The organism is Stenotrophomonas sp. CFBP 13724 (assembly GCF_014841975.1).
In the GTDB taxonomy this organism is placed as follows: Bacteria; Pseudomonadota; Gammaproteobacteria; order Xanthomonadales; family Xanthomonadaceae; genus Stenotrophomonas; species Stenotrophomonas lacuserhaii.
On sequence record NZ_JACYUW010000001.1, the window covers coordinates 1889026 to 2348062 of the forward strand.

396 protein-coding genes, 16 tRNA genes, 6 pseudogenes and 2 riboswitches (2 of these 420 running past the window's edge) are annotated in these 459037 nt (G+C 66.5%); of the genes and pseudogenes, 187 read left to right on the forward strand and 231 right to left on the reverse strand.

Going from position 1 to position 459037, the window contains the following annotated elements; genetic code table 11:
* The 3 genes in view from IFT63_RS08285 to IFT63_RS08295 are tightly spaced (each overlapping or abutting the next) and all read right to left on the reverse strand, a layout consistent with a single transcriptional unit that may run on beyond the window.
* Positions 1 to 1364, reverse strand: the 5' portion of a protein-coding gene (locus IFT63_RS08285; RefSeq protein ID WP_192084191.1) for a metallophosphoesterase. The gene continues 13 nt to the left of window position 1, outside the view; 1364 of the gene's 1377 nt are visible here — the first part of the coding sequence; its start codon is at positions 1362 to 1364; the stop codon falls past the left edge of the window.
* Complete coding sequence (locus IFT63_RS08290; protein WP_192083808.1) at positions 1364 to 2494, reverse strand: phytase; 1131 nt, start codon at positions 2492 to 2494, stop codon at positions 1364 to 1366. Before IFT63_RS08290 ends, IFT63_RS08285 begins: the two co-directional genes overlap by 1 nt.
* The gene (locus tag IFT63_RS08295) at positions 2494 to 5052 is read right to left on the reverse strand and encodes a TonB-dependent receptor (RefSeq protein ID WP_192083809.1); all 2559 of its coding nucleotides are present in this window, start codon (positions 5050 to 5052) and stop codon (positions 2494 to 2496) included. The genes IFT63_RS08290 and IFT63_RS08295 overlap by 1 nt, the downstream gene beginning before the upstream one ends.
* Before the next feature lie 166 nt (positions 5053 to 5218).
* Between IFT63_RS08295 and upp the strand changes: the two genes are divergently transcribed.
* Positions 5219 to 5854, forward strand: a complete 636-nt coding sequence (gene upp, locus IFT63_RS08300) for a uracil phosphoribosyltransferase (RefSeq protein WP_192083810.1) — start codon at positions 5219 to 5221, stop codon at positions 5852 to 5854.
* Positions 5855 to 5935: 81 nt separating this feature from the next.
* Here upp and IFT63_RS08305 read toward each other — a convergent pair whose 3' ends face one another.
* The 6 genes and pseudogenes from IFT63_RS08305 to rsmD all read right to left on the reverse strand — a co-directional run bounded on the left by IFT63_RS08305 (position 5936) and on the right by rsmD (position 10751).
* Positions 5936 to 6823, reverse strand: a complete 888-nt coding sequence (locus IFT63_RS08305) for an MBL fold metallo-hydrolase (RefSeq protein ID WP_042612380.1) — start codon at positions 6821 to 6823, stop codon at positions 5936 to 5938.
* An 80-nt stretch (positions 6824 to 6903) separates the two neighbouring features.
* Positions 6904 to 8544, reverse strand: a pseudogene (gene ggt / locus IFT63_RS08310) (gamma-glutamyltransferase); the annotation flags it as partial.
* A 77-nt stretch (positions 8545 to 8621) separates the two neighbouring features.
* Complete coding sequence (locus IFT63_RS08315) at positions 8622 to 8903, reverse strand: YfhL family 4Fe-4S dicluster ferredoxin (RefSeq protein ID WP_042612382.1); 282 nt, start codon at positions 8901 to 8903, stop codon at positions 8622 to 8624.
* 156 nt (positions 8904 to 9059) lie between these two features.
* Positions 9060 to 9554, reverse strand: coding sequence for a hypothetical protein (locus IFT63_RS08320; RefSeq protein WP_042612383.1), 495 nt, complete (start codon positions 9552 to 9554; stop codon positions 9060 to 9062).
* Between the two features lie 82 nt (positions 9555 to 9636).
* Positions 9637 to 10146 (reverse strand): pantetheine-phosphate adenylyltransferase, encoded by a 510-nt coding sequence (coaD, locus tag IFT63_RS08325; protein WP_042612384.1) that lies wholly within the window; start codon positions 10144 to 10146, stop codon positions 9637 to 9639.
* Positions 10147 to 10172: 26 nt separating this feature from the next.
* Positions 10173 to 10751, reverse strand: a complete 579-nt coding sequence (gene rsmD / locus IFT63_RS08330) for a 16S rRNA (guanine(966)-N(2))-methyltransferase RsmD (RefSeq protein ID WP_192083812.1) — start codon at positions 10749 to 10751, stop codon at positions 10173 to 10175.
* A gap of 629 nt (positions 10752 to 11380) precedes the next feature.
* Between rsmD and htpG the strand changes: the two genes are divergently transcribed.
* The 4 genes from htpG (at position 11381) to IFT63_RS08350 (ending at position 16170) form a co-directional block, all read left to right on the forward strand.
* A complete protein-coding gene (gene htpG, locus IFT63_RS08335; RefSeq protein WP_192083813.1) occupies positions 11381 to 13288 on the forward strand; it encodes a molecular chaperone HtpG in 1908 nt (635 codons plus the stop codon).
* Between the two features lie 122 nt (positions 13289 to 13410).
* Positions 13411 to 14754 carry a signal recognition particle-docking protein FtsY gene (gene ftsY / locus IFT63_RS08340; protein WP_192083814.1) on the forward strand — a complete coding sequence of 448 codons (1344 nt, stop codon included), beginning with the start codon at positions 13411 to 13413 and terminating at the stop codon, positions 14752 to 14754.
* A gap of 73 nt (positions 14755 to 14827) precedes the next feature.
* Positions 14828 to 15844 (forward strand): A/G-specific adenine glycosylase, encoded by a 1017-nt coding sequence (mutY, locus tag IFT63_RS08345; protein WP_197974335.1) that lies wholly within the window; start codon positions 14828 to 14830, stop codon positions 15842 to 15844.
* A gap of 56 nt (positions 15845 to 15900) precedes the next feature.
* Entirely contained in the window at positions 15901 to 16170 is a 270-nt protein-coding gene (locus IFT63_RS08350) for an oxidative damage protection protein (protein WP_042614005.1), read from the forward strand.
* Here the strand turns inward: IFT63_RS08350 and IFT63_RS08355 are convergent, their stop codons facing one another.
* The 9 genes from IFT63_RS08355 to sdhC form a co-directional block, all read right to left on the reverse strand.
* Positions 16171 to 16608 carry a DUF6491 family protein gene (locus IFT63_RS08355; RefSeq protein ID WP_192083816.1) on the reverse strand — a complete coding sequence of 146 codons (438 nt, stop codon included), beginning with the start codon at positions 16606 to 16608 and terminating at the stop codon, positions 16171 to 16173.
* Between the two features lie 106 nt (positions 16609 to 16714).
* Positions 16715 to 17428: a lipoprotein-releasing ABC transporter ATP-binding protein LolD gene (lolD, locus tag IFT63_RS08360; protein ID WP_042614007.1), complete on the reverse strand. Its 714-nt coding sequence runs from the start codon at positions 17426 to 17428 to the stop codon at positions 16715 to 16717.
* Positions 17421 to 18662, reverse strand: coding sequence for a lipoprotein-releasing ABC transporter permease subunit (locus tag IFT63_RS08365; protein ID WP_192083817.1), 1242 nt, complete (start codon positions 18660 to 18662; stop codon positions 17421 to 17423). Before IFT63_RS08365 ends, lolD begins: the two co-directional genes overlap by 8 nt.
* Positions 18663 to 18697: 35 nt before the next feature.
* A complete protein-coding gene (locus IFT63_RS08370; RefSeq protein WP_342450473.1) occupies positions 18698 to 19063 on the reverse strand; it encodes a hypothetical protein in 366 nt (121 codons plus the stop codon).
* A 25-nt stretch (positions 19064 to 19088) separates the two neighbouring features.
* Positions 19089 to 19337: a succinate dehydrogenase assembly factor 2 gene (locus tag IFT63_RS08375; protein ID WP_042614010.1), complete on the reverse strand. Its 249-nt coding sequence runs from the start codon at positions 19335 to 19337 to the stop codon at positions 19089 to 19091.
* Positions 19338 to 19407: 70 nt separating this feature from the next.
* A complete protein-coding gene (locus tag IFT63_RS08380; RefSeq protein ID WP_042614011.1) occupies positions 19408 to 20193 on the reverse strand; it encodes a succinate dehydrogenase iron-sulfur subunit in 786 nt (261 codons plus the stop codon).
* 69 nt (positions 20194 to 20262) lie between these two features.
* A complete protein-coding gene (gene sdhA / locus IFT63_RS08385) occupies positions 20263 to 22053 on the reverse strand; it encodes a succinate dehydrogenase flavoprotein subunit (protein ID WP_042614012.1) in 1791 nt (596 codons plus the stop codon).
* Between the two features lie 31 nt (positions 22054 to 22084).
* A complete protein-coding gene (gene sdhD, locus IFT63_RS08390) occupies positions 22085 to 22471 on the reverse strand; it encodes a succinate dehydrogenase, hydrophobic membrane anchor protein (protein ID WP_042614013.1) in 387 nt (128 codons plus the stop codon).
* Positions 22468 to 22863: a succinate dehydrogenase, cytochrome b556 subunit gene (sdhC, locus tag IFT63_RS08395; protein ID WP_042614014.1), complete on the reverse strand. Its 396-nt coding sequence runs from the start codon at positions 22861 to 22863 to the stop codon at positions 22468 to 22470. Before sdhC ends, sdhD begins: the two co-directional genes overlap by 4 nt.
* Positions 22864 to 23133: 270 nt before the next feature.
* On the opposite strand from sdhC, the gene IFT63_RS08400 reads away from it, so the two are divergent.
* Positions 23134 to 24006: a folate-binding protein gene (locus IFT63_RS08400; protein WP_342450490.1), complete on the forward strand. Its 873-nt coding sequence runs from the start codon at positions 23134 to 23136 to the stop codon at positions 24004 to 24006.
* A 135-nt stretch (positions 24007 to 24141) separates the two neighbouring features.
* On the opposite strand, the gene ugpC is transcribed toward IFT63_RS08400, so the two are convergent.
* Positions 24142 to 25230, reverse strand: coding sequence for a sn-glycerol-3-phosphate ABC transporter ATP-binding protein UgpC (ugpC, locus tag IFT63_RS08405; protein ID WP_042614016.1), 1089 nt, complete (start codon positions 25228 to 25230; stop codon positions 24142 to 24144).
* A gap of 342 nt (positions 25231 to 25572) precedes the next feature.
* Between ugpC and zwf the strand changes: the two genes are divergently transcribed.
* From zwf to eda, 5 genes are all read left to right on the forward strand, one after another.
* Complete coding sequence (gene zwf, locus IFT63_RS08410; protein WP_192083820.1) at positions 25573 to 27009, forward strand: glucose-6-phosphate dehydrogenase; 1437 nt, start codon at positions 25573 to 25575, stop codon at positions 27007 to 27009.
* The gene (glk, locus tag IFT63_RS08415; RefSeq protein ID WP_101099858.1) at positions 27006 to 28013 is read left to right on the forward strand and encodes a glucokinase; all 1008 of its coding nucleotides are present in this window, start codon (positions 27006 to 27008) and stop codon (positions 28011 to 28013) included. The genes zwf and glk overlap by 4 nt, the downstream gene beginning before the upstream one ends.
* Entirely contained in the window at positions 28013 to 28735 is a 723-nt protein-coding gene (pgl, locus tag IFT63_RS08420; RefSeq protein WP_192083821.1) for a 6-phosphogluconolactonase, read from the forward strand. The genes glk and pgl overlap by 1 nt, the downstream gene beginning before the upstream one ends.
* 41 nt (positions 28736 to 28776) lie before the next feature.
* Positions 28777 to 30693, forward strand: coding sequence for a phosphogluconate dehydratase (gene edd, locus IFT63_RS08425; protein ID WP_192083822.1), 1917 nt, complete (start codon positions 28777 to 28779; stop codon positions 30691 to 30693).
* A gap of 198 nt (positions 30694 to 30891) precedes the next feature.
* Positions 30892 to 31551, forward strand: coding sequence for a bifunctional 4-hydroxy-2-oxoglutarate aldolase/2-dehydro-3-deoxy-phosphogluconate aldolase (eda, locus tag IFT63_RS08430; protein ID WP_192083823.1), 660 nt, complete (start codon positions 30892 to 30894; stop codon positions 31549 to 31551).
* 150 nt (positions 31552 to 31701) lie between these two features.
* Here the strand turns inward: eda and IFT63_RS08435 are convergent, their stop codons facing one another.
* From IFT63_RS08435 to ispG, 3 genes are all read right to left on the reverse strand, one after another.
* The gene (locus tag IFT63_RS08435) at positions 31702 to 32349 is read right to left on the reverse strand and encodes a response regulator (RefSeq protein ID WP_042614023.1); all 648 of its coding nucleotides are present in this window, start codon (positions 32347 to 32349) and stop codon (positions 31702 to 31704) included.
* Between the two features lie 194 nt (positions 32350 to 32543).
* Positions 32544 to 33269, reverse strand: a complete 726-nt coding sequence (locus tag IFT63_RS08440) for a phosphatase PAP2 family protein (protein ID WP_192083824.1) — start codon at positions 33267 to 33269, stop codon at positions 32544 to 32546.
* Positions 33250 to 34515: a flavodoxin-dependent (E)-4-hydroxy-3-methylbut-2-enyl-diphosphate synthase gene (gene ispG / locus IFT63_RS08445; RefSeq protein WP_192083825.1), complete on the reverse strand. Its 1266-nt coding sequence runs from the start codon at positions 34513 to 34515 to the stop codon at positions 33250 to 33252. Before ispG ends, IFT63_RS08440 begins: the two co-directional genes overlap by 20 nt.
* Before the next feature lie 113 nt (positions 34516 to 34628).
* On the opposite strand from ispG, the gene IFT63_RS08450 reads away from it, so the two are divergent.
* Positions 34629 to 35858: an ATP-binding protein gene (locus tag IFT63_RS08450; RefSeq protein ID WP_042614038.1), complete on the forward strand. Its 1230-nt coding sequence runs from the start codon at positions 34629 to 34631 to the stop codon at positions 35856 to 35858.
* Complete coding sequence (locus tag IFT63_RS08455; protein WP_057508156.1) at positions 35855 to 36436, forward strand: response regulator transcription factor; 582 nt, start codon at positions 35855 to 35857, stop codon at positions 36434 to 36436. The genes IFT63_RS08450 and IFT63_RS08455 overlap by 4 nt, the downstream gene beginning before the upstream one ends.
* A 119-nt stretch (positions 36437 to 36555) precedes the next feature.
* Here the strand turns inward: IFT63_RS08455 and pgi are convergent, their stop codons facing one another.
* Complete coding sequence (pgi, locus tag IFT63_RS08460) at positions 36556 to 38067, reverse strand: glucose-6-phosphate isomerase (protein ID WP_192083826.1); 1512 nt, start codon at positions 38065 to 38067, stop codon at positions 36556 to 36558.
* Positions 38064 to 38444 (reverse strand): aspartate 1-decarboxylase, encoded by a 381-nt coding sequence (gene panD, locus IFT63_RS08465; RefSeq protein ID WP_042614028.1) that lies wholly within the window; start codon positions 38442 to 38444, stop codon positions 38064 to 38066. The genes pgi and panD overlap by 4 nt, the downstream gene beginning before the upstream one ends.
* 171 nt (positions 38445 to 38615) lie before the next feature.
* Between panD and IFT63_RS08470 the strand changes: the two genes are divergently transcribed.
* Entirely contained in the window at positions 38616 to 39221 is a 606-nt protein-coding gene (locus tag IFT63_RS08470) for a hypothetical protein (RefSeq protein ID WP_192083827.1), read from the forward strand.
* 58 nt (positions 39222 to 39279) lie between these two features.
* Here the strand turns inward: IFT63_RS08470 and panC are convergent, their stop codons facing one another.
* The 4 genes from panC to pcnB are packed head-to-tail and all read right to left on the reverse strand — an operon-like array spanning position 39280 to position 42836.
* Complete coding sequence (panC, locus tag IFT63_RS08475; RefSeq protein WP_042614030.1) at positions 39280 to 40119, reverse strand: pantoate--beta-alanine ligase; 840 nt, start codon at positions 40117 to 40119, stop codon at positions 39280 to 39282.
* On the reverse strand, positions 40116 to 40931 hold the full coding sequence (gene panB / locus IFT63_RS08480; protein WP_042614031.1) for a 3-methyl-2-oxobutanoate hydroxymethyltransferase: 816 nt from the start codon (positions 40929 to 40931) through the stop codon (positions 40116 to 40118). Before panB ends, panC begins: the two co-directional genes overlap by 4 nt.
* A gap of 31 nt (positions 40932 to 40962) precedes the next feature.
* The gene (gene folK, locus IFT63_RS08485; RefSeq protein ID WP_042614032.1) at positions 40963 to 41451 is read right to left on the reverse strand and encodes a 2-amino-4-hydroxy-6-hydroxymethyldihydropteridine diphosphokinase; all 489 of its coding nucleotides are present in this window, start codon (positions 41449 to 41451) and stop codon (positions 40963 to 40965) included.
* 5 nt (positions 41452 to 41456) lie between these two features.
* The gene (gene pcnB / locus IFT63_RS08490) at positions 41457 to 42836 is read right to left on the reverse strand and encodes a polynucleotide adenylyltransferase PcnB (RefSeq protein ID WP_192084192.1); all 1380 of its coding nucleotides are present in this window, start codon (positions 42834 to 42836) and stop codon (positions 41457 to 41459) included.
* 53 nt (positions 42837 to 42889) lie between these two features.
* Between pcnB and IFT63_RS08495 the strand changes: the two genes are divergently transcribed.
* Positions 42890 to 42964 (forward strand) — tRNA-Glu (locus IFT63_RS08495).
* Between the two features lie 117 nt (positions 42965 to 43081).
* Here IFT63_RS08495 and IFT63_RS08500 read toward each other — a convergent pair.
* Genes IFT63_RS08500 through xylB form a run of 3 tightly spaced genes read right to left on the reverse strand, consistent with a single transcriptional unit; the run spans position 43082 to position 47419 of the window.
* Positions 43082 to 44506: a sugar porter family MFS transporter gene (locus IFT63_RS08500; protein ID WP_192083828.1), complete on the reverse strand. Its 1425-nt coding sequence runs from the start codon at positions 44504 to 44506 to the stop codon at positions 43082 to 43084.
* A 32-nt stretch (positions 44507 to 44538) separates the two neighbouring features.
* A complete protein-coding gene (gene xylA / locus IFT63_RS08505) occupies positions 44539 to 45879 on the reverse strand; it encodes a xylose isomerase (RefSeq protein ID WP_042614034.1) in 1341 nt (446 codons plus the stop codon).
* A 22-nt stretch (positions 45880 to 45901) separates the two neighbouring features.
* Positions 45902 to 47419 (reverse strand): xylulokinase, encoded by a 1518-nt coding sequence (xylB, locus tag IFT63_RS08510; RefSeq protein ID WP_192083829.1) that lies wholly within the window; start codon positions 47417 to 47419, stop codon positions 45902 to 45904.
* Positions 47420 to 47870: 451 nt separating this feature from the next.
* On the opposite strand from xylB, the gene fdxA reads away from it, so the two are divergent.
* The gene (gene fdxA / locus IFT63_RS08515; RefSeq protein WP_042615187.1) at positions 47871 to 48194 is read left to right on the forward strand and encodes a ferredoxin FdxA; all 324 of its coding nucleotides are present in this window, start codon (positions 47871 to 47873) and stop codon (positions 48192 to 48194) included.
* Positions 48195 to 48276: 82 nt separating this feature from the next.
* Here the strand turns inward: fdxA and IFT63_RS08520 are convergent, their stop codons facing one another.
* Complete coding sequence (locus IFT63_RS08520; protein WP_192083830.1) at positions 48277 to 48831, reverse strand: hypothetical protein; 555 nt, start codon at positions 48829 to 48831, stop codon at positions 48277 to 48279.
* 28 nt (positions 48832 to 48859) lie between these two features.
* Positions 48860 to 49753, reverse strand: a complete 894-nt coding sequence (gene dapA / locus IFT63_RS08525) for a 4-hydroxy-tetrahydrodipicolinate synthase (RefSeq protein ID WP_192083831.1) — start codon at positions 49751 to 49753, stop codon at positions 48860 to 48862.
* 164 nt (positions 49754 to 49917) lie between these two features.
* On the opposite strand from dapA, the gene IFT63_RS08530 reads away from it, so the two are divergent.
* The 9 genes from IFT63_RS08530 (at position 49918) to IFT63_RS08570 (ending at position 55146) form a co-directional block, all read left to right on the forward strand.
* On the forward strand, positions 49918 to 50478 hold the full coding sequence (locus IFT63_RS08530; RefSeq protein WP_042615184.1) for a glycine cleavage system protein R: 561 nt from the start codon (positions 49918 to 49920) through the stop codon (positions 50476 to 50478).
* Between the two features lie 99 nt (positions 50479 to 50577).
* Entirely contained in the window at positions 50578 to 51057 is a 480-nt protein-coding gene (locus IFT63_RS08535) for a peroxiredoxin (RefSeq protein ID WP_192083832.1), read from the forward strand.
* Positions 51058 to 51142: 85 nt separating this feature from the next.
* Entirely contained in the window at positions 51143 to 52540 is a 1398-nt protein-coding gene (locus tag IFT63_RS08540; protein WP_042615182.1) for a PhoH family protein, read from the forward strand.
* Complete coding sequence (locus tag IFT63_RS08545) at positions 52537 to 53031, forward strand: hypothetical protein (protein WP_192083833.1); 495 nt, start codon at positions 52537 to 52539, stop codon at positions 53029 to 53031. Before IFT63_RS08540 ends, IFT63_RS08545 begins: the two co-directional genes overlap by 4 nt.
* A 50-nt stretch (positions 53032 to 53081) precedes the next feature.
* On the forward strand, positions 53082 to 53891 hold the full coding sequence (gene thiD / locus IFT63_RS08550; protein WP_192083834.1) for a bifunctional hydroxymethylpyrimidine kinase/phosphomethylpyrimidine kinase: 810 nt from the start codon (positions 53082 to 53084) through the stop codon (positions 53889 to 53891).
* Complete coding sequence (locus IFT63_RS08555) at positions 53888 to 54742, forward strand: alpha/beta fold hydrolase (RefSeq protein WP_192083835.1); 855 nt, start codon at positions 53888 to 53890, stop codon at positions 54740 to 54742. The genes thiD and IFT63_RS08555 overlap by 4 nt, the downstream gene beginning before the upstream one ends.
* Before the next feature lie 63 nt (positions 54743 to 54805).
* Positions 54806 to 54882: transfer RNA gene (locus tag IFT63_RS08560), tRNA-Arg, on the forward strand.
* A gap of 56 nt (positions 54883 to 54938) precedes the next feature.
* Positions 54939 to 55015, forward strand: a tRNA-Arg gene (locus tag IFT63_RS08565).
* 54 nt (positions 55016 to 55069) lie between these two features.
* Positions 55070 to 55146: transfer RNA gene (locus tag IFT63_RS08570), tRNA-Arg, on the forward strand.
* Between the two features lie 94 nt (positions 55147 to 55240).
* Here the strand turns inward: IFT63_RS08570 and IFT63_RS08575 are convergent.
* Positions 55241 to 56155 (reverse strand): LysR family transcriptional regulator, encoded by a 915-nt coding sequence (locus tag IFT63_RS08575; RefSeq protein WP_192083836.1) that lies wholly within the window; start codon positions 56153 to 56155, stop codon positions 55241 to 55243.
* Positions 56156 to 56295: 140 nt separating this feature from the next.
* Here IFT63_RS08575 and IFT63_RS08580 point away from each other — a divergent pair, with 140 nt between their 5' ends.
* Complete coding sequence (locus IFT63_RS08580) at positions 56296 to 56997, forward strand: pirin family protein (protein WP_042615470.1); 702 nt, start codon at positions 56296 to 56298, stop codon at positions 56995 to 56997.
* A 77-nt stretch (positions 56998 to 57074) separates the two neighbouring features.
* On the opposite strand, the gene IFT63_RS08585 is transcribed toward IFT63_RS08580, so the two are convergent.
* The 15 genes from IFT63_RS08585 to rlmE form a co-directional block, all read right to left on the reverse strand.
* A tRNA-Ser gene (locus IFT63_RS08585) sits at positions 57075 to 57167 on the reverse strand.
* 81 nt (positions 57168 to 57248) lie between these two features.
* On the reverse strand, positions 57249 to 57449 hold the full coding sequence (gene csrA / locus IFT63_RS08590) for a carbon storage regulator CsrA (RefSeq protein WP_042615469.1): 201 nt from the start codon (positions 57447 to 57449) through the stop codon (positions 57249 to 57251).
* Between the two features lie 145 nt (positions 57450 to 57594).
* Positions 57595 to 60246 (reverse strand): alanine--tRNA ligase, encoded by a 2652-nt coding sequence (gene alaS, locus IFT63_RS08595; RefSeq protein ID WP_192083837.1) that lies wholly within the window; start codon positions 60244 to 60246, stop codon positions 57595 to 57597.
* A 105-nt stretch (positions 60247 to 60351) separates the two neighbouring features.
* Positions 60352 to 60846: a recombination regulator RecX gene (gene recX, locus IFT63_RS08600; protein ID WP_042615467.1), complete on the reverse strand. Its 495-nt coding sequence runs from the start codon at positions 60844 to 60846 to the stop codon at positions 60352 to 60354.
* Positions 60847 to 60954: 108 nt separating this feature from the next.
* A complete protein-coding gene (recA, locus tag IFT63_RS08605) occupies positions 60955 to 61995 on the reverse strand; it encodes a recombinase RecA (protein ID WP_042615466.1) in 1041 nt (346 codons plus the stop codon).
* Positions 61996 to 62149: 154 nt separating this feature from the next.
* A complete protein-coding gene (gene lexA / locus IFT63_RS08610) occupies positions 62150 to 62794 on the reverse strand; it encodes a transcriptional repressor LexA (protein WP_042615465.1) in 645 nt (214 codons plus the stop codon).
* 501 nt (positions 62795 to 63295) lie between these two features.
* On the reverse strand, positions 63296 to 64975 hold the full coding sequence (locus IFT63_RS08615; RefSeq protein ID WP_042614902.1) for an AarF/UbiB family protein: 1680 nt from the start codon (positions 64973 to 64975) through the stop codon (positions 63296 to 63298).
* 36 nt (positions 64976 to 65011) lie between these two features.
* On the reverse strand, positions 65012 to 65506 hold the full coding sequence (locus IFT63_RS08620; protein WP_042614903.1) for a CinA family protein: 495 nt from the start codon (positions 65504 to 65506) through the stop codon (positions 65012 to 65014).
* Between the two features lie 73 nt (positions 65507 to 65579).
* A complete protein-coding gene (gene hflX / locus IFT63_RS08625) occupies positions 65580 to 66890 on the reverse strand; it encodes a ribosome rescue GTPase HflX (RefSeq protein ID WP_042614904.1) in 1311 nt (436 codons plus the stop codon).
* A gap of 14 nt (positions 66891 to 66904) precedes the next feature.
* A complete protein-coding gene (gene hfq / locus IFT63_RS08630; RefSeq protein WP_042614905.1) occupies positions 66905 to 67183 on the reverse strand; it encodes an RNA chaperone Hfq in 279 nt (92 codons plus the stop codon).
* Positions 67184 to 67285: 102 nt separating this feature from the next.
* Entirely contained in the window at positions 67286 to 68239 is a 954-nt protein-coding gene (gene miaA / locus IFT63_RS08635; protein ID WP_192083838.1) for a tRNA (adenosine(37)-N6)-dimethylallyltransferase MiaA, read from the reverse strand.
* On the reverse strand, positions 68239 to 69135 hold the full coding sequence (folP, locus tag IFT63_RS08640) for a dihydropteroate synthase (protein ID WP_192083839.1): 897 nt from the start codon (positions 69133 to 69135) through the stop codon (positions 68239 to 68241). The genes miaA and folP overlap by 1 nt, the downstream gene beginning before the upstream one ends.
* 92 nt (positions 69136 to 69227) lie before the next feature.
* Positions 69228 to 69413 carry a hypothetical protein gene (locus IFT63_RS08645; protein WP_042614908.1) on the reverse strand — a complete coding sequence of 62 codons (186 nt, stop codon included), beginning with the start codon at positions 69411 to 69413 and terminating at the stop codon, positions 69228 to 69230.
* 122 nt (positions 69414 to 69535) lie between these two features.
* Entirely contained in the window at positions 69536 to 71485 is a 1950-nt protein-coding gene (ftsH, locus tag IFT63_RS08650) for an ATP-dependent zinc metalloprotease FtsH (RefSeq protein WP_042614909.1), read from the reverse strand.
* 63 nt (positions 71486 to 71548) lie between these two features.
* The gene (gene rlmE / locus IFT63_RS08655) at positions 71549 to 72181 is read right to left on the reverse strand and encodes a 23S rRNA (uridine(2552)-2'-O)-methyltransferase RlmE (protein ID WP_042614910.1); all 633 of its coding nucleotides are present in this window, start codon (positions 72179 to 72181) and stop codon (positions 71549 to 71551) included.
* 65 nt (positions 72182 to 72246) lie between these two features.
* Here rlmE and yhbY point away from each other — a divergent pair, with 65 nt between their 5' ends.
* Positions 72247 to 72552, forward strand: a complete 306-nt coding sequence (yhbY, locus tag IFT63_RS08660) for a ribosome assembly RNA-binding protein YhbY (RefSeq protein ID WP_042614911.1) — start codon at positions 72247 to 72249, stop codon at positions 72550 to 72552.
* A gap of 15 nt (positions 72553 to 72567) precedes the next feature.
* Positions 72568 to 72942: an Mth938-like domain-containing protein gene (locus IFT63_RS08665; protein ID WP_192083840.1), complete on the forward strand. Its 375-nt coding sequence runs from the start codon at positions 72568 to 72570 to the stop codon at positions 72940 to 72942.
* 481 nt (positions 72943 to 73423) lie between these two features.
* On the opposite strand, the gene IFT63_RS08670 is transcribed toward IFT63_RS08665, so the two are convergent.
* From IFT63_RS08670 to surE, 4 genes are read right to left on the reverse strand one after another with little or no spacing between them, the layout of a single operon-like run.
* Positions 73424 to 74206: a peptidoglycan DD-metalloendopeptidase family protein gene (locus tag IFT63_RS08670; RefSeq protein ID WP_192083841.1), complete on the reverse strand. Its 783-nt coding sequence runs from the start codon at positions 74204 to 74206 to the stop codon at positions 73424 to 73426.
* Entirely contained in the window at positions 74203 to 74817 is a 615-nt protein-coding gene (locus IFT63_RS08675; RefSeq protein WP_042613034.1) for a YqaA family protein, read from the reverse strand. Before IFT63_RS08675 ends, IFT63_RS08670 begins: the two co-directional genes overlap by 4 nt.
* A gap of 22 nt (positions 74818 to 74839) precedes the next feature.
* Entirely contained in the window at positions 74840 to 75517 is a 678-nt protein-coding gene (locus IFT63_RS08680) for a protein-L-isoaspartate(D-aspartate) O-methyltransferase (RefSeq protein WP_192083842.1), read from the reverse strand.
* Positions 75514 to 76293 carry a 5'/3'-nucleotidase SurE gene (gene surE, locus IFT63_RS08685; protein WP_042613041.1) on the reverse strand — a complete coding sequence of 260 codons (780 nt, stop codon included), beginning with the start codon at positions 76291 to 76293 and terminating at the stop codon, positions 75514 to 75516. The genes IFT63_RS08680 and surE overlap by 4 nt, the downstream gene beginning before the upstream one ends.
* Before the next feature lie 195 nt (positions 76294 to 76488).
* On the opposite strand from surE, the gene IFT63_RS08690 reads away from it, so the two are divergent.
* Entirely contained in the window at positions 76489 to 77025 is a 537-nt protein-coding gene (locus IFT63_RS08690) for a Smr/MutS family protein (RefSeq protein ID WP_042613032.1), read from the forward strand.
* 81 nt (positions 77026 to 77106) lie between these two features.
* On the opposite strand, the gene truD is transcribed toward IFT63_RS08690, so the two are convergent.
* From truD to IFT63_RS08735, 9 genes are all read right to left on the reverse strand, one after another.
* Positions 77107 to 78126, reverse strand: a complete 1020-nt coding sequence (gene truD, locus IFT63_RS08695; RefSeq protein WP_192083843.1) for a tRNA pseudouridine(13) synthase TruD — start codon at positions 78124 to 78126, stop codon at positions 77107 to 77109.
* Entirely contained in the window at positions 78123 to 78620 is a 498-nt protein-coding gene (gene ispF / locus IFT63_RS08700) for a 2-C-methyl-D-erythritol 2,4-cyclodiphosphate synthase (protein ID WP_042613030.1), read from the reverse strand. Before ispF ends, truD begins: the two co-directional genes overlap by 4 nt.
* Before the next feature lie 34 nt (positions 78621 to 78654).
* Positions 78655 to 79353: a 2-C-methyl-D-erythritol 4-phosphate cytidylyltransferase gene (ispD, locus tag IFT63_RS08705; RefSeq protein ID WP_042613029.1), complete on the reverse strand. Its 699-nt coding sequence runs from the start codon at positions 79351 to 79353 to the stop codon at positions 78655 to 78657.
* On the reverse strand, positions 79350 to 79700 hold the full coding sequence (gene ftsB / locus IFT63_RS08710; protein WP_042613028.1) for a cell division protein FtsB: 351 nt from the start codon (positions 79698 to 79700) through the stop codon (positions 79350 to 79352). The genes ispD and ftsB overlap by 4 nt, the downstream gene beginning before the upstream one ends.
* Before the next feature lie 4 nt (positions 79701 to 79704).
* Positions 79705 to 80997, reverse strand: coding sequence for a phosphopyruvate hydratase (eno, locus tag IFT63_RS08715; protein WP_192083844.1), 1293 nt, complete (start codon positions 80995 to 80997; stop codon positions 79705 to 79707).
* 126 nt (positions 80998 to 81123) lie between these two features.
* On the reverse strand, positions 81124 to 81477 hold the full coding sequence (locus IFT63_RS08720) for a hypothetical protein (protein WP_192083845.1): 354 nt from the start codon (positions 81475 to 81477) through the stop codon (positions 81124 to 81126).
* Positions 81474 to 82304, reverse strand: a complete 831-nt coding sequence (gene kdsA / locus IFT63_RS08725; protein ID WP_101100055.1) for a 3-deoxy-8-phosphooctulonate synthase — start codon at positions 82302 to 82304, stop codon at positions 81474 to 81476. Before kdsA ends, IFT63_RS08720 begins: the two co-directional genes overlap by 4 nt.
* A 93-nt stretch (positions 82305 to 82397) precedes the next feature.
* Positions 82398 to 84062, reverse strand: a complete 1665-nt coding sequence (locus IFT63_RS08730; RefSeq protein WP_192083846.1) for a CTP synthase — start codon at positions 84060 to 84062, stop codon at positions 82398 to 82400.
* A gap of 353 nt (positions 84063 to 84415) precedes the next feature.
* Positions 84416 to 84652 (reverse strand): hypothetical protein, encoded by a 237-nt coding sequence (locus tag IFT63_RS08735; protein WP_042613023.1) that lies wholly within the window; start codon positions 84650 to 84652, stop codon positions 84416 to 84418.
* Positions 84653 to 84816: 164 nt separating this feature from the next.
* On the opposite strand from IFT63_RS08735, the gene parE reads away from it, so the two are divergent.
* Positions 84817 to 86706, forward strand: a complete 1890-nt coding sequence (parE, locus tag IFT63_RS08740) for a DNA topoisomerase IV subunit B (protein ID WP_042613022.1) — start codon at positions 84817 to 84819, stop codon at positions 86704 to 86706.
* A 163-nt stretch (positions 86707 to 86869) separates the two neighbouring features.
* Here parE and IFT63_RS08745 read toward each other — a convergent pair whose 3' ends face one another.
* Complete coding sequence (locus IFT63_RS08745) at positions 86870 to 87991, reverse strand: inorganic phosphate transporter (protein ID WP_042613021.1); 1122 nt, start codon at positions 87989 to 87991, stop codon at positions 86870 to 86872.
* Between the two features lie 12 nt (positions 87992 to 88003).
* The gene (locus IFT63_RS08750; protein ID WP_042613020.1) at positions 88004 to 88630 is read right to left on the reverse strand and encodes a DUF47 family protein; all 627 of its coding nucleotides are present in this window, start codon (positions 88628 to 88630) and stop codon (positions 88004 to 88006) included.
* 283 nt (positions 88631 to 88913) lie between these two features.
* Between IFT63_RS08750 and IFT63_RS08755 the strand changes: the two genes are divergently transcribed.
* Entirely contained in the window at positions 88914 to 90224 is a 1311-nt protein-coding gene (locus IFT63_RS08755; protein WP_042613040.1) for a hemolysin family protein, read from the forward strand.
* An 82-nt stretch (positions 90225 to 90306) separates the two neighbouring features.
* Positions 90307 to 90882 (forward strand): exopolysaccharide biosynthesis protein, encoded by a 576-nt coding sequence (locus IFT63_RS08760; RefSeq protein WP_249404435.1) that lies wholly within the window; start codon positions 90307 to 90309, stop codon positions 90880 to 90882.
* A 69-nt stretch (positions 90883 to 90951) separates the two neighbouring features.
* Here the strand turns inward: IFT63_RS08760 and IFT63_RS08765 are convergent, their stop codons facing one another.
* The 4 genes from IFT63_RS08765 to IFT63_RS08780 all read right to left on the reverse strand — a co-directional run bounded on the left by IFT63_RS08765 (position 90952) and on the right by IFT63_RS08780 (position 93808).
* Positions 90952 to 91449, reverse strand: coding sequence for a pyridoxamine 5'-phosphate oxidase family protein (locus IFT63_RS08765; protein WP_192083848.1), 498 nt, complete (start codon positions 91447 to 91449; stop codon positions 90952 to 90954).
* Positions 91450 to 91543: 94 nt separating this feature from the next.
* The gene (locus IFT63_RS08770) at positions 91544 to 92539 is read right to left on the reverse strand and encodes an LLM class flavin-dependent oxidoreductase (protein WP_192083849.1); all 996 of its coding nucleotides are present in this window, start codon (positions 92537 to 92539) and stop codon (positions 91544 to 91546) included.
* A gap of 107 nt (positions 92540 to 92646) precedes the next feature.
* A complete protein-coding gene (locus IFT63_RS08775; RefSeq protein WP_192083850.1) occupies positions 92647 to 93414 on the reverse strand; it encodes a sulfurtransferase in 768 nt (255 codons plus the stop codon).
* A 28-nt stretch (positions 93415 to 93442) separates the two neighbouring features.
* A complete protein-coding gene (locus IFT63_RS08780; protein ID WP_192083851.1) occupies positions 93443 to 93808 on the reverse strand; it encodes a DUF6164 family protein in 366 nt (121 codons plus the stop codon).
* Between the two features lie 316 nt (positions 93809 to 94124).
* Between IFT63_RS08780 and IFT63_RS08785 the strand changes: the two genes are divergently transcribed.
* The 3 genes from IFT63_RS08785 to IFT63_RS08795 all read left to right on the forward strand — a co-directional run bounded on the left by IFT63_RS08785 (position 94125) and on the right by IFT63_RS08795 (position 97165).
* Entirely contained in the window at positions 94125 to 95375 is a 1251-nt protein-coding gene (locus tag IFT63_RS08785; protein ID WP_192083852.1) for a YcaO-like family protein, read from the forward strand.
* 124 nt (positions 95376 to 95499) lie between these two features.
* Complete coding sequence (locus IFT63_RS08790; RefSeq protein ID WP_101100131.1) at positions 95500 to 95931, forward strand: FKBP-type peptidyl-prolyl cis-trans isomerase; 432 nt, start codon at positions 95500 to 95502, stop codon at positions 95929 to 95931.
* Complete coding sequence (locus IFT63_RS08795) at positions 95915 to 97165, forward strand: TIGR03862 family flavoprotein (RefSeq protein ID WP_192083853.1); 1251 nt, start codon at positions 95915 to 95917, stop codon at positions 97163 to 97165. Before IFT63_RS08790 ends, IFT63_RS08795 begins: the two co-directional genes overlap by 17 nt.
* Here IFT63_RS08795 and IFT63_RS08800 read toward each other — a convergent pair.
* The 4 genes from IFT63_RS08800 to IFT63_RS08815 all read right to left on the reverse strand — a co-directional run bounded on the left by IFT63_RS08800 (position 97151) and on the right by IFT63_RS08815 (position 101172).
* Positions 97151 to 97645: a GNAT family N-acetyltransferase gene (locus IFT63_RS08800; RefSeq protein ID WP_192083854.1), complete on the reverse strand. Its 495-nt coding sequence runs from the start codon at positions 97643 to 97645 to the stop codon at positions 97151 to 97153. The genes IFT63_RS08795 and IFT63_RS08800 overlap by 15 nt on opposite strands.
* Positions 97642 to 99264, reverse strand: coding sequence for an FMN-binding glutamate synthase family protein (locus tag IFT63_RS08805; protein ID WP_192083855.1), 1623 nt, complete (start codon positions 99262 to 99264; stop codon positions 97642 to 97644). The genes IFT63_RS08800 and IFT63_RS08805 overlap by 4 nt, the downstream gene beginning before the upstream one ends.
* Before the next feature lie 64 nt (positions 99265 to 99328).
* Positions 99329 to 100615, reverse strand: a complete 1287-nt coding sequence (locus tag IFT63_RS08810; RefSeq protein ID WP_192083856.1) for a nucleotide sugar dehydrogenase — start codon at positions 100613 to 100615, stop codon at positions 99329 to 99331.
* Between the two features lie 110 nt (positions 100616 to 100725).
* Positions 100726 to 101172 carry a BLUF domain-containing protein gene (locus IFT63_RS08815; protein WP_192083857.1) on the reverse strand — a complete coding sequence of 149 codons (447 nt, stop codon included), beginning with the start codon at positions 101170 to 101172 and terminating at the stop codon, positions 100726 to 100728.
* 150 nt (positions 101173 to 101322) lie between these two features.
* On the opposite strand from IFT63_RS08815, the gene IFT63_RS08820 reads away from it, so the two are divergent.
* Positions 101323 to 101409: transfer RNA gene (locus IFT63_RS08820), tRNA-Leu, on the forward strand.
* A gap of 28 nt (positions 101410 to 101437) precedes the next feature.
* Here the strand turns inward: IFT63_RS08820 and hemN are convergent.
* Together hemN and IFT63_RS08830 are read right to left on the reverse strand one after the other, a co-directional pair.
* A complete protein-coding gene (gene hemN, locus IFT63_RS08825; protein WP_192083858.1) occupies positions 101438 to 102847 on the reverse strand; it encodes an oxygen-independent coproporphyrinogen III oxidase in 1410 nt (469 codons plus the stop codon).
* Positions 102848 to 102905: 58 nt separating this feature from the next.
* The gene (locus IFT63_RS08830) at positions 102906 to 103331 is read right to left on the reverse strand and encodes a group III truncated hemoglobin (RefSeq protein ID WP_192084193.1); all 426 of its coding nucleotides are present in this window, start codon (positions 103329 to 103331) and stop codon (positions 102906 to 102908) included.
* Positions 103332 to 103495: 164 nt separating this feature from the next.
* Between IFT63_RS08830 and IFT63_RS08835 the strand changes: the two genes are divergently transcribed.
* Positions 103496 to 103801, forward strand: a complete 306-nt coding sequence (locus IFT63_RS08835) for a hypothetical protein (protein ID WP_192083859.1) — start codon at positions 103496 to 103498, stop codon at positions 103799 to 103801.
* Positions 103798 to 104847, forward strand: a complete 1050-nt coding sequence (locus tag IFT63_RS08840) for a 4Fe-4S dicluster domain-containing protein (RefSeq protein WP_192083860.1) — start codon at positions 103798 to 103800, stop codon at positions 104845 to 104847. The genes IFT63_RS08835 and IFT63_RS08840 overlap by 4 nt, the downstream gene beginning before the upstream one ends.
* Position 104848: 1 nt before the next feature.
* Here IFT63_RS08840 and IFT63_RS08845 read toward each other — a convergent pair whose 3' ends face one another.
* Positions 104849 to 105085 (reverse strand): hypothetical protein, encoded by a 237-nt coding sequence (locus tag IFT63_RS08845; protein WP_042613007.1) that lies wholly within the window; start codon positions 105083 to 105085, stop codon positions 104849 to 104851.
* A 244-nt stretch (positions 105086 to 105329) separates the two neighbouring features.
* On the opposite strand from IFT63_RS08845, the gene IFT63_RS08850 reads away from it, so the two are divergent.
* Together IFT63_RS08850 and IFT63_RS08855 are read left to right on the forward strand one after the other, a co-directional pair.
* Positions 105330 to 105503 (forward strand): hypothetical protein, encoded by a 174-nt coding sequence (locus IFT63_RS08850; RefSeq protein WP_192083861.1) that lies wholly within the window; start codon positions 105330 to 105332, stop codon positions 105501 to 105503.
* 184 nt (positions 105504 to 105687) lie between these two features.
* Positions 105688 to 106323 (forward strand): glycoside hydrolase family 19 protein, encoded by a 636-nt coding sequence (locus IFT63_RS08855; protein WP_192083862.1) that lies wholly within the window; start codon positions 105688 to 105690, stop codon positions 106321 to 106323.
* Between the two features lie 191 nt (positions 106324 to 106514).
* Here the strand turns inward: IFT63_RS08855 and IFT63_RS08860 are convergent, their stop codons facing one another.
* Both IFT63_RS08860 and IFT63_RS08865 read right to left on the reverse strand, forming a co-directional pair.
* Entirely contained in the window at positions 106515 to 107354 is an 840-nt protein-coding gene (locus IFT63_RS08860; RefSeq protein WP_192083863.1) for a DUF3037 domain-containing protein, read from the reverse strand.
* Positions 107351 to 108157, reverse strand: a complete 807-nt coding sequence (locus IFT63_RS08865; RefSeq protein WP_342450474.1) for a HipA family kinase — start codon at positions 108155 to 108157, stop codon at positions 107351 to 107353. Before IFT63_RS08865 ends, IFT63_RS08860 begins: the two co-directional genes overlap by 4 nt.
* A gap of 702 nt (positions 108158 to 108859) precedes the next feature.
* Here IFT63_RS08865 and IFT63_RS08870 point away from each other — a divergent pair.
* Positions 108860 to 109939 (forward strand): hypothetical protein, encoded by a 1080-nt coding sequence (locus IFT63_RS08870; RefSeq protein ID WP_192083865.1) that lies wholly within the window; start codon positions 108860 to 108862, stop codon positions 109937 to 109939.
* 163 nt (positions 109940 to 110102) lie between these two features.
* Entirely contained in the window at positions 110103 to 111884 is a 1782-nt protein-coding gene (locus IFT63_RS08875; RefSeq protein WP_192083866.1) for an NACHT domain-containing protein, read from the forward strand.
* Between the two features lie 327 nt (positions 111885 to 112211).
* Here the strand turns inward: IFT63_RS08875 and IFT63_RS08880 are convergent, their stop codons facing one another.
* Entirely contained in the window at positions 112212 to 112445 is a 234-nt protein-coding gene (locus IFT63_RS08880) for a hypothetical protein (protein WP_192083867.1), read from the reverse strand.
* A 546-nt stretch (positions 112446 to 112991) separates the two neighbouring features.
* On the opposite strand from IFT63_RS08880, the gene IFT63_RS08885 reads away from it, so the two are divergent.
* Both IFT63_RS08885 and IFT63_RS08890 read left to right on the forward strand, forming a co-directional pair.
* Positions 112992 to 113198 carry a hypothetical protein gene (locus tag IFT63_RS08885; RefSeq protein ID WP_057508283.1) on the forward strand — a complete coding sequence of 69 codons (207 nt, stop codon included), beginning with the start codon at positions 112992 to 112994 and terminating at the stop codon, positions 113196 to 113198.
* Positions 113195 to 113455: a hypothetical protein gene (locus tag IFT63_RS08890; protein WP_197974241.1), complete on the forward strand. Its 261-nt coding sequence runs from the start codon at positions 113195 to 113197 to the stop codon at positions 113453 to 113455. The genes IFT63_RS08885 and IFT63_RS08890 overlap by 4 nt, the downstream gene beginning before the upstream one ends.
* Positions 113456 to 113463: 8 nt before the next feature.
* Here the strand turns inward: IFT63_RS08890 and IFT63_RS08895 are convergent, their stop codons facing one another.
* Complete coding sequence (locus IFT63_RS08895; protein ID WP_192083868.1) at positions 113464 to 114111, reverse strand: hypothetical protein; 648 nt, start codon at positions 114109 to 114111, stop codon at positions 113464 to 113466.
* A gap of 74 nt (positions 114112 to 114185) precedes the next feature.
* Here IFT63_RS08895 and IFT63_RS08900 point away from each other — a divergent pair, with 74 nt between their 5' ends.
* On the forward strand, positions 114186 to 115136 hold the full coding sequence (locus tag IFT63_RS08900; RefSeq protein ID WP_192083869.1) for a phosphoadenosine phosphosulfate reductase family protein: 951 nt from the start codon (positions 114186 to 114188) through the stop codon (positions 115134 to 115136).
* On the forward strand, positions 115133 to 115471 hold the full coding sequence (locus IFT63_RS08905) for a hypothetical protein (RefSeq protein WP_192083870.1): 339 nt from the start codon (positions 115133 to 115135) through the stop codon (positions 115469 to 115471). The genes IFT63_RS08900 and IFT63_RS08905 overlap by 4 nt, the downstream gene beginning before the upstream one ends.
* Here IFT63_RS08905 and IFT63_RS08910 read toward each other — a convergent pair whose 3' ends face one another.
* The 17 genes and pseudogenes from IFT63_RS08910 to IFT63_RS08985 all read right to left on the reverse strand — a co-directional run bounded on the left by IFT63_RS08910 (position 115472) and on the right by IFT63_RS08985 (position 130819).
* Positions 115472 to 116545 (reverse strand): tyrosine-type recombinase/integrase, encoded by a 1074-nt coding sequence (locus tag IFT63_RS08910; RefSeq protein ID WP_192083871.1) that lies wholly within the window; start codon positions 116543 to 116545, stop codon positions 115472 to 115474.
* 204 nt (positions 116546 to 116749) lie between these two features.
* Positions 116750 to 116823, reverse strand: a tRNA-Cys gene (locus IFT63_RS08915).
* Positions 116824 to 116889: 66 nt separating this feature from the next.
* A tRNA-Gly gene (locus IFT63_RS08920) sits at positions 116890 to 116965 on the reverse strand.
* 154 nt (positions 116966 to 117119) lie between these two features.
* Positions 117120 to 117195 (reverse strand) — tRNA-Gly (locus IFT63_RS08925).
* A 154-nt stretch (positions 117196 to 117349) separates the two neighbouring features.
* Positions 117350 to 117425: transfer RNA gene (locus IFT63_RS08930), tRNA-Gly, on the reverse strand.
* Between the two features lie 109 nt (positions 117426 to 117534).
* Positions 117535 to 117610: transfer RNA gene (locus IFT63_RS08935), tRNA-Gly, on the reverse strand.
* Positions 117611 to 117656: 46 nt separating this feature from the next.
* Complete coding sequence (gene pgsA / locus IFT63_RS08940; protein ID WP_042614198.1) at positions 117657 to 118280, reverse strand: CDP-diacylglycerol--glycerol-3-phosphate 3-phosphatidyltransferase; 624 nt, start codon at positions 118278 to 118280, stop codon at positions 117657 to 117659.
* A gap of 9 nt (positions 118281 to 118289) precedes the next feature.
* Positions 118290 to 120131, reverse strand: coding sequence for an excinuclease ABC subunit UvrC (gene uvrC, locus IFT63_RS08945; RefSeq protein WP_192083872.1), 1842 nt, complete (start codon positions 120129 to 120131; stop codon positions 118290 to 118292).
* On the reverse strand, positions 120128 to 121540 hold the full coding sequence (locus IFT63_RS08950; RefSeq protein WP_192083873.1) for a hypothetical protein: 1413 nt from the start codon (positions 121538 to 121540) through the stop codon (positions 120128 to 120130). Before IFT63_RS08950 ends, uvrC begins: the two co-directional genes overlap by 4 nt.
* Before the next feature lie 65 nt (positions 121541 to 121605).
* Positions 121606 to 122376, reverse strand: a complete 771-nt coding sequence (kdsB, locus tag IFT63_RS08955) for a 3-deoxy-manno-octulosonate cytidylyltransferase (protein ID WP_042614195.1) — start codon at positions 122374 to 122376, stop codon at positions 121606 to 121608.
* Between the two features lie 36 nt (positions 122377 to 122412).
* Positions 122413 to 123432, reverse strand: a complete 1020-nt coding sequence (gene lpxK, locus IFT63_RS08960; RefSeq protein ID WP_042614194.1) for a tetraacyldisaccharide 4'-kinase — start codon at positions 123430 to 123432, stop codon at positions 122413 to 122415.
* Positions 123432 to 125180, reverse strand: a complete 1749-nt coding sequence (gene msbA / locus IFT63_RS08965; protein ID WP_042614193.1) for a lipid A export permease/ATP-binding protein MsbA — start codon at positions 125178 to 125180, stop codon at positions 123432 to 123434. Before msbA ends, lpxK begins: the two co-directional genes overlap by 1 nt.
* Positions 125177 to 125599 carry a biopolymer transporter ExbD gene (locus IFT63_RS08970; RefSeq protein WP_042614192.1) on the reverse strand — a complete coding sequence of 141 codons (423 nt, stop codon included), beginning with the start codon at positions 125597 to 125599 and terminating at the stop codon, positions 125177 to 125179. Before IFT63_RS08970 ends, msbA begins: the two co-directional genes overlap by 4 nt.
* Before the next feature lie 3 nt (positions 125600 to 125602).
* Positions 125603 to 126283 carry a MotA/TolQ/ExbB proton channel family protein gene (locus tag IFT63_RS17555; protein WP_342450475.1) on the reverse strand — a complete coding sequence of 227 codons (681 nt, stop codon included), beginning with the start codon at positions 126281 to 126283 and terminating at the stop codon, positions 125603 to 125605.
* 7 nt (positions 126284 to 126290) lie between these two features.
* Positions 126291 to 128702, reverse strand: a pseudogene (locus tag IFT63_RS08975) (DNA internalization-related competence protein ComEC/Rec2); the annotation flags it as partial.
* A 96-nt stretch (positions 128703 to 128798) separates the two neighbouring features.
* On the reverse strand, positions 128799 to 130145 hold the full coding sequence (locus tag IFT63_RS08980; RefSeq protein ID WP_042614190.1) for a HAMP domain-containing sensor histidine kinase: 1347 nt from the start codon (positions 130143 to 130145) through the stop codon (positions 128799 to 128801).
* Between the two features lie 2 nt (positions 130146 to 130147).
* Positions 130148 to 130819: a response regulator transcription factor gene (locus IFT63_RS08985; protein ID WP_042614189.1), complete on the reverse strand. Its 672-nt coding sequence runs from the start codon at positions 130817 to 130819 to the stop codon at positions 130148 to 130150.
* Between the two features lie 122 nt (positions 130820 to 130941).
* On the opposite strand from IFT63_RS08985, the gene IFT63_RS08990 reads away from it, so the two are divergent.
* Positions 130942 to 131259 (forward strand): hypothetical protein, encoded by a 318-nt coding sequence (locus tag IFT63_RS08990; RefSeq protein ID WP_042614188.1) that lies wholly within the window; start codon positions 130942 to 130944, stop codon positions 131257 to 131259.
* 16 nt (positions 131260 to 131275) lie between these two features.
* Here IFT63_RS08990 and IFT63_RS08995 read toward each other — a convergent pair whose 3' ends face one another.
* From IFT63_RS08995 to uvrB, 3 genes are all read right to left on the reverse strand, one after another.
* Positions 131276 to 131695 carry a hypothetical protein gene (locus IFT63_RS08995; RefSeq protein WP_192083875.1) on the reverse strand — a complete coding sequence of 140 codons (420 nt, stop codon included), beginning with the start codon at positions 131693 to 131695 and terminating at the stop codon, positions 131276 to 131278.
* A gap of 254 nt (positions 131696 to 131949) precedes the next feature.
* Positions 131950 to 132024 (reverse strand) — tRNA-Val (locus tag IFT63_RS09000).
* A gap of 163 nt (positions 132025 to 132187) precedes the next feature.
* A complete protein-coding gene (uvrB, locus tag IFT63_RS09005; RefSeq protein WP_101100031.1) occupies positions 132188 to 134221 on the reverse strand; it encodes an excinuclease ABC subunit UvrB in 2034 nt (677 codons plus the stop codon).
* Positions 134222 to 134365: 144 nt separating this feature from the next.
* Between uvrB and IFT63_RS09010 the strand changes: the two genes are divergently transcribed.
* Positions 134366 to 134905, forward strand: coding sequence for a GspH/FimT family pseudopilin (locus IFT63_RS09010; RefSeq protein WP_042614185.1), 540 nt, complete (start codon positions 134366 to 134368; stop codon positions 134903 to 134905).
* 47 nt (positions 134906 to 134952) lie between these two features.
* Here the strand turns inward: IFT63_RS09010 and IFT63_RS09015 are convergent.
* The 11 genes from IFT63_RS09015 to grxD form a co-directional block, all read right to left on the reverse strand.
* A tRNA-Asn gene (locus IFT63_RS09015) sits at positions 134953 to 135029 on the reverse strand.
* Between the two features lie 54 nt (positions 135030 to 135083).
* Positions 135084 to 135533 (reverse strand): type IV pilin protein, encoded by a 450-nt coding sequence (locus IFT63_RS09020; protein WP_042614184.1) that lies wholly within the window; start codon positions 135531 to 135533, stop codon positions 135084 to 135086.
* A gap of 14 nt (positions 135534 to 135547) precedes the next feature.
* Positions 135548 to 139414 (reverse strand): PilC/PilY family type IV pilus protein, encoded by a 3867-nt coding sequence (locus IFT63_RS09025; protein WP_192083876.1) that lies wholly within the window; start codon positions 139412 to 139414, stop codon positions 135548 to 135550.
* A 10-nt stretch (positions 139415 to 139424) separates the two neighbouring features.
* Positions 139425 to 139934, reverse strand: coding sequence for a PilX N-terminal domain-containing pilus assembly protein (locus IFT63_RS09030; RefSeq protein WP_192083877.1), 510 nt, complete (start codon positions 139932 to 139934; stop codon positions 139425 to 139427).
* Positions 139935 to 139938: 4 nt separating this feature from the next.
* Entirely contained in the window at positions 139939 to 141045 is a 1107-nt protein-coding gene (locus tag IFT63_RS09035) for a PilW family protein (protein ID WP_192084194.1), read from the reverse strand.
* A gap of 53 nt (positions 141046 to 141098) precedes the next feature.
* Positions 141099 to 141575 (reverse strand): type IV pilus modification protein PilV, encoded by a 477-nt coding sequence (gene pilV, locus IFT63_RS09040; protein ID WP_192083878.1) that lies wholly within the window; start codon positions 141573 to 141575, stop codon positions 141099 to 141101.
* Positions 141572 to 142090, reverse strand: coding sequence for a GspH/FimT family pseudopilin (locus IFT63_RS09045; RefSeq protein ID WP_192083879.1), 519 nt, complete (start codon positions 142088 to 142090; stop codon positions 141572 to 141574). The genes pilV and IFT63_RS09045 overlap by 4 nt, the downstream gene beginning before the upstream one ends.
* 273 nt (positions 142091 to 142363) lie before the next feature.
* Entirely contained in the window at positions 142364 to 143761 is a 1398-nt protein-coding gene (ppnN, locus tag IFT63_RS09050) for a nucleotide 5'-monophosphate nucleosidase PpnN (protein WP_192083880.1), read from the reverse strand.
* A gap of 103 nt (positions 143762 to 143864) precedes the next feature.
* Positions 143865 to 147089 carry a carboxypeptidase regulatory-like domain-containing protein gene (locus tag IFT63_RS09055; RefSeq protein ID WP_192083881.1) on the reverse strand — a complete coding sequence of 1075 codons (3225 nt, stop codon included), beginning with the start codon at positions 147087 to 147089 and terminating at the stop codon, positions 143865 to 143867.
* Positions 147090 to 147331: 242 nt separating this feature from the next.
* On the reverse strand, positions 147332 to 148081 hold the full coding sequence (locus IFT63_RS09060; RefSeq protein ID WP_042614177.1) for an SDR family NAD(P)-dependent oxidoreductase: 750 nt from the start codon (positions 148079 to 148081) through the stop codon (positions 147332 to 147334).
* Complete coding sequence (grxD, locus tag IFT63_RS09065) at positions 148078 to 148398, reverse strand: Grx4 family monothiol glutaredoxin (RefSeq protein ID WP_042614176.1); 321 nt, start codon at positions 148396 to 148398, stop codon at positions 148078 to 148080. Before grxD ends, IFT63_RS09060 begins: the two co-directional genes overlap by 4 nt.
* A gap of 121 nt (positions 148399 to 148519) precedes the next feature.
* Here grxD and IFT63_RS09070 point away from each other — a divergent pair, with 121 nt between their 5' ends.
* Complete coding sequence (locus tag IFT63_RS09070; RefSeq protein WP_042614175.1) at positions 148520 to 149101, forward strand: superoxide dismutase; 582 nt, start codon at positions 148520 to 148522, stop codon at positions 149099 to 149101.
* A gap of 117 nt (positions 149102 to 149218) precedes the next feature.
* Here the strand turns inward: IFT63_RS09070 and IFT63_RS09075 are convergent, their stop codons facing one another.
* Complete coding sequence (locus tag IFT63_RS09075; RefSeq protein WP_192083882.1) at positions 149219 to 150367, reverse strand: 5-(carboxyamino)imidazole ribonucleotide synthase; 1149 nt, start codon at positions 150365 to 150367, stop codon at positions 149219 to 149221.
* A complete protein-coding gene (gene purE, locus IFT63_RS09080; protein WP_101100023.1) occupies positions 150364 to 150867 on the reverse strand; it encodes a 5-(carboxyamino)imidazole ribonucleotide mutase in 504 nt (167 codons plus the stop codon). The genes IFT63_RS09075 and purE overlap by 4 nt, the downstream gene beginning before the upstream one ends.
* 58 nt (positions 150868 to 150925) lie before the next feature.
* Here purE and IFT63_RS09085 point away from each other — a divergent pair, with 58 nt between their 5' ends.
* The 4 genes from IFT63_RS09085 to IFT63_RS09100 all read left to right on the forward strand — a co-directional run bounded on the left by IFT63_RS09085 (position 150926) and on the right by IFT63_RS09100 (position 154136).
* Positions 150926 to 151195: a Trm112 family protein gene (locus tag IFT63_RS09085; RefSeq protein WP_042614172.1), complete on the forward strand. Its 270-nt coding sequence runs from the start codon at positions 150926 to 150928 to the stop codon at positions 151193 to 151195.
* A complete protein-coding gene (gene nadC, locus IFT63_RS09090; RefSeq protein ID WP_192083883.1) occupies positions 151192 to 152058 on the forward strand; it encodes a carboxylating nicotinate-nucleotide diphosphorylase in 867 nt (288 codons plus the stop codon). The genes IFT63_RS09085 and nadC overlap by 4 nt, the downstream gene beginning before the upstream one ends.
* A 104-nt stretch (positions 152059 to 152162) precedes the next feature.
* The gene (locus IFT63_RS09095) at positions 152163 to 153101 is read left to right on the forward strand and encodes a DUF2272 domain-containing protein (protein ID WP_192083884.1); all 939 of its coding nucleotides are present in this window, start codon (positions 152163 to 152165) and stop codon (positions 153099 to 153101) included.
* A 684-nt stretch (positions 153102 to 153785) separates the two neighbouring features.
* Positions 153786 to 154136 (forward strand): DUF3301 domain-containing protein, encoded by a 351-nt coding sequence (locus IFT63_RS09100; RefSeq protein WP_182655452.1) that lies wholly within the window; start codon positions 153786 to 153788, stop codon positions 154134 to 154136.
* Between the two features lie 40 nt (positions 154137 to 154176).
* Here IFT63_RS09100 and IFT63_RS09105 read toward each other — a convergent pair whose 3' ends face one another.
* From IFT63_RS09105 to IFT63_RS09135, 7 genes are all read right to left on the reverse strand, one after another.
* Positions 154177 to 154647 (reverse strand): ClpXP protease specificity-enhancing factor, encoded by a 471-nt coding sequence (locus IFT63_RS09105; RefSeq protein WP_192083885.1) that lies wholly within the window; start codon positions 154645 to 154647, stop codon positions 154177 to 154179.
* Positions 154648 to 154724: 77 nt separating this feature from the next.
* Positions 154725 to 155360, reverse strand: coding sequence for a glutathione S-transferase N-terminal domain-containing protein (locus IFT63_RS09110; RefSeq protein WP_192083886.1), 636 nt, complete (start codon positions 155358 to 155360; stop codon positions 154725 to 154727).
* 162 nt (positions 155361 to 155522) lie between these two features.
* The gene (locus IFT63_RS09115) at positions 155523 to 156272 is read right to left on the reverse strand and encodes a cytochrome c1 (protein ID WP_192083887.1); all 750 of its coding nucleotides are present in this window, start codon (positions 156270 to 156272) and stop codon (positions 155523 to 155525) included.
* Complete coding sequence (locus tag IFT63_RS09120; RefSeq protein WP_192083888.1) at positions 156265 to 157524, reverse strand: cytochrome bc complex cytochrome b subunit; 1260 nt, start codon at positions 157522 to 157524, stop codon at positions 156265 to 156267. Before IFT63_RS09120 ends, IFT63_RS09115 begins: the two co-directional genes overlap by 8 nt.
* Positions 157524 to 158144: a ubiquinol-cytochrome c reductase iron-sulfur subunit gene (petA, locus tag IFT63_RS09125; protein WP_192083889.1), complete on the reverse strand. Its 621-nt coding sequence runs from the start codon at positions 158142 to 158144 to the stop codon at positions 157524 to 157526. Before petA ends, IFT63_RS09120 begins: the two co-directional genes overlap by 1 nt.
* A 150-nt stretch (positions 158145 to 158294) precedes the next feature.
* Positions 158295 to 159254 carry a lytic transglycosylase domain-containing protein gene (locus tag IFT63_RS09130; RefSeq protein WP_192083890.1) on the reverse strand — a complete coding sequence of 320 codons (960 nt, stop codon included), beginning with the start codon at positions 159252 to 159254 and terminating at the stop codon, positions 158295 to 158297.
* Between the two features lie 47 nt (positions 159255 to 159301).
* Entirely contained in the window at positions 159302 to 160276 is a 975-nt protein-coding gene (locus IFT63_RS09135) for a WYL domain-containing protein (RefSeq protein ID WP_192083891.1), read from the reverse strand.
* 75 nt (positions 160277 to 160351) lie between these two features.
* Here IFT63_RS09135 and IFT63_RS09140 point away from each other — a divergent pair, with 75 nt between their 5' ends.
* From IFT63_RS09140 to IFT63_RS09180, 9 genes are all read left to right on the forward strand, one after another.
* Positions 160352 to 160972, forward strand: a complete 621-nt coding sequence (locus IFT63_RS09140) for a glutathione S-transferase family protein (protein ID WP_192083892.1) — start codon at positions 160352 to 160354, stop codon at positions 160970 to 160972.
* 178 nt (positions 160973 to 161150) lie between these two features.
* Positions 161151 to 162572 (forward strand): tRNA (N6-isopentenyl adenosine(37)-C2)-methylthiotransferase MiaB, encoded by a 1422-nt coding sequence (gene miaB / locus IFT63_RS09145; RefSeq protein WP_192083893.1) that lies wholly within the window; start codon positions 161151 to 161153, stop codon positions 162570 to 162572.
* Positions 162573 to 162799: 227 nt separating this feature from the next.
* The gene (locus IFT63_RS09150) at positions 162800 to 163786 is read left to right on the forward strand and encodes a PhoH family protein (protein WP_192083894.1); all 987 of its coding nucleotides are present in this window, start codon (positions 162800 to 162802) and stop codon (positions 163784 to 163786) included.
* Positions 163783 to 164268, forward strand: a complete 486-nt coding sequence (gene ybeY / locus IFT63_RS09155; protein ID WP_042614395.1) for an rRNA maturation RNase YbeY — start codon at positions 163783 to 163785, stop codon at positions 164266 to 164268. Before IFT63_RS09150 ends, ybeY begins: the two co-directional genes overlap by 4 nt.
* A 79-nt stretch (positions 164269 to 164347) precedes the next feature.
* Positions 164348 to 164542 carry a hypothetical protein gene (locus IFT63_RS09160; protein WP_042614394.1) on the forward strand — a complete coding sequence of 65 codons (195 nt, stop codon included), beginning with the start codon at positions 164348 to 164350 and terminating at the stop codon, positions 164540 to 164542.
* 92 nt (positions 164543 to 164634) lie between these two features.
* On the forward strand, positions 164635 to 165189 hold the full coding sequence (locus tag IFT63_RS09165) for a hypothetical protein (protein WP_192083895.1): 555 nt from the start codon (positions 164635 to 164637) through the stop codon (positions 165187 to 165189).
* A gap of 110 nt (positions 165190 to 165299) precedes the next feature.
* On the forward strand, positions 165300 to 166181 hold the full coding sequence (locus IFT63_RS09170; RefSeq protein WP_042614392.1) for a transporter associated domain-containing protein: 882 nt from the start codon (positions 165300 to 165302) through the stop codon (positions 166179 to 166181).
* Positions 166182 to 166246: 65 nt separating this feature from the next.
* Positions 166247 to 167449 carry a DUF4105 domain-containing protein gene (locus IFT63_RS09175; protein ID WP_249404437.1) on the forward strand — a complete coding sequence of 401 codons (1203 nt, stop codon included), beginning with the start codon at positions 166247 to 166249 and terminating at the stop codon, positions 167447 to 167449.
* A 15-nt stretch (positions 167450 to 167464) separates the two neighbouring features.
* Positions 167465 to 168481 carry a magnesium and cobalt transport protein CorA gene (locus IFT63_RS09180; RefSeq protein ID WP_192083897.1) on the forward strand — a complete coding sequence of 339 codons (1017 nt, stop codon included), beginning with the start codon at positions 167465 to 167467 and terminating at the stop codon, positions 168479 to 168481.
* 41 nt (positions 168482 to 168522) lie between these two features.
* On the opposite strand, the gene IFT63_RS09185 is transcribed toward IFT63_RS09180, so the two are convergent.
* Positions 168523 to 169887: an NAD-dependent succinate-semialdehyde dehydrogenase gene (locus tag IFT63_RS09185; protein WP_192083898.1), complete on the reverse strand. Its 1365-nt coding sequence runs from the start codon at positions 169885 to 169887 to the stop codon at positions 168523 to 168525.
* A 266-nt stretch (positions 169888 to 170153) separates the two neighbouring features.
* Between IFT63_RS09185 and IFT63_RS09190 the strand changes: the two genes are divergently transcribed.
* Positions 170154 to 170561 carry a hypothetical protein gene (locus IFT63_RS09190; protein WP_052812005.1) on the forward strand — a complete coding sequence of 136 codons (408 nt, stop codon included), beginning with the start codon at positions 170154 to 170156 and terminating at the stop codon, positions 170559 to 170561.
* Positions 170562 to 170609: 48 nt separating this feature from the next.
* On the opposite strand, the gene IFT63_RS09195 is transcribed toward IFT63_RS09190, so the two are convergent.
* From IFT63_RS09195 to potA, 3 genes are read right to left on the reverse strand one after another with little or no spacing between them, the layout of a single operon-like run.
* Positions 170610 to 171455, reverse strand: coding sequence for an ABC transporter permease subunit (locus IFT63_RS09195; RefSeq protein ID WP_042614388.1), 846 nt, complete (start codon positions 171453 to 171455; stop codon positions 170610 to 170612).
* Positions 171452 to 172363: an ABC transporter permease subunit gene (locus tag IFT63_RS09200; RefSeq protein WP_042614387.1), complete on the reverse strand. Its 912-nt coding sequence runs from the start codon at positions 172361 to 172363 to the stop codon at positions 171452 to 171454. Before IFT63_RS09200 ends, IFT63_RS09195 begins: the two co-directional genes overlap by 4 nt.
* Positions 172360 to 173496, reverse strand: a complete 1137-nt coding sequence (gene potA, locus IFT63_RS09205) for a polyamine ABC transporter ATP-binding protein (protein WP_192083899.1) — start codon at positions 173494 to 173496, stop codon at positions 172360 to 172362. The genes IFT63_RS09200 and potA overlap by 4 nt, the downstream gene beginning before the upstream one ends.
* Positions 173497 to 173687: 191 nt before the next feature.
* On the opposite strand from potA, the gene IFT63_RS09210 reads away from it, so the two are divergent.
* Positions 173688 to 174158, forward strand: a complete 471-nt coding sequence (locus IFT63_RS09210; protein WP_192083900.1) for a hypothetical protein — start codon at positions 173688 to 173690, stop codon at positions 174156 to 174158.
* 9 nt (positions 174159 to 174167) lie between these two features.
* Here the strand turns inward: IFT63_RS09210 and IFT63_RS09215 are convergent, their stop codons facing one another.
* The 3 genes from IFT63_RS09215 to IFT63_RS09225 all read right to left on the reverse strand — a co-directional run bounded on the left by IFT63_RS09215 (position 174168) and on the right by IFT63_RS09225 (position 177215).
* Complete coding sequence (locus IFT63_RS09215; RefSeq protein WP_042614384.1) at positions 174168 to 175280, reverse strand: polyamine ABC transporter substrate-binding protein; 1113 nt, start codon at positions 175278 to 175280, stop codon at positions 174168 to 174170.
* 109 nt (positions 175281 to 175389) lie between these two features.
* On the reverse strand, positions 175390 to 176787 hold the full coding sequence (locus IFT63_RS09220; RefSeq protein ID WP_192083901.1) for a glutamine synthetase family protein: 1398 nt from the start codon (positions 176785 to 176787) through the stop codon (positions 175390 to 175392).
* Positions 176784 to 177215: a gamma-glutamyl-gamma-aminobutyrate hydrolase family protein gene (locus IFT63_RS09225; RefSeq protein WP_192083902.1), complete on the reverse strand. Its 432-nt coding sequence runs from the start codon at positions 177213 to 177215 to the stop codon at positions 176784 to 176786. The genes IFT63_RS09220 and IFT63_RS09225 overlap by 4 nt, the downstream gene beginning before the upstream one ends.
* A 103-nt stretch (positions 177216 to 177318) precedes the next feature.
* On the opposite strand from IFT63_RS09225, the gene IFT63_RS09230 reads away from it, so the two are divergent.
* From IFT63_RS09230 to IFT63_RS09240, 3 genes are all read left to right on the forward strand, one after another.
* A complete protein-coding gene (locus IFT63_RS09230) occupies positions 177319 to 178620 on the forward strand; it encodes an FAD-binding oxidoreductase (protein WP_249404361.1) in 1302 nt (433 codons plus the stop codon).
* A gap of 68 nt (positions 178621 to 178688) precedes the next feature.
* Positions 178689 to 180014: a diguanylate cyclase gene (locus IFT63_RS09235; RefSeq protein ID WP_192083904.1), complete on the forward strand. Its 1326-nt coding sequence runs from the start codon at positions 178689 to 178691 to the stop codon at positions 180012 to 180014.
* A 184-nt stretch (positions 180015 to 180198) separates the two neighbouring features.
* The gene (locus IFT63_RS09240; protein WP_192083905.1) at positions 180199 to 180660 is read left to right on the forward strand and encodes a bacteriohemerythrin; all 462 of its coding nucleotides are present in this window, start codon (positions 180199 to 180201) and stop codon (positions 180658 to 180660) included.
* Here the strand turns inward: IFT63_RS09240 and IFT63_RS09245 are convergent, their stop codons facing one another.
* Positions 180661 to 181953, reverse strand: a complete 1293-nt coding sequence (locus IFT63_RS09245; protein WP_192083906.1) for an MFS transporter — start codon at positions 181951 to 181953, stop codon at positions 180661 to 180663.
* Positions 181954 to 182202: 249 nt separating this feature from the next.
* Here IFT63_RS09245 and IFT63_RS09250 point away from each other — a divergent pair, with 249 nt between their 5' ends.
* The gene (locus tag IFT63_RS09250; RefSeq protein WP_192083907.1) at positions 182203 to 182859 is read left to right on the forward strand and encodes a hypothetical protein; all 657 of its coding nucleotides are present in this window, start codon (positions 182203 to 182205) and stop codon (positions 182857 to 182859) included.
* 314 nt (positions 182860 to 183173) lie between these two features.
* Entirely contained in the window at positions 183174 to 183584 is a 411-nt protein-coding gene (locus IFT63_RS09255) for a hypothetical protein (RefSeq protein WP_192083908.1), read from the forward strand.
* 28 nt (positions 183585 to 183612) lie between these two features.
* Here IFT63_RS09255 and IFT63_RS09260 read toward each other — a convergent pair whose 3' ends face one another.
* From IFT63_RS09260 to IFT63_RS09270, 3 genes are all read right to left on the reverse strand, one after another.
* A complete protein-coding gene (locus IFT63_RS09260) occupies positions 183613 to 184032 on the reverse strand; it encodes a hypothetical protein (RefSeq protein ID WP_192083909.1) in 420 nt (139 codons plus the stop codon).
* Positions 184033 to 184110: 78 nt separating this feature from the next.
* Entirely contained in the window at positions 184111 to 184371 is a 261-nt protein-coding gene (locus IFT63_RS09265) for a DUF5076 domain-containing protein (protein WP_192083910.1), read from the reverse strand.
* Positions 184371 to 184886 (reverse strand): DUF416 family protein, encoded by a 516-nt coding sequence (locus IFT63_RS09270; protein WP_192083911.1) that lies wholly within the window; start codon positions 184884 to 184886, stop codon positions 184371 to 184373. Before IFT63_RS09270 ends, IFT63_RS09265 begins: the two co-directional genes overlap by 1 nt.
* A gap of 420 nt (positions 184887 to 185306) precedes the next feature.
* On the opposite strand from IFT63_RS09270, the gene IFT63_RS09275 reads away from it, so the two are divergent.
* Positions 185307 to 185753: a DUF695 domain-containing protein gene (locus tag IFT63_RS09275; protein ID WP_192083912.1), complete on the forward strand. Its 447-nt coding sequence runs from the start codon at positions 185307 to 185309 to the stop codon at positions 185751 to 185753.
* On the opposite strand, the gene IFT63_RS09280 is transcribed toward IFT63_RS09275, so the two are convergent.
* Positions 185750 to 186661, reverse strand: a complete 912-nt coding sequence (locus IFT63_RS09280) for an RHS repeat-associated core domain-containing protein (protein WP_249404362.1) — start codon at positions 186659 to 186661, stop codon at positions 185750 to 185752. The two genes, IFT63_RS09275 and IFT63_RS09280, sit on opposite strands and share 4 nt — an antisense overlap.
* 14 nt (positions 186662 to 186675) lie before the next feature.
* Positions 186676 to 192588: an RHS repeat protein gene (locus IFT63_RS09285; RefSeq protein ID WP_192083914.1), complete on the reverse strand. Its 5913-nt coding sequence runs from the start codon at positions 192586 to 192588 to the stop codon at positions 186676 to 186678.
* A 376-nt stretch (positions 192589 to 192964) separates the two neighbouring features.
* Here IFT63_RS09285 and IFT63_RS09290 point away from each other — a divergent pair, with 376 nt between their 5' ends.
* From IFT63_RS09290 to IFT63_RS09330, 9 genes are all read left to right on the forward strand, one after another.
* A complete protein-coding gene (locus IFT63_RS09290) occupies positions 192965 to 194317 on the forward strand; it encodes an aspartate aminotransferase family protein (protein ID WP_192083915.1) in 1353 nt (450 codons plus the stop codon).
* 63 nt (positions 194318 to 194380) lie between these two features.
* Positions 194381 to 195250 carry a plasmid replication/partition related protein gene (locus IFT63_RS09295; RefSeq protein ID WP_042614375.1) on the forward strand — a complete coding sequence of 290 codons (870 nt, stop codon included), beginning with the start codon at positions 194381 to 194383 and terminating at the stop codon, positions 195248 to 195250.
* A gap of 117 nt (positions 195251 to 195367) precedes the next feature.
* Complete coding sequence (locus tag IFT63_RS09300; protein ID WP_192083916.1) at positions 195368 to 196657, forward strand: DUF445 family protein; 1290 nt, start codon at positions 195368 to 195370, stop codon at positions 196655 to 196657.
* Between the two features lie 260 nt (positions 196658 to 196917).
* On the forward strand, positions 196918 to 198063 hold the full coding sequence (locus tag IFT63_RS09305; protein WP_192083917.1) for a M23 family metallopeptidase: 1146 nt from the start codon (positions 196918 to 196920) through the stop codon (positions 198061 to 198063).
* A 52-nt stretch (positions 198064 to 198115) separates the two neighbouring features.
* Positions 198116 to 198517 carry a DUF4124 domain-containing protein gene (locus tag IFT63_RS09310; RefSeq protein WP_152620667.1) on the forward strand — a complete coding sequence of 134 codons (402 nt, stop codon included), beginning with the start codon at positions 198116 to 198118 and terminating at the stop codon, positions 198515 to 198517.
* Positions 198518 to 198781: 264 nt separating this feature from the next.
* On the forward strand, positions 198782 to 201004 hold the full coding sequence (locus tag IFT63_RS09315; RefSeq protein WP_192083918.1) for a TonB-dependent siderophore receptor: 2223 nt from the start codon (positions 198782 to 198784) through the stop codon (positions 201002 to 201004).
* Positions 201005 to 201103: 99 nt separating this feature from the next.
* Entirely contained in the window at positions 201104 to 201436 is a 333-nt protein-coding gene (locus tag IFT63_RS09320) for a DUF3649 domain-containing protein (protein WP_042614371.1), read from the forward strand.
* Positions 201433 to 203067, forward strand: coding sequence for a PepSY-associated TM helix domain-containing protein (locus IFT63_RS09325; protein WP_192083919.1), 1635 nt, complete (start codon positions 201433 to 201435; stop codon positions 203065 to 203067). The genes IFT63_RS09320 and IFT63_RS09325 overlap by 4 nt, the downstream gene beginning before the upstream one ends.
* Positions 203064 to 203393, forward strand: a complete 330-nt coding sequence (locus IFT63_RS09330; RefSeq protein ID WP_192083920.1) for a DUF3325 domain-containing protein — start codon at positions 203064 to 203066, stop codon at positions 203391 to 203393. The genes IFT63_RS09325 and IFT63_RS09330 overlap by 4 nt, the downstream gene beginning before the upstream one ends.
* 179 nt (positions 203394 to 203572) lie before the next feature.
* Here IFT63_RS09330 and rlmKL read toward each other — a convergent pair whose 3' ends face one another.
* Complete coding sequence (rlmKL, locus tag IFT63_RS09335) at positions 203573 to 205708, reverse strand: bifunctional 23S rRNA (guanine(2069)-N(7))-methyltransferase RlmK/23S rRNA (guanine(2445)-N(2))-methyltransferase RlmL (protein WP_192083921.1); 2136 nt, start codon at positions 205706 to 205708, stop codon at positions 203573 to 203575.
* 190 nt (positions 205709 to 205898) lie between these two features.
* The gene (locus IFT63_RS09340) at positions 205899 to 206426 is read right to left on the reverse strand and encodes an alpha/beta hydrolase (RefSeq protein WP_042614367.1); all 528 of its coding nucleotides are present in this window, start codon (positions 206424 to 206426) and stop codon (positions 205899 to 205901) included.
* 72 nt (positions 206427 to 206498) lie between these two features.
* Here IFT63_RS09340 and IFT63_RS09345 point away from each other — a divergent pair, with 72 nt between their 5' ends.
* Complete coding sequence (locus tag IFT63_RS09345; protein ID WP_192083922.1) at positions 206499 to 207068, forward strand: N-acetylmuramoyl-L-alanine amidase; 570 nt, start codon at positions 206499 to 206501, stop codon at positions 207066 to 207068.
* A gap of 68 nt (positions 207069 to 207136) precedes the next feature.
* Here the strand turns inward: IFT63_RS09345 and IFT63_RS09350 are convergent, their stop codons facing one another.
* The 3 genes from IFT63_RS09350 to IFT63_RS09360 all read right to left on the reverse strand — a co-directional run bounded on the left by IFT63_RS09350 (position 207137) and on the right by IFT63_RS09360 (position 209652).
* Positions 207137 to 208042: a sulfurtransferase gene (locus IFT63_RS09350; protein WP_192083923.1), complete on the reverse strand. Its 906-nt coding sequence runs from the start codon at positions 208040 to 208042 to the stop codon at positions 207137 to 207139.
* Positions 208039 to 208851: a CoA pyrophosphatase gene (locus IFT63_RS09355; RefSeq protein ID WP_192083924.1), complete on the reverse strand. Its 813-nt coding sequence runs from the start codon at positions 208849 to 208851 to the stop codon at positions 208039 to 208041. The genes IFT63_RS09350 and IFT63_RS09355 overlap by 4 nt, the downstream gene beginning before the upstream one ends.
* Positions 208852 to 208950: 99 nt before the next feature.
* Positions 208951 to 209652 carry an FKBP-type peptidyl-prolyl cis-trans isomerase gene (locus IFT63_RS09360; protein ID WP_042614363.1) on the reverse strand — a complete coding sequence of 234 codons (702 nt, stop codon included), beginning with the start codon at positions 209650 to 209652 and terminating at the stop codon, positions 208951 to 208953.
* A 204-nt stretch (positions 209653 to 209856) separates the two neighbouring features.
* On the opposite strand from IFT63_RS09360, the gene IFT63_RS09365 reads away from it, so the two are divergent.
* From IFT63_RS09365 to IFT63_RS09380, 4 genes are all read left to right on the forward strand, one after another.
* Positions 209857 to 210615, forward strand: a complete 759-nt coding sequence (locus tag IFT63_RS09365; protein WP_192084195.1) for an enoyl-CoA hydratase-related protein — start codon at positions 209857 to 209859, stop codon at positions 210613 to 210615.
* A gap of 3 nt (positions 210616 to 210618) precedes the next feature.
* Positions 210619 to 210975, forward strand: a complete 357-nt coding sequence (locus IFT63_RS09370; RefSeq protein ID WP_042614361.1) for a hypothetical protein — start codon at positions 210619 to 210621, stop codon at positions 210973 to 210975.
* Positions 210975 to 211664: an endonuclease III gene (nth, locus tag IFT63_RS09375; protein ID WP_042614360.1), complete on the forward strand. Its 690-nt coding sequence runs from the start codon at positions 210975 to 210977 to the stop codon at positions 211662 to 211664. The genes IFT63_RS09370 and nth overlap by 1 nt, the downstream gene beginning before the upstream one ends.
* 182 nt (positions 211665 to 211846) lie before the next feature.
* Entirely contained in the window at positions 211847 to 213058 is a 1212-nt protein-coding gene (locus IFT63_RS09380; RefSeq protein WP_192083925.1) for an OprO/OprP family phosphate-selective porin, read from the forward strand.
* Between the two features lie 79 nt (positions 213059 to 213137).
* Here IFT63_RS09380 and IFT63_RS09385 read toward each other — a convergent pair whose 3' ends face one another.
* On the reverse strand, positions 213138 to 214124 hold the full coding sequence (locus IFT63_RS09385; protein ID WP_192083926.1) for a DMT family transporter: 987 nt from the start codon (positions 214122 to 214124) through the stop codon (positions 213138 to 213140).
* Positions 214125 to 214238: 114 nt separating this feature from the next.
* Between IFT63_RS09385 and pstS (IFT63_RS09390) the strand changes: the two genes are divergently transcribed.
* The 7 genes from pstS (IFT63_RS09390) (at position 214239) to rnt (ending at position 220921) form a co-directional block, all read left to right on the forward strand.
* Positions 214239 to 215258, forward strand: coding sequence for a phosphate ABC transporter substrate-binding protein PstS (gene pstS, locus IFT63_RS09390; RefSeq protein WP_192083927.1), 1020 nt, complete (start codon positions 214239 to 214241; stop codon positions 215256 to 215258).
* 318 nt (positions 215259 to 215576) lie between these two features.
* The gene (gene pstS, locus IFT63_RS09395) at positions 215577 to 216668 is read left to right on the forward strand and encodes a phosphate ABC transporter substrate-binding protein PstS (protein ID WP_042614356.1); all 1092 of its coding nucleotides are present in this window, start codon (positions 215577 to 215579) and stop codon (positions 216666 to 216668) included.
* A gap of 85 nt (positions 216669 to 216753) precedes the next feature.
* The gene (gene pstC, locus IFT63_RS09400; protein ID WP_042614355.1) at positions 216754 to 217722 is read left to right on the forward strand and encodes a phosphate ABC transporter permease subunit PstC; all 969 of its coding nucleotides are present in this window, start codon (positions 216754 to 216756) and stop codon (positions 217720 to 217722) included.
* Positions 217722 to 218585 (forward strand): phosphate ABC transporter permease PstA, encoded by an 864-nt coding sequence (pstA, locus tag IFT63_RS09405; protein WP_042614354.1) that lies wholly within the window; start codon positions 217722 to 217724, stop codon positions 218583 to 218585. Before pstC ends, pstA begins: the two co-directional genes overlap by 1 nt.
* A gap of 19 nt (positions 218586 to 218604) precedes the next feature.
* A complete protein-coding gene (pstB, locus tag IFT63_RS09410; protein ID WP_042614353.1) occupies positions 218605 to 219435 on the forward strand; it encodes a phosphate ABC transporter ATP-binding protein PstB in 831 nt (276 codons plus the stop codon).
* Between the two features lie 32 nt (positions 219436 to 219467).
* Positions 219468 to 220172: a phosphate signaling complex protein PhoU gene (gene phoU / locus IFT63_RS09415; protein ID WP_042614352.1), complete on the forward strand. Its 705-nt coding sequence runs from the start codon at positions 219468 to 219470 to the stop codon at positions 220170 to 220172.
* Between the two features lie 164 nt (positions 220173 to 220336).
* Complete coding sequence (rnt, locus tag IFT63_RS09420; protein WP_042614351.1) at positions 220337 to 220921, forward strand: ribonuclease T; 585 nt, start codon at positions 220337 to 220339, stop codon at positions 220919 to 220921.
* A 163-nt stretch (positions 220922 to 221084) separates the two neighbouring features.
* Here the strand turns inward: rnt and IFT63_RS09425 are convergent, their stop codons facing one another.
* The 3 genes from IFT63_RS09425 to IFT63_RS09435 form a co-directional block, all read right to left on the reverse strand.
* Positions 221085 to 224021: a ligand-binding sensor domain-containing diguanylate cyclase gene (locus tag IFT63_RS09425; protein ID WP_249404441.1), complete on the reverse strand. Its 2937-nt coding sequence runs from the start codon at positions 224019 to 224021 to the stop codon at positions 221085 to 221087.
* Between the two features lie 248 nt (positions 224022 to 224269).
* Positions 224270 to 225682 (reverse strand): ATP-binding protein, encoded by a 1413-nt coding sequence (locus IFT63_RS09430; protein ID WP_192083929.1) that lies wholly within the window; start codon positions 225680 to 225682, stop codon positions 224270 to 224272.
* Positions 225679 to 226407 carry a response regulator gene (locus tag IFT63_RS09435; protein WP_192083930.1) on the reverse strand — a complete coding sequence of 243 codons (729 nt, stop codon included), beginning with the start codon at positions 226405 to 226407 and terminating at the stop codon, positions 225679 to 225681. Before IFT63_RS09435 ends, IFT63_RS09430 begins: the two co-directional genes overlap by 4 nt.
* Before the next feature lie 201 nt (positions 226408 to 226608).
* Here IFT63_RS09435 and IFT63_RS09440 point away from each other — a divergent pair, with 201 nt between their 5' ends.
* Genes IFT63_RS09440 through IFT63_RS09450 form a run of 3 tightly spaced genes read left to right on the forward strand, consistent with a single transcriptional unit; the run spans position 226609 to position 231262 of the window.
* Entirely contained in the window at positions 226609 to 227853 is a 1245-nt protein-coding gene (locus IFT63_RS09440) for an efflux RND transporter periplasmic adaptor subunit (protein WP_192083931.1), read from the forward strand.
* Complete coding sequence (locus tag IFT63_RS09445) at positions 227850 to 229817, forward strand: MacB family efflux pump subunit (protein WP_192083932.1); 1968 nt, start codon at positions 227850 to 227852, stop codon at positions 229815 to 229817. The genes IFT63_RS09440 and IFT63_RS09445 overlap by 4 nt, the downstream gene beginning before the upstream one ends.
* Before the next feature lie 8 nt (positions 229818 to 229825).
* The gene (locus IFT63_RS09450) at positions 229826 to 231262 is read left to right on the forward strand and encodes an efflux transporter outer membrane subunit (RefSeq protein WP_192083933.1); all 1437 of its coding nucleotides are present in this window, start codon (positions 229826 to 229828) and stop codon (positions 231260 to 231262) included.
* A 152-nt stretch (positions 231263 to 231414) separates the two neighbouring features.
* Here IFT63_RS09450 and rlmB read toward each other — a convergent pair whose 3' ends face one another.
* The 3 genes from rlmB to rnr form a co-directional block, all read right to left on the reverse strand.
* Positions 231415 to 232161, reverse strand: a complete 747-nt coding sequence (gene rlmB / locus IFT63_RS09455; protein ID WP_042615355.1) for a 23S rRNA (guanosine(2251)-2'-O)-methyltransferase RlmB — start codon at positions 232159 to 232161, stop codon at positions 231415 to 231417.
* Positions 232162 to 232224: 63 nt separating this feature from the next.
* A complete protein-coding gene (locus IFT63_RS09460; protein WP_042615354.1) occupies positions 232225 to 232707 on the reverse strand; it encodes a GFA family protein in 483 nt (160 codons plus the stop codon).
* Between the two features lie 58 nt (positions 232708 to 232765).
* Entirely contained in the window at positions 232766 to 235279 is a 2514-nt protein-coding gene (gene rnr, locus IFT63_RS09465; protein ID WP_342450476.1) for a ribonuclease R, read from the reverse strand.
* An 86-nt stretch (positions 235280 to 235365) separates the two neighbouring features.
* Between rnr and IFT63_RS09470 the strand changes: the two genes are divergently transcribed.
* Together IFT63_RS09470 and IFT63_RS09475 are read left to right on the forward strand one after the other, a co-directional pair.
* A tRNA-Leu gene (locus tag IFT63_RS09470) sits at positions 235366 to 235452 on the forward strand.
* Positions 235453 to 235559: 107 nt separating this feature from the next.
* A tRNA-Leu gene (locus IFT63_RS09475) sits at positions 235560 to 235646 on the forward strand.
* A gap of 43 nt (positions 235647 to 235689) precedes the next feature.
* Here the strand turns inward: IFT63_RS09475 and IFT63_RS09480 are convergent.
* Entirely contained in the window at positions 235690 to 236439 is a 750-nt protein-coding gene (locus tag IFT63_RS09480) for a sulfite exporter TauE/SafE family protein (RefSeq protein WP_192083935.1), read from the reverse strand.
* 89 nt (positions 236440 to 236528) lie between these two features.
* On the opposite strand from IFT63_RS09480, the gene IFT63_RS09485 reads away from it, so the two are divergent.
* Complete coding sequence (locus IFT63_RS09485) at positions 236529 to 237425, forward strand: LysR family transcriptional regulator (RefSeq protein ID WP_192083936.1); 897 nt, start codon at positions 236529 to 236531, stop codon at positions 237423 to 237425.
* Between the two features lie 75 nt (positions 237426 to 237500).
* Positions 237501 to 237587 (forward strand) — tRNA-Leu (locus IFT63_RS09490).
* A 115-nt stretch (positions 237588 to 237702) separates the two neighbouring features.
* Here the strand turns inward: IFT63_RS09490 and IFT63_RS09495 are convergent.
* The 4 genes and pseudogenes from IFT63_RS09495 to IFT63_RS09510 all read right to left on the reverse strand — a co-directional run bounded on the left by IFT63_RS09495 (position 237703) and on the right by IFT63_RS09510 (position 242488).
* Complete coding sequence (locus tag IFT63_RS09495) at positions 237703 to 239286, reverse strand: DHA2 family efflux MFS transporter permease subunit (RefSeq protein ID WP_192083937.1); 1584 nt, start codon at positions 239284 to 239286, stop codon at positions 237703 to 237705.
* Positions 239287 to 239382: 96 nt separating this feature from the next.
* Positions 239383 to 240546 (reverse strand): annotated as a pseudogene (gene emrA, locus IFT63_RS09500) (multidrug efflux MFS transporter periplasmic adaptor subunit EmrA); the annotation flags it as partial.
* 11 nt (positions 240547 to 240557) lie between these two features.
* Positions 240558 to 242048 (reverse strand): efflux transporter outer membrane subunit, encoded by a 1491-nt coding sequence (locus IFT63_RS09505; protein WP_192083939.1) that lies wholly within the window; start codon positions 242046 to 242048, stop codon positions 240558 to 240560.
* On the reverse strand, positions 242045 to 242488 hold the full coding sequence (locus IFT63_RS09510; protein WP_042615348.1) for a MarR family transcriptional regulator: 444 nt from the start codon (positions 242486 to 242488) through the stop codon (positions 242045 to 242047). Before IFT63_RS09510 ends, IFT63_RS09505 begins: the two co-directional genes overlap by 4 nt.
* Positions 242489 to 242631: 143 nt before the next feature.
* On the opposite strand from IFT63_RS09510, the gene IFT63_RS09515 reads away from it, so the two are divergent.
* On the forward strand, positions 242632 to 243537 hold the full coding sequence (locus IFT63_RS09515) for a helix-turn-helix transcriptional regulator (RefSeq protein WP_042615347.1): 906 nt from the start codon (positions 242632 to 242634) through the stop codon (positions 243535 to 243537).
* 58 nt (positions 243538 to 243595) lie between these two features.
* On the forward strand, positions 243596 to 245839 hold the full coding sequence (gene parC, locus IFT63_RS09520) for a DNA topoisomerase IV subunit A (protein ID WP_192083940.1): 2244 nt from the start codon (positions 243596 to 243598) through the stop codon (positions 245837 to 245839).
* A gap of 117 nt (positions 245840 to 245956) precedes the next feature.
* Here parC and bfr read toward each other — a convergent pair whose 3' ends face one another.
* Positions 245957 to 246445: a bacterioferritin gene (gene bfr, locus IFT63_RS09525; RefSeq protein WP_101099965.1), complete on the reverse strand. Its 489-nt coding sequence runs from the start codon at positions 246443 to 246445 to the stop codon at positions 245957 to 245959.
* Positions 246446 to 246596: 151 nt separating this feature from the next.
* Here bfr and IFT63_RS09530 point away from each other — a divergent pair, with 151 nt between their 5' ends.
* Positions 246597 to 248906, forward strand: coding sequence for a penicillin acylase family protein (locus tag IFT63_RS09530; protein WP_192083941.1), 2310 nt, complete (start codon positions 246597 to 246599; stop codon positions 248904 to 248906).
* A gap of 59 nt (positions 248907 to 248965) precedes the next feature.
* Here the strand turns inward: IFT63_RS09530 and asnB are convergent, their stop codons facing one another.
* The gene (asnB, locus tag IFT63_RS09535; protein WP_192083942.1) at positions 248966 to 250657 is read right to left on the reverse strand and encodes an asparagine synthase B; all 1692 of its coding nucleotides are present in this window, start codon (positions 250655 to 250657) and stop codon (positions 248966 to 248968) included.
* 362 nt (positions 250658 to 251019) lie between these two features.
* Here asnB and IFT63_RS09540 point away from each other — a divergent pair, with 362 nt between their 5' ends.
* Positions 251020 to 251913 carry a tetratricopeptide repeat protein gene (locus tag IFT63_RS09540; RefSeq protein ID WP_192083943.1) on the forward strand — a complete coding sequence of 298 codons (894 nt, stop codon included), beginning with the start codon at positions 251020 to 251022 and terminating at the stop codon, positions 251911 to 251913.
* Positions 251914 to 251994: 81 nt separating this feature from the next.
* Positions 251995 to 252678 (forward strand): pentapeptide repeat-containing protein, encoded by a 684-nt coding sequence (locus IFT63_RS09545; protein WP_042613850.1) that lies wholly within the window; start codon positions 251995 to 251997, stop codon positions 252676 to 252678.
* A 154-nt stretch (positions 252679 to 252832) separates the two neighbouring features.
* Here the strand turns inward: IFT63_RS09545 and dapE are convergent, their stop codons facing one another.
* From dapE to map, 5 genes are read right to left on the reverse strand one after another with little or no spacing between them, the layout of a single operon-like run.
* Complete coding sequence (gene dapE / locus IFT63_RS09550; RefSeq protein ID WP_192083944.1) at positions 252833 to 253960, reverse strand: succinyl-diaminopimelate desuccinylase; 1128 nt, start codon at positions 253958 to 253960, stop codon at positions 252833 to 252835.
* Positions 253957 to 254319, reverse strand: coding sequence for a Spx/MgsR family RNA polymerase-binding regulatory protein (locus tag IFT63_RS09555; RefSeq protein ID WP_042613848.1), 363 nt, complete (start codon positions 254317 to 254319; stop codon positions 253957 to 253959). The genes dapE and IFT63_RS09555 overlap by 4 nt, the downstream gene beginning before the upstream one ends.
* 5 nt (positions 254320 to 254324) lie before the next feature.
* Positions 254325 to 255386 (reverse strand): 2,3,4,5-tetrahydropyridine-2,6-dicarboxylate N-succinyltransferase, encoded by a 1062-nt coding sequence (dapD, locus tag IFT63_RS09560; RefSeq protein WP_192083945.1) that lies wholly within the window; start codon positions 255384 to 255386, stop codon positions 254325 to 254327.
* Positions 255386 to 258022, reverse strand: a complete 2637-nt coding sequence (locus tag IFT63_RS09565) for a [protein-PII] uridylyltransferase (RefSeq protein ID WP_192084196.1) — start codon at positions 258020 to 258022, stop codon at positions 255386 to 255388. The genes dapD and IFT63_RS09565 overlap by 1 nt, the downstream gene beginning before the upstream one ends.
* A gap of 2 nt (positions 258023 to 258024) precedes the next feature.
* The gene (gene map, locus IFT63_RS09570; RefSeq protein ID WP_042613845.1) at positions 258025 to 258801 is read right to left on the reverse strand and encodes a type I methionyl aminopeptidase; all 777 of its coding nucleotides are present in this window, start codon (positions 258799 to 258801) and stop codon (positions 258025 to 258027) included.
* Between the two features lie 222 nt (positions 258802 to 259023).
* On the opposite strand from map, the gene IFT63_RS09575 reads away from it, so the two are divergent.
* The 23 genes from IFT63_RS09575 to IFT63_RS09685 all read left to right on the forward strand — a co-directional run bounded on the left by IFT63_RS09575 (position 259024) and on the right by IFT63_RS09685 (position 286382).
* On the forward strand, positions 259024 to 259566 hold the full coding sequence (locus tag IFT63_RS09575; RefSeq protein WP_042613844.1) for a spore coat U domain-containing protein: 543 nt from the start codon (positions 259024 to 259026) through the stop codon (positions 259564 to 259566).
* A gap of 14 nt (positions 259567 to 259580) precedes the next feature.
* Positions 259581 to 260318: a molecular chaperone gene (locus IFT63_RS09580; protein WP_192083946.1), complete on the forward strand. Its 738-nt coding sequence runs from the start codon at positions 259581 to 259583 to the stop codon at positions 260316 to 260318.
* 7 nt (positions 260319 to 260325) lie between these two features.
* Positions 260326 to 262680 (forward strand): fimbria/pilus outer membrane usher protein, encoded by a 2355-nt coding sequence (locus IFT63_RS09585; RefSeq protein WP_342450477.1) that lies wholly within the window; start codon positions 260326 to 260328, stop codon positions 262678 to 262680.
* Positions 262578 to 263711: a spore coat protein U domain-containing protein gene (locus IFT63_RS09590; protein ID WP_342450478.1), complete on the forward strand. Its 1134-nt coding sequence runs from the start codon at positions 262578 to 262580 to the stop codon at positions 263709 to 263711. Before IFT63_RS09585 ends, IFT63_RS09590 begins: the two co-directional genes overlap by 103 nt.
* A 111-nt stretch (positions 263712 to 263822) precedes the next feature.
* On the forward strand, positions 263823 to 264071 hold the full coding sequence (locus tag IFT63_RS09595) for a hypothetical protein (protein ID WP_052811958.1): 249 nt from the start codon (positions 263823 to 263825) through the stop codon (positions 264069 to 264071).
* Entirely contained in the window at positions 264071 to 264778 is a 708-nt protein-coding gene (locus IFT63_RS09600) for a fimbria/pilus periplasmic chaperone (RefSeq protein ID WP_192083948.1), read from the forward strand. Before IFT63_RS09595 ends, IFT63_RS09600 begins: the two co-directional genes overlap by 1 nt.
* A gap of 237 nt (positions 264779 to 265015) precedes the next feature.
* A complete protein-coding gene (rpsB, locus tag IFT63_RS09605) occupies positions 265016 to 265825 on the forward strand; it encodes a 30S ribosomal protein S2 (protein WP_042613841.1) in 810 nt (269 codons plus the stop codon).
* A gap of 124 nt (positions 265826 to 265949) precedes the next feature.
* Positions 265950 to 266828 carry a translation elongation factor Ts gene (tsf, locus tag IFT63_RS09610; protein WP_042613840.1) on the forward strand — a complete coding sequence of 293 codons (879 nt, stop codon included), beginning with the start codon at positions 265950 to 265952 and terminating at the stop codon, positions 266826 to 266828.
* A gap of 210 nt (positions 266829 to 267038) precedes the next feature.
* The gene (locus tag IFT63_RS09615; RefSeq protein ID WP_192083949.1) at positions 267039 to 268577 is read left to right on the forward strand and encodes a GGDEF domain-containing protein; all 1539 of its coding nucleotides are present in this window, start codon (positions 267039 to 267041) and stop codon (positions 268575 to 268577) included.
* A gap of 85 nt (positions 268578 to 268662) precedes the next feature.
* A complete protein-coding gene (gene pyrH / locus IFT63_RS09620) occupies positions 268663 to 269394 on the forward strand; it encodes a UMP kinase (protein WP_042613838.1) in 732 nt (243 codons plus the stop codon).
* A 90-nt stretch (positions 269395 to 269484) separates the two neighbouring features.
* Positions 269485 to 270042, forward strand: coding sequence for a ribosome recycling factor (gene frr / locus IFT63_RS09625; protein WP_042613837.1), 558 nt, complete (start codon positions 269485 to 269487; stop codon positions 270040 to 270042).
* 5 nt (positions 270043 to 270047) lie between these two features.
* A complete protein-coding gene (gene uppS, locus IFT63_RS09630; RefSeq protein ID WP_192083950.1) occupies positions 270048 to 270815 on the forward strand; it encodes a polyprenyl diphosphate synthase in 768 nt (255 codons plus the stop codon).
* Positions 270812 to 271654, forward strand: coding sequence for a phosphatidate cytidylyltransferase (locus IFT63_RS09635; protein ID WP_042613835.1), 843 nt, complete (start codon positions 270812 to 270814; stop codon positions 271652 to 271654). The genes uppS and IFT63_RS09635 overlap by 4 nt, the downstream gene beginning before the upstream one ends.
* A 2-nt stretch (positions 271655 to 271656) precedes the next feature.
* Entirely contained in the window at positions 271657 to 272847 is a 1191-nt protein-coding gene (gene dxr, locus IFT63_RS09640; protein ID WP_042613834.1) for a 1-deoxy-D-xylulose-5-phosphate reductoisomerase, read from the forward strand.
* Positions 272848 to 272881: 34 nt separating this feature from the next.
* Positions 272882 to 274240: an RIP metalloprotease RseP gene (rseP, locus tag IFT63_RS09645; RefSeq protein ID WP_192083951.1), complete on the forward strand. Its 1359-nt coding sequence runs from the start codon at positions 272882 to 272884 to the stop codon at positions 274238 to 274240.
* 95 nt (positions 274241 to 274335) lie between these two features.
* A complete protein-coding gene (bamA, locus tag IFT63_RS09650) occupies positions 274336 to 276699 on the forward strand; it encodes an outer membrane protein assembly factor BamA (RefSeq protein WP_192083952.1) in 2364 nt (787 codons plus the stop codon).
* A 234-nt stretch (positions 276700 to 276933) separates the two neighbouring features.
* Positions 276934 to 277956: a UDP-3-O-(3-hydroxymyristoyl)glucosamine N-acyltransferase gene (gene lpxD / locus IFT63_RS09655; protein WP_192083953.1), complete on the forward strand. Its 1023-nt coding sequence runs from the start codon at positions 276934 to 276936 to the stop codon at positions 277954 to 277956.
* On the forward strand, positions 277953 to 278408 hold the full coding sequence (fabZ, locus tag IFT63_RS09660; RefSeq protein ID WP_042613830.1) for a 3-hydroxyacyl-ACP dehydratase FabZ: 456 nt from the start codon (positions 277953 to 277955) through the stop codon (positions 278406 to 278408). Before lpxD ends, fabZ begins: the two co-directional genes overlap by 4 nt.
* 19 nt (positions 278409 to 278427) lie before the next feature.
* Positions 278428 to 279219: an acyl-ACP--UDP-N-acetylglucosamine O-acyltransferase gene (gene lpxA / locus IFT63_RS09665; protein WP_042613829.1), complete on the forward strand. Its 792-nt coding sequence runs from the start codon at positions 278428 to 278430 to the stop codon at positions 279217 to 279219.
* Positions 279216 to 280463, forward strand: coding sequence for a lipid-A-disaccharide synthase (gene lpxB / locus IFT63_RS09670; RefSeq protein WP_192083954.1), 1248 nt, complete (start codon positions 279216 to 279218; stop codon positions 280461 to 280463). Before lpxA ends, lpxB begins: the two co-directional genes overlap by 4 nt.
* Positions 280460 to 281137 (forward strand): ribonuclease HII, encoded by a 678-nt coding sequence (locus IFT63_RS09675; RefSeq protein WP_192083955.1) that lies wholly within the window; start codon positions 280460 to 280462, stop codon positions 281135 to 281137. Before lpxB ends, IFT63_RS09675 begins: the two co-directional genes overlap by 4 nt.
* Before the next feature lie 629 nt (positions 281138 to 281766).
* Entirely contained in the window at positions 281767 to 285348 is a 3582-nt protein-coding gene (dnaE, locus tag IFT63_RS09680) for a DNA polymerase III subunit alpha (protein ID WP_042615286.1), read from the forward strand.
* A 74-nt stretch (positions 285349 to 285422) separates the two neighbouring features.
* On the forward strand, positions 285423 to 286382 hold the full coding sequence (locus IFT63_RS09685) for an acetyl-CoA carboxylase carboxyltransferase subunit alpha (protein WP_192083956.1): 960 nt from the start codon (positions 285423 to 285425) through the stop codon (positions 286380 to 286382).
* A 328-nt stretch (positions 286383 to 286710) separates the two neighbouring features.
* Here IFT63_RS09685 and IFT63_RS09690 read toward each other — a convergent pair whose 3' ends face one another.
* Positions 286711 to 287166, reverse strand: a complete 456-nt coding sequence (locus IFT63_RS09690; protein WP_192083957.1) for a CopD family protein — start codon at positions 287164 to 287166, stop codon at positions 286711 to 286713.
* A gap of 63 nt (positions 287167 to 287229) precedes the next feature.
* Between IFT63_RS09690 and IFT63_RS09695 the strand changes: the two genes are divergently transcribed.
* The gene (locus IFT63_RS09695) at positions 287230 to 287820 is read left to right on the forward strand and encodes a class I SAM-dependent methyltransferase (RefSeq protein WP_042615289.1); all 591 of its coding nucleotides are present in this window, start codon (positions 287230 to 287232) and stop codon (positions 287818 to 287820) included.
* A gap of 96 nt (positions 287821 to 287916) precedes the next feature.
* Complete coding sequence (gene phaZ, locus IFT63_RS09700) at positions 287917 to 289224, forward strand: polyhydroxyalkanoate depolymerase (RefSeq protein WP_192083958.1); 1308 nt, start codon at positions 287917 to 287919, stop codon at positions 289222 to 289224.
* A gap of 171 nt (positions 289225 to 289395) precedes the next feature.
* Here the strand turns inward: phaZ and IFT63_RS09705 are convergent, their stop codons facing one another.
* The gene (locus IFT63_RS09705) at positions 289396 to 290418 is read right to left on the reverse strand and encodes a sensor domain-containing protein (RefSeq protein ID WP_192083959.1); all 1023 of its coding nucleotides are present in this window, start codon (positions 290416 to 290418) and stop codon (positions 289396 to 289398) included.
* A complete protein-coding gene (locus tag IFT63_RS09710; RefSeq protein WP_042615292.1) occupies positions 290415 to 290780 on the reverse strand; it encodes a PadR family transcriptional regulator in 366 nt (121 codons plus the stop codon). Before IFT63_RS09710 ends, IFT63_RS09705 begins: the two co-directional genes overlap by 4 nt.
* Before the next feature lie 155 nt (positions 290781 to 290935).
* On the opposite strand from IFT63_RS09710, the gene IFT63_RS09715 reads away from it, so the two are divergent.
* Both IFT63_RS09715 and IFT63_RS09720 read left to right on the forward strand, forming a co-directional pair.
* Positions 290936 to 291835 carry a peptidylprolyl isomerase gene (locus IFT63_RS09715; RefSeq protein ID WP_192083960.1) on the forward strand — a complete coding sequence of 300 codons (900 nt, stop codon included), beginning with the start codon at positions 290936 to 290938 and terminating at the stop codon, positions 291833 to 291835.
* A gap of 140 nt (positions 291836 to 291975) precedes the next feature.
* Positions 291976 to 292269, forward strand: a complete 294-nt coding sequence (locus tag IFT63_RS09720; RefSeq protein WP_042615294.1) for a hypothetical protein — start codon at positions 291976 to 291978, stop codon at positions 292267 to 292269.
* Between the two features lie 24 nt (positions 292270 to 292293).
* Here IFT63_RS09720 and IFT63_RS09725 read toward each other — a convergent pair whose 3' ends face one another.
* The gene (locus IFT63_RS09725; protein WP_042615295.1) at positions 292294 to 293100 is read right to left on the reverse strand and encodes a DUF4349 domain-containing protein; all 807 of its coding nucleotides are present in this window, start codon (positions 293098 to 293100) and stop codon (positions 292294 to 292296) included.
* Between the two features lie 107 nt (positions 293101 to 293207).
* Between IFT63_RS09725 and IFT63_RS09730 the strand changes: the two genes are divergently transcribed.
* Positions 293208 to 295019, forward strand: coding sequence for a DUF885 domain-containing protein (locus IFT63_RS09730; protein ID WP_192083961.1), 1812 nt, complete (start codon positions 293208 to 293210; stop codon positions 295017 to 295019).
* A gap of 90 nt (positions 295020 to 295109) precedes the next feature.
* Here the strand turns inward: IFT63_RS09730 and smrA are convergent, their stop codons facing one another.
* Together smrA and IFT63_RS09740 are read right to left on the reverse strand one after the other, a co-directional pair.
* A complete protein-coding gene (gene smrA / locus IFT63_RS09735; protein WP_192083962.1) occupies positions 295110 to 296942 on the reverse strand; it encodes a multidrug efflux ABC transporter SmrA in 1833 nt (610 codons plus the stop codon).
* An 89-nt stretch (positions 296943 to 297031) separates the two neighbouring features.
* A complete protein-coding gene (locus tag IFT63_RS09740) occupies positions 297032 to 298591 on the reverse strand; it encodes a serine hydrolase (protein ID WP_192083963.1) in 1560 nt (519 codons plus the stop codon).
* Between the two features lie 107 nt (positions 298592 to 298698).
* Between IFT63_RS09740 and IFT63_RS09745 the strand changes: the two genes are divergently transcribed.
* Positions 298699 to 299529, forward strand: a complete 831-nt coding sequence (locus IFT63_RS09745; RefSeq protein ID WP_192083964.1) for a DUF72 domain-containing protein — start codon at positions 298699 to 298701, stop codon at positions 299527 to 299529.
* Between the two features lie 39 nt (positions 299530 to 299568).
* Positions 299569 to 300486, forward strand: coding sequence for a DMT family transporter (locus tag IFT63_RS09750; protein ID WP_192083965.1), 918 nt, complete (start codon positions 299569 to 299571; stop codon positions 300484 to 300486).
* Positions 300487 to 300491: 5 nt separating this feature from the next.
* Here the strand turns inward: IFT63_RS09750 and IFT63_RS09755 are convergent, their stop codons facing one another.
* From IFT63_RS09755 to IFT63_RS09770, 4 genes are all read right to left on the reverse strand, one after another.
* Positions 300492 to 301214 (reverse strand): pseudouridine synthase, encoded by a 723-nt coding sequence (locus IFT63_RS09755; RefSeq protein WP_042615301.1) that lies wholly within the window; start codon positions 301212 to 301214, stop codon positions 300492 to 300494.
* 39 nt (positions 301215 to 301253) lie between these two features.
* Positions 301254 to 302870: a diguanylate cyclase gene (locus IFT63_RS09760; RefSeq protein WP_342450479.1), complete on the reverse strand. Its 1617-nt coding sequence runs from the start codon at positions 302868 to 302870 to the stop codon at positions 301254 to 301256.
* 156 nt (positions 302871 to 303026) lie between these two features.
* Positions 303027 to 305444 (reverse strand): EAL domain-containing protein, encoded by a 2418-nt coding sequence (locus IFT63_RS09765; protein ID WP_249404363.1) that lies wholly within the window; start codon positions 305442 to 305444, stop codon positions 303027 to 303029.
* A gap of 176 nt (positions 305445 to 305620) precedes the next feature.
* Entirely contained in the window at positions 305621 to 307525 is a 1905-nt protein-coding gene (locus IFT63_RS09770) for a DEAD/DEAH box helicase (RefSeq protein ID WP_192083966.1), read from the reverse strand.
* A gap of 233 nt (positions 307526 to 307758) precedes the next feature.
* Between IFT63_RS09770 and IFT63_RS09775 the strand changes: the two genes are divergently transcribed.
* Positions 307759 to 307992 carry an RNA-binding S4 domain-containing protein gene (locus tag IFT63_RS09775; RefSeq protein ID WP_042615304.1) on the forward strand — a complete coding sequence of 78 codons (234 nt, stop codon included), beginning with the start codon at positions 307759 to 307761 and terminating at the stop codon, positions 307990 to 307992.
* Positions 307993 to 308022: 30 nt separating this feature from the next.
* On the opposite strand, the gene ubiM is transcribed toward IFT63_RS09775, so the two are convergent.
* From ubiM to IFT63_RS09795, 4 genes are all read right to left on the reverse strand, one after another.
* Positions 308023 to 309204 (reverse strand): 5-demethoxyubiquinol-8 5-hydroxylase UbiM, encoded by a 1182-nt coding sequence (gene ubiM / locus IFT63_RS09780; RefSeq protein WP_192083967.1) that lies wholly within the window; start codon positions 309202 to 309204, stop codon positions 308023 to 308025.
* A gap of 90 nt (positions 309205 to 309294) precedes the next feature.
* Positions 309295 to 309684, reverse strand: coding sequence for an MAPEG family protein (locus IFT63_RS09785; protein ID WP_192083968.1), 390 nt, complete (start codon positions 309682 to 309684; stop codon positions 309295 to 309297).
* A 3-nt stretch (positions 309685 to 309687) separates the two neighbouring features.
* Positions 309688 to 310245, reverse strand: coding sequence for a DUF4019 domain-containing protein (locus IFT63_RS09790; RefSeq protein ID WP_192083969.1), 558 nt, complete (start codon positions 310243 to 310245; stop codon positions 309688 to 309690).
* Positions 310246 to 310303: 58 nt separating this feature from the next.
* Positions 310304 to 311461 (reverse strand): hypothetical protein, encoded by a 1158-nt coding sequence (locus IFT63_RS09795; RefSeq protein ID WP_249404364.1) that lies wholly within the window; start codon positions 311459 to 311461, stop codon positions 310304 to 310306.
* A 146-nt stretch (positions 311462 to 311607) separates the two neighbouring features.
* Between IFT63_RS09795 and IFT63_RS09800 the strand changes: the two genes are divergently transcribed.
* The 6 genes from IFT63_RS09800 (at position 311608) to IFT63_RS09825 (ending at position 317799) form a co-directional block, all read left to right on the forward strand.
* Positions 311608 to 313083, forward strand: coding sequence for an AlkA N-terminal domain-containing protein (locus tag IFT63_RS09800; RefSeq protein WP_192083970.1), 1476 nt, complete (start codon positions 311608 to 311610; stop codon positions 313081 to 313083).
* Positions 313080 to 313577 (forward strand): methylated-DNA--[protein]-cysteine S-methyltransferase, encoded by a 498-nt coding sequence (locus IFT63_RS09805; RefSeq protein WP_192083971.1) that lies wholly within the window; start codon positions 313080 to 313082, stop codon positions 313575 to 313577. The genes IFT63_RS09800 and IFT63_RS09805 overlap by 4 nt, the downstream gene beginning before the upstream one ends.
* 46 nt (positions 313578 to 313623) lie before the next feature.
* Positions 313624 to 314883: an ectonucleotide pyrophosphatase/phosphodiesterase gene (locus IFT63_RS09810; RefSeq protein ID WP_192083972.1), complete on the forward strand. Its 1260-nt coding sequence runs from the start codon at positions 313624 to 313626 to the stop codon at positions 314881 to 314883.
* A gap of 558 nt (positions 314884 to 315441) precedes the next feature.
* Positions 315442 to 316305, forward strand: a complete 864-nt coding sequence (locus tag IFT63_RS09815) for a pirin family protein (protein ID WP_192083973.1) — start codon at positions 315442 to 315444, stop codon at positions 316303 to 316305.
* A gap of 91 nt (positions 316306 to 316396) precedes the next feature.
* Positions 316397 to 317119 carry an aquaporin Z gene (aqpZ, locus tag IFT63_RS09820; RefSeq protein WP_080335202.1) on the forward strand — a complete coding sequence of 241 codons (723 nt, stop codon included), beginning with the start codon at positions 316397 to 316399 and terminating at the stop codon, positions 317117 to 317119.
* Between the two features lie 218 nt (positions 317120 to 317337).
* Positions 317338 to 317799 carry a hypothetical protein gene (locus tag IFT63_RS09825; protein WP_042614549.1) on the forward strand — a complete coding sequence of 154 codons (462 nt, stop codon included), beginning with the start codon at positions 317338 to 317340 and terminating at the stop codon, positions 317797 to 317799.
* Between the two features lie 56 nt (positions 317800 to 317855).
* Here the strand turns inward: IFT63_RS09825 and IFT63_RS09830 are convergent, their stop codons facing one another.
* Complete coding sequence (locus tag IFT63_RS09830) at positions 317856 to 318707, reverse strand: pirin family protein (protein ID WP_192083974.1); 852 nt, start codon at positions 318705 to 318707, stop codon at positions 317856 to 317858.
* 218 nt (positions 318708 to 318925) lie between these two features.
* On the opposite strand from IFT63_RS09830, the gene IFT63_RS09835 reads away from it, so the two are divergent.
* Positions 318926 to 321007, forward strand: coding sequence for a carbon starvation CstA family protein (locus tag IFT63_RS09835; protein ID WP_042614547.1), 2082 nt, complete (start codon positions 318926 to 318928; stop codon positions 321005 to 321007).
* Entirely contained in the window at positions 321007 to 321231 is a 225-nt protein-coding gene (locus IFT63_RS09840) for a CstA-like transporter-associated (seleno)protein (RefSeq protein ID WP_057509146.1), read from the forward strand. Before IFT63_RS09835 ends, IFT63_RS09840 begins: the two co-directional genes overlap by 1 nt.
* A gap of 40 nt (positions 321232 to 321271) precedes the next feature.
* Here the strand turns inward: IFT63_RS09840 and IFT63_RS09845 are convergent, their stop codons facing one another.
* The 3 genes from IFT63_RS09845 to IFT63_RS09855 all read right to left on the reverse strand — a co-directional run bounded on the left by IFT63_RS09845 (position 321272) and on the right by IFT63_RS09855 (position 324625).
* A complete protein-coding gene (locus IFT63_RS09845; RefSeq protein ID WP_192083975.1) occupies positions 321272 to 322522 on the reverse strand; it encodes a DUF819 family protein in 1251 nt (416 codons plus the stop codon).
* Between the two features lie 134 nt (positions 322523 to 322656).
* The gene (locus IFT63_RS09850) at positions 322657 to 323937 is read right to left on the reverse strand and encodes a HAMP domain-containing sensor histidine kinase (RefSeq protein ID WP_192083976.1); all 1281 of its coding nucleotides are present in this window, start codon (positions 323935 to 323937) and stop codon (positions 322657 to 322659) included.
* A complete protein-coding gene (locus IFT63_RS09855; protein WP_192083977.1) occupies positions 323927 to 324625 on the reverse strand; it encodes a response regulator transcription factor in 699 nt (232 codons plus the stop codon). The genes IFT63_RS09850 and IFT63_RS09855 overlap by 11 nt, the downstream gene beginning before the upstream one ends.
* 189 nt (positions 324626 to 324814) lie before the next feature.
* Here IFT63_RS09855 and IFT63_RS09860 point away from each other — a divergent pair.
* From IFT63_RS09860 to IFT63_RS09875, 4 genes and pseudogenes are all read left to right on the forward strand, one after another.
* Positions 324815 to 325114, forward strand: a pseudogene (locus tag IFT63_RS09860) (hypothetical protein); the annotation flags it as partial.
* Positions 325111 to 325980, forward strand: coding sequence for a phosphatase PAP2 family protein (locus IFT63_RS09865; RefSeq protein ID WP_249404365.1), 870 nt, complete (start codon positions 325111 to 325113; stop codon positions 325978 to 325980). The pseudogene IFT63_RS09860 and the gene IFT63_RS09865, both read left to right, overlap by 4 nt.
* Positions 325977 to 327623, forward strand: coding sequence for a phosphoethanolamine--lipid A transferase (locus IFT63_RS09870; protein ID WP_192083979.1), 1647 nt, complete (start codon positions 325977 to 325979; stop codon positions 327621 to 327623). The genes IFT63_RS09865 and IFT63_RS09870 overlap by 4 nt, the downstream gene beginning before the upstream one ends.
* A gap of 99 nt (positions 327624 to 327722) precedes the next feature.
* On the forward strand, positions 327723 to 329708 hold the full coding sequence (locus IFT63_RS09875; RefSeq protein WP_192083980.1) for a M2 family metallopeptidase: 1986 nt from the start codon (positions 327723 to 327725) through the stop codon (positions 329706 to 329708).
* Between the two features lie 134 nt (positions 329709 to 329842).
* Here IFT63_RS09875 and IFT63_RS09880 read toward each other — a convergent pair whose 3' ends face one another.
* Positions 329843 to 330235 (reverse strand): hypothetical protein, encoded by a 393-nt coding sequence (locus IFT63_RS09880; RefSeq protein ID WP_192083981.1) that lies wholly within the window; start codon positions 330233 to 330235, stop codon positions 329843 to 329845.
* A 58-nt stretch (positions 330236 to 330293) separates the two neighbouring features.
* Complete coding sequence (locus IFT63_RS09885) at positions 330294 to 331532, reverse strand: multidrug effflux MFS transporter (protein WP_042613525.1); 1239 nt, start codon at positions 331530 to 331532, stop codon at positions 330294 to 330296.
* Positions 331533 to 331838: 306 nt separating this feature from the next.
* A riboswitch (glycine riboswitch) is annotated at positions 331839 to 331941 on the forward strand.
* Between the two features lie 60 nt (positions 331942 to 332001).
* On the opposite strand from IFT63_RS09885, the gene gcvP reads away from it, so the two are divergent.
* Positions 332002 to 334869, forward strand: coding sequence for an aminomethyl-transferring glycine dehydrogenase (gene gcvP, locus IFT63_RS09890; RefSeq protein WP_192083982.1), 2868 nt, complete (start codon positions 332002 to 332004; stop codon positions 334867 to 334869).
* Positions 334870 to 335148: 279 nt separating this feature from the next.
* Positions 335149 to 335379, forward strand: coding sequence for a hypothetical protein (locus IFT63_RS09895; RefSeq protein WP_152620625.1), 231 nt, complete (start codon positions 335149 to 335151; stop codon positions 335377 to 335379).
* Between the two features lie 47 nt (positions 335380 to 335426).
* On the opposite strand, the gene IFT63_RS09900 is transcribed toward IFT63_RS09895, so the two are convergent.
* The gene (locus tag IFT63_RS09900; protein ID WP_042613522.1) at positions 335427 to 336809 is read right to left on the reverse strand and encodes an amino acid permease; all 1383 of its coding nucleotides are present in this window, start codon (positions 336807 to 336809) and stop codon (positions 335427 to 335429) included.
* An 82-nt stretch (positions 336810 to 336891) separates the two neighbouring features.
* Entirely contained in the window at positions 336892 to 337602 is a 711-nt protein-coding gene (locus IFT63_RS09905; RefSeq protein WP_042613521.1) for an AraC family transcriptional regulator, read from the reverse strand.
* A 119-nt stretch (positions 337603 to 337721) separates the two neighbouring features.
* Here IFT63_RS09905 and IFT63_RS09910 point away from each other — a divergent pair, with 119 nt between their 5' ends.
* The gene (locus IFT63_RS09910; RefSeq protein WP_192083983.1) at positions 337722 to 339839 is read left to right on the forward strand and encodes a catalase; all 2118 of its coding nucleotides are present in this window, start codon (positions 337722 to 337724) and stop codon (positions 339837 to 339839) included.
* A gap of 21 nt (positions 339840 to 339860) precedes the next feature.
* Positions 339861 to 340040 (forward strand): annotated as a pseudogene (locus tag IFT63_RS09915) (HupB); the annotation flags it as partial.
* Between the two features lie 27 nt (positions 340041 to 340067).
* On the opposite strand, the gene IFT63_RS09920 reads toward IFT63_RS09915, so the two are convergent.
* Positions 340068 to 340835: a hypothetical protein gene (locus IFT63_RS09920; protein WP_042613518.1), complete on the reverse strand. Its 768-nt coding sequence runs from the start codon at positions 340833 to 340835 to the stop codon at positions 340068 to 340070.
* Between the two features lie 187 nt (positions 340836 to 341022).
* Between IFT63_RS09920 and IFT63_RS09925 the strand changes: the two genes are divergently transcribed.
* Together IFT63_RS09925 and IFT63_RS09930 are read left to right on the forward strand one after the other, a co-directional pair.
* Positions 341023 to 342003 carry a L,D-transpeptidase gene (locus tag IFT63_RS09925; protein WP_192083984.1) on the forward strand — a complete coding sequence of 327 codons (981 nt, stop codon included), beginning with the start codon at positions 341023 to 341025 and terminating at the stop codon, positions 342001 to 342003.
* Positions 342004 to 342007: 4 nt separating this feature from the next.
* Positions 342008 to 342703 (forward strand): M23 family metallopeptidase, encoded by a 696-nt coding sequence (locus IFT63_RS09930; RefSeq protein ID WP_192083985.1) that lies wholly within the window; start codon positions 342008 to 342010, stop codon positions 342701 to 342703.
* A gap of 121 nt (positions 342704 to 342824) precedes the next feature.
* Here the strand turns inward: IFT63_RS09930 and IFT63_RS09935 are convergent, their stop codons facing one another.
* From IFT63_RS09935 to hflK, 6 genes are all read right to left on the reverse strand, one after another.
* Complete coding sequence (locus tag IFT63_RS09935; RefSeq protein WP_192083986.1) at positions 342825 to 343259, reverse strand: pyridoxamine 5'-phosphate oxidase family protein; 435 nt, start codon at positions 343257 to 343259, stop codon at positions 342825 to 342827.
* A gap of 823 nt (positions 343260 to 344082) precedes the next feature.
* Complete coding sequence (locus tag IFT63_RS09940) at positions 344083 to 345375, reverse strand: adenylosuccinate synthase (protein ID WP_042613514.1); 1293 nt, start codon at positions 345373 to 345375, stop codon at positions 344083 to 344085.
* Positions 345376 to 345582: 207 nt separating this feature from the next.
* The gene (locus IFT63_RS09945; protein ID WP_192083987.1) at positions 345583 to 347823 is read right to left on the reverse strand and encodes a hypothetical protein; all 2241 of its coding nucleotides are present in this window, start codon (positions 347821 to 347823) and stop codon (positions 345583 to 345585) included.
* A 134-nt stretch (positions 347824 to 347957) separates the two neighbouring features.
* Entirely contained in the window at positions 347958 to 348143 is a 186-nt protein-coding gene (locus IFT63_RS09950; protein WP_042613512.1) for a DUF2065 family protein, read from the reverse strand.
* A 64-nt stretch (positions 348144 to 348207) separates the two neighbouring features.
* Positions 348208 to 349071, reverse strand: coding sequence for a protease modulator HflC (locus IFT63_RS09955; protein WP_042613511.1), 864 nt, complete (start codon positions 349069 to 349071; stop codon positions 348208 to 348210).
* On the reverse strand, positions 349068 to 350204 hold the full coding sequence (gene hflK / locus IFT63_RS09960) for an FtsH protease activity modulator HflK (protein WP_042613510.1): 1137 nt from the start codon (positions 350202 to 350204) through the stop codon (positions 349068 to 349070). The genes IFT63_RS09955 and hflK overlap by 4 nt, the downstream gene beginning before the upstream one ends.
* Before the next feature lie 143 nt (positions 350205 to 350347).
* Between hflK and IFT63_RS09965 the strand changes: the two genes are divergently transcribed.
* Positions 350348 to 351343 (forward strand): YhdH/YhfP family quinone oxidoreductase, encoded by a 996-nt coding sequence (locus IFT63_RS09965; protein WP_042613509.1) that lies wholly within the window; start codon positions 350348 to 350350, stop codon positions 351341 to 351343.
* A gap of 88 nt (positions 351344 to 351431) precedes the next feature.
* Positions 351432 to 351803, forward strand: coding sequence for a twitching motility response regulator PilH (gene pilH / locus IFT63_RS09970; protein ID WP_101099900.1), 372 nt, complete (start codon positions 351432 to 351434; stop codon positions 351801 to 351803).
* 496 nt (positions 351804 to 352299) lie between these two features.
* Here the strand turns inward: pilH and IFT63_RS09975 are convergent, their stop codons facing one another.
* Positions 352300 to 353199, reverse strand: a complete 900-nt coding sequence (locus IFT63_RS09975) for a DnaJ C-terminal domain-containing protein (RefSeq protein WP_192083988.1) — start codon at positions 353197 to 353199, stop codon at positions 352300 to 352302.
* Positions 353200 to 353388: 189 nt separating this feature from the next.
* On the opposite strand from IFT63_RS09975, the gene IFT63_RS09980 reads away from it, so the two are divergent.
* The gene (locus IFT63_RS09980) at positions 353389 to 353871 is read left to right on the forward strand and encodes a peroxiredoxin (RefSeq protein WP_042613476.1); all 483 of its coding nucleotides are present in this window, start codon (positions 353389 to 353391) and stop codon (positions 353869 to 353871) included.
* A gap of 41 nt (positions 353872 to 353912) precedes the next feature.
* Positions 353913 to 354482: a ferritin-like domain-containing protein gene (locus tag IFT63_RS09985; protein WP_042613477.1), complete on the forward strand. Its 570-nt coding sequence runs from the start codon at positions 353913 to 353915 to the stop codon at positions 354480 to 354482.
* Positions 354483 to 354489: 7 nt separating this feature from the next.
* On the opposite strand, the gene pbpC is transcribed toward IFT63_RS09985, so the two are convergent.
* The 6 genes from pbpC to prpB form a co-directional block, all read right to left on the reverse strand.
* Complete coding sequence (gene pbpC, locus IFT63_RS09990) at positions 354490 to 356862, reverse strand: penicillin-binding protein 1C (RefSeq protein ID WP_192083989.1); 2373 nt, start codon at positions 356860 to 356862, stop codon at positions 354490 to 354492.
* 46 nt (positions 356863 to 356908) lie between these two features.
* Positions 356909 to 361843 carry an alpha-2-macroglobulin gene (locus tag IFT63_RS09995; RefSeq protein ID WP_192083990.1) on the reverse strand — a complete coding sequence of 1645 codons (4935 nt, stop codon included), beginning with the start codon at positions 361841 to 361843 and terminating at the stop codon, positions 356909 to 356911.
* Between the two features lie 146 nt (positions 361844 to 361989).
* Entirely contained in the window at positions 361990 to 363174 is a 1185-nt protein-coding gene (prpF, locus tag IFT63_RS10000; RefSeq protein WP_192083991.1) for a 2-methylaconitate cis-trans isomerase PrpF, read from the reverse strand.
* Positions 363175 to 363210: 36 nt separating this feature from the next.
* A complete protein-coding gene (acnD, locus tag IFT63_RS10005) occupies positions 363211 to 365826 on the reverse strand; it encodes a Fe/S-dependent 2-methylisocitrate dehydratase AcnD (RefSeq protein WP_192084201.1) in 2616 nt (871 codons plus the stop codon).
* A gap of 157 nt (positions 365827 to 365983) precedes the next feature.
* Entirely contained in the window at positions 365984 to 367141 is a 1158-nt protein-coding gene (gene prpC, locus IFT63_RS10010; RefSeq protein WP_192083992.1) for a 2-methylcitrate synthase, read from the reverse strand.
* A 30-nt stretch (positions 367142 to 367171) separates the two neighbouring features.
* Positions 367172 to 368062 (reverse strand): methylisocitrate lyase, encoded by an 891-nt coding sequence (prpB, locus tag IFT63_RS10015; protein ID WP_191771850.1) that lies wholly within the window; start codon positions 368060 to 368062, stop codon positions 367172 to 367174.
* Between the two features lie 153 nt (positions 368063 to 368215).
* Here prpB and prpR point away from each other — a divergent pair, with 153 nt between their 5' ends.
* On the forward strand, positions 368216 to 369805 hold the full coding sequence (gene prpR, locus IFT63_RS10020) for a propionate catabolism operon regulatory protein PrpR (RefSeq protein WP_192084202.1): 1590 nt from the start codon (positions 368216 to 368218) through the stop codon (positions 369803 to 369805).
* 149 nt (positions 369806 to 369954) lie between these two features.
* Here prpR and IFT63_RS10025 read toward each other — a convergent pair whose 3' ends face one another.
* Together IFT63_RS10025 and pdxH are read right to left on the reverse strand one after the other, a co-directional pair.
* A complete protein-coding gene (locus tag IFT63_RS10025) occupies positions 369955 to 370422 on the reverse strand; it encodes a DoxX family protein (protein WP_192083993.1) in 468 nt (155 codons plus the stop codon).
* A gap of 134 nt (positions 370423 to 370556) precedes the next feature.
* Positions 370557 to 371156 (reverse strand): pyridoxamine 5'-phosphate oxidase, encoded by a 600-nt coding sequence (pdxH, locus tag IFT63_RS10030; protein WP_192083994.1) that lies wholly within the window; start codon positions 371154 to 371156, stop codon positions 370557 to 370559.
* A 39-nt stretch (positions 371157 to 371195) separates the two neighbouring features.
* Here pdxH and IFT63_RS10035 point away from each other — a divergent pair, with 39 nt between their 5' ends.
* Entirely contained in the window at positions 371196 to 372023 is an 828-nt protein-coding gene (locus IFT63_RS10035) for a kinase (protein ID WP_042613486.1), read from the forward strand.
* A 26-nt stretch (positions 372024 to 372049) separates the two neighbouring features.
* Here IFT63_RS10035 and IFT63_RS10040 read toward each other — a convergent pair whose 3' ends face one another.
* Positions 372050 to 372253, reverse strand: coding sequence for a dodecin family protein (locus tag IFT63_RS10040; protein ID WP_042613487.1), 204 nt, complete (start codon positions 372251 to 372253; stop codon positions 372050 to 372052).
* Between the two features lie 98 nt (positions 372254 to 372351).
* On the opposite strand from IFT63_RS10040, the gene IFT63_RS10045 reads away from it, so the two are divergent.
* The 5 genes from IFT63_RS10045 to mdtD all read left to right on the forward strand — a co-directional run bounded on the left by IFT63_RS10045 (position 372352) and on the right by mdtD (position 376952).
* Positions 372352 to 372894 carry a shikimate kinase gene (locus IFT63_RS10045; RefSeq protein WP_192083995.1) on the forward strand — a complete coding sequence of 181 codons (543 nt, stop codon included), beginning with the start codon at positions 372352 to 372354 and terminating at the stop codon, positions 372892 to 372894.
* Complete coding sequence (gene aroB / locus IFT63_RS10050; protein ID WP_192083996.1) at positions 372891 to 374003, forward strand: 3-dehydroquinate synthase; 1113 nt, start codon at positions 372891 to 372893, stop codon at positions 374001 to 374003. Before IFT63_RS10045 ends, aroB begins: the two co-directional genes overlap by 4 nt.
* Before the next feature lie 88 nt (positions 374004 to 374091).
* Positions 374092 to 374331: a WGR domain-containing protein gene (locus IFT63_RS10055; RefSeq protein WP_042613490.1), complete on the forward strand. Its 240-nt coding sequence runs from the start codon at positions 374092 to 374094 to the stop codon at positions 374329 to 374331.
* Between the two features lie 54 nt (positions 374332 to 374385).
* The gene (gene hemE / locus IFT63_RS10060; RefSeq protein ID WP_057508719.1) at positions 374386 to 375459 is read left to right on the forward strand and encodes a uroporphyrinogen decarboxylase; all 1074 of its coding nucleotides are present in this window, start codon (positions 374386 to 374388) and stop codon (positions 375457 to 375459) included.
* A gap of 95 nt (positions 375460 to 375554) precedes the next feature.
* Positions 375555 to 376952 carry a multidrug transporter subunit MdtD gene (mdtD, locus tag IFT63_RS10065; RefSeq protein ID WP_152620622.1) on the forward strand — a complete coding sequence of 466 codons (1398 nt, stop codon included), beginning with the start codon at positions 375555 to 375557 and terminating at the stop codon, positions 376950 to 376952.
* 54 nt (positions 376953 to 377006) lie between these two features.
* Here mdtD and IFT63_RS10070 read toward each other — a convergent pair whose 3' ends face one another.
* Both IFT63_RS10070 and IFT63_RS10075 read right to left on the reverse strand, forming a co-directional pair.
* Positions 377007 to 380513, reverse strand: coding sequence for a hybrid sensor histidine kinase/response regulator (locus tag IFT63_RS10070; protein ID WP_192084203.1), 3507 nt, complete (start codon positions 380511 to 380513; stop codon positions 377007 to 377009).
* 174 nt (positions 380514 to 380687) lie between these two features.
* Entirely contained in the window at positions 380688 to 384236 is a 3549-nt protein-coding gene (locus tag IFT63_RS10075; protein ID WP_052811920.1) for an ATP-binding protein, read from the reverse strand.
* Positions 384237 to 384443: 207 nt separating this feature from the next.
* Between IFT63_RS10075 and IFT63_RS10080 the strand changes: the two genes are divergently transcribed.
* The 3 genes from IFT63_RS10080 to IFT63_RS10090 are packed head-to-tail and all read left to right on the forward strand — an operon-like array spanning position 384444 to position 386234.
* The gene (locus tag IFT63_RS10080) at positions 384444 to 385088 is read left to right on the forward strand and encodes a YceI family protein (protein ID WP_042613494.1); all 645 of its coding nucleotides are present in this window, start codon (positions 384444 to 384446) and stop codon (positions 385086 to 385088) included.
* Positions 385085 to 385654, forward strand: a complete 570-nt coding sequence (locus IFT63_RS10085; protein WP_042613495.1) for a cytochrome b — start codon at positions 385085 to 385087, stop codon at positions 385652 to 385654. The genes IFT63_RS10080 and IFT63_RS10085 overlap by 4 nt, the downstream gene beginning before the upstream one ends.
* 4 nt (positions 385655 to 385658) lie before the next feature.
* Entirely contained in the window at positions 385659 to 386234 is a 576-nt protein-coding gene (locus tag IFT63_RS10090; RefSeq protein WP_042613496.1) for a YceI family protein, read from the forward strand.
* A 37-nt stretch (positions 386235 to 386271) separates the two neighbouring features.
* On the opposite strand, the gene IFT63_RS10095 is transcribed toward IFT63_RS10090, so the two are convergent.
* Entirely contained in the window at positions 386272 to 386502 is a 231-nt protein-coding gene (locus IFT63_RS10095; protein WP_042613497.1) for a glutaredoxin family protein, read from the reverse strand.
* A 96-nt stretch (positions 386503 to 386598) separates the two neighbouring features.
* On the opposite strand from IFT63_RS10095, the gene IFT63_RS10100 reads away from it, so the two are divergent.
* Entirely contained in the window at positions 386599 to 387981 is a 1383-nt protein-coding gene (locus IFT63_RS10100; RefSeq protein WP_042613498.1) for an L-serine ammonia-lyase, read from the forward strand.
* 77 nt (positions 387982 to 388058) lie between these two features.
* Positions 388059 to 389051 carry an alpha/beta hydrolase gene (locus tag IFT63_RS10105; RefSeq protein ID WP_192083997.1) on the forward strand — a complete coding sequence of 331 codons (993 nt, stop codon included), beginning with the start codon at positions 388059 to 388061 and terminating at the stop codon, positions 389049 to 389051.
* 45 nt (positions 389052 to 389096) lie between these two features.
* On the opposite strand, the gene IFT63_RS10110 is transcribed toward IFT63_RS10105, so the two are convergent.
* From IFT63_RS10110 to IFT63_RS17685, 3 genes are all read right to left on the reverse strand, one after another.
* The gene (locus IFT63_RS10110; protein ID WP_192083998.1) at positions 389097 to 390941 is read right to left on the reverse strand and encodes a S8 family peptidase; all 1845 of its coding nucleotides are present in this window, start codon (positions 390939 to 390941) and stop codon (positions 389097 to 389099) included.
* A 72-nt stretch (positions 390942 to 391013) separates the two neighbouring features.
* The gene (locus tag IFT63_RS17680) at positions 391014 to 394817 is read right to left on the reverse strand and encodes a YadA-like family protein (RefSeq protein ID WP_192083999.1); all 3804 of its coding nucleotides are present in this window, start codon (positions 394815 to 394817) and stop codon (positions 391014 to 391016) included.
* 36 nt (positions 394818 to 394853) lie between these two features.
* Positions 394854 to 395678 carry an ESPR-type extended signal peptide-containing protein gene (locus IFT63_RS17685; protein ID WP_192084000.1) on the reverse strand — a complete coding sequence of 275 codons (825 nt, stop codon included), beginning with the start codon at positions 395676 to 395678 and terminating at the stop codon, positions 394854 to 394856.
* Positions 395679 to 396016: 338 nt separating this feature from the next.
* On the opposite strand from IFT63_RS17685, the gene IFT63_RS10125 reads away from it, so the two are divergent.
* Complete coding sequence (locus tag IFT63_RS10125; RefSeq protein ID WP_192084001.1) at positions 396017 to 397282, forward strand: HAMP domain-containing sensor histidine kinase; 1266 nt, start codon at positions 396017 to 396019, stop codon at positions 397280 to 397282.
* On the opposite strand, the gene IFT63_RS10130 is transcribed toward IFT63_RS10125, so the two are convergent.
* From IFT63_RS10130 to IFT63_RS10145, 4 genes are read right to left on the reverse strand one after another with little or no spacing between them, the layout of a single operon-like run.
* Positions 397283 to 397987, reverse strand: coding sequence for a winged helix-turn-helix domain-containing protein (locus IFT63_RS10130; protein ID WP_192084002.1), 705 nt, complete (start codon positions 397985 to 397987; stop codon positions 397283 to 397285).
* Between the two features lie 51 nt (positions 397988 to 398038).
* Positions 398039 to 399127, reverse strand: coding sequence for a homoserine dehydrogenase (locus tag IFT63_RS10135; RefSeq protein WP_192084003.1), 1089 nt, complete (start codon positions 399125 to 399127; stop codon positions 398039 to 398041).
* Entirely contained in the window at positions 399124 to 400362 is a 1239-nt protein-coding gene (locus IFT63_RS10140) for an O-succinylhomoserine (thiol)-lyase (protein WP_192084004.1), read from the reverse strand. Before IFT63_RS10140 ends, IFT63_RS10135 begins: the two co-directional genes overlap by 4 nt.
* Complete coding sequence (locus IFT63_RS10145) at positions 400359 to 401390, reverse strand: homoserine O-succinyltransferase (protein WP_042613502.1); 1032 nt, start codon at positions 401388 to 401390, stop codon at positions 400359 to 400361. Before IFT63_RS10145 ends, IFT63_RS10140 begins: the two co-directional genes overlap by 4 nt.
* 79 nt (positions 401391 to 401469) lie before the next feature.
* Positions 401470 to 401587, reverse strand: a riboswitch (SAM riboswitch).
* Between the two features lie 254 nt (positions 401588 to 401841).
* Here IFT63_RS10145 and IFT63_RS10150 point away from each other — a divergent pair.
* From IFT63_RS10150 to IFT63_RS10165, 4 genes and pseudogenes are all read left to right on the forward strand, one after another.
* A pseudogene (locus tag IFT63_RS10150) lies at positions 401842 to 402318 on the forward strand (M23 family metallopeptidase); the annotation flags it as partial.
* A 112-nt stretch (positions 402319 to 402430) separates the two neighbouring features.
* Positions 402431 to 404032, forward strand: coding sequence for a peptide chain release factor 3 (locus IFT63_RS10155; RefSeq protein WP_191771834.1), 1602 nt, complete (start codon positions 402431 to 402433; stop codon positions 404030 to 404032).
* A gap of 91 nt (positions 404033 to 404123) precedes the next feature.
* A complete protein-coding gene (locus IFT63_RS10160; RefSeq protein ID WP_042613504.1) occupies positions 404124 to 404756 on the forward strand; it encodes a hemolysin III family protein in 633 nt (210 codons plus the stop codon).
* A gap of 587 nt (positions 404757 to 405343) precedes the next feature.
* Positions 405344 to 407230: an AsmA family protein gene (locus IFT63_RS10165; RefSeq protein WP_235306096.1), complete on the forward strand. Its 1887-nt coding sequence runs from the start codon at positions 405344 to 405346 to the stop codon at positions 407228 to 407230.
* Between the two features lie 38 nt (positions 407231 to 407268).
* On the opposite strand, the gene IFT63_RS10170 is transcribed toward IFT63_RS10165, so the two are convergent.
* From IFT63_RS10170 to mtgA, 3 genes are read right to left on the reverse strand one after another with little or no spacing between them, the layout of a single operon-like run.
* Positions 407269 to 407700 carry a CBS domain-containing protein gene (locus IFT63_RS10170; RefSeq protein WP_042615256.1) on the reverse strand — a complete coding sequence of 144 codons (432 nt, stop codon included), beginning with the start codon at positions 407698 to 407700 and terminating at the stop codon, positions 407269 to 407271.
* Entirely contained in the window at positions 407660 to 408679 is a 1020-nt protein-coding gene (locus IFT63_RS10175; protein ID WP_042615257.1) for a glycosyltransferase family 2 protein, read from the reverse strand. Before IFT63_RS10175 ends, IFT63_RS10170 begins: the two co-directional genes overlap by 41 nt.
* 13 nt (positions 408680 to 408692) lie before the next feature.
* Positions 408693 to 409433 carry a monofunctional biosynthetic peptidoglycan transglycosylase gene (gene mtgA, locus IFT63_RS10180; RefSeq protein ID WP_042615258.1) on the reverse strand — a complete coding sequence of 247 codons (741 nt, stop codon included), beginning with the start codon at positions 409431 to 409433 and terminating at the stop codon, positions 408693 to 408695.
* 82 nt (positions 409434 to 409515) lie between these two features.
* On the opposite strand from mtgA, the gene IFT63_RS10185 reads away from it, so the two are divergent.
* The 3 genes from IFT63_RS10185 to IFT63_RS10195 all read left to right on the forward strand — a co-directional run bounded on the left by IFT63_RS10185 (position 409516) and on the right by IFT63_RS10195 (position 414491).
* On the forward strand, positions 409516 to 410409 hold the full coding sequence (locus IFT63_RS10185) for an Hsp33 family molecular chaperone HslO (RefSeq protein WP_192084007.1): 894 nt from the start codon (positions 409516 to 409518) through the stop codon (positions 410407 to 410409).
* A 144-nt stretch (positions 410410 to 410553) separates the two neighbouring features.
* Positions 410554 to 411402, forward strand: a complete 849-nt coding sequence (locus tag IFT63_RS10190) for a hypothetical protein (protein WP_042615260.1) — start codon at positions 410554 to 410556, stop codon at positions 411400 to 411402.
* Positions 411403 to 411641: 239 nt separating this feature from the next.
* Positions 411642 to 414491, forward strand: a complete 2850-nt coding sequence (locus IFT63_RS10195) for a TonB-dependent receptor (protein WP_042615261.1) — start codon at positions 411642 to 411644, stop codon at positions 414489 to 414491.
* 141 nt (positions 414492 to 414632) lie between these two features.
* Here the strand turns inward: IFT63_RS10195 and IFT63_RS10200 are convergent, their stop codons facing one another.
* On the reverse strand, positions 414633 to 415232 hold the full coding sequence (locus tag IFT63_RS10200) for a TetR/AcrR family transcriptional regulator (protein WP_042615262.1): 600 nt from the start codon (positions 415230 to 415232) through the stop codon (positions 414633 to 414635).
* Positions 415233 to 415371: 139 nt separating this feature from the next.
* On the opposite strand from IFT63_RS10200, the gene IFT63_RS10205 reads away from it, so the two are divergent.
* Both IFT63_RS10205 and IFT63_RS10210 read left to right on the forward strand, forming a co-directional pair.
* On the forward strand, positions 415372 to 416289 hold the full coding sequence (locus IFT63_RS10205; protein ID WP_192084008.1) for an alpha/beta fold hydrolase: 918 nt from the start codon (positions 415372 to 415374) through the stop codon (positions 416287 to 416289).
* Entirely contained in the window at positions 416286 to 418766 is a 2481-nt protein-coding gene (locus tag IFT63_RS10210; protein WP_042615264.1) for an acyl-CoA dehydrogenase, read from the forward strand. Before IFT63_RS10205 ends, IFT63_RS10210 begins: the two co-directional genes overlap by 4 nt.
* Before the next feature lie 78 nt (positions 418767 to 418844).
* Here the strand turns inward: IFT63_RS10210 and IFT63_RS10215 are convergent, their stop codons facing one another.
* Both IFT63_RS10215 and IFT63_RS10220 read right to left on the reverse strand, forming a co-directional pair.
* Complete coding sequence (locus IFT63_RS10215; RefSeq protein WP_042615265.1) at positions 418845 to 419213, reverse strand: DUF1304 domain-containing protein; 369 nt, start codon at positions 419211 to 419213, stop codon at positions 418845 to 418847.
* A gap of 69 nt (positions 419214 to 419282) precedes the next feature.
* On the reverse strand, positions 419283 to 420611 hold the full coding sequence (locus tag IFT63_RS10220; RefSeq protein ID WP_249404446.1) for an MFS transporter: 1329 nt from the start codon (positions 420609 to 420611) through the stop codon (positions 419283 to 419285).
* A gap of 279 nt (positions 420612 to 420890) precedes the next feature.
* Between IFT63_RS10220 and IFT63_RS10225 the strand changes: the two genes are divergently transcribed.
* Positions 420891 to 422273: a serine hydrolase domain-containing protein gene (locus IFT63_RS10225; protein WP_192084009.1), complete on the forward strand. Its 1383-nt coding sequence runs from the start codon at positions 420891 to 420893 to the stop codon at positions 422271 to 422273.
* A gap of 133 nt (positions 422274 to 422406) precedes the next feature.
* On the opposite strand, the gene IFT63_RS10230 is transcribed toward IFT63_RS10225, so the two are convergent.
* The 7 genes from IFT63_RS10230 to IFT63_RS10260 all read right to left on the reverse strand — a co-directional run bounded on the left by IFT63_RS10230 (position 422407) and on the right by IFT63_RS10260 (position 431400).
* A complete protein-coding gene (locus IFT63_RS10230) occupies positions 422407 to 423129 on the reverse strand; it encodes a histone (RefSeq protein ID WP_192084010.1) in 723 nt (240 codons plus the stop codon).
* A gap of 647 nt (positions 423130 to 423776) precedes the next feature.
* Entirely contained in the window at positions 423777 to 424175 is a 399-nt protein-coding gene (gene gcvH / locus IFT63_RS10235; RefSeq protein WP_042614870.1) for a glycine cleavage system protein GcvH, read from the reverse strand.
* 92 nt (positions 424176 to 424267) lie between these two features.
* Positions 424268 to 425380: a glycine cleavage system aminomethyltransferase GcvT gene (gcvT, locus tag IFT63_RS10240; RefSeq protein ID WP_042614871.1), complete on the reverse strand. Its 1113-nt coding sequence runs from the start codon at positions 425378 to 425380 to the stop codon at positions 424268 to 424270.
* A 480-nt stretch (positions 425381 to 425860) separates the two neighbouring features.
* A complete protein-coding gene (locus IFT63_RS10245; protein ID WP_182656836.1) occupies positions 425861 to 426295 on the reverse strand; it encodes an NfeD family protein in 435 nt (144 codons plus the stop codon).
* Position 426296: 1 nt separating this feature from the next.
* Complete coding sequence (locus IFT63_RS10250) at positions 426297 to 427259, reverse strand: SPFH domain-containing protein (RefSeq protein ID WP_042615026.1); 963 nt, start codon at positions 427257 to 427259, stop codon at positions 426297 to 426299.
* A gap of 498 nt (positions 427260 to 427757) precedes the next feature.
* Positions 427758 to 428501, reverse strand: coding sequence for a FadR/GntR family transcriptional regulator (locus tag IFT63_RS10255; protein ID WP_042615027.1), 744 nt, complete (start codon positions 428499 to 428501; stop codon positions 427758 to 427760).
* Positions 428502 to 428604: 103 nt separating this feature from the next.
* Positions 428605 to 431400 carry a TonB-dependent receptor gene (locus IFT63_RS10260; protein ID WP_192084205.1) on the reverse strand — a complete coding sequence of 932 codons (2796 nt, stop codon included), beginning with the start codon at positions 431398 to 431400 and terminating at the stop codon, positions 428605 to 428607.
* 340 nt (positions 431401 to 431740) lie between these two features.
* Here IFT63_RS10260 and IFT63_RS10265 point away from each other — a divergent pair, with 340 nt between their 5' ends.
* Genes IFT63_RS10265 through IFT63_RS10285 form a run of 5 tightly spaced genes read left to right on the forward strand, consistent with a single transcriptional unit; the run spans position 431741 to position 438716 of the window.
* Positions 431741 to 433174, forward strand: coding sequence for a polysaccharide lyase 6 family protein (locus IFT63_RS10265; RefSeq protein ID WP_192084011.1), 1434 nt, complete (start codon positions 431741 to 431743; stop codon positions 433172 to 433174).
* Entirely contained in the window at positions 433171 to 435411 is a 2241-nt protein-coding gene (locus tag IFT63_RS10270; protein ID WP_192084012.1) for an oligoalginate lyase, read from the forward strand. The genes IFT63_RS10265 and IFT63_RS10270 overlap by 4 nt, the downstream gene beginning before the upstream one ends.
* Entirely contained in the window at positions 435408 to 436718 is a 1311-nt protein-coding gene (locus IFT63_RS10275) for an MFS transporter (protein ID WP_042615031.1), read from the forward strand. The genes IFT63_RS10270 and IFT63_RS10275 overlap by 4 nt, the downstream gene beginning before the upstream one ends.
* A gap of 53 nt (positions 436719 to 436771) precedes the next feature.
* Positions 436772 to 437524: a glucose 1-dehydrogenase gene (locus IFT63_RS10280; RefSeq protein ID WP_192084013.1), complete on the forward strand. Its 753-nt coding sequence runs from the start codon at positions 436772 to 436774 to the stop codon at positions 437522 to 437524.
* 13 nt (positions 437525 to 437537) lie between these two features.
* The gene (locus tag IFT63_RS10285; RefSeq protein WP_192084014.1) at positions 437538 to 438716 is read left to right on the forward strand and encodes a GDSL-type esterase/lipase family protein; all 1179 of its coding nucleotides are present in this window, start codon (positions 437538 to 437540) and stop codon (positions 438714 to 438716) included.
* A gap of 117 nt (positions 438717 to 438833) precedes the next feature.
* Here IFT63_RS10285 and IFT63_RS10290 read toward each other — a convergent pair whose 3' ends face one another.
* Genes IFT63_RS10290 through nudE form a run of 4 tightly spaced genes read right to left on the reverse strand, consistent with a single transcriptional unit; the run spans position 438834 to position 441353 of the window.
* Positions 438834 to 439157, reverse strand: a complete 324-nt coding sequence (locus IFT63_RS10290; protein WP_042615034.1) for a YnfA family protein — start codon at positions 439155 to 439157, stop codon at positions 438834 to 438836.
* Positions 439154 to 439975 carry a nucleoside triphosphate pyrophosphohydrolase gene (mazG, locus tag IFT63_RS10295; RefSeq protein ID WP_042615035.1) on the reverse strand — a complete coding sequence of 274 codons (822 nt, stop codon included), beginning with the start codon at positions 439973 to 439975 and terminating at the stop codon, positions 439154 to 439156. The genes IFT63_RS10290 and mazG overlap by 4 nt, the downstream gene beginning before the upstream one ends.
* Positions 439972 to 440799: a 3'(2'),5'-bisphosphate nucleotidase CysQ gene (cysQ, locus tag IFT63_RS10300; RefSeq protein WP_042615041.1), complete on the reverse strand. Its 828-nt coding sequence runs from the start codon at positions 440797 to 440799 to the stop codon at positions 439972 to 439974. Before cysQ ends, mazG begins: the two co-directional genes overlap by 4 nt.
* Positions 440796 to 441353: an ADP compounds hydrolase NudE gene (gene nudE, locus IFT63_RS10305; RefSeq protein WP_042615036.1), complete on the reverse strand. Its 558-nt coding sequence runs from the start codon at positions 441351 to 441353 to the stop codon at positions 440796 to 440798. Before nudE ends, cysQ begins: the two co-directional genes overlap by 4 nt.
* Positions 441354 to 441477: 124 nt before the next feature.
* On the opposite strand from nudE, the gene IFT63_RS10310 reads away from it, so the two are divergent.
* Positions 441478 to 442215, forward strand: coding sequence for a 16S rRNA (uracil(1498)-N(3))-methyltransferase (locus IFT63_RS10310; protein WP_042615037.1), 738 nt, complete (start codon positions 441478 to 441480; stop codon positions 442213 to 442215).
* 171 nt (positions 442216 to 442386) lie between these two features.
* Here the strand turns inward: IFT63_RS10310 and IFT63_RS10315 are convergent, their stop codons facing one another.
* The 7 genes from IFT63_RS10315 to pilG all read right to left on the reverse strand — a co-directional run bounded on the left by IFT63_RS10315 (position 442387) and on the right by pilG (position 454236).
* Positions 442387 to 442848, reverse strand: a complete 462-nt coding sequence (locus IFT63_RS10315; protein ID WP_101116173.1) for a chemotaxis protein CheW — start codon at positions 442846 to 442848, stop codon at positions 442387 to 442389.
* A complete protein-coding gene (locus IFT63_RS10320; protein WP_192084015.1) occupies positions 442845 to 444209 on the reverse strand; it encodes a chemotaxis protein CheB in 1365 nt (454 codons plus the stop codon). Before IFT63_RS10320 ends, IFT63_RS10315 begins: the two co-directional genes overlap by 4 nt.
* Positions 444196 to 450729: an Hpt domain-containing protein gene (locus IFT63_RS10325; RefSeq protein ID WP_192084016.1), complete on the reverse strand. Its 6534-nt coding sequence runs from the start codon at positions 450727 to 450729 to the stop codon at positions 444196 to 444198. Before IFT63_RS10325 ends, IFT63_RS10320 begins: the two co-directional genes overlap by 14 nt.
* 111 nt (positions 450730 to 450840) lie before the next feature.
* Entirely contained in the window at positions 450841 to 452877 is a 2037-nt protein-coding gene (locus tag IFT63_RS10330) for a methyl-accepting chemotaxis protein (protein ID WP_192084017.1), read from the reverse strand.
* Positions 452878 to 452923: 46 nt separating this feature from the next.
* Positions 452924 to 453454, reverse strand: coding sequence for a chemotaxis protein CheW (locus IFT63_RS10335; protein WP_042614340.1), 531 nt, complete (start codon positions 453452 to 453454; stop codon positions 452924 to 452926).
* Positions 453454 to 453816, reverse strand: coding sequence for a response regulator (locus IFT63_RS10340; RefSeq protein ID WP_057508185.1), 363 nt, complete (start codon positions 453814 to 453816; stop codon positions 453454 to 453456). Before IFT63_RS10340 ends, IFT63_RS10335 begins: the two co-directional genes overlap by 1 nt.
* 18 nt (positions 453817 to 453834) lie before the next feature.
* Positions 453835 to 454236 (reverse strand): twitching motility response regulator PilG, encoded by a 402-nt coding sequence (gene pilG, locus IFT63_RS10345; protein ID WP_042614342.1) that lies wholly within the window; start codon positions 454234 to 454236, stop codon positions 453835 to 453837.
* Positions 454237 to 454462: 226 nt separating this feature from the next.
* Here pilG and gshB point away from each other — a divergent pair, with 226 nt between their 5' ends.
* Together gshB and IFT63_RS10355 are read left to right on the forward strand one after the other, a co-directional pair.
* Positions 454463 to 455413 (forward strand): glutathione synthase, encoded by a 951-nt coding sequence (gshB, locus tag IFT63_RS10350; protein WP_192084018.1) that lies wholly within the window; start codon positions 454463 to 454465, stop codon positions 455411 to 455413.
* Positions 455410 to 456288, forward strand: coding sequence for an energy transducer TonB (locus IFT63_RS10355; RefSeq protein WP_192084019.1), 879 nt, complete (start codon positions 455410 to 455412; stop codon positions 456286 to 456288). Before gshB ends, IFT63_RS10355 begins: the two co-directional genes overlap by 4 nt.
* A 537-nt stretch (positions 456289 to 456825) precedes the next feature.
* Here the strand turns inward: IFT63_RS10355 and tsaB are convergent.
* Both tsaB and IFT63_RS10365 read right to left on the reverse strand, forming a co-directional pair.
* The gene (tsaB, locus tag IFT63_RS10360; protein WP_192084020.1) at positions 456826 to 457530 is read right to left on the reverse strand and encodes a tRNA (adenosine(37)-N6)-threonylcarbamoyltransferase complex dimerization subunit type 1 TsaB; all 705 of its coding nucleotides are present in this window, start codon (positions 457528 to 457530) and stop codon (positions 456826 to 456828) included.
* An 11-nt stretch (positions 457531 to 457541) separates the two neighbouring features.
* A protein-coding gene (locus tag IFT63_RS10365) for an ATP-dependent DNA helicase (RefSeq protein ID WP_192084021.1) crosses the window boundary here: on the reverse strand, positions 457542 to 459037 show its 3' portion. The gene runs 541 nt beyond the window's last position; 1496 of the gene's 2037 nt are visible here — the last part of the coding sequence; its start codon lies beyond the right edge, outside the window — the gene reads right to left on this strand; the stop codon is at positions 457542 to 457544.

Consider the following 459037-nt stretch of genomic DNA (forward strand, 5'->3'; position numbering starts at 1 on the left):
CGGTCCTTGCGCCCGGTCGGCGCATGCGGGCGCAGGCAGCGGCGCGGTTCGATGCGGCCTTCTTCCAGCTCCACTTTCCGGGTGCTGCCATCGGCCTGGCGGACCAGCTCGAAGGCGTCGTAGAGCTTGCCGGTCACCGTGCGCGCTTCATAGTGCAGGCGTTGCGGGTCGATGCGCAGCACCTGGAACAGCTGGGTGTCTTCGGCCACCGGTGACATCGTCTGCAGGGCCTCCTTCGACAGCCGGTACTGCTTCGGGCTGGCATTGCTGACCACGAACTGCGGGGTCGCCATGCCGTCCTCGCCGCGGCGGCCATAGGTGTGGTCATGGCCCTGCAGCACCAGGTCCACGCCATGGCGGCGCACCACAGGCAGCAGCGCTTCCTGCAGCACCGGGTTGTGGCGGCCTCGCGCCGGCGAATAGAACGGCTGGTGCACCACCACGATCGTCCACGGCTGGGTGTTGGCCGCCAGCACGCCGTCCAGCCACTGCGCCTGCGCCTGCGCGGTGCCCAGGTCCATTGCCGAGGTGCCATCGAGCACGGCGAAGCGGACGCCCTGGTAGTCGAACCAGTACGTACTCTTTTCTGCGCCCGTCGCCCCGTTGTCCGGCAGCGCGAACGTAGCAGGCCAGTGCCGCGCCATCACCCGGCGCTCCTGCGGGGTGTCTTCAAACTCTTCGAAATACTCGTGGTTGCCGATCGCCGGTGCCAGCATCGTTTCCTGCGCCAGCCAGCCGGTGGCGGCGAACCACTCGCCCCATTCGCTGTCATCGGCGTCGTAGCCGCCACTGACCAGATCGCCGGCGAACAAGCTCAGGTTGGCATCCGGCGCGGCTTTCTGCGCCGCCCGCACTACCCGGGTGACATGGCTGAGGTTCTTGTTCTGGGTATCGCCGAAATACAGGAAGGTCATCGGCTGATCGGCACTGCCAGCGGTACGCAGCTGGTTCCAGGCACTCCAGGTGTCCTTGCCCTGCACGCGGTACACATACAGCGTACCGGGCGTCAGGCCGCTGACATCGGCACGGTGGTGGTGCGACAGGCCGTTCTCGGTCTGCAGCGGCTGGCTGCTGGCGGTGATACGGGTGATCGGTCCGAACCCGGGGGTGTCGTCGGCCGGGGCGATCTCCAGCAGCGGTGCCTGCACGCTGCCATCGGTGCGCCAGCGCACGGCGAAGCCCTGCGCGGCATCGGCCGCCGGCGAGGCGACGATGCGGTCCGGGAAGCCGGTGGCGGCATAGTGCCGGTTACCCGCCGGCACCTGGCTGTTGGGCTCCACGCGCGAGGCCGGCTCATCGGCCAGCGCCGGCACGGCAGACAGCGCCAGCGCGACACCCAAGGCAAGGGACGCCAGGCGCGCGATCACGATGCGCACTCCAGCGGCAGTGCCAGCGCCTTGGCGATCTGTTCCCAGTCGAAGGCCACCACGCCCTGGTCGTCATGCACGGCGTACAGCGCGCCATGCGGGAAGCGCGGGCTGCCCTGCTGCATCATCCAGATGCCATCGGTATTGGCCACCTTGTTGCCCTGGAAGGATCCCACCGGCTTCAGGCTGTGGCGGTCGAACAGGTGGAACACGCTGCGCTCCTTGCCCTGTTCGGTGGTGATCCACCAGCCGTCCTTGCCACAGGTGCGCAGCATCACGCCTTCTGCCTGGGCCTTGAACACATCCCGGCCGAAGGTGGTGCCGGTGAAGCGGCCCGCCAGCGTGTACACCTTGAACTCGCTGGCGTAGGTTTCGTCTTCTTCGGCCACCAGCAGGCGATCGTTGGCCGGGTCGCCCCAGATCGATTCCACCACGCGCAGCGCACCGGCTTCGCTGGTGTCGCCGATGCTGGCGGCCAGCGTTGCGGTCAGCTCCGCGCCATCGCGGCGCACGTGGTACTGGCGCACGCGTTTGTCCAGCTCTGCCAGTGGCGGCAGGATGTCATTGCCCTGCGCGTCCTCGCCGTTGTCCCAGGAATCGGTCACGTAGACGGCGTAGCCATCGGCGCGCTTATCCACCCACAGGCCGTACGGCTTGCGCAGATCGTCCGCACCGAACGCTGCCAGCGGAGTGAAATCCGGCAACGAGAACACCTGCACGCGGTGGTTGTCACGCTCGACGATCCACAGCAGGTCATCGGTCACCGATATGCCGTTGGGGCGGTCGAACTGGCCGAGCGCGGCGCCCGTACTGCCGACCCCACGCAGCGGCGAACCGGTGCTGCCGTCATACACCACCAGCTTGTCGGTGGCCTTGGCCGTGGCAATGAGCCAGGTCTTGCCATCCGGTGCCTTCCAAGCCGCGGGGGAGTCGATGTTGTCGTCCGAGGTCATCGGGGTCAGGAAGGCTTCGGCCAGCGTGGCGACCTGGCGCTCGGCGCTGGCGTCCACGGTGGCAGGCGCCTTGGTGGCGGCGTCGTTCGCTGGGGGCGCTGTCGGCGCTGTCGGCGTGCAACCGGCAGCCAGCACCAGCGTCATCGCGCTGGCCAGCAGCATGCGCCGCGCCATCACAGCGACACCTTCAGGCCGACCGCATACGTGCGGCCGTATTCTTCCAGCTGCAGGGTGCGCGAACGCGTGCCCTGGTAAAGCTCAAGCGGCTTGTCCAACAGATTCTGTGCCTCGAAGTACATGCTGACGCGGGGGCTGAACTTGTAGTCCAGCGAGAAATCGAGCTGGGTATGCGGAGCGACGAACACATCGAACGCGCGGCCGGCACCGATGCTGTCCAGGTATTCGCTGCGGTACACCGCGGCAATGCGCGTACTCAGGCCATACTTTTCGTAGCCGACATGCGCGCTGTACACATGCTTGGAGGCACGCGGCAGCATGAAGTCATCGCCCGCGCGGTCGTCCAGGCCCGGATCGAAATCAGTGTCCAGCCAGGTGCCGCTGGCGCCCACCAGCAGGCCATCCAGCCCCGGTGGCAGGAACGCGAGCTGCTGCTGGTAATTGAACTCCGCGCCACGCACCTTCGCCTTGTCGCCGTTGATCGCCTGGGTCACGTCGAAGCCTTCGTAGGCCGGATCGTTCTGGCGCACGGTCTCCACGATGTAGCCGTCGATGGACTTGTGGAACAAACCCAGCGAGACGATGCCGGTGCTGCCCAGGTATTTCTCCACCGACAGGTCGATGTTGGTCGACTCGTACGGATCCAGTTCCGGGTTGCCCAGCCGCACTTCCTCATCGCCGCGGCTGTAGCCCACGCGCGGGGAGATGTCGCCGAAGGACGGACGCGAGACGGTCTTGTTGGCCGATGCACGCAGCACCCAGTCATCAGCCGCGTCGTAACGCAGGTGCAGGCCGGGCAGCACGTTGGTGTAGCTGCTGTTGGCCAGGCGCGGGGTGACGGTGAAGCTACGCTCGTCTTCGGCCACGTCGACCTGGTTGCCGACGGCGCTGAACTGGGTGTTTTCCACGCGCACGCCGCCGATGATGCGCAGTGCGCCGATGTCCCAGGTGCCCATCGCATAGGTGGCGAAGATGTCTTCGCTGGCGGTGTAATCCTCTTCCAGCGAGGTCACCGCATTGGCCCCGGTTTCCTGCGGCCGTGCACTGTACAGGCCGCTGTTGGCCGCCCAGTAGCGGCGCATCAGCGCCGAGCTCATGCCCTGCCCCAGCGACCCATGCCGGTGCTCGGGCGCGCCGGTGGTCCAGCTGTCCAGGTCGATCGCCGGCCCGCGGCGCAGCTCCACTTCATTGACGTCCACGTCGCGCTCGCGCCAGCGCCCGAGCAGGCCGATCTTATAGCTGGCGTTGTCTGCGTCGAAACGCACGTTGACCTGCGCGCTGTGTTCCTTGTCGTCCACCCGCTTGGGCGACAGGATCATGCGGTCGTAGGCGAAGTTGGCGTTGTCCATCCACTCGTTGTCGGACAGTGTGTAGCGCGGCAACCGGCTGCGCTGGTCCAGGGTGCCGGACAGGTCGTCGGCATCGAGTTCGAAGCGCGCTTCCATCTCATCGTCCACGCGCTCTTCGGTCTTGGTATAGCCCACCTTGTAGTCCACCACGGCCGAACTCAGCCGGTTTTCGCCGCCCAGGCTGGCCGCGAAGGTGTTCTCTTCCTTGGTGCGGTAGCGCATGCGCTTCTGGATCGCATCGGACGGCAGGTCGTCCAGCCGGAACTGGTCGGTACCGGTGGCCGCCATGTCCGCATCTTCGAAGTTGAAGATGGTGCGCTGGCGCGTCTCCGCATCGTCGAAGCGGCTGTACAGCGCGCGCAGGTAATAGCTGCTGTCTTCGCTGGGACGCCAGTCGAAATTGAGGTTGGCGCCGATGCGCTTGCGCTCGATTTCGTACTTGCGGTGCTGCAGGTTTATCGCGGTGACATCCCCCGGCGCGGCATCGTCTTCGCCGTCGTACTCGACTTCGGTGTTGTCCGATTCGAACTTGCGGTTCTGGTAGTTCACGCCCAGCGCCACGCCGAACGTATCGGCGAAGACTTCGCTGTAGTTGATCGCCGCCTTCGGACTGGTGTGGCCGGACAGCTGCTGGTGGCTGCCCTCGATCTTGCCGCGCAGGCTGCGGCCGTCGCGGTCGAAAGCCGAGGCCGACTCGACCAGGATCGCGCCACCGATCGCATCGCCGGGCATGTCCGGGGTCGGCGACTTGACCACGCGCAGGCGCTCGGTGGAATCGGACGGGATCACATCCAGCGGTGCGGCGCGGCTGGAATCCTCCGGGGTGCCCACCGCGATGCCGTCGATGCTGACGCTGTTGAGGTTGGCATCCAGGCCGCGCACCACCACGAAGCGCCCTTCGCCCTGGTCGCGGGTGACGCTGACGCCGGGCAGGCGCTGCAGCGATTCGGCCACGTTCTTGTCCGGGTACTGGCCCAGCGCATCGGAGGACACGGCGTCTTCGATGGCATTGCTGCTGCGTTTGAGGTCCACCGCGCGGAGCTGCGATTCCAGCTGTGCGCGCACTTCGATGCGGTCCAGGTCGGTGGCATCAGCGGCGAGGGCACTGGTGGCGGCCACGTCCTGCCCGGCGGCATGCAGCGGTGCGGCAGCCCCCATCGCCAGGGTCAGGGTGATGGCGATCGCCAACGGTGTCTTGGTCTGCACGGGTGTCCCCATTCGGTGTGAAGAATGGGAGGGCAAGGTATGTCGGCGAGGTTTCACGGGCATGACACCGGGGCACCGGATCCTGCATGGACGCGTCCCCGCGCTGGCCGCGACCTGCGCGCTGCGGCAGAATACAGGCCTCTGCCTTTCCCCTTTCCCGCCCCCCATGAACATCGTCGAAGTGCGCCATCCGCTGGTGCAGCACAAGATCGGCCTGATGCGCAACGCTGCGCTCAGCACCAAGGATTTCCGCGAACTGGCCAACGAGCTGGGCACGCTGCTGGCCTATGAGGCCACCGCCGACCTGGACACCGAATCGCACACCATGGACGGCTGGTCCGGCCCGGTGACGGTGCAGCGCATCGCGGGCGCCAAGATCACGGTGGTGCCGATCCTGCGCGCCGGCCTGGGCATGCTCAGCGGCGTGCTGTCGCTGATCCCGGCGGCCCGGGTCAGCGTGGTCGGCCTGCAGCGCGACGAAGAGACGCTGCAGCCGGTGCCCTACTTCGAGCGCCTGACCGGCCGCCTGGAAGAGCGCGATGCGCTGATCCTGGACCCGATGCTGGCCACCGGCGGCACCCTGATCGCCACCATCGACATGCTCAAGCGTGCCGGCGCCCGCCGCATCAAGGGCATCTTCCTGGTCGCCGCACCGGAAGGCATCGCCGCGGTGCAGGCCGTCCATCCGGACGTGCAGATCTACACCGCCGCCATCGACGACCATCTGAACGAAAAGGGCTACATCCTGCCGGGCCTCGGCGATGCCGGCGATCGCATATTCGGCACCCGCGTGATCGGCTGACAATAAAAAGGGGACGGAGGAATTAAGTCGCAATTGGCGGTGATCCGGCCGATTGCGACTTAATTCCCTCCGTCCCCTTTTTCAGGCCAGGGCGCGGGCCTTGAGTTCGCTGTGCTCGTGCACGGTCACGAAACGGCCCTTGTCGTCGCGCTGCAGCTGCGCAAGCGCCACCTGCGGGTCGTGGGTGAAAAACAGGTGGACGTTGCGCGCCAGCTTGTCTTCGAGGAACTGTTTCTTCTCGTCGATCAGCAGTTCGGCATTGCGGTCGTAGCCCATGGTGATCGGCACGTGCACCCACGAACGACCCGGCACCAGGTCGGCGCAGAACACCACCCCGCCATGTGCCTGCCCGTCCCTGCCCGGCTGGCCGACGATCTCCGCCAGCATCAGCCCCGGGGTATGGCCGTCGCTGAAGCTGAAACGCACGCTGCGGCCCAGCACCCTGGAATATTCGCCCTGCACCACCTCCAGCCGGCCGCTCTGCTCGAGCAGTGCAGGCAATTCGGGGATGAAGCTGGCACGGTCGCGCGGATGCGGCTGCAGTGCACGCTGCCAGTGTTCAGCGCCCACCACGAAGGTGGCATTGGGGAACAGCAGTTCCGGCGCACGCCCTTCCACCCACGGCGCCAACAGGCCGCCAGCGTGGTCGAAATGCAGATGGCTCAGGACCACCACGTCGATGTCTTCGTGCTCGAAGCCGGCTTCCCGCAGCGAATCAATCAGCACGTGCTGGTTTTCCTGCACGCCGTAACGTTCGCGCAGGCGCGGCTCGAAGAACGCACCGATGCCGGTTTCGAACAGCACTGTCTTGCCTTCCAGCGGGCTGGCCAGCAGCGCACGGCAGGCCAGTTCGATACGGTTGAGCTCGTCGGGCACTGCCCATTTTTCCCACACCGCGCGCGGTGCGTTGCCGAACATCGCACCGCCGTCCAGGCGCTGCGTGTTGCCGCGGATCGACCATAGTTTCATGCGGCAAGTATCGGTCAGCCAGCGTTAAATAATCGCTAGCCCCGCCCCGCCGGCCAGGGCTCGGCACGACCGTGACCGGATCACTTCACCTCGGCGCTGCCGACCGGATTGCGCGGGTCGCTGCCGCCGTACAGCGTGTTGCTGCGGCGATCCCATTCGACGGTCTGCAGGTTGCCCCAGACGTGGCTGGATCCGCGACCGCCAGCGGCGCTGTCACCCGGCAGGTCGATCTTGTGGCCCATCGCCTGCAGCTGCTTGATGGTGCCGGCATCGAAGGCGTTGGTTTCCGCCTCGATCGCATCGGGCAGCCACTGGTGGTGGTAGCGAGGCAGCGCGGCGACCTGCTGTGCGGTCAGCCCCTGGTCGTACCCCAGGATGCCCAGCAGCACCATGGTGATGATGCGGCTGCCACCGGGCGTGCCCAGTACCACCACCTTGTCGGCGTTTTCCATGAAGGTCGGGGTCATCGAACTGAGCATGCGCTTGCCCGCCTTCGGTGCGTTGGCGGCGTAACCCATCACGCCGAACGCGTTGGGCGTGCCCGGCTTCAGCGCGAAGTCGTCCATCTCGTTGTTCAACAGCACCCCGGTGCCCTTCGGAATCAGGCCCGAGCCGTACAGCAGGTTCACCGTCTGGGTCGCGCCGACGCGGTTGCCATCGCGGTCGATGATCGAGAAATGCGTCGTTTCGTCGTCTTCCAGCGGGGTCGGGTTGCCCGACAGCAGGTCGCTGGGAGTGGCCTTCTCCGGATGGATGGTGGCGCGCAGGCCCTGTGCGTAATCCTTGCTGGTCAGCACCTTCTGCGGGATGTCGACGAAGTCCGGGTCGCCCAGGAAGAAGGTGCGGTCGCGGTACGCGCGGCGCATCGCTTCCACCACCAGGTGGGCGCGGTGCGCCTCATCCATCGACTTGATGTCCCAGCCTTCCAGGATCTGCAGCATGCCCGCCAGCGCGATGCCACCGGACGACGGCGGCGGCGCGGTGGTGATCTTCCAGCCGTTGTAGTCGAACACAATGGGCTCGCGCGCCTTCACCGTGTAACCGGCCAGTTCTTCGGCGGTCCAGCGGCCACCGGCCTGCTTCACACCGGCCAGCAGCAGCTTGGCGGTCTGGCCGCGGTAAAAGCCATCGAAGCCCCCTTCCGCCAAACGTTCCAGGGTGCGCGCCAGTTCCGGTTGCGGGAAGGTGTCTCCCTCGGCGATCGGCTTGCCGTTGCGCAGGTACACCTCGCGCGTACCGGCATAACGCTCCATCACTTCACGCCGCGACTGGTAGCCCCTGGCCATCCGCGCATATACCGGGAAGCCTTCGCGGGCAATGCGGATGGCCGGCTGCAGCGAGGTCTTCAGCGGCAGCTTGCCATGCTTGGACGACAACTCCACCAGCGCGGCGGGCAGCCCGGGGATGCCGGCCGACCAGGCGCCGTTGACCGAGCGGTCACGATCCAGCTTGCCGTCCTTGTCCAGGAACGCCGCCTCGGTAGCGGCGGCCGGCGCGGTCTCGCGCGCGTCCAGCATCAGGTCCTTGCCGGAGGCCGCATCGTGCAGCAGGAAGAACCCACCACCGCCCAGCCCGGAGCTGATCGGCTCGACCACGGCCAGCGTGGACGACACCGCCACGGCCGCGTCGAAGGCATTGCCGCCCTGCGCCAGGATCTGCATGCCGGCCTGCGTCGCAAGCTGGTGACCACTGGCGATGGCGGCACCATCGGGATGGGCGGCACGTGCCGGGGCATCAGCGTGGGCCAGCGGTGCGGACAGCAGCAGGCCCAGCAGCAACAGAGGGCGCAGGATCGGGTTCATTCGGATGGGGGCTCCGCGTAGAGTTCGGGGTGATCGTGCTGCAGGCCACGCAGCTTGGCCATCAGCTGGTCATGTGTCTCGACGATGTCCGGATCCGGGTCGATGCATTCGACCGGACAGACGACCACGCACTGGGCTTCGTCGAAATGGCCCACGCACTCGGTGCAGCGCGCAGGGTCGATCACGTAGATGGTTTCACCCATCGAGATGGCCTGGTTGGGGCAGGCTGGCTCACAGACGTCACAGTTGACGCAGAGCTCGTTGATTTTCAGCGACACGGCGATGACTCCTCGCCCGCGCACCGCATCCTGCCACAGGGGGCCGGGATGCTGGACTGGCACCGGCCTGCGCGGGCGCGCGGGCCGGTCAGGGGCGCCGCCACGAAGGCGCCGCCCACGACCACGCCGGTTGGCGTGGCCGCTACCGCACGGGAATTACTTGGCTTCGACGAAAACGTAGTCGGCACCGGTGGGCTGCACGACCGACTGCACGCGGGCATTGTCAGCGGCGTCGCCGATGAACAGCACGCGCACGTTCTTCATCGAATCCGGCGACACGTCCTTGAACACGACCTGGATCATGTCGGCCATCTTGCCCGATGCCGAAGAACCGAAGGCCAGCATGTTGCCCGGCTGTACGCCACGGGCGACGGCCTGGGTGGCGCTCTCGGTCTGGCGCTCGAACTTGGCAGCGAACTCCGGATCCGATTCCGGTGCGAGGTAATACAGGAACGGGCTGTTGGTCACGGTGCCCATGTTCTGCACGGCGACGGTCTGCAGGTACTTCTTCCAGCCGGCATCGTCGTCCTTGGCCGGGGCGACCAGCGCCTGCTGTGCATCGGCAGCGGCGGCCGGGGCTTCTTCCTTCTTGCAGGCAGTGAAGGCCAGGGCCAGCGAGGCCAGCAGCATCGCGCGCATGGTGGTGTTCATGGATGATCTCCCGTGGTGGTTCTGTGGATTGCGGTGGATACAAAAAGGTGCCGACGGCGGTCATCCGCCACGGGCGGGTGGATCAGGCCTGCGCCGCCTTGGCTTCGCGGGCCTTGCGCAGCGCATCGAGCACCGACGCCGGCACGAAGCCCGACACGTCGCCACCCAGGCGTGCGATTTCACGTACCAGCGAGGACGAGATGAAGCTGTGCTGCTCGGCTGGCGTCAGGAACAGGGTTTCGACTTCCGGGATCAGGTGGCGGTTCATGCTGGCCATCTGGAACTCGTACTCGAAATCGGAGACCGCGCGCAGGCCGCGCAGCAGGATGCCGCCCTGGACCGAGCGCACGAAGTGCGCCAGCAGGGTGTCGAAGCCGATCACTTCCACGTTGTCATGGTGCGACAGCGCCCCGCGAGCCAGCTGCACGCGCAGCTCCAGCGGCAGCGTCGGGCCCTTGGACGGACTCTGTGCGACGCCCACCACCACCTTTTCGAACAGCGGCGCTGCCCGGTTCACCAGGTCGATGTGACCGTTGGTGATGGGGTCGAAGGTGCCCGGATAGACAGCGATGCGACGATTGGCGACGGTCATGTGCGGTCGTGAACGTTCAGATTGGGTCAAAGTGTAGCAGCGGCGCGCCGGTACAGCGCAAAGCGCACCTCGCGGGTGCCGCCTTCGCGGTGCAGCAGCCACTCCGCCGGCAAGGCCGGAGCCTGCCCGTCCGGCGATTCCAGGTACAGCCAGGCATCGGCGGCCAGGTGCCGTGGCAGCAGCGCCAGCGTGCTGTCCCACAGCCCAGCGGCGAACGGCGGATCGACGAAGGCGATGCTGGCCTGTGCCGGTGCGGCGGTCTGCAGCCAGCGCAGCGCATCGGCCTGCACCACCTGCACGCGGGTCTCGGCCTTCAGCCTGGTCACCACGGCGGTCAGGTTGGCGGCCAGCTGCGGATCGCGTTCGACCAGGGTGGCGTGGGCCGCGCCACGCGACACCGCCTCCAGCCCCAGCGCGCCGCTGCCGGCGAACACGTCCAGCACGCGCGCGCCGCCTAGCCGGGGCATCAGCCAGTTGAACAGGGTTTCGCGCACGCGGTCGCTGCTGGGGCGCAGGCCGGGCAGGATCGGCACCGGCAGCCGGGTATTGCGCCACTGCCCGCCAATGATGCGGACCTGGCCTTCGTTTCCGTTGCGGCCGCTCACGGCGCGCGGCCGGGATTGACCCGTGCACGGGTCTGGTTCATGGAATTCAGCATGGTGGGATTGTAGCGGCAGCGCCGTCTGCAGCGAACGGCGGAGCCCCTCGTGGTGGTCCGCGTAGAGCTTGGGTGTCCTGAGATTGGGCCGGGCGGGAGGGGTTGGTGGGGGACGGCAGAAACTGCATCCATGCGGGCCTCGTGTCGCGCCATCCCTGGCGCTCCACGCCCCCACCAACCCCTCCCGCCCGGCCCTGACAGTCCGCGCGCGCGCCGCCACGTAAGAAAAAAAAGAAAAGAAAAAGCGGTAGCGCCGACCCATGGTCGGCGGACTGTATCCGTGGCCCTCAGCGGGGCGCGGCCGGCCATCCCGCTCTTCTTTTTCTTTGCCGTGGTGGGCGCACCGGACATGTCTCAGGGCCGGGCGGGGGGGCTGGGCGGGGGNGCAGGAGCGGCTCTTGCCGTCCCCCGACCAGCCCCACCGCCCGGCCAATCACAGTAAACCGCTCCCAGCGACCCACCACGAGGGGCTGCGCCGTTCGCTGGCCAACCGGAGGCCTTGATAACGGGACAATCACCCTCACCCCTTGCCCAGGCCGCACACGCTGGCGCGGCAATGACACGGAGCCCCATGCGATGACTGAAACCACCCAGACCGAAACCCTTGGCTTCCAGACCGAGGTCAAGCAGCTGCTGCAGCTGATGATCCATTCGCTGTACTCGAACAAGGAAATCTTCCTGCGCGAGCTGGTGTCCAATGCCGCCGACGCTGCCGACAAGCTGCGCTTCGAAGCATTGACCCAGCCGGCGCTGCTGGAAGGTGACAACGAGCTGCGCGTGCGGGTCAGCTTCGATGCCGACGCCCACACGGTGACCATCGAAGACAACGGCATCGGCATGAGCCGCGAGGAAGCCATCGCCCACCTGGGCACCATCGCCAAGTCCGGTACCGGCGAGTTCCTGCGCCAGCTGTCCGGCGACCAGAAGAAGGATTCGCAGCTCATCGGGCAGTTCGGCGTGGGCTTCTACAGCGCCTTCATCGTCGCCGACCAGGTCGATGTGTTCTCGCGCCGTGCCGGCGCGCCGGCCGCCGAAGGCGTGCGCTGGTCCTCGCGCGGCGAAGGCGAGTTCGACATCGCTGCGGTGGAAAAGACCGAGCGCGGTACCCGCATCGTGCTGCACCTGAAGGATGGCGAGCATGATTTCGCCGATGGCTGGCGCCTGCGCAGCATCCTGAAGAAGTATTCGGACCACATCGGCCTGCCGATCCAGATGCCGAAGGAAGCTGCCCCGGTCGAAGGCGAGACCGACGCACCGGCGGTGGAATGGGAGACCGTCAACCGCGCCAGCGCGCTGTGGACGCGCCCGCGCACCGAGGTCACCGACGCCGAGTACACCGAGTTCTACAAGCACGTCGCGCATGACCACAGCGACCCGCTGGCCTGGAGCCACAACAAGGTCGAAGGCAAGCTGGAGTACACCTCGCTGCTGTACGTGCCCGGCCGCGCGCCGTTCGACCTGTACCACCGTGAAGCGCCGAAGGGCCTGAAGCTGTACGTGCAGCGCGTGTTCGTGATGGACCAGGCCGAGCAGTTCCTGCCGCTGTACCTGCGTTTCATCAAGGGCGTGGTCGATTCCAACGATCTGTCGCTGAACGTTTCGCGCGAGATCCTGCAGTCCGGCCCGGTCATCGATTCGATGAAGTCCGCGTTGACCAAGCGCTCGCTGGACATGCTGGAGAAGCTGTCCAAGGACAAGCCAGAGCAGTACGCCACGTTCTGGAAGGAGTTCGGCCAGGTGCTGAAGGAAGGCCCGGCCGAGGACTACAACAACCGCGAAAAGGTCGCCGGCCTGCTGCGTTTCGCCTCCACCCGCGGCGAAGGCGATGCGCAGACGGTGTCGCTGGGAGACTACCTGGGCCGCGTGGCCGAGGGCCAGGACAAGATCTATTACCTGACCGGCGAGAGCTACACCCAGGTGCGCAACAGCCCGCACCTGGAAGTGTTCCGCAAGAAGGGCATCGAAGTGCTGCTGCTGACCGACCGCATCGACGAGTGGTTGATGGGCTACCTGACCGACTTCGACGGCAAGCGCTTCGTGGATATCGCACGCGGCGACCTGGACCTGGGCGCGCTGGAAAGCGAGGAAGACAAGCAGGCGCAGGAATCGGCGGCCAAGGACAAGCAGGCGCTGGTGGAGCGGCTGAAGACCGCGCTCGGCGATGACGTGGCCGAAGTGCGCGTGTCGCACCGCCTGACCGATTCGCCGGCGGTGCTGGCCATCGGCGAGCAGGACCTGGGCCTGCAGATGCGCCAGATCCTGGAAGCGAGCGGGCAGAAGGTGCCCGAGAGCAAGCCGGTGCTGGAGATCAACCCCGGCCATCCGCTGATCGCCAAGCTCGATGCTGAAGCCGATGGCGAGCGCTTCGATGACCTTGGCCGGGTGCTGTTCGACCAGGCCGCGCTGGCCGCGGGTGACAGCCTCAAGGATCCGGGTGCCTACGTGGCGCGCCTGAACAAGCTGTTGCTGGAACTGTCTGCCTGATCTGGCGGCCGCTACGCTCGCCGAGCATGGCTCGGCGCTACCCCTGCATTGATCCCCCATCCACACGGGCCCTGACGGGCCCGGTGGTAATCTACCCCCTGATCTAAAGCCGTTACCTGCCAATGCTCAGTTTCTTCCGCCGCAAAAAAGCCCAGGACGCCTCGCAGGTCGATGCGCCCAAGACCCAGCACTATTCGGCTGAAGAGCTCGCCGCTGCGTTTCCTTCGGCCAGGCCGGCGCCGCCGCCGGAGCCGGTCGCCGCGCCGGTAACGGAGGCCCCTGCACCCGTAGCGGAAGCAGCACCGCAGCCGGTTGCCCAACCGCCTGCAGCAGCGCCCGTCGTTACCCCGGCACCTGCCGCTGCACCTGCCGCACCCGTGGCCACGCCCGCGCCGGAGCGCGTGCTGGCGCCAGAAGATTTCGAAGCCGAAGCCCTTGCCGCCGCCGCGGTACTTGCGCCGCTGGCCCCGGTTACCCCGGCACCGGCACCGGCCGCCCCCGCCGCCGACCTGCCCGTGCTGGTCGATGCCGAGCCCGCCCCGGCCGGCAAGACCGGTTGGCGCGAGCGCCTGCGCAACAGCACCTTCGCACGCAGCTTCGGTGGCCTGTTCTCACGCAATCCCAAGCTCGACGATGACCTGCTGGATGAAATCGAGACTGCTTTGATCACCGCGGACGTGGGCGTCACCGCCAGCACGACCCTGGTGGAAAGCCTGCGCAGGCGCATGAAGTCGCGCGAGTTCGCCGATGCCAATGCGCTGCTGGCCGCCCTGCGTGCAGACCTGATCGCCATCCTGAAACCGGTCGCCAAGCCGTTGCTGATCGACCGCAACGCAAAGCCGTTCGTGGTACTCACCGTGGGCGTCAACGGCGTCGGCAAGACCACCACCATCGGCAAGCTCGCCAAGCGCTTCAAGGACGAAGGCCACAGCCTGATGCTGGCCGCCGGCGATACCTTCCGCGCTGCCGCCGTGGCGCAGCTGCAGGCCTGGGGTGACCGCAACGGCGTCACCGTGATTGCCCAAGGCCAGAACGCCGATGCCGCATCGGTGGCCTTCGATGCGCTGCAGGCCGGCAAGGCACGTGGCACCTCGGTGTTGATCGCCGATACCGCCGGGCGCCTGCACACCCAGTCCGGCCTGATGAACGAGCTGGGCAAGATCCGCCGCGTGCTCGGCAAGATCGATCCCGGCGCGCCGCATGAAGTGCTGATGGTGATCGATGGCACCACCGGCCAGAACGCACTCTCGCAGCTGCGCCAGTTCAACGCGGCGGTGAATGTCACCGGCCTGGTGGTGACCAAGCTGGACGGCACCGCCAAGGGCGGCGTGGTGTTCGCGCTGGCCCAGGAGTTCGGCATCCCGATCCGCTTCGCCGGCATCGGCGAGCGGCCGGAAGACCTGCGCGTGTTCGATCCGGAAGCCTTCGTCGACGCATTGCTGCCCGAAGCACTCGGCAGTGCCTGAGGCCGCCACCGCGGTTGCGGCCACGCCACCGCAGGCGTCGGCCGCCGGCGGTGATGACCGGTTCGTCGCGCGGCTGCTGCACTGGTTTGAACAGCACGGTCGCCACGACCTGCCTTGGCAGCATCCGCGCACGCCGTACCGGGTGTGGCTGTCGGAGATCATGCTGCAGCAGACCCAGGTGGCGACGGTCATCCCGTACTTCCTGAAATTCCTGCAGCACTTCCCCACCCTGCCCGACCTCGCCGCGGCCGACAACGATGCGGTGATGGCGCAGTGGGCCGGGCTCGGCTATTACGCCCGCGCACGCAACCTGCATGCCGCCGCCACGCGCTGCGTGGACGCCCACGGCGGCGAGCTGCCGCGTGATTTCGATGCGCTGCACGCACTGCCGGGGATCGGCCGCAGCACCGCCGGGGCGATCCTCAGCCAGGCCTGGAATGATCCGTTCGCCATCCTGGATGGCAACGTCAAACGCGTGCTGACCCGCTACCACGGCATCGAAGGATTCCCCGGCCTGCCGGCTGTCGAGCGGCCGCTGTGGACGTTGGCCGAAGCGCACGTGGCCCACGTGCCGGCCGGACGGATGGCCGATTACACCCAGGCGCAGATGGACCTGGGCGCAACGCTGTGCACGCGCAGCCGGCCGGCCTGCGTGATCTGCCCACTGCAGGAAGACTGCGTGGCGCGCCGCGACGGGCGCACCGCCGAGCTGCCGACGGCCAAGCCGGGCAAAGTGCTGCCGGAGCGGGAAGCGATGGCCCTGTGGCTGCACGACAGACACGGCCGCGTGCTGCTGCAGAAGCGACCGGAGACCGGCATCTGGGCATCGCTATGGACCCTGCCGCAGGCCGACAGCGGCATGGCGCTGCAGGCGTGGTTCGATGGGAACGTTGATGGAGCCCTGGAAGATGCCGAGGAACTGCCCGTGCTGCAGCACACCTTCAGTCATTACCGCCTGCACCTGCAGGTACTACGCACCCGCGTGGAAGGCCTGAAACACGAGCATCCGATGCTGCGCTGGGTGGCGGCCAAGGACCTGCCCGCGCTGGGCCTGCCCGCGCCCATCCGCAAGCTGCTGCAGGCGCGCTGAAGGCCGCCGAGCGTGGCTCGGCGCTACACTAGTGCTTCGAACAGGAGTACCTGCCCATGCCCCGCACCATTTTCTGCCAGTACCAGCAAGCCGACGCCGAAGGCCTCGATTTCGTGCCCTACCCCGGCGAGCTCGGCCAGCGCATCTTCGCCAACATCGGCAAGCCGGCCTGGAGCGCCTGGCTGGCCCACCAGACCATGCTGATCAACGAAAACCGGCTGTCACCGCGCGATCCCAAGCACCGCGCGTTCCTGGAAGAAGAACTGGTCAAGTACCTGTTCGCCGGCAATGCGGAAAAGCCGCCGGGCTTCGTGCCCGAAGCCTGATCATTCCTGGCGCGCTTCGGCCTGCGCGTGCCGAAGCTGCTGCTCTGAAGCGCGCAGCGCCTTGACGTCCAGCGGGCGGATGCTGCCGATGTAACACGGCATCTGCGGCCCCGGGCCCGGCCCGCGCACCAGCACTTTGTCCAGCCGCGCCGATACCCGCCCGACCCAGCTGGTCAGCCCGATCGCCTGCGCGTACGGCAGGTCCGGGCACGGCCCGGTGAGCTCCAGCAGGAACGCTTGGCCCGGCCGGGTCCAGACCGCCAGTGCGCTGTCGCCCAGTTCGTTCCAGCCGTTCAGGCTGCCCTGGAAGGGCATGTCACCCTGCGGCGCACCGGCGTGGGCGCGGTACAGCGCCAGCCGCTCAACGCTGCTCACTCGCCCGCTGCTGGCACAGGCCGCAAGGCTGACGCACAGGAAGACAAGGATCAGGCGTTTCATGGCGGGATTCCATGGAGATGAAGCTGATGATGCAGCACGCCCGTGAACCCGGTAGTGACGGCCGCTGTCCGTAAAAGCATTGACGGCCAGCGGCCGTCACTACCCGTCAAACGTCGGCGTGGGCCAATGCGTGCAGCTTGCCTTCGCGCAGTTCCAGCACGCGGTCCAGCTTGCGCGCCAGGCTGCGGTCATGGGTGACCAGCACCAGCGAGGTATGCCGGGCGCGGTTGAGTTCCAGCATCAGCTCGAACACGGTGCCGGCGGTGCGGTCATCCAGGTTGCCGGTGGGTTCGTCACCGAGCACGCAGGCCGGCTGGTTGACCAGTGCGCGGGCCACGGCGGCGCGTTGGCGCTCGCCACCGGACAACTCGCCGGGCTTGTGCTGCAGCCGATGGCCGAGGCCGACCGACTCCAGCAACTGCCTGGCGCGGTCATTGGCCGCCGCCACTTCGCCGCCGCCCAGCAGCACCGGCATCATCACGTTTTCCAGCGCGGTGAACTCCGGCAGCAGGTGGTGGAACTGGTACACGAAGCCCAGCGCCCGATTGCGCAGCAGGCCACGGGCGCCGTCGGACAGCGTGGACATCTGCTGGCCGGTGACGAACACCTCGCCCGCACTCGGCGTGTCCAGCCCGCCCAGCAGGTGCAGCAGCGTGCTCTTGCCGGCACCGGAGGCACCGATGATGGCCACGGTTTCGCCGGCGCTGACCTGCAGGTCCAGCCCATCGAACACCGGGGTATGCATCCGGCCTTCGGCGTAGGTCTTGCCCAGCGCCTGCGCGCGGATCACTTCCTGGCCGGGGGAGAAAACCTCATTCATAACGCAGCGCCTCCGCGGGCTGGGTGCGAGCGGCGCGCCACGCCGGGTACAGGGTGGCCAGGAAGCTCATCAGCAGCGCCACCACGGTGATCACCACGATGTCGGCGGTCTGCATGTCGGTTGGCAGGCCGGTGATGTAATACACATCTTCCGGCAGCAGCTTGACGTTGAACACCGCCTCGATGGCGCCGAGGATGCGTTCCAGGTTGAGGGTCAGGGTGATGCCGCCGATCACGCCGGCGACGGTGCCGATGATGCCGATCAGCGAACCCTGCACCATGAACACCCCCATCACTCCGCGCGGGGTCAGCCCCAGCGTGCGCAGGATGGCGATGTCGGCTTGCTTGTCGGTCACCAGCATCACCTGCGAGGACACCAGGTTGAAGGCGCCCATCGCGATGATCAGCGACAGCAGGATGCCCATCACCACCTTCTCCATGCGCAGCGAGTGGTACAGGTTGGCATTCTGCTGGGTCCAGTCACTGACCCGGTAGGCGCCGCCCAGGCGCTGCGCCAGGTCCACCCCGACGGTGAGCGCCTGGTCCATGTCATGCAGCTTCAGGCGCACGCCGGTGGCGCCATCGATGCGCAGCACGCGCTCGAGGTCCTTCATGTTGGCGAACGCCACGCCGCGGTCGATCTCGTTGTAGCCGGCTTCGAAGATGCCGCTGACGGTGAACCGCTTCATGCGTGGGATCGCGCCCATCGGCGTGCCCTGCACTTCGGCCAGCGTCGCCACCACCTGGTCACCGACGTCCACGCCCAGCCAGGTCGCCAGCTCCTGGCCGAGGATGATGTTGTAGCTGCCTTGCGTGAGGTCGTCGAAGCGGCCTTTCTTCATCTTCTCGGCAACCACCGAGACCTTCGGCTCCATCGCCGGGTCCACGCCCTGCACCAGCGCGCCCTGCACGCGGGGGCCGCTGATCATCGCCTGGATCTCGATGTACGGCGCGGCACCGGCCACGCGCGCATCCTGGTAAGCCACGTCCACGGCGCGCTGCCAGTCGCTCATCGGCTCGCCGTCGCGGCTGATGGTGGTATGCGCGGACATCTGCAGCAGGCGGTCGCGGATTTCCTTCTGGAAACCACTCATCACCGCCAGCGTGGTGATCAGCACCGTCACGCCCAGCGCGATGCCGAGGATCGATGCCATCGAAATGAAGGAGATGAAGCCGTTGCGGCGCTTGGCCCGCAGGTAGCGCAGGCCGATGGACACGGGAATGGGTTTGAACATGCAGGTGCGCCAATAGATTCAGCGTATGGTGCCACCTACGGCGGCTTACGGGAAACCTGGCGTGCACGGACGGCCAGACGCAGTTCACGTCGTTGCCCGGGAGACAGCACATCCGGCCAGAAAAGCAGCACGCCGCGCGTTTTCCCCGGACCCTGCCAGCGCAGCTGCAGCCACGGGCCGCGCACGTGCAGCGCAGGATCTTCCAGCTCCATTCCGTCCAGCAGCAGGGGCCTTGTGGGCTCCTGCAACCACAGCACGCGGCAAGGCGCAGCCAACCGACGCCACAGCAGCACTGCCTGCACCAACCAGCACAGCAGCACGGCCGGCGGCTGCAGCCGCACCGGCATCCCACTGGCGCCGATCAACCACGGTGCGGCCAGCAGCACCACCGCCTCGGCCACGGCCTGCAGCCGCGATGGACGCCATTCAAGCCTTGAGGGTACGGATCCGGTCGAGCAAGGGGACGGCGTGTGCATGCGGGCAGGCCTCGTAACCCATGAACCACCGCCACAACTTATCGTCCTCGCAATCGAGCAGGAACAGGAAAACCTCGCGTTCTTCGGCCGGGGCCGTGGCCCACTCGCGGTCGAGGTAATGCTCGAACAGCTGGTCCAGCTCACGCATGCCGCGGCGGCAACGCCAGCGCAGCTTCTTCAACAGGATCGCTTCGTCCATCGTCATTCCCGGATAGCGCAACGCCGAGCTGGGCTCGGCGTCGCGGGGTACTTCACGGCAACCGCACCACTCAGGCGCGACGCGCCATCATCAGCTTCTTGATCTCGGCGATCGCCAGCGCCGGGTTCAGGCCCTTCGGGCAGGTCCGTGCGCAGTTCATGATGGTGTGGCAGCGGTACAGCTTGAACGGATCTTCCAGATCGTCCAGGCGCGCACCGGTGTCCTCATCACGCGAATCGATGATCCAGCGATAGGCCTGCAGCAGAATCGCCGGGCCCAGGTAGCGCTCGCCATTCCACCAGTAGCTCGGGCAGCTGGTGGAGCAGCAGGCGCACAGGATGCACTCATACAGACCGTCCAGCTTCTTGCGGTCTTCCGGCGACTGCAGGCGCTCGCGGTCCGGCGGTGCCGGGGTCTGCGTGCGGATCCACGGCTTGATTGAAGCGTACTGCGCGTAGAAGTGGGTCAGGTCCGGCACCAGGTCCTTGACCACGCTCATGTGCGGCAGCGGGTAGATCGGCACTTCGGCCTTGCCGCAGTCGGCGATGGCGCGGGTGCAGGCCAGCGTATTGGTGCCGTCGATGTTCATCGCGCACGAACCGCAGATGCCCTCGCGGCACGAACGACGGAAGGTCAGGGTCGGATCGATCTCGTTCTTGATCTTGATCAGCGCGTCCAGGACCATCGGGCCGCACGCGTCGAGGTCGATCTCGTACGTATCGGTACGCGGGTTGCTGTCGTCGTCCGGACTCCAGCGGTAGACCTTGAAGGTACGCAGGTTCTTCGCACCGCTGGCGGCGGCGAAGTGCTTGCCCTTCGTGATCTTTGAATTCTTCGGCAGGGAAAACTCGGCCATGGCTGCTCTCGTTGGCTCAGGCGGCCCGCGCCGTCAAGGCGCGGATTGCATGGTAGGCGGGGGTCGCGATCAGTACACGCGCGGCTTCGGCGGCACCACGTCAACCTCATCGGTCAGCGTGTACATGTGCACCGGGCGGTAATCAAAGCTGCACTTGCCCTTGTCGTCGACCTTGACCAGCGTGTGCTTGTGCCAGTTGACGTCGTCGCGGTCCGGGAAGTCTTCGTGCGCATGCGCACCACGGCTTTCCTTGCGCTGCTCGGCCGAGTTGATCGTCGCCACTGCGTTGAGCAGCAGGTTGTTCAGCTCGTAGGTTTCGATCAGGTCCGAGTTCCAGACCAGCGAGCGATCGCTGACCTTGACGTCCTGGAACGAATCGAAGATGCCGGCCATCTTCTCGCAGCCTTCCTTCAGCGTCTGGCTGGTGCGGAACACCGCGGCATCGGCCTGCATGGTCCGCTGCATGTTGTCGCGGATCACCGAGGTCGGCGTATCGCCCTTGGCGTAGCGCAGCTTGTCCAGCAGGCCCAGTGCCTTGTCGCAGGCATCGGCCGGCAGCGGCTTGTGCGTAGCGCCCGGCTTGATCGTCTCGGCGCAGCGGTTGGCCACCGCGCGACCGAACACCACCAGGTCCAGCAGCGAATTGGAACCCAGGCGGTTGGCGCCATGCACCGACACGCAGGCCGCTTCGCCGATGGCGTACAGGCCCGGGATCACCGCATCGGGGTTGTCGCCGTCGATGCGCACCACTTCACCGTGGAAGTTGGTCGGGATGCCGCCCATGTTGTAGTGCACGGTCGGGATGACCGGGATCGGCTGCTTGTGCACGTCCACGCCGGCGAAGATGCGCGCGCTTTCTGCGATACCCGGCAGCTTGTCGTCGATCACGCCCGGGCCGAGATGGGTCAGGTCGAGCAGGATGTGGTCCTTGTGCTCGCCGACGCCGCGGCCTTCGCGGATTTCCACGGTCATCGAACGTGCGACCACGTCGCGCGATGCCAGGTCCTTGTAGTGCGGTGCGTAGCGCTCCATGAAGCGCTCGCCGCTGCTGTTGCGCAGGATGCCGCCTTCGCCGCGCACGCCTTCGGTGATCAGGCAGCCCGCGCCGTAGATACCGGTCGGGTGGAACTGCACGAACTCCATGTCCTGCATCGCGATGCCCGCGCGCATGGCCAGGCCGCCGCCGTCGCCGGTGCAGGTGTGGGCCGAGGTGGCGCTGAAGTACGCACGGCCGTAGCCGCCGGTGGCCAGCACCACGCCCTGGGCGCGGAACAGGTGCAGCGAACCTTCGGCCATGTCGATGGCCAGCACGCCGCGGCAGGTCCCGTCTTCGTCGAAGATCAGGTCCAGCGCGAAGTACTCGATCATGAAGCGCGCATCGTGCTTCAACGACTGCTGGTACAGCGTGTGCAGCATGGCGTGGCCGGTACGGTCGGCCGCCGCGCAGGTGCGCTGCGCCGCCGGGCCTTCGCCGTACTTGGTGGTCATGCCACCGAACGGGCGCTGGTAGATCTTGCCCTCTTCGGTACGGCTGAACGGCACGCCGTAGTGTTCCAGCTCGATGATCGCCGGGATGGCCTCGCGGCACATGTACTCGATGGCGTCCTGGTCACCCAGCCAATCCGAGCCCTTGATCGTGTCGTAGAAGTGGTAACGCCAGTCGTCCTCGCCCATGTTGCCGAGCGCGGCGGAGATGCCGCCCTGGGCGGCAACGGTGTGCGAACGGGTCGGGAAGACCTTGGTCAGGCACACGGTCTGCAGGCCCTTGGCAGCCAGTCCGAAGGTCGCGCGCAGACCGGCACCGCCGGCGCCCACCACGACCATGTCGTACTTGTGTTCGGTGATCTTGTAAGCGGACATCTACTCTGTATTCCTGTCTTGGTGCCTGGGTTCAGGCCGCGCCGAGCGCGATGCGGACCACAGCGAACACACTGACGATGGCGCCGAGCACGGCGATGAACTTCACCGTGGTCTGCAGCGCGACGGCCAGCAGCGAATTATGGATGTAGTCCTCAAGGACCACCTGCAGGCCGATCTGGGCATGCCAGAACATGGCCACCAGGAAGCCGACCACCAGGATCGCATTCCACGGCTTGGCGACGGCGGCCATGGCGGTCGCATGGTCGTCGCCCATCAGGCCGACCACGAACACCAGGAACCAGATCGACAGCACGACCAGCGCGGTGGCGGTCAGGCGCTGGTTGACGAAGTGTTCGGTGCCGGTCTTGGCGGCACCCAGGCCACGCACGTTCTTCAGCGGGGTGCGGAAACGGCTCATGCAGCACCTCCGGCAAGCAGCACGTAGCCGAACACCAGGGCGGTGATCAGCAGCGAGCCGATCACCGAAATCCACGCGCTGCGCACGAACGAAGGAATGCTCATGCCGATGGCGAAGTCCTGGCACATGTGGCGGATGCCGTTGAGCAGGTGGTAGGCGAAGGCCCAGGTCCATCCGAACAGGATGAGCTGGCCGTACCAGGCACCGGCGTGGTCGGTGAAACAGGTCCAGGACGCGGGACCCATCATCAGGGCGAGCAGGCCGCCGGCAATGATCAGGGCGCCCACCGACAGGATGATGCCGGTGGCTCGATGCAGGATCGAGGCAACCATCTGGATCTGCCAGCGGTACACCTGCAGGTGCGGGGATAGGGGACGTTCTCTGCTCGCCATTCGCTGGGCTCGTTGTCTCGGCTGGGCGGCACAATGCCGCGTTGGCTCAATGCTGGATCAGAAATCGATGCAGCGTCCGTTTTTCTCCCAATCACCGTAGCGCACCGGATCAAGTCCGCCGCGGCCACCGTATTCCTTCTGCTCGGCAGGCATGCCTTCGGGCGCGGGCGCCGTCGGATCCAGCGGAGCTTCAGTTTCGGTGTCGGGTGTGGGGGTTGTTTGGCCTATCATCAGGATTCTCGCAACGCACAAATTCTAGACCTCGTTCACGTGCCTGACAACCTTTCCCCCGATTTAGTTGCATATGGCCTGCTGGAAGACCGCCAGTTGGTGTCCCTTTCCGGCCCGGATGCGGTGGCGTTCGCGCAGGCGCAGTTCTCCAGTGACGTGGCCGCGCTGAGCGATTCGCATTGGCACTGGAGCGCGTGGTTGACCGCCAAAGGCCGCACGATCGGGGTGTTTCAGCTCATCCGGCTCAGCTCCGACGCGCTCCTGCTGGTCTTCGCTGACGGCGACGCAGATGAGATTGCTTCGCAGTTGCAGCGTTTTGTGTTCCGTCGCAAGGTGAAAATCACGCGCCGCGACGATCTCCGGGTGCGGGCTGCTTTCGCTGCGCCGCAGGCCGCGGTCGGCGCAGCCGTGGCCGGTTCGCTGGAAGAAATGCTGGAACTGGACCTTGGCGGAACGGATCTGTTGCGGGTGATGCACATCACCCCGACGGAGGCCGACATCAAGACGGCGGACGCCGATGCGGCATTGACCGCCGCGTGGCGCCAGGCCGACCTGCGGCTGGGCCTGCCCCGCCTGGTGCCGAGCCAGCGCGAACACTGGACTCCGCAGCAGCTGGGACTGGATCGGCTGAACGGTTACAGCGTCCGCAAGGGCTGCTACCCCGGCCAGGAAATCGTCGCGCGCACGCATTTCCTGGGCAAGGCCAAGCGGGCATTGCAGCTGCTGCAGCTGTCGGCAAATGCAGAACCGGGCGCCAGCGTGGAGCAGGACGGCGCGGTGCTGGGCAGCATTGCCAGCGTGGCCGGCGAGCTGGCACTGGCGGTGTTGCCGCTGGAAACCAGCGATGCCGCGCTCAGCGTGGGCGGCGCACCGGCGCAGCGGTTGTCGCTGCGCGATGGCCTGGCGCGCTGACCGCGCTTGGGTAGTGACGACCGCTGGTCGTCATGCAGCCTGCTGACGGCCAGCGGCCGTCACTACCGATGTGGCTGACGGCCAGCGGCCGTCACTACCGATGTGGCTGACGGCCAGCGGCCGTCGCTACCCCGATCAGGCGCCTAGGCGTTCGCCGGTTTCCGCATCGAAGAAATGCAGCGCATTGGGCTGCACGGCCAGCTTCAGCGTCTCGCCCACTGCCGGCAGCGCACGCGGAGCCACCCGCATGGTCAGCGCATGCTGGCCGCTGACCAGGTTCACGAAGATTTCGTTGCCTACCGGCTCGATGCCTTCGATGCGCGCATCGAACGTCCATTCCGCACCGGCGTCGGCCGGCTGCAGGTGCTCCGGGCGCACGCCCACCGCGATCGCCTTGTCCAGCCAGCGCGGATCGATGGTCGCCTGGCCCAGCGGCGCCGTCCAGTCGCCATCGCGCACCACCACACCGGCCGCACTACCCTGAAGGGTGCCACGCAGCACGTTCATCGCCGGGCTGCCGAGGAAGCCCGCCACGAACAGATTGGCCGGACGGTCGTACAGTTCCATCGGCGTGTCGATCTGCTGGATCACGCCGTCCTTCAGCACCACGATGCGCTGGCCCAGGGTCATCGCTTCGACCTGGTCATGGGTCACGTAGATCATCGTGGTGCCCAGCTTGCGGTGCAGCTGTGCGATTTCGGTGCGCACGCTGTGGCGCAGCTTGGCATCCAGGTTGGACAGCGGCTCGTCCAGCAGGAACACCGCCGGCTCGCGCACCAGTGCACGGCCCAGCGCCACGCGCTGGCGCTGCCCACCGGACATCGCCTTAGGCAGCTTGTCCATCATGTCGGTCAGGCCCAGCGTCTGCGCCGCTTCGCTGATGCGCTTGTCGATGGTGGCCTTGTCGTGGCCGCGCAGCTTCAGCCCGAAGGCCAGGTTCTCGGCCACGGTCATGTGCGGATACAGCGCGTAGCTCTGGAACACCATGGCGATGTCGCGGTCTTTCGGCGCCACGTCGTTGACCACGCGCTCGCCGATGGTCAGCGTACCGCCACTGATTTCTTCCAGCCCGGCGATCATCCGCAGCAGGGTCGACTTGCCGCAGCCCGACGGGCCGACCAATACCATCAGCTCGCCATCGGCGACCTCGAAGGTAGCGTCCTTCACCGCGACCTGGCCGTTGTCGTAGACCTTGCGCACACCCTGCAACTGCACTTTTGCCATATCACTCTTCCAGTCCGCCCGTCACCGGGGCTGTTGCACGTGGACTGCCTTCGGCCCTCCCGACGGCAGTGTTTTTGCCTCAGTGCCGCATGACGGCGCCAATGCAATCGAATACAGTTGCACATTCTGCCATGTAAACGTTTTCACGTGGCAGTATCCCTAGGTCGGAACGCATCATCTGCGTCACGATGTACGGACAGTACCCCGCCCGCCCGTGGCGGGTCGTATCGGCAGACGCCGGATGGCCCGTTGCAGCAGGCGGACAAAGCAGTGCCAAACCTTCCCCGGAACCCAGCCAGGCAGCGATTGACAACGATGTCACCCGGATCTGAAACTCGAGCGATGCACGATACCCTCTTCCTGTTCGGCGCCACCGGCGATCTGGCCCAGCGCTACCTCTTCCCTTCATTGCTGCGCCTGCTTGGCGACGGCCTGTTGCCGGAAGACTTCAAGGTCCGCGCCCTGGCGCTCTCACCGCATGACACCGCGGCGTTCCGGGACATCCTGCGCCCGCGCCTGCAGCAGGCCATGCCCCTGGCCACCGGCGAGGACATCGCCTCGCTGCTGCAGCGCATCGACTACCGCTCGGTGGACCTGCGCAACGCCGATTCGGTGGCCGAAGCGGTGTCCGACCTGGTCGACCGCCGCTGCGTCAGCTACCTGGCCATCCCGCCGGGCCTGTACATCTCCACCTGCGAAGGGCTGGCCAAGGGGGGCGCGCTGGCGGCACCGCACAGGTTGATGCTGGAGAAGCCGATCGGCAGCGACAGCGAAAGTGCCGAACAGATCATCGGCACCATCGGCCAGTGGATCGACGAAGACCGCGTATTCCGCCTGGACCATTACCTGGGCAAGGCAGCGGTGCAGAACCTGATCGCACTGCGCTTCGGCAATACGCTGCTGGAAGCGGTCTGGAACCGCAACTACATCGAATCGGTGCACATCCTGGTGTCCGAGAGCGAAGGCGTGGACGGCCGCGATGCCTACTACGCACGCTCCGGCGCGCTGCGTGACATGGTGCAGAGCCATATCCTGCAGCTGCTGTGCCTGGTGGCGATGGAGCCGCCGGCATCGCTGGAAGCCGACCGCATCCGCGATGAAAAGGTCAAGGTGCTGCGCTCGCTGCGTCCGCTGGATGCCAAGCACGCCGCGCGTGACAGCGTCCGTGGCCGCTATACCGCCGGCACCATCGACGGCCAACCCGCACAGGCCTACCAGCCGCCGGAAGGCAGCGACGTGGAAACCTTCGCCGGCGTCACCGCGCACATCGACAACTGGCGCTGGAGCGGCGTGCCGTTCCACCTGGTCACCGGCAAGCGCCTGCCCGAGCGCACCAGCCGCGTGGTGGTGACCCTCAAGCCGGTCACCCACTGGCTGTTCGAACGTCCGCACCGCGGCCAGGCCACGCCAAACCGACTGGTGTTCCAGCTGCAGCCGCAGGAGAACATCGAACTGGGCCTGATGAGCAGCCTGGCCGGCCCGGAATGGGGCGCGCTGGAACTGCAGCCGCTGGAACTGGAGCTGTCCGTGCCGACCGGCCTGCACCGCCGCATCGCCTATGAACGCCTGTTCCTGGATGCCTTCAACGGCAACCATGCGCTGTTCGTACGCGATGACGAAGTGCGCGCAGCCTGGCAGTGGATCGACAGTGTGGCCGATGCCTGGAAGGACGCCGCGCTGCCGCTGCAGCCCTACCCCGCCGGTTCGTGGGGACCGGACGCCGCAGCCGGCTTCCTGCCCGGCGATGTCGATGGCGGCACGACCGGGGACAAGGCATGACGGTGCTGGCGCAGCCGATCCTGGTCGCCGACATCGGCGGCACCAACGCGCGCTTCGCGCTGGCGGACACCGCGCATGACACGCCGCTGCTGGAAGACAGCATCCGCGAATTCCCGGTGGTGGACTTCCCTTCGCTCGGCGATGCCGCCCGCCACTACCTGCAGGAAGTGGGTGCCGAAGCCAGCCGCGGTGTGTTCGCGGTGGCCGGCCGCGTGGACGGCGATGAAGCCCGCATCACCAATCACCCCTGGGTGATTTCGCGCAGCCGCACCGCCGCCATGCTCGGTTTTACCGAGCTGCACCTGATCAACGATTTCGCTGCCCAGGCGATGGCCATTTCGCTGCTGCAACCCAAGGACGTGGTGCAGATCGGTGGCGCCAGCTGGAGCCCACGACGCAGCGGTGCGCCGGCCAACTACGGCGTCATCGGCCCGGGCACCGGGCTGGGCGTCGGTGGCCTGGTGATCCGCCACGACCGCTGCTTCCCGTTGGAAACCGAGGGCGGCCATGTCAGTTTCCCGCCGGGCACGCCGGAAGAAATCCGCATCCTGGAAATCCTCTCGGAAACCTTCGGCCGTGTCTCCAACGAACGCCTGATCTGCGGCCCCGGCCTGGTCAACATCCATCGCGCCGTATGCGAGATGGCCGGTTTCGACCCGGGCCACCTGAAGCCGGCCGACGTCACCGCACGCGCCGGCGCGGGTGATCCGCAGGCGATGCGCGCGGTGGACCTGTTCTGCGCGATCTTCGGCGCCATCGCCGGCGACCTGGTGCTGATACAGGGCGCATGGGACGGCGTATTCCTGACCGGCGGACTGGTGCCGCGCATGCTGGAATCACTGCAGCATTCCGGTTTCCGCCAGCGCTTCGAACACAAGGGGCGCTTCTCTTCGATCATGGGCCGGGTGCCGTCGCTGGCGGTGATCCATCCCAATCCGGGCCTGCTGGGTGCGGCGGCGTACGCCGTCGATGCCGAGTGCGCCGTCGCTGGAGCTGCTGCCTGATGCCTACCCCGTTCTCTTCTGATCGCGTCGAGTTCATCGCCCACCGCGAGGCCGACGGCTGGATCGAAGCGGTCGCCGCCGACATGGCGAAGATCCTCAACACCGACATCGCCGAACACGGCCGCGCGCGCATGCTGCTGTCCGGCGGCACCACGCCGGCCCCGGTGTACCAGGCACTGGCCGAACTGGACGTGCATTGGGACCGGGTGGAAGTGAGCCTGGCCGATGAGCGCTGGCTGTCGCCGCAGGATCGCGACAGCAACGCCCACCTGGTCCGCGAAAGCTTCCTGCAGCGCGCCGAAGGGGCTCATTTCGATCCGCTGGTGCGCATCGGCAAGCCGTTGCCGGAGTGCGTCTATACCGCCAACCTGCAGGCGCAGTACAGCCTGCCACCGAGCGTGGTCGCACTGGGCATGGGCAATGACGGGCATACCTGCTCGCTGTTCCCGGGATCGCGCGATCTGCAACGCGCGCTGGAAAGCACCCTGCCCTATGCCGCACTGGACGCGACCGGTTGCCCCGGTTCGAACCAGTGGCCGCTGCGCATCACGCTGACCCCGCACGGCCTGCGCGCCTGCCGCCAGCGCCTGCTGCTGCTGCGCGGCAAGCAGAAACTGGAAGTCCTGCAGCACGCACTGGACAGCAACGATGTCCAGCAGTACCCGATCCTCGCCGCCATCGACCAGCCCGGCCCGCGCCTGCGCGTGTACTGGGCCGACTGATCCGACGTTCCCTCTCGCCACCTCTTCCACGCTGGTAGCCAATGAGTCTGCATCCGCAACTGCACGCCATCACCGAGCGCATCGTGCGCCGCAGCGCCGCTTCGCGCGCCGCTTACCTGGCCGGCATCGACGCCGCCCTGCGCGATGGCCCGTTCCGCAGCCGCCTGAGCTGCGGCAACCTTGCCCACGGCTTCGCCGCCTGCGGTGGCACCGACAAGGGCCGCCTGCGCGGCGGGGTGACGCCGAACCTCGGCATCATCACCTCCTACAACGACATGTTGTCGGCGCACCAGCCGTTCGAAACCTATCCCGAGCAGATCCGTGAAATCGCCCGCGAATGGGGCGCGACCGCGCAGGTGGCCGGCGGCGTGCCGGCGATGTGCGATGGCGTGACCCAGGGCCGCGGCGGCATGGAGCTGTCGCTGTTCTCACGCGATGTCATCGCCCAGTCCACCGCCATCGGGCTCAGCCACGACATGTTCGATGCGGCGATCTACCTCGGCGTGTGCGACAAGATCGTGCCGGGCCTGCTGATCGGCGCGCTGGCCTTCGGCCACCTGCCCTCAATATTTGTGCCGGCCGGCCCGATGACCCCGGGCATTCCGAACAAGCAGAAAGCCGAAGTGCGCGAGCGCTACGCTGCCGGCGAAGCCACGCGCGAGGAACTGCTGGAAGCCGAAGCAGCCTCCTACCACGGCGCGGGCACCTGCACGTTCTACGGCACGGCCAACTCCAACCAGGTGCTGCTGGAAGCGATGGGGGTGCAGCTGCCGGGCGCCTCGTTCGTCAACCCGGAACAGACCCTGCGCGGCGCGCTGACCCGCGAAGCCACCGTGCGTGCGCTGGAAATGACCGCGCTGGGCGATGATTACCGCCCGATCGGACGGCTCATCGACGAGCGTGCGATCATCAACGCGATCATCGCGCTGATGGCCACCGGCGGCTCCACCAACCACACCATCCACTGGATCGCGGTGGCCCGTGCCGCCGGCATCGTGGTGACCTGGGATGACATGGACCAGCTGTCACAGCTGATCCCGCTGTTGACCCGGGTGTACCCGAATGGCGAGGCCGACGTGAACCGCTTCGCCGCCGCCGGCGGCCCGGCCTTCGTGTTCGGCGAGCTGATCCGCGCCGGGCTGATGCACGGCGACATCGTCACCGTGGCACGCGGTGGCATGGCCGACTACGCGCGCGAGCCACGCCTGCAGGATGGCCAGGTCACCTGGGTGGACGGCATCATCCGCAGCGCCGATGAAGAGGTCGCACGCGGCGTGGACAATCCCTTCGAAAGCCAAGGCGGCCTGCGCCTGCTGCGCGGCAACCTGGGTCGTTCGCTGATCAAGCTGTCGGCGGTAAAGCCGCAGTACCGCAGCATCGAGGCCCCTGCGGTCGTCGTGGATGCGCCGCAGGTGCTGAACAAGCTGCATGCCGCCGGCCTGCTGCCGCAGGACTTCGTGGCCGTGGTGCGCTACCAGGGGCCGCGTGCCAACGGCATGCCGGAACTGCATTCGCTGGCACCGCTGCTGGGCCTGCTGCAGAACCAGGGCCGGCGCGTGGCGCTGGTGACCGATGGCCGCCTGTCGGGTGCGTCGGGCAAGATTCCGGCGGCGATCCACATGACCCCGGAAGCCGCCCGCGGCGGCCCGCTGGGCAAGCTGCGCGAGGGCGACATCATCCGCCTGGATGGTGAGGCGGGCACGCTGGAGGTGCTGGTCGACGAGGCCGAATGGACGGCACGCACGCATGCGCCAAACACCGCACCAGCGGCCAACGATCTGGGACGTAATCTGTTCGCGGTGAACCGCCTGGTGGTGGGGCCGGCCGACCAGGGCGCGATCTCGATTTCGTGCGGGCCGGCGGCGGCCGATGGCAGTGCGTGGGATTACGATGCGGAATATGAGCTGGGGCATGATGCCGCGGCGGCGGCAGCGCCGCATGAGGCGAAGGACGCCTGAGCGCGTTGCGCGGCGGGTTGGTCGGCTGGCGGTGGCGGTGGGAATGCCGCCGCCAGGACACGCCGTGAACCCATCCATGGGGGCTCGCACTCGCGCGTCGTGCGCGAGAGCGGTCCCGGCGGCGGCATTCCCACCGCCACCTCGGACACACGTCGGCGCATCCACGCGTCGCAGATAAATAAAAAGGAAAAGCAGGGCATGAGCATTCAGCAGCATCAGGTGCGGGCGGCGGAAATGTTGACGGCGGCGGGGATCCTGCCGGTGGTCACGGTGCATACGCTGGATCAGGCGCGGGCGGTCAGTGCGGCGCTGCTGGACGGCGGCTTGCCGGCCATCGAGCTGACCCTGCGTACGCCGGTGGCGATGGAAGCGCTGGCGATGTTGAAGCGCGAGCTGCCGGGCGTGGTCGTCGGTGCCGGCACGGTGCTGACGGTGGAGCAGATGCAGCAGTCCATCGATGCCGGTGCGGACTTCCTGGTCACCCCGGGCACGCCGTCGCACATGGCCGATGCACTGGCTGCTGCGCCGCTGCCGGTGGTGCCCGGTGCGGCGTCGCCGACCGAACTGCTGGCGCTGTATGCGCGCGGCTTCCGGGTCTGCAAGCTGTTCCCGGCCACCGCCGTGGGTGGGCTGGCGATGATCAAGGGCCTTGCCGGGCCGGTGCCGGACCTGAAGCTGTGCCCGACCGGTGGCATCACCGAAGACAGCGCCGCAGAATACCTGGAGCAGAAGAACGTGGTCTGCATCGGCGGTTCGTGGATGGTGCCGGGCAACTGGATCGCCGACGGGGCGTGGGACAAGGTGCGTGATGCCGCTGCCGGTGCGGCGAAGATCGTGGCGCGGGTGCGCGGTCGCTGAGCGATAGCTCCCGGGTCCGGCGAGTGGTAGCGCCGAGCCATGCTCGGCGGGGGCAAGAGCGTGACGACCAACGGTCGTCACCCACCACGACCAACGGTCGTCACCCACCACGACCCGTGGTCGTCACCCGCCACCCACCACCCATCGCGATTACATCGGTCGTGCCGGGTCCACCAGGCCGTACTGGCTGGCCATGCGGGCCAGTGCGATGTTGTCGTGGATTCCCATCTTTTCGAACAGGCGCGCCTTGTGCGTGTTGATGGTCTTGGCGCTCAGGCTCAGCCGGCGCGCGATGTCTTCCTGGCGCAGCCCCTGGGTCAGCAGCAGGGCCACTTCCAGTTCGCGCGGTGACAGGCTGTCGAACGGCGAGGCGCTGCCTTCCACCGTGGACAGGGCCAGGTTCTGCGCGATGTTGCTGCCCAGGTAACGCCGCCCCAGTGACGCATCGCGGACCGCGCGCAGCAGTTCCTGCGCATTGCAGCCTTTGCTGATGTAGCCCGATGCACCGGCTTCCAGCAGGCGCTTGGGCATCGGCCCGTCTTCCAGCACCGACACGATGACGACCCGCGTGGCTTCCTGGCCGCGCACGATCCGTTCGGTCACTTCCAGCCCACTGACGCCCGGCAGGTGGAGATCGCACAGCACCACATCCGGCTTCAGTTGCCGGATTTCGCGCAGCGCGTCTTCGCCGCACTCCGCCTCGCCGATGACCTCCATATCGGTTTCGCCGGACAGGATCATCTTCATGCCGGTGCGGACCAGTGCGTGGTCATCCACCAGATAGACACGAATCGTCATGCATCTTCCCCTTTCACTACCGCTTCCGACTTCCACGGTAGGTACCGGGAAGAGGTCCCACAAGCGCAATACCCGACAGCAGGTTCCGAAATGCGGCCGGAATCACACTGCCCCGGCTCCGCGTTCGAAGGTCCGCCGTGAATCCACGTTCGGGATCAATATAGCCTACTAACGATCCGATCTTTATGATTCATTCACGCCACCGGAACATCTGCACCCCGGCGCCACGGTCGGCGCTGGCGGAACATCACCAGATAGCAGCCCACCACCCAGACCAGCGCAGCGCACCAGCCGGCCAGGATGTCGGAAGGGTAATGCACCCCCAGGTAGACCCGGGACACGCTGACCAGCACCGCGAACAGCGGCGCCGCCAAGGCCACCGGCCAGCGCCAGCGGGTGTTCCAGGCCAGCAGCACGGCCACGCAGGCGAAGGTCATCGACCCCATCGCGTGGCCGCTTGGGAAGCTGTAGGTCGATTCCGGCGCGATCGATTCCCACAGGCTCGGCCGGTCACGCTGGAAGAACTGCTTGCTGCCCATGTTCAGCAGTGCCGAGCCGACGAAGCCGATGGCGGCAAAGGCCGCTTCGCGCCATCGTTTGAACCACAACAGCGCCACTACGATGACCACGTCGGCCGGGATCAGGAACCACTCGTAGCCGAGCCGGGTGATGATCACCACCACCTGGTCCAGTACCGGCCCATGCCAGCCGTGCAGACGCCACAACAACGGCGCGTCGAAATGGAAGGCCTCGAACTCGTGCACCTCATCGGCGAGCTCGACGAACACCGCCAGCGGCAGCAGCACGCCGGCAAACAGCAGCACGAAGCGCCAGGCGTTGCGCGACAGCCAGTGCCGGACGCCGGCAGCCTCTTCCTCCGACCCGTCCGTCATCCCCGACTTACCCGGCGCTTCGGACATAGTTCTGTTCGACGTAGTCGTCTATCAGCTTGACGAAATCCTGGGCGATGTTCTCGCCGCGCAGGGTGATCTTCTTTTCACCATCGACGAACACCGGCGCGGCGGGCGCCTCACCGGTACCCGGCAGCGAAATGCCGATGTTGGCGTGACGCGACTCACCCGGCCCGTTGACGATGCAGCCCATCACGGCCAGCGTCATGTTCTCCGCCCCGGGATGTTCGATCTTCCACAGCGGCATGCGTTCGCGCACGTGGTTCTGAACCACTTTCGCCAGCTCCTGGAAGAACTCGGAGGTGGTGCGGCCACAACCCGGGCAGGCGGTGACCAGCGGGGTGAACGCACGCTGCCCGGTGGTCTGCAGCAGCTCCTGGGCGACGATCACTTCCTGGGTCCGCGACTGGCCCGGTTCGGGCGTCAGCGAAATCCGGATGGTGTCACCGATGCCTTCCTGCATCAGCACCGCCAGCGCCGCCGCCGAAGCCACGATGCCCTTGCTGCCGATGCCGGCTTCGGTCAGGCCCAGATGCAGGGCAAAGTCCGAGCGCTGGGCGAGATCGCGATACACCGCGATCAGCTCCTGCACCCCGCTGACCTTCGCCGAGAGCACGATGCGGTCGCGTGGCAGGCCGAGTTCGACCGCGGTTTCGGCTGAATCCAGCGCCGACCGGATCAGTGCTTCGCGCAGCACGCGGCCGGCATCCCACGGCTGTTCGCGCTGGATGTTCTCATCCATCAGCCGGGCCGCCAGCGACTGGTCCAGCGAGCCCCAGTTGGCACCGATGCGCACCGGCTTGTCGTAGCGGATCGCGAACTCGATCAGCTGCGCGAACTGCAGGTCCTTCTTCTTGCCGAAGCCGACGTTGCCCGGATTGATACGGTACTTGGCCAGTGCCTCGGCACACGCCGGCTCAGCGCTCAGCAGCTGGTGGCCGTTGTAATGGAAGTCACCGATCAGCGGCACCTCGATGCCCATCATCGCCAGCTTGTCGACGATGCGCGGAATGGCCGCGGCGGACTCGGGGTTGTTGACGGTCAGGCGCACCATTTCCGAACCGGCCCGCCACAGCTCGGCGACCTGCTTGACGCTGGACGCCACGTCGGCGGTATCGGTGTTGGTCATCGACTGCACCACCACCGGCTTGCCACCGCCCACCACCACGCCGCCGATGCGGACAGGCTGGGTCAGTCGGCGCGGCCAGGAGGTGGGCTCGGCGGGCGGTGTCGGTCGGGAAACGGCGTCATGCATCGCAATATTCTAGCGCTGCTGCGCGACCGTCGGGTGACTCCCATTCAGCCGCGGTGGCATGTGCGGCCGATTGTCGCAGGCGGTACACGCGGGCAACGCATACGATGGCCATCATGACCTCCCCCGATGCCCCCTTCCTGCAGACCCTGTGCAGCCTGCGCTGGCTGGCCACCGCTGGCCAGGCGGCCACCATCCTGGTCGCCACCTGGGTGCTTGGGCTGCCGCTGCCGCAGGTTCCGCTGTGGGCCGGCGTGGCCGTGCTGGCGCTGTTCAACACCTACGCCCAGCTGCGCGTCCATGGCACCGATACCGCCCCGGTGACCGCATTCGGGCACATCCTGGTGGATGTGACCGTGCTGACCTGGATGGTCGGCTGGAGTGGCGGCATCACCAACCCGTTCGGCTCGCTGTTCCTGATCCTGATCGCCCTGGCGGCGCTCGCCCTGCCGGCACGCTGGACGCTGGCGGTGGCCGCTGCCTGCCTGATCGGCTACTGCGTGAGCGCAGCGTTCGGCCTGCCACTGCCCGCAGGCGGCTACTTTGCGCCGGAAGTCCTGCAGCAATGGGGCGTGGTGGCCAACTTCCTGATCTCGGTGACGGTGGTGCTGGCGTTCTCCACCCGGCTGGCGATCGCCCTGCGCCAGCGCGAACACGAACTGTCGCTGCTGCGCGAGCGCTTCGCGCGCAACGAAGGCATCGTCGCACTGGCCACCCATGCGGCCTCGGTCGCCCACGAACTCAATACGCCCCTGGCGACCATGACCCTGCTGGCCGACGACATCGCCGAACAGAACCAGAGTACCGACGTGCGCGACGATGTGGAAACCCTGCGCGAGCTGCTGGTGCAGTGCCGCGAACGGGTGTTGGCGCTGGCCGCGCCGGCGTCGCCGGATGCCCCCGGCCGCGGACCGTCCACCGCCCTGCAGGTGCTGGAACAGTGGCGGCTGGTGCGCCCGACCATCACCCTCACCCGCAACCCCGACGCCCCGCTGACCCGGCCGCTGGATGCCGGCGTGGGCCATCTGCTGATGGTCCTGCTGAACAACGCCGCCGAAGCCGGCGAACAGGTCGGGCGTGCGGAAGTGGAGCTGTCGCTGCGCATCGAGGGCGAAGATCTGGTCGGCGAGGTGCGCGACTTCGGCCCCGGCTTCGACACCCGCAAGGCCGTACTGCCCGGCACCTTGTTCAGCTCCAGCAAGAGCGAAGGCATGGGGGTGGGACTGGCCCTTTCCCACGCCACCATCGAACGCCTGCACGGTGAAATGTGGATGCGTCCGGCGCAGGGCGCCGGCAGCCGCGTCGGCTTCCGCATCCCCCTGGTCCCCCGCGAGGAAACCCCATGAACACGCCCTTCCCCACCCCGGCCTCGCTGCACGGTGATGGCCTGCTGGTTGATGATGACGAGCTCTACCTGCGCACCCTGCAGCGCAGCCTCGCGCGCAAAGGGCTGGAAACGCGTACGGCGCAGGATTCGGCAAGCGCATTGCTGCTGGCCCGGCAGCAGCCGCCGGCGTTCGCCCTGATCGACCTGAAGCTTGGCAGTGAGTCCGGACTGGCGCTGATCCAGCCGCTGCGCGCGCTGCGCGCGGACATGCGCATCCTGCTGGTGACCGGCTATGCCAGCATCGCTACCGCGGTGGAGGCGATCAAGCTGGGCGCGGACGATTACCTGCCCAAGCCGGCCACGGTGCCGATGATCCTGCGCGCACTGGGCGAAGAAGATGACGGCCCGGACGACGACGGCGAGCTGGAGCTGCCCGATGCGATGACACCGATCAGCCGGCTGCAGTGGGAGCACATCCAGCAGGCGATGCATGAGACCGGTGGCAACGTGTCAGCCGCCGCGCGCCTGCTGGGCATGCACCGGCGTTCACTGCAGCGCAAGCTGGCCAAGCGGCCGAGCCCGGAGCCTTCGCGGTAGGCACGGTAGCGCCGAGCCATGCTCGGCGAGCGCAGCGGCCGGGGGACGGCAACCGCGTGACGACCAACGGTCGTCACCCATCAGGAACCTGACGGCCAGCGGCCGTCACGACCGGGGGGTTACTTCAGCAGGCCCAGCACTTCGCGGGTCATCGGATCGGTGATGTCCACCGCCTCGCCCTGCAGCGCCGGCAGCAGCTGCCCGGCGAGCTGCTTGCCCAGCTCCACGCCGAACTGGTCGAAGGCGTTGATGTTCCAGATCACCGACTGCACGTACACCGCGTGTTCGTACATCGCGATCAGCGCACCCAGCGCCTGCGGGGTCAGCGCATCGAGCAGGATCAACGTGCTCGGCCGGCCGCCGGGATAATCGCGGTGCGGATCGTCGCTGGACTGGCCATTGGCCAGCGCTTCGGTCTGCGCCAGCAGATTGGCCAGCAGCGCCTGGTGGTTGACCGTGTAGGGATTGTCACTGCGCACGCAACCGATGAAGTCGGCCGGGATCACGCTGGTGCCCTGATGCAGCGCCTGGAAGAAGCTGTGCTGTACATCGGTGCCCGCCCCGCCCCACCACACCGGCACGGTATCGCTGGCGACCGGCTGGCCATCGCGCTGCACGCGCTTGCCCAGGCTTTCCATCACCAGCTGCTGCAGGTAGGCCGGCAGCAGCGCCAGGCGCTGGTCATAGGTCATCACCGCGTGCGTGGCATGGCCCAGCACGTTGCGGTTCCAGATATCGGTCAGGGCGTGCAGCACCGGCAGGTTGCGCTCCAGCGGCGCATCCAGTGCGTGCGCGTCCATCTGCGAGGCGCCTTCCAGCAAGGCTTCGAAACGCTCGAAGCCGATTGCCAGCGCGATCGGAAAACCGACCGCCGACCACAGCGAATAGCGGCCACCGACCCAGTCCCACATCGGCAGCACGCGGCTGGAGGCGATGTCGAAGGCCTTGGCCGCACGCTCGGGGTTGGCGCTGACCGCATACAGGCGTTCGCTGCCGCCCAGCCAGTCATGCAGGATCTGCCCGTTGAGCAGCGTCTCCTGGGTACCGAAGGTCTTGGAAATAAGGATGCCGGCAGTGCGTGCCGGATCCAGCGTGGCCAGCGTGCGCTGCATGGCGGCGCCATCCACGTTGGACACGAAATGCACGCGCAGGCGGCTGCCGTCCACCGGACGCAGGGCGTCGGCAACCAGCCGCGGACCCAGGTCCGAGCCGCCGATACCCACGCTCACCACATCGGTGACGCCGCTGTTTTCCAGCGCGCGCACCAGCTCGCCCATCCGCTGGCGGACCTCGCGCGCGGTGGCGTAGGCATCGGCAGCCACCGGCGCATCGACCACATCACCGCGCAGCGCGGTGTGCAGCGCGGCGCGGCCTTCGGTGAGGTTGACCTGCTCGCCGCGGAACAGGCGCGCGATGGCGCCGCCGACATCGCGTTCGGCAGCCAGCGACAGCAATGCCTGCAGCGCCGCGGCATCGTATTTCTGCCGTGCGAAATTGACGTACAACGGACCGACCCGCAGTGCCAGATCCTTTACCCGGCCGGGTTCGGCCGCGAACAGGTCGGGGATGCGCGCGCCACGCAGGCGCTGGGCATGGGAGTGAAGCGTGTCGAGTCCGTTGTTCGTTGTCATGCGGCCTGGGTCGGAATGCTGTCGTTGGTATGGGAGATCTGGTTGTTGCCGTCCACATATACCAGCTTCGGCCGGAAGCTGTCTGCTTCCTGCTCACTCATCGTGGCGAAGGCAGCGATGATGATGATGTCGCCGACCTGCACGTGACGGGCGGCGCCGCCATTGAGCGAGACCACGCCGCTGCCGGCTTCGGCACGGATGGCATAGGTGCTGAACCGGGCGCCATTGGTGACGTCCCAGATGTGCACCTGCTCGAACTCACGGATGCCCGTGGCCGCCAGCAGGTTGTCGTCGATCGCGATCGACCCTTCGTAGTTCAGCTCCGAATGGGTGACGGTGGCGCGGTGGATCTTGGTCTTCAGCAGGGACAGGTGCATGGCAGCAGGTGGTACGGGTGAGGAAAGCCGCAATTCTACCACCGGGCGGATTGGCGACAGGGCCATCCCGCGCCGGTCAGGCAGCGGTTCAGCTCCCGTCCGCCACGCACGATTCCCGCAAGCGCGAGGGCGCCCCGTACGGTGAACTGGGCCTTCCATCGAGGAGTTTCCATGTTCGCCACCCTCAGCCGTGCCAAGGATTTCGACCAGCTTGTCCGCCGCTTCTCCGGTCCCACCCGGATCGGCGATGCCCCCGCAGAACCCCGGCGGAGACCGCTGCGCTCGGTTGCCGTACGCAACCGGCACCGACCGACGGCCGCGCCGCTGCAGCGCTGCGCCGAGTTGCCGGCCGCGCGGCAGCCGGCCGCTGCGCCGGTCGAGGCCAAGGCCATGGCGAAGGCCAAGGCCAAGGCAAAGGATGCGCTGCAGTTTCCGGCCACCGGGATCTACGCCGCGCACCCTATGTTGCGCAGGATCGCGAACCTGGAGGCAAAGCTGGCGCAGGCGGCCTGGGCCGAAGCCGAACAGGCGGACAAGGCAAGGTCGGTGGCCAGCGGCTTCCGCTACTGCGTGTGCGGTGCTGCTCCCGTTGCGGCGACCGGCAGCGGGCAGGCCGATCCGCCGCCCGAGCCGACCAGGCTCGATCTGGAATCAACCAGGGCGATGGAGATCGCAGTGCAGATCCATGAAGCACGGATAGCCTGCGGGCAGCCGGTCTACCCTGATAGGACCTGGTACCGCGAGGGCCTGGTCCGGCGGGCGCTGGAACAGCTTTAAAAGAGGGGTCAGAGTCCTTTTCGCTCGCGAAAAGGACTCTGACCCCGTTGCCTGGGCGTCAGAACTCAAGGTTGTCGATCAGCCGGGTGCTGCCCAGCCGCGCGGCGATCAGCGCCACCCGCGGCCCGCCCTCGTGCGGTGGCTCGATCAGGTCCGGCGTACGCAGCGCGGCGTAGTCCACCTGGAACCCCGCAGCCTGCAGGGCAGCGGCCGCATCGGCTTCGATGCGCTCACGCGACAGCCCGGTGATGTAGCCCTCGCGCATGCCCTGCAGCACACGATGGATGGTGGTCGAAGCCGGGCGCTGCACGCCGTCCAGGTACTGGTTGCGCGAACTCATCGCCAGGCCGTCGTCCTCGCGCACGATGTCCCCGCCGACGATCTGGATCGGGAAAGCCAGGTCGGCCACCATCTGGCGGATCACCGCAAGCTGCTGGTAGTCCTTCTTGCCGAAAGCGGCCACGTCCGGCTGCACCTGGTTGAACAGGCGCGACACTACCGTGCACACACCATCGAAGTGACCAGGACGATGCGCGCCTTCGAGCAGCCCACTGATGCCGGGCACGCTGACGTTGGCGGCCAGTTCCACGCCGAACGGATACATCGATTCCACCGTCGGCAGCCACAGCACGTCGCAGCCGGCCGCTTCCAGGCCACTGGTATCGGCCTCGGGCGTGCGCGGGTAGCGGGTGAAGTCCTCGTTCGGCCCGAACTGGGTCGGGTTGACGAACACGCTGGACACCACGCGATCAGCGTACTGCCGCGCCAGCGCGACCAGCGAATAGTGGCCTGCATGCAAGTTGCCCATGGTAGGCACCAGCGCCACGCGCAGGCCTTCGCGCTTCCAGCCGCTGACGGTCGCGCGCAGCTGGGCAAGTTCGGTAATGGTCTGGATCATGAGGCGTAGGCGTGCTCGGTGTCGGGGAAGGTGCCGTTGCGCACGGCATCGGCGTAGGCGCGGGTGGCGCCGGCTACCGAACCGCCTTCGGCAAGGAAATCCTTGACGAATTTCGGCCGGCGATGGCCGCTGTCCAGGCCCAGCATGTCATGCATCACCAGCACTTGTCCGTCGCACTGCGGGCCAGCCCCGATGCCGATGGTCGGCACCGCAACGGCGGCGGTGACCTCGGCGGCAACCGGCGTGGGCAGGCATTCAAGCACCACCATGCTGGCACCGGCGGCGACCACGGCCTTTGCGTCGTCCACCAACTGGCGGGCGGCATCGCCGCGGCCCTGCACGCGGTAGCCGCCCAGGCGCAGCACCGACTGCGGGGTCAGTCCAAGATGCGAGCATACCGGGATTTCGCGCTCCACCAGGTGGCGGATGATATCCAGCTTGAAGCCGGCGCCTTCGATCTTGACCATCTCCGCGCCCGCCTGCAGCAGCTGCAGCGACGCATCGAAGGCACGTTCCGGGGTGGCGTCGGCGCCAAACGGCAGGTCGGCGATCAGCAGCGCGCGCTGCACCACGCGGGCCACCGCGCCGGTGTGGTAGACCATCTCGGCCACGGTCACCGGCAGGGTCGAATCGTGCCCCTGCACGACCATGCCCAGCGAATCGCCGACCAGGATCAGATCAACCCCGTTGGCGTCGAAGGTGCGGGCGAAACCGGCGTCGTAGGCGGTCAACATGACCAGCTTCTGGCCATTGCGCTTGGCCTCGGCCAGCGCCGGGACGGTCCAGGGCTTGCTGTCTGCGTGGGTGCTCATCAGGAAATAACCGGGGGTGATAACCGCCCCATTATCTCCTTATCGGCACGATCCCGCTGGCCGTTACCTGCATCACTGCATCCCGCACGCGACCCTGCCCGGGAATCACCAGGTCCGGCGCTACTTCAGCCAGCGGCACCAGCACGAACGCGCGCTGGTGCAGGTACGGATGCGGCACCTGCAGGCGCGGCAGGTCGATCACCTGGTCGCCATACAGCAGCAGGTCCAGGTCCAGCAGGCGCGGGCCCCAGTGCACGGCCGGATCACGCACCCGACCGAAGCCGGTTTCCAGCGCCAGCAGGGCGTCGAGCAAGGCCAGCGGCGGCAGGTCGGTCTGGACGCAGGCCACCGCATTGACGAACGGCGGCTGGTCCGGGTTGCCCCAGGCGGGGCTGGCATACAGCAGCGAAGCGCGGGTCAGTTCGGTACCGGCCAGGCCGTCCAGCGCCTCGATCGCCGCACTGACGGTGCTGGCGGCGTCACCGAGGTTGGCGCCCAGGCCGATCCATGCCCTGACCACGCCGCTTACTCGGCAGCCGGTGCGCCGGGGGCACCCGGGCGACGACGGCGACGACGGCGCTTGCGCGGCTCGTCGCCCACCTCTTCAGCGTCATGCGTATGCAGGTCGTCCAGCGCACTTTCCAGCTCACGGCCGGACTGCTGCTGGGCTTCGCGCCAGAACGCCACGTCGCCGGCGTGTTCGCTGGAAGCCACCTGGCGCAGGATCAGGAAGTCGAACGCCGCGCGGAAACGCGGGTGGGTCAACGTGCGGAACACGCGCTTGCGCTGGCGTGAGCCGAAGCGCGCCTGCAACAGCCAGATCTCCTGCATCGGCAGCGAGAAGCGCCGCGGCAGTGCGATGGTGGTCAGCTGGTGCAGGGTCACCCGGTCAGCGGCGCGACGCTGCGCTTCTTCTTCGGCCACACCCTGCTTGAGCAGCGTGGCCTGGGTGCGGCAGAACGCCGGCCACAGCAGCAGCGCGAACAGGAACGACGGCGACACCGGCTCGTCGTTGGCCACGCGCTGGTCGGTGTTGGCCAGCCCTTCGATGAGCATGCGGCGCAGCGCGCCACTGCGGTTGGAACGCAGCGCCTTGCCACTTTCCGGGAACATCACATCGAACAGGCCGTAACGCTCCAGGCCTTCGAAGCTGGCCACGCCATGTCCGCCCAGGAACAGCTTGAGCACTTCTTCGAACAGGCGCGCCGGGGCGGCTTCGTTGAGCAGGCTGGCAAGCTGCGGGATCGGCGCGGCGGTCTTTTCCTCGATCTGGAAACCGAGCTTGCCGGCCAGTCGCACGGCACGCAGCATGCGCACGGGATCTTCGCGGTAGCGCTGTTCCGGATCGCCGATGAGCTTCATCAGGCGGGCCTGCACGTCCTCGAATCCGCCGGTGTAATCACGCACCGAGAAATCCTCGATCGCGTAGTACAACGCGTTGCAGGTGAAGTCACGGCGGATGGCATCGTCTTCGATGGAGCCGTACACGTTGTCGCGTACCAGCATGCCGTTTTCCATCTCGCGGTCGCCGCTGCCGTCATCGATGTTGGCGCGGAAGGTGGCCACTTCGATGATCTCGCGGCCGAACACCACATGCGCCAGGCGGAAGCGTCGCCCGATCAGGCGGCAGTTGCGGAACAGCTGCTTGACCTGTTCGGGCGTGGCGTCGGTGGCCACGTCGAAGTCCTTGGGGTGGCCATTGACCAGCAGGTCGCGCACGGCGCCACCCACCAGGTAGGCGCCGAAGCCGGCATCGCGCAGGCGGTACAGCACGCGCACGGCGTTGGGGCTGATGTCCTTGCGCGAGATGGTGTGCTGGTCGCGCGGGATCACGCGCAGGCTTATCGGGGTTGTCACGGAGGGAATGATGTTGGCGCTTCCGGTTGAAGTTTCGGGATTGCCCAATGGCATCGAGATGCATATACTAGCGCGCCTGCCCCGGCAGTGACACTTCAAACGCTCCCTTCGTCTAGAGGTTAGGACGTGGCCCTCTCAAGGCTAAAACAGGGGTTCGAGTCCCCTAGGGAGCACCAGTCACTGCAGCAGGAAGCAAGAAACCCGCGATGAGCGGGTTTTTTTGTGCCTGTGCGCTGCGGGTCGAGGCCGGCCGCCGAAGGCCCGGCGCCGAAGCGCCGGACCTGCGGCACAGGTCAGCCTTCCATCTGTTCCAGTTCCTTGCCCTTGGTCTCGCGAACATAACGGAAGACGAAGAAGATCGACAGGAACGCGGCCACCGCATAGATGCTGTACGCACCGGCCAGGCCGATGCCGGCCAACAGGATCGGGAAGGTCACGGTGATGGCGAAGTTCGAGGTCCACTGCGCCGCGCCGGCCACGGCCAGCGCCGAACCGCGGATCTGGTTGGGGAACATTTCGCCCAGCATCACCCACATCACCGGGCCCCAGGACATGTTGAAGAACACCACGTAGACATTGGCTGCGACCAGCGCCAGCCGTCCCATGCCATCGGACAACTGCAGCTTGCCATCGACCAGGCTGCCGCTGGAGAACGCCACCACCATCAACGCCAGCGAGAGCGCCATGCCGACCGAGCCCACCCACAGCAGCGGCTTGCGGCCGATACGGTCGATCAGCACCACCGTCACCAGGCACGCACCGATGCTGAGCGCACCGGACAGCACGTTGATCAGCAATGCATCGTTTTCGGAGAAGCCCACCGCCTGCCACAGCACCGCGCCGTAGTAGAACACCACGTTGATGCCGACCAGCTGCTGCAGCACGGCCAGCCCGATGCCCACCCAGACGATGCCGCGCAGCTTGCCGGTGGCCTGGTCCTTGAGATCGGCAAACGAAGGCCGGTGCTGGTCCTGGGCCAGGCTGGACTCGATTTCACCGAGCTTGGCCTGCGCCTCCACCGCGCCGTACAGGCGCGTCAGCACCGACAAGGCGTCCGATCTGCGGCCCTTGGCCACCAGGAAGCGCGGGCTTTCCGGGATCACCAGCAGCAACGCCAGGAACAGCAGCGAAGGTATGGCCTGCATCCAGAACATCCAGCGCCATGCCTCCTGTCCCAGCCACAGCACTTCAGTGGACGCGCCGGCCGCGCGCGCCAGCAGGAAGTTGCTCAGGAAGGCTGCGAACAGGCCGCTGATGATGGCGATCTGCTGCACCGTGGCAAGCTTGCCGCGATAGCGCGCCGAGGCCACTTCGGCGATGTACGCCGGGGCCATCACGCTGGCCGCGCCGACCGCGAACCCACCGATCACGCGCGCCGTGACAAACAGCCATGACGCGTGTGCGGCACCGGCGCCCAGCGCCGACAGCAGGAACAACACCGCCGAGATGATCAGCACGCTGCGCCGTCCCAGCAGGTCACCGAGCCGCCCGGCCAGGAACGCACCGATGGCACACCCCAACAGCATGGAAGCCACCTCGAAGCCGAGCGCGGCTTCGCTGGAATTGAACGCACTTCGAAGGCCGTCGACGGTGCCGTTGATGACGCCACTGTCGAAGCCGAACAGGAAGCCACCAATGGTGGCCACGCAGCTGATCAGCACGATGAAGGCGGTGTTCTCGCCCTGCGTGCCGGAGGAAGCAGATATCGCTGTGGACATGGGTTTACCCCGTTGCGATGGACGCCTGCCGCTCAGCGCAGCAGGTACTGGTTGAGCAGGTTCTCATACGCTTCCTGCCGTCCGCTACGCTGGCCAGGCTCGCCGGCCTGCTGCGCGTGTGCACACAGATCCTGCAGGGTCAGCTGGCCATTGGCAAAAGCCGCACCGGCGCCACTGTCGAAGCTGGCGTAGCGCTCGCCGCGCCACCGCTCCAACGGCGACGCGGTGAGCAGGGCATGGGCGACTTCCAGTCCGCGGGCAAAGGTGTCCATGCCGCCGATGTGGGCGATGAACAGGTCCTGCGGATCGGTGGATTCGCGACGGACCTTGGCATCGAAGTTGAGCCCGCCATCACCGAAACCGCCCTGCCGCAGCACCACCAGCATCGCGCCCACCGCATCGTACAGATCGGTCGGGAACTGGTCGGTATCCCAGCCGTTCTGCGGGTTGCCGCGGTTGGCATCGATGCTGCCCAGCAGGCCGGCATCGGAGGCTACCTGCAGGTCATGGGCGAAGGTATGCCCGGACAAGGTCGCGTGGTTGGCTTCGATGTTGAGCTTGAAATCCTGGTCCAGGCCATGCGCACGCAGGAAGCCCACCACCGTGGCGCTGTCGAAATCATACTGGTGGTGCATCGGCTCCATCGGCTTGGGTTCGATCAGGAACGTGCCCTGGAAGCCGATGCTGCGCCCGTAATCGCGTGCCGCCGCGAGGAACCGCGCAAGATGGGCCTGCTCACGTTTCATGTCGGTGTTGAGCAGGCAGGCATAGCCTTCGCGCCCACCCCAGAACACATAGTTGCTGCCGCCCAGCGCCACCGTGGCATCCAGCGCCGCCTGCACCTGCACCGCAGCGCGCGCGACCACGGCGAAGTCCGGATTGGTCGCCGCGCCGTTCATGTAGCGCGGGTGCGAGAACAGATTGGCGGTCCCCCACAGCAGCTTGACCCCGGTCTGGCGCTGGCGCTCGCCGGCGATCTCCACCATGTGGCGGAGGTTGTCACGGTACTCGCCGATGTCGTCCGCATCCGGCGCCAGGTCGACGTCATGGAAGCAGTAGTACGGCACGCCCAGCTTGGTGACGAACTCAAAGGCGGCATCGGCCTTGGCCTGCGCACGCGCCAGCGGCGTGGCGCCCTGGTCCCACGGATAGGCGCGCGTACCAGGCCCGAACGGGTCGTGCCCTGCCCCACAGAAACTGTGCCAGTACGCCACCGCGAAGCGCAGGTGCTCGGCCATGCTGCGTCCGCCGATCTGCTTGTCGGCGTCGTACACCTTGTAGGCCAGCGGATTGTCCGAGTCGCGGCCCTCGAAGGGAATACGACCGACACCGGGGAAGAACTCGCGCTGGCCAACATAGAACGAAGAACTCATGGGCAACATCCTCTGGGGGAAATCAGGGCAGGCGCTGGCGGTACAACGGCAGCGAGGCCTGCAGGTAATGGTTGAAGCGCTGGTAGCCACGCGCATATGCGGCACCGCGAACGGGGTCGGGCTGCGCTGACAGGGCCGGGTCGAACACCACGTGCGCATCGACCAGATCGGCCAGCGGCATGCTGGCGCCAGCGCAGGCCCAAGCCGCCTGCAGTGCCGCACCGAAGGCCGCGCCTTCGGCCTGCACGGGCACTTCGACCGGCAACTGGAACAGATCGGCGATCAGCTGGCGCCAGGCGGCGCTGTTGGCGCCGCCACCGGTGAGCACCACCCGCGCACCCTGCAGGCCCGCCTCGCGCATCGCGTCATAGCCCAGCTTCAGGCTGTAGCTGGCACCCTCCATCGCGGCGCGATACAGATTGGCCGGGGACAGGTTGTGCAGGTCCACGCCGTGCAGGGCGCCCTTGGCCAGCGGCAGGTCCGGGCTGCGCTCGCCGTTGAAGAACGGCAGCAGCACCAGCCCTGCCGCGCCGGGCGCGCTGGCCTGCAGCAGCGTCTCGGCCTGGCCGTGGTGCAGGCCGAGCAGGGTGGCCGCCTGGTTGGTGGCAACCGTGCAGTTCATCGTGCAGATCAACGGCAGCCAGCCGCCATCGGAGGCACAGAACGCGGCCCAGCGCCCCTGCGGATCGACCTTCGGGCTGGCGCTCCAGGCAAACAGCGTGCCCGAGGTGCCCAGGCTCATGCTCAGGCGCCCTTCGCGCACCGCACCGGTGCCGATCGCCGCCATCATGTTGTCCCCGCCGCCGACCGCCACCCGCACCCCGGCCGGCAATCCGAGTGCATCGGCCAGGGCAGGCAGCAAAGCGAACGTGGCATCCGCAGCGACCAGCGGCGGCAGCAGCGCGGCGAGATCGCGATCCGGATCAGTCGCGGCCAGCATCGTCGGCGACCACTGCCGCGTGCGGATATCCAGCCACCCCGTGCCCGACGCATCCCCGCACTCCATGAAGCGCGCGCCGGTCAGCCACAGATTGAGGTAGTCGTGCGGCAACGCGATGCCATCCAGCGCCGTATACGCCTGCGGTCGGTGCTGCTTCGTCCAGGGCAGCTTGGAGGCGGTATAGCCCACCCGCAGCGGATTGCCGGCCGCGGCGATGCAGGCGCCTTCGCCACCGACGGCGGCCGTGATCGCATCGCACTCGGTGGTACTGCTGGTATCGCACCACAGCTTGACCGGTGCCAGCACCGAATCATCGGCCGCCAGCGCCACCAGGCCGTGCTGCTGGCCCGACACCGCCAGCCCCCTGACCCGCGCACGCACCGCGTCCGGCAGCGCCAGCACGCATTCCTGCAGCGCCCGGGTCCAGCTGGCCGCGTCCTGTTCGCGACTGCCATCATCGGCGCTGTCCAGCGCCAGCGAACGCGACTGCTGCCCCACCATCTGCCGCGCTGCCGGATCGTAAGCCAGCACCTTCAGGCTCTGCGTCCCCGCGTCGATTCCCAGATAGACCGCCCCTTCCCCGCTGTTTTCCTGCCGCACCCGCCACTCCCGTGTCGCATTGTCTACCGATGGACATCGAGTGTTGCCGCCGCTCCCTGCCTTGGCAATGTGCAGTGCATCAAATGCCACGGTCCCGGCCGCCTCCCGCCGACCATGGGTATGCCGGTCGTCCTGACCGGCACCCTTGCGGGCCGTCGCAGGCGACGTTGGCAGCGGCTCCTCCCGCTGCCTTCGGCGCTACCGCGTAATTGCAGCGCACGGAACTGTCAGGGGGTCGGGCGGTGGGGCTGGGCGGGGGCGTTGAGCGCCATGGATGGCGCGAAACGAGGCCCGCAGGAGCGGCTTCTGCCGTCCCCCGCCCAACCCCACCGCCCGACCCATGCACCGGCATCGTTCCAGCCAGCCGCGAGGGGCGGAACCACCGGTTCGACCACCCCCACCCCAACCTGTTCTAGAATTAGCGGCTTGAAAGACGGATCCGCCTCCCCCCATGCCCTTTGTCGTCACTGAAAACTGCATCAAGTGCAAACACACCGATTGCGTGGAAGTGTGCCCCGTGGACTGCTTCCACGAAGGCCCCAACTTCCTGGTGATCGATCCGGATGAGTGCATCGACTGCACCCTGTGTGAACCCGAATGCCCGGTCAACGCGATCTTCCCCGAAGACGACGTCCCGGCTGGACAGGAAGTATTCGTGGGGTTGAACGCCGAACTGGCGAAGGAATGGCCGGTGCTGACCGTGCGCAAGGACCCGCCTGCCGATGCCGGCGACTGGGATGGCAAGCCGGACAAACTGCCGCTGCTGGAGCGCTGAACCCCGCGCACGGCAACGAAAAAGGGCGCCTGAGGGCGCCCTTTTTCGTTGCTGCCACCAGGCCCGCCAAGGCGGGCGCGGGTTACGGAGCCAGCTTGGCCTTCAGCGCAGCGATCAGCTTGACCGGCGCATCGGCGGTAGCCGGCAGGCCGCGCGGATCGACCGCCGACACGTACGAGCCGCCGTTGACGGCAACCACGCGGACCAGGAAGTTGCTGCCTTCGAAGGCAACGTCGTAGGAACCCAGCAACTGGGCGCGGGTGGCGATGGTCAGCCCGTCGATGGCCTCCAGTGCGGTACCGACGTCGGTGAAGGCCTGGTCCTTGCCAGCGGTGACGTTGAAGCCGGACGCATTGTTGGCCGGCGCAGCCGGGGCCTGGCCCGCGGCAGCGGCCGGGGCCGGGGCCGGACGCGACGCCTGCGAGGCCAGCACCGAGCCGGTCTCACCGGTGGTGGCGGCCTTGCCGGCACCCGCCGGTGCGGTCAGGTCCGGCGGCACTTCCAGCGGGCGCATTTCCGGGGCCAGCGCGTAATCGCCGCGCGCACCCTTCTTGAAGCAGCCGGTGGTGGCCACGACGGTGCCCAGGGCAAGGACCGCGATGGACAGCACGCGGAAGGTGGAAACGGATTGACGCATGGGAATCTCCTGGAAAGCCACGAGGGGGTCAGTGGCTGGAAAGGGCTTCGAGCGCGGCGATGTCGCCGGCCAGATGCTCGGCCGCGGGCTGGTGTGCTGCCGACAGCGGCAGCAACGGCAGGCGCAGGTCATGGCCGATGCCGATCCGGCGCAACAACGCCTTGACCGGGATCGGATTGGGTTCGACACCACAGAAATCATGGAACGGCTGCAGGCGCGCGTCCCAGCTTTCGGTCGCATCATGATCGTGGGCGGCGGCAAGCTCGCACATGCGGCGGTAAGCACCCGGCAGCGCGTTGGAGCCTACCGAGATCAGGCCATCCATGCCGGCCTGGATCGAGCGCGCGGCGCTGCCGTCGTCGCCGCTGAGTACCACGAAGCCGTCGCTGCGCAGCGCCAGCAGGGCCTTTACCCGGCCGTTGTCGCCCACCGCTTCCTTGATGCCGACGATGTTCGGATGGCCAGCCAGTTCGGCCACGGTTTCCGGCAGCATGTCGCAGCCGGTGCGGCCGGGCACGTTGTACAGCACCACCGGCAGGCCGCCGTTGTCGGCCACGGCGCGGTAATGCGCGATCAGCCCGGCCTGGGTCGGACGCACGTAGGGCGGGGTCACCACCAGCGCGTGGGTCGCCCCGGCCGCGGCGGCGCGGCGGGTCTGTTCGATGGTCTTGGCGGTGCCGGACAAGCCGGTACCGGCCAGTACCGGCACGCGGCCGGCGATGCGCTCGACCGCACTGGCCAGCAGCTGGTCGTACTCCGTATCGGACAGGGTGGCCGCTTCGCCGGTGGAGCCCGCCACGACCACGCCGTGCACGCCTCCTTCCAGCTGCAGGTGCAGCAGGCGCTGCCAACCATCGGTGTCGAGGGAGCCGTCGGCCCGGAAGGGGGTCGCCAGCGCGGTGATGAGGCCGGAAAGGGACAAGGCGTGCTGCTCGTGGCTGTAGGGGGGAGAAACCGGACGGCAGGGAGCACCGGCCGCCCTGCATGTTACTTGCGGCGCGAAAGCGCGGGCAAGTATGCTGGACGCCGGTGAATCCCCGCCCGTTGGGGGCATTCAGACTCACGCACGCATTACCCGGAATCGCCTTGACCGACACCACTCCGCGCCCTTCGCCCAGCGAAAACCATCTCCTGATCAACGCCTATACGACGCATCCGGAGTCCCCCCTGCTGCCCGTCACCCGCCGCATCGCTGACAGCGGCTGCAATCTGGTGGACGCACGCCTGTCCACGGTGGGCCGCGATGTTTCGGTCACCGCGCTGGCGACCGGCTCCTGGGATTCGGTGGCCAAACTGGAGGCCATGCTGACCCGTCTGGAGCGCGAAGAAGGCCTCAAGCTGGTCTGGTACCGCACCGAAGCCAAGCAGGCGCAGTCCAACCTGCTGCCCTACATCGTGGAAGTGATCGCCGCCGACAAGCCGGGGATCCTGTTCCAGCTGGCCGATTTCTTCGACCGCCAGGGCATCACCATCGAGAGCCTGCAGAGCACCCGCTACCGCGCGATGCAGACCGGCGCGGAAATGTTCAGCGCGCAGGTCACCATCGGCGTACCGGCGAACATGCACATCGCCGCGCTGCGCGATGATTTCCTTGAGTTCTGCGACCACCTGAACCTGGACGCGATCATGGATCCGATGAAATTCTGACGGTTTTTCGCACGTCCGTCACGGGCGTGCGATGTTTCATGAAGCGGTAGCGTCGAGCGTGCTCGATGTACGCTCCACCCCAGGCTCTGCAAGGACCCCATGAACAACGGCGACACCCTGGACCGCACCACCCTGTCCCTCCCGCTGGCACTGTCCGGCGGTGCCCACGCCACCCTCGGCGACTTCGCCGGCCAATGGCTGGTGCTGTATTTCTACCCGAAGGACAGCACCCCGGGCTGCACCACCGAAGGCCTCGATTTCAATGCGCTGCTGCCGCAGTTCGAGCAGGCCGGCGCGGTGGTCCTCGGTGTTTCGCGCGACTCGGTGAAATCGCACGACAATTTCTGCGCCAAGCAGGGTTTCCGCTTCCCGCTGGTCAGTGACAGCGATGAGGCGCTGTGCAGCGCCTTCGACGTGATCAAGCTGAAGACCATGTACGGCAAGCAGGTGCGCGGCATTGAACGCAGCACCTTCCTGGTCTCACCGGAAAGCCGCATCGTGCAGTCCTGGCGCAAGCTCACGGTCGCCGGCCATGCCGATGCGGTGCTCCACGCACTGAAGGCCGCCCAGGCACAGTGACTCCCATCGCCTACTTCGTCCGCCACCTCCCTGCCCACGTGCAGGCCGGGGTGGTTTTCCCCTGCCCGTCCACCAGGAACCGATGATGACCCGAGGCAAGCGCATCTACGTGCTGGATACCAACGTGCTGATGCACGATCCCACCGCGCTGTTCAAATTCGAGGAACACGATGTCTACCTGCCGATGCAGGTGATCGAAGAACTGGACAATGGCAAGAAGGGCACCTCCGAAGCGAGCCGCAATGCCCGCCAGGTAAGCCGTTTCCTCAATGAACTGGTACAGGCGTCCGGGCTGGACAACCTCGCCGAAGGGATCCCGCTGCAGCGACCGAACGGCCTGCAGCTGCGCGGCATCCACAGCGCCGGCAAGCTGCGCTTCCAGACCAGCCACTTCGACGCCGGCAAGAGCTTCGGCAAGGTCATCCCGGACAACGCCATCCTCGGGGCGATCCTCGCCCTGCAGGAGGAATCACCGGACGTGCCGGTTGTGTTCGTTTCCAAGGACATCAACCTGCGGATCAAGGCGGCCATCGCCGGGATCGTGTCCGAAGACTACGAGAACGACCGCGCGCTGGATGATTTCAGCCTGCTGTATACCGGCGCCACCGAACTGCCGGAAGACTTCTGGAAGCGCCACGCAAACGACCTGCGCAGCTGGAGCGACAAGGGACGTTCGCATTACGAAGTGGAAGCGCACGAAGACGAGGACTGGTATCCCAACCAGTACGTCTACCTGCCCGGCGAGGACGAGGTGGAGCTGCGCGTCAGCAAGGTCACCGGCGACACGGTCAACCTGGCGCTGGTCGATGATTTCCGCCATGGCAGCCATGCGGTGTGGGGCATCAGCGCGCGCAACCGCGAACAGAACTTCGCGCTCAATGCCCTGATGGATCCGGACATCGATTTCGTCACCCTGCTCGGTACCGCCGGCACCGGCAAGACCCTGCTGGCACTGGCTGCCGGCCTGGCGCAGACCCTGGACCAGCAGCGCTACCGCGAAATCATCATGACCCGTGCCACGGTCAGCGTCGGCGAGGACATCGGCTTCCTGCCCGGTACCGAAGAAGAAAAGATGACGCCGTGGATGGGCGCGCTGACCGACAACCTGGAAGTGCTGACCCAGCCGCAGGAAGGCGGCTCGTGGGGCCGTGCCGCGACCAACGACCTGCTGGCCAGCCGGATCAAGATCCGTTCGATGAACTTCATGCGCGGGCGCACGTTCCTGTCGCGCTACTTGATCCTGGACGAAGCACAGAACCTCACCCCGAAGCAGATGAAGACCCTGATCACCCGCGCCGGCCCCGGTACCAAGATCGTCTGCCTGGGCAACGTGGAACAGATCGATACGCCCTACCTGACCGAAACCACGTCCGGCCTGACCTACGCGGTGGACCGCTTCAAGAACTGGCCGCACAGCGCGCACATCACGCTGCGCCGGGGCGAACGTTCGCGCCTGGCCGACTACGCCTCGGAGGTGTTGTGAACCGATTGACGCATGTGTTGTTGCCACTGGCTGCCGGTGCCCTGCTGGGCGCCTGCAGCACCGTGCAGGGTCCGCCCAGCATTCCCACGGCGGTCAAGACCGGACAGTCCTGGGTGGTGACCCGCCCGGTGGTCGCCGCGCAGGTGCTGGATACCTGCTCGCGCCCCAGCCCGGGCCGCGATGCCGGCCGGGTGACCGGCTACTGGGCGCCCAGCCGCGTGCAGATCGAACAGCTGGAGGCGCAGCTGCCGCAGCTGGCGGGCCAGGTCAGCGCACCGCAGGACTTCGACCGGCAGTACGTGGGGATCGAGGCCGACGGCCGCGAGCTGATCTACGTCAATGCCTTCAAGCTGCCTGATGGCAGCGGCCTCAACCCGGCACGCGAGGCGATGCGCGCCTGCGATGGCGGGTCGATGTTCTGGGGCGCGGTGTTCGATCCGGAACTCGGCACGTTCTCCGAGTTCCATGCCAACGGCGGCAAACAGGGCTAGCGGCAGATGCTATCGAGCAGGCGGGCATGGCGGGGCCCTACAATCGGCCCATGAGCCCGAACACGCCCGCTTCCGCCCTCACCATCGCCGGATCCGATTCCGGCGGTGGTGCCGGCATCCAGGCCGACCTGAAAGCCTTCGCCGCGCATCGCGTGCATGGCCTTTCGGCGATCGCCGCGCTGACCGCGCAGAACACCCGCGGCGTTACCGCCGTGCATGTGCCACCGATCGATTTCCTGCAGGCGCAGATCGCCGCCTGCTTCGACGATTTCGACGTGCATGCAGTCAAACTGGGCATGCTGGCCAACGCCGAGGTGATCCACTGCGTGGCCGATGCACTGGAGAAACACCGCCCGCCGCACATCGTGCTGGACCCGGTGATGATCGCCACCAGCGGCGCGCGCCTGCTGGAAGACAGCGCGCTGGATGCGCTGCGTACGCGCCTGCTGCCGCTGGCCACGCTGGTCACCCCGAACACCCCGGAAGCCGAGCTGCTGGCCGGCCGGCGCATCCTCGACGGCGATGATGCCGAACACGCCGCGACACTGCTGCTAAACCTGGGTGCGGGTGCGGTGCTGCTCAAGGGCGGCCACCTGCACGAGGGCAACCGGGTCATCGACCGCTTCTTCGACGGCGTGAGCAGCGAGACCTTCATCCATGCCCGGCTGCCGGTGGACGCGCACGGCACCGGCTGCACGCTGGCATCGGCGATCGCCGCCCAGCTGTGCAACGGGCTGAGCCTGGCCAATGCCTGCGAGGCCGCCATCGATTACGTGGCGCGCGGCCTGCAGCAGGGCTATACGCCCGGCCGCAGCACGGTGCTGGTGCTGGACCACTTCGGCGCTGCGTCCCACGCATGACCCTGGACGCGCACAGCACGCCGCTGCAGGCCGCCGACGGACACGCCTTCGCCCTGCTGCACTGCCTGCCCGCGCAGCCGGCAGCGCGCCTGCTGTGGCTGCCTGCGCTGGGCGTGGCCGCGCGCCATTACCTGCCGTTGGCCCAGGCGCTGGCTGCGCAGGGAATCGCGGTATACCTGCATGAGTGGCGCGGCAATGGCAGCAGTTCGCTGCGGCCTTCGCGCATGCAGGATTGGGGCTACCGGGAAATCCTCGAACAGGACCTGCCGGCCAGCCAACAGCTGCTGCTCCAGCATGACCAGCAAGACCGCGTGCTGCCGTGGATCGTAGGCGGCCACAGTCTGGGCGGGCAGTTGGCGTGCCTGCATGCCGGGCGTTTCCCCGCCGATTTCCAGCATCTGTGGCTGGTGGCCAGCGGAACGCCGTGGTGGCGCAGCTTCCCTGCCCCGCGCGGCTGGTTGCTGCCACTGGCCTACCGCTTCCTGCCGTGGCTGGCGCGACGCAACGGCGTGCTGCCAGGCCGCCGACTCGGCTTTGGCGGCAATGAAGCACGCGGCCTGATCCATGACTGGTCGCGCGTGGGGCTGTGCAACCGCTATGCCGCCGCAGGCATGGCCGAGGACCTCGAAAGCCAGCTGCGGCTCGTGCAGGGACAGGCGCGCGCCGTGCTGATGGTCGATGACTGGCTGGCGCCCATGGGATCGATGAAGGCCCTGCTGGCCAAGCTGCCCAACGTGCAGGTGACGACCTCCGTGCTGGATGCCGCCTTGCTGCGTACGCGTGCCGACCACTTCCACTGGATGAAGGCGCCGCAGGCGGTTGCACAGGCGCTGATGCGTTCATTTGACTGAAATTCTTCACAAAGGCGTTGACGGATGCAGCGGTAATCCGCATAATTCCGCTCCTGTTGCAGGGCGCCCGTAGCTCAGTTGGATAGAGTACCTGGCTACGAACCAGGCGGTCGGGAGTTCGAATCTCTCCGGGCGCACCATCAACAGGAACACCAACCCGCCGTTGGTGTGAGTAACAGGAAAATCGCTGTCACATGCGCCCGTAGCTCAGTTGGATAGAGTACCTGGCTACGAACCAGGCGGTCGGGAGTTCGAATCTCTCCGGGCGCACCAGTGACACGATCATCAACGCCGCCGTTGATGCAGCAGTAGAAGGCAGTACACCGTGCGCCCGTAGCTCAGTTGGATAGAGTACCTGGCTACGAACCAGGCGGTCGGGAGTTCGAATCTCTCCGGGCGCACCACTATTCGAAGAAACAGCAGGCCTCGGCCTGCTGTTTTTTTTTGCATGCGCCACCTACCGCTGCGCTCGCCGACCATGGGTCGGCGCTACCGGGGTCAGCGCATCGCGCGCCACCAGGCCTCCAGCGTGCCCGGCGTGCGTAGCCGTTCGCGCCACCAGCGCAGGGCCGCGCCATCTTCGCCCGTGCGCCATGCCAGCCAGAACGTTTCCTCCGGCTTGTGCTCTTCGACCTCACGGATCACCAGTTCACCCCGGTCCACCGCTGCACGCGCGCACGGCGCCGGCAGGAAACCAAAGCCGATGCCCTCGCGCTGCAGCCGCAGCTTGCTGGCCATGTCCGGCACGCTGAGGGTTTCCTGCCCCATCAGCAGGCCAACGGTGCGCGGCAACAGCCGACGCGCCGAATCAGAAACGGCGATCGCACAATGCTCCACCAGCTGCTCGCGACGCAGCACGCCAGGCACGGCGGCCAGCGGGTGGCCCGGCGCGATCGCGAACACGAACTCGACGCTGCCCAGCGGCTCCACCACGTAGCCCCCACCGCTGGGGCCCTCGCCCGCCGCGCCCACCAGCAGGTCCGCACGACGATCGAGCAGCGCCTCCCAGGTGCCCGACAGGGCCTCGCCGATCAGCCGCAGGCGGGTCTGCGCCGCGACGTCACGGAAGGCCCGGATATCCGGGCCCAGCAACCAGGTCGGGAACATCGAATCCACCGCCAGGGTCAGTTCGGCCTCCCAGCCAGAGGCGACCCGGCGTACCCGAAGTTCCAGCTCGCGCGCCGCCCGCAACAGGTGCCGGCCCTCATCCAGCAGCGCCCGGCCGGCCGGTGTCATCTCTGCACGCGGCCCGACCCGGTCGAACAACTGCACGCCCAGATCCTCTTCCAGCTTGGCCACTGTGTAGGAAATGGTCGAGGGCACCTTGTGCAGCGCCTTGCCGGCCGCAGCGAACGAGCCGCGGCGGTCAATGGCATCCAGGATCTGCAGGGCGTCGAGGCTGAGCTTGAGCATTCGAAAATTTCGATGATGGCTTGCGAAACTATCCGTTTTTCAAAGCGCGAGGGCAAGCGGATACTTCTTCGCAACGGGAAACCACAGGCCTGCACGGCCGCGAGGTCCCACGTCGAAACCATCGAACAAGGAGCACCACCATGATCCAGATCCGTAAGAGCGCCACCCGCGGCAAAGCCGACCATGGCTGGCTGAACTCCATGCACACCTTCTCCTTCGCCAATTACTACGACCCGCGCTACACCAGCTTCGGCCCGCTGCGGGTGATCAACGAAGACAAGGTAATCGGCGGGCAAGGCTTCGGCACGCACAGCCACAGCAACATGGAAATCATTTCCTACGTGCTCGGCGGCGCGCTGGAGCACAAGGATTCGATGGGCACCGGTTCGGTGCTGCGCTACGGCGATGTGCAGCGCATGAGCGCCGGCAGCGGCGTCAGCCACAGCGAGTTCAACCATTCAGCCGATGAGACGGTGCACTTCCTGCAGATCTGGCTGTTCCCGGACCAGGAGAACATCGCGCCGTCCTATCAGGAAACCAACTTCAGCCCCGAGGACAAGCGCGGCCAGCTGCGCTTGATCGCCTCGCCGGACGGTACCGAAGGGTCGCTGCTGATCCACCAGGATGCACGCATCTACGCGACCATCCTGGATGGCGCACAACGCCTCAACCACACCTTGGCGAGCGGTCGCGGCGCCTATGTGCAGGTGGCGCGTGGCCAGCTGCAGGTCAACGGCATCACCCTGGAAGCGGGCGATGCGCTGCAGGTGCGCGACGAATCCCAGCTGACACTGGAAAACGGAAATGATGCCGAGGTGCTGGTGTTCGACCTGGCGCTGTAATGCCCCGAATTGGACGATGCGGCATCAAGAGCACAAAAAAAACGCCCGCAGACAGTATCTGCGGGCGTTTTCATATATGGCGGAGCGAGAGGGATTCGAACCCTCGATAGAGCTTTTGACCCTATACTCCCTTAGCAGGGGAGCCCCTTCAGCCGCTCGGGCATCGCTCCGGGGTGTTGCTACCGCTGGTGGAGGAGTACTCCGCAGCGGGGACGCGAATAATAGCTTTTTTCGCGGCCGGAGGTAAAGCCTTATTCAGCAGAATCTTCACTGCTGGTCGCAGCTTCATCACCGCGCTGGATGCGCTGGTAGATTTCCTCGCGATGCACGGCCACGTCCTTCGGCGCCGTGATGCCGATACGAACCTGGTTTCCCTTGACGCCCAGGACAGTCACGCTGACCGAGTCGCCAATCATCAGGGTTTCGCCAACGCGGCGGGTCAAGATCAACATTGTGGTAATTCTCCATGAAACCGTGTGGAAGGGTATCCCCCACCGGCCTGACGCGCCGTCAAGGCCCGCCCCACTACGAAGGGAAAAAGATTGCCAATGGTACCGTCAGCCCTCCCGCAGCTTCAAGGCGCGGACGGGCTGCGGTTCATCCCAGACGCGGACGGACCCAGTCGATCGCCGCAGCCAGGGCAGTCGCAAGGGCGGGCCCGTCCTCGCCACCACCCTGGGCGAGATCGGGACGACCACCGCCCTTGCCCCCGATCTGACTGGCAATGTGGGACAACAGTTCCCCGGCCTTGACCCGGCCCATTGCACTGCCGTTCACGCCAGCAACCAAGGCGACCTTCCCGTCCTGCGCACCGGCCAGCAGGATCACCGCATCACCCAGTTGCTGTTTGAGTCGATCCACCGCATCGCGCAGGGCTTTTGCGTCAAAGCCTTCTAGCCGCGCGACCAGCACCTTCACCCCGGACACGTCCACGGCCTGGCTGGACAGGTCTGCGGTGGCGCCGGCGGCGAGCTTGGCCTTCAGCGATTCCAGTTCACGTTCGAGCTGCTTCTGGCGCAGGATCTGGGTGCGGATCTTCTCCACCACGTCGCCCGCACTGCCGCCGAGCAGGCTGGCCGCTTCGGACAGGCGTGCCTCTTCGTCCGCGACGAAATCCAGCGCACCCTGGCCGGTGACCGCCTCGATGCGGCGCACGCCAGCGGACACACCGCCTTCGGAGGTGATCTTGAACAGGCCGATGTCACCGGTACGGCTGACATGCGTGCCGCCGCACAGTTCGGTGGAGTAATCGCCCATTTTCAGCACGCGCACGTTTTCGCCGTACTTTTCGCCAAACAAAGCCATCGCGCCGAAATCGAGCGCTTCCTGCATGGCCATGTTGCGCACTTCCACGGCGTTGTTGATGCGCACCTGCTGGTTGACCTTGCGCTCGATGATCGCCAGTTCTTCGGCGCTGATCGGCTGGAAATGCGAGAAGTCGAAACGCAGGCGATCCGGTGCGACCAGCGAACCCTTCTGCTGCACGTGGGTGCCCAGTACTTCGCGCAGGGCCGCATGCAGCAGGTGGGTGGCGGAGTGGTTGAGGATGGTTGCGCCACGGCGCTGGGCATCGACCTGGCCGGCCAGCACGTCACCGATCTTCAGGCTGCCCTCGGCCAGGGTCCCGACATGGCCATGGAACTGGCCGGCGAACTTCTGCGTCTCGGTCACGTCCACGCGCACGCCAGCAGCCGACAGCACGCCGGTATCACCGACCTGGCCACCGGATTCGGCGTAGAACGGGGTCTGTTCGGTCAGCACGATCACCGCATCACCAGCGGCGGCGGCCTGCACCGGACGGCCGTCCTTCAGCAGCGCCACCACGCGCAGGCCATCGGCCTGCAGCGCGTCGTAACCGAGGAACACGGTCGGCTTCAGGGTGGCAACCAGATCGGCCGGCAGGCTGACGCCGCCGCCGAACTTGCCCGCCGCACGCGCGGTTTCGCGCTGCTGTTCCATCGCCACGTCGAAGCCGGCGGTGTCCACGGTCATGTCACGCTCGCGCGCGATATCGGCGGTGAGGTCCAGCGGGAAACCGTAGGTGTCGTACAGACGGAAAGCGTCGACGCCGGGAATGATGTTGTTGCTGGCCTTGCCCGCGATGTCTTCGAAGATCTTCATGCCGGCGTCCAGCGTTTCGGCAAAGCGCTCTTCTTCGGCCTGCAGGGCGCGGGTGACGGTGTCGGCGGTGGCCGGCAGTTCCGGATAGGCCGCGCCCATCTGCTCGACCAGGGTCGGCACCAGCTTGCTGAAGAACGGCTGGCGCACGCCCAGCATCCAGCCGTGGCGCAGCGCGCGACGGATGATCCGGCGCAGCACGTAGCCACGGCCTTCGTTGGACGGCAGCACGCCGTCGACGATCAGGAACGAACACGCCCGGATATGGTCGGCAATCACCCGCAGCGACTTGTTCTCCAGGTCGGCCATGCCGGTCAGTTCGCTGGCCTTGCGGATCAGCGCCTGGAACAGGTCGATTTCGTAGTTGGTGTGTACATGCTGCAGGATCGCCGCCAGGCGCTCCAGGCCCATGCCGGTGTCCACGCAGGGGGCCGGCAGCGGCACCAGGCTGCCATCGGGCTGGCGATCAAACTGCATGAACACCAGGTTCCAGATCTCGATGAAACGGTCGCCATCTTCATCCGGCGAGCCCGGCGGACCACCGGCGATGTGGTCGCCATGGTCATAGAAGATCTCCGTGCACGGACCGCACGGGCCGGTGTCGGCCATCTGCCAGAAGTTGTCCGAGGCGTACGGGGCGCCCTTGTTGTCGCCGATGCGCACGATGCGCTCTTCCGGGATGCCGACCATGTCGCGCCACAGCGCGTAGGCCTCGTCATCGGTCTGGTAGACGGTGACCAGCAGGCGCTCGGCCGGCAGCTTCCAGACCTGGGTCAGCAGTTCCCAGGCCCAGGCAATGGCGTCCTTCTTGAAGTAGTCGCCGAAGGACCAGTTGCCCAGCATTTCAAAGAAGGTGTGGTGACGGGCGGTGTAACCCACCTGGTCCAGATCGTTGTGCTTGCCGCCTGCGCGCAGGCAACGCTGGACGTCGGCAGCGCGCACGTAGCTGCGCTTCTCCGCGCCCAGGAACACGTCCTTGAACTGGACCATGCCCGAATTGGTGAACAGCAGGGTCGGGTCGTTGCCCGGCACCAGCGGTGCCGACGGCACGATGGTGTGGCCCTTGCCCTTGAAGAACTCAAGGAAGTCGCTGCGGATCTGTGAGGTAGTGAATTTGGCGGATGCGGTCATGGGGGCTGGCAGTCTGCGTGCCGGAGGCGCCACCGCCTCCAGCCACACTGGCCAGGGTCGGGTTTCGGACCTCCGAAACGTTGAAGGGTAACAGGCCAGCGCCGCTCAGTCCTCTGCATCGAAGCGGGTGGCGCGGCGGATCGTGTCGCCATCGAACCCGCGACGGGCCAGCAGGTCGGCGGCCTTCCGCCGCTGCGGCAGGTCCTGCGGTCCTTCCTCGCCAAACCGGCGGCGTACCAGGTCACGGGCGTTGTCGAGGAAATCGCCCTCGTAGCTGTCCATCGCGGCGCTTATGGCATCACTGTCCAGCCCATGGGTGCCCAGTTCGGCCTGGATGTGGCGCGGTCCATACCCGCCATTGGCGCGGTTGCGCACCAGGAACTCGGCGAAGCGCTCATCGTCCTGCCAGCCCTCGCTGGTCAGCTTGTCCACCGCGGCCTGCGCCAGCTCCGGCTCGACGCCGCGCGCAACCAGTTTGCGTCCCAGTTCCTTGCGCGAATGATCGCGCCGCACCAGCAGGCCAAGCGCCCGCTGCAGGGGCGTCAATTCGGGCCGGCGGCGTTTACGTGCGCCCGGCGGGGCATCGGATTCGTCGTGCATGCTCATCCTTCACTCAGCGCCGTCCCTGACGCCACGCCTTCATCAGCGTGAAAATCCTGCGGGGCGGGACGACGTCACTGACGGCGCCGCCCTGCCCCACAGCATGTCTTACGCTTCGTCGGCGTCGTCTTCGTCGCCGGCTTCCTTCGGTGCTTCAGCCGGCTGGAACTTCTCGCGCAGCTCCGCTTCCAGGCGCTGGGCCACGGCAGGGTTGTCGCGCAGGTAGCCGCGGGCGTTGTCCTTGCCTTGGCCGATGCGCTCTTCGCCGTAGCTGTACCAGGCACCGGCCTTCTCGACCAGCTTGGCTTCCACGCCCATGTCGATCAGCTCGCCCTCGCGGCTGATGCCTTCGCCGTACAGGATCTCGGTGATGACCTGCTTGAACGGCGGCGCCAGCTTGTTCTTGACGACCTTGATCTTGGTCTGGTTGCCGATGATCTCATCACCCTTTTTGATCGCGCCGATGCGGCGGATGTCCAGGCGCACCGAGGCGTAGAACTTCAGTGCATTGCCGCCGGTGGTCACTTCCGGGCTCTGGCCCGGCATCATCACGCCGATCTTGTGGCGCAGCTGGTTGATGAACACCACCAGGGTGTTGGAGCGCTTGATGTTGCCGGTCAGCTTGCGCAGCGCCTGGCTCATCAGGCGGGCCTGCAGGCCCGGCAGCTGGTCGCCCATCTCGCCTTCGATTTCGGCCTTCGGGGTCAACGCGGCGACCGAGTCGACCACCACGATGTCCACCGAGTTGGAGCGCACCAGCATGTCGGCGATTTCCAGCGCCTGCTCACCGGTATCCGGCTGCGACAGCAGCAGGTCGTCGACATTGACGCCCAGCTTGGCCGCGTAGATCGGGTCCAGGGCGTGCTCGGCATCGATGAAGGCTGCCGTGCCGCCCTTCTTCTGGCACTCGGCGATGGCCTGCAGCGTCAGGGTGGTCTTGCCCGAGGACTCCGGACCATAGATCTCCACGACCCGGCCCTTGGGCAGGCCGCCGATGCCCAATGCGATATCCAGCATCAGCGAACCGGTCGGGATGATCTCGACGGGCTCGACAACGCGATCGCCCATCCGCATCACCGAGCCTTTACCGAACTGCTTTTCGATCTGGCTCAGGGCGGCGGCCAGGGCACGCTTCTTGTTCTCGTCCATCGTCTTGGTCCTTGGGGAAGTGGTCATCTTTTTAATCGTGGTCAACTCGGGTTCGGGGGTGACTGTAGCGGCAGCGCATCGCACAGGATGAGACGCGCGCCGGGCAAGTCGAACATTATCGCCGCAGACGTCAGCGGCAGCCGCCCCCGGGCATTCAACGGTTGGGTCGCAGCAGGCCGCAGTACAGGCCCTCAATGGCGAAATCCTGGTCCGGCAGCACTTCAATGGGGGCGTAATCCGGATTGCGCGGCAGCAGGCGGATACGATCCTTGCCGATCTTCAGCAGCTTGACGGTGATCTCTTCGTCGATACGCGCCACCACGATCTGCCCGGTACGGGCGTCGCGGGTACGGTGCACGCCGATCAGGTCACCATCGAAGATGCCTTCGTCGATCATCGAATCGCCCTGCACTTTGAGCAGGTAGTCCGGTGCTGGGGAGAAGAACACGCGGTCGAGCACGACGAAATCGTCCGAGCCGATGTCCGCGCCGATCGGCAGTCCGGCCGCGACACGGCCCAGCACCGGCAGGCGCAGCACGCTGTCATCCCGCGTCGGTTCGGCGATCTGCTTCACCGGCGGTGCCTGCACCAGGCGGATGCCACGGGCCTGGCCGGGAACGCGGCGAATGGCGCCGGCCGCTTCCAGCGCTTCAAGGTGATACTGCGCCGCGCGCACGCCCTTGAAGCCGAAGGCACGGGCGATTTCGGTCTGCGAAGGCGGTGCGCCTTCCGATTCGATGCGCTCGGCGATCAGCTGCAGGATGGCCTGCTGGGTTTCGGTCAGGTTCGTCGTGTCCATGGTTAGTAGTAATACTACTAACTCTTTCGTGTCGCAAGTGCCGTGCAGGATTGCAGCGAACGGCGGAGCCCCTCGTGGTGGTCGTTGTGAAGCGGTTTATTGGGTCTGGGCCGGGCGGTGGGGCTGGTCGGGGGACGGCAAAAGCCGCTCCTGCGGGCCTCGTTTCGCGCCATCCGTGGCGCTCAACGCCCCCGCCCAGCCCCACCGCCCGGCCCTGTGACATTTTGCGTGCGCCCACCACGGTAAAGGAAAGGAAAAAAGGCGGTAGCGCCGACCCATGGTCGGCGGAATGTTCCCGCCTACGGCCCGCTGCGCTCGCCGACCATGGGTCGGCGCTACCGCTTATGTTTTTCTTTTCTGCGGGGCCTTGAGCGGCAGGAGCCGCGAAGAGCTACATGGACGTACTTGCGCGTGCCCCGCATAGCCTCCCCGCCCGGCCCCAGCTGCAGCTCCAAACCAGCCGCCGGCCACGAGGGGCTCCGCCGTTCGCCGCTCGCCGCCTCAGCGCCTGTGGCCGCTGCGCCATATCGAGAACAGGATCCACACCCCGCACAACCCGGCCCCGATGAAACCGCCCACGCCCAACACCAGCAGCCAGCGGCTGGAGAGCCCGCCTACGCTGTGCATCACGATCGATGAGCCGATGATCAGCGCAGCCGTCACGATACCCACCACCATGCGGTTGGCCGCCTGGTTCACCTGGTCGCCGAAGCCTTTCAGCGCATTGGTTTCGACCTTGATCTGCAGGCGTCCGCGGCGTGCGGCCTGCACCAGTCGGCGCAGGTCGCGCGGCAGTTCGCCGGCCAGCTCGATCATCCCCAGCAGACTACGCCGGCCGCGCTTGAGCAGCGCTCGCGGGGCATAGCGCTGCAGCACCACCTGCTCCAGGAACGGGCGTGCCGCGCTGGCCATGTCGAACTCGGGATCGAGCTGGCGGCCCATGCCCTCCAGCGTCAGGAACGCCTTGATCATCAAGGCGAGGTCGGCCGGCAGCATCAGGTTGTAGCTGCGCAGCAACAGGGTGATGTCGCTCAGCATCAGGCCGATGCGCAGGTCCTTGAGTGGCACGCCGCGATAGCGGTCGACGAACTGGCTGATGTCCTGCTGCAGCCGCCCTTCGTCCACCGCCACCCCGCCTGCCCAGTCCAGCAGGATGTCGGCAACCGCTTCGGGTTCCTGCTCCACCAGCCCGTGCAGCAGCTGCGCCACCTGGAAGCGACGCGACTCGGACAGCGTGCCGATCATGCCGAAATCGATCACGCCGATCCGGCCATCGCGCAGGTAGATGATGTTGCCCGGGTGCGGATCGGCGTGGAAACAGCCGTCCTGCAGCACCATCTTCAGCACGATGTCGGCACCCCGCGCCGCCAGTTGGCGGCGATCCAGTCCGGCCGCGTCAACCGCCGCCAGGTCCCGCCCGGCGATGCCATCGACGAAGTCCTGCACGTTCAGGCTTTCGCACGTCCACTGCCAGTGCACGGAAGGAATCAGGATGTCGGTGCGGCCGCCGAAGTCGCGCGCGATGCGCTCGGCGTTGCGGCATTCGGCGGCAAAATCCAACTCACGTCGCAGTGAGCCGGTGAACTGTTGAACGACCTCTGCTGGCCGGTAACGGCGCAGGTCGGGCAGCCGCGCCTCGATGATCTCCGCCAGCCGCGCCAGCAGCCGCAGGTCCGCTTCCACCACGTCGCGGATACCGGGACGGCGCACCTTCAACACCACCTCGCGGCCGTCGTGCAGGCGCGCACGATGCGCCTGCGCCAACGAGGCGGCCGCCATCGGCACCTCATCCAGCCAAGCGAATACCTGCGCCGGATCGCCGCCGACATCCCGTTCCAGCTGTTCGCGGATCTGCGCATACGGCAGCGCCGGAACCGCGTTCTGCAGCTCGGAGAATTCGGCGATCCAGTCGGGCGGAAACAGGTCCACGCGGGTGGCCAACACCTGGCCCAGCTTGACGAAGGTGGGTCCCAGTTCTTCCATCGCCCGGCGCACGCGCATCGGGGCGGTCAGCGGCGTGCGCTGGGTGTCGTCGCCCCAGTGCAGCAGGCGCCCCGCCCGCTCCAGCACGTCGGCCAGGCCGATCCGCCGCACCAGGTCGCCGAAGCCGTTGCGGATCAATACCGATGCGATTTCCTGCAGGCGGCCGAGATCACGGACAGTGCCGAGCGTTTCCCACATCGATGCATGCTCCAGGCTGTGCGAGCGCGCAGCATCTCACAGCTGGGCGAGCAGTCCGTTCAATGCCGCCGAAACGGTCTGGCGGCGGATCGCATCGCGATCACCGTGGAAGTGGAACAGCTGGGCCTGCGCATACCCGCCACGGCGTTTCCAGCCGATCCAGACACTGCCGACCGGCTTGTCATCGCTCCCGCCGCCGGGGCCGGCGATGCCGGTGACTGCAACGGCAATACCCGCACCGGAGTTGACCAATGCGCCGGACACCATCTCCAACACGGTTTCGCGGCTGACCGCACCGAACGCTTCCAGCGTCTGCGCGCGTACGCCCAACAGCCGCTGCTTGGCTTCGTAGCTGTACACCACCATGCCGCAGTCAAAGAACGCCGACGAGCCGGCGATATCGGTCATCACCTTGGCGATCCAGCCGCCACTGCAGCTTTCAGCGGTAACCAGCTGCAGGTTCGCTGCCTGCAGCGTGCGGCCCAGTTCGCTGGCCAGGCCGGCCAGCATGTCGTCGGTGGGGAGGGTCATGGGGCATTCCTGGAACGCGGGGTCAGCGTCCTTTTACTACGAAAAGGCACGCTGACCCCAACCGCAGGTGAAATCACCACTCCGGCAGCTTTTCCGGCAGCAATGCCTGGATCGCGGCCCCGTCTTCGCCGGCGGCCAGCTTCTCCGCCTCCGCGATCGGGATTTCCACCTGCAGCAGCCAGCCTTCTTCGTCCACGGTTTCGGCGCGGACCACTTCCAGCTGGTGCAAGCGCGCGCGCAGGCGCCCCTGCGAAGCGGGCAGGCGCAGCTCGCCGGTCACATGCTGCAGTCCCAGGCGCTTGCCCAGTGCCGCTTCCAGCACGTCCAGCCCGCGGCCGTCGCGCGCGGAAATCCAGACCCGCTCGCGGCGCGATTCATCGGGCACGCCGTCGTGGCCATCGTGACGCACCTCGGCCCCTTCAATGCGGTCGATCTTGTTGAACACCAGCAGCTGGGGCAGGTCGCCCGCCCCGATGGCGGCCAGTACTTCGTCCACCTGGGCGATGCGCTCTTCGCGGTGGGGATCGGCGGCGTCGACGATATGCAGCAGGAAATCAGCCTCGCGCGCTTCGGACAGGGTGGACCGGAACGCAGCCACCAGGTCATGCGGCAGGTCGCGCACGAAGCCCACCGTATCGGCCAGCACCACGTTGCCACCGGGCAGCGCGATGCGCCGCACGGTCGGGTCCAGGGTCGCGAACAGCTGGTCGGCGGCATAGGCCTCCGCGCCGGTCAACGAATTGAACAGCGTCGACTTGCCGGCGTTGGTATAGCCGACCAGCGCCACGCGCGGCAGCTCGCTGCGCAGGCGGGCGCGGCGCATCTGGGTGCGCTGCACCTCCACTTTTTCCAGCCGCTTCTGCAGCTGCTCCACGCGCTTCTGCAGCAACCGGCGATCGGTTTCCAGCTGGGTCTCACCCGGGCCGCGCAGGCCGATGGAGCCACCACGCTGGCGCTCCAGGTGGGTCCAGCCGCGGATCAGCCGGGTCGACATGTGGCGCAGCTGCGCCAGCTCGACCTGCAGCTTGCCATCGTGGCTGCGCGCACGCTGGGCGAAGATGTCCAGGATCAGCCCGGTGCGGTCGATCACGCGCCGCTCCAGGAACTTTTCCAGGTTGCGCTCCTGGCCCGGCGACAACGCGTGGTTGACCAGGATCAGGTCCGCACCGGTTGCGTCGGCAGCCGCCTTCACCTCGTCCAGCTTGCCGCTGCCGATCAGGGTGGAGGGATTGGGGCGGTCGATCCGCGCGGTGATGGTGGCCGCGATGCTGGCACCGGCCGAGCGTGCCAGGTCGCCGAACTCTTCGAGCACGTCCTCTTCCAGCTTGCCGAAATGGGGCTGGATCAACAGGGCGTTCTCACCCTTTTTCGAGCGATCAAACACGTAGCACTCCAGGATTATTCAATGGATTCATCACCCGCCGGTTGGCCATCTTCATTGGCCTGCACGAAACCACCGCCCGGACCGAGCTTGACGTTGCGAGCCGGGACCACGGTGGAGATGGCGTGCTTGTAGACCATCTGGCTGACGGTATTGCGCAGCAGCACCACGAACTGGTCGAACGACTCGATCGTGCCCTGCAGCTTGATGCCGTTGACCAGATACACCGAAACCGGCACGCGCTCGCGCCGAAGTGCATTCAGAAACGGGTCCTGCAGCGATTGCCCCTTGGACATTGCTAACTCCTGATTATTGTTTTTATGGGTGTCGGCAGATGCCACGGCCCCCCAGCCGCCCACCGACTGGTCGATGGTACACGGCAGGCGCCCGGCACGCTTTCAGGACGCGACGAAGGCGGAAACCGCCGCCATCAACCGCTGCTGGTCTACATGGGGGTCGAACCAGCGCGCATCAAGCTCGCCGCGCAGCCAGGTCAGTTGCCGTTTGGCCAACTGCCGGGTGGCGAAGATCGCTTTGTCACGGAACGTGGCGGCATCATCGCGGCCGTCAAGGAACTCCCAGGCCTGGCGGTAGCCGACCGCGCGCACTGCAGGCAGGTCCAGCGGCGCGATCACCGCGGCCATGTTGGGCAGCGCTCGCAGGGCACGTACTTCGTCCAGGAAGCCCTTCCCCAGCATCGCATCGAAGCGCTGTTGGATGCGCTGGTGCAGCACGGTGCGGTCGCGCGGGGCGATCACCAGCTTCAGGGTCCGCACCGGCAGCCGCCCCTCACCGGGCAGCCGTTGCCATTGGCTGATCGGCCGGCCAGTCAGCCGGTAGACCTCCAGCGCACGCTGGATCCGCTGCGGGTCAGTGGCGTGGATGCGCGCGCCCGCTGCAGGATCCACCGCCGCCAGTTCGGCATGCAGTGCCGGCCAGCCGCGCTCGGCGGCCTCGGCCGACAGCTGCAGGCGGGTGGCTTCGTCAGCCGGCGGCATCGGCGACAGCCCTTCCAGCAGGGCGCGGAAATACAGGCCGGTCCCGCCGGCAAGAATGGGCCGCTTGCCGCGGGCGATGATGTCATCCACGGCAGCACGTGCGGCGCGTGCGAACTCGGCAGCGGAAAACGACTGCCATGGATCGCACAGGTCCAGCAGGTGGTGCGGCGCCTGCGCGCGTTCGTCGGCATCCGGCTTGGCCGATCCGATGTCCAGATGGCGATAGACCAACGCCGAATCCACGCTGACGATTTCACCGTCCAGCCGCCGCGCCAGATCGATCGCCAGCGCGGTCTTGCCGCTGGCGGTCGGGCCCATGACCGCGATCGCAATGGGTCGACGGTCTGCCGCCATCAGCCTTCGTCCGGCCAGCGGATCGCAGGCGCGGCATCCTTGCGCGGCGACGGTACCGCCTCCACGGCGGCCCAGACTTTCAGGGCATCCACGGTGGCGGCCACGTCGTGCACGCGCACGATACGCGCGCCGCGCTGCACCGCTACCAGATGCGCAGCGACCGATGCTGCCACGCGTTCGGCAGGCAGCTGGCGGCCGGTCAGCTCCCCCAGCGTGCGCTTGCGTGACAGGCCGGCCAGCATCGGCACGCCCAGCTCGAGGAAGCGTTCCGAGCGCGCGAGAAGGGTCATATTGTGGTCCACGCGCTTGCCGAAACCGAAGCCGAGGTCGACCACCAGGTTCTTCTTGGCGATGCCGGCCATTTCCGCGGCGAACAGACGCTGGACCAGGAAGCGATGTACTTCGGCCACCACGTCGTCGTACTGCGGATCGGCCTGCATGCTGCCGGGCTCGCCCTGCATGTGCATCAGCACCACCGGCACGCCGGCGTCGGCCGCGGCGTCCAGAGCGCCGGGCTGCCGCAGCGCGTGGATGTCATTGATCATCCCGGCGCCGGCCGCCACTGCCGCCCGCATCACCTCCGGCTTGAAGGTATCGATGCTGATCGGCACCGTAGTGCGTGCGGCAAGCTGCTCGATGACCGGCAGGACGCGGCGCAGCTCTTCCTCCAGCGGCACCGGCGCGCTGCCCGGGCGGGTCGATTCGCCGCCGATGTCCAGCAGGTCGGCCCCCTCTTCCACCAGCTTCAGGCCGTGGGCGACGGCAGCCTCGGCACTGTCGTGCTGGCCGCCATCGGAAAACGAATCCGGGGTGACGTTGACGATGCCCATCACCCGCGCACGATCAAGGCGCAGTACGCGGCCGGCGCAATCGAGCTGGGGAGAAATGTCGAACATGGCGGTCCCTCGAAGGTAGCGACGGCCGCTGGCCGTCAACAGGAAATTCAACCGATCCGCCGGGCATGCCGCGGCGCGACCCGCCGTGATGGTCAGCGTCTGCGACGCTTGCGATCCAGATACAGCGTCTTGCCGATGCTGAGCACCACGCCCAGCGCGATGCCGACCACGCAGCCGAGCAGCAGGTTGTCCAGGCCCAGGCCGACGGCCACGCCCACCACCGTGGCAATGACCATTTCAGCAGTATGGGAAATCGGCTCGGGTGGGGGCGTTGACATGCAGTTTCCGGTCAGTAACCAAACGTAGTCCTATTGTCCCGCAGCCGCCCCCTGCGTGCACGGGCTGGCTGAACGGAAAAAGCCGGGTTTCCCCGGCCTTTTCCCTCAACGCGCAGCAGCGATCAGATCTGCTCGGCCGGGCCACTGATCGGCGGCACCGGACGGGCGTCGCCGCCCTTGTCGTTGCCACCGCCATTCTTGCCATCGTTGTTGTTCGACCTGCCCCAGCCCATCGGCGGCGGCGGATCGCGGCCTTCCATGATCGCGTCGATCTGCGGCGCATCGATGGTTTCGTACTGCAGCAGCAGCTGGGTCATCGCATGCAGCTTGTCGACGTTGGCGGTCAGCAGCTCGGTGGTCCGGGCATACGCCTTGTCCAGGATGCTGCGGACTTCTTCATCGATGCGGCGCGCGGTATCGTTGGACACGCTCTTGTGCTGGGTCACCGAACGGCCAAGGAAGACCTCGTCGTCCTCTTCACCATAGGCGATCGGGCCGAGGGTTTCGGACAGACCCCACTTGGTGACCATGTTGCGCGCCATCTTGGTCGCACGCTCGATGTCGTTGGAGGCACCGGTGGTGACCTTGTCGGCGCCGAAGATCAGCTCTTCGGCGACGCGGCCACCGTACAGCGAGCACAGCTGCGAATTGATCGCCACGCGGTTGATCGAGTACTTGTCACCTTCCGGCAGGTACATGGTCACACCCAGCGCACGACCGCGCGGAATGATGGTGACCTTGTAGACCGGATCATGCTCGGGCACCAGGCGGCCGACGATGGCATGGCCGGCTTCGTGGTACGCCGTCAAGGTCTTCTCTTCTTCGCTCATGGCCATCGAGCGGCGCTCGGCACCCATCAGGATCTTGTCGCGCGCCCGGTCGAAGTGGTCCATGCGGACTTCCTTCTCGTTGCTGCGCGCGGCGAACAACGCGGCCTCGTTGCACAGGTTGGCCAGGTCGGCGCCGGAGAAGCCCGGGGTACCGCGCGCGATCACCATCGGCTCGACGTCGTCGGCCAGCGGCAGCTTGCGCATGTGCACCTTGAGGATGTGCTCGCGACCCTTCACGTCCGGCAGGCCGACCACCACCTGGCGGTCGAAACGGCCCGGACGCAGCAGCGCCGGATCCAGCACGTCCGGACGGTTGGTCGCGGCGATGACGATCACCCCTTCGCCGCCTTCGAAGCCGTCCATCTCCACCAGCAGCTGGTTGAGGGTCTGCTCGCGTTCGTCATGACCGCCGCCCAGACCGGCACCACGGTGACGACCGACGGCGTCGATTTCGTCGATGAAGATGATGCACGGCGCGTGCTTCTTGGCCTGCTCGAACATGTCGCGCACGCGGCTGGCGCCGACGCCCACGAACATTTCCACGAAGTCCGAACCGGAGATCGAGAAGAACGGCACCTTGGCTTCGCCGGCGATGGCCTTGGCCAGCAGGGTCTTGCCGGTGCCGGGCGGGCCGACCATCAGCACGCCGCGCGGAATCTTGCCGCCGAGCTTGGTGAATTTCGACGGGTCGCGCAGGAAATCGACCAACTCGCCGACTTCCTCCTTGGCCTCGTCACAACCGGCCACGTCGGCGAAGGTCACCTTGACCTGATCCTCGCCCTGCAGCTTGGCGCGCGACTTGCCGAAGGACATCGCGCCCTTGGCGCCGCCACCGCCACCCTGCATCTGGCGCATGATGAACAGCCAGAAGCCGATGATCAGGATCACCGGCAGGAAGTTCATCAGGATCGCGCCCAGCGAAATTCCGCTGGACGGCTCCTGCTGGACGATTTCCACGTTCTTGGTGCGCAGCACGTTGATCAGGTCGCGATCGAACGGTGCGGTGATGGTGGAGGTCTGCCCGCCGCGCGTGGTGTAGGTGATCTCGTTGGTGCCGCCGCGCATGTCGCCGGCGAAGGTAACCTTCTGCACCGCGCCGCTGTCCACCTGGTCCAGGAACTGCGAATAGGTCGCGCCCGGCGCACCGGCGCCGCTCGTTTTTGGCGAGAAGCTCTGGAATACCACCATCAGCACGACGGCGACGACCACCCATAGCAGGAGGTTCTTGGTCAAGTCGTTCATCCTCATTGGCTCCGGTATTCCTCTTGTGCGGGCTGGTGCATGGGTCGGGCTTGCTTGACGAGCTTACTTCATCACGGCGCGCTTGCCCTGTCCGAGGGCATAGACCTCGGGGGAGCGCTTGCGCGAGGCGTCCGGCTTGCGGATGGAGACCTTGTCGTACCGCCTGCGCATTTCACGCACGTAGTCGTCAAAACCCACACCCTGGAACAGCTTGATCAGGAACGCCCCACCGGTCTTGAGGTGGTTGTCGGCGAAATCCATGGCCAGCTCTGCCAGGTGCATCATCCGCGGCTGGTCCACCGCGTCCATTCCACTCTTATTGGGGGCCATATCGGACAGTACAAGGTCTACCGGCTGGTCCCCGACCATGGCCTCGAACTGCGATAGGACGGCTTCCTCCCTGAAGTCTCCGTGAAGGAAGTCCACGCCGGCCAGCGCAGGCATCTCCAGGATGTCCAGCGCGAACACCCGGCCGGTGTCGCCCATCTGCCGCCTGACCTGCTGCGACCAGCCCCCTGGGGCAGCGCCGAGGTCGACCACCAGCATGTGCGGCTTCAGCAGCCGGTCACGTTCGAGCAGCTCTTCCAGCTTGTAGGCCGCGCGCGAGCGCATGCCTTCAGCCTGCGCTTTCTTCACGTAGGGGTCGGAAAAGTGTTCTTTCAGCCAGCGCTGGCTGCTCTTGCTGCGGGAAACCATGGTAAATACAGCCGGATGGGGTGGCCATGATACCCTGAACCCCCCAAGTCACAGCGCTTTCCTGCATGTCCACTGCCCTGACCGCATCCCAGACCCGTTTCCTTCGCGGCCAAGCCCACGACCTCAAAGCCCTGCTCCAGATTGGCGGCAAGGGCGTGACCCCGGCCTTCCTGGCCGAGCTGGAAGAGGTGCTGGAGCGCCATGAACTGATCAAGGTGAAGGTGGCGGCAGAGGATCGCGAAGCCCGCGACGCCATGGTCGCCGAGCTGGTCGGTACCACCGGGGCGGCGCTGGTCCAGCGCATCGGCCACGTAGCCGTGCTGTACCGGCCGAGCAAGGAAAACCGCCAGATCGTGCTTCCGCGCGGCTGATCGAACGGGCCTTTCATGCAACTGAGCCACGAAGCCCCTGATTACGCCTACACCCTGCGCGGTGCGGATGGTCGCTTGGCGCGGATCAACGACCGCGAACTGGCGGCCAGTTTCATCGTCACCCCGCAGGTGCTGGTGGAAGACTGGCCGGTGGGTTCGGTTGCCGAGCTGCAGCCGGCCCATCTGGAGGCGATCCTGGCGCTGGAACCGGTGTTGATCATTCTCGGCACCGGCGCCACCCAGGTGTTCCCGTCGCAGCAGCTGATGGCGGCGTGCCTGTCACGCGGCATCGGGCTGGAAGTGATGAACAATCCTGCTGCGGCACGCACCTTCAACATCCTGGCCGGCGAAGGCCGCAAGGTCGCTGCGGCGTTCATTCTCGAACGTTGAGGGTGGGTCGCTGAGAGCGGGCTTTGGCCGCTGGGTTCAGTGTGTTGGGCGGGATAGGGGGCATTGGCAGGACACGCCGTGAACCCGTCCATGGGGGCTCGCTTTTCGCATCCATGCGAAAAGACGGTCCTGCCAACGCCCCCTACCCCGCCCCCGACAAATCCCGGTGGCGTTGGGACCTGCGGGCATCGGTAGCGCCGACCCATGGTCGGCGAGCGCAGCGGGCCGCTGGCGGGAACATTCCGCCGACCATGGGTCGGCGCTACCAGAGCACCTCGAGGTGTCGGGTGGAGGAGCCCCTGAGTCAGGGGCGGCCGCGAAGCGGCGGGGTCTGGAAGCCGATGAGAAGGGGCCCGCGGTTTGCGCAGCAAATTGCGGGAGCGGCAGCGCGAATGCGATGACGCGCTCCCGTGTCCCGTCTACCCCACCGCCACCCGCCAGGCAGGCAGACAACACGGCAACCGCTCTAGGCGGTAACCCCTCACCGCGCCGGCAGGTACTGCTGCGGGTCTACCGGCTTGCCGTTGTAGCGGATCTCGAAATGCAGCATGTCCCGGTTCGCACCGGTCCGGCCCATCTCAGCGATCTGCTGGCCGGCCTTCACGCTCTGGCCTTCGTTGACCAGACGCTTGCGGTTGTGGCCATAGGCCGACAGCCACTGCTCGTTGTGCTTGACGATGATCAGCTCGCCGTAGCCCACCAGGCCGGCGCCGGAATACACCACCACGCCGTCGGCGGCAGCCTTGACCGCCTGACCGCTGGTGCCGGCGATGTCCACGCCCTGCTTGGTCGTCTCACCTGCCACGAAGCGCCCCACCACCGCGCCATCGGCCGGCCAGCGCCAGCTGATGCTGCTGCGCACCGGCGGTGTGGTTGCCACCGGCCGGGTCGTGGTGGCGGTGCCACCGGACGCCCGCGGCGCCGTCACCACGGTAGTCGGCACGCGGCCACCGCCCGCGCCCTGCGGATACAGGCGGATCACCTGGCCGGGGTAGATCGTCGACGGGTTGGACAGGCTGTTCCAGGCGATCAGGTCTGCCGGGGTGATGCTGTGGATGCGTGCCAGGGCGTAGATGGTGTCGCCCTTCTGCACGCGCACTGTCTTGCCCGGCTGGGCGATGGAAGCCTTCGGCGTGGCCGATGCAGCGCTGCCACCCGAACCGGAGGGACGCACCACGGTGGCGGTACCGCAGGCCGTCAACGCGGTCAGCGTGATGGCCAGCGCGCCCAGGCGCAGCCCCCTGTTGAAACGATCAGCACTCATGCGAACTTCGACCTCCATACAAGCCAGGCAACCAGGGCCACCACCATCGCGGTGGCGATCCAGCCCAGCGGTTCAATCCAGCGACGCAGCGCCGCCTCGGCGCGCGGTCCACCGATGCGGATCACCGCGGCCAGCACGAAAACGCGCTTGCCGCGACCGATCAGCATGCTCAGCAGATACTGCGGCATCGGTACGCCGACGATACCCGACGCCCATGTGAAGACCTTCATCGGGATCGGCATGAAGCCGCCCAGAACCAAGAAGGTGAACACCGCCCACGGCGACTCGGCCATCTTGGCCTGCACGATCGCAATGCCGCGCTCGATGCCCGGCAGCATGCCCATCGTGTCCAGCAGCGGCTTGACCGCCTCGAATGCGAAATGGCCCAGCGCGTAGCCGACCACCGCACCCACCATCGAACCGGACAGGCTGAGGGTGGCGAACCACCAGCCGCGCTTGGGCTGGGCCACGCACATCGGGGCCAGCATCACTTCCGGCATTACCGGAAAAATGATCGCTTCGATGAAGCTCAGCACCGTCAGGTAAGTCGGCGCCCGCTCATGGTTGGCCCACTTCAATGCGCGCTCGTACAGCGGCCCGAAAATCTTCATGAATGCCCTGCTCCGTGAAAAATCAGTCCAGCATGCCAGACAGCAACGGGACGAAGGTGACCGGCGCCAACACGGACTGCGTGATGCTGCCATCGGCAAGTCGATCCAGTTGCACCAGCGACTGCGCGCCCGGCCCGCCGACCGGAGCCACCAGCCGGCCGCCGGGGGCCAGCTGCTCGATCAATGCATCCACCAGCGCCGGCGCCGCGGCGGTGACTACGATGGCGTCGTACGGTCCATGTTCGGGCCAGCCGACCCGGCCATCGTCGTGCTTGGTGCGGATGTTCATCGCCAGCGAACGGAACCGCTTGCGGCCCTGCCGCAGCAGGTCGCCGATGCGTTCGACGGTGAACACCTCCAGGCCCACGGCCGCCAGCACGGCGGCCTGGTAACCCGAGCCGGTGCCCACTTCGAGCACGGTCTTCGGCGCAACCTGCAGGATCGCCTCGGTCATCCGCGCGACCACCCACGGCTGGGAAATCGTCTGGCCGTGGCCGATCGGCAGGGCGGTATCTTCGTAGGCACGCGAAGCCAGCGCTTCATCGATGAAAAGATGGCGCGGCACCACGCGGATGGCATTGAGGGTGGCCTCATCGACGATGCCGGCTTCGCGCAGGCGCTCGACCAGGCGATCGCGCACGCGCTGGGAGGTCATGCCGATGCCTACCGCTTCGGGCTGCAGTCGCAAGCGCGCGGTCATGCCGGGCGGCCCAGTGCGGCGCTCAGCCCGCCGACCCAGCTGGCCACTTTTTCCAACGCCTGGTAGCGCGTCAGGTCGACCTGGATCGGGGTGATGGAAATAAAGCCGGTGCGCACCGCGTGGAAGTCCGTGCCCGGGCCGGAATCCTGCTCGCGCCCTGCCGGGCCGATCCAGTAGACCGCATTGCCACGCGGGTCCTTCTGCGCGATGCAGCCTTCGGCGCGGTGGCGGTTGCCCAGCCGGGTCACTTCGAAGCCCTTGACCTCGCTCCACGGCAGGTCCGGCACGTTGACGTTGAGGATCGTGTCGGCCGGCAGCGGATCGGCCTTCAGCTGCGCCACGATCTCCACCGCGGCGCGCGCGGCGGTCTGGAAATGCTTCGGCTCATGGTTGTGGCTGACCAGCGACATGGCGACCGCAGGCAGCCCCAGGTGACGCCCTTCCATCGCCGCCGAGACGGTGCCCGAATAGATCACGTCGTCGCCCAGGTTGGCCACGTTGTTGATGCCCGACACGACGATGTCCGGCTCCTGGTCCAGCAATCCGGTCAACGCCAGGTGTACGCAATCGGTCGGGGTGCCGGCGACGGAGACGGTGTGGTGATCCAGGCGCTTGAGGCGGATCGGCAGGTCCAGGGTCAGCGAGTTGCTGGCGCCGGAGCGATCCCGGTCGGGGGCGACCACGGTGACCTCATGCCCGGCCTGGCGCAGGACCGCCGCCAGCATGGCGATGCCCGGGGCATCGACACCATCGTCATTGCTGACCAGGACCCGCATCTGGGTTTTCACCACTTCATCGTTCAAGACTTCGCTTCCAATCACTGCTGACATGGACGTGGTCACGGCGCTCCCCCGGCGGCGGCGACCTCGCAAGTGCGTCATGTATTGTGCCGCATGCGGGTCGCAGGGCCTACCCTGCCATGGGTCATTGGGCATCCTCATGACGGTGGCGGCATGCGTTAACCTGTCGGCATGTCGCATCCGCATGACGAAGATCCCGCCGAACTGTTCCGGTCAGCCATCGGGCAGGTTACCCCGCTGCGCAAAGGCAGCGGTCCGGCACCGGCTGGGCCCAAGCCGCGCCCGCGGGCCCGGATGGCCGAACGTGATGAACAGGAAGCGCTGGGAGAGTTCGCCCGGCTGCTGCGCGACGGTGCTCCGCTGGATGCCGGTGATGCACTCAGCTACCGCCGCGACAACCTGCCCCCGCGCATGTTCCAGCGGCTGAAGAAGGGCCAGTATTCGGTGCAGGACGAACTGGACCTGCATGGCGCCAGCGCGGCCCAGGCCGAACAGCTCCTGCGCCAGTTCCTGCTGGAGGCGCACGACCACGAACATGGCTGCGTGCGGATCATCCATGGCAAGGGCCTGCAGTCCGATGGCGGTGCGCCGGTGCTGAAGAACCTGGTCGACCGCCACCTGCGCCTGCGCAACGACGTGCTGGCCTTCCACTCCGCGCCCACCGCGCAGGGCGGCACCGGCGCGGTACTGGTGCTGCTGGCCCGTTGAAAAAGGGGACGGAGGGGATTAAGTCGTTTTCGGCCGGCAAAAGCGGTCGAAAACGACTTAATCCCCTCCGTCCCCTTTTTTTTACGTGACCGGCCCGAGTTCGTGCAGCACGGCGGTTGCGTAGCAGCCCGGCGGCAGCGCGAAGGACAGTTCCAGCACGCCATCCTGCAGCCATTGGTGCTGCAGCAGCGCCGGACGCAGGCGCAGTGAACGGCGCTCGTGCTTCAGGCCTTCGGCTTCCAGCCCGGCACGCAGCGCCTGTGACTGCTCATCGTCGATCGCGGCCAGCTCCAGTGCACGCGCGGCATCGCTGCTGCGCAGGTCGCCGACACCCCACAACGGGCCGCTGGGATGGATGTCGAAACGGGCCAGGCGTTCAGCCAGCACCTCGCTCCACGGCTCCGGACCGAACACGCTGCGGCTGCCATCCAGCATCCACACCTCGCCATCGATCGGCTGGTCCCAGCTGCCCTGCTCCACGCGCGCGGCAAGCACGCGGTTGAACAGGGCCGAACGGGCGGCCGACAGCAGCAGCGAACGCTGGTCCTTGCGCATGCGGCGGCCGCCGAACATCGCCAGCGCGGCTGGCACGTTGCCACCGTCGCGGCCGAAGCGCTGCTCACCGAACCAGTTGGGAATGCCGCGTTCGGCGATCTGCTGCAGGCGTGCGTCGATCGCTGCGGCATCACCGTCCACTTCGCGCAGCACCAGCTTGAAGCGGTTGCCGGCCAGCGCCCCGCGCTGCAGCTTGCGGTTGTGCCAGGTCGAGGACACCACCTCCACTTCGTCGCTGGCCAGCAGGGCCAGGTCCGGCGCCACGCGCTTGGGCAGGTGCACGCTGAAGCGCTGGGTGGTGACCGCGTGCCGATCCTTCATGCCGGCGAAGCTCACCGCCATCTCCGGCAGGCCGGCCCACTGCGCCAGCAGCTTGGCCACGTGCACCGTATTGGCGCCGCGCTTACGGATCTCCAGCAGCAGGTGTTCGCCTTCGCCGGTGGGTTCGAAGGACGGCAGTTCATCGACCTGGAAATCATCAGGCGTGCTGCGAATCAGCGCACGTGCGAACAGTGGCTCACCAAAGGCCAGCGGCAACGGCATCATGCCGCCACCAGCAGCACGATGGCCTGCGCGGCAATGCCTTCCTCGCGACCGGTGAAGCCCAGCTTCTCCGACGTGGTCGCCTTGATGCTGACCGCATCGAGCGGCAGCTGCAGCAGCTCGGCGATGCGCTCGCGCATGGCTGCGGCATGCGGCCCGACCTTGGGACGTTCGCAGATCACGGTGATGTCGGTGTTGCCGACCTGCCAGCCACGCGAGCGCAGCAACACGTCGCAGTGGACAAGGAAATCGCTGCTGTCGGCATCCTTCCAGCGGTCATCGCTGGGCGGGAAATGCTGGCCGATATCGCCCAGCGCCAGCGCGCCGAGCATGGCATCGCACAGCGCATGCAGGACCACATCGCCGTCGCTGTGCGCCAGCACGCCGGCGGTATGCGCAACGCGCACTCCCCCCAACATGATGTGGTCGCCCGGGCCGAAGGCATGGACGTCGTAACCCTGGCCGATGCGGACAGGCGGGAAAGGAAGCGTGGTCATCGGAACAGCCTTTGCTATGCAGCGCGCGCGCCGGTCATTCGGCGCGACGGGAAAGTACGAATTCGAAGCGATCCAGGTCCGCGGGCGTGGTGACCTTGAAGTTGTCCTCGCTGCCTTCCACAAGCACCGGACGCTGGCCTTGGCATTCCATGGCCATGGCATCGTCGGTGACCTCGATACCGGCGGCAGCCGCCTCGGTCAGTGCCCGCGCCAGCTGGTGGCGACGGAACAACTGCGGGGTCAGTGCCCGCCACAGCCGCGCGCGCGGCTCGGTACCGTCGATGCCGCCATCGTCGCCGGCGCGTTTCAACGTGTCGCGCACCGGGGCGGCCAGGATCGCACCCACCGGATCAGCGCGCCCCACTTCCAGCAGCCGGCTGAGATCGGCCAGCGCCAGGTTGGGCCGCGCCGCGTCATGCACCAGCACGAACTCATCGGCGCGCACGCTGTCGGGCAACGCGAGCAGCCCGGCCAGCACCGACGCCGCCCGCGTCTCGCCGCCGTGGCAGGTCAGGACGGGCTTGCCGGACCATTCGGTCCAGCCCGGCCAATCCGCATCGTCGGCACTGATCACCACCATCGCACCGGCCACCGCAGGGTGCACCAGCAGGGCATCCAGGGTGTGGGCCAACAGGGTCCGGCCGCCTGCCTGCAGGTACTGCTTCGGCACCGGGGCGCCGAAACGACTGCCACGACCGGCAGCGGGCACGATCACCCAGATCGCCGCGCTCATGGCACGTCGGCCGGGTGATCGGCTGGCGTCGGCGCGGCCACAGGGGCACGCACCGGGGCCACCGGCGCATCTTCGACCACGCGGTAGAACTTCTCGCCGGGCTTGATCATGCCCAGTTCGCTGCGCGCGCGCTCTTCGATGGCCGCCTGTCCTTCCTTCAGATCCTGCACTTCGGCAGCCAGCGCATCATTGCGCTGCTGCAGGCCATCGTTGTCACGGTTCTGGTGCTCGACCTGGGCTTCCAGGGTCATCACTTCGCCTGAATTGCCCGGGCCGAACCAGAAACGGTACTGCAACCATGCCAGCAGCAGGGCCAAGGCCAACAGCGCCCACCGCCAGTTGCGCATGGGATCAGCGCTTCAACGAGACGAAGGCATCACGACCGGCGTAACGTGCGCCGGCACCCAGCGCTTCTTCGATGCGCAGCAGCTGGTTGTACTTGGCCACGCGATCACTGCGGCACAGCGAACCGGTCTTGATCTGGGTTGCCGTGGTGGCAACGGCGATATCGGCGATGGTGGTGTCTTCGGTCTCGCCCGAACGGTGCGACACGATGGCCGCGTAACCGGCGCGGTCGGCCATGGCGATCGCTTCCAGCGTTTCGCTCAGGGTGCCGATCTGATTGACCTTGATCAGGATCGCGTTGGCGGTGCCCGAATCGATGCCTTCCTTGAAAATCTTCGGGTTGGTGACGAACAGATCGTCGCCGACCAGCTGCACCTTCTTGCCGATGCGGTCGGTCAGCAGCTTCCAGCCGGCCCAGTCGTTCTCGGCCAGGCCGTCTTCGATGGTGATGATCGGGTACTGGTTCGACCAGTCAGCGAGGAAGTCGACGAACTGCTCGGAGGTCAGGCGTTTGTTCTCGCCGACCAGGTTGTACTTGCCGTTCTCGTAGAACTCGCTGGAGGCCACGTCCAGGCCCAGCAGCACGTCGTCACCGGCGGTGTAACCGGCCTTGCCGATCGCTTCCAGGATGGTGTCGAGCGCTTCGACGTTGCTGCGGAAGTCCGGGGCGAAGCCGCCTTCGTCGCCCACGGCGGTGCTCAGGCCATGGCCCTTCAGCACCGACTTCAGCGAATGGAAGATTTCGGTACCGGCGCGCAGGCTTTCGGAGAACGAGCTGAAGCCCACCGGCAGCACCATGAACTCCTGGAAGTCCACGTTGTTGTCCGCATGCGCGCCACCGTTGATGATGTTCATCATCGGCACCGGCAGCGACGGTGAAACACCGGTCTTGCCAGCCAGGTACTGCCACAGCGCCTGCTTGTTCGATGCGGCGGCGGCATGCGCGGCGGCCATCGAAACACCCAGCAGCGCGTTGGCGCCCAGGCGGCCCTTGTTCTCGGTGCCATCGAGGTCGATCAGGCGGCGGTCAAGGCCTTCCTGGTCGGCGGCATCGAAGCCGGCCAGTGCGCCGGCAATGGCGCCGTTGATGTTCTCCACGGCCTTGCGCACGCCCTTGCCGAGGTAACGGGTCTTGTCGCCGTCACGCAGTTCCACCGCTTCCTTGGTGCCGGTCGAGGCGCCGGAGGGGACTGCGGCGCGACCGAACGAACCGTCCTCCAGGATGACGTCGGCTTCCAGCGTGGGGTTGCCACGGCTGTCGAGGATTTCACGGGCGTGGATGCTGCGGATCGTACTCATGGGCTGGCCGGTTACCTGTCTGTAGAGGAAGGCGACAAAAACGAATGCCGCGTGATTATCCCCGCACGGCCGCCCATTGCCAAATCGGTTGCTGAATCTCGTGCCGCCACGCCTGCAGCGGTGCGACTAGAACAGGCGCGGCAACAGCAGGCAGGCCACCAGCAGGGCCAGCAGCGCGAGCGCTGCGATGCCTGCGGCCGGCCGTTGCGGCAGCCGCAGCGACAGCACGCTGGCCACCAGGCAGCCGATGGTCACCAGCACGCCGATGGACAGGGTGATCAGCAGGGGAATGCGGGTCGCCCGCAGGGCATGGTCGCCATCGCCGGGCATGCCGACACTGGCGAGCACCAGGAAGGCCAGCATGAACACGCTGGCCCATGCCGCCAGAGACAGGCCAAGCGCCGTCCAGCCCCATGGCCAGTGGCGCCACTGCCGCCGCTGGCGGCGCGCATCCAGCGCCGCCCACGGGTCGAGACTCATGCGAAGCGGGAGAAGCCGTGCTTCTTGGTCACCGCATCGAGCTCCATCAGGGTCTCCAGCAGTTCTTCCATCCGATCCAGCGGCCAGGCATTGGGGCCATCGGACAGCGCCTTGGACGGGTCGGGATGGGTTTCGGCAAACAGGCCGGACACACCGACCGCGACCGCAGCACGCGACAGCACCGGCACGAATTCGCGCTGGCCACCGGAGCTGGTGCCCTGCCCGCCCGGCAGCTGCACCGAATGGGTGGCATCGAACACCACCGGGCAGCCGGTATCGCGCATCACCGACAGCGAGCGCATGTCGCTGACCAGGTTGTTGTAGCCGAAGCTGGCGCCGCGCTCGCAGACCATGATCTGCTCGTTGCCGGTCGCCTTGGCCTTCTCCACCACCGGCTTCATGTCCCATGGGGACAGGAACTGGCCCTTCTTGATGTTCACCGGCTTGCCGGCGGCACAGACCTTGGTGATGAAATCGGTCTGCCGGACCAGGAACGCAGGCGTCTGCAGCACATCGACCACCGAGGCCACTTCGTCCATCGGGGTGTACTCATGCACGTCGGTCAGCACCGGCACGCCGATCTGCTTCTTCACTTCGGCCAGTACCTTCAGGCCTTCTTCCATGCCCGGGCCACGGAAGGCGGTACCGGAGGTGCGGTTGGCCTTGTCGAAGCTGGACTTGAAGATGAAATTCACCCCGAGCCGGCCGGTGATTTCCTTCAGGCGGCCGGCGACGTCGAGCTGCAGCTGCATCGACTCGATCACGCAGGGGCCGGCGATCAGGAACAGGGGCTGGTCCAGCCCGACCTCGAATCCACACAGTTTCATGGCGTTTCCTTGTTGTGGCGCGGCGCCGGCGCGGGCCGGCAGGCATCAGGGGTTCAAGCGCGGAACATGGGGGCTGCACGCCCCCACTGCAAGTCAGGCAACGGCGTCGGCCAGCGGCTGGCCCGCCGCCTTGCGCTCGCGCGCGGCACGGATGAAGCCGATGAACAACGGGTGGCCGGCACGCGGGGTGGACAGGAACTCCGGATGCGCCTGGCAGGCCAGGAACCACGGATGCGCACTGCGCGGCAGTTCGATCACTTCCACCAGGGTATCGTCCATCGACTTGCCCGCGATCACCAGGCCGGCATCTTCCAGCTGGGTGCGGTAGCGGTTGTTGAACTCGTAACGATGGCGGTGGCGCTCTTCCACCACGTCCTTGCCGTACAGCTCACGGGCCAGCGTGCCCGGCTTCAGGCGCTGCTCCTGCAGGCCCAGGCGCATGGTGCCGCCAAGGTCGCTCTTGTCGTCACGCTTCTCCACGTCGCCGGTGGCGGTGCGCCATTCGGTGATCAGGCCGATCACCGGATCCGGCGACTGGCGGTCGTTCTCGGTGCTGTTGGCGCCTTCCAGGCCGACCACGTGGCGGGCGTAATCCACTACCGCGGCCTGCATGCCGTAGCAGATGCCGAAGTACGGCACCTTGTGCTCGCGGGCGTACTGCGAGGTCAGCACCTTGCCTTCGAAGCCGCGATCACCGAAGCCACCGGGCACCAGGATGCCATCGACATCGGCCAGCGCGGACATGTCGCTGCCTTCCAGCTCCTGCGCTTCCAGCCACTTCAGGGTGACCCTGGTGCGCTGGCGCAGGCCGCCATGCTTGAGCGCCTCGCCCACCGACTTGTACGCATCCTGGTGGTCCACGTACTTGCCGACCACCGCGATGGTCACCGCATCGAGCGGGTTGAGCGTGGCGTCCACCGCGTCTTCCCACATCGACAGGTCGACCGGGCCGGCCTTGTCGGCCAGCTTGAACTGATTCACCACGATGTCATCCAGGCCCTGCGCGTGCAGGCCCATCGGGATGCTGTACAGCACGTCCACGTCCGGCACGCTGATCACCGCGCGCTCGGAGACATTGGTGAACTGGGCGATCTTGCGACGCTCCGAGTCCGGCACCGCCTGCTCGGAACGGCACAGCAGCACGTCCGGCTGGATGCCGATCGAGCGCAGTTCCTTGACCGAATGCTGGGTCGGCTTGGTCTTCAGCTCGCCGGCGGCGCTGATGTACGGCACCAGGGTGAGATGCATGAACAACGCCTTCTCAGGGCCGCGCTCGGTACGCACCTGGCGGATCGCTTCCAGGAACGGCAGCGACTCGATGTCGCCGACGGTACCGCCGATTTCCACCAGCGCCACGTCGAAGCCTTCGGTGGCTTCGTCGATGCAGCGGCGGATCTCATCGGTGATATGCGGAATCACCTGCACGGTGGCGCCGAGGTAGTCGCCGCGGCGCTCCTTGCGGATCACGTTCTCGTAGATGCGCCCGGTGGTGACCGAATTCTTGCGGCTCAGGCGGGTGCGCACGAAACGCTCGTAGTGGCCCAGGTCCAGGTCGGTCTCGGCGCCGTCATCGGTGACGTACACCTCGCCGTGCTGGAACGGGCTCATGGTGCCCGGGTCGACGTTGATGTACGGGTCGAGCTTCATCATCGTGACCTTCAGGCCACGGGCTTCGAGGATTGCGGCCAGTGACGCGGCGGCAATGCCTTTGCCGAGCGAGGACACCACGCCGCCGGTTACGAAAATCAAGGGAGTCATGGCTGCAAGCATCCTGTATTGAATTGAGGAACGGCCACGCCCCTCCGGCCCAACGGGCGGGGGGTAGGCAGAAAGGGGGGTTGGCGACTCGCCGAGGCGGCGAGGAGGGAGGTGAGGCGGTGGCCAGCGAGCGAGGTCAGCTTGGCCGTGCCGGTCGTGGAGACCGTCACCTGCGCCCAGCCTTGCTGGCTGCCACGCATGGCCTTGCCAGTCCAATCGCTGATGGTGGACACGCACTACTCCCGGAAAGCGATAGTTTACAGATTGAAGGCCCCAAGCCCAAGGGGCAGCCGACAATCGGGCAAAAAGAAGGCCCCGGCAGAACCGGGGCCCGGGCACGCAAGCGCGGCAGATCAGCGCTTCTTGCGGGCTTCTTCCTCTTCTTCCTCGCGCTGCGGCGCCTGCTGGCCGTTGGCCTTCAGCTCGGCGTTGGCCTGCGCGCGGCGCTTGGCCTTGGCATCGGCTTCGGCCTGCGCCGGATTGGCCTGGTCGCCCTGCTGCGGCGTCGACTGGCCGGCGTTCTGGGCCAGCGCCAGCGGCACGGCGACCACGGCAGCGGCAACGATGGCGATAGTGAGCAGCTTCTTCATGGAGTCCTCCTCGCGGTAACGACCCTGAACATGGGGGCGCTGGGGTCGGTTTCCCAGCTGTGGCCATTTTAGCGCCGCCGATGGCCCGGCAGATGAACCGCAGGCGTGCAAAATCCCTGCCCAGACCGCACACTTGCGCGTCGCTCCAACGCTTTGAAACATAGATGAACACCCGCTATAACGCCGCCGATATCGAAGTCCTGTCCGGCCTTGACCCGGTCAAGCGCCGCCCCGGCATGTACACCGACACCACCCGCCCGAACCACTTGGCGCAGGAAGTGATCGACAACTCGGTGGACGAAGCGCTGGCCGGCCACGCGCGCTCCATCGAGATCACCCTGTACAAGGACGGCAGCGTGGAAGTCAGCGATGACGGCCGTGGCATGCCGGTGGACATCCACCCGGAAGAAAAGATCCCCGGCGTGGAACTGATCCTGACCCGCCTGCACGCGGGCGGCAAGTTCAACAACAACAACTACACCTTCTCCGGCGGCCTGCATGGCGTGGGCGTGAGCGTGGTCAACGCGCTGTCCACCCTGGTGGAACTGCACATCAAGCGCGAAGGCGCCGAACACCGCATCACCTTCCGCAATGGCGACCTCGCCTCGCCGCTGGAAGTGGTCGGCAGCGTGGGCAAGAAGAACACCGGCACCCGGCTGCGCTTCTGGCCGGATCCGAAGTACTTCGATACGCCCAAGTTCGCGGTGCGCGCGCTCAAGCACCTGCTGCGCGCCAAGGCGGTGCTGTGCCCCGGGCTGACGGTCAAGCTGACCGATGAAGCCACCGGCGAAGTGGACACCTGGCATTACGAAGACGGCCTGCGCGACTACCTGAAGCTGGAACTCGGCGAACGCGAGATGCTGCCGGGCAATCTGTTCGTCGGCCACGTCAAGAAGGAAAACGAGATCGCCGACTGGGCCGTGGCCTGGATGCCCGAAGGCGAGCTGGTGCAGGAAAGCTACGTCAACCTGATCCCCACCGCCCAGCACGGCACCCACGTCAACGGCCTGCGTACCGGCCTGACCGAGGCGCTGCGCGAGTTCTGCGACTTCCGCAACCTGCTGCCACGCGGCGTCAAGCTGGCGCCGGAAGATGTCTGGGACCGGGTCGCCTTCGTGCTGTCGATCAAGATGACCGACCCGCAGTTCAGTGGCCAGACCAAGGAACGCCTGTCCTCGCGCCAGGCCGCCGGCTTCGTCGAAGGCGCCGCCCATGATGCCTTCAGCCTGCTGCTGAACCAGAACGTGGAGATCGGCGAGCGCATCGCCCAGCTGGCCATCGAACGCGCCAGCGCGCGCCTGAAGACCGAAAAGCTGGTGGTGCGCAAGAAGGTCACCCAAGGCCCTGCCCTGCCCGGCAAGCTGGCCGACTGCATCAGCCAGGACCTGTCCCGCACCGAGCTGTTCCTGGTGGAAGGTGACTCGGCCGGCGGCAGCGCCAAGCAGGCCCGCGACAAGGATTTCCAGGCCATCATGCCGCTGCGCGGCAAGATCCTGAACACCTGGGAGGTCTCCTCCAACAGCGTGCTGGCCTCCGAGGAAGTGCACAACCTGGCCATCGCCATCGGTTGCGATCCGGGCAAGGAAGACATCAGTGGCCTGCGCTACGGCAAGGTCGTCATCCTGGCCGACGCCGACTCCGACGGCCTGCACATCGCCACCCTGCTCACCGCGCTGTTCCTGAAGCATTTCCCGGCGCTGGTCGATGCCGGCCACGTGTTCGTGGCGATGCCGCCGCTGTTCCGCATCGACGTGGGCAAGCAGGTGTTCTACGCGCTGGATGAAGAAGAAAAGCGCACCATGCTGGACAAGATCGAGCGCGAGAAGATCAAGGGCGCGATCAGCGTGACCCGCTTCAAGGGCCTGGGCGAGATGAACCCGCCGCAGCTGCGCGAATCGACCATCCATCCCGATACGCGCCGGCTGGTCCAGCTGACCATCGACGATGGCGAGCAGACCCATTCGCTGATGGACATGCTGCTGGCGAAGAAGCGTGCATCGGATCGGAAGGGTTGGTTGGAGACCAAGGGCGACCTGGCGTCGCTGGAAGCCTGACCCGGGCGCGTCATTGCACGGGGCCGTGGCGACGGCCCCAACCTCATTGACTCGGCGTTGTCCACTCGGCGCGGGCGACCTGGCGTCGCTTGAAGCCTGACCAACAAAAAACGCCGGCCCCAAGGGCCGGCGTTTGTTTATGCCGATGCGCGGCGTCGGGCGGTCAGGCCCAGCCCACCATCTCGAACAGCTTGAGGATCAGGTAGGCACAGCCACCGGCCGCCGGGATGGTCAGGATCCAGGCCCATACGATGCGCTCGATCACGCCCAACCGCAGCGAACGCGGGTTCTTGGCAAAGCCAACGCCCATGATCGCGGTGGAGATGCTGTGCGTGGTCGACACCGGCATGCCGAAGTGCGCCGCCACGGTCAGCACCGTGGCCGAACTGGTTTCCGCAGCGAAGCCATGGATCGGGTGAAGCTTGACCATCTTGTGGCCGAGCGTCTTGATGATCTTCCAGCCACCGGACGCCGTACCGGCCGCCATCACCACCGCGCAGGTCAGCACGATCCACATCGCGATGCCGTCACCAGCACTCGCGTCGGGATGCATGAAGGCCAGGAACGAAGGCAGGTTGTTCAGTGCACCGGTGGCCTCGGCGCCGATCAGCGTCATGGCGATGATGCCCATCGTCTTCTGCGCATCGTTGTGCCCGTGCGCGAAGCCCATGTAGGCGGCCGAAACGATCTGCGCCTTGCCGAAGAACATGTTGACGAAGCGCGGGCGGGCAAGCCGGCCGATCGCCCCGCCCACCTTGGCCAGGCCGGCGATCATCGCCCACAGCAGCAGCATCACCACGATGCCGAGCAGGAAGCCGGCCACCGGCGAGGTGATCATCGGCACGAACACCTTCCACAGCAGGCCTTTGTTCTGCGCCCAGCTGCCCAGCCGCTCGGACCAGATCAACGCATCCCAGTTGTTGTGGGCAGCGGCCAGGCCGGCACCGCACAGGCCACCGATCAACGCGTGCGAGGAAGAGGACGGCAGCCCCTTCCACCAGGTGATCAGGTTCCAGATGATGCCGCCCAGCAGCGCGCACAGGATCACCTGCGGGGTCACGTCGACCACGTTGGTGTTGAGCAGGCCGGAGGCGATGGTCAGCGCGACGGCGGTGCCGGTCAATGCGCCGATGAGGTTCATGAAGGCCGCCAGCATGACCGCCCAACCCGGCGACAGCACCTTGGTGGCGACCACGGTGGCGATGGAGTTGGCGGTATCGTGGAAGCCGTTGATGAACTCGAAGACGAGCGCGGCGAAAATCACCACCAGGACAAGGGTCAGCATCCGTGCGGCCCGTCAGCTGTTCTTCAAGACGATCTGGTACGCCACCACGCCCGCCTCGCGGCAGCGGTCGATGGCCTTTTCCAGGATCTCGAAGAATTCCTTCAGCAGGAACATCTGCAGGTGGTCCAAGCGACCGGAGTAGATGTCGCGGTACAGCTCCAGCATCAGCCGGTCGGCCTCGTTTTCCAGCGCACGCAGCTTTTCGTTGAGCGCGGTCATCCGGTCCAGGTTCATGTGGCGAAGGTCGGCCACCATTTCCACCACCACAGCAGCGGCCTGTTCCAACATCGCCGCGCGCGGGGCGAAGTCGATGTGCTCCAGGTGGGCTACGGCCAGCGAATAGCGGTCAGCGAACTTTTCGACCTGCTTGGGAATCTTGTACAGCGCCGAGCCGAGCGCTTCGATGTCCTCGCGCTCGATCGGGGTCATGAAACTGTCCACCAGCGCCTGGCTGATCTTGTCCGACGCGGCGCGTTCACGCAGACGGGCAAGCTTGAAGGCATCCAGCGCAGGCTGGCGGTCGGACTCGCGCATCATCGCGTGCAGGGCGCGTGCGCTGTCGCTGGCCGCGACGGCGGCCTCATCAAGCAGGGTGTAGAACTGTTTGCCGGAGCCGAAAATGGTCTGCAGAGAGAACATTGAGAAACCTGTTCGCCGTCACGGGAAGGACGGCACCAGATGGAATTATGACGGCTAGATGACCGTTGCGGGTACTCCCGGACGTTTCTGACGGAATCTGCCCCCAACCTGAACGGGCACTTGCCGCCCGCCGCCCTCTGTTTGCTAAGATGCCAGCGCGCCTACGGGCGCACACCTATGGACGACGACCCTTACCCCCCGCCGCCGCGCCCGACCCCGGTCCCCAGCGCCTGCCGCCATCGCAGACACCCTTCTTCCCTGCCACCAACCGGGGACGATGCCCGTGTTTGAACTGATTATTGTCCTGGCCCTGATCCTGCTCAACGGCTTCTTCGCCATGTCCGAGATGTCGGTCATGACCTCGCGCAAGAGCCGGCTCAAGCAGATGGCCGCCACCAGCAAGCGCGCCGAACGCGCACTGGAACTGTCCGAAAAACCGGAAAGCTTCCTGTCCACGGTGCAGATCGGCATCACCCTGATCGGCATCCTGACCGGTGTGTTCGGTGGCGAGGCGATCGGCCTGGCCATCGCCACCTGGCTGCACGACCTGTTCCCCGGCTTCGCCTACGCCAGTCAGGTCGGCAAGGCATTGGCCGTGGCCTTGATCACCTTCCTGACGCTGATCTTCGGCGAGCTGGTGCCCAAGCGTCTTGCCATCACCCGCTCGGAAGATATCGCCGGTCTGGTCGCCTGGCCGATGGGCTGGCTTTCGCGGATCGCCTTCCCGGCCGTCTGGCTGCTGTCCCACAGCACCCGGCTGGTGCTGCGGGTGATCGGGCTGGGCAAGGATGAAGCGGCCAGCGTCACCGAAGAAGAGATCCGCATGCTGGTGGCCGAAAGCCACGAGGCCGGGGTGATCGACGCGCACGAGCGCGACATGATGAACCGCGTGATGCGGCTGGGCGACCGCACCGCCGACAGCCTGATGACCCCGCGCAACCGCATTGCCTGGCTGGACACCCAGGGCGCGCTGGAGAAGAACCTGGAGATCATGAGCGAGAACGAGTTCTCGCGGTATCCGGTGTACCGGGACAATGACTCGGACGTGGTCGGCATCCTTGAAATGAAGAGCCTGGCCACGCGCATGGCGCGCGGTGACCACGCCTTGTTCCAGAACCTGCGCGAAGTGCTGTACGTTTCTGAAAGCACCCATGCGATGAAGCTGCTGGAGATCTTCCGCGAGGAACAGCAGTCGGTCGCACTGGTGGTGGACGAGTACGGCGAGATCCAGGGGCTGGTCACCATCAGCGACCTGATGGGCGCGGTGGTCGGCCGTCTGCAGGCCACCGAAAACGCGGACGAAGACGCGCTGGTGGTGACCCGCGAAGACGGCTCGCTGCTGGTGGACGGCTCGCTGCCGATCGAAGACCTGCGCGAGCTGCTGGGCACCAATGACCTGCCGGATGCCGAGGACGGCGATTACTACACGCTGGCCGGCATGTGCATCCACTTCTTCGGCCGCATCCCGCACGTAGGCGAGTACTTCGACTGGGCCGGTTGGCGCATCGAGGTGATCGACCTGGACGGTGCGCGCGTGGACAAACTGCTGCTGCGCACGCTATCCGACGAGCAGGCCGATGAACTCACCGCCTGATCCCGGCCTGCCGCCGGACGACGCTTGCCCCTCAGACAGCGGGTCGAACTACCGCAACGAAGGCATCCGCACGCTGTTGGCGATGTTCGAGTTCGGCGACCCGGCCCAGCACATGAAGCTGGGGCAGATCCTGCAGAACCTGCAGCAGAGTGCGTTCGGCGTGTTCCTGTTCATCGCCATCCTGCCCTCGTTCATCCCGATTCCGGGCGTGGGTGGGGCCCTCAGCGGTCCGCTGGTCATCCTGATCGGCGCGCAGATGATGTGCGGGCTGCGCAAGCCGTGGGTGCCGGGTTTCATCGCCCGCCGTGGACCCAAGCGCGGCACGATGCACAGGTTCCTGGACCGTATCGATGGCGCGCTGCGCCGGCTCGACCGCCTGCTCAAACCGCGCCGCCCGCAGTTGCTGCAGCCTGTCGCCGCGCATGCCTTCAGCGGCCTGCTGCTGGTGCTGCTGGGGGTGCTGCTGTCGTTGCCGATTCCCTTCACCAACTACCTGTTCGGCTTCCAGCTGCTGCTGTTTTCGCTGGCACTGCTGGAACGCGACGGGGTGCTGATGCTGGTGAACTGGATCGCCGCGGTGGTCGCGGTGGTGTTCTTCGGTTTCAGCTCCGGGCAGTTGGTCGAGTACGTGGCGGAACTGTTGCAGCGCTGGTTCTGACCGGCTGCGGTGTCGAGCAAGCTCGACACTACGGACTGTAGTATCGAGCTTGCTCGACATGACCCGGGATCAGCGCAGGTCGACGAAACCGTTGTCGCCCAGCCGGCTCGGCTCATCCTGCACCGCCGACAGCACGAAGCTCAGCGCCTTGCCCAGCAGCGTGCCCGGGCCATCCCAGTATTCTGCCGATTCGGCCTGGACGTGGATCAGCCGCAGATTCGGATCATCCTTGCCCTCCGGGAAGAACAGCTTCATCGCCGGTGACCACAATTCATCGATCTTCGCCCGGTCGTCGACGATCCGCGCGGTGCCGGCGACGGACACGTAGCTGTTCTTCGAAGGCGACGCATAGGCCACGTTGACCCGCGGATTGAGCGCGATCTCGGCCACCTTCGGGCTGTCGGCCGAGGTGGCGAACCACAGGTCGCCGTCGAATTCCACTTCCTGGGTGCCCAGCGGGCGGCTGTACAGGCGACCATCGACGCCGGTGGTGGTGAACATCGCCACCTCAACATCCTTGATCAGGGCGGCGAGCTGGGTGATGTGCTGCTGGCGATCTGCGTTCATGAGTTGCTCCTTGGTAGAGCTCCATCTCACGCGAGCGCCGTGCAACGCCGCGTGAGGCGGATGTTCAGCGCGCGTGGTGGCGTACGCGTGGCATTCAGGCAGCGTGGCGCGCGTGCCAGGCCTGCATGGCCAGTTCGAACGAACGCAGGCGCGCGCGATGGTCGTAGATGTTCGCGGTCAACAGCAGTTCGTCAGGCTGGTGGCGATCGACGAAGGCGGCGATGCCCTCGCCCACCTGCTGCGCGTCGCCCAGCACGGTGCAGGCCAGCGCACGCTCCACGCCCACCTTTTCATGCGGCTGCCAGAACGTATCGATGTCGTCCACCGGCGGCGGGATCCGGCCGGGATTGCCGCGTCGCAGATTGACGAAGCTCTGCTGCTGGCTGGTGAACAGCCGCCGCGATTCGGCTTCGCTTTCGCTGGCCACCACGTTCAGGGCCAACATCGCATGCGGCCGCTTGAGCGTGGCCGATTCACGGAAATCACGGCGGTAGACGGCCAGCGCCTCGTCCATCGAATCAGGCGCGAAATGCGAGGCGAAGGCGTACGGCAGGCCCAGCGAGGCGGCCAGGCGCGCGCCGAACAGGCTCGAGCCCAGTATCCACACCGGCACCCGCAGGCCAGCCCCCGGCACTGCCTGCACGGCCTGCCCGGGCTGAGCCGGCTCGAAGTAGTGCAGCAGCTCGCGGACATCCTGCGGGAACTGGTCGGCGCTGTCGAAATAGCGCCGCAGCGCACGGGCGGTGGGCTGGTCGGTACCGGGCGCGCGGCCCAGCCCCAGGTCGATGCGATCCGGATACAAGGAGGCCAGCGTGCCGAACTGTTCGGCGGCCTGCAGTGGGGCGTGGTTGGGCAGCATGATGCCGCCAGCCCCGACCCGGATGCGCTGGGTGCCACCGGCGACATGGCCGATCAGCACCGCGGTGGCGGCGCTGGCGATGCCCGGCATGTTGTGGTGCTCGGCCAGCCAGAAGCGGCGGTAGCCCAGCTCATCGGCCTGTTGGGCCAGTTCGAGCATGTTGGCGAAGGCGGCGGTGGTGTCGCTGCCCTCGCAGACCGGGGCCAGGTCGAGGATCGACAGGGGAATCATCAGGCAGGCATTCCATCAGGAGATGCCCAAGGTATGGGGACGTCTGGACACGCTTGCCAGTGTCGATGGCGGGACGCTGATTCCCGTGGCGCGGCAATCGGGCAGGGTCAGAACGCGCTGGGCTTGGGCTCCGGCAGCGGCTGGTCCACCAAGGGCCGCAGTTGTGCATCCAATGCCACCCGCTCGTCGAACACGAAGCAGCGGCCGTCGTAGCCTTCCCCGCCCACTTCCTCGAAGTAGCCCAGGATGCCCCCATCCAGCTGCAGCACATTGTCCATGCCGTCGTTGCGCATCCACAGCGCGGCCTTCTCACAGCGGATGCCGCCGGTGCAGAAGCTGACCACGGTGCTGTCCTTCAACGCGTCGCGGTGCGGTGCCAGCGCAGCGGGAAGGTCGGTGAACTTTTCGATCGGCAGCACCAGGGCATCCTGGAACGTCCCGAATTCGACCTCCTGCAGATTGCGCGTATCCAGCATCACCACCGGCTTGCCGGCATCATCGTGCCCCTGCCGCAACCAGCGTTGCACGGTGGCCGGGTCGATCGCCGGGGCGCGCGGGTACTCCAGCGGCTGGCCATCATCGCGGCGGAAACTGATGATCTCGTCCTTCACCTTCACTTTCAGGCGGGCGAACGGCTGGTGCTCGCTGAAGCTGGTCTTGACCCGCATTCCGGTGAAACGCTCGTCAGCCTGCAGGGCCGAATAGAAACCGTCGATTCCCGCCGGCGCCCCGGCCAGGAACAGGTTCAGCCCCTCGCCGGCCACCAGGATGCTGCCCCGCAGCCCTGCGGCCTCGGCGCGCGCCAGCAGCTGGTCGGCCAGTTGCCGGGGGTTTTCAACGGTGACGAAGTGGTAGGCAGCGGTATTGGCGATCATCGGCCCATTTTACCCGCTGCGCGCCCGCTCAGCCGCGCAGCAGCATGAACGGAAGCAGCACCAGCGCAGCCGCCACCCCCATGCCCAGCAGCACCAGCACGACAAACCCCGGTCGACGCCGCAGCAGGCTGCCGAAAGTTTCCGCGCTGCCGTCCTGCAGGGCCTGCTCGCGCTCGGCGCGCATGCGCACGCTGCGCTGCGCCTGGTAGGTGCCCATCAGTTCACGGGCGCGCGCATGGTCATCGTCCTCGCGGATCCACAGGCCTCCGTTGGAGATGCCCCACGGGCTCGGTTCAGTGCGATACCAGGCAATGCGATGCTGGTCCAGCAACGTGCAGACATCGTGGTATTCGTCATCGCCGACATGGCGCAGGTTGAGCAGGAGTTTCGACATGGCGCCCATCATACGGCCACGGGCTACTCCTACGTATTCGCACGGCAGCGGACGATCCCTGGCCAGTGGCTGGATTGAGACCCTTGCTCTGCCGCAAACGGCGGCGATCCTTTCAAAGGAAACACCATGGGTATCTTCAATATTCCGTTCTTGATCACCGGCGCCATCCAGGTCGCCGACCTGCAGCTCAATGCGCAGGAAATCGCGCTGCTGGGTTGACCCCGGGCTGAGTGAAAGCGCTGCAGCCCTCCCGCTTTCGGGCTGCAGCACTTACACCAGCAGGCGCAGGTACCCCCTTACAGCAAATGTGTGGACCATGGCCCCTTCCAGCATCCCCGAAGAACGACACTTCAGCCTGCCCGACGCTGCCCAACGCATCCGGGCAGCGTTCGACAGTCTCGATATACGCCACGTGACCAGCTTCACCGGCCAGTCCCCGTGCGCTGCGTTGACCGAACTTTACGACGACGATGGCGCGCTGTTGACCGGCGGATGGGGGAAAGGCGCGCGTGAGGCGGCAGCCGTCGGCTCGCTGTATGAGGCCATGGAGCACCTGTTGATGGATCGCCAGGCCCTTCATGGGGCACAGGTCCAGGCGGTGGAGGAACTGATTTCGCTGCTGGGTCCGGACCTCACCGGTTACCTGCCCGGCGCACTGCTGTTCGACCAGATCGAGGAAACCATCGCCACGCGGCGCTATAGCGGTCTGGCAGGAGCGGTGGATTTCTACTATCCGGTGGCCCTCTCCGCTCCAACCTATGTCGACGCGCCACTGGCGGCCGACACGTTTGACTACGCCCCCCTGCGCCGCTATGCCAGCAACAGCGGCACGGCGATCGGCGGCAGCCTGGACGAAGCGCTGCTGCACGCACTGAACGAATGCGCCGAGCGCGATGCCATCTCGATGTTCCTGCTCACCCACTTCTTCCACGCCGCCAACGAATCACTGCGCGTGGTCGGTGCTGCGGGCCTGCCCGCTGATGTCGCTGATCTGTATCGCCAGGTCAGACGGTGCGTGGATGCCGATATCTGCCTGCTCGACATTTCCAGCACGCCCGGCATCACCAGCTGCCTTGCCGTCGCGCACCTCTGCTATGACCACGCACGCCCATATGGCGCTGGCGCTTCACTCAATCCCGCCCACGCCGCACGCAGGGCCCTGCACGAGCTGCTGCAGTCGCATCTGGCGCTTGCCAGCAACGCCACCCCGGCACGCGCTGGTCGGGCCGCCTCCGTCCATCCGGTGCAGTTGCTGCAGCAATGGCCGCGGCTGCAGCCCAGCGCACGCATGGACATCGAAGACCGCCTGGCGAGCCAGCCGATCACTGCCGTCCAGTTGGAAGACCGACCGGCAGGGCCGGTGGAGGCACAGGTGCAGCAACTCGGTCAGGCCCTGAAAGCAGACGGGCTGATTGCCGGGTACAACGTGATCCACACCTTCGACAACGGCATCACGCTGGTCAATGCGGTTGTGCCGCGTTTTGAACGTTTCCACCTGGTCACCCTGGGCCACGTCGTGGTGCCGGGCCGGCGCGGCGGCGCACCGGGCGCCTCCGGCGGACAGTAGTGACGGGCGGTGGCCGTCAGTTGCGGGCGATCGCGTTGACGGCCAGCGGCCGTCACTACCGCGGCGCAGCCTCCGTTCCGGCGCGATGCGCTACCCTTGCATCCCTTCGATTTGGATGCCGCCCATGCGCCGCCTGCTCGCTCCCCTGCTGCTGTCCCTGGCCCTTGCCGCGTGCGCGCCGTCCGGCCCACCGCCGGGTGGCACCATCGCCGCCTTTGAAACCATCGATACCCAGCCCGGTACCGGCGCGGTCGCCACGCCGGGCAGCAAGGTCACCGTGCACTACACCGGCTGGATCTACGACGAGCGCGCAGCAGACAAGCATGGCAAGACCTTCGACAGCTCGGTGACCCGTGGCGAGCCATTCTCGTTCGATCTCGGCGGTGGCCAGGTCATCCGGGGTTGGGATGAAGGCGTGGCCGGCATGAAGGTAGGCGGCAAGCGCACCCTGATGATCACCCCGGACATGGGCTACGGACAGCGCAGCGTAGGGCCGATTCCGGCCGGATCGTCGCTGGTGTTCGATGTCGAGCTGCTTGATGTCCAGCCCCGCTGAATCCGGCCCGCCCGCGCGCGTCGCGGTGGTAGGCGGCGGCCCGGCAGGCCTGTTCGCCGCCGAACAGTTGTGCGCGGCAGGATTGTCGGTGGATCTGTACGAAGCCAAGGGCTCGCCCGGGCGGAAGTTCCTGATCGCCGGCAAGGGCGGCTTGAACCTGACCCATTCCGACCTCCGCCCGCTGTTCGACAGCCGCTACCGCGAACAGACTGCGGCGGTCGCCGGATGGCTGGACGCGTTCGATGCCGACGCACTGCGCCGCTGGGCCGCCGGCCTTGGCGTAGAGACCTATGTCGGCAGTTCCGGGCGCGTGTTCCCGGTGGACCGCAAGGCCGCCCCGTTGCTGCGCGGCTGGGTACGCCGGCTGAAGGAACAAGGCGTCCGGTTCCACGTGCAGCATCGCTGGCAGGGGTGGGACGCCGACGGCGCGCTGCGATTCGCCGCCGAAAACGGCGAGCAGCGGGTGCACGCCGACGCCACGCTGCTCGCGCTCGGCGGCGGCAGCTGGCCGCAGCTGGGCTCGGACGGTGCGTGGGTTCCCCTGCTGCAGGCCCGCGGTGCGGCGATTGCGCCGCTGCAACCGGCCAACTGTGGCTTCGATGTGCCATGGACCCCGTGGTTCGTGCAGCGCCACGCCGGCACGCCGCTGAAATCCGTGGTGGCCCATTGGATCGACCTGCACGGCGCGCCGCGGCATCATCAAGGCGAATGCGTGGTGAGCGAATACGGCATCGAGGGCAGCCTGGTCTACGCCCTATCGGCCGACCTGCGCGAGACGATCAACCGTGATGGCAGTGCAACCCTGTGGCTGGACCTGGTGCCGGGACGCGAGCAGGACCGCCTGGCTGCAGACCTGGCACGCCCGCGCAAGGGCCGCAGCTTCGGCGAGCACCTGCGTCGGCAGACCGGGGTCGATGCGGTGAAGGCATCGCTGCTGTTCGAGGTGCTGGGCAAGGACGCCGGGCAGGACATCGCCGCCGTTGCCGCCACCCTCAAGCGCCTGCCCATCCACCTGCAGCGACCGCGGCCGATGGCCGAGGCGATCAGCACCGCCGGCGGGGTGGCCCTGCCGTCGCTGGATCCCGGACTGATGCTGAAGGCACTGCCGGGCGTGTTCTGCGCAGGCGAGATGCTGGACTGGGAAGCCCCCACCGGGGGCTACCTGCTGACCGCCTGCTATGCCAGCGCCAAACGGGCGGCCGAAGGCGTGATCCACTGGCTAGCGACGCGCTGACATCGCCGGTCGGCGCATCCGCCTGGCTGCGAGCGTGATGCCACTGGGGTGCGGGTACGCCTGCTCTCCTTCATCCAGGAAGCCGGCACGCTGGTAGAACGCGACCGCGTTGAGCGAGGCCGACAGCAGCACGTCGCGCTGCGGATCAGCCAGCGCCAGCAGCCGTTGCAGCACGGCCTGGCCCAGCCCCCTCCCGGCCTGCTCCGGGGCGACGAACAGCGCATCGACTTCGTTGTCCTGCAGCACCAGTATCCCGTAGCCAAGCACCTGTCCCTTCGCGTCGTGGGCCACCACGCAGCCCCCTTCCGCGATCAGCCCTGCATAACGCGGTGGCGGCGGCGAAGCCGACCAGCGTGCGATCACCTCGGCCGGATAGTGGCTGCGGCACACCTCACGAACGCAACGCGTGCGCAGATCCCACAACGCCGGCGCATCGTCGGCGCGCCCGCCACGGAAGCGCGGCAACGCCTCCCCGCTCACCGCGATTTGCTCGCTCGCAGCGCCTGGATCCGTGCCGGTGGCTGGAACGAATCACTGCGCGCATCGGCCCAGTAATCGTGGAATACGGCATGGTCCGGCACCTGGCGCAGCAGCTCGCCCGGCGCCAGGTAGCGGTACAGCGAGGCCAGCGAGCGGATCTCCACCGGCGATACCCGGCGCAGGATGTGTTCCGGCCCCAGCTCGGCCGGATCATTCAATCCGGCCGCGCACAGCAGCTCCTTCAACGCATGCAGGGTATGCCGATGGTAGTTGTGCACGCGTTCGGCCTTGTCGGTCGGGTCCAGGCTGCGCCAGCGCGATGGATCCTGGGTGGCGATACCGGTAGGACACTTGTCGCTGTGGCAGCTGAGCGACTGGATGCAGCCCAGCGCGAACATGAAACCACGCCCGGCATTGCACCAGTCCGCACCCAACGCGATGATGCGCGCGATGTCGAAGGCGCTGGTGATCTTGCCCGCCGCGCCCAGCCGGATGCGATCGCGCAGGTCCAGGCCGACCAGGGTGTTGTGCACAAGCAGCAGCGCTTCGTGCATCGGTACGCCGACATGGTCGACGAACTCGGCAGGCGCCGCACCGGTACCGCCCTCGGCGCCATCGACGACGATGAAATCCGGCAGCAGGCCGGTCTCGCTCATCGCCTTGGCGATGCCGAACCACTCCCACGGATGGCCGATCGCCAGCTTGAAGCCGACCGGCTTGCCGCCGGACAGTTCGCGCAGGCGGGCGACGAACTGCAGCAGTTCGATCGGCGTGGAGAACGCGGAGTGCCGCGAGGGCGACACGCAGTCCACGCCCATCGGCACGCCGCGTGTCTCGGAGATCTCAGCGCTTACCTTGGCCGCCGGCAACACCCCCCCGTGGCCCGGCTTGGCGCCCTGGGAAAGCTTGATCTCGATCATCTTGACCTGATCGGTGGTCGCATTGGCGACGAAGCGCTCTTCGCTGAAGTTGCCAGCGTCATCGCGACAGCCGAAGTAGCCCGAGCCGATTTCCCACACCAGGTCGCCGCCCTTCTCGCGGTGGTAGGACGATATCGAGCCTTCGCCGGTGTCGTGGTGGAAGCCGCCGCGCCGTGCGCCTTCGTTGAGGGCGCGGATGGCATTGGCCGACAGCGAGCCGAAGCTCATCGCGGAAATGTTGAACACGCTGGCCGAATAGGGCTTGGCGCAGTTGGGTCCGATCAGCACGCGGAAATCACTGTGGCCGATGCTTGTGGGCGCCAGCGAATGGTTGATCCACTCGTAATCCACCGCATAGGTACTGCGCAGCGTGCCGAACGGCACCACGTCCATCTCGTTCTTGGCGCGCTGGTAGATCAGCGCGCGCTGCTGGCGCGAGAACGGCACGTCTTCCAGGTCGCTCTGCACGAAGTACTGGCGGATCTCCGGGCCGATCGATTCCAGCCCGTAACGGAAATGCGCGAGCACCGGATAGTTGCGGCGCAACGTGCTGCGCGACTGCAGCAGGTCCCAGGTGCCCAGCACCACCAGTGCAGCCGTCAGCCCTACCCCCCAGTACCAGGCGACCCAGTACGTGGCCAGCCACAGGCAGACCGGGAACAGGATGATGGCGAGCGCGTAGGCCAGGTAGCGGTGCATGGCGTTCCTTTCGGGATGGCTGCAACCAGTCTACCCGCGACGGCGTCGACGCCGCGCCAGCCGCTTACAGGCGGCCGTCCACCGAAGCACGGGGCCACGCCGACTTGACGTCGTAGACGATGCCGCCCGGTGCCTGCAGGGCCGCGATCCGTGCCGCATCCATGTCCAGGAACGCGGCGTGCGCCACCGCGAGCACTACCGCATCGTAGGCGCCGGGTTCTGGACGGGCGACCCACTGCACCGCGGTGTCCGCCAATGCCGCCGGACCCACCCATGGATCGTGTACCTCCACCCGCGCGCCACTGGCCTGGAGCTGTTCGGCCAGTTCCAGCGCACGGCTGTTGCGCAGGTCCGGGCAGTCCTCCTTGAACGTCACGCCGAGCACCAGGATGCGGGCCTGGGCCGGAGTGCGGCCGCGTTCGGCCAGCAGCGACAGCACGCGCTCGGCCACGTGCGCTCCGACCCGGTTGTTGACCTGGCGTGCGGTATGGATGAGATCAGGGTGGTAGCCCACGCTCTCGGATTTGTGCAGCAGGTAATACGGATCCACGCCGATGCAATGCCCGCCGACCAGGCCGGGCCGGAACGGCAGGAAATTCCACTTGCTGCCGGCTGCGTCGAGCACGTCCTGGGTATCGATGCCGAGCTTGTCGAAGATCAGCGCCAGTTCGTTGACCAGGGCGATGTTGACGTCGCGCTGGATGTTTTCCACGACCTTGGCGGCCTCGGCCACGCGCATCGACGGTGCGGGGAACGTGCCGGCGGCGATGATCCGGCGGTACAGCGCGTCCACGATCGCGGCGACCTCCGGGGTGGAACCGGAGGTGATCTTGCGGATGTCGGCCAGCCGGCGCGTGCGGTCGCCCGGACTGACCCGTTCGGGGCTGTAGCCGCAGTAGAAGTCCTGGTTGAAGCGCAATCCCGAACCCGCTTCCAGCAGGGGAATGCAGACTTCCTCGGTGGTGCCGGGGTACACGGTGGACTCATACACCACCAGGTCGCCGGCCTTCAGCACGCTGGCCACGCGTTCGCTGGCCGAGCGCAGCGGCCCCAGATCGGGCTGCTCATGTGCGTCTATCGGCGTGGGTACGGTGATGATGTAGACGTTGCAGTCCGCCAGTTCGGCCGCATCGGCGCTACAGCGCAGCAGCGGTGCGCCCGCCAGCTCGCCGTCCTCCAGTTCCAGGGTGTGGTCATGCCCCTGCTGCAGTTCGGCAACACGCGCGGCATCGATGTCGAAGCCCAGGGTGGGGAACAACCGCCCGAAGGCGACCGCCAGCGGCAGGCCCACATACCCCAGGCCGATGATCGCAGGACGCGGGGAGGCGGCAGCCGAAACCGGGACGCTCATGCGAGGCCTTCCTGCTGCGCGATGCGGCTCGATCGTTCCATTGCGCACCCGCCTCCAACTCAAAGAGGCACAAGGGTAACCGCCATGCCCGGCGCTGACCACGCCCGTGATCAGGAGCCCAGGCTGACCGCCGCGGGCTCCAGCTCGCCATCGCCGCCGGTCCAGCTGCGCAGCAGCAGCGCCAGCCCCTGCTCGGCCGTGGGCCGGTCGGCGCTGATTCCCGTCCAGGGTGCGTCGATGATATGGCTCATCGTCGACGGATCGATCCGCCGGTTGGCCATGGTCCAGTGCGGGAACCGGCGCGTGCCCACCACTGCCGCGGCCAGTTGCCGTACGCCATGGTGGCGACTGGCGTTGAGGACCCTGCCGTAGACCGAATCGAGTCCATCACGCGGACCTTCCAGATATTGCAGGAAGCGTTCGCCATCGAACATCAGCACGCCGGTGACACCTGCCATCCGGTTGAACGCCGTCGCATCGGCCAGCAGCGCATCCAGCTCCTGCGGTGCCAGCTCTGGACGGGCCTGGCTGACGTAGGCAATCGCGTGCAACGACATGGTCACTCCCTGGCCCCTGACAAAGCCGAATATGGCATGAACAACGCATTGTTGACAGCTGAGCGACCCATACCGCGTATCTGGTCACGGTTCCGCGCACGCGCGCCGCCATTCCAAATTCGCGCCCCGTGGTGCACCCTATGCCGCGCGGCCCGGATGGCGAAACTGGTAGACGCAGCGGACTTAAAATCCGCCGACCGCAAGGTCTTGCCGGTTCGATCCCGGCTCCGGGCACCAGATCCGCTTGCCAGCACGCCCCGATGCCTCACAGGGCACGCGAGTAACGCGCCGGCTGTCCCGGCCGCGACAGGTAGCGGTCAAAGCACATCGCCAGCAGGCGAAGCAGCGGGCGCCCCGCTTCGGTGGCACGCACCACTCCCTGGTCCAGCTCGGCCAGTCCGTCGGCCTGCAGCGCCTGCAGCTGCATCAGCGCATCGGCGAAGTACGCTTCGAAGACGATACCGCGCGCGGCACACACGGCCTCCGCATCGACGCGGCCGTGGCACATCAGCTGCTGGATGATCTCCGCGCGCAGCAGGTCGTCCTGGTCGAGCTGTACGCCGCGCCACACCGGCAGATGCCCGGCATCCACCGCCGCCTCCCACGCCGGCAGATCACGCGGGTTCTGGCTGTAGGTGCTGGCCACCGTGCTGATGGCGCTCACCCCCAGGCCCAGCAGATCGGTATCGGCATGGGTGGTGTACCCCATGAAGTTGCGGTGCAGCTGGCCGGCGCGCTGGGCACGCGACAGGTCTTCTTCCGGCAGCGCGAAATGGTCCATGCCGATGTACTGGTAGCCGGCCTGCAGCAGCCGCTCCACCGCCAGCCCCAGCAGCGCCAGCTTCTGCTCCGGCGCCGGCAGCCGCGATTCGTCGATCTGCCGCTGCGCGCGGAACAGCTGTGGCAGGTGCGCATAGCCGTACACTGCCAACCGATCCGGGCGCAGCGCCAGCACCTGCTCCAGCGTGCGCCCGAAGCCCTGTTCGTTCTGTCCGGGCAGGCCGTAGATCAGGTCCACGTTGACCGAGCGCATGCCGTGGTCGCGGCAGGCCCGCAGGATATCCAGCGTCTGCTCCACGCCCTGCATGCGGTTGATCGATGCCTGTACCGCCGGATCGAAATCCTGCACACCCAGGCTGGCCCGGTTGAATCCCAGTCCGGCCAGCAGGGCCACGTCGTCGCGGTCGATGAAGCGCGGGTCGAGTTCGATGGAGAAATCGCGCGCCGTGGAGGTACTGAATCGGAAGCGCCTGCGCAGGCCCTGCAGCAGTTCGGTCATCGCCTCGCGGGTGAGGAAATTGGGCGTCCCGCCGCCCAGGTGCAGCTGGATCACCTCGCGGGACGGGTCGATGTGCGAGGCGATCAGGTCCGCCTCGGCGAGCACCCGCGCCACGTAAGCGTGGCCACGGCTGCGGTCGCGGCTGATGATCCGGTTGCAGCCACAATAGAAACACGGACTGCTGCAGAACGGGACATGCACGTACAACGACAACGCGCGTGCCCGCCCGTTGCTGCGTGCCAAGGCGGCGGTGAAATCGGTCTCGCCGAATGCCTCATGGAAATGCGGCGCGGTCGGGTAGGAGGTGTAGCGCGGACCCGGTTTGTCGTGCCGGCGCAGGGTCGCTGCGTCGAAACACCAGGCCAGGCCGCCTTCAACAGGTGAGTACGTGTCCATGCCTGCAGCGTGCCTGCGCCCGCGCGCAGACGCCTTGACCCAGATCAATCCAGGCCGATCAGCCGAGGATCGGCAGGCCGATCGATGGCAGGCGCAGCATCCGGTAGCGCTTCCAGAACGTATCGGCGATACGCGCGGCGATGTCATCGGCCAGCCGCTGCATGTCCGGGTTGCCACTTTCCGCCGAGGTCATCCGGAACAGCACCAGCCAGCGGTCGAACAGATCGCGGTCCATGTCATCGATGGCCATGTGCTTGGACATCGGCGAGCCCTGGAAGCGCCGGGTGCCGCGCAGCAGGGCCGACCAGAAATCGACCAGCTGGGCCAGGTGGGTCGGCCAGTCCTGCACGTGCGCGGTGAATACCGGACCCAGCCGGGGTTCGTCGCGTACTCGCGCATAGAAGTCGTGCACCAGACGGGTCACTTCCGCTTCGGTGCACAGGTCGGGGGAGGCTACGGGGAGCGGCAGTGGCAGGGTGTCCATGGAATCGGCGCGGATCTGATGGCCCATGATCGCACCGGGCTCCACAACGCCCGCTTGATCAGGATCAAGGACGCCGGCCTGGGCCGTTTCTACAGTGGCCGCTGCCGGTTGGGACGCTCCCTGCTCGTGCCGGCCCCCACCGCCCTCCTGCCGGAACGTGACCCATGCCCCGACAGTGCCCCACCGACGCCCGCTCGCCCCCAGGGCGACGCCCGCCTGCGCTGGGCGCGATCCTCTGGCCAGGCTTCATCACCGCGGCGCTGGCGTGCGCGGTGTTCTTCGCCTTCGTCGATCCGCTGCGCCTGCGCGATATCAGCTTCCCCGGCAACGGCATCAGCCGCGGGCTGGGCTACACGCTCGGGTTCTTCATGTTCTGGGGAATCACCAGCCTGTCCAGCGCCACCACCTGGTACCTGCTGCGGCCGGCATCGGCGCAGGGTGGGGACGACGACGAGGTGCCGCTGGGATGAACCCGCCCACGCTGCCGCCGTGGACCCGAACGGCCCTGCCGGTCGTGCTGCTGATCGGCTTCCACGCCCTTCCGTGGCTGCGCTGGGACGGCCGCCAAGCGGTGCTGCTGGACGTGGTGGAGCGCCGCTTCGATGTGTTCGGACTGACCCTGTGGCCCAGCCAGGCCGGCCTGTTGCTGGGGGCGCTGGCGGTGCTGGCGGTGACGCTGGCCTTGTGCACGCACCTGGCCGGCCGCCTGTGGTGTGGGCACGCCTGTCCGCAGACCGTGTGGAGCACGCTGTTCGCCTGGGTGGAGCACGGCACGCGGCGCCTGCTTGGAAAGTCCCCTGCAGAGCCGGTCGCGCGCCATGCGCTTTGGATCGGCATCGCGCTGTGGACTGCGTTGAGCTTCGTCGGCCTGTTCACTCCCGTCCAGTCGCTGCTGGCTCGCGCCGTTGCCCTGCGGCTGGACGGCTTCGAATCGTTCTGGATCGTCTTCTACACCGTGGCGACTTGGGGAAACGCTGGTTTCCTGCGCCGGCATGTCTGCCGCTTGCTGTGTCCCTTCGCGCGTCTGCAGCCGCTGCTGCGCGATGGGCATACCCCGCGCATGCTGTACCTGGCGCCTCGTGGCGAGCCGCGCGGGCCAAGGCGGCCGGGAGGTGGCAGCGTCGCCCAGCGCGGACGCGGCCTGCTCGATCCCGGCACCGCCCAGGATTACGTATTCCGCTGGGCCCATCCGCAGCTGGCCGGACCGATGCCCCGTTTCGCCGATGATCGGCTGGGCGACTGCACCGACTGCCGACGCTGCGTGCAGGCCTGCCCGATGACGCTGGACGTGCGCGATGGCCCGCAGGCCGATTGCCTGGACTGCGGTGACTGCGCGGTGGCCTGTGAGCAATCGCAACGGGCGGCAGGGCTGGGCCCCGGGCTCATCCAGCACATCAGCCCGCAGCGACTGGCCGGACATCGGCCGCAGTGGATACGACAGCGGACGCTTGCGCTGCTCGGACTGCTGAGCCTGCTGCTGGGACTGATCGTGCTGGGTGCCGCGCTGGCCCGGTGAATCAACGCGATGGCGGGTCCGCCGGCGGCACCAGCTGGGCGCGCCGGACGATGCCAAGCTGTTCGATCAGCAACGCCATGTCGTTGGTCACCTGGGTGCGCTCACGCCCCTCCGGTACCAGCCGCGCCAGCACCTGCTGGTAGGTATTCCAGAACTCCGGGCCGCATCCATGTCGCTGGTAGCTGTCCTGCAGCTCGTCGCGAACCTGGTCGGCCAGGTCCTGTCTGCCGTAATCCATGTACGACCTCCACGAAATCGGTGGCAGCGGGGATGCGGGGGCATCCAGCGAGGCAACACGATGCCTATGAATTAGACATGCTTTTGTCTACGCGTCAATGACACAGCAGACACAGACCGCGAACCTCACTGAATCATTCACCTCAATCGCCCGGTCCGTGTGGCGTCCTGCGACGTGTCCCGACGCGCTCCTCACCGCGCTTGCGTAGGCTGAAACCTTCAATCGCCAGACGGAGAACACGCGCATGCAGTTGACCGCGCAGCAGCAACGCATTCTGGAAGACATACAGGCCACCCGCCCGGTTGCGCAGGAAGACGCGAATTGGGCGGTTGAAGCGGGACTTGCCGCGCAGGGCGAAGACGGCGACATCGACCTGACCCAGGAAGGACGCCAGTACGTGGACTCGTCGCAGCTGTGACGACAGCAGCCGCATAAGGGGCCCGCGCGCGATGGCGTAATGCGCGTGGCCGTTTGCGGACCGCGCATCAGCTGCCCCCTGCGGCGCAGCGCGCGGCCGGCCGCTACTGGATTGCAGGCCACTGCAGGGCGATGGTGCGCTCATCTGGTGCACACCTTCCAATGCCCGGCCCGTGGAGTGACTGATGATCAACGCCGCCCTGCTCTCGCAGATCCTGATGTGCCCCCTGGCGCTGGCCCAGCGCTGGACCGCGCCGCTGAACGAGGCGATGCAACGTTTCGACATCACCACCCCGCGGCGGATCGCGCATTTCCTGGCACAGATCGGCCATGAAAGCCTGAGCCTGCAGCACCTGCAGGAAAACCTTTCGTACAGCCGCAAACGCATCGGTGAAGTATTCGGCCGGCGCCTTTCCGAGGCCGAGCAGCCGCAGTATGTACGCAAGCCGGAGCGGCTGGCCAACCGCGTGTACGCCAACCGCAATGGCAACCGCGACGAGGCCAGTGGCGATGGGTATCGCTACCGCGGCCGCGGACCGATCGCCTTGACCGGCCGCGACAACTATCGCCGCATCGGCGAGCTGCTCGGCCTGCCGCTGGAGGAACAGCCCGAGCTGCTGGAATCGCCAGAGGTGGGTGCGTTGGCTGCTGCGGCGTGGTGGCAGGACGCCGGCCTCAATGCACTGGCCGACCGCGATGACCTGCTGGGTGTAAGCCGACGGATCAACCTGGGATCGAGCACCAGCAAGGCCACGCCGGAAGGCATGGCCGACCGCACGATGCGGACCAGCCGGGCGCTGCTGGTGATGGGTGTGGGGTGATATGCGGCGCGCTGCAGTTACCGGTTGAGCAGATAGCAGAAAGCCCGCCATTGGCGGGCTTTCTGCATGAAGCGTTGGAGGCCTGGGTCGGAATTGAACCGGCGTACGCGGCTTTGCAGGCCGCACGTTAACCTTTACTTTCAGGCACTTACACTGATCTGCGCACTGCTTGCCACGGAAGCATGAGCTAGTCAGCTCTGCATGGCTACTTCGATTGCCTTTCCAAAATCGGATGCATTGCTCTCAGTGAAGACCTTGGTTGGCACCTTGATCGCATCCAGCATCTTCAATGCTTTCCTGTAGTCCTTCATGACATCAGGATTGCGAGGCTCGCCAATAAGCAGATAGATATCGAAATCTTCCTTCGCGTCCTCCAGAACACTCATTTGCCCGATTATCTGATGAGCCTTTCTTTTGATCGTAGCGCCATCCATCAAATCGAAGGAAACAGGCTCTAGAACATGCCACTTACCGTTCTTAAGCGCCTTATCGAACTGAACAACATCAAGAGGTGCGCGAATCGCATGGGACGTAACTTTTTGTTCTAAACGACGATCAACGAGAACCCTTGAGAACTCTTTCCATATCTCATTATCCGAACGACTACCGCGCTCAACTGCCTCATCGTAATGAGCAACGAGCCTTTCGAAATGACGATCCAAAGCCGACTCAAGCTCTTTAGCCATTCCGCCACGCACATCGCCCCACTGAAGTGCGCTGTCGTCCAAGGGTATTGCCGATCGAACAAGAGAGAGAATGTCGTCGAAACGGCCGTCAAACAGTCCTGGCGCCTTGTTAGTTGAGGAGTAACGCCTGAGAGCGCGCTCTATACCTCTGAGGGCCTTTGTCAGAGCCGCGCCCTGCGCATCAGGGAAAAATGAGTTGATTCGGCCATACTTGCGCCGCATCTTCACTCCAACAAATCCTTTCGAAGGCGCAAACATTACGACACCAACATTGACAAACTCACCAGTAACGGCGTCGTGGATATATTTTAACGTCAGATATGAATAAGTTATTCTTTCATTCATTTCAGAATCCTCTTTGCCTCGTCAAACAGCCCCGGAAGATTATCCCTAACCTCACAAAGGTATTTGACAATGGGCAAACAAACCGCACCGGTCGGATCCCAAACTTCAGGAATGGCATTTTTGTACGCTTCAAACCGCTTTGAGTCCAACAGCTCCCAACTCTTCTGAAGCTCAGTAAGATCTCCACCCTTGCCTCGAGCCGCCGTCAGCAAAACATGCCGCCGCTGGGAGTTATCTAGAGCATTCATTCCATCTGGCTGCCAGGGGTAAGGATTAAAAAATGCGCCGAGCAACGGATCGTCAATAAGCGCCAACTCGTGATCAATAATCAAGAGTTTGTTCTTATTATCCGTCAAGCAGTTCGGCTTAGCGCCCCCCCTGTCTGAGTTGCGAACCGCGCCATCAAAAGCCACTACCCTGCTGGCGCAGTCAATCAATGCAGAAGGAAGCTCCATAGCCTCACTATAGGCACTAAGTCCGTGAAAATAGAGTGTGCCGAACGTTGGGCTTAAGCTTGCATCAATCCTAGCCCGGACATCGGCGCGATCCGCAGGCACCAGCGCGCTGAATCCAGACGGAAATTCGATGAGAAGCGGCTCAGGCACGGGGAGTCCCAAGTCGGCTGCCAGCATAGACGAGAACGCCTCGCGGACCAGGCCGCCTGGCCCGCACTCCGTCCCTGACAGTTTAGCGACAGCCTGCACAACAGCGCCATCGTCCCGCTCTACGTCGACCAAGATCGGAAGAGTCCGCCCACTCTCGAACACAGCAGAAAAGCCCACTGCGGTTACTGAATCCAACATGCATTAACCCCCGTCCCTGGCGGCGGAGCGTAGCACGTCGGTCCCCGAGCCGCCACACGTTCGCGTTCACGTAAATGCAGTCCAGGATCTCAGTGGGCGCGGCGTCCCAAATTTCTGGAAGAATCACATGCACAGCGAGCGACCTTACTGGGACAAGCCGCCAGCTGGACATCTCAGATCTGTGCTGTAACCACTCTCAAAGCGCGAGCCGGGATAGTCGGACGGAGGCCCCAGCACATCGCAGGGGTCCAACTGCTTGCCCTTGCCCCCCCCCCCAGCATGATGTTCCCCTTGATCCATTCCAGCTTTGTCGCCATCCTCCGGCGCAGCGCCGGCTCGTGTCGCTCGCCCGTAGCTCGCATTCGCGTATCGGCATCAAACGACGTGCGGTGCCTCAGGATCAGTAGGGCGTGCCCCTCGTCCTCTGCACACAGTCTGGCCAGCACGATCCGTCGACCCTTTACTGCAAGGAGGTCACCTCACCCCGTGCAGTAATAGCCCCGTCAGGAGAGTGTCCAAGTGGCAGCGCGGCTTCCAGCGTAAGCCTTCGGGCATCAGCGTCAGGGTTTGGAGTCTCGGCACCCATGCGCAGGACCATATGACGACCCAGTCTCACAGCCTGATACGTTGTCGCAGCAGGCACCGTAGAGGCCAGGTGCCCGTGCACGCGTTAAGCTACATGCAAACTCAACGGTGGATCCCATGGAAGAGAGCTCATCGCGTCACCCTTACGATCATAGCGATCCATACGCCAGACTAAAAAATATCGAACGCTTAGAACGCGAGCTACTTGAAGAGGAGGCAGTGTCGGCAGTCCTCCTTAGAAAACGAAATTTGCTGATTCGAGTCTTCATTGGAATCAGCGTTCTTCTCGTCATGGCTGCCTTGCTCATATATTCTAACTTCGGCCAAGATCGCTTACTTACAGAAAACCAGATTTCCAGATTACTCCAGCGAGACGTTCCGTGGAAACTATTGGCGGCCATGATGACAATTGCCGGCATGTCTGTTGCAGTAGGCGCAGTGACGGGGTATTTGGATAAATCTGACGGCGCACGCGCGCGCGCCTTCCCACCTCTAACACCGAGTGATGAGCTAAAGAAACTCAGGAAGATCGTCACTCGCCTGCAAGCACGCATGGATGCGAAACAGGGAGAGAGCGCACCAACCTCGAAAGACGAACTTCTCGATGAAACAGCGCGACAGAAAGTCATCGATGAGCTTTCCGCCAAGATTACAGGCGAACTCAGCGACAAAGCCAGGCATGCCAGTCACATCGCAAATATTCGTCGACTGCATGAAGCAAGCAGTTCGCGGTTATTTGCAGAGATCGTGAAACTAAATCAACGAGCGAAATTAAATCTCGCCATCGGGATAGTCATAACCGTAGTCGCTGCGATGATCCTATTCTACATTGCAGCCTCTGAGTCACCAAAAAACACTACTCTTGCAAGCCTTGCAGCGCACTACGTGCCACGTCTTAGCACCGTAATCTTCGTTGAAGTATTTGCCTTCTTCTTTCTGCGCTTATACAAAAGCGCACTACAAGACATTAGAGCCTACCAGCAAGACATGAGTCGACTGAGCTCCGAAGCCGCTGCAACAGAGCTGTTCCTATTTTGCGATGATGACAAAGATAGGGCAGTCATCGCGGGAGCATTGACCTCGAGCGGTTACCGTGATTTACGGCCGCAATCTGAAGCCACCACACAGATTGATGCGAAACTTCTCGGCGAGCTCGCGACAATCATAGCAAGAATTTCTGGAACCCAGAGGGGATAACCCCTCCGACCCAGTATAAACGCACAATAAAAAATAAACCTCTTCTAATCGCACTTACCCAGATAAGACCCAAGCCAGATGCTTAAGTAAACACACTTTAACGACTTGCTCAGCTTACTCGGCTAAGGGAACGACAAACCCGCTTCATAAAAGGAAGTCCCTAATGGATCCAATCGCAACTCCTGCTGCAGTGACGGCCATTAAAGGCTCTGTAGGCTTAATCTCGAAGGCCGCCGCACTACTGGGGCGCCTGGGCAAGAAAATCAGCGCCGAGTCTTCATACGAGCTACGGACAGCACATGATAGATATTGCTCATCAGTCATATTGAAGTATTGCCGCGCACGCACTTTTTTCTCACAAAATGAGCCTCAACACCTCGCTGACTTCTATGTGCCGTCAACGATCACAACCAACAGACAAGATAGTTACGCTAGAGCAAGCCTGGCGACCCTCGACACAGTAACCGGCCACCGAACAATAATAACCGGGACAGGAGGTTCCGGGAAGACAATTTTCATGCGCCATCTTTTACTCGACAGCATTAAAACCGGCGCGGGATACCCCATATTTATTGAATTAAGAAATCTCACTTCCGATCAATACTCCAATATTGAAGGCGCAGTGGGTGATTTCATGGAGAATCACGGCTTCCCACTAGACCGAAAGTACGTAAAAAAATCGATTGAAGAAGGGTTGCTGGTAATTATTCTTGACGGCTTTGACGAAGTGCCGTCGGAGCAGCGAAAAAAACTAGAAATAAGCATCAAAAAGATGATGGCAAATGCAACGTCACGCATCATCATATCCTCTCGCCCTGACATGACACTCCAAGGCTGGGAGGATTTCACCACTGCTGCGATTGCCCCACTTAGCCTAAGAGATGCCTGCGACCTGATAAATAAGATAAATTACGATGGCGAGGAAGAAACAAAACAGCGATTCATCGCGATCCTAAAAAAAAGCTTATTCAATTCGCACAAGTATTTCCTTTCGAACCCACTCCTCCTTTCAATCATGCTCCTGACGTATGGGAATACCGCAGATATCCCCACAAAATTTGCCTCTTTTTACGAGCAAGCCTACATAGCATTATTTCAACGACACGACGCGCTGAAGTCAGGCTACAAGAGAGAAAAGAAAACAGATCTCGGCATTTTTGAGTTCTCCAGACTCTTTGCAGCCTTTTGCGCCATCAGTTACCGCGACAAAAGAATAAAGTTCACGGCACTCGACGCAATTGACTACACAAGAAGAGCGATAACCGTTTCAAGCCTGATCGACGTAGTAGCAGAGCACTTCATTGATGACGCAAAGCAGGCCGCCTGCCTCCTGATTGAGGACGGACTAGATATAACTTTCGTCCACCGCTCTTTCCAAGAATACTTTACAGCGAGATTCATTAATGACTCGAACGATGAAGTTAGAATAAAATATTTGAACGAGATAGTTTCAGAGGGGCGAAATACGTCAGACAATGTTATCCACCTGCTTCACGAAATTAACCCTCATTTTGTTGAGGAGAGCTACCTAATCCCCTCGCTAAACAAACTCTTTGGCGATCGAAAAAAGAAAAAGATTACACGGGCCACATGGGCGCCCATGTATACAGGGATCGTGGGATCAATCGACTTCTCCACTGATGCCATAATTAGTTATCGCATCGACGACCACCGGACATTTGGACTACTGCTCATAATGAAGAGAATTCTCGCCCTGCCGCGCGGATTGTCCGAGATCGAGCAGGCAGCTCAGATAATAACTGAGTCAAAATTGGGTGATGCGCGATTCGATGAATTGAAGCCCCGTTCAGCTCACTTAACCGCAATCGGCAAAATACCCGGCGAATTTGGAATCGATGTTTTTGAAAGGTTTCGCGTTGAGTTGATAGCGATGGAGGCACGTGCTCAGAGCAGAAAAACTGAATTGAGCTCCCTCTTCGACTGACCTGAACACACGCTTTCCCTGTGCGGTTCGGGACTGCTTCCTTCACTAAGCGGGTGCGCGCGGCGTTTTGCGGCCTGGCGTCCACACGCGTCGGGCTTTGTTTTTTAAATGGAAGCTTCTACGAGAGGCAGATTAGGCGCTGCCTCCAGCACCCGCCCATTTCGCACCCACACATTGTAGGGAATCGGCAAGTCCAGCTGCCCGAAAGCACGCATCTGCACGCCGTCGTATGTCGTCAAACTGCTGGTGCCATCACCGTTGTGCGCAGTGACGGTAGCGATCAGCCGGGGGCTGCTGCTGACCAGTTCATCGAACTGCCCCCACATATCAGTCCGCATCGGTGTAGTGCCTCTCCAGGGTGATGATCTGCTCCACGACCAGCGCTGCATCCTCCGCGCGCACCTCAATGCGCGAGGCGGTGCAGAGACCGTGCCAAGTGCCCTCCGCCGCCAGCACCTGGACGAGGTCCAGCGGCAGGATCCGCCCCACCTCGCCGGAGCGCAACGGTAGTGGGAACAGCGGCAGCGACAGTTCGATGAGCGCCTGCTCGCCGCGGTCCACGCACCTTCCGCGAGCAGCTCGCCATCGAGATCGGTGCCGGTGGTCAATTTCCGCGTTTGTTTGCCATGGAGGAGTTCTAATGGCTGACGGCTCCCGCTCCTTCAACTTCCCAGCGCCACAGCGGTCGCGCCCGCGCCCCGTCGAAGTCGTGGTCGACCTGTTCGCCGGGCGCGGGGGTGCCAGCGAAGGCCTGAAGCAAGCACCGTGTCCGCGCGCTTGCTCGACGTGTCCCACAGCTACCCGAAGGCAGCCTGATGAGCCTCTGGCGCACAACCGAGGTTCAGGCCCTGCGCCAGATGGTCGGCAGCGACGCGATCACCGTCGCTGCTGCGCTGGGCCGGACGCCGCGCGCGGTCCAGAACATGGCACGCCTGCAGGGAATTCCGGTACCGCGCCAGCAGCACGTCCTGCATTGGCCGACCGCCACGAAGCGCCGCGCCGCGCCCGCTGCATGCGGGCCAGTGGCCACACCGTCAACCAGCTCAGCGCTGCGCTTGGTGTTCCGTTCGGAACCGTGCGCCGCTGGGTATACGAAGGAGCAGCAGCATGAGCACCTGGAAAACCATCTCCAGCGCCCCTCTGGACCAGGTCGTCATGACGAAGATTGACGACGTCGACGGGTGCCGCAATGAGCAGAAACTGATCCAGACGCAGCGGGATCCCGGGTGCCGTCGGATATGGTGGTTCCCGGACATGAGCATGTACGTCTACTACCAGCCGACGCACTGGCGCCCGGTGGGAGAAGGCGCATGATCGGTCGCCACGCCACCCGCCGCGCACCGAAGGCCACGCTCGGCTTCGCGTGGGGCCGCTTCCCGACCGAGGATGGCTCGGTCATCAGCTACCGCCCTTACCGCCAGGATCATCGCCGCGCGGTGCACATGCACGTCGTCAGCTTCTTCGTCCACGACGACGCGCGCACGGCTGCCGCGATCCTGCGCCGCGCGCGCAAGTTCCTGCGGGACAAGGTGGACGAGATCGATCTGGCAGCTATGGGGGTGGCGACGTGAGCCGAGTTTCAATCATTCTCCTCAGAAAATTTCTGGAGCTCGTCAAATATTTGCCGGTAAGAATTCGTAGGCTCCACAAAGAAGGGAGTCACGTTCAAGCTTGCCTTCAGCATTTCTTTAACCGCGCGCCGTATAGCAACGAACATGTCTTTGGCGGCTTGGTCCAGAATAATCTCCGGATAGTCTCCCCCCCAAGGGATGCGACCGTGGAAACGGCGGCAGAGGTCAGCGATCGCCCTTCCTTGACCGATAAGGTCAGCTATGTCCTTGCCGATCTCTCCCTCGAAGTTGTGCAGCTTGTCCTGCGCGCTCTCTGCCGTCGGCATCAGGGATGCCTGAAATTCAGTGAGCACCCACGTCAGGTCCTGACGATCAGCAATCAAACCTGGGCCACCTACATTGGCCTTCCTCATCGTGTGCAACACAGCGCCGAGCTTCGGAGGCAGAAGCGAAATCTCCACCGACAGCAGGCTGCGCAAGATTCCGGCTGTCCCATGCCGAAGCGCAACGGTTTCCTGATGCTGCTGTGCAGCGATCTTCGTAGCCTCATCCGCGATTTCTGTGGCTCGCTTCGAAGTTCGATGAGCAAAGACAGCAACCACAGTGGTTGCAATAGCCGCACCAAGCCCGACGACCACTGCAGTCCAGTCGGCCACGTTTCCCCAATCCACTGCGAGCGGGCATATCGCCATCGCCTTACCTCCCTGTCCCTGTTGGAGCCGATTCTGCCATGAACGCCGTCAGCATCCAGCACCTGGTCAACGTCTCTGGCGGGAAGGACAGCACCGCGGTTTACCTGCGCGCGATCGAGAGCGGGCGCCCGTTCCGGGCCGTGTTCGCCGATACCGGCAATGAAGATCAGCGAGTCTATGACTTCATCGCCGAACTGCCGCATCTCACGGGCGGGCCGGTTGTCGAAACCGTGCGTGCCGACTTTAGCCGCCAGCTGGCCCAGCACCGCACCTACATCTTGGAAAAGTGGCCGCAGCAGGGTATTGCAGACTCCATCGTGCAGCAGGCCGCAGCGCTCCACGAACCGACTGGCAATCCCTTCTTGGACCTGTGCATCAGCAAGGGTCGGTTCCCGTCCCGAATGGCGCAGTTCTGCACCGAAGAACTGAAGACCCTCCCCATCACGCTGCAGGTTGTGGGGCCAATGCTGAAGGCTGGCCCGGTGCTGCAGTGGCTGGGCATCCGCGCAGAAGAGTCAGCAAACCGCTCCAAGCAGCCGCGCTTCAACCGGCACGAATCGGGGTCGATGGTATGGCGCCCGATCTTCGACTGGTCAGTGGAGCAGGTCTGGGCCCAGCACCGGAAGCATGGCATCGCCCCGAACCCGCTCTACGCCCTGGGAATGGGCCGAGTCGGCTGCATGCCCTGCATCAACTGCCGGAAGAGCGAGCTGCGCAACATCGCGGACCTGTTTCCTGACCACATCGAGCGGATCCGCCAGTGGGAGGAGATCGTCGCATCGGCCAATAAACGTCGGAGCGCGACCTTCTTCCCGGCAGTCACCGACCCCACCGATATCGACCGCCCGGGCAGCTACTCGCGGATAGACACGCTGGTCGAATGGAGCCGCACTGCCCGAGGCGGCAGGCAGTTCGACCTGTTCTTCCAGGCGCAGTCTGGCGGCGGCTGCACGTATGACCTCGGCCTCTGCGAAAGGAGTGCAGCGTGAGCCAGCGTCGCGAACTTGCTCAAGAACAGGACGACACACTGGGCCTGGAGGACGCCGCCAGGGTGCTTAGGCTGGGCCTAGAAGCCATGAAGGCCTTGGTGGAAGAAGGCACGGTGCCCGCCGTTCGGCTCAACCAGAAGCACACGGTCATGCTGCGCGAGGACCTGATCGAGTTCCTGCGCGCAGAGGGCCGGCGCCAGGCAGCGGAAAGGAAGGCGGCAATCGGGAAGCGGCCGGCCGCCAACAGCGCGCAGCCGTCGCCCCAGCGCGCCAAGCCGGCGAAGGCCCGGCGGATCTCACCGCCTGACCTCGCCGCGTACGAGGTCAAAGGCTGATCACCAAAGGTGGTCAGCCAGTGTGGATGCGCGCAGGTTGGCATAGCGCTTCAGCTGCCTCGGATCCCGATGCCCGGTAATGCTGGCAATCTTGAGATCGCTCAGCGCCGTCCTTTCGTACAACCGACTTGTGGCTTCGTGACGCATGTCGTGGAAATTTAGGTCGTTGCACCCAGCGACTTGGAAGATGCGGTCAAACTGGCGCGACAGCTGTGATGTGATCTTCGCCAAGGCCTTTTTGTCCGGGTTGCCATCCCACCAGGGGAACAGGCGCACCTCGGATCCGCCGCCGTAGGCGGTGAGCTTCGCCACCAGCACCGACGACATAGGCACTTGGCGCTTGCTGCCGTTCTTGGTCTTGCTCAGGAAGATCGTTCGCCGCTCCAGGTCGATCTGGCTGCGCTCCAGCGTGTACATCTCCCGCATGCGCATGGCCGACTCCAGCGCCATATCGAAGAGCAGGGTCAACGCCTCCGAATGGCGCAGCTCGAGCGGGCGCTGCCGACCTTCCGGCTTGGCGCCGGCCAGAATGGCGCGGATCCGATCCTCCTCCCCGGGCTCCAGCCGCCGATCACGCTCCACATCCGCCTTGATCGCGCCCTCGATCTTGGAAACCGCGATCACGTCGTCAGGCGTATAGGTCGAATAGCCGCGCGGAAGTAACCGCAGCGGATTCAACGGCACCGCGCCGTGGGCAGCGAGCCAGTCCAGCGCACGCGAGAGCGCGCCGACGTGATGCCGGATGGTTGATGGCGCCAGATTCTGGTCACGCTTCATGGAGGAAACCCATGCCGTCGCCCAGGTGAATGTCAGCTCGGGCAAAGTGATGCCGATCGGCAGCCTTGCCAGCACCACCGGCAGCAGCTTGTTGTCGTCGACGGACACATGTTGGACGCTGCGGTACTCGCTGACCTGGGCGCGAAGATCCTTCGCCGCTGCCTTGGTGTTGGCCAACTCTTCCGGCACGATGCCGCGATCGAGCAGCGCCTCCAGGCGCCGCACGTACTCATCGCCCTCGGCCTCGGATTCGAAGCTGAGGTAGATCGGCTGCGGCAGGAGCTTTGTCCTGCGCACCGTGTAGTGCCACGTATTGCCTCGCTGCCTCTTCGTTGCCGTCGCTCATCTCAACTCGCGTACACGCACTCGGCACATGCTAACGCGAGTTTGCCACTCGAAAACGCGTGGCAACCCGATGATTTCGACCCCAAATCAGGGGATTGCGGAGCTGCCCGCCAAACGCCAGACATAAAAAAAGCCCTGATAAATCAGGGCTTTGTATGGAGGCCTGGGTCGGAATTGAACCGGCGTACGCGGCTTTGCAGGCCGCTGCATAACCACTCTGCCACCAGGCCGGTGTACAGCTACCAGGAATGCGATGTCCTGGTAAGACGAAACCCCTGTCGGGGCCTGTCGGGATTTGGAGCGGGAAACGAGACTCGAACTCGCGACCTCAACCTTGGCAAGGTTGCGCTCTACCAACTGAGCTATTCCCGCGTGAGGCCGACATGCTACCGGAAGACCCGGGACCACACCAGCGTTTTCACGCTTCAAAACGCTGCTTTTCCGCTGCGCCACTCCCTTCCGGAAGCATCGCCCCGCACGGCCGGTGCGGGAGAAAAACAAAGCCCCTTCCGGGGCCCGGTAAAACTGGAGCGGGAAACGAGACTCGAACTCGCGACCTCAACCTTGGCAAGGTTGCGCTCTACCAACTGAGCTATTCCCGCAATCTCTTCGACCTGCGCCGAAGAAGCGATATTGTATCGAAATTCCTTCATCTCGTCAAGCCTGTTCAGCTCTCCGATCGCAGCAATCACGCACGCAGCGCACCTTCGAATACAGGCAAAAAAAAGAGACCTCGCGGGCCTCTTCTTCAAAACCTGGAGCGGGAAACGAGACTCGAACTCGCGACCTCAACCTTGGCAAGGTTGCGCTCTACCAACTGAGCTATTCCCGCTTGGGAGGCGGCATTCTACACGGCCTGTCGCCGGTGTCAAGAGACGGCAGGGACGCCAGCTGTTTCCGCCGGCACAAAAAAAGAGGCCTTTCGGCCTCCTTTCAGATTCTGGAGCGGGAAACGAGACTCGAACTCGCGACCTCAACCTTGGCAAGGTTGCGCTCTACCAACTGAGCTATTCCCGCTTGGGAGGCGGCATTTTACCTGTCTTCACATCGGTGTCAACCGCTTTCAGCCGCCCTTCTTCAGGCGCGCGCGTTCGCGTGCCGCACGCTCATCGGCGCGCAGGCTCGGCCACGCCGCGTGCAGGTACTGCAGGCCCGACCACAGGGTCAGCACTGCGGCGATCGCCAACGTCCAGTCACCCATGTGGAACACCGGCGGGCCCATCCAGATGTCCTCCACCGGGGTGTTGGGCGCCACTGAATACAGCAGGCACAGCAGCGCGACCATCTGCGCGGTGGTCTTCACCTTGCCGATGACCGCCACGCGCACTTTCGCCCGCTGGCCCAGTTCGGCCATCCATTCGCGCAGTGCCGAAACGGCGATTTCGCGACCCACGATCACCGCCGCCCAGAACGCCATCCACGGCGTGGGATGGCCCTGCACGATCAGGAACAGCGCCACGGCGACCATCAGTTTGTCGGCCACCGGATCCAGGAACGCACCGAACGCCGATTCCAGCTGGTAGCGCCGCGCGATCCAGCCATCCAGCCAATCGGTGATCGCCGCCAGGCCGAACAGCGCCGCCGAGGCGAAGTTGGTCCACGTGTAGGGAAGATAGAACACCAGCACCAGCACCGGGATCATCAGGATCCGCAGCAGGGTCAGCCAGGTGGGGAGGGTCAACGTCATCGGTAATCTCTACTCGCCCGCCGCATTCGGCTCGGGCAGTCCATGAAGGTTAGCGTAGATACGCGCAGCGAGGGCAGCATTGATGCCTTCCACCTTGGCGATTTCCGCCTCGCCGGCCGCCTTCAGGCCCACCAGTCCGCCGAAATGCTTGAGCAGGCTGGCGCGGCGGCGCGGCCCGATACCGGCGATATCTTCCAGCTTGCTGGTCATGCGGGCCTTCTGGCGGCGGCCGCGATGCCCGGTGATGGCGAACCGATGCGCCTCGTCGCGCACCTGCTGGATGAACTGCAGCGCCGGCGAAGCAGCGCCGGGGCGCAGCTCGCGTCCGTCCGGCAGCACCAGCGCTTCGTGCCCGGCGCGGCGTTCGGCGCCCTTGGCAACGCCCACCAGCAGCACGCCTTCCACGCCCAGATCGGCCAGTGCGGCCTGGGCCTGCGCCAGCTGCCCGGCGCCGCCATCGATCAGCAGCACATCCGGCAGCACGCCCTGCTCTTCCACCGCCCGGCGGAAACGGCGGTCGATCGCCTGGCGCATGGCGGCGTAGTCATCGCCGGGTTCGATGCCGCTGATGTTGAAGCGGCGATACTGCGCCTTCACCGGCCCGGCCGCATCGAACACCACGCACGAGGCCACCGTGGCCTCGCCCATGGTGTGGCTGATGTCGAAACATTCCACCCGTTTGACCGGCTCGGCCAGGCCCAGCATCTCGCGCACCGCCTCGCTGCGCGCATGCTGGGAATCGCGGCTGTTGAGTTCGGTGGCCAGGGTCAGCTGCGCGTTGCGGCTGGCCAGTTCCAGGTAACCCGCGCGTTCGCCACGCACGTTCCATTTCAACTGCACGCGGCGTTCGGAGGACGCGGAAAACGCGGTCTCCAGCAGCGTCGCATCCGGGATTTCGCGATCCAGCAGGATCTCGCGCGGCGGCTCGAATTCCACGTAGTACTGCGACACGAACGCGCCCAGCACTTCTTCCGGACTGTCTTCGCCATTGGTGCGCGGGAAGAACGGGCGCGTGCCCATGTTGCGGCCGTCACGGAAGGCCAGCAGCATCACGCAGGCCTGCGCGCCACGGGTGGCCACCGCCAGCACGTCCAGGTCGGCGGCGCGGCCGTCCACGTACTGGCGGGTCTGCATGCTGCGCAGCGATTTGACCAGGTCGCGCAGCCGTGCGGCCTGCTCGAACTCCAGCGACTCGCTGGCCGCCTGCATCTGCTCGCCCAGCTCACGGGTCAGCTCATCGCTCTTGCCTTCCAGGAACATCGAGGCGCGGCGCACTGCTTCGGCGTAATCCTCGGCCGCCACCAGATCCACGCAGGGCGCGCTGCACCGGCCGATCTGGTACTGCAGGCACGGCCGCGAGCGGTTCTTGAACACGCTGTCCTCGCAGCTGCGCAGCTTGAACAGCTTGTGCATCAGGTTCAGCGTTTCGCGCACCGCGGTGACCCCCGGATACGGCCCGAAGTAGCGGCCCGGCACGGCGCGCGGCCCGCGGTGCAGCGCGATGCGCGGCCACGCCTCGCGCGTCAGCAGCACGTGCGGATAGGTCTTGTCGTCGCGCAGGGACACGTTGTAGCGCGGCGACAGCGATTTGATCAGCTGGTTTTCCAGCAGCAGCGCTTCGCTTTCCGAGCGCGTCACGGTGACGTCCATGCGCACGATCTGCGACAGCATGGACATGATCCGCGCGTTCTTCGGGCTGCCGTTGAAGTAGCTGCCGACACGGTTGCGCAGTGCGCGCGCCTTGCCGACATACAGCAGCACGTCGTCGGCGGCGTACATGCGGTAGACACCGGGCGCGGTGCTCAACGCGGCCGCGAAGGCCTTGCCATCGAAAGCGGGTACAACGTTCATTCGGTGATCGGCACGTCGCTCAGCACGCCACTGGCGGGGTCGAAGCGCAGCACGGCGTGGGCATCGGTTTCGGCGATCCAGACCGCACCGGATCCGACCGCCAGGCCGGCCGGCCCGTGCAGTCGGCGGGGCAACGCCTGGGTGACCAGTTCGCCGCCGCCCAGCCGCAGGGTGCGCAGGCGGCCGTTGCCGGCATCGGCAATCCACAGCAGCGGTGCATCCGGGCTGAGCGCGATGGCCTGCGGGAACTGCAGGCTGGCCCGGTCACGCGGACCGTCTTCGCTGCCGTGGTTCCACACGCCCTGCCCGATCAGCGTCTGCACCAGGTCGCCGCGCAGCTGCACGCAGCGGATCGATGAGGCCAGCGCATCGGCCACGTACAGCGCCTGTTGCACCACCGCCAGCCCCGTCGGCTGCGCGAAGGCCGCCACGTTGCCACTGCCGTCGCGCTGGTCGATGACGCCGCTGCCGGCGCGCCGCGTAAGCCGTCGCTGGCCCAGGTGGTAGCTCCAGATTCGGTTGTCGCCGGCCATCGCCACGTGCAGTTCGTTGTCGGCCAGCGCCAGCCCGGCTGGATGGTTCAGCGCCACGCTGCGTGGGTCGTCGACTTGTCCGTCGCGCGGTTCGCCCGGCCGGCCATTGCCACACAGCGTGTCGACCTGGCCGGTGATGATGTTGATGCGACGCAGGGCATGGTTGCCGGTGTCGGCCACGTACAGCGACTCGCGTTCCACCACCAACGCCTGCGGCCGGTTGAAGGCCGCGTCCTGCGCCCCGCCGTCCATGAAGTCCGGCGTGCCCTGCCCGAACTGGCGCAGCACGCGTCCGCCGTGGGTGCATTCCAGCACGCGGTGGTGGCCGCTGTCGGCGATGTACAGCCGCTCCGTGGTGACCGCCAGCCCGGTGGGAAAACACAGCGGCAGGCGTGGCTCGGGGCGCAGCTCGCGCAGCGCTTCGAACGGTGTCGGCTGCAGGTTGCCGCACAGTTCGTTGAGCGCGCGGTCCAGCTCGCCCGGTTGGCTAAGGCCGACCAGGCGGCTGCTTTCGCGGCCGTAGACATCCATCAGGACCATCGTCGGCCAGGCCGTTACCCCGAAGCGCCGCCAGCCGTCCCAGTCGCTGTCCAGCAGCGCGACCGAGTGCAGGCCCTGGCGGCGCAGCAGCTTCAGGCTGGCCGTTTCGTCGCGTTCGAAATCGAAACGCGGCACCTGCAGCACCAGCACCTGCAGCCGGCCGGGATGGCGCGACTGCCAGTTCGCCACTTCGGCCAGGCGCTGCGCGCACCATGCCGACGCCGCATTGACGAACAGCAGGGCCAGCGGTTGCCCGCGCAGCTCGCTCAGGGTGGCGGGCGCGGCGTTCAGCCACGTGGCGAACTCGGGGAGGTCCTGGACGGGTTGGGCGTTCATACCCTGATTATGCCGGACCGCGCGTCATGCAATCGTTGTGCCACGCGGATTTTTTCCGGGCCCGCTCAGGCGTGGCCGCTGGCCAGCAACTGTTCGGCCCGCTCCAGGTCTTCGGGGGTGTCGATGCCGGCCGGGAACGGCGCCGGCGACAGCGCCGCGCTGATCGGGTAACCGGCCTCCAGCACCCGCAGCTGCTCCAGGTTTTCCACCTGTTCCAAGCTGCCGGGCGGCATCGCGGCGAACTGCTGCAGGAAGCCTGCGCGGTAGCCGTAGATGCCGATGTGGCGCAGCCACTGGACCCCTTCCGGCAACACCTCGCGGCTGCGCGCGAAACCATCGCGGTGCCAGGCGATCGGCGCCCGGCTGAAATACATGGCCTCACCGCGCGCGTTGCGCACCAGCTTGACCACGTTGGGATCGAACAGCGTGGCCGCATCTTCCACCGGCGTGCAGAGCGTGGACATCGGGGCGCGGCCACTGGCCAGCGCGTCGGCCACGGCGCGGATGCCGGCGGCCGGTGCAAACGGTTCGTCACCCTGCAGGTTGACCACCACGGTGTCATCGGCCCAGCCGGCATGGCGGGCACATTCGGCCAGCCGGTCAGTGCCGGACGGATGGGCCGGATCGGTCATGGCCACCTGCACGTCCTCCAACCCCGCCAGCGCCTCGGCGATGCGCGCATCGTCGGTGGCCACCCACACTTCGCGCGCGCCCGCCTGCACCGCGCGCCGCGCCACGTGCAGCACCAGCGGTTCGCCGCCGAGCAGGCGCAACGGCTTGCCGGGCAGGCGCGAAGCGGCATAGCGGGCAGGAATGGCGACGACGAACTCGGTCATGGGGTTCTCCGGTTACAGGCCACGCGCGCAGGCGGTTCAGCGCGCGCGCAGCTTCTCAAGGCGGTCGGTCAATGCCACCCAGAACGCGGCGGGCAGATCGGCCTGCAGGGGAATGGCGAAGTGCCAGTCGTTGGCGAAGGCGCGGCACTTCACCGCGTCCTTTTCGGTCATCAGGATCGGCAGCTCGCTGCCAAAACGCAGGTCCTGCGGCTGGTAGGCGTGGTGGTCGGCGAAGGCATGCGGGACCACGCCGATGCGTTCGGCGCGCAGCATGTCGAAGAAGCGCTGCGGGTGCGCGATGCCGGCCACGGCGTGCACGCGCTGCCCGGCAAAGTGCGAAAGCGCGCGCAGGCGTCCGCCCACCAGCGGCTGGGCACTGTCGATGCGCAGGCGCATCGGCCATTGCCCGAACCCGCACGCCACCGCCGCGTTTTCCGCGCTCGCCGCGCCCTGGTTGACCACGCGGAAATCGCATTCGCCGGCGCGGGCCACCGGCTCGCGCAGCGGTCCGGCAGGCAGCAGCCGGCCGTTGCCGTAACGACGCTGCGCGTCAATGACTTCAATCTCGATATCGCGCGCCAGGCGGTAGTGCTGCAGGCCGTCATCGCAGACGATCACATCGCAGCCAGCTTCGACCAGCGCCTTGCCGGCGGCTACCCGATCGGCATCCACACGCACCGGCGCACCGGTTTTCCAGGCAATCAGCACCGGCTCGTCGCCGCCCAGCGCGGTCGGCGTATCGGCGTCCACCCAGCGGCCAGTTTCAGCCTGCTCGCGACCATAGCCACGGCTGGCAACGCCGGGTTTCCAGCCCGCTGCGCGCAACTGCTGCACCAGCGCGATGGTCAGCGGGGTCTTGCCGGTGCCACCGGCGGTGATGTTGCCGACCACGATCACCGGCACCGGCAACGCGTGCCGCTTCAGCCAGCCGCGCCGGTACAGGCGCCGCCGCAGGCCGGACACGGCCGCATACAGCGGGCTGAGCAGGCGCATCCCGAGCGGCACCGTGGAGCCGTCATACCAGTAGGCCGGTGTCTGGGTACCCTTGCCGGACATCAGGCCTGCCTTTCGCGGAACTGCATGTTGTACAGGTGCTCGTACAGGCCGCCCATGGCCAGCAGTTCGTGGTGCGTGCCGCGCTCGACAATGCGGCCCTGGTCCATCACCAGCACCTGGTCGGCGTGCTCGATGGTGGACAGCCGGTGTGCGATGACCAGCGTGGTGCGCTCGGGCATCAGCCGCTGCAACGCATCCTGCACCAGCCGTTCGGATTCGTTGTCCAGCGCGGCGGTCGCCTCGTCCAGGATCAGGATCGGCGCATCACGCAGGATCGCACGGGCGATCGCCAGGCGCTGGCGCTGGCCACCGGACAGCAGCGCCCCGTTCTCGCCGACCGGGGTGTCCAGCTGCTGCGGCAGGCGCGCGATGAACTCCCAGGCGTTGGCCGCCTCGGCCGCCGCGCGGATCTGCTCCTGGCTGGCATCCATGCCGTAGGCGATGTTCGAGCCGATGGTATCGTCGAACAGCATCACTTTCTGCCCCACCATCGCCACCTGCCTACGCAGGTCGGCCAGCGGGTAATCGTCCAGTGGCACGCCATCCAACGTGATGCGGCCGCCACTGGGCTCATAGAAGCGCGGCACCAGCCGGATCAGGCTGGTCTTGCCACTGCCCGAGCGCCCCACCACGGCGGTCACGGTGCCGGGGCGTGCAACGAAGCTGATATCGTCCAGCGCGATGCCGGCGTCTTCGCGGTAACGCAGCATCACGTGTTCGAAAGCCAGTTCACCGCGCGCCCGTTCGATGCGCTTGCTGCCCTGGTCACGCTCCACCGGCATGTCCAGGATGGAGAACAGCCGCTCGGCGGCGGCCACACCGCGCGAGATCGAGGTCTGCACGCTGGTCAGCCGGCGCAGCGACGGAATGATCGCCATCATCGAGGTCATCAGGCCCATGAACTGGCCGGCGTTGAGTTTGCCGACCAGCGCTTCGCGGGTGGCTACCCAGACGATCACCGCCAGCGCCAGCGCAGCCAGGAACTGCACCGTGCTGGAGGCGAAGGCGCGCGTGGTCTCGACCTTCATGTTCAGGCCCAGCATGCGGTTGGCCAGCCGCGAATAGCGGTCGATCTCATGCCGCTGGGTGCCGTGCACCTTGACTTCCTGCTGGGCGGACAACGACTGCTCCGCCGTGGCCGCCATGGTGCCCATGCCGTCCTGGATGCCGCGGCTGATGCGCCGGTAGCGCTTGCCCACGTAGGACACGATCAAGCCGATCATCGGCACCACCACCAGCATGGCCATGGTGACCTTGACGCTCATCTGCAGCATCACCACCAGCATCGCGATGATGGTCAGGGTGTCGGCCACCAGCGTCTTCAACGCATCGGCGCTGGCCTGGGTGACCTGTTCGGTATCGAAGTTCAACCGGCTGACCATCACCGGGGTGGCTTCGGTGTCGAAGTGCGACGACGGCAGGTGCAGGTATTTCTCCAGCACCTGTTCACGCAGGTCGCGCACCACGCTGCGGCCGGTGCGGGCCAGGGTGTAGTCACTGACCAGCGTGGCCAGGCTGCGCATCAGGAACAGGCCCAGGATGGTCAGCGGCAGGATCACCGCCATGCGCGGCTCCGGGTTGACGAAGCCACGGTTGACCAGCGGTTCCATCAAGCGGGTGAAGGAGTAGCCGGCCAGGGCTTCGATGGCCATCGCCACCACCGCGGCCACCATGAACACCCAGTAGGCGCGGGTGTAGCCAAGCAGTCGTTTGTAGATCGGCCAGACGGGCGCGTGTTTGGAACTCATTGACGCACCTCAGGAGCGGTTGCGATGGAAATCCGGCGGAAGCCGAGCTGGCCGAGGGCATCCTGTGCGGTGACCACGGCCTGGTAGGGAGTACGCGCATCGGCACGCAGCAGCACGGACTGGGTGCGGTCCTCACCGGCGACCGCGGCAATGGTCTGCTTGACCGACTCCACGTCGGTGCGCAGCACTTCCTGGTCGTTGACGAAGTACCGGCCATCGGCGTTGACCAGGATGCTCAGCGCGCGCGGGGGCTCGCTGTTGGCCTGCTGGCTGGCGTGCGGCAGCTGCACCTGCAGGGTGGAACGCGCATCGAAGGTGGTGGTGACCACGAAGAAGATGATCAGCACCAGGATCACGTCGATCAGCGGCACCAGGTCGATATGCGGCTCATCGCCGGCGCGGTCGTTGCGGATGCGCATCCGTCAGGCCTTGGCCGGGGCGGCGGTGCCGGGGTTGGCGGCAGCCTGGCTGGCTGGGCGCGGCGCGGTGGCCATCACACCCGGACGGCCATCCAGCGCATCCAGCAGCGCGCTGGCCTCCTGTTCCATCTCGATCACGTAGCCGTTGATGCGGCCCTTGAAGTAGCGATGGAACATCAGCGCGGGGATCGCCACGATCATGCCGGTGGCCGTGCATACCAGAGCCTTGCCGATGCCGCCGGCCAGCTGGTTCACATCGCCCACGCCGTGGTCCAGGATGCCCAGGAACATCTGGATCATGCCGACCACGGTGCCCAGCAGGCCCAGCAGTGGACCGGCCGAAGCGATGGTGCCCAGCGTATTGAGGAAGCGTTCCATGCGATGGACGATGAAGCGCCCGGTGTCTTCGATGCGCTCACGGATCTGGTCGCGCGGACGATTGCGGGCGTCCAGCGCCGCCGCCAGCAGCGCGCCCAGCGGCGAATTGGCCCGCAGGGCTGCCAGGTGGGCCGGATCCAGCTTGCCGCGTGCCGCCCAGTTGCGCACATCCTGGCCCAGGCCCGGTGGCAGCACTTCGTTGCGGCGCAGGGACCAGAAACGCTCCAGGACGATCGCCAAAGCCAGTACACCCAGCAGCAGCAGCGGCACCATCGGCCAACCGCCGGCCTTGACCAGTTCCCACACGTTTCCAACCCTCCGGCCCAGCGGCCGCCTGTTTGTCCAACGATAGGATAGCAGCCGCCCGCTCCCGGCCCGCAGCATTCCACCAGCGACCCGCATACACCCGCTGTTCGCGGACCTGAAGCCCCTGCGCGCCCAGCCACACGTGCAGTGCGCCGGAGGTGGCGGTGCCCAGCACTTCGGTACCGGACGCTGCCCAGCGCTGCACCACTTCGGCGCGCGGATGGCCGAAGCGGTTGCGGTGCCCGGCCGACACCAGTGCCAGCCGCGCCCCCACCGCGTCCACCCATGGCGCGCTGGACGAACCGGCGCTGCCATGGTGGGGGACCAGCGCCGCGTCCGCCTTCAGCGCGGCGCGGCTGGAACGCAGCAGCTGGGCTTCTTCGGCGATGCCGATGTCACCGGCGAGCAGGATCACCCCGCGCGCGGTAGCGATGCGCAACACGCAGCTGGACGCATTGCCGCGCTCCCGGTGCCCCTGCACCGGATGCAGTATCTCGAAATCCACCCCATCCCATCGCCACTGCTGGCCGCGATGGCAGGGCGATGCGCCGTCGACTCCCGACCCTGCCGGCGCCCACACCGGCACCTGCGGAAAGGCACGGCGGATGCCGGGCAGGCCACCGGCATGGTCGGCGTCGCCATGGCTGAGCAGCACCCGGTCAGGCACGCCGGCACCCAGTGCGCGGAGCGCGGGCAGCACGACGCGCTCGCCGGAATCGGTGCCGACGCCCGGGGGCCCGAGGTCATACAGCAGCAGCCGCGACGCGGTCCGCACCACCACCGCAGTGCCCTGCCCCACGTCCAGCACCAGCACCTCCACCGCCCCCGGCGGCGGCAGTTGCCGATCCGGCCAGAGCAGCGGCAGGCATAACAGGGGTGCCGCGAGCAGGCCGCCACGGCCGCGCGGCAGCAACCACCAGAACACCCCCAGCAGGGCCAACGGCACCGTCCAGCGCGGCGCCTCCGGCAACCACCACACGGCCCCGCTCCACGCGGCCAGCGGCTGCAGCCAGGTCCAGCTGACGGCGAAGGCGGTGTCGCCAAGTCGCCAGCACCAGGCACCCAGCCCGGCATGCAGCGCCTCCAGCGCCGTGCCGAGCAACGCCAGCGGCACCACCACCAGGCTCCACCACGGCACCGCCAGCAGGTTCACCAGCGGGCCAATGCGCGAGGCCTGGCCGAACAGGCTGATGCCGAGCGGCAACAGCGCCAGGCTGGCAATCCGCTGCGCGGCGAAGAACGGCTTGAGCAGGCCACGCAATCCAGGTTCGGCGCGCTGTCCACCGGGCAGGCACCACATCAGCCACAGCACACCGCCAAAGCTGAGCCAGAACCCGGCAGCCAGGACCGACAGCGGGGCGACCAGCAGGGTCGCGAAGGCCGCCAACGCCAGCGATTGGGCCCACGGCATGCGCCGGCGGCTGGCGCGCGCCAGCGCCACCACCGCGATCATCAGCGCGGTGCGCACGGTCGGCAGTGCCAGCCCGGCCACCAGCGCGTAGCCCACCGCGCCCGCAGCCGCCGCCAGCGCGGCTGCGGTGGGCCGTGGCACGTGCCGGGGCAGCATCGCGATACAGCGCCACAGCAGGCCGACCAACAGCGCAAGGCCGCCGGCGACCAAGCCGACATGGAACCCGGAGATCGCGATGAGGTGGGTCAGGCCCAGTGCACGCAACTGTTCCCAATCCGCATCGCTGAGCTCGCGCGTGTCGCCCAGCGCCAGGGCGCGCAGGAACCGCGACGTTTCGCCGGGCAGCGCCTGCTGGATCCGCTGCGACATGCGTTCGCGCCAGGCCGCCAGCCCGGCAGGGCCTTCCAGCTGGTGCGGGACCGAGCCAGCGCGGACCTGCCCGCTGGCGGCGATGCCGAGCATCAGCGCGTGGCGTTCGCCGTCGAATCCTCCCGGATTGATCCGGCTGCGTGGCGCCCGCAATCGCAGCGGAAGGTGCCAGCGTGATCCGGCGGCAACGGTGTGCCGCACACCACCAGAACCTGATCCTGGCACGGCGCTGCCGGACCCGGCACGTGCGAATGGCGCGCTCCAGTAGACCTGGACGCGCCGGCCGCGGAGAGCCCCGGGCAGTGCCGGGTCGTCATCGACACGCAGCAGGAAACGCGTGTAGGACAAGCGATGCTCAGGCAGGTCGATCACCCTGCCGCGCAGCACTTGGTCGACCGGTGGATGCTGCGGCGGAAGCTGCGCCTGCAAGGCCCATTGCCCGTGCAGCCCCGCCCAGCTGAAGCCCACCAGCAGCATGCCCAGCCAGCGCCCCCGCCACTGGGCCAGCCACAGGACGATGCCCAGCAACAGGGCCGGCCAGGCCGCCACGGCCGGCGGCAGTACCGGTATTTGACAGCATGCCGTGGCACCGGCCACCAGTGCGGCGGCACTGGCCTTGCCCCACAGGCCCGGCGACACGACGAGATGATCGCAGGCCTGTCCCCCCATGCCATGCAGCGTGGCCTGCTGCCGCAGCGGCTGCCATCAGCTTTCCACACAGTGCAGGCTCGGGTTTCAGCCGGGGCGGCGGACCGAACGGTTGAATGCGATGCGGAAGCTGGCGCCACCGCCCGGTGCCTCGCCTACGCTCACCGCGCCTTCGTGGTGCTGGATGATCTCCTTAACCAGGTGCAGGCCCAGCCCGCTGCCGCTGCCGGCCGCGCGCAGGCGGTGGAACGGTTCAAAGATCGCCTCGCGGTCGTTTTCCGGGACACCGGCGCCCTGGTCGGCGACCTCCAGCGTGGCGTTGGCTTCCAACCGCACGCTGATGGTGCCGCGGCCGCCGCCATGTACGATCGCGTTGTGCACCAGGTTGGCCATGACGCGCCCCAGGGCGATGCCATCGCCGACGATCCACACCGGCTCGTCCGGCGCATCCACCTCGAAGGTGTAGCCGGCGCCGATCACCAGCGGTGCCAGTTCCGCCGCCGCCGTGCGCGCCAATGCGGCCAGGTCCAGCGGCTGCAGTTTCTCCACGCTGCGGTCCAGGCGCTGCAGGTCCAGCAGGTGTTCGGCGACGTTGCCCAGCCGCGCGATGTCGTTCAACAGCTGCGCCTTCAAGGCGCCCTGCGGCAACTGCGACAGCCGTGCCTGTACCACCGCGATCGGCACCCGCAGCTCGTGCGCGGCGTCGGCCAGGAACTTGTCGCGCGCGGCGTAGCCTTGCTGCACCTTGCCGATGGCATCGTTGAAAGCACTGACCAGCGGGGCGATCTCGCTGCTGACCAGCTGCGTATCCAGCCGCGCGCCGGCCTTGCCGATGTCCAGCAGTCGCGCCTCGCGCGCCAGCTGCCGCACCCCGCGCATGGCGCGATGGATCACCAGCGGCATCACCAGCAGGGTCACTACGATCAGCGGCAGAAAGAACCACGGACCGATCAGCCGCAGCACCATCAGCGCGCCTTCCCACAGTCCGTGCTTGGGCTGGCCGCCGACCATCGCGGTCAAGCGCCTGCCATTCTCATTGCTGATCACGATGCGCGCCGCATCCAGGTATGGCGGGGTCAGCGAGCCCAGTTCGCTGTAGCCGACGCGCTCCAGCCGCGACAGCAGTTCGCGATGGACATCCGGCACGGCGCCTTCGGACAGCCGATTGCCGCGCTCATCGGTGGCGACGAACCACAGGTTGCCGCCCGCCTGGGCGTTGAGTACGTCCCAGCGCGCGCGATCCAGCCGAAGGGTGGTTCCATCGCTGTGCAGCGCAGCGACCACGTCATCGGCGGTGAACATGTCCATCTGCACCGATTCCTGGTCGCCCCAGGTCAGGATCAGCGCCATCACCGCGATCAGCACGGTGAACACCTGGGCCAGGCAGACGCGCCAGGCCAGGCCGAGTGAAATGGATCGGATATCGGTGTTCATTTTCATGCCTCGGCCAACAGGTAACCGACCCCGCGGATGACGTGGATTTCCACGCCTGCGCCGGCCTGATGCAGCGCTTTGCGCAGCTTTGAAATATGCGCGTCCAGGGCATTGGACTGGATGTCGTCGTCGAAGCCGTACACCGCTTCTTCCAATCCACTGCGGGTGACCGTGCGGCCCTGGCGCAAGGCAAGTGCCTGCAGCACCAGCAGCTGGCGGCGTGGCAGCGGCAGCGCATGGCCGTCCACCTGCGCCTGCAGCGATTCGAAATCGAAACGCAGCCGACCCAACTGCAACACCGGGGTGACCATTTCGGTCGGGCGGCGCGACACAGCGCGGATGCGCGCCATCAATTCCTCGATGGCCACCGGCTTGACCAGATAGTCATCCGCGCCGACATCCAGCCCCTCCACTTTGTCACCCAGGCTGCCCTTGGCAGTGAGCATGATGACCGGCAGGTTGGGCCGCAGCGCACGCGCGATGGCCACGAAGGCCAGACCGTCGCCATCGGGCAACTGGCGGTCCAGCAGCAACAGCTGGTGCACCGGATCGCGCAGCGCGGCGGCGGCCGCAGCGAGCGTGTCCACCACGTCGGCGACCACGCCCTGGCGTTCCAGCCCGGACTGCAGGGCGCGGGACAGGTCAGGATCGTCTTCGACCAGCAGAATGCGCATGGGAAACCGGTGGGCAGCAGAAACCAGCGCTGATGATAAGCGGCGCAGGGGCCGCGCAATGTTCTGACAATGTTGATGACGCATCGTGCACGTACCGCTTCTGTACCGAGCCGAACGACGCCATGGACGCTTTCCTCCCCCCGGCCAGCCCTGCGCCCGCCCTGCTCAATTCCGCCAACGACCCGCGCGTGGTGCTGACCGCGCCGGACCTGGACAGCGCCGAACGCGCGTTTCTCGGCCTGCTGCCTGACCGAGACCATGTTGATGCCCTGGCACGCCATGCGATCAGCCATGCGCGCCACGGTTCCGGTAGCGGCTATGCGTTGTCGCTGACGCTGGTCGGCATGCGCCTGCAGGAATTCAAGATGGGCGAAGACTGCGCGACCCGCTGCCGCCAGGATTCACTGCGCAGCCTGCGGCAGGCGTTCACCGCAGGCTGACGGAGGCGCGCTGCGATCAGCGCTCCTGCTCATCGAAGTACTTGAACGTGTAGCCGATCAGACTCCAGCTGCCGCCACCCTTCGAACCAGCCCGCCATTTGTAGGTCCAGGACTCCAGGCCGCCATTGCGCTGGCTGCTGAAGCTGATCACTTCGCCCGGCTTTCCGCTTGCAGGAAGCGGAATCGGCGGGTTGTCTCCCGGCGTGCGCTGCACGTTATCCGAACCGACCACCACCGTCCTGCTTATTTCCATCTGCTCCGCGTCAAGGCGTGGACGGAAGTCAGGCGAATTCCTTTCAATCCAGGCTCGTGCGGCAGCGCCGTCCGCGGATCGCGCGTCCACCACGATCGTCCGCGTGCTGGTGATCGATTCATTGCCTGCCCTGACGTTGTGGGTCACGGCCAAGAACGCAACGGCCAGCAGGGTCGGCAACATCGTCTTGTTGAAACAGGTCATAGGGTTTCTCCCACGCCGGCAGTCCCGGCTACCTGATCTCACGACAGCGGGCGTTGCCAGGCAACGGAACAGTTGCAGTGCTGCGTGCAGCGCCAAGGACAGACGTCATCACCGGGCCAGGCGCGGCTACCCCTATGCGGATCAGGACCTTCCCAGCGAACACGAATCCCGAATTCCGGGCACAAAAAAACCAGCGCGATGGCTGGCTTTTTTCGTTCCCACTTCGCTGGAAGTGGTGGGCGGTACAGGGTTCGAACCTGTGACCCCTACCATGTCAAGGTAGTGCTCTACCGCTGAGCTAACCGCCCGTTTTTCGTTTCCTGCCGCGTTGCGATTGCGTCGGGGCAGGCCGCGTATATTACGGAGGAGACCGGGGTTGTGCAACACTTTTGTGAAGAAATCTTCGAAAGCGACGTCTGTGGCTGCTTTCGGGATTTCGCCGAGCAAGGCTCGGCGCTACCGATGCCCCAATCAGCCCAGGCTGGCCTCTTTCAGCCGCTTGATCAGGTCGCGCACGCGCCCGGCCTCTTCGAACTCCAGGTCCTTGGCGTGCTGGTACATCCGCTGTTCCAGCGACTTGAGCCGGGTGGCGACCTGGGACGGCGACAGCGTCGCGTAATCGGCACCCTCCTCGGCGATCTCGACCGCGCCGATCTTCCCTTTGCCCTTGCCCTTGCGCGAGGCCCGGTCATACGCCTCCGAACGCGCGCCTTCCAGCACATCGACGATCGGGCGGGCGACCGACTTGGGCACGATGCCGTGTTCTTCGTTGTATTCCACCTGCTTGGCGCGGCGGCGGTCGGTCTCATCGATGGCCGCCTGCATCGACTTCGTCATCCGGTCGGCATACAGGATCGCCTTGCCGCGCACGTTGCGCGCTGCACGGCCGATGGTCTGGATCAGTGAGCCGGTGGAGCGCAGGAAACCTTCCTTGTCCGCGTCCAGGATCGCGACCAGTGAGACCTCCGGCATGTCCAGGCCTTCGCGCAGCAGGTTGATGCCCACCAGCACGTCGAACTTGCCCAGGCGCAGGTCGCGGATGATCTCCACGCGCTCCACCGTGTCGATGTCCGAATGCAGGTAGCGCACGCGGATGCCGTGTTCACTCAGATATTCGGTCAGGTTCTCGGCCATGCGCTTGGTCAGGGTCGTAACCAGCACGCGGTCGCCCATCTTGATGCGCTCGTTGGCCTCGCTCATCAGGTCGTCGACCTGGGTGCCGACCGGGCGGATCTCCACCACCGGATCGATCAGCCCGGTCGGGCGCACCACCAGCTCGGCCATGTCTTCGCCGGCCTCGCGGTACTCATACGGACCCGGTGTGGCCGACACGTAGATGGCACGCGGGCAACGCTGTTCCCATTCCTCGAAACGCAGCGGCCGGTTGTCCAGCGCGGATGGCAGCCGGAAGCCGAATTCCACCAGGGTTTCCTTGCGCGAACGGTCGCCCTTGTACATCGCGCCGATCTGCGGAATGGTCACGTGCGATTCGTCGATCACCAGCAGCGCGTCCGGCGGCAGGTAATCGAACAGGGTCGGCGGCGGCGAGCCGGCCGGCTTACCGGTCAGGTGGCGCGAGTAGTTCTCGATGCCGTTGCAGAAGCCCACCTCGGCCATCATCTCGATGTCGAACTGGGTGCGCTGGGCCAGGCGCTGCGCCTCCACCAGCTTGTTTTCCGCATACAGCTGCTCCAGGCGCTCCTTCAGCTCCACCTTAATGGTTTCCACTGCCGCCAGCACGCGCTCGCGGGTGGTGGCGTAGTGGGTTTTTGGGTAGACGGTGAAGCGCATCATGTTGCGCAGCGTTTCGCCGGTGAGCGGATCGAACAGGGTGATCTTCTCCACTTCGCCGTCGAACAGCTCGATGCGCAGCGCTTCGCTGTCCGATTCAGCGGGGAACACGTCGATCACTTCACCCCGCACGCGGAACGTGCCGCGATGCAGCTCGTATTCGTTGCGGGTGTACTGCAGCTGGGTCAGGTGGTTGATCAGGTCGCGCTGGTCGATGCGCTCGCCCTTGGACAGGATCAGCCGCAGCGATAGGTAGTCTTCCGGCGCGCCCAGGCCGTAGATGGCCGATACGGTGGCCACCACCAGCGCGTCCGGCCGCGACAGCAGGGTCTTGGTGGCGGCCAAGCGCATCTGCTCGATGTGTTCGTTGATCGAACTGTCCTTCTCGATGAAGGTGTCCGAGGACGGCACATAGGCTTCCGGCTGGTAGTAGTCGTAGTAGCTGACAAAATACTCGACCGCGTTGTGCGGGAAGAACGCCTTGAACTCACCGTACAACTGCGCAGCCAGCGTCTTGTTCGGCGCCATGATCAGCGTCGGCTTCTGGATGCGGTCGATGACGTTGGCGATGGTGTAGGTCTTGCCCGAGCCGGTCACGCCGAGCAGGGTCTGCTTGGCCACGCCGGCTTCGAAGTTGCTGCTCAGCTTCTCGATCGCGTTGGGCTGGTCGCCTGCCGGCGAATACGGCGATACGAGTTGGAAACGGTCGCTCATGGTGCTGCCAGGTCCCGGGGGGAACAATTATAGCGGGGCGGCCGGTGACGGCAGGTTGAGGGAATCGGCTACCTGCTGTTGACGGCTCTGGCGACGGACCGGTACCGGGACAAGGCGGACCATGCAGGCACGGAGGACCTTTGCATGCCACATCCAACCCTGCCTGCACCTTGTTCCCGCGGCTACGGCCTGGTTGAACTGTGCATGGCGCTGGCGCTGGTCGCCACCCTGGCAGCGACCGCCCTGCCCTCGTTCCAACGCACCCTGGCGCGGCTACGCGCAGACAGTCTGCGCATGCAGCTGCATGCGATGCTGTCGACCGTACGCAGCACCGCCATCACCCGCCGCCAGCGCATTGAAGCCTGTCCCAGCAGCGACGGCATCACCTGCGGCCGCGACTGGGCCCGGGGCTGGTTGGTGTATCCCGCCCCGCACACGCCGCTGCGCCCGGGCAAGGCCCCGAAGGGGGTCCTCCTGGTGGAACAGCACGCTGCATCGAGCGTCAAAGCCCGGACCAGCCTGTGGCGACAGCGCATGCAGTTCCGTGCTGACGGACGCAGTGCGGGCGTTGCCCAGACCATCTGCATCTACATCGGCGACCGCCTGCATAGCGAAGTCGTCGTCAGCGTACCGGGGCGGGTACGCAGCCGGGTTACTCGCAAGAGCGATGGCTGCGCGGACTAATCGAAAACGCAGAAAGCCGCGACATGCTCGCGGCTTTCTACTGAATCTGGCGCCCGAAGTTGGACTCGAACCAACGACCCCCTGATTAACAGTCAAGTGCTCTAACCGGCTGAGCTATTCGGGCGGGGAGGCGCATTCTACGGTGAGATTACGCGCCGTGCAAGCCCGTAGCGAACCATCACCAGCACTCCGGCAAGGTCGCCGCGGAGGGCGTTTTCACGTTGGCCTGGTTGACCGACAGGGTGCCGCACCTGTCCTGCGCCTGGGTTCCCTGCGGCGTGGCGGTCAGCGTGAACGTACCCTGCCCGCCCTGGAACGTGATCGTATAGCGCGCCGTGCCGCCTTCACGCGGTGACTGGAACGTTGTCGCCCCATTGCTGAAGCGGAAGTTCGCATAGGTGTTGTTGGTGGTATGCGAGCGCTCGGCCAACTGCGCGTACTCGACCAGATCGGCCTTGGCCTGCGCCCGCCGCGACTTGCGCACCTGCTCCACGTAGGACGGATAGGCGATGGCGGCCAGGATGGCGACCACGGCCACCACCACCATCAGTTCGATCAGGGTGAAGCCGCGCGCGCGCGACCGCAGGCCATGCCGCTGGACGGCACGCAGGGAAACCAGAGAGGACATCGAGGGATTCTCCATTACTGGATCTGGCGCCAGGACTGGCGACCGCAGGGATACGGAACATACATCGGCGGAGCGCCCGCTACGTTGACCACCATCCAGCAGCCCGAGCCCCCGGGCGGGGTCGGCGCGGGCGCCCCGCCACCGGGGTTGGCCGGCGGCTGCAGGCGAGGCACGACCGAGACGCCGACATCCTTGACCGGCGCGTTGCCGCCGGTCGCCAGCGCCATGCTGGCCGTGCCGGCCACGGCCGTGGCGCCATTGATCGAACCCATGCGCACGCCGGACAGGGCGCCGCCACCGGTGCGCGGATTGATCCCGAACAGGTTGTTGTTGCCACCGGAACTGCAGCCGCTGGTGAGCGACTCCGGCGCGTAGGTGGGAATGAACAGGATTCCTGAGGCAAGTTCAGGGTAGCCCACCGCGCGCTCCCCGGCCGGCAGGTCGATGTACCAGCCCCTGGAACCGGTCGGGCTGGTGCCCCTGGAGACCGATCGCCCGCCAGCGCTGGCGGTGACCGTGTACGGCGTCAGGGCGGTGCGCAACAGCGCGGCCGTGCTGACCCCGTCGGTCGTATCGTTGAACCCGTAGAGGCTCTGGATCTGCGTGGACGAGATCGGCAGGGTGTCGTCGTCGAACGAGAAGCTGCCGGTTCCGAACATCACCAGCACGCCGCCACTTTCGCCGGCCGACGCCTGCAGGCCACCGGTGATCGGCTGCCGGTAGGTCAGGCCGTTCTGCACGAAGGTGCCGGTGGTGAACGAGGGAACGGTCACGGAGGTGGCCGTGGACAGCAGGTCGAACTTCCACACCGCGCCCTTCAGGTCGGCGGCGTACACCGTATCGGCGTAGCCGTCGCGCACCTTGACCGGACGCCGCGTCGTCGCATCGATGTTGGAGCTGTCCACGCGGTCCAGCACGACGATGTTGCCCAGTCCGTTGCTGCCAGAGATGGTCGAACCGGCCTCGGTCGCTTCGATCATGCGGATGGTCGGCGAGGCGTTGGCGGCGATGTCCACCACGAACAGCACGGCCTTGCCACTGGCGCTGGAATAGCCGTTGCCGAAGATCGCCTTCCAGCCCACGGTGCCGTCCAGGCTGCGCACCGGCACGATGACCGGCTTGCCGAGCACGTGACCGATGTTGGCCTTGACCGTATCGGTGCCGGTGAGGTCGTTGATCTCCCACAAGCGACTGGTCGCACTGAAGGTGCCCGGACTGCTGACATCCAGGGCGAAGACGCCGCGACCACCTGCACCGGTGGTGCCGACCAGGGTCGTGTTCCAGTTGCCGCCGTAGTAGGTGTCACCCACGGCGACCGGACCATCGACGAAATAACGGTGGGCGAACTGCTGCGCGTTGAGCTTCGCCGGATCGTAGGGAAGCAGCAGGTTGCCCATGTGGGCATAGGACGTTGCCGGGATGTAGCCGAAGGTCTCACGGCCGCCGTTGCCATTGACGGCGCCGGTGCCGTCCATGCCGCCGTCGAAGGCATGCAGCATGCCATCGTTGCTACCGGCGTAGACCATGTAGCGCCGGGTAGTGCGCTTGGTGTTGAGGTAGGCGGTGTAGCTGGTGTTGAACGCACCGCCCAGCGCGCGATAGCCGAAATCATCGGTCGGTGCGCTGATCACCGGCGGCGAGTTGACGATGTCACCCAGCGGCGTGGTGCGGTCACGCAGCTTGCCGTTGCGGCGCACCTCGTTGGCGCTGTCGCCCAGCAGATAGTTGGCGGCGATGGCCGGGGTGACCCCCATGCCGGTCAAACCAGCCGTCGTGCAGCGCGTCTGACCCGGGTACAGTGCCGTCGACAGGCTGCACAGCCCGGCCACGCTGACCGTGGTCGGACCGAACTTGCGTACGCTGGAGCCATCGTTGAAGAACACATTGCGCGCGGCCGCAGCCGGCATCTGCGCGCTCGCCTCCCACAGCGTGTTGAACTGCGCCTCGCGCGTGATCGGGTTGACCGTGACCCGCGCGGCGGTGATGCGGCTGAACCAGTCGGTGCCGTTGTTCTGTACGTCGTACATCGGCGAGACCGTCAAGGAACCGGTACCGATGCGGGCGCCGCTGACCGCCAGCGTGCCGGACGGCGACGGACCCGCGCCCACCGCCTGCAGCACCCGGCGCATGGCCTCGGTCACGTCCGAGGGCGTTTTGGCATTGATGAACTCACCGCGCGAGTTGATCGCGGCGTGCCACAGCTCATCGATCACGCGGCCATCATCACCCTTGATCGGATCGCCGTTGGCATTCCAGTTCGGCGGATTGGTGTACGGGTCCTCGGTGGCGGGCTGGTTGACCTCGTAGATCAGGCCCTGCGCGCCCAGCGTCACGCCGTAGAAATTCATGTGGAGATCGGGCTGGCAGTCCAGGCGCTTGTACGCGGCGGAGGACGTATTGAGCGTGGCGCACTCCTCCGGCACCGGCACCAGGCCGGCGGGGAAACTGCCGCCGGAACGCAGCGGCGTGTTCGAGCCCGCGTAGTACGAGGCTGCGATATCGGCGATCGTGTTGCTGTAGTTGTCCGGGAACGGCGCGCCGGACAGATACGTGCCGCCGACCGAATCCGCGTTGCCGTAGCCACCGGCGGTGTTGTCGATGTTGGTGTAGCCGTCGGTGAACAACATGCCGCCGTTCCTCTGGCAGGCGCGGATCACCGGGGCACCATCATCGGTGCGCCGGAACTGTTGACCCAGGAAGGCCGCGGCCTGCCGGTTGGGCGTACCGCCGGCGGGCTTCAGGCCGTAGATCTGGTTGAACAGGTTGACGCGCGCGGTGGCCACATCGTGCATGGTCACGTTGACGCGGTTGTTGATGGTGAAATAGCCGACCCGCATGTTCTCCACGCCGGCCATCGCGTGCGAGGACGAGCCGACCATCGACAGGATGCGGTTGCGGTGGTACTGGAACCAGTTGGCGAAATTGGTCTGCGCGGCGTTCAGCGCCGCCGTGTTGGCGCCGTAGTTCGCCGGCAGTATCTGGTAACGGCGCATGTTGCAGCCGGGCCCGCAGGCATTGGCGATGATCGGACGGTTGGCGTCGGCCGTCAGGTAGCCTGCCGGCGCCGGCGCATTCACCGGCAGGTAGAACGTGGCAGGCACATAGCCGATCTGCACGGTGCAGTTGGCGGTCACGGTGACCGCGCTGCCCAGCGTGACCCAGTTGTTGCTGCTGGTCGGAAGCCCGTTGTTGTTGGTGCTGTTGCAGCTGCGTCCATTGGAGCGGTACCGCGTTCCCGACGGAATCGTCATCCCGGTCATGAACTGGAACAGCTCGCCATTGACCTCGCGACCGGCCAGGTCGTAGAGGGTGTTGTAACCGGTGCTGAAGTCATTCCCGTAGACCGCCGGGTTACGAGGATCCACGCGCGCGCTGCCGAACGATGCGTTGGGCCAGAGAATGACGTCGTCGGCGGTCTTCTGCGGCAGGCTCCACGGATCGTAGACCACGTCCGGGTTGTAGTAGCTCGCATTGTAGGTAGGCGAGCGGGCGAAGCCGAAGGCATCGATGGGCGGGATGGCCCGACCCGGGGTGTATGAGGTGTTGAACGAGGCGTGCGGGAACAGGTAGAGATAGCAGTCGACCGAATTGTTCGCGCAGCCCTCACCTACGTCGTAGAACACCCCGGCCGAGCGGAAGAAGCTGCTGCCGTTCCACTGCATGCGTCCATCGCCGCCCTGGAAGATGCGCTCGAAGGTCATCGAGTTAGAGTCATCGACCGCCATGATGAAAGCCGGCTGGATCGAGGTGGTGTTGTTCAGCGGTGCCTGGGCCAGCGCCCCCTGCCCTTGCGCGGCGAACAGGCTGTAGGCGAAATACCCGCCCACGCCAAGCAGGACAGCGGCGGACGCAGCAACGATCCGGGAAGTGCGACGGGACATGCCTGCGGCCTCAGAGCTTGAAAACGGTGTCGACCGACGCCGTGGACGAAGAATCCGTCGCGGTATCGGTGGCGAAGGTGGTGATCTGGTACACCGGGGTCACCGGGTCGAGCGGGTCGCCCATGGCCAACGACCCGCCACCGATGATGCAGGCATCGATACGGCGCACATTGACGGCCTGCGCGGTGTTCAAGGGACGCCCACGCCCCCAGCCGACAGGATCGAAGGCGACATCGCAGTTCTGCTGGATGTCGGTGTCCACCAGCGGTGCATTGTTGGGCGCGGCGGTCCGGTTGGCGATCGCTTCCAGCGCGTTCTCGCTGCGTCGGGTGACACCTTCGGCATTCTGGAAGGCGACGTTGGTGGCGCGGTAATTGGCCGCCATTTTTTCCTGCATGCCGGCAACCTGCATGCCGGCGATGCCGATCAGCGCCAGCAGGATGAGCATGATCAGCGCCACGTAGAGCACGGCACCGCGCTGGTGGCGGGGCATGGGACGCAGGCGGACAGAAGCGTTCATGGCATCAATTCCCGAACAGTCGGTTGCGCAGCGCGATGGTGGATTCGTAGGTGGTGCGGTAGCGACCGTCACGGGTGCTTCCCGGCGCGAAGCCGACGCCCAGCGCACGCGGGTAGTTGACCGCGTCCGTCGGTGCTTCGGCCTGCGAACGCGCCGGACTGCGGGCCAGCACGCCCACCTGGACCTGGCCGACGCGACGCCACTGTGCGGCGCCGGTGGCGTTGGCATCGCTGGTGACGCCGCTGGCCACCGCCTGCATGGTGATGTTGCCGGCCGGCGGCGCGGTGGCGCTCATCACCGTGGTGCTGTCGAGGCCGAACAGCAGCTGCAGGCTTTCGATGCCTTCGACAAGCTCTTCCCTCACGTCATAGCTGTTGTTGCCCGTTGAGCGTGCGCGCATCAAGGCAGGCTCACCCGACACTGAAGTGCCCACGTAATAGACCACCGATTCGGCGCGGTAGATCATGGTCTGGCCGGTGGGCTGTACGGTGAAGCGGTTGAGGTTGGTCGCAGGCGCGTTCACGCTGCCGGCTGCGTAGGTGCCCCGGAATACGTTGGCATGGCTGCAGTCCGCTACGCCGAACAGGGCGGGCGTGCCTACGCCGCCTTCGGTCAGCCGCGTGCCAGCGCTGGCATTGAAGCCGACTACGCTGTCGGTAGCGGCGGTCAGCGCGGTGACCGGCACCCCTTCGGCGGCAAGATAGCGCAGCACCAGGATGTCGCTGCCACCACGTGGATTCAGCGCGGAGATCGCGGCCGGCAGCCCGGCCGCCCCCGCCCAGGTGTCGCCCAGCGTCAGCTGGCCGCCCGGCGCGGTGCTTGGGGCCTCATAGCCTTGGATGCTGACACTGAAATCCAGCGGATGGCCAGAGCCGGTAGCAGGCCCGGTGGTGATCACCGGGTCGCCCTCGCCTTTCACGAAATGGGCCTGGTCGTTCACGCAGCCGAAGTGACCGGCCATGCGGATGTCACGCTGCAGGAACTCGATCGCGAAACGACCGTTTTCCTGCGCGCGCGCATTGCCTTCGGCCAACCGCGACGCAGCGCGCGAGGCGGCGAAGATCTGGATCACGCCCAGCATCAGCACCAGGCCGATGACCATCGCGATCATCAGTTCGATCAGCGACAGGCCGGCTTGGCGACGCGCGGCAGAGCGTGCGCGCCTCACAGCTGCGACACCAGGGTGAAGGTAGTCCGCCCGTCAGGGTTGGCGGGGTCCCAGCGCTGGTCGCCCCAGGCAATGCCCACGGTGACCTGGCCATTGGCGTTGACCACCGTGGCACTGGCGCCTTCGCCGAGGGCCTGCACCACCTGGCACTGCCAGCGGGTGATGTTGTTGTTCAGCGTAACCGCCGCGCCCAGGGTGCGCGTGCAGCTGGACGCCTGGACGGTGCCGGCGGCGAAGGCGGCATTGGTATACCAGCCGGCCTGGTAGCGGTTGCTGCGCATCTGGTCGAGCAGGTCATAGGCCAGGTTGGTGGCCTGGGTGCGGTAGTTCGAACTCTGCACGAAACGCACGCTCATGGTCTGCAGCATGGCGAAGCCGAGCAGGCCGAAAGCGAGGATCAGCACCGCCACCAGAACCTCGATCATGCTGAAGCCACGCTGGGCGCGTGCGAACGATGGAAGACGACGGCTCATTGGCAGGCCCCCTTGGTGGAATTGATCTGGCCGGCGGCGTTGATGTCCAGCTGGCGGCGAAGCGCTTCGCCTCCGCACGACGTCGGCTGCAGGGTCAGCGACTGGGCGGCGGCGGCACGACGGCGGCCGCGGTTGTCGAAGGCGATCACGGCGGTGCTGGGCCCGCCGCTGGTCAGCGAGTCGGTCTTGACCGGGATGTAGCGCAGGATGGTTTCACCGGCCTGGTAGGTGCCGTCGCCGTTCACATCGGCCCAGGCCAGCATGCCGCGCGACCAGTTGTTGTCGCACGAGGTTCCGGTGGCGCTGCCGCATACGCCGCCGCCGCGCTTGTTGCGCACCGCCTCACTGCGCGCCAGCGACAACAGGGCGGTCATCTCGTTGCCGGTGGCCGCGACGCGGTTGGAACGGATGGTGCTCTGGAAGCTCGGGAACGCGATGGTCGACAGGATCGCCAGCACGGCGACGGTGACCATCAGTTCCAGCAGCGTGAAGCCCTTGGACAGGCGTAAAGACATGGGACGCTCCCCAGCGTGATGTCGGCACGATGAGGCAGGCCGCCGCCCCCCGCAAGGGGGTGCAGGACGAACGGTCATTCGGGGGCGACAAGCGTCAAAAGATCGGCGCCCCAAGGGCAACAGCGTGACGACCAACGGTCGTCACCCACCAGATCAACGCTGACGGCCAGCGGCCGTCACTACCGGGATCCACGGTAGCGCCGAGCCATGCTCGGCGAGCGCAGCGGCAAGAGCTGACGGCCAGCGGCCGTCACTACCCTGCCCGGCCGCCAGTCAGGCCAGCACCTGGTAGCACGGCTTGTACTCGCCGGAGATCTTCATCCGGCGCTGGTCGACGAAGGCGCGCAGCAGCGCGTCCAGCGCCTGCATCATGTCGGCGTCGCCATGGATCTGGAACGGACCGAACTCCTCGATCCGGCGCATGCCGTCTTCCTTCACGTTACCAGCCACGATGCCGGAGAACGCGCGGCGCAGGTCGGCCGCCAGCGCGTGCGGGGCACGGCCGTGGTGCAGGTCCAGGCCCGCCATCGCCTCATGCGTGGGCTCGAACGGCTGCTGGTACTCCCACGGGATGTCGATGGACCAGTTGAAGAAGAACGAATCCTTCTGCGCCAGGCGGTGCTCGCGCACCTGCTTGATGCCGGCCGACATCTTGCGCGCCACGGCCGACGGGTCGCCGATGATGATCTGGTAGCGCTCGGCAGCCGCATCGCCCAGGGTCAGGCGGATGAAGCGGTCGATCTGCTCGAAGTACGGCGCGGCCACGGTCGGGCCGGTCAGGATCAGCGGGAACGGCAGGTCCTTGTTCTCTTCGCGCAGCAGGATGCCCAGCAGGTACAGGATCTCTTCTGCCGTGCCCACGCCACCGGCGAACACGATGATGCCGTGGCCGATGCGCACGAACGCTTCAAGCCGCTTTTCGATGTCCGGCATGATCACCAGGTGGTTGACGATCGGGTTCGGCGACTCGGCCGCGATGATGCCCGGCTCGGTCAGGCCGATGTAGCGCGTCACCGTCCGGCGCTGCTTGGCGTGGGCGATGGTGGCGCCCTTCATCGGGCCCTTCATCGCACCCGGGCCGCAGCCGGTGCAGATGTCCAGCCCGCGCAGGCCCAGCTCGTAGCCGACCTGCTTGGTGTACAGGTATTCGTCACGGCCGATCGAATGGCCGCCCCAGCAGACCACCAGGTTCGGGTCACCCGGATTGAGGATGCGCGCATTGCGCAGCAGCCCGAACACCGCATTGGTGATGCCGTCCGAAGACTCCAGTTCGGCCGCGTAGGCCGGGCCCATTTCGATGGCCATGTAGGCCAGGTCGCGGACCACCGCGAACAGCAGCTCAGCCACGCCACGGATGATTTCGCCATCAACGAAGGCCATCGCCGGCGCGTTGGCCAGGTCGATGCGCACGCCGCGGTCCTGCTGGGCGACCTGGATGTCGAAATCCGGGTACAGGTCACGTGCCGCGCGCGGATCGTCCGAGGCGCTGCCACTGGTCAGCACCGCCAGCGCGCAGCGGCGCAGCAGTTCGTGCATGCCGCCACCGGAGGCATCGCGCAGGCGCGCGACTTCCGCCCGGGACAGCACATCCAGCCCACCGCGCGGGTAGATCCGCGCGTCCTGCACCGGCAGCGTACGTGCCGGCTTTTCAATCGTCGTGGTCATGTCCAACGTTTCGCTTCCTCAAGGTGTCCGACTGTAGCGCTGCCCCCATGAAAAAGAAAACGGCCGGGTTTCCCCGGCCGCCTTTTTTACGCTTTCAGTTCCGGGAAGATCAGAACTTGTACTTCAGGGTGACCTGCATCGACCAACGCGACACAGCCGTGTTGCCCTTGTCGTTGTTGTTTTCCTGGACCTGCGGGTTGTCCGTGGAGCCGTTGAAATTGTAGACATACTTGCCGGTTGCCGGATCAATACCCGCGTAGTTTGCGATGCGACGGGTAGAGAAGAAGCCGTAGTCGTCGATCAGACCCCACTTCTTGTTGAGCAGGTTACCCACGTTCATGATGTCAAGCGCGATCTCGCCCTTGTGACCGTCCATGAAGCCCGGGAACTCCTGGCTGATGCGCACGTCGAAGCTGTTGACCCACTTCGCGCGATGCTGGTTGGCCGGCACGACCTGGCCTGCATAGCCAGCAAGGTCGGAGTTGCCTTCCAGCCACGTGAAGAACGCGTCTTCCATCGCCGCGCCGCCGGTGAACAGAACGTCACCACGGCCCGCCGGCACATAGAACAGGTCGTTGGTCGTGGCGCTGTCGCCGTTCACGTCATTGTAGAAGATGTAGCTGTACGGGCGGCCCGAGCGGCCTTCGTAGAACATGCCGATGCGAGTGGCGTTGTCACCGAAGAAGTTGTGCTTCCACTCCAGCGATCCGGTCACACGATCCTTGATGGCATAGCGCGAGTTGTAATCAACGTTCTCATTGGCGTTGAAGATCATCGCGTTGTTCCAGTTCGAGGTGTTCTGCGAGCTGGTCAGCGGATTGACTTCAGTGGCCTTGGTGTAGGTGTAACCCAGCGACCAGCCGAAGTTTTCGGTCAGCGGCTTGGCGAGCGAGAAGGTCGCCTGTGCACCGTGGCCCTTGTCGGTGTTCTTCATCAGCAGCACATCGCCGATGTCGTTCGGACGGTTGGCACGGTTGCCTGCGTTGTTGGTACCTGCCTCGATGCCGAAACGACCCGCGTTGGCCGGGTTGCGACCTGCAGCATTCCAGTAGATTGCGCGGCCGTCCGGGCCGACTGCCGTGGGGGCGCCCAGGTCCAGACGTTCGAAGTAGATGCCGTCCTTGACCTTGGTGAAGAGCACCTCGGCCGAGGCCACGACGCCGTACCACGGCAGCTCGTGATCAAAGGCCAGGTTGGCCTTGTACACCGAAGGCAGACGCACGCCGTCATCGATCAGATCCACGTTCTGACGCGCAGCGGTCGGGCCGCCGGCCGGAATGTACGGATTGTTGATGTCCGGGGTAAAGACGCCGGTCTGCGGATTGGCCGTGGTGCTGCGCTGGTCGTACTCGATGTAGTTCAGACCGGTGTTCTGGTAAGCGCCTGCCAGCCACACGTTCGGGGCAGCGCCACCAAACAGGCCAACGCCACCGCGCAGCTGGGTGGGACGATCACTGTCGAAGGTGTAATTGAAACCAACGCGCGGCTGCACGAGCGCCTTGTCCGGCAGCTTGGTGTTGTCGTAGCCGTAGCGGTTTTCAATGTTGGCGTTGTACAGCTTCTGGTCGCTGAAGTCGGGCATGTCCACGCGGACGCCGAACATCAGCGTCAGGTTGTAGTTGACAGCCCAGCTGTCCTGCACGAACAGACCGGTATTCTTCAGGTTGAAGCTGGCCGGGATGTCGGCGCGGCTGCCATCGGGACGCGGAGCGCGCAACTGGTAACGGCTCGGAGTCCCGGCGAGGAAGTTCTGCAGGTTCGAGAACTCGTACACACCGTTGAGGTTACGACCGTAGAAGTTCATCAGGTCGTTGTCGGAATAGTCGAAGCCGAACTTCACGGTGTGATCGCCGACGTACCAGGTACCCGCACCGAAGGCGCTCAGTTCCTTCGACTCCACGATGTTGACGTGGGAGTTCTGCTCGGTGCCCAGCAGCAGCGCACTGTTGTTGGTGCCGAAGCCGTTGATGCGGATCTGCGGCAGGTCGCTGGCGGTGGCGCGGATGGCACTGTAGTCCTTGTGCGACACCTTGAACTCGGTCGAGAAGTTCTCGGACCAGTCGCTGAACAGTTCACCCATCCAGGTTTCGTAGGTCTTCGGCTGCGAATACCAGTAGCTGCTGAGCGAGATGGTGCTGTTGGCGATGCCGGGGAAGCGCATCACATCCTGCTCCATCTTGTTGTACCGCAGCGCCGCACGGTGGTTGTCGCTGATATTCCAGTCCAGCTTTACCGCATACTCTTCGATCTCGGTCTTGCTGTCCTGCGCCGTCAGGCTGCCAGCGTCATAGCCGAGAGCGGACATGCGCTGCTGCACGGTCGCAATGTCGGCGGCGGTGATCTGGCCGGTGCCGAACGGCGTGTCACCCAGGCCGATGCCCGGTGCGCTGCGCTCGTACTTTTCATAGTTGGTGAAGAAGAACAGTTTGTCCTTGATCAGCGGACCACCGAAGGTCATGCCGTAGGTCTTCTCGTCCTTGAACCCGGCGAAATCCGTGTTATCGCCTTCCAGACGATCTCGCACCATGTCCTTGTCACGGTAAGCGTAATAGACAGTACCGTCGAAATTATTGGTACCCGACTTGGTCACGGCGTTGATTACCGCGCCCGTGCCGCCGGAGATCGTCGTGTCGTAGTTGGCCAGGTCGATGTTGATTTCCTGGATAGCGTCCATCGACACCGGCTGACGCTCGGTCGGCAGGTTGTTGGACTCCAGGCCGAACGGATCAGATGCATTGATACCGTCGATGCGGATGGCATTGAAACGGGTGTTCTGACCACCGGCGGAGATCGCGCCGTCAGCCTTGCTGACCTGCGAAATACGCGGATCCAGTCGGATGTAGTCCTGGATGTTGCGGTTGGCCGACGGCAACGCGTCCAGGCTCTCGCGATTGATGTTGGTGCCCGAGCCCATCTTGGTGGAGCTGAACACTTCCGAGCCACCGCCAACGGCGACAACCTGAACGGTGTTCAGATCGGTGGCGACCATGTCACCCGCCAGGTTGGCATTGATCGTATTGACCTGATTGAGGTTCAGGTAGACGCCACTTTCCGTCTTGGTGCCTTCGCCAGGTTTGGTGATCGTAATCGTGTACGGGCCACCCACGCGCAGGCCGCGTGCCGAATAACGGCCGGCTTCATCGGTCGTGGCACGCGAAACGGTGCCGGACTCGGTGTGGGTGATGGTGACTTCAGCGCCAGCGACAGGCGCACCGGCGGAAGAGACGACCTGGCCGCCGACACCGGCAGAGGTGCTCTGGGCAAAAGCAGGAGCGGCAGCAAGCACGGTCAAGAGGCCAAGGGTGAGCTTGGACATCCGGAGAGTGTGGTTCATCTAGGGTAGCCTCGATGGGAGTTGGCGATGGCGGATAAAAAAGCGCGTCCAGGCAGCCTTGCGGGCGGCTGCTCGGACAGTTATCTGGGGTTCCCAACCGTGAACGGCAGCTGCCGCAACGGTTAACAATAGATTAACACGGTACGATCCGAATGTGACGGTAGTGCGACAGCGGCGGCCTTATCGCAACCCAATCGTGACGATTCCTTCACTCCCCGTGAAGGTTCGGCTCACGAAACACGCTATTCAGGGCTGACGGTCTTCACGCTTCCGCGCCACGTCAAGCCCTGGGGCGACAGCAGCACGATCGCCTCGGCGGCAGCCGCCCCCGGCCCGCCGGCCGCATCATCCTGGTCCAATGACCATGCGCGGGCTCGCAGCGCGGTCCGCATCGGGGCCGGCTGCAGCCCTGCAATGCGTACCGGTCCCTGCTTCAACTCGTCGTGCAGGCTGGCCAGCAGCCCGCGCAGCCCATGCTGGGCCACGCCGTAGCCGCCCCAATAGGCGGCCCCCACCCGTGCCGGGTCGTCCAGGCAGAACACCACCGCCGCATCCTGCCGCTGCTTCAACAGCGGCAGGCAGGCCTGTACCAGCAAAGCGGGCGCGGTCAGCGTGACATGCAGGGAGCGGGCAAACGCAGCCGGTTCGGCCAGCTCGAACGGGGTCAAACCCGGGAAGTCCGCAGCGCAGACGAGGATGCCGTCCAAGCGGCCCAGCTCGGCCTGCACGCGGCTGGCCAGTTCGGCGAAATCGTCCGGAGTGGCGCCTTCCAGGTCCAGCGGGTAGAGCAGCGGCTCCGGTCCGGCCTGTTGCACCTGGACGTAGACCCGGTCAAGCCGGCGCGGCTTGCGCCCCAGCAGGATCACCGTGGCCCCGGCGGCCGCGCAGGCCACCGCGGCGGCGCTGCCGAGCCCGCCACCGGCGCCGACCACCAGGATCACCCGGCCTTCGAGCGCGCCGGCTTCGACGTCAGGCGACGCGGCCAGGCTCATGCAACCGAGGCTTCTTCGACGATGCGCTTGAGCTCGCCGGCTTCGAACAGCTCCATCACGATGTCGCAGCCCCCGATCAGCTCACCGTGCATGAACAGCTGCGGGAACGTCGGCAGGTTGGAAAAGCGCGGCAGGTTGGCGCGGATTTCCGGTTCTTCCAGTACGTTGATGGTGCGCAGGGACACCGCCCCGGCGGCCATCAGGGCCTGAACCGCGCGGCTGGAAAAGCCACACATCGGGTATTGCGGCGTACCCTTCATGAACAGCACAAGGGGGTAACGATCAACTTCGGCCTGGATCTGCTGCATCACTGCCACAACCACACTGCCTCCCGGATGGGCGAATCCGACCGCGACGGTCGGCTAGACTTCCCACAGTAGTCGCCATTGTAAGCCGATGGAACCGACCACCGGCATCCTCCTTCCTCTCCTTCATCGCATGCCCATGGAACTTACCGACCTTCCCTACTCGCCTGGCGCCCTGCAGCCCCACCTGTCCGAAAGGTCCGTGGCGCTGCAGCATGGGCAACACCAGCGCGGCTGCGTGGATCAGGTGAATGCGCGGATCGTGGGCACCGAATGGGAGGATGCGCCGCTGGAGCGGATCGTGCGCGAAAGCCAGGGCGCGCTGTTCGAAGCGGCCGCCCAGGCCTGGAACCTGCAGTTCCAATGGCAGAGCCTGCGGCCGCGCGGTGGCGGGGATCCAGCGGGGCGCTTGGCTGATCAGGTGAAGCGTTGCTTCGGTGACACCGCCAGCCTGCGCAAGGCGTTCAATGACGCCGCGCTGGGCCTGTTCGGTGCGGGCTGGGCGTGGCTGGTGCTGCATCCGGACGGCAGCTTGGCCGTGGTGGTGACGCGCAATGCCGCCACCCCGTTGACCAGCCACAGCGTGCCGCTGCTGGCCTGCAACCTGTGGGAACACGCGTATTACCTGGATTACCAGAACGACCGTGCGCGCTATCTGGACGCTTGGTGGAAGGCGGTCAACTGGGAATTCGCCGCAGAGCAGATGCCGGGATGAGGGGTAGCCCCGAAGGCAGCGGCATGCCGTGACGGCCGCTGGCCGTCACCCACCGTTGAATGACGGCCAGCGGCCGTCACTACCCATCCAATGACGGCCAGCGGCCGTCACTACCGGTCAGGCGCGCAGGGCCTGCACGGCCGGGGCCACCTGAGCCTGTCGACCCAGCGCTTCGCCTACCCGCTCCAATGCCGACGCGAGCGCGGATGCGTCGTCGTCGCGCAGGGTGGCATGGCCGACCTTGCGACCATCACGCGGTTGCTTGCCATAGTCATGCCAATGGCCGCTGGACTGCGTCAGCACCGGCGCCGCATCCGGCATCGCACCGATCCAGTTGAGCATGCAGGCATGCCCCAGCATGCGCGTATCGCCCAGCGGCAGGCCCAGCACCGCCCGCAGGTGGTTTTCGAACTGCGAAGTTTCGCTGCCTTCGATGGTCCAGTGGCCCGAGTTGTGCACGCGCGGCGCCATCTCGTTGGCCAGCAGTTCCCCATCGCGGCAGAACAGCTCCAACGCGAACACGCCCACGTACTGCAGGTGTTCGGCCAGGGTCCGGGCATAGCCTATCGCCGCCTGCTGCTCGGCATCGGACAACCGGGCCGGCGCGACGCTGGCCGACAGCACGCCATCGACATGCCAGTTGCCGGTGACCGGATACGCCTGGAAGCTGCCATCGCGGCCGCGCACGGCCACCACGCTGACTTCGCGCTGGAAAGCGACGAAGCCTTCCAGGATCAGGCCGGTCTTGTCGACCTGCGCGCCCAGCGCGTCCCATGCCGCATCGATGTCGGCCTCGCTGCGCAGCCGGAACTGTCCCTTGCCGTCATAACCCAGTCGGCGGGTTTTGAGAATGCACGGCAAGCCGAACGCGGCGACTTTTTCGGCCAGCTGGTCGCGGCTGGCGATGTCGGCGAACGGCGGCAGCGGAATGCCCAGCTGCTGGAACAGCGTCTTCTCGCTCAGCCGATCCTGTGCCACGGCCAGTGCCGACGGCGGCGGATACACCGGCACCTGGTCGGCCAGCCACTGCGCGCTGTCTGCCGGCACGTTCTCGAAATCGAAGGTGACCACGTCCACCTTGGCGGCAAACGCGGCCAAGGCCTGGCGGTCATCGAAAGCGGCCACGGTCAGCAGCGCCAGCGGTCCGCCACAGGCATCGGCGGCCGGATCGAACAGTTCGAAGCGCAGGCCCATCGGCGCACCGGCCAGGACCATCATGCGGGCCAGCTGGCCGCCGCCCAGGATGCCAACGGTCTTCGTGCTCATTGACGCGGATCGTCGTGGGCCATGACCTCTTCGGTCTGGCGTGCGCGGAAGGTCTCCAGCGCCGTGCCGATGGCCGGCTGGTCACTGGCCAGCATCGCCGCGGCGAACAGCGCCGCGTTGGAGGCACCGGCATTGCCGATGGCGAAGGTGGCGACCGGGATGCCGGCCGGCATCTGCACGATGGACAACAGCGAATCCATGCCGTTCAGCGCCTTGGACTGCACCGGCACGCCCAGTACCGGCACGGCGGTCTTGGCGGCGATCATGCCCGGCAGGTGCGCGGCGCCACCGGCGCCGGCGATGATCGCGCGCAGGCCGCGCGGACCGGCCTGTTCGGCGTAGTCGAACAACACGTCCGGGGTGCGGTGGGCCGAGACCACCTTCACTTCGAACGGAACACCCAGCGCTTCAAGCTTCTGGGCGGCGTGCTGCATGGTCTCCCAGTCGGAGCGGGATCCCATGACGATGCCGACGAGCGGCGCGGATTGGTTGGGGGTCATTGGCCGTCACCTGCCTTAAAGACGTATTCTAGCCGTCTTCCACGCAAGACGAAGAACCATGGATCGCAAGCTGCTTGACCTGCTGGTATCGCCCGACACCCGCCAGCCCCTGTCCCTGCTGGATGCCAAGGGCCTGGAAGCCCTCAACCGCGCCATCGGTGCCGGTACCGTCAACAAGGCCGACGGCAATCCGCTCGCCCAGCCGTTGCGCCAGGCACTGGTGACCCGCGACCGCAAGCAGGTGTTCCGCCTGGACGACGGCATCCCGGTGCTGCTGGCCGAAGAAGCCATCGCCACCGCGCAGATCGCGGATTTCCCTTCCGCATGAGCACGGCCGCCGCGGGCGCGTTGATCGCGCCGGATCCGGCGCAGGTCGCCGCCGACGTGGCGCGTGCGCTGGCCGAAGATATCGGCAGCGGGGATGTCACCGCCGCGCTGCTTCCCGACCATGCCGACAGCGCCTACCTGCTGTGCAAGCAGGACGCGGTGATCGCCGGACGCCCCTGGTTCGATGCCACCCATCGGGCCCTGGATCCGCAGGTGCGCATCGACTGGCAGGTCAGCGAAGGCCAGGCCGTGACCTCCGGCACCGTGCTGGCGCTGCTGCACGGGCGCAACCGCTCGCTGGTCAGCGCCGAGCGCACCTCGCTGAATTTCCTGCAGACGCTGTCCGGCACCGCGACGATCACCGCGCGCCATGTCGCGGCGGTAGCCGGCACCGGCACCCGCATCCTGGACACGCGCAAGACCCTGCCCGGCCTGCGCCTGGCGCAGAAGTACGCGGTGCGCTGTGGCGGCGGCGACAACCACCGCATCGGCCTGTACGACACGGTGATGCTGAAGGAAAACCACATCCGCGCCGCTGGCTCGTTGCCGGCCGCGGTGGATGCGGCGCGCACGATGTGGCCGCAGCTGCCGCTGGTGGTGGAAGTGGAAGACCTGGACCAGCTGCAACAGGCGCTGCTGTGCGGCTGTGATCGCATCCTGCTGGATGACTTCCCGGCCACGCTGCGCCGCGAAGCCGTACGCATCACCGCCGGACGCATTCCGCTGGAAGTCTCCGGCAGCGTCGGCCTGGAAGGCCTGCGCGCGATTGCCGAAGATGGCGTGGACTGTATTTCCATCGGCGGCCTGACCAAGCACGTGCAGGCCATCGACCTGTCGCTGAAGCTGGGCCCGCCGCCGGGCTGAGGGGAGCGTGCCGACCAAGGTCGGCACTACGTCAGCGGCAGATGCACCCGCTATTCACGTGCACACTGAGACGCTGCGCCCATCCCCCTTCTGCGGAGCACCGCATGCGCCGGTTGCTGCTTGCCTGCCTGTTGCCCTTCTCCGCGCTCGGCCTGTCCAGCGTCAGCACTGACGCTGCGGCCGCCGAAGCCTGCGATGTGCCGCCACCCTACGGACTCAGTCCGCTCGCGCTGTCCATCCGCCAGACCGCCTGCAATGAACACCGTCTGTGGTTCCGTCCGTTCATCGACCGCGAAGGGCGCGCCGCCAGCCTGGCGGTGACCGAAGCGGAGAATGAGCACCTTGCCGACAACGGCCTGATTGCCTGGCGACGGGTCTCTGGTTACTGGCGCGACAGCGGCACCTTGAATGCGATGGGCGCCATTCCCGGCGCCAGCAGCTGCATCGCCCCGTTGGGATCGCGCTACACCGACAGCGACTGCCGCGCCTTCCTGATCGACAACCCCTGGTCGGCTGCCTTCATTTCCTGGGTAATGGTGCGCGCCGGGGTTCCCGGCTTCAACGCCTCCCCGCGCCACATCGATTACATCCGGGCTGCCTACAACGGTGCAGCGCCTTATCGCCTCGCCGATCCGGCAGCGGAAAAGCCAGCGGTCGGCGACCTGTTGTGTTTCCTGCGCGACCGCCGCGAGACCCTGACGTACACCGGCCTGGTGCAGGCACTCGGCAATGGCTCGGTGGGCCACTGGAAGTCGCATTGCGAGGTGGTGGTGTCGGCCAACATGGGCGGTGACCGGACGCTGTACCTGGTCGGCGGCAACGTGCTCAATACCGTGGCGATGCGCATGCTGATGCTGGACCGCAGTGGCCGCATCGAGCTGCCCACCAAGCGCGACGCCGAGCCGGATGGAATCGCGGCGACCTGCACGCCGGGGCGCGAAGAGGAATGCAGCTTCAACCGCCAGGATTGGGCGGCGTTGTTGAAGCTGACGGCGGCGGCGCCGATGCAGTCCCCTTTGCCGGTGGCTGCACCTGCGGAGTGAGGGTCGAACGGGTGAGACCCCCTCGCGGGTGGCTTGAAAGCCGCAGCTGGGGGTGGGCCGGGCGGCGGGGCTGGGCGGGGGACGGCAAAAGCCGCCCCTCCGGGGTCCGGCCCAGCCGCTGGGCGGCTGTGCGTTCGGGCGCTTGCGAAGCGGTGCTTCGCAAGCAAAGCGCCCTCACCCATGCGGGCCTCGTTTCGCGCCATCCATGGCGCGGGTACACGCCATCGCATTCGCGCTGCCGCTCCCACGCCTTGCTGCGCAAACCGCGGGCCCCGTCTCACCAACACCCACACCCCGCCGCTTCGCGGCCGCCCCTGACTCAGGGGCTCCCTCCACCAGACGGGCCCATGAGGCTTGGTAGCGCCGACCCATGGTCGGCGGAATCTGTCCGGGGCGGTCAGCAAAGAGCCGCCGACCATGGGTCGGCGCTACCCAGGCCACCATGGACCTGTCGAAGGCGGGGCGGGGTAGCTGCGCAGGACCGTCTTTTCGCATGGATGCGAAAAGCGAGCCTACACGGACGTACTTGCGGCGTGTCCTGCACAGCTGCCCCGCCCCGCCAGCACAAAGCCCTGCAGCTGTTGACGTTGACGTTCGCTTCGAAGCCCGCGCGCAGCGCGACGCTTGAACTACGCCACCCACTGCACCATCTTGTGGGTTCCTACTTCAATCAGTACGCCGACCATGCCCACCCTGATCCTGCTGATGATCGTCGGCGCCTGTGGCTACGCCTTCTGGAATTCGTCGCGCGCGGCAGCCGAGCGTGCCGGCGTGCTCGGGCGCAACGCCTGCAAGGCCGCCGATGTGCAGTGGCTGGACCAAAGCGTGCATGCGATCGGCCTGAAAGTGGCACGCGGCGACGACGGCCGCCTCTGCTTCGAGCGCACCTTCAAGTTCGAATATTCGTATGACGGCATCGATCGCCATGTAGGCAGAATGGTCCTGCGCGGCGATGAACTGGTGTCCTTCAGCGGTCCCGGCGCGGCGCGGATCAGCGCGATCCGCCCCGACGTGGATGACGCCGAAGACGTCTGAGGGTGCGAAGGAAGCGGCCATCGCCGCTCCTCCGTCAGGATTACTTCACCACGCGCAGCTGCGGACGGCCGGACGGGCGCGGTGGCGGATTGCCGTCCGGCGGCGTGTCATCCGGCGTACCGTCGGCCTCGGCCGACACGTCTTCCAGCGTCACTTCATCCTCGGCCGATTCCGCACCGATGATGTCGTCAGGCAGCGCCATGCCCTGCCCGGTCTCGCGCGCGTATACGGCCAGCACGGCGCTGATTGGCACCTGCACCGCAAAGCTCACGCCGGAAAAACGGGCCGAGAAGCTGACCGACTCGTTGTCGATCACCAACCCCACCACCGCACGTTCGGCGATGTTCAACACCACGCGGCCGTCCTTGATGCTGGACGGCGGCACCTGCACGCCAGCCACGCCGGCATCCACCAGGATGTGCGGGGTCAGCTGGTTGTCATTGATCCATTCCACCAGGGCGCGCAACAGGTACGGGCGGTGGCTGGTCATCCGGAAGAATTCGTCAGTCATGCGTGAAGTGTACGCGCACGCCCCCCTGCGTGGCAGGGGAGCGGGCGAAGTGTTGGGTAAACAGTCGGGAAGTGCGGTCAGCCCGGCAGGTCGCGCAGCTTCTTTTCCTGCTCGGTCAGACTGCGGATGAAGCCAGGATGGCGGAAAATCCGGTTGCCGTAATCCTCGATCGCCTTGCCGTCCTTCGGCAGCGGCACATCCAGCGCCTGCAGGCGCCAGATGATCGGCGCGACCGCACAGTCGGCCAGGGTCATTTCAGGATTCAGGAAGAACTTGCTGGCCTTGAACAGCGGCACCGCGCTGGTCAGCAGTTCCTTCAATCGTTTGCGGCCGGCTTCGGCCTGGGTCTTGTTGCCCAGCTGGATGGCCTGCACCTGCGGCACCCAGTCATGCTCGATGCGCAGCATCGCAAGGCGGATGCGCGCACGCGACAGCGGATCGACCGGCATCAACGGCGGATGCGGATAGCGCTCATCAAGGTATTCGCTGACCACCGACGCCGCATACAGCACCAGCTCGCGCTCCACCAGGGTGGGCACGGAGTGATAGGGGTTGAGGTCGATCAGGTCTTCGGGTGGATGTTGCGGATCCACCGGCACAAGGTCATAGGTGACGCCCTTGGCCGCAAGGACCAGACGTACCCGGTGACAGAGCACATCGTCGTTCGAGGAAAACAGCGTCAGGGTATTACGCATGCGTACGCTCGCCGCCATCAAAGGCTCTCCAACGACAGGAGTCCGCCTGCCGCATCGGCGCTGCCGGACCATTTCCGACAGTCGACTCTTTCCCGAGTGTGCAACCGACGCTCACAAAAGCCAATAGGCCAACGGTATTGGGCCACGCATCAACGTAGTCGACCGCGCATGCCGCAGCCGTCAATGGACATCCTTCCAGTAATCCTTCTTCAGCAGGTACAGCAGGAAGGTCAGGAAGGCCAGGAACAGCACTACCCAGACCCCCAGCTGCTGGCGCTTGAGCGCGGCCGGTTCGCCGGCGTAGGCCAGGAAGTTGGTGATGTCACGCACGGCCTGGTCGTATTGCCCTGGATCCACATTGCCCGGCGCGCGCAGCTCCAACGCCAGCACCGGCGGATCCAGCCCCGGCGCTTCCGGCTTGCCATGCACAGCATGCTGCAGGCCCTGCATCTGCCAGAGCGGATTGGGCATGGAGGCATTGGGGAACACGGTGTTGTTCCAGCCCAACGGACGGCTGCTGTCCAGGTAGAACGACTTCAGATACGTGTAGACCCAGTCCGGCCCGCGCACCCGTGAGATCAGGCTGAGGTCGGGGGGCATCTTGCCGAACCACTTTTCCGCTTCGGCCTTGGGCATCGATACCGGCACTGGATCGCCAATCGCCGAGCCGGTGAAGTTGAGGTTGTTCATCACCTCTTCTTCGGTCAGGCCAAGGTCGGCGGCCATGCGCGAGTAACGCAGATATTTCAGCGCATGGCAGCTGGAGCAGTAGTTCATGTACAGCTGCGCGCCGCGCTGCAGGGACGCGCGATCACCCAGGTCGTTGCCGGCCTGCAGCATCTTCGCCGTGCCTTCGGCGGCAGCGCCCAGGCCGCTTGCCAGCAGCATCGTGGCCACCAGGGCCATCCGCACCATCCAGCGCTCAGTCATGCGTGGTCACCCTTTCCGGTACCGGCTTGGTCTTGTCCAGTCGTGTCCATATCGGCATGGTGAGGAAGAAGGCGAAATACAGGAAGGTCAGCACCCGACCCACCCAGGTTTCCCACACCGCCGTACCCGGGCCCGAACCGATCACCCCCAGCCAGATGAAGCACACCACCAGTACGCCCAGCATCACCTTGGACATCCACCCGCGGTAGCGCACCGATTTGACCTTGCACTTGTCCAGCCAGGGCACCAGGAACAGGATCGCGATCGCCGAGAACATCACGATCACCCCGCCCAGCTTGTTCGGGATCACCCGCAACATCGCGTAGTAAGGGGTGTAATACCAGACCGGCTTGATGTGTTCGGGGGTCACCAGGCGGTTGGCCTCGGTGAAGTTGTCGTGCTCCAGGAACTGCCCGCCGAAGGCCGGTGCGAAGAAGATGATGAAGGCGGCGATGACCAGCAGGAATCCGGCCCCTACCGCATCCTTCATCGTGTAATACGGGTGGAACGGGATGCCATCGGTGGGCGCGGTCGGCGACCAGCGGTTGCCCTTCGGCCCCTTCTTGATCTCCACGCCATCGGGATTGTTCGACCCGACCTCGTGCAGAGCGCCCAGGTGCAGCACCACCAGCAGCAGCAGCACCAAAGGCAGGGCGATGACGTGCAGGGCGAAGAACCGGTTGAGCGTGGCGTCGCTGGGCAGGTAGTCGCCCATGATCCATTCGGTCAGTCCGTTGCCGATCACCGGAATGGCGCCGAACAACGAAATGATCACCTTCGCGCCCCAGAACGACATCTGGCCCCACGGCAGCACGTAGCCCATGAAGGCTTCGGCCATCAGCACCAGGTAGATCAGCATGCCGAGGATCCACACCAGTTCGCGCGGCTTCTGGTAACTGCCGTACAGCAGCCCGCGGAACATGTGCAGGTAGACCACGATGAAGAACAGCGAGGCACCGGTGGAGTGCATGTAGCGGATCAGCCAGCCCCACTCCACGTCGCGCATGATGTATTCGACCGAAGCGAAGGCTTCGGCCGCGCTGGTCTTGTAGTGCATCGTCAGGAAGATGCCGGTGACGATCTGGTTAACCAGGATCAGCATCGCCAGCGAGCCGAAGTAGTACCAGATGTTGAAGTTCTTCGGCGCGTAGTACTCGCTGACGTGCTTGCGGTACACCGGCATCAGCCCCGGCGCGCGCGCGTTGACCCACTCGGCGACACCGCTGGCGGTGCGGGCAAGGATGTTGGCCATCAGGCAGTTCCCTCCGGGTCCACGCCGATGATCAGGGTGTTGTCATCCTGGTAGTGATGCGGCGGCACCAGCAGGTTGGTCGGGGCCGGCACATCATTGAAGACCCGCCCGGACATGTCGAAACGCGACTTGTGGCAGGGGCAGAAATAACCGCCCTTCCACTGCGCGTCATACGGTTCGGGGCGGATCTCGGCGACCATTTCCGGCGAACACCCCAGGTGCGTGCACAGCCCGACCAGCACCGACACCGCCGGCTTGATCGAGCGCAGCTCCGGGTTTTCCTTCAGCACATACTCCGGTTGCTGGTCCTGGACGCTGGATTCGGGATCCTTCAGCCGGCCATCCAGGCCGGGCAGCGCTTCGAGCACCGCCTTGGACCGCTTGACGATCCAGATGGGCTGCCCGCGCCACTCCAGGATCAGCCGTTGGCCTTCCTGCAGGGCACTGATGTCAGCGGTGATCGGTGCACCGGCCAATTTGGCACGCGCACTGGGATTCCAGGACTTGATGAAAGGAACTGCGACGAAACCGACGCCGACTGCACCGACCACCGCCGTGGTGGCAGAAAGGAAACGGCGACGTCCATGGTTCACTGGATCGTATACCCCATCGTTGGCCATCCGGCACTCCGATATTGATTAGGTAGCTTTAAGGCTGCCGGCAACCTGGTGGGGGCCAGGCTGCTTTGAATCTGAAACGAGTGTAGCGAAACGTTTGTCGCGGTCAATGTGCCAATGCAGCAGCGCGACGCCGCTGGACCGGCCGTGCAGCTACTGGTTGCTTGCCAGCGCTCCCCGGTAGCGTTCGGCAAGCTGCCCTACCCGCTGCACGTAGTAGCGCGTTTCACTATAGGGCGGCACGCCGCCATGCCGGTCCACCGCGCCTTCGCCAGCGTTGTAGCCGGCGGCGGCAAGCGTCAGGTCGCCATTAAAGCGCTTCAACAACCAGGACAGGTACTGCACCCCGCCGCGGATGTTCTGCGCCGCATCATAGGAGTCGGTGACGCCGAAGCGTGCGGCGGTCGGCGGCATCAGCTGCATCAGGCCCTGCGCGCCGGCGCGGCTGAGCGCGGTCGGGTTGTAGGCCGATTCGGCATGGATGATCGCGCGCACGATGGCTTCTTCCACGCCGTACTGGCGGGCCGCCGCGGCGATCTCGGCCTGGAAGGCGGTGGTGTTCAGACGTACCGAGCCGAAATTGACACCCGGCCGGGTGCCGCAGGCGAAACACCGCTCGATGAAGCTGTAACGGATGGTGCGCACCTGTTCCAGGCTGGCGACCTGCCGCGAAGGACGTGCGCTGGTGTAATGACGCACGCCGTCCTGCATGTAGGAATAGACTTGGCCGCTGACCACGCGCCCTGCCTTGTTCTGCGGCTTGGGCGCTGCGACCGGGGCCGCTGCCGGGGTGACGGAAGGTGAAGCGATCACCGCGGCGGTGGTGCTGGCGACCGCCGTGGCCGCGCCCATCATCCCGACCGGGACCGCGCCGGCGGCCGGCGATTCACGCGGAGCGGCCACCGCAACCGGCGCCGCAGGGGCCACCACCGGTCGTGGCGCGCGGCTGTCGCGGGTGTAGCTGATGACGCTGCATTGGGCCCCGGCCAAGCGCTTGCTGACATAGCTGGGCACGCCGTCAGCACCGACGCACTTGTATAGATTGCCGGCACTGGCCGGCACGGCAACCAGTGCAGCAACGATGAGCGCCGCGATCCCCAAGATCCCCTTCATGGGCGCGAGTGTCCCAGCTTGTGCGGCCCTTGCCAAGCACGTTCCACTCAAACCGGGCGTGAAGATCCCGCATCGGCCATCACCGCGGCCAGCCCGTCCAGGCAGGCGACCATCTCCGCACGCAGCGCCGCAGGCGTCGTCTCGATGCGCAGGGGCCGGATGTCCAGGCTGAGGATCTGGCTGGCCAGCATCGCAGGCGTGTCGGCCCCGACGTGCAGGATGCAGTGTCCCGGCCCCCCTTCCTGCAGCACACCGCACCACGGTGGCACCTGCGGGGCCAACTGGTCGAGCGACCCGGGCAGGTGCACTTCGGCCTTCAGCACGAAGGGCGCCTGGCTGACCGCCTGGTGCACCGCCACTTCCGGCGGCACCGAGAGCGCGCGACGCATGCCCTGCCCCGGCAACGACTGCAGGCCACTGATACGGTCCACGCGCAGGGTGCGCCAGTCGGCCCGGCCGTGGTCCCAGGCCAGCAGGTACCAGCAGCGGCCGTAGTTCACCAGATGCTGGGCATCGACCCGGCGATGCGTGGCTGCGCCGCCATGGCTCAGGTAATCGAAGGCCAGCGGCGCGGCCTGCCGGCAGGCCACCGCCAGCTTGCCCAGCAGCTGGCCGTCGACGCTTGGCTTCTGCGACAGGGTGGCTGTGGCGGCATGGATCTCGCCGGCCTGCTGGCGCCGGCGGCTGGGCACCAGCGGGTCCAGCTTGGTCAACACCGAACGCGCGGTGTCCTCCATGCCGGCCATGCTGGAGGCCGCCGCGCGCAGGGCCAGGGCGATGGCGGTGGCCTCTTCTTCTTCCAGCAGCAGCGGCAGCAACGGTCCGCCGGCGCCCATCCGGTAGCCCCCGCCTACCCCGGAAGATGCCCGCACCGGATAGCCCAGCTCCCGCAGCCGCTGGATGTCACGGCGGATGCTGCGCTGGTCTACCTGCATGCGCTCGGCGAGCTCGCCCCCGGACCAGTGCTGCCGGGCCTGCAGCAGGGCGATCAGGCGCAACAGGCGATGGGCGGTATGCGACATAGCGCGGGCTATCGAGGTCAGAAGTTGTCCGCGATAGTGCGCCACCATGGCTGCTCATTCCACTGGATCTCGACCATGACCACGCGCCACGTCACCCTGTATCACGCCTCCCCGTCGCGTTCGAGCGGGGTGCTGGTCCTGCTCGAAGCCCTCGGCGCGGATTACGCGCTGGAACTGCTCAGCCTGAAGGAAGGCGACAACCTGGCGCCGGCTTACCTTGCCCTCAATCCCATGGGCAAGGTGCCTGCGATCGTGCATGACGGCGTGCTGGTGACCGAGCAGGTCGCGGTCTACCAGTACCTGGCCGAGCTGTACCCGGAGGCCGGGCTGGCCCCACCGGCAGGTGATCGGCTGCGCGGTCCGTTCCTGCGCTGGCTGGCGTTCTATGGTTCGTGTTTCGAGCCGGCGATGGTCGACAAAGCGATGAAGCGCGATCCGGCGCCTCGCGGCATATCGCCTTATGTGGATGCGGAAACCGTGCTGGCCGTGGTGGAAGAGCAGCTGCAGCGGGGGGATTACCTGCTGGGTGAGCGCCTGTCCGCAGCGGACTTCCTGTGGGGCAGCGCGCTGGGCTGGATGAGCGGGTTCGGCCTGCTGCAGCCCGGTCCGGCCACGGCGGCGTACATCGCCCGGATGGCCGCACATCCGGCTGTTCTGCGCGGAAAAGCGCTGGACGCGGGGCTGGCAGCGGCCTGAGCGCGCGACCCCGGCCACGGCCCGCTGCGCTCGCCGACCATGGGTCGGCGCTACCTTCGCCGACGTGGTAGCGCCGAGCCGTGCTCGGCGGAATCCCGCCGACCATGGGGCGGCGCTACCGGGGCCGTGGCTCCGGTAAACTACGGGGCCATCACCCCACCCGCCTGGATTGATCGCCATGACCGGGACGCCAGACGTCTTCCTGCCCGCCGCTGCGGGCGATACCCCGCTGATTGCCCTGCCCACCGGGCCGTGCAAGCCCGGCACGGTGCGCGGCAAGCTGTACATCAAGACCCACGGGTGCCAGATGAACGAGTACGACTCGGCCAAGATGGCCGACGTGCTCGCCGCCAGCGACGGGCTGGAGCTGACCGATCGGCCCGAAGAGGCCGACGTGATCCTGGTCAACACCTGCTCCATCCGCGAAAAAGCCCAGGAGAAGGTCTTCAGCCAGCTCGGCAACTGGAAGGCGTTCAAGAACAACGGCCGCGACGTGATCATCGGCGTGGGCGGCTGCGTGGCCTCGCAGGAAGGTGAAGCGATCATCAAGCGCGCGCCCTACGTGGACCTGGTGTTCGGGCCGCAGACCCTGCACCGCCTGCCGGAGTTGATCCGCGCACGTCGCGAGCAGAACCGTCCGCAGGTCGACATCAGCTTCCCGGAGATCGAGAAGTTCGACAACCTGCCCGCCCCGCGTGCCGAAGGCGCGTCGGCGTTCGTGTCGATCATGGAAGGCTGCTCCAAGTACTGCTCGTTCTGCGTGGTGCCCTACACCCGCGGCACGGAAGTCAGCCGCCCGTTCGAGGACGTGGTGGTGGAAGTGGCCGAACTGGCCGCGCAGGGCGTGCGTGAGATCAACCTGCTCGGCCAGAACGTCAACGCCTACCGTGGCCCCTACGGCGAAGGCGAGTTCGCCGACCTGGGACTGCTGATCCGCACCATCGCCGAAATCGACGGCATCGGGCGCATCCGCTTCACCACCTCGCATCCACTTGAGTTCAGCGATTCGCTGGTGGACGCCTTCCGCGACGTACCGCAGCTGGCCAACTTCCTGCACCTGCCGGTGCAGGCGGGCAGCGACCGCGTGCTGTCGGCGATGAAGCGCGGCTACACCGCGCTGGAATTCAAGTCGAAGATCCGCAAGCTGCGCGCGGTGCGCCCGGATATCTCGATCAGCTCGGATTTCATCGTCGGCTTCCCGGGCGAGACCGACGCGGACTTCGAGAAGACCATGAAACTGATCGAAGACATCGGCTTCGACCAGAGTTTTTCCTTCATCTATTCGCGTCGTCCGGGCACCCCGGCGGCGGACCTGGAAGACACGATCAGCGATACCGAAAAACATGCCCGGCTGTCGCGCCTGCAGGCGCGCATCAACGCGCACGCAGCCGGCATTTCCGAGCGTATGGTCGGCACGGTGCAGTCGGTACTGGTGGAAGGTCCTTCGCGCAAGGATCCCAACGAACTGAGCGGCAAGACCGAGAACATGCGCACGGTCAACTTCGCCGCACCGCCGCGGCTGGTAGGTCAGTTCGTCGATGTGCTGATCACCGAGGCGTACGCCAATTCGCTGCGCGGACGGGTGGTGGAGCGCGCCTGAGCGGTCCGGCAGGCGCTGCGCTGGCGAGGAAATGACCAGCACCTCGCCAGCGTTCTCCTCACTGGCTTTGCGCGGCTTATCCACACCTTCTTCGCATGCCCGCCCACAGTGCCTGTGGAAAGCAGGCCGGAGCCGCGATGCGGTGGCGGTCCGTGCATGACAGCGCTACTCTGTTGTCCCATTCCAAGCCCTGCGGCACGGTCGTCCCGGCGGTGCCGCCTGATGCAATGACCGCACTTGCCCATCGCGATTTCACCCTGTCCCCGGAAGACACCGAACGGCTTGCCAATCTGAGCGGCCCCTTCGATGGCCACCTGCGCCAGATCGAACTGAAACTCGGCGTGGAGATCGCCAACCGCGCCCACGTGTTCCGCATCACCGGACCGGCCGAAGCCGCCGCCGAAGCCCAGAAGCTGGTCGAGGCCCTTTACGAAGAGGCCGCCGAAGTCACCTTCGACAGCCAGGCCATCCACCTGCGGCTGAACCAGGCCAACGTGGAGCACATCGCCGAGCGCGCCTACGAGGCGCAGGACGTGGCGATCAAGGTCAAGCGCGGCACGGTGCGCGGACGCGGTGCCAACCAGGCCCGCTACCTGCACCAGATCGCCGCGCATGACATCAATTTCGGCATCGGCCCGGCCGGTACCGGCAAGACTTTCCTGGCCGTGGCCAGCGCGGTGGAAGCACTGAACGAATCGCGCGTGCAACGGTTGATCCTGGTGCGCCCGGCAGTGGAAGCCGGCGAGAAGCTCGGCTTCCTGCCCGGCGACCTGACCCAGAAGGTCGACCCGTACCTGCGCCCGCTGTATGACGCGCTGTATGAAATGCTGGGCGTGGAGAAGGTCGTCAAGCTGCTGGAAAAGAACGTGATCGAGATCGCGCCGCTGGCCTATATGCGCGGCCGCACGCTCAACGACGCGTTCGTGATCCTGGACGAAGCACAGAACACCACCATCGAACAGATGAAGATGTTCCTGACCCGGCTGGGCTATGGCTCCACCGCCGTGGTCACCGGCGACCTGACCCAGACCGACCTGCCCAAGCATGTGAAGTCCGGCCTGCGCGATGCCATCGACGTGCTGCGTGATGTCGAAGGGGTGAGCTTCACCTTCCTGGAGGCCCGCGATGTCGTGCGCCATCCGCTGGTGGCCCGTATCGTCACCGCATACGACCGTCGCGACCTGCACGAAATCCAGCCCGGAGCCACCCCATGACCAAGGGTCCGGTCCGCCTTGATGTCGCGGTCAGCTACGCCCTGCCCCGCACCGGGTTGCCCTCGGCGGTGAGTTTCCGGAAGTGGGTGGCGGCGGCGCTGAAAGGCCGCATCCGCGAGGCGGATCTTGCCATCCGGCTGGTCGATGCCAAGGAAGGTCAATCCCTCAACCGCCACTACCGCGGCAAGGATTACGCCACCAACGTGCTCAGCTTCCCGGCCGAACTGCCCGAAGGCCTGCCGAAGGGGGTGAAGTTCCCGCTGCTGGGCGACCTGGTGATCTGCGCGCCGGTGGTGGCACGCGAAGCCGACGAACAGGCCAAGGCGCTCAACGCCCACTATGCGCACCTTACCGTGCACGGGGTGCTGCACCTGCTCGGCTGGGACCACGAGGACGACAAGGAAGCCGACGCGATGGAACAGCTGGAGCGCGAGATCCTGGCCGAGCTCGGCATTTCCGATCCCTATGCCGGCGAGCGCTGAAGCTGTCGCTGACGGCTCTTCCGTAGGCCATGGCGTTCGTGCTTCAATCCCGCGTCGATTTCATGCCAGGAAGGCTGTGATGCTGGAACAACGTCCGACCGCCGTCGCTCCCCTGCTGCTCGTTCTCGGCGCGGCCTGCGCGCTCGGTGCAGGCTGGCTGCCGCTCTCGCCGAACAGCGGCATGGCGGTGACCGCACTGGGTACCGTCGGGGCGGTCCTGGCCGCCGGCCCGGCCTGGCGCTGGTGGACCCGCAGCGAGCAGCGCCTGCGCTGACCAGACAGCACGCCTGGCAGGACACCGTTGGTCGTTACCGGCGGTGCCGCTATCATCGGGAATCCTGCCCAGCGCACGCCCGTTGATTTCCGATGACACTGCCCGCCCGCATCGCCCTGCTGCTCCTGTTGCCTGCACTGCCGGGCGCCGCCGCCGGCGTGGACATTCCGGCGCTGGTCGAGTGCCGCCAGGGAATCGCCGAGCATGCCGCCCTTGGCGCTGCCACCGCCGATCCGTTGAAGGCGGTCGCACTCGGCCTGCAGCCGATGCCACAGCAGAACCAGTTCATGACCGAATTCCGCCTGGCCAACCCCGCCACGGTGTTCGGCCGGCAGACCGACCGCATCGCGCTGGCCGGCGCCAGCGTCATGGCCGTGCTCGATCTGCCCGATCCGCGGCCGTTGGCCGGTGAATTGAAGCTGGAGACCGCCTACGACGCCGACGGCAAGTTCATGGCCGGGCGTGAAGTCGTCAGCCGCGACACCACCGATCCGAGGACCGGTGAGCCGATGATCGAATCGATCATCCTCAGCGTGTCCACCGTCCGCAGCCATCCTGGGCAGACCCTGGCGGGCTGCACTTACAGCCTGGACCTGCCGGCGGAAGAAGCGACCGCCCCCGCCCCGACGGCGTCTGCAGAGGGCTGAACACGGCCTTCGGGCCCTGCCCCGGGCGTCGGCGGCAGACGCGTTGCAGGTCGCGCCATCCTGCTAGACTGCGTCCATCGCCCGGCCTGCCGGGTGCCTTTTTTCCCGAGATGTCTGAAGACGACAGTACAAGCTCCGCACAGGAGCACAGTGAGAAGAAACGCAGCTGGCTTGAGCGCCTGGGTGCTGCGTTTTCCGGTGAACCGCATACGCGCGACCAGCTGGTTGCGGTGCTGCACACAGCACACGAAGACGGCCTGATCGCGGCCGACACCCTGCGCATGATGGAAGGTGCCATTTCGGTCGCCGACCTGACCGTGGGTGACGTCATGATCTCGCGTTCGCAGATGGTGTCGCTGCCGGTGGAGGCCCCGTTCCTGGAGCTGATGCAGCAGGTGGTCGAATCCGGCCATTCGCGCTTCCCGGTGCACGGCGACAACAAGGACGACATCCTCGGCGTGCTGCTGGCCAAGGACCTGCTGCGCGGGGTGGTCGCCGACAACGGTCCGGGCAACATCCGCGAGCTGCTGCGGCCGGCGGTACTGATCCCCGAAGCCAAGCGCCTGAACGTGCTGCTGAAGGAATTCCGCCTTTCGCGCAACCACATGGCGATCGTGGTCGACGAGTACGGCGGTGTCGCCGGGCTGGTCACCATCGAGGACGTGCTGGAACAGATCGTCGGCGAGATCGACGACGAGCACGACGAAGCCGAAGATCCGACCGCCGGCATCGCCATCCAGGCCGACGGCCAGTACGTGGTGGATGCGCTGACTGCCATCGGCGATTTCAACGAGCGCTTCGGCGCCACCTTCCCCGATGACGACTACGACACCATCGGCGGACTGGTCACCGAAGCCATCGGCCACCTGCCAGAAATCGGCGACGAGCTGGCCCTGGACCGCTTCATGTTCCGTGTTGCCCGCGCCGACGCACGTCGCGTGCAGGCCTTCCACGTAACCGTGCTGCCGGCGGACGAGCAGGAAAACGCTTGAACCTTCGCACTGGAACGCTGCTGAGCTGCTGGCTGGCGGTACTGCTGTTGGCCGGCCTGCTGGGTCTGCCCCTGCAGGCGCTGGCGCAGCAGCCCGCTGCCGACCCGGTTGCCAGCGCAGCAGCCAGCGCGGAAGCCGACCCCGCGGTACCGCGCATCGGCGTGGTCACCATGCAACCGGGCACGATCTTCTTCGAGCGCTTCGGCCATGATGCGATCGTAGTGGTCGACCCGGTCAGCGGCGCCGCCACCTCGTACAACTTCGGCTACTTCGACCCCGGTGAGCCTGATTTCGTCAGCCGCTTCGTGCGTGGCGAAATGATGTATTACCTGGTCGCGTTGCCGCTGGAGCAGGACCTGGGCTACTACGACGAGGCCGGCCGCGGCGCCAGCGTGCAGTGGCTCGACCTGGACCCGGCGCAGGCGCGTGCACTGGCCACGGACCTGGCCGAACGTGCCAGGCCGGAGAACGCACGCTACCGCTACGACTACTACACCGCCAACTGCGCCACGATGGTGCGCGACACGCTGGACAAGGCGCTGGACGGCGGCCTGCACGCGCAGCTTTCCGGCCGCTCGCGCGGCAACACCTACCGCAGCGAATCGGTGCGTCTGGCATCACCCGCACCGTGGATGTGGCTCGGCTTCGACCTGGGCCTGGGCCCGTTCGCAGACCAGCCGCTGTCGCGTTGGCAGGAGGCCTTCGTGCCGATGCGGCTGGCCGATGCGCTGCGCCAGGCACGCAACAGCGAAGGGCGTCCGCTGGTGCAGTCCGAACAACAACTGCTGGCCCACCGCATCGATGCCGAACCGGCTGAACGCGCGCGCGCCTGGTGGCCGTGGCTGGTGCTCGGTCTCGGCCTCGGTGCCGGGGTGATCGCGCTGCGTCGGCGGCCGCGCCTGCTGGCCGCGCTGGCGCTGCCGTTCTGGACCTTCAGCACGATCGCTGGCGGCCTGCTGGTGTTCCTGTGGGGCTTCAGCGACCACCACGCCGCGTGGGCCAACCGCAACCTGCTGCAGCTCTCGCCGCTGTGCCTGCTGCTGCTGCCCGGCGCCGTCGCGCTGCTGCGCCGTCGCGCCCCCGGGCGCCTGTTCCGCGTCACCCTGTGGAGCGTGACGATGCTGTCGGTGGCGGGATTGGTGCTGCATTGGCTCAGCCTGCAGGCGCAGTACAACATCCAGTGGATCGTGCTGCTGCTGCCCGTGCACGCCGCGCTGGCCTGGGTCCTGGGCCGACGCCTGCCGCGATTGGCGCTTCACGCACACTGACGCAGGATACGTGGCATGACCCTGCCTGATACCACCGGCCCCGCCCCGCACAACCCCGCGTGCGTCATCAACTGTGTCCATTACGATGATGATGGCAAGCGACACGACATCAGCCTGGATGCGATCAGCGACGTGATCGCCAGCGGCAACGGCTTCGTATGGGTCGGCCTGTACGATCCTGCCGATTCGGTCCTGTTGAAGCTGCAGGAAGAATTCGGCCTGCACGACCTGGCCATCGAAGACGCGCGCAACGCACACCAGCGGCCGAAGGTGGAGACCTACGGAAACTCGATGTTCGTGGTGGTCACCACCGCGCAGATGGTCGACGAGCGCATCCAGTACGGCGAAACGCACGCCTTCGTGGGGCCTCGCTTCCTGGTCACCGTGCGGCATGGCGCGTCGCTGTCCTATGCACCCGTGCGCGCACGCGTGGAGCGCGAGCCGCACCTGCTGAAGATGGGGCCTTCGTACTGCCTGTACGCGGTGCTGGACTTCGTGGTCGACAACTACCTGCCGATCACCAACCGCTTCCGCGACACGCTGGAACTGCTGGAAAAAGACATCTTCGCTGACAATTACCGGCGCAGCACCGTGGTGCGCCTGTACGAACTCAAGCGCGAGCTCAACAAGATGCGCATGGCAGTGGCTCCGCTGCAGGACGTACTGTCGGCGCTGAGGCGCTATCCCGCTGAAACCGGGCTGGTGCCCGATGAGGTCAAGCTGTACATCCGCGACGTGCACGACCATGCCGTGCGGATCAGCGATGTCATCGACACGCTGCGCGAGATGCTGGGCACCGCGCTCAACGTCAACCTGTCACTGGTCACGCTGGCGCAGGGCGAAACGGTCAAGCGCCTCGGCGCCTGGGCCGCTCTGCTGGCGGCCCCTACGCTGATCACCAGCTGGTATGGCATGAACTTCACCCACATGCCTGAGCTGGACCAACCGTGGGCCTACCCGGCGATGATCGTCGGCGTCGGCGCGGTCTGCGTGGGCCTGTTCCGGCTGTTCAAGCGGGTGCGCTGGCTGTAGGTCAGGCGACGCCGAGCATGGCTCGGCGCTACCGGTTCTGCTCAGGCGACGTAGATCGTCTTGATGTTCATGAACTCATGGATGCCGTGCTCGGCCAGTTCGCGGCCGAAACCGGACTCCTTGCTGCCGCCGAACGGCAACCGCACGTCGCTCTTGACGATGGAATTGACGAACGCCGCGCCGCACTCCATCTGCTGCGCGAACGCTTCGCCACGCGCGGCATCGGTGGTCCACACGCTGCCACCCAGCCCGAAGCGGGTATCGTTGGCCACCTTGAGGGCCTCCGCCTCGTCCTTCACCCGGATCACCGCGGCGACCGGACCGAACAGCTCTTCATCATAGGCCGGCATGCCCGGTCCGACCTGGTCCAGCACGGTTGCCGGATACCCTGCGTAGCTGCCGGCCACCGGCTCACCACCAGCCAGTACCCGCGCACCCTTGGCAACGCTGGCCTGGACCTGCTTGTGCAGTTCGTCGCGCAGGTCGGCCCGCGCCATCGGCGCCAGCGTGGTCCGCGCATCGGCAGGATCGCCATATCGCCGCTCGCCGGCTGCGGCAACGAAGCGTTCGGTGAAGGCATCAGCCACCGCCTCGACCACGATGAACCGCTTGGCCGCGATACAGGTCTGCCCGCTGTTGTCGAAGCGGGACTTCACCGCCGCCTCGACCGTCTTGTCCAGGTCCGCGTCATCCAGCACGACAAAGGCATCGCTGCCGCCCAGTTCCATCACGCACTTCTTCAGGACGTCGCCGGCGGTGGCGGCGATCGAGCGCCCTGCCCGCTCGCTGCCGGTCAGGGTGACTGCTTTCACCCGGTGGTCGCGCAGCACCTCGGCGGCCTGGTCGTTGTCGATATGCAGCACGTCGAACACGCCATCGGGCAGGCCACCGGCGCGCACTACCTCGTTGATCAGGTCCGCGCACTGCGGCACGTTGCTGGCGTGCTTGAGCAGGGCTACGTTGCCGGCCATGAACGCCGGCGCGAGGAAGCGGAATACCTGCCAGATCGGGAAATTCCACGGCATCACCGCGAACACGCAACCGATCGGCTCGTAGCGCACGTAGCTGCGCTGCGCCTCGGTATCGATCAACTGTGGCTTCAGGTAGTCGGCAGCATGGTCGGCATAGTACTCGCAGGCCGCCGCGCATTTTTCCACTTCCGCCAGCGCCTCGGCCTTCAGTTTGCCCATCTCGCGGGTCATCGCGTGCTGGATGTCATCCTTGCGGGCGCGCAGCTGGGCACCAATGCCGCGCAGCACCTTTGCGCGTTCCTGCAGGGAGGTGGCGGACCACGCCTCAAAGGCACCGGCCGCAGCCTGCAGGCGATGTTCGATCCCGGCCGTGTCCAGCAGCTCATGGCGATAGTCCACGCGGCCGGTGGTGGGGTTGACGATCTCGACGGTCATGGAGGGCTCCTGTAAGTCAGGCATCCATTCTGCGCCGCCCAACGTGAGCCGGATGTTGCCGGAGCGGGTCCCTTTGGCGCCCGACGGTGCGACCGGATGTCGCTCCCATCTACCGCCCTGGGGCAAGACGGGCTAGTCGACAGCAGCCGTCAATTCCCGACCGGCTTCCCTCTTACGGCGCCGGGCCCAGGCGATGAAACTTCCTCTGCGCGAGCCCTCACGCCAGCGCCATCCACGGCCTTCAAACAGGCCTAAAAGGAAACGTCGTGTACAAGAAGATCATCATGAGCACACTGCTGGGGTTCAGCGCCGCCGCCGCCCTGGCCAGTCCCCCACCGCAGACCCATCCGGACCACCCGTACCCCGGCATCGGCAGGGTCGTGGAGCTGGATTTCGGTGAGAATGCCTACGAACTGCGGTTTGAAAGAGATGGCCGCACCATGACCTATGTCGGTATACGCGGTCCTGAAGAGGGCGAAACCGAAACCGTGGAATACACCGCCATCGCCACCGCGCCGGACCATTACCTTCTCTACTGGATCGAGCCGGTCCATCGGGCGACCGTCGCACAGGTCCAGGACTGGTTCAAAGACCGCGTGTACACCAACATCACCAGCGAAGGACTGGAGTTCACCAACCTGAGCGGATCGCTCCGCGACAAGGGACCGCTGTGACCGGCTGAGCCGCACAGGCGTCGGGTACCTGCACGGCACCCGATGCCATCAGCCGTTGTCCTGGCGCGCCAGCAGCAGGTCGCGCTGGCGGCGTTTTTCGCCGCGCGCGGTGACATACCAGCCGATCACCGCGGCCACCGCCACCGCTGATACCATCAGCGTGGCCAGTGCGTTGATCTTCGGGCTGATGCCCATGCGCACCGAAGCAAAAACCTTCATCGGCAACGTCGTCGAGCTGGGCCCGGCCACGAAGCTGGCGATCACCACGTCGTCCAGCGACAGAGTGAAGGCCAGCAGCCAACCGGCCAGCAGCGCCGGGGCGATGATCGGCAGGGTGATCTTCAGGAACACGGTCAGCCGACTGGCGCCCAGGTCCATCGCTGCCTCTTCCAGGGATATGTCCAGCTCCTGCAGCCGCGATGACAGCACCACTGTCACGAAGGACAGAGTGAAGGTCACATGGGCGATCCAGATCGTGGCCGCACCCCGCGCCGGGAAACCGGGAATGCCGCCCATCGACACCAGCAGGGTCATCAGCGAAAAGCCCAGGATCACATCCGGCATCACCAACGGCGCGGTGATCAACGCACTGAAGGCGGATTTGCCACGGAAGTGCCGGAAGCGGGTCATCACCATGGCCGCCATCGTGCCCAGCACGGTGGCGGCGCAGGCGGTCCAGAACGCCACTTTCAGGCTCATCCACAGCGCATCCATCAGGGCGCGGTCGTTGAACAGTTCGCCATACCAGCGGGTGGAAAAACCGGCCCAGACCGTGGCCAGCCGCGAGCTGTTGAAGGAGAACACCATCAGCAGCAGGATCGGCAGGTACAGGAAGGCAAAGCCGAGCGCCAATGCGCCCCAGCCCATCCAGCGGTAACCGCGCAGGGTGCTCATGCCTGCTTTCCTTCCAGCACGCGCTGCTGTGACCGGTTGAACAGGAAGATCGGCACCAGCAGCAGCAACAGCATCACCACCGCCACCGCCGAGGCCACCGGCCAGTTGCGGTTGTTGAAGAACTCGCCCCACAGCACGCGGCCGATCATCAGCGTATCCGGCCCGCCGAGCATTTCGGGAATCACGAATTCGCCCACCGCCGGGATCATCACCAGCATGCAGCCGGCGATGATGCCGGCCCTGGACAGCGGCAGGGTGATGCGCAGGAAGGCCTGCCACGGCTTGGCGCCGAGGTCGTAGGCGGCCTCCAGCAGGCGCTGGTCATGCTTGACCAGATTGGCATACAACGGCAGCACCATGAACGGCAGATAGCAGTACACGATGCCGATGTAGGCTGCGGTCGGGGTGTACAGGATCTGCAGCGGCTGGTCGATCAGGCCGATCTTCAGCAGCAGCTGGTTGAGCAGGCCGTTGCGGTCCAGGATGCCGATCCACGCGTACACCCGGATCAGGAAGGACGTCCAGGACGGCAGCACCACCAGCATCATCATGATGTTGCGCGTGGAGGGCTTCATGCGCGCGATGGCATAAGCCATCGGATACCCGATCAGCAGGGTCAGCACGGTGGAAATGGCAGCGATCCTGAACGAGCTGACATAGGCCAGCACGTACTGCTGGTCGCGCACCAGCTGCAGGTAGTTTTCCAGGTTCAACTTCAGCGCCAGCGCACCATCCACGTACTGCAGCAGCCAAGTGTAAGGCGGCGAACCCACTTGGGTATGCGCGAAGGAGATCATCAGGATGATCACGAACGGCACCGCGAAGAAAAGCAGCAGCCACAGATACGGCACGCCGACCACCGCATCACGCAGTTCCGGCATCCAGCGTTTGCGCACGGCCGCGCTCATGAGGTCAGCACCACGCCGTCGTTGTCGCGCCAGTGCACCCACACCTCATCGCCCCAGGTCAGGCCATCGCTGGCCCAGCGCTGCGAATTGGCGAAGTTGGCCATCACCCTGGCCCCGCTGGGCAGGCGCACGTGGTACACCGAATGGCTGCCGAAGTAGGCGATGTCCTCGATAACGCCCTGGGCCTTGTTGGTATGCCCTTCCGGCTCGTCCTTGCCGATCATGATCTTCTCCGGACGCACCGCGAAGGCGACCGGCTGGCCCTCATAGCAGGTGATGCCGTGGCCGATGTAGATCGGCGCGGGGAACGCTGGCGAGCGCACGGTGACGTACTCCGGCAGGTCCTCGTCGATCACCCCTTCGAACGAATTGACCGAGCCGATGAAGCTGGCGACGAAGCGGTTGGCCGGCTGCTCGTAGACATCCTCCGGCTTGCCCACCTGCTGGATCCAGCCCGCATCCATTACCGCGACGCGGGTGGCCATGGTCATCGCCTCTTCCTGGTCATGGGTGACCATCACGCAGGTGACCCCGGAGGTTTCGATGATGTTGACCAGCTCCAGCTGCATCTGCGAGCGCAGCTTCTTGTCCAGCGCACCCATCGGTTCGTCCAGCAGCAGCAGCTTGGGCCCCTTGGCCAGCGAACGGGCCAGCGCCACGCGCTGCTGCTGGCCACCGGACAGCTGGTGCGGCCGGCGCTCGGCCAGCTGGGTCATGTGCACCAGCTCGAGCATTTCACCCACCCGGCGGCGTATCGCGTCACTTGCCAGCCCATCCTGCTTCAGTCCGAAGGCGATGTTCTGCTCCACGCTCATGTGCGGGAACAGCGCGTAGGACTGGAACATCATGTTGACCGGACGCTTGTACGGCGGCAGCGCCACCAGCGGCTGGCCATCGAGCACGATGCTGCCCTTGGTGGGCGTTTCGAACCCGCCCAGGCAACGCAGCAGCGTGGATTTGCCACTGCCCGAGCCACCCAGCAGGGCGAAGATCTCGCCCTTGCGCACGTCCAGGTTGACGTCGTCGACCGCGACGAAACCGTCGAATTCCTTGCGCAGCTCACGGATGGACAGGTAGCCGGGCTCGCCGTGGGTATCGGCGACGACGGCTTCCGGCAGGGCTTCAGCGGGCATGGGGGGCTCCGGGAGCGGATGGTGGACAGCGGCGCCATTCTAGCCATGCCCGTGCCGAAGCGACATGACGGCAGTTGGCGGCCGGCGGCGCACCGCTGCGGCGCGTCGCGGCCCGCTCTTACTTTGGGCACGGTGGCCGGGCACGCTCATCCCAGGACCTGCACCGCAGTCCCCGAAGCCGAGACCCTTCCATGCGCACCCTCCGCCCCCTCGTCGCCCTGATCCTCGCCTGCGCACCGCTGGGTGCCTGGGCCTGCAGCCCCACCGGCTACCCCGGAACCGGCCAGACCATGCTGTCGGACTTCGACACCGGCGCCTTCCTTATCCGCTTCCATGACGACGGCTGTACGGCCAGCTTCTGGGGAGTCAGCGGCGATGCAATCGGCAACAACAACACCGTGGAGTACGCGTACACACCCATGGGTAAAGGCATCCACAAGCTCACCTGGGTAGCATTCAACCCGGAGAAAGTGGTGCTCGCCAACGTCGTGCACGTACAGAACTGGAACACATGCATGGGCTATACCAGCTTCAGCAGGCCGGACATGACGTTCGTGCACTGGCAGGGCCCGCAGATCCGCAACTGGGACAGCACGTCCAACTCCGGCGCCTGCCCCGGCACTGCCATGTCCCCGCCCAATGGCGGGGATCTAGCTGGCTGACCGCCCCGATCAACGGCCGGTTTTGATCTCCGTCCACAAGCGGGTGTACAGCTTGTCGGTTTCCGGGGTGTTGATCGAATAGGTGAACATCTTTTCGGCCACGTCCGCCGGCGGGTAGATGGTCGGGTCGGTACGGATCGCCTCGTCCACCAGCGGCGTCGCCTCGCTTACCGGGTTGGCGTAGTGGATGAAGTTGGTGTTGGCCGCGGCGACCTTCGGTTCCAGCAGGTAATTGATGAACTGGTAGGCCGCTTCCGGGTTCTTGGCATCTTTCGGGATGGCCAGCATGTCGAACCACTGCGGCGCCCCTTCGCGCGGGATCGAATAGGCCACGTGCACGCCGTTGGCCGCCTCTTCGGCGCGGTCACGCGCCTGGATGATGTCGCCCGACCAGCCCACCACCAGGCAGGTGCCGCCGTTGGCCAGCGAGCCCACGTACTGCGAGGAGTGGAAGTTCTGCACGTACGGGCGGATCGACTTCAGCAGCGCGCCGGCCTTCTGGATGTCGGCCGGGTTGTTGCTGTGCGGGTCCAGGCCCAGGTAGTGCATGGCCACCGGAATCATGTCGGCCGGAGTGTCCAGGATGGTCACGCCGCAGTCCTTCATCCTGGCGATGTTTTCCGGCTTGAACACCAGGTCCCAGCTGTTGGCGATGTCGGCGCTGCCACCGAAACGTTCCTTCAGCATGTCCACGTTGTAGCCAATGCCGGTGGTGCCGATCATGTACGGCACGCCGTACTTGTTGCCCGGGTCCTGGGTGGCGATGCGCTCCATTACCTTCGGGTCCAGCTTGGCCAGGTTGGGGATTTTGGCCTTGTCCAGCGGCAGGAACACGCCGGCCTGGATCTGCCGGCCGAAGAAGTTCAGCGTCGGCACCACCACGTCGTAGCCGCTGTTTCCGGCCAGCAGCTTGGTTTCCACCATTTCGTCACTGTCGAACACATCGTAGGTGACCTTGATCCCGCTCTGCTTTTCGAACGCCGGGATGGTGTCTTCGGCGATGTAATCGCTGTAGTTGTAGACGTTGAGGACCTTGCCGTCCTGCGCGGCGCCGTTGCCACCACCGCCACAGGCGGCAAGCAAGGCGGCGGAAAGGCCGAGGGTCAGGGTGCGCAGCTTCATGGGAGGGGGCTCCATAGCGGGGTGGGGGCCGATGCCGGCCTGCAGACGGCTGCCAGCCTAACGCCGCAGCGCCGGAACTGGTAGCGCCGATCCATGCTCGGCTGAATGTCTAGACATTCAGCAGCAGGAACTCGCGTTCCCACGAACTGATGACCCGGAAGAAGGTCTCGTATTCCTTGCGTTTCACCGAGATATAGGCCCTGCAGAAGCGCTCGCCGAGCAGCGCCTGCAGTTCGGCGCACTGCTCCAGCCCATCCAGCGCCTCGCCCAGCGAACGCGGCAGGTCGTAGCCCAGTTCCTTGGCGCTGCCGCTGATCGGCGCATCCGGCGCCAGCTGCCCACGCAGGCCCAGCAGCCCACAGGCCAGGGTGGCCGCCATCGCCAGGTACGGGTTGGCATCTGAACCGGCAAAGCGGCTTTCCACCCGCATGTTGTCCGGCGTATCCATCGGCACGCGCAGGCCGCAGGTGCGGTTGTCGAAGCCCCAGTGCACGTTGCTCGGCGACACCTCGCCGAATACCAGCCGGCGGTAGGAGTTCACGTTGGGCGCGAAGAACGCCATGGCCTGCGGCGCGAACTTCTGCAGCCCGCCCAGGTAATGCCCGAACACGGGACTGAACTCCCCTTCCCCATCGCCATCGCCCGCGAACACGTTGGCCCCGTCGCTGATCCGCAGCAGGCTCTGGTGGATGTGCATGGCGCTGCCCGGCTCGTTTTCCATCGGCTTGGCCAGGAAGGTGGCATACACCCCGTGACGCATGGCCGCCTCGCGCATGGTGCGCTTGAACAGGAACACCTGGTCGGCCAGGTTCATCGCATCGGCATGGGTGAAATTGACTTCCAGCTGCGCCGCGCCGGATTCGTGGATCAGCGTGTCCACGTCCAGCTTCATCGCATCGGCGTAGTCGTACATCAAGTCCAGGATCGGATCGAACTCGTTCACCGCATCGATGGAATAGGACTGCCGCGCGGTCTCCGGACGGCCCGAGCGACCGGCCGGCGGCAGCAGCGGGAAGTCCGGATCGGTGTTCTTCTGCACCAGGAAGAACTCCAGCTCCGGTGCCACCACCGGGCGCAGGCCCAGCTCAGTGTAGGCATCCAGCACGCGGCGCAGCACGTTGCGCGGCGCCAGTTCGTGCGGCTGGCCGTTCTTGGTGTAGCAGTCGTGGATGATCTGCGCGGTGGGATCGGTGGCCCACGGCACCATGCGCACCGTTTCCGGATCCGGGCGCAGCACCATGTCCGAATCCGAAGGCGAAGTCAGTTCGTAGTAATCATCCGGATAGTCACCGGTGACGGTGGTAGCGAAGATACCCTCCGGCAGGCGCGTGCCGTAATCGTGGGAGAACTTGTCGGCCGGGATGATCTTGCCGCGCGCGATGCCGGTGATGTCCGGTACCAGGCACTCCACTTCGGTGATGCGGCGGTCCTTCAGCCAGCGCAGCAGGCTGCTTTCCTGCGCATCTTCCTCCGTTGGCACCCTGCGCGTGCGGCTGTCGGTACTCATGTGGAATCCTGTTGAAGTCGTTGGCGCTGCCGGCAAGCTTGGCCGAACGCATGCAACACAGCGTGATAGAAGGGATTGTGGGTGACGCGCCACTCCGGATGCCACTGCACGCCCAGCACGAAGCAATGCCCACGGCTGCGGGCGGCTTCGACCAGGCCCTCGTCAGCGTGCGCTTCGGCCAGCAGGCCGTCAGCCAGTGCCTCGATTCCCTGGCCGTGTACCGGATTGACCACGGCAGAACGCCCGCCGTGCCACTGCGCCAGCCCGCCAGCCGCGGGCAGCGGCGGCTGCAGCGAGGGCAGCAGCACCGGGGTCACCACAGCGGCATCCAGCAGTGCGCGCACATACATCCCGCCGGCCATCGCGAAGCGATGATGGCCCTGCAACGTGCTGTCGGTCGGCAATCCCACAAGGGGCGGAAGGCGCATGCGAAGGTCCTCGGCGCTGCGCACACGGTAACCCCGGCAGATGACCGCAGCAACCTTACCGGCAGTCACACCATCACCGTGGGAACTGCGCCAGACTATGCCCATGGACCCCACGCACGCCCTGCGCGAAGACCCTGCCCTGCCACCCAGCTGGTATGCCGCCAGCGTACGACCCCGCGCCCCGCTGCCGGCGCTGGACGGCGATGTCCACGTTGACGTGGCGATCCTCGGCGCCGGCTACACCGGGCTTTCGGCAGCCCTGGAACTGGCGCGCCGCGGCCTGCGCGTGGTGGTGCTGGAAGCCTGCCGGATCGGCTGGGGGGCCTCCGGGCGCAATGGCGGCCAGGCGCTGGTCGGCTATGGCTGCGAGGTGGACGTGCTGGAAAAGCTGGTCGGCGTGGAAGACGCGCGCACCCTGTTCGACTACTCCCGCCAGGGCGTGCAGCTGCTGCGTGATCGCATTGATCAGTACCGGATCGACTGCCACTGGGTGTCCGGCCATGCCAACGTGCCGATCACCACGCGCCAGTCGCAGGCGCTGCAGCGCGACGTGGAGCGGCTGACCACCCAGTACGACTACCCCATGCAGTGGTGGGACCGCGCCACCCTGCGCGCACAGCTGGACAGCCCGCGCTATCAGGGCGCGATGTTCGATCCGCTAAGCGGCCACCTGCATCCACTGGCCTATGCCCAAGGCCTGGCCGATGCCGCGATCGCCGCCGGCGCGGTGATCCACGAACACACGCCCGTGCTGGAAGTGCAGCGCACGCCGCGCCCTGCCCTGCGCACCGCCACCGGCACCGTGCGCGCCGCCCACGTGCTGCTGGCCGGCAATGCCTGGCTGGAAGGCATCGCCCCGGAACTGGAGCGCCACGTGATGCCGGTCGGTACCTATGTCGGTGCCACCCCGGTGCTGGGCGAAGCGCGCGCGCGGGCGCTGATCCGCAACGACATGGCGGTGTCCGATACCGGGCTGGTGCTGGACTACTTCCGGCTCAGCCACGACCACCGCGTGCTGTTCGGCGGCGGCGCCAGTTACTCCTCGCGGCCGCCTGCCGGCCTGGACAGCGTGATGCAGCGGCGCCTGTGGCAGGTGTTCCCGCAGCTGCATGGCGTGCCGCTGGACTACCTGTGGGGCGGCTACGTGGATATCACTCCCAGCCGCGCTCCGCACTGGGGCCGGCTAACCCCGGACATCTACTTCGCGCAGGGCTTTTCCGGGCATGGGGTGGCCTCGGCCAACCTGGCCGGGCAGGTCATCGCCGAGGCCATCGCCGGCCAGGCCGGCCGGCTGGAGGTATTCGAGCGGCTGCCGCACCGGCCCTTCCCCGGCGGACGTCTCCTGCGCACGCCGTTGCTGGTCGCCACGATGGCATTTGTAAAGCTGCGCAATCTAATTTGGTGACGCAGTTCAAGTTTTCAGAGGAACGGCCGATAGCCTTGAAGACCCAGCCCGTTCCGAGCGCACGCCTCATGCCCGCCTTGCTGCAGGGCGCTTTCGTAAGCGACCCCGGTGTTGATCCCCTGCCCCAGCGCATCCTGCTGGTGGAGAATTCGCGAACCTTCACCACCCTGGTGCGTGAAGCCATCGAACAGCGCCTGGAGCTGAAGGTGACAGTGGCTTCGAGCCTGGCCGAAGCCGGCCGCCTGCTGGAAGAGGAACAGGGCTGGTTCCTGGTGATGACCGGCCTGGTGCTGGCCGATGGCGACCGCGAAGCCGTGGTGGATTACTTCGTTTCCCGCGGTCTGCCGACGGTGGTGGTCAGCGGGGTGTATGACGAAGACGTGCGCCGCCGCGTGCTGGAACAGAAAGTCATCGATTACGTGCTGAAGAACACTCCCGGCAGCGTGGATTACCTGGTGTGGCTGGTGCAGCGGCTGGACCGCAACCGCCGCATCGCCGCGCTGGTGGTGGATGATTCGCCGTCCGCGCGTGCCTATGCAGCGGCCCTGCTGCGCATGTACGGCCACCCGGTGTATGAGGCGGCCGACGGCGAAAAAGGGCTGGCGGCGATCGATGCGCATCCGTCCATCCGGCTGGCCGTGGTGGACCAGGAAATGCCCGGCATGCAGGGCGTGGAATTCACCCGACGGCTGCGCATGCATCGTTCGCGCGACAAGGTGGCGGTGATCGGCCTGTCCGGCAATACCGATGCCTCGCTGATTCCCCGTTTCCTGAAGAACGGCGCCAACGACTTCCTACGCAAGCCGTTTTCGCGCGAAGAATTCTTCTGCCGCGTCTCGCAGAACGTGGACCAGTTGGAACTGATCGGCACCCTGCAGGACCTGGCTACCCGCGATTTCCTGACCGGCCTGCCCAATCGCCGCTGCTTCCTGGAACACAGCCAGCGCCAGTTGCACGGCGTGCAGCAGCAGGAGGACTGGATCGCGGTGGCGATGGTGGACATCGACCACTTCAAGCACATCAACGACACCTTCGGCCACGACGGCGGCGACGACGCACTGCGCGCCTGCGCCGATGCCGTGGCCACGCACGCCCGCAGCGGCGACCTGGTAGCCCGTTTCGGGGGCGAAGAGTTCTGCCTGATGGTGCCTGGGCTGGCGCCGGACGAAGCGGTGGATTACTTCGAAACCCTGCGCCAGAGCATCGCCGCGCTGCAGGTTCCCATCGCCGGCACCGCGCTGCGCATGACCGTCAGCATCGGCCTGTGCTGCATCCGCCCCCAGCATGACAGCCTGCACGAACTGATCACCGAAGCCGACCGCCAGCTGTACCTGGCCAAGGCCGGCGGCCGCAACCGGGTCTGCAGCGCCGCAGTGAACGCCACCCCCGCCTGAGACAGGCTTTCGGTAGCGCCGAGCCATGCTCGGCGGCCTTCCGGCGCGGGCTGCGACACCTGGAACATTCCGCCGAGCATGGCTCGGTGCTACCGGTCACGCTGCCACCCGCTTTGATCCAGATCAGTGTCGCAATCGGCACGCATGCCCAGACTCGCTCCCATCGCACACAGGGAGTACGCAGATGGCCTTACTGGTCTGGCAGGACGATCTCAACATCGGCATCGAGGTCATCGACAACCAGCACAAGCGGATCGTGGAGATGCTCAACCATCTGCACGTCGCCCAGCAGGGACTGCAGCAGCTTGCCGTGGCTGATGTGATCGACGAGCTGGTGGACTACACCATGTCCCACTTCGCCTTCGAAGAAGAGCTGATGGAAGAAGCCGGCTACCCGTTCTGCGCCGCGCACAAGCGCGTGCACGAAATCTTCGGCAAGCGCGTGTCCGACTATCGCCTGCGCTTCCAGGCCGGCGAAGACGTGACCGACGAACTGCGCACCATGCTCTCGCGCTGGCTGTTCAACCACATCCGTGGCGATGACAAGGCCTACGCCGAATCGGTCAAGCACCACCTCAACCAGTTCACCCGCGAACACCAGGGCGGCAGCTGGCTGGGACGCACGCTGAAGCGATTCTTCGGCTGATCAGCGCACCCGGCGCTGCAACGCCAGCAGCGCGCAGATGGTCACCAGCGCGGCGATGCACAGGTAATAGCCGACCGCCACCAGCCCGAAGCGTTCGGCCAGCCACGTCGCCAGATACGGTGCCGGCGCCGCGCCGAGGATGCCGGCCAGATTGAACGACAACGAAGCGCCGGTGTAGCGCACCTCCACCGGGTAGATCTCTGCCAGGAAGGTGCCACACGGACCGTAGGTGAGGCCCATCAGGAACAACCCCAGCGACAGGAACCCCAGCACCATCCACGGGCTTCCGGCCTGGAACATCGGCGCCAGCAGCACGCCAAAAGCGACGATCAGGCCACTGGCGATGATCATCGTGCGGCGCGTGCCCCAGCGGTCGCCGTAGCGCGCCGAAATGGGAATACCGGCGGCGAAGAACAGGATGCCGACCATCTGCAGCAGCAGGAACTGCTCGCGGCTGTAGCCCAGCACCGCCGTGCCATGGCCGAGCGCGAACACGGTCATCAGGTAAAACAGCACGAAGGTGGCGAACGCGCCCAACGTGCCCAGCAGCATCGGCACGGCGTGGTCGCGCAGCACCGTCAGCATCGGCAGCTTGACCCGCGCATGCGCATCCAGCGCCTTCTGGAAGGCAGGCGTCTCATGGATGTTCAGGCGCACCCACAGGCCCAGGCCGACCAGCAGCGCACTGGCCACGAACGGGATGCGCCAGCCCCACTGCAGGAAGTCATCGGCGCTGAGCAGGCGGCCCAGGATCAGGAAGATGCCGGCCGACAGCAGGAAGCCCAGCGGCGCCCCCAACTGCGGGAACATGCCGTACCAGGCGCGCTTGCCCGGCGGTGCGTTTTCGGTGGCCAGCAGCACTGCACCGCCCCATTCCCCGCCCAGCCCCAGGCCCTGGCCGAAACGGCACAGCGCCAGCAATGCCGGCGCCCACAGGCCGATCTGCGCATGCGTGGGCAACAGCCCGATCAACACCGTGGACAGGCCCATCGTCAGCAGCGCCGCCACCAGCGTGGCCTTGCGCCCGATGCGGTCGCCGAAGTGCCCGAACACCGCCGACCCCACCGGCCGTGCGATGAACGCCACCGCGAAGGTCGCCAGCGACTGCAGCATCGCCGCCTTGTCACTGCTCTCCGGGAAGAACAGGTGCGGGAACACCAGCACCGCCGCGGTGGCGTAGATGTAGAAGTCGAAGAACTCGATGGTGGTGCCGATCAGGCTGGCCAGCAGCACGCGCTGCGGCGAATTGGCCGGCGCGGACGGGATCGAGGCGGGTGCAGCAGTGGACGACATGGGCAGGATCAACAAGCAGAGAGCGTTCCGGATTCTGCCACGCCCCTCTCGAAGGGGGGCAGATTGGTTTCAGCCGACACCGCCGGTAGCGCCGGGACACGCCCGCTTCTGGTAGCGCTAGCCATTCTCGGTTTTGGTAGCGCCGAGCCATGCTCGGCGAGCGAAGCGGCCGCCCCTGAACCACCCAACGAAACTTTCCGCCCTCACGCCTACTCTCACCCCGAAGGTAACCGCATGGATGCACCACCAATGTCGACCCTCGCCCTACCCCGCCCATCACTCCCCTTCCCCGCCGCCCCCCACGTCATCGCGTGGGCGCTGGTGATCGCCGTGCATGCCCTGATCGGCTGGTGGCTGCTGACCACCACCCGCGCCACCCTGACGCGCAGCGATGCCCATCGCATGAGCGTGCGCTGGTTGCCGGCGCCACCGCCTGCAGCGCAGCCCATCGCGCTGCCCAGGAGACCCGACGTTACGCCCGCGCAACGCAACCGCCGCATGGTCAGCCCGCTACAGCCCGTCATTGCCGCACCTGATACGGCCAAGCTGGTGGACATCGCCGAGCCCGTTGCGCGCGCGCCACTGGACCTTCGCCTGCGCGGCGATGTGGTCAGCGGCGGTGACGGCATCGACGCTGCCACCCTGGCCCCCAAACTGATCGGACGCCGCACCGTGCATGCGGCCTTCCAGGAACGACCTCGCTACTTCCGCATGCGTCCGCAGATGAGCCCACAGCAGATCATCGCCGGGGTGGCGCAGTTCCTTGGGTTGTGGCCGCCCGGCTATACCGACGACCCCTGCGGACTGGGCAAGCAGGACCTGCAGTACTTCCAGGATGCGGTGGACGAGCGGGATCGGCAGGCGCTGCGGGATGCGATACATCAGGTCAGCGCGAGCTGCCGTTGAGGCGCGCTGTTTGTCGCGGCGGACGCATTTTGCAGCTTTGCCCATGTACTTGACCGGGTCGCGTTACGCACGATGGCGATGCTGGCGACGTAGAAGCGCCAGCCGGGATTGGCATCCTGATACGTGTGGTCACTTGCTCTCTCTTGCTGCCCCTCTTGGGCCCGGCGGAGAATGCATCACCTCGCCGGAAATACGGCGGGCGATGCGTGGGGATTTGATCCGCCGGTTTTTTTGATCACACGGCCGGTATGCCAACCCGCACCACCCGCCACCCTGCGACTTGGCAGGGGGCCCATCCGGCTACGAGGTTGCCCATGTCCGATCACACCCTAAGCGGTATGCGCCTGTATTCCCTGTTGGGCGATGCCATGCATGACTTGCCGCCCCACTTCATCGACAAACTGGAGCGGATCCTGCGCGCCGATGGCGTGCCGCATCCCGTGTTCCAGGACACGCCCCGCCTGCGGCTGGTGCAGCCGCTTGCTGACCCTCCGCCTGCCGCCGCAAAAGCACAGGCCAACCAGCAGCCTGACACCGGCAGTTCCCCCGTCTACAGCAGGCAGCAGTGCGTGATCGTCATCCTGGACATCCTGCATGCGGTGCATGTCAGCCACACCAACGGCAACGACGTGGTGGTGATGAACGAAGAACTGGTGGAAGGGCTGATCATCGCAGCACGCGAGCTGATTCAAGAAGACGGAATGGGCAACCCCCATCGTCATTGAAGGCCTTTCCCGCAGTGTCCACGCCACCTCATGCGACCGGCCCGCTACCGTCTTCGACAAGTAGGAGGGCCGTCGCCGCATAGACCTTCATGACAAGGCCTCCCTCGAAGTTGAAAATAATACGAGAGTCATGATCAGCCATCTCTTCGAGGAGAAAGCTATCCATCCCCTCATCTTCAGGGCTCGAGTACCCGATGAATGACAGATGCCCATCCTCACTTCTGGGCATTTCAACATCCGGCCCACGCAGCACAAGAATCTCCAGCTTGCCGAACTTCAGGGACAACTTCTGCGGGAGGCCCTCACGCGTAGCGCGCCATGACAGTACCAGCGCGTTAGCAATAAGATCATGCTCGACCTTGGTAGCTTCGTAATCGCTATGAAGATCGTATACCTGTCCGTCGCACGATACCTCTATCGTCGACAAAATCGAGAAGTTCTTGATCATCTACTTACCCCTGCTATCGAGCAGCTCCGGAATGGTCATCGCCCTGACCCTTTGGAAGGATGGAGCAGCCGATGCCATTTAGACGCGATACGCGGACGTTATCTCGAGAAGCACCGATTGTTGGTCCATTCCATAGCCTGACTCCAATGCGCTGGCCACGTGACGGTCCACATCGGCCATGATGATGCCCCACGCCTTCTGTTCCCGAATCTCTGACGATTCTTCGTACATGCCGACTTTGATCGAGCAATGAAGCTTCCTCGAGGCAATCCACACGCGAATCATCTCGACTGAAGCATCATCATCAAGCGCAGCGCCCGGTTTAGAGAGCTCATCCATCAGCCGGAACTGCTAGTCAGCGGCAGACTGCAGGCGCACAGCGACGGAGAATGCGCACGCAGTTCCGCGAGGGTAGCAGTGCGGTCCGTGCACCTTTCAAGCAACTGCAGACTCTCCCACTGGAGTTCGATTTCCGACTGCATCAGAGGGTGCGCAGCCATGACATCCTCAAAATCGAAAGAGGTTGGATCAATGTCCTCAGTGGATTGCACGAACAGATCAACGGTGTCTGTCGCATAGGAAGCGACTTCGATGGCGCTCTCCTCGGAGGCGCTGGCCAGTGCCCGCAATGTCAAGGCAAGCGCTGCACTAGCATCCAACGCCGCAGAGGTGTAGACCGAGGCATGTTCACCAGTAAAAGGCGCCTGCTCTTCGCATGCGCTGGCTATTTTCTCTAGACCAAGCGGCACCACGTTCACCGCGACCCATTCCCAGACCACGTCGAGCCCTGACCTCAGCACCGTTGCGTCACCGTATGACTCTTCCCTCTGAAACCGTTCGTAGTTGGGGAACATGCGCTCGCAGCTGGCAGGATGAATACTCCGAGTTTTGTGGCCCAGCGTAGTAATTGTGCTGGTTGGCTTAGCTCATGCTCGGTGCTGCAGGCGGGCGTTGCACCGCGACGGTTTTGGTAGACGACCACCCTCCACACCCCGTCGCATTGCAGGCCTGCACGCGGCATCCGTAGGTGCCGATTCCCTTGCCGATGACTGCCCGCAGCGTGACTGCCACGAGCTTAGTTCGTGCGAGAATTGCCCTTCAAGCGCGAGACCCGTCTTACATGCAATATTTGCAACAGGCAGCATCGCGTTTCATTCGCTCTTCTTAGCCGCCTCGATCGGGAATAAACCCTATTAATCGCGCTCTATGCGGAGACATCGAACCGCCAAATAGAGTAACCTCTATGCGAGCAATCGAACCCAAAAAGGAGCGCCATGATACCCAAGCCACACTACACACTTATCAACACCTCGAAAGGCGATGACCCTGCAGTCGTCGTTGTCAACTCATCATTGAGAAATTTTCAAGAGCGCGCCTCGTATGCGTGGAACCTCAATATAACCATAGATTGCGAACATACCGCCACCTCTGGCATGCCAACTGCCGAGGAATCAGAAATACTTATAAAACTTGAAGAGATAATAACGAAATCTCTACAGCTTTCTGAAAACGCAGCGTTTCTTGCACGAACAACTTGCCGCGGCATGCGCACTCTTATATTTCGCGTGCGAGCCCCAGAGATCGCTAACGATGCACTCCAAATGCTCATTTCGGAAGATCCTCAACTCCGCGAATGGGAATATATTATTGAACTGGACCCAGAGTGGACCCTAGCCCAGCCAGAGCTAAGTCTCATTGAAAAAAGCAGAAATATTAACTAACACCCAAATTCTTTCGAACAAGCCCTCTGATAAGAATCAGCTTTTGGATTGTTCGCTGAAACGCCATTTATTTGATTCCCCGAGGTCCCGCCCTGCGATCTTGCCCCCCCATGACGCTCAATGTTCTGCTGTTCCCGCCCACGGATTGCGTCTGAACTTTGCGAATGTTTGTCTACACTGGCAGGTCCGTAGCCTTCCTGTGTTTTTGCCACGTGATCAGGCCGACTGGTTCTGTTTGCCACTTGCTGCTCTGGTGACCCTTTGCCACTTGTCCGTCCTGAATATGTTGTGCCATCTTCTTTCGAGCGCGTATAGGTCGTGTGCGTCTTATCCGCCATTTTCGCCATTGCTCTAACGCCAGCAACAGCCCTGCCACCACCAGGAATAGCCGCCGCTATTTGCTCGCCGGGTGGATTCGAGGAGGGGGTGTCATTGGGCCCTGGTGCATTGGCGTTGTCTGCGTAGGTCATCATTCCAATGAACGTTGGTATGGTCCACCACAATCGCCCATCTGGATCTGAGAATTTATACGGATTGTTTCTTGCATAAACATAACGATTGAAATTAGTCGACGGCATGTCATAAGCCGTCACTGGGTCCACACTCAAGAACAGCCCCACCTCCGGATCGTAATACCGCTGCTGCATGTAGCTCAGCCCGGTAGCGACATCACTCACATGCCCCGTATACCCCGGGCCGTCAGCCACCGCACCGCCAACCACAGCCCCATAAGGCTCGAATGTAGTCCGCTCGACCACGTTCCTATTGGCATCGGTCTTCGCCACCACCGTACCCAGCGCATCGGTGTGCAGGTAGCGCACCGTCGTCTGCGCCTGGGCAGGCGCCATACTTGTTACGGCCGCCGTGACTACCAGCAATCCGAATGCTTTGATTAACTTCGTCATCATCATCGCTCCATTGCTCACGGGATCACCCCACCGCCATCGCCCGGATGCGGATCTTGGGTCAACGTATGGTTCATCGGCGCAGAGAACGCCGAACAGCCCGAGGCATTACAGGCGCGCACCACGTAAACCGAAGCGCAGTACTGGATCGTGTAGGTCTGTCCTGACACGCTGGTCGCTGCGCCGTTGTACAACATGATCCCGCCATGGGCGTGCAACTCATAACGATCCGCGTAACCCACCGCCGTCCAGCCGACCTTGCACATCGAGTATTCCGCGTTGTGCGGCCCGGCGTAGTAGTTGTGCTGGGTGGCATAGCTCATGTTCGGTGCAGCAGGCGGGCGCCGCACCGCCACCGTCTTGGTGGCCGACCACCCACCGCAGCCCGTCGCATTGCAGGCCTGCACGCGATACGCGTAGCTCCCTGAGCTGCCCGGGTTCAGCCCGACACTGGTGCTGCCATAGCTGCCAAGCGCGCCCCAGCCCCCACCGTTGATGTTCTGCTGCACGTTGTAGCCGGTAGCGGTAGAGACGGCTGACCAGCTGATCGTGTATGCAGCGGCGGCGGAGGCGGGAGCCGTCAATGTAGGCGCACTCTGCGGCACCAGCAGCACTGCCACGGTACCCGTGCCCGAATATGCGCCGCAGCCACCTGCGTTGCAGGCACGTACCCGGAAGCGATAGCTGCCCGTCGCCCGTCCGGTGAATGCCTTGCTCAGCGCGGAAGTGTTCTGCTGCTGGGTCCACGCACTTCCGACCTGCTCTTCCAGTTCGTAACGCGTGGAGGTGGCCACCGCGGCCCATGACACGCTGAAGCTGCCGTTTCCGTTCGACGCGGGCAGACTCAAGGCCGGTGCAGCACCTGGCGGCCTCGTTACAACCGTGGTGACAATTGCAGAATACGCACCACAACCGCTGGCGTTGCATGCCCGGCCGCGATATCCATGACTTCCCGTGCCGCGGGCGCTGGTTGCCCAGTTCACTGCCGTACCAGTGTATGCAAGCGCCCAAGCGCCGGCGTTGACCCGCTCTTCCAACTGATAAGAAGTTGCAGTAGCGACAGCCGCCCAACTCACCGTCCACGCACCACTGCTATTGGTGGCTGGCGTGGTCACTGCCGCGGCACCTGGCACACGCAGCACCGTGGTGGTTTTCTCCGCCGACCAACCGCTGCAACCGCCGGCGTTGCAGGCCTGTACGCGGTAACCGTAGGTGCCGTTTCCCTTGCCGCTGATCGCGCGCAGCGTGGCCGCTTCAGCCTGTAGCGCGACCCAACTGCCGGTACCTGTGCGCTCTTCCAGGCGGTATTCCACCGCACCGCCCACTGCATTCCAGCTGACGTTGTAGCTACCGCTGGTATTGCTTGCCGCCAAGGTGATCGCAGGCGCTGCGGCAGGCGGCAACAGCACGGCCGTGGTAACGATGTTCGACCACGGGCTGCAACCGGCAACGTTGCAGGCCCGCACCTGGTAGCCATGGCTGCCAGTCGGCTTGCCGCTGATGCTCAGCGAGGTCGCCGTTGTGTTCGCCAGGTTGGTCCACGCACCGGTCCCCAGCCGCTCTTGCGGCTCGTAACGCGTGCTCCCGGTAACGGCAGTCCAGCTCACGATGAAGCTGCCGCTGTTGTTGCTCGTCGGCGCGGTAATGGTGGGGGCGGACTCCGACGGATAGATGACGGTCATCGCCTGTTCGGCGGACCAGCCGCTGCAGCCAGACACATTGCAGGCTTGGCCGCGGTAGCTGTACGCACCAGCGGCTCGACCACTCAGGGCCACACTCAGCCCAGCGGCATTATGGACGGATGTCCACGCACCCTCCCCGGCGCGCTCCTCGATGACATAGCGCGTGGCCCCGGTCACGGCCGGCCAGCCGATGCTGTAGCTGCCATTCAAACCGGCAGCCGGCACCACCAGGGCAGGCGCCGAGGCAGGAACCGGTACGACCTGCACCACCAGCGTGGCACTCCATCCGCCGCAGTTGGAACCCTGGCAGGCACGCACCTGATAGGAGCGCGATCCAGTGGGTGCGCCAGTTACCGCATGCGATAGGGCGGTTCCGGTATAGGCCGACGACCAGCTGGCCCCTGCGTTGCTGGAATGGCGCAGCTCGTAGCGGTTTGCGTTGCCAACCGACGTCCAACTGACGCTGTAGCTGCCGCTAGCCACGTTGGCCGGCCCACTCAATGCCGGGACAGCCACCGCTACCGTGCTCTCCAGCTCTGCGATCAGACTGCTGCCCAGGCTGACGTACTCCAGCTCCTTGCCGGTGCGCTTGTTGTGCTGCCGGCGCAGGACCCCATCGTTGCCGTAGAACGACAGGATGTCACCCAGCGAGGTGCTGTAGTTGCCGACCCGGCGGCCGTGCGCGTCGTAGGCATACAGCTCCTTGCCCGCGCCGTCGCGCAACCGATTGCCGTAGTCGAAGCGGAACACCTCGCCGTTCTTCTTGGCCAGGTTGCCTTGGACATCGTAGTCCAGGCCCATGATCGCGCTGCCGTCGTCGCGGTTCACCGTCGTCATGCGGTTGCGCGCGTCGTAGTAATAGTTGTGCTGCTTGATGGTGCCCAGCTTGGCGCTGCGGATGTTGTCCAGCACATCGTAGGTATAGCGGAATACGCCACCTCCACCGAACGCAGCCGAGGTAGCCTGGGTCAGGCGATCAAGCGCGTCGTACTGCATCTGACGCGACTTGCTGGCTTCCACCGCATCGGTCACGGTGGCCACGTTGCCATTGGCGTCGTAGGTGATCGTGTTGTCCAGCACGCCCGCATCGATGGCGCGTGCGGGCAGCGCACGCGCATTCTGGGTCATGCTGTGGGTGACACCATTGCCATAGGCGAACGAACGCAGCCCGCCGTTCGGGTAGTAGCGCACCGCCGATGCGTAGTTGCCTACCTGTGTCGGCTGGCCGAGTGCGTTGGGCGCCAGCGTGACCTGCAGGCCACTGGGGTACTGCAAGCTGGCCATGGCCGCGTTGGCATCGTAGCCGTAGCCCATTGTCCAGATACCCACGCCTTGTTGCTGCATGGTTTCACCGGTGATCAGGCCGCGCTTGTTGTAAGCGTAGGTATTGATGACCTGGCGGCTTCCCGCATTTTCGGTCACCACCTGGGACGGTTTGCCCGCCGCAGTGTAGCTCCAGGTCTGGTTGCCATTGCCATCCGGGAAACTCAGCTGATTCAGTCGGTTGCGACTGTCGTAGCTGCGGTCCACGCGGCGACCGGAGGCCTGTGCCGTCGCGGTGTCGCAGCCATTCGCTGCTGTAAGGGCCAGCCCTGCTGCGCTCCAGGCCAGATTACCTGCTGCATCATAGGCCATCACCGTCGCACCGGACTCGGGCTCGACCGATTTGCACAGTTGCTGCTGCCCGTCATACACGTATGCGCGGGTGATGGTGACGCTGCTGTCTGCATTGCGGCGCTTGATCGATGTCGGCTTGCCGAAGCGGTCGCGGGCGATCTCGGTAAAGGCGCCAGCGGGGTGCTCTATCCGCGTCGGTGCGTCGTAGTTCGGCGTATCGAAAGCCTGATGGCTGGTGATCGTTTTCTGCCCGCGCGGGTCGGTCGTACGCGTACGCAGGCTGGACAGGTATTCGGTGATCGTGGTCAGCAGGCCCAGTTCACTGTCAGCCGAAGTGGACGTCGGACGGCCCAACGCGTCGTATTCACTCCACTGGCCACTGGTCAGGTTGGTGGTTGCACCGGGATACGACTGGAAGGTGGTGCGACCGGCATGGTCATAGCTGAAGCGCTGGTAGCGGTCGGTCTGGGCGACGTTGTCGGCGTCGAACTCGCGGGTGATGAGCGGGCGCCACATGGCATCGAACCAGGTGGTCTTGCGACGGTTGCCGGTGCTGCTGCTCAGGCGCCAGTGGCCCGGTGCAATTCCATATTCATCGGCATCCACGCGCTCGAACACCTGGGTACTGGCATTCCACGCGACCGAATCGCCGCTGGCGAACACTGTCGTGGTGATGCGCCCCATCGCGTCGTAGTCATAGCTGGTCTGGTAGCCCAGTTCATTGGTGACTGAACGGATCCATCCGTTGTCATCGACCGTTGCGCTCATCCCGTTGCCGTCGGCAAAGCCGATGGTCTGCGGCGTGCCGCGTTTCCAGTTGTTGAGCGTGGTGCTGTTGCCGCGACCATCGGCAAAACTGGCCACCGCGCCATCGGCATGATAGTTCAGCGTCTGCACGAGCTTGCCGAATTGACGTTGCTCCACGGGCAGCGCCATCCCGTTGAAACTGGTCTGGGATTCAACCAGGCCGGTATCGTTGTTGGTCACGCTGGCGGTCTGACCGAGCAGCCACGCACCGGTGTTGTCATGGTAGGCGGTGGTATCGGTACGACTGTGGCCCAACGTGCTGCTGCGGGTGACCTTCACTGGCCTGGCTTTGGCGTCGAAGGTAGTGGCCTCCCAGGTCAGCGTGGCGCCATCACGCACGATGACTTTCCTGGCAAGCGGACGCACCAGCACCGAGGACTCGTCGCTACCGCCCCAGCGTGAGCCATAACGCGCAGGGAATGGCATGGACGGAACCTGCGCGTTGCTGACGTAGCTCAGCGTTTCGCTTTCCAGAGTCGTCCCGCTGGCGGCTACGGTACTGCGCGCCAGCATCTTGCCTTCATTGTGCGAATACACCACACCGTAGGTCTCCTCGACACTGCTGCCATCCGGCTGGGTGATGCGCACCACCTTGGACTGCACGCAGGTGGTGCACGGCGGAACGTTGCCGCTCCACGAGCCGTAGCTTTGACCAAGGTCGGTGTAGTACCAGCGCAGCGGGGAGGACAGACCCGGGCCTTCGATGGTTTTCTCGGTCAGGCCCAGCACGTCGAACCAAGTCGGTACCGGGGTGTAGTGCACGATCGGGAACCCCGTGCCGATACTGCCTCCTTGCGCCTCGCCTTGGCACAGGATGCCAGGCACGCCGGATCGCGCAAGCCGCTGATGGTCGAAGCGGAAAGTGCCCAGGGCACCCGATGGGTGGCGCATCTGCAGGCGGTAAAGCTTGTCGGCCATCGGTGCGACGTTGCCGCAGCCCGGCCCGATATCTTCGTGCCAGATTTCATAGTTGATCCGGCGATCTTCCAGATGCGTGAACTCCCACGCGGCCTGGTCAGGCTGGGTCACCCGTTGCAGAGTTTCGCCGCTGTAGGCGTAGGTCCAGGTCCGCCCATGGGCGGAGGCGCTGACCAGCCGATCACCCGAATACTGGAGGGTTATCTGGCGCCCATCGCTGGCGCTGAAGGCCGTTGGATGGCCGTTACCGTTGTAGCTGATGTCGACGAAGTTGCCGAAACGATCCTGGATGCGGCTTGCCATCAGGAAGATTTCCACACGCTGGCGACCGGCGCCTCCGGAATCCCGCGCCATGAGCCCCATCGCGCGCTCGGTAGCCACGTTGAAGGTATAGGTGATGCCATCGGTGGTCTGCAGCACAAACCCTTCGCCGGGGTATCCACCTGCCATTGCGGTACAGGTAATTGAATCCAACGAGGTGGTGGTCCAGGCATGGGCCTGCCCGTCGGGGCGCTTGAACTCGTCCGGCGGCATGGCCACCAAGGAGCGCGCACCTTGGCCCGGAAGATTGACGTTGTAGCCTGACCAGACGTCTTCAAGCTTGTTGGGGACGTCCGTGCGGGGGTAGAAATTCGTACTGCAGCGCGGCGTGTCGCCAGTGACGGTCACGTTCCAGCGGAACGCCGAGTCGAATACGCCGGAGATATAGGGAACATCGATATTCCAGTCTGCCGCACCCGCATAAGTCTTGGGTGCAAGGCCGATAGCCGGGACGGGGCGGATGTTGAGCGACCGGCTCAGCCGCACCGGCAGCGCGTTGGTTCCCGGCAGATCGATATCGGTCTGGTTGAAGGTGGTGCTCTGGTCGTAGACGTTGACGGCGTCACCGAACAGATCCGAGGTCAAGGCCCCCACCTGTTCTGCAGTCCGTAGTCGCTTGTCGTACTCCTGATAGGGCTGCATGGGCTGGGCAGACGCCGTTGCCGCCATGCCGGCCCACACCATCGCTGTCCCTGCCCACGCGCCTGCGCGCGCACATGCCACGGCCGCACCTAAGCGAGCCTGCTTCACGATCTGCATCCTTGCACCCCTGTTATCGGCTTGCTGATAGTCATCGCTGGTTCAGACTGAGTCAAGCCCGACGTTGGGCTCGGTGTGCCGATGCTTGCGCGGACCGCAGCGTGTCACTTGCGCATACCGCTCATTCCCCGCCTGAAGTCACGCCAGCGCGGCATATCCCTACGCTACAGTCAGAAAAACCGTCGCCGTTCCGGAGCCCGTCATGCCCTCCCCGACCCCGCCGCTCAACGTCCTTGCCACCACGCAGCCGGAGACTCTCGACGCCTTCTGGATGCCCTTCACCGCCAACGCGCAGTTCAAGGGCGCACCGCGCCTGTTGGTCCGTGCGCAGGGCATGTACTACGAGGACGTGGAGGGCCGGCAGATCTTGGATGGCACCGCCGGGCTGTGGTGCTGCAATGCCGGTCATGGCCGCAAAAAGATCGTGCAGGCCATCGCCGAACAGGCCGGCACGCTGGATTTCGCGCCCACTTTCCAGATGGGCTCGCCGCTGCCGTTCGTGCTGGCGCAGCGCTTGGCCGCGCTGGCCCCGGCGGGGCTGAACCATGTGTTCTTCACCAACTCCGGTTCCGAGGCGGTGGATACGGCGATGAAGATCGTGCTGGCCCACCACCGTGCCCGCGGCGAAGGCCAGCGCACGCGTTTCATCGGGCGCGAGAAGGCTTACCACGGCGTCGGCTTCGGTGGCATGGCGATCGGCGGCCTGCCCAACAACCGGCGCCAGTTCGGCCTGCAGTTGGGGGGCAGTGCGCACCTTCCGCATACGCTGGATTTGCAGCGCAATGCCTTCAGCCAGGGCCTGCCGCGGCACGGGGCAGAGTTGGCCGATGCGCTGGAGCGGTTGATCGCGCTGCACGATGCCTCCACCATCGCGGCGGTGTTCGTGGAACCCATCGCCGGATCGGCCGGGGTCATCCTGCCGGCGCCAGGGTACCTGCAGCGCCTTCGTGAAATCTGCGATCACCACGGCATCGTGCTGGCGTTCGATGAGGTCATCACCGGCTTCGGCCGCGTCGGCATGCCCTTTGCCGCGCAGCGTTTCGGCGTCACCCCGGATCTGATCACCTTCGCCAAGGGCGCCAGCAACGGCGCGGTGCCGCTGGGCGGGGTGCTGGTCAGCGATGCCATCCACTCCAGCCTGCAGCAGGGGCCGGCGCAGGCCATCGACCTGTTCCACGGCTATACCTGTTCGGGGCATCCACTGGCCTGCGCGGCCGCGCTGGCTACCTTGGATGTGTATGCCGAAGAGCGCCTGTTCGAGCGCGCCATCGAACTGGGCGAGCACTGGCAGCGCGCCCTGCACGGCCTGCAGGGGCTGCCCAACGTGGTGGACATCCGCAACTTCGGGCTGGTCGGCGCGGTGGAGCTGGCACCGCGCCGCGATGCCCCGGGCAGCCGCGGCTATGAGGTGTTCCGGCGCTGCTTCCACGACGGCAACCTGCTGGTGCGGCAGACCGGCGACACCATCGCGTTGTCGCCGCCGCTGATCGTGGAACCGGCGCAGATCGACCAGATCGCCGACGTTCTCGGCGCGATGATCCGCGCCACCGCCTGAGCCGGGACGAGCCAGCCCGAGCCGGTACAATGGGCGGTTCCGCTCCACGACTGCCCGTTGCCCATGAACATCGTCGTCAAAGAAGAACTGAAGGCCTACATCGACCCGCTCACCGCGGACGAATACGAAGCGCTGGAGCGCAGCATCCTGGCCGAAGGCTGCCGCGATGCGCTGGTGTTGTGGGGCGATGTGCTGGTGGACGGACACAACCGGTATGGCATCTGCCAGAAGCATGATCTGCCGTTCAACACGGTGCAGAACACCCGCTTCCAGAGCATGGACGATGTCCACCTGTGGATGATCGAACAGCACCTGGGCCGGCGCAGCGTGTCTGACTTCCAGCGTGGCGAACTGGCGCTGCGCAAGCGCGAGATCCTGGCCGAGCGCAAGCGCATCGAGCAGGAAAAGCTGCAGCGCGAAAGCGACGGCACCGCCGACGGCCAGGACGAGGACCAGGACAGCCCGCCGTGGGATCCGGCACCCAGCTTCAGCCGCGCCGAACTGGCCCGTGAGGCGAAGCTGAGCAGCAACCAGATCAGCATGATCGAACGCATCCGTGCGCAGGCGGCGCCGGAAGTGGTGGAGGCGGTGAAGAACGGCCAGCTGTCGATCAGCGCGGCGGCAGCGGTGGCATCGCTGCCGGAAGACGAGCAGCGCGCGGCCGCCACCGGTGGCAAGGACGAACTGAAGCAGGCCGCCAAGCGGGCCCGCGAAGCCAACCGCAAGCCGCGTGCGGCCAAGCCGGACGTGGCGGTGCAGGCTGAAGAGGTCAGCGAGGACGAGCAGGCGCTGCGCGATGCCGAGGTGATGCACGCCCTGGAACAGCTGGGCGAAGGCGCCCCGGCGCTGCGCGCCCGCATCGTCACCCTGACCCGCGAGAACGATGCGCTGCGCCAGCAGCTGGCGGCGCTGCGCGCGCAGCTCAGCGCGTAATGCGGGGGTGGGGCGGCATGCATCACGCTGCCGCTGCGCTCGCCGAGCATGGCTCGGCGCTACCGCATGCACTTTCCCGTCAACGGGGCCCAACACCGGCCCCGGTAGACTGCCCGCATGACCACGACTCCCGATGATCCGCGCCGCGCCCAGCTGCGGCGCCTGAAAGCCATCGCCTTCGGCATGCTGCTGGTGATGCTGGCCGGTTTCGCGGTGAGCCACTGGCAGGGCGAGCGCGGTATCTGGGCCTGGGTCGCCGCGTTCTGCGAGGCCGCGGCGGTGGGCGCCATGGCCGACTGGTTCGCGGTGGTGGCACTGTTCCGCCGGCCGATGGGCCTGCCCATCCCGCATACGGCGATCATCCCGCGCAGCAAAGAACGCATCGGCGACAGCCTGGCGGTTTTCGTGCGCGACCAGTTCCTGGCGCCGGACATGCTGCTGGCGCGGCTGAAAGTGTTCGATCCGGCCGCCCGCCTGGGCAGCTGGCTGTCGGCACCCGAACAGGTGCGCATGCTGGCCGACATGGCGCGTGGCTGGGCCTTGCAGGCGCTGGATTTCTTCGACGAAGCGGCCGTGCGCAGGCAGCTGCACGGCTTCGTGGTGCAGCAGCTGCGGCAGTGGAACGCGGCCTCCACCGCCGGTGAACTGCTGGCCCTGCTGACCGCCGATGGCCGCCACCAGCGCGTGCTGGACGAAGGCCTGCAGCGGCTGGCGCGCTGGCTGGAACAGCCGGAGGTCAAGCAGCGGGCCTCGCAGCTGATCGTGCGCTACATCCAGCGCGAGTGGCCCACGCTGTCCAGCACGGTGAACTGGATCAAGCCGATCGACGAGATCGGTGACAGCTTGGCCGAGCGCCTGGCCGGGGCGGTGCTGGAGGAAATGCAGCAGGTGCTGGCCGACCCGCTGCACCCGTTGCGGCAGGACTACGAACAGTGGCTCGGCAGCTACGTGCAGCGCCTGCGCGAGGACCCTGCGCTGGCTACCCGCATTGAACAGCTGAAGCAGGAAATGATCGACCACCCTGCCCTTCAGGAGTACGTGCAGGGCCTGTGGTCGCGCATCCACGCCAGCCTGCGTGCGGACCTGCAGAGTGAGGACTCCGCGCTGGCCGGGCACCTGGAGCGCAGCATGGCCGCGCTGGGCCGCAGCCTGTCTTCGGACCCGGCGCTGCGCGATGCACTCAACCTGCACCTGCTGGAGGGTGCGCAGCGGCTGACCTCGCGCCTGCGCGATGGCGTCACCACGCATATCGCGCAGACGGTGAAGGGGTGGGACGAACGCCACCTGGTGGAACAGCTGGAACTGAGCGTAGGCCGCGACCTGCAGTTCATCCGCTTCAATGGCACGCTGGTCGGTGGCCTGATCGGGCTGTTGCTGCACGCGGCCACCACACTGCTGCCGATGTGAGTGCGGGCGTGAGGGCGTGCTGTCCCATTGATGGCCATAGCATCAATGCCACCTCCGATGGATCTTTCCAACGCCGGTAACTTTGTGATTGCCGACAAACCCGGCGTTGTCCCACGTACCTAGCATTGGCCTTGCCCGCCCGCCAATAGCGGCAGCAGCGAGCCAGCCCCGACATCTCGACGTGGTCCCTTCCGCAGGGTCCAGGGAAGGTTGCGGCCTGAATACACCACGCCGCTCAGATCCAATCTGGAATCCGAACGATGACCATCCATACGCGCCGATTGATGACACCCGCACTGCTGGCCGTGCTCTGTGCGGCATCCACGCTGGGAACGGCACAAGCCAGCGAACCTGCCGTGCAGAGCCAGGACCTCGTGTACCAGTACGAGGAAATGTTTGATTTCGATATCGCCGCCTGGCTGTCCGCGCATGCGCCACAGCTCAGCCCCAATGCCGAAGTGGTCTCCCATTGGGCGGGCTACAGCGGCATCAGTCCGCGCGTGCTGCTTGCCCTGATGGAGCTGCAGACCGGCGTGGTGGGCAATCAGGATGCGGCGGCCGGGAACCTGGAACGGCCCTTCGGCACGCTGGTCACCAAAACCGGCTTCGGCCCGCAGTTGCGCGAAGTGGCCGAAACGCTGCGTGATGCGATGTACGACGCCGATGACACCCGCACGATGGGGCCGGTGGCGCTGTCTGCCGACAACCCGCTGCGCACCCTGTACGCGCTGTCAGGCATGGACACTGTGCGTGCGACCGCGCTGGCCGACGCTGGCTTCAATGATGTCTACCGCCGCCTGTTCGGAAGCAGCCCAGCGACGGCGCAACGCGGTGGCGAGGCGCGGCCACAAGCCGTTGTGCCGCCGACCAACCTGTTGCAGTTTCCTTATCCGCTCAAGGCGAAGTGGCATATCGGCGGCGCACACACCCACTCCGGCAGCGGCCGGTTCCCGATGTCTTCGCTGGACATGTCGGTGGGCGGTTGGTGGGGCAGCAACCAGAGCAACTACTGGGTATCGGCATCGGCGTCGGGACGTTTCAAGCGTCACTCCTCCTGCATGGCCGAGATCGTGCACGAAGGTGGCTGGTCCACCACCTATTACCATCTGATGAACATCCGCCCCGCGACGGGCGCCATGGTGGCGGCCAACGATGCCATTGCCAACCCGGCCAATACCCGGAACCAGGCCTTGTGCGATGGGGGGTCCTCTACCGGCCCGCACGAACATTGGTCCCTGAAGTCCAACGGCAGCCAGCACCACCTGAATGGTGTGACCCTGTCCAGCTACCTGATCACCGCCACAGGCACCAGTTACGACACCAACTGCCAGCGCTTCAACCTCAGCCGTAATGGCAGGCGCTACTGTTCGGATTTCTACACCAACATAGGTGTTGACGCTCCCTGAATCGGGTATTCTCCCGCGCATCGCGCGCCAAGGCGGTGCGCCGGGGGGATCAATGACCAGGATGTTGATGACGCTGGCGCTGTGTGCGCTGGCCACGCAGGCGCACGCGCAACGCGTGTACAAGTGCAGCGATGGCAAGCAGGTGGCCTATCAGTCGGTGCCCTGCCCGAAGGAGCAGGACACCGGCATCAGCCGGCCGGTCGTGCGCGATCCGAACCTGACCAGCGCCGACCGCGTGCGCGTGGCGCAGGAATCATCGCAGGCGCGCCGCTGGGTGCGTCAGGGCGCAGGCTACGACCAGCCCGACGTGCGCGGCACGGTGATCGACAACGTGGTCGATCCGCAATCCTGCGAAGACGCCCGCCTGCGCAAGGAGATGGCCGAAGTGTTCACCGGCCGCAGCGCTCCTGCCCGCATCGACCAGGAAATCCACCGCGCCTGCGCGGTGCGCTGAAAGCCCGTGCGGTCGCACGTGTGACCGTACTGAAAACGCTTGCTTAACTAAATGCGAATACTTATCATTTAGTCAACCACGTACGCCCAGCCAGTCAGTCGCGGCCCCCTTCCGCCGTTGCCGCCCCGTGTACCAGCTAACGTTCGCCGCCCCAGCCTGGTGCGGCGACGATGGGAACGGGCGCTGCATCCTGGCGCTGGGCCCGCGCGCCTGCGCGGCCGTTTTCATCGCCGGCTTTTCTACCTGCATGGAATCGCACCCCTCATGTCGTCGCTGTTCAACGCTCCCCCCCGTTCGCTGCTCGCGCTTGCCATCGGCAGCCTGTTGCTCGCTTCCAGCGCCCACGCAGACACCCCGGCCAACGCCTCCGCGCGTACCCTGGACGCGGTGCAGGTCACCGCCGATGGTGAAATCAGCAACGGCTATACGGTCAAGCACGCCAGCACCGCCACCAAGCTGGACCTGTCGCTGCGCGAGACGCCGCAGTCGGTCACCGTGGTCACTCGCCAGCGGCTGGACGACATGGGCCTGTTCGCACTGTCCGATGTCATGGGCCAGGTCACCGGCGTGCACGTGTCGGTGACCGACAGCGAGCGCATCAACTATGTGTCGCGCGGCTACAACATCACCAATTTCCAGGTCGATGGCATGCTCAACACCTTCGGTGGGTCGATCAAGACCAACACCGACAGCGTGATCTACGAGCGTATCGAAGTGATCCGCGGCGCCACCGGCCTGACCACCGGTGCCGGCGATCCGTCGGGCACCATCAGCTTCGTGCGCAAGCGCCCCACCGATACCTTCCAGGCCGGTGCCAACCTGACCGTGGGCCGCTGGGGCAACCAGCGCCTGGAAGCCGACCTCGGCGGTCCGGTGGCGCTGGATGGGCGCATCCGGGCGCGCGTGGTGGCGGCCAAGCAGCAGAGTGATTCCTTCCGCGATGTGTACCAACTGGACAAGGACGTGTTCTACGGCATCGTGCAGGCCGACGTCACCGACAGCACCCTGCTGGAACTGGGCTATGAATACCAGTCGCCGCATACCTCCGGGGTGACCTGGGGCGTGGTGCCCTACTGGGGCGCCGATGGCAAGCCGGCCAACCTGCCGCGCTCGACCAACCTGTCAGCCTCGTGGAGTACCTGGCCGATCATCGAGAAGACCCGCTTCGTACGCCTGGAGCAGCAGCTCGGCAACGGCTGGTCGGCCAAGGCCAGCCTGACCCACGCCGACCGCGATACCGATGGCAGCGTGTGGTACGGCGCCCAGGGCTACCCGCGCGCGGATGGTACCGGCGTGTCGGCCTACGTTTCGCACTTCAACGAGCAGAGCACGATGGAGGTGGTCGACCTCAACGCCAGCGGCCCGTTCAAGCTGTTCGGGCGCGACCACGAACTGGTGTTCGGGCTGGGCCAGTCGGTGCGCAAGGGGGAATCGGATGCGCTCGATTTCGACTACACCGCCGCCTATGCGGTGGTGCCGGACTGGCGCAACTGGTCAGGCGACGTGCCGCGCTTGCCCGTCACCCGGCTGGGCTACCTGGCATCGGAGAACGAGCTGAAGCAGAGCGCCGCCTACCTGGCCGCACGGCTGCAGTTGGCTGATCCGCTGCTGGCCGTGGTCGGTGCCCGTTATGGCAGCTGGGAAACCAGGACCTGGCGCTATACCCATGACACCGCCGGCAACCTGACCGCCACTACCCGCACCGGCTACAAGCCCGATGATTCGCTGACGCCGTACCTGGGTCTGGTGTACGACTTCAACGCGATCTTCAGCGGCTACGTCAGCTACGCCGATATCTTCCAGCCGCAGAATTACCGCGACCGCAATGGCGATTACCTGGAGCCGGTGGTCGGCACGATGTGGGAAGGCGGCCTGAAGGCCGAGTTCTTCGGCGGCCTGCTCAATGCCTCCGCGGCGATCTTCGAAGGCGAGCAGGACAACGTGGCGGAGATCGATGATTCGGTGCCGCCGTCGTCGCTGCCCGATGGCAGCCAGGCCTACCGTTCCACCGGCAAGGGCAACAAGGTGAAAGGCTGGGAGCTGGAAACCCAGGGCAGCATCGGCGAGCACTGGAACCTCTCTGCCGGCTTTGCCCACACCACCATCCGCAACCGTGCCGGCGTGCTGCAGAAGACCACCAACCCGCAGGACACCTTCCGGCTCAACGCCAGCTGGCGCCCGGGCGGCATCGACGGCCGGTTCTGGCTGGGCGGTGGCGCGACATGGCAGAGCGGCATCTGGAACAACAGCATCAAGCCGCGCGCGGATTACCTGAGCAGCGGCCGCACCGAAAGTGCGCGCATCCAACAGGACGCGTTCTACCTGGTGAACCTGTCGGCCGGCTACCGCTTCAACGAAAACTTCAGTGCCCAGCTCAACGTGAACAACCTGCTGGACAAGGCGTACTACAACAACGTCGGCTTCTACCAGGGCGTGTACTGGGGCGAACCGCGCAACGTCACCATGACACTGCGCTGGAAGCTCTGAGGATCTGATGGATGCCGTCGGCGATGTGCCGGCGGCCGGCCACGGACGGCCACCTTTTCCACCGGCAGCGATGCCATCAACCGCAACTGCAGGAACACCGTGGACCGCTCGTCTTCTACTGCCAACACGACCGCCAGCGCCCGCCTGGCCACCTTCTTCGCCCGCCCCGGCTGGGGGGTGTTCTCGCGCAGCATGGCCGCCATCTTCGGTGGCTACGCGCTGGCCGCGGTGACCAGCGTGTTCTGCGCGCTGGCGTTGCCCGGCGCGCGTGGACAGACCGTGCTGACCGGCATGCTGCTGGCGATCGTGGTGTGTGCCTGCGCGGCGCTGTGGGCCTTCGCCACGCGCACGGCGTTGCGCGCGTGGATCGGCATCCTGCTGCCCACCATGGTGATGGCTGCGGTTGCACGGGCACTGGGAGCGTGGGCATGAAGAACGGATTCCGCCAGTCGATGGCCTGGCTGCATACCTGGACCGGCCTGCTGGTGGGCTGGCTGTTGCTGCTGATCTTCATGGCCGGCACCGCCAGCTATTACCGCGAGGAAATCAGCCGCTGGATGCGCCCGGAACTGCCGGTCACCGCAGTCACCACCGATGTCGCCGCCGAGCGCGCGGTGCACTACCTGCAGGAACACGCCGGCCAGGCCGAAACCTGGTTCGTCACCCTGCCCGACCCGCGCAACCCGGCCATGCGCATGTTCTGGCGCAATCCCGAATCGATGGTAAAGCCGCCGGTGGAAGGCGAGCGCCGCCGCCGCGGTGGCGGACGCTTCGGCGAGGCCACGGTCGATCCGAACACCGGCGACAAGCTGGAAGCCCGCGAAACCCGCGGCGGTGAGTTCTTCTACCGCCTGCACTTCGACCTGCACTACATCCCGGTGCTGTGGGCGCGTTACCTGGTGGGTTTCTGCGCGATGTTCATGCTGGTGGCGATCATCACCGGGGTCATCACCCACAAGAAGATCTTCAAGGACTTCTTCACCTTCCGCAAGGACAAGGGCCTGCGTTCCTGGCTGGATTTCCACAACGTCAGCGCGGTGATGGCGCTGCCGTACCACGCGATGATCACCTACACCGGCATCGTCACCCTGATGGTGATGTACCTGCCGTGGGGCATCAAGGCGGCCTACCCCACTGATGAAGATGCGTTCTTCAGCGAAGCGTTCGGCGGCATGCCGGAGGTCAGCGCACCGGCCGAAGGGCGTGCTGCACCGCTGCCGATCCAGCAGCTGCTGGACAGCGCGCGCGCGCACTGGAAAGGCGTGGATGTGTCCGGTTTCAGCGTCACCCGCCCGGGTGCGGCCAATGCGGTGATCGACATCCGCCAGCGCGATGGCCGCCGCCTGTCCATCGATACGCCGGCGCTGCGCTATGACATGGTGACCGGCAAGCTGCTGATGGAATCACCGGCCGCCGGCGCAGCCACTGCCACCCGCGGGGTGATGTACGGGCTGCACCTGGCCCGCTTCGCGGACTGGGGACTGCGTGCCTTGTTCTTCCTGTCCGGCCTGACCGGCTGCCTGATGGTGGCCAGCGGCGTGGTGCTGTGGGCGGTGAAGGAGCGGCCCAAGCATGCCAAGAGCGGCCGGATCGGCTTCGGCCTGCGCCTGGTGGACGCGCTGAACATCGGCGCGGTGGCCGGGTTGCCGATCGCCTTCGCATCGTACTTCTGGGGTAACCGGCTGCTGCCGTTGCAGCTGCCCGAGCGCGCCGATGCCGAGGTGAGCGTGTTCTTCTACGCCTGGGGCGCGGCCCTGCTGGCCGCGTTCGTGTGGCCGAAGCGGGTCATGTGGACCTGGCAGCTGTACCTCGGCGCGGCCCTGTTTGCGTTGTTGCCGCTGCTCAATGCGCTGACCACCCAGGCCCATCTGGGCGTGACCCTTCCAGCCGGCGACTGGGTGCTGGCCGGCTTCGATCTGGTGATGCTGGCCTTCGGCGCGATGCTGGCCCTGTGTGGCTGGCGGATGCAACGCTGGACGCCGCCGTTGAGCGCTGCGGAAAAGAAAAAGCGAGCAGCGGCTGCTGCCGCGGGCAGCGCGGTCGCGGTGGAGGCGAAGGCATGATGCTGCTGGCCTTGGGCGTGTCCTTCAGCGCGTTCACCGCGCTGTCGCTGGCGATGGAAAAGCACCCGCTGGACCTGCACGGAAAGCAGGCCGCGCCGGTGTCGCGGCGCCGGCAGTGGTCAGTGCTGGGCTGGGTGCTGCTGGGCGCGGCATTCGGGCTGAGCGTGGTCGACCACGGCTGGGCGATGGGACCGGTGCTGTGGCTGGGCACGATGACCATTGCCGGTCTGCTGCTGGCCTTCGGGCTGTACCCGTGGAAACCACGCTGGATCGCGCCGCTGGCGCTGGCGTTGCCCGCGTTGGGACTGGTTGCCGCGTTGGTGTGAGGTAGCGATGGCCGCTGGCCGTCACGCTTCTACCGCTGCGCTCGCCGAGCATGGCTCGGCGCTACCGGGGAACGGCGGGCGCGTTGGTAGCGCCGAGCGATGCTCGGCGGGGTGCGAAAAGCAGGACGGCCAGCGGCCGTCACTACCTCGGTCGCGCGGGGCCCGACTCACCGATGCGATTACAGCGCGCGCAGTTCCCATGCGCGATGGATGCGCGCGTTGCGTTCGAAATCCGGCCCGATGGTGCGTGGGCTGATCTCGCGGCACGTGGCGAACCCGGCGATCGCGTTTTCTTCCAGCTTGAAGCGGCGGAAGTTGTTGGAGAAGTACAGCACGCCGCCCGATGCAAGCCGGGCCACGGCCGCACGCAGCAGCCGCAGCTGCTCGCGCTGCACGTCGAAATCTTCGGCGCGCGCGGAGTTGGAGAAGGTCGGCGGATCGCAGAAGATCACGTCGTACAGGCCTTCGTCGGCCTCCAGCCAGGCCATCGCATCGGCCTGCACCAGCAGGTGCTGGTTGCCGCCCTGCCCGTTCAAGGCCAGGTTGTCGTAGCACCACTGCAGGTAGGTCGCCGACAAGTCCACGCTGGTGGTGCTGGCCGCCCCCGCCACCGCCGCCTGCACACTGGCCACGCCGGTGTAGCAGAACAGGTTGAGGAAATGCCTGCCGCGTATCTGTTCGGCCATGGTCCGGCGCAGCGGACGGTGGTCCAGGAACAGGCCGGTATCCAGGTAATCGAACAGGTTCACCCGCAGCAGCGCGTTGTTCTCGCGCACGATGAGGAACTCATCGCGGCGCTCGAAGCGACCGTACTTGCTGCCGCCCTTGCCGCGCTCGCGCGACTTCAGCGCCACCTGCTCCGGCGGCACCTGGAACACCTCGCGCGCGGCCGACAGCAGTTCGTTGCGGCGGCGGCGTACGTCGTTTTCGGGGATGGTCGCCGGCGGGGCGTATTCCTGCACGTGCAGGAAGGTGCGGCCCTTGCCGCCATCTTCCTGGTAGACGTCGATGGCCGCCGCGTATTCGGGCAGATCGGCATCGTAGGCACGGAAGCAGGTCACCTGCTCGCGCGCACGCCAGGTCTTGAACTTCTTCAGGTTCTTGCGGATGCGGTTGGCCACCATCTGCGCGCCTTCGCTGAGCTCGCGCGGCACCGCCGGGTCGCGCTTGGGCACGGCGATCGGATCGCAGACGATCAGCGCGCACTCCAGCGCACCGTTGAACATCTGGTACTTCTTGCCGGCGCGCAGGCCGGTGGCGAAGGCCAGTTCGTCATCGCCACACAGCAGGCTGGCGCGCCACTGCGGTACCGCCTTCTGCAGGGCATCGCCCAGGCGGCGATACAGCGCCGGATCGGCCGCCAGTCGCTCGTCGTAGGGCGGATTGCAGACCACCGTGCCGATCTCCAGCGGCGGCGCCGGCAGGTCATCGATATCGGCGCGGGTGAAAGTGATCGCATGCGCGACGCCGGCCACTTCGGCATTCTCGCGCGCCGCAGCAATCGCCAGCGGATCGATATCGCTGCCGAACACCACCGGCTTCAGCGCGGCCAGGCCGGCGGTCTCGCGTTCGCGCGCTTCCACCAGCAGCGACTTCCAGCTGTCCTTGTCAAAGCCCAGCCAGCGGCTCGGTGGCAGGCTGCCATGGCGCATCAGGCCGGGCGCGACGTCGGCGGCCATCAGGGCGCCTTCGATCAGCAGCGTGCCGCTGCCGCACATCGGGTCCAACAGGCCCCCCCCGGCCGCATGCAGGCGCGGCCACTGGCCACGCAGCAGCACGGCGGCGGCGAGGTTTTCGCGCAGCGGCGCATCATGCGCGGCGCCACGCCAACCGCGGCGGTGCAGCGGGCCGCCACCGAGGTCGATGGAAATCGTCGCCCGGCCCTTGCGCAGGGACAGGTTGATGCGGATGTCGGGCAGATCGGTATTCACCGATGGGCGCTCCAGTCCCTCGCTGCGCATGCGGTCGACCACCGCATCCTTGATCCGCTGCGCGGCAAAGCGCGCATGGGTGATCTTGTCGCCGGACACGTGGGCATCCACGGCCAGGGTCATCTCCGGCTTCATGTGGTCCTGCCACGGCATCATGTGCACGCCGTCATACAGGGCCTGTTCGTCGGGGCAGTCGAACTCGGCCAGCGGCCACAGCACGCGGCTGGCCAGGCGTGACCACAGCACCACGCGCTGCGCCTGGGCCAGGTCACCTTCAGCGTTGGCGCCGGCAATGGTGGCGGTCGCCTTGGCAAGGCCCAGGGCCGACAGCTCGTCGGCAAGCAGGTATTCCAGGCCCTTGGCGCAGGAGACGAAGAAATTCACGGGATCGGTTTCGCAGGTGGGGCGGCCGCTTGCGCGGCGCAGGATCGGGCAGGCCCTGGCAACAGGCCCGCGCCCATGCCGGCGGCACGGGGGCACCATTGTAATCGCTGGCGGGCCGGCCCGCCCTGGAGGGTGGCCAGGGCTCGGACAAGAGCGTGACGACCAATGGTCGCCACCCACCTTGGGCGCCTTACAGCCGGCGCAGCAGGGCCTCGAAGGCGGCCGCCGATTCGGCCACGTGGTCGTTCAGGCGGTGGCCGTCGTTGACCAGCAGCAGCGATGCCGAGCGCTTGCGCGCCCATTCGATGACCCCGGCCGCGGGGATCAGTTCGTCATGCCAGGCATGCACCACGCTGGTCGGAACGGCGGCCGCATCCAGGGCGGGCATGGGGCCCATGGTGGTCGGCGGCACCATCAGGAACAGGCCGGCTACCGGCACCTGCAGCGAGGCGATGGCGGAGATGTAGGCGCCCAGACTGGAACCGGCCAGCACCACCGGGCCGCGTGCCGCGGCGGTCGTGGCCCGCTCGATCAGCCGCTGCAGCCGTGCCGGCACATCGCCGAGCCGGCTTACGTCCGCCTTGGCATCCAGGTCCATGAAGTCCGGCCGCTCGTGGGTCCAGCCCAGGCGCTCGGCCACATCGGCCAGCGCGGTCACCTTGATGGCATCGGGGCCGCTTTCGAAGCCATGCGACAGGATGCAGTGGCCGCGGCTCATGCGGTCACCAGCGGAACACGCGCAGGGGTCATTTCGGGAATGCAGTTCATCGCGCAATGCTAGCATCGGCACATGCCGAATCCGTTGATTCCCGGGCTGCAGACCCAGCCCCTGCCCTACCACGACCTGCTGCCACTGCGCGCGACGGACACGCTGCAGACGGTGGTGGTGCATTGCACCGAACTGCCCGACCTGGCCATGGCACGCCAGTACGGTGAGAAGCCGCTGTATGAGAGCGGAACCGGCAACAGCGGGCACTTCTACATCGACCGCGATGGCAGCGTGTACCAGTACGTGGCCACCGACCGCATCGCCCACCACGTGCGGGGCATGAACGAGACGTCCATCGGCATCGAGCTGGTAAATAAGGGCCGTTATCCGGACTGGTTCGACAGCCGTTGCCAGGCCATGCCGGAGGACTATCCCGAAGCACAGATCGCCGCGCTGGTGCGCCTGGTCCAGGCATTGGCGAGGCGGTATCCGTCATTGCGCTACATCGTGGGCCACGACGAGCTGGACCTGGAGCAGATCCCGGCCAGTAACGATGCCGCGATCAATGTGGCGCGCAAACGCGATCCCGGTCCGTTGTTTCCGTGGCGCGAGGTGCAGGCCGCCGTGCCGCTGCAGCACGCCGTGCCGTAACGCGTGGCGAGCAAGCTCGCCACCTACAAAGCCTGGTCGTGGCGAGCTTGCTCGCCACCACGGACGGCTCATCCGCCGGTCGCCACCGGCCGGCGGCCATCACTGATCCAGCCGCTCCACGAATCGGCATAGATGCGTGCGCCGTGCAGGCCGGCCGATTCCATCGCCAGCAGCAGATGGCAGGCGGTAACGCCGGATCCACACATCAGCACCACCTGCGCCGCATCATGCGCGCCGATCACCTGCTGCAGTTCGGCGCGCAGTTCATCGGCCGGGCGCATTCTGCCGTCCACCACGTTCAAGCCGAACGGGCGGTTCACGGCGCCAGGTACGTGGCCGGCCACCGGATCCAGCGGCTCCACTTCACCGCGGAAACGTTCGGTGGCGCGTGCATCGACCAGCCAGCCGGATGCATGTTTCAGCCGCATTGCCACTTCATCCACGCTGGCCACCTGACGGGCATCGAGCTGGCCGGGATACGGCGGCAAGGCGGGAGGTTGGACGACTGCGGTTGCCACCGGAAGACCTGCCTGTTGCCATGCCGCGAAGCCACCATCCAGCACCGCTACCTGGCGGTGCCCCATCAAGCGCAGCAGCCACCACAAGCGGGCGGCCGCCATGCTGCCTTCGGCGGCGTCATACACCACCACCTGCGTGTCCGGACCGATGCCCCAGCGTCCCAGCGTGGCAGCGAAGGCCGCGCTGTCCGGCAGCGGATGGCGGCCATGACCGGTCTTGTTCTTGTCCGACAGATCCTGGTTGAGGTCAGCGTATACCGCACCGGGAATGTGCCCGGCGGCATACTGCGCTGCCCCGGCCTGGGCATCGGTGAGCGAAAAACGCGTATCGACCACGCGCACTGCGGTGCTCGCCATGGCGCGCGCGTCCACCACGCGGGGCGCATCGGCACCGAGCATCGCGGCCAATGATGCCGCATCGACAAGCGGGGTCCAGCTTGGATCGTTGGCGTTCATGACACTTCCTCCAGGCGACGGCGCAGGTTGTACAGGATGGCCGCGGTGGCGCCCCATATGCGCTGGCCGGGCCAGCTGTATTCCAGGACGTGGCGCACGCGTCCACGATGGACGATTTCCACGTGGCGCAGGTTGTCCGGTGACATCAGGAAGTCCAGCGGCACCTCGAACACGTCGGCCACTTCGTCAGGCGACGGCACCGGCTTGAAACCTGGATCAATCACCGCCACCACCGGCGTCACGCGGTAGCCGGTAATGGTCACGAAGGGATCCAGGTAACCGAGGGCCTGCACTTGGTCACCCGCCAGCGCGATTTCTTCGTTGCTTTCGCGCAGCGCCGCGGCCACCGCATCGGCGTCGTCAGCTTCGGTGCGGCCACCGGGGAAACCCACCTGGCCACCATGCTGGCGCAGCGCTTCGGTGCGGCGGGTCAGGATCACCTGCGCGCCGGTGGCACGCGGCACGATACCGGCCAGCACCGCTGCTTCGACAAGCGGTCCGGGCGGTAGCAGATCCTCCAGCTCGCTGCGGTTCCAGCCATCCCCCAGCGGCGGCGCATCCAGCGGATGCAGCGCGCGCATCAGGCGTTGATGATCGGCCAGCGAGCCTTCCAACGAAGCTCGGAGCTGCTCGCGCATCGGCAGGCGATGGTGCATGACGCGCTGCCGTTCGCGCTCGCTCATCGACGACCACCGCGCGATTTCGTCGAGGCTGCGCAGGCAGCCGGTGCACGACCGATGCGGGTCGAGTTCGCATTTTCCAATGCAGGGACTGGGCACGGCACGTGCTGGTTTTTCCGTGGTTTGCACCGCCGTACATTACCGCGAATGGACCGCGGCCGGCACCCGACGCAAACAAAAACGCGCCGGTGGAAGCCACCGGCGCGTCGGGTCAAACGGCGTTGCTGATTACTTGACGCTGACCAGCTTGATCTCGAACTGCACGGCCACGTTCGGCGGGAACGGGGTACGCGGATCGGCACCATAGGCCTGTTCCGGCGGCAGGGTCACTTCCCACTTCGAGCCGGCCGGCATCTGCAGCAGGGTCTCGCGCATGGCCTTCATTTCCACTTCGCTCAGCTTCATCGCAGGAATCTGCTGGGCGGGACGGGCTTCAGCCGGACGGGTGCCGTACGGGAACGGACCGGCCACTTCCAGCTGCACGGTGCTGGCCTGCGTCGGCTTGGCGCCCTTGCCAGCTTCGATCACGCGGTACTGCACGCCGCTGGCCAGGGTCTGCACGCCGGCCTTGGCCTTGTTGGTGGCCAGGAACTGGGTGCTCTTGGTCTTGTTTTCAGCAGCAGCCTTGTCGTACTCGGCCTTGGCGGCCTGCGCACGACCCTGCTCGCGCTTCTGGAAGGCTTCAACGGCCGGCTTCAGCTGGTCGGCGGTAATGGCCGGCTGCTTCTTGGCGTAGGCATCCTGCAGGCCCTTCACCACCGAGTTGATGTCCAGCTGCTCACCGCGACCGGTCAGCTCGGCAAGGTTGTTGCCGTAGTCATAACCGAAGTAATAGCTGAGCTTGCCCTTTTCGGACGCAACGTCCTGGGCGAAGGCATTGCCCGTCAGGGCCAGGGCCGCGACGGCGACCGCGATAGAACGCAACTTCATCAAACAATTCTCCAGGGGTGGTAACTCAGGGGGCGTTTTCGCCGCCCTGAGGCGACGGGTTAGGATAGCGGCCGCGAGGGGGGTTCCGCTACTGACAACGCAGGCTTTGACCTGATTACGTTTCAAGAGTTCAACATCACTGTTTTTTAACGTTTCTGGAGATTCCGCGTGGCCGACGCCCTGATTGCCGCCCCCGTTGCCGTAATGGACCACGGTGCCATCCGCACCGTGACGGTGCAGCGCCCGGAGAAACTCAATGCGCTCAATGGGGAAACCCTGCGCGCGCTGGCCGCGGCCTTCGAGGACGCCGCCCGGGACCCGGCCGTGCGCGTCGTGATCCTGACCGGCGCCGGGCCGAAAGCCTTCGTTGCAGGGGCTGACATCAGTGAGATGAACGCGCTGTCGGCCGTCGAGGGACGCGACTTTTCCCTTCTGGGACAGCGCCTTATGCGTCAGATCGAGCGGATGCCCAAGCCGGTCATCGCACGCGTGAACGGGTTCGCACTGGGCGGCGGGCTTGAGCTTGCCATGGCCTGCCACCTGCGTATCGCCGTCGATACCGCCCGGCTGGGCCAGCCGGAGATCACCCTCGGGCTGATTCCCGGCTTCGGCGGCAGCCAGCGGCTGCTGCGCCTGTGCGGGCGCGCCGCCACGCTGGAACTGTGCCTGCTGGGCACCCCCATCGATGCCGCACGTGCGCTGCAACTGGGCCTGGTCAACGAGGTCGCCGGCGCCGACGCGCTGGACGCGCGCGTGGCCGCGCATGCCGAACGCCTCGCAAACGCGGCGCCGCTGGCCCTGCGGGCGCTGCTGGATGCGGTGCATGTAGGCGGCGAATGCAGCCTGGAATCGGGGCTGGAATACGAGAGTGCGCAGTTCGGGCTGCTGTTTGCCACCCAGGACATGCGTGAAGGCACCAGCGCCTTCCTCGAACGCCGCCCTGCCGTGTTCCAGAACCGCTGAACCATGGCACGTGAGATCGACCCTGCAGTCCTGTTGGAACGGCTGTTGGCCGACGACCTGGACGGCGCGGTGCAGGCTGGCCTGATGGAGTACGCGCCCGCTGGGGCCGATGCCAGCCGGGTGCCTGGGCATCCGGATCTGCCGCAGCGGTTGCTGCAGGCCCAGCACCAGCTGCGCCAGGCTTGGGCGGCACGGGAGCGCTACCGGGCACGTGCGGTACGCCTGGCGCGCCGGGATGCCGAGCGCGACGCGCGCCGCGCACCGCCGCCGGCCCCCGACCAGAAGCCCGCCCTGCCCTCTGCCGCCGCGGCGATCCTGGCGCGCGCCAAGGCGCGGGCGGCCGCCCCAAAAGGAAGCTGATGGCTACCGCCGGCAAGACCGCACGCGCACCTGCGCGGCGTACCGCGAAGATGCCGCGCACCGACGTGGTGGAGATGTTCACCCGATTGCGCGAGCTCAATCCACATCCGAAGACCGAACTGGAGTACAGCTCGCCGTTCGAGCTGCTGGTGGCCGTGGCGCTGTCGGCGCAGGCCACCGACGTGGGTGTCAACAAGGCCACGCGCAAGCTGTTTCCGGTGGCCAACACGCCGCAGGCGATCCTGGACCTGGGCGAGGAAGGCCTGAAGCGCTATATCTCCACCATCGGTCTGTTCAACGCCAAGGCGAAGAACGTGATCGCCGCCTGCCGCCTCCTGGTGGAGCAGCACGGCAGCGTGGTGCCGGAAGACCGCGCCGCGCTGGAGGCCCTGCCCGGCGTGGGCCGCAAGACCGCCAACGTGGTGCTCAACACCGCCTTCGGGCAGCCGACCATGGCGGTGGACACGCATATTTTCCGGGTGTCCAACCGTACCGGGCTGGCACCGGGCAAAGATGTGCGCGCCGTTGAGGATGGGCTGATGAAGGCTGTTCCCGGGGAGTTCCTGCTCGATGCGCACCACTGGTTGATCCTGCACGGGCGCTATGTGTGCAAGGCGCGCAGGCCCGACTGCCCGCAGTGCGTGATCCGCGACCTGTGCCGCTTCAAGGACAAGACGCAAACCGCCTGAAGTCACCGCGCGCCTGCCATCCCGACGCAATCGTGCCGTCATATGGATCGGGCCTGATAAGGGCCCTGCGCCACGGCAAAGGCCCTGGCGGCCGACACGCGTTCGCAAACTGTCATATTTACGCAATCTTCACGATCTAGCCTGCGCGCATCTTCCCACCTGCCTGCAAGGCTACTTTCTCCATGAAACTGCATCGCCAACTTCTCACTGCGGCCGTTGCGGCTGCGCTGTTTGTCCCGGCCGCCCACGCTGAAGTGGCCATCGATGTGATCGGCGGTTCGGAGATCACCTTCGAAGGCCTGGTCCAGGCCGATGGCAACTGGTTCGACAACGATGTAGCCGACCTCAACGGCGGCGATGCAGCCAACGGCAAGGACAGCGAGTTCGAGCTGCGTCGTGCCGAACTGGTGCTCAAGGGCAAGGGCCCGGGCAACGTGGAATGGGTGGTCGGCTACGACGCCAAGGCCGACAAGTTCCTCGACACCAACATCAAGTACAAGCTGGGCGGCAACAGCAGCCACTTCATCCAGCTGGGCCAGTACAAGCAGCCCAACAGCCTGGAAGAACTGTCCAGCACCAAGAACAACGACTTCATCTCCAAGGCTGCCGTGACCAACACCTATGCCGTGGCGCGTCGCCTCGGCGGTGCCTGGGGCTACGGCCAGGACAACTGGTCGGTGACCGCCAGCGCCTTCGGTCGCGAACTGACCCGCAACCTCGCCCACGGCAGTGGCTACGGCGCGCGCGGCACCTTCGCCCCGATCAACGAGAAGGGCCAGGTCCTGCATTTCGGCCTGAGCTACGTGGCCTATGACACCGACGCGGACACCCTGCGCGTGCGTGCCCGTCCGAATGCCGACCTGGCCACCGTGCGCCTGATCGACAGCGGCAACATGGTCGACACCGACAACGTCACCACCCTGGGCGTGGAAGCGATGTACATCGGTGGCCCGTTCAAGGCGCAGGGTGAGTACTACAGCAGCAAGGCCAAGCGCATGGCCAACGACAACTACACCAGCGATGGTTTCTATGTCAGCGGCGTGTGGAACATCACCGGTGAGACCTGGGGCTACAAGGGCGGCGTGCCGGGAACCGGCCTGCCGGACAACCCCGCCAGCGGCATGTGGCAGCTTGGCGCGCGCTATGACCACATGGACCTCAACGACGGCAACCTGAGCGCCAACCCGGTCGCCGGTCGTCCGCCGATCGTGGACGGCGTGCTCGGCGGCAAGATGGATATCTGGACCGTGGGCGTGAACTACTACTGGCGCTCCAACACCAAGTTCGCCCTGAACTACGTGATGGTCGACAGCCAGAAGTACAGCTCCAGTGCGCGTGGCTTCGTCAACGACGACCCGAACATCCTGGAAGCGCGCCTGCAGTTCTTCTGGTAAGACCTGCAGTTGCAACACGCTGATCGTGGAGGGCACGGCATTGCGCCGTGCCCTTCTGCGTTGTTGCAGGACGCTGCCTTCAGAGCCCGCGCAGGACCTGCTGGCGACGCCGGGACAGGGAATGCAGCGCGATCCCCACGCTGACCAGCCCGATCCCGATCCGCTGCCACGTCGCCAGGGTTTCAGCGAAGAACAGCACTGCCACCGCACTGCCCAGCACAGGCACCAGCAAGGTGAACCATGAGGCGCGGACTGCACCGAGCAGGTTGATCGCGTAGTACCACAGACCGAACACCACGCTGCCATTGAGCAGGCCCGCCCAGCCGATTCCCAGCAGGTCGGCCGCGCTGGGCTGGGCAAGTGCGCCCGGCTGCAGCAGTACCCAGCCCACCATCGGCAGGGAGGTCAGCAGTGCCAACAGCATCTGCAGGGTCACCATCGACCGCGCCGGCAGGCGCTGGGTCGGCTGGCCTGCCAACCACGTGCCCAATGCCCACGCCAGCGCGTTGGCCACCACCAGCAGGCCGCCTGTGCCCAGTGGCGTTGCACTGCGTCCTGCGAAGAGCAGCACGCCGGCCAACGCGGCTGCAGGCGCTGCGGCACCCAGCAGCGTCCAGCGGCGGGAGTGTGCAGCGTCGATCAGGCTGGTGAACGCCGGCATGGTGTAGATCAAGGCAAGCACCGTGGACGCAGGGAACCAGGACAACGCCACGATGTTCATCGTCGCCACAAGGCTGCCGTTCACCGTCACCGCAACGAGGATCTGCCACCGTGATCGCCGGTCAAGCCGCCGCAGCGCCGCAAGGGTGCCGGCGATACCGCCCAGCAGGGGCAACAGACCGAGCGAAACGCTGTAGAAACGGAACATCCAGGGCCCAAGATGCTCGATGGCCTGCCGCGCGAAGGAAAAGCTCGCCGCCCATATCACTACCACGGCAAGCGCGGCAGCAGCGCCGCGCAGGTCAGTGCGTGGGGTGGCCATCGCGTTCCTGGTGTCATGCGCCGGATGGGCGCCACTGCAGGTATACCGCCCGCACTGCCCGGGCAACTGTCTGGAATCGGTCATCCAGGCGCTGTCATGGATGCGTCATGTGACAGTCGCGCTGGTGTCACGCAATCGTTATGGAATGTGCAGCGACACGACGGGTACTCACCCGTCCACCACCCAGGAGCCATCCCCGTGATCCACGCCTTCAAGTCGCGCGCCGCCGCCGCCATTCTGGCCGCGTCGTCCGTCTTCGCCGCCAACGCCGCTGATGTGACCGGCGCCGGCGCGTCCTTCATCTTCCCCGTGATGTCCAAGTGGTCGGCCGATTACACCGTCGCTACCGGCAAGAAGGTCAATTACCAGTCCATCGGTTCCGGCGGTGGCATCGCGCAGATCAAGGCCGCCACGGTCGACTTCGGTTCCTCCGATGCCCCGCTGAAGCCGGAAGAACTGGCTGCTGCAGGCCTGGCCCAGTTCCCGTCGGTGATCGGCGGCGTGGTGCCGGTGATCAACGTGGCCGGCATCGCCCCGGGCGCACTGAAGCTGGATGGCGCCACCCTGGCCAACATCTTCCTGGGCAAGATCAAGACCTGGAACGACCCGGCCATCGCCGCGCTGAACCCGGGCCTGACCCTGCCGGCGGCGAAGGTCACCATCGTCCACCGTTCGGACGGTTCGGGCACCACCTTCAACTTCGTCAACTACCTGTCCAAGGTCAGCCCGGAGTGGAAGACCAAGGTCGGTGAAGGCACCTCGGTCCAGTGGCCGGCCGGCATCGGCGGCAAGGGCAACGAAGGCGTCGCCGCCTACGTGAAGCAGATCAAGGGCGGCATCGGCTACGTCGAACTGTCCTACGCGCTGCAGAACCGCATGTCCTACGCTTCGATGAAGAACGCCGCCGGCAATGTCGTGCAGCCCTCGGACACCACCTTCGCCGCCGCTGCCGCCAGCGCCGACTGGGCCAACGCCAAGGACTTCTACCTGGTGATGACCAACGCACCGGGTGCCCAGGCCTGGCCGATCACCGCCACCAACTTCATCCTGGTGCGCAAGCAGCCGCGCAACGTGGCCAATGCGAAGGCGACCCAGGACTTCTTCCGCTGGATCTACAAGAGCGGCGACAACCAGGCCAAGCAGCTGGACTACGTGCCGCTGCCGGACAGCCTGGTGCAGCAGATCGAAACGTACTGGACGCAGAACCTGAAGTACTGATCCATCACGACATGGGGCCGGCGGGGACTCTCTCCCTCCGCCGGCCCCTTCCGGGGCGCGTGACCTTTCCAGGGTTGCGCGTTTTTTTTTGCGCCCGGTCTTGCTCGCGTGCATGCGGTGGGGGGTTGGAGCGAAGAGCAGAAGCCGCGCACTTATGGTCCGCGCGGGGGCTTGGGCGACGGGTGCGGAGTCGTGAAAGGCCCGTCAGATGGGGGTGTGGGGGGCTGCTGTCACCTGCGTCATCAGGCTGTAACAAAAACATCATTTCATAGCCGCAACCGCCGGACAGACCGGCAACCTACCGCTATGGAGTGACGCATGAAACTGCAGAAAGCCGGCCTGGCCACCCTTTCCCTGGCCATTGCCCTCGGCCTGTCGGCCTGCGGCGGCAACGAAGCGCCGACCGCCCAGCAGCCGGCCGACGGTTCCACTGCCGCGGCCCCGGCCGCCGGTGACAAGGTCAGCGCCGAAGTCTCCGGCGCCGGCGCTTCCTTCATCTTCCCGCTGGTGTCCAAGTGGTCGGCCGATTACAACGCGGCCAGCGGCGCCAAGATCAACTACCAGTCGATCGGCTCCGGCGGCGGCATCGCCCAGATCAAGGCCGGCACCGTTGATTTCGGTTCGTCGGACAAGCCGCTCAGCAGCGAAGAGCTGGCCCAGTCCGGCCTGGCGCAGTTCCCCTCGGCGATCGGCGGTGTGGTGCCGGTGGTCAACATCGAAGGCCTGGAGCCGGGCAAGCTGCGCCTGAGCGGCGCCCTGCTGGCCGACATTTTCCTGGGCAAGATCAAGACCTGGAACGACCCGGCCATCGTGGCCGCCAACCCGGGCGTGACCCTGCCGGAAGGCAAGATCACCCTGGTGCATCGCTCCGATGGTTCGGGCACCACCTTCAACTTCACCAACTACCTGTCCAAGGTCAGCGCGGACTGGAAGGGCAAGGTCGGCGAAGGCACTTCGGTGCAGTGGCCGGACGGCGTGGGTGGCAAGGGCAATGAAGGCGTGGCTTCGTACGTGAAGCAGATCAAGGGCTCGATCGGCTATGTCGAATTGGCCTACGCCCTGCAGAACAGCATGCCGTACACCTCGATGCAGAACGCGGCCGGCACCTGGGTGCAGCCGAGCGCTGAAACCTTCGCCGCCGCTGCCGCCAGCGCCGACTGGGCCAGCGCCAAGGACTTCAACCTGGTCATCACCAATGCACCGGGTGAGCAGGCCTGGCCGATCACCGCCACCAACTTCATGCTGATGCAGAAGCAGCCCAAGGATGCCAAGCGCAACCAGGATGCACTGGCGTTCTTCAAGTGGGCCTTCGAAAACGGCCAGGCGCAGGCCAACGAGCTGCACTACGTGCCGCTGCCGGCCGAGCTGGTCACCCAGATCGAAGCCTACTGGGGCACTGAACTGAAGTGATGCCGGCACGGTGCCCGCCCCGCGCGGGCACCGTCCTTTCGAGTACCGCGTCACCCCGCCCCCAACTGGCCGCGTCGCCTATCCCATGAATGCCATCGCACAGCCTGCCGCCGTACCTTCCACGCGTGATGCGCGTGACGCCCGCAATGACCGCCTGTTCCGATGGGTGCTGGTCGGCACCGTCATCTTCGTCCTGGCCGCGCTGGCCTGCGCCGCGCTGTCCATGCTGTGGGGCGGACGCCACGCCCTGGAAGCGCAGGGCCTGAGCTTCTTCTACTCCTCCGAATGGAATCCGGTGGAGAACAAATTCGGTGCGCTGGCACCGATCTACGGCACCCTGGTCACCGCGCTGATCGCGATGGTCATCGCCGTACCGGTGAGCTTCGGCATCGCCTTCTTCCTGACCGAAGTCGCCCCGCGCTGGATGCGCGGCCCGGTCGGTACCGCCATCGAACTGCTGGCCGGCATTCCTTCGATCATCTACGGCATGTGGGGCCTGTTCGTGCTGGTGCCTGTGATGACCGAGTACGTGACGCCCTTCCTCAATGAAACCCTGGGCGAATGGCCGATCATCGGCCCGATGTTCCAGGGTCCGCCGCTGGGCATCGGCATGCTCACCGCCGGCTTCGTGCTGGCCATCATGGTCATCCCGTTCATCTCTTCGGTGATGCGCGAAGTGTTCCTGACCGTGCCGACCCGCCTGAAGGAATCGGCCTATGCGCTGGGTTCGACCAAGTGGGAAGTCAGCTGGGACATCGTGCTGCCCTACACCCGCTCGGCGGTGATCGGCGGCATCTTCCTCGGCCTGGGGCGCGCCCTGGGCGAGACCATGGCGGTGGCCTTCGTGATCGGCAACAGCGTGCGCCTGTCGCCTTCGCTGCTGGAGCCGGGCACCACCATCGCCGCGCTGATCGCCAATGATTTCGGCGAAGCCACCGAGACCTACCGTTCGGCCCTGCTGCTGCTCGGCTTCGTGCTGTTCATCGTCACCTTCGTGGTGCTCGCCATCGCCCGCCTGATGCTGATGCGCCTGTCCCGCAAGGAGGGCAACTGATGTCCACTGCCACTGAATCGCTGTACCTTCGCCGCCGCATCGGCAACGTCGTGGCGATCCTGCTGTCCGTCGTCACCGCGCTGTTCGGCCTGTTCTTCCTCGGCTGGATCCTGTGGACGCTGTTTTCCAAGGGGTTGCCAGGCATCAACTGGGCGCTGTTCACCCAGATGACCCCGCCGCCGATGCAGGAAGGCGGCCTGGCCAATGCCTTCTACGGCAGCGCGGTGATGTGCGCCATGGCGATCGGCATCGGTACTCCGCTGGGCGTACTGGCCGGCACCTGGCTGGCCGAGTACGGCAACTTCCGCAAGGCCGGCACCGTGGTCCGCTTCGTCAACGACATCCTGCTGTCGGCCCCGTCGATCGTGCTGGGCCTGTTCGTCTACACGCTGTTCGTGATGCAGACCGGCGGCAGCTTCTCCGCCTTCGCCGGTGCGCTGGCCCTGGCCTTCATCGTGCTGCCGGTGGTGGTACGCACCACCGATGAGATGCTGCGCCTGGTGCCTTCGCAGATGCGCGAAGCGGCGCTGTCGCTGGGCATCCCGCAATGGAAGGTCACCGTGCAGGTGCTGTACCGCAGCGCCTCGGCCGGCATCGTCACCGGCATCCTGCTGGCGCTGGCGCGCATTTCCGGCGAGACCGCTCCCCTGCTGTTCACCGCCTTCGGCAACCAGTACTGGAGCAGCAACGTGTTCCAGCCGATGGCCTCGGTGCCGGTGGTGATGAACCAGTTCGCCGGCAGCCCGTACGAATCCTGGCAGGTGCTGGCCTGGGCCGGCGCGCTGGTGCTGACCGTCTTCGTGCTCCTTATCAGCCTGAGCGCACGCGGCATCCTGCTGCGCAACCGTATCTCCCATGACTGACCTTTCCGCGGACACTGCCATGAACGATCTTTCCAACGCCGTGCCGATGCAGCGCATCGTGGTCCCGGCCTCGCATGAATCGCTTGCCACTCCGGCGCCGGTCAAGCTGGCCGCGCGTGGACTGGACTTCTACTACGACAAGTTCCATGCCCTGAAGAGCATCGACATCGAAGTGCCGGAGAAGCGCGTCACTGCGCTGATCGGCCCTTCCGGCTGCGGCAAGTCGACCCTGCTGCGCATCTTCAACCGCATCTACGCGCTGTACCCGAAGCTGGAAGCGCGTGGTGAGGTGCTGCTGGACGGCGAGAACATCCTCTCGCCGAAGTACCCGATGAACCGCCTGCGCAGCAAGGTCGGCATGGTGTTCCAGAAGCCGGTGCCGTTCCCGATGACCATTTTCGAGAACGTGGCGTACGGCATCCGCCATCACGAAAAACTGTCCAAGGCGGACATGAACGACCGCGTCGAACATGCGCTGCGCCAGGGCGCGCTATGGGACGAAGTGAAGGACAAGCTGGGCCAGAGCGCGCTGGGCCTGTCCGGTGGCCAGCAGCAGCGCCTGTGCATCGCACGCGCCGTCGCCCTGCGCCCGGACGTGCTGCTGCTGGACGAACCGACCTCCGCGCTGGATCCGATCTCCACCAGCCGCATCGAGCAGCTGGTGGAGGAGCTCAAGCACGATTACACCATCGTCATCGTGACCCACAACATGCAGCAGGCCGCGCGTGTTTCCGACTACACCGCCTTCATGTACCTGGGCGACCTGATCGAGCACGACCGGACCGAAGTGATCTTCTCGCAGCCCAGCAAGCAGCAGACCGAAGACTACATCACCGGCCGCTTCGGCTGATCCGCCGCACGCCCTTTTTCGAGAGCATAGACATGAACCTTCCCAACGACCACATCGTCAAGAGTTACGACGAAGAGCAGCAGCGCCTGGTCGCCGAAATCGTGCGCATGGGCGAGATGGCCGTGGCGCAGCTCGAAGCGTCGATGGACGTGATCGAGAAGCGCGACGAGAATGCCGCCCGCCGCATCATCGCCAATGACGAAGCCATCGACGCGCTGGAACAGCAGATCAGCCACGACGTCATGCGCCTGTCGCTGCGTGGGCCGATGGCACGCGACCTGCGCGAGATCCTCGCCGGCCTGCGCATCCCGGCCGACATCGAACGCATCGGCGACTATGCCGCCAACGTGGCCAAGCGCTCCATCGCGCTGGGCAAGGTGCCGCCGCTGCCGCAGATCCAGGGCCTGCGGGCACTCGGCCGGCTGGCCGCGGTGCAGGTGCGCCGGGCCATCGAGGCCTACCGGGACAACGACGTGGAAGCGGCGCTGGCGCTGCGCGAGGACGACGCCCGCCTGGATGCGCAGTACACCGCGCTGTTCCGCGAGCTGCTGACCTACATGATGGAAGACCCGCGCAACATCACCCCCTGCACCCACCTGCTGTTCATGGCCAAGAACCTGGAACGGGTTGGCGACCACGCCACCAACATCGCCGAGAACGTCTGGTTCCTGGTGCATGGCGAACAGCCGCTGCCGCCGCGCGAGAAGCGCGACGAGACCTCCAGCGCCGCGGAGTGATCCCCGGCGCGGCAGTGCCCGGAAGCCGGGCCCTGCTCGGCTTTCCTCGTTCATGGCCGCTGGAGGGGCCGACCGGCGGCCTCTGTTAGAATTCGGGTATGACTGACACCCCGCTGCCCTCGCCCGTCGACGCCCCTGCCCCGCCTCCTGCCACGCACCGTGCGATGTCGCAGCGCTTCCGCGGCTTCCTGCCGGTGGTGGTGGACGTGGAAACCGGCGGCTTCGACTGCCGACGCAATGCCCTGCTGGAAATCGCGGCGGTTCCCATCGAAATGGACGACAACGGCCTGCTGTACCCGGGCCAGACGGCCAGCGCGCACGTGGTGCCGGCCGAAGGCCTGGAGATCGATCCGAAGTCGCTGGAGATCACCGGCATCATCCTGGACCACCCGTTCCGGCTGGCCAAGGAAGAGAAGCACGCGCTGGACCACATCTTCACCCCGGTGCGTGCGGCGATGAAGAAGTACGGTTGCCAGCGTGCGATCCTGGTCGGCCATAACGCGCATTTCGACCTGGGCTTCGTCAACGCCGCGGTCGAGCGCGTGGGCCACAAACGCAACCCGTTCCATCCCTTCAGCGTGTTCGACACGGTGACCATGGCCGGCATCGCCTACGGCCAGACCGTACTGGCCCGCGCCGCCACTGCCGCCGGGCTGGGCTGGGATGCCGAAGAGGCGCACAGCGCGGTGTATGACACCGAGCAGACGGCAAAGCTGTTCTGCACGATCGCCAATGCCTGGCCGCGCTGAGCGCGGTCAGGCATTGGCAGGCGGTGCTTAAGCGCGAGCGCGCTTACGCCCCATCGCCTGCGTCGCAGGCAATGGACCCCACCTTGTCTGCTTCCTATCCCCGCGCCTGTCGGCGCGGGGATAAGGTGGAATGCATGGACGAGCATCGGCTGACCCGAACGTGTCAGCCGATGCTCGTGCGATCGCGGCCGTCGCTCTTTGCGCGGTACAGCGCGCGGTCGGCGCGCTGGTACAGCAGCTTGGGCGTGCGGTCGGCCGGGTCCAGCTCCACCAGGCCGGCGCTGAAGGTCACCCGCAGGTCCGGGATCCCGGCCCAGTCCGGATGGTCGTGGAACAGCCCGTGCAGGCGCGCGCAGACCTGCGCCGCTTCCTCCAGCCGGGTGTCGTTGAGCAGCAGGGCGAACTCTTCGCCGCCGGTGCGCGCAGGCAGGTCCGAATCGCGGCAGGCGGAGGCCAGCACCTGCGCCACCTCGACCAGCACCGCGTCGCCCACGCTGTGCGAATGGCGGTCGTTGACGTTCTTGAAGTGATCCACGTCGAGCACCACCAGGCACAGCGGATGCCCACTGCGCTGCGAACGGGCGAAGTCGCGCGCCATCGTTTCGTCGAAGGCGCGGCGGTTCGGCAGGCCGGTCAGTGCATCTTCGCGAGCCTGGCGTTCGAACGCCTCGGACTGCAGTGCCAGCCGGTCCACCAGGTCGCTTTTCTCTGAATTCAACGCCTGCAGGTGGACGGTCTGCGCCTGCAGGTCGCGCGTGGCCTCGTCCACCATGCGCGCCAGGCGGATATTGGAGGTCTTGTAGCGGTTGATCAGGAAACGGTACAGGGCGATCAGGGCAGCCAGCAGCAGCAGCGCCGCCACCGCCTGCACGCTGTGCCGCTGCCACCAGAATGGCTCGATGGTGAACGACCACACCGCTTCACTGTCACTCCAGGCGCCGCCTGGATGCGCCGCCGATACATGCAGGGTGTAATCGCCTGGCGGCAGGCCGATGAACTCCACGCTGCGTTGCTGCCCGCGCTCCACCCAGCCACTGTCCAGTCCGTCCAGCCGGGTGCGGTAGCGGATCCGTTCGGACATCAGGTAGCTCAACCCGACAAAGCTCACCGCCAGCCGTCGCCCGCCTTCGATGCGATTGAGCTCGCTGCCTTCCCAATGGATCGGCACGCCGTCCACCTGCACGTTCTCGATCGCCGCTGGCGGCGCCAGCCGCTCGCGGAAGCGCTGCAGCCGCAGCGGATCAACCATGCTCAGGCCACCGGCGGTCACCACCCAGTAGGTGCCGTCCTGGCGCAACAGCGCCGCCGGCCCGGAACTGCCGTTGGCCTGCGAGTTCGCCATCCCGTCGATTTCGTTGTAACGCTCCACGTCCAGGCGCGCGGCGCGACCGTCGGCCACTTCGTTGAGCATGCCCATGTCGGTACGCAGCACGCCGCGGTTGCTGCTGATCCAGACGTTGCCCACTTTGTCCGGCACCAGCTGGAACACCGTGTCCACCGGCATGCCCTGCTCCAGCCCCACGCGCGAAAGCACGCCCTGCTGGTAGCGATAGAGTCCGCGGTCGCTGCTGATCCACATCGCATCGCCGATCTGCTGGAACCCGAACACACTGCGCCCCCCGCCCAGTCCGGCCAGGTCGATGTACTGCACGGTGTCGCCGCGCAGCACGCGGATGCCTTCGATGGTGCCGATCCACAGGTTGCCGGCGGTATCGTGGGCCAGCGCGGTGATCAATGCGGTCGGCATGCCTTCCATGCGCGGCAGGCTGGCCCCCTTTTCATCGATGCGCGCCACGCCCCTCTGGGTACCGGCCCACACCACGCCCTGCGCATCGATGCTGATCGCGCGGATGTTGCCGATAGGCACCCCGTCGACGCTGTCATAGGTGCGTTCGGGATGCCCGTTTTCGTCCAGCCGCATCACCCCGTCACCGAAGGTCCCCACCCATACATCGCGGTCCCGGCCCTGCGCCAGGCTCAGCACCGATGGGGGCTTGCCGCCCCGGTTATGCAGGATGACCGGTGCGAAACGACCGTCCGCGTCGCGCCGGTCCAAGCCACTGGCGCTGCCGACCCACAGCGTGCGCTGCGCATCTTCCAGCACCGTGCGCACGTAGTCACCGCTCAGGCCGTCACGCTCGGTGTAGCTGGCGAACAGGGTTTCGCGCAGACGGTACAGCCCGCCATTGGCGCCGACCCAGATGCTGCCTTCGGCATCCTCGCGCAGGCTCACCACCCGCCCGCCGGGCAGGTTCAGGCCCGCCGGCAGGCGTTCCAGTCCGTGCTGTGAGATACGCAGCAGGCCCTGGTTCTCCGTACCCAGCCACAGGTCGCCGTGGCGATCCTGCAGCATGGCGGTCAGGTGGATCTGTCCGGGCAGGCGATGCACCAACTGCGGCGTGTCGTCCTGCAACCGGTACAGGCTCTCCCCGCCGACGATCCACAGCACCCCATCGGGGGCGCGGTAGGGCCAAACCAGACCGCTACCCACGCCCCAGGCCGCCGGCGCGCGCTTGAGCGTGCCATCGGTATCGCGCAGCAACAGGCCGTCCAGGGTCCCGATCCAGACCCGGTCCTGCGCATCGACCACCAGCTTGGTGAAGTTGAGCGCGAACGGCAGATCCTTCGGTGGCGCCTCGTAGACCATCTTCCCGTCCGGCCCCAGGTAGCCGATCCCCTTGCCTTCGAACAACAGCCAGAGGCGGCCATGGCTGTCCATCTGCATCGCCTGGATCAGCACTTGTGGGGTGTGTTGCTGGCGCTGCCACACGTCCCACTGGCCATCGGTGGAACGCCGGGTGATGTTGCCGCGCGAATCGCTGATCCACAGCCCGCCCTGCCGGTCCACCAGCAGCGAGCCCACGCCGTTGTCGCGCAGGCCGGGGCGCGTGCTGCGGTCGAAGACGGTGAAATCCAGCCCGTTGTAACGCACCAGGCCTTCCCAGGTGGCAAACCACAGGTGGCCTTCGGGGGTCTGGGCGATGTCGCGCAGCGAGTTGTGCGGCAGGCCATTGCGCGAGGTCCATACATCGATGGCGTAGTCGCGCAGCGGCGGCGCGCCACCGCCGTGCGCGGACGCCGGCCGCCAGCCCACCAGCATCAGCAGCCCCAGCAGCACGCACAGCGCCAGGCGCCGGAAGCCGGCCGCGCCTCCATCGCGCCGCCGCGCGATGGCTTGAATCCCCCGGTGCCTCATCGCAGCGCGTCAGCTCCCGGAATACGATGGCACCGACGCACGCGCACGCAAGTGCGCCATGCGCCCTTGCGGGCAGGGGCGGGATCGATCTGGTTCATCGGGTTGACGCTGGGAAGAGATGCGCATCATAGGCAAATCCGCGCCCGCCTGTGTCAAGCCCCGCCGCGCGAGGCGGCCATCACCGGCGCGGGCCAGTAAACGACGGCGTCCAGACCGCCGCCTGGGCGGTTCTCCAGGCTCACCCGGGCGCCGTCCTTACCGGCCAGGGCGCGGGCGATGGTCAGGCCCAGTCCGGCCCCGCCGGTTTCCCGCGAACGCGAGGTTTCCAGCCGCACGAAGGGATCGAACACGCTGCGCAGCTCGTCTTCGGCCAGCCCGGGCCCCTGATCGCTGATGCGCACCCGCACGCCCTTGCCATCCCGTTCGGCCCGCACACTGGCCGACTGCCCGTACATCAGCGCGTTGTCCAGCAGGTTGCTGAAAAGGCGGCGCATGGCCAGCGGCCGCAGCATCAGCACCGCGCCGCAGCCGCCATCGAAGCGGGCGTCGGCGCCGGCTTCCACGGCATCTTCCACCAGGCTTTCCAGCAGCGAATCCAGGTCCAGCGGCGCCCGCTGTTCCGCGCTTTCGGCGCTGCGCGCCAGCTCCAGCCCCTCGCGGATCAGCGCCTGCATGGCCGCCAGGTCAGCGACCAGGCGCTCGCGCAGGGCTTCGTCTTCCACGTTCTCAAGCCGCAGGCGCAGGCGCGTGACCGGCGTCTGCAGGTCATGGGTGATCGCCGCCAGCATGTGGGTGCGCTCGGCCAGGTGCCGCTGCAGTTGCTGCTGCATGGCATTGAAGGCCTCGGCGGCGCGCTGGACTTCCAGCGGGCCGGTGACCGGCATCGGCTCGCGGTGCAGGTCCTGTCCCAGCTCCTGCGCGGCGCCGGCCAACCGCTGCAGCGGCGCACTGGCCATCCGCGCGACGGCATAGGCCAGCACGGCGATGGCCAGCACCAGCAAGCTGAGGAACAGCGGATCCACCGCCAGCGCGCCGTTGTTCGCCACCGCAGGCGATTCCAGCGCCAGCGCCAGCGTGGTGCCGTCGGACAGGGTCAACTGCACCGCGCGGCAACGCGGTGGGATGAAGGCCGGATCGCGCTCGCGCGGCGGCCGGTTGCGGTGCTTGTCCTTGTCCGGCGGCGGCAGCAGGTCTTCCATGCGTGGCAGGCAGGCCCGGAAGGACGTGAAATGCACCGACGCACTGGACACCGGACCGGGGCGCGCCGCCAGCACGTCCATCAACGCGCTGTCCGCCCTGCCTTGGCGGGCACCGGGCAGCAGCACGCGCACGCTGGGCCCGCCCGCCGCCAGCAGTCGCTCGCGCAGTTCCGGATTGCCGTCCAGCAGGTTCACGTAGCCCTGCAGGCGGTCGGCGATGCGGGTCAGGTTCTGCCGTTCGAACTCCTGCTGGCGTTTGGCGCCGGCCAGCAAGGTCGCGCCGATCGCAGCCACGCCCATGCCCAGCAGCAGGATCACGAACAGCCGACCCACCATCGAAGACAGGAAGCGGCGCAGCCGGCTCATTCCAGCGTCACCGCCGTGGCCAGCACATAGCCTTCGTTGCGCACGGTCTTGATCAGGCCATCAGGGCCACCGTCATCGGCCAGCTTGTTGCGCAGGCGACTGACCTGCAGGTCGATGGCGCGGTCCTGCGATTCGTAGTTGCGCCCGGTACTGAGGGCGACCAGCTGTTCGCGCGACAGCACCTTGTTGGCATGCCCGACGAACACCCGCAGCAGGCGGAACTCAGCACCGGACAGCACCACCACGCGACCATCGGGATCAACCAGGTGGCGGTGTTCGAGGTCGAAGATCCAGCGCGAGAAGCGCGCACGGCGGATCGCCAGCGGCTCCAGGTTGGCCGGCAATGCTTCGGTCCTACGCAGCACGTTGCGGATGCGCGCCAGCAGCTCGCGCGGTTCGAACGGCTTGGCCAGGTAATCGTCGGCTCCCATTTCCAGCCCCAGTACGCGATCGATGGGTTCGGCGCGTGCGGTAAGCATGATCACCGGTGTGGCCGAGCGTGCGCGCAGGTCCCGGCACAGGGTCAGGCCATCTTCGCGTGGAAGGTTCAGGTCCAGCACGATCAGGTCGACGTGCTCACGCTCCAGTACCTGGCGCATGCCTGCGCCATCGGCGGCGGTACTGACCTGGTAGCCGGCGCGACCGAGCTGCTCGGCGAGCAGGCTGCGGATGTCGTTGTCGTCATCGACGATGAGCAGGCGGTGCATCGGGTGGGTGGTCTCCATGGCGGCATCATCCCCTGTCGGCAGCTGAACCGCACGCGGGCCCATGCGTTGCAGTGTATCCAGTGGCCTACCCGATACACGTTGAAACACGCTTGATGCCGCCATGTTACACACAGACACACACCGAGGATTGAGCCGGCAGGCAAACGGTTCGCACAATGAACGCGATGCCGCTGGACGGCCTGCCGAGTACATCCCACCGTGATCTTCCGCCTGCTGCCCAAGACCCGCCGCGGTCGCCTGTTGCTGTCACTGCTGCTCATCGTGCTGCTCGCGACCATCGCGTGGTGGCTGCTGCGCAAGCCCGCTGCACCGCCGCTGGCCACGTCTCCGGTGACCCGCGCCGATGTGGAGCAGACGGTGGATGCCACCGGGGTCATCGACGCCTACCGGCTGGTCAGCGTGGGTGCGCAGGCCTCCGGCCAGGTGCGCTCGCTCAAGGTCCAGCTCGGCGATACGGTGAAGGAAGGCGAGCTGATCGCCGAGATCGACGCCACCACCCAGCAGAACACCGTGCTCAAGGCCGAAGCCACCCTGCAGCAGCAGCGCGCGCAGTTGGCGGTGCAGCAGGCCAGCCTGCGCCAGGCCGAACTGGACTTCGCCCGCCAGCAGCAGATGCTCGCCGCTGAAGCCACCTCGCGGCAGGAATACGACGCCGCCGAAGCCGCGCTGAAGACTGCCCGCGCGCAGATCCAGGCCAACCAGGCGCAGATCAAGGGCAGCGAAACCGAAGTCGCCACCGCGCGTGCCGACCTGGCCTACACCCGCATCACCGCGCCGATGGACGGGACGGTGGTGGCGGTGGTGACCGAAGAAGGCCGCACCGTGAATGCCAACCAGACCGCACCGACCATCGTGATGCTGGCGCGGCTCGACCTGGTGACGGTCAATGCCGAGATATCCGAAGCCGACGTGGTCAAGATCAAGCCCGGCATGCCGGTGTACTTCACCACGCTGGGCGAACCGGACCGCAGGTACCACGCCACGCTGCGCCAGGTGAATCCGGCGCCGGCATCGATCGCCAATGAGAGCTCGTCCAGCTCCAGCAGTTCATCCAGTTCGAGTTCCAGCACGGCGGTCTACTACAACGCACTGTTCGACGTGGAAAACCCCGATGGCACCCTGCGCATCGACATGACCGCGCAGGTGTCGGTACTGCTGAAGCAGGCCAAGGGCGCGCTGACCGTGCCTTCGGTAGCGCTGGGGCAGAAGACCCGTGATGGCCAGCAGGTGGTGCGCGTGGTCGGCGAAGACGGCCAGCCGCAGCCGCGCCGGGTCAAGGTCGGTATCAACAACGGTGCCAATGCCGAGATCCTGTCCGGCCTGGCCGAAGGCGAGCGCGTGGTGGTCGGCGAAGGCGGCTCGGCCAGCGCCTCGGCCTCGTCCAACCGTGCCCCCGGCATGCGGATGGGGCCGGGCATGGGCGGCGGCGGACCGCGCCGATGAGCACCCCGGGCGCTTCCAACGTGCTGTTGCGGCTGCGCGACCTGCGCCGCGAATTTCCGGCCGGCGAGGACACCATCGCCGTGCTGCGCGACGTCAACCTGGATATCCATGCCGGTGAGATGGTCGCCATCGTCGGCCAATCCGGCTCCGGCAAGTCGACGCTGATGAACATCCTGGGCTGCCTGGACCGTCCTACCCGCGGCAGCTACCAGGTGGCCGGCCGCGAGACCGGCCGCATGGACCCGGATGAACTGGCGGAACTGCGCCGCGAACATTTCGGCTTCATCTTCCAGCGCTACCACCTGCTCGGCGACCTGGATGCGCGTGGCAACGTGGAAGTGCCGGCGATCTATGCCGGCAACCCGAGCGAGCAGCGCAGCGCGCGTGCGGTGCAGCTGCTGCAACGCCTGGGGCTGGGTGATCGCATGCAGCACAAGCCGGGACAGCTGTCCGGCGGCCAGCAGCAACGCGTGTCGATCGCGCGTGCGCTGATGAACGGCGGCGAGGTGATCCTGGCCGACGAACCCACCGGCGCGCTGGATACGCGTTCCGGCGAAGAGGTGATGGGCATCCTGGGCGAGCTGCATGCCGAGGGCCACACCATCATCATCGTGACCCACGACATGAGCGTGGCCGAGCACGCCCAGCGCATCATCGAAATCCGCGATGGCGAGATCATCGCCGACCGCGTCAACGAGAAGGCGCCCGCCTACCGTGCGCAGCGCGCACCGAGCATCGATGCCGGCAAGGGCAACAGCTGGCGCGCGGCCCGCGACCGCTTCACCGAAGCCTTCCGCATGGCCCTGCTGGCGATGAACGCGCACCGCCTGCGCACCTTCCTGACCATGCTCGGCATCATCATCGGCATCGCCTCGGTGGTGTCGGTGGTGGCCCTGGGCAATGGCTCGCAACAGCAGATCCTGCAGAACATCAGTTCGCTCGGCACCAACACCATCGATGTCTATCCGGGACGTGGTTTCGGTGACATGCGTTCGGCACGGGTGCAGACGCTCAAGGCCAGCGACGCCGATGCGCTGGCGGGGCAGAGCTACGTGGACAGTGCCACGCCGAGCGTCTCCACCTCGGTGACCGCACGCTACCGCAACCTGTCTGCCACCGCGTCGGTAAACGGCGTTGGTGAACAGTTCTTCCGGGTGAAAGGGGTGAGCCTGGTCAGTGGCAGCTTCTTCGATACCGACGCGGTGAAGTCACTGGCGCAGGTCGCGGTGATCGACGAAAACACCAGGACCCAGTTCTTCCCGGACAGCGACCCGATCGGCCAGGTGATCCTGCTCGGCAACGTACCGGCGCGCGTGGTCGGGGTGGCAAAACGGCAGAGTTTCGGCTTTGGCGGCAGCACCAGCCTGAGTGTCTGGGTGCCGCACACCACGGCGATGTCGCGCATGCTGGGCCAGAACCATGTGTCAAGCATCACCGTGCGGGTGAAGGACGATACGCCGATGGACGCCGCCCAGGCAGCGATCACCAACGTGCTGACGATGCGCCACGGCACCGAGGACTTCTTCCTGAGCAACAGTGCGGAAATCCGCGAGACCATCGAGCAGACCACGCGCACGATGACCCTGCTGATCGGTGCGATTGCCGCCATTGCGCTGCTGGTCGGCGGCATCGGGGTGATGAACATCATGCTGGTGTCGGTGACCGAGCGCACCCGCGAGATCGGCGTGCGAATGGCCGTGGGGGCGCGCCAGAGTGACATCCGCCAGCAGTTCCTGATCGAAGCAGTGCTGGTCTGCCTGCTGGGCGGGCTTATCGGCGTCAGCCTCGCGCTGGCGCTGGGCTGGGCGTTCGGCCGGTTCTCCAACGATTTCCAGATGGTGTTCTCCACCGGGTCCATCATTGCTGCCTTTGCCTGTTCCACCCTGATCGGCGTGGCCTTCGGCTTCCTGCCCGCGCGCAGTGCCGCGCAGCTGGATCCGGTCGACGCGCTGGCCCGCGAATGAGGATCCCCATGACCCGTTCCTACTCGATGCCTTCGCGCCTGCTGCTGGCCGGTTCCCTGCTCGCCGCGCTGGCCGGCTGCGCCACGGCGGGCCGTTACCCGGTGCAGGACGCCGCGGTTCCCGCCCGCTATGGCAGCCACAGCACCAGCCTTGGCATTGCCGATACAGCACCGCGGAGCGGACTGGACCAGCCCCGCCCCGATGTACGCGCCGATGCCTGGTGGACCGGCTTCGGTGATGCCGGGCTGGACCGCCTGGTAAGCCGCGTACTGGACGCCAACAACGACCTCGCCGTGGCCGGGCTGAACGTGCAACGGGCCCGCCTGCAGGCGGGGCTGGCGCGCAATGCGCTGTGGCCGGATCCGTCCCTGTCCGGCATCGGCACCAGCACGGCGCGGCCGATCGACCGCAGTGCGGACTGGCAGCGTACGGGCGATTACAGCACCGGCGTTTCCCTGCAGTGGGAAGTGGATCTGTGGGGCAGACTGCGCACCCAGCGTGACATCGCGGTGTGGTCGGCGCAGGCCAGCGAGGAAGACCGGCAGAACACCTCGCTGATCGCCATCGGCGATGCGGTCAACTACTACTGGAACCTGGCCTATCTCAACCAGTCCATCGCTGCGGGCGCGGAGGACCTCACGCGCCTGCAGCGCACCCTGGAACTGGTACAGGCGCGGCTGGATGCCGGCGCGGCATCGGGCATGGAAGTGCGCCAGGCCCGGCAAAGCCTTGAGGCCCAACGTGCGGCGCAATCCGCGCTGGAACAGCAGCGGGTGGAGGCACGCAACGCGCTGACCGTGCTGCTGGATGGACAGCCGTGGCCGCAGGCGGCGGAGCCGCAGAACCTGGCCGGCGCCAGCAGCCCGTCGCTGCAGGCCGGCCTGCCAGCCGAGCTGCTGGCGCGCCGGCCGGACCTGCGCGCGGCCGAACTGCGCCTGCGCAACAGCCTCAAGCAGATCCACGTGACTGCCACAAGCTACTACCCGAGCCTGAGCTTGAACGGCGGCATTGGCACCAGCGGTCCGACCCTGGGCGATGTGCTGCGCAATCCGGTGGCCACGCTGGGCGCAGGCTTGGCCCTGCCCTTCCTCAACCTGCAGCGTGCGCAGCTGGACACGGATGTGGCCGGTACGGACTACCAGATCGCCGCCACCGCGTTCCGCAAGACGTTGTATACCGCGCTGTCCGAAGTGGACAACGCGCTGTCCGCGCGTGATCAGCTGGCCGTCCAGGTGGCCGCATCGCAGGCCTCGTTCAACGAGGCGGTGGCGGTGGAGCGGGCCGAAGAAGTGCGTTACCGCGTGGGTGCCACCGACCTGCGCGATTGGCTGCTGGCGCAGCAGACCCGGCGCCAGGCCGAGCTGTCACTGGCGCGCGTGCGGCAGAGCCAGCTGGCCAATGACGTCACATTGTTCAAAGCGCTGGGAGGCAGCGCAGCCGGGTAGTGACGGCCGCTGGCCGTCCTCCTGACGCCGGTAGTGACGGCCGCTGGCCGTCACGCTTTCCGCCGTGGTGGGTGACGACCGTTGGTCGTCACGCTGTTGCTGCGTTACCGCTGCGCCGCCGAGCATGGCTAGGCGCTACCGGGTACGGCGGCTCAGCCGCGCTGGCGCACCACTTCGAACAGGCTCACGCCGGTGGCAACGGACACGTTCAGGCTTTCTATCTCGCCGGGCATCGGGATCTTGACCAGCCCATCGCAGTTTTCGCGGGTCAGCCGGCGCAGGCCGTCCGCCTCGCCGCCCAGCACCAGTGCGATGTTGCCCTTCAGGTCCAGGTCGTACAGCGAGGCGGTCGCTTCACCGGCCAGGCCGTAGATCCACACCCCCTGCTTCTGCAGGTCCTTCAGGCAGCGCGACAGGTTGGTCACCGCGACCACCGGGATACGGTCGGCGGCGCCGGCCGAGGTCTTGCGCACGGTGGCGTTCACCGTCGCCGACTTGTCCTTCGGGATGATCACCGCCGTGGCACCGGCAGCGGCCGCACTGCGCAGGCAGGCACCGAGGTTGTGCGGATCCTGCACCTCATCCAGCACCAGCAGCAGCGCCCTGCCCTCGGCAGCCTCCACCAGCGCTTCCAGCTCGTTTTCGTTGTAGGTGCGCGCAGCGGCATAACGCGCGGCAACGCCTTGGTGGCGCACCGATCCGCCGACACCGTCCAGCGCCTGGCTGTTCACCTTGCGCACGTCGATGCCCTTGCGGCGGGCATTTTCCTCGATCTCGACCAGCCGCGGGTTCTTCGCGCCAGCTTCGACCAGCACCTCGCGGACGTTCTCGGCATCGTTTTCGATGGAGGAAGCGACGGCGTTGACGCCGACAATCCACTGGCTGCTCTTGCTGCTCATGCTCGGCGTGACCGGTAAGGGGGGTGGGTATGGTAGAGCATCGGCCGCGCCGGCGCAGGCGCCTCAGCGACTCTGCGGGGGCCAGTGCGGGGTGTCGTGGTCCGGATGCTGGTGGGAGACCAGCCGGGCGAGGAATTCCAGCGCCTCCACGTCCTGCTCGGTACGTGAGGACGGCAATGCGCCCAGCGCATCAATGAACGGCAGCTGCGCTTCCATGCCGTACTGGCGCACCGGCGGCAGCCGCGCAGGCTGATCGAAGGCCCCGGCGGCGATGGCCATTCCGTCCGGCGCTTCGTAGGTGAGCGGGGTGCCACACTGGTTGCAGAAGCCGCGCCGCACCAGGTTGGACGACTGGTAATGGCTGGGCTGGCCACGGGTCCAGCTGAACTGCGCGCCGCGCACTGAAACCAACGGCGCGTAATAAGCACCGAAGGCTTTCTGGCACATCCGGCAGTGGCATATCGAGCTGTCCTTCAGCTCACCTCGGACCTCGAAGCGGACGGCGCCGCACTGGCAGCCGCCGCTGTGTTCGGGTTGGCCCTGCATGGTGTTCGCCTCCCTTTGCAGCTGACGCCGGGCAGGACCCGGCGCTACCCGCGTCTTCTCAGTACTTCTTCTTGGTGCGCTTGGCCGGCTTGCCGTGCTCGGGCAGTGGTGCCGCGCGCGGTGCTTCTTCTTCCTCGCCCTTGTGCTCGACCAGGCGGAAGTCGATCTTGCGTTCTTCCATGCTGGCCTTCAGCACCAGCACGCGCACGCTGTCGCCCAACCGGTAGCTGGTGCCACGACGCTCACCGCCCAGGGTCTTACGCACCGCATCGAACTTGTAATAGTCGTGCGGCAACTGGGTGACGTGCACCAGGCCCTGCACCTTGGAATCGGTCAGCTCCACGAACAGACCGAAGCTGGTGACGCCGCTGATCACGCCTTCGAACTGGCCGCCGACGTGCTTTTCCATCCATGCGGCGCGGTAACGCTCGTCCACTTCGCGCTCGGCTTCGTCGGCACGGCGCTCGCGCTCGGAACACTGCAGCGCCAGTGCCGCCATTTCGCGCGCGGTGTAGGTGTACTTGTCCACCCGTGCACCGGTCAGCGCGTGCTTGATCGCACGGTGCACCAGCAGGTCGGGATAACGACGGATCGGCGAGGTGAAGTGTGCGTACGCCTCCAGCGCCAGGCCGAAGTGACCGTTGTTGTCCGGGCTGTACACGGCCAGGCTCTGGCTGCGCAGCAGCACCGATTCCAGCAGGGCGGCATCGGGGCGATCACGGATCTTCTTCAGCAGCTTGGTGTAGTCGCCCGGCACCACCTTCGACCACGGCGGCAGGCTCAGCTTGAACTCCTTTAGGAACTCCAGCAGGTCGGCGAACTTGGTCTCCGGCGGCTTTTCATGCACGCGATACGGTGCCGGCACGCCGTGGCCGAGCAGGTAGCGCGCGGCCTCCACGTTGGCGGCGATCATGCATTCTTCGATCAGCTTGTGCGCATCGTTGCGCACCAGCATGCCGGCCTGGGTAACCTCACCGGTGTTGTCCAGCACGAAGCGGACTTCGCTGGATTCGAACTCGATCGCGCCGCGCTTGCTGCGAGCCTTGGCCAGCACGTGGTACAGCTGGTACAGGCGCTCCACCTGCGGCATCAGCGGACCGATCACCGCCTTGGCGCCGGCGTCGTCCTCGCCCACCGCCTGCCACACCTGGGTGTAGGTCAGGCGCGCGTGCGAGTTCATCACCGCTTCGTAGAATTTCGAGCTGCTGACCTGGCCATCGCGATCCACCTGCATGTCGCAGACAAAGCACATGCGGTCGACCTTGGGCATCAGCGAGCAGATGCCGTTGGACAGCGTCTCCGGCAGCATCGGCACCACGAAGCCCGGGAAATACACCGAGGTGGCGCGCTTCTGCGCTTCGTCATCCAGCGGCGTGCCGGGACGCACGTAGTTGGAGACATCGGCGATGGCCACCACCAGCCGGAAGCCGTTGGCATTGGGTTCGCAATAGACCGCGTCGTCGAAGTCCTTGGCATCCTCGCCATCGATGGTGACCAGCGGGGTGCTGCGCAGGTCCACGCGGTTGCCGATCATCGCCGGTTCGACCACCAGCGGAACCGAGGCGGCTTCATCGAGCACTTCCTGCGGGAATTCGAACGGCAGTTCGTGCCCGTGGATGGCCGTTTCCACCACCAGCGAAGCGGTCAGCTTGTCGCCGAGCACGGCGATGATGCGGCCGATCGGCGGACGGCGGCTGTCCGGGGCCTGGGTCAGTTCGCACACCACCAGCTGTCCATCGCGCGCGCCACCGGTGTGGTCCGGCGGTACCTGCACATTGCGCTGGATGCGCTTGTCATCGGGCACCACGTAATTGATGCCCATCTCCACGCTGAAGCGACCGATCAGGCGGGTCATGCCGCGCTCGAGCACGCGGGCGATGCTGCCCTCGCGGCGACCGCGGTGGTCGATGCCGGTCACGTTGGCCAGCACCTTGTCACCGTGCATGACCTTGCGCATTTCATAAGGTGGCAGGAACAGGTCGTCGCCGCCTTCCACCGGGCGCAGGAAGCCGAAGCCTTCCGGATTGGCGATCACCACGCCGGTCACCAGGTTCAGCGCCTGGATCGGGGCGAAACCACCGCGGCGGTTCTGCACCAGCTGGCCGTCTCGGACCATGGCACCCAGCCGGCGCGACAGCGCTTCGGCGCGATCCGGTGCGGTCAGGCCCAGGCGGGCACCGACTTCCTCGGCGGTCTGCGGCCCTTCGCAGCGTTCCAGCAAGGCCAGGATGGCCTCGCGGCTGGCGATGGGCTGCTCGTATTTCTCCGCTTCGCGGGCGGCGTGCGGATCATCCACCGGGGCGCCCAGCGGCGGCAACGGACGGCGACCGCGCGGGCCGGACGGGGGCGGGCCGCGGCGGCCTGCGCCACGCGGCGCGGCAGCCGCACCGGCGCTTCCACCGGTCAGGGTTTCCGGCATCCACGGCGGAAGACTCTTCTTCTTCGCGCCCTTCGGCGATCCGGCGGGGGCGCCCTGGGGCGGCGATGTGCGGGAGCTCTTCCCGCCCTTGCTTGGTTTTTTGGTGTTCATCGCCCTCCATGGTAGCCGGTGCGGGCGTGCAGAACGGGTCATGGCCCGGCGTAAATGAATGGCGGCCCTTATTTCAAGAAAACCGTTGACAACCGCCTCTCGCGTCTTCAAAATCGCCCGCTCTGCAAGCCCAGATGGCGGAATTGGTAGACGCACTAGCTTCAGGTGCTAGCGGGGGCAACTTCGTGGAGGTTCGAGTCCTCTTCTGGGCACCAAACAAACAACCCTCGCGCAAGCGGGGGTTTTTTGTTGGGCGTGATAAAACGCTTGGAAAACAGGGTTGACAGCCTCTTCACGCCTCTGCATAATTCGCTCCCTCGATGCCCAGGTGGCGGAATTGGTAGACGCACTAGCTTCAGGTGCTAGCGGGGGCAACTTCGTGGAGGTTCGAGTCCTCTCCTGGGCACCATCGATAAAAAAAACCCCGCTGATGCGGGGTTTTTTTTGCCTTTTCATCCGATCCAGGGACGCACCACCAGCTCGATTCCCAGCAACAGCAGGAAGCCGAGGAAGCACAGCCGGAACGCACGCGCGCTGATCCGCCCGCGGATCTTCTGGCCCAGCCACATCCCCGCCAGCGCCGGCACGATCGCCAGCGCGCTCAGCCCCAGCTGCTGCACACCGAACGCCCCGTGCACCAGCAGCCCGGTGGTCAGCGAGATCGTGGATACGGTGAACGCCAGGCCCAGCGCCTGCACCAGCTCATCGCGATCCAGCCCGAGCGATTGCAGGTACGGCACGGCCGGCATCACGAACACCCCGGTGGCACCGGTGACCAGGCCGGATACCGCACCGACCAGCGGCGACAGCCAGCGCTCCTTGCGCGGCGGCACGCGGAAGGCCGGCGCGAACGCCGAGTACAGCGCATACACGATCAGCGCCGCGCCCAGTGCCAGGCCGGACCAGCGCGCCTGCACCCGCACCAGCAGCGCCGCGCCGGCCACGGTGGCGACCACCACGCCCAGCATCATCGGCCACAGCCGGCGCACGATGCGCCCGATCGACGGCCCGGCCAGGATCTGCCACGCGTTGGTGACCAGGGTCGGCACGAACAGCATCGAGGCGGCGGCCACCGGTGAAAGCGCGCTGCCCAGCAGGCCCATCGCGACAGTGGGCAGGCCCATGCCGGTCACGCCCTTGACCACGCCCGCCAACACGAACACCACCACCAACAGGAAATAGAAGTAGAGCGAATCGTTCATGGCGCCATTAGGACCTGCCAGCCGCCTGCGGCACAATGCGGCCTGGATGAGCGAGCCTTCGGCTGGGCCGAAGGCAGGGAGCAGCGGATATGCGACTGGACCTGGCGGACCTGCGCCTGTTCCTGATGGTGGTTGAAGCCGGCAGCATCACGGCGGGCGCCGAACGCGCGCACCTTGCACTGGCCTCGACCAGCGAACGGCTGCGCACGATGGAGGCCGAAGCGGGCATCACCCTGCTGACCCGCCACCCGCGCGGGGTCACCACCACCGAGGCCGGTGAAGCCCTCGCCCACCATGCACGGCTGATGCTGCGCCAGCAGTCGCTGCTGCGCGAAGAACTGCAGGAGTTCGCCAGCGGTGCGCGTGGCACCTTGCACCTGTATGCCAACACCGGCGCACTCACTACCTTCCTGCCGGGCCGGCTGGCACCCTGGATGGCCGCGAGACCGCGCCTGCACGTGGACCTGAAGGAACGTACCAGCAAGGAGATCGTGCGCGCAGTACGCGGCGGACAGGCCGAGGCCGGCATCACCTCCGATGCCGTGGACAGCGCCCCGCTGCAGCTGCAGCCGGTGGCCGATGATCCGCTGCTGCTGATCGTGCCGGCCACGCACCGGCTTGCGACCCGTACGTCGGCAACCTTCGCAGAGGTGCTGGGCGATACCTTCGTCGCCCTCGCCGATGGCAACGCACTGCAGGAACACATCGAAGAAAACGCGCGTGCGCTCGGCCGCACGCTTTCACCGCGCATCCGCATGAAGACCTTCGAGGGCGTGTGCGAGATGGTCGGCCACGGGATCGGCATCGGCATCGTGCCGCGCTCGATCTGCCGGCAGCATCGCCGCCGTTACGGCTTCCATGCCATCGCGCTGGAAGATGCCTGGGCGCGCCGCCAGCTGAGCCTGTGCTTCGTCCGTTGGAACGGCCTTTCACGCTCGATGCAGAGCCTGCTGCTGCACCTCGGCGGGCACGCAGTGGACGACTGAGCAGTTCACATCATCCGCATGCAGAAATGTTGTTGACACAAATTAATTCGTTCCCCATAATTCTCCTCCTGAGTCGCCCAGGTGGCGGAATTGGTAGACGCACTAGCTTCAGGTGCTAGCGAGGGCAACTTCGTGGAGGTTCGAGTCCTCTCCTGGGCACCACGACTCGGAAAATGATCAAACCCGCGCAAGCGGGTTTTTTCATGCCTGGCGTTCGGGATCCAGGGCGCCGTGCAAAGAAAAACGCCGAGCAATGCTCGGCGCTTTTGGGTGCAGATCAATGCCCGCCCGCGGCCGCCGCACTTCCCGCGCCTGCGCCGAAGGGTGGCTTGGCCAGCCACAGGAACGCGATGATGGCCAGGAAGATCCAGCCCAGCAGGAAGAAGATGTCGTTGAATCCCATCTGCGATGCCTGATGGTTGATCATCGTATTGAGCGCCGCCGCGCCATGCTGCAGGTCGCCCTGCCCCATCGCGGTCACCTGCTCCTGGATGCCCGGCTGGTACACCGATATGTGCTCGGTGATGTCGGCATGGTGCACCTGGGTGCGCCGTGACCACAGCCAGGTAGTCAACGAAGCGGCAAAGCTGCCGCCCAACGTGCGCAGGAACGTGGCCAGGCCGGAGCCGGCGGCGATCTCGCGCCCGTCCAGGTCGGACAGCAGGATCTGCAGCACCGGCATGAAGAACAGCGCCACGCCGACGCCCATCAGCAACTGCACGCCGGCCACGTGCTGGAAGTCCACCTGCAGGTTGAACCCGGAACGCAGGAAGCTGGTGAAGGACAGGAACACGAACGCCACCGAAGCCAGCATGCGCATGTCGAAGCGCGATGCGTACTTGCCCACGAAGGGGGTCATGATCACCGGCAGGATGCCGATCGGCGCGGTGGCGAGGCCGGCCCAGATCGCGGTGTAGCCCATGTCACGCTGCAGCCATTGCGGGATCAGCAGCGACACACTGAAGAACGCCGCGTACGCCACCACCATCGCCATCGTGCCTGCCCGGAAGTTGCGGTGACGGAACAGGCGCAGGTCGACGATGGGATCCTTGTCGGTCAGTTCCCAGATCAGGAACACCGCCAGCGCGACCACCGAAACACAGGACAGCGCGACGATCATCGGCGAACTGAACCAGTCTTCGTCGTTGCCCAGGTCGAGCACCAGCTGCAGCGCGCCCACACCGATCACCAGCGTGACCAGGCCGACGTAATCCATCTTCGGCTTTTCGATCTGCTCCGGGCGGCCCTTCATCTGGTTGCCCACCACCAGGGCAGCGAAGATGCCCAGCGGCACGTTGATCAGGAAGATCCATTCCCAGCTGTAGTTGTCGGTGATCCAGCCGCCGAGGATCGGCCCGCAGATAGGCGCCACCACGGTGATCATCGCCAGCAACGCCAGCGCCTGCCCGCGTTTTTCGCGCGGGTAGATCGACACCAGCAGCGACTGGGTGATGGGATACATCGGGCCGGCGACGAAGCCCTGCAGCGCGCGCGATACCACCAGCATGCCCATGCTCTGGGCCAGCCCGCACAGCAGCGAGGCGATGGTGAAGGCCAGCGTGGCCCACACGAACAGTTTGGTCTCACCGACCCGGCGGCTGAGCCAGCCGGTCAGCGGCAGCGCGATGGCGGTGCTGACGGCGAACGAGGTGATGACCCAGGTTGCCTGCTGCGAGCTGGCGCCCAGGTTGCCGGCGATGGTCGGCAGGGACACGTTGGCGATGGTGGTGTCCAGTACCTGCATGAACGAAGCCATCGCCAGACCGGCGGTGCACAGGGCGATGTTGGGCGGCAGGAAACCGGTCGCCGGCGCGGCCGGCGGGCCCGGCGCAGCGGGCACGGCAGGGGCTTGGGAGGACATGGAAACTCAGCCTGCCTTGGAGACGTGGGGCGGCGTGATCGGCTGCTGGCCCACCGCGGCGGTCGCCTTCGGGCCGGCCGCTGCGGCAGCGCCGGGGCGCTGCGGCAGGTTGCCCTGGATGATGCTGTGGATCGCCTCGTCGGCATCGTGCATCTGCTTGGAATACACATCGGTGTCGAACACCGAACCGGTGGCGGCCTGGCTGGGCAGTACTTCGCCCTTCTGGTCACGCAGGCTCACTTCGGCCTTCATCGACAGGCCGATGCGCAGCGGGTGTTCGGCCAGCTGCTTGGCATCGATGGCGATGCGCACCGGCACGCGCTGCACGATCTTGATCCAGTTGCCGCTGGCATTCTGCGCCGGCAGCAGCGAGAACGCCGAACCGGTACCCATGCCCAGGCTGGTCAGGTGGCCGGTATAGCGCACGTCGCCGCCGTACAGGTCCGAACGCAGCTCCACTTCCTGGCCCAGGCGCATGTGCCGCAACTGGGTTTCCTTGAAATTGGCTTCCACCCACATCTGCTCGGTCGGCACCACGGCCATCAGCGCATTGCCCGGCTGCACCCGCTGGCCCACCTGCACCGAACGACGGGCGATGTAACCGGTGACCGGCGAAACGATGCCGGCACGCGCATTGTTGAGCCACGCCTGGCGCAGCTGCGCTGCGGCGGCCTGCACGTCCGGCTGCGTGGCGATCACGGTGTCATCCACCAATGCCCGGCTGCGCTCGAAGGTCTCGCGCGAACCGGCCACGGCTGCTTCGGCGGCAGCCAGTTCATCGCGCGCATGCGCCAGCTCTTCATTGGAAATGGCGCCGGTGGCGGCCAGGTCCTTGCGGCGTGCGAAGTCATCACGGGCGCGCTTCAGGGTGACCTGGCGGGCATTGAGTTCGGCCTGCGCCCCTTCCACGCTGCGGTACAGACCGCGTACCTGGCGCACGGTGCCGGCCAGCTTGGCTTCGGCCTGCTGCAGGGCGACTTCGGTATCGGACGGATCCAGCTGCACCAGCACCTGGCCGCGCTCCACGCGCATGCCGTCGTCGGCCGCGATGCCGACCACCGTGCCGGTGATCATCGAGGTGATCTGCACCTGGTTGCCACCGACATAGGCATCGTCGGTTTCTTCGAACCAACGGCCGAACATGAAGTACCACAGGGCAGCGGCGGCAATCAGCAGCAGCACGATGACAAGCAGTCCGCGCAGCAGCTTGCCGCGGCGGCTGGGAGCGGCGGGGGCCGCGGAATTGGGAGTCTGGCTCATGGGAGGCTTCTTCAGGAATGCGAATCGGAAAGGGAGGCGGCGCGGCGGCTGTCATCGGCAGTGGGCTCGAAACCCCCGCCCAGCGCCTGGCTGAGGCGCACCGAGGACAGCACCTGCTGCGACTGCAGCCCGGCCAAGCGCTGCTGTGCCTGCAACAAGGTGGACTGCGCGGTCAGCACGTCGAGGTAGCCGCCGATGCCGGCGCGGTAGCGCTGTTCGGCCAGGCCATGCGCAGCGCGCGCGGTATCCACCGCCTGCTGCTGCGACTGCGCCTGCTGCTGCAGCGAGCGCACGGCGTTGACCTGATCGGCCACCTCGTGCAGCGCATCCACCAGCCGCTGGTTGTAGGTGGCCACCGCCAGGTCGTAATCGGCGTCCTTGCTGTCCAGTCCTGCGCGCAGCCGGCCGCCGTCGAAGATCGGCAGGCTCAGCGCAGGGCCGAGGTAGGCGAAGGTGGAGCTGCTCTGCAACAGGTCGCCAACATTCGGGGCGACCACCCCGGCCAGCGCGGTGAGGTTGAGGCTGGGATAGAACGTCGCCTTGGCTGCATCGATCTGCTTGCCGGCCGCTTCCACCCGCCAGCGCGCCGCCACGATGTCCGGACGACGGCCCAGCAGCGCGCTGGGCAGCACGCCCGGCAGCTGCAGCGCCATCGGATCAAGCGCACGGGGGCGTTCGATCCGCAGGCCACGATCCGGCCCCTGCCCGACCAGCGCGGCCAATGCGGTGCGGCCTTCGTCGATCTGCTGCTGGGCGGCCTGCAACTGCTGCTGCGCCGCCGGCACGCGGGATTCGGCCTGGCGCACCTGCAGGTCGCTGTCGATGCCGGCCGCGCGGCGCTGGCGGGTCAACTGCAGCGCCTTCTGCGAGCGCGCCAGTTCTTCGGCCGCCACGTCGTGCAGTTGCCACGCATAGGCCAGCCCGGCATAGGCCTGGGTGATGTTGGCCGACAGGTTCAGTCGAGCGGCCTGCGCATCGATGGCCGCCGCATGGGCGCTGTCCACCGCCGCTTCCCAGGTCGCGCGCTTGCCGCCCCACAGGTCCACGCCGTAGCTGAAATTGAAGGCGACCTGCCCACTGCCGGCGTAATGGCCACCGTTCTCCTCGCCGAGCATCGACTCGGGCAGGCGCAGGCCGGTGTACCCACCGGAAACAGACAGGTTCGGCAGCTGATCCGCACGTGCACCGCTGACCTGCGAACGGGCCTGGCGCAGGCGTGCGTCAGCCGCTTCCAGGCTGGGGTGGCTGGCCAGCCCTTCGCTGATCAGCGCATCCAGCTGCGGGTCGCCCAGCGCGGTCCACCAGTCGCGCGCGGGGAAACCGGCCGCACCCAGCGACGCATCGGCCAGCGTGCGCTCGCTGTGCAGGGAATCGACATCGCGCAGCGCGCCCTGCGGCTGCAGGCCACGGCTGCTGGCGCACGCTGCCAGCGCCAGCGCGAGGCTCGCCAGCAGCAACGGCCGGCCGTGCCGCCGGATAGAAGAGAGAGAGATGGGAGTCATGGAGTCGCCAGGGAGTCGCGGATTCGGGTCAACAGGGAGAGCAGCTGCGCGCGTTCGTCGGCGCTGAGCTCACGGGAGGCGTAATCGATCACGTCTTCGCCACGTTTCTGCAGCCGCAGCCACAGCGCGCGGCCTTCTTCGGTCAGTACGATCTGCAGCGCGCGCCGGTCCTGCGCATGTGCTTCGCGGCGAACGCAGCCCAGCGCCTCAAGCTTGTCCAGCAGGCGGGTTACCGCGCTGGGCACCTGGTCGATCGCCTTGGCCAGCTCGTTGGCGGTGCACGGCGCCATCCGCGCAAGCACCTTCAGGCCGATGTAGTGGGTGAAGTTGAGGCCAAGGTCTTCTTCGGCCATCGAGGCATCCAGTTGGCGGACCAGGCCGTCGCGCACCTGGCGCAGCAGCAGCCCGAAGCTGGGGGGTGAGTCGGAGGGACAGATCATGGGGTAGCATTCTCTTCCAAAAAATATATTTCTCAATGGAAATATTTCGATCTGACTAGGAATGCTGTGTTGCAGCAACGGCGTGATCGGCAGGCCGCCACGTTAATAGCGCGCGCCATTGGCCCGGTAGTACAATCCAGCCAATGAATGACAGTTTCCAGCCAACCTCGCCCGCTCACGTCCGCCAAGGCCCCGACATCGAGGCGGGCCGGCAGGTGCTGCGCGAGAGTGCGCTGGAGTGGTTCGAACGCGAGGATGGGCTGCCAGTGGTGGGCTTCCGCATCGACAGCCCGACCGGCCTGGCCAACGAGGTGGACTGGCACACCCACGGCCGTGCCCAGCTGATCTGCGTGGAAAGTGGCCTGCTCACCACCCGCACCCGTCACGGGACCTGGTCGCTCGCGCCTGGATCAGCCGGCTGGATGCCCGCCGCCGAACCGCACACGGTGGCCATTGATGGGCCGCTGCGCGGCTGGGGCATGGTGCTGGCGCCAACGCTGTGCCGCGATCTGCCGGCTGATCCCTGCGTGATCGGCATCTCTCCGTTGCTGCAGGCGGTGGCATTGCGGGTCTGCGACTGGCCGATCGCCGATGCCGCCAGCGCACCCCAGCAGCACCTGATCGAGGTGCTGCTGGACGAGATCCGTGCCGCCCCACGCCAGCGCATGCACCTGCCGATGCCGCGCGACCGGCGCCTGCTGAAGATCGCCTCGCAGCTGCTGGCCGAACCGGCCGATGACCGCAGCCTGGCGCAGTGGGCGGCCTGGGCGGGCCTATCGACCCGTTCGCTGACCCGCCATTTCCGCGAAGAGACCACGCTGAGCTTCGCCCACTGGCGCCAGCAGGCGCGGCTGGCCGAGGCGCTGCGCCAGCTCAGCGAGGGCCGCGCGGTGGCCGATATCGCCCACGCACTGGGCTTCAGCAGCTCCAGCGCCTTCGTCACCGTGTTCCGCCGCCATTTCGGGGTGCCGCCCGGACGCTATCTGGCCCGTGCCGCGCACGGACTGGATCCACCGCGTGGCTTGGCTTCTCCGGCCGCATCCGGATAATCAACGCATTGCGAGGGCGACGGCCGTCGCCGCCTCCGAACACAGGTAACAACCCCGCATGACCGATCTTGCCCGCCCCGTCTTCCACGGCTTCGAACAACTGCCGCTGCGCGAGTATGCCGAGCGCGCCTACCTCGACTACTCGATGTACGTCGTGCTGGACCGTGCGCTGCCTTTCCTCGGCGACGGCCTCAAGCCGGTGCAGCGCCGCATCATCTATGCAATGAGCGAGCTGGGGCTGAACGCCGCCTCCAAGCCGAAGAAGTCCGCCCGCACCGTCGGCGATGTCATCGGCAAGTACCACCCGCATGGTGACAGCGCCTGCTACGAAGCGCTGGTGCTGATGGCGCAGCCGTTCTCTTACCGCTATCCGCTGATCGAAGGCCAGGGCAACTTCGGTTCCAGCGACGACCCGAAATCCTTCGCGGCGATGCGTTACACCGAGTCCAAGCTGACCCCGATCGCCGAAGTGCTGCTGGGCGAACTGGGCCACGGCACCACCGACTGGACGCCAAACTTCGACGGCACGATGCAGGAGCCGACCTGGATGCCGGCGCGGCTGCCGCACCTGCTGCTCAACGGCACCACCGGCATCGCCGTGGGCATGGCCACCGACGTGCCGCCGCACAACCTCAACGAGATCGTCAGCGCCCTGCTGCACCTGCTGGAAGATCCCGATGCCAGCGTGCGCGACCTGTGCGAACACGTTAAGGGCCCGGACTATCCGTCCAACGCGGAGATCATCACCCCGGCCGCCGACCTGCTGCATATGTACGAGACCGGCCATGGCAGCGTCCGCGCGCGTGCGACGTTCTTCAAGGAAAACGGCAACGTGGTGGTCAACGCCCTGCCCTTCCAGGTATCCCCGTCCAAGGTGATCGAGCAGATCGCCGCGCAGATGCGCGCCAAGAAGCTGCCGTGGATCGAGGACGTGCGCGATGAATCCGACCATGCCAACCCGGTGCGGGTGGTGCTGGTGCCGCGCTCCAACCGGGTCGACGCCGACCAGCTGATGGGGCACCTGTTCGCCACCACGGACATGGAACGCAGCTACCGGGTCAACCTCAACGTGATCGGCCTGGATGGCCGCCCGCAGGTCAAGAACCTCAAGACCCTGCTGAGCGAGTGGCTGGCGTTCCGCAGCAGCACCGTGACCCGCCGCCTGCAGCATCGCCTGCAGAAGGTGGAGCGCCGCCTGCACCTGTTGGAAGGCCTGCTGGTCGCCTTCCTCAACCTGGACGAGGTGATCCACATCATCCGTACCGAAGACGAGCCGAAGGCCGCGTTGATCGCGCGCTTCGGCCTGTCCGAGGAGCAGGCCGAGTACATCCTGGAAACCAAGCTGAAGCAGCTGGCACGCCTGGAAGAAATGAAGATCCGCGGCGAGCAGGACGAGCTGGCCAAGGAACGCGACAAGATCCTCGGCATCCTGGACAGCAAGGCCAAGCTGAAGAAGCTGATCAAGGACGAACTGACCGCCGATGCGAAGAAGTTCGGCGATGCCCGTCGTTCGCCACTGGTGCAGCGCACTGCCGCCCAGGCCATCGACGAAACCGAGCTGGTGCCGAGCGAGCCGATGACCGTGGTGCTGTCGGAGAAGGGCTGGATCCGCGCGGCCAAGGGCCACGACGTGGATGCGTCGTCGCTGAATTACCGCGATGGCGACAGCATGCTGGCTTCGGTGCGCGCGCGCAGTACCCAACAGGTCGCCTTCCTGGACAGCGAGGGCCGCGCGTATTCCACGCCGGTGCACACGCTGCCGTCGGCACGCGGCAACGGTGAACCGCTTACCGGCCGCTTCTCGCCGGCCCCGGGCACCAGCTTCGTCACCCTGGCCAGCGCCGAGCCGAACGGCCGCTTCGTGCTGGCCTCCACCCACGGCTACGGCTTCGTGACCCGCTTCGAGAACCTGATCGGCCGCAACAAGGCCGGCAAGGCGATGCTCAACCTGGCATCGGGCTCGTCGGTGCTGCAGCCGGCGCTGGTGGCCAACGTGGACACCGACCGCATCGTGGCGGTGACCAGTTCGGGCAACCTGCTGGCGATCGCCGCCAGTGACCTGCCGGAACTGGACAAGGGCAAGGGCAACAAGATCATCGAGATCCCGAAAGCCAAGCTGGCCACCGAGCGGGTGGTGGCGGTGGTGGCGATCAGCCCCGGCCAGACCCTGCAGGTACGCAGTGGCCAACGCACCATGGGCCTGAAGTTCAGCGAGCTGGACACCTACCTGGGTTCGCGCGCCACGCGTGGCCATCTGCTGCCGCGTGGCTGGCAGAAGGTGGAAGGGCTTGCGGTGGAATGAGGGAGGTAGCGCCGGGCCCTGCCCGGCGCCACGCATGGCCTGGAATCGAACAAAAAAAGCCGGGGACCTCCCCGGCTTTTTCGTTGCTGGCTGGCGCTGGGCTGGCTGGCTGCGAGGTCAGTGCGCGGCAGCGCCCTTTCCGTCGATCTTGCTCAGCTGGTACAGCTCCAGGCCGATGCGCTGGATCAAGCCGAGCTGCTGCTCCAGCCACCAGGCATGGTCTTCTTCGGTGTCCTTCAACTGCACCAGCAACATGTCACGGCTGACATAGTCGCCGTTGGCTTCGCACAGCTTCATGCCGGCGGCCAGGTTGTTGCGCACCGCATATTCGGTGTCCAGGTCCTTGCGCAGCATCTCTTCCACGGTCTTGCCGGGTTCGAAGGCGTGCGCACGCATGTCCGGATCGCCGCCCAGGAACAGGATCCGGCGCAGCAGCGCATCGGCGTGCTGGGTTTCTTCTTCCATTTCGTGGTTCAGGCGTTCATACAGCGCGAACAGTCCCTGGTCCTCGTAACGGCGGGAGTGGATGAAGTACTGGTCGCGGGCAGCAAGCTCGCCGCGCAGCAGTTCTTTCAGGCAGGCGATGACGTCCGGATTGCCTTTCATGGGGGATGCTCCTTTGACTCGATGGCGCCATGGTGCCCTATCCGGAAATCCCGTGATCTAATCGGAATCAATCGCAGTCGCGTCACGTCTGCGATCTGCCACACCGGCTGTCTACACTCGCTCCCACTCTTTCCCTGCAAGGAAGCGCCCCATGCGTCGATGGTTGTTGCGGCTGTTCTGGCTGCTGCTGGTACTGGCTTTGGGACTCGGCCTGATGGCCTGGTGGTTGCTGCGCGGCAGCCTTGCGCCGCTGGGCGGCGAGCAGGTCCTCGGTGGCCTGCAGGCCCCGGTGACCGTCAGCCGCGACGGCCTGGGCGTGGTCACCATCGAAGGTGCCAGCCAGCACGACGTGATGCGCGCTCTGGGCCAGGTGCACGCACAGGAACGCGGCTTCGAGATGGACCTGATGCGCCGCAGTGCCGCCGGCGAGCTGTCCGCGCTGTTCGGGCCGGCCGCGCTGGAGGTGGACAAACGCATGCGCCTGCATCGCCTGCGCCACCGCGCATCGAAAGAACCGGTGAGTGCCGAACTGCAGGCTTACGTGGAAGGCGTGAATGAAGGAATCGCCCGCCTGCGGGTGCGGCCTTGGCCCTACCTGCTGCTGCGCCAGCGGCCCGCGCCGTGGCAGGCCGCCGACAGCCTGCTGACCGGCTATGCAATGTATGCCGACCTGCAGGATCCAGCCAACCAGAGCGAGTTGGCATACAGCCGCCTGCGTGCGGTGATGCCGCCGGCGCTGTATGCGCTGCTGAGCCACGATGGCAGCAGTTGGGACGCGCCGTTGATGGGCGGACCGCGCGGCGATGCGGTGCTGCCCGGCGCCGACGTGCTGGACCTGCGTGGCCAGCCTGCCGCGCCTGCCGCTGCCCTGGCCGATACCGATGTCAAAGGCAGCAACAACTTCGCCGTCGGCGCGGCGCTGACCGCCGATGGCCGCGCGATCCTCGCCGACGACATGCACTTGGGCCTGCGCGCGCCGAACATCTGGTTCCGCGTGCGCCTGCGCTACCCCGATCCGCAGGCGCCCGGCGGGCGGGTCGACGTGAGTGGATTTTCGCTGCCTGGCCTGCCGGCGATCATCGTCGGCAGCAACGGACACGTGGCGTGGGGCTTCACCAACAGCTACATCGACACCGCCGACTTCCAGCCGGTGCCGGCCGGCACGAAGCTTACCGAGTACCACGAAAAAATCGAGGTGGCTGGTGCCCCGCCGGTGGATTTCACCGTGCGCGAGAGCGCATGGGGGCCGCTGCTGCACCAGCGCGCCGATGGCAGTGGCGATGCGCTGCGCTGGGTCGCCCACCAACCCGGCGCGGTCAGCCTGGCACTGACCGAGCTGGCACGCGTCGCCGATCTTGACCAGGCATTGCAGGTCGCCGACCGCACCCGCATCCCAGCGCAGAACCTGCTGCTGGCCGACAGCAACGGACGCATCGGCTGGCGTGTGCTGGGTGCGCGCCCGGACCGTGCTGCCGGCTGCGCGCCCACCGACATGCGCACCACCACGGCTGATGGCTGCGCGGCATGGGGCATCCGCAGTGATGCGGCGCCCTCGCTGATCGACCCGCCAACCCACCGGCTGTGGACCGCCAACGGACGTGTCATGGACGGCAAGGCACTGGCTGTCGCCGGTGACGGCGGTTATGACCTCGGCGCGCGCGGCGCCCAGATCCGCGATGCACTGCAGGCCCGCCAGCGCTTCAGCGAAGCGGACCTGCTGGCGATCCAGCTTGATGACCGTGCGCTGTTCCTGCAACGCTGGTGGCATCTGCTGCGCAAGGTGGTGGTGGGCTCGAACGACCCGCAACTGCAGCGGCTGGAGGCTGTCACGCGCACCTGGGAGGGCCATGCGTCGGTGGATTCGGTGAGTTATCGGGTAGTGCGTGGCTTCCGCGGCATGCTGCTGGACGAGGTGTCCAGTGCGATGCTGGCACCGGCCAGACAGATGCTGGGCGATGACTGGCTGGAGCCGCGGCTGGCGCAGTTCGAAGGCGTGCTGTGGCCGCTGGTCGACCAGCGCCCGGCGCACCTGCTGCCGCCTGGCCACGCAAGCTGGGAAGCGCTGCTGGCCGACACCGCCAAGCGTCTGGAAGCGGACCTGACCGCGCAGGGGCCGCTGGCCGAACGCAGCTGGGGTGAACGCAATACCGCTGCGATCTGCCACCCGATCAGCCGTGCCCTGCCCGCCTTCGCCGAACGCTGGCTGTGCATGCCGGCCGAGCCGCTGCCCGGTGACAACAACATGCCGCGCGTGCAGGGGCCGGGCTTCGGCGCTTCGCAGCGGATGGTGGTGTCCCCCGGCCACGAAGACCAGGGCATCATCCACATGCCGGGCGGCCAGAGCGGCCACCCGTTGTCACCGTTCTGGGCGGCCGGACACGAGGACTACGTGCACGGACGTCCGACCCCGTTCCTGCCCGGCCCCAGCCAGCACACGCTGACCCTGCGGCCTGCCCGCTGACATCCCGACGCGCCTGATCCATCCATGGCCGTCGACCGCCCGGCGGTAGCGCCCGGATGTCAGGCCAACGCCGCTTCGTGCACGCCGGCGATCGCCCGGCCGGACGGGTCCGCGGCGGCCGCGAAACTGGCGTCCCAGGCAATCGCCGCCGGTGACGAACAGGCGATCGACTTGCCACCCGGCACCGTTTCCGCCGCCGCATGGCTGGGGAAGTACTGCTCGAACACGTGGCGGTAGTAGTACGCCTCTTTGGTCTGCGGCGGGTTGTGCGGGAAGCGCTTGTCGGCGGCAGCCAGCACACGGTCGCTGACCTGCGCTTCGGCGTGCGCCTTCAGCCCGTCGATCCAGCCGTAGCCCACGCCATCGCTGAACTGCTCCTTCTGCCGCCACAGGATGCTCTCCGGCAGATAGCCTTCGAACGCCGCACGCAGCACGCCCTTCTCCACCCGGCGGCCACCGGAGGCTTCGCTGCCGACCATCTTGTGCGCGGCATCGAAGCGCATCGCCACGTCCAGGAACTCGCGGTCCAGGAACGGGACGCGCGGCTCCACGCCCCAGGCCATCATCGACTTGTTGGCGCGCAGGCAATCGTAGTTGTGCAGGGCATCCAGCTTGCGCACCAGTTCGCTGTGGAACTCACGTGCATCCGGCGCCTTGTGGAAGTACAGGTAGCCACCGAAGATCTCGTCGCTGCCCTCGCCGGACAGCACCATCTTCACGCCCATCGCCTTGATCCGCCGCGCCAGCAGGAACATCGGGGTGGAGGCGCGGATGGTGGTGACGTCGTAGGTTTCGATGTGGCGGATCACTTCCGGCAGCACGTCCAGGCCTTCTTCGAAGGTGTATTCGAATCCGTGATGCACGGTGCCCAGCGCCTCGGCGGCAATGGCGGCGGCGGCGAGATCAGGCGAACCCTTGAGCCCGATGGCGAAGGAATGCAGGCGCGGCCACCACGCTTCACTCTCGCCGCCGTCTTCGATGCGCCGGCGCGCATAGCGTGCGGCCACCGCGGCCACCAGCGAGGAATCCAGCCCGCCGGACAGCAGCACGCCGTAAGGCACATCGCTCATCAGCTGGCGCTCCACCGCGCGCTCGAACGCTTCGCGCAGTTCGGCCAGGTCCACCGCCTTGCCCTGCACGGCGTCGTACTCGCGCCAGGGCTGCTGGTAGTAACGCACCAGCTCACCGTTTGCGCTGTCGTAGTAATGACCCGGCGGGAACTGCGCGGCATCGGCGCAGGTATCCACCAGCGCCTTCAGTTCGGACGCCACGCGCAGGCGCCCCTGCGCATCGTGGCCCCAGTACAGCGGCACCACGCCGATCGGATCACGCGCCACCAGCACCCGCGCAGCCACCTTGTCCCACAACGCAAAAGCAAAGATGCCGTTGAGCCGTTCCAGCCACTGCGACGGCTCACCCTGGCGGTACAGCGCGTTGATCACCTCGCAGTCCGAGCCGGTCTGGAATGCATACGGCTGGCTCAGTCCGGCCTTCAGTTGCTGGTGGTTGTAGATCTCGCCGTTGACCGCCAGCGCCAGGCCACCATCTTCGGACAGCAGCGGCTGCGAGCCACCAGCGGGATCGACGATGGCCAACCGCTCGTGCACCAGCAGCGCCCCGTCGTCGAGGTAGACACCGCTCCAGTCCGGGCCGCGGTGGCGCTGGCGCTGCGAGGATTCCAATGCGTGCCGGCGCAGCGCGGGGAGGTCGTCACCGGCCTGCAGGCCGAATATTCCGAAGATCGAACACATGGGGGAAGCTCCTGTTTGGGGTCTATACGCGGTAGGGGTGTTCGACCGGCCAGCCTGGCCCGGGAGGTTTCCCGGGCACAAAAAAAACCCGCATCGGTCGATGCGGGTTTTCTGGTGTCCGGGTGTGGAGTGTCCTATCTACCCAGGGCGCAGTCCCGCATCGGCCGCGCACGATTATTCGCGCGCAGGTTATTGCGGTTGGTATTGCGGACGGCGGTGGCGGGGAGCAAGGACATGGATCGACCGTAACCGGGTTCTGGCGGCGGCGCAACTGTTGCGATGGCAACCGTTCCTGCGCCGACGTTCAGCCGCCACGCGGTCGACGTCACGGATAATCTCCCGCCCCCTTGAGGACTTCACGGATGATTCCCTTCCCCCGCCGCGCACTGTTGCATGCGCTGGCACTGCTTGCCCTGGCCGGTTGTGCCAGCACGCCCACCCGCCCGCCCAGCGACACCGAGCGCGATGCCCTCGCCGCGGCCGCCGATGGCCGTTTCGACTCGGCGCTGCGCGTGGCCCGGATGTACCAGGCCAGGAATGATCCGCGGGCGCTGGACTGGTATGCGCGCGCTGCCGCCACGACCCCGCGCACGCACCACAGCACCAGCGCCGAGGAAACGCTCGGAACGCTGTACGCGCGTGGCCGTCTGGACAGTGGCGAGGGCCCACAGAAGCCCGCCGAGGTGGTCATGAAGCCGTCACCACGCAAGGCCTTCCGCTGGTTCCAGAGTGCGGCCTACCACGGCTCGCCCTATGCGATGCACGACCTGGAGCGCTGGTACGAAGGTCGCGGCGACATGACCGGCGCGCTGCGCTGGCGGCTGCGTTCGGCGGTGTACCTGCGCGAGCTGTACAAGCTGAAGCCGCTGCGCGAGGCAACCAGCGGCTCGGCACCGCATGGCCAGCCGATCGATCCCGGCCCGGCGCCGAACCCGGTCATCGCCGGCATCCAGCGCCGCGCCGCGCGCGGCGATGCCGAGGCCCAGGTCGATCTGGGCGCACTGCACGAAGCCGGCATCGGCGTGGTGCAGGACAAGGCCGAAGCATTGCGCTGGTACGAACGTGCCGGCAGGCAGGGCAACGTGTATGGCCAGTACCTGGCCGGGCTGGCCGTGGGCCGCGGTGGCGACGGGCTGGCCAAGGACGTGGATGCGGCGGCGGCATGGTTCACCCTGGCCGAGGCACAGGGCTTCTACATGGCGGCCGAATCATACTGGCGCGAAGCGATCGCACCGCCATTCTGGACGTTCGAGTAACGGCGTTACGCTGGCTTCATACACACTCCAGCGCAATGCTCAAGTCTATTGTGAGCGGTCTACATCGCCCAGAATGGCAGCATGACGACCGCCGTTTTCCGCGCTGAAACCCTCACCCGCGAACGCATGCAGGCGATCATCGCCGCGCACCCCCGCGCGGCGATATTCGAAGGCTGCAGCTTCGATCATGGCGATTTTTCGCGGCTGGACATGGACGGCTTCCAGTTCAACCAGTGTTCGCTGGCGGGTGCGAACTGGTTGGCGGCTTCGCTGGAGGAAAGCCAGTGGAACAAGTGCCGCGGTGCTGCCTGCGACTTCAGTTCGGCCCTGCTGAGCGACGCGCGCTTTTCGCACTGCGATCTCAACAACAGCCACTGGCGGCGCGCCACGTTGTCCTCGGTGCAGTTCCTGGATTGCAAGCTGACCGGCGCGCACCTGCAGGAGGCAGGCGGGTGGGCACTGGAGTTCCGCGACTGCCTGATGGTCAGCGCCGACCTGCGCGGCCTGTCGTTCCGCAAGGCCCAGTTGCAGGGCATGGATTTCTCCGATGCGGATCTTTCCGGCTGCGACTTCCGCGATGCGGTGTTCAACGGCGGCAGCCTGCGCAACGCGCAGACCCGGCTGACCCGCTTCGAAGGCGCGGACCTGCGCGGGACCGACATCAGCGGGCTCAACGTGATGGAGGCCAAGCTGTTCCGGAAAGCGGTGATTTCGCAGCGCCAGGCCGCCGCAGCGCTGGCCGCGTTCGGCCTGGTGGTGGCCTAGGCAGCGATTGGCGGCAGCGCCGAGCATGGCTCAGCGAAGACCATCCGCACGCCCATTTGCCGCGACCCGCGGTAGCGCCGAGCCATGCTCGGCGAAGTCCATCCGCACGCCCGTTTGCAGGGAGCCGCCGAGCATGGCTCGGCGCTACCACGCCTCACGCCAGCAGGCGTTCGATCAAGCGCTGGTACAGCGCCGGCAGCCGCTCAAGCTCGTCCACGCGCACGTTCTCGTCCACCTGGTGGATGCTCGCATTGACCGGACCTACTTCGATGCATTGCGCGCCCAACGGCGCAATGAAACGCGCGTCCGAGGTTCCGCCACCGGTGCTTTCCTCCGGCGGTGCACCGGCGAATTCGCCGAGCACCTCGCGTGCCACGCGTCGCAGCGTGCCTTCCGGGGTATGGAACGGCTCGCCGCTGCGATGCCACTTCACGGCGTACTCCAGCCCGTGCCGGTCCAGCAGTGCAGCGATCTCCGCTTCCAGCTTGTCTGCGTTCCAATGCGGGTTGTAACGCAGGTTGAAATCGACCTGCAGCTGTCCCGGAATCACGTTGTTGGCGCCGGTCCCGGCATGGATGTTGGACACCTGCAGGCTGGTCGGCGGGAAGCTTTCAAAGCCCTCGTCCCAGCGCCGGGCGACCAGTTCGGCCAGCGCAGGTGCAGCCTGGTGGATCGGATTGCGGGCCTTGTCCGGATACGCGACATGGCCCTGCACGCCCTGCACCAGCAGGCGCGCCGACAGGCTGCCGCGCCGACCCACCCGCAACAGGTCGCCCAGCCGGGCAGTCGATGACGGCTCACCGGTGATGCACCAGTCGATACGCTCGCCACGCTCGGCGAACAGCCGCGCGACATGGCGCACGCCATCGATCGCATCGCCTTCTTCGTCGCTGGTCAGCAGTACCGCCAGCGTGCCCGGATGATCAGGGTGTGCGGCAACGAACTGCTCGGCTGCGATCACGAAGGCGGCCACGCTGCCCTTCATGTCGGCCGCCCCGCGCCCGTACAGCACGCCACCGCGCACGGTCGGCACGAATGGATCGCTGGTCCAGTCCGCCACCGGCCCGGGCGGCACCACATCGGTGTGGCCGAGCAGTACCAGCACCGGCCCGTCGCTGCCGTGGGTGGCCCACAGATTGTCAACCTCGCCCAGCCGCAGGTGCTCGCACTGGAAGCCGGCAGCCTGCAGCCGGGTGGCCAGCAGCTGCTGGCAGCCCGCATCATCGGGGGTGACCGACGGCCGTGCGATCAGCTCGCAGGCCAGGTCGAGCACCGCACTCACGCGCCCACTCCGAAGCGCTGCTTGAAGCCGTTGTCCGAGAAGCCCTGGCTGACCTTGCCATCGGCGGTCACCACCACCGGCCGCTTGATCAACTGCGGGTATTCGCGCAGCAGCAGCTTCCACTCGGCGTCCGAATCGGCCGCCTTGCGGTTGTCCGGCAGTTGCCGCCACGTGGTGGAGGATTTATTGACCAGCGCAGGGAAGCCACCGGCCTGGCTGGCCCAGTCGATGAGCGTCTCGGGCGACGGCTTGCTCTCGCGATAATCAACGAAGGTGTACGGTACCTGGAAACGGTCCAGCCACCTGGTGGCCTTCCTGCAGGTATCGCAGTTCTTCAACCCGTGCACGGTGGTGGTCATCGCGGTCAGTCAGCCAGGCCGCGCAGCAGGTCGTTGACGCTGGTCTTGCTGCGGGTACGCGCGTCCACCTGCTTGACGATCACCGCGCAGTACAGCGAATGGGTGCCGTCGGCCGAAGGCAGCGAACCGGACACCACCACGCTGTACGGCGGGATGTAGCCGTAGCTGATCTCGCCGGTAGCGCGGTTGTAGATGCGGGTGCTCTGGCTGAGGAACACGCCCATGCCGATCACGCTGTGATGGCCAACGACCACGCCCTCCACCACTTCCGAACGCGCGCCGATGAAGCAATGGTCTTCGATGATGGTCGGGCTGGCCTGCAGCGGCTCCAGCACGCCACCGATGCCGGCACCACCGGACAGGTGGCAGTGCTGGCCGATCTGCGCGCAGGAACCGACGGTGGCCCAGGTGTCGACCATGGTGCCTTCGCCGACGTACGCACCGATGTTGGTGAAGCTCGGCATCAACACCACGTCCTTGCCGAAATACGTGCCGCGGCGCGCGATCGCACCGGGCACCACGCGTACGCCGGCGCGGCGGAACTTCGCTTCGTCATGGCCGGCGAAGCGCGATTCGACCTTGTCCCAGAACGGTGCCGGGCGCGCATCGACCACCGCCATGTCATTGACGCGGAAGTACAGCAGCACCGCCTTCTTCAGCCATTCGTTGACCTTCCAGCCACCGTGCCCGTCCGGCTCGGCAACGCGGAACTCGCCGCTTTCCAGGCCATCGATGACCCGGCCGACCAGCGGCTTGGTGGAGCCTTCCAGCTCATGCAGGGTCAAGGTGGCACGGCGCTCGAAGGCGCTTTCGATGCCGAACTTCAACTCTTCCACGCCCACCGCCGGCGGCTTGCGCAGCGACTTGCGGGCGATGTTCTCCGCGCGGGCCTTCTCCGCCGGCACCTTCTTCGCGACGGCCTTGCTGGCGGACGATTTCTTCGCGATGGTCGACTTGGCCGCGGCCTTTTTTACGGCCTGCTTGACCGCCACGGCCTTGCCAGCGGTGCTCTTCTTGGTTGCCACGGTCTTGGCAGCGGCGGTTCTCTTGGTCGGCTTGGTGGCCATCAGCGGGTATCTCCGGCGTTTCGGTCTGGGTCCAGGCAGCACAGCATGGCGTCCTGCAACTGTTGCCTGGCGGTTTCATCCAGGGGGAGGTCGTGTTCGTCAGTGATCACGAAAGTATCTTCGGCGCGTTCGCCGAACGTGGCGATGCGTGCGTCGTGCACGCGCAGCCGCTGGTTGCGCAGCACGTGCGCCACGTCGGCCAGCAGGCCGGGGCGGTCGGGCGCGACCAGGCTGAAGCGGGTGCCGGCGGCATCGCCCGCTTCATCGCGGAATTCGAGGCGCGGGGCGAAGCGGAAGTGCCGCAGCTGGCGCGGGATCGCGCGCCGCGAGGGTCGCAGCCGTGCCAGGTCGCCGGACAGTGCCTCGCGCAGGGCGGCCTCGAGCCGCAGCGGGTCGCCATCGGCGAAGCTGTCGGCTGGGTTCACTTCGAAGGTATCGAAGATGGTGTCGGAGGGTCCATCCAGCACGCGCGCCCGGTGGATGCCGTAGCCTTTGCGGTCCAGCGTCATCACGATCGCGGCGAACAGGCCATCGCGGTCGGGCGAATGCACGAACACTTCCAGCGCCGGGTCATCCGGGCTGATCGGGCGTACTTTCACCAGCGTGTGGCCCTGGCGTACCGGCACCAGTGCACCCGCCTGCCACGCCAGCTGCTCCGGGCGAAGGCGGATGAAGCCTTCATCGGGCATCACCGCGAACTGGCGGTTGATCGTGGCATCGTCATAGCCCTGCTCTCGCACCAGCTGGCGCACGTATTCGCGCGCCTCGATCACCCGTTCGGCGGCCGGCAGCGGCGGCTCCAGGCCCTCACGCAGCGCGCGGCGGGTGGCGAAATACAGGTCGGCCAGCAGACGGTCTTTCCACGCATTCCACAACTTGGGACTGGTGCCGGCGATGTCGGCGCAGGTCAGCAGGTACAGGTAGTCCAGCCGCTCGCGGCTGGCAACCAGCGTGGCGAAGCGATGGATCACCGCCGGATCGGAGATGTCCTGCTTCTGCGCGGTCACCGACATGCGCAGGTGCTGTTCCACCAGCCAGGCCACCAGGTCGGTGTCGGCGGCACTCATCTCCAGGGTCTGGCAGAAGGCGCGCGCGTCGACCGCGCCAAGCTCGGAATGATCGCCACCACGCCCCTTGGCGATGTCATGGAACAGCCCGGCAAGCAGCAGCAGTTCGGGCTTGCGCAGGCGCGGCCATACCTCATGGGCGATGGAGAAACGTTCGGCGGCCCTGCTGCTGGAAAACTCGCCCATGTTCCGCAGCACCATCAGGGTGTGCTGGTCCACGGTATAGACATGGAACAGATCGAACTGCATGCGCCCGCTGACCTGGGCGAAGGCCGGGACCCACTGGCCGAGCACGCCCAGCCGCGCCATGCGCGACAGCGTATCGACCGGCCTCGGCTGGCGCAGCAGTGACAGGAACTGCTGACGGGTGTGCGGGGAGGCCTGTTCGTATCCGGGCAGCTGCGGCAATGCTTCGGCCAGCGCGCGCGCGGTGAGCGAATGCAGTCCGCGGACCTGCGGATTGTTGGCCCAGCTGGAAAACAGGGCGAAGACCTCGCCAATCTCCCCGCGCGGCCACTCCGCATCATTGGCTGCCAGATACCCCCGGCGCAGCGAGAAGCCGACCGTCAGCGGTTCGGGCACCGCCTCGCCATCGAACTGTTCTTCAAAGCGCTGCAGCAGCCGGTCGCTGATCCGCCGGACCACCGATGCGGCGCGGTAGAAGCCCTGCATCATTTTCTCGACGCCCAGGCTTTCCGCGTCGTCTTCAAACCCCAGCCGCGCGGCCAGGGTCTTCTGGTAATCAAAGCGCAATCGTTCTTCGGGACGTCCGGCGACCAGATGCAGTCCATAGCGCAGCCCGGCCAGCACCGCGCGCTCGCGCTGCAGTGCCACTGCTTCATCGGCGCCCAGGTGGCCCAGGCCGACCAGCGCTTCCAGTTCGCGCACGCCGAAGGCACGCAGCGCCATCCAGCCCAGCGTATTGAGATCGCGCAGCCCGCCGGGGCCATCCTTCAGGTCCGGCTCGAGGTTGTCGGCGGTATCGCCGAAGCGGGCATGCCGCGTGCGCAGTTCCTCCAGTTTGGCCTGGAAGAAGGCACGCGGCGGCCACAGCGATCCATCATCGGTGGCCTGGCGCAGGGCACCCCGCGCGCCGTCTGCGGTAACCAGCGGACGTGCTTCGATCAGCGCGGTGAGTACGGTCTGGTCAGCAGCGGCGTCGCGGCATTGCTGCAGCGAGCGCACCGCATGGCTGATCGGCAGGCCACAATCCCACAGCAGCGCGAACAAGCGCGAGAGCCCGGCTTCGGCGGCGTGCTGGGCCGAGGTTTCACCCAGCACCAGCACGTCGATGTCCGAATGCGGGAACAGTTCGCCGCGACCGTAACCACCCACGGCAAACAACGAAAGGCCTTGCCCGGCCGGCATGCAGCGCTGCCAGGCGAGCCGGATCAGGTGATCGGCGGCACGTGCACGCAGTGCCAGCAGGCGCTCGATCCGGTCGCCCTGGTCGAAGCGGCGGTGCAGGCGCGCGTCGGCCTGCTGCAGCGCCTGGCGCGCCGCGGCTGCCCATTCGGCATCGGGCACCGACGAAGCCGGCGTGTCCAACAACGAACCCGCCGGCAGCATCGTCAAGCGACCTGCGATTCGCCCGGCGAGAGGGTCAGCACGTCCACGCCGGTCTCGGTGACCGCGATCATGTGCTCCCACTGCGCCGACAACTTGCGATCCTTGGTGACCACGGTCCAGCCGTCCGGCAGCACCTTGTTGTAGCGGGTGCCCTCGTTGATCATCGGTTCGATGGTGAAGGTCATGCCCGGCTGCAGCACCAGGCCCTGCCCCGGGCGGCCGTAATGCACCACCTGCGGTTCATCGTGGTAGACCTTGCCGATGCCATGGCCGCAGTACTCGCGCACCACGCTGAAGCGCTCGCTTTCGGCGTAGCTCTGGATGGCATGGCCGATATCGCCCAGGGTGGCGCCCGGCTTGACCGCACGGATGCCGCGCCACATCGCTTCATAGGTCGCATCGACCAGGCGCTTGGCCATCACCGACGGCGTGCCCACGTAGTACATGCGGCTGGTGTCGCCGTGCCAGCCGTCCTTGATCACGGTGACGTCGATGTTGACGATGTCGCCGTCCTTGAGCACCTTGGCCTCACTGGGGATGCCATGGCAGATCACGTTGTTGACCGACGTGCATACGCTCTTGGGGAAGCCGCGGTAACCGACGTTGGCGGGGATCGTCTTCTGCACGTTGACGATGTGGTCGTGGCAGATGCGGTCCAGCTCTTCGGTGGTGACACCGGGCTTGACGAAGGGCGTGACGATGTCCAGCACTTCGCTGGCCAGTCGCCCGGCCTCGCGCATCAGCTCGATTTCCTGGGGGGTTTTCAGATTTACGCTCATGTCCGCCATTATCGCCGATCCGGGCCCGATGCTGAACGGGTTCGTTTCATCCGCGACAGCGCGGGTTGAGGGTCGGGCGAGGACCTGACAACGAAAATGTGACGGCGGTCGGCCACCCCTCACCCTCTGACCACGGTTTTGCCTTTATAAACGTCGTGTAACAACGCGTTCGACTGCATCGTTTCGGTTCAGGACCCTGAAGGGTCCAAGGAGATCCCGCCCATGCGCTCTACACGTAGTTCCCGCCGTCTGGCCCTGTGCGGCCTGACGCTCTGCCTGGCCACCGCGGCCGCCCCTGCCTTCGCGCAGGACAGCGTGACCTTCAACGTCCGCATCGCCATCACCACATCCTGCACGATCGCCGCCGCGGCGCCGACCGACATCGATTTCGGCACGGTTGCGTCCACTGCCACCGCCCCTGTACTGGCTCAGGGCACCATCACCGCCCAGTGCTCGGCACTGACCCCCTACTCCATCGCGCTGAACGCGGGCAGCAATGCCGCGACCGCCGGTGACGTGACCACGCGCCGGATGCGGCATACCGATGCGGCGGTGACCACCAACAACTTCGTCGGCTACCAGCTCTACCAGGACGCCGGACGCACCAACGTGTGGGGTGCGACCACTGCCACCAACACCGTGGCAGCGGTGGGCAACGGTGCCCCGCAGCCCTACAACGTCTACGGCCGGGTGCTCAACCCGAGCGTGAACAACGCAGCAGCCGGTTCCTATCTGGATACGGTCACCGCCACGATCACCTACTGAAGAAGGTGACCGTGATGACCCAGACCAAGCGCCGATGGGCCTCCATCGGCCTGCAGGCCCTGTGCGCGCTGATGTTTCCCTTCGCCGCCATCTCCGCCAGCCTCCAGGTAGCGCCGACCCGCTTGGAGCTGCGCCCCGCGCAGACCAGCGAGGCCCTTTGGCTGACCAACACCGGTACCGCGCCGATGAAGGTGCAGATCCGGGTGTTTGGCTGGCAGCAGGTCGGTGGCGAGGACCAGCTGGTGGAAACCCGGGACATCCAGCCCAGCCCACCGGTGCATGATCTCGCCGCGGGTCAGCAGCAGCTGGTACGGCTGGTGCGCATGGCCCCCAACGAGGGCGCCGCCCAGCAGGCTTACCGCGTGGTGGTGGACGAACTGCCACGGCTGGACCCGGATGCGCGCGGCATGCAGTTCGTGCTGCGCTACTCGGTGCCCTTGTTCCTGCAGCCGGCCAATGCCGATGCCCTGAAGCCGCGGCTGGCCGCCCGCGCGCTGCCGATGCCCGACGGCGCGCCGGGGCTGGAGGTGCGCAACGAAGGCGATGGCTATGCGCAGCTGGCCGACGTGGCCATCGGCGACCCGCAGCGCCCGCGCATCCTCCGCCCCGGGCTGGTCGGCTACGTGCTGCCCGGCCAGGTGATGCACTGGAACCTGAACACCGCTTCGTTGCCCGAGGCAGCCACGTTCTCGGCGAAGATCAATGGCGAACCGGCACAGACCGCGCTGCCCGCGACGCCACCGGCTCGCTGAGGCGGCCGTGCGCATCCTGCTCGGGCTCGCGCCGATCAGCGCCCAGGCGGCGGACGTGGTCGCCGCCGGCGCGATGCCCGATGCGATGCTGCCACCGCCGACCCCGCTTACCGCCAGCCAGTCGTTATATCTGGAAGTCACCCTGAACCAGGCGCCGCGTGGCCTGCTGCCCTTCATCGACCAGCGCGGCCGCCTGCAGGCCTTGCCCCAGGTGTTGCGCCAGCTGGGCTTCCCTGCCCGGGGCGAGGTGCCGGTCTATCTGGACCAGCTGGTCGGCGTGCAGGTGCGCTACGACGCGCGCATGCAGACCCTGGCCATCGATGCCCCGCTGGACCAGTTGGACCTGCCCACCGCCACCATCGGCGCCCGGGCCAACGACCTCCCCCACGCCAGCGCCTCGCCCGGCGTGCTGCTCAACTACGATCTGTACGCCACCCATGTCCAAAACCAGTCCAGCCTGGCGCTCACCTCGGAACTGCGGGTGTTCGGCGTGGGTCGCGGCACGCTGTCCAACCTCTCGCTGCAGCGCCGCTTCCAGGATGGCGATGGGCGCCGCTGGCGCAGTGAAAGCGTGCGGCTGGATACGCGCTGGACGCTGGATTTCCCCGAACAGGCGGTCAGCCTGGACGTCGGCGACTTCTACAGCGGGTTTCTGGACTGGAGCCGACCGGTGCGGATGGGCGGCATCCAGATAGGACGCAACTACGGCCTGCAGCCCTATCGGGTGCTGTCGCCCACGCCGAGCTTCCTCGGCCAGGCGGTGGTGCCTTCTAACGTGGAGCTGTACGTGGACGGGTTGCGCCAGTACAGCGGCGAGGTGCCGGTGGGGCCGTTCCAACTGGCCACCCAGCCCGGCATCAGCGGCATGGGTACCGCACAGGTGGTCATCACCGATGCATTCGGCCGCAGCCGCACGGTCGATTTCGATTTCTACGGCACCCAGCAGCTGTTGGCACGCGGGTTGACCGACTGGTCGGTGGGCGTGGGGCAGCTGCGCGAAGACTACGGTGTGCGCTCGTTCGCCTACGATGACCGGACCCTGGCCAGCGCCACCTGGCGCCACGGCGTCACTGACCGGTTCACTGCCGAAGCGCACGCCGAAGCCGGAGGCGGCCTTCGCCAGGCCGGCATCGGGGGCGGTTGGCTGGCGGGCCGCGCGGGCGTTCTGACCGCCGCCTATGCACGCAGCCAGTACGGGGACCTGCGGGGTGGCCAGTATTCGGTCGGCTACAACTGGAACAACCGCCGGTTCAACGTGAACCTGCTGAGCCGACGCAGCCACGGCGACTACCGCGACCTGGGCGCCCTGCAGGACAGCCTGCCGCCGGACATTACCGAACAGGCCACCTTCGGGGTCAGCCTGGAGCGGTTCGGCGCGGTCAGTGCCAGTTACCTGCGGCTGCGCCAGCCGGATGGCCAGGATGACCGCTATGCCAGCCTGTTCTGGTCGCGCACCTTCGCCCAGCGCTGGTCGGCGTATGTATCGGCCAACCAGAACCTGGGCGACAGCAGCGACCGCAGCCTCTACGTCTCCCTTGCCGCCACTCTGGGCAACAACCGCCAGGCCAGCGTGGGCGCGCAGCGCAACGGCAGCGAACCGCTGTACAGCGTGGACGTGTCACAGCCGGTACCCGGCGACGGCGGCGGCAATGGCATGGGCTGGCGCGTGCAGGCCCGGCAGGGCGACCGTGGCACCGGTGGGCTGGCCGAGGCCGGCTGGCTGACCCCTACAGGGCGCTACTCCGTGGGCGCGGTGCACGAGGGCGACAGCACCTATGGCTATGCCAACGCAGGCGGGGCGCTGGTCTGGATGGGCGGCCACGTGTTTGCCGCGCGCGAAGTCAATGACGCGTTCGCGGTGGTGTCCACCGGCGGCATCGCCGGGGTGCCGGTACGCCTGGAAAACCGCGAAATCGGCGTCACCGACCGCAACGGCCTGCTCCTGGTCAGCCCGCTGTTGTCCTGGCAGCGCAACCGGCTGTCGATCGACACCATGGGGCTGCCGGCGGACATCGCCGCCGAGCGGGTCGACGATTGGGTCACGCCCCGCCAGGGTGCCGGATTGGGGGTCAGCTTCGGCCTGCGTCGCAGCCGTGCCGTGCAGTTCGTTGCGCAGGACAGCGCCGGCGCCGCCTTGCCGGTCGGCAGCGTGGTCCGCTTCGGACAGCAGGGTGAGGCGCTGGTCGGCTATGACGGTGCGGTGTACCTGCAGGACCTGCCGGCCGATGGCCGCTTGCAGGTGACCACGCCGGAAGGCCCGTGCCAACTGCGGGTCAGCCTGCCGGTGGTGACCGCCACCGGCGCGATCCCGCGCCTGGGTCCGGTGACCTGCGTGCCGCTGGCCGCACCGGGGCCACCTTGACCCGCGCGGCGTGGCTCGGCGTGCTGGTGATGCTGGTGCTGCTGGCCTGGCCTGGCAGTGCACGCGCGAACACCACCTGCACCGCCACCGCGTCGGCGGTGGCCTTTGGCAACATCAGCAACATGGCCGCTTCGGCCACGCCAGCCAACATGGGCGTGACCATCACCTGCACCACCGGCGGATTGACCCTGCTGGCCAATGTGCGGGTGCGCCTGTGCGTGGGCATCGGCAGCGGCAGCGCCTCCACCGCAGTGCTACCGACCCGGCAGATGACCAACGCCAACGCAGACACCTTGGCGTTCCAGCTGTACACCGATGCCGCCCGCCAAGTGCCGTGGGGGCTGCTGCAGGGTGGCTCGCCGCCCGCACAGGACCTGCAGCTGAGCTACGCCGCGCCGTTGCTGGGCGGCAGCGGCAGCGTCACCACCACGGTCTACGGGCAGGTGCCGGCCAACCAGACACTGGCCACCGGCAGCTACAGCAGCGCCTTCAACACCGGCAACGTGACCCTGACCTACGCCTACAACGAGGTATTGCTCGGGACCCCGACCATGCCGGGCAGCTGCACCGACGCGACCGCCACCAATCGCAAGAGTGCCAGCAACGCGTTCCCCTTCAGCGCCACCGCCACCGTGCTGCCGCAATGCGGCAGCTACCTGGTAACCGACATGGACTTCGGCACGGCCGCAGGCAGGATCGCCACGCCCATCAACCAGACCGCCCAGCTGACCCTGACCTGCGTGCGCCGTACCGCCTTCAACGTTTCGCTGGACAACGGACTGCATGCCGCCGGCAGCACCCGACGGATGCGCCATTCGACCACCACCACCGCGTTCATTCCCTATGAGCTGTACCGCGACAGCGCGCGGCTGCAGCGCTGGGGCAACACGGTGGGCACCGACGTGGTGGCCGGCACCGGGACCGGCGTGGCCCAGCAGGTCACCATCTACGGGCGCGCCCCCGCCACTACCGGCGCACTGCCGGTGGCCGGCAACTACGCCGACCGGATCACCGTGACCATCACCTACTGACCGCCACGCCGGGCTCCCCGTTAAAGCCGGCGGGCAGGCAGCCGATAAGGGCTGAAGTGCAGCGCAGGGGACGACGGGATGGCAACGCGACGGGGGTACAGGGCACCGGCCATGGCGGCCTGCCTGCTGCTGGCCGGCGGCGCGCACGCCGCCACTGAAAGCCAACCGCTGCGCCTGCGGCTGGTGATCGTGGAAAGCTGCCAGGACGGTCCGCTACCTGCAGGCGCTTCGGAAGCTGCCGCACGCTGCGGCGCTCCGCACCAGCGCAGCGAGCCGACGCGCCTGCCCGAACAGCTGCGCCAGCTGGCCCCGGACACCGACGCCACGGAAGGCAGCAGCGCACCCTTGATGGTGTTCTGATGCCTCCGGCAGGCCCACTGCAACGACGACGGACGCTGGCCCTGCTGTTGGCCGGTTGTGCAGGCGCCAGCCAGGCACTGGAGCTGCGTCCGACCACGCTGCAGCTGCAGCCCGGACAGACCCAGGCCGAACTGTGGCTGGTCAACGACGAGCCACGGCCCTGGCAGGGCCGCATCCTCGTCCATCAGTGGGACCAATCCAGCGGTCGTGACCGGTTGCAGCCCACCACCGCGATCGTGGCCAGCCCGGCCATGCCGCACCTGCCTGCGGGCGCGCGCCAGCGGGTCCGGCTGGTGCTGCCGGTGGCCCTGGACGCGCCGGGCGAACAGGCGTTCCGGGTGCTGGTCGAGCCCTCCGACCGCCATCTGCCGCGGTACTCGTTGCCGCTGTTCATTTCGCCGCAGCGCCCCGTGGCCAGCTCGCTGTCGGCGCAGCTGGGCATGCGCGGCGCCACTCCCTGCCTGCGGCTGCACAACCCCGGCAGCCACCGGGCGCGCCTGCAGGACCTGGGCTACGTTGCCCCCGGCGGCGCGCGGCAACCCCTGCAGTCCGGCCTGTCCGGCTATGTACTGCCCGGCGCCACGGTATGCTGGGTGCTGCCTGAGCGTGCCGATGGCTACGCGGGTGGCCGTTTCCAGGCCCGCCGCGACGGCACTGCGGCCGAAGACCTGGGGCCGATTGCAGCCGGCGCCAGCGCCGGTCTATAATCCCCGGATTGCCTGCCGCATCCTGCGCGGGCAATCGTCCACACCGGACGTCACCGGTGAATCCACACCCATCGTCCCGATCCGTGCCGGGGTGCCCCGCAAGGGGTTCGGCCACGGAGACGATGGGGAAGCCCAACCCCGGAACCATCAATGCGCGCCCGCGCAGTCCCGCACACTTTCCGCGGGCGTCCCGCAAGGGACAACGGAGCACGCCGGTTCCCTGCCAGGAGTTTTGCAATGCCCCAGATCACCATGCGCCAGATGCTCGAAGCCGGCGTCCACTTCGGTCACCAGACCCGTTACTGGAACCCGAAGATGGCTCCGTACATCTTCGGTGCCCGTGGCAAGATCCACATCATCAACCTGGAAAAGACCGTCCCGCTGTTCAACGATGCGATGAACTTCATCTCCTCGGTTGCCCAGAAGCGCGGCACCATCCTGTTCCTGGGCACCAAGCGCAGCGCGCGCGAGTCGATCCGCGAAGAAGCCGAGCGTTGCGGCATGCCGTTCATGAACCAGCGTTGGCTGGGCGGCACCCTGACCAACTTCCGTACCGTCAAGCAGTCGGTTGCCCGCCTGAAGGAACTGGAAGCCGGCGAGAACGACGGCAGCTTCGAGAAGCTGGTCAAGCACGAAGTGCTGGGCCTGCGTCGCGAGCGCGACAAGCTGGAAGCTTCGCTGGGCGGCATCAAGGACATGAACCGCCTGCCGGACGCGATCTTCGTCATCGACATCGGCCACGAAGACATCGCCATCAAGGAAGCCAAGAAGCTCGGCATCCCGGTGATCGCCGTGGTCGACACCAACTACAACCCGGAACTGGTGGACTACGCCATCCCGGGCAACGACGATGCCATCCGTGCCGTGCAGCTGTACGCCCGCGCTGCCGCTGACTCCGTGCTGGAAGGCAAGGCCGCTGCGCCGCACGCCGCCACCGTGCGCGAAGAAGAGTTCGCCGAAGCCGCTGAAGGCGAAGAGGCCAAGCCGGCCCGTCGCGCTCCGGCCAAGAAGGCTGCGCCGAAGAAGTCCGACGACGCACAGGCCTGATCCAGGCCCCGGGTGGATGCACTGCGTCCACCCGCCCTGCCGGCCGCTTCGGCGGCTGACAGCACCCTGTCATACGGGCCGGCCAGCATGCCGGCCCAACCCCTTTCTTTTGTGAGGTAATCCCATGGAAATCACTGCTTCCCTGGTCAAGGAACTGCGCGAGCGCACCGGCGCCGGCATGATGGAATGCAAGAAGGCGCTCGTTGAGAACAACGGCGACATCGAGGCATCCATCGAAGCGCTGCGCAAGTCCGGCCTGGCCAAGGCTGACAAGAAGTCCGACCGCGTTGCCGCCGAAGGCGTCATCGTGGCCGCCCAGGAAGCCGGCAAGGCCGTGCTGGTCGAGATCAACTCCGAAACCGACTTCGTCGCCAAGGATGAGAACTTCACCAACTTCGCCAAGTCGGTCGTCGACGTTGCGCTGTCCTCCGGCGCTGCCGACATCGATTCGCTGAAGGCCGCCAAGCTGGCTTCGGGCGACACCGTCGACGAGACCCGCGCTGCGGTCATCGCCAAGGTCGGCGAGAAGGTCGACGTGCGTCGCATCGTGCGCCTGGAAAGCAGCAACAACGTGGCCGCCTACGTCCACGGCGGCCGCATCGGCGTGCTGGTGGAACTGGCCGGTGGCGATGCCGAGCTGGCCCGTGGCCTGGCCATGCACGTGGCGGCGATGAATCCCCCGCACAACAAGGCGTCCGACGTTCCGGCCGACTTCGTTGCCAAGGAGAAGGAAATCGAGCTGGCCAAGATGACCGACAAGGACAAGGCCAAGCCGGCCGACATCCTGGAGAAGATCATCAGCGGCAAGATCGCCAAGATCGTCAACGAAGTCACCCTGTACGGCCAGCCGTACGTGCTGAACACCGACCAGACCGTCGAGCAGGTGCTGAAGGCTGCCGGCGCCGACGTGGTGGGCTTCAAGCGCCTGGCCGTGGGCGAAGGCATCGAGAAGGTGGTGGAAGACTACGCCGCCGAAGTGATGAAGCAGGCCGGCCTGGCTTGATTGCCGGATTGACCTGATTCACGAAGAAGCCGCGCTCTGCGCGGCTTTTTTGTGCGTGCGGCGCAAGGCCCCCGGGCCAGCGCCGCACTGCCTTTGCGTTATGTGGCGTTCGGACCGATACTTCTTTCGGGGGAGTTCGCTTAGTGCAAGGGCCACCATGCAGATCTGTGACGGAACCCTCATCCCGCACCCTTGAACGAACGACTCGATATGCCTCCCGAGCTGACAGCCGTCCTGGCGCTCTGCCGCAATCTCCCGTCGCCTCCCGGCATCGCGCTGCGCATCATCGAACTGGCCCAGGATCCCGAAGCGGACCTCAGCACCGCCGCCGATATCATCGCCATCGACATGGCGCTCAGCGCGCGCATGCTGCGCATCGCCAATTCCCCGCTGTATGCCAGCCGCCGCCGGATCGACAACCTGGGCCAGGCGCTGACCATGCTCGGGCTCAATGCCACCCTCAGCCTGGCCCTGGGCTTCACCATTACCCGGGGCGTGGCAGGCACGGCGGGCAGCCCCGAACAGGACCTGCGCGAACGCGCCTGGCGCCGCAGCATCCTCAGCGCGCTGGCCGCCAGCCAGCTGGGGCAGGCGCGCGGCCTGCGCCGGCTGGAAGAATTGATGCTGGCCGGCCTGCTGCAGGACATCGGCGTGCTTGCCCTGGCCCAGTCACACCCCGATACCTACCTGCCTCTGCTGCGCGACGCCCACAGCAACGCGGCGCTGCTGGACGCCGAACGGGCGCAGCTGCAGTGCACCCACGCCGAGGTCGGCGCCTACATGGCCGCGCAGTGGGACCTGCCCCGCTACCTCACCGAAGCGATCGCGCGCAGTGAAGACAGCGCCCCGTCCCAGGACACCTTCCAGGCCTGTGTCCAGCTGTCCGGCACGGTGGCCGACATCTGGCTGGACAGCGACCCCGACGCCGCACGCGAGCGCGCGCTGGAGCAGGTGCATGCCCGCCTGCAGCTGGACAGCGCGCAGTTCGACCAGGTGTTGGCGCAGATCAGCCAAGCCCTGCCGACCATCGCCAGCCTGTTCGACACCGCGCCGACCACCCCGGCGCGCGTGCAGTTGCTGATCGACCACGCACAGGAGCTGGCCACGCTGCGCAACCTGCGCCAGATGCAGGACGCCGAGCAGGCCCGCCGCCGCGCCGACGAGTTCGAAGCGCGTGCCAACCGGCTGACCGAACAGGCCCACCGCGATGCCCTGACCGGCGTACTCAACCGCCGCCAGCTGGAAGCGGTGCTTGAACAGGAATTCCTGCGCGCTACGCAGCATGGCTGGCCGCTTTCGGTGGCCTTCATCGACCTGGACGACTTCAAGAAGATCAACGATGCGCACGGTCACCTGACCGGCGATGAAGTGCTGCGCGAGTTCGCCGGCACGCTGCAGGGACAGCTGCGCACCAGCGACACGGTGGCGCGTTTTGGCGGCGAAGAGTTCGTCGCGCTGCTGCCCAACACAACGGAATCGGTCGCCCTGGATGTGATCCGCCGCGTGCTGGCGCGCATCGTGTCCACCCCGATGGCAATGCTGGAAGGCGGGCCGCTGTTCATCACCTTCTCCGCCGGCGTGGCGACCCAGGGAGGCTATGAACGCTTCGCCGACGTGCAGGACCTGCTGCGTGCCGCCGATGATGTGCTGTACCGCTCCAAGAACCTTGGTCGCAACCGGGTGATCGCGCGTTCCCCGGGCGATGGAGCGGCCCTGGCCCCACCGGCCGAAGCCCCGTCCGCCGCCTGAACCAGAGCCCGTGCGCGAAATAACTACAGCCGCGCCGCGCTTGCCAGTAGAATCTGCCGGGAATTCACGCACTCTGAGGTCCCCCATGTCCAAGCTCGCCTATCGCCGCATCCTGTTGAAACTTTCCGGGGAGGCGCTGATGGGGGACGAGGACTACGGCATCGATCCCAAGATCATCAACCGCCTGGCGCGTGAAGTGGTCGAAGCCCAGCAGGCTGGCGCGGAAGTAGCGCTGGTGATCGGTGGCGGCAACATCTTCCGCGGCGCCGGGCTGGCCGCAGGCGGCATGGACCGCGTCACCGGCGACCAGATGGGCATGCTGGCCACGGTGATCAATGCGCTGGCCATGCAGGACGCACTGGAAAAAGTCGGTGCCAAGGCCCGCGTGATGAGTGCCATCAAAATAAACGACGTGTGCGAGGACTACATCCGCCGCCGCGCCATCCGCCACCTGGAAAAGGGCCGCCTGGTGATCTTCGCCGCCGGCGTCGGCAGTCCGTTCTTCACCACCGATTCGGGCGCCGCCCTGCGCGCCATCGAAATCGGCGCCGACCTGCTGCTGAAGGCCACCAAGGTCGATGGCGTTTACGACAAGGATCCGAACAAGTACAGCGATGCGGTGCGCTTCGACAGCCTGACCTACGACGAAGTGATCATCCGCGGCCTGGAAGTGATGGATACCGCGGCCTTCGCCCTGGCGCGCGACAGCGACCTGCCGATGCGCGTGTTCGACATGGGCCAGCCGGGTGAACTGCTGAAGATCCTGCACGGCGAGAACATCGGCACCCTGGTCAGCGGCCGCAATCCCGCCGCCTGAGCGCCGGATGCATGGCCGGGGCCCTGCGGTCCCGGCTGGGCGCCTATTCGCCTATAATCGCCCGATTCCAGTAATACCCAGGACCGGGCGATGCTCAACGACATCAAGCAGAACGCGCAGACGCGCATGGCCAAGAGCATCGACGCTCTGCGCCACACCCTGACCACCATCCGCACCGGCCGCGCCTCGCCGGCGCTGCTGGACGGCATTTCCGTGCTGGCCTATGGCTCGCAGTCGCCGCTGGCCAACGTGGCCACCATCAGCGTTTCCGAAGGCCGTTCGCTGGTGATCTCGGTGTTCGACAAGTCGCTGGTCGCAGCGGTCGAGAAGTCGATCTACGCCTCCGACCTGGGCCTGACCCCGACCGTGGTCGGCACTGTCATCCGCCTGAACCTGCCGCCGCTCACCGAAGAGCGCCGCAAGGAACTGGCCAAGACCGTGGGCAAGGAAGGCGAGGAAACCAAGGTCGCCATCCGCAACATCCGCCGTGATGCCAACCAGGAAGTGGCCAAGCTGCTCAAGGACAAGGAAATCACCGAGGACGACAAGAAGCGCGCCGAGGACGATATCCAGAAGCTGACCGACAACAGCATCAAGGACGTGGACAAGGTCGTGGCTGAAAAAGAAAAGGAACTGATGGCGGTCTGAAGTCGATGCCTTCAGCCCCGCCCCCGCTGCCCAGCGCGCTGCCGCGCCACGTTGCCATCATCATGGATGGCAACGGGCGTTGGGCGCAGCAGCGCCGCCGCCCGCGCATGATCGGCCATCGTGCCGGCGCACGCGCGGTCAACCGCACCATCGACCGCTGCCTGGAACTGGCCATCCCGGCGCTGACCCTGTTCGCGTTCTCCAGCGAAAACTGGGGCCGCCCGGATGACGAGGTGCAGGCGCTGATGAAGCTGTTCCTGCACGCGCTGGATCGCGAAGTGGACGAGCTGCACCGGCGTGGCGTGCGCGTACGCTTCATCGGCGAACGTGAGCGCTTCGGTGCCTCGCTGGTCAGCCGCATGCAACTGGCCGAACAGCGCACCGTGGACAATACCGCGATGACCCTGTCCATCGCCGCCAGTTACGGCGGCCGCCAGGACATCGCGCGCGCCGCGCGTACGCTGGCCCAGGAAGTGGCCGCCGGCCGCCTGTTGCCCGAACAGATCGATGAAGATCTGCTCGGCAGCCACGTGGCGCTGGCCGACATGCCCGCCCCGGACCTGTTCATCCGCACCGGTGGCGACACCCGCATCAGCAACTTCCTGCTGTGGCAGCTGGCCTACACCGAACTCTGGTTCACCGATGTACTGTGGCCGGACTTCGACACCGACCAGCTGCAGCGCGCGCTGGACACCTACGCCGGGCGGGAGCGCCGTTTCGGCCTGACCAGTGCCCAGATCGCTGCCCTGGCCACCGAGACGTCCAGCCCATGACCAAGACCCGAGTCCTCGCCGCGCTGATCATGGCGCCGGCGGCCATCGCCGCGATCCTGCTGCTGCCCAGCCAATGGCTGGCTGCCGCCGCCGCTGCGGTGTTCCTGATCGGCCTGTGGGAATGGCTGAAGCTGGCGGGCGTGGAAGACACGCTGGCCCGCACCACCCTGCTGCTGCTCAACCTGGTGCTGATGGTGCTGGTGGTCTGGGACCGCGACGCTTCGCTGTTCCTGTTCCGCGTGGCTGCGCTGGTCGGCGTCGGCTGGTGGCTGCTGGCCCTGCTGTGGCTGCGCTTCTTCAACTTCGGTGCACAGCCGGACAGCCCCGCGCGCGCGCTCAAGCTGCTTGCCGGCACCCTGGCGATCCTGCCGGCGTGGGCCTCGCTGGTGCTGCTGCACGCCACCAGCGACCAGGGCCACCTGTGGCTGCTGACCGCGCTGGCCGTGGTCTGGGCCGCCGATTCGGGCGCCTATTTCGCCGGCCGCACCTTCGGCCGCCACAAGCTGGCCCCGCGCATCAGCCCCAACAAGACCTGGGAAGGCCTGTTCGGTGGGCTGATCGCCGGCCTGCTGGTGGCCACCGCGTTCGGCCTTGGTTTCGGCGTGGATGCCTGGCAGTTGGTTACCCCTGCACAGTTGCCTTGGCTGCTGCTGGTGACGGTGGTGGCGGTGTTCGCCTCGGTGCTCGGCGACCTGTTCGAGAGCCTGCTCAAGCGCCATGCCGGTGCCAAGGATTCGGGCCACATCATTCCCGGCCATGGCGGCGTGCTGGACCGTATCGACGGCGTTCTGGCCGCATTGCCGGTGTTTGCCATCGGCAAGGAAATCTTCGGACTCTGACCATGCATGCTGCCCCTGCCCTGCGCCGTGTCGCCGTGTTCGGCGCCACCGGCTCGATCGGCGCATCGGCGCTGGATGTGATCGCGCGCCACCCGGCCCGCTTCCAGCCAACCGTGCTGGCTGCCGGGACCCAGGTCGATGCACTCATCGCGCTGTGCCTCGTCCACCGTCCGTTGCACGCGGTGATCGCCGACCAGGCGCTGTACCCGCGCCTGCGTGATGGCCTGCGCGAGGCCGGGCTGCCAACCACCGCCCACGCCGGCAGCGCTGCACTGGACACACTGGCCGCCGGCGATGACTGCGATACGGTGATCGCCGCGATCGTCGGTGCTGCCGGGTTGTCCTCCACGCTCGCCGCCGCGGCGGCAGGCAAGCGCCTCCTGCTGGCCAACAAGGAATCGCTGGTGCTGGCCGGTGAACTGCTGATGCGCACCGCGCAGCAGGCGGGGGCGGAAATCATCCCGATCGACAGCGAACACAGCGCCATTTTCCAGTGCCTGCGCTCTCGCGACGCTACCCTGGAAGGCGCCGGCGTACGCCGCATCCTGCTGACCGCTTCCGGCGGCCCGTTCCGTGGCCGCAGCCGCGCCGAACTGGAACGGGTCACCCCGGCGCAGGCCGTGGCCCATCCGAAATGGTCGATGGGCCCGAAGATCTCGGTGGACTCAGCCACCCTGATGAACAAGGGGCTGGAAGTCATCGAAGCCCACCACCTGTTCAACGTGCCGGCATCGCGGATCGAGGTGTTGGTGCATCCGCAGAGCCTGGTCCATTCGCTCGTCGAGTTCGTCGACGGCTCTACTCTGGCGCAGATGGGCCTGCCGGACATGCGCACCACCCTGGCCGTGGGCCTGGGCTGGCCGCAGCGCCTCGACGCCGGGGTCGCCGGCCTGGACCTGCTGCGCCAGGGCCGGCTGGATTTCGAAGCTCCCGACACCGACGCCTTCCCCTGCCTGGCGCTGGCCTGGCAGGCGATGCAGGCCGGGGGCACTGCCGCGGCAGTGCTCAACGCGGCCAACGAAGAGGCCGTTTCAGCATTTCTTCAGGGAAGGATAGGCTTCCTGACCATTCCCGCGCTTGTGGATAACGCTCTGTCAACACTGCCGGTCGAGCCTGCCGATACACTGGGCGGCCTGCTCGACGCCGACCAGCGCGCCCGCCTGCTCACCCGGACTGCCATCGAAGCCCTCTGAATGCCCTGCCCCGCCACCACCACCGTGAGCTGCCATGACTGAGTTCCTCGGATCGGTATGGTGGATGATCGTCAGCCTGGGCCTGCTCGTGACCATCCACGAGTTCGGGCACTACTGGGTGGCGCGCCGGTGCGGGATCAAGGTGCTGCGCTTCTCGGTGGGCTTCGGCAAGCCGCTGTGGTCGCGCCGCGACCGCCATGGCACCGAATTCGCCATCGCCGCCATTCCGCTTGGCGGCTACGTGAAGATGCTGGATGAGCGCGAGGTGGAGGTGCATCCCCACGAACGCGGCCAGGCCTTCAACCACAAGACCGTCTGGCAGCGTATCGCCGTGGTGGCGGCCGGTCCGTTGGCCAACCTGCTGCTGTGCATGCTGCTGCTGTGGGCGATGTTCGTGATCGGCAAGCAGGATTATTCAGCCACCGTCGGCCGCGCCACGGGCATGGCCCAAGCCGCCGGCCTGCAGGGCGGCGAGCGCATCCTGTCGGTGGATGGCCGCAGCGTGGCCACCGTGGGCGAGGCCAGCATGGCGCTCACCGCGGCGGCGATGGACCGCCACGACGTCACCCTGCAGGTGGTCGACGCCCAGGAACGCCAGCACCAGCGCGTGCTGCCGCTGTCCCAGCTGCCGGCTGGCTTCGATGAACGCCGGGTCGCCCCGCTGGCCGGCGTCAACTGGCAGTTCTGGCTGCAGCCGGCGCTGGTGGACCGGCTGGTGGACGACTCCGCCGTACGCGGCATACTGCAACCCGGCGACCTGATCGTGGCGGTGGACGGCGAGCGTATCGATGCGGCCGACCAGGTCTACCCGGCCGTGCAGGCGCTGGGCAAGCGCGGCGGGCCCGGCATGATCGACGTGCTGCGCGGCGGTGAGCGGCTGGCGCTGGAAGTCACCCCCCGGCAGGGCCTGGATGGCAACCAGCAGCCAGTCTGGCAGCTCGGCATCGGTTTTTCCGAGTCGCACGCCCCCGCCTACGACACCGTGCTGAAGTACGGTGCCTTCGCCGCCGTGCCCGTCGCCATCGGCGAAACCGGGCGCATGGCCGCCGATTCGCTGGGCATGATGCGCCGGATCGTCACCGGCAGCGCCTCGCTGCAGAACGTTTCCGGGCCGGTCACCATCGCCCGGGTAGCCAATGTTTCCGCGCAGCGGGGCCTGGATTGGTTCCTCCAGTTCCTTGCCCTGCTGTCGCTCAGCCTGTGCATCATCAACCTGTTGCCCATCCCCGTCTTGGACGGCGGGCACCTGCTGTATTACCTTATCGAGTTGGTCAAGGGCAGCCCGCTCAGTGAGCGCGCCATGGCCGCCGGGCAGTTCGTTGGCCTGGCGCTGCTGGCAGGGCTGATGGGATTGGCGTTCTACAACGACATCCTTGGCCTGGTCACCCGATGAACCTGGGCTCCTTGATGAACTTTTTCCTGCTGTCGCCGTCTACACGTCGGCATCCCGCATCCCGCAACACGCAATCGACCTCAACCGGACGTGACATGACGCGACTCCCGAACCGCCGCCTGCTGGCCCTCGCCCTCGCTGTTGGCATCGGCGCCCCCGCACTGGCCCAGGCTGCCGCCCCCTTCACGGTCAGCGACATCCGCGTTGACGGCCTGCAGCGCATCAGCTCCGGTACCGTTTTCACCTATCTTCCGGTGGAACGCGGCCAGGCACTGACCGACGCCAAGATCAGTGAAACGATCCGCGCCCTGTACAAGACCGGCTTCTTCGAAGACGTGCAGCTGGACCGGCAGGGCGACATCCTGGTGGTCACGGTCAAGGAACGCCCGGCCATCAACAAGCTGACCGTCACCGGCAACAAGGACATCAAGTCCGACCAGCTGCTGAAGGGCCTGAGCGATATCGGCCTGACCGAAGGCGGCACCTTCGATCGCCTGAGCCTGGACCGGGTGACCCAGGAACTGCGCCGCCAGTACAACGACCGTGGCAAGTACAACGTGGAAATCACCCCGGTGGTGAGCCCGCTGGACCGCAACCGGGTGGACATCGCGATCACCATCAAGGAAGGCAAGGCGGCCAAGATCCGCCACGTCAACCTGATCGGCACCGAGAAGTTCGAAGCCGAAGACATCCTGGATACCTGGGAGTCGAAGGAACACAACTGGGCCTCGTGGTATCGCCGCGACGACCAGTACTCCAAGGAAAAGATGTCCGGCGACCTGGAAAAGCTCAATTCCTGGTACCTGGACCGCGGCTACGTGGACTTCAGCATCGACTCCACCCAGGTGTCGATCAGCCCCGACAAGCGCGACATGTTCATCAGCGCCGGCGTCACCGAAGGCGAGCAGTACAAGATCTCCGAGATCAAGGTCAGCGGCGATACCGTGTTGCCGCAGGAAGATGTCGAGCGCATGGTCATCCAGAAGCCCGGCGATACGTTCTCGCGCGCGCTGCTGGAGTTCAGCAGCAACAGCATCACCAACTCGCTGTCCAACATCGGTTATGCGTTCGCCAAGGTGAACCCTATCCCGACCAGCAACCGTGCCGACCGCACCGTGGCGATCAACATGCAGGTCGTCCCCGGCCCGCGCGTTTCGGTCCGCCAGATCGTGTTCCGCGGCAATACCCGCACGTCCGACGAAGTGCTGCGCCGTGAAATGCGCCAGTTCGAGAACAGCTGGTACTCGCAGGCCGCCATCGACCGTTCCAAGATCCGCCTGCAGCGCCTGGGTTACTTCGAGGCGGTGGAAGTGGAAACCCCGGCGGTCACCGGCAGCAACGACCAGGTCGACGTTGTGTACAACGTCAAGGAAACCACTTCGGGCAGCTTCGTGTTCGGCCTGGGTTATTCGCAGTCCTACGGCATGACCACCTCGGTGCAGCTGTCGCAGAACAACTTCCTCGGCGGCGGCAACCGCGTGTCGGTGGAAGCATCGCGCAGCAGCTACCTGCAGCGTTACGGCTTCAGCTACACCAACCCGTACTTCACCGATGACGGTGTGTCGCTGGGCTACAACCTGTCCTGGCGCGAACTGGACTACTCCGACTTCAACACCGCGCAGTACAACAGCACCAACGGTGCCGCGCAGATGGTGTTCGGCGTGCCGATCACCGAGACCGATACGGTTTCGCTGATGTTTGGTATTGACAGCAACCAGATCACGACGTACCCGGGCTCGACGCCGAAGTCGATCATCGACTACATCAATGCGGTTGGTAACGAGACCTTCCACGCATGGCGCAGTGAACTGGGCTGGGCACGCGATTCGCGCAACGACTACTTCATGCCGACGCGTGGTACGTATCAGCGCGTAGGCCTGGAAGCCACCCTGCCGGGCTCTACCGTTGAGTACTACAAGCTGAATTACCAGATCAGCAAGTACTGGCCGATCATTCCTTCGCTGGTGATCAATACGCGCCTCGAACTTGGGTACGGCGACAGCTACGGAAAGGATGTATCTCGCGTTCTTACGGAGGCGGATGGCACACAGCGCGTGGTCACCGCGTCCGGCCTGCCGTTCTACGAGAATTTCTATGCCGGTGGCACCAATTCCGTCCGAGGTTTCGAGGACAACACACTCGGTCCTCGCGAAGTTACGCTCAACTATCCCAACGGGCAGCCGCTGGGTGGCTCGTTCAAGTCCGTCGGGTCCGTTGAAGCCTATTTCCCGCGCCTGTTCGACAGCCCGTCAGCGCGTGTCTCCGCCTTCCTTGACTTCGGCAACGTCTACAACGGCGTCGATAACTTCAAAGCCAATGAACTGCGCGTTTCAACCGGTGTAGCTCTGTTGTGGCGTGCCCCGGTAGGTCCGATCTCGATCAGCTACGCCTTCCCGCTGAAGAAGGAAGACGGCGACGAAGTCGAACGCCTGCAGTTCACCTTCGGCGGCCAGTTCTAACAGCTGCTGCAGGTATTACAAGATCGCCGGGCATTGCCCGGCGATCTTGTTTCCGGCAGCGGCCGCCCGCCACCGCGCTTTGCGCTTGGGGCGGGGACCTGAGCCGAGGGATGGGTCTGCGGGGTGTCCTGCTCAGCCCGACCCATCCCCGCCACCGTTGCAGGGAGGTGCTGCACGGCCAATCCACCGAAGCCAGACAATGACCCCCGTCACGCCACGCGGTAAACTCCCCGCGTGAACACTCCTACCTACACCGCCCAGCAACTCGCCGAGCAGTTCGGCCTGCAGGTCCATGGCGATGCCTCCACCTCCATTGGTGGCGTGGCGACGCTGGCCCATGCCGGACCGGGCCAGCTCACCTTCCTGGCCAACCCGCGCTACCGCGCGCAGCTGGCCGACAGCCAGGCCGGCATCGTGGTGCTGCGCGCCGACGACGCCGAGGCCGCCCCCGGCACCGCGCTGGTCGCCAAGGATCCCTACAACACCTTCGCCCGCATCGCCGCCCTGTTCGACGTGGCGCCCACGCGCGCGCCGGGCATCCACCCCAGCGCGGTCATCGACCCCAGCGCGCAGGTGGCCGCCAGCGCCCACATCGGCCCCTTCGTCACCATCGGCGAGCGCAGCGTGGTCGGCGAGAACTGCATCATCGGCGCCGGCAGCGTGGTCGGCGAAGACTGCACGCTGGACAGCGGCTGCGAACTGATCGCCCGGGTCACCCTGGTCACCCGGGTGAAGCTGGGCAAGCGCGTGCGGATCCATCCCGGCGCAGTGCTCGGCGCCGATGGCTTCGGCCTGGCGATGGACGCCGGCAAGTGGATCAAGGTGCCGCAGCTGGGCGGCGTGCGTATCGGCGATGACTGCGAGATCGGCGCCAATACCTGCGTGGACCGTGGCGCCCTTGAAGACACCGTGCTGGCCGAAGACGTGCGCTTGGACAACCTGGTGCAGGTCGCCCACAACGTGCAGATCGGCGCCCATTCGGCCATTGCCGGCTGCACTGGCATCGCCGGCAGTGCGAAGATCGGCCGTTACTGCCTGCTGGGCGGCGCCGTCGGCGTGGTCGGCCACCTCGAAATCTGCGACAAGGTCGTGATCACCGGCAAGTCCGTGGTGCGCAATTCCATTACCGAGCCAGGCGAATACTCGTCCGGCACCCCGTTGACCGACAATCGCACGTGGCGCAAGAACGCCGCGCGCTTCAAACAGCTCGATGCGCTGGCCCGTCGCATCCTGTCTGTGAGCAAGGAGAAGGAATGAGCCAGGAACAGACCCTGCCGGACATCGCCCAGATCCGGGCATTGATCCCGCACCGCTACCCCTTCCTGCTGGTAGATAAAGTCGTGTCGCTCGACTTCGAGAACCGCAAGATCGTCGCGCGCAAGAACGTCAGCATCAACGAGCCGTTTTTCCAGGGGCATTTCCCGGAACAGCCCATCATGCCCGGCGTGCTGATCATCGAAGCCATGGCCCAGGCCGGTGGCGTGCTGACCCAGCTCACGCTGGGCCGCGATGCACAGTCCAAGCTGTTCTACATGGTGAAGGTCGACAACGTCCGCTTCAGTGACAAGGTGGTCCCCGGCGATGTGCTGGAGATGCACGTGGAGATCAAGCGCGTGATCCGCAACATGGCGGTGTACGACTGCAAGGCCTTCGTCGACGGCAAGATCGTCGCGTGCGCCGAAGTCATGTGTGCCGGCACCCGCGAATAACCCAACAGGAGGACCACCGATGAGCGGACACGCTCCGTTGATCCACCCCACGGCGGCAATCGATCCGTCGGCGAAGCTCGCCGACGGGGTCCGCGTGGGCGCCTTCACCCTGATCGGTGCCGATGTTGAAATCGGCGAGAACACCGAGATCGGACCGCATTGCAGCGTGCATGGTCCCACCCGGATCGGGCGCGACAACCGTTTCATCGGCCATGTGGCGGTGGGCGGCGAGCCGCAGGACAAGAAGTACGCCGGCGAACGCACCGAACTGGTGATCGGCGACCGCAACGTATTCCGTGAGTTCGTCACCCTCAACCGCGGAACCGGCGGCGGCGGCGGCATCACCACCGTGGGCAATGACAACTGGATGCTGGCCTATACGCATGTGGCGCATGACTGCCACGTGGGCAACCACTGCGTGTTTTCCAACAACACCACGTTGGCTGGCCATGTGACCGTGGGCGACCACGTGATCATCAGCGGCTTCGCCGGTGCGCACCAGTTCTGCCGCATCGGCGCGCATGCGTTCCTTGGCATGGGCGCGTTGACCAATGGCGACGTGCCGCCATTCACCATGGTGGGCAGTGATTCGCTCGGCCGCCCGCGTGGCATCAACAGCGAAGGCCTGAAGCGCCGCGGTTTCGACGCCGAGCGCATCGCCAGCATCAAGCGCGCTTACCGCACCCTGTATGTGGCCGGCCTGCCTTTGGCCGAAGCCAAGGTTCAGCTGGCCGAACAGGCCCGCAGCAGCGAAGACGTGGCCGAGCTGCTGGCGTTCATCGAGCAGGCCGAGCGGCCGCTGCTGCGATGAGTCCTGCGCCGCTGCCGCCGACCGCTGCGGTCATCCCGCTTCGCGTGCACAACGCCAGCTTGCCGGCGCACGTGGATCCGCGGCCGCTGCGCGTTGCACTGGTGGCCGGCGAAGCCTCCGGCGACCTGCTGGGTGCAGGGTTGGTGAGCGAACTCAGGGCGCGTTTCCCGAACGCCGAGTTCGCCGGCATCGGCGGCGACGGCATGCGCGGCGCGGGCTGCCAGACCTGGTTCGATGCCAGCGAACTGGCAGTGATGGGCCTGACCGAAGTGCTGCGGCACCTGCCACGCCTGCTGAAGCTGCGCGCGCAGTTCCGCCAGCGCGCGCTGGAGTGGCAGCCGGACGTGTTCATCGGCATCGACGCACCCGATTTCAACCTGCCCGTGGAGCGCTGGTTGAAGCAGCGTGGCATCCGCACGGTGCACTACGTCAGCCCCTCGGTCTGGGCCTGGCGTGAGAAGCGTGCCGAGAAGATAGGCGCCAGCGCCGACCTGGTGCTGTGCCTGTTTCCGATGGAACCGCCGATCTATGCCCGGCACGGCATCGATGCGCGTTTCGTCGGCCACCCGATGGCCGATGACATTCCCCTGCACGTGGACCGCGAGCAGGCGCGCGCGGCACTGGGCCTGCCGTCCAATGCCAAGGTGCTGGCCGTGCTGCCGGGCAGCCGGCTGGGTGAAATCAGCCGGCTCGGTGAACCGTTCTTCGAGGCGGCCTGGCAGGTATTCGAGCGCATCCCCGGGCTGCACGTGGTGGTACCGGCGGCAAACGCGGCCTGCCGTGCGCTGATCGATGAACAATTGTCGCGCTCGGCGTTGCCGGTGGTGCATTCGCATGTGCTGGATGGCCAGGCACGCACGGCGATGATCGCCGCCGACGTGGTGGTGCTCGCCTCCGGTACCGCCACCCTGGAAGCGATGCTGGTGAAGCGGCCGATGGTGGTGGGCTACCGGGTCAATGAGCTGACCTACCGCCTGGTCAAGGCGCTGGGCCTGCTCAAAGTGGACCGCTATGCGCTGCCCAACATCCTGGCCAACAAGGATCTTGCGCCGGAACTGATGCAGCACGACTGCGTGCCGGAAAAGCTGGCCGCGGCGATCCAGCAGTGGTTCGACCATCCGCAGAAGATCATCGACCTGCAAGCGACCTACGAGCAGCTGCACGGGGCGTTGCGCCGCGATGCGTCGGCGCGCGCGGCCGACGCGGTAGCCGAACTGGTCCAGCGCGGAGCGGTGGCCCCGTGAGCCGTCGCGTCGCTGCCGCTGCCACGCTGGCGCTGTTCGGCGCGGCCGGACCGGCCCCCGTGGTAGTGCGGCGTATCGCCGGTGTCGACGAAGCCGGCCGCGGTCCGTTGGCCGGTCCTGTCGCGGTCGCCGCCGTGGTGTTTGATCCGGCACGGCCACGCATCAATGGGCTGGACGATTCCAAACAGCTGACTGCCGCCCGTCGCGAGCAGTTGTACGACCGCATCGTCGACCGCGCACTGGCCTTCCATGTGGTGCTGGTGGATGCGCCCACCGTGGACCGGCTGAACATCTACCAGGCCACGCTGCAGGGCATGCGCGATGTGGTGGCTGCTGTCGCCCACGTGGCCGAACTGGCCCGCATCGATGGCAACGTGGTGCCCAAGGGCCTGGCGTTGCCGGGCGAGGCGCTGATCGGTGGCGATGCCATCGACCGCGCGATCATGGCCGCCTCGATCCTGGCCAAGGTCAGCCGCGACCGGTACATGCAGCAGGTACATGCGCAGTACCCGCATTTCGGCTTCGACCAGCACAAAGGGTATGGCACGCCGGCGCACCTGTCGGCGTTGCGCGCGCACGGCCCGTGCGAGGAGCATCGGCGCAGTTTCGCCCCGGTGCGGGAGTGTCTGGCGGTGCCGGTTGCTGCTCCTGTGGAGATGGCGCTGGCGCTGTGAGTGGGTCGAACGGGTGAGACCCCCTCGCGGGTGGCTGCTGTTTGAAGCCACAGCGTTGAGTGGGTCGGGCGGGGAGGCTATGCGGGGCACGCGCAAGTACGTCCATGTAGCTCTTCGCGGCTCCTGCCGCTCAAGGCCCCGCACACCCTCCCCGCCCGCCCCTCTGACAGGTTCCGGGGGCCGCCAGCCGCGTAATGAAAAAAAAGAACAAAGGCAGGGGTCAGAGTCCTTTCGCTGCGCGAAAGGACTCTGACCCCATGTTTCTCCCACCCGTCCAACCCCTGCTCTGTCCATGGCCGCCATGGACCTGTCGAAGGCGGGGCGGGGTGGGTTGGCGGGGGCGTTGAGCGCCATGGATGGCGCGAAACGAGGCCCGCAGGATGCGGTAGTTGCCGTCCCCCGCCAACCCGCCCCGCCCCGCCCCGCCAACAAGCAGCCCTGCAGCTCTGGCTCCGGCTCTCGCCCTGGCTTCTAAGCCCACGCGCAGCGTGACAACTACACCCCCACGTCAAGACCTTGTCCGTACAGGCCCTCGCCGCTACCCTGAGCACGCACTCCTGCGCACCTGCGACCCCGGCGGCCGTTCCTACGCCTGCTCCCGGGGCCGGTGCGCTCCAACCTGGTCCGGCATGTCCAACTCCCGTTTCGTCCATCTCCACGTCCACACCGAATTCTCGCTGGCGGATTCCACCATCCGCGTGCCGGCGAAACCGGAACAGGCTGACCCGAAGAAGGCCAAACAGGCCAACCTGCTGTCGCGCGCGGTCGAACTTGGCCTGCCCGCACTGGCCGTCACCGACCTGAACAACCTGTTCGCGCTGGTCAAGTTCTACAAGGCCGCCGAAGGCGTGGGCATCAAGCCCATTGCCGGCGCCGACGTGATGATCGCCGAGGAAGGCCAGGATCCCTGGCGGATGACCCTGCTGTGCCGTGACCGCGAGGGCTACCTCAGCCTGTCGCGCCTGCTGACGCGTGCGTGGATGGAAGGCCATCGCCCGGAAGGCGGCGTGGCCGTACACCCTGAATGGCTGAAAGCCGGCTGCCAGAACCTGTTCGCACTCAGTGGCCGCGACAGCCTGGCAGGCCGCCTCGCCGCCGCCGGCAAGCACGACCTCGCCGAACAACAACTGGCCGACTGGCAGCGCGTGTTCGGCGATGGCCTGCACCTGGAACTGACCCGCACCGGGCGCGAAGGCGAAGAGGCGTTCAACCAGTTCGCGCTGATGGCGGCCGGCCAGCGCGGCCTGCCGGTCATCGCCAGCAACGATGTGCGCTTCCTGCAGCCCACTGATTTCAGCGCCCACGAAGCGCGCGTGTGCATCGCCTCCGGCCGCGTGCTGGATGATCCCAAGCGTCCGCGTGACTACAGTGACCAGCAGTACCTGAAGTCGTCCGAAGAGATGTGCGCGCTGTTCGCCGACATCCCCGATGCGATCGACAACACCCGCGCACTGGCCGAGCGCTGCAACATCGAAATGCGGCTGGGCACCTACTTCCTGCCCAACTACCCGGTGCCCGACGACGAGACGCTGGACAGCTGGATCCGCAGCGAAGCGCGCAAGGGCCTGGCGCTGCGCATGGAGAAGAATCCCGTAGCGCCTGGCATGACCTTGCAGGACTACAGCGACCGCCTGGAATTCGAGCTGGATACCATCATCAAGATGGGCTTCCCCGGCTACTTCCTGATCGTGGCCGACTTCATCCAGTGGGGCAAGAACCAGGGCATCCCGATCGGCCCGGGCCGTGGTTCCGGTGCCGGGTCGCTGGTGGCCTGGGCGCTGCAGATCACCGACCTGGACCCCCTGCCCTACAACCTGCTGTTCGAGCGCTTCCTCAATCCCGAACGCGTGTCGATGCCCGACTTCGACATCGACTTCTGCATGGACCGCCGCGACGAAGTCATCGACTACGTGGCGCGCAAATACGGACGCGAACGGGTCAGCCAGATCATCACCTACGGCACCATGGCGGCCAAGGCCGTGGTGCGCGACTGCGGACGCGTGCTGGGCTTCCCGTACGGCCTGGTGGACAGCGTGGCCAAGCTGATCCCCAACATCCTGGGCATTTCGCTGAAGGATGCAATGGGCGAAGGCAAGGACAGCGAGATGGCCTCGCCGGAGCTGATCCAGCGCTACCAGAGCGAGGACGATGTCCGCGACCTGATCGACCTGGCCCGGCAGCTGGAAGACCTGACCCGCAACGCCGGCAAGCACGCCGGTGGCGTGGTCATCGCGCCGGAGCCACTGGCCGAGTTCTGCCCGCTGTTTGCCGAGCATGACGAGAACGGTATCGGCCGCAACCCGGTCACCCAGTTCGACAAGAACGACGTGGAAGAAATCGGCCTGGTGAAGTTCGACTTCCTCGGCCTGCGCACGCTGACCATCATTGACTGGGCGGTGAAGGCGATCAACAAGCGCCATGAGCGCGCCGGCATCCCGCCGGTGGACATCACCCAGCTGCCGCTGGACGACGCCCCCACCTACAAGGACATCTTCGCTTCGGGCAACACAGGCGCGGTGTTCCAGTTCGAATCCTCCGGCATGCGCCGCCTGCTGAAGGACGCCAAGCCCGACCGCTTCGAAGACCTGATCGCGCTGGTTTCGCTGTACCGCCCCGGCCCGATGGACCTGATTCCTTCCTTCGTCGACCGCAAGCATGGGCGCGAAGACGTGGAATACCCCGATCCGCGCACCGAGCGCATCCTGCGCGACACCTACGGCATCATGGTGTACCAGGAACAGGTGATGCAGATGGCGCAGATCGTCGGCGGATACTCGCTGGGCGGCGCCGACCTGCTGCGTCGTGCGATGGGCAAGAAGGTGCCGGCCGAGATGGCCAAGCACCGCGAGATCTTCCGCGAAGGCGCGGCCAAGGACGGTGTCGGCGAGGCCAAGGCCGATGCGATCTTCGACCTGATGGAGAAGTTCGCCGGCTACGGTTTCAACAAATCCCACGCCGCCGCCTACGCACTGGTCAGCTACCAGACGGCCTGGCTGAAACGGCATTACCCCGCCGAGTTCATGGCCGCCACGCTGTCTTCGGACATGGACAATACCGAGAAGGTGGTCGGCTTCCTGGACGAGGTGCGCAACCTCGGCCTGACCGTGCTGCCGCCGAAGGTCAACCAGTCCGCCTACATGTTCGAAGCGGCCACGCCGGACACCATCCAGTACGGTCTGGGCGCGATCAAGGGCGTCGGCCAGGGCGCCTGCGAAGCGGTGGTCGACGAGCGCCTGCAGAACGGGCCCTATACCGACCTGCTGGATTTCTGCACGCGCATCGGTTCGGCCAAGCTCAACCGCCGCACGCTGGAAGCGATGATCAACTGCGGTGCGCTGGATGAGCTGGGGCGCAATCGTGCCTCGCTGGCCCTGCAGCTGCCCGAAGTGATCAAGGCGACCGAGCAGATGGCGCGCGAGCGCGCGTCCGGCCAGAACTCGCTGTTCGGCGGCCCGGATCCGAATGCACCGGCGATCCACCTGGAACTGCAGGAAACTGACGAATGGCCGCTCCTGCAGCGCCTGACCGGTGAGCGCGATACGCTGGGCTTCTACCTCAGCGGACACCCTTTCGATCCGCATCGCGACGACGTGCGCGACCTGGTCGGCACCGATCTCGGCGCGGTCGAGAAGATCTGGAGTGCCGCCAGCGGCGGGGGCGGCGGGGGCGAAAAGCGCTGGCGTCCAGAAGTGCAGACCGTGCTGGCGGGCCAGGTCGTCGGGGTGCGCCGCAAGGGCGAAAGCCAGATCTTCATCCAGCTTGAGGACGGCCGCGGCCGGGTCGAGTGCAGTGCGTTTTCCGATGCGATGGCCGAGTTCGGCCACCTGATGACCAAGGACCGCATCCTGGTGGTCAAGGGCGGTCTGCGCGAGGACGAGTTCAATGGCGGCTTCGCCCTGCGTATCCGCCAGTGCTGGGACTTCGACGAGGTCTGCGCGAACTACGCCACGCGGCTGTCGCTGCGCGTGGACCTGCGCCGCGAACGGCCGGTCTGGGAGCGCGTCAATGCGCTGCTCGACCGCCATCGCCCGGGCCGCACGCCACTGCGCCTGGACCTGCTGCTGAAGGACCCGGAAGGGTCGCTGGCGGGGATGTTGGACGTGGGCGGTGAAAGCGCCGTACGCATCGATTCCAAGCTGATCCAGGCCCTGCGCGCCGACCCCGCGGTGCGGACGCTGAAGGTGCGCTACAGCCCGCCGTGGGCGAGCTGACCAGACGACGGCGTACGGGGCATCCGCACGCATTCGGCTAAACTTCCCCCCTTACATTCATACGACGGCTTCCGATGAATCCGAACTACCTCGACTTCGAGCAACCCATCGCCGACCTGGAAGCCAAGATCCAGGAGCTGCGCAGCGCCAGCGCCGGCCCGGCGGTCAACGTTGAAGCCGAAGTAACGGCCCTGCGGGGCAAGCTGCGCACGCGCACCGCGCAGATCTTCCGCAACCTGACCTCATGGCAGGTGCTGCAGCTGGCCCGCCATCCCTCGCGTCCGTACACGCAGGATTACCTGCACCTGATGTTCGACGAATTCCAGGAGCTGGCCGGCGACCGTGCCTTCGCCGACGACAAGGCGATCATGGGCGGCCTGGCCCGCATCAATGGCCGCGCGGTCATGGTGATCGGCCACCAGAAGGGCCGCGACACCAAGGAAAAGATCAAGCGCAACTTCGGCATGCCCAAGCCGGAGGGCTACCGCAAGGCACTGCGCCTGATGAAGATGGCCGAGCGTTTCGGCCTGCCGGTGCTGACCCTGATCGACACCGCCGGTGCCTGGCCGGGCATCGATGCTGAATCGCGTGGCCAGTCCGAAGCCATTGCGCGCAACCTGATGGAGATGGCCGAGCTGAAGGTGCCGGTGATCTGCACGGTGATCGGCGAGGGCGGCTCCGGCGGCGCGCTGGCGCTGGGTGTGGGCGACCGCACCATCATGCTGGAATACAGCGTGTATTCGACGATCAGCCCGGAAGGCTGCGCCTCGATCCTGTGGAAGGACGCCAGCAAGGCCAAGGACGCCGCCGAACAGCTGGGGCTGACCGCCCCGCGCCTGAAGGGCCTGGGCCTGATCGACAAAGTGGTGCGCGAGCCGACCGGCGGCGCACACCGCAACCCGCTGCAGATGGCCAAGCGCCTGAAAGCCGTGCTGATCAACGAGCTGGATGCGCTGCAGGACCTGCCGACCGACGAACTGCTGGCCAAGCGCTACACGCGCCTGCGCAGCTACGGCACCTACGATGCCGCGTAACGCGCGGCCCTGGCAGCGTCGAAGGCAGCGGCAGGAGCCGCGCCAACGTCGCTTGCGACGGCCCGCAGGGTGCCGGTCAGGCCGACCGGCATAGCCATGCTCGGCGGCTCTCCGATAAGGCACCTCGATGCGCTTGGTAGCACCGAGCCATGCTCGGCGGCTCTCCGATCAAACACCTCGATGCGGCTGGTAGCGCCGAGCCATGCTCGGCGGCTCTCCGATCAGGCACCTCGATGCCGGACGCAGGCCGCGCTTCGCGCTCGCCGAGCATGGCTCGGCGCTACCGGCGCTACCGGCGCGCCCGCGCGCCCGCGCTACCCAGCGTGGCTCAGAACGGCTTGGCCAGTACCAGCCATACGATCGGGATGAAGGCCAGCAGCGGGATCTCATTGATCCAGCGCAGCGCGCGCGAAGACGGCAGCGCGCGGCCCTTGGCCACGCCTTTCAGCAGCCGCCCGATCCAGATGAAATACCCCAGCAGCACCACCACCAAGCCCAGCTTGGCGTGCAGCCAGCCGGCGCCGCCTGCTGCCACCATGGTCGGGAAATCCGGGATGACGCGGTAGCCGAGCCACAGCACCAGTCCCAGTACGAAGGCCAGGCCGAACATGCTGTGGCCGAAGCGGTACAGCCGCAGCCCCATCAACTGCAGGCGTTCACTCACGGCCGCCTGTCCTGCCGTCTCGGCGATGTTGACCAGGATGCGCGGCAGGTAGAACACCGTCGCCATCCAGGCCACCACAAACACCAGGTGGAAGGTCTTGACCCAGAAGTAGGACTGCATGTGCTCGCTCCAGCGGCTGGCGTAGGATGAGCACCATTTTCACCGATGCGCAGAGTCACGTACATGCACAAGACCTACGACGCCGCTTATTTCCAGCACTGGTACCGCCGCGCCGATATCGGCGGCAGCGCGCGGCTGGCGCGCAAGGTCGCCTTGGCCGTGGCAAGCGCCGAGTACTACCTGGAACGCCCGATCCGCAGCGTGCTGGACATCGGCTGCGGCGAAGGCGCATGGCGCGCGCCGCTGCTGAAGCTGCGCCCGAAGCTGAGCTACCTGGGCTTTGACAGCAGCGACTATGCGATCACCCGCTACGGTCGCACCCGCAACCTGCACCCGGCCAGCTTCGGCGACTTCGCCTGGCTGCGGCCGTGCGCGCCGGTGGACCTGCTGATCTGCTCGGATGTGATGCATTACGTGCCCGACCGCGAGCTGCGTGCCGGCCTGGCCGGCATCGGCGAGCTGACCGGGGGCGTCGCCTTCCTGGAGACCTTCGCCGCCGAGGACGACTTCGACGGGGACCACGAAGGCTTCCACCCGCGCCCGGCACGCTGGTACCGGCGCGAACTGGGCAAACACGGCCTGACCCCGATCGGGTCGCACTGCTGGTTGGGCGCTTCACTGGGCCAGGAGGCCGCAGCGCTGGAAAAGGCCTGAACTGGCCACTGCCGGATCTGCGACCCCAATTAATATTCCGCTGCGCCTGATCAGGTATGCTGCACGGCAACATATGACCATACATATTGAGTCGATATGCTCTACCAGCTTCACGAATTGACCCGTAATCTGTTGGCCCCCTGGGTCCACCAGGCCCAGGCAAATGCCCACTTCTTCAACAATGCCGGCCACTGGTGGGGGCAGATGCCCGGTGCCGATCGCCTGGCGGCGATGAACGAGCTGTTCCATCGCCTGGGCAAGGATTACGAGAAGCCCGAGTGGGGCATCAACGAGATCGACGTGGACGGCGAGCGCGTGCCGATCGTGGTCCATGAAGAGGTCAGCAAGCCGTTCTGCAAGCTGCTGCGCTTCAAGCGCCACAGCAACGAAGCCGACCAGCTGCACACCATGCTCAACCAGCCGTTCGTGCTGGTGGTGGCGCCGTTGTCCGGCCACCACGCCACGCTGCTGCGCGATACCGTGCGCACCCTGCTGCGCGACCACCGCGTGTACGTGACCGATTGGGTCGACGCACGCATGGTGCCGGGCAGCGAAGGCGAGTTCGGGCTGGATGATTACGTGGAGTACATCCAGGCGTTCATCCGCCACCTCGGCGTTGAGCGCCTGCACGTGGTGAGCGTGTGCCAGCCCACCGTACCGGTACTGGCTGCGGTTTCGCTGATGGCCAGCCGCGGTGAACCGACGCCGAAGTCGCTGGTGATGATGGGCGGTCCGATCGATGCGCGCTGCAGCCCGACGGCCGTGAACAACCTGGCTACCCAGAACCCGCTGTCGTGGTTCGAAAACAACGTCATCCACACCGTGCCGCCGAGCTACCCCGGCGCCGGCCGCCGCGTGTATCCGGGCTTCCTGCAGCACGCCGGCTTCCTGTCGATGAACCCCAGCCGGCATTTCAGCTCGCACTGGGATTTCTATGCCGACCTGGTCAAGGGCGACCTGGAAGACGCCGACGCGCACCGTCGCTTCTACGACGAGTACAACGCGGTGCTGGACATGCCCGCCAAGTACTACCTGGATACGATCAGCGTGGTGTTCCAGGATTTCCTGCTGCCGCGCGGCGAGTGGTACATCAAGGGTGAGAAGGTCGATCCTTCGGCCATCCGCGATACCGCGCTGTTGAGCATCGAAGGCGAACTGGACGATATCGCCGGCCTCGGCCAGACCGAAGCGGCGCAGTCGCTGTGCACGGGCATCGCCGAGGACCGCCGCGAGCATTTCATCGTCGAAGGCGCCGGCCATTACGGCATCTTCAGCGGCCGTCGCTGGCGCGAAGTGGTGTACCCGAAGGTGCGCGATTTCTTCGCCGCCAATGCCGAAGCACCGGCCTCGGCGAAGCCGAAGAAGAAGAGCAACGTCACCCCGTTGCGGCGGAAAACCAGCTGACAGCCCGCGTTGGTGCTGACGGCCAGCGGCCGTCACTACCGTTGAACCAAGGTAGCGCCGAGCCATGCTCGGCGGCTTTTCGATCCGGCATCGTGGTGGCTGACACAGGCCGCGCTGCGCGCTCGCCGAGCGCAGCGGGGTGACGGCCAGCGGCCGTCACTACCGCCGTCCTTACAACCGCACCAGCAGGTGCTTGGCCAAGGTGCCGTGCATGCGGCCGACCGCCCGCGCCAGGTGCAGCGTGCCGAACAGCAGCAGCCCGCCAGCCAGGGCCAGCAGCGGCGTTGCCCAAGCCCCTTCCAGCAGCGGCAAACCGTTGATGGTCACGCCGGTATAGGCACCCGGGAACCACACCGCCACCGGCGACCAGATCAAGGCGAGTGACAGCGCCAGCAACGTCGTCGCCACGGTGAAGTAGGCGATGCCCAGCGGTAGCATCAGCACGAAGTACAGCAGGGTCAGCCAGGTGCGGCCGTCGGTGAACATGTCGCCGATCCGCTGCAGCCAGCTGCGGCTGCGGTCGCTGAAGCGCGGACGACGCGGCATGCGTTCGCCCAGCAGTGCCTCCACCAGCCTTCCCTCCAGCAACGACAGCCCGCGTATCGAGCCGAAGAACAGCACCGCCACCGGTACACCGATGATCAGGATCAGCAGGCCCAGCGACAGCGACAGGCCGGTGACCACCCAGCTGAAGAAGAAGGTGCCCGTGGCCAGCGAAAGCAGCATGTAGAACAGCGCGCCGTAGGTGTGCGGATCCACTACCACGCCGAAGAATCGCGCCGCCAGCGAACGCGGTGGCGACGGCGGCGGATCCGGGAGGGCCGGACCGGATGCCGCCACGCCGGCCGCCGGTGGCACCGCATCGAAGCCGCTGCCCAGTGCAGGGGTGATCGCAACACGTGTTCCGAGCGGCGTCTTCGGCGTACGCAGCGCGCGGTTCACCGTCAGCTCGGTTTCACGGTAGATGTCGGCCACCTCGTCCGGCGCGCCGTAGCTGCCGGCCACGTCGGCGATCACCTCGCCCTCGCTGCGCCCCGGCTGCGCGGCCAGTTCCGAACGCAGGTACTCCTCGGCGTCGTACAGCGCGTCCTGGACCATCGCCGGATCGGCATCGTGCAGCGCGGCGCGCAACTGCGCCAGGTAATCGGGAATGGTCGCCGGCAGGGTCCTGCCCATGGTGTGCTCGATGTTCATTGCAGTACGCCCTCCAGAACGGAATCGACGGAATCGCGGGTGGCACGCCAGGCCTGGATCCACTGCTCCAGCACGGCACGTCCCTGCTCGGTGATGCGGTAGTAGCGTCGCGGTGGGCCGCTGGTGGAAGGCTCCACGTGGCTTTCCAGCAGGCCGGCCCCTTCCAGGTTGCGCAGCACCGGGTACAGGGCGCTCTGCTTGCCACTCAGTACGCCCTCACCCACCTGCTCCAGTTCCTTGGCGATCAGGTAGCCGTACAGCGGCTCCGGTGCCTTGGCCAACACCGCCATCAGCGCCAGCGACACGGTCCCCGCACTGAGCTCCTTCTGGAACTTCTTCAGCTGGATCTCTTCATCGACCATGGCGGCATCTCCACTACGTTGAAGTGAACACTAGTGCGAAGTTCAACCTAGCGGAATAGGCCGGACGTCACGGTGCCGTGCGGCAGCCCCGCCGGGCGCTGGCAGGAAACCGTGGGCTCGCGCATGATCGGGCTCTCTTTACTGAAAGGCTCACCATGGACCGTCGCCCTGCCCTGTTGGCGCTTGCCCTGGCCACCTGCCTGCTGCCTTCGCTGGCGCCCGCGGCCACGCCCTACCGCAGCGCGCAGCAGATCCTGGAAGCCGCACCCGACCGCGACTGGCGCACGCCCGACCCGGCCAACCTGCTGTACATGGACCTGCCGGCCGGGAGGGTGATCATCGAGCTGGCGCCGCAGTTCGCGCCGCGCCACGTGGCCAACATCCAGACCTTCGCCCACGAGCATTTCTGGGACGGCACCAGCATCTACCGGTCGCAGGACAACTTCGTGGTGCAGTTCGGCGATGCCGACGCCGACGATGCCGCCAAGGCCAGGCCGATGGGATCGGCGCAGAAGAAACTGCCGGCCGAATTCGAACGGGCCACGGCGGGGTTGAAGGTCAGCCCGCTGCCCGATCGCGATGGCTGGGCGTCGCGCACCGGCTTCGTCGACGGCTTCCCGGTCGGCCAGGACATGAAGGACGGCAGGACCTGGCTGGCGCATTGCTATGGCGCGCTGGGCGCAGGTCGCAACAACGAAGAAGACAGCAGCGTGGGCGCTGAACTGTACGTGGTCACCGGCCAGTCGCCGCGCCAGCTGGACCGCAACATCACCGTGGTCGGCCGCGTACTGAAGGGCATGGAACTGCTCAGCGCCCTGCCACGGGGACCGGCGCCGATGGGCTTCTACGCGGATCCGAAGCAGCGGACACCGATCACCGCGATACGCCGCGCCAGCGATGTCCCCGCCGCCGAACGCACGCCGATCCAGGTGTTGCGCACCGACTCGAAAACCTTCGCCGATACCGTGGAAGCCCGACGCAACCGGGTCGATGATTTCTACAAACGGCCGGCCGGTCACATCGATCTGTGCAACATCCCGGTACCGGTGCGGTGACGCGCAGCGGCGCGGGCTGACCGCCACGCTGCCCGTGCAGCGCCGTACAGGAAGCGTGAGCAAGTTCCCCGCTCCACCCTCACCCGCTCTTTTCCGCCGGCTGGCTAGGCTGGAGTCCTGTTTCCCACCAGGACAACCCCATGGCCATGCTGCGACTGCGAATTACCGGAACCGAAGACGATGCGCGTGCGATCAGCGACCTGCTGCAGAGCATCGAAGGTATCGAGCATGTCGAGGAAACCGACGACCTGATGCCGAAGATGGACGACGACGATTCCAGTTCGGCCGGCCTGTCCGATGACATTGGTCCGGGCAGCCATGAACTGGAAGTGGAGGTGGGCAACGAAAGCACCGCGCAGAAGGTGCGCGATGCGGTGCAGGAGCTCGCCCTGGAGCTGGATGTCTTCGTCGAATACGAGACCGACGAGGGCTGATTCGGCGCGGTTGAAGGGGCGGGGTCAACCCGCCCTGCGCGCACGTCGCCGGCGCCACAGGCGCAGGCCGATCCAGCCGACGATGCTGCCGATCACCAGCACCGGCAGCAGCGCGGCGATGGCCCGTATCAGGTACGCGATACTGGTGGTGAGGATCGCTCCGGATTCGGACAGCGCCATGCCGATTTCATTGCGGCTGCGCTGTCCGGACGGTGCGTTGAACTGCATCGTCACCAGCTGCGTGTCGATGCGTCGACGCTGCTGGGCCGCGTCCTTGTTGGCCTGTTCCACCCCCGCCTCGATTTCCGACAGCCGCTGGGTGATGACCAGCAGGTCGGCCAGCTTGATGTCCTTGCTGTCCTGGTAGGCGAGCAGGCGCTCGTGCTCCTTCTGCAGGCGCGCCTTCGCCAATGCGGTATCCGCTACCTGCTGGGCGAGGTCTTCGGCGTGGGTGTTGCGCGAGGACACCTCCCCGCCCTGCCCGGCCAATCCGATGATCGGTTCCACACCCTTCGGCGCGATGCGCACGCGGATCGAACCGCTGGGGTACTCGCCGCCCTGCTGACCCACCTGCAGCACCGCGCAGTCGCCGAAACGGGCGGATTGGCAGGCATCGGCGATCTGCTTGACCCGCGGTCCGATCTTCGCCGCATCCAGGCGGATGTCCAGGTCATGTTCGTAGGCCAGCGACGCCCCTTCCGGCGACACCACCGCGCCGGCAGCACCGGCACCTGCATCGGTCGCCGCCTCATGCTGGCCACAGCCGGCCAGGGTCAGCAGCATGGCCAGCGCGCCGACCCAGCGCGGATGGCGCCTTGCTTCCTTGTGCATTGTGTCCCGTCCCTGCGTTGGAATGCGACGATGGTAATCCTTTGGCACGCAGACAGGGCGACGGCCCCGGCCTATGCTTGGCGATTGACCCCAAGACAGGATTTCCGATGCGCCAGCATCTCCTTGCCCTCGCCCTGATCGCTGCCCTCGGCGGCTGCCAGCAGGCCGACGCCCCGTCGTCCGCCACCCCGCCCGCCGCCGCGCCGGCGCAGGCCGCTGATGCCGCCGCCGATGCGGCCTTTGCCGATCTGTCCAAGCGTGCCCTGGACAGCTGGATGCAGCTTTCGCCCGTGGGTGCCACGCAGATCGGCGACCACCGCTTCGACAGCGAGATCGACGACCTCAGTGCCGCCGGCCAGCAGAAGACGCTGACCGCCTACAAGGGCCTGCTCGCCGAGCTGGAGAAATTGGACGTGGCCAAGCTGGGCCGCGAAAACCAGGTGGATGCGGCGATCCTGCGCAACCAACTGCAATCGGATATCTGGAATGCCGAAGTGCTGCAGTCGTCCAAGTGGGATCCGCAGATGTACAACGGCCTGGCAGGCAGCGCGATCTACGGCCTGATGGCGCGTGAGTTCGCCCCGCTGCCCGAGCGCCTGAAGTCGGCTACCGCGCGCATGGAGAAGATCCCGGCGATCTTCGCCCAGGCCCGCGAGAACCTGGATCCGGCACGCGTGCCGAAGATCCACGCCGAAACGGTGGCCAAGCAGAACCGCGGCATCCTCAGCATCGTCGATACCTTCATCACCCCGCACATCGGCGAACTGCCGCAGGCCGACCAGCAGCGCCTGCAGGCCGCCATCGACGGCCTGAAGAAGGCCGTGGACGAACAGCAGCAGTGGCTGGACAAGACCCTGGTGCCCAATGCCAAGGGCGAGTTCCGCGTTGGCGCCGAACTGTACGACCAGAAGCTGAAGTTCACGCTGAACTCCTCGCTGTCGCGGCAGGAGATCGGTGAGCGTGCACGTGCCGAACTCAAGCGCGTGCGCCAGGACATGTATGGCATCGCCCAGACCGTGCTGAAGGACAAGCCGGGCGCACCGCAGATGCCGGCCAACCCGAGCGACGACCAGCAGCAGAAGGCGATCGAAGCAGCGCTGGAACTGGCCTACGCCGACAAGCCGGCCCGCGACAAGGTCGTGGAAGATGCCAAGGCCGCACTGGACCAGTCCACCGCGTTCGTGCGCGAGCATGACCTGATGACCCTGCCCGATGCGCCGGTGGACATCATCCTGATGCCCGAATTCCAGCGCGGCGTGGCCGTGGCCTACTGTGATTCGCCCGGTCCGCTGGACAAGAACCTGAAGACCTTCTACGCGGTCTCGCCGATTCCGGATGACTGGAACGACAAGCAGGTCGACTCGTTCCTGCGCGAGTACAACTCCCGCATGATCCACCTGCTGAGCATCCACGAAGGCACCCCGGGCCACTACCTGGAAGGCTGGCATTCGGCCAAGTTCCCCTCCACGCTGCGCGCGGTGCTGCGCTCGGGCCTGTTCGCCGAAGGCTGGGCGGTCTACACCGAACGCATGATGCAGGAACAGGGCTACCTGGATAACGATCCGCTGTTCCACCTGGTGCAGCTGAAGTTCTACCTGCGCACCATTTCCAACGCGATCCTGGACCAGGGCGTGCACGTGGACAACTGGACGCGCGAACAGGCCATGCACCTGATGACCCACGATGCGTTCCAGCAGGAAAGCGAAGCGTCGGGCAAGTGGGTGCGCGCGCAGCTGACCTCCGCGCAGCTGCCGACCTACTTCGTCGGTGCGCAGGAACACTTCGACACGCGCAAGGCCGCGCAGGAAAAGCTGGGCGACCAGTTCAACCTGAAGGCGTACCACGACAAGATGCTGTCCTACGGCGCCCCGCCGGTGCGTTTCGCGCGCCAGCTGATGCTGGACCAGCCGATCGAGTAAGCGCTGCATCCGGTAGCGCCGAGCGTGGCTCGGCGCTATCTCTCCGTCAGCGGCCCGCTGCGCTCGCCGAGGACGGCTCGGCGCTACCGATCATCCGTCGGCGGCGACGAAGCCCCCGGTCTGGCGCGCCCACAGCCGCGCGTACAGACCGCCGGCCGCCACCAGTTCGGCATGCGTGCCCGTTTCCACGATGCGCCCCTGGTCCATCACCACCAGCCGGTCCATCCGCGCGATGGTCGACAACCGGTGCGCGATGGCGATCACCGTCTTGCCGCCCATCAGCTCGTCCAGGTTGTCCTGGATCGCCGCTTCCACCTCCGAATCCAACGCGGAGGTCGCTTCGTCCAGCACCAGGATCGGCGCGTCCTTCAGCAGCACCCGCGCGATCGCGATGCGCTGCCGCTGCCCGCCTGACAGCTTCACCCCGCGCTCGCCCACCAGCGCGTCGTAGCCTTGCCGCCCCTGGGCATCGACCAGCGAATCGATGAAGCCATCGGCACGCGCCTTGGCCACGGCCGCACGCAGCTCGGCTTCAGAGGCTTCGGGACGTCCGTACAACAGGTTGTCGCGGATCGAACGATGCAGCAGCGACGTATCCTGTGTGACGACGCCAATCTGCCCGCGCAGGCTTTCCTGGGTGACACCGGCGATGTCCTGCCCGTCGATCAGGATGCGTCCGCTCTCCAGGTCGTACAGACGCAGCAGCACGTTGACCAGGGTCGACTTGCCCGCGCCCGACGGCCCGACCAGGCCAATCTTCTCGCCCGGCTTCACCTGCAGGTCCAGCCCTGCGATCACCCCGCCGCGCTTGCCGTAGTGGAAGTGGATATCCTGGAAATGCACGCCACCGGCACTCACCTTGAGCGGCACGGCGTCGTCGCGATCCTGCACCGTCAACGGCTGGGAAATCGTGGTGATGCCATCCTGCACCGTGCCGATGTCCTCGAAAATGCCGTTGATGGTCCACATGATCCAACCAGACATGTTGTGGATGCGGATGACCAGGCCAGTGGCCAGGGTGATCGCACCGACCGTGATCAGCCCATCGTTCCACAGCCACAGCGCCAGTCCGCAGGTGCCGGCGATCAGGAACCCGTTGACGATGGCGATGGTCAGGTCCATCCCGCTGGTGATGCGCGTCTGCCGGCGATGCTTCTCGGCCAGCTCCTGGATGGATTCGGCGACGTAAGCCTGCTCGCGTCCGCCGTGGGCGAACAGCTTCAACGTGGGGATGTTGGTATAGCCATCGACGATGCGGCCCATCGCCTTGGACCTTGCTTCGGAGGCAATCCAGGCACGCTCCTTCGCCCGCGGCACGAAGTACACCATGATCACCGCGTAGGCCAGCATCCACAGCACCAGCGGGATCATCAGTCGCCAGTCGGCCTGGGCAAACAGGAACAGCGCGGTGCCGGTGTAGACCACGATGTACCAGAGCGAATCGACCATCTGCACGGCCGATTCGCGCAGCGAAGTGCCGGTCTGCATGACCCGGTTGGCCACGCTGCCGGCGAAATCGTTCTGGAAGAAGGTCAGGCTCTGGCGCACCACGTAGTTGTGCATTAACCAGCGCGAGCGGTTGCTCAGGCCCGGCACGATGGCCTGGTTGACCAGCAGGTTGTGCAGCCCCACCAGCACCGGCCGGGCGACCACGCAGACAACGACCATCCACAGCAGGTCCGACGCATGCCGCTGGAAGAACCCGGCTCCGGGCTGCTCGGCGACCATGTCCACGATGCGGCCGAGGAAATCGAACATCGCCACTTCCACCAGTGCCAGCAGCAGGCCGGCGACCAGCGTGGCCAGCAGCACCGGCCACACCGGGCGCAGGTAGAACAGGTAGAACTTGAACACGCTGCGCGGCGGCATGCGCTTGTCCACCGGCGGGAAGACCGGGATCAGGGATTCAAACCAGCGGAACATCACAGTCGCTCACAACGGGATAACCGGTGGATTATCCCACCGTAGGCATATCGGGTAGTGACGGCCGCTGGCCGTCATCCACGCCAACCTCATCCCTGCGGCACGAACAACAGATCCTGGAAGTCGAAACTGAAGTCGGTCAGCTCGGAGAGCGCCTGCATGCGTACCTCGCGAACCTTTCCGTCCGGGTCCAGGCTGAAGTTGACGAACGCATCGGCGTTGAGCGAGCGGTCGTCCCAGCGCACGATGAAGGTGTCGTGCTGCCAGTGTTCCAGCGTGCCGACCAGCTGCGCGGTCTTGTCGAACTGCAGGCGCAGCGCCTTCCCGCTGCGGGTGATATGCATGTCCCCGTACCAGCGGTCCCGGTAGCGGCCGGCATACCCGCCCAAGGCCAACGAGGGTGTGGTGCGTGCCGAGCGTGCCGCCTGGTGCTTGGCCCAGGCCGCGTCAGCCTTGTCACGACTTTTGTCCACCGCCTTGCCGTAGGCGTCCACCCAGTCATGCCGATCACCCCCCAGATAAGCATCGAGCACGCTCAGGGTGATGGCATTGAAGGCCGCGCCCGCTTCCTGGTTGGTCAGTACGACCACGCCCAGATTTTCGCCGGGCACCAGCGTCACCCGGGACACCATGCCCGGCCAGCCGCCGGTATGCCACACCAGCTTGCGGCCGCGGAAATCGCTCAGGCTCCAGCCTTCGGCGTAGCCGGCGAAGTTCGGCCGTGCCGGCGCCAGTTCCGCTACCGCCGGCTCGGCCACCACCTGCGGGGTGATCATCTGCCACATCTGCTGCTGGGTCTTGGCGCTGAACAGCGCACTGCCGTCGGCCAGCTTGCCCTGCGCCAGCTGCACCTGCATCCAGCGCGCCATGTCATGCACGCTGGAGTAGATGCCGCCGGCGCCGGCATTGTTCTGCCAGGTCAGCGGTGCCACCGTGCGCAGGTCGGTGAAATCGAACTTGGCATGGCCGACCGCGGCGTTGTCGCCGGGGCGCAGGTGGTCGGCGTTGTAGCGGGTGCCGGCCATGCCGACCTTGTCGAAGATGCGTTGCTGCAGGAAGTCCTGATAGGACTGTCCGGAGACCTTCTCGATCACCTGCTGCGCCACCGCGTACAGGATGTTGTCGTAGGCATAACGCTCGCGGAAACCGCCTTTCAGCGGCACCCTGCCCAACCGCTCCACCACCTCGGCGTTGCTGTAGCCGGTGGTCGGCCAGAACAGCAGGTCACCGGCGCCCAGGCCCAGCCCGCTGCGGTGCGAGAGCAGGTCGCGCAGGGTCATCTGCTGGGTCACGAACGGATCGGACATGCGGAACGACGGCAGGTGGTCGATCACCTTGTCGTCCATTCTCAGCTTGCCTTCTTCGGCCAGCAGGTTCAGCGACAGCGCGGTGAACGCCTTGGTGTTGGAGGCAATCGCAAACAGCGTATCGGCCTGCACCGGCTCCGGGCGGCCCTGCTCGCGCACGCCCCAGCCCTGCTCCAGCACCACCTTGCCGTCCTTGACCACGGCCACCGCGATGCCCGGCACGTCGAAGCGCGCGCGTACCCGCTCCACCGTGGCATCCAGATCCTGCAACGAGGCCGGAGTCGCCGCGCTCGCCAGCGTGGTAAAGGCCAGCAGCATGGCGCCTCCGATCAGGGTCTTCATCACGCACGTTCTCCAGAGTGGATGGCCGCGCCGAGCAGGCGCGCCGGGAATTCTCATGATGGTAACGGCCGGCGGTGCAGCCTTCCCCGTGCCAAAGGAGGGGTGGGATGGAGACAGGTGGAAAGACCAAAGGTAGTTCGACCTCGGCGCCGATCCGTTGCGGCATCGGCGGATGGGTATTCCCGGAGTGGCGCGGTGGCGTGTTCTATCCGGAGGGACTGCCGCAGCGCGAGGAACTGGCGTTCGCCAGCAATGCCCTGCGCTGCATCGAAATCAACGGTACGTTCTACCGCACGCCGACCCAGGCACAGTGCGCGCAGTGGGCCGCGCAGACACCGCCAGGCTTCCGTTTTTCGATGAAGGCCCCGCGTTACCTGGTGCAGCGGCGCGACCTGTCCGGCGTTGCCGAGGCCGCGCAGCCATTCCTGCAGGCTGCGCTGGGCCTGGGTGAACGCCTGGGCCCGCTGCTGTGGCAGTTCGCCCCCACTCACAAGGCCGATGCCGGCGCGCTGGCGGAGTTCATGCGGTCACTGCCAACCACCCTGCAGGGCGTGCCGCTGCAGCACGCGCTGGAGGTACGCAACCCCGCAGCAGTGAATGCCACGCTGGTGCAGGCAGCACGCATCCACAACATTGCCCTGGTCATCGAAGACAGCGACGAGGCCCCGTTGCACGGCGACCTCAGCGCCGACTTCGTCTACGCCCGGATCAAGCGCAGCCAAGCGCGCCTCCGTGCCGGCCTGCCTGCCCCGCTCCAGCAACGCTGGGCCGCGCGCGCGCAGGCATGGGCACACGGCAGCGCGGGCGAAGATCTTCCGCTGATCACACCGCCAGCCGATCCGACGCCGCGCGAGGTCTACCTGCTGTGCATCGGTGCGGGCAAGCGGCGCAACCCGGCGGCCGCCATCGCCCTGCAGCAGCGCTGCGACACACGCTGACCCATCGCCGCCGACGCTGGCTTGCCGCACAATACCGCGATGAGCAGCCCCGATACCCGCAAAGCCCTTTTCCAGATCCATTTCTGCGTGCTGCTGTGGGGCATCACGGCCATCCTTGGCAAGCTGATCACCCTGCCCGCGCTGCCGCTGGTGTGGTGGCGCATGCTGCTGGTGGTGGCCATGCTGGCACTGCTGCCGCGGGTGTGGCGGGGCCTGCGCAACATGCCCTGGCGGGTGGTCGCGGCTTACTCCGGCATCGGCGCGCTGGTCGCGCTGCACTGGCTCACCTTCTACGGCGCGGTGAAGCTGGCCAATGCCTCGGTCGCCGCCACCTGCATCGCGCTGGCCCCGGTGTTCACCTCCATCATCGAACCCTGGGTGGCCAAGCGACCATTCCAGCTGCGCGAACTGCTGTTCGGCATCGCGGTGCTGCCCGGCGTGGCGCTGGTGGTGGGCGGGGTGCCCGAAGGCATGCGCCTGGGGGTGCTGGTAGGTGCAATGTCGGCGTTGCTGGTGGCGGTGTTCGGTTCACTCAACAAACGCATGGTCAGCCATGCCGATCCACTGACGGTCACCGCGCTGGAACTGGGCGCCGGCACCCTGACCCTGACCCTGCTGGCACCGCTGATGCCGTTCCTGCTGCCCGCCCTGGCCAGCCCGCTGTGGGTGCTGCCGGACCTGCACGACGGCATCCTGCTGCTGGTGCTGGCCGGCTTCTGTACCCTGCTGCCGTTCGCGCTGGCGCTGGTCGCGCTGCGCCACCTCAGCGCCTACACCGTGCAGCTGGTGACCAACCTGGAGCCGGTGTACGCGGTGATCCTGGCGGTGGTGCTGCTGCGTGAGCAGCACGAGGTGGCGGGCTGGTTCTACGTCGGCGTCGCCGTCATCGTTGGGGCGGTCTTCCTGCATCCACTGCTCAACCGTCGCCGCCCCGTCCAGCACCCCGAACTGATCTGACCTTCCTACCAGTCGACCTGCCCCGGCAGCAGCCCGCGCAGTTCCGGCTCGCTGAGGTTGCGCCACTGGCCCGGCTTGAGCGCGCCGATCTTGATGTTGTCGATTCGCACGCGGCGCAGCTGGGTCACCCGGAAACCAAACTCGGCCGCCATCAGGCGGATCTGCCGGTTCAGGCCCTGCTGCAGGGTGATGCGGAAACCGAACTTGGCGATGCGCGAAGTACGGCACGGCAGGGTCATCTGGTCGTGGATGCGCACACCGCGCGCCATCGCGCGCAGGAACTCGTCGGTCACCGGCTTGTTCACCGCCACCAGGTACTCCTTCTGGTGGCCGTTTTCCGCGCGCAGGATCTGGTTGACGATGTCGCCATTGCTGGTCATCAGGATCAGGCCTTCGGAATCCTTGTCCAGCCGGCCGATCGGGAAGATGCGCTGCTCGTGCCCGACGAACTCGACGATGTTTCCCTTCACCGAACTTTCGGTGGTGCAGGTCACCCCGACCGGCTTGTTGAGCACGATGTAGACGTGGCGGCGGCCGCCCGGGCGACTGGCCTGGCGGGCGCGCAGGGGCTGGCCGTCGACCAGCACCTTGTCCTCCTCGCCGACCACCGCGCCGGTACCGGCGGGACGTCCATTGACAGTGACGCGGCGGTCGCTGATCAGCCGGTCGGCCTCGCGACGGGAGCAGAAGCCGGTTTCGGCGATGTATTTGTTGATGCGGATGGTCATGCCCCCATTATCCGGCATTGTCGTGCCCACGGCATCCGTTCATAGCGGGCGCACCGCGTCCAGCTGCTCGCCATCCATCACCCGGTCACGCCCCGCGCGCTTGGCGCCGTACATCGCATGGTCGGCCCGGCGCAGCAGTGCGGCCAGGTCATCGTGGTCGGGCCGCCACTGGGCCAGGCCGATGCTGGCGGTGAGTGCCAGGCCGTCCACCTGCAGCGCCATCCCGGCCTCGGTGATCCGGCGCCCCACCTGCTGCAGCCTCGCCGCGGCAACATCGCGCGGAGCGCCCGGCAACAGCAGCAGGAACTCCTCCCCGCCCATCCGGAACACCTCGTCACGGCCTCGCAGGGCGCCGCGCAGGGCCCCGGCAACCGCCTGCAGCACCGCATCGCCGGTATCGTGGCCGTGGCGATCGTTGATTTCCTTGAACAGGTCGATGTCGAGGAAACCGATCACCAGCGGTGCGCCCTCGGCACGTGCGCGTTCGATCTGCACGCCCAGCTCGCGCAGCCCGGCGCGCCGGTTGGGCAGGCCGGTCAGGTAATCGGTGTCGGCCAGCTGGCGCATCTCGTCACGTTGTTCGCGCAGGTTGCCCAGGCGCTGGTTGAGCGCATAGGCGGCCATCATCAGCAACCAGGTCACCGCCAGCTGCAGGGCTTCGACACGATGGGCCAGCAGCCACTGGGCGCGCGCCAGGTCGGCCACGATCATCACCAGGAACGGTGCCAGCGCGACCAACCCGATACTGGCCCAGCGGTCGTTGCGCGACCATGCCCACACCCCCGCCAGCAGGGCCGCCACGCAGCCGGCGAAATGGGCCGCCTCCAGCACATCCGACGTCCAGCCCAGCAACGTCCAGTCCATCCAGGGCACCAGCAGCGCCACCGCGAACAAGGCGCAACCCACGGCCGACACCACGCCACGCGAACGCGGCCAGGCGCGATGACCTGCATTGAGTCGCCACAGCATCGGGAGCAGCACGGCCTGTGCGCAGGCGGTCAGGCCTACCAGCCACCAGGCACTGTCCACCCCGATCGGGAACCATGGCTCGGGATACCCGCTCAGTCCCCCCAGCACCGCCTGCCACAGCACGAACACAGCGCAGGCACCGACGTACATCAGGAAAATGCGGTCACGGGAGGTGAAAAATCCCATCAGGGACGACAGCGCCAGCGCCAGCGCGACCGCCACGCAGGCGGTACGCACCAGCAGCCGGGCGGTATCACGCTGCTGCACCGGGCTGGGCGCGCCGAGCCGCAGCGTGGGGCCCCAGCGCTCCTTCAGCGGGGTCGCCCAGGACACGTGGATCGGCTCGCGGCTTCCAGCGCGGGGGACGGTCACCATGCCGATGCCCGCGCGGAACCGCGAGTCACGCGTACGCGCATCGCCCATGTTGCCGCAGATCTCACGGTCACCATGACGGATGGATACCTCCCCGGCGAAGACATTGAACACGTCCAAGGCCTGCGGCTGGCCGGACCATCCGCCCTCCGGCGCGGGGATATCCAGCTGCTGGCGCTGTCCGCGCAGCATGTAGCCCTCACACGCGCGATGTGGCGTCGGCTCGTCGGTCGCCTCGCCCAGCAGCAGGTAGTCGCGCACCGGCTGCGGTGCGGCGATGGCATTGCACAACGACAGCAGGCTGGAAAGCAGCACTGCAGCCAGCACCCACCCGCCCCTGTTCCAGCGGCCCGAACGTACCCTCGTGCTCCCCACGCAACACCCGCCTGCTTGCCATCCGTGTCGGGAGATTATCGCAGCCCGGCCGATTTCACGCCGGACCGCCGACGCGCGCGGGAGCGACGACACGCTTCAACCGCGACCCAGCCACTTCCCCTGGGTGCCATGCCGCACGGGGTGCAGGGCGGTCTGGGTGATCCGCTCCAGCGGCTGCGGACGTTCGATCGCATAGCCCTGCAATCCCTGCACGCCCATCTCCACCAGCTGCGCCGCCTGCTCTTCGGTTTCCACCCACTCGGCGATCACCTCCAGCTGCAGTTCGCGCCCCAGCGCGGCGATGGCGCGCACGGTGGCACGGCTGACCGGGTCGGTCAGCATGTCGCGCACGAAGGTTCCATCGATCTTCAGCAGGTCCGCCGACAGCTGCCGCAGGTAAGCAAAGGAGGAAAGCCCCGAGCCGAAGTCATCCAAGGCGATGCGGCAGCCACGCGCCTTCACTGCATCGATGAATTCCCGCGCCTGGGCCAGGTTGCTGATCACCGCCGTTTCGGTGATCTCGAAGCACAGCCGCTTGGCAAGCGTGCGGTTGCGTTCCAGCAGGTCGTTGACGAAGGTCAGGAAACTCGGCTCGGCGATCGACTGCGCCGAAACGTTGACGTTGCACAGACCCAGCCGCGCCACGTGCGCCGGACAGACCTGCAGGTGGCGGAACAACATGGACAGCACGCAGCGGTCCAGCGACATCCCCATGCCATAGCGTTCAACGGCGCCGATGAACTCGCCCGGACCGTGCAACACGCCCTGCTCATCGCGCATGCGCACGAGCACCTCGTAATGCAGGTAGTCCGGCTCGCCGACGGTCGCTATACGCTGTGCATACAGCAGCATCCGGCCATCGGCGATGGCGTGGCTGACCCGACGCAGCCGTTCGGCCTCGCCGCGGTGCTCGTCCAACGCCAGCCGGTCTTCGTTGAAACAGTGCACCCGGTTGCGCCCGCCCTGCTTGGCGGCGTAGCAGGCGCTGTCGGCCGCGCCCATCAACCAGTTCACGTCCGGCGTATCGGCGCGTACTTCGACTACGCCCACGCTACAGCTGATCTTCAGCGTGTCGTCGCCGAACTCGATGCTGGCCTGGCCCAGCGTGCGGATCACGCGCTGCAGGACCCGCCGTGCCTCCTCCTGGCTCGCGCGGGCGAGAAACAGCGCGAACTCGTCCGCTCCCAGCCGGCCGACCCAGTCCCCTTCGCGCACCGCCCCCTTGAGGTGTTCGGCGAAGGCCCGCAGCATCTGGTCACCTGCCGCGTGCCCGACCGCTTCATTGACCAGCTTGAAGTGGTCCAGGTTGAGATGGCACAGCGCGTGCACGCCGCCGTCGTCGCGCACCTGCTGCAACGCCAGTTCAAGCTGCCGTTCGATCTCGCGGCGGTTGATCAGGCCGGTCAACACATCGTGGCTGGCATGGTGCTGCACCTGCCGGGCCAACACGTGGTTCTGCGTGACATCCTCGACGATGGCGAAGATCGACGTGCCCTGCTTGCCACGGTGGACAGCGGTGCCGCTCCAACGCCCCCACATCAGGCTGCCATCGGCGCGCAGGAAGCGCAGCTCGCCGGCCTCCAGCTGACGGGGCCAGTCGATCTCCCCCTCGCCGTCCAGTACCAGCTCTCCTTCGGCCAGCAGCTGGCGCAGGTGCATGTGCACCAGCTGCTCGCGGGGTCGCTGCAGCAGATCGGACAGGGCCTGGTTGACCTCCATCAGGCCTCCGCCGCTGTCGATTTTCAGCATGCCCACGCTGGCCTGGTAGAAGGCCGCACGGAAGCGCGTCTCCTGTTCCATCAGGTCGATGCGTACACGCCGGGCCAGCAGCACCGCCACGATCGCGATCGCCACCACCGACAGCGCGCCGACGACGAGGGTCGTCATGCGCACCAGCGCGGACATGTTCACCAGCGCCAGCGAGAATCGGCGCGCCGTGTCCTGCAGCTGCATGTCCAGTTGCTGCAGCCGCCTCTCATACCGCACCGCGTCCTGGGCCGCGATGGCCCCCCCGGACAGCCGCTGCTCCAGTTCGTCGCTTATCGCGGCGATTTCCAGCAGCGGCGAATCGGTTTCCCGCCACAGCTGCGAGGCCTGGCGGAAATAGGCAAGGTCGCGCCCGTAGCGGTAGGACAGGATCAGCCGGTTCACATCGCCGCGTGCATTTCCACCGCGCAGGAACGCCGCGCGGGCTGCATGGGTATCCGGCGGTTGCTGCTCCAGTGCCAGGCGGGCCTGCAGATCAGCCAGCGGCACGTCGAGCTGCATACGTGCCTGCTGCAGATCCGTCGCGTGGCCGCTTTCCAGATACCGGTGCAGCGAGGCGACCGCCTGCTGTTGGGCACGCGACCAGTGGCTCTGGCCGACGATCCAGGCGGTAGAGGCAGCCTGCAGTTCCTGGATGAGCGCGGAGATGCCCACCAGGCCGACCGCCATGCCGGTGAGCAGCGCAAAGCGCAGTGTCAGGCCGCGTGCCCTTGCACGCTGCCGCGTCCCCGCACCGGCCTCAACCATACCTGGAACCCCCCGAATCCGTGGTAGATCCTGCTTGCTGCCTGCGCATCATGCACGCTGGAATCGGCGCTGTCTGCACCCCCGGTGGACCGCCCATCGCTGGCCGGATGCCTGTCCCGGGACAAAAAAAACGCCAGCCCGGAGGCTGGCGTTGTATTCATCAGATCACGTGCGGATCAGACGTTGCGCGGACCACGCGGCTTGAAGCCTTCGCGACGCGGCGGCCGATCATTGCCGCCCGGGGCGCCCGGACCGCCCGGACCACTGCGGCGCGGACCGCCCTTGTCGAAACGCGGCTTGGACGGGGCACGTGGTGCCTGGCTGATGTCCTCGCCCGGCTCCACGCGGCGCATGTTGAGCTGCTGGCCGGACACCCAGACTTTCTTCAGGTGGGTCAGCACGTCCTGCGGCATGTCGATCGGCAGGTCGAGCACCGAGAAACCGTCGTGGATGTCGATGCGCCCGATGAAGCGGCTTTCCAGCCCGGCTTCGTTGGCGATGGCGCCGACGATGTTGGCCGGCTTCACGCCATGCTGGTGGCCCACTTCGATACGGAAGGTTTCCATGCCCTGTTCCGGTGCACCGCGCGGCGGCATCTCACGGCGCGGACGCTCCTGGAAAACTTCGCCTTCGGCGCGCGGGGCGCGGTCGAACTTCGGGCGCTCGCCGCGATCGAAGCGATCATTCCGCTCCGGACGGTCGGCGCGCTCGAACCGCTCGCGCGGGGCACGTTCTTCGCGCGGCGCACGCACCGGCGGCTGCAGCAGGAACGGGGTGTCACCCTGCATCATCTTGGCCAACGCGGCCGCGATGTCGATCGCCGGCACGTTGTTCTCGCCTTCGAAGCGCTCCAGCAGCTGCCGGTAGAAGTCCAGTCCGCCCTGGCCCAGCGTTTCGCTGATGCGCGCGGTGAACTTGTTGACGCGGTTGTCGTTGACCGCTTCCACGCTGGGCAGCTGCATTTCTTCGATCGGCTGGCGGGTGGCGCGCTCGATCTGGCGCAACATGCCCTTTTCGCGCGGGGTGGCGAACAGGATCGCCTCACCGCTGCGGCCGGCACGGCCGGTACGGCCGATGCGGTGCACATAGCTTTCGGTGTCGTACGGGATGTCGTAGTTCAGCACGTGGCTGATGCGTTCCACGTCCAGGCCGCGCGCGGCCACGTCGGTGGCGACCAGGATGTCCAGCTTGCCTTCCTTCAGCATGGCGATGGTGCGCTCACGCTGGGCCTGCTGCATGTCGCCATTGATGGCGGCGGCGGCCAGGCCACGGGCCTGCAGCTTGCCGGCAAGCTCTTCGGTGCCGGCCTTGGTGCGGGCGAAGATGATCATCGCATCGAACGGCTCGACTTCCAGGATGCGGGTCAGCGCATCCAGCTTGTGCATGCCGCTTACCCACCAGTAACGCTGGCGGATGTTCGCCGAGGTGGTCGTCTTGTTGACGATGGTGACTTCGGCCGGATCCTTCAGGTAGGTCTGGGCGATGCGACGGATGGCCGGCGGCATGGTGGCCGAGAACAGCGCGACCTGGCGCTTCTCCGGCAGCTTCTTCAGCACCGCTTCGACGTCGTCGATGAAGCCCATGCGCAGCATTTCATCGGCTTCGTCCAGCACCAGCGTCTTCAGCTCGGACAGGTCCAGGGTGCCGCGGTTCAGATGGTCGATGACGCGGCCGGGGGTGCCCACCACGATGTGCACGCCACGACGCAGCGCGGACAACTGGGTGGCATACGGCTGGCCGCCGTACACCGGCAGCACGCGGAAGCCGGCGATCTTCGAGGAATAGGTCTGGAAGGCCTCGGCGACCTGGATCGCCAGTTCGCGGGTCGGCGCCAGCACCAGGGCCTGCGGCTTGCTTTGCTGCAGGTCGATGTTGGACAGTACCGGCAGGGCGAACGCAGCGGTCTTGCCGGTGCCGGTCTGGGCCTGGCCCAGCACGTCGCGGCCTTCCAGCATCGCCGGGATGGTGGCGGCCTGGATCGGCGAGGGGGTTTCGTAACCGACGGCGGCAACCGCCTGCATCACGGGCTCGGAAAGGCCGAGCTGCGCGAACTGCAGCGGCGCCTGGGTATCTTGGGACATGGGGAACTCCGAAGGCACTGCCACGAACGTGGCAGGCGAAAAAAGGGGGTTATTTTGCGCTTAGGGCGCCCTTCTGACGCGTGCCCCGGCGCTTTTTCGAGTGCATAGCTTACAGCACCTTGCATGAACGACGTGCACGGCGTGTCATCGCTGTCCGCCTGGCCGCCCGCGGACCCGGTGCGTGGGGCTCGCGCCTGCCTCACAATGGGCGCCATTCACTTCAGGAACACCCCATGCAGATCCTTGAATTCGACCTCGACGGCGAGTACGTCGAGCTGAAGCAGCTGCTCAAACTGACCGACCTGGTCAGCAGTGGCGGCGAAGCCAAGATGGCCATCAGCGAAGGCCTCGTGCTGGTCGATGGGGCCGTCGAACTGCGCAAGGCCTGCAAGATCCGCGCGGGCCAGCAGGTGGAATTCAATGACAGCGTGATCCGCGTGCTGGCGCTGCCACCCGAAGCCGAGTAATCCCGGCACAGCTGGGTTCGTGGCCGGCTCCTACCCTGCCACGGGCTGGGTAAGCCGGTGGGCGATCAACCGGCGGAACGGGCGCACGCCCTGCGCGATGCGGAGCCCGGCCGCGCGCACCAGCCGCGCCGGCACGCGATCATCGGTGTAGAGCCGGGCGATGGCGTTGGTGGTTTCGTACAGCGCGCGCGAGGCCACCCGGTGCTCGCGCTGATAGCGCGCGAGCATGCGTGCATCGGCGATGTCCGCCCCCCGCGCCTGTTGCGCGATGACCAGCCGGGCGAGCCGCTGCTGGCTGGCCAGGCCCAGGTTGAACCCATGTGCGGTCACTGGATGCATGCCCACCGCCGCATCACCAATGAGCGCCGCCCCGGCGGCGATGAAGCGTTCGGCATATACGCCCACCAGCGGATATGCCTGCGGCGTAGTAACCGGGTGCATGTGGCCCAGCCGGTGTTCGAAGAACCCGCTGACCGCTTCACCGAACGCGGCACCGTCCATCGCCAGCAGCGCCTCGGCCTGCCGTGGCGGCAGGGTGACCACCGCCGATGCCAAACCGTCGTTGAGCGGCAGCAGCGCCATGGTGCGGCCATAGCCGAACCATTCCCACGCCGTGTGGTGGTGGTCGCGCTCGACCTGCATCCGGCACACCAGCATCGTTTTGCCGAAGTCCTGCAGGCGCGCACCGATCCCCAGCATGCGCCGGGTGGAAGAGAACCGGCTGTCAGCCGCCACCACCAGCCGTGCCTGCACGATGCTGCCGTCGTCGAGCAGCACCTGCTGGCCACCATCGACCGCACGCGCGCCCTGCACCCTGCGTCCGTCGCGCAGCTCCAGGCCCGGCTGGTCCTGGACGGCATCCCACGCCGCGCGGCGGATCAGGTGATTGGGCACCAGCCAGCCCAGCGGATCGCCGCTGCGGCGGTCGCTGGCGAAGGTCAACGCGAACGGCGAGCGCCCATCCAGCACTCGCGCGTCGCGCAGTTCGGCGATTTCCGCGGCAGGCAGCCGTTGCCATAGGTGCAGGTCCTGCAGGACCTGGCGCGAGGCATGGGTCATCGCGATTTCGCGGCCATCGAAGGCCGCTTCGGCCAGCGCCTGGCGCGGCTGCGGCTCGACCAGGGTGACCTGCAACCCGCTGCCCGCCAATGCGCGCGCAAAGCAGAGTCCAGCCGGGCCTGCGCCCACCACCACCACATCCGTGCCGTGCATGCTGCTGCTCCCCAGTTCCATGTCCAGCGCCAGCATAGCGATGCCGGCACGCGCGGCGCCTTGATCTGGATCAGGCGCCGCGGTGACGGCTCACAGCAGGGCCCACAGCAGCATCAGGATGCCGACCAGCGACACCACCCATGCCAGGCTGCGCACGTAAGGGATGCCGGCTGCATACAACGGCACGTAGGCCAGTCGCGCCCAGAAATACAGCTGCACCGCCAATGCCGTACTGCTGTCCTGCCTGCCCGCCACCACCACCGCGATGGCAGCAGCGGCGAACACCGCGAAGGTTTCCAGGAAGTTGGCCTGCGCGCGTTGAAGGCGCCCCGCCAGCAGCCCAGGCCGCGGCGGCTGGCCATCGCGGGCCGAGGCATTCCAGTGCGTGCCACGCTCGCGGGTGATCGCCGCAGCGGCAAGCATCACCTGCGCCAGCCCGAGCACCCCGGCCCAGGCCAGCATCTGCAGTTCGATGGCCATCGCTCAGGTCCCCGGCGCGCGGACGCTGTAGCCGGCAAGACGCCAGACGCGGTCTTCATCCAGGCGGAAGCTGACCAGTTCGCGTACCGGCTGTGCGCTCTTCTCGAAACGGGTCGGGTAGGTCACGTTGAGGTACAGGCCTTCAGGCACCGCCGCACCGGCATTGAAGCGGACCCGGCTGATGCTCGGCTGGCCCCTGCCGACCAGCGCGCCGAGGCGAGCGCGATCAGCGGCGACCTGCTTGGCGAACGCATCGCGGGCAACTGCCTTGCGTGCCACCGACGAGGCGCCATCCCACAGCTGTGCGGCCTGTCCGCCATCGACCAGGCGAACGGCCTGCAGGGCAGCCGCGCTCATTTCGGCATTCTGTTTGTCCAGCTGGGCCTGCTGGGCCGGGGTGAGCTGCTGGGCCGGCGTGCCCGGCCGTGCGGCGGCCGGAGCGGTAGCCGGCGCGGCAGGCGCAGCGGCAGGTCGCGGCGCCGACTGCGCGGCCGGCTGGGGCTGCTGGGCCCCTGCGGTGAACGGCAGCAGCAGGGACAACACCATCAACGAACGCTTCATCGGACACTACCTGTTCAGGAGAAGTGTCCGCAGTCTACGCCAGCTTCGCGATGCGGCTTCACGACTCCGGCGGCGCGTCCACGGACTGCCGTTCTGCGGCCGTGGAAGCCTCCATCCCCAGGCTCCCCTGTGCGGCGCCATCGGCGGCCGGGGAGGCCCCCGGCGCAGGGGGCAGGGTCGCCACATCGATCTCCGACAAGGGGCTGTCCGACGGGCACACCTCATCGGGGAAACCATAGTCTTTCTTCAGCGCCTGGCCACAGCTGTTGACCGCATCCAGTTCCGCGCCTTCGCGTTTGCACTGCTGGTCGAAGGCCACCAGGAAGGCATCCTTGCGGCGCACGAAGTCATCGCCGCAGGCCCGCATCTGCTTGATCCGCTCCAGGTCGTCCTGCACCGCGTTGGTGCCGTCCAGGCCGTACTGGCGCAGTTCGTCGGCGCTGAGCAGGCGCAGGCTGCGGTTGGGCACGGTCATCATCAGGTCGGCCACGCCCACCGCCACGCCGTTGCGCTGCAGGTAGTCCTTTACGTTGTCGTACACCTCGTGCAGTTCGCGGTTGAGTTCGGCGCGCGAGGTGGCCTTCGAACTGATCCGCATCATCCGATGGATGCCGACCTTGCCCGAGACCAGGCGATTGTCACCCGCTGCCAGCACAAACACGCAGGCGCTGTGGCAGATCGACCCTTCGCGCACCCAGATGGTCCAGTTCGATTCGCCGATGCCATCGCCGGCCACGATCGCCGACTCCACCTGCCCGCCGCTGGAATCCAGGTCCAGGATGCGCTTGTGGATGCCGAGTTGTTCGGCCACCACGGCCAGGCGCCAGCTCAGTTCGGCAAACCCCGGGTTGATCTTGCCGCTGTAGCGGACGCGCAGCAGGCCACGCTCCACGCAGGGCTGCAGTGCCTGCTCGATCGCGGTCCGGTCCAGCCCGGGAAGCGCTTCGCCATCGCCCTCGCTGGCGTAGTCGGTGCTGCAGCTGATCCAGGCTTCGCCGTTTTCCAGCGATGCCGCCGGCCACGGACGATCAGCGCGCTCGGCAGGCGGGGCGACGGGGCGCGGGGCATCGGCCACGTTGATCGATACCATGTGGTCGCCATCGGCGCCGGGCGCACGCGTGGCCGCTTCATTGGCGGTGACGTTGCCGGGATTCTCCAGCTTGCTGCATGAGGCGAGGGCGAGGCATAGCAGGGGCAGGCACCATCTGGGCGACATGAACCATCGAACCGGGAAGAGGACACGGCCCCAGTCTAGAGCCTGCGCCGCGTGTGACGACAACGCTTCCTGAATCGGTACCGGCCACTGGCATCCATGTCCGAAAACGGCGAGCCCCGCCCTGCCCTGCGGCCTAGACTGTGGCCATGTCCTCGACCGCCGCCCTCGACACTGCCACCTGCGAACGTGCCCGCCTGGCGCGCGACGCGCGCTTTGACGGCTCGTTTTTCACTGCCGTGCGCAGCACCGGGATCTACTGCCGGCCGGTGTGCCCTGCGCCGCCACCGAAGCCGTCCAACGTCACCTACTACCCCAACGCAGCGGCCGCCGCCGCCGCCGGCTACCGGCCGTGCCTGCGCTGCCGCCCGGAGTTGTCGCCCGCCGTCCAGCAGGTACTGGAACAGGAGACGGTCCGTCGCGCGCTCGATCTGATCCACGCAGGCTTCCTGCAGGACGCCAGCGTGGCCGCGCTGGCCGAACGGGTCGGCGTCGGCGCGCGCCAGCTGCAGCGCGTGTTCGTGGCCGCGCTGGGCGTGACTCCGCTGCAGCTTCACACCAACCAGCGCCTGCTGCAGGCCAAGCAGCTGCTGACCGAAACCCGCCTGCCGGTCACCGATGTCGCGCTCGCCGCTGGGTTCAACAGCCTGCGCCGCTTCAACGATGCCTTCCTGGCGGGCTGCGGCATGCCACCAAGTGCCATCCGCCGCATGCCGGGGGCGGCGGCCCAGGCCGGCGATGGCCTGCGCCTGCGGCTCGGCTACCGGCCCCCGCTGGACTTCGGCCTGATGCTGCAGTTCCTGCGCCGCCGCATGATTCCCGGCATCGAACGCATCGAAGAGGACGGCTATGCACGCGTGATCGGTCCGCCTGATCGCCCCGCCCTGCTGCGGGTGCACGCCGATGCACGCCGCAGCGAACTGCTGCTGCAGCTGGACGGCGTCGACCCGCGGCAGATTCCGCAGGTGGTACGGCGGGTACGCCACATGTTCGACCTGGATGCCGACCTGCGCCAGGTGCACGCCACGCTGCGGGACGAGCCGTTGCTGGCGCGGGGGATCGTGCTGCGGCCGGGCCTGCGCGTGCCCGGCGGCTGGGAGGGCTTCGAAGTGGCGGTGCGCGCGGTACTGGGGCAGCAGGTCAGCGTGGCCGCCGCCACCACCCTGGCGCGGCGCTTGGTGCAGGCCTACGGGCAGGTACTGCCGGGCATGCCGGAGGGGTTGGACAGGCTGTTCCCGGAACCCGCCCAGCTCGCCGACGCTCCATTGGAATCCATCGGCCTGCCGCGTACGCGCGCGGCGACCCTGCGCGCCCTGGCACGCGCCTGCGATGCGGGTAAGCTGGATTTCAACGCCGGCCAGCAGTTGCAGGAATTCGTGCAGCGTTGCGTGGCATTGCCCGGGATCGGCGCGTGGACCGCGCAGTACATCGCGCTGCGCGCGCTCGGGCAGCCCGATGCCTTCCCGGCCGGTGACCTGGTGCTGCAGCAGATGCTCGGCACACCGGAAAAACGCCTGACCGAGCGTCAGGCCGAGCAGCGCTCGCAGCCATGGCGTCCGTGGCGGGCCTACGCCGTGCTGCACCTGTGGCATCTGTCCACCCCGTTCACCGGAGTTCCGTCATGACCCTGCACTACGATCGTTTCGACAGCCCGATCGGCGAACTGACCGTGGCCGGTGATGCGCACGGCATCGCCCACATCCTGTTCCCGCAGAACCGCCACGATGCGAAGGGGCGCGAGCACTGGATACACAACCCGGCCACCGTGCGCGAGGCGCGTGAGCAACTGCTGGCGTACCTGCATGGCGAGCGGACCCACTTCGATCTACCACTGGCACCCCGCGGCACGCCGTTCCAGCTGCGCGTCTGGAACGCGCTGGCCGACATTCCGTTCGGCCAGACATGGAGCTACCTGCAGTTGGCGACCTTGCTCGGCCAGCCCACCGCCACCCGCGCGGTGGGCGCGGCCAACGGGCGCAATCCGCTGCCGATCGTGCTGCCCTGCCATCGGGTGATCGGGCGCGATGGTTCGCTGACCGGTTTCGGTGGCGGACTGGAAACCAAGGCCGCGCTGCTGCGCCTGGAACAGGGGGATGGCGGCTTGTTCGCACGCCAGTGACGTGGGTTGTCTTGGGTGCGTCATCGCCTCGCCTTAGAATGGCGTGATGACTCGACGCCCCTTTGCCTGGATGCTGGCCGCTGCCCTGCCGCTGGCTGCCTGTACCACCTCCCCGACCCATCCCACCGCGTCCACCACGCCTCCGCTCGTGGCGCAGGAAAAGCCCGCGCACAAGCTGCTGCTGGTGTCCATCGATGGCCTGCGCGCCGATGCGCTGGACCGCGGCATCACGCCGAACCTGCAGCGCATCATCGACGGCGGGGTACGCGCGAAATGGATGACGCCGTCGTATCCCTCGCTGACCTTCCCCAACCATTACACCCTGGTCACCGGCCTGCGTCCGGACCATCACGGCATCATCCACAACAGCATGGACGTGGCCGAACTGGGCCGCTTCAAGCTGAGCGAGGCCGAGACGGTGACGCGGGTGGAATGGTGGGGCGGCGAGCCGATCTGGGTCAGCGCCGAGCAGGCCGGGGTACGCACGGCGACCTGGTCCTGGCCGGGCAGCGAGGCGGAAATCAAGGGCATCCGGCCCAGCCAATGGCGCCGCTACGATGAAAGCATCGCACTGGAAGCCCGCGCCGACAGCGTGCTGGGCTGGCTGCGGCAGACCGACGCCACTGCACCGCGGCTGGCTACGCTGTATCTGGAAACCGTCGACAAGGCCGGCCATCGGCATGGTCCGGATTCGATGCAGTACACCGCAGCGGTCAAGCAGGCCGATGCCGTGGTGGGACGCCTGATGGATGGCCTGCAGCAGCATGGATTGAGCGCGGACACCAACGTGGTGGTGGTCTCCGACCACGGCATGGCAGCGGTGGCGCCGGGCCAGGTGGTCGCCACCGAAGACATGGTGGACCCGCGGCTGGCACGCAACATCAGCACGGGCCAGTCGATCGGTTTCGAGCCGGTGGAAGGGCAGCAGGCCGCCGCCGAACGTGCGCTGCTCGGCCGCCACGCGCACTACCAGTGCTGGAAGAAGCAGGACCTGCCGGCACGCTGGCACTACGGCAGCAACCCGCGCATTCCGTCGATCATCTGCCAGATGGACGAGGGCTGGGATGCGCTCAGCCGCGAGCGCATCGCGCACCGCCGCCATGAGGATCGGGGCTCGCACGGGTATGACAATGCGCTGCCGTCGATGCGTGCGGTGTTCATCGCGCGCGGCCCGTCGTTCAAGCAGGGCAAGGTAATCGCGCCGTTCGACAACGTGGATGTGTATCCGCTGCTGGCGCGGCTGCTGCAGGTGCCGGCCGCCGCCAATGATGGCGATGCCGAGCGGTTGCTGGACGCCTTGCGCTGAGGTTGTGTGTTTGCCGGGCTGCGCCCGGCGCCTGCTTTTTCAAGCCGAAGCAACGGCAACGTCAACGGTCTGCAGGGCTGTTTGCTGGCGGGGCGGGGTGGCTGTGCAGGACACGCCGCAAGTACGTCCCTGTAGGCTCGCTTTTCGCATCCATGCGAAAAGACGGTCCTGCACAACCACCCCGCCCCACCTACGACAGGTCCATGGGGGCCATGGAACCTTCGGTAGCGCCGACCCATGGTCGGCGGACTGTGGGGGAATGGGGTTTTGATGGTTTCCGCCGACCATGGGTATGCCGGCCGCCCTGACCAGCACCCTGCGGGTCGTCGCAAGCGACGTTGGCAGCGGCTCCTGCCGCTGCCTTCGGCGCTACCGCCTGTTGGGTGGTGGCACAGCCTCCCCGCCCGGCCCATCCCAACTGTGGCTTCAAACAGCAGCCACCCGCGAGGGGGTCCCACCGGTTCGCACCGCGCAACAGCCTGTTGCCCATTCGGGGCATCCCAGAATCCACATCGCGTGCGATCCTGCGCGCCTGTCCCCGCCAGCGAGATCGCCCGCATGACCACCATCATCGCCCCCCGCGTGCACGACATCGGTGGGCTGGAAGTCCGCCGCGCCGTGCCATCGCTGCAGGCGCGCAGCGTCGGTCCGTTCGTGTTCGTCGACCAGATGGGCCCGGCCCTGCTCACTGCCGGCACCGGCATCGACGTGCGTCCGCACCCGCACATCGGCCTGGCCACGGTGACCTTCCTCTGGGCCGGTGCCATCGGCCACCGCGACAGTCTCGGTTCGGACCAGGTGATCCGCCCCGGCGATGTCAACTGGATGACCGCCGGCCGTGGCATCTCGCATTCCGAACGCACGCCGCCTCCAGAACGCGAACACGGCCATCCGCTGCACGGCATGCAGACCTGGATCGCGCTGCCCAAGCAGTACGAGGAAGTCGAACCGGCCTTCCACCACCACAGCGCGGCCACCCTGCCCCAGCAACGCCGCAATGGCGCCTGGCTGCGGGTGATCGCCGGCCGCGCTTATGGCGAGGAATCGCCGGTCAAGGTATTTGCCGATACGCTCAACGTGGCCATCGACCTCGACCCGGATGCAGAGATCGACATCGACACTGGTCACCGCGAACGCTCGCTGTACATCCTGGAAGGCCAGGCGCAATTGGACGGGGTGGATGTTCCCGCCCAGCACCTGATCATCCCGGCCGAAGGTGCCCGCGGCCGACTGCGCGCGAAGACGCCGGTCAAGGCGATGCTGATGGGCGGTGAGCCGCTGGATGCACCGCGCCACCTGTGGTGGAACTTCGTCTCCAGTTCCCAGGAGCGCATAGAGCAGGCCAAGCATGACTGGGAAAACGGCCGCTTCGGCACCATCCCCGGCGACGCAACGGAGTTCATTCCACTTCCGGCAAAGTAGGCCTTCATCGCACATTGACATCGCCTTCACCGCCCTGACACGTAAATGGCGGCGTCCCGGCACAGCCGGGGCCCCAATGGAGGCTGCTGCGATGAGCATGGGCAAGCGTCTTGCTGCCGAGTTCCTCGGCACGTTCTGGTTGGTCCTGGGGGGCTGCGGCAGCGCGGTCCTGGCCGCGAACTTCGGCGGCGATGGAAATCCACTCGGCATCGGCTTTCTCGGCGTCGCGCTGGCCTTCGGGCTGACCGTGGTGACCGGGGCGTATGCGTTCGGCCACGTTTCCGGCGCGCACTTCAATCCGGCCGTGAGCATCGGGCTGTGGGCTGGTGGCCGCTTCGCCGGCAAGGACTTGGGCCCGTATGTCTTCGCCCAGGTGCTGGGCGGATTGCTCGCCGGCTTCATCCTGCTGCAGATCGCCAAGGGCAGCCCGGCTTTCAGCATCACCCCGGGACAGGCCGGTGCTTTCGCCAGCAACGGCTATGGCGCACTCTCGCCCGGCGGCTACAGCGCGGCCGCCGCCTTTCTCTGCGAGGTGGTGCTCACCGCCGCGTTCCTGGTGGTCATCATGGGCGCCACCCATGGCCGCGCGCCCGCAGGATTCGCCCCGCTGGCGATCGGCCTGGCCCTGACCCTGATCCACCTGATCAGCATCCCGGTCACCAATACGTCGGTGAACCCGGCCCGCTCCACGGCCGTGGCGCTGTTCGCCGGCAGCGGGGCCGTCTCCCAGCTGTGGTTGTTCTGGATCGCTCCGCTGCTGGGTGGGTTGATCGGCGGCATGATCTACAAGTGGCTGGCCAGCGCGCGCGACTGACCCGCTACCGCATCGTCTGCCGTGCAAAGCGCAGGAATTTGGTTACCGATGAAACCGCGATTTGTGCAGTTGCTCACGTTCCGTTAAGGTCAAGGAACACCCGCCAGCTGGGCTGGCGGGCCGACGCGGCATCCGGGGATGGATGCCAGGTCGCAACGGCGACCACGCAGGCCCGCCGCTGGCGGTGCCGTCGACTTGAACGCCTCTGGGGGAACTGCATGAAAACCGTCTCTGCCGCCATATTGCTGTGCCTGTGCGCCATTGCCATCACCGCTCACGCGCAAAGCGCACCCAAGTGTCCGTCGCTGCCCGCCTCCAGCAACCTGCAATGGCAGGAGCAGGCCACCGGCGATTTCCTGGTGTGCCGCGCCAGCACCAGCGACGGCCGCGAAGTCATGAGCCTGATGCTGACGGGGAATGATCCAGCGCTGCGCTTCCCGCGCGCGCTGCGCCAGGAAAAGGACAGCTTCGCCGGCGAAGAGCTTTACTGGTACTTGCCCGACCTCGGCGGTCAGGAACCCCCGGGCTTCGCCGACCGCCGCGTCAGCGTGGTGAAGATCGACAAGAACCGATACGCACAGCTGGCGCTGTATCCCGGCGACAGCGAAGAGCGCGCCGGCCTGCAGCAGATGATCCGCAGCATGAACCTCAATCCGGCAGCCGTGGCCGCCGGTCGCTGATCATGCGCCCCCTGTCGGCGGGGCCGGCGGATGACCGGCCCTACGCCACGGAAGCCTCAGAAACGGCCTTCCTGGAAGTCCACGAAGGCCTGCATCAGCTCCTGCCGGGTATTCATGACGAACGGGCCGTGCCGCATCACCGGCTCGCGCAGCGGACGACCCGCCACCAGGATCAGCCGCGCACCGCTGCCGCCCGCAGCCAGGTGCAGCGCATTGCCGCCGCCCAGCACCGCCATCTGCTGCGCTGCCACCGCTCGCGCGTCGTCACCGGCGCCGATCTGCAGTTCGCCTTCGAACACATAGGCGAACACGTTGTGGCCATCGGGCAGCACGTAGTCCCATGCCACCCCCGCGTCCAAGGTGATGTCCAAGTAGACCGGATCGGTGGCCGGCTGGATGATCGGACCGGCGGTGCCGTCGACCTCACCGGCGATGATCTTGACGCTGACGCCGGCCAGCGGCGTGACCTGCGGGATGCGACCCGGGGCGAACTCCTGGTACTTCGGCGCGGTCATCTTGTCGCGCGCCGGCAGGTTCACCCACAGCTGGAAGCCGCGCATGCGGCCACTTTCCTGCTCGGGCATCTCTGAATGCACCAGTCCACGGCCAGCGGTCATCCACTGCACGCTGCCCGGCGTGAGCAGGCCTTCGTTGCCGTGGTTGTCCTTGTGCCGCATGCGCCCGTCGAGCATGTAGGTAACCGTTTCGAATCCGCGGTGCGGATGGCTGGGGAAGCCGGCCAGATAGTCTTCGGCCTTGTCGGTGCCGAATTCATCCAGCAGCAGGAACGGATCCAGGTCCGGCAGAGCCGATCCGCCGATGACACGGGTAAGGCGTACGCCGGCGCCGTCGGACGTGGGCGAGCCTTCGATGGTGCGCAGCACGCGGGTCGCGGTCTGGGTGCTCATGGAAACTCCAGCAAAGTGTCTACCCGCAAGATGGCGGCTGTCGCGGGCAGCGCCAAGCCCTCGCACCGCAACCCATTGTTCCAGCGGTGCCTGCCACGGCCGGGGAGCTGCCGTGGCCGCGTTACGACCAAAGTACTAGCTGTGAAACACCTTGTCTGCATTGACCCGGCAAAGGCCAAGGCGGACCCTTGTGATGTTCTTAAGGGAGAGTTCACCTCATGAAAGGCTTCTCAAAGCTGGGCTGGGCACTGCTCGCACTGCTCGGCGCATTCTGTCTGGGCACCGTGGCGCTGCGCCGCGGTGAACCGATCAACGCATTGTGGATCGTGGTTGCCGCGGTCTCCATCTACCTGATTGCCTACCGCTTCTACGGCCTGTTCGTAGCCAGCAAGGTGCTGCAGCTGGACCCCACCCGGGCCACGCCGGCGGTGCTCAACAACGATGGCCTGGACTACGTCCCGACCAACAAACACGTCCTGTTCGGCCACCATTTCGCCGCCATCGCCGGCGCCGGTCCGCTGGTCGGCCCGGTGCTGGCCGCGCAGATGGGCTACCTCCCCGGCCTGCTGTGGCTGGTGGTCGGCGTGGTGCTGGCCGGTGCGGTGCAGGACTTCATGATCCTGGTGCTGTCCAGCCGCCGCAACGGCCGTTCGCTGGGCGACCTGGTGCGCGAGGAAATGGGGCCGGTTCCCGGCACCATCGCGCTGTTCGGTGCGTTCCTGATCATGATCATCATCCTGGCCGTACTGGCGATGGTGGTGGTCAAGGCGCTGGCAGAAAGCCCGTGGGGTATGTTCACGGTGATCGCCACGATGCCCATCGCGATCTTCATGGGCGTGTACATGCGCTACATACGTCCCGGCAAGATCGGCGAGATCTCGGTGGTCGGCCTGATCCTGCTGCTCGGCTCGATCTGGTTCGGCGGCATCGTCGCGGCCGATCCGGTCTGGGGCCCGGCCTTCACCTTCACCGCCAAGCAGATCACCTGGATGCTGATCGGCTACGGTTTCATCGCTTCGGTGCTGCCGGTGTGGCTGCTGCTGGCGCCGCGCGATTACCTGTCCACCTTCCTCAAGATCGGCACCATCATCGCGCTGGCGGTCGGCATCCTGATCGTCATGCCCGAACTGAAGATGCCCGCGCTGACCCAGTTCGCCGCCAGTGGCGATGGCCCGGTGTGGAAGGGCGGGATGTTCCCGTTCCTGTTCATCACCATCGCCTGCGGTGCGGTGTCCGGCTTCCACGCCCTGATCGCCTCGGGCACCACGCCCAAGCTGCTGGCCAATGAAGCGCACGCGCGCTACATCGGCTACGGCGGCATGCTGATGGAATCCTTCGTCGCGGTGATGGCACTGGTCGCCGCCTCGATCATCGAGCCCGGCATCTACTTCGCCATGAACAGCCCGGCCTCGGTGATCGGTGCCGATGCGGTATCGGCGGCGCACTACATCACCACCAACTGGGGCTTCACCATCACCCCGGAGCAGCTGGAAGCCACCGCGGTGGCCATCGGCGAGCCGACCATCCTGCATCGCGCAGGTGGCGCGCCGACCTTGGCCGTGGGTATCGCGATGATCCTGCACGAAGCGATCCCCAGTGCCGGCGATGCGATGATGGCGTTCTGGTACCACTTCGCCATCCTGTTCGAAGCGCTGTTCATCCTGACCGCCGTCGATGCCGGTACCCGTGCCGGTCGCTTCATGCTGCAGGACCTGCTGGGCAACTTCATCCCGGCGCTGAAGAAGACCGAATCGTGGACGGCCAACATCCTGGCGACCGCCGGTTGCGTGGCGCTGTGGGGATACCTGCTGTACTCCGGCGTGGTCGATCCCTTCGGCGGCATCCAGACCCTGTGGCCGCTGTTCGGCATCTCCAACCAGATGCTGGCCGGTATCGCACTGATGCTGGGCACCGTGGTGCTGTTCAAGATGAAGCGCGACCGCTACGCCTGGGTCACCGCCGTGCCTGCCGTGTGGCTGCTGATCTGCACCACCTACGCCGGGCTGATCAAGATCTTCGACAGCAACCCGGCGCAGGGCTTCCTGGCCCAGGCGCACAAGTACCAGGACGCCATCGCCAGCGGCACCCTCACCGCCCCGGCCAAGACCGTCGGGCAGATGCAGCAGATCGTGGTCAACGCCTACGTCAATACGAGCCTGACCGTGCTGTTCCTGCTGGTGGTGTTCTCGATCCTGTTCTATTCGCTGAAGACCATCGCGGCCGCACGCCGCACGCCGCAGCGCACGGACAAGGAAACCGAGTACGTGAAGCTGCTGCCGCACCAGATGGCGGACCTGTGATGAGTACCGAACTGGTACCTGTCGGCCAGCACCAGGCCCATCGCCGTATCTGGCGGCGACTGGTGCAGACCGCGCGTCTGTGCTGCGGCATCCCGGACTACGACAACTACGTCCGGCACGTGCTGGAAAATCATCCGGACCGCACGCCGATGGACTACAAGACGTTCTTCCGCGAGCGGCAGGAAGCGCGTTATGGCGGCAGGAACGGCGGACGCTGCTGCTGAGTCAAACTGGAAACGGCGGGGCTTCGGCCCCGCCGTTTTTTCATGCCCCGGCCATCCATTTCAGGATCAGGCCGGTGACGTACGCAAGCCCGGTGCCGGTGGCATAACCCACCGTCCCCAGCAGCACGCCCACCGGTGCCAGCGAAGGATGGAATGCGGCAGCCACCACCGGTGCCGATGCCGCCGCGCCGATGTTGCCCATCGAACCAACGCCGAAGAAGAACAGCGGCGCGCGCAGCAACTTGGCCACGATCCACAGCACCAGCACATGGGTGGCCATCCAGATCAGGCCCAGCACGAACAACCACGGACGATCCAGCAGCGACAGCAGGTCCATCTGCATGCCGATGCAGGCAATCAGGAAATACAGGAACACCGTGCCCAGCCGCGAGGCACCGGCAGATTCCAGCCGGCGCGCACGGGTGAAGCTCAGGGCCAGGCCCAGCGCCGTGGACAGCAGCACCACCCAGACGAACGGGCTGTCCAGGCTGAACTGGCTGGACCAGGCCACGTTGGCCTTGAACCAGCCCGCAAGCGGCGTGGCGATGGCATGCGCCAGCCCCACCCCGCCCAGCGCCACGCCGACGATCACCATCAGGTCGGTCAGGCTGGGAATGCGCGCGTTCTGCGCCTCGTAGGCACTGATGCGCGCCTTCATTTCATCGATGGCGCGGGTGTCGGCGCCGTTGCGCGCATCGATCTGCTGCGAGCGGTTGGCCAGGAACAGCAGGATCGCCATCCACAGGCTGGCGCAGGCCACGTCCACCACCGCGAACTGGCCGAAGGTGGTGGCATCGGTGCCGAAGACTTCGCGCATCGCGACCATGTTGGCGCCGCCGCCGATCCAGCTGCCGGCCAGCGCGGCCATGCCCGCCCAGGTATCACCGGACACTGTCTCCGGATGGATCAGCTTCATCACCTGGAAGGAGACGATCGCACCCAGCATGATGCCAGCCGTGCCGGCGCAGAACACCACCAGCAGCTTCGGACCCAGCTTGGCGATGCCCTTGAGGTCGATGGACAGCGTCAGCAACACCAGCGCCGCCGGCAGCAGTACATCGCGCGCGACCGGATTGTACAGCGCGGTGCCATGGCCATCGATCAGTCCGACGGTGTTGTAGATGGCCGGGATGAAATAGCACAGCAGCAAGGCGGGCACCCACGCGAAGATTTTCTTCAGCAGTGGCGTGGGGCCACTGGCTGCCCAGAAAATGAGCGCCAGGGTGGCGGCAATGAGCCCCAGGCCGACGATGTCGCTGGAGATCAGGGCGGTAGCAGGTTCGGTCGGCATGCAGTCCTCTGTCGATCGAAAAGTGACGGGCGAAAAAAATGCCGCAGGAGGCGGCACCCGCTGAGCTTACCATCGGCCCTGCAGCGAGAGTAGCGGACCGGGGTGCCGACCGAGGCAAGCACTACGCTAGCGCCTCATTGCAAACGCGAGGCACTCACATCCAGCGTGGCCACGGTGCCGCGCGGCTTCACCGGCTCGAACCGCAGCGTCCACCCCAGGTGTTCGCACAGGCGCGCGACCAGCTCCAGGCCGATGCCGCCGTGTTCGTTGCGCAACCCGCGCGCCATCCGCGCGTGGATCGCGGCGATCTCCTCCGGGCTCATGCCGTGCCCGGGATCGCGCAGGGTCAGCACCCCGCCGGATGAGAGTTCCAGCTGGATGTTTCCACGCCCGCTGTTTTCGATGGCGTTGCGCAGCAGGTTGCCGATCGCCGCCTGCACTACCGCAAGCGGCGCCAGCAGGTCCACCGGCGCAGCCCGCAGGCCGACGGTGAGGTCCTTGTCGCCCAACAGGTGGCGATGGTCCTCGATGATCTGCGGCAGCAATTGGTCCAAGGCGATGCGCTCGGCACGCGCAGCGAGCCGCGCCGGATCGCGCGCCAGCACCAGCAGCAGTTCGATCAGTGCTTCCATGTCGCCGGCGGTGCGTTGCACGCGCAGCACCTGCTGGCGCGCGCGCTCAGGCAGGCCGGGCTGTTCCAGCGCCAGCTCGGCCGCCCCGGTGATCACCGCCACCGGCGTACGCAGCTCATGGCTGGCGGTGCTGATGAACACCCGTTCGCGCTCGACGAACTGCTCGTTGCGCGCCAGGTAATCGTTGAGGGAGTTGGCAATGGTATGCAGCTCGGCGCTTCCACGCGGATCCACGACGATGCGCTGCCCCGGCGCCCCCGGCTTCAGCGCGGCGATATCGCCGGCCAGCTGGCTCAACGGGCGTACCACCCGCTGCATGCCCAGGCGCGCCATGATCACCGTGACGATCACCATCACCAGCCCGGCCAGCAGCACCCAGCGCGTGGCGAACTGCTCCAGCGCTTCGAAGTCGGAGATATCCAGGGCCAGTGCCAGCCGGCCCATGGTGTCGGTCTGGCGCACCATCACTGCTGCCTTGCGCTCGCCGATAGGGATGCCGTCATGCAGCCCGGGGTGCAGTCCACGCAGCGTTGCCGGCGTGCCCGGCTGGTCCAGGCGGAACAGGCTGAGCGTGTCCGAATCCTGCCAGCGGTAGTCCGGATCGCTTTTGCTGTGCAGGATGATGCTGTCCAGCTCGGAGTTCAGCAGCGCGCGCCACGCCGCGTGTTCGGCATGCTCATGCACGTTGTTGCCCACGCCGAACACCGCCAGCGAGATCAGCGCCAGGTAGGTCAGCAGCCAGCCCAGTACGCGCCGATACAGGGGGGCGGGCCTAGCGGCCATCGGTGGCGTCTCCTTCCTGCACGGCCAAGCGATAGCCGACGCGCGGCAGCGTATGCACCAGCTTGCGCGCGAACGGTCCGTCCACGCTGCGGCGCAGTTCGTAGACATGGGATCTGAGCAGGTCGCCATCCGGGGGTTCATCGCCCCACAACGCGAACTCCAGCTGCTGCCGCGTCACGGCGGCGGGACTGGCACGCATCAGGACCTCCAGCAGTTTGCGGCAGGCCGGATACAGGTGCAGCACCTGGCCTGCACGCTGGGCTTCCAACGTGGCCAGGTCCAGCACCAGGTCGGCCACCTGCAGGCGTTTGCGTGGGTTGCGCCCCTGTGCGCGCAACAGCAGCGCGTCCAGCCGGACTTCCAGCTCCGGCAATGCGAAGGGCTTGGTCAGGTAGTCATCGGCGCCGGCGCGGAAGCCGGCGATCTTGTCCGGCAGTTCATCGCGGGCCGTCAGCATGATCACCGGCACTTCCGAGGCGTGTTCAGCGCGCAGGCGACGCAGTACCTCAGGGCCCTCCATGCGCGGCAGCATCCAGTCCAGGATCAGCGCGTCGTAGACCTGCGTGGTGGCCAGGTGCAGTCCGGTGATGCCGTCCGGCGCTACGTCCAGCACATGCCCGCGCGACTCGAAGTAGTCGAACAGGTTGGCGACCAGTTGCCGATTGTCCTCGATCACCAGCAGGCGCATGCGCGTATCCCTCCCGTAGTTCCCTGCATGGTAGCGCCGCCGATGTCGGAATCCCGTGCCCCCGCGCTTCCGACGAATTTCCCACGCGCCCGGGTGGATAGTCCGGCTTTACCCGGACGCTCCCCCTTTGTCCCTGTCTTCCTTCCCTTGCGGGCGCTGGCGCCTGCCCCTGCTCTGGCTGCGCAGACAGAACTGGGCCTGCTGGCCTGGCGCGAGCAGAACCTGCTGCAGGCGGATCGGAAGGTACGCGAGTTCGGCTTCAAGCGCCCGTGGGACCTGCAGTGGCGTGAAGCGGGCCGCTGGCTTGCTGCTGCACCGCAGGCACGCTGGCTGCTGGTGCAGGTTGCGGCGATGAGCCCCTGCGTGGATACCGCGCAGGTCATCGACATCGGCATGTCCAACCGCAACCGGTGGCGACTGGTGCCGGGAACCGCATGGTCCGGCGGCTGTCATGCGGCGATGATCGGTGCCAGCAACGCCGAAGAATGATCGAAAGCGCCACGCATTCGCGCTTTAACCAAAGGCGAACGGGGCTCCGATTTTTCTCCGACAGCATGCTCCCTAGCATGGCCGCAGATCCTCAGATGGCTTTGAACATGCACCGCACCGCTGTTCCCGGATTCCCGCTCCCACGCGTTAGGCAGCTCGCAGGCAGCGGATTCACTGCACGCCATCTCTGGTTGCCCTTGATCGCCGCATCCCTGCTTTTCGGCGTGCTGGTGCTGGGCGGCGACCAATGGATCGCCGATCGCATTTTCGCGATGGAAGGCCACCAATGGCTGCTGCGCGAAGCGTGGATGACCAGCACGCTGATGCACAAGGGGGGCAAGTGGCTCAGCGTCGCCGCTACGCTTATGGTGCTGATACTGTGCCTGTACCAGTGGCGCCACGGCAGGGATCGCCGCCTGCGCTGGGCGCTGTCGTATCTGGTGCTGGCCATCGCGCTGGGCACCGTCGCGGTATCGCTGCTGAAATCGGTGACCCACATGGATTGCCCCTGGGACCTCGTGCGTTACGGAGGCGAGCGCCCGTTCGTCGGCCTGCTGCAGGCCCGCCCCGCCGCCCTGCCCGCCGCTGCCTGCTTTCCCGCCGGCCAGGCCAGTGCGGGCTATGCGTGGGTCAGCCTGTACTTCTTCGCGCAGCTGTGGCGCCCGGCCTGGCGCTGGCGCGGACTGGCGATCGGGCTGCTCGCCGGCATCGCGCTGGGGTTTGCCCAGCAGCTTCGCGGCGCGCATTTCATGTCGCACGACGTCGCCACCCTGATCGTGTGCTGGCTGCTTTCGCTTGGCCTTTACGCACTCCTCAACGGCTATCTGCGGCGCCCGCTCGCACACCCGGCGGGAGCGCGCGCATGAACGCCACCGTCGCTCGCACCCTGCGCCTGCCCGCCGTCGCCTGGCTGCAAGGCCGGCCGCGGCTCTCCACCGAAGCGCTGATCGCGCTGGCCAGCCTGTTTTTCGCCATCGCCGGCAATGGGCTGTTCTGGAACAGCGCGATGGCCACTCATCCCGGCAGCCTCCGCTACGCGCTGTCGCTGCTGCTCCTGCTGCTGGGCACGCATGCCTTCCTGCTTGGCCTGCTGGTCTGGCGCTGGAATGCCAAGGTGGTGGTCAGCACGCTGCTGATGCTGACGATGCTGGCCTCCCACTACATGGGCCGTTACCACATCTACCTGGATGCGGACATGCTGCGCAACGTGCTGGCCACCGACCGCCGCGAAAGCAGCGAACTGCTGACCGCGTCGCTGGCCGGTCCGTTGCTGCTGGGGCTGGTGCCCACGCTCGCGGTCTGGCGCCTGCAGCTCACCGACCGACGCTGGACGGGCGCGCTGTCGTGGCGCGCAGGCTTCCTGCTGCTGGCGGCCGGCGTTGCAGTGGGCGGCGCATTGCTGTCGTTCCAGGAGATTTCCGCCTTGATGCGCAGCCAGCGCGAAGTACGCTACCTGGCGACCCCGGCCAACGTGCTGCTGGGCTTGCCCCGTGCGCTGCGCGGCGACAACCTGGTGCAGCGCGCGCCCAAACTGCCGATTGGCGTCGATGCACAGGCCATGCACCACGCGTCGGGCAGCAGGCCGCGGCTGCTGCTGGTCGTCCTCGGCGAAACCGCGCGTGCGCAGAACTGGGGCCTGAATGGCGGCAGCCGCCAGACCACCCCGGAGCTGGCGCAGAAGCCGGTGATCAACTTCCCCGACATGCATTCCTGCGGTACCAGCACCGAAGTGTCGGTGCCCTGCATGTTCTCGCCCTGGGGACGCGTCGACTATGACGAGAAGAAGATCCGTGCGCACCAATCGCTGCTGCATGTACTGGACCACGCCGGCATCGGGGTACTGTGGCGCGACAACCAGTCCGGCTGCAAAGGCGTCTGCGAAGGGCTGCCGTTGCAGTCACTGGCCGATGCAACCACACCGGGGCTTTGCGCCAACGGGCGCTGCCTGGACGAGATACTGCTGCAGGACCTTCCCGCACAGGCGCGCGCGAAACCCGGTGACCGGGTCATCGTGCTGCATCAGCTGGGCAACCACGGCCCGGCCTACTTCGAGCGCTATCCGCCGCGCTTCCGCCGCTTCACCCCTACCTGCGATACCGTCGAGCTGGGACGTTGCACCCGCGAACAGATCGCCAACAGCTACGACAATGCGCTGCTGTACACCGACCACGTGCTTGCCCAGGCCATTGGTACGCTGCAGGGCATGGAAGACTACGACACGGCGCTGATCTACGTGTCCGACCACGGGGAATCGCTGGGCGAGAAAGGCCTGTTCCTGCATGGGATTCCATACGCAATCGCTCCGGAAGAGCAGACCCATGTACCGATGACGATGTGGTTCTCGCCATCATTCGCGCGCAACCGCGGACTGGACCTGGCGTGCGTGCGCCAGCGCGCTGGCCGGTACACCGACCACGATGCGCTGTTTTCGTCGGTGCTCGGATTGATGCAGGTACGTACGGCCCTGTACGCGCCGCAGCGGGACCTGTTTGCCGCTTGCGAGGGGTGATCATCGGCAGGCGCCTCCGGCGCCCCGGACCTCTGCCCCTTGCGGCAGGGGGCCCGGGCCACTAGCCTTCAGCGGTCGTTCACCGCCCAAGGATCACCCGTGAAACACCGTCATCTCCTGCTGGCTTCGGCAATTGCCGCCGCCACATTGTCGTTGGTCGCCTGCAAGAAGGAGCCCACCCCGGGCACGGCATCGGCAACGGCAACCGCGCCGGCCGGCGAAACCGCCGACCAGTTCGTGGCCCGCATCAATGCCGAATACAAGGCCGCGTACCCGGAGATGACCTCGGCGCAGTGGTTGTCCTCGACCTATATCAACAGTGATTCCGAGCGCGTGGCGGCCAAGGCCAACGAGCGCTCGTTGACCCAGCTCAACAGCTGGATCGAACAGGCAGCGAAGTTCGAAGGTCAGCCGATGTCCGATGACAGCAGGCGCGCCCTGCAGCTGCTCAAGCTGATGTCTTCGATGCCCGCCCCGCGCGACCCGGCCAAGCTGGCGCAGCTGACCCAGATCGCCACCCGCATGGAAGGCAGTTATGGCGCCGGCAAGTACTGCACCGATGCCAACGATCCGAGCTCCTGCCGCCAGCTCGGCGACCTGGAACAGGTGCTGTCCAGCAGCCGCGACTACGACCAGCAGCTGGATGCGTGGCAAGGCTGGCACGGCACCACCAAGAACATGCGTGGCGACTACCAGCAGTTCGTCGGCCTGGTGAACGAAGGCGCCAAGGGCCTGGGCTTCGCCGATGCCGGGCAGATGTGGCGCAGTGGCTATGACATGCCGCCAGAGCAGATCGGACCGGAAACCGACCGCCTGTGGGAACAGGTCAAGCCGATGTACGAGCAACTGCACTGCTACGCACGCGGCAAGCTGGACGCCACCTATGGCAAGGACAAGGCCGAAGTGGGCAATGGCCTGATCGCCGCCCACCTGACCGGCAACATGTGGCAGCAGGACTGGTCCAACCTGTGGGACCAGCTGCAGCCGTATCCCGGCGCCGGCAGCCTGGACATCACCGCTGCACTGGAAAAGCAGTATCAGGGCAACCTCAGCGGCGCGCTGGCCAAGGCCGGCAGCACCGCCAACGTGGAAGGCCTGTACAAGGCGCAGCGCGAAGCCGAACTGCGCACCGCACGGCAGATGACCGAACGCGCGCAGGACTTCTACGTATCGCTGGGCATGCCGGCGCTGCCGAAGTCCTACTGGGAAAACACCCAGTTCATCAAGCCGCAGGATCGCGACGTGGTCTGCCATGCCAGCGCCTGGGACATGAACATGGACGGCGATGTGCGCACCAAGATGTGCATCAAGCCGAACGAAGAGAACTTCACCACGATTTACCACGAGCTCGGCCACATCTATTACGACCTGGCCTACAACCCGCTGCCGCCGCTGTTCCAGGGCGGTGCCAACGATGGCTTCCATGAAGCGATCGGCGACACCATCGTGCTGGCGATGACGCCGAAGTACCTCAATTCAATCGGCCTGGTCGACAAGCCCGAAGAGAGCCGCGAAGCGGTGATCAACAACCAGATGCGCATGGCACTGTCCGGCGTGGCCTTCCTGCCGTTCGGCCTGATGATCGACCGCTGGCGCTGGGGCGTGTTCGATGGCTCGATCACCCCGGACAACTACAACAAAGCCTGGTGGGATTTGAAGGCGCGTTACCAGGGCGTCGCCCCGCCGACCCCCCGTGGCGAGGAGTTCTTCGACCCGGGCGCCAAGTACCACGTGCCGGGCAACACGCCGTACACGCGCTACTTCCTTGCGCGCATCCTGCAGTTCCAGTTCTACAAGGGCCTGTGCGATGCATCCGGCTACAAGGGTCCGCTGCACGAGTGCAGCTTCTACGGCAACAAGGAAGCCGGGCAGAAGTTCTGGTCGATGCTGAGCAAGGGCGCCAGCCAGCCGTGGCAGGCCACGCTGAAGGAACTCACCGGCGGTGACAAGCTCGATGCCGGCCCGATGATCGAGTACTTCACCCCGGTCAATGCCTGGCTGAAGGAACAGAACCAAGGGCAGGTCTGCGGTTGGCAGGCCAGCGCCGCGGCACCTGCGGCACCTGCCGCGCCTGCACAGCGCTGACCCTTCGGTGGCGCCGGGCACGGCTCGGCGCTACCCTCCTGATGCCGGTAGTGACGGCCGCTGGCCGTCACCACCTGCCACGGCGCTCGCCGAGCATGGCTCGGCGCTACCTCCGGACTCCATGCAACGCCTGATCAGTTGGCCTTGCCGGCCGCCATCTTCGCGGCAAGCGCGTCCTTGAACTCATCGAAACTGAGCCCCTGTGCATTGGCCTCGGCCTGCGCGGCGTCGCGCAGCGCGTCCGAGTACACCAGACGCACCGGCGTGCCCTTGCGTTCGTGCAGCTCACCGGCCTGCATGATCAGGGCCAGCACCTGTGCGGCACTCTCACTCTGGCCGGCGATGCGGCCATCCATGCCCAGCACCCATTCGCCATCGCGCCGCACGATGCCGGCCAGCAGCGTGCGCTGCTGGTCGCGCAGTTCGGCGTGCGGCTCGACCGGCGAGGCGTTCGCGGCTTCGCGGTTGGCGGCCTGGGATTCGCGGCGCCGGCGGATGTCACGGCGCAGTTTGGAGGTGGTCGACATCAGGGGGTTACGGGCAATCGGGCCGGCAAGGATACCGCACGCCACGCGCTGACCTGCTTCACGGCGGCCCCTCGCCCGTGGCCACCCGCAGCGCCTCCGCAGCGCGCTCGCGCCGGTGTTCCCAATACCAGAACACGAAGCCCACCGCGAAGAAGGCCGCCTGGCCCAGCGCCAGCTGCAGCGGCGAATGGCTGAGCAGCGGCGACACCAGCCCGGCCACCAGAGTGCTGACCATCAGCTGCAGGAAGGCCTGCAATGACGAGGCCAGCCCGCGCTGGTGCGGATACATGTCCAGCACCGCCAGGGCCAGGATCGGGAAGATCAGCGCCATGCCCAGGCCACCGATGAAGATCGGCAGCACCGCCCACGGCAGCGCCAGCTGCGGGGCCATGGCAACGTAGCCGGTGTTCAGCACGGCCGAAACCGCACAGCAGATGAAGCCGATGCTCACCTGGCGCGTCGGCGTGGTACGGCCGGCCATTCGCCCGGACAGGAACGAACCGGCCGTCATGCCGCCGATGGTCGGGATGAACAGCCAGGCGAATCCGCCCTCGCCCAACCTCAGGTGCTGCATCACGAACATCGGCGCGGAGGCGATGTAGAGGAAGATGCCACCGAAGTTGATGCTGCCGGCCAGCGCCAACCGCATGAAGCGCGGGTTCGAGCCGATGCGCAGGTAGTCGCGCACCAGCCCGCGCGGCGACAGCGGCGTGCGTGCGTCGATCGGGTGGGTTTCCGGCAGGAAGCGCGCGGTAGCCACCAGCAGCAGCAGCGAGAACACCACCAGGAACCAGAAGATCAGCGGCCAGCCGGCACCGCTGAGCAGGATCCAGCCGCCGATGATCGGCGCGATGGCCGGCGCGATGCCGAAGATCATCGACACCTGGCTCATCAACCGCTGCGCATCGTGGCCGTGGTACAGGTCGCGGATCACCGCGCGGCCTACGATCATGCCGACGCCGGCCGACAGGCCCTGCAGCGCGCGGAACATCAGCAGCGTGGTCAGGTCGGTGGACAGGGCGCAGCCGACCGAGGCGCCCACGAACACCACCAGCCCGCCGAGGATCACCCTCTTGCGCCCCCAGGCATCGGAAAGGGGGCCGTGGGCCAGGCTCATCAGCCCATAGAACAGCAGGTAGACGCTGACGGTCTGCTGCACCGCTACTTCATCCACCCCGAGCCGCTGCGCCAACTGTGGGAACGCCGGAAAGATGGTGTCGATGGAGAACGGGCCGAACATCGCCAGGCCTGCAAGCAGCAGGGCCAGACGGCGGGTCGAAGGCGAGGCGGAAGTCATGGAAGCGTCCGGAGATGCCGCGCAGGCCATGCGCGGCGGGCGCCCGGTCCGGCCCAGGCAGGACAGGAAAGCGGCGCCGGATGAATACGAGAATGGCGCCATGATAGGCCGTTGTCCGGCCCATTACCATGCGATCCGCGCCGAATCCGTCCGGTGGGTCGCACCGCATTCAGCCGTGTCTATCGCCTGCCGCTCCCCCCGGCTTCCACGCGGGCCGCTATAATCGGCGGGCAACAAGGTGGGAGAAGCAGGACACCGCTGCCGAAGGCGCAAACGCCCGTAATCGCTCAGGCCCGTGACCACCCGCATCAAAACTCTGGAGAGACCGGTTCAATCCGGCGCCGAAGGGGCACGAAGCCGCGCACACGCGCGCTTCCAAACTCTCAGGCAAAAGGACAGAGGGGCGCCCCGCAGGCTGCTGATCGGCAGCCTGCCCACGTGCGTGCCCTTTCCCGACGGATCCTTCGCCATGTCCCAGAACACCCCTTCGTTGCGCGAGCTTGAACACCACAACGCGTTCGTCGAGCGTCACATCGGCCCCAACGATGCGGAGATCGCGCAGATGCTGAGCGTGGTCGGCCATGCCTCGCTGGATGCGCTGACCGACGCCATCGTGCCAGCCCGGATCAAGTCGCCGGCGCCGCTGGCGCTGCCCGAATCGATCACCGAAGTGCAGGCACTGGCCAAGATCCGCGCCATCGCCGACCAGAACACCGTGCTGCGCAGCTTCATCGGCCAAGGCTACTACGGCACCCACACGCCGAACGTCATCCTGCGCAACATCCTGGAAAACCCGGCGTGGTACACCGCCTACACGCCGTACCAGGCTGAGATCTCGCAGGGCCGCATGGAAGCGCTGATCAACTTCCAGACGCTGTGCGCGGACCTGACCGGCATGGAAATCGCCAACGCCTCGCTGCTGGACGAAGCCACTGCGGCGGCCGAAGCGATGACCCTGGCCAAGCGTTCGGCCAAGTCGAGGTCGGACACCTTCTTCGTGCATGACGCGGTGCATCCGCAGACGCTGGAACTGCTGCGCACCCGCGCCGAACCGCTGGGCATCGTGCTGCGCGTGGGTACCCCGGCCGAAGCGCTGGAAGCGGAGGCCTTCGGCCTGCTGCTGCAGTATCCGGACACCTTCGGCCAGGTGGCCGACCACAAAGCGCTGGTCGATGCCGTGCACGCCCGCGGCGGCCTGGTCGCGGTGGCGACCGATCTGCTCGCATTGACCCTGCTGGCCGCCCCCGGCGAATGGGGCGCGGACATCGTGGTCGGCAACAGCCAGCGCTTCGGCGTGCCGTTCGGCTTTGGTGGCCCGCATGCCGCCTTCATGGCCTGCCGCGATGCCTACAAGCGCTCGATGCCGGGCCGCCTGATCGGGGTCTCCATCGATGCGCAGGGCAACCCCGCCTACCGCCTCACCCTGCAGACCCGCGAGCAGCACATCCGCCGCGAGAAGGCCACCTCCAACATCTGTACCGCCCAGGTGCTGCTGGCGGTGATGGCCTCGATGTATGCGGTGTACCACGGCCCGGACGGGCTGACCCGCATTGCACGCCGCACCCACCGCCTGGCCGCGATCCTGGCCGCTGCGCTGCGCAGCAACGGCGTGGCCGTCGGCAGCGACTTCTTCGATACGCTGCATGTCACCGGCATCGACGCCGCGGCCATCCACGGCGCCGCGCGCGCGGCCGGCTACAACCTGCGTGCCATCGACAGCAGCTCGGTCAGCATCAGCCTGGACGAGACCGCCACCCGCGAAGATGTGATCGCGCTGGCCGCGGTGTTCGGCGCACAGGCCGACGTGGATACGCTGGACAGCAGCACTGCCGACGCCATCCCTGCCGCCCTGGTCCGCCGCAGCGGATTCCTGACCCACCCGGTGTTCAACACCCACCACAGCGAGCACGAACTGCTGCGCTACCTGCGTTCGCTGGCCGACAAGGACCTGGCGATGGACCGCACGATGATCCCGCTGGGTTCGTGCACCATGAAGCTCAACGCCACCGCCGAAATGATCCCGGTGACCTGGCCGGAGTTCGGCAACATCCATCCGCTGGTGCCGGCCGACCAGGCCGTGGGCTACAAGGCGCTGATCGAAGGCCTGGAAGCGATGCTGGTGGAATGCACCGGCTACGACGCGGTCAGCCTGCAGCCCAATTCCGGCGCGCAGGGCGAATACGCCGGCCTGCTGGCAATCCGCGCGTATCACCGTTCGCGCGGCGATGACCATCGCGATATCTGCCTGATCCCGGATTCGGCGCACGGCACCAACCCGGCGTCGGCGCAGATGTGCGGCATGAAGGTCGTGGTCACCAAGACCGATGCAAACGGCAACGTCGATGTCGACGACATCCGCCGCAATGCGGAAAAGTACAGCGACCGCCTCGCCGCGCTGATGGTCACCTACCCGTCCACGCACGGCGTGTTCGAGGAAGAGATCGTGGAGATCTGCGAGATCATCCACCAGCACGGCGGCCAGGTGTACACCGATGGCGCCAACATGAACGCACTGGTCGGCGTGGCCAAGCCCGGCAAATGGGGCTCGGACGTGTCGCACCTGAACCTCCACAAGACCTTCTGCATCCCGCACGGCGGCGGTGGTCCCGGCGTGGGTCCCTGCGCGGTGAAGTCGCACCTGGCCCCGTTCCTGCCACGCGTGCTCGGTGGCGAAGGTGATGTCGGCATGGTCTCGGCGGCATCCTTCGGCAGCGCCTCGATCCTGCCGATCAGCTGGATGTACATCACGCTGATGGGCAGCGAAGGCCTGCGCAAGGCGACCCAGGTCGCCCTGCTCAACGCCAACTACATTGCCACCCGCCTGGCCCCGCACTTCAAGACCCTGTACACCGGCCGCAACGGGCTGGTGGCACATGAGTGCATCCTGGACGTGCGCCCGCTGGAAAAGACCAGCGGCATCGGCGCCGAGGACATCGCCAAGCGACTGATCGATTTCGGCTTCCACGCGCCGACGCTGAGTTTCCCGGTCGCCGGCACGTTGATGGTGGAGCCGACCGAAAGCGAATCCCAGCACGAACTGGATCGCTTCATCGACGCGATGATCCAGATCCGCGAAGAGATCGCCGCGATCGAAGAGGGCCGCCTGGAGCGTGAGGACAATCCGCTGAAGAACGCACCGCACACGGCCACCGCAGTAACCGCAAGCGAGTGGACCCACGCCTACCCGCGCGAACTGGCGGCGTTCCCGCTGGCCAGCCTGAAGCAGTCCAAGTACTGGCCGCCCGTGGCCCGGGTGGACAACGTGTACGGCGACAAGAACGTGATGTGCGCCTGCATCCCGGTCGATGCGTACAAGGATGACGAAGTCGACGCCTGATCGGCCTCCCGGGGCATCCACGGTCAGCCACAAGGCCCGCGCAAGCGGGCCTTGTGCGTCATGGGCAGTCGTTCGCCATCGCCATCATGCAGAACGACGACAAACAGGCGCGCAGGCCCCTGACGGGTGCGCACCTGCTTCCCTGATGGGTCTGATGCGGCGGTAGCGGGACGATGCTGGCACGTTCCGGCGCGACAGCCCGGAACGGCCCCGCATCAATCGGGGGCACGTCCGCTTCCTGCAGCGCAGGGAGCCTCTCGTCACCAGTGGAGACATTCCATGAAACGCATCAGAACATTGCCCGCCATCGTCCTGCTCGCCGGGTTCCTTGCCGCGCCGGCCGCCCTTGCGCAGAACAACGCCGAACAGCGCGGCATCATCGACTGCGGCATTCAATATGCAACCTGCATGATCACCCAGAACATCTTCACGTGTTCAGCGGAATTCGCTCTGTGCATGCTGGGCGGTGGCGGTGGCAGCGGCTCAGCCGCCATGGACCGCCGTGACTGACGGCGTCCCAGGCGTAGCGGTACGGATCGCTACGCCTTCATGGCCGCTCAGCCTGCGCTGCTGCGAAGTCGCCGCGCGGTGGCGCTGCAGCCGGCAATGAACAAGGTCAGCACCACCATCGACAGGAACTGCAGGCGGGTCTGGTCGCCGTACAGCAGCAGCGCGAAGATCAGCGCCAGGATGCCCAGCGCCAAGGCCGTCAACCAGGGAAAAGCGGCCATGCGGAACGGCAGCGACACACCGGCGCGGTCCGCCCGCCGACGCAGCACGAGCTGCGACAGCAGCGACAACGTCCACACCAGCAGGCAGGTGGAACCGACGATGTTCAGCAGCACCGGCAGCACCCTGTCCGGAAACAGCAGCTCCATCACCGTGGCGGCAAAGCCGAACAGGACGCTTGCCAGCACCGCCAGCACCGGTACCTGGCGACGGTCGGCCCATCCCAGCATGGATGGCGCTTCATGGCGCTGTGCCAGCGAGAAGATCATCCGCGACGCCCCGTACAGATTGGCATTGAGCGCCGATAGCAGGGCGATCACCGCAACCAGCGTGATGGCCGTCCCGGCGCCAGGGATATTGGCCGCTTCCAGCACGGCGGCGAACGGCGACTTCAATGCCTCGCTGGTCCACGGCACCACCGCGATGATGACGCTCAGCGAGCCGATGTAGAACACCAGGATGCGCCATGCCACGGTGCGGATCGCGCGCGCGATGCTGCGCTCGGGATCCTCGGTTTCGGCCGCGGCGACCGCCACGATCTCGGTGCCGCCAAAGGCGAAGATCACCACCAGCAGCGCCGCGCCCACGCCGGCCAGCCCGGTCGGGGCAAAGCCGCCATTTCCGGTGAAGTTGGACAGGCCCGGTGAGGTCGCATCCGGCAACCAGCCCAGCAGAAGCGCCGCACCGATGGCGATGAAGCCAAGGATCGCGGCCACCTTGAGGATCGCGAACCAGAACTCGAACTCACCGAAATTCTTCACCCCCAGCAGGTTGATGGCGGTGAAGAACAGCATGAACGCCAACGCCGCCATCGGCACCGACAGCCCGGTCCATACGGTAGCCAGCAGGCCGGCCGCGCCCACCGCTTCGGCGGCGATCACGATCACCAGCTGCACCCACCACAGCCACCCGACGGTGGCACCGGCGGTCGGCCCCAGGGCGTCGGCGGCATACACCGAAAAGGCGCCGCTGGTGGGCTTGTTGGCCGCCATTTCGCCCAGCGCGTTCATCACGATGATCACCAGCGCACCGGCCACCAGGTAGGACAGCAGCACGGCCGGGCCGGCCAACTGCACGCCGACACCGGAGCCGAGGAACAAGCCGGCGCCGATGGCACTGCCCAGCCCCATCATGATCAGCTGGCGGGGCTTGAGCGCATGCCCAAGGCGGGTGGTTGAAGCAGGAGCGGCAGGCGTCGGGTTGGCGGGCATCGAAGGACACTGTGTGCGGCAACAAGGCCGTCACATTACCTTGTCCAGCGCGCCGGTGGGATAGGCCGGATGGGCTGCGGGCTCAGCCGCCGGCCAGTTCGGTGATGCGGGCCCGGTAGGCGCGCGGGGAAACCCCCGCCTCCGCCTTGAACTTGCGGGTGAACGCGCTCTGGTCGCTGAAGCCGCAGGCCTGGCCGATGCTGGCAATGCTGTCGTTGCCATGCAGCAGATGCATGGCCATCTGGATCCGCAACCGGGTAAGCACCTGCTGTGGGGTCATCTGGAACACTTTGCGAAAGCTGCGCTCCAGCTTGGACAGCGAGAACCCGGTGATGTCCAGCAGGGTCTGCATGCGCACGTTTTCGGCGTAATGCGCATTGAGGTGCGCCAGCGCCAGCCGCAGGTGCTCGTACTGCGCGCCCAGGCTGTGCTTCTGGCCGAGATCGCGGGAAATGCCGATCAGCCCCTTGATCTCTCCCTCAACGACGAGCGGACGCTTGCAGGTCAGGCACCAGCCCGGTTCGCGGTTGGCGAACAGGTGCAGTTCCATCAGGTTTTCGATCACCGCCCCGCCGATCACCCGCGCATCCTGGTCGGCGTAGTCCGCGCTCAGTCCGGTCGGATAGATCTCCGCCGCGGTGCGGCCGATGACCTCCTTGCGCGATTTCAACCCGAGCCGGCGCAGCATGGTCTGGTTGATGTGGGTGTAACGCCCCTCGCAGTCCTTCATGAAGAACAGCACGTCCGGGATGGCGTCGAACAGGGCTTCGATGTCGGCAGGTTCAACACGCATGGACACAGCATAGCCGACCGCCGTTTTCCCTGCGCACTCACCTGGCCGGGACCCGGGGTTAACACCTGTGCCTCCACAGTCAATGGGAGCACCCCGCCAATCCCCCAGGAGATCCCTCGATGGCCGCCAGCAAGCCCACCGGCAAGCGCGCACCCGCCCAGCCCACGTCGTCGTCATCACCGCCCAGCGAAGCGCTGGAGCAGCGCGGCCAGGGCGATGAACTGCACCAGCTGGCCGGTGGCTCCCACCCGGTCCTCACCAGCAACCAGGGCATTCCGGTTTCCGACAACCAGAACTCACTGCGTGCAGGGCCGCGTGGCCCCAGCCTGCTGGAAGACTTCCTGCTGCGCGAGAAGATCACCCACTTCGACCACGAACGGATCCCGGAACGCATCGTGCATGCGCGCGGCAGCGCTGCCCATGGCTACTTCGAGCTGACCCGTTCGCTGGGCAAGTTCACCCGCGCGAAGGTGCTGACCGAAGTCGGCGTCAAGACGCCGGTGTTCACGCGTTTTTCCACCGTGGCCGGCGGCGCGGGCTCGGTGGACACCCCGCGCGACGTGCGCGGATTCGCGGTGAAGCTGTATACCCCTGAAGGCAACTGGGACCTGGTCGGAAACAACATCCCGGTATTCTTCATCCAGGATGCGCTGAAGTTCCCCGACCTGATCCACGCAGTGAAGATGGAGCCGGACCGTGCCTTCCCGCAGGCCGCCAGCGCCCATGACACGTTCTGGGATTTCGTGTCCCTGATGCCTGAATCCATGCACATGATCATGTGGGCGATGAGTGATCGCACCATTCCGCGGTCGCTGCGGATGATCGAAGGCTTCGGCATCCACAGCTTCCGCCTGCTCGACGAGGCCGGAAACTCCACGTTCGTGAAATTCCACTGGCGGCCCAAGCTGGGCCTGCAGTCGACCGTCTGGGACGAAGCCCTTAAACTGCAGGGTGCCGACAATGATTTCCAGCGCCGCGACCTGTTCGAGGCGATCCAGCGTGGCGACTTCCCCGAATGGGAACTGGCCGTGCAGCTGTTCACCGAAGAAGAGGCCGAGCAGTTCCCGTTCGACCACCTGGACCCGACCAAGATCGTCCCCGAATCGCTGGTGCCGCTGCAGGTGATCGGCAGGATGGTGCTGGATCGCTGGCCGGACAACTTCTTCGCCGAAACCGAACAGGTGGCGTACTGCCCGGCCAACGTGCCGCCCGGCATTGATTTCAGCAACGATCCGCTGCTGCAGGGGCGCTTGTTCTCTTATCTGGACACCCAGCTGATCCGCCTGGGCGGGCCGAATTTCCACCAGATTCCGGTCAATGCACCGAAGTGCCCGTTCGCCAACCACCAGCGCGATGGCCACATGCAGATGCAGGTGCCCAAGGGCCGGGTGGCCTATGACCCCAGTTCGCTGGAAGCGGACACGCCGCGAGAGACGCCGGGCGGTTTCCGCAGCCATGCCACCGCCGATGACGGGCGCAAGGGCCGCACCCGCGCCGAGAGTTTTGCTGACCACTTCAGCCAGGCGCGGATGTTCTTCCGCAGCCTGGAGAAGCCGGAACAGGCGCACCTGGCGTCCGCGCTGGTGTTCGAGCTGTCCAAGGTGGAAACCGCAGCGGTGCGCGAGCGCACTGTCAGCCAGCTGCGCAACATCGATGACAGCCTGGCCCAGCGCGTGGCCGATGGCCTGGGCATGGACGAACTGCCCGCACCTGCCCCGGCTGCGGTTCCCGCGCAGGACCTGCCCAACGCCCCGGAAGTGCGCACCATCGGGCGCGGCAAGGACACCCTGCAGGGCCGGTGCATCGGCATCCTGTTCGACGAAGGATCCGATGCCGGCGCCATCGCCGCGTTGCGCGATGCGGCGCAGAAGGCGGGCGCGGATGTGAAGCTGGTGGCGCCCAAGCTGGGCGGCGGTGTGCTGAGCGACGGCAAGCGCCAGGCCGCCGATGGCCAACTCGCCGGTACGCCGTCGGTGGTATTCGATGCGGTCGCGGTGGTGCTGAGTGCGGAGGCCGGCAAGGCGCTGTCCAAGGAGTCCGCCGCCATTGATTTCGTCAGCAACGCCTGGGCGCACCTGAAGGCCATCGGCCACGACGAGGGCGCCAAGGCGCTGCTCAAAGCCGCCGGCGTCGGCAGTGATCCGGGCATCGTGCAGGCGTCCTATGCCAAGGGGTTCATTGCGGCCGCCGCAACCCGCCAGTGGGCACGCGAACCGAAACTGCGCCTGCTGGCCTGATCCCCTGAGAGGAGCAACGTCATGACCCAAGGTGATAAATCCGCCTACACGGACAAGCAGAAGCGCAAGGCGACGCACATCGAAGAGAGCGAGAAGGACAAGGGCCGCTCGGCCACTGATGCCGAACGGATCGCGTGGGCCACGGTCAACAAGCAGGATGGCGGTGGCAACAAAAGCGGCAGTGGCCGCAAGGATGCCAAGGACAGCTGACCCGGCTGGGGCGGAACGTCAGCGGGCGGTTCGGGCCGGCGGCGTCGGTGCTGCGCCGCGCCGTACGCCGGCTGCCTGCACACGGCGTACGGCGGCGATCGGAACCGCTTCCGCCCGCCGCTGCGCCGGCCACCACAGGAACACGAACGCGCTGCTGGTGCCCAGCAGCCGCGCCTGCCCCGGTAGTGCGGTGGCATCACCGATCAAGTGCACGGTCACCGTATCACCGGCGCGACGATCGCGGATGTCGTCGCCACGCTGGGCTACGTAACCGGCTGCCGCCACCGCCATGAACAGCGTCACGGCTACGGTCATCGCGGTCAACGGACGCATCCGCGTGGCCTCCCAGCTGGTGAACACCGAACGCCCCAGCAGCAGTCGCCACAACCGGTTGCGACCCATCAAGCGAGCGACCGTGTCCGGATTGCGCAGGCGCAGCGTCTCCGGCCAGGTGACCAGCAATACCAGCAGCACGCCCAGCAGCAACAGGCCGATGTATACCGGGTCGCGCACGCCGGCGACCAGGAAGTCACTGGCCTGCAGGTAATCCAGGATCGATACCCCGAATCCGCGATAGAACCAATAGCTGCACCACAGGCCCAGTGCCGAGACCAGCAGGTAAGCGGTGGTGAACAGCAGCGCCGGCTCGCGCTGCATGCGGCGGGAAGCCTGCAGCACGATCGAATCTTCATTGCCCTCCGAAACCGGTATCAGCGACCAGTCAAACGCCTTGGGCGACGTCCCCGCCCGCGCGCCTGCCGGCGTTGGATTGTCATTGCTGTCCATGGCATCCCCTTTTCTGCTGCGTAGCATCGGCCAAGTTGCAGCGCAGCGGTAGTGTCTGGCTCGCTCGACACCCCGCGAGCTCACTCGACACCTGGCCACGCCGGGCGCTCAGCCACCCGTCAGCCTTTTCACGGTGGCTGCGCATGCCCCATGGGCATGGTGGGAACATTCGAACAAGGAGTCCCCGATGCTGCCTACGCGCTTGCCCCTGTCTACCCTGCTGATCGCCTGCCTGGGCCTGGCGGCTACGCCCTTCGCGATGGCCCAGTCAGCGGATGCGTCCGCGCCCAGCGCAGGCGCTGCCGCTACCACCCCGCCGGTGAACATCGAGCCACGCTCGCCCCTGCATGCGCAGGTGTTGCTGGACCGGGCCAACTTCTCGCCCGGCCAGATCGACGGCGAGGTGGGCTCGAACCAGCGCCGTGCCGTTACCGGCTTCCAGGCTGCACGCGGGCTCAAGGTGACCGGTGAGCTGGACGAGGCAACCTGGCAGGCGCTGCAGGCCGACAGCACCAACATGCTGGTGCGCTACACGCTCACCGCCGAAGACGTGGCCGGTCCATTCCAGCCTACGCCGAAGGGGCCTGCCGCGCAGGCGCAGCTCGAAGCGCTGGGCTTCGGCTCGGTGGCCGAAGCGCTCGGCGAGCGCTTCCACGCCTCCCCGGACCTGCTCAAGGCGCTGAACCCGGGCATGGATCTGGGCAAGGCCGGCACGTCGATCCAGGTGCCGAACATCGGTAGCGGCGCCTTGCCGAAGGCGGCGAAGGTGCTGATCGACAAATCCGATTCCACCCTGCAGCTGTTGGATGACCAGGGCAAGGTGCTGGCGCAGGTTCCTGTCTCCTCTGGCAGCCAGCACGATCCGCTGCCAATCGGTGAGTGGAAGATCCTCGGCGTTGCGCGTGATCCCACCTTCCACTACAACCCCAAGCTGTTCTGGGACGCGAAGAAGGGTGACAGCAAGCAGACCCTGCCGCCGGGCCCGAACAATCCGGTGGGCGTAGTGTGGATCGACATTTCCAAGCCCCATTACGGCCTGCATGGCACGCCCGAGCCGGGCCATGTCGGCAAGACCGAATCGCATGGCTGTGTGCGCATGACCAACTGGGATGCGCTGCGCGTGGCCGATGCCGTGGGACCGTCGTTGACCGTGGTGATGCAGGAGTAAGCCGATGCGCGTGATGCCGTTGATCGCAGTGGGGTTGGTGGTGGGTATCGGCACCGGTTGGTGGCTGTTCGGCCAGCGCGGCGCGGCGGTGGACATCGCGCCGGTGGATCCGGCGTCGGTGATCGCCGTGCCGGGTGAACCGGCGCGGTCGCCTTCGTTGACGCCCGAAGCCGTGTCCGGACCGTCTCGTTCATCGCTGCAGGTGGCCGCTGCGGCGCCGGCCCTGCCGGTTGCACCGGCGGTCGCCACGCCTGCCTCCTCACCCGCGTCCCGCGGACTGCTGTTGCCGGTGCAGGGCATCGCGCCTTCGCAGTTGCAGGACACCTTCACCGATGCGCGCAGCGAGGGCCGGGTGCACGATGCCATCGACATCATGGCGGCCGAAGGAACGCCGGTGCTGGCGGTGGCGGACGGCCATGTCGAGAAGCTGTTCGATAGCGACAAGGGCGGACTGACGATGTACCAGTTCGATCCCGACGGCGTGCACTGCTACTACTACGCGCACCTGCAGCGTTACGCCGACGGGTTGATGGAGAAGAAGCAGATCAAGCGTGGCGAGGTGATCGGCTACGTGGGCAGCACTGGCAACGCCGATCCGCAGGCACCGCACCTGCACTTTGAAGTACATGTGCTGGGACCGGAGAAGCAGTGGTGGAAGGGAGATTCGATCAATCCGTATCCCTTGCTGACGGGGCGATGATCCCAGGAACGGGCATACCGCGCGAAGAGCCCGCTGCGCTCGCCGACCATGGGTCGGCGCTACCGGGGTAGCGGGTTTCTGGTAGCGCCGAGCCATGCTCGGCGGATTCCATCAGCGCGCGTCAGACGCGCAGCTCACCCTGATCTTCGCCATCCCACCAGGTGATGCGCGAGGCACGCACGTGCAGCAGCACGATGCCCGGGGTATCGATGCCCTGCTCGAACCAGCGCTCCAGGTCCTTGACCCAATGCGCGGCGAAGGTCGCCTTGTCCGTATGCAGATGACAATGGCCCTGCACAGCGACAAAGATAGGCGGCTTGCCCAGCAGTGACTTGGCGCCGGTGAAGGAAAGGCCGACTTTGGGATCGCGGCGGATATCGGCCACCATGCGGGTGTTTTCGAAGGTGAAAAACCAGCTGTCACCGTCGTAGTCGACGTCACCATTGTTGCTCATCGGCCGCGCCGCATGCTCACCACCGTCGGTGGTGGTCTGCAGCATGACGAAATCGATGTCGGCCATCTTCTTGGCCAGATCCTGCAGGGTGTAGGCGCTCATCGGTGATTCCTGGTGGGTGATGCACCGAGGGTGGGGCGGCCGCGGTAAATGCACCGTGTAGGGCCAGCGAGGGCGATGTGCAGTGTCGCCGATGAGGGCATGCAGTTGCGTGCCCGGGGGAGAGAAAACACCCCTGGTTCTCCGCCGCCCCCCGTGGGGCAACAACAGACTGACTTTGATATGCGTTACAGGATGCCAGTCCCGGCGTGTGCTGTTGCATCCCCCCGCGCATCCTCGAGGCGGTGGCGCGCTCGCGATATGGGTAATGTGTAAAACACCTGCACGCAAGCGCTGGCGTCTCGAATGCAGTCACGACGTGCCCTGACGGCGTCGCCGACACATGAGTCTTCCGTGCGCGAGGTCACTCCTCGCTCCAGTCATCTGGTCACAGACTCACAGTTGCGCACACCATGTGCGCGAATTCTGGAGGAGTCGATGACCATTACAGCCACGTCATGTGTGACCGCCCTGCTTCTCACCGCAAGCGTGCTTGCAACCAGTACGAGTGCACATAGCGCCACCGCCAGCCAGAATCCCGGGGTGGCGGCCTGCTCGGCCGCGTTTTCACAATCGCCCGCCAGTCAATCCTGCGTCTCGCGAGGCATCGGCGGGAGGGACGATGGATACTGCGTGATGAGGGCCGTATGCACCACAGCCGATGGCTCGCCAAGTCCCTCAACCGGCGCATTCTCGCTGACGGAGATGGCGACACTGCACAACTGCGATGGAAAGCTGAGGGCTGGCGGCTGCTGATTGCCCCGCCCGATGCGGTGAGCCCCGCAGATGCGGGGCTCACCGGGTATGCACTGATGCTCGCTCTGGATCAGGCAAACGGGTCCTGCAGGACCATGGTGTGGTCACGGTCCGGACCGGTCGACACGATGCTGATCGGGCAACCGGCCAGCTCTTCCAGCGAACGCAGGTAAGCACGTGCGGCCGGCGGCAGGTCGTCCCAGTTGGTGATGCCGTGGGTGTTCTCGGTCCAGCCCGGGAATTCCAGGTACACGGGCGTGCACTCTTCCCAGCCCTGGCCATCCAGCGGTGCGTACTCGGTGCGCTTGCCACGGTATTCGTAGGCGATGCAGATTTTCAGCTTTTCCATGCCATCCAGCACGTCCAGCTTGGTGATGCACAGGCCGCTGATGCCGTTGATGGCCACCGCGCGCTTCAGCGCCACGATGTCCATCCAGCCGCAGCGACGCGGCCGACCGGTGGATGCACCGTACTCGGCGCCACGGTCACGGATGCCCTGGCCGATTTCATCGTCCAGTTCGGTCGGGAACGGGCCACCGCCCACGCGCGTGGCGTAGGCCTTGGCGATACCCAGCACGTAGTCGATGGAATCAGCGCCCACGCCGGCACCGGCCAGCGCACCACCGACGGTGGTGTTGGAGCTGGTGACGTACGGGTAGGTGCCGTGGTCGATGTCCAGCAGCGCGCCCTGCGCCCCTTCGAACAGCACCCGCTTACCCTGCTTGCGCAGATCGTGCAGGATGCCGGCCACGTCGGACTTCATCGGCTGCACGTATTCGCCGAAGGCCAGCGCTTCGTCGAAGGTCTGCTGGAAATCGACCGCGTCGGTGCCCAGGTACTTGGTCAGCACGAAGTTGTGGTAATCCAGCGCGGTGCGCAGCAGTTCTTCCAGCTGCGCCGGGTAGTGCAGGTCAGCGATGCGGATGCCGCGACGCGCCACCTTGTCTTCGTAGGCCGGGCCGATGCCACGGCCGGTGGTGCCGATCGCCTTGCCACCGGCAGCGCGTTCGCGCGCCTGGTCCAGGGCGATGTGGTACGGCATGATCAGCGGCGCGGCCGGGGAGATCTTCAGGCGCGAACGCACTTCCACGCCGGAGGTTTCCAGCTCGGCGATTTCCTTCTGCAGCGCGGCCGGGGAGATCACCACGCCGTTGCCGATGAGGCACAGCGCATCGGCGCGCAGGATGCCCGACGGAATCAGGTGCAGGACGGTCTTCTTGCCATTGATGACCAGCGTGTGGCCGGCATTGTGGCCACCCTGGAAACGTACTACGGCACCGATTTCCTCGGTGAGCAGATCGACGATCTTGCCCTTGCCTTCATCGCCCCACTGGGCACCAAGCACTACGACAGACTGACCCATGACGGGCTCCTCGAATTGTGTGCGGCCATCGGGGCCGCGGACGGGTAAACCGTGGCGAGGCTGGCCAGCGCGGGGTGGCGGCTCCAACGGGGAGGCGCCGGCGATGGAGGGCCCGGACACGGAAAAAGCCGAACGGGAGGCCCGTCCGGCTTTTGTGCATTATCCGGGTTTCGGGGGGCAGGTGCCACCCTGTGCCGGCGCCATGGGTCAGCCCGTGTTGGGGTCGGCGGCGGCCTGCACCGGCGCCGCCTGGGTGAACATCCGGTCAAACGGGGCCGAGGGGCGCGGCTCGCAACCGAAGGCCTCGTCGAATGCTTTGAGCGAACGCCCCAACTCGGCCCGGAACGGGCCCGGCGGGTGGTGATCCTCGCTGATCTCCGCCCGGAGCTGGGCCGCGGTGGGGTTGGCTGCATGCAGTCCGGCCGCTGCAACGAAGAACCGCCGGTGATCGAACGCCCTGCCCTCGCGCGCGGCCTCAGCCTCCCCGGCACGCCGGCCGGCGCTTAATCCACGCAGGTCACACGCCGCTTCGCCCCGCACTCGCTGGGCATCGAGCTGGGGCTCGCTGCTCCACAGGTCCCCGATGCGCTGGCCGATGGCCGCGTTCTCCTGTTCCATCATCGCCGCGCCCACTGCACTGAGCGTGCACCCATCAACCATCAAGTGACCCAGTTCATGCCCGAACATCACGCCCAGCGTCGCCCATTCGTGCTCCGCTGATGTCGCCCCTGTCTGCACGCTTCTCAGCAGCGCAGGCGTGGTGAACACCTGCCCGTCCAGCACGTTGGTGCCCATTGCAAGGTGGTGGGCCGGACTGCCGGCGCGGCTCGCTCCGGCCGGATCCTCGATGATCTCGATATCTTCCCGCACCTTGAGTCCGGCAAGGCGCTGCAGGTTGATCGCAAACGAAGGCGAGGCCTCGAAGCCGCTCCACTCCATGTCGCGCCCGTCGTCCAACCGCAGGCTGGCGTCGTGCAGTACCTCCTGCAGCAGGCGTATATCCTCCACCGGCAATGACGATGCTGCCAGGTCCTCCAGATAGACCTGCTTCACACCATCGAACAGGGCCCTTGCCCGGGTTTCCAGTGCGGGGGCGGCGCTGCTTCCGTACCACGCCCCCAGCAGGCGGCGCCCGCCACGGGAATCCTCCAGCCGGTGCAGGAGCTGTCCGGGCTCGCGCCCGGTCTGCAGCAGATGCTCCATCCGTCGTGCCTGCTGGCAGCGCAGGAAGGCTTTCCACTCGGGCAGCGAACGGCTGCTCAGCAGGCCATCCAGGCTCCGGCAGGTTTCCACGCTGGTGAACAGCGCGGTCATGGGATCCAGCCTGAGCGCGCTCCACACCTTGGCCCAGGGGAAACCCGGCAATGCGAGGATCGCCTGGGACAGGCTGTAGGACCCCATACGCATCGGTTCCATCGGCACGCGGGCCAGCTCGGCTTCCATGTCGAAGATACCGCCAGCCGCTTGTTCTGCTTCCCCCTGCGGCATACCGGTGTGTACCAGCAGCCGGGCGATATCGGCCTTGTGCGCCAGCACGGCCGGATGTGCAGGCGGGAAGCCGTACAGTCCAGCTGGCTCGGCCGGTTGCAGCGCCAGGCCGACCACCAGCACGCCGGCGCGGAAGTAGCGTTCCAGCCCCAGTACGCTCTCCTGCCCCTTCAGCATCGAGACGCAGATGTGTTGCATGACGTCGTCCATGCTGGCCAGTGCTGCGATCTCATCGCGCTGCGCAGCGAACGCGCTCCACGACCAACCGCCGACGTCCCGTGCACTTGCCCAGGTCAAGGCAAGTGCCTGCTCCGCGCCCGGCGCATCCGGCGATGCGTGGGCCAGGTCGTCCAGCATCTGCGCCTGTAGGATCTTCTTGGCTTCGCTGAAGAAACTGGGCGCGACGGGCCCGGCAGGATGCTGGAGTTTCCAGAACCCGTTGGCGTACTGGTCCAGGTCGGTACACGGATCGGCGAACCAGGCCGCGATGCCCTGCCACAGCAGCGACCGACCGCCGCCCACGCTCTCTTCGGCCACCAGCAGCGCCTCCTGTTCGGCCAGCTCCGCCAGCGGATGCCTGATCTGCGGCAACACCGCGGGATGGAACGCATGCTGCGCGGGGGCCTGTTGCACATCAGACTGCGTGGCCCCAGCAGACGGGTCGCTTGGCGAGACGACGCTGCGCGGCAGCAGCCTGCCGATTCCAGCGGCCGATCGGCCGGGCTGCAACGGGGGTGTGGCCAGCGAAGGCGCCGGGGCGTCGCTGATCCTTGCGGCAGCACCGGCGAGATGGCTCCCCGCCAGCAACATCACCGTGCCGGCGGCCAAGGTGGCGCGCGCGTTCCAGGGCTGGTTCGCCACCCGCCACACCATGCCAGCGGGCTGCCGCGGCACACGCTGCAGATGGCCGGAGACCGGCCTGCCCCGTTGCATCTGTAGATACTCGTTACGTCCGTTCATGTCGCGTGCAACGCCATTGCTCACTGGCATCGTTCGTTCCCCCACACCATGGAGGTTCCGACGCTAGCAACGGGATTTTCAGCGAGACATAGCCGGACACGACAACGCGCGAATTCTGCAGGAAAGGCGCATTCCTAGTGGCGTGCCCACCACAACAGGCTCAAGCCCGCCAGCAAAACCAGCCCGCCGAAGCTGCGCAGCGCCGGCCCGGGCAGGTCCATCAAACGCTCGGCCATGCGTTTCCACGCCAGTGGCGCGGCAAACAACAGCAGGCCTTCCAGCACGGCCACCAGGCACAGCGCGGCGAACAGGTCTTTCATCCAACTGCTCCACAAAAAGCACGGGGCCCGGACATGCCGGGCCCCGTGCGGAAACGATGGCGACTCAGCGGTCGCTTTTCAGGTACTGCAGGAACGGATCATTTTTGTCCAGCACGATCACCCCGTTGCCATCGGTCAACGAGTTGCGATAGGCCTCCAGGCTGCGGGTGAACGCAAAGAACGACGGATCGGCCGAACCGGCCTGGCCGTAGATCCGCGTGGCTTCGGCATCACCTTCACCGCGCATGCGCTGGGCATCGCGCTCGGCTTCGGCCACCAGCACCGTCGCCTCGCGGTCGGCCTGGGCGCGGATGGTGAGCGACTGCTCTTCGCCCTCTGCCCGCAGCTTGGCCGCTTCCTGCTTGCGCTGGGCGCGCATGCGCTCGTACACGTCGTTGATCACCTGGCTGTCGGTTGGCAGGTCGATCTGCTTGATGCGCAGGTCGATGATCTGCATGCCCAGGCCCTGCACCGCTTCGTTGATGCCGGTCAGCTGGTCGGCGATCAGTTCGCTGCGGTCACCGGACACCAGCTCGGTCAGCGAACGCGAGTTGATCTGGTTGCGCAGCGAATCGGTGATGATCGGTGCCAGGCGGGCGTTGGCCACGCGCGGATCGCCGCCGGTGGCGCGGAAGTAATCGCCCACGTTGGAGATGTAACCGATGGCGAAGAAGTCGACGCTGACGTCCTTCTGTTCGGCGGTGAAGTAACGCGCCGGCGCGGTGTCGAGCACCTGGAAGCGGCGATCGAACACGCGCACCGTTTCCACCAGCGGCACCTTGAAGTGCAGGCCCGGCTTGATGTCCGCACGGACCACGCGGCCCAGGTTCAGCACCATGCCGGTCTGGTCCTCACGGACCACGAACACCGACCCCAGCAGGCCGAACAGGATCACGACCACCAGGCCGATCCACAGTGAACTCCTCATTGGCTGCCCTCCTCACGGCCGCTCGGTCGCCCCGTCGGACGGCCTGTCGGCCGGCCTGCATCACGCGGGGTGGGGCTTGCACTGCTGCCGGTCACGGCAGGCAGCACGACATCCGGATTGGACAACGGCAGCTGCGCTGCACCGGTCGGGCGTGTTTCGCCCGGGAATGGCACGTACAGCACCTGGCGGCTGTCGCCACCGATCACCTTGCGGTTCTCGGCCAGCACCTGCTCGACCGTTTCCAGCCACAGGCGCTTGCGGGTCACGTCCGGCGCGTTCTTGTACTGCTGCTGCAGCAGCGTGAAGCGCTGGGCATCACCTTCTGCACGCGAGACCACGGCGGCCTTGTAGCCTTCGGCGGTGGTACGGGTACGGGCGGACTGGCCGCGCGCTTCCGGAACCACCTTGGCCGCGTAAGCCTGCGCTTCGTTGATCAGCCGTTCCTTGACCTGCTGCGCACCATTGACCTCGTCGAAGGCCGGCTTCACTTCTTCCGGCGGACGCGCATCGGGCAGGGTCAGGCCCGTCACGGTGACGCCGGTGCGGTACGCGCCCAGCAGGGTCTGCAGGCGGGTTTCGGCGGCGGTCGCCAACGGGCCACGGTTGTTGAGCACCGAGTTCAGGTCGGCACGACCGACTTCTTCGCGCACCGCGCTCTGCGCCGACTGCTCCAACACCTGGTTGGCATCGAAGGTGCCGAACAGGAACAGGCGCGGGTCATCGATGCGGTACTGCACGTTGAGCGAGACGTTGACGATGTTCTCATCGCGGGTCAGCACCGGCACCGAGACCGAGAAGGTCTTGATCTCCGTGGCGTTGACCTTGGTCACCGACTCGATCGGCCAGGGCAGCTTGAAGCTGGGGCCTGGCTGCAGGATGCGCGAGAACTGGCCGAAGCGCAGCACCACGCCACGCTGCTGTTCGCCGATCAGCTGGAAGCTGGAGAACAGCAGCAGCAGGACCGCCGCAATGACGATCCAGCGGACGATGCCGCCATCGAACATGTCTTTCAACGGCCCCGGGAACCCACCCCAGCCACCACCAAATCCGCCGCCGCGGGGCTTGGAAGGCCCCCGCCGGTTGTCTTCGGGACGTTGTCCGTCCCTGTTGCCGCCGGGTGTATTCCAGGCCATGCACGCTCCATCTGAATTGGGCCGCGCCACGGGCCCTTCCCGTGACACCAGCCTTGTACCGGTTTCCCTGATTCTACAAGATGGGGCGGACCAGAAGGATTGGAAGGGGGTAAGGTGACATTTCCCCGTCAGCGAGCGTTCCAATGTCCCTGCCCGACAGCTTCAGCGCCTTCCGTATCCACAAGGACGAGCACGGCCACCACAGCGGCCTGGCGCCGCTGCAGGTGGACGATCTTTCCCCCGGGCAGGTGCTGATCCGCGCGCAGTGGTCATCGGTCAACTACAAGGACGCCCTGGCCGGGACCGGCCGCGGCCGCATCCTGCGCCGCTTTCCGCTGGTCGGCGGGATCGACGTGGCAGGCGTGGTGGTCGCTTCGAGCGACCCGGCCTGGCGCGAGGGCGATGCGGTGCTGGCCACCGGCTGCGGCCTGAGCGAAACCCGTGACGGCGGCTACAGCCAGTATGTACGGCTGGAATCGAGCGCGGTCATCGCCCTGCCGGCCGGGCTGACCCCGCGCGAGGCGATGGTTCTGGGCACGGCCGGCTTCACCGCTGCGCTGGCCCTGCTGCGCATGCAGGACAACCGCCTGACGCCCGCGCATGGGCCGCTGGCGGTGACCGGTGCCAGCGGCGGCGTCGGTAGCCTGGCCGTGGATATCTTCAGCCGCGCCGGCTATGCCGTGCATGCGGTGAGCGGCAAGCCGGAGCAGGCCGACTGGCTGCGCGCGATCGGTGCCAGCGAGGTGCTGCCGCGTGAAGCGCTGGCCGACACTGCGCCGCTGCAGTCGGCCCGCTTTGGCGGTGGGCTGGACAATGCAGGCGGCCCGATGCTGGCCAGCCTGCTGGCACAGACCGTCGCCTACGGCAGCGTGGTCAGCGCGGGACTGGCCGCCGAGCCTTCGCTGGAGATGACGGTGATGCCGTTCATCCTGCGCGGCGTCTCGCTGCTCGGCGTGTCCTCGGCCAGTGCACCGCGGGCGCTGCGCGAGCAGGTCTGGGAACGGCTGGGCGGCGACTGGAAGCCGGTGCACCTGGACGCGATCTGCACGCGGGAAATCGGGCTTGCCGAGCTGCCGCCGGTCTTTGACAGCATGCTTTCGGGCGGCTCGCGCGGGCGCACCGTGGTACGGATCGACTGAACGTCGCAGGCGGGCGACGGACGGCACGTTGTCGGCTTCTCCCCGGGGCAAGCGGCACACTACACTGCGGCATCACCTGGGGAGCAACATGGCACGCATCCTGATCGTCGACGATTCACCATCGCAGCTGTTGGGGATACAGCGCATCGTCGAGAAGCTGGGCCACCAGATCCTGACCGCCACCGATGGGGCGGCCGGCGTGGAAACCGCGCGCGCCGAACTGCCGGACCTGGTGCTGATGGACGTGGTGATGCCCAACCTCAACGGCTTCCAGGCCACCCGCACGCTGGCCCGCGATGAAACCACCCGCCACATCCCGGTGATCCTGGTGACCACCAAGGACCAGGACACCGACCGCATGTGGGGCATGCGCCAGGGCGCGAAGGCGTACATCACCAAGCCGTTTTCCGAGGACGAACTGTCCGAGGTACTGGAGCGCGTGTTCGCTGGGCAGCCCTGACGGGGCGTTGGTCGAACGGGTGAGACCCCCTCGCGGGTGACTGCTGTTTGAAGCTGCAGCTGGGTTTGGGCCGGGCGGTGGGGCTGGTCGGGGGACGGCAGAAGCCGCATCCTGCGGGCCTCGTTTCGCGCCATCCATGGCGCTCAACGCCCCCGCCCAGCCCCACCGCCCGACCCATGACAGGTTCCGGTGGCCGCCACCCGCGCAATGAAAGAAAGAAAAGCGGTAGCGCCGACCCATGGTCGGCGGAACCCATCAGATCCCATTCCCCCACCCTCCGCCGACCATGGGTCGGCGCTACCCAGGCCGCCATGGACCTGTCGAAGGCGGGGCGGGGTGGCTGTGCAGGACCGTCTTTTCGCATGGATGCGAAAAGCGAGCCTACAGGGACGTACTTGCGGCGTGTCCTGCACAGTCGCCCCGCCCCGCCAACGCAACAGCCCTGCAGCCGTTGCCGTTGCCTTGCGCCTCAGCCGTGCGCAGCACAAAAAACTCCTCAGATCGACTCGCCGAACGCTTTGGCCAGGTTGCGGTAGGCCTCGGCCTGGGCCTCATCGTTGGCCGCCGGCGCCACGATCTCCAGCTCCACGATCTGGTCACCGTCCGGATTGCCCGGCAGGCCACGCCCGCGCAGGCGCAGCCTGCGCCCGGCATCGGATCCAGCGGCTACCTTCAACTCCACCGCACCGCCCAGCGTCGGCACGCTGATGCTGGTGCCCAGCGCCGCCTGCCACGGCGTCACCTGCAGGGTGTACAGGATGTTGCGACCATCTACTTCGAACTGCGGGTGCGCGGCATATTCCACTTCCAGCAGCAGGTTGCCGCCGTCGGTGCCCTGCCCGCCCAGCCGGATCACCTGGCCCGGCTTGATGCCCTTCGGCACGCGCACGTCCAGCTGGCGGCCGTTGACGGTGATACGCAGGGTATCGCCGTTGTAGGCCGCTTCCAGCGGGACGGAAAGCTTGGCCCGGGTGTCGCGCTGCGGGGCATGGCCGCCACTGCTGAAGCCCGGGCCCGGGCCGCGCGCAGCGCCGCCGCGCTGGCGCGCGAACAGGCTTTCGAAGAAATCGCTGAAGCCGCCGTTGGCGCCGCCTGCGCCGCCGCCGAACACTTCCTCGAAATCGAAGCCACCGCCCCCGCCGTAGTTGGGCGGGACGTTGAACTCCTCGCCCGGCCGGTAACCCTGGGCCTTCAGCTGGTCATACGCCGCGCGCTTCTGCGGGTCGCGCAGCGCCTCGTACGCCTCGTTGATGCCCTTGAATTTTTCTTCCGCGCCGGCTTCCTTGCTGACGTCCGGGTGGTACTTGCGCGCCAGCCGCCGGTAAGCGGTCTTGATCTCAGCGTCGCCCGCGCTGGGCTCCACGCCCAGGGTGGCGTAGTAATCCTTGAATTCCATCGTGCTACCTCGATTGATCCGTCGGCACCGGGGGCGCCAACCCGCGCCTATTCTAGCGGCTGCCATGTGCAGGCCCAGCCCGGCTGCCCCGTGACCCGCCAGATCGGGCATGCACACGGGATTTTCAATCCGTTGACACGGCCATCCCATCGGCGTGCCTACGCTGCTCGCTTACTAGGAGCCCCCCCGATGAGCATCCAAGCCGGCGAGCCGATTCCCGAAGTAACCCTCAAACGCATCCGCGACGGCGTGGAGACGATCGACACCAAGGCCCTGTTCGACGGCCGCAAGGCGGTGTTGTTCGCGGTGCCCGGTGCCTTCACCCCGACGTGCTCGGCACGTCACCTGCCCGGTTTCATCGAGCACTTCGCCGAATTCCGCCAACGCGGCATCGAGGTCTACTGCGTGGCGGTCAACGATCCGTTCGTGATGAAGGCGTGGGGCGAAAGCCAGCACGTGCCGGACGGGCTGCTGATGCTGTCCGACGGCAACGGTGAACTGGCCCGCGCGCTCGGCCTGGAAATAGACGCCAGCGCGTCCGGCATGGGCATGCGTTCGCGTCGGTTCGCCCTGTACGTAGACAACGGCACGGTGCGCGAAGCCTGGATCGACGCGCCCGGCAAGTTCGAGGTGTCCTCGGCCGAGCACGTACTCCAGCACCTGCCTCACTGATCGACGCACCACCGCAACCAACGAAGGAGAAAAGGCCAGCCATGTCAAAGCCAGCCAAGCACCCGCATCCCGCCCATCCCGCCGGCATCAGCGATCGCCAGGTCCTGCGCGACAACGCCCGGCGCAACATCGAAGATGGCGCGATCACCGATACCTACAACGCCGACCGCAAGGCGGTGATCCAGTTGCTCAACGATGCGCTGGCCACCGAATACGTGTGCGTGCTGCGCTACTACCGCCACTACTTCATGGCCAAGGGCATGCTCGCCGATGCGGTCAAGGCCGAGTTTCTGGAGCATGCCCAGCAGGAGCAGGCACATGCCGGCAAACTGGCCGAGCGCATCGTCCAGCTGGGCGGCGAGCCGGACTTCAACCCGGACACCCTGACCGCACGCTCGCATGCCGAGTACAAGGAAGGCACCGACCTGCGCGACATGGTGCGCGAGAACCTCATCGCCGAGCGCATCGCCATCGACAGCTACCGCGAGATGATCAACTTCGTCGGCGACAAGGACACCACCACCAAGCGCATCCTGGAAGAGATTCTGGCCCAGGAGGAAGAGCACGCTGACGAATTTGCCGACCTGTTGGATGGCTGGATCGGCAAGTAGACCGCCCTCAACGCACCACGTTGAACCGCACCTGGGTCCAGGCCCCATCGCTGGCCAGTGCGGTCAACGTATGCCGTCCCGGCTGTCCGAAGCGCTGACTGAAAGGCTGGGCGCCGCGGGTGCGGGCGATCCAGCGCCCATCCAGCAACCAGTCGATGTCGTGCTCGCTGCCGAGCGCGCGCAGCTGCAGGCGCACGCCATCGACGGCACCCGGCGCGCGCGCCACCGACGCCCCGTCGTTGAGCCCGTCGATGTGCAGGGCGATGCTGGCCTGGCGCCCGTCGTCGCGGCAATCCGGCGCCAGCGCAGGCAATTGCGAGGCCGCACGTGCCGCCTGCGGCAACCACGGTGACAGCAGCGCCGGCCAGCGCGCGACCTCGCGGTCTTCCACCGCGTGCGGCGCAGTGCAGTCGGCGGACAGGCGCAGGCCACTGTGCGGGTCGGCCTGGTAGCGCTGCCGGCCCGGCTGCCAGCGCCGCGCATCGCGCTCGGCGAAGGTCGGCGGCACGTTGCCGTCGAGCAACCATGCAGTCAGTCGCCGCTGGCACAATCCATCGGGCAGTTCGCTGGCCAGGCCACCGGTAGGCCAGCACACATCGCCCTGGCTGACGCTGGCCGGGCGCGGCGGTGGGGCGCTGGCACGGCCCTGCCGCGGCAGGCTGTCGACCACCTCGAACATCAGCGGCAGTGCAGTCACCGCACCGTACTGTCCCGGCAACGGTGTGCCATCCGGCCGCCCTACCCAGACTCCCACGGTGTACTGCCGCGTGCTGCCGATCGCCCACGCGTCGCGGTAGCCGTAGCTGGTGCCGGTCTTCCACGCCACCCGCGGCCGGCCCCCAAGGTCGAAGGTATCGGTGCCCTGCCCGGGGCGCGGATTGGCTTCCAGCATTTCGCGCACGATCCACGCTGCCCCCGGCGACACCAGCCGGCGATCCAGCACCGGATCCGAATCGGTGTAGCGCACGCGGCCGGCGATGCCATCGCGGTTCAATGCCGCGAAGGCACCGACCAGGTCCTCCAGCCGCGCGCCGGTGCCGCCCAGGATCAGCGACAGATTGGGCGAGCTTCCGCGTGGAAAGCGCAGCTGGATCCCGGCATGCGACAGCCGCGCGGCGAAGCGCGCCGAACCGACCCGGTCCAGCAGGTCCACCGAAGGCACGTTGAGCGAAAGGCGCAGTGCGGTGGCTGCGCTCACCGGGCCATTGAAGGCCTCGTCGAAGTTGCCGGGGCGGTAGCCGCCGAAACTCTGTGGTGCATCCACCAGCAGGCTTTCGGAGTGGATCAGCCCGTCATCCAGCGCCATCGCGTACAGGAACGGCTTGAGCGTGGAACCCGGCGAGCGCCAGGCCTGCACCATGTCCACGTGGCCCAGCCGCTGGCGGTCACCGAAGTTCAGCGTGCCGACGTAGGCGCGTGCCTGCAGGGTCTGGTTGTCGACCACCAGCAGCGCCGCCGACGTCCGCTCGGGCAGCGTGGAGAAGTAGCTGGAAAGCCGGCCCTCCAGCGTGCGCTGCAGGTCGATGTCGATGCTGCTTTCAATGCGTGGCTGGCCCGGTTGCGCGGCATGCAGGCGCTGCGCCAACAAGGCGGCATGCAGCGGCGGGCGCAGCGAACGGGTGACCACCGTTTCCACCCGCGCATCCTCCACCTCTTCGGTGGACCAGCGCCCCAGCGAGGCCATTCGTGCCAGCACCTTGTCACGTGCCTGCTGCGCTGCCTGCGGGTGGCGGTCCGGACGCAGCCGGCTGGGTGCCTGCGGCAATACCGCCAGCAGCGCAGCCTCGGCGTGCGACAGCTGCGCCGCCGGTTTGCCGAGGTAGGCCCAGCTGGCCGCTTCTACGCCCTCGATGGTGCCGCCGTAGGGCGCGCGTTCCAGGTACAGGGTCAGGATCTCGCGCTTGGACAGATGCGCTTCCAGTTGCAGCGCGCGCAGCATCTGCTTGGCTTTTCCCCAGGGTGTGCGCGTGTGCGGGTCGAGGATGCGCGCCACCTGCATGGTCAGCGTGGAGCCGCCCGACACGATGCGCCCCTGCCCCAGCATCTGCGTGCTGGCCCGCACCAACGCGACCGGGTTGACGCCGGGATGGCGCCAGAACCAGCGGTCCTCGTAGCCGAGCAGGGCCTGCAGGTACAACGGGGAAACCTGATCCACCGAGGCCGGGTAGCGCCACACGCCTTCGGCGTCGGCGAACGCGCGCAGCGGACTGCCATCGCGCGCGACCACCAGCGTGCTGGTATCGCGCTGCTTCGGCAACGGCGGCGGGAACGCCAGGTCCAGCAGCAGCACCGCCAGCAGCACCACCGCGGTGCCCCAGCGCAGCCACGGCCACAACGGCCGCAGGTTGCGCCGCAACCGGTGCAGGCCGCGGTTGATCACCGGCGGCCCCGTGGGCAGGCCGCCGCGTGGCGGCCCGCCCGTCGGCTCACGGTTGCACCACCGTGATCGTGCTCGGGTTGCTGCGGCCGACGCCGCGCAGCTGCGGACGGTACATGTCTTCCACCAGCGACGGCGGCACCGTGTAGGTGCCCGGGGTGACCGCGCGCACCAGGTAGAACAGCGTCGCCTTGCTGCCGCGCGACAGGTTCAACGCCGCCACGTAGCGGTCGTCGCGGAACTCTTCGTGCTTCACGTCGGCGGCGTCGCCACGTGAACTGATGCCGATACCGTCCACCACCACGTCGGCCCACTGCTTGGCATCACCGAGGTTGAAATTCTCGATCTCCAGCCCGGCCGGCAGCAGGTCGGTCAGCAGGGCATCGGGCATGCTGCTGTCCGGGGTGACGGTGACGCGCACGATCAGCGCCTCGCCTTCCTTCAGCGGACGCGGCGTCCACGGCTTGCCGTCGGTGCCGAACCAGCTGCGCTCCACCCCGATCACGCTGTTGTCCGGCGCCGGCGCGGTGCGCGGAATGCCCGCCACGTCGATGCTGGCGAACATCGGCGGCTCGCCGGCGGGCGCGAAGCGCACGCCACTGACCAGCTGCGCGGCATCGAAGCTGCGGCCGAACAGGCGCCGCTCGCCGATGCTTTCGGTCTGCGCGCCGATCACCAGCTCACCGGCCACCAGCTTCTTCTGGTTCGCGGCCAGCGCCTTGCCCAGGCGGGCGATGGCCACCTGTTCCTGGGTGCTCAACCACATCCAGCCACGATTGCGGCGCGTATCCAGCTCGCGCCCCAGATCCACCGAACGCGCATCCCAGGCCGGTTTGGCCAGGTTGTGCTCGTGGGTCAGCGCGATCATCAGCGCGTCATCGCGGATCGCGCTGCCGTAGTCGCCGAAGTACGACGGCCGTTCGCTGCTCGGCTTGGCGAAGCCGGCCGTGATGGCCGCTTCTCCGCGCTTGCGGTCGCCCTGCAGCGACAACGCCACGCCCAGGTGGACCAGCGGCAGGCCGCCGATGGCCTTGGCCCGTTCGTTGTCATACAGCGTACGCAGCGTGCCCAGCGGGGCGCGGTTGACCCGTGCCAGCACGTAGCCGGAGTAGGCCTGGTTGGCGAACTTCAGGTTGTCGCGACGGTCCTGGCCGTAGAACTGGTTGCCGCCGGACAGCAGGTCCTCGCTGAGCCGGTTCAACGCCTTCTGCAGCACGTTGTCGGGCACGGCGAAACCGGCATCGCGGGCATCCAGCAGGAACTCGGTGATGTACGGCGTCAGCCACGGATTGACGTAGCCGTCGTCGCCCCACATTGAGAAGTTGCCGTTGGCCACCTGCATCGAGGCCAGGCGACCGAAGGCCCCTTCCATGCGCTCGCGGCGCACCTTGGCATCCAGCCCGTCGGCGCCGAGCATGGCCGAGGTGGCCTGGTCCAGGATCAGTGCGGCGTAGCCCTTGCTGGTGGTCTGTTCGGCACAGCCGTACGGATAGTTCAGCGCGCCCTGCAGCGCGCTGGCAAACGGGATCGGCGGCAGCGGGCTGACCAGCAGGCGCGCGGTCACCGATTCCGGCATCAGGCCGTCCAGCAGGCTGCCATCCAGGCTGACCGCGGCCAGCGGATCCAGCGTGCGCACCTGCGAACGCAGCACCTGCGGCCACGCCGCACGCACCGGCAGATCGTAGCGGCGATCGGCCTTGAAGCCGTTGCCGTCCACCCGTACCCGCACCTTGGCCACGCTGTGCCCTTCGCGCGCACTCACCGGGAAACTGAGCGTGCTCTTGGCATCGGTCGCCAACTGGATGGAACGCGTGCCCTCGGCCAGGCTCAGCGGGCCTTCGGTCTCCACCCGCACGTTGAACTGGCCCGGCTTGCCGGTGAAGTTCTGCACGTCCAGGGTGACCGTGCTGCGGTCGCCCGGGGCCAGCACGCGCGGCATGCTGGCTTCGGCCAGCAGCGGGGCACGGACGACGGTCTCCACATCGCGCTTGCCGTAACTCTCATCGGCATACACCAGCGCCGACACCCGCAGCGTGCCGTTGAAGTCCGGCACCTTCAGCCGGACCCGGGCATTGCCCCTGGCGTCGAGCTTCACCGGCCCGGTGAACAGGTCCACGGTCTGCACCCGCGCCGTCGGCCGCTTGGCCTGCGGCAGCGCCGCCAGCGCCATGTCGCCACCGAACTTCAGCTTGCCGCTGCTGCCGTCGAAGCTCTCGATGACGCGGCTGTAGATGTCATAGGCATCGATGCCCAGCCGGCGCTGCGCGAAAAAGTGCGCGGCCGCGTCGGGCACCGGGAAGCGGGTGATGTTGAGGATGCCCACGTCCACCGCGGACACGGTCACGTGCGCGACCTTGCCGGCCAGCTGCGGCACGCTCACGGTGACCGGAAGGTCCTGTTCCGGACGCATCTGCCTGGGCGCCACCAGGCCCACGGCCACCGTGCGCGCCTTGCGATCCATCGGCACGTGCACCACGCCTACCGCGCGTGCCGGGGTCACCTTGCTCGGTGCGCTGCCGCCACGGAACACCAGCGCGGTGATGTACACATCGTGGCGCTCCCAATCAGCAGTGACCGGGATCTTGAAGGTGCTGCCCGGCTTGGCGTCGATATCCTGCACGTAGATCATGCGATCGGTTTCCACCATCAGCAGGCCACGGCCTGCGTGCGGCGGCGTCACCGTCACTTCCAGCGTGTCGCCGGCCTTGTAGCCGGTCTTGTCCAGGCCCAGCTTGACCTTGTCCGGGCGCGCATCCAGGCCACGGTTGTCATCACCCCAGCTCCAGCCGGCACGGAACGGGTAGCGGCTGGTCAGGCCGGTGGCCGGATCGAACACATCCACCCGGTACTCGCCCCACTCCACCGGCACGTCGAAGGCCACCGCGCTGGTGCCGGCATCGACGGTACGGGTGTCCTTGTTCTCGAAACGACGGGTGAAATCGTAGTCCCAGCGATTGTCGTTGAACGCCCAGTGGTAGTCGCGAAGCTCGCGTACCAGCGTTACCTTCAGCCCCTTGGCGGGCTGCGGCGTGCCGGCCGCATCCACGCGCATCAGCTCGAAGCGCGCGGTGCCGTTGGCATCGGCGCCATCGTCCGGGTTGAACAGCGGGCGCACGCCGACCAGCGCCGCGGCCGGCCACATCACCCGCTTGAGGGTGCGATTGACCGTGCGTCCACCGCTTTCATACAGGCTGCCCGACAGCACCACCGCCACCGGGGTCTTCGCCTTGGCGGCTTCTTCCGGCAGGTCCACATCCTGCTTCAGCCTGCCATCGGCCGGCAGCGTGGTATCCACCACATCCTTGGCTTCGCGCGGCAAGCTCACCGTCGGGTCGCCGAAGAAGTAACCCGGCAGGCCTTCCACCGGCTTTTGTTCCACCGCCACCGCCAGGCGCGCGGTGAAACGATTGCCATCGGCCGGTGCGCCATACAGATAGGCACCGTCGGCCTGCAGGCGCAGTGCATCACCGGGTTTGAGGCTCTTCTGTGCGCTGTCCAGGTCCAGCTTCATCCGCTCAGGCAGGAATTCTTCGATGCGCAGGGTCATGCCCTGGATCGCTTCCTTGCTGGCCGGATCGGTGCGGAACTCGACCTGCCAGCGGCCGGTCGGCGCATCGGCCGGGATCAGCTGCTCGAAGTTGAAGTACCCCTGTTCGCCGGGCTGCAGCTGGGTCTCGCGGAAAATCTTGCCATCGGGCTGCTTCAGCCGCAGGAACACCGGCTGGCGTGCCTTGGCATCCTTGCCCGGTGCCACCGGCTTGCCATCGTTGTCGCGCAGCAGCGCGGACAGCCGCACGGTCTCGCCGGGACGGTACAGGTCACGCCCGGACCAGGCGAACACATCGAACCAGGCGTTGTCCCGACCGGCCACCGCGAACTCGCTCAGGTCCAGCGCAGGCTGGTTGAACGGCAGGAAGCTGGTGTCCTTGCCGCTGCCGGCGACCAGCACGTGACCGGCATCCAGGGTGTAATCCAGCAGCGCGTTGCCATTGCCGTCGGTGCTGCCGCGCAGGACCACTTCGCCCTTGCCGTCCAGCACGCGCACGTCCACCTTCTTCAGCGGCGCACCGTCCTTCAGCGAGGCGGTGTGGACGAACAGCTTGTCCTTGTAGGCCCGGGTATGCAGGCCGATGTCGCTGACGCTGAAGAACGCCGTATCGAACTCACCATCAAAGGCACCGGTGCGCTTGAGCACGGCGAAGTACAGCCCCGGCTCCTGCAACTCCTTGATGTCCTGGGTCGGCAGGTAGGTCAGCACGCGCTCGTTCTGCTTGCCGCCCAGGATGAAGCGGTTGACGTAGACCGGCTCGGCCAGGCGGCTGATCGGCGTGCGTTCGCTGTAGTCGCTGTCCAGTTCCCAGCTGCCGCGGCGGCCGCCGCGCTGGTACTGGCTGAAGAAGGTCGGCAGTTCCTTTTCGCGCACGCGCAGGAACTCCACGTCCACTTCCGGCACGTTGACCGACACCACCGGCAGGCCGCGGCTGTCGCGCGCCGGCAGCACGCTGCCCTGCGAGGCGAAGCCGGCAACCGGGGTCAGCTCGCCGCTGAACACCTTCTGCCGCAGTTCCTTGCCCAGCCGGCTGCCGTCGGCGGCCAACAGGTCGGCCGACACCACCAGCGAGTATTCCTTGGCGGCTTCCACGAACGGGTAGCGCAGGGTCTTGCCGTCGTCGGACAGGGTCCAGCTGCTGTCATCGGTACCGACCTTTTCCTCGAAGCGCACCAGCGCATCGAAGTCCTGGGTACCGACCAGCGGGCGCGAGAACTCCAGCGCCAGCGACAGTCCATCGTTCTTCTGGTCCGGGTAGGCGCGCAGCAGGGCGAACTCGGTCACCTGCTCGGCCTTGGCGGTGATTGCCTCGCCGCTGGCGGCGGGCAGCTGCCCGCTGTCATTGCGGTTGCAGCCGGCCAGGCCGGCCAGCAGGCTTCCCGCCACCAGGGCTGCCGCCCATCCCCACTTCCGAAGCCGCAGCGGACCGGTCATGTCGTCACTCCTTGAACAAGGCGTGCATTATGCCGTCAGATCCTTGACGGCGGGGGTACTCTTGGTGGGTGACGACCGTTGGTCGTCACGCTGCTGCTGCCTTGGGCTGTGACGACCAACGGTCGTCACAGCCCAAGGCATTCGGGTCAAAGGGTATCGGCGGGGACGCGTACGCTGCCTTCCATCAATACCCGGGCGCTGCGGCTCATGATCGCCTTGGTCACGGTCCACTGCCCGTCCACGAGCGCCGCCTCGGCGCCGACCCGCAACGTGCCCGAAGGATGACCGAACACCACCGAGGTGCGCGGCCCGCCGCCTGCGGCGAGGTTGACCAAGGTGCCCGGAATCGCCGCGGCAATGCCGATGGCGACCGCGGCGGTGCCCATCATCGCGTGATGCAGCTTGCCCATCGATAGCGCCCGCGCATGCAGGTCGATCGACGCGGCGGCAATCGCCTTGCCACTGGACGAAACAAAGTCCTGCGCCGGAGCCACGAAGGCGACCTTCGGCGTGTGCTGGCGGGTAGCCGCCTGTTCGATGCGCTCGATCAGCCCCATGCGCACCGCCCCATGCGCCCGGATCGCCTCGAAGCGCTCCAACGCGGCGCGGTCTTCATTGATGGCCGGCTGCAGTTCGGTGCCGGTGTAGCCCAGGTCGGCGGCGTTGAGGAAGATCGTCGGGATGCCGGCGGTGATCATGCTCACCGTGAAGGTACCCACACCGGGCACCTCCAGTTCATCGACCAGATTGCCGGTGGGGAACATCGCGCCGCCGTCCTGGTCGTCTGAAGGGTCGAGGAATTCCAGCTGGATCTCCGCCGCCGGGAAGGTCACCCCATCCAGCTCGAAATCGCCTATCTCCTGCACCTGGCCATCGCGCATCGGCACGTGGGCGATGATGGTCTTGCCGATGTTGGCCTGCCAGATGCGCACGGTGCACAGCCCATCGCGCGGCACCCGTGCCGGATCGATGAAACCGTTGCTGATGGCGAACGGGCCGACCGCCGTGCTCAGGTTGCCGCAGTTGCCGCTCCAGTCGACAAAGGCGGTATCGATCGACACCTGGCCGTACAGGTAGTCTACGTCGTGGTCCGGCACCGAGGCCGCCGAAATGATCACGCACTTGCTGGTACTCGACGTCGCCCCGCCCATGCCGTCGGTGTGCTTGGCATACGGATCGGGCGAACCGATCACCCGCATCAGCAGCGCATCGCGCGCCGGGCCAGCAACCTGCGCGGCGAGCGGAAGATCCTGCAGGCGGAAGAACACGCCCTTGCTGGTACCACCGCGCAGGTAGGTAGCAGGAATGCGGAGCTGCGGAAGAAAGGTCATGGGGTCAATCCAGCAAGAAGAGGGTCGGCGAGATCGTCATGCAACCTGCGATGCCTCCAGGAAGTCCTGCGCGAAGCGCTGCAGCACGCCGCCGGCCTCGTAGATGGACACTTCCTCGGCGGTATCCAGCCGGCAGGTCACCGGCACCATCAGCTGGCTGCCGTCGCGGCGGTGGATGACCAACGTCAGCTCCGCACGCGGCAGCCGCGCACCGGTCACGTCGAAGGTTTCGGTGCCGTCGATGCCCAGCGTCAGGCGGGTCACGCCCGGCTTGAACTCCAGTGGCAGCACGCCCATGCCGATCAGGTTGGTGCGATGGATGCGTTCGAAGCCTTCGGCCGCGATGGCTTCCACGCCCGCCAGGCGTACGCCCTTGGCCGCCCAGTCACGTGAACTGCCCTGCCCGTAGTCGGCACCGGCGATGATGATCAGCGGCTGCCGACGCAGCATGTAGGTTTCGATCGCCTCCCACATGCGCATCACCTGGCCTTCGGGTTCCACGCGGGCCAGCGAGCCCTGCTTCACCGCCCCGTCGACCACGGCCATTTCGTTGATCAGCTTCGGGTTGGCGAACGTGGCACGCTGCGCGGTGAGGTGGTCACCCCGGTGCGTCGCATAGGAATTGAAGTCCTCTTCCGGCAGTCCCATCTTCGCCAGGTACTCGCCGGCGGCGCTGCTGGCCAGGATCGCGTTGGACGGCGACAGATGGTCGGTGGTGATGTTGTCGCCCAGCACCGCCAGCGGACGCATGCCGCTGAGGTTGCGGGCACCGGCCAGCGCGCCCTCCCAGTAAGGCGGGCGGCGGATATAGGTGCTCTGCGGACGCCATGCGTACAACGGACTGATCGGCGCGCCATGCTCCACCTTGAAGGTGAACATCGGGTCGTAGACCTTGCGGAACTGCTCCGGCTTCACGCTGGCCTTGACCACCGCGTCGATCTCCTCATCGCTCGGCCACAGGTCCTTCAGGGTGATCGGGTTGCCTTGCGCATCGACGCCCAGCGCGTCCTTTTCGATATCAAAGCGCACGGTGCCGGCGATCGCATAGGCCACCACCAGTGCCGGCGATGCCAGGAACGCCTGCTTGGCATAGGGGTGGATACGGCCATCGAAGTTGCGGTTGCCCGACAGCACCGCCGTGGCGTACAGGTCACGGTCGATGATCTCCTGTTGGATCACCGGGTCCAGCGCGCCGCTCATGCCATTGCAGGTGGTGCAGGCGAAGCCGACGATGCCGAAGCCTAGCTGCTCCAGCTCACCGAGCAGACCGGCCTCTTCCAGGTACAGCTGTACCGCCTTGGAGCCCGGTGCCAGCGAGCTCTTCACCCAGGGCTTGCGGGTCAGCCCGGCACGGTTGGCATTGCGCGCCAGCAGTGCCGCACCGATCACGTTGCGTGGGTTGCTGGTGTTGGTGCAGCTGGTGATGGCGGCGATGATCACCGCGCCATCCGGCATCAGCCCACCGGCCTGCTCGACCTTGCCGGAGGCCAGCTTGGCTTCATCGGCGATGCCGCGCGCGGCCAGTTCACTGGTGGCAACGCGCTTGTGCGGGTTGGACGGGCCGGCCATGTTGCGCACCACGCTGGACAGGTCGAACTGCAGTACGCGCTCGTACTGCACCTGGGCCAGGTCATCGGCCCACAGGCCCGCGGCCTTGGCATAGGTTTCCACCAGCTGCACCTGGGGTTCTTCGCGGCCGGTCAGGCGCAGATAGTCCAGGGTCTGCTGGTCGATGGAGAACATCGCCGCTGTGGCGCCGAACTCCGGCGTCATGTTGGAAATGGTGGCGCGGTCGCCGATGCTCAACGCGCTGGCGCCTTCGCCGAAGAACTCGATCCACGCGCCGACCACCCGGGCCGCGCGCAGGAACTCGGTCAGCGCCAGCACGATATCGGTGCAGGTGATGCCCGGCTGCGGGCGACCGGTAAGTTCCACGCCGATGATGTCGGGCAGGCGCATCCACGAGGCGCGGCCGAGCATCACGCTCTCCGCTTCCAGGCCACCGACGCCGATGGCGATCACGCCCAATGCATCCACGTGAGGGGTGTGGCTGTCGGTGCCCACGCAGGTATCCGGGAAGGCCACGCCGTCGCGCACCTGCACCACCGGCGACATCTTCTCCAGGTTGATCTGGTGCATGATCCCGTTGCCCGGCGGGATCACGTCCACGTTCTTGAAGGCCTTGCGGGTCCAGTTGATGAAGTGGAACCGGTCTTCGTTGCGACGGTCTTCAACGGCACGGTTGCGCTCGAAGGCGGCCTTGTCGAAGCCGGGATGTTCCACCGCCAGTGAATGGTCGACGATCAGCTGGGTCGGCACTACCGGGTTGATCTGCGCCGGGTCACCGCCGGCATCGGCGATGGCATCGCGCAGGCCGGCCAGGTCCACCAGCGCGGTCTGGCCAAGGATGTCATGGCAGACCACGCGGGCCGGGAACCACGGGAAATCCAGGTCCTGGCGGCGCTCGATCAGCTGCCGCAGCGAGGCTTCCAGGGTCGCAGGGTCGCAGCGGCGCACCAGGTTTTCGGCCAGCACGCGCGAGGTATACGGCAGCGTGGCGTAGGCGCCGGGCTGGATCGCATCGACCGCCTCGCGCGTGTCGAAATAGTCCAGCGCGGTGCCGGGGAGGTTCTTGCGGTACGACTGGTTCATCAGGGGGCTGGTCATGGCTGGCTCTTGGACTATGGCGGGCCGGGCGTCGCGTCACCGGCAGGGACGGCGTTGCGAGGCCACGACGGAACCGGGACGGCATCGCCGTCCCGCTCCGCACGGCACCACGGCACCCTGCGCGAGGATGCCGGGTCATGCATCAGGCGCGCTTGTCGATGGGCACGAACGCCTGGTCTTCCGGGCCGGTGTAATTGGCACTGGGGCGGATGATCTTGCCATCGATGCGCTGTTCGATGATGTGCGCGCTCCAGCCGGAGGTGCGCGCGATGACGAACAACGGGGTGAACATCGCCGTCGGCACGCCCATCATGTGGTAGCTCACCGCGCTGAACCAGTCCAGGTTCGGGAACATCTTCTTGATGTCCCACATCACCGTTTCCAGGCGCTCGGCGATGTCGTACATCTTCATGCTCGACTGTTCTTCGGACAGTTCGCGGGCCACGTCCTTGATCACCTTGTTACGCGGATCGGACACGGTATACACCGGGTGGCCGAAGCCGATCACCACTTCCTTGCGCTCCACGCGCGCCTTGATGTCCGCCTCGGCTTCATCCGCGCTGTCGTAGCGCTTCTGCACCTCGAACGCCACTTCGTTGGCGCCGCCGTGCTTGGGACCGCGCAGCGCGCCGATGCCGCCGGCAATGGCGCTGAACATGTCGCTGCCGGTGCCGGCGATCACGCGGCAGGCGAAGGTCGAGGCATTGAACTCGTGCTCGGCATACAGGATCAGCGAGGTATGCATCGCCTTGACCCACGAATCCTGCGGCTTTTCGCCGTGCAGCAGGTGCAGGAAATGGCCGCCGATGGAGTCATCGTCGGTTTCCACGTCGATGGCGCGGCCGTTGTGGCTCCAGTGGTACCAGTACAGCAGCATCGACCCCAGGCAGGCCATCAGCTTGTCGGCGATGTCACGCGCGCCGGGATGGTGGTGGTCGTCCTTTTCCGGCGAAACGCAGCCCAGCACGGACACGCCGGTGCGCATCACGTCCATCGGGTGCGCCGACGGCGGCAGCTCTTCCAGCGCGGCCTTGACCGCTGCCGGGATGCCGCGCAGCGACTTCAGTTTGGCCTTGTAGGACACCAGCTCGGCGCGGGTCGGCAGCTTGCCGTGCACCAGCAGGTGGGCGATTTCCTCGAACTCGCTGGTGGTGGCCAGGTCCAGGATGTCGTAGCCACGGTAGTGCAGGTCGTTGCCACTGCGGCCGACGGTGCACAGCGCGGTGTTGCCGGCAGCGGTGCCGGACAGGGCGACGGACTTCTTCGGCTTGAAGGTCGGGGTGGCGGTCGTATCGTTCATGGTTTTCCTCCCGGAAATCGTGGCAGCAGGTTACTTCCTGGCGGCGAACAGCGCATCGAGCTGCTGCTCGAAGGCGTGGTAGCCAATCCGGTCGTAGAGTTCATTGCGGGTCTGCATGGCGTCCACCACGTTGCGCTGGTGGCCGTCGCGGCGCACCGCTTCGTACACGCTCTCGGCGGCCTTGTTGGCCGCGCGGAAGGCCGACAGCGGGAACAGCTGGATGGCCACGCCGGCCGAAGCCAGCTCGTCACGGCTGAACAGCGGGGTGGCGCCGAATTCGGTGATGTTGGCCAGCACCGGAACCTTCACCGCATCGACGAAGCGACGATAGGTATCCAGGTCGTAGGCGGCTTCGGCGAAGATGCCGTCGGCACCGGCCTCCACGCAGGCGATGGCGCGTTCGATGGCCGCATCCACGCCGTCGACCTGGATGGCATCGGTGCGCGCGATCAGGAAGAAGTCCGGATCAGTCTTGGCATCGGCAGCGGCCTTGACCCGGTCCACCATCTCGCCCTGCGAGACGATCTCCTTGCCCGGGCGGTGGCCGCAGCGTTTGGCTCCGACCTGGTCTTCGATATGGCAGGCGCCGGCGCCGGCCTTGATCAGCGACTTCACCGTGCGCGCGATGTTGAAGGCGCTCGGCCCGAAGCCGGTATCGATGTCCACCATCAGCGGCAGGTCGCAGACATCGGTGATGCGGCGCACGTCGATCAGCACGTCTTCCAGGGTGTTGATGCCCAGGTCCGGCAGGCCCAGCGAACCGGCGGCGACGCCACCGCCGGACAGGTAGATGGCGCGGTAACCGGCGCGTTTGGCCAGCAGCGCATGGTTGGCGTTGATCGCACCGATCACCTGCAGCGGTGATTCGGCAGCCAGAGCCTGGCGGAAGCGGGCGCCGGCGGAAACAAGGGAAGCAGTCATGCAGCAATCCTGTCAGGGGTCACCCCATACAGCGCAAAGAGCGTGCCAACCTGCAAGTCATTGATCCAGCTGTGTTGGGGACGCCTGGCACTGAAACGTATGAAACATTGAAACAGATGTATCATGAAACACCCCCTGCGACCGCGACACCCCATGTACGTGCCCCGCCATCCCGACAGCCCCGGCGATACCGATCCCACCCAGCCGGTGATCTGGACAGTGAGCGTGTCCCGGCTGACCGGGCTGCTGGGCGATGTCATACCCGAATTCGACCGCCGCGCCCGCATCGAGCAGATCAACCTCGGCTTCGAGGATGCCGTGGCGGTGATCAACCAGCGGCTGCGCCAGGAACACTGCGATGTGGTGATTGCCGGCGGTTCCAATGCCGCCTGGCTGCGCAGCCGGCTGGACGTGCCGCTGGTGCCGATCCAGGCCAACGGCTTCGACCTGATGGAAGCGCTGGCACGCGCACGCCGCATCGCCCCGCGCATCGGCCTGGTCACCCATGCCAGCGACGTGCCGACCTTCGGCAGCTTCCAGGACAGCTTCGGCCTGCAGATCGAACACCGTCGCTTCGTTACCCGCGAAGACGCGCGCGACTGCATCGCCGACCTGCGCGCCAATGGCATCGAAGTGATCGTCGGCACCGGCATGGCCATCGACCACGCCGAAGCAGCCGGGCTGCAGGGCGTGCTGCTGTATTCGGCCGATTCGGTTCGCCAGGCCTTCGAACATGCACTGGAGCTGACCCACACGCTGGCGCGTTCGGGCAGCCGCCGGCTGCCGGTGCGGCAACGTCGCGGCAGCCGCGCCGGCCAGGGCACGGCACTGCTCGGCGACAGCAGCGCGATGGCCGAGGTCCGCCAGCACATCGCGCTGTACGCCCCGCATGACAGCACCGTGCTGGTCAGCGGCGAGACCGGCACTGGAAAGGAGCTGGTGGCGCGCCAGCTGCATGCCGACAGCGGTCGGCGCGGCCGCTTCGTCGCGCTGAACTGCGGGGCGATCAGTGAATCGCTGCTGGAATCGGAACTGTTCGGTTACAGCGATGGCGCCTTCACCGGCGCCCGCCGTGGTGGACGTATCGGGCTGGTCGAAGCATCCGACGGCGGCACGCTGTTCCTGGATGAGATCGGCGAGCTGCCGTTGCCGCTGCAGACCCGCCTGCTGCGCGTACTGGAAGAACGCGAAGTGCTGCGCGTGGGCGCCACCGAGCCCACGCCGGTCAACCTGCGGGTAGTCGCCGCCACCCTGCAGTCGCTGGAGCAGCGCGTGCAGGCGGGGCAGTTCCGCCGCGATCTGTACTACCGGCTGGCGACGTTGCGCATCGTGATGCCACCGCTTCGCGCGCGACGCGGCGACATCGCCCTGCTGGTGCACCACTTCTTCCAGCAACTGCGTGGCATTGATGCCCCGCTGGACGACGCCGCGATGGCGCTGTTGAGCGCAGCGCCGTGGCCCGGCAACGTGCGCGAACTGCGCAATCTGGTCGACCGCCTGCGCATCCATTGGCAGCCTGCCGAAGGCAGGATCGATGCGTCCAGGTTGCTGTCACTGGCGCCGGAACTGGCGCACGACCCGGCCTCCTCGACTACTCTGCAGCCCGCTGCCGGACGCCCGTCCAGCGCGCAGCTGCAGCAGCTGCTGGCGACCCACCGCAACGATCGCGAGGGCATGGCGCAGGCGCTGGGAATTTCGCGCACCACGCTGTGGCGCTGGCTGCGCGCAGCGGGGCTGGGGTGAGTGGCTGCGAGGGCTGACGACCAGCGGCCGTCACCACCGGGATCCAGGGTAGCGCCGAGCCATGCTCGGCGAGCGCAGCGGCGTGACGACCAACGGTCGTCACCCACCAAACCAAGGGCTGACGACCAACGGTCGTCACCCGCCGCGTCCTACCGCCGCCGAGCCCAGCGCGCATCAAGCGCGAAACGTCCGCTCCCGGCCTGCGCCAGCCACAGCAGCAGCACTGCCAAGGGCACCTCGGTCAGATAGAAGAACCAGCTCAGCCAATCCAGCACGCCCAGTCCGCCAGGGATGCGTGCGATGCCATCGGTCAGCGCGGCCACCACGCAGATGGCCGCCAGCAACACCGCTGACGGACGACTGAGCAGGCCGACCACCAGCAGGGCCCCGGCCACCCATTCGATCGCGCCGAGCACCGGGGCGCTCAGCCCCGGCCACGGAATGCCCGCCTCATGCAACGTTGCCACCATGCGGTCGCGGCCTGGCACGGTGAACAGCTTGTTCCAGCCAGACACGCTGAACATCACACCTGCGACCACACGGGCGGCCAGCATCAGCCACGCCTCCAGCCCGACACGCAACGGGGCAACGGACCACATCCGGCGCAGAACTTCCATCCCGACTCTCCTTCCTGAAAAGAACGCGAGGCTGCGACGGCTCGCCCTGCCGGTACCTGAAGCAGCCGCCGGACGGGGCCTGCGGCAATGCGTAGCGACATGCAGATCACGTCACGGCACGCACAGCGCGCGCCTCAGGGGTACAGCAGGCGCTTGCTCCAGCGGCCATCGGCTGCCTTCTCATAGCACCAGCGCTCGTGCAGGCGGAACTGCGCGCCGTACCAGAACTCGATGCGGTCCGGCACCACCCGCAGCCCGCTCCAGCCCGCCGGGCGCGGGACGTCCTGGCCATCGAAACGCGCCTCCACCTCGGCGACCCGCGCATCGAATTCCTCGCGTGAATCCAGCGTACGGGACTGGATCGACGCCCACGCACCGATCTGGCTCAAACGCGGGCGCGATGCAAAGTACGCATCGGCCTCGGCATCGCCGACCTGCTCCACCGCCCCTTCGATGCGCACCTGGATGCCGGCCTCGCGCAGGCTGCGCCACAGGAACAGCAGCGCGGCCTGCGGATTGGCCTGCAGCTCACGCCCCTTGTGGCTGTCCAGGTGGGTATAGAACACGAAGCCACGTGCATCGAAGGCCTTCAGCAATACGGTGCGCGCGGAGGGGCGCCCGGAGGTATCGGCGCTCGCCACGGTCATCGCGTTGGGCTCGATCTCGCTGCCCTGCCGGGCCTCGTCGAACAGCGCGGAGAAGGTGGACAACGCTTCGTTGTAGAGATCGCTCATGACACGTCATTCCGGAAGGGATTGGGCTATTGTGGCGGCATGAAGGCGAGTGCGTACACGACCACGACGAAAGGATTCCCGGACACATTGGCCGAGCAGGCGCTCGATGACGCGCTGGCCAGCGGCGCGCAGGTCCCGGTATTGGCCATCAGCGGCCTGCAGGGCAGCGGAAAATCGACGCTGGCCGCGCAGGTCGTGGACCGTGCGAAGGCACGTGGCCTGCGCGCTGCGACGCTGTCGGTGGACGATGTCTACCTGACCCGCGGCCAGCGCCAGCGGCTGGCGCGCGATGTGCATCCGCTGCTGGTCACCCGCGGTCCACCCGGCACGCATGATCTGCCGCTGGCGCACGCGGTGCTTGATGCAGTGATCGCGCGCGCGCCCACCGCACTGCCACGCTTCGACAAACTGGCCGATGAACGGCTGCCCCCGGCACGGTGGCAGGCCCTGGATGCACCACTGGACCTGCTGGTGTTCGAAGGCTGGTTCCTGGGTACCCCGGCGCAGCCGGCCGACGCACTGCAGGAACCGCTCAACGCGCTGGAACGCGAAGCCGACCCGGACGGTCGCTGGCGGCGCTGGTGCAACCAGGCACTGGCCGATCACTACGCGCCACTGTGGCAGCGCTGTGACCGGCTGTGGTTCCTGCAGCCACCGGATTTCGCGGTGGTGCCGCGCTGGCGCTGGCAGCAGGAACAACACCTGCAGGCCGCCCAGCCCGGACGCAGCGGCATGACCCGCCCGCAGCTGGAGCGCTTCGTCCAGTACTACGAACGGGTCAGCCGCCAGGCCCTGCGTACACTGCCGGCGCTAGCCGACCGGGTCATCGCGCTGGACGCCGAGCGCCGCATCATCGAGGTCCGCTGAGTCGCGACCGCCCGGGACCGGAGCCTTCACTCCACCAGGAAGGTGACCTTCAGGCTGACCCGCCACTCGGTGATCTCGCCGTTGCCGCTGGTGACCACCTTGGTCTCGTTGATCCACGCGCCCTGGATGTTTTTCACGCTCTCGGCAACCTTCTTCAGGCCGCTGCGTACCGCATCCTCGACACTGGTCTTGGACGAGGCATTGATTTCGATGACCTTGGCGACCGACATGGCTGCTGCTCCGGGTGGCGCGCGGGGAAGTCCGCGCCGGCCAAGGCTGGGCCGTGGAGGCGTAAAGGGATGTCACGGAGGTGTTAGCATCACAGGGCATGAATCCAGCACCGAACCTGATCCTGATCGGCCCCATGGGGGCCGGCAAAACCTGCATCGGCCGTCGCCTCGCCGAGCGGTTCACGCTGGACTTCATCGACCTGGACCAGGTCATCGTCGACAACGCCGGCGCCAGCATTCCCACCCTGTTCGAACTGGCCGGCGAAGCCGGCTTCCGCCAGCACGAGCGCCAGGCCCTGCAGCAGGTGCTCGCCGGCCATGGCCAGCTGGTGTCCACCGGCGGCGGCGCGGTGCTGGATGCGGGCAACCGCGAGGCGATCGCCGCGCATGGCTATGTGGTCTACCTGCGGGTCAGCGTGGCCGCCCAGCTGGAACGCCTGGCACGCGACAAAGGCCGCCCGCTGCTGCAGCGGCCGGACCGCGAACAGGTGCTGCAGGACCTGGCCTACCATCGCGATCCGCTGTATCGGCAGCTGGCCGACCTCACCCTGGACACCGACCTCTATACCGCTGCCGAAGCCACTTCCCACCTGGTGGTGAAGCTGGCCGCGCGCTGGCAGCGACAGGACCTCATCGCATGACCGATACCCCCCACCTGCATGTCGCCGTCGGCGGTGAGCATCCCTATTCCATCACCATTGGCCCGGGCCAACTGGCTGATGGACCTGCGTTGGCCCGCCATGTGCGCGGCCGCCACGTACTGCTTGTCAGCGACAGCGAAGTCGCCCCGCTGTACCTGGCCGGCGTACGCAGCGCGCTGCTGCAGGCGCGACCGGACCTGAGGATCGGCGAACACGTTCTGCCGGCAGGCGAGGCGTCCAAGAACCTTGCCGAGTTCGGACGCGCCATCGATGCACTGGCCGCGCTGGGCGCCACCCGCGATGCCTGCGTGTTTGCACTGGGAGGCGGCGTAGTCGGCGACCTGTCCGGCTTCGCCGCTGCCTGCTGGATGCGCGGCGTGGACTGCGTCCAGCTTCCCACCACGCTGCTGGCGATGGTCGACTCGTCGGTGGGCGGCAAGACCGCCGTGGACCTGCCCGCAGGCAAGAATCTGGTGGGCGCTTTCCATCCACCGCGCGCGGTGGTCGCCGATACGAACGTGCTGGGCACACTACCGGTGCGCGAGCTGCGCGCAGGGCTGGCGGAGGTGGTCAAGTACGGGGCACTCGGCGATCCGGCGTTCTTCGACTGGCTGCAGCAACACGCCCACGGCCTTGTCGCCGGCGACAGCCGCCTGCTTGCCGAAGCCATTGCGCGCAGCTGCGCGCACAAGGCGGCGATCGTCGAACGCGACCCGCTGGAAAAAGGCGAGCGCGCGCTGCTCAATCTCGGTCATACGTTCGGGCACGCCATCGAAACCGAGCAGGGCTACAGCGCCCCGGGGCGTGATGCGCTCATCCACGGCGAGGCCATCGCGGTCGGCATGGTGCTGGCCGCACGACTTTCCACCGCACTGGGGCGGGCACCGGCGGCCGATGCGGATCGACTCGTCGCCGTGCTGCAGTCGCTGCAGCTTCCCGTGCAGTTGCCGGCGGGCCTGGCGCCGGAATCGCTGCTGAAGCGCATGCGGCTGGACAAGAAGAACGTGGCCGGACGCCTGCGCCTGGTGTTGTGGCGTGGCGTCGGGCAGGCCGAAGTGGTGGCCGACGTACCGGAACAGGACGTGCTGGACGTGCTGGCCGGCGGTTGAGCCGACGCAGCTGTACGCCGGGGAACCCGCCGGTGCGCACCGCCGCCAGCGCGAGCCGCCGGGCGTGGCTCGGCGCTACACTTGCGCCATGCATGCCTTCCTGCAACAACCCGCGATCGGCACCGATGCGCCCCGCTTCCTGCGCCTGACCCTGCTGCCGGACCTGTTCGGCGGCTGGGAACTGCTGCGCGAATCGGGCCGCATCGGCAGCCGCTCGCAGCTTCGACGCGAGCTGTACCTGGAAGAATCCGAGGCCCGCGCGGCCTTCGACAAAGCGCGCGATGCGGAGCTGCATCGGGGCTTTGCGGTCCTCCACTGCAGCCCGTGATCGCCCCATCCCGGAACAGCGCCCCACGCCCTACCGCACAAGGAACACCCTTACGTGACCAGTCCCCTTCGCAACGATCGCCTGCTGCGCGCCCTGCGCCGCGAACCGGTAGACCACACCCCCGTCTGGCTGATGCGCCAGGCCGGCCGTTACCTGCCGGAATACCGCGCCACGCGGGCCAAGGCCGGCAGCTTCCTGGCGATGGCGAAGAACCCGGAGATCGCCTGCGAAGTCACCCTGCAGCCGCTGCGCCGCTTCCCGCTGGACGCGGCGATCCTGTTCTCCGACATCCTGACCATCCCCGATGCGATGGGCCTGGAGCTGTACTTCGTCGAGGGCGAGGGTCCGAAGTTCCGCCATCCGGTCCGCGATACCGCTGCCATCGCCCGACTGGCGGTGCCGGACATGGAGCAGGAACTGCGCTATGTCATGGACGCGGTGCGGGTGATCCGCCGCGAACTGGATGGCCAGGTGCCGCTGATCGGTTTTTCCGGCAGCCCGTGGACGCTGGCCTGCTACATGGTGGAAGGCGGCGGCAGCAAGGATTTCGCGCGCATCAAGGCGATGGCGCTGAACCACCCGCAGGAACTGCATCGGTTGCTGGAGGTGGTGACCGATGCGGTGATCGCCTACCTCGGCGCCCAGCGCGCGGCCGGTGCGCAGGCGCTGCAGGTGTTCGACACGTGGGGCGGTGTGCTGTCCCCGGCGATGTACCGCGAATTCTCGCTGCGCTATCTGCAGCGGATCTCCGCCGAACTCGAACGCGGCCAGGGCAGCGAGCGCACGCCGCTGATCCTGTTCGGCAAGGGGACCGGCCTGCACCTTGAAGCGCTGTCGCATACCGGCGCCGATGCGCTCGGCCTGGACTGGACGCTGGACCTGGACGAGGCCGTGCGCCGTACCGGCGGACGGGTCGCGCTGCAGGGCAACCTGGATCCGACCACTCTGTATGCCAGCCCCGAAGCGATCACCGCGGCGGCCGGACGCGTGCTGGACACCTATGCGGCCGGCAACGGCGGGTCACGCGAAGGCCACGTGTTCAACCTCGGCCATGGCATGTCGCCGGACATGGATCCAGCCAGCGTGCAGGTGCTGGTGGACGCGGTGCACCGGCTCAGTGCGCGCTGACGCTTTTCCCGACGTGGCGGCACGGCGTGCGTTGATCGCGCCATGACCGCCCTTCGGCGATGATGGCGCCTCCTGATCGCGCGGATCCCGGCCCGATGACAGCAAGCTACGCCTCCATCCGTCCCCTGCTGTGGCTGGTGTCGCTGGCGATCTTCATGCAGATGCTGGATTCCACCATCGTCAACACGGCGCTGCCGGCGATGGCGCGCAGCCTGGGCGAAAGCCCGCTGCAGATGCAGTCGGTGGTGTTCAGCTACGCGCTGGCGGTGGCCACCTTCATCCCGGCATCGGGTTGGATCGCCGACCGCTTCGGCACCCGGCGCACGTTCCTGGTCGCGATCATTCTGTTCACCCTCGGGTCGTTGGCCTGCGCCCTGGCGCAGAGCCTGCACCAGCTGGTCGCCGCACGCGTGCTGCAGGGTATCGGCGGGGCCATGCTGCTGCCGGTCGGGCGGCTGGCGGTGATGCGTTCGGTGCCGCGGGAAGATTTCCTGCGCGCGATGAGCTTCATCGCCATCCCGGCGCTGATCGGCCCGCTGATCGGCCCGACGCTGGGTGGCTGGCTGGTCGAAGTCGCCTCCTGGCACTGGGTATTCCTGATCAACCTGCCGATCGGGGTGATCGGTTATTTCGTGGCCATGAAGGTGATGCCCGACCACTACGCCGCCCATCGCAGCCGCTTCGACCTGCGCGGCTATGTGATGCTGGCCTTCGGCATGGTGGTGTTGTCGCTGGCCCTGGATGGCATCTCCGGGATGGGTACTCCGCATGCGCTGGTGATGCTGATGACGGTGGCCGGCCTGGCCGCGCTGGTCGGCTACTGGCTGCACGCGGCCAACTCCACCGCGCCGCTGTTCTCGCTCGCCCTGTTCCGCGTGCCCAGCTACCGCATCGGCATTCTCGGCAACCTGTTCTCGCGCATCGGCAGCAGCGCCATGCCGCTGCTGATTCCGCTGCTGCTGCAGGTTGGCATGGGCATGAGCCCGATGAATGCCGGCCTGATGATGATCCCGGTCGCGGCGGCCGGCATGGTCGCCAAGCGGCTGGCGGTGAAGCTGGTGGAGCGCTTCGGCTACCGCCGCGTGCTGATGACCAACACCGTCCTGGTAGGCATCGCGATGGCCAGCTTCGCGCTGATGTCGCCGGACCAGCCGCTGGGCTGGCGACTGCTGCAGTTGGCGCTGTTCGGCGCGGTCAATTCGCTGCAGTTCACGGTGATGAACACCGTGACCCTGCGCGACCTGGACGTGGGCTTCGCCAGCGCGGGCAACAGCCTGCTGTCGATGGTGATGATGCTGGCGGCCGGCTTCGGCGCCGCTGCCGCCGGCAGCCTGCTGGCGGCCTTCGCGCCACTGGAATCACATGGCGCCACCGCGGCCCTGCACGCCACGTTCCTGTGCGTGGGCGCGATCACGCTGACCTCCACGCTGATCTTCTGGCAGCTGCCCGATACCGGTCCGGAGCCGAAGCAGATCGAGGAAGTCGCCGAATAGGCTGCAGGCGGGGCGATATGGCGGTGCCGACCATGGCCGGCACTTCGGATCGCCCTACGCCGCCATCGCCCGTGCGATGGCTTCGGCCAGCAGATCCCCGGTCACCGGCTTGCGCAGGAAGCCCTGCATGTCCGCGGCGGCGACGCGCTCGGCCAGATCGCCATCGGTGCGCGCGGTCACCGCCAGCAACGGCAGCGCGTGCCCCTGGTTGCGCAGGTGCAGCGCCAGGTCGAAGCCGCTCAGCCCAGGCAGGTCGAGGTCGAGCAGGCCGATGTCGAAGCGCTCCCCGGCCATCTCGCGCAGGGCCGCCAGGGCGTGCTCGGCATGCACCACCTCGTGCCCGCGCGCGCGCAGCAGGCCTCCGACCACCTCGGCAACGGTCGGATCGTCCTCCACCAGCAGGATGCGCAGCGGAAGCGCCGGTGTCCGCCACACGTCCGCGGCCGGCGTGCCGGTAGCCCCGAGCGGGTGCAGTGTCAGCGGCAGCTCGACGCGGAAACGCGTGCCGCGTCCCAACTGGCTTTCCACGGTGATGTCCCCGCCCATCGCCAGCGCCAGCTCACGGCTGATCGCCAGCCCCAGCCCACTCCCGCCGTACTGGGCCGCGGTACGTGCGCCGTCGGCCTGTTCAAAGCGCCGGAACAGGCGCTTCTGTAGTTCGTGGCTGATGCCGGGGCCGGTGTCGGTGACCTCGAAGCAGAGGCCGCATCCGTCATTGCCGGCACGCGCCAGCAGGCTGATCGAACCACGCTGAGTGAACTTCACCGCATTGCCGAGCAGGTTCAGCAGGATCTGCCTCACCCGCAGCGGATCGCCCTCCGCGGCCAGTCCCGGGGCCAGCTCGTTGTACAAGGTGAACTGCACCGCCTTCTGCCGGGCCAGCGGCGCGGTAAGCGCCTGCACCTCGGCAAGCAGCGCGTGCAGGTCGATACTCTGCACCTGCAGCTCCAGGCGACCCGACTCGATCCGCGCCAGGTCCAGCGCATCGTTGACCAGCAGCAACAGGTGCTCGCCGGCGCTGCGGATCGATTCGGCCTGGCTGCGCTGGCGGGTGTCCAGCGGCGATGACAGCAGCAGTTCGGTCATGCCCAGGACACCGGTCATCGGCGTGCGCACCTCGTGTCCCAGATTGGCCAGGAAGCGGGTCTTCGCCGCTGATGCCTGCTCGGCCACTTCCTGCTTGTGCACGGCCATCTGGTAATCGTGGCGCCGGTGCAGGCGCCGCCGATACAACCAGGCGAAACCGCTCAGCAGCAACAGCGACGCTGCGGCCAGCACCAGCACACCGGTGACGCTTCGCCACCAGGGTGGCAGCACCTGGAACTCGAGCGTCTGGATCCGCGACCAGACGTGGTCGGCAGAACGCGCCTGCACTTCCAGTGCGTAGCGGCCCGGCGGCAGCGCCGAGAACACCCGCTCCCCGCCCGCCCCGCCATCGACCCAGTCCGGGTCGTACCCAGCCAGCCGGAAGCGATAGACGTTCGATGCCGCATCACTGAAGGAAAGCAGTCGCGCCACGATGTGCAGGTCACGGTCGCCATCTTCGATGGTCACTGCGCCATCGTGGGTCAGATCGACCACCTTGTCGCCGCGGCTCACCTCGACCCGTTCGATCACCAGCGGCGCCTGCCGCGTTGGCGGCCCCACCTTGAGCGGATCAAACACCACCAGCCCGGCCGGCGTGCCGGCCAGCAGGTGCCCACTGGTCGCGGTGACCAGCGTGTTCTCGCGGAACTCCTGGCTCGGCAGGCCGTCATGCACACCGTACAGGCGAACGTTCGGCGTGCGCGGGTCCACCCGCAGCATGCCGCGCGGGCTGCTGGCCCATACGATGCCGCCGGCGTCGACCGCCAGCCCATTGGCCGCCAGCGCCGGATAGCCCTGCACCGCGCCGATCGCCCGGTGCCGCTGCAGGGCATTGCCGTTCCACCGATGCTGGACCAGGCGACCATCCTGGGAGAGCCACACCTGATCGTCGGCCGCCAGCACCATGGCGTGCACCGCACCCGATGGGCCACCATCGACCTGGACAAAACGCGCCCCCACCGCGTCCCACTCCTGCACGCCGGCGCTGCTGGTCAGCCACGGTCGGCCGCGCGGTCCACATTCCAGGCTGGTCGCAAGCTGTCCCGACTGCAGCCCCCCCTGGCCGAGCGGCACGTCGTGCAGCAGGTGTCCGTCCAGGTCGCGCGCCTGCACACCGGAAGGCGACATGGTCCAGACCTGGTCAGCGCACACCGCGATGTCCTGGACGTTGCCCTCCATCACCGCATCCTTGCCTGCATCGGTGCCCCAGCGCAGCAACTGGCGGCTGGCCGGGTCGTAGCGCTGCAGGGCGTCCATCGACCCGATCCACACCCGCCCGCGCGCGTCCTCGGCCACCGACATCAACCAGTGGTTGCCGTTCACCCAGGTCAGGTGCTGCTGCACTTTCCCGGTCACCGGGTCCAGCTTGTCCAGCGCGCCATGGCCGCCGACGGTCCACACGCCGCCGTCGTGCGAGGCCGCGGCGCCCAGTACGTACGCGTTGCGCAGCGATGACGGCTCGTCCTCCAGTCGCGCCAGCACCGAAAACTGCCACCAGCGCGGCAGCAGGTGCCATAGGCCGGCATTGGTGCTGGCCAACCAGATGCCGCCTTCGCGGTCCTGGAATGCGCCAGTCCAGTTCGGGCGTACCCGGCCGCGCGCCAGTGCACTGTAGAGCGGCACCTGCTGGTAACGGCCATCAACGCCGCGCCCAAGCCCGGAGCGGGTGTCCAGCCAGTAGCCCCCCTGCTCGTCGTGCAGCATCACCCCGAGCACCTGGTCGTTGTCCGGGACCGGCCAGGGCGCGGGTTCGAAACGTCCGTCGGCACGCCGCACGATGACACTGCCCAGGGTGTTGATCCACAGGCTGCCATCCGCATCGGCGGTCATGCCATTGATCACCGCGTCGGCGGGCAGCGCATCCGGTGCGCGCTCGAAATCAGTCCCGGTCCAGCGCGCCAGGCCCCGCTTGGTACCCACCCACAGCGTGCCATCGGGCAGCGTGGCCAGGAACGGGACGCTGTTGGACGGCAGGCTGCGCGGGTTGCCCGGCTCGGGCAGGAAACGCTGCAGTCTGTCCTGCGCATCAAGGCGGTACAGGCCGCCCTCATAGGTGCCGAACCAGATCGAACCATCAGGGGTGGAGGCAATACTCCAGACCGTGTTGCTGGCCAGCAGCGGCTGGCTGGCACGGTCATAGAAATGCATCTGCCGACGATCGGCGGACAGGCGCACCAACCCGGCATTTTCAGTACCGATCCACAACTGGTTACGCGCATCGGCGAGCACCGTCCAGATCCGGTTGTCGCGCAGGCCATCCTCGGCGCGCCAGATGCGATAGCTGCGGCCATCGAACCGCGCCAGCCCGTCATTGGTGGCGATCCATAGGTAGCCCAGGCGGTCTTCGGCCATCCGGTTGACGGTGTTGGAAGGCAGGCCGTCGAATACGGTCAGCTGTCGTGGCGTGGGCGGAACCGGCTGCGCGAACGCACGCGCAGGTGCAAGCAACAGCCAGCCCGACAGCAACAGCGCCATCGCCGTACGCAGACCCGTCAACCTTGCCATCTCTGCATTGCCGTCCCTCACCTGCCAGACCGCGCGTTCAACGCAGCGGTGGATGCGACAGCACATCGCCGTCCCGGCATGGTAAACCGAAGCCCGCCTCTTCGCGCAGGACGCGGCATGCCCTACCCGCTGTCGGCGGTGGTTTCACTCCGAAGCTCGACGCTGGCGCGCCCGGGCGATCGCTTCGACCAACATGTCCCCGGTCACCGGCTTTCGCAAAAAGCCATCGAACCCCGCCGCCAGCACTTCGGCTTCGGCATAGGCATCCGAACGCGCGGTCACCGCCACCAGCGGGAACTCATGCGCCAGCGCGCGCAGCTGCCGTGCCAGTGCCAGGCCGTCCAGTGCGGGCAGGTCCAGGTCGAGCAACCCGACATCGAACGCAGCGGTGGATGCTTCTGCCAACGCGGCCAGCCCATGCAGTACGTGGACCACGCGGTGCCCGCGCGCTGACAGCAGGCCGACGATGACCCGGGCCACGGTTGGATCATCTTCCACCAGCAGGATCGCCAGCCCAGGCAGATCAAGGGACAGCAGACCGGCGCCGGGCGCTGGGGGACACGCCTCCGTCTGCCACGGAAGCGGCAATTCGACGCGGAAACAGGCACCTTGGCCGGGCCGGCTCTGCACGCCAATGCGGCCGCCCATTGCCACGGCAAGCTCCTGGCAGATCGCCAGGCCCAGCCCGGAGCCACCGAACCGCGACGCGGTGCGTGGACCGTCGGCCTGTTCGAAGCGCTCGAACAATCGCGCCTGCTGCTCGACAGTGATGCCCGGCCCGGTGTCGGTAACCTCGAACACGATTCCTGCGCCGCCATCGGACAGCTGCACCGCCAGGCGCACCTCGCCGCGCTCGGTGAATTTTATGGCGTTTCCCAGCAGGTTCATCAGGATCTGCCGTACCCGCATTTCATCGCCGCTGGCCGAGACATGACCCGGCACGTTCACCTGACGCTGGAAGGCCAGCCCACGCTGCCCTGCCAACGGCTCCATCAGGCCCTGCACTTCGTCCAGCAGTGCCTCCAGGCCGAACGGGCGGATGTCCAGCTCCAGCCGCCCCGCCTCGATGCGCGCAAGGTCCAACGCGTCGTTGACCAGGCGCAACAGGTGCGTGCCGGCCTGGTGGATGGCCCCGGCGTAGCCGCGCTGCTGCTCGTCCAGTGGGCTGTCCAGCAACAGTTCGCTCATCCCCAGCACACCGGTCATCGGCGTGCGTACTTCATGGCCCAGCGTGGCCAGGAAATGACTCTTGGCCTGGGATGCCTGTTCGGCAAGATGCTGTTTGTGCAGCGTCAGCTGCCACTGCTGGCGACGGCGTAGCCGCAGCCGCACGTACCACGCCAGGGCAGCCAACAGCAGCACGCTGGCCAGCACATACAGCAGCAACGCGGTGCCATTGCGCCACCAGGGTGGAAGCACCTCCATCCGCAGGTCCGGGGCGATGGTCCAGTCCCCGCCGGCGCGGCGCGCCTGCACTTCGATGCGGTAGCTGCCTGCAGGCAGGCGCGACAGCGTGCGCTCGCCGTCTACAGCCTGCACCCAGTTCAGGTCATACCCGTCCACGCGGAAGCGGTAGGCATTGCTAAGCGGGTTGGCGAAGGAGAGCAGGCGTGCGTTGATCTGCAGGTCGCGATCGTCCGGCCCCAGCACGACCGGGGCATCCAGGGGCAGCTCCTGCCACCCTTCGCCATCGTCGCGGCGCACCCGCAACGCACCGACCACCAGCTGCGATGGCGGCAGCTGAGCGTCGGGCTGGTTCGGATCGAATCCTACCAGGCCGATCTTCGATACGGCCAATACCCTGCCTGCGGCATCCTGCGCAGGCGGGCGACCGTTGAACTCCGCATCGGGCAAACCATCGCGCTCGGTGTAGATGCGCAGCTGTCGCGCCAGGGGATCCCAACGCATCAGACCTCGCGGACTGGTGGCCCATATCTGTCCGTCGGCCGCGGGCACCAGTCCGCCGATCGACACCGGCGGCACGCCTTCTGCCGCAGCAACCTGCTCGCGCAGGTTCAGGCCCAGGCCGTCCCAGTCGTAGCGTTCGAATGCCCCCTGCCGTGCCAGCCACACACGGGTCGGCGAAACCCAGGCGATATCGAAGATCGGGCCACGCGAGACGCCCGGCACGGCCAGGAACGCGCTGTCCTGGAAGCGCAGCACGCCCATGTCGCCCACCACCCATGGCTGCCCTCGGGGATCGAAGCGGATCTGTTCGATCGGCGCTTCACTGCGTCCAGGCAGATCGCTGGAACGTATTTCCTGCAGGAGTCGCCCGCCCGCATCCCGGTGCTGCAGGCCATGGTTCATCACCGACAGCCACACGGTTCCATCGGGCGCGGCGCGCATCAGGTCGATGCGCTGGCGCAGGTCCGCGCCTCCGTGGATCAACCAGTCGCGATGGCTGCCGCGGCCAGGGTCGTACACCGTGATGCGCCCTGCGCGCCCCAGCCACAACGTGCCGTCGGGACGCGGCAGCAGCGACCAGACCGCACCGCTGCCGATGGTCCGGTCGCTGACCAGCAACGACAGCGTGCCCTTTCCATCGAGCCGATACACGCCCGGCGCTGCACCGATGTAGAAGTCCGTGCCGTCGCTTGCCGCGCTCAGCAGGTACTGGCTGTCCAGTGGCTTGCCGTCCAGCTGGTACCAGGTCGAGAAACGTTTCCAGTCCGGCGGCAGGTAAGCCAGTCCTTGGGTCAACAGCGCGATCCAGATGCCTCCTTCGTGGTCCTGCAGCAGATCCACCACGCCGCTGTGCACGGTCAGGAAACCACTGCCGCGGTCGCCTTCCAACCGGCGCAGCCGTTGCTCATCGCCGCGCAGCAGCCCATCTGAGCTGCCTACCCAGAAGCCGCCCTGGCGATCATGCAGCACCTTGGAGGAGCGCAGTGTGTCGCCCTGTGACCACGGTGGACGTTGGACCGCATCGTGCGCATCGATGTGGAACATGCCGTCGGACTGCGTGCCAACCCATACGCCGCCGGCCGCATCGCGACTGAGCCGCAGCACCGCGGTGGCGCCCAGGGTTGCCGGCCCGATCCGATCAAAGCCAGTGCCGTTCCAGCGCGCGACACCCCGCTCGGTGCCAATCCACAGGCGTCCCCGTCCATCAACCAGGCTGGAAAAGACCGTGTCACCGGGAATGCTGTGCCGATCATGCGGATCATGACGGAACAGCTGCACCTTGCCCGCTTCGTCGCGTCGGCACAGCCCGTAGGCGCTGGTGCCGATCCACAGCGCCTTGTCGTGTTCGGCCAAGGTCCAGAACTGCCCGTCACACGCCTCGTTGATGTCGTCGAGCGTTTCAAAGGCGTCACGGGCCGGTCCCATGCGGACCAGACCCACGCCGTTTATGCCCAGCCAGAGGCGGTCCTGGACGTCCACCAGCAGCGTTTCGATCTCATCGCCAGGCAGGCTGCCCTCGGCCTGCGGATCATGGCGCCAGCTGCGCAGCGACACGCCGTCGTAACGCGCCAATCCGCCATCGGTTGCAGCCCAGATGTAGCCTTGGCGATCCTGCGCCAAGGCCGTGACCATCCGCGATGGCAAGCCTTCCGCCGGGCCCAGCCGCCGTAGCCGGGGCGTTTCGGTCGCATCCTGCGCGCCTGCCAGCGCCTGGCAGGGGAACAGCCCTGACAACAGCAGGCCGGCCACTGCCAACAGCCATCCCAGCGCTCGTCCTTGATGCATGTGCTTGGCCATCGCTCCCCCTTGGATGCAGGCGATTGTCACACAGCCTTGACGATGCGTCCGGCGGGCGGGATGCTGCCGGTGGCATTGCCGACGGGCCTTGGCAGGCAAGGACCATCGGCACCATGATCTGTTGCAGCCATGTGGCTGCTCGCGAAGCCGGTGCCGTGCGTATGATCGTCACGTCCCCCTGCAGGAGCCTACCGCGTGCTGCGACGCCTTACCCTTGCCTTGCTGCTGTCCGCGCTGCCCGCGATCAGCGTGGCGGCCACGCCGACGTACCGGCTCGACCCGGTGCACACACGGGTCCTGTTCGCCATCGAACACGCCGGCTTTTCCCATGCGCTGGGCACCGTATCCGGCAGTGAGGGCGAGTTGTCGTTCGATCCCGCCGACTGGGCCGCTTCACGCCTGGACGTGCGTATTCCGATCGCCCGCCTGGACCTGGGCGATGCCAAATGGAACCAGGCCACGCTGGCGCGCAACCTGCTCGATGGCGAACGCTTTCCCGAAGCACGCTTCGTGTCCACTGGCGTCGAGCAGATCGATGACACCCATGGGCGCGTCAAAGGAGACCTGACACTTCGTGGGGTTACCCGTGAAGTCGTGCTGGAGGTCAAGCTCAACGCCCTCAAACGGCATCCATTGCCGCCGTTCCGCCGCACCGCCGGTTTCTCGGCGACTGCCACGCTGAGCCGCCGCGACTTTGGCATCACCGCATGGTCCAGCATGATCGGCGACAGCGTGCAGCTGCGCATCGAAGCGGAGGCCGTTCGCGACCGCAACGCCAGTGATGACGGACCACCCCCCGCCCCCGTTCCGCCCGAGCCCACTGACAGGAGCACGCCATGACCCGTCCCAATGCGCAGCGCTGGGGTGGCGTGAGCCAATCCCTGCACTGGCTGATCGCGTTGCTGATCCTCACCCTGGGCGTGGTCGGCCTGACCATGGGCGAGCTGCCGAAGACGCCGAAGTATTTCTGGGTCTACACCGCGCACAAGTCACTGGGCATCAGTGTGCTGGCGCTGGTGGTGCTGCGCCTGGGCTGGCGCCTGTATGCCGGCGCACCACCGGCGGTACCCGGCACCCCAAGCTGGCAGGAACGCATCGCCAGCGCCACCCATGGGCTGCTGTATGTCCTGATGTTCGCCATGCCGTTGTCCGGCTGGATCTACGACTCGGCAAGCGGGCTGCGTCCGTTCCGCTGGTTCGGCCTGGTCGACGTGCCCAAGCTGGTGGCGCCGGATCCACAGAAGGTCGCCATTTCCCATGCCATCCACGAATACGGGTTCTGGCTGTTGATCGCAGTGGTGCTGGCCCATGCCGGTGCCGCGCTCTACCACCACTTTTTCCAACGCGATGCCACCCTGGCGCGCATGCTGCCGCGCGACTGGCTCGCCTCTTCCCAGAAGGACTGATTCGATGAGCATCAAACTGAGCACTCCCTCGGCCGTCGCCGCTGCGCTGGCCGGCCTGCTGGCCGCCTCTCCGGCGATCGCCGCCGACTACGTACAGGCGGCCGGAGCGCCGGGTTCCAACCTGGCCTTTGCCACCAAGTACGACGGCGAGGTCTTCGCCGGCACCTTCCCCGGGTTCTCCACCCAGCTCAGTTTCGACCCGGCCAACCCTGCGGCCGGCAAGCTGGAGGTGAACATCCCGCTGGCCGGTGCCAAGAGCGGCAACAGTGACCGCGACTCCACCCTGCAGGGCGCGGACTTCTTCGATGTCGGCAAGTTCGCCACCGCGCGCTACTCCGCCAGCGGCTTCCGCGCACTGGGCAGTGACACCTACGCTGCCGATGGCACGCTGGAACTGCGCGGCGTCAGCAAGCCGGTGACCCTGACCTTCACCTGGACCCCCGGCACCCAGCCGGTACTGAAGGGCAAGGCCACCGTGAAGCGCCTGGACTTCGGCGTGGGAGGAGGCGACTGGGCCGACACCAAGAGCATTCCGGACGAAACCGCGATCAGCACCGTGGTGACATTCAAGGCGAAATGACCGACGCAGGTCCGCCAGCGCCGGGCAAGGTCCGGCGCTACGGATCCGGGTGCCTCCATGCCGCCAGTGCCGCGGCGTCGAATGGCCAATCCAGCTCACGGTCCGCACCGGCATCACGCAGCACCGGCACGCGCGCTCCATACCGGGGTTCCAGCGCGGGATGCCCATCGATGAACACCGGATCGAAATCCGGAAAACGCGCCTGGGCGAGCACGGCCAAGGCCTGGTCACACAGCTGGCAGTCATCACGCTGGTACAGGATGAACACAGGCAGGGCTCCGATGGCTTTGCTGCGGCGCAGCCAAGGATGCGCTGCGGCAACCGTTAGAATAGCGCCTTTCCCGGTACCCGCAGCACGGCATCCATGGCAGTCAGCACGTTCGACGTCTTCAAGATCGGCATTGGCCCGAGTTCCTCGCACACCGTAGGCCCGATGAAAGCGGCCGAGCGCTTCGTGCACCGGTGGCTGCTCGATCCTGGCCGGCTGCAGGACGTGGTGCGCATCCGCGCCGACGTCTACGGTTCGCTGGCACTGACCGGTCGCGGACACGGTACCGACAAAGCGGTACTGCTGGGGCTGGAAGGCCAGCGGCCGAACCTGATCGACCCGGACATCATCCCGGCCACGCTGGAACGCATCCGGACCAGCAAGCGCATCAACCTGATGGGCCAGCATGAAATCGCCTTCGACGAGAAGCGCGACCTCGGGCTGAACAAGCGCCAGAAGCTGCCCTACCACACCAACGGCATGCGCTTCACAGCCTATGGCGCCAACGATGAGCTGATTGCCACGCGGGACTATTACTCGGTCGGCGGCGGCTTCGTGGTCAACCAGGATGATGCGGCCGACGACCGCATCGTACCCGATGAGACCCCGCTGCCTTATCCGTTCAAGAGTGGCGATGAACTGCTGGCGCAGACCGCGCGGAGCGGGCTGAGCATTGCCCAGCTGATGTTCGAGAATGAAAAATCCTGGCGCAGCGAAGACGAGATCCGGGACCAGCTTCGTGAAATATGGGAAGCGATGCAGGCGTGCGTGGCCCGCGGCATCCGCCAGGAAGGCGTACTGCCAGGCGGACTGAAGGTCGGCCGGCGCGCACCCGCCCTGCACCGCGAGCTCTCGTCCAAGCCGGAAGCTGCGATGCGCGATCCGCTGACCACGCTGGACTGGGTCAACCTGTACGCGCTGGCGGTGAACGAGGAAAACGCCGCCGGCGGCCGCGTGGTGACCGCCCCCACCAACGGCGCCGCCGGCGTGCTGCCTGCGGTGCTGCATTACTTCGACCGCTTCTGCCCGGGGGCGAATGAACAGCGGATCTTCGACTTCCTGCTGACCTCGGCGGCGATCGGTATCCTGTACAAGGAAAACGCCTCGATTTCCGGCGCCGAAGTCGGTTGCCAGGGCGAGGTGGGCGTGGCCTGCTCGATGGCCGCCGGTGGTCTGGTCGCCGCGCTGGGCGGCAGCCCCAGCCAGATCGAAAACGCCGCCGAGATCGGCATGGAGCACAACCTGGGCCTGACCTGCGATCCGATCGGCGGTCTGGTGCAGATTCCCTGCATCGAACGCAACGCGATGGGCGCAGTAAAAGCGATCAATGCCTCGCGCATGGCGATGCGCGGCGATGGCAAGCACAAGGTATCGCTGGACAAGGTCATCAAGACCATGCGCGACACCGGCCGCGACATGCAGGACAAATACAAGGAAACCAGCCGCGGCGGGCTGGCGGTGAACGTCATCGAGTGCTGACGCCACTGGTGGTGGGTGACGACCGTTGGTCGTCACGCCTTTCCGGTTAACCTCGAGCTTTCCCCCCGGAGACCACCATGCGCCTGCTGGCCACCGCCCTGCTTGCCTGCCTTCCAATCACCACGTTCGCCGCCGGGAGCTACGGCGCCCGGCTGGAAGGCTTCCACTATCCCCATCCGGTCAGGATGTTCGCGCTGCAGTCGCAGCGCCAACCACTGGAAATGGCCTACCTGGACCTGTCGCCGCCGCGTGCGCCGATCGGCACGGTGGTCCTGCTGCACGGCAAGAACTTCTGTGCTGCTACCTGGCAGGAGAGCATCCAGCCCCTGCTTGATGCCGGCTATCGGGTAATCGCACCAGACCAGGTGGGTTTCTGCAAATCCAGCAAACCGCAGGGCTACCAGTATTCGTTCGGCCAGCTGGCGGCCAATACGCATGCCCTGCTGCAGCAGCTCGGCGTGCAGCGCGCGCACATCGTCGGCCATTCAATGGGCGGCATGCTGGCTGCCCGCTATGCACTGCTGTACCCGGATGCCACCCAGTCGTTGTCGCTGGTCAATCCGATCGGCCTGGAGGACTGGAAAGCGTTGGGCGTACCGTGGCGCAGCGTGGATGCGTGGTACGCCAACGAGCTGAAGACCAGCTTTGAATCCATCAAGAAATACCAGCTTGATGTGTATTACAACGGCGATTGGAAACCATCCTTCGAGCACTGGGCGCGCATGCAGGCCGGCATGTATGCCGGCCCGGGCAAGGACGCCGTGGCATGGAGCCAGGCGTTGACCTCGGACATGGTGTTCAACCAGCCCGTGGTTCATGAGCTCAAGAACATCCGCGTACCGACCACGCTGTTCATCGGCCAGACCGACCGCACCGCCATCGGCAGGGACCTGGCGCCGCCGGCACTGAAGGCAACGCTGGGTGACTACCCCGCCTTGGGCAAGGCCGCTGCCAGGTCCATTCCAGGCGCGGCGCTGGTCGAATTCCCCACACTGGGACATTCCCCGCAGGTGCAGGATCCACACGCGTTCAACGTCGCCCTGCTGCGTTCACTGGTCGCCAACCGGTAAGGCAGGGAGGGGCACGCATCGCGCGTGCCCCAAGGCCAGCGTCGATCAGCGTGTGATCGCCAGCACCCCCACATCGGTGAACGCCGCCTCGCCCACGATACGCAGGTACCAGGTACCTGCACGCGGATTGCTCACCACGATGGTCTCCGCATTGCCGGGACGGTTCGACCGGAACTGGGCATCGTCCGGCGTCGGCGCGGTCCCCTGCGAGGCGTACAGGCTGACATCACCACGACCGCCCACTGTGCGCAGATTCAAGCTCCGCGTGCCGGCCGGAACAGTGAGCTGATAGACGAACGACTGCGCCGCAGCGCCGCCGAGACCGCTGGACAGCACGCCATTCTGCAACCCGGGAATGGGCGGCTCGGGCAAGGGATTGCCGAGCGCCAACTGCACCGCGCCGGCGGCATCGGCCAGGCCCGCGCCGATCTGCCTGTCTGCAGGCGGCGCTATCGGGAAGGGACGCGCGGAATCAACCAGCAGTTGTCGTACCTGCGCCGGCGACAGCGCACCCCGGTCCGCGCCGACCGATGCAGACTGCATCAGTGCGACGATGCCCGCCACATGCGGGGCGGCCATCGATGTACCGACCATGCCGACCAGGATGTCCCTGCCTGCGACGGTCGCACCTTCATTGCCGGTGGACCACACGTAACCCTGCGAAATGCCTGCGCTGCTGTCCGGGTCGCCGCCGGGAGCAGCCAGAGCCACACTGCTGCCGTAGTTGGAATAACTGGCGATGCGTCCACCGATACCGGTCGCCCCGACGGTAATGACGTTCCTGCAGCTGGCCGGGCTGTAGTTCACCGCGTCGGCAGCCTGGTTGCCAGCGGCCACCACCACGGTGGTACCGCGAGCGGTCGCCAGATCGATGGCCTCCTGGGTTGCGGGGTCCTCTGCACACCTGCCCGAACCGCCCAGGCTCAGGTTGATGACATCGGCCGGCGTAGGATTGTCCGGCACGCCATCAACGTGGCCGCCAGCGGCCCAGACGATGGCATCGGCGATGTCGGACGTCAGTCCACCGCAGTGGCCCAGCACCCGCACCGGCTGTACCTTTGCTCCCCAGGCCGTACCGGCCACGCCGATTCCGTTGTTGGTCATGGCAGCCACCGTGCCGGCGACGTGGGTGCCATGCCAGCTGCTGCTGGAACTGCCACCACACCACGGCATGGAGGCATCGACCCAGTCGCCCGGGTCGGTCGCATCGGGATCGCGGCCATCGCCATCGCCGGCGACATCGGGTTGATCCGCCGATTGGCCATACCAGGAGATGAAGTCATAGCCCGGGATCAGGTTGTCTTTCAGGTCGACGTGCGGGGTGGCGCCGGTATCCAGTACCGCTACCACAACGCCTTCGCCGGTGCTGTGCTCCCAGGCGGCCGGGCCCCGGATGCCGCCCACGGTATTGAGCAGGTCCCATTGATAGATCGGCAGTTGCGGATCGTTGGGCATCAGGTCCAGCGCGTATTTGCGCGTGTCGAGCTGTGCGTAGGCCACGTCCGGATCCGCGCGCAGCTGCTGCAACAGCGCCTGCGATTCGGCAGGCGCCAGCACTCGCGAGGCGATGATGATCTCGGCACCGGTTGCCCCGCGCCGCACGCTCTGCAGGCGCGGCAGTGTCTGTGCCGACTGCACCACGATGCCACGCGAAGTAGCGGCCGCCAGGCTGGCCGGCACCCGGCTGCGATCACGTGCCGGCGCACTGCCCGGCCTGTATTTGACGATGAAGTTCGTCGCGCCGTTCGATGCCTGCGCGCCAGGCAGCTGACGCAGTGGCATGACCCGGTTGCCCGCGGCCAGGTCGGCAGCAGCACTCGACAAGGAGAAGGTGCCCAGCGCCACGCCTATGGCAACGGCGCAGGCACAGAAGGAAAGCGGCTTGTTCATGGGTTTTACATCCATATGAGGGGTAACACACGACCCTGGGAAGAGGCCGCCCCGGACGGGGCGGCCGGGGGGTTACAGGTCGATGCCGAAGCCGACGCCGGCCGAGCGGTCACTGCCGCTGAACGCTCCGCCCAGGCTGAAGCTGGCACGCTCGCCGACCTGCTTTCCATAACCGACCGACAGCGCCTGCTCTCCGTTCTGCCAGCCGGCACCAACGGCCACACGGCCGCGCGGGCTGCGGCTCCCAGCGGCATTGAGCGCCATGTTCATCATGGCGCTGCTCATGGCGCCTTGGCGGTCGATGCGACGATCCTGCTGGTGCAGGCGTTGGTCCACGCCCTGGGACAGGTCGACGAAACGGTCATCCATTTCCTTGAAGCGCGAGTCGGTATAGGTTCGCGCCGACGCCAGCGTCTGTGCATCGCCTGCCTGCATCTGCCCGACAGTTGCCGCATCGCTTGCGGCCGTGCCCGAACCGACATGGGTGATCCGGCGCAGGTTGTCGGTGCTGCCGACAGACACCGTATCGGCATCATTGGCGATCGAACCTTCACCTATCGCCACCGCGCCTTTGCCGGTCCCGGCAGCCACCAGGCCGTGGCCCGGCCCGCCCGCATCGGCGCCTTCACCGGGCCCTGTGCCGATCGGCAACTGGCCACCGCTTTCCCCGCTGCCGCCCGCTCCGGTGCCGGGCCCGGGCGCCGGAGCAGCAGCCGATTCCAACAGGCCTACCCGCGTGCCGAGCGCACTGACCGCGCCATCCAGGGCGCCCACCGCACCGCCGACATTGCCGAAACGACCCCCCTGCACGGTGTAGACCGGTCCGATCAGCATGCCGTCGCCGCCCAGCGCAGCACCGCCCCCCAGCGCGCGCACTACGTCATTGTGCTGGTCGACGTTGACCGCATCGGTTGATGCCACGCCGGCGCGGACGTTGCTGATCGTGGTGCCCTGCTCACCGCCCAGGGTGATGCGTGCCTTGCCCTTTTCATCGTAGCGGACCGCCGTGGCGTCCAGATCCCCCAGGCCGTCGCCGAGATCGGCGATGGCGCTGTCCATCTGGCGCTTGTTGACCGCATCGGTGCCTTCAGTGGCATCGGCGACATTGACGATCTGACGCTCCCCGCCAACACGACCCACGGAGACGGTATTGGCTCTGTCGGCCAGACTGGATGCGCCGATGGCTACCGAGCCTTGCGCCTCGGCCACGGCCGACGCACCGAAGGCGACCGACCCGTTGCTCGATGCCTTCGCAGACGAGCCAATCGCCACACTCTCATCTCCAGTTCCAGCAGCAAATTCGCCGATGGCGATGCTGCCATCGCCCATCGCATCGGCAAAGTTGCCTATCGCCAGCGCACCCCATCGCGTCGCGCGGCTGCCGAGGCCGACGGCGATGGAGTAGAGGCCAGTGGCCTCCGCGTTCCAACCGACCGCTGTGGAACCGTACAGCAGCGCCTTGGCGCCGTATCCGATCGCGGTGCCTTCGGACTGTGCATGGCTGTAGGTTCCCACTGCGGTGCCAAAGCCATCGCTGGAGATAGCGCCGAAGCCCACTGCGGTTCCCTGCGCGTCTGCACTGGAGGCGGTACCCACGGCAAGGGAGTTTATGCCGATCGCTTGTGCACCCGCGCCGAATGCAGCCGCACCGGAACCCGAGGCTGTCGTCGTGCGCTGCACCGGTAGGCCATCGACGAGCCCGTCATAGGCACCACCGACGGCCGTATTGAAGTCCCCGCTTGCCACCGCACCCTGACCGATCGCCAACGCATTGGTGCCGAGCGCGGAGCCGGCGCTGCCAATGCTTAGCGCACCCTCACCAAGTGCGAGGGCCTGCGCACCCATCGAAATGGCGTCCGCCCCGATGGCATTGGCCTGGTGACCGGCAGCCAGGCTGCCTGCTCCTTCGGCACTCGCCTGCGGCCCGATCGCCGTAGCCCCCTTACCATTGGCGAAGGGATCCTCACTGCCATCATCGGTACCGTCGACCGCAACGAAGCGACCACTACCCGCCTTGGCTTCCACGCCTTTCAGCTGGGCAAGGTTGACCGCATCATGGTCCTGGGTACCGGCGGCAACGTCGGTGATCTGACGCTGCATCACCCCGTGGTAGTCCCCCATCCGGTCCCACCATTCCTTGGATGCGCCCACCGACACCGTATTGGCGCGGCTGGCAACCGATCCGTGGCCCAGCGCGACACTATCAGTAGCCTGCTGCTCCACCCACGAAGTGCCGATGGCAACACTGCGGTCACCGTAGGCCACCGCCATCGTGCCCAGCGCGGTGGCGTATTCCCCATGGCTGTAGGAGAACTTGCCGACTGCCACGCTGCCCAATCCGTCGGCCGTGCTGCCGCCACCGAGGGCGGTGGCTGCACTGCCAGACGCACGCGCCGATGCACCGATGGCCGTTGCCTGGTACGCATCGGCATGGCTGTCGTAGCCCATTGCCACGCCGAATGCCTCGCTGGCGCCAGCCGAGCTGCCCAGCGCGATAGCGTTCCATGCCGATGCCGTCGCGTTCCAGCCCAGCGCCGTGGAGCCCAGCCCGGTGGCATGTGCGTTGGTGCCCATCGCGGTGGAATATGCGTAGTCGGCCAGGCTGTCCGTACCGATGGCGATGTTGTTGCTGAGCACGGCGGGATCGGTGCCGCCAGCCGCATGCGCCTTGTTGCCCAGCGCAACGTTGTTGGCCCCCTTGCTCATCGCGTCCTGGCCAATGGCGGTGCTGTTGTTGCCATGCGCTTCAGAACGCAGCCCAAGCGCGACTGCGCTCTGGCCGAAGGCACCGCTCAGCGGCCCCAATGCCATCGAATCGTTGCCGAACGCACGCGCCGAAGCGCCCACGGCCATGCTGTTGCTGCCAATGGCGGCGGTGTTGGTTTCGATGCAGGTGCCTTCACAGATGTACTCTGAACCGAGCGCCATCGCGCCCTCGCCGTCGGCTGACGACTTGAAACCTGCCGCGATGCTGGTAGTTCCGGCAGCGGTGCTGGAGTTGCCCATTGCCAGGCTGCCGTGGCCGCTGGCCCGGCTGAACGAACCCAGCGCGGAAGAGAAATCACCGTCAGCCGATGAGCCCACACCGACGGCGACGCCGGCCGGGCCCCCAGCGACGGCCTGGGTACCCACTGCGACCGAGCTGTTGCCGTTGGCTTCGGCCAGGCCGCCAACAGCGACGCTGCCGTAGCCGCGGGAGGCCGACAAGGAACCCAACGCCATCGACCCCGCACCCTCGGCCGTGCTGCCATCACCCAGTGCAATGGCCGACTGTGCCGTGGCGCTGGCACCGCTGCCCTGCGCGATGGCGCGCTCGGCCAGCGCGGTTGCGCCGCTTCCCACTGCAATGGACCCTTCGCCTGCAGCCAGCGCACTGCTACCGATGGCGACTGCGTGCGCGGCATCGGCCAAGCTGTTGGAACCGAATGCACTGCTTTCCATGCCGTACGCCGAAGCGTTGTTGCCAGCAGCCAGCGCTGCATCGCCATCCGCCGTGGATTCACTGCCGAGTGCCGTCGCGTTTTCGCCGCGGGCCAATGCGCCAGCACCCAGGGTCGAGGCGCCAGTGCCTACTGCCTGCGCGTTGCCGCCTACCGCCACGGTGAAGTCACCGCCAGCGGCACGCGCGTTGGCGCCGATGGCCACGCCCGCTTCGCTGTTGGTGCCGGCGTTGTAGCCTGCGGCAAAGCTGCCTGGACCGTAGGCCTGCGCGTTCGCACCCACTGCGGCGGAGCCTTGGCCCATGGCAGTACTCCTCGCACCCAGCGCGGTCGCCGCCTGGTCAGCCTCCGCCGATGCGCTGGCCCCTACCGCGGTGTTGCCGAACCCGACCACCGAGCTGCCCTGGCCGATGGCCGTACCGGCATCGCCGATCACCGTAGCCCCTTGGCCGAATGCCGAGCTGCCGATCCCCTACGTCCATGCTTCTGCACCCACTGCCGTGGTGTTGTTGCCATCAGAGGTGGCGCGGGAGCCGATCGCGATGGCCTTCTCGCCGCTGACCGAAGCACGGTCATTGCGGTCGGTGTCGCCATCGATGGCGATATAGTCCAGCGCCCCCATCTGCGCCTTTACCTGGTCCAGCTGGGCAACGTTGACGGCATCGGTCGCCTCGCTGCCGGCCTTCACGTTGGTGATCTGGCGCTCCTGTCCGCGTCGCCCTACCGACACCGTACCGACACGGTCAGCCAGTGCATTGCTGCCCAGCGCCACCGCGTCGGCAGCATCGGCCTGTGCGTACGCACCCAGTGCAACCGAGCCCGTGCCCGCTGCGCTGACTGTCGCATTGTGCCCCACTACCGCGGCTCCGGTAGCCAGTGCGCGGGCACTCTGCCCTACCGCCGTGGCCGACCCTGCCGTTGCCCGTGCATTGCTGCCGAACGCCGACGCGCCCACCGCTGTTGCCCGCGCCTGGCTGCCCACTGCGGTGGCATCGGCCCCCTGTGCACGAGCCAGCACACCTACCGCCACGGACGCATCACCGATGGCCTGCGCGTCATCGCTGCCGTCATCACTGCCGCCAACGGCCACGTAGCCACCAGAGGGGGTCGCTTGGGGCTGGATGAGCGGATCGTCCGATGCCACGGCCGCCCATGCAGGCAGCAACAAGGCGCCGGCCATCACGCACCCCGGCAAGCGCCGCCTGCCGCCCTGGCAACTTCCACGGGTGGCAAGTTCAGATGCCACCACCAGTTGCTGCAGCGAGCGGCTCCATACACGACTGAAAATCTTGTTCATCCAGCACCTCACGGTTCGAAGGGCAAAGCACTCCCGTCCCTGACGCCGCACGGTGTGCTGCACCGATCCGTACGTTGGGCGCGAGTGGTCAAAGAAGTGCCACGTGGCGCGTGGCGTCCGGTCCGGTTGCACACGTCCAGCAGCGGCGCGGATGAACGTAAGGTTCAGCCATGTTCGTTGTCACGCACCGGTTGTCACCGAATACTCGCCACTCCTCACCGTTGATCGAAATCGCGCGTCGCATGCCACACCTCTCCCCGCCACGCCCCGCTTCGAGGTGGCGCCGCTGGCTGCATGCCTGCACACCGCTCGCTGCACATGACGACGTCGACAGGCGAATGGCACCGGCCTTTCAGTTGCTGCTGTTCTTCTATGGCCTGGCCCTGCCGCTCAACTGGGCGTGGCAACTGGCGGACCGTCCCGTTCCACCGGGCTGGATGCTGGTGCTGGCAACGGATCTGTTGACCGCAGCAACCGCGCTGGTCGGCGTAGTACTGGTGCGGCGAGGGTATCTGCGACGCGCCGTGCGCCTTTTCATCTGCGCCCTGCTCGGCAGCAGCGTCATGACCTGGCACACGCTGGGCGCGCATGCGCTGCTGATCGACCAGACACCGTTGCTGCTGTTGCTGGTGATGGCGGGACTGGTGCTGGGGCGCCGCGCGTTGTGGTCGACCTGGTTCGGCATCCTGCTGGTGGTCGCGGTGGGCATGCACACCGACTACCACCTGGGGCACGACAGCCAATGGACCGCCAACGCCATGCGCAACGGTCCATCGCTGGTGCTGGCGTGGCTGATCATCGCCTTCATCCTGGACCGTACCGCCAGCGCCCTGCGCGACAGCCTGCTGCGCGAACGCCGTCACAGCGCCGCACTGCGCGGTGAAATCGACCAGCGCGAGATGCTTCAGCAGCACCTGTTGCATGCACAGAAACTGGAAATCGCTGGCCGCCTGAGCAGCGGCATCGCCCACGACTTCAACAATCTGCTGGCGGTGATCCGTGGCTTCTGCGACGAGCGCAATCGCGTTGCCGGTAGTCCGCAGCAGCGCGAAGCTGCGCTGGTGGATGCATTGGAAGGCATAGAGACGGCGGCGCGCAGGGGCGACTACATCTGTCGCGCCCTGCTTCGCCTCAGCCGCCATGACAGCGCGCATGCGGAACGCTTCGGCGTGCGCGCCGCACTACTCGAACTGCAACCGATGCTGGGCCAGCTTTTCATCAGACGCAGCCAGTTGAAGATCGGCGACGTCGATGGCGACGCGCACCTTTTCATGGATCGTAACCAGTTCGACCTGATCATGCTCAATCTAGTCGCCAATGCCCGCGATGCGTTGGGTCCGTTATCGCGTGGCCAGGTCGTGATAGAAGTGATGCAGGACAAGGGATCGGTGCAGCTGACCGTTACCGACGACGGCCACGGCATGGACGCCCTGACGCGTCAGCGGATGTTCGAACCCTTCTTCAGTACCAAGCCGCGTGACCAGGGAACCGGCCTGGGGCTGCCGGTGGTCAGCGATGTGGTGCATGCCAATGGCGGGCGCATCGAGGTGCACAGTACCTGCCAGGTGGGAACGCAGATCCGCCTGCTGTTTCCCGCTGGCTGATCAGGGCGCGAACACGTAGCCGGCACCGTGCGCGGCCGAAAGCGGAAAGGGGTGCGTGCTCGCCGCGGCGATCTTGCGTCGCAGCCGGTGAATGAGCGACTCCAGCCGGTGCATGTCGAAGGCGAGCGTGTCACCGGTCAGCGTGGCGACCAACGCCTCACGGCCGACCACTTCCCCAGCGTGCTGCATCAGGCAGTGCAGCAGCGGTCGCTCACTGCGCGTCAATGCCACCTGTTGTCCACACGGTGTCAGCAGCCGCCAGCCGCTGCCATCCAGCCGCCACCCCGGTGCGCCGCGGCTGCTGTCATCGCCGACCGACCGCAGGCGTCGCGCAAGGCTGTGCAGGGTTGCCGCCAGCAGCCCCAGTTCGGCCGGCTTGGTCAGATAGGCATCGGCACCATCGATCAGCCCGCGCACCCTGTCATCGGGACACTGGCGCCCGGTCAACATCACCATGCCGAGTGCGGGAAACCGTTGCCGGAGCGATTGCGCCAGCTCGAAGCCATCGGCGTCTGGCAGTCCCAGATCCAGCACGATGATGTGGGGCAGGCTGGCCACGAGCTGTCGCTCAAGCGCGGCGGCCGTGCCCAGCCCCACCACGTCGAATCCGTGCTCGCGCAGGCGCGGCAGGAGAATCCGTTCACGCAGCACCGCGTCATCTTCAAGCAGGGCCACGCGCAGGGAGGCAGGTTCCACGTCGCTCACTACCCCTTCATCGATAATCAGTATTGATCGATAATAGCCAGATCACCGGTCTCACCGGCGACCCGTGCGGCCATTTCGCGCAATACGCAGCACGTCATCCAACAGCGCTGCCGCCGTGACGTCGGCGCCTGCTCCCGGGCCCTGGATCAGCAGCGGCTGATCGCGATAACGATCGCTGTGTATCGCGACACGGTTGTCCGTTCCTGCACCCGATGCCAGCGGATGATCGGCGGCCAGCGACTGCAGCCCCACCCGTGCGGCGCCAGGCTGGACACTGCCGATGAAGCGCAGTACCTGCCCCGCCATGTGTGCCCGTCGCCAACGTTGCTGCACGGCTTCATCCAGCTGCGCCAGTTGTGCCAGTGCCTGCTCCGGTGGCAGCGCGGCCAGTGCCGCGGGCACCAGCGAGTCGATGTTCACCTGCCCATCGTCCACTGCCAGTCCGCAGGCACGCGCCAGGATCAACAGCTTGCGCCGGACGTCCTCTCCGCACAGATCCAGCCGCGGGTCCGGCTCGGTGAAGCCGGCAGCGAGCGCCTCGCGCACGGCCACCGAAAACGGCTGGCTACCGTCGTAGCGGTGGAACAACCAGGCCAGCGAACCGGACAATACGCCTTCGATGCGGTGGATGCGGTCACCGCCTTCGACCAGCGCGCGCAGGCTGCTCAGCAACGGCAAGCCCGCTCCGACGGTCGCACTGTCGCCGTAGCGCGCGCCGCTGTCGGCACAGTTCGCCGCAATCTGCGCTGCACGCTGCTGCTGCGCGCCCAGCCCCAGCTTGTTGGCAGTCACCACGTGCACGCCGCGCGCCAGCCAGCCTGCGTGTTCGGCGGCGACGCTTTCACTGGCCGTCGCGTCCACCACCACGTCGCCGGCGTGCAGGCTGTCGGCCTGCTTCCATGGCGCTGCTGCGGCCGCCAGCCGTGGGGCGCGCTGTATCTCATGCAGTGGCCGTTCCGGCGCACCGTCGCAGGCCAGTACCGCGCGCGAGTTGGCCAACCAACGGAACGGCGGCAAGACGAGCCCGCGCGCCTGCAACGCCTGGTAACGGACGACGAACGCGGTGCCCACCGTGCCGGTTCCCAGCAACGCCAGTCGCCCCGGGGTGGCGTGCGAGAGTTCGATGACCTGGGCGTTCATGCATCCACGACCTGTTTCTGCCGGGCGTGTGTGTCGACCACCGCCGCGGCGCGATCCAGCGCGGCGGCAAGGTCGGCGAGCAGGTCGCGTTCGGATTCGATACCCACCGACAACCGCAGCAGACCCTCGCTGATGCCGGCGTCCTGGCGTGCCTGCACGGTCATCGCCGCATGGGTCATGGTTGCCGGATGCGCGACCAGGCTTTCCACGCCGCCCAGCGATTCGGCCAGGGTGAAGTACTGCAGGCCATCGACAAAAGCGCGCACGGCCGCATGCGGATCGCCGCCGTCGCAGCTCGCCAGCTCGAAGGACAGCATGGCGCCGAAACCGGATTGCTGGCGCGCGGCGATGGCATGCCCAGGGTGGTCGGCAAGGCCGGGGTAATACACCGCGCTCACTGCCGGATGGGCGGCCAGCAACGGCACGATCGCCGCGGTGTTTTCCTGGTGCACGCGCAGCCGCGCATCCAGCGTGCGCAGGCCGCGCAGGGTCAGGAAGGCATCGAACGGCGAACCGGTCAGGCCCAGTGCGTTGGCCCACCAGGTGAGCTGCTGCGCCAGTTCCGGATCGCGCGCGACCACCGCACCGCCAACCACATCGCTGTGGCCGTTGATGTACTTGGTGGTGGAATGCAGGACCAGGTCGGCGCCGAACGCCAAGGGCTGCTGCAGGGCGGGCGAAAGGAAGGTGTTGTCGACCACCACCCGCGCGCCGGCCTTGTGCGCGGCATCGATGACGAAGCGCAGGTCGGTGATGCGCAGCAGCGGGTTGGACGGGGTTTCCACCAGCACCAGCTTCGGCGAGGTGGCCAGTGCCTGGGCCAGCGAACGCGGGTCGGTCAGATCGGCGGTGACCAGCTTGAACTGGCCCTTGCCGGACAGCGCGTTGAACAGCCGCCAGCTGCCGCCGTAGGCATCGTGCGGCACCACCAGGGTATCTTCCGGGCCCAGCAGCGCCTGCAGCACCAGGTTGATCGCGCCCATGCCGGTGGCCGTCACCACTGCACCGGCGCCGCCTTCCAGTTCGGCCAGTGCCTCGCCGAGCAGGTCGCGGGTCGGATTGCCGCTGCGCGTGTAGTCGTACTGGCGCTTGTTGCCGAAGCCGTCGAAGCTGAAGTTGGAGGACAGTACGATCGGCGGGGTCACCGCACCGTGGGCGGTATCGCGGTCGATGCCGGCGCGCACCGCGGCGGTGGTGCGGCTACAGGGCGGCGTGCCGTGGATGTCGTGGCTCATGCGGTTTCTCCCGGGATGCGGATGGCGTTGGCGAGGATCGCGTCGATGCGATCGGTTTCTTTCAGGAAGGCATCGTGGCCGTAGGGCGAGCGCAGCACGCGCAGGCTGCCGCGCGGGCCCAGGCCTTCGACCAGGCTGACCAGGTCGGCCAGCGGCACCAGGCGGTCACCCTCCACCGCCACCACCACGGTGGGCAGCAGCAGCTGCGCCGGTTCGATGCGATGCAGGTCGATGGATTCGGACAGGCGCAGCCAGGCGGTGACCGGCGTGCGCGCGACGTACTGCGCGGCGGCCGCGTCCAGGTAATCTTCGGCGGCTACGCGCACGCGCCCATTGATCACTTCCGGCGCGGCATCGAAGCGCTCGCTGAACTCTTCCGGCGTGCGGTAGCTGAGCATCGCGAACTGGCGCGCCAGGGCCAGGCCGTTCTCGTCACTGCACTGCAGCTGGCCGAGCGCAACGGCACGCCGCTGCAGGGCGCGCCAGGCGGCCGCGTAGGGGTGCGCACGATGCGCACCGCTGACCACCACCAGCCGCTGCACGCGCAGGCGGTGGCGCAGGCCGAACTGCTGGGCGACCAGCGCGCCATAGGAGTAACCGACGAAGGCCTGCAGCTGCGCGATGCCGAGGTGATCCAGCAGGACAGCCAGCGCATCGGCCTGATCGGCGGTATCGATCGGCACGTCCAGCGCGCCATCGGCGCCGATGAAATCAAATGCCAGCACGCGCAGCCGCTGCGGGTCGAGGGTCCGCCCCGGGCCGACCAGGCCTTCGGCCCAGCCTTTCTCGCCGAACTGCGCATTGGCCGCCACGTGGCGGTTGGCCGAGATGCCACCGGCCAGCACCACCACCGGCGCATCGGCGGGGCCGACCCACTCATAGCGCAGGCGGATCGGACGCGGGCCGGCATGGCGCATGTCCAGCACCGCGGCGAACTCGCCGCGTGCGGCATGCACGCGGTCTTCGACCGGCACGCTGACGGGAACAAAGGCGTCGGGGCGGAGGGCGGTGTTGGGGGCGAAGCTCATGGCGGCATCCAATAAGGAAAACGGCCATCGAGCCTTCGCGGGGCTCGCGTCCAAGTCCTGCCCTTTCGGGGCACGGCTCGAACCATCTTCCGGTAGACACGGGGTCCCCGCAGGATTTGGCACCTACGCTGACGCTTGCGCGCCTGCGGGCTGCCCCGGCTTCAAAGGGCCTGTCCCTCTGCCGGTCTCGATGGTGAAGCCACGATGCCAGCGAATTCCGGGGCTGTCAATCCCTTCATGCGGATGAAGAGATGGATTCATTCGCAACTTCCACCGGACCCTGCGCGGGCTGCTACAGTCCGCCCTCCTGCTGCCACGCTGATCGTCAATGCGCCGCCTGCTGCTGTGCTGCCTGATGCTGCTGCCCCTGTGTGCCCGGCCCGCGATGGCGGCAGATACCATCGATTGGCGCGCCGGCTGGGGTCTGTCAGGCGCCCCCGCAGCGGATTCGTTCGCTTACCAGTTACCGTTCGATGCCCGCCGCTTCAGCGTGGGCCAGGCCCCACAGGGCCGATTCAGCCACCGCGACGCCGAAAACCGCCATGCAGTGGACTTCACCCTGCCCGAAGGCACGCCGGTATTGGCCGCGCGTGCCGGCCGGGTGACCCGGGTGCAGGCGGGCTTCAGCGGCAATGGATTGGACCCCCTGCGTGACCGCGATCGCGCCAACTATGTGCGCATCGTCCATGACGACGGCAGCATGGCCGTCTACGCGCACCTGCAGCACGAGGGCGTGCTGGTAGGTGAAGGCCAGCAGGTGCAGGCCGGCCAGCCGATCGCGCTGTCCGGCAATACCGGCTACAGCACCGCCCCGCACCTGCATTTCGCCGTGCAGCGACAGCGCGGCACGCAGCTCGAGTCGATCCCGGTCCGCATCGTCACCCCACGCGGCCAACTCCACTTCGAAAAAGGGGACGGAGGGGATTAAGGCGCATTCGGCCCGAACGCGGCTTTCACGTCTTAATCCCCTCCGTCCCCTTTTTCGGCGATAATCATCGGCTTACTTCATTGATCTGCGCCCCGGGCGGGCGCCCCCTGCCATGTCCGAAGTCGCCACCGAAGCCGCGCGCCGCCGCACGTTCGCCATCATTTCCCACCCTGATGCGGGCAAGACCACGCTGACCGAAAAGCTGCTGCTGTTCGGCGGTGCGATCCAGATGGCCGGCTCGGTCAAGGGCCGCAAGGCCGCACGCCACGCCACCTCCGACTGGATGGCGCTGGAAAAAGAGCGCGGCATCTCGGTGACCTCGTCGGTGATGCAGTTCCCCTACGAAGGCAAGATCGTCAACCTGCTCGACACACCCGGCCATGCCGACTTCGGCGAGGACACCTATCGCGTGCTTACCGCGGTGGACTCGGCGCTGATGGTGATCGACGTGGCCAAGGGCGTGGAAGAGCGCACCATCAAGCTGATGGAGGTCTGCCGGCTGCGCGACACGCCGATCATGACCTTCATCAACAAGCTCGACCGCGAGGGCAAGGAACCGATCGACCTGCTGGATGAAGTGGAAAGCGTGCTCGGCATCCAGTGTGCTCCGGTGACCTGGCCGATCGGCATGGGGCAGCGCCTGAAAGGCGTGGTCCACCTGATCACCGGCGAGGTGCACCTGTACGAGCAGGGCCGCAACTTCACCCGCCAGGACTCGACCATCTTCCCGTCCATCGACTCGCCCGGCCTGGCCGAGAAGATCGGCGCGCAGATGCTGGCTGATCTGCGCGATGAACTGGAACTGGTGCAGGGTGCCAGCCACCCGTTCGACCTGGACGCTTACCGCGCCGGCAAGCAGACCCCGGTGTTCTTCGGCTCGGGCGTGAACAACTTCGGCGTGCAGCCGCTGCTGGACTTCTTCGTCGAACATGCCCCGTCGCCGCAGCCGCGTGCCAGCACCGGCCGCGCCGTGCAGCCGCAGGAGAACAAGCTGACCGGCTTCGTGTTCAAGATCCAGGCCAACATGGACCCGCAGCACCGCGACCGCGTGGCGTTCATGCGCGTGTGTTCGGGCCGGTTCGCGGCCGGCATGAAGACCCTGCACGTGCGTACCGGCAAGGACATGAAGCTGGCCAACGCACTGACCTTCATGGCCAGCGACCGCGAGATCGCCGCCGAAGCGTGGCCGGGCGATGTCATCGGCATCCATAACCACGGCACCATTTCCATCGGTGACACCTTCACCGAAGGCGAGGCGATCACCTTCACTGGCATCCCGAACTTCGCCCCGGAACTGTTCCGCCGCGCACGCCTGCGCGACCCGCTCAAGCTCAAGCAGCTGCAGAAGGGCCTGGCGCAGTTGTCCGAGGAGGGCGCGACCCAGTTCTTCCGTCCGCTGATGAGCAACGACCTGATCCTCGGTGCGGTCGGCGTGCTGCAGTTCGACGTGGCCGCGTACCGCCTGAAGGACGAATACGGCGTGGAAGCCACCTTCGAGCCGGTCAGCGTGGTCACCGCGCGTTGGGTCACCTGCAGCAACGAGAAGAAGCTGGAAGAGTTCCGCGAGAAAAACGCGCTGAACCTGGCGGTGGATGCGGCCGGGCAGCTGGTCTACCTGGCGCCGACGCGGGTCAACCTGCAGCTGGCGCAGGAACGCGCGCCGGACGTGCGCTTCTCCGCTACCCGTGAAGCGGCGTACACCGCCACGTCCTGAACCACGGTGGTGGCCGGGCGTGCACGCGTCGGCCATCGCGGCGATGATAGGGGGGATGCAGGTCCCCCTCCCTGCGACCCACTCGTCCTTCATGACCTCTGTTGAATCGATCCGCGAGGAAATCGCCAGCGCGCTGACCCATGGCCTCGGTGCGGTGTTCGCCCTGGCGGGCAGCGCCGTGTTGATCACCCTGGCCGCCATCAACGGCGATGGCTGGCAACTGTTCAGTTCGATCGTGTTTGGCGTGGCGTTGCTGCTGCTGTACACCGCCTCCACGCTGTACCACGCGATCCAGCACCCTGTAGCCAAGGGGCGACTGAAGGTCTTCGACCATTGCGCGATCTATGTGCTGATCGCCGGCACCTATACGCCTTTCATGCTGATCGGTCTGCGCGGCCCCTGGGGCTGGAGCATGTTCGCCGCGATCTGGACGCTGGCCCTGGCCGGAGTGGTGTTCAAGCTGTTCTACACCGGCCGTTTCAAGGCCCTGTCGACCGGCATCTACATCGCGATGGGCTGGCTGATCGTGGTGGCGATCAAGCCGATGCTGGCGGCGATCGACCTGGGGACGCTGGGCTGGCTGCTGGCCGGCGGGCTGTCCTACACGTTGGGCACTTACTTCTACCACCGCGAATCGATCCGTTATTCGCATGCGATCTGGCATCTGTTCGTGATCGGCGGCAGCGTGTGCCACTTCGTCGCGGTGACCGCGCAGGTGTTGTGATTTTCTGCGCTTACGCGCGGCACTGAGGCAGAAGCGCAGGCAACTTCAACGTCAACGTCAACAGCTGCAGGGCTTCTTGTTGGAGGGGCGGGGTGGGTTGGCGGGGGACGGCAGGAGCCGCTCCTGCGGGCCTCGTTTCGCGCCATCCATGGCGCTCAACGCCCCCGCCAACCCACCCCGCCCCACCTTCGACAGGTCCATGGCGGCCATGGAACCGCTTTTTCTTTTTTTCATACGCGGGCGCGGCCACCGGGACCTGTCAGGGGGCCGGTCGGGTGGGGTCTGCAGGACGCTGAGCCGCATGGATGCGGCGATGCAGCCTACAAGGATGTACTTGCGGCGTGTCCTGCAGACCCCACCCGACCGGCCCCAACCCCAGCTGCGGCTTCAAACAACAGCCACCCGCGAGGGGGTCTCACCCGTTCGATCAGCCCCCTGCACATCATCCGAATGCCCACTTCGCACCCCGTGCACGATGAACGGGCAACCATGCAAGCGTGAACGACACCTCGCCCTCCGTAGATGCACGTCCGTCCCGCTGGCGCCCGCGCCGTCCGACCACCAAGCGGGGGCAACGCTGGCTCGCCGTGCTGGTGTTCCTGCTCGCCGCGATCCTGCTGCTGATCGCCTTGTGGGACTGGAACTGGTTCAAAGGGCCGGTGGAGCGTGCGGTGCAGGCCAAGACCGGACGTGCGCTGCATATCGGCAACCTGGACGTGGACCTGGGGCGGGTGACCACGATCCGCGCCGACTCGATCACCTTCGCCAATGCCGAATGGGCCAAACAGCCGAAGATGGCGAGCGCGGATCGCGTGGAAATCGACGTGCGGGTGTGGCCCCTGCTGTGGGGCAGCGTGCAGCTGCCGGAAATCCGCCTGACCCGCCCGGATGCGCTGCTGCAGACGGCGCCCAAGGCCGATCAGGCCGGCAATTGGGATTTCATGGGCGAGAGCAATGGGGGCGAACCAATGCAGTTACGTCGGCTGCATATCGACGACGGGCGCCTGCAGTTCCTGGATGAGCGCGGCCGTACCAATATCCAGGTCGCCGTGCGCAGTGGCGAGCCGAAGCAGGCCGACGCTGCGCCACCGCTGCTGGTCAGTGGCAAGGGCGAGTGGCAGGGCAATGCATTCACGCTGAGGGGAAATACCGAATCCCCACTGGAACTGACCCACAGCGGGCAGCCATTCCGGATCCACCTTGACGGCCGCGCGGGCGCGACCCACGCCGTGGCCAGCGGCACCCTGATCAACCCGTTCCAGTTCCAGACGTTCAAACTGCAGTTCCGGTTGAGTGGACAGGATATGGAAGACCTGTATCCCCTGCTGGGCATCGCCCTGCCCTCCACCCCGCCGTATCGCCTGGACGGCCAGTTGAGCCGGGACCACCAGGTCTGGCAATACCAGAAGTTCAACGGCACCGTTGGCGACAGTGATCTCGGCGGCGATGTGAAGGTGGAAGTCGGTGGCGAGCGCCCGCGCCTGACCGCCAATCTGGTATCCAAGCGGCTGGACTTCGACGATCTGGCCGGATTCGTCGGCGCACCGCCGAAGACCGGCGGCGAAGAGACCGCCAATGCCGAGCAGAAGGCTGAAGCAGCGCGGCTGGCCGCCAAGCCGACGATCCTGCCCGACACGCCGTACAACCTCGGCAAGCTGCGCTCGATGGACGCCGACGTGCGGTTGCGGGCACAGCGGATCAACGCCCCCAGCCTGCCGCTGGACGACATGGACGCGCATCTTTTCCTCGATGACGGCCTGTTGCGACTGGAACCGCTCAACTTCGGCGTGGCCGGCGGCGACATCCGCAGCACCGTCCGCATGGACGCGCGCCGCCCGCAGATCGCCACGTCACTGAAGGCCAGCGTGCGCCGCGTGCAGCTTGGCCAGCTGTTCCCGGACGCGAAGCTGGCCGAACAGGCCTCTGGCGGCATCGGCGGGGAAATCGACCTCACCGGCAACGGCAACTCGATCGCCGCCATGCTGGGCAGCAGTGACGGCACCGTGGCCGTCGGCATGGGCAAGGGCCATGTCGGCAACCTGATCATGGAACTGGCCGGGCTGGACGTTGCCGAATCGCTGAAATTCCTGTTCACCGGCGACAAACAGATACCGCTGCGCTGCGCCTTCGCCGACTTCGGGGTAAAGGATGGGCTGATGGACAGCCGGGCGCTGGCGGTGGACACCACCGACACGCTGATCGTCGGCGAAGGCACGGTCAACCTGAAGAACGAGCAGATGGACCTGCTGCTGAAGCCGCGTCCGAAGGACATCAGCATCCTGGCGCTGCGCTCGCCGTTGCGGATCAGTGGCACCTTCAAGGACCCCGGATTCCGGCCGGACTTCAAGGCACTCGGGCTGCGTGGCGCGATCGCGCTGGCACTGGGCAGCATCGCCCCGCCGGCCGCCTTGCTGGCGACCTTCGAACCCGGCCCGGGCAAGGACAGCGACTGCGGCGGCAAGTACGCCAAGTGAGGGTAGTGACGGCCGCTGGCCGTCAATCCCATCAGGCCTCAGCCTGCCACGATGTACTGCTGCAGCTGTTCCAGCTCCTGCGCCTGTGCATCGATGACGGCCTTCACCAAGTCACCGATGGAGATCACGCCCAGCACCCCGCCGTTGTCCACCACCGGCAGATGGCGGATGCGATGGTCGGAAACCAGCTGCAGGCAGTGGGCAACCTGCGCGGTCGGCGCTACGGTCACCAGCTTGGCCGTCATGATTTCTTCTACCCGCGTATCGCGCGAGGAGCGGTCCCGCAGCACGATCTTCCGCGCGTAATCACGCTCGGAAAGGATGCCGGCCAGCACCGGGCCATCCATCACCAGTACCGCCCCGATGCTTTTTTCCGCCATCAGCCGGATCGCTTCGATCACTGCCGTATCCGGCCTGACCGCATGCACTTCAGGAGACTTGCCGTCCAACAATTGCCGAACTGTTGTCATCTGCCTGCCCTCCCAGGGTGGGTTGCCCCCCGGAGTCTGCCACGCCCGGGGCGATGCAGGTGTCAAGCAGGTACAGCGGACGCTGCTTGGACTCTTCGTAGAGCCGGCCCAAGTACTCGCCTATCAGCCCCAGCGCGATCAACTGCACCCCGCCCAGGAACAGGATCACGGCCATCATCGTCGGCCAGCCGGCGACGCGGTCGCCGTACAGCGCCGCCTTCACCACCACGCCCATGGCGAACACGAACGCGCCTGCAGCGGTCAGCAATCCCAGATAGGTTGCCGCCCGCAGCGGCACGGTGGAAAAGCTGGTGATGCCTTCCAACGCGAAATTCCACAGCCGCCACAGGCTGAACTTGCTTGAGCCCATCACCCGCGCATGGCGCTGGTAGGGCACTGCGATGCGCTTGTAGCCGACCCAGCTGAACAGGCCTTTCATGAAGCGGTGGCGCTCGCGGAGCTCGCCCAGCGCCCGCAGCGCGCGTGATGACAACAGGCGGAAATCGCCGGTGTCGGCGGGGATCGGGGTGGGCGACAGGCGGCCGATCACCCGATAGAACATGTTCGCCGTGGCCCGCTTGGTCCAGCTTTCCCCGGCGCGGGCCAGGCGCGTGCCGTATACGTTGTCGTAGCCTTCGCGCCAGCGCGCGACGAATTCCGGGATCAACTCCGGCGGGTCCTGGCAGTCGGCATCCAGGATCATGGCCGCGCCTTCGCGCACCTGGTCCAGCCCGGCAGTCAACGCCGCTTCCTTGCCGAAGTTGCGCGACAGCCGCAGCGCCGAAACCCGCGCATCCTGGCGCGCCAGCTGGCAGATCACCTGCCAGGTCCGATCGCTGCTTCCATCATCCACGTACAGCATGCGGCCGTCGACGTCGGCCAGGCCGGCGAACACGGCCGACACCCGCTCGTGCAGGTTCGGCAGGGCCTCTTCTTCGTTGTAGGCGGCGACGACGACGGTCAGTGGTTCTGGGCGCATCGCAGGATTGTACTCAGTCATCCTGCAGATACCCGCCGCCGCCCAGTTGGCGCGCCTGGCGCTGGATCCAATTCGCCCTGCGCTGTACGTAAGGGCCCGGCCGTGCTGCGTTGTAGCGACGCGGCGCCGGCAGCACCGCCGCCAGTCGCGCGCTCTCGCCAGGGGTCAAAGCCGACGCGTCCTTGTTCCAGAACTGCCGCGATGCCGCCTGCGCGCCATAGATGCCATCGCCGAACTCGGCGATGTTGGCGTACATTTCCAGGATCCGGTGCTTCGGCCAGAACGTTTCGATCAGCAGCGTGTACCAGACCTCCAGGCCCTTGCGCAGCCAGCTGCGGCCCTGCCACAGGAACAGGTTCTTGGCCACCTGCTGGCTGATCGTGCTGGCACCGCGCACCCGGCCGCCACGCGCATTGTGGTCACGCGCCTTCTCGATCGCCTGCAGGTCGAAGCCGTTGTGCAGCGGGAAGCGCTGGTCTTCTGCGGCCACCAGCGAAATCGGCAGGCTGGGCGCCATCTGTCCGAGGTCGCGCCACTGGTGGTGCAGGCGGTACTTCCCGTCGCCCTGCCCCAGCGCTTCACCGTATCGCCAGACCATCACCGTGGAAAGCGGCGGATCGACGAACCGCAGCACCAGCACCTGCAGCACGCTGAACGCAGCCAGCAGCACCGGCAGCCACAACAGACGCCGCCAGCGCCAGCGCGGCCTTGCCGCGACAGCCTCTACCTTGTGGTTCTGCTCCCCTGGCCCCATTGATGGCTCACTCTTCTTTCAAACGGTTGTCGGCACATTATCCGGCAAGCCCCCTCCCTTATATACGCGCGGCCCCGAATCCATGACCGACCACACCGACACCCTGTTCCGCTTCCTGCTTCCCGATGCCGGCGTTCGTGGCGTACACGTGCGCCTGCGGGACACCTGGCAGGAAATCCTGTCGCGCGGCGACTACCCGGCCGTGGCCGCTGGCCTGCTGGGCGAGGCCACGGTGGCCGCGGCGCTGTTCACCGGCCACACCAAGGTCGATGGGCGGCTGTCCATCCAGCTGCGCAGCAGCAGCGCACTGCGCACGCTCTTCGCCGAATGCACCGCCGCCGGCACCCTGCGTGGCATTGCGCGGGTGGCCGACGGTGAGGACGCGCCACGTGAGCTGACCGCGCTGGGCGATGATGCCGTGCTTGCCATCACCATCGAAAACCCCGGCCTGGATCCGCGCGAACCACAGCGCTACCAGAGCCTGGTCGGACTCACTGCAGCCAGCCTTGATGAGGCGTTCGAGGACTATTTCCGCCAGTCCGAGCAGCTGCCCACCCGGTTGCTGCTCGCCGCAGACGGACAGAGCGCCGCGGGCCTGCTGCTGCAGAAGCTGCCGGGGGAAGAAGGCGATGCCGATGGCTGGACCCGCACCAGCGCCCTGTTCGAAACGCTGGGCAACGCCGAACTGCTGGCTACTCCGGCCGAGGAGCTGGTGCGCCGGCTGTTCCATGAAGAACAGCCGGAAGCGATGGGCGACAAACCGCTGCGCTTCGCCTGTTCATGCTCGCGCGAGCGGGTGGAGGCGATGCTGCAGTCGCTGGGCGAAGAAGAAGCCCGCGCCGCGGCGGAGGCAACGGGATCGGTCGATGTGAAATGCGAATTCTGCGGACGGGAGTATCACTTTCCGTTGACGGAATTCGGGATACTGTTCCACGGTGCCGGAGCTTCCATGCCGGCCCCTGAGCGGCTTCAGTAACCGTTTCCGTCCCAGCCTGCCGACCATCTTCGCGAGTTCGTGTTCTGGGGAGGACAACGACTTGTTAAAGAATCATAAACAGCCTAGTCTCGAGTTCCCGCTTCTGCGGGAACTTGCCCTGCATTCGACTGTCTGACTGGACCCATGCCGAACTTCCTGCGCCTGCCACTTGCCTTGCTGATCGCCCTCGGGACGGTCACGGGCGCACATGCGCAGGCCAAGGACACCCGCACGGTCATCCCGGTCTGGAACAAAGGCAGCGGCAAGGTCGAAGCCCTGCTGTACCTGGAGCCTACCGGCGAACAGATGGCCGGGGCGCGCTGGCATTTCGGGCGCAGCTCATTGGACGCGGCCTTCGGCCTGTCCTCCGGCGATTCGCTCGGACTGCTGTGCAACAGCAGCCGCGGCACCAGCATCAGCGGGCTGGCCAGTCATTGCATGCTGGCCAGCTTGGGCGATGACGAAGACACGCTTTCACGCCGATTCAGCGCCACCGCCGCGTTCAACCGCGCCGGTGGGCGCGTGGGGCTGACCGCTGGCGCTGGCCGCGACACCCTGCCGGCTTGGCTGGCAGGTCCGAACAAGTCGCCTTCGCTGCGTGCCGAACAGAACGATCTCACCGTGTTCGGCCAGAAGAACATCGGCCGCGAAGGCTTCGTATCCATCGGCGGCACCTATGCGAAAGCGCGGCTGGTGCCGTTGGCAGACGCCGCACCGTCGATCGTGGATCGCTGGGACAGCAAGAGCATCAGCATCGGCGCAGGCTATGGCAACTTCAGCGGCAACATCATCGGCCGCGTCGTCGATGTGCCCGGCCAGCCCGGCAAATGGGAAGGTCTGGGGGTCGGCTTGACATGGCGTACGCCGTGGTCTGGGCAGTTGACGGTCGGTGCGGAGAACGTCGTGAGCCGGGGCAAGAACCCGTTCTCACCGCGCAATGAGAGTAACGACGACGGCACGGTTCCGTACGTGCGCTACGAGCAGGATCTGTAACGCACTGATCCGTATGGTTAATTAAAGATAGCGCCCTGGATTCCGGGGCGTTTTCGTTTGGGCGCCAGCTGAACGGGTTTGCCGAATTTCACCAAAATCACGCGAATCATTAACAAAGCTTTAATTTTCGAAAAGACGGAAGTAGTATCGGGATCAGCCCAGCGATTTTTGGAAGCGCCATTCGCTTTCGTCGCGGGCCACACCACGTAGCTACCAAGTCCACTTGGAGAGAGAGCCCAATGAACCGCAACAGCAATAAACTGCGTGACGCCGTCGTCATCGCGCTGATCACCAGCGCTGCAGGCACCGGCGCCGCCGTCGCGCAGGAAACCTCCGGCACCACCAACCTGGACCGCATTTCGGTCACCGGTTCGCGCATCCGTCAGGTCGACGTCGAAACCGCCCAGCCGGTGCTGACGATTTCGCGCCAGGACATCCAGAACCAGGGCTTCAATTCGGTTGGCGACATCCTGCAGAACATCTCCGCCGCGGGCAGCCCGGCGTTCAGCCGCGCCTCGCCGCTGACCTCCAACCAGGAAGCCGGCGGTCAGTACATCGACCTGCGCAACCTGGGCGCGCAGCGTACGCTGGTGCTGGTCAATGGCAAGCGCCTGGGCATTTCGCCGGACGGCTTCCAGGACGTGTCGACCATCCCGACCGTCATCGTCGAGCGCATCGACGTGCTGAAGGACGGCGCTTCGTCGATCTACGGCTCGGACGCCATGGCCGGCGTGATCAACATCATCACCCGCAAGAACTTCGACGGTGCTGAAGCCAACGTCTACACCGGCCAGTACGGCCAGGGCGACGGCAAGAAGGAAACCTACGACTTCATGATCGGCTTCTCCGGCGATCGTGGTTCGGTGACCATCGCCGGCGAATACCACAACGAAGAGGAAGTCTGGGCCAAGGACCGCTGGTTCACCCGCGATACCTATCCGGGTTGGAACCACAACGCGTCCTACACCAATGTTGGCCAGTGGGGCAATTGGCGTCCGGCCGGCAGCACCGGTGGTTACCAAGCACCGAACCGTGGCGGCACCGCCCTCGGCGTCGGCCAGTTCCACCCGCAGAATCTCGATGACCGCAGCCGCTCTTCGGACCAGATGCACCTGCTGACCCCGCTGGAGCGCCGCTCGCTCTATGTGTCGGCCAACTACGACATCGTCGACAACGTCCGCTTCGTCACCGACCTGCAGTACTCCAAGCGCAGCTCGGACCGCCAGATCGCCGGTTACCCGCTGCAGTCCGGCGCGTACGAAGACCTGAACCTGAGCGCTGACAGCCTGTACAGCCCGAATGGTGGCGCAACCGACGTCGAATGGCGCCGTCGTGGCTGGGAAGTTCCGCGTACCACCAATACCGACCTGACCACCTGGCGCTTCACTGCCGCGCTGGAAGGCTCGTTCGAAATCGGTGACCGTTACTTCAACTGGGATGCCGGCGCGCTCTACAACGAGAACGACGTTGCCATCATCAACAACGGCAACTTCTACATCCCGGCCGTCCGCAATGCCGTGGGCCCGTCGTTCGTGAACGGCGCCGGCCAGGCCGTCTGCGGCACCCCGGGTCTCGACGGCGCAGACGACAGCATCATCGCCGGCTGCGTGCCGTGGAACCCGTTTGCCGGCTTCGGCACCGGCGCGGTTGCCAACTCGCTGGACGACGAAGCCGTGCGCAACTACCTGTTCCGCGAGGAGCACGCGACCGGCAACACCACCACCCACAACTACTTCGCCAACATCGCTGGCACGGTCGTTGCGCTGCCGGCCGGTGACCTGGGCTTCGCGGCCGGTTACGAGTACCGTCGCGAAGAAGGTCATTTCGCTCCGGATGCCATCGCGCAGTCGGGTGACTCGACCAACCTGGCCTCCGGTCCGACTGGCGGCAAGTACGACGTCAACGAGTTCTACCTGGAACTCAACGTGCCGATCCTGGCCGACCTGCCGTTCGCCAAGGAACTGACGCTGGACGTGGCCACCCGCTACTCCGACTTCAACACCTTCGGCGATACCACCAACAACAAGTTCGGCCTGAAGTGGCGTCCGATCGACGACCTGCTGGTGCGTGGTACCTATTCGGAAGGCTTCCGTGCCCCGACCATCGGTGACCTGTACGGCGGTTCTTCGCAGACCTTCACCACCGGCTTCATCGATCCGTGCGACAGCATCTACGGCAACGCCCGCGGTACCCCGCGCTGCCTGGCCGATGTCCCGGGCAACTACCGCCAGCTGCAGCAGGGTTTCATTCCGGCTGATGGCCCGGCAGCCCAGTCGCCGGTGCCGTTCACCTCCGGCTCCAACGAGTTCCTGCAGCCGGAACGTTCGGAATCCAAGTCGATCGGCCTGGTCTACAGCCCGAGCTACGTCAGCGGCCTGACCGTTGGTGTTGACTGGTGGAGCATCCGCATCGAAGACACCCTGGTGTCCGACAGCCCGAACCAGATCCTGGAAGACTGCTATGTCGGCCTGATCGAAGAGCGCTGCGCACTGTTCACCCGTGACCCGGCCAACGGCTTCATCGTCGGTGACCTGTCCTACGGCAACCGCAATGCCGGTTACACCGAAACCGAAGGCTTCGACTTCGACATCAACTACGCGCTGGACACCGATTGGGGCCGCTTCTCGGCCAAGTCTGCGACCACGTACGTCAGCAAGTACGAGTCCAAGACCACCAACGATGCCGAAGAGGTGCCGTCGCAGTACAACGGCTTCAACGCTTACTTCCGCGTGCGCTCGAACCTGAGCCTGGGCTGGACGAAGAACGACTGGTCGGTCAACTGGAACGTGCGCTACTACTCCGGCACCAAGGAGACCTGCTACTTCACCGCACGTTGCAGCCTGCCGAACTTCTCGGCACCGGATACCGGCGGCATCATCACCCCGCTGAACGAGCTGGGTTCGACGACCTTCCACGATCTGCAGGTTTCTTACGCAGCACCGTGGAATGCCACCATTGCCATCGGCGCGAACAACGTGTTCAACAAGGTCGCCCCGCTGATGATGGATCAGCCGAGCTCGAACTTCTCGTACTACGGCGGCTTCGACATCGGTCGCTTCCTGTACCTGAAGTACAACCAGAAGTTCTGATCGATCCACTGATCAACAACGTCTGAAACAACGGCCCCGAAAGGGGCCGTTGCTTTATGCGGGGCAGTGGATCCTCCAGCACGCAAGCACGAAAAAAGCCGCTTCGCAGCGGCTTTTTCTTCTTCATCCAAAGGGCTGTGATCAGCCCGGGATCAACGTCTCGATCACGTGCTCCACATAGGCCTCGAAGTCCTCGCGCGCCTGCTTGGGCTGCTGCAGCTGCAGCGACAACTGCAGGAAACCGACGTAGGCGGCATAGGCAAGCCGCGCGCGATGCCGGGCATCGGTCGAACTCAGGCCGGCCTGGCGGAACGAGGCGATCAGGTAGTCCATGCGCCGCTGCGACACACGGTCTATCACCGGGCGCACCATCGGATGGTCCAGCGCCTTCAGCAGCTCGCTGTAGATGATGTGCGGCTGTACTTCGTGCGCCACCACCTGGAACAACTGGCGCAGGCGCACGCGCGGGTCGGGCACCTCTTCCAGGCTGCCGAACACCTGTTCCTGCTCGAACAGTTCCCAACGCTCCAGCGCGGCCTGCAACAGGGCATCGCGCGATGGGAAATGCCAGTAGAAGCTGCCCTTGGTCACGCCAAGGCGGCGCGCCAACGGCTCCACCGCAACGGCGCTGACACCTTGTTCTGCAATCAGGTCGAGGGCGGCCTGGGCCCAGTCTTCGGCGCTGAGGCGGCTGTTGCGGCCGGCGCGCGGTTCGCCGGCGGGAGTTTCGGATTCGCTCATCTGCTGATTTAACCATACGCCGGGGTTCGTTGCAGTATGCCTATGTATATGAAGACGTTAAGCGGGATCCAGCCTTCCGTTGCAGCGCACCATACGTGCCAGTATTGACATCGAACCGAAGCGCTCCATACTAGCTGGTATGGTCACTTCCCCTCTTCCCGCTCCGCTGCAGACCCTGCGCCTGGACGCGGCGCATGGCGCGGTGCTGGCGGCCACGGCTGACAGCGCCGGGCGCCGCGGGCCGATCCTGTTCGCACACGGCTTCGGGCAGACCCGCCACGCCTGGAATGCCTCGGCCCGCGCCCTGGCCAGCCATGGTTTCCAGACCCTGGCCTACGACGCACGCGGTCATGGCGATTCCGACTGGAATCCAGCCCACCTGCCCTACCACGGCGATCAGTTCGCCGATGACCTGATCGTGCTGGCTGGCGAGCAATCGCGCCCACCGGTGCTGGTTGCCGCCTCGATGGGCGGCCTGTTCGGGCTGCTGGCCGAATCGCGCTGGCCCGGCCTGTTCTCGGCGATGGTGCTGGTGGATATCACCCCGCGCTGGGACACCGCGGGGGTGGAGCGCATCCTCAGCTTCATGACCGCCCACCCGCAGGGCTTCGCCTCGCTGGCGGAGGCCGCCGACGTGATCGCGGCCTACCTGCCGCATCGTCCGCGCAAGTCCGAGGATTCCCTGCGTGCCCTGCTGCGCGAAGACGGCCATGGCCGCTGGCGATGGCACTGGGATCCGCGGCTGGTGGCCGAGCTGGCGCGCGACAGCGAACAGCACCAGGACGCATTGGCCGATGCCGCACGCAAGGTGAAGTGCCCCCTGCTGCTGGTCAGTGGCGGCCGCAGTGAATTGGTCAACGCCGGCACCATCGCCGATTTCCTCGCGCTGGCCCCGCATGCCAGCCACGTACAGCTGCCGCAGGCCACGCACATGCTGGCCGGCGATGACAACGACGCCTTTACCGCTACTGTGTTGAACTATCTGGACGTGTTACCCCCGGCCTTGGCCACAACATCGTCCGCCGAACCCGAGCACGTCACCGGAGTACGCTCATGAGCATCGTTCTTCCCTTCCTTGCCCTGTTGCTGGCAAGTGCATTCGCGGCCTACCACCGCATGCGCCTGATCACCTGGACGATCATCAGCGTGGCCGTGTTGGCCGTGTGCTGGTTCGTGCCCTACATCAACCAGACCGCTACCCTCGTCGCGGCCGCCCTCGTGGCGGTGATCGCCGTCCCGCTGCTGCTGCCCTTCATCCGCAAGCCGCTGCTGACCGCGCCGATGATGAAGGTGTTCCGCAAGGTGCTGCCGCCGTTGTCGCAGACCGAGCGGATCGCCCTGGAGACCGGCTCGGTCGGTTTCGAAGGCGAGCTGTTCACCGGTGATCCGGACTGGAACATCCTGCTGAACTATCCCAAGCCGCAGCTCACCGCCGAAGAACAGGCTTTCATGGATGGCCCGGTGGAAGAACTGTGCAAGATGGTCAACGACTGGGAAATCACCCACGTCCACGCCGACCTGCCGCCGGAAATGTGGGCCTTCATCAAGAAGAACCGCTTCTTCGGCATGATCATTCCCAAGCAGTACGGCGGCCTGGGCTTCAGCGCGCTGGCCCACCACAAGGTGATCCAGAAGCTGGCCTCGGTGTCGTCGGTGGTCAGCTCCACCGTCGGTGTGCCCAATTCGCTGGGCCCGGGTGAGCTGCTCAACCATTACGGCACCCAGGAGCAGAAGGACCAGTACCTGCCGCGCCTGGCCGATGGCCGCGAAGTGCCCTGCTTCGGCCTGACCGGTCCGTTCGCCGGCTCCGATGCCACCTCCATTCCCGATTACGGCATCGTCTGCCACGGCGAGTGGAACGGCGAGCGCGTGCTCGGCGTCAGGCTGACCTTCGACAAGCGCTACATCACGCTGGCCCCGGTGGCCACGCTGATCGGCCTGGCCTTCCGCATGTACGACCCGGACCAGCTGATCGGTGAAACGCGCGATATCGGCATCACCCTGGGCCTGCTGCCGCGCGAAACCGCCGGGGTGGAAGTCGGCCGTCGCCACTTCCCGCTGAACTCGCCGTTCCAGAACGGCCCGATCAAGGGCAAGGACGTGTTCATCCCGCTGACCCAGCTGATCGGTGGTGCCGCGATGGCCGGCAAGGGCTGGAACATGCTCAACGAATGCCTGGCCGTGGGCCGCTCGATCACCCTGCCCTCCACCGGCAGCGGCGGCGCCAAGGCCGGTGCGGTCATCACCGGTGCCTACGCCCGCATCCGCAAGCAGTTCGGCCTGTCGGTCGGTCGCTTCGAAGGCGTGGAAGAGGCGCTGGCCCGCATCGGCGGCAAGGCCTACAAGATCAGCGCGCTGGCCCAGGCTACGGCGGCGGCGGTGGATCGTGGCGACGTGCCGTCGGTACCGTCGGCGATCGCCAAGTACCACTGCACCAGCATGAGCCGTGAAGTGATCTCGGACATGATGGATGTGATCGGCGGCAAGGGCATCATCCTGGGCCCGCGCAACTTCGCCGGCCGCAGCTGGCAGGCCGCGCCGATCGCGATCACCGTGGAAGGCGCGAACATCATGACGCGCAGCCTGCTGATCTTCGGCCAGGGCGCCATCCTGTGCCATCCGTGGGTGATGAAGGAAATGAAGGCCGCGCAGGATCCGGACCGCAAGGCCGGCCTGCAGGAGTTCGACCGCAGCCTGTTCGGGCACATCCGCTACGGCATCTCCAACGCCGTGCGTTCGTTCTGGTTCGGCCTGACCGGTGCCCGCTTCGGTGCCGCGCCGGGCGATGCCTACACCCGCCGTTACTTCCGCAAGCTGGACCGCTATTCGGCCAACCTCGCGCTGATGGCCGACATCTCCATGATGACCCTCGGCGGCAAGCTGAAGTTCAAGGAGTCGCTGTCCGGCCGCCTGGGCGACGTGCTGAGCCATGTCTACATGACCAGCGCGATGCTCAAGCGCTACCACGATGAAGGCGCACCGGCGGCCGACCAGCCGCTGTTGGCCTGGGCCTTCCATGACAGCGTGCACAAGATCGAAGAATCGCTGTCGGCGGCGCTGCGCAACTTCCCGATCCGTCCGATCGGCTGGCTGATGTGGCTGCTGATCTTCCCGCTGGGCCGTCGTGCCGAAGCCCCGGGTGACCGCCTGAGCCGGCGCGTCGCCGCCCTGCTGATGGCCCCCAACGAAGCCCGCGACCGCTTGGCCGATGGCGTGTTCATGACCCCGTGCGAGAACAACCCGGGCGGGCGCATCAACAGCTACCTGGCCAAGGCCATCATGGCCGAGCCGGTGGAGCGCAAGTTCCTCAAGGCACTCAAGAGCAAGGGCATCGAGGCGCTGGACTACAACAAGCAGCTGGACGAAGCCGTGGCCGAAGGCGTGCTGACCCAGGACGAACGCAGCCTGCTGGAAGAGCTGCGTGCGATCACCCTGGAAGCGATCACCGTGGATGATTTCGATACCCACGAACTGCGCTCGGCCGGTTACTACGACCTGCCGCGCAAGGAGACCGGTTCGCAGCAGGCGGCCTGACCGCCTCGCGACCGGACCGTGATCCCGACGGGGTCAGATTCCTTTTCCGCAGGAAAAGGGCTCTGGCCCCTTCTTGTTTCAGTGCAGGTTGCGGCCAGCCAGCCAGATCGCCGCCAGCGCCAGCAGGGCGGGCACCGCCTGGATGTAGAAGATCCGCCGGTTCACCGTCCATGCGCCGTAACAGCCGGCCACCACCACGCAGACCAGGCTGAAAATGGTGATCTCGAAGTAGCGGACCAGGCCGACCAGGATGCCGGCGGCCAGAAAGCCGTTGTAGAGCCCCTGGTTGGCCGCCAGCACGCGCGTGGCCTGTGCCTTCTCCAGCGTGTTGCGGAAGGTCTTCAGGCCCAGCGGGCGCGTCCACAGGAACATTTCCAGCACCAGGAAGTAGACGTGCAGCGCAGCGACCAGCAGCGTCAACGACAACGCGATCCAGATCCAGTACATGGGCAATCCTCGAGTAAGTGCGCAGAGCTTACTTGAGGATCGGCAGCCGGCGGCGCATGCGTGGACCCACTAGCGGTCGTGTGGCAGTTTCTTCTCCTGGCGCAGCACGCCGAAGGTCGCCAGGGTCATCAGCGATGCCACCACGATGCCGCCGGCGAACACGACGTTGGACCCCAGCAAAGACAGGCCCTTGTGCACCCAGGTGAAGCTCAGGTCCGCACCGCGGTAGACCACGGTGTCGATGGCCGCGCCGGCCTTGTAGCGCCACTGGCGGTCCACACGGGTGTAGAGGGTCTCCCGCGCCGGCTTGAACAGCGAGAACTCGCTGGCGCGCGTCACCACCTGTACCACCGCCACCAGCAGCGGCAGCGGCGAGGCCGCCAGCACAGAGAAGCCGACGATGATCGCCAGCGCCGGGATCAACAGCGCCGGTGCCACCCCATGCCGCGACAGCAGCCAGCGCGTGAGCGTCAACTGCACCACCAGGGTCAACGTGTTCACCGCCAGGTCCAGGTGCGAATAGAAGGCGGTGCGCGCTTCCGGATCAGGAAAGGCCACGCGTACGATCGACACCTGTTGGTTGTACAGCATCGTCCCCACGCCCACCCCGAATACCACCAGCAGCGCCAGCCAGCGCAGCAGCGGTTCGCGCACGATCAGCTTGAGGCCATCCAGCACGCTGCCCCCCATCGGCTGCTCACCGGACACCAGCTGCTGCTCACGCTCGCGCAGGATCGCCCAGTGCCGCAGCCGCCAGATGCACAGCAGGCAGATGCTGAGGAAGCCGGCCGAGACCAGCATCAGGTTGGCGATGCCCACGCGTTGCACCAGGGCCCCGGTGATGACCGGGCCAAGGAAGGCGCCCAGCGTACCGGCCGCGCCGATGTAACCGTAGTACGCCCGCGCCTGTGCGTTGGAAAACACATCTGCCATGAAGCTCCAGAACACCGCCACGGCGAACAGGTTGAACACCGTCACCCAGAAGAAGAACGCCATGCCCCGCCCCGGCACGTTGCTGTCGAACATGAGGTGGAAGCCGAGCAGGGTGACGATGAAGAAGCCATACACGACCGGCATGAAGACGCGCCGTGGCTGTCGGCTGACCAGCCAGCCGTACACCGGCTGCAACACCAGCATGATCAGGAACACACAGGTGAACAGGAACTGCAGGACGAAATCCTGCAATGCGACCCCGTGGCTGCCGAACCAGGCGATCAGCGCCGGCGGGAACACTTCCTGCAGGTCCGACGAGGAAGCCATCGCCTCACGCACCGGGCGCAGGACGTAGTAACCGCTGAGCAGGCAGAAGAAGTACAGGAATGACCACCCCAGCGCGGGCGTATCCCGCAGGGCCTGCAACAGTCCGCGCAGTGGACCGCGTTGCAGCGGCGGATCCAGCGGCGCGCTCACGCGTCACCCCGCACGCGCGCGGGGCGGCAGCAGCAGGACATGGGTGACTCCGGGAGGCTGGGAAGCGCGTACGTTATCCAATGCACTGCAACATCGCCAGCGCCCTCGGCGCGGCAGGCCTGCGCAGGGCAGGATCCCAATGGCGCCCGATCCGGCGTCAAAATCCGAGTATTTTCAGCAAGATGCGCATTCATCTTCGCTTTGTTTGTGCAATGGCGAAAAGCGGGGCTAGAATCGGTCACAGCAGTCGCGCTCGGGTCCCGATCAATGAACAAGAACAGCAGGCGTCGTCCGTTCCGCACGGCGGCCACCGGAATGCTGGGCATGCTGATGCCCGTTGCCCTTTCCACCACGGCGCAGACCTCCGCGCTGCCGCCGATGCCCACCAACATCGAAAGCGCCGTTGCAGCGCCAGCGCATACGCATCCGGCAGCCTACCGCACCGGCCTGGCCGCCCATCCGCAGGCACCGGCGGCCGGCTTCAACGTGGCCCACATCGAATCGATGGCGCAGCAGCTCACCTATGGCGAGCGCGTGCCGGGCATGGCGGTGGCCATCGTGCAGGGCGGTCGCATCCTCAGCGCGCGCGGCTATGGCGTCACCGACGTCAACAATCCCCTGGCGGTCGATTCCCACACGGTGTTCCGCCTGGCCTCGCTGTCCAAGGCCTTCGCCGGCACCATGGCCGGGCTGCTGGTCAACGATGGCACGCTGCGCTGGGACAGCAAGGTCACCGATTACGTGCCGGGCTTCCAGCTGGCCACGCCGGAGGCCACCGACCGGCTGACCGTGGCCGACCTGCTGAGCCACCGCGTCGGCCTGCCGTACAACGCCTACGACCGCGACGTCGAAGCCAACGCCGAGTACTACACCCTGACCCAGAAGCTGGGCTCCACCTCGCTGAAGTGCCTGCCCGGCGACTGCTACGCCTACCAGAACGTGGCCTACAGCCTGATCGGCGATGTGGTCTACGCTGCATCGGGCAGCTTCTACGAACAGGCCGTCGAACGGCGCCTGTTCAAGCCGCTGGGCATGGACGATGCAAGTCTGGGCCTTGCCGGCATCCAGGCCAGCTCGCGCTGGGCGCGACCGCACGTGCGCAGCCGCAATGGCTGGGTCTCGCTGAGCCCGAAGCCGACCTACTACCGGCTCGCGCCTGCGGCGGGCGTCAATGCCAGCGCCAACGACATGGCGCAGTGGCTGCTGGCCCAGACCGGCCACCGTCCGGACGTGCTGCCCGCCCCGCTGCTGGCCACGCTGCACGCTTCGCTGGTCAACACCCCGGGCGAAATGCGTTCGGGCTGGCGCCGCGAGCGCCTGCGCTCGGCCGGCTATGCGCTGGGCTGGCGCAACTTCGATTACGCCGGCCACGAAGTGGTGTTCCATGCCGGCGCGGTGCAGGGTTACCGCGGCCTGGTTGCACTGATTCCCGAACGCGACATGGGCATCGCCATCATGTGGAACGGCGAAAGCAGCCTGCCCAGCGGCCTGCTGCCGACCGTACTGGATTCCGCCCTCGGCCTGCCGACCCAGCGCTGGCTGGACGTGGATACCGACTTCGGCAGCGACAGCCTGATGGCCGAAGGTGCGCCTTCCCAGGACAAGCGCAAGGGCGCCTCGTCCAACCGCGCCAGCGCCTCACCGCGTTAAGCCGCAGCAAAAAAAGGGGACGGGGGGAATTAATTCCAATTAATTCCCCCCGTCCCCTTTTTCGTGGATAAAAAAACCCCCTCTCCGCTGGGCTGTCGGAGAGGGGGCTTCAGGTACGGCTATCGGGACGTGCTTAGATCAGCGGCGCCGGGGTTGCCGGGAGGGCCACCGGAGCGGCCTTCTTGCGGCGTGCCGGGCTCTTGCGGGCGGCCTTCTTTGCGGCCGGCTTCTTCGCAGCTGCCTTTTTCGCGGTCTTCTTCACGGCCTTCTTGGCGGTCGCTTTCCTGGCGACTTTCTTGGTGGCCTTCTTGGTCGCCTTCTTGGCAGTCGCCTTCTTGGCGGTGGCTTTCTTGGCTACCTTCTTGGCGGCCTTCTTTACCGCTTTCTTGGCAGTTGCCTTCTTGGCGACCTTCTTGGCGGGCTTGCGCGCGACCTTCTTCGCTGCCTTCTTGGCAGTCGCCTTCTTGGCAACCTTCTTGACGGCCTTCTTCGCGGTCTTCTTCACTGCCTTCTTGGCAGTTGCCTTCTTGGCGACCTTGCGCGCGGTGGTCTTCTTGGCCGCCGCCTTCTTCACTGCCTTCTTGGCGGTCGCCTTCTTGGCGACCTTCTTGGCAGTGGCTTTCTTGGCGGTGGCTTTCTTGGCTACTTTCTTCGTCGCCTTCTTGGCGGCGGGCTTCTTCTTCGCAGTTGCCATGGGATGGCTCCTCGTCAGTGATGGAGTGTTGAAACGCCCAGGTAAATCGAACCCGCTGAAGCTGCTGGCGGGGCCCGCCGACGCGTCTTCCGCGTCGTGACGGTTGCTGCGATGCGCGCTTCGATCGGCGAGGCTGGCATCGCGGCAGAACGTAACGTGCAATTGCCAGCGGGAAGCTGGGCCGACTGCGCCGCGCGTCGCGGTGCAGTGGGTGTCCGGGTTGTGCTTCGCGCCTGGCGTTTGATCGGTTGCACTCGGTTTTGCAGTAAAGGTCTGCTGGGCGAAACCTAATCACGCTTTTTTGGGCTGTCAACAACCCCCCACGAAAAAATTCACGCCGCAGGTGTTCGGCGATGGCCGCTGGCGGTGCGAGCGGCGGCGTTGCCGATCACCGCTACGGGCATGCATCGACCAGCGCGGCGCGCATGCGCGCATCGGCACGGCGAACGAAAGCACTTTAAACAAGCCTTATTCTGAAACAGCCGCAGGGCACGCGCGATGACACGGCGGTGCGGCGCGCAGCGTAGCGGTGCCCGTCCCGCCTTCCCCAACGCTTCGCAAACGGTCGCCTTTTTTTTCACACGCGGCGCGTCGAACTTTGCGACGCAAATGCGATTTTGCGCAAAACTTTTCGTCCCCACCGCGCCGGCAGCCAACCCTCCAACCGACCGGCAACCTCGTCGACAACCGCATGCTCATGCCCCAAGCCAGCTTCCGCTGCGTGCTGCGCGCATGAGCGACGTGCCGGAATGCGGACAAAAAAAAGGACCGCCAGGGGCGGTCCTTTGGTCTGCCGGGGCGGCGACGGATCAGTGGTCGTCGTCTTCCAGTACTTCGGCGTAGTCGTCCGGACCCAGCAGGTCCTCCAGCTCGGCAGCCAGGTCGCTCGGCTGCACGACATACAGCCAACCTTCGCCGTACGCATCTTCGTTGATGGTTTCCGGCTTGTCCGTCAGGGCCGAATTGACCTTGATGACGGTGCCCGTGACCGGGCTGTACACGTCCGATGCGGCCTTGACCGACTCGACGACCGCGATGGTTTCGCCGGCCTTGGCTTCGCCGTCCACCTCGGGCAGCTCGACATAGACCAGATCGCCGAGCAGGCCCTGGGCATGGTCGGAAATACCTACGGTGACGCTGCCGTCGGATTCGACGCGCGCCCATTCGTGGGACTTGAGGAACTTGAGGTCGCCGGGGATCTCGCTCATGGCACTGCTCCAGGAATACGGGTGTGGAAAAAACGCGGGTAGTGTAACCAACCGGCCGGCCCTGCTGGCAGGCCCCGGCCGACAAAACAGGATCAGGCGACCGGCAGCACGCCGTCCTGCGCCTGGCCTTCGCGCACGAACGGGAACTTGACCACGCGCACCGGCACGGCACGGCCGCGGATGTCCACGCTCACCTCGCCCAGCTCACCTGCTGGCACGCGGGCGAACGCGATGCCCTTGGCCAGCGTCGGCGAGAACGTGCCCGACAGGATCTCGCCCTGGCCAACGGCGGTGAGCACGGCCTGGCCATGCCGCAGCACGCCCTTCTCATCCATCACCAGGCCGATCATCTGGCGCGCATTGCCGGCGGCCTTCTGTGCTTCCAGTACATCGCGGCCGATGAAGTCGCGGCCCTCGTCGAGCGAGACCGTCCAGGCAAGCGCGGCTTCGTACGGGGTGATCGCTTCGTCCATGTCCTGGCCGTAGAGATTCATGCCGGCTTCCAGGCGCAGCGTGTCGCGCGCACCGAGGCCGGCCGGCTTGACGCCCGCCTGCAGCAGTTGGTTCCAGAACGCCACCACCGCGTCCTGCGGCAACAGGATTTCGAAACCGTCTTCGCCGGTGTAGCCGGTGCGCGCCACGAACAGGGCGACACCGTCGGCCGAGGTCACATCGGTGGCGGCGAAGCGTGCCAGCTTGGCCAGGGTGGCGGCGCCAGCGGCGTCGACCAGACCGATCACGGCATCGCGCGCCTGCGGGCCCTGCACGGCCAGGATGGCCAGGTCGGGACGTTGCTGCACCGACACGTCGAACGGCAGCGCCTGTTCGGTCAGCCAGGCCAGGTCTTTTTCGCGGGTGGAGGCGTTGACCACCATGCGGAAGAAGTCATCGGCCAGGTAGTAGACGATCAGGTCGTCGATCACCCCGCCACGCTCATTGAGCATGCAGGAGTACAACGCCTTGCCGGTCACCTTCAGCTTGTCGACCGAATTGGCCAGCAGGCGACGCAGGAACGGCTTGACCTGTTCACCGCGCAGGTCGACCACGGTCATGTGGCTGACGTCGAAGACGCCCGCTTCCCGACGCACCAGATGGTGTTCATCCAGCTGCGAACCGTAGTGGATGGGCATGTCCCAGCCCCCGAAATCGACCATCTTGGCGCCGAGGGCGCGGTGGGTATCGTTGAGCAGCGTCTTCTGGGTCATGACCGGTCCGGCAACAGGGAAACAAGGTCGCCATTATCCCAGATAGAGGCACAGCGCTGCGCGGGTCCACGCCATCGCATTCGCGTTGCCGCTCCCACGCTTTGCTGCGCAAACCGCGGGCCCCGTCTCACCAGCACCCATACCCCGCCGCTTCGCGGCCGCCCCTGACTCAGGGGCTCCCTCCACCGGACACGCACCGAGGCCGTCGGTAGCGCCGACCCATGGTCGGCGGAATGTTTCCGCCAACGGCCCGCTGCGCTCGCCGACCACGGGTCGGCGCTACCGCCTTTCTTCTTTTTTCATTGCGCGGCTGGCGGCCACCGCAACCTGTCAGCGGGTCGGGCGGTGGGGCTGGGCGGGGGCGTTGAGCGCCATGGATGGCGCGAAACGAGGCCCGCAGGAGCGGCTTTTGCCGTCCCCCGACCAGCCCCACCGCCCGACCCAGCGCCGGATACATAAAGCCCCACCCGCGAGGGGGTCTCACCCGTTCGCTTCCACCTGTAGCACGCCATCGACCACCGCCACCACCCGCACCGGCGTCCCCGCCGCCAGCTCCGGTCCGGTCACCTGCCACGACGCATCATCGATGCTCACCCGCCCCTGCCCGGCCACGATGCCCTGCTGCAGCACCGCCACGCGGCCCACCAGCTGTTCGCTGCGGCGGTTCAACAGCGGCTTGTCGCTTTCACGCCCGCGCGTGCGGCCCCAGCGCCGATACGCCTGGATGGCCACCACGCTCAGCACCACGAAGGCCACCACCTGCCACAGCACCGGGATGCCGGGCACCAGCGCGGTGATCAGGAAAACCGCAGCCGCGCCGATGCCGATCCACAGCATGAACGCGCCCGGTGCCATCGCTTCGGCGGCGAACAAGACCAGGGCCAGCGCCCCCCATCCAACCACTTCCCAGCGCATGTCAGTCTCCAAAGCGCGGCGGAACCGCGCGCGTGGATTTCTTCTCTTCCTGTTTGGCGAAGGCGTGCTTTGCCAGTTCGGCGACGCCTGCGATCGATCCGATCACGCCACTGGCTTCCATCGGCATCAGCACCAGTTTCTGGTTGGGCGAGGTCGCCAGCTCCTTGAAGGCCTCGACGTATTTCTGCGCGATGAAGTAATTGATGGCCTGCACGTCACCTTCGGCAATCGCCACCGACACCATCTGGGTGGCCTTGGCCTCGGCCTCGGCCAGACGCTCGCGGGCTTCGGCATCGCGGAACGCTGCTTCGCGCCGACCCTCGGCTTCCAGCACCGTCGCCTGTTTTTCGCCATCGGCGCGCAGGATCTCCGACTGGCGCGCGCCTTCGGCTTCGAGGATCTGCGCGCGCTTTTCGCGCTCGGCCTTCATCTGCCGTGCCATCGCATCGAGCAGGTCACGCGGCGGCTGGATATCGCGGATCTCGATGCGGTTGACCTTCAGGCCCCAGGGATTGGTGGCCTGGTCGACCACGCTGAGCAGCTGCGCATTGATGACTTCGCGCTGGCTGAGGGATTCATCCAGGTCCATCGAACCGATCACGGTACGGATGTTGGTCTGCACCAGGGCGATCATCGCCACTTCCAGGTTGGACACTTCATAGGCCGCCTTGGCCGCATCCAGCACCTGGAAGAACACCACCCCGTCCACCCGCACGGCGGCGTTGTCCTTGGTGATCACTTCCTGGCTGGGCACGTCCAGCACCTGCTCCATCATGTTCACCTTGCGGCCCACCCCGTACACGATCGGGATCAGGAAGTGCAGGCCGGGCGACATGGTGTGGGTATAGCGCCCGAAGCGCTCCACCGTCCATTCATACCCCTGCGGCACCATCCGTACGGCCTTGAACAGGATGATCACGGCCACCAGGGCCAGTACCACGGTAAAGAACATCGTCGGGAACATCGCGCTTCCTCTTCCATGAAAACCGACCTGCAGCATACCGCGCGGGGTGGGTTTGCCGCGCTGGCGGGCTTTTCGTCTTTCGCGCTGCGGCGGCAGACAGGGCCGTCCAGGACACGCCGCAAGTCCCGCTCCGCGGCCCGGCCCATCCGCTGGCGGCTGTGCGTTCGAGCGCATGCGAGGCAGTGCCTCGCAAGCAATGCGCGCTCACCCCTGTAGGCTGTTGTTCGGCTCCTGCCTCACAGTGTCCCGTGCAGCCTCTCCCGCCGCCGCCGGACAGTGGGTCGGGCCGCCGGGGCAAAAGAGAAGAAAAGAAAGAGCAGCCGAGCGTTGCTCGGCTTTTTGAAGCAGCGCTCGCGGAGTGTCCAAGAGGCAGGGGGCGGGGCTGCGCGGGACGCTGAGCCGCATGGATGCGGCGATGCAGCCTACATGGACGTACTTGCGGCGTGTCCTGTGCAGTCCCGCCGCCTGCCTCACGCCAGCAGCCCCCGCCGCTATGCATTAAATGCGGGTCGTGGCCATGAAGCGTTCGCGGTCGTGGGCGGTGCGGCGGCGGATCTCTGCCAGGGCTTCGTTTTCGGTGGCTTCCAGCATCGCCTCGAAAAGGCGCTGGAAGTGATGGCGCATCGCGTTGCGCGCTGCAACAGGATCGCGCGAAGCAAGCGCTTCGAAGATCGCCATGTGCTCGTCGGCACGGCTGGCGCCATCGTCGTGGCAGACCCGCGAATAGACTTCGGCCACCCGCGGCAGGTCGCTGCGCATGCGCCAGATCTGCTGCACGAAGTACTCCACCACCGGATTGCCGGACAAACGTGCGATGGTCAGGTGGAAGCGGCGGTCGAAGTCGCCTGCTTCGGCGTCGGTGAGGTCGCGGCGGCACAGTGCCTCGGCCAGCACCCGCAGTTCGGCGATGTCCGCATCGTCCAGGTTGCCGGCCGCCAGCGCGGCCGCTTCGGCCTCGAACACCGCACGCGCAGCGGTCAGGTCGAAGGCGCTTACGTCAGGGAAGCCGCCCTGCCCGTCCAGCGGGCGCGGCTTTACATAGACACCCGAACCGATCCGGATGGCGATCCAGCCCTGCGCTTCCAGGGCGATTTCCGCCTCGCGCACGGTGACCCGGCTCACGCCGAAGCGTTCGGCCAGTTCGCGTTCGCCAGGCAGGCGCGCGCCGGGCGGGAACTCTCCGTCCTCGATCAACTTGCGCAGTTTTGCGGCGATGGTCTGGTACAGGCGGTTGGCGGACATGGGCTGACCCTCGGTGGTTCCCTCCGGCACCGTCCCGGGCCACCGCACGCGGGGCTGGTCCGGTTGGAGCAACGGCGCGATCACCAGGATCGCGCCGTCTCGTTCAGAACTTGTATCGTACACCGAAAAATGCACGTCGCCCGTAGCTCACCACCTCGCGGAAGTTGCCATAGGAAGGCTGGTAGGCCACGCGAGGTTCATTGGTGATGTTCATCAATTCCAGCGACAGCGACAGGTTCTTGTTCACCCGGTAGCGGGCGCGCAGGTCCACGCTGGTGTTGTCATCGTAGTACCGGTTCTGCTGCGCGGTGTTGCCGGTGAAGTCCTGGTAATACTTGGAACGGAACTTGGCGATGGCCTGGATGTTGAACGGACCGACGTCCCAGTACAACGAGCCGGACAGGACGTGCCGCGAGAACCCGCTCAGGCCGGCCGGGGAGACGATCGCGGGAATCACGCTGCCATCGCTGGCGAGCTGCTCGCCCAGGCGGGAATCCTGGGTTTCGTAGTCCGAATCGGCGTAGTTGTAGCTGACCTTGAAGCCCATCCCGTCAAACGGCTGCGGCAGATAGGAGAAGCGATGGGTGGCGCTGAGCTCCATGCCGGTCAGCGTGCTGTCCTCATCGGTGGTGACCTGCTGGCGCACCGGCACCGTCACCGACTGGCCGTTGAGGGTGTAGGTCTCATCAACCAGCGCGGTCGCCGTGCCCCCGTTGAACTGCTTCCAGTAGACGGCGGCGGCCAGCAGCGTGTCCGGATTCGGATACCACTCCAGCGAAAGATCACCGTTCCAGCTCATCAGCGGTTGCGCGGCCGGGTTGCCGCTGGCACTGATGTCATCCAGCGCATCGGCCAGGTTGCCGAAGCTGGCATCGCCGTTGACATTGATGGTGCGGCCGGCGCCCAGCGCGGAGATGTCCGGCCGCGACATGGCGCGGTAGCCCGCCACGCGCAGCAGCAGGTCATCACGCAGTTCGAAGGAGGCATTGACGCTGGGCAGCAGCTTGTCATTGCCGGCCTTGAAAGTCTGGGTGGTGAAGTCGCCGGTCGGCTGCAGGCGGATGGTGCCATCGCCGTTGTCCACCACGGTCAGGCCGGTGCGCACGCCTTCCGAACGCACGTCGGTCTTCACCCAGCGCACGCCGAGGTTGCCGGTCACCGGCAGGCCGAACCATTCACTGGCAAACTCACCCAGCAGGTAGAGTGAGCGGGTCTTCTCGGTGATGTCCACGTTGTTGGGATCCTGCATCGACGGATCGAGCAGGCTGTCGCTGGTGCCGCGGAAGGACTGGTACAGGCACATCGGGTCGAAGTAGGCCCACTCGGAGATCGTGTTGCCGCTGGCGGCATCCATGAAATCCTTCTGCGGGAAGGCAGTACGGCAGCCGCGGTTGGCGGCGATGATCGAGGCCTTGTCGCCGGCAATGCGCTGGTCGTAATCGGTAACCAGGGTGTTGTCGCGCAGCGTGTAATCGGCCTGGCTGGCACGCAACCCGGCCTTGATCCGGGTGAAGAATCCGTCCTCCGGCATGAAGCTGGCATCGAAGCGGCCGGCGCGGATCTGATGATCGTTCTCGGTCTCGCTGGAGGTCACGCGCGCCGCGCCGGTGTAGGCGTCCCAGTTGCCCGGGTCGAAGGCGGGATCGAGGTAGACGCTCGGCACCTCGCCCTGCCATGCCCAGTCATAGTTCACATAACCGGTGGTGCCGCTGCTGATGCCGGGCACGATCGCATTGGCGGTGTCGCGCTGGTTGGCGCGCAGGCGGGTGGCGCGCTCGTTGTCGACGCGCCGGGTGTGCGAATACGACAGATCGGTGGACAGTTCCCAGGCCGGGCTGGGGCGCACGATCAGGTTGAGGCCGCCACCGGTGTACTCCTCGTTGCGCCAATAGCGGTTGGAGGTCGAATCGATCGAGGTGCTGCCGGACAGTGCGCGCACCACGCCGTTGTCGTCCACCTGGCGGTCGACGATGCCACGACGGGTATTGGAAAGGCTCAGGTCGCTGCGGTTTTCATACCAGTTGCGGTCGGTGTGTTCGACATCGACATTGACCTCGACCACGTCATTGGGCCGCCACTGCACCGCGGCGAACTCGCTCTCGCGGTCGTTGCGCTCCTGCTTCAGGCGGTAGATCCGGCTGCTGGGCACCAGGTAGTAGGGCGTGCCGGCCGCAATCGCGGCAGCCCCCGGCTCGGTGCAGTTGGCGTTGGCGACATTGACCCGCCCGTCGCAGGCGTACCAGGTGGAGCCACTGGTGATGCTCTCTTCCGGATCAGACCCTTCCAGGCGTTGGATGCCCAGCGAGACGCCGAGCTTGCCGCCGTTGCTGAATTCGAACTGGTCGATGTAGCTGGCCGTACCGCGGTAGCCGATGCCATCGTCGTCCTTGTACTTCTTGTCGTACTCCGCCCAGCTGCCGCGCAGGTCCATCTGCACCGAGCGCTTGCCGTATTCCAGCGGTTTCACCGTCTCCAGGCCGATCGTGCCGGCCACACCGCCTTCGATGATATCGGCGCGCTGCGTCTTGTAGATCGCCACGGTATTGATCAGTTCGGCCGGGAACATGTTGAAGTTCACCGAACGATCGCCACTGCCGTTGGTGATCTCGCGGCCGTTGAAATTGGTGCTGCTCAGGAACGCGCCCAGGCCGCGGATCGAGATTTCCGAGGCGCCGGTCTTGTCGCGGGTGGAGGCCGCGCCGGTCAGCGTCTCGATGGCGTCGGCCAGCGACGGCGCCGGCAGGTCACCGATGTCTTCAGCCGACAGCACATCGGAAATGACCGTGTCGTCGCGCTTCTTGTTGATCGAGCTCTGCATCGATTCGCGGATGCCGGTCACCTGCACCTGGTCCAGCGTGGTGGCCGCGCCGGTGGCTGGCGGATCGGCCTGCTGGGCCATGGCAGGCGCCGCGACGAAAAGCGCTGCCAGCAGGGCGGCGGCAAGCGGGTGTGGATGGAATGGTGAAACGGGCAGTTCAGTACGACGCATGATGTCCTCCTCCCAAAGGATGTCCCGCACAGCGGGCATGGGGCGCACTTTCGACATGCGGACACACAAATGTCAACCAATTGGACTGATTCTTTCGTCTTACCATTGCTATAGGCCAATTTACGGTAAAAAGATGTGCTGTTGCAGCATGACTTAGCGATGTTATTGCCCTACTTTCCATGCCAACTGGACTAGCACTACGGCTTACAATCATCTCCTGCTTCGCAGGCCACGCTTCGGAGGGAACACCATGCAGTGTCCGCCACGCCATCTGACCGCCGCCCTGTTGCTGGCGCTGGGCATTCCGTTCGCGTCGCCCGCCGAGGCGGCAAGCTATCTGGTGCACGACACCGGCGAGTACACCGCCGCCTCCGCCAATCTGCAGCCGGGCGATGAGATCGTGCTGGCCAACGGCACCTGGAACAACACGCGACTGCTGCTGAAAGGCAACGGCACCGCGGCCGCCCCGATCACGCTGCGCGCGCAGTCGCCCGGCCAGGTGGTGCTCACCGGGCAGTCCGACCTGCGCCTGGCCGGCCAGTACCTGCATGTGGCCAACCTGGTGTTCCGCAACGGCTACAGCCCCAGCGATGCAGTGGTGGCGTTCCGCGAATCCAGCAAGGCAGTGGCGCGCAACAGCCGGGTCACCGGGCTGGTGATCGATGACTACAGCAATCCGGACCCGGCCGACCAGGACCAGTGGGTGATGCTGTACGGCGCTTTCAACCGGCTGGACCATAGCCAGCTGCGCGGCAAGACCAACGCCGGCCCTACGGTGGTGGTGGTGCGTGATGCCACCCAGGGCATGGACAACCAGCATCGCATCGACCACAACTGGTTCGGCCCGCGGCCGGCGCTGGGTGTCAACGGTGGCGAAACACTGCGCGTTGGCACCAGCGACACCTCGCTCAGCGATTCCAACAGCACCGTCGAAGCCAACTGGTTCGAAGGCTGCGATGGCGAAACCGAGATCATTTCCAACAAGTCCGGCGGCAATACGTACCGCGGCAACGTGTTCTACCGCTCGGCCGGGTCGCTGACGCTGCGCCATGGCGACGGCAACCGCGTGCTGGACAACGTCTTCCTGGGTGATGGCAAGGCCGGCACCGGCGGCGTACGCGTGATCAACGCGCAGCAGCAGGTCCGCAACAATTATTTCCAGGCGCTGGCCGGCAGCAGCAACCGCGCCGGCCTGGCGGTGATGTACGGCCAGGCCAACGCCGCGCTGTCGGGCTACTCGCCGGTGGTGGATGCCCTGATCGAGCGCAATACCTTCGTCGACGTGGCCAAGGTCAGCTTCGGCGTGGGCTACAACGCGGCCACCGCGATGGTGGTGCCGCCCAGCAGCAGCCAGTTCCGCGCCAACCTGATCGTCAACCGCACCGGTTCCAATCCGGTGACGGTCGATGGCAGCCTGGCCGGCGTGGCTTTCAGCGGCAATGTGCAGTCGCCGCTTGCCTCCACCGCGCTGCCGGGCGGCGTGGACAGCATGACCGTGACGCTGGTGCAGGCGCCGAACGGACTGTGGTCGCCCTCGCCCGCGCTGGCCGACGTGGGCGCGGCAACCAACCTGGCGGTGATACCGCGCGACGATACCGGGGTCACCTGGTATCCCAAACAAGGGGAATGGACGGATGCGGCCGCTGTCGGCCACCGTCTGCCCGCCAACGGAGCTGATCGATGAAACACACGTGCCTGTCGCTTGCCCTCGCCGTGGCTACCGCTACCGCAACCCTGGCCCTGCTGCCCGTCTCGGCGGCCTTCGCCGCGGCTCCCGCAGCGGCGGAAAGCAGCACGGCCCCGGTGCTGGTGACCGCTGCGCAATGGCAGCAGATGGCCAGCGATGGTGCGCGCTATCCGTGGTTCGCCAAGGAGCAGGCCCGCAACAAGGCGATGCTGGAAAAAATGATGAAGGCCGGCATCGACGTGCCCTTCCCCAAGGACAAGGGCGGCGGCCGCACCCACGAACAGCACAAGCGCAACTACCAGGCGCTGCTGGCCGCCGGCACGCTGTACCGGCTCACCGGTGACAGCCGCTACGTGGACTATGCACGGCGCATGCTGCTGGAGTACGCCACGCTGTACCCGACGCTGGGCCCGCATCCGGAAGGCCGCGGACAGATCCCGGGACGGGTGTTCTGGCAGGTACTGAACGACTCGGTGTGGCTGGTCAATGCGGTGCAGGGCTACGACGCGATCCGCAACGCACTGCCGGCCAAGGACCGCCAGACCATCGATGACAACGTGTTCCGTCCGATGGCCGAATTCCTCGCCAGTGAGCCGAAGAACTTCGACCAGATCCACAACCATTCCACCTGGGCGGTGGCCGCCACCGGCATGACCGGCTACGTGCTGCGCGACCCGGAATTGGTGGAGAAGTCACTGCGCGGCAGCCGCAAGGACGATGAATTCGGTTTCCTGCGCCAGGTCGACCTGCTGTTCTCGCCGGACGGCTATTACGAAGAAGGCCCGTACTACCAGCGCTATGCACTGGCGCCGTTCCTGCTGTTCGCCAATGCGATCGAACGCAACGAGCCGCAACGCCGCATCTTCGAGCGCCGCGATGGCGTGCTGCTGAAGGCCGTCGACGTGCTGGTGCAGACCAGCTATGACGGCCTGTTCTTCCCGATCAACGATGCGATCCTGGACAAGGGGGTGGACACCGAAGAGCTGGTGGCCGGCATCGGCATCGCCTACGCCCGCAGCGGCGATGACCGGCTGCTGTCCGTCGCCGAACAGCAGGGTCGCCTGCTGCTGACCCCGGAAGGACTGAAGGTGGCGCAGGGCCTGGCCGCCGGCAAGGCCAAGCCGTTCGATTACACCCCGATGCTGCTGCGCGATGGCCCGGACGGTGACCAGGGTGGCCTGGCGATCCTGCGCATGGGCGGTGAACGCGGCCAGACCCTGGTACAGAAAGACACCATGCAGGGCATGGGCCACGGCCACTTCGACAAGCTCAACTGGCTGTTCTATGACAACGGACAGCGGGTGGTGACCGATTACGGTTCGGCCCGCTTCCTCAACGTGGAAGCCAAGCGCGGCGGCATCTACCTCGCCGAGAACCGCAGTTGGGCCAAGCAGACCATCGCCCACAACACGCTGGTGGTGGATGAGAAGAGCCACTTCAACGGCGACTGGAAGGTCGGCGAGGAACATGCGCCGACGGTACGCTTCTTCGAGGCCGGCAAGGACACCCAGGTCGCTTCGGCGACGATGCGCGATGCGTATCCCGGCGTGGTATTCACCCGTACCCAGGCCCTGCTGCAGCATCCGGAGCTGGGCCTGCCCGTGGTGCTTGACCTGCTGCAGGTGAGTGCGGACAAGCCAGCGCGCTTCGACCTGCCGCTGCACTTCAACGGCCACATCGTCAGCACTGGATTCCAGGCTGAACGCTTCGTGGACCAGCGCCCGGTGCTGGGCAGGGAAAACGGCTACCAGCACCTGTGGCTGGATGCGCGCAGCCAGGCCGGCAGCGATCCGCGCACGCTGGCGTGGCTGCTCGACGGGCGCTTCTACAGTTACCGCTTCGGCAGCAGCGCGCCTTCGCAGGCCCTGCTGGTGGAGAGCGGCGCCAATGATCCCGAGTTCAACCTGCGCCGCGAACCGGCGCTGGTACAGCGCGTGGACGGGCAGCGCGCGGTGAGTTTCTTCAGCGTGCTGGAGCCGCATGGCGAGTACAACGGCACCGCCGAGTACGTGCACGGCGCCGACAGCCAGATCCGCGACCTGAAGCGCGCACGCGGCAGCGATGCCGAGCTGGTCGAGCTGACCCTGGCCAGCGGCGCGCGCATCGCGCTGGGCGTTGCCGATGACAGCAGCGCCGATGTCGAACACACCGTCAGCGTGGAGGGGCGCAGCTACCGCTGGCGCGGCAGCCATGCGCGGATCGACCGCGCGGCCGGCAAAGGGGATGCACGATGAAGGGGCCGGCCGCCATCGACACGTTGCGCAAGGTGCCGGTGCGCTCGGCGGTGCGCTGGCTGATCGTCGGCCTGATCGCGGTCGCCACGGTGATCAACTACATCGACCGCAACGCGCTGGCGGTGATGTGGCCGGAGATCGCCCGCGAGGTCGGCGCGACCAAGGATGACTACGCCCTGCTGGTCACCGTGTTCATGCTGTTCTACGCAGCGGGCCAGTTCCTGTTCGGGCGACTGTTCGACCTGATCGGCACCCGGATGGGCTTCGCCCTGTCCATCAGCGTGTGGTCGATCTCCATCGCGCTGCACGCGGTCACCCATTCGATCCTGTCCTTCAGCCTGGTGCGGGCGATGCTCGGGGTCAGCGAAGCCGGCGCGTGGCCGGGCGCGGTGAAGGCCAATGCCGAATGGTTTCCCGCGCGCGAGCGTGCGCTGGCGCAGGGCGTGTTCAATGCCGGTGCCTCGATCGGTGCGATCGTGTCGGCGCCGGCGATCGCCGCCTTGTACCTGTGGCTGGGCTGGCGCGGCACCTTCGTGGTGATCGGTGCGATGGGGTTCCTGTGGTTGCTGCCGTGGCTGTTCGTTTACCGCGCCGGGCCGGACAAGCATCCGTGGGTCAGCGACGCAGAGCGCAGGCTGATCATGCAGGACCAGGCCGGAGCGGCCGACCCGGCTGCACCGCGGCGCAGCGTGCGCGAACTGCTGGCGCACCGGCAGAGCTGGGGCATGCTGGCCTGCCGCTTCCTGCTGGACCCGATCTGGTGGCTGTTCGTGTCCTGGCTGCCGATCTACCTGGCCGAAACCTTCGGCTTCGACATCAAGCAGATCGGCCTGTTCGCCTGGGTTCCGTTCGTCGGCGCGATGCTTGGCAGCCTGACCGGTGGCTGGTTGTCCGGCCGGCTGATCCGCGCCGGCCACAGCGTGGACCGCGCGCGCAAATGGTCAATCACCCTCGGCTGCGTGGTGATGGCCCCTGCCCTGCTCGGCGCGGTGCTGGCGGCCGAGCCGCTGACCGCCGTGCTGACCATCGCCGCCGTGCTGTTCGGCTTCCAGGTGGCGATCGGCAACATCCAAACGCTGCCGGGTGACCTGTTCGGCGGACGCTCGGTCGGCACCCTGGCCGGGCTGGGTGGCCTCGCCGCCGTGGCCGGCACGCTGATCACCACCTGGCTGGTACCGGTGCTGACGCGTGAGTCGTACGCGCCGATGTTCATGCTGGTGGCGGCCCTGGTACCGCTTTCGCTCATCGCGTTGTGGTGGATCACCGGTACGGTGCGCCGCCTCGATGCCCCTTCGTCGGATTCCTGAGCGCATGCCTGCGCTCCCTTTTTCCCCCTCACGTAAACAAGGAGCTTCATCCCATGTCATTCCAGGACAAGGTGGCCATCGTCACCGGTGGCGGCCGCGATATCGGTCGCGACATTTCAATCAAGCTGGCCGCTGCTGGCGCCCGCGTCTGCATCAACTACGCCAACGATGAAGCCAGTGCACGACAGACCCTGGAGCTGATCCAGGCCGCCGGTGGCCAGGCCATCGCGCACCGCGCCGACGTCACCGATCCGGCCGCGGTTGCCGGCCTGGTCGCTGCGGCGCAGGCCGCGTTCGGCCCCCGCATCGACGTGCTGGTCAACGTGGCTGGCGGCATGGTGGAGCGTCGCCCGTTGGCCGATATCGACCCGGCGTTCTTCCACAAGGTGATCGACCTCAACCTGACCTCAACCTACCTGACCACCCACGCGGTTGTTCCGCACATGGGCGAAGGTGCGGCGATCGTCAACTTCGCCTCGCAGGCCGGCCGCGACGGCGGCGGCCCGGGCGCGGCGATCTACGCCACGGCCAAGGCCGGCGTGATGACCTTCACCCGTGCGATGGCCAAGGAACTCGGTCCGAAGGGAATCCGGGTCAACGCCCTGTGCTGCGGCATGATCGCCACCCGCTTCCACGATGAGTTCACCAAGCCGGAAGTGCGCACTGCGGTGGCCGCCGGTACGCCGCTGCGTCGCCAGGGCCGGCCGGAAGAGGCGGCCGACGTGGCGGTCTACCTGGCCTCGGACGCGGCCGCCTTCATGACCGGTGCCAACGTGGACGTCAACGGCGGTACGTTCTTCTCCTGACCGGAGTTTTGCCATGCTGCGCTGGATCACTGCTGTTTCGTTTGCCGTTGGTTCGGCGCTCTCCGCATCGGCTGCCCCTGCGCAGCCGGTGTGGGTCACCGCATGGACCGCCTCGCCCGCCCCGGACCGCCTGGATGGCACGCCGCAGGCTCCCATGCAGTTCGCCGCACAGACGGTGCGCCAGGACATGCGGCTGGGCAGCCGCGCCGATGCGTTGCGGCTGCGCATCAGCAATGAACTCGGGGTTGCCCCGCTGCGGTTGCAGGACGTGACCGTGCAGGGGCCTTCCGGCACGGCGCTACCGGTCACCGTGGCCGGACGCGCGCTCATCGAAGTACCGGTCGGCGCGGCCCTTTTGACCGACGCGGTACCGCTGCAGGCGGCGGCACTGGATGAAATCCGGGTCACCGGTTACTTCCCGCAGGCAACCCGGCCTGCAGTCCGTCGCACCACCGTGCGGGTCGTCGATGGCCGTCATCCGACCATCGCCGATTCGGTGGCGGTGTCCTATCGGCAGAACGTGTTTTCCGCGGTGCTGGTACAGCGCGCAGATCGGCCGTCGGTGATCGTGGCGCTCGGCGATTCCATCACCGAAGGCGCCACCGCCCAGCGCGGCTCGTACAACCAGTGGCCGGAACGACTGGCAGTGCGGTTGCAGCGCGCTTGCCCGGACCGCTTCGTGGTGCTCAACCAGGGCATCAGTGGCAACAAACTGCTCGACCACGGCCGCAGCCACAGCGCGCTGTCGCGGCTGGATCGCGATGTGATCGCCACCGCCGATGCCGACCAGGTGATCGTGTTCGAAGGGATCAACGATATCCGCCATGGCGGTGGGCCGGCACCACTGCCCGGCCGCAACGCCGACGATATGCAGGCCGGCTACCGGCAGATTGCCGACCGCGTGCACCTGCACGGCGGGCGTGCGTTCATCGGCACGCTGACCCCGTTCGGTGGCTCGGAGCGCTACGAACCTGTTTCAGCTGCCACGCGCACGGCGATCAATGCCTGGGCGCGCGGGCCGCAAAGTGGCTATGACGGGGTGGTGGATTTCGATGCGGCGCTGCGTGACCCGGCGGTGCCGGAATCGCTGCCGGGCGGCATCACCCGCGACCACCTGCATCCCAACGATGAAGGCTATGCGCGCATGGCCGATGCGATCGACCTTGGGATGCTGGGCTGCCGGAAGCCCTGATCGTCTTGGCCCGGTGGGTGGCGAGTGCTTCGGTGGGTGACGACCGTTGGTCGTCACGCTCCTTGCCGGGGAAGAGCGTGACGACCAACGGTCGTCACCCACCGGGATTGACGGTCGTCAGCCGGTGCGCGGGGCGAACATGATCACCGCCATCCCGGCCAGGCACAGGCCCACGCCGAGCAGGTCCCAACGGCCGGGACGGATGCCGTCCACCAACCACAGCCAGACCAGCGCAGTGCCGACGTAGACACCACCGTAGGCCGCATACACGCGTCCGCTGGCCTGCGGATGCAGGGTCAGCAGCCAGGCGAACAGGGCCAGGCTGGCCGCGGCCGGCAGCAACAGCCAGGCGCTGCCATCGCGACGCAGCCACAACCATGGCAGGTAGCAGCCGATGATCTCGGCCATCGCCGTCACTACGAACAACCCGAACGTCTTCACGATGCCGTTTCGTCGGCCTTCGCGTGCTGCCAGAGCGCTTCCTGGGCGTCCAGGTCCAGCTCGGCCAGCCGCTTCCCGTCTTCGCCGGCGCGCGCTTCCATCGCGCGGAAGCGTCGCTCGAACTTGTGGTTGGCCCCGCGCAGCGCAGCGCCCAGGTCGAGGTCGGCGTGGCGCGCCAGGTTGGCACAGACGAACAACAGGTCGCCGAGTTCTTCCTGCAGCCGGGCCTTGTTCGCCGCCACGTCGCCGCGTTCGAATTCCTCGCGCAGTTCCTGCAGTTCCTCGGCGGCCTTGTCCAGTACCGGCAATGGGCCGGGCCAGTCGAAGCCGACCTTGGCCGCGCGCGATTGCAGCTTCATCGCCCGCTGCCATTCCGGCAGTCCGCGCGAAATGCCGGCCAACGCCGAGCCATCGGTCTCGCCCTTGGCGGCGCGTTCCTCGCGCTTGATCGCCTCCCAGTTGCGCAGCACCTCGGCGGCGTCGCCCGCACTGGCGTCGGCAAAGATGTGCGGATGGCGGCGGACCATCTTGTCGTTGATGCTGCGCGCCACGTCGGCGAAGGCGAACGCGCCCTGCTCCTGCGCCATCTGTGCGTGGAAGACCACCTGCAGCAACAGGTCACCCAGTTCGTCGCACAGGTCGTCGAGGTCGCCGCGATCTATCGCATCGGCCACTTCGTAGGCTTCTTCGATGGTGTACGGCGCGATGGTCGAAAAGTCCTGCTCCAGGTCCCACGGGCAGCCGCCCTGCGGGTCGCGCAGGCGCGCCATGATCGCCAGCAGGCGGCCCAGTTCGGTGGCGGCGTCGCTCGTGCTCATGCAGTCTCCGGTTCGTCGGGGGGCAGCCAGTCGCGCCATGCCAGGCGGGTATCGCCCAAGGCCATGAAATCACCGTTGAGCAGGCTTTCGCGGCGGTTGTAGCGGAACGGCTTGCCGGTGGCGGTGGACAACACCGCACCACCGGCGGCGTGCAGCACGCACTGGCCGGCCGCGGTGTCCCATTCGCTGGTCGGACCCAGCCGCGGATAGACATCAAGATCGCCCTCGGCGATCCGGCAGAACTTCAACGAAGAGCCCTGGGCCACCGTTTCGATATCGCCCATGCGATCCAGCAGCACCTGCGTGCGCGACGAACGGTGCGAGCGGCTGGCGGCGACCCGCAGCGGTGCGTGCGCCGGCACACGGGTGCGCAGCACGGTGTCATGCACGCCCTGCCGGCGGTAGGCCTGCTCGCCGCGCATGGCGTGCCAGACCAGGCCGGTCACCGGCGCCAGCACCACGCCGAAGGTGGGCGCGCCCTGGTAGACCAGCGCGATGTTGACGCTGAATTCGCCGTTGCGCTTGATGAACTCTCGAGTGCCATCCAGCGGATCGACCAGCCAGTAGGCGCCCCAGTGGCGCCGCGTTTCCCAGGGGGCCGCGGTGGCTTCCTCGGACAGGATCGGCAGGTCCGGGGTGAGCCGTGAAAGGCCGCGGACGATGCGCTGGTGCGCTGCCAGGTCGGCGGCGGTTACCGGGCTGTCATCGGCCTTCATCGTGATATCGAAGCCGGACGCGTAGACCTGCATGATCGCTGCGGCGGCATCCTGGGCAATGGCGATGACCGTTTCGCGCAGGTCGGTGGTGAGGCGGGCGTGGGTCATGGCGCCGTCGCGCCACGCTGCAGCCACTCTCGGGCAATGAACAGGGCCGCCAGTGAACGGCCCTCGGAGAAGTCTTCGCGCAGCATCAGCTGGTCGATCTGCGACAGCTTCCACGGCACCACTTCCAGTTCTTCGGGCTCATCGCCCTGCAGCCGTTGCGGATACAGATCGCGCGCTACCACCAGCCACGATTGGTGGCTCATGTAGGTGGGGGCAAGGGTCATGGCGCGCAGCACGTCAACGCGGTGCGCGCCGTAGCCGGCTTCTTCCTTCAGCTCGCGGTCGGCCGCCTGCTCCGGCGTTTCGCCGGCATCGATGCGGCCCTTGACCAGGCCCAGTTCATAGCGGTGCATGCCGGCGGCGTATTCACGCACCAGCAGCACGGTGTCATCGTCCAGCATCGGCACCACCACCACGGCACCGTGGCCGCGGCTGACCAGTCGCTCGAAGCGGCGCTGTTCACCATTGGAAAACTCCAGGTCCAGGTGCTGGCGCTGGAACGGGCCGTTTTCCTCATCGGTGATGCGATGGATGATCGGCAGGGGACGGCTCATGCGGTATACCCCGCGCGGGCCGATAGAATGGACGAAGGAAGCAACATGTTCATGAGCCCACGATGCTAGCAGAGACACCCCCCTCCCCGCAGGACGCCCGCCCATCCGTTGTGGAGAACGCCGCATGCGCGTGACCCGCTGCCCCGTGTCGATTCTCCTGCAGGCCGGCCAGACCGTGTCCCTGCCCGAGGACGCCGCCAACCACCTGCTGCGGGTGATGCGACTGCGCGAGGGCGATGCCTGCGTGCTGTTCAATGGTGATGGGCATGACTATGCCGCCACGATTGTCCTCGCCGGCAAGCGTGATGCACAGGTGCGGATCGAAGCAGCCACGCCGCTGGCCAATGAATCGTCACTGCGGATCACCCTGCTGCAGGGCGTGGCGCGCGGCGAGAAGATGGACCTGATCCTGCAGAAGGCCACCGAGCTGGGTGTGGCGGCGGTGGTGCCGGTCAATGCCGAGCGCACCGAAGTGAAGCTGGATGCCGCGCGGGCGGAGAAGCGCGTCGCGCACTGGAACAACGTGGTGCAGTCCGCCTGCGGCCAGTCAGGACGTGCGGTGATTCCGCGGTTGGGCCCGCCGTTGGGCCTGGCAGCGGCGATGGCGGTGCTGCCCGCCGATACACTGCGCCTGACCCTGGATCCGGAAGGCAGCCACCGCCTGTCCACGCTGCAGGCAGCGCCCGCAGGCGGCGTGGTGATCGCCATCGGTCCGGAGGGCGGCTGGTCGCCGCGCGATCGCCAGCAGTTGGCGGCGGCGGGCTTCCAGGGGCTGCAGCTGGGGCCGCGGATCCTGCGCACGGAAACGGCCGGGCTCGCCGCGATCGCGGCCCTGCAGGCACGCCTGGGCGACATGGGCTGAGGCGCGCGCCGGCGGCCGTGGGTCGCGGGTAGGTCAAGGCCGTTGCTCGTGGTGGGTGACGACCGTTGGTCGTTACGCTTCGGCCTGGGCAAGGGCGTGACGACCAACGGTCGTCACCCACCGGGTTGGTCGTCACCCACCGGGTGGGTCGTCACCTACCCACTGCTGGGTTCAGTGCAGCGAATCCAGTGCGGTTTCCACCGCGTCCAGGTTCGGCAGCAGCGCGCTCTGCTCACCCAGCAGCACGCGCATGTGCACGCTGTCGGGGAGGGTTTCTTCGGACGCATCGGCCAGCAGGCCATCGCGCGGCACCGAAATCAGCTGCGGGAAGCTCTGCGTCAGCAGCGCGAAATACGGGCGCTGGGCATTACCGGCCAAGGCCTTGAGCACCACGACCTTGTTGTTGCCGCCGATGCTTTCCTCGCCCAGCCCGGACAGCCGCGCAAAGGACACCAGCGGCACCTCCCAGCCGTGCCAGGCCAGCGTGCCCAGCAGCCAGTCAGGACCTTCCGCGCTCGCCTGCACCTGCACCTTGGCCATCATTTCGGCCACGGTGGCATTGGGCAGCAGCACGCGTTCGGGACCGGACTGGATCAGGACCCCGCGGATCTCATCGTTGTTGGCATGGCTCACTGTGCTTCCCCTTGTTCCGGACGTGCCCAGCGGGCACTGATGGCCTGTGCGAGCTCCTGCGGCTCACCGGCGAACATGCCGGCCGCCACCACGGCGGTGGCTGCGGCCGGGTCGTAGCAGCCCTCGCCCACCTGGCCGCCCACCCATGCACCGGCCTCGGCCAGCGTCAGTGCCGGGTCGACTTGCAGCAGGTCGGCACCACTGAGCAGGATCACCGCGCTTTCGCCCGGCGGCAGCCGCGCCAGTTCCAGGCCCTGGGGTCGGCTTTCGAACTGCAGTCCGCCATCACGCAGCGCGGTGGCGGTGTCGTCGGACAGGATGTAGACGTGGCCTTCCAGCACATCTGCGCCGGTTTCTGCGAGCAGCACCGGCAACGGCGAAACCCGCGCCATCTGCTTGACCAGATTGCCGTAGCGCGCGCCGTCCAGCGGCATCCGCACCAGCAGCGGCGCGTCCAGCGCCGACGGCAGCGCGGCCAGCAGGCGCCGCAGCGCATCAGGGCCGCCGATGCCGGCCAGCACCACCACCGCGCCGCGCGCGCCGCGTCGTGGACCGGTGCTGGGCGCGGTGTCTTCCATGTCCACCAGCGAAAGGTGGGCCGAATCGAATACCGGCAACGCCGGCGGCGCGGTGGTCTGGCGGCTCACCGCAGCGGGTGCGGCGTTCTCGTCCAGCAGCGCCCAGCGGCTGTGGTCGGCCAGTGGCGGCGGCACCACCGCGCCTGCATCGGCAGGCGTGGCAGGGGCTTCGGCGTCGGCGTCGGCCTCGGCGTCGGCGTCGGCGTCGGCGTCGGCGTCGGGCAGGTTCGTCGCCAGTGCATGTTCCAGCGCCTGCGGTTCCTGCCACTGCGCGGGTGCTTCGTACAGGCTGTCACCCGCCAGCAGATCAGCCGCGTCGGCCGCTTCGTCCAGGTGGAAGTCCAGCGGCGCATTGACGTGCAGCTGGGCCGGTGTATCCGGCATCCCCGGTTCAATCTGCAGGTCTTCTTCCACTTCCGCACCGGGCGGCAGCACTTCCCGATGACCATGCAGCTTGGCCGCTAGGTGCCGCGCCCAGCGCTGGGTCTCCCAGCCTTCGCGGCGCGCGGCCAGGTCGGCCTCGTCGAACACCAGGGTGAAAGTCGGCGAAGACAGCGCGTCGTCGAGCCGTTCCAGGGCGGCTTCCACGGCGGGCTCCAACGCGATCACCACGGCTTGCGGAGCGAGCGCGATCAGCGTTGCAGGATCCAGCGCGTCGGGATCCTCTTCCAGCACCAGCGCCACGTCGGCCTGGACCAGCGCCTCGCGCAGGCGGTCGCGGGCCGCGCCCGGGCGTGCCAGCAGCGCGACGGCCGGCGGCAGGCTTGCATCATTCTCGGACACGGGCGATCCCCAGCAGGTCGTACACGTTACGCATCAGGTCCAGCTCCTGGTAAGGCTTGCCCAGGTAACGCTGCACGCCGATTTCGAAAGCGCGCTGGCGATGCTTGTCGCCGCTGCGCGAGGTGATCATCACGATCGGCACATCGCGGTAACGAGGGTCGGCACGCATCGCGGTGGCCAGCTCGTAGCCATCCATGCGCGGCATCTCGATGTCCAGCAGCATCAGGTCCGGTACGCGCTCTTCCAGTCGCTCCAGCGCTTCCACGCCATCGCGCGCCACGCTGACTTCGAAGTTGTGGCGTTCCAGGATGCGGCCGGTGACTTTGCGCATGGTCAGCGAATCGTCCACCACCATCACCACCGGCACCTGGCGCTGCTGTTCCAGTTCGGCCACCGGCAGCGGACGCTCCGGGTTGGCGACGAAGCGGCGCACCAGCGGTGCCACGTCCAGGATCACCACCACACGGCCATCGCCGGTGATGGTGGCACCGTAGATGCCCGGCACCGAGGCGATCTGCAGGCCGACCGGCTTGACCACGATTTCGCGGTTGCCGAGCACCTGGTCGATTGCCACCGCAGCGCGCAGGTCGCCCGCGCGCACCAGCAGCAGCGGCACCTGGGCCTGCCCTTCGGCACGGGCCGGGGCTTGGCCGATCAGGCTGCCCAGGTCATGCAGGGTGTACTCCTCCCCGCTGTAGCGGTAGGTGCTGTCGCCGGCCTCGAAACGCTCGCGCGAAATGCGGCCGATGCCACTGACCGAACCCACCGGGACGGCGAAGGTGGTCTCGCCGATCTGCACGAACACCGCCTGGGTGACGGCCAGCGTCTGCGGCAGTCGCAGGGTGAAACGAGCGCCCTGGCCGCGTACCGAGTGGATTTCCACGCTGCCGCCAAGCTGGCGCACTTCGTTGCGCACCACGTCCATGCCCACGCCACGTCCAGCCAGCTGGCTGAGCTGGTCGGCGGTGCTGAAACCGGAGGCGAAGATCAGGTTGTCCAGTTCGTTGTCGGCCAGGGTGGCATCGGCCTGGATCAGGCCGCGTTCCAGCGCGCGCCGGCGGATCGCTTCGCGGTCCAGCCCGGCACCGTCGTCGGCCACGTCGAGCACGATTTCAGAGCCTTCGCGATGCAGGCGCAACGAGATCTCGCCTTCCACGGGCTTGCCTGCCGCACGTCGCTGTTCGGCCGTTTCCAGGCCGTGGGCGACGGAGTTGCGCAGCATGTGTTCCAGCGGCGCGACCATGCGATCCAGCACGTTGCGATCGAGTTCGCCGTGGGTTCCTTCCAGCGTCAGGTGAACCTGCTTGCCGGTATCGGTACCGGCCTGGCGGACCACGCGACGCAGGCGCGGCACCAGCCCGTCGAAGGGCACCATGCGCGCACGCATCAGGCCGTCCTGCAGCTCGGAGCTGACCCGCGACTGCTGCTGCAGCAGTGAATCGTACTGGCGTGACAGGTCGTCCAGCACCCCCTGCAGGCCGCCAAGGTCGGCTGCCGATTCGTTCAGCGCGCGGCTGAGCTGCTGCAGCGTGGAGAAGCGGTCCAGTTCCAGCGGGTCGAAGCTGTGGTCGGCCTGCTCCTGCTCGCGCTGGTAACGGGCAACGATCTGCGCCTCGGTTTCCAGGTCAAGACGGCGCAGCTGATCGCGAAGACGCGCATTGGTGCGGTCCAGTTCGCCCATGGCGCCGCGGAAGGCACCGAGCTGCTGTTCCAGCCGCGAACGGTAGATCGCCACTTCGCCGGCGTGGTTGACCAGGCGATCGAGCAGGTCGGCACGCACGCGCACCTGTTCCTGCTGCGGGCGCGCGCCGCCTTCTTCCTCGCCGCCGGCTTCCACCGGCAGTGGCGCGGACAGCGGCAGGCTGGCGATCAGCTCGGCAGCGCTGGGCGCGGCAGCGGCGGGTTCGTCGGCCTCGGCCTGCGTAGCCGGCCGGCCCTGGGTGCGTGCATCGAAAGCAGCCACCAGGTCATCGGCCGCCGCCACCTGGCGATGGTTGCCGGTGAGGGTGAGCATCTGGTGCAGGCGATCGAAGCCGCGCTCCAGCAGCTGTACATCGCTGTGCTCGATGCTGGTGCGTCCGGCGAATACCGCTTCCAACAGCGATTCGATGCCGTGGCCGAGATCGCCGATGGGATTGATGCCGGCCATGCGTGCGCCGCCCTTCAGCGTGTGCAGGTCGCGCTGCAGGCCCGCCAGCGGTTCGCGGTCCTCCGGCGCGGTGCGCAGTTCGCTGATCAGGCCGTCGCAGTGGTCGAGCAGGTCCTTGCCTTCTTCGACGAAGATGTCCACCAGCTCGCGGTCCAGCACGCTGAAGTCCAGCGCATCGGCGCTGCCGACTTCTGCTTCGACTACTTCGACTGCCTCGGCATCCAAGGCGTCGGCGGCGTCCTGCAGGGCAACCTCGTGCGCATCTTCAGGCACCTCGGCTGCACCAGTGTTGGACGAACCAGCAAGCGATGCAGCGGCGGGCTCCATCTCGAAGTACGGCTGCTGCACGACGTCGGCTTCGGCCTCGGCGGAAAGCTGTTCCGTTTCCTCGGCATACGGCGCCGTAGCCGGCTCATCGGCATCGATGTACGCGGCGAACGCCGCATCCTCGTCCGCCGACCCAGCATCGCCGGCAACAGAGATGAGCTCGGCCGCGTCTTCCTCTACGGAATCGTCGATGACGTGCAGCCCTTCATCCAGCGCTTCCTGCAACGACACGGTCTCGCCGAAGGCGGCACTGCCCTGCAGTTCGTCGGAAATCGCCTCGCCCGGCTCCTCGCCGGTCGCCTCGAGCGCCTGCCCGAGCGGTTCGTCGTGCTGGGCGGCAGGTTCGACGGCACCCGGCACGTAACTGTCGGGCAGCGCGGCATGCGCTGCGTCGTCCAGATACAGCGACAGGTCCTCTGCGCCGGTCAGCTGCACCTCGACATCGTGGTCCTGGGCCGGTTCAGCGGTGGCCTGGTCGCTCTCGTGCGATGTTGCCGCCGGCACGTCGGCTTCCGCGACGAAGGTCGGCTCGGCGCCCCGTTCGTGCTCGACCGACGGCGCCGGAAGCGGATCCAGGAACGAAGACAGATCGTTGGCGCCGGTCAGTTCGACCTCAGCCACGACCGGCGCGTCGAGCGATGCGACCTGCTCGTCGCTGGACCGTTCTTCACCCCGTGCAACCTCATCGCTGGCGGACTCACGCTCGGGCTCGATGACGTGCAGTTCGCCGCTGTCGATCATCGCCTCGGCGATCTGCTCGACCTCGACCTCGACCTCGGCCTCGGCCTCGGCCTGCGCTACCGGCTCGGCCGCGTCGATCACCTCGACGTCGAGATCGACATCGGCACTGACGGCAGCAGGGTCTGGCTGCGCCTGTTCAACCACATCGGCGGCATCTTCCATCACCGGCCAACGCGCTTCGGGCAGGGTCGCGGCGAGCGCCTGCAGGCGTTCGGCAAGTTCCTGCTGCAGCGGGATGCGGGGCGATTCGGCCTGCAACGCCAGCATCGTGGCTTCGATCGCGCGCGCAGTGGCGTCCAGCGCATGCACGCCCTCATGGCTGGGCGCTTCGGCAGCCGCCAGCGAGCGCTTGATGTAGCTTTCGGCTGCGCCGGTGACGGAGGTGATCTCCGGCACATCGGTCATGGCGAAGGCACCGTTCATGGTATGCACGGCACGCAGCAGCGGATCGGAGACGGGCTGCGGGTCGACGCGCGACGACGCCAGCCACCCGTGCAGGGTGGCCATGTGCGCTTCCACTTCGGCTTCCAGGATCTCGCGCAGCACGCTGTCGATGCTGGCCGGAGCACCCTCGAGGGAGGCGGCCGCCACATCGGCGGCGAAGGCTGCTTCCAGCGCATCGATCCCGGCCTGCTCGTCCATCCCGGAAACCGCCGTGGCGACCGGATGGATGGGCAGCGGCACGTGGAAGGTTTCTTCGCCGGCGCCAACGCGGTCGGCGATCGACTGCAGCGCCTGCAGGTCCGCGCTGACGCGCTGCCCACTGCGCAGTGCTGCATTGAGTTCGGGCAGGGCGTGGTAGGCCTGTTCGACCACGGCCACCACCGCCGGCGTTGCCGGGCGGGAGCCATCCAGCACGCGGTTGAGCATTCCTTCGATCTTCCAGGCAAACTCGCCCAGCGTACGCGCGCCCACCAGGCGCCCACTGCCCTTCAGCGTGTGGAACACGCGGCGGATCGGACGCAGGCGGTCCATGTTGTCCGGCTGCGCGCGCCAGGCCGGCAACAGCCCGCCGAGGTTGATCAGTTCTTCGTCGAACTCTTCCAGGAACACCTCGCGGATGTCCTGGTCGATGTTCTCGGCCTGCTCGTCGAATCCACCGTCGAGCGTTTCGGCGGCGGCAACCGGCGTTTCGGCCAGCAGCGGCGCCTGCGGCTCCGGCTGCGGATTGAAGTCGGCCGCAGCCGCGGCCAGTTCGGCCAGGAAGCGCGCATCGGCATCGTCGACCACCGCAGAGTCGGGCGACGGTGGCTCAGCTTCATTTGCCTGCAGCGGCTCGGACGATGCGAACGGCGCCGGTTCGGCAGCAGTGATCACATCGAATCCTGCCGGCGCCTCGATGACCGAGGCTTCCAGCGCTTCCAACGACAGGACATCGTCGGCACGGCTGATGCCGCCCTCATCGAAGCGGAAGCTGACCGGCTCGATCGCATCGTCTTCCGCCTCGACTTCGGCCAGCACCGGGTCGAAGTCAGCGCCATCGATCAGCAGCAGGCCATCGTCGGCGTCGCCGAGCACTCCGGGCACGTCTCCGTGTGCAGCAGCATCGGCGAGCGTGCCCTGATCCTCGTCGGCGACGGACAGATCCACCTGGGTAACCGGTTCGACCGTCCAACGCGTGGCATCGGCGGCATCTTCAGCGAATACCGGATCGAAGTCGGTGAAGGTCGGCGCGCGGCTGTCGCTCTCTTCAGGCGTCGCGTGGAAGCTGCCGAGTTCCCAGGCCGGCACCTGCGGCGGAACCGCGGTGGTCGCAGCGAAGACCAGCGTCGGGGCGGCCGGTTCGGTCGGTACATGCTCCAACGGTGCGCCGTCGAGCGCTTGCGCATCGGCAGGTGCATCGGATGCAGGCTCAAGGCCCTGCACGTCCAGCGCAGGTGCGGTCGGCGCGGCGTCGAACACGAAGCCCGGCAGTGGCGGCGGCACCTGCGCGGGTGCGGCTGCCAGCGGCGGCAACTCCAGCGTTTCCAGCCCAGGCACCTCGAGCGGCGGCGGCAGCACGGCTTCGCGCTGTACCGGCTGCGGCGCCGGCTCGGCGATCGGCGCGGCAGCGTTGGCCACCGGCAGCGGCCAGTAGCGTAGTGCTTCCAGGCTGCTGCGGGTGATGTCCAGGATGCTTTCGCGTCCGGCGCGACGGTCGCGCAGCGCTTCCAGGTAGTACTCCAGGCTGGCCATCGCATCGGCCAGCGTATCCAGCTGGCGCCCGCTGGGCACGCGCTGGCGCCCGATCAACTCGGCGTCGATGTACAGCTGCACGCCCTTCAGGTAGTCGGCCGGCACTGGAAGGTCGAGCATGCGCAGCGCGCCGCCGACCTCGCCCAGCAGCCGCGGCACGTCCTGCAGCTGCTCGTGGTTCCAGTTGGTTTCGATGAAGGCGACGAAGTGCTCACGGGCCACGGTGAAGTTGGCGATCGCTTCGTGCGCCAGCACTTCCAGTGTGCGCCGGGTTTCAGCAGCGGAAGGGTCATCTTCGCCGCTGCCGGTCGCGCCCAGATGGGCAACCTGGTCATCCAGCGACGCGTCCACGTACAGCAGCGCACCGGCGACATCCAGCAGCAGGCTCTCGTCGATCTGCTGCTCGCCCGCGACCACGCTGCTGAGCGCATCACGCTGCTGCACCACCACGTTGCGCGCGACGTCCAGGCCCATCATGGCCAGCGTATCGCCCACCGCGGCAAGTTCGTTGACCTGCTGCTGCAGCTGCTGCGGCGCTCCGCCGGTGCGCAGGTGCAGGTCCAGCGCGTCCTTGATGCGCAGCAGTTCTTCCTTCACCGCGTTGCCGACGGTGTCGAGCAGTTCGCGGTTGCGCCCGCTCAGGCTGCCGCGGGCGTGGTCGAGTTCGGCTTCGGTGGCACCCACGCTGTCCGGCGCAAAGGCCAGCAGCACGCTTTCATTGATGCCCGCCATGCCACGCGCGGCACGGATTTCGTTGAGCAGCGGCAGCAGCACGATCGGAATGTCGCGGTGGCCGTTCTGCAGGCGCTCCAGGTAATCCGGAAGCAGCACGCTGCCGCGCATCAGGGTCGCGCACGATTCATCGCGCTCGGCGACATCTCCATTGCCGATCGCCACGGCGAGCTGTTCGAGCTCCTCGGCCACCATCGCAGGTGCGTACAGTTCCACCATGCGCAGCGTGCCCTGCACCTGGTGCAGGTAGCCGGCGCACAGGCGCATGCGGGTGGCGTCGGCGGGCGCCTCGACGAAGTACTCGACCTCGTTGCGCACCTGGCGCAGGGTCTCATCCAGCTCCGGCTTCACCCAGCCCAGGGCGGCATGGCTCATTGCATCGCGCAGGGTACTCATGGGCGGACTCCGGTCGCCAGCGAACGCATGCCGCGCGGGGCATGGCATGCAGTGTGGCGGAAATAGTGACGATGCTTCATCAGGTAATCCTTGCTTCCCCGTACTGCCGGCTTACGCCGGCAGCTTGAAGTCGGCGACCGAGCGGCGAAGGTCGGCGGCCAGCTGTGCCAGGTGGCCGATCGATTCGGCGGTCTGCCCCGCACCCTGCGAGGTCTGGCCGGTGATCTGCCGGATCACGCCCATGGTATGGGTGATGTCCGACGCGGCCGAGGACTGCTGCTGGGCGGCCACGGAGATGTTCTTGATGAGGTTGTTGAGGGCGTTGGACACGCGCTCGATCTCGGTCAGCGCGGTGCCGGCGTCCTCGGCCAGGCGTGCACCGGACACCACCTCGGCGGTGGTCTGCTCCATCGAGGTGACTGCTTCGTTGGTATCGGCCTGGATGGCCTGCACCAGGCCTTCGATGCGTCGCGTCGCGCCGGAGGTGCGTTCTGCCAGGCGCTGCACTTCGTCGGCCACCACGGCAAAACCGCGACCGGCTTCGCCTGCCGAAGCGGCCTGCACCGCCGCGTTCAACGCCAGGATGTTGGTCTGCTCGGAAATGTCGTTGATCAGTTCCACGATCGAGCCGATTTCCTGCGAGGACTCACCCAGTCGCTTGATGCGCTTGGACGTTTCCTGGATCTGGTCGCGGATCTGGTCCATGCCCTGGATGGTTTCGCGCACCACGCCGGCACCTTCTGCAGCGATGACCACCGAGCGCTGCGCCACTTCAGCAGACTCGGAGGAGTTACGCGACACCTGTTCAATGCTTGCCGCGATCTCGCCGATGCGGTCCGAGGCGGTGGTGATCTGGTTGGCCTGGTGGCCTGCCGCTTCGGCCAGCTGCATCGCGGTGGCCTGGGTTTCCTGGGTGGACACGGCGACCTTGGCCGAGGTGTCGTTGATGGTGGTCACCAGGTGGCGCAGCTCGTCGACGGCGTAGTTGATGGCGTCTGCGATGGCGCCGGTCATGTCTTCGGTCACCGACGCTTTCACCGTCAGGTCGCCCTCACCGAGCGAGCTGATTTCATCCAGCAGCCGCATGATGGCCTGCTGGTTACGGCTGTTGAATTCCACCTGCGTCTGGTAACGCAGTTCCTGCTCGCGCGAACGTCCGCGCACCGAAGTGCTGACGAAGCCGATGATCGCGATCAGCGACAGCGCGCCGGACACCACGCCGATCCAGAAGTTGGGGAACAGCCGCGTATCGCTGGCCGAGCCGAAGGAAGAGAACGCGTTGAACAGGCCCTTGCTGTCGGCCAGCATGTCCGACGAACCGGCGGTCAGGCTGGCGGCCGCGGCCTGCGCGGCGAACAGCTGGCGTGAGCTGGCCAGGATCGCGTCGGCGTCGGTCTTCATCGCCGTCCACTGCTGCTGGGACTGCTCCAGCGCGGCCAGCGCGGCGGCGCCACGTACCGCGGCGATGCCCATGTCTTCGTTACCGTTGCGCAGGCCGTCCAGCACCTGGCTGAACACGGTGATGTCGCGGGCCAGTGCATCGCCGGCGCCGGCGGCACCGGAGCCACCGGCGCGGATTTCAGTGACCCGGCGCGCCATCGTGCCGGCGACCACGACCTGCTGCAGCGCGCTGTAGATCTGCGCCGACGGTGCACCGGAGGCACTCATCGCGCGCACCACTTCGTTCAACTGGGCCTGCAGGCCCGGCACGGCACCGGTGAAGTTGTTCGCGTTGCCGGCCAGGGTCAGCACCGCCGGCTCACTGGACACCAGCTGGGCGGCACTCTTGGCCAACGGCTGCCAGGTCGCGACCAGCTTGCCGATCGGGGCGGACACGCCCGGTTCGGCGCCGTAGCGGCCCTGCAGGGTGGCCACGTTCTCGTCGATCGCGGTGCGGGTGGCCTTGAACGCGGTGAAGGCCTGCGCGTTGCCGGCCACTGCTTCTCGTCCCTGGTTGGCCAGCTGCTGTGACAGCACCTGCAGGTCGGCGGCCTTGGTGCTGGCGTCGGCCAGGCGGCTGCCCTGCCAGGTGGCCACGCCGGTGTTCAGGCCGAACAGCGCCATTGCCAGCAGCAGCAGGATCAACCACGCGTTGGTGCCACCCAGGCGCACCTTGGCCGCCTTGCTGGAATCGGAAGCAGTACTCATCGTTCAACCTCGATGTTCAATGCAATGCAGGAACGGAAGCCAGCGTTCAGGCCGCGGCTTGCCGGAATTCGGGAGTGCGCGACAGCAGCGAGAGCGAGAAAACGCCCCAGTCGTGGTCGTCGGCATGGAAGGCGCGTTCGACGAAGTGAGCGTAGCGCCCCTCGGCCAGTCCACCGGCCGCCACTTCCTGGTCCAGCTCGAAACTACGCTGGCCGTAAAGTTCGTCGATGGTCAGTGCCACATCGCCTCCGGCCTGGCGCATCACCAGCACGCGCTGGCCTTCCTGCTGCACCGTGCGCGCGCCTTCCAGGAACAGTTTCAGGTCGATCACCGGGAACAGGTTGCCGCGCAGGTTGCCCACGCCCAGCAGCCACGGCTGCGCGCATGGCACCGGCGTCACCGGTGGCATCGGCACGATTTCCACCACTTCGCGGAAGTCCGAGACCAGCCGGCGATGGCCGACGCGGTACCCCACGCCACGCCACAGGTCCTGGGCGAACTGGCGTTCCGGCAGCTGCACCGCATGGGCCAGGCTGCGGCGCTCATACGCTTCGAGGATGTCGAAGGGAGAGCGCATCAGGACACCAGCTCGTTGATCCGCGCGATCAGGTCTTCCTCGCGCGGCGGCTTGACGATGTAATCGGCCGCGCCCTGGCGCAGGCCCCAGGCCTTGTCGGTTTCCATCGCCTTGGTGCTGACGATGATCACCGGGATGTGCTTGGTGGCCGCGTCGCGGGCCAGTGCGCGGGTGGCCTGGAAGCCACTCATGCCCGGCAGCACGACGTCCATCAGCACCAGCTGCGGCAGCTGGCTGCGAACCAGCTCCAGCCCGGCTTCGGCGTTGTCTGCCTCTTCGACTTCATGCCCTGCCTTGCGCAGCCATTGGCTGAACACCGCACGGTCGGTCGGTGAATCCTCGATCAGGACGATACGAGCCATTTTGCCTTTCCCCCCTGGTCAGGCGTTGACGTATGTGCGGATGGCACCCAGCAGTTCTTCGCGCGTGAAAGGCTTGGTCAGGTACTGCTCCGAGCCGACGATGCGCCCGCGCGCCTTGTCGAACAGACCATCCTTGGACGACAGCATGATCACCGGCGTGGACTTGAACAGCTGGTTGCCCTTGATCAGCGCACAGGTCTGATAGCCGTCAAGACGCGGCATCATGATGTCCACGAAGATGATCTGCGGCTGCTGGTCTGCGATCTTGGCCAAGGCCTCGAAGCCGTCGGTGGCGGTCACCACCTCGCAGCCTTCGCGTTTCAGCAGCGTTTCCGCCGTCCTTCGAATGGTCTTCGAATCGTCGATGACCATCACCCGGAGTCCTGCAAGCTCCCCGCCCGCAGTCATGTTCTCAGTCATTACCGTTCCCCATGCGCGGCACTTCGGTCGGTGCCGCTGCGAAGGCGTATCTATATCGCACTTGCGTGACCGCCAGCAAGTTCGGCGACGACTTTCCCGCGTGAGGCCCGTCCGGCCGTGTTGCCGGATGCCGGGATCATGGGCCGCACGCACCGTTGCGCGCAGACAGGCGGGCACGCTGCGGGCGGAGCCGCTACCATCAGCACCTTGCCTGACAGGTGCCGCCATGCCGTTGAACGTCATCGTGGTGATGGACCCCATCGCCCATATCAAGATCGCCAAGGACACGACCTTCGCCATGCTGCTGGAAGCGCAGCGCCGAGGCCACGCATTGCATTATGTGAAGCCCGGCGGGTTGAGCCTGGACAACGGCCGCGCCGTCGCCCTCACCGCCCCGCTGCAGGTGCGCGACGACCCGCGCGACTGGTACACCCTGGGTGAATTCAGCCAGACGGTGTTCGGCCCGGGCCAGGTCGTGCTGATGCGCAAGGATCCGCCGGTGGATGCCGAGTTCATTTACGACACCCAGGTGCTTGACGTGGCGGCCATGGCCGGCGCGCGGGTGGTCAACAATCCGCAGGGATTGCGCGATTACAACGAGAAACTGGCCGCCCTGCTGTTCCCGCAGTGCTGCCCGCCCACCTTGGTCAGCCGCGACGCCAAGGCGCTGAAGGCCTTCGTGCTGGAACACGGCCAGGCCGTGCTGAAGCCGCTAGACGGCATGGGCGGACGCTCGATCTTCCGCAGCGGCACCGGCGATCCAAACCTCAACGTCATCCTGGAAACGCTGACCGACGGCGACCGCAAGCTGACCCTGGCGCAGAAGTTCATCCCGGACATCACCGCCGGCGACAAGCGCATCCTGCTGGTGGACGGCGTGCCGGTGGATTACTGCCTGGCGCGGATTCCGCAGGGCGATGAATTCCGCGGCAACCTGGCCGCCGGCGGACGCGGCGAAGGCCGCCCGCTGAGCGAGCGTGACCGCTGGATCGCAGCCCAGGTGGGCCCGGAGATGAAGCGGCGTGGCATGCGTTTCGTCGGCCTGGACGTGATCGGCGATTACCTCACCGAGGTCAATGTGACCAGCCCGACCTGCGTGCGTGAACTGGACGCGCAGTACGGCCTGAACATCGCCGGCCAGCTGTTCGATGCCATCGAGGCCGACCTGCCGCGATGAGCGCGATGGTTTCCCCCGGTGCCGGCGGCCGCGAATCACAGCGGCTCGGCGCGACCCTGGCCCTGTCCGTCGCCCTGCACGCCCTGCTGATCCTGGGCGTGGGCTTCGCGGTGCGCGGCGACGCCCCGCTGGTGCCGACGCTGGACGTGATCTTCACCCAGACCCAGACCGCGCTGACGCCCAAGCAGGCTGATTTCCTGGCCGCCGCCAGCCAGGTCGGCGGCGGCGAGCACGACAAGGCGCTGCGCCCGCGCGAGAGCCAGACCGGCGTGGTGCCGCAGGCATTGCCCGGCAGCAGCCCGGTACCGCAGCAACGCCAGGATGCCGCCGCTCCACCGCCCCCGCAGTCGCGGGTGGTGAGCAGCCGCAACGGCGAGGAGCAGGTCGCGCGGGCCCAGCAGCAACCGATGCCCGAACAGCCGCGCCCGGATGCGCCGCTGGACGCGCGCGAGCAGCGCGATGCCGAGATGGCCCGGCTCGCCGCCGAGGTGCATCTGCGTTCGGCGCAGTATGCCAAGCGGCCCAACCGCAAGTTCGTTTCCGCCAGCACCCGCGAGTACGCCTGGGCCAATTACCTGCGCGCCTGGGTGGACCGGGCCGAGCGCGTAGGCAACCTGAACTATCCCGATGAAGCGCGCCAGCGCCGGTTGGGCGGACAGGTGGTGATCACCGTGGGTGTGCGCCGCGATGGCAGCGTGGAAAGCGCGCGCATCCTGCGCTCCAGCGGGACCCCGCTGCTGGACGAGGCGGCGCTGCGCGTGGTGCGGCTGGCGCAGCCGTTCCCGGCGCTGCCGCAGACCAAGGACGACGTGGACATCCTGCAGGTGACCCGCACCTGGGCGTTCCTGCCCGGTGGCGAACTGCGCGACGACTGAGGGTGTGTGGGGGTGCCGGGCTGCGCCCGGCGCCTGCTTTTTTCGAGCAACGGCAACGGCAACGTCAACGTCAACGTCAACAGCTGCGGGGCTGGTTGTGGGCGGGACGGGGTGGGTTGGCGGGAATCGCCGTGGATCCGTCCATGGAGGCTCGCCATCCGCATCCATGCGGATGAGCGTTCCCGCCAACCCACCCCGCCCCGCCTTCGACAGGTCCATGGTGGCCTTGGAACATGCGGCTCTGGTAGCGCCGACCCATGGTCGGCGGATTCTGGGGGGAAAGGAATCAGATGGGCTCCGCCGACCATGGGTCGGCGCTACCGCTTTTCTATTTCTTCATTACGCGGCTGGCGGCCACCGGAACCTGTCAGGGGGCCGGGCGGTGGGGCTGGGCGGGGGCGTTGAGCGCCATGGATGGCGCGAAACGAGGCCCGCAGGATGCGGCTTCTGCCGTCCCCCGACCAGCCCCACCGCCCGGCCCAACCCAGCTGCGGCAACCAGCAGCCACCCGCGAGGGGGTCTTGCCCGTTCGCTACCTCAGCGCTGCTTGGACGCCCGCAACGCCTGTTGCTCCGCCAGGGTCAACGCCACGTTGTCGCGCAGGTAAGCCGGCTCCACCCGCTCCGGGGCGATCGCTTCGCCGCGCGCCAGCATCGGCAGGGCGATCGCCAGAACATCCGAAGCACGCGGCAAGGACGTGGCATCCACGCTGCTCAACGCAGTACCCAGCTGCGCGACGATCGCGCCCTCGGCCGCGGCAAAGCCGGTGCCCACGCCGGCGCAGCGGATTCCCTCGGGCAGCACCACCGCCTGTGGCGGGCACACCCGCTCGGCATCCTGCAGCCAGGGCAAGCCGTCGACCTGCTGGTAGCGGGCCACGTAGACCTCGCCCATCCGCGCATCGATGGCAGCCAGCACCTGGCCTGCCTCGTCCGGCGCGCGCATCGCCAGTGCCTGCAGCGTGGAAACCGGAACCAGCGGGCGATCCAGCGCCAGTGCAACGCCCTGCGCCAGCGCGATGGCCAGGCGCACGCCGGTGAACGCGCCCGGACCGCGGCCCAGGGCGATAGCATCCAGCTGCGAACGCGCAATGCCTGCCTCGGCGAGTAGCTCCTCCGCCCACGGCAGGGCCAGCTCGGCATGCCGGCGCGGCGCGATTTCGAACCGTTCGCGCACCCGCCCATCCACGTGGACGGCAACGGAACAGGCTTCGGTGGACAATTCAAAGGCGAGCAGTTTCATCGTTTCAATGTTCAGAACAGGGGGAGCGGCGTACCGGGCGGCGGCACGTCGTCAGGAGCAGGCCCAGGCGCCGCCGGCAACCATTGTGGGGCAAAGAAGGCCTGTACATCGGCCAGCGCGCGAGTGCGCCGGAACGGTGGCAGCGAGTCCAGGAAGATCCGGCCGTAGCCGCGGTTGAGCAGTCGCGGGTCGCACAGGACCAGCACGCCGCGGTCGGTCTCGCTGCGGATCAGGCGGCCGACGCCCTGCTTCAGCGCGATCACCGCCTGCGGCAGCTGCTCGTCGCGGAACGGGTTGCCCCCCTGGGTGCGGATTGCCTCCAGGCGCGCCTCGAACACCGGATCATCCGGTGCGGCGAAGGGCAGTTTGTCGATGACCACCACGCTCAGCGCATCACCGACCACGTCTACGCCCTCGCGGAAACTGGCCGATCCCAGCAGCACGCCGTTGCCGGATTCGCGGAAGCGCTGCAGCAGCGTCGCACGCGGCGCCTCGCCCTGTACGAACAATGGCCAAGGCCCACCGCGCAGCGCTTCGGCCGCCTCACGCAGCGCGCGATGCGATGCAAACAGCAGGAAGGCACGCCCGTGCGAAGCGTCCAGCACCGGCCGCAGAGTGGCAATCAGCGCGGTACCGAACCCGCGCGCAGCCGGATCCGGCAAGCCTTCGGGCAGGTAGCACAGCGCCTGGGTTGGCCAGTCGAACGGGCTCGGCTGGACCAGCGTGCGCGGGTCATCCAGTCCCAGGCGTTGGGTGACGTGGTCGAAGCCACCGCCCACGGTCAACGTAGCCGAGGTGAATATCCACGCCGCCAGCGTGCGTTGCCGGTGCTCGCGCAGTGGACCGGACACGTCCATCGGCGTGCGCTGGCAGCGGAATCCCCGCGGGGTGAGTTCGTACCACAGCACATCACCGGCTTCGCCCACCGCCGGGTCCGGCTCGGCATCGAAGTCCAGCAGCGGCGCGTCATCGCCCAGCCAGCGACCGAGCCGCGACACCGCCTCGCGCGCGCGCGCATGGCAGGCGTCCAGCCCGGAGGAGGCTTCGCGCAGGCCTTCCAGTCCCTGCAGCAGGGCATGCAGTGCACTCATCGCCGCATCGAAACCATCGCGTACCTGCGGCACCGCCAGCGCACGCCACTGCGTGCCGCGCGATGGCAGGCCGTCCATCGCGGTACGCAGGTCGATCAACGCGTGCTCCAGCGCCGAAACCGGCGCCTGCAAGGCGGCCTGCGCACCGGCCACACTGCGCGCTTCCAGCAGGCAGTCACGCGCCAGCTCCTGCCACGGACGCATGCCGAAGCCTTCCCCGAAGAACTGTGCCGCCAACTCAGGCAGCTGGTGGGCTTCATCGATGACGAACGCCTCCGCCCCTGGCAGCAGCTCGCCGAAGCCTTCCTGCTTCAAGGCCAGGTCGGCCAGCAGCAGGTGGTGGTTGACCACCACCACGTCCGCGGCCTGGGCGCGCTGGCGCGCCTGCACCACAAAGCAGTCATCGTAGTAGGCGC

Excerpts from the sequence above, each read along its gene's own strand:
- IFT63_RS09130 (WP_192083890.1), bottom strand. The coding sequence starts at position 159,254 with ATGAAGGGGATCTTGGGGATCGCGGCGCTCATCGTTGCTGCACTGGTT.
- pstC (WP_042614355.1), top strand. The coding sequence starts at position 216,754 with ATGAATGCCATCGCACAGCCTGCCGCCGTACCTTCCACGCGTGATGCG.
- IFT63_RS10110 (WP_192083998.1), bottom strand. The coding sequence starts at position 390,941 with ATGAACAAGCCGCTTTCCTTCTGTGCCTGCGCCGTTGCCATAGGCGTG.
- xylA (WP_042614034.1), bottom strand. The coding sequence starts at position 45,879 with ATGAGTTCTTCGTTCTATGTTGGCCAGCGCGAGTTCTTCCCCGGTGTC.
- fabZ (WP_042613830.1), top strand. The coding sequence starts at position 277,953 with ATGAGCCAGGAACAGACCCTGCCGGACATCGCCCAGATCCGGGCATTG.
- IFT63_RS08875 (WP_192083866.1), top strand. The coding sequence starts at position 110,103 with ATGGATCCAATCGCAACTCCTGCTGCAGTGACGGCCATTAAAGGCTCT.
- pgi (WP_192083826.1), bottom strand. The coding sequence starts at position 38,067 with ATGACAACGAACAACGGACTCGACACGCTTCACTCCCATGCCCAGCGC.
- IFT63_RS08350 (WP_042614005.1), top strand. The coding sequence starts at position 15,901 with ATGCCCCGCACCATTTTCTGCCAGTACCAGCAAGCCGACGCCGAAGGC.
- IFT63_RS09865 (WP_249404365.1), top strand. The coding sequence starts at position 325,111 with ATGATCGAAAGCGCCACGCATTCGCGCTTTAACCAAAGGCGAACGGGG.
- IFT63_RS09460 (WP_042615354.1), bottom strand. The coding sequence starts at position 232,707 with ATGCAGGGCCAACCCGAACACAGCGGCGGCTGCCAGTGCGGCGCCGTC.
- IFT63_RS10125 (WP_192084001.1), top strand. The coding sequence starts at position 396,017 with ATGGCACCGGCCTTTCAGTTGCTGCTGTTCTTCTATGGCCTGGCCCTG.
- IFT63_RS09165 (WP_192083895.1), top strand. The coding sequence starts at position 164,635 with ATGACACTGCCCGCCCGCATCGCCCTGCTGCTCCTGTTGCCTGCACTG.
- IFT63_RS08760 (WP_249404435.1), top strand. The coding sequence starts at position 90,307 with ATGTTCGAGTTCGGCGACCCGGCCCAGCACATGAAGCTGGGGCAGATC.
- thiD (WP_192083834.1), top strand. The coding sequence starts at position 53,082 with ATGAGCCCGAACACGCCCGCTTCCGCCCTCACCATCGCCGGATCCGAT.
- IFT63_RS09840 (WP_057509146.1), top strand. The coding sequence starts at position 321,007 with ATGAGTACCGAACTGGTACCTGTCGGCCAGCACCAGGCCCATCGCCGT.
- kdsA (WP_101100055.1), bottom strand. The coding sequence starts at position 82,304 with ATGAAACTGTGTGGATTCGAGGTCGGGCTGGACCAGCCCCTGTTCCTG.
- IFT63_RS08435 (WP_042614023.1), bottom strand. The coding sequence starts at position 32,349 with ATGACGATTCGTGTCTATCTGGTGGATGACCACGCACTGGTCCGCACC.
- smrA (WP_192083962.1), bottom strand. The coding sequence starts at position 296,942 with ATGTTCCGCTGGTTTGAATCCCTGATCCCGGTCTTCCCGCCGGTGGAC.
- IFT63_RS09060 (WP_042614177.1), bottom strand. The coding sequence starts at position 148,081 with ATGAGCCTGGCCGCGTCGCCTGACGTCGAAGCCGGCGCGCTCGAAGGC.
- IFT63_RS09870 (WP_192083979.1), top strand. The coding sequence starts at position 325,977 with ATGAACGCCACCGTCGCTCGCACCCTGCGCCTGCCCGCCGTCGCCTGG.
- nudE (WP_042615036.1), bottom strand. The coding sequence starts at position 441,353 with ATGAGCCGTCCCCTGCCGATCATCCATCGCATCACCGATGAGGAAAAC.
- IFT63_RS09895 (WP_152620625.1), top strand. The coding sequence starts at position 335,149 with ATGAAACGCATCAGAACATTGCCCGCCATCGTCCTGCTCGCCGGGTTC.
- recX (WP_042615467.1), bottom strand. The coding sequence starts at position 60,846 with ATGCACGACGAATCCGATGCCCCGCCGGGCGCACGTAAACGCCGCCGG.
- IFT63_RS08900 (WP_192083869.1), top strand. The coding sequence starts at position 114,186 with ATGAACGCCGTCAGCATCCAGCACCTGGTCAACGTCTCTGGCGGGAAG.
- IFT63_RS09510 (WP_042615348.1), bottom strand. The coding sequence starts at position 242,488 with ATGATCTGTCCCTCCGACTCACCCCCCAGCTTCGGGCTGCTGCTGCGC.
- IFT63_RS09075 (WP_192083882.1), bottom strand. The coding sequence starts at position 150,367 with ATGAGCACGAAGACCGTTGGCATCCTGGGCGGCGGCCAGCTGGCCCGC.
- IFT63_RS09100 (WP_182655452.1), top strand. The coding sequence starts at position 153,786 with ATGCCCACCCTGATCCTGCTGATGATCGTCGGCGCCTGTGGCTACGCC.
- IFT63_RS10055 (WP_042613490.1), top strand. The coding sequence starts at position 374,092 with ATGCATGCCTTCCTGCAACAACCCGCGATCGGCACCGATGCGCCCCGC.
- petA (WP_192083889.1), bottom strand. The coding sequence starts at position 158,144 with ATGGCCAACGATGGGGTATACGATCCAGTGAACCATGGACGTCGCCGT.
- IFT63_RS09900 (WP_042613522.1), bottom strand. The coding sequence starts at position 336,809 with ATGCCCGCCAACCCGACGCCTGCCGCTCCTGCTTCAACCACCCGCCTT.
- IFT63_RS09530 (WP_192083941.1), top strand. The coding sequence starts at position 246,597 with ATGCGTCGATGGTTGTTGCGGCTGTTCTGGCTGCTGCTGGTACTGGCT.
- IFT63_RS08885 (WP_057508283.1), top strand. The coding sequence starts at position 112,992 with ATGAGCACCTGGAAAACCATCTCCAGCGCCCCTCTGGACCAGGTCGTC.
- lpxA (WP_042613829.1), top strand. The coding sequence starts at position 278,428 with ATGAGCGGACACGCTCCGTTGATCCACCCCACGGCGGCAATCGATCCG.
- upp (WP_192083810.1), top strand. The coding sequence starts at position 5,219 with ATGAACATCGTCGAAGTGCGCCATCCGCTGGTGCAGCACAAGATCGGC.
- IFT63_RS10185 (WP_192084007.1), top strand. The coding sequence starts at position 409,516 with ATGACCGACCACACCGACACCCTGTTCCGCTTCCTGCTTCCCGATGCC.
- IFT63_RS09740 (WP_192083963.1), bottom strand. The coding sequence starts at position 298,591 with ATGAAGACCCTGATCGGAGGCGCCATGCTGCTGGCCTTTACCACGCTG.
- IFT63_RS09755 (WP_042615301.1), bottom strand. The coding sequence starts at position 301,214 with ATGACCATCCGCATCAACAAATACATCGCCGAAACCGGCTTCTGCTCC.
- IFT63_RS08665 (WP_192083840.1), top strand. The coding sequence starts at position 72,568 with ATGCAACTGAGCCACGAAGCCCCTGATTACGCCTACACCCTGCGCGGT.
- IFT63_RS10195 (WP_042615261.1), top strand. The coding sequence starts at position 411,642 with ATGAACCGCAACAGCAATAAACTGCGTGACGCCGTCGTCATCGCGCTG.
- nth (WP_042614360.1), top strand. The coding sequence starts at position 210,975 with ATGGCTACCGCCGGCAAGACCGCACGCGCACCTGCGCGGCGTACCGCG.
- IFT63_RS09880 (WP_192083981.1), bottom strand. The coding sequence starts at position 330,235 with ATGTCGACCACCTCCAAACTGCGCCGTGACATCCGCCGGCGCCGCGAA.
- IFT63_RS10045 (WP_192083995.1), top strand. The coding sequence starts at position 372,352 with ATGAATCCAGCACCGAACCTGATCCTGATCGGCCCCATGGGGGCCGGC.
- IFT63_RS09555 (WP_042613848.1), bottom strand. The coding sequence starts at position 254,319 with ATGACCACCACCGTGCACGGGTTGAAGAACTGCGATACCTGCAGGAAG.
- IFT63_RS09435 (WP_192083930.1), bottom strand. The coding sequence starts at position 226,407 with ATGGAGACCACCCACCCGATGCACCGCCTGCTCATCGTCGATGACGAC.
- parC (WP_192083940.1), top strand. The coding sequence starts at position 243,596 with ATGACCGATCTTGCCCGCCCCGTCTTCCACGGCTTCGAACAACTGCCG.
- IFT63_RS08575 (WP_192083836.1), bottom strand. The coding sequence starts at position 56,155 with ATGCTCAAGCTCAGCCTCGACGCCCTGCAGATCCTGGATGCCATTGAC.
- IFT63_RS10105 (WP_192083997.1), top strand. The coding sequence starts at position 388,059 with ATGCGCCTGCTGGCCACCGCCCTGCTTGCCTGCCTTCCAATCACCACG.
- IFT63_RS09705 (WP_192083959.1), bottom strand. The coding sequence starts at position 290,418 with ATGAACATCGAGCACACCATGGGCAGGACCCTGCCGGCGACCATTCCC.
- IFT63_RS08770 (WP_192083849.1), bottom strand. The coding sequence starts at position 92,539 with ATGATTCCCCTGTCGATCCTCGACCTGGCCCCGGTCTGCGAGGGCAGC.
- IFT63_RS09150 (WP_192083894.1), top strand. The coding sequence starts at position 162,800 with ATGACCGCACTTGCCCATCGCGATTTCACCCTGTCCCCGGAAGACACC.
- IFT63_RS08790 (WP_101100131.1), top strand. The coding sequence starts at position 95,500 with ATGCGCCGCCTGCTCGCTCCCCTGCTGCTGTCCCTGGCCCTTGCCGCG.
- IFT63_RS08995 (WP_192083875.1), bottom strand. The coding sequence starts at position 131,695 with ATGTTGCCGACCCTGCTGGCCGTTGCGTTCTTGGCCGTGACCCACAAC.
- phaZ (WP_192083958.1), top strand. The coding sequence starts at position 287,917 with ATGCTCTACCAGCTTCACGAATTGACCCGTAATCTGTTGGCCCCCTGG.
- mtgA (WP_042615258.1), bottom strand. The coding sequence starts at position 409,433 with ATGGGGCCAGGGGAGCAGAACCACAAGGTAGAGGCTGTCGCGGCAAGG.
- nadC (WP_192083883.1), top strand. The coding sequence starts at position 151,192 with ATGAGCACGGCCGCCGCGGGCGCGTTGATCGCGCCGGATCCGGCGCAG.
- glk (WP_101099858.1), top strand. The coding sequence starts at position 27,006 with ATGACGGTGCTGGCGCAGCCGATCCTGGTCGCCGACATCGGCGGCACC.
- IFT63_RS09770 (WP_192083966.1), bottom strand. The coding sequence starts at position 307,525 with ATGTCCCAAGATACCCAGGCGCCGCTGCAGTTCGCGCAGCTCGGCCTT.
- IFT63_RS09385 (WP_192083926.1), bottom strand. The coding sequence starts at position 214,124 with ATGACCGATTCCAGACAGTTGCCCGGGCAGTGCGGGCGGTATACCTGC.
- IFT63_RS09095 (WP_192083884.1), top strand. The coding sequence starts at position 152,163 with ATGCGCCGGTTGCTGCTTGCCTGCCTGTTGCCCTTCTCCGCGCTCGGC.
- IFT63_RS09855 (WP_192083977.1), bottom strand. The coding sequence starts at position 324,625 with ATGCGCCTGCTGGTGATCGAGGACAATCGGCAACTGGTCGCCAACCTG.
- IFT63_RS09035 (WP_192084194.1), bottom strand. The coding sequence starts at position 141,045 with ATGATCGCGATGGTCATCGGCCTGGTGCTGATGCTGGGCGTGATCCAG.
- IFT63_RS08670 (WP_192083841.1), bottom strand. The coding sequence starts at position 74,206 with ATGAGTGCTGATCGTTTCAACAGGGGGCTGCGCCTGGGCGCGCTGGCC.
- IFT63_RS09180 (WP_192083897.1), top strand. The coding sequence starts at position 167,465 with ATGACCCTGCCTGATACCACCGGCCCCGCCCCGCACAACCCCGCGTGC.
- IFT63_RS08985 (WP_042614189.1), bottom strand. The coding sequence starts at position 130,819 with ATGCGCATTCTGCTGGTCGAAGACGATCCTGACCTGTCCCGCGCCCTG.
- IFT63_RS09515 (WP_042615347.1), top strand. The coding sequence starts at position 242,632 with ATGAATGACAGTTTCCAGCCAACCTCGCCCGCTCACGTCCGCCAAGGC.
- IFT63_RS09430 (WP_192083929.1), bottom strand. The coding sequence starts at position 225,682 with ATGAGCCGGCTGCGCCGCTTCCTGTCTTCGATGGTGGGTCGGCTGTTC.
- uvrC (WP_192083872.1), bottom strand. The coding sequence starts at position 120,131 with ATGAACGTTGTACCCGCTTTCGATGGCAAGGCCTTCGCGGCCGCGTTG.
- pstA (WP_042614354.1), top strand. The coding sequence starts at position 217,722 with ATGTCCACTGCCACTGAATCGCTGTACCTTCGCCGCCGCATCGGCAAC.
- IFT63_RS09185 (WP_192083898.1), bottom strand. The coding sequence starts at position 169,887 with ATGACCGTCGAGATCGTCAACCCCACCACCGGCCGCGTGGACTATCGC.
- IFT63_RS09250 (WP_192083907.1), top strand. The coding sequence starts at position 182,203 with ATGTCGACCCTCGCCCTACCCCGCCCATCACTCCCCTTCCCCGCCGCC.
- IFT63_RS09485 (WP_192083936.1), top strand. The coding sequence starts at position 236,529 with ATGCGACTGGACCTGGCGGACCTGCGCCTGTTCCTGATGGTGGTTGAA.
- IFT63_RS09070 (WP_042614175.1), top strand. The coding sequence starts at position 148,520 with ATGCCCATGGAACTTACCGACCTTCCCTACTCGCCTGGCGCCCTGCAG.
- IFT63_RS10200 (WP_042615262.1), bottom strand. The coding sequence starts at position 415,232 with ATGAGCGAATCCGAAACTCCCGCCGGCGAACCGCGCGCCGGCCGCAAC.
- IFT63_RS17685 (WP_192084000.1), bottom strand. The coding sequence starts at position 395,678 with ATGAACAAGATTTTCAGTCGTGTATGGAGCCGCTCGCTGCAGCAACTG.
- IFT63_RS09480 (WP_192083935.1), bottom strand. The coding sequence starts at position 236,439 with ATGAACGATTCGCTCTACTTCTATTTCCTGTTGGTGGTGGTGTTCGTG.
- IFT63_RS09985 (WP_042613477.1), top strand. The coding sequence starts at position 353,913 with ATGTCAAAGCCAGCCAAGCACCCGCATCCCGCCCATCCCGCCGGCATC.
- zwf (WP_192083820.1), top strand. The coding sequence starts at position 25,573 with ATGCACGATACCCTCTTCCTGTTCGGCGCCACCGGCGATCTGGCCCAG.
- IFT63_RS09380 (WP_192083925.1), top strand. The coding sequence starts at position 211,847 with ATGAAACTGCATCGCCAACTTCTCACTGCGGCCGTTGCGGCTGCGCTG.
- IFT63_RS09905 (WP_042613521.1), bottom strand. The coding sequence starts at position 337,602 with ATGCGTGTTGAACCTGCCGACATCGAAGCCCTGTTCGACGCCATCCCG.
- IFT63_RS09565 (WP_192084196.1), bottom strand. The coding sequence starts at position 258,022 with ATGCTGCCGGCGGGTTCGTTGTTGGACACGCCGGCTTCGTCGGTGCCC.
- IFT63_RS10160 (WP_042613504.1), top strand. The coding sequence starts at position 404,124 with ATGACCTCTGTTGAATCGATCCGCGAGGAAATCGCCAGCGCGCTGACC.
- potA (WP_192083899.1), bottom strand. The coding sequence starts at position 173,496 with ATGCCCGCTGAAGCCCTGCCGGAAGCCGTCGTCGCCGATACCCACGGC.
- IFT63_RS09695 (WP_042615289.1), top strand. The coding sequence starts at position 287,230 with ATGCACAAGACCTACGACGCCGCTTATTTCCAGCACTGGTACCGCCGC.
- alaS (WP_192083837.1), bottom strand. The coding sequence starts at position 60,246 with ATGACCGCATCCGCCAAATTCACTACCTCACAGATCCGCAGCGACTTC.
- aqpZ (WP_080335202.1), top strand. The coding sequence starts at position 316,397 with ATGAGCATGGGCAAGCGTCTTGCTGCCGAGTTCCTCGGCACGTTCTGG.
- msbA (WP_042614193.1), bottom strand. The coding sequence starts at position 125,180 with ATGAGTTCCAAACACGCGCCCGTCTGGCCGATCTACAAACGACTGCTT.
- map (WP_042613845.1), bottom strand. The coding sequence starts at position 258,801 with ATGAGCGTAAATCTGAAAACCCCCCAGGAAATCGAGCTGATGCGCGAG.
- IFT63_RS09085 (WP_042614172.1), top strand. The coding sequence starts at position 150,926 with ATGGATCGCAAGCTGCTTGACCTGCTGGTATCGCCCGACACCCGCCAG.
- IFT63_RS10285 (WP_192084014.1), top strand. The coding sequence starts at position 437,538 with ATGCTGCGCTGGATCACTGCTGTTTCGTTTGCCGTTGGTTCGGCGCTC.
- IFT63_RS10335 (WP_042614340.1), bottom strand. The coding sequence starts at position 453,454 with ATGCGCTCTCCCTTCGACATCCTCGAAGCGTATGAGCGCCGCAGCCTG.
- IFT63_RS08450 (WP_042614038.1), top strand. The coding sequence starts at position 34,629 with ATGACCTCCCCCGATGCCCCCTTCCTGCAGACCCTGTGCAGCCTGCGC.
- IFT63_RS08470 (WP_192083827.1), top strand. The coding sequence starts at position 38,616 with ATGTTCGCCACCCTCAGCCGTGCCAAGGATTTCGACCAGCTTGTCCGC.
- IFT63_RS09110 (WP_192083886.1), bottom strand. The coding sequence starts at position 155,360 with ATGGCGGCGAGCGTACGCATGCGTAATACCCTGACGCTGTTTTCCTCG.
- IFT63_RS08365 (WP_192083817.1), bottom strand. The coding sequence starts at position 18,662 with ATGTTCAAACCCATTCCCGTGTCCATCGGCCTGCGCTACCTGCGGGCC.
- IFT63_RS08645 (WP_042614908.1), bottom strand. The coding sequence starts at position 69,413 with ATGTCAACGCCCCCACCCGAGCCGATTTCCCATACTGCTGAAATGGTC.
- IFT63_RS09690 (WP_192083957.1), bottom strand. The coding sequence starts at position 287,166 with ATGCAGTCCTACTTCTGGGTCAAGACCTTCCACCTGGTGTTTGTGGTG.
- bamA (WP_192083952.1), top strand. The coding sequence starts at position 274,336 with ATGACGCGACTCCCGAACCGCCGCCTGCTGGCCCTCGCCCTCGCTGTT.
- IFT63_RS09795 (WP_249404364.1), bottom strand. The coding sequence starts at position 311,461 with ATGTCGCCCAGATGGTGCCTGCCCCTGCTATGCCTCGCCCTCGCCTCA.
- IFT63_RS09120 (WP_192083888.1), bottom strand. The coding sequence starts at position 157,524 with ATGGCCAACATCCTTGCCCGCACCGCCAGCGGTGTCGCCGAGTGGGTC.
- IFT63_RS08840 (WP_192083860.1), top strand. The coding sequence starts at position 103,798 with ATGAACCCGCCCACGCTGCCGCCGTGGACCCGAACGGCCCTGCCGGTC.
- gcvT (WP_042614871.1), bottom strand. The coding sequence starts at position 425,380 with ATGACCCAGAAGACGCTGCTCAACGATACCCACCGCGCCCTCGGCGCC.
- IFT63_RS08455 (WP_057508156.1), top strand. The coding sequence starts at position 35,855 with ATGAACACGCCCTTCCCCACCCCGGCCTCGCTGCACGGTGATGGCCTG.
- IFT63_RS08845 (WP_042613007.1), bottom strand. The coding sequence starts at position 105,085 with ATGGATTACGGCAGACAGGACCTGGCCGACCAGGTTCGCGACGAGCTG.
- IFT63_RS08810 (WP_192083856.1), bottom strand. The coding sequence starts at position 100,615 with ATGAGCGTCCCGGTTTCGGCTGCCGCCTCCCCGCGTCCTGCGATCATC.
- rnr (WP_342450476.1), bottom strand. The coding sequence starts at position 235,279 with ATGACCCGTTCTGCACGCCCGCACCGGCTACCATGGAGGGCGATGAAC.
- IFT63_RS10075 (WP_052811920.1), bottom strand. The coding sequence starts at position 384,236 with ATGCATCAAGGACGAGCGCTGGGATGGCTGTTGGCAGTGGCCGGCCTG.
- yhbY (WP_042614911.1), top strand. The coding sequence starts at position 72,247 with ATGTCCACTGCCCTGACCGCATCCCAGACCCGTTTCCTTCGCGGCCAA.
- sdhD (WP_042614013.1), bottom strand. The coding sequence starts at position 22,471 with ATGAGCCGTTTCCGCACCCCGCTGAAGAACGTGCGTGGCCTGGGTGCC.
- hflK (WP_042613510.1), bottom strand. The coding sequence starts at position 350,204 with ATGGCCTGGAATACACCCGGCGGCAACAGGGACGGACAACGTCCCGAA.
- IFT63_RS09850 (WP_192083976.1), bottom strand. The coding sequence starts at position 323,937 with ATGGCCGCTAGGCCCGCCCCCCTGTATCGGCGCGTACTGGGCTGGCTG.
- IFT63_RS08375 (WP_042614010.1), bottom strand. The coding sequence starts at position 19,337 with ATGGACGAAGCGATCCTGTTGAAGAAGCTGCGCTGGCGTTGCCGCCGC.
- IFT63_RS09215 (WP_042614384.1), bottom strand. The coding sequence starts at position 175,280 with ATGAAGCTGCGCACCCTGACCCTCGGCCTTTCCGCCGCCTTGCTTGCC.
- IFT63_RS10175 (WP_042615257.1), bottom strand. The coding sequence starts at position 408,679 with ATGCGCCCAGAACCACTGACCGTCGTCGTCGCCGCCTACAACGAAGAA.
- IFT63_RS09615 (WP_192083949.1), top strand. The coding sequence starts at position 267,039 with ATGCCTCCCGAGCTGACAGCCGTCCTGGCGCTCTGCCGCAATCTCCCG.
- IFT63_RS08520 (WP_192083830.1), bottom strand. The coding sequence starts at position 48,831 with ATGCGTCAATCCGTTTCCACCTTCCGCGTGCTGTCCATCGCGGTCCTT.
- rlmE (WP_042614910.1), bottom strand. The coding sequence starts at position 72,181 with ATGGTTTCCCGCAGCAAGAGCAGCCAGCGCTGGCTGAAAGAACACTTT.
- edd (WP_192083822.1), top strand. The coding sequence starts at position 28,777 with ATGAGTCTGCATCCGCAACTGCACGCCATCACCGAGCGCATCGTGCGC.
- IFT63_RS09980 (WP_042613476.1), top strand. The coding sequence starts at position 353,389 with ATGAGCATCCAAGCCGGCGAGCCGATTCCCGAAGTAACCCTCAAACGC.
- IFT63_RS08980 (WP_042614190.1), bottom strand. The coding sequence starts at position 130,145 with ATGAACACCGATATCCGATCCATTTCACTCGGCCTGGCCTGGCGCGTC.
- IFT63_RS09785 (WP_192083968.1), bottom strand. The coding sequence starts at position 309,684 with ATGGCCATCGAACTGCAGATGCTGGCCTGGGCCGGGGTGCTCGGGCTG.
- surE (WP_042613041.1), bottom strand. The coding sequence starts at position 76,293 with ATGCGGGTCCTGGTCAGCAATGACGATGGTGTCGATGCCCCGGGCATC.
- miaA (WP_192083838.1), bottom strand. The coding sequence starts at position 68,239 with ATGGCGGCAGACCGTCGACCCATTGCGATCGCGGTCATGGGCCCGACC.
- truD (WP_192083843.1), bottom strand. The coding sequence starts at position 78,126 with ATGATGCCGTTGCCGCTGGCCTTTGGTGAGCCACTGTTCGCACGTGCG.
- miaB (WP_192083893.1), top strand. The coding sequence starts at position 161,151 with ATGACCGGGACGCCAGACGTCTTCCTGCCCGCCGCTGCGGGCGATACC.
- IFT63_RS09445 (WP_192083932.1), top strand. The coding sequence starts at position 227,850 with ATGAGCACCCCGGGCGCTTCCAACGTGCTGTTGCGGCTGCGCGACCTG.
- tsaB (WP_192084020.1), bottom strand. The coding sequence starts at position 457,530 with ATGAAACTGCTCGCCTTTGAATTGTCCACCGAAGCCTGTTCCGTTGCC.
- asnB (WP_192083942.1), bottom strand. The coding sequence starts at position 250,657 with ATGTGTTCGATCTTCGGAATATTCGGCCTGCAGGCCGGTGACGACCTC.
- IFT63_RS09135 (WP_192083891.1), bottom strand. The coding sequence starts at position 160,276 with ATGTCGCATACCGCCCATCGCCTGTTGCGCCTGATCGCCCTGCTGCAG.
- ispG (WP_192083825.1), bottom strand. The coding sequence starts at position 34,515 with ATGCATGACGCCGTTTCCCGACCGACACCGCCCGCCGAGCCCACCTCC.
- rpsB (WP_042613841.1), top strand. The coding sequence starts at position 265,016 with ATGCCCCAGATCACCATGCGCCAGATGCTCGAAGCCGGCGTCCACTTC.
- IFT63_RS10025 (WP_192083993.1), bottom strand. The coding sequence starts at position 370,422 with ATGGAAGTTCTGCGCCGGATGTGGTCCGTTGCCCCGTTGCGTGTCGGG.
- IFT63_RS10090 (WP_042613496.1), top strand. The coding sequence starts at position 385,659 with ATGAGCATCAAACTGAGCACTCCCTCGGCCGTCGCCGCTGCGCTGGCC.
- IFT63_RS10330 (WP_192084017.1), bottom strand. The coding sequence starts at position 452,877 with ATGAGTACTGCTTCCGATTCCAGCAAGGCGGCCAAGGTGCGCCTGGGT.
- IFT63_RS09910 (WP_192083983.1), top strand. The coding sequence starts at position 337,722 with ATGGCCGCCAGCAAGCCCACCGGCAAGCGCGCACCCGCCCAGCCCACG.
- IFT63_RS09635 (WP_042613835.1), top strand. The coding sequence starts at position 270,812 with ATGACCAAGACCCGAGTCCTCGCCGCGCTGATCATGGCGCCGGCGGCC.
- hfq (WP_042614905.1), bottom strand. The coding sequence starts at position 67,183 with ATGTCCAAGGGGCAATCGCTGCAGGACCCGTTTCTGAATGCACTTCGG.
- IFT63_RS09940 (WP_042613514.1), bottom strand. The coding sequence starts at position 345,375 with ATGGGTCAGTCTGTCGTAGTGCTTGGTGCCCAGTGGGGCGATGAAGGC.
- IFT63_RS08970 (WP_042614192.1), bottom strand. The coding sequence starts at position 125,599 with ATGCGCATCCGCAACGACCGCGCCGGCGATGAGCCGCATATCGACCTG.
- IFT63_RS09370 (WP_042614361.1), top strand. The coding sequence starts at position 210,619 with ATGGCACGTGAGATCGACCCTGCAGTCCTGTTGGAACGGCTGTTGGCC.
- IFT63_RS09105 (WP_192083885.1), bottom strand. The coding sequence starts at position 154,647 with ATGACTGACGAATTCTTCCGGATGACCAGCCACCGCCCGTACCTGTTG.
- IFT63_RS08540 (WP_042615182.1), top strand. The coding sequence starts at position 51,143 with ATGACCCGAGGCAAGCGCATCTACGTGCTGGATACCAACGTGCTGATG.
- IFT63_RS09930 (WP_192083985.1), top strand. The coding sequence starts at position 342,008 with ATGCGCGTGATGCCGTTGATCGCAGTGGGGTTGGTGGTGGGTATCGGC.
- IFT63_RS09225 (WP_192083902.1), bottom strand. The coding sequence starts at position 177,215 with ATGCGCCTTCCGCCCCTTGTGGGATTGCCGACCGACAGCACGTTGCAG.
- IFT63_RS08835 (WP_192083859.1), top strand. The coding sequence starts at position 103,496 with ATGCCCCGACAGTGCCCCACCGACGCCCGCTCGCCCCCAGGGCGACGC.
- IFT63_RS08990 (WP_042614188.1), top strand. The coding sequence starts at position 130,942 with ATGGACGCTTTCCTCCCCCCGGCCAGCCCTGCGCCCGCCCTGCTCAAT.
- frr (WP_042613837.1), top strand. The coding sequence starts at position 269,485 with ATGCTCAACGACATCAAGCAGAACGCGCAGACGCGCATGGCCAAGAGC.
- lpxK (WP_042614194.1), bottom strand. The coding sequence starts at position 123,432 with ATGTCCGGCAAGGGTACCCAGACACCGGCCTACTGGTATGACGGCTCC.
- IFT63_RS09945 (WP_192083987.1), bottom strand. The coding sequence starts at position 347,823 with ATGAACGGACGTAACGAGTATCTACAGATGCAACGGGGCAGGCCGGTC.
- pyrH (WP_042613838.1), top strand. The coding sequence starts at position 268,663 with ATGTCCAAGCTCGCCTATCGCCGCATCCTGTTGAAACTTTCCGGGGAG.
- pgl (WP_192083821.1), top strand. The coding sequence starts at position 28,013 with ATGCCTACCCCGTTCTCTTCTGATCGCGTCGAGTTCATCGCCCACCGC.
- pdxH (WP_192083994.1), bottom strand. The coding sequence starts at position 371,156 with ATGAGCGATCTCTACAACGAAGCGTTGTCCACCTTCTCCGCGCTGTTC.
- IFT63_RS09290 (WP_192083915.1), top strand. The coding sequence starts at position 192,965 with ATGCCCTCCCCGACCCCGCCGCTCAACGTCCTTGCCACCACGCAGCCG.
- gcvP (WP_192083982.1), top strand. The coding sequence starts at position 332,002 with ATGTCCCAGAACACCCCTTCGTTGCGCGAGCTTGAACACCACAACGCG.
- lexA (WP_042615465.1), bottom strand. The coding sequence starts at position 62,794 with ATGGACACGACGAACCTGACCGAAACCCAGCAGGCCATCCTGCAGCTG.
- IFT63_RS09810 (WP_192083972.1), top strand. The coding sequence starts at position 313,624 with ATGACTCGACGCCCCTTTGCCTGGATGCTGGCCGCTGCCCTGCCGCTG.
- IFT63_RS09825 (WP_042614549.1), top strand. The coding sequence starts at position 317,338 with ATGAAAACCGTCTCTGCCGCCATATTGCTGTGCCTGTGCGCCATTGCC.
- prpB (WP_191771850.1), bottom strand. The coding sequence starts at position 368,062 with ATGACTGCTTCCCTTGTTTCCGCCGGCGCCCGCTTCCGCCAGGCTCTG.
- IFT63_RS09025 (WP_192083876.1), bottom strand. The coding sequence starts at position 139,414 with ATGTCCCGTCGCACTTCCCGGATCGTTGCTGCGTCCGCCGCTGTCCTG.
- IFT63_RS08720 (WP_192083845.1), bottom strand. The coding sequence starts at position 81,477 with ATGAGTCTCGACCCGTGGGCGGCGCTGGATGCGCGCCGCCAGCGGCGG.
- prpC (WP_192083992.1), bottom strand. The coding sequence starts at position 367,141 with ATGAACGATACGACCGCCACCCCGACCTTCAAGCCGAAGAAGTCCGTC.
- IFT63_RS09340 (WP_042614367.1), bottom strand. The coding sequence starts at position 206,426 with ATGAGCCGCGGCCACTGCATCCTGTCGCATGGCTTCGAAAGCGGCCCC.
- sdhA (WP_042614012.1), bottom strand. The coding sequence starts at position 22,053 with ATGTCCGCTTACAAGATCACCGAACACAAGTACGACATGGTCGTGGTG.
- prpF (WP_192083991.1), bottom strand. The coding sequence starts at position 363,174 with ATGACCTTTCTTCCGCAGCTCCGCATTCCTGCTACCTACCTGCGCGGT.
- IFT63_RS09010 (WP_042614185.1), top strand. The coding sequence starts at position 134,366 with ATGCCACATCCAACCCTGCCTGCACCTTGTTCCCGCGGCTACGGCCTG.
- IFT63_RS09055 (WP_192083881.1), bottom strand. The coding sequence starts at position 147,089 with ATGAACCACACTCTCCGGATGTCCAAGCTCACCCTTGGCCTCTTGACC.
- IFT63_RS10035 (WP_042613486.1), top strand. The coding sequence starts at position 371,196 with ATGAAGGCGAGTGCGTACACGACCACGACGAAAGGATTCCCGGACACA.
- sdhC (WP_042614014.1), bottom strand. The coding sequence starts at position 22,863 with ATGGCGAGCAGAGAACGTCCCCTATCCCCGCACCTGCAGGTGTACCGC.
- gshB (WP_192084018.1), top strand. The coding sequence starts at position 454,463 with ATGCCGTTGAACGTCATCGTGGTGATGGACCCCATCGCCCATATCAAG.
- IFT63_RS10355 (WP_192084019.1), top strand. The coding sequence starts at position 455,410 with ATGAGCGCGATGGTTTCCCCCGGTGCCGGCGGCCGCGAATCACAGCGG.
- purE (WP_101100023.1), bottom strand. The coding sequence starts at position 150,867 with ATGACCCCCAACCAATCCGCGCCGCTCGTCGGCATCGTCATGGGATCC.
- csrA (WP_042615469.1), bottom strand. The coding sequence starts at position 57,449 with ATGTTGATCTTGACCCGCCGCGTTGGCGAAACCCTGATGATTGGCGAC.
- IFT63_RS09545 (WP_042613850.1), top strand. The coding sequence starts at position 251,995 with ATGACGACCGCCGTTTTCCGCGCTGAAACCCTCACCCGCGAACGCATG.
- rlmB (WP_042615355.1), bottom strand. The coding sequence starts at position 232,161 with ATGAGCAGCAAGAGCAGCCAGTGGATTGTCGGCGTCAACGCCGTCGCT.
- IFT63_RS09885 (WP_042613525.1), bottom strand. The coding sequence starts at position 331,532 with ATGACTTCCGCCTCGCCTTCGACCCGCCGTCTGGCCCTGCTGCTTGCA.
- IFT63_RS10340 (WP_057508185.1), bottom strand. The coding sequence starts at position 453,816 with ATGGCTCGTATCGTCCTGATCGAGGATTCACCGACCGACCGTGCGGTG.
- IFT63_RS09350 (WP_192083923.1), bottom strand. The coding sequence starts at position 208,042 with ATGAACGCCAACGATCCAAGCTGGACCCCGCTTGTCGATGCGGCATCA.
- IFT63_RS09450 (WP_192083933.1), top strand. The coding sequence starts at position 229,826 with ATGACCCGTTCCTACTCGATGCCTTCGCGCCTGCTGCTGGCCGGTTCC.
- IFT63_RS09235 (WP_192083904.1), top strand. The coding sequence starts at position 178,689 with ATGCCCGCCTTGCTGCAGGGCGCTTTCGTAAGCGACCCCGGTGTTGAT.
- IFT63_RS09580 (WP_192083946.1), top strand. The coding sequence starts at position 259,581 with ATGACCCAGACCAAGCGCCGATGGGCCTCCATCGGCCTGCAGGCCCTG.
- cysQ (WP_042615041.1), bottom strand. The coding sequence starts at position 440,799 with ATGACCCACGCCCGCCTCACCACCGACCTGCGCGAAACGGTCATCGCC.
- IFT63_RS09575 (WP_042613844.1), top strand. The coding sequence starts at position 259,024 with ATGCGCTCTACACGTAGTTCCCGCCGTCTGGCCCTGTGCGGCCTGACG.
- IFT63_RS09920 (WP_042613518.1), bottom strand. The coding sequence starts at position 340,835 with ATGGACAGCAATGACAATCCAACGCCGGCAGGCGCGCGGGCGGGGACG.
- IFT63_RS08735 (WP_042613023.1), bottom strand. The coding sequence starts at position 84,652 with ATGAAGAAGCTGCTCACTATCGCCATCGTTGCCGCTGCCGTGGTCGCC.
- IFT63_RS08690 (WP_042613032.1), top strand. The coding sequence starts at position 76,489 with ATGTCGCATCCGCATGACGAAGATCCCGCCGAACTGTTCCGGTCAGCC.
- IFT63_RS10325 (WP_192084016.1), bottom strand. The coding sequence starts at position 450,729 with ATGAGTACCCTGCGCGATGCAATGAGCCATGCCGCCCTGGGCTGGGTG.
- IFT63_RS09115 (WP_192083887.1), bottom strand. The coding sequence starts at position 156,272 with ATGACTGAGCGCTGGATGGTGCGGATGGCCCTGGTGGCCACGATGCTG.
- IFT63_RS08850 (WP_192083861.1), top strand. The coding sequence starts at position 105,330 with ATGCAGTTGACCGCGCAGCAGCAACGCATTCTGGAAGACATACAGGCC.
- IFT63_RS09325 (WP_192083919.1), top strand. The coding sequence starts at position 201,433 with ATGAAGAACGGATTCCGCCAGTCGATGGCCTGGCTGCATACCTGGACC.
- IFT63_RS09965 (WP_042613509.1), top strand. The coding sequence starts at position 350,348 with ATGTCCCTGCCCGACAGCTTCAGCGCCTTCCGTATCCACAAGGACGAG.
- IFT63_RS09505 (WP_192083939.1), bottom strand. The coding sequence starts at position 242,048 with ATGACTCCCATCTCTCTCTCTTCTATCCGGCGGCACGGCCGGCCGTTG.
- IFT63_RS10190 (WP_042615260.1), top strand. The coding sequence starts at position 410,554 with ATGCCGAACTTCCTGCGCCTGCCACTTGCCTTGCTGATCGCCCTCGGG.
- IFT63_RS08830 (WP_192084193.1), bottom strand. The coding sequence starts at position 103,331 with ATGGACACCCTGCCACTGCCGCTCCCCGTAGCCTCCCCCGACCTGTGC.
- IFT63_RS09805 (WP_192083971.1), top strand. The coding sequence starts at position 313,080 with ATGACCCTGCACTACGATCGTTTCGACAGCCCGATCGGCGAACTGACC.
- IFT63_RS09750 (WP_192083965.1), top strand. The coding sequence starts at position 299,569 with ATGAGCAGCCCCGATACCCGCAAAGCCCTTTTCCAGATCCATTTCTGC.
- panC (WP_042614030.1), bottom strand. The coding sequence starts at position 40,119 with ATGATCCAGACCATTACCGAACTTGCCCAGCTGCGCGCGACCGTCAGC.
- IFT63_RS09230 (WP_249404361.1), top strand. The coding sequence starts at position 177,319 with ATGGACCCCACGCACGCCCTGCGCGAAGACCCTGCCCTGCCACCCAGC.
- IFT63_RS09710 (WP_042615292.1), bottom strand. The coding sequence starts at position 290,780 with ATGGTCGATGAAGAGATCCAGCTGAAGAAGTTCCAGAAGGAGCTCAGT.
- IFT63_RS10135 (WP_192084003.1), bottom strand. The coding sequence starts at position 399,127 with ATGAACGCCCAGGTCATCGAACTCTCGCACGCCACCCCGGGGCGACTG.
- IFT63_RS09600 (WP_192083948.1), top strand. The coding sequence starts at position 264,071 with ATGCCTCCGGCAGGCCCACTGCAACGACGACGGACGCTGGCCCTGCTG.
- IFT63_RS09425 (WP_249404441.1), bottom strand. The coding sequence starts at position 224,021 with ATGCTGGTGGGCTGGCGGCCGGCGTCCGCGCACGGCGGTGGCGCGCCG.
- IFT63_RS09955 (WP_042613511.1), bottom strand. The coding sequence starts at position 349,071 with ATGAGGAGTTCACTGTGGATCGGCCTGGTGGTCGTGATCCTGTTCGGC.
- IFT63_RS09975 (WP_192083988.1), bottom strand. The coding sequence starts at position 353,199 with ATGGAATTCAAGGATTACTACGCCACCCTGGGCGTGGAGCCCAGCGCG.
- IFT63_RS09995 (WP_192083990.1), bottom strand. The coding sequence starts at position 361,843 with ATGACCGGTCCGCTGCGGCTTCGGAAGTGGGGATGGGCGGCAGCCCTG.
- IFT63_RS08890 (WP_197974241.1), top strand. The coding sequence starts at position 113,195 with ATGATCGGTCGCCACGCCACCCGCCGCGCACCGAAGGCCACGCTCGGC.
- IFT63_RS09835 (WP_042614547.1), top strand. The coding sequence starts at position 318,926 with ATGAAAGGCTTCTCAAAGCTGGGCTGGGCACTGCTCGCACTGCTCGGC.
- IFT63_RS09020 (WP_042614184.1), bottom strand. The coding sequence starts at position 135,533 with ATGTCCTCTCTGGTTTCCCTGCGTGCCGTCCAGCGGCATGGCCTGCGG.
- IFT63_RS09935 (WP_192083986.1), bottom strand. The coding sequence starts at position 343,259 with ATGAGCGCCTACACCCTGCAGGATCTGGCCAAGAAGATGGCCGACATC.
- IFT63_RS09925 (WP_192083984.1), top strand. The coding sequence starts at position 341,023 with ATGCTGCCTACGCGCTTGCCCCTGTCTACCCTGCTGATCGCCTGCCTG.
- pstS (WP_042614356.1), top strand. The coding sequence starts at position 215,577 with ATGAAACTGCAGAAAGCCGGCCTGGCCACCCTTTCCCTGGCCATTGCC.
- IFT63_RS09195 (WP_042614388.1), bottom strand. The coding sequence starts at position 171,455 with ATGAGCACCCTGCGCGGTTACCGCTGGATGGGCTGGGGCGCATTGGCG.
- IFT63_RS09310 (WP_152620667.1), top strand. The coding sequence starts at position 198,116 with ATGACCAGGATGTTGATGACGCTGGCGCTGTGTGCGCTGGCCACGCAG.
- recA (WP_042615466.1), bottom strand. The coding sequence starts at position 61,995 with ATGGACGAGAACAAGAAGCGTGCCCTGGCCGCCGCCCTGAGCCAGATC.
- IFT63_RS09220 (WP_192083901.1), bottom strand. The coding sequence starts at position 176,787 with ATGAGTACCGACAGCCGCACGCGCAGGGTGCCAACGGAGGAAGATGCG.
- pilH (WP_101099900.1), top strand. The coding sequence starts at position 351,432 with ATGGCACGCATCCTGATCGTCGACGATTCACCATCGCAGCTGTTGGGG.
- IFT63_RS08680 (WP_192083842.1), bottom strand. The coding sequence starts at position 75,517 with ATGACCGCGCGCTTGCGACTGCAGCCCGAAGCGGTAGGCATCGGCATG.
- kdsB (WP_042614195.1), bottom strand. The coding sequence starts at position 122,376 with ATGACCGAGTTCGTCGTCGCCATTCCTGCCCGCTATGCCGCTTCGCGC.
- IFT63_RS09715 (WP_192083960.1), top strand. The coding sequence starts at position 290,936 with ATGGACCGTCGCCCTGCCCTGTTGGCGCTTGCCCTGGCCACCTGCCTG.
- IFT63_RS09315 (WP_192083918.1), top strand. The coding sequence starts at position 198,782 with ATGTCGTCGCTGTTCAACGCTCCCCCCCGTTCGCTGCTCGCGCTTGCC.
- IFT63_RS09540 (WP_192083943.1), top strand. The coding sequence starts at position 251,020 with ATGATTCCCTTCCCCCGCCGCGCACTGTTGCATGCGCTGGCACTGCTT.
- IFT63_RS09140 (WP_192083892.1), top strand. The coding sequence starts at position 160,352 with ATGACCACGCGCCACGTCACCCTGTATCACGCCTCCCCGTCGCGTTCG.
- IFT63_RS08620 (WP_042614903.1), bottom strand. The coding sequence starts at position 65,506 with ATGACCCTCCCCACCGACGACATGCTGGCCGGCCTGGCCAGCGAACTG.
- IFT63_RS09260 (WP_192083909.1), bottom strand. The coding sequence starts at position 184,032 with ATGATCAAGAACTTCTCGATTTTGTCGACGATAGAGGTATCGTGCGAC.
- IFT63_RS08795 (WP_192083853.1), top strand. The coding sequence starts at position 95,915 with ATGTCCAGCCCCGCTGAATCCGGCCCGCCCGCGCGCGTCGCGGTGGTA.
- IFT63_RS10170 (WP_042615256.1), bottom strand. The coding sequence starts at position 407,700 with ATGACAACAGTTCGGCAATTGTTGGACGGCAAGTCTCCTGAAGTGCAT.
- IFT63_RS08775 (WP_192083850.1), bottom strand. The coding sequence starts at position 93,414 with ATGATCGCCAATACCGCTGCCTACCACTTCGTCACCGTTGAAAACCCC.
- IFT63_RS09170 (WP_042614392.1), top strand. The coding sequence starts at position 165,300 with ATGTCTGAAGACGACAGTACAAGCTCCGCACAGGAGCACAGTGAGAAG.
- IFT63_RS10085 (WP_042613495.1), top strand. The coding sequence starts at position 385,085 with ATGACCCGTCCCAATGCGCAGCGCTGGGGTGGCGTGAGCCAATCCCTG.
- pstB (WP_042614353.1), top strand. The coding sequence starts at position 218,605 with ATGAACGATCTTTCCAACGCCGTGCCGATGCAGCGCATCGTGGTCCCG.
- aroB (WP_192083996.1), top strand. The coding sequence starts at position 372,891 with ATGACCGATACCCCCCACCTGCATGTCGCCGTCGGCGGTGAGCATCCC.
- IFT63_RS09775 (WP_042615304.1), top strand. The coding sequence starts at position 307,759 with ATGCAGATCCTTGAATTCGACCTCGACGGCGAGTACGTCGAGCTGAAG.
- IFT63_RS10155 (WP_191771834.1), top strand. The coding sequence starts at position 402,431 with ATGTCCGAAGTCGCCACCGAAGCCGCGCGCCGCCGCACGTTCGCCATC.
- IFT63_RS10040 (WP_042613487.1), bottom strand. The coding sequence starts at position 372,253 with ATGTCGGTCGCCAAGGTCATCGAAATCAATGCCTCGTCCAAGACCAGT.
- IFT63_RS09815 (WP_192083973.1), top strand. The coding sequence starts at position 315,442 with ATGACCACCATCATCGCCCCCCGCGTGCACGACATCGGTGGGCTGGAA.
- ubiM (WP_192083967.1), bottom strand. The coding sequence starts at position 309,204 with ATGCACGGCACGGATGTGGTGGTGGTGGGCGCAGGCCCGGCTGGACTC.
- IFT63_RS10275 (WP_042615031.1), top strand. The coding sequence starts at position 435,408 with ATGAAGGGGCCGGCCGCCATCGACACGTTGCGCAAGGTGCCGGTGCGC.
- IFT63_RS09330 (WP_192083920.1), top strand. The coding sequence starts at position 203,064 with ATGATGCTGCTGGCCTTGGGCGTGTCCTTCAGCGCGTTCACCGCGCTG.
- IFT63_RS08950 (WP_192083873.1), bottom strand. The coding sequence starts at position 121,540 with ATGAACGCCCAACCCGTCCAGGACCTCCCCGAGTTCGCCACGTGGCTG.
- IFT63_RS08535 (WP_192083832.1), top strand. The coding sequence starts at position 50,578 with ATGAACAACGGCGACACCCTGGACCGCACCACCCTGTCCCTCCCGCTG.
- mdtD (WP_152620622.1), top strand. The coding sequence starts at position 375,555 with ATGACAGCAAGCTACGCCTCCATCCGTCCCCTGCTGTGGCTGGTGTCG.
- IFT63_RS08675 (WP_042613034.1), bottom strand. The coding sequence starts at position 74,817 with ATGAAGATTTTCGGGCCGCTGTACGAGCGCGCATTGAAGTGGGCCAAC.
- ftsY (WP_192083814.1), top strand. The coding sequence starts at position 13,411 with ATGCTCAGTTTCTTCCGCCGCAAAAAAGCCCAGGACGCCTCGCAGGTC.
- IFT63_RS09265 (WP_192083910.1), bottom strand. The coding sequence starts at position 184,371 with ATGGATGAGCTCTCTAAACCGGGCGCTGCGCTTGATGATGATGCTTCA.
- eda (WP_192083823.1), top strand. The coding sequence starts at position 30,892 with ATGAGCATTCAGCAGCATCAGGTGCGGGCGGCGGAAATGTTGACGGCG.
- IFT63_RS09800 (WP_192083970.1), top strand. The coding sequence starts at position 311,608 with ATGTCCTCGACCGCCGCCCTCGACACTGCCACCTGCGAACGTGCCCGC.
- fdxA (WP_042615187.1), top strand. The coding sequence starts at position 47,871 with ATGCCCTTTGTCGTCACTGAAAACTGCATCAAGTGCAAACACACCGAT.
- IFT63_RS09360 (WP_042614363.1), bottom strand. The coding sequence starts at position 209,652 with ATGAAGTTGCGTTCTATCGCGGTCGCCGTCGCGGCCCTGGCCCTGACG.
- IFT63_RS09725 (WP_042615295.1), bottom strand. The coding sequence starts at position 293,100 with ATGCACAAGGAAGCAAGGCGCCATCCGCGCTGGGTCGGCGCGCTGGCC.
- IFT63_RS08815 (WP_192083857.1), bottom strand. The coding sequence starts at position 101,172 with ATGTCGTTGCACGCGATTGCCTACGTCAGCCAGGCCCGTCCAGAGCTG.
- IFT63_RS09685 (WP_192083956.1), top strand. The coding sequence starts at position 285,423 with ATGAATCCGAACTACCTCGACTTCGAGCAACCCATCGCCGACCTGGAA.
- IFT63_RS09275 (WP_192083912.1), top strand. The coding sequence starts at position 185,307 with ATGATACCCAAGCCACACTACACACTTATCAACACCTCGAAAGGCGAT.
- dapD (WP_192083945.1), bottom strand. The coding sequence starts at position 255,386 with ATGGCCACCAAGCCGACCAAGAGAACCGCCGCTGCCAAGACCGTGGCA.
- IFT63_RS10255 (WP_042615027.1), bottom strand. The coding sequence starts at position 428,501 with ATGTCCGCCAACCGCCTGTACCAGACCATCGCCGCAAAACTGCGCAAG.
- pilG (WP_042614342.1), bottom strand. The coding sequence starts at position 454,236 with ATGACTGAGAACATGACTGCGGGCGGGGAGCTTGCAGGACTCCGGGTG.
- tsf (WP_042613840.1), top strand. The coding sequence starts at position 265,950 with ATGGAAATCACTGCTTCCCTGGTCAAGGAACTGCGCGAGCGCACCGGC.
- IFT63_RS09305 (WP_192083917.1), top strand. The coding sequence starts at position 196,918 with ATGACCATCCATACGCGCCGATTGATGACACCCGCACTGCTGGCCGTG.
- IFT63_RS09240 (WP_192083905.1), top strand. The coding sequence starts at position 180,199 with ATGGCCTTACTGGTCTGGCAGGACGATCTCAACATCGGCATCGAGGTC.
- coaD (WP_042612384.1), bottom strand. The coding sequence starts at position 10,146 with ATGACCGTCGCCAATCGTCGCATCGCTGTCTATCCGGGCACCTTCGAC.
- IFT63_RS09595 (WP_052811958.1), top strand. The coding sequence starts at position 263,823 with ATGGCGGCCTGCCTGCTGCTGGCCGGCGGCGCGCACGCCGCCACTGAA.
- IFT63_RS09495 (WP_192083937.1), bottom strand. The coding sequence starts at position 239,286 with ATGTCCTCCCAAGCCCCTGCCGTGCCCGCTGCGCCGGGCCCGCCGGCC.
- IFT63_RS10310 (WP_042615037.1), top strand. The coding sequence starts at position 441,478 with ATGCGCGTGACCCGCTGCCCCGTGTCGATTCTCCTGCAGGCCGGCCAG.
- IFT63_RS10210 (WP_042615264.1), top strand. The coding sequence starts at position 416,286 with ATGAGCATCGTTCTTCCCTTCCTTGCCCTGTTGCTGGCAAGTGCATTC.
- IFT63_RS10225 (WP_192084009.1), top strand. The coding sequence starts at position 420,891 with ATGAACAAGAACAGCAGGCGTCGTCCGTTCCGCACGGCGGCCACCGGA.
- IFT63_RS08870 (WP_192083865.1), top strand. The coding sequence starts at position 108,860 with ATGGAAGAGAGCTCATCGCGTCACCCTTACGATCATAGCGATCCATAC.
- IFT63_RS10260 (WP_192084205.1), bottom strand. The coding sequence starts at position 431,400 with ATGGCCCAGCAGGCCGATCCGCCAGCCACCGGCGCGGCCACCACGCTG.
- IFT63_RS08865 (WP_342450474.1), bottom strand. The coding sequence starts at position 108,157 with ATGTTGGATTCAGTAACCGCAGTGGGCTTTTCTGCTGTGTTCGAGAGT.
- gcvH (WP_042614870.1), bottom strand. The coding sequence starts at position 424,175 with ATGAGCGAGATCCCCGGCGACCTCAAGTTCCTCAAGTCCCACGAATGG.
- rseP (WP_192083951.1), top strand. The coding sequence starts at position 272,882 with ATGACTGAGTTCCTCGGATCGGTATGGTGGATGATCGTCAGCCTGGGC.
- IFT63_RS08765 (WP_192083848.1), bottom strand. The coding sequence starts at position 91,449 with ATGAACGCAGATCGCCAGCAGCACATCACCCAGCTCGCCGCCCTGATC.
- eno (WP_192083844.1), bottom strand. The coding sequence starts at position 80,997 with ATGAGTACGATCCGCAGCATCCACGCCCGTGAAATCCTCGACAGCCGT.
- ybeY (WP_042614395.1), top strand. The coding sequence starts at position 163,783 with ATGACCAAGGGTCCGGTCCGCCTTGATGTCGCGGTCAGCTACGCCCTG.
- bfr (WP_101099965.1), bottom strand. The coding sequence starts at position 246,445 with ATGAAAGGCAATCCGGACGTCATCGCCTGCCTGAAAGAACTGCTGCGC.
- IFT63_RS10140 (WP_192084004.1), bottom strand. The coding sequence starts at position 400,362 with ATGAGCCACGACATCCACGGCACGCCGCCCTGTAGCCGCACCACCGCC.
- IFT63_RS09160 (WP_042614394.1), top strand. The coding sequence starts at position 164,348 with ATGCTGGAACAACGTCCGACCGCCGTCGCTCCCCTGCTGCTCGTTCTC.
- dxr (WP_042613834.1), top strand. The coding sequence starts at position 271,657 with ATGCATGCTGCCCCTGCCCTGCGCCGTGTCGCCGTGTTCGGCGCCACC.
- ispD (WP_042613029.1), bottom strand. The coding sequence starts at position 79,353 with ATGAGCGCGGCGATCTGGGTGATCGTGCCCGCTGCCGGTCGTGGCAGT.
- ispF (WP_042613030.1), bottom strand. The coding sequence starts at position 78,620 with ATGACCACGCTTCCTTTCCCGCCTGTCCGCATCGGCCAGGGTTACGAC.
- panB (WP_042614031.1), bottom strand. The coding sequence starts at position 40,931 with ATGAGCACCCACGCAGACAGCAAGCCCTGGACCGTCCCGGCGCTGGCC.
- IFT63_RS09030 (WP_192083877.1), bottom strand. The coding sequence starts at position 139,934 with ATGAACGCTTCTGTCCGCCTGCGTCCCATGCCCCGCCACCAGCGCGGT.
- htpG (WP_192083813.1), top strand. The coding sequence starts at position 11,381 with ATGACTGAAACCACCCAGACCGAAACCCTTGGCTTCCAGACCGAGGTC.
- IFT63_RS08440 (WP_192083824.1), bottom strand. The coding sequence starts at position 33,269 with ATGTCCGAAGCGCCGGGTAAGTCGGGGATGACGGACGGGTCGGAGGAA.
- IFT63_RS09720 (WP_042615294.1), top strand. The coding sequence starts at position 291,976 with ATGGCCATGCTGCGACTGCGAATTACCGGAACCGAAGACGATGCGCGT.
- ftsH (WP_042614909.1), bottom strand. The coding sequence starts at position 71,485 with ATGAACGACTTGACCAAGAACCTCCTGCTATGGGTGGTCGTCGCCGTC.
- lpxB (WP_192083954.1), top strand. The coding sequence starts at position 279,216 with ATGAGTCCTGCGCCGCTGCCGCCGACCGCTGCGGTCATCCCGCTTCGC.
- IFT63_RS10270 (WP_192084012.1), top strand. The coding sequence starts at position 433,171 with ATGAAACACACGTGCCTGTCGCTTGCCCTCGCCGTGGCTACCGCTACC.
- IFT63_RS08305 (WP_042612380.1), bottom strand. The coding sequence starts at position 6,823 with ATGAAACTATGGTCGATCCGCGGCAACACGCAGCGCCTGGACGGCGGT.
- IFT63_RS08555 (WP_192083835.1), top strand. The coding sequence starts at position 53,888 with ATGACCCTGGACGCGCACAGCACGCCGCTGCAGGCCGCCGACGGACAC.
- IFT63_RS08580 (WP_042615470.1), top strand. The coding sequence starts at position 56,296 with ATGATCCAGATCCGTAAGAGCGCCACCCGCGGCAAAGCCGACCATGGC.
- IFT63_RS10070 (WP_192084203.1), bottom strand. The coding sequence starts at position 380,513 with ATGGCGCTGTTGCTGTCGGGCTGGCTGTTGCTTGCACCTGCGCGTGCG.
- IFT63_RS10280 (WP_192084013.1), top strand. The coding sequence starts at position 436,772 with ATGTCATTCCAGGACAAGGTGGCCATCGTCACCGGTGGCGGCCGCGAT.
- dnaE (WP_042615286.1), top strand. The coding sequence starts at position 281,767 with ATGTCCAACTCCCGTTTCGTCCATCTCCACGTCCACACCGAATTCTCG.
- phoU (WP_042614352.1), top strand. The coding sequence starts at position 219,468 with ATGAACCTTCCCAACGACCACATCGTCAAGAGTTACGACGAAGAGCAG.
- IFT63_RS09295 (WP_042614375.1), top strand. The coding sequence starts at position 194,381 with ATGAACATCGTCGTCAAAGAAGAACTGAAGGCCTACATCGACCCGCTC.
- panD (WP_042614028.1), bottom strand. The coding sequence starts at position 38,444 with ATGCACCTGTCCCTGCTGAAGACCAAGATCCACCGCGCCACCGTCACC.
- IFT63_RS08860 (WP_192083863.1), bottom strand. The coding sequence starts at position 107,354 with ATGAATGAAAGAATAACTTATTCATATCTGACGTTAAAATATATCCAC.
- IFT63_RS09255 (WP_192083908.1), top strand. The coding sequence starts at position 183,174 with ATGTCCGATCACACCCTAAGCGGTATGCGCCTGTATTCCCTGTTGGGC.
- pilV (WP_192083878.1), bottom strand. The coding sequence starts at position 141,575 with ATGAGCCGTCGTCTTCCATCGTTCGCACGCGCCCAGCGTGGCTTCAGC.
- IFT63_RS08745 (WP_042613021.1), bottom strand. The coding sequence starts at position 87,991 with ATGCTGACCCTTGTCCTGGTGGTGATTTTCGCCGCGCTCGTCTTCGAG.
- mazG (WP_042615035.1), bottom strand. The coding sequence starts at position 439,975 with ATGAGCACGAGCGACGCCGCCACCGAACTGGGCCGCCTGCTGGCGATC.
- IFT63_RS08500 (WP_192083828.1), bottom strand. The coding sequence starts at position 44,506 with ATGTCCACAGCGATATCTGCTTCCTCCGGCACGCAGGGCGAGAACACC.
- ugpC (WP_042614016.1), bottom strand. The coding sequence starts at position 25,230 with ATGGCAAAAGTGCAGTTGCAGGGTGTGCGCAAGGTCTACGACAACGGC.
- IFT63_RS08750 (WP_042613020.1), bottom strand. The coding sequence starts at position 88,630 with ATGTTCTCTCTGCAGACCATTTTCGGCTCCGGCAAACAGTTCTACACC.
- IFT63_RS09765 (WP_249404363.1), bottom strand. The coding sequence starts at position 305,444 with ATGGTTGAGGCCGGTGCGGGGACGCGGCAGCGTGCAAGGGCACGCGGC.
- IFT63_RS09270 (WP_192083911.1), bottom strand. The coding sequence starts at position 184,886 with ATGTTCCCCAACTACGAACGGTTTCAGAGGGAAGAGTCATACGGTGAC.
- hemN (WP_192083858.1), bottom strand. The coding sequence starts at position 102,847 with ATGGACACGTACTCACCTGTTGAAGGCGGCCTGGCCTGGTGTTTCGAC.
- IFT63_RS09345 (WP_192083922.1), top strand. The coding sequence starts at position 206,499 with ATGCCGAATCCGTTGATTCCCGGGCTGCAGACCCAGCCCCTGCCCTAC.
- folP (WP_192083839.1), bottom strand. The coding sequence starts at position 69,135 with ATGTTCGACATTTCTCCCCAGCTCGATTGCGCCGGCCGCGTACTGCGC.
- IFT63_RS09245 (WP_192083906.1), bottom strand. The coding sequence starts at position 181,953 with ATGTCGTCCACTGCTGCACCCGCCTCGATCCCGTCCGCGCCGGCCAAT.
- IFT63_RS08290 (WP_192083808.1), bottom strand. The coding sequence starts at position 2,494 with ATGGCGCGGCGCATGCTGCTGGCCAGCGCGATGACGCTGGTGCTGGCT.
- IFT63_RS09365 (WP_192084195.1), top strand. The coding sequence starts at position 209,857 with ATGGACCACGGTGCCATCCGCACCGTGACGGTGCAGCGCCCGGAGAAA.
- uvrB (WP_101100031.1), bottom strand. The coding sequence starts at position 134,221 with ATGAGCGACCGTTTCCAACTCGTATCGCCGTATTCGCCGGCAGGCGAC.
- IFT63_RS10265 (WP_192084011.1), top strand. The coding sequence starts at position 431,741 with ATGCAGTGTCCGCCACGCCATCTGACCGCCGCCCTGTTGCTGGCGCTG.
- parE (WP_042613022.1), top strand. The coding sequence starts at position 84,817 with ATGAACACCCGCTATAACGCCGCCGATATCGAAGTCCTGTCCGGCCTT.
- pgsA (WP_042614198.1), bottom strand. The coding sequence starts at position 118,280 with ATGACGTTGACCCTCCCCACCTGGCTGACCCTGCTGCGGATCCTGATG.
- IFT63_RS09045 (WP_192083879.1), bottom strand. The coding sequence starts at position 142,090 with ATGTCTTTACGCCTGTCCAAGGGCTTCACGCTGCTGGAACTGATGGTC.
- IFT63_RS08615 (WP_042614902.1), bottom strand. The coding sequence starts at position 64,975 with ATGTGGGAAACGCTCGGCACTGTCCGTGATCTCGGCCGCCTGCAGGAA.
- rnt (WP_042614351.1), top strand. The coding sequence starts at position 220,337 with ATGTCGCAGCGCTTCCGCGGCTTCCTGCCGGTGGTGGTGGACGTGGAA.
- IFT63_RS09300 (WP_192083916.1), top strand. The coding sequence starts at position 195,368 with ATGACCACGACTCCCGATGATCCGCGCCGCGCCCAGCTGCGGCGCCTG.
- IFT63_RS08355 (WP_192083816.1), bottom strand. The coding sequence starts at position 16,608 with ATGAAACGCCTGATCCTTGTCTTCCTGTGCGTCAGCCTTGCGGCCTGT.
- acnD (WP_192084201.1), bottom strand. The coding sequence starts at position 365,826 with ATGAACCAGTCGTACCGCAAGAACCTCCCCGGCACCGCGCTGGACTAT.
- IFT63_RS10205 (WP_192084008.1), top strand. The coding sequence starts at position 415,372 with ATGGTCACTTCCCCTCTTCCCGCTCCGCTGCAGACCCTGCGCCTGGAC.
- IFT63_RS08320 (WP_042612383.1), bottom strand. The coding sequence starts at position 9,554 with ATGAACACCACCATGCGCGCGATGCTGCTGGCCTCGCTGGCCCTGGCC.
- IFT63_RS09745 (WP_192083964.1), top strand. The coding sequence starts at position 298,699 with ATGGAGACAGGTGGAAAGACCAAAGGTAGTTCGACCTCGGCGCCGATC.
- IFT63_RS09200 (WP_042614387.1), bottom strand. The coding sequence starts at position 172,363 with ATGAGCGCGGCCGTGCGCAAACGCTGGATGCCGGAACTGCGTGATGCG.
- IFT63_RS09830 (WP_192083974.1), bottom strand. The coding sequence starts at position 318,707 with ATGAGCACCCAGACCGCGACCCGCGTGCTGCGCACCATCGAAGGCTCG.
- IFT63_RS10245 (WP_182656836.1), bottom strand. The coding sequence starts at position 426,295 with ATGCGCTGGGAAGTGGTTGGATGGGGGGCGCTGGCCCTGGTCTTGTTC.
- IFT63_RS10145 (WP_042613502.1), bottom strand. The coding sequence starts at position 401,390 with ATGAGCTTCGCCCCCAACACCGCCCTCCGCCCCGACGCCTTTGTTCCC.
- IFT63_RS10215 (WP_042615265.1), bottom strand. The coding sequence starts at position 419,213 with ATGTACTGGATCTGGATCGCGTTGTCGTTGACGCTGCTGGTCGCTGCG.
- IFT63_RS10100 (WP_042613498.1), top strand. The coding sequence starts at position 386,599 with ATGGCAGTCAGCACGTTCGACGTCTTCAAGATCGGCATTGGCCCGAGT.
- IFT63_RS08785 (WP_192083852.1), top strand. The coding sequence starts at position 94,125 with ATGGCCCCTTCCAGCATCCCCGAAGAACGACACTTCAGCCTGCCCGAC.
- IFT63_RS08780 (WP_192083851.1), bottom strand. The coding sequence starts at position 93,808 with ATGTCGAAACTCCTGCTCAACCTGCGCCATGTCGGCGATGACGAATAC.
- IFT63_RS09790 (WP_192083969.1), bottom strand. The coding sequence starts at position 310,245 with ATGAAGCGTTCGTTGATGGTGTTGTCCCTGCTGCTGCCGTTCACCGCA.
- IFT63_RS09845 (WP_192083975.1), bottom strand. The coding sequence starts at position 322,522 with ATGCCGACCGAACCTGCTACCGCCCTGATCTCCAGCGACATCGTCGGC.
- uppS (WP_192083950.1), top strand. The coding sequence starts at position 270,048 with ATGCCTTCAGCCCCGCCCCCGCTGCCCAGCGCGCTGCCGCGCCACGTT.
- IFT63_RS08855 (WP_192083862.1), top strand. The coding sequence starts at position 105,688 with ATGATCAACGCCGCCCTGCTCTCGCAGATCCTGATGTGCCCCCTGGCG.
- IFT63_RS08730 (WP_192083846.1), bottom strand. The coding sequence starts at position 84,062 with ATGACTCCCTTGATTTTCGTAACCGGCGGCGTGGTGTCCTCGCTCGGC.
- IFT63_RS09280 (WP_249404362.1), bottom strand. The coding sequence starts at position 186,661 with ATGATGACGAAGTTAATCAAAGCATTCGGATTGCTGGTAGTCACGGCG.
- prpR (WP_192084202.1), top strand. The coding sequence starts at position 368,216 with ATGTACGTGCCCCGCCATCCCGACAGCCCCGGCGATACCGATCCCACC.
- IFT63_RS08805 (WP_192083855.1), bottom strand. The coding sequence starts at position 99,264 with ATGCACCGCTACCTGGCCTACGCGCTCGCCATCATCCTGTTCCCGGTC.
- lolD (WP_042614007.1), bottom strand. The coding sequence starts at position 17,428 with ATGAATGAGGTTTTCTCCCCCGGCCAGGAAGTGATCCGCGCGCAGGCG.
- IFT63_RS09950 (WP_042613512.1), bottom strand. The coding sequence starts at position 348,143 with ATGAAAGACCTGTTCGCCGCGCTGTGCCTGGTGGCCGTGCTGGAAGGC.
- ftsB (WP_042613028.1), bottom strand. The coding sequence starts at position 79,700 with ATGCGCAACTGGCGGTGGGCGCTGTTGGCCTTGGCCCTGCTGCTGGCA.
- IFT63_RS09210 (WP_192083900.1), top strand. The coding sequence starts at position 173,688 with ATGCGCACCCTCCGCCCCCTCGTCGCCCTGATCCTCGCCTGCGCACCG.
- IFT63_RS08380 (WP_042614011.1), bottom strand. The coding sequence starts at position 20,193 with ATGGCCGAGTTTTCCCTGCCGAAGAATTCAAAGATCACGAAGGGCAAG.
- IFT63_RS09730 (WP_192083961.1), top strand. The coding sequence starts at position 293,208 with ATGCGCCAGCATCTCCTTGCCCTCGCCCTGATCGCTGCCCTCGGCGGC.
- IFT63_RS10250 (WP_042615026.1), bottom strand. The coding sequence starts at position 427,259 with ATGTTCCCGACGATGTTCTTTACCGTGGTACTGGCCCTGGTGGCCGTG.